This window comes from Bacillus sp. FS02 (genome assembly GCF_024398395.1).
GTDB lineage: Bacteria > Bacillota > Bacilli > Bacillales > Bacillaceae > Bacillus > Bacillus altitudinis.
This window is the reverse complement of record NZ_CP074101.1, coordinates 2,871,842-3,333,214: the sequence shown is the minus strand read 5'-3', so window position 1 is coordinate 3,333,214 and position 461,373 is coordinate 2,871,842. Positions and strand designations below refer to the sequence as shown.

455 protein-coding genes, 22 tRNA genes, 3 rRNA genes, 1 other RNA gene, 11 pseudogenes, 4 riboswitches and 10 other annotated features (2 of these 506 only partly in view) are annotated in these 461,373 nt (G+C 41.3%); of the genes and pseudogenes, 113 read left to right on the top strand and 379 right to left on the bottom strand.

Annotated features, from left to right (window positions below; translation table 11 throughout):
• The 9 genes from dnaJ to gpr form a co-directional block, all read right to left on the bottom strand.
• On the bottom strand, positions 1-215 hold the start of the coding sequence (dnaJ, locus tag KFQ09_RS17070; protein ID WP_008342467.1) for a molecular chaperone DnaJ. It extends 919 nt beyond the left edge of the window; 215 of the gene's 1,134 nt are visible here — the first part of the coding sequence; it begins with the start codon at positions 213-215; its stop codon lies off the left edge, out of view.
• Positions 216-380: 165 nt separating this feature from the next.
• Positions 381-2,219 (bottom strand): molecular chaperone DnaK, encoded by a 1,839-nt coding sequence (gene dnaK / locus KFQ09_RS17065; RefSeq protein WP_255835839.1) that lies wholly within the window; start codon positions 2,217-2,219, stop codon positions 381-383.
• A gap of 24 nt (positions 2,220-2,243) precedes the next feature.
• Positions 2,244-2,801, bottom strand: coding sequence for a nucleotide exchange factor GrpE (gene grpE / locus KFQ09_RS17060; RefSeq protein ID WP_008342471.1), 558 nt, complete (start codon positions 2,799-2,801; stop codon positions 2,244-2,246).
• Positions 2,802-2,863: 62 nt separating this feature from the next.
• Positions 2,864-3,895 carry a heat-inducible transcriptional repressor HrcA gene (gene hrcA / locus KFQ09_RS17055; protein WP_008342473.1) on the bottom strand — a complete coding sequence of 344 codons (1,032 nt, stop codon included), beginning with the start codon at positions 3,893-3,895 and terminating at the stop codon, positions 2,864-2,866.
• Positions 3,896-3,976: 81 nt separating this feature from the next.
• Positions 3,977-5,116, bottom strand: coding sequence for a radical SAM family heme chaperone HemW (hemW, locus tag KFQ09_RS17050; RefSeq protein WP_035390855.1), 1,140 nt, complete (start codon positions 5,114-5,116; stop codon positions 3,977-3,979).
• Positions 5,117-5,230: 114 nt separating this feature from the next.
• A complete protein-coding gene (lepA, locus tag KFQ09_RS17045) occupies positions 5,231-7,069 on the bottom strand; it encodes a translation elongation factor 4 (protein WP_008342476.1) in 1,839 nt (612 codons plus the stop codon).
• A 165-nt stretch (positions 7,070-7,234) separates the two neighbouring features.
• Positions 7,235-7,567: a YqxA family protein gene (locus KFQ09_RS17040; protein ID WP_025207645.1), complete on the bottom strand. Its 333-nt coding sequence runs from the start codon at positions 7,565-7,567 to the stop codon at positions 7,235-7,237.
• Between the two features lie 13 nt (positions 7,568-7,580).
• Entirely contained in the window at positions 7,581-8,789 is a 1,209-nt protein-coding gene (locus KFQ09_RS17035) for a stage II sporulation protein P (protein WP_008342481.1), read from the bottom strand.
• 66 nt (positions 8,790-8,855) lie between these two features.
• Positions 8,856-9,971 (bottom strand): GPR endopeptidase, encoded by a 1,116-nt coding sequence (gene gpr / locus KFQ09_RS17030; protein ID WP_008342483.1) that lies wholly within the window; start codon positions 9,969-9,971, stop codon positions 8,856-8,858.
• Between the two features lie 198 nt (positions 9,972-10,169).
• Between gpr and rpsT the strand changes: the two genes are divergently transcribed.
• Positions 10,170-10,436 (top strand): 30S ribosomal protein S20, encoded by a 267-nt coding sequence (gene rpsT, locus KFQ09_RS17025; RefSeq protein WP_008342485.1) that lies wholly within the window; start codon positions 10,170-10,172, stop codon positions 10,434-10,436.
• A 133-nt stretch (positions 10,437-10,569) separates the two neighbouring features.
• Here the strand turns inward: rpsT and holA are convergent, their stop codons facing one another.
• Positions 10,570-11,589 carry a DNA polymerase III subunit delta gene (holA, locus tag KFQ09_RS17020; protein WP_046344022.1) on the bottom strand — a complete coding sequence of 340 codons (1,020 nt, stop codon included), beginning with the start codon at positions 11,587-11,589 and terminating at the stop codon, positions 10,570-10,572.
• Between the two features lie 238 nt (positions 11,590-11,827).
• Between holA and KFQ09_RS17015 the strand changes: the two genes are divergently transcribed.
• A complete protein-coding gene (locus KFQ09_RS17015) occupies positions 11,828-11,962 on the top strand; it encodes a YqzM family protein (RefSeq protein WP_008342491.1) in 135 nt (44 codons plus the stop codon).
• 39 nt (positions 11,963-12,001) lie between these two features.
• On the opposite strand, the gene KFQ09_RS17010 is transcribed toward KFQ09_RS17015, so the two are convergent.
• The 3 genes from KFQ09_RS17010 to KFQ09_RS17000 form a co-directional block, all read right to left on the bottom strand.
• The gene (locus KFQ09_RS17010) at positions 12,002-14,329 is read right to left on the bottom strand and encodes a DNA internalization-related competence protein ComEC/Rec2 (RefSeq protein ID WP_144625731.1); all 2,328 of its coding nucleotides are present in this window, start codon (positions 14,327-14,329) and stop codon (positions 12,002-12,004) included.
• Positions 14,322-14,891: a ComE operon protein 2 gene (locus tag KFQ09_RS17005; protein ID WP_008342495.1), complete on the bottom strand. Its 570-nt coding sequence runs from the start codon at positions 14,889-14,891 to the stop codon at positions 14,322-14,324. Before KFQ09_RS17005 ends, KFQ09_RS17010 begins: the two co-directional genes overlap by 8 nt.
• Positions 14,892-14,956: 65 nt before the next feature.
• Complete coding sequence (locus KFQ09_RS17000) at positions 14,957-15,586, bottom strand: helix-hairpin-helix domain-containing protein (protein WP_046527152.1); 630 nt, start codon at positions 15,584-15,586, stop codon at positions 14,957-14,959.
• 90 nt (positions 15,587-15,676) lie between these two features.
• Between KFQ09_RS17000 and comER the strand changes: the two genes are divergently transcribed.
• Positions 15,677-16,525 (top strand): late competence protein ComER, encoded by an 849-nt coding sequence (gene comER, locus KFQ09_RS16995; RefSeq protein WP_039964044.1) that lies wholly within the window; start codon positions 15,677-15,679, stop codon positions 16,523-16,525.
• A 48-nt stretch (positions 16,526-16,573) separates the two neighbouring features.
• Here comER and KFQ09_RS16990 read toward each other — a convergent pair whose 3' ends face one another.
• From KFQ09_RS16990 to KFQ09_RS16955, 8 genes are read right to left on the bottom strand one after another with little or no spacing between them, the layout of a single operon-like run.
• A complete protein-coding gene (locus tag KFQ09_RS16990; RefSeq protein ID WP_035702726.1) occupies positions 16,574-17,317 on the bottom strand; it encodes a class I SAM-dependent DNA methyltransferase in 744 nt (247 codons plus the stop codon).
• Complete coding sequence (gene rsfS / locus KFQ09_RS16985; protein WP_008342502.1) at positions 17,314-17,670, bottom strand: ribosome silencing factor; 357 nt, start codon at positions 17,668-17,670, stop codon at positions 17,314-17,316. The genes KFQ09_RS16990 and rsfS overlap by 4 nt, the downstream gene beginning before the upstream one ends.
• A 12-nt stretch (positions 17,671-17,682) precedes the next feature.
• Positions 17,683-18,246: a bis(5'-nucleosyl)-tetraphosphatase (symmetrical) YqeK gene (gene yqeK, locus KFQ09_RS16980; protein WP_079919498.1), complete on the bottom strand. Its 564-nt coding sequence runs from the start codon at positions 18,244-18,246 to the stop codon at positions 17,683-17,685.
• The gene (locus KFQ09_RS16975) at positions 18,236-18,805 is read right to left on the bottom strand and encodes a nicotinate-nucleotide adenylyltransferase (RefSeq protein WP_144625377.1); all 570 of its coding nucleotides are present in this window, start codon (positions 18,803-18,805) and stop codon (positions 18,236-18,238) included. Before KFQ09_RS16975 ends, yqeK begins: the two co-directional genes overlap by 11 nt.
• A 13-nt stretch (positions 18,806-18,818) precedes the next feature.
• Positions 18,819-19,109 carry a ribosome assembly RNA-binding protein YhbY gene (gene yhbY, locus KFQ09_RS16970; protein WP_008342507.1) on the bottom strand — a complete coding sequence of 97 codons (291 nt, stop codon included), beginning with the start codon at positions 19,107-19,109 and terminating at the stop codon, positions 18,819-18,821.
• On the bottom strand, positions 19,103-19,945 hold the full coding sequence (gene aroE / locus KFQ09_RS16965) for a shikimate dehydrogenase (RefSeq protein ID WP_008342509.1): 843 nt from the start codon (positions 19,943-19,945) through the stop codon (positions 19,103-19,105). Before aroE ends, yhbY begins: the two co-directional genes overlap by 7 nt.
• 21 nt (positions 19,946-19,966) lie before the next feature.
• A complete protein-coding gene (gene yqeH, locus KFQ09_RS16960) occupies positions 19,967-21,067 on the bottom strand; it encodes a ribosome biogenesis GTPase YqeH (RefSeq protein WP_007501357.1) in 1,101 nt (366 codons plus the stop codon).
• 2 nt (positions 21,068-21,069) lie between these two features.
• Entirely contained in the window at positions 21,070-21,591 is a 522-nt protein-coding gene (locus tag KFQ09_RS16955; RefSeq protein WP_008356191.1) for a YqeG family HAD IIIA-type phosphatase, read from the bottom strand.
• 362 nt (positions 21,592-21,953) lie between these two features.
• Between KFQ09_RS16955 and KFQ09_RS16950 the strand changes: the two genes are divergently transcribed.
• Positions 21,954-22,094 carry a sporulation histidine kinase inhibitor Sda gene (locus KFQ09_RS16950; RefSeq protein WP_003217327.1) on the top strand — a complete coding sequence of 47 codons (141 nt, stop codon included), beginning with the start codon at positions 21,954-21,956 and terminating at the stop codon, positions 22,092-22,094.
• Between the two features lie 135 nt (positions 22,095-22,229).
• On the opposite strand, the gene KFQ09_RS16945 is transcribed toward KFQ09_RS16950, so the two are convergent.
• From KFQ09_RS16945 to KFQ09_RS16930, 4 genes are all read right to left on the bottom strand, one after another.
• A complete protein-coding gene (locus tag KFQ09_RS16945) occupies positions 22,230-22,379 on the bottom strand; it encodes a hypothetical protein (RefSeq protein WP_003217499.1) in 150 nt (49 codons plus the stop codon).
• A 78-nt stretch (positions 22,380-22,457) separates the two neighbouring features.
• Entirely contained in the window at positions 22,458-23,186 is a 729-nt protein-coding gene (locus KFQ09_RS16940) for an SGNH/GDSL hydrolase family protein (protein ID WP_230677074.1), read from the bottom strand.
• A gap of 71 nt (positions 23,187-23,257) precedes the next feature.
• Entirely contained in the window at positions 23,258-23,998 is a 741-nt protein-coding gene (locus KFQ09_RS16935; RefSeq protein ID WP_048003096.1) for a polysaccharide deacetylase family protein, read from the bottom strand.
• 166 nt (positions 23,999-24,164) lie between these two features.
• Positions 24,165-25,286: a response regulator aspartate phosphatase gene (locus tag KFQ09_RS16930; RefSeq protein ID WP_007501361.1), complete on the bottom strand. Its 1,122-nt coding sequence runs from the start codon at positions 25,284-25,286 to the stop codon at positions 24,165-24,167.
• Positions 25,287-25,517: 231 nt separating this feature from the next.
• Here KFQ09_RS16930 and sigK point away from each other — a divergent pair, with 231 nt between their 5' ends.
• From sigK to KFQ09_RS16910, 4 genes and pseudogenes are all read left to right on the top strand, one after another.
• The gene (sigK, locus tag KFQ09_RS16925; RefSeq protein WP_058014952.1) at positions 25,518-26,246 is read left to right on the top strand and encodes an RNA polymerase sporulation sigma factor SigK; all 729 of its coding nucleotides are present in this window, start codon (positions 25,518-25,520) and stop codon (positions 26,244-26,246) included.
• A 562-nt stretch (positions 26,247-26,808) separates the two neighbouring features.
• The gene (locus KFQ09_RS16920) at positions 26,809-27,279 is read left to right on the top strand and encodes an ImmA/IrrE family metallo-endopeptidase (protein WP_048003095.1); all 471 of its coding nucleotides are present in this window, start codon (positions 26,809-26,811) and stop codon (positions 27,277-27,279) included.
• Between the two features lie 100 nt (positions 27,280-27,379).
• Positions 27,380-28,039 carry a hypothetical protein gene (locus tag KFQ09_RS16915; protein WP_048003094.1) on the top strand — a complete coding sequence of 220 codons (660 nt, stop codon included), beginning with the start codon at positions 27,380-27,382 and terminating at the stop codon, positions 28,037-28,039.
• Between the two features lie 21 nt (positions 28,040-28,060).
• Positions 28,061-28,458: pseudogene (locus tag KFQ09_RS16910) on the top strand (sigma-70 family RNA polymerase sigma factor); the annotation flags it as partial.
• 150 nt (positions 28,459-28,608) lie between these two features.
• Here the strand turns inward: KFQ09_RS16910 and KFQ09_RS16905 are convergent.
• Together KFQ09_RS16905 and KFQ09_RS16900 are read right to left on the bottom strand one after the other, a co-directional pair.
• Entirely contained in the window at positions 28,609-28,890 is a 282-nt protein-coding gene (locus tag KFQ09_RS16905) for a DUF3986 family protein (RefSeq protein WP_048003093.1), read from the bottom strand.
• A gap of 45 nt (positions 28,891-28,935) precedes the next feature.
• Positions 28,936-29,341, bottom strand: a pseudogene (locus KFQ09_RS16900) (hypothetical protein).
• Between the two features lie 345 nt (positions 29,342-29,686).
• Between KFQ09_RS16900 and KFQ09_RS16895 the strand changes: the two are divergent.
• Complete coding sequence (locus tag KFQ09_RS16895) at positions 29,687-30,193, top strand: restriction endonuclease (protein ID WP_048003091.1); 507 nt, start codon at positions 29,687-29,689, stop codon at positions 30,191-30,193.
• A 109-nt stretch (positions 30,194-30,302) separates the two neighbouring features.
• On the opposite strand, the gene KFQ09_RS16890 is transcribed toward KFQ09_RS16895, so the two are convergent.
• The 3 genes from KFQ09_RS16890 to KFQ09_RS16880 form a co-directional block, all read right to left on the bottom strand.
• Positions 30,303-31,697 carry a polysaccharide deacetylase family protein gene (locus KFQ09_RS16890; protein ID WP_255835838.1) on the bottom strand — a complete coding sequence of 465 codons (1,395 nt, stop codon included), beginning with the start codon at positions 31,695-31,697 and terminating at the stop codon, positions 30,303-30,305.
• Between the two features lie 154 nt (positions 31,698-31,851).
• Complete coding sequence (locus KFQ09_RS16885; RefSeq protein WP_017358048.1) at positions 31,852-32,406, bottom strand: hypothetical protein; 555 nt, start codon at positions 32,404-32,406, stop codon at positions 31,852-31,854.
• The gene (locus KFQ09_RS16880; RefSeq protein WP_017358049.1) at positions 32,360-32,962 is read right to left on the bottom strand and encodes a GNAT family N-acetyltransferase; all 603 of its coding nucleotides are present in this window, start codon (positions 32,960-32,962) and stop codon (positions 32,360-32,362) included. The genes KFQ09_RS16885 and KFQ09_RS16880 overlap by 47 nt, the downstream gene beginning before the upstream one ends.
• Before the next feature lie 289 nt (positions 32,963-33,251).
• Here KFQ09_RS16880 and KFQ09_RS16875 point away from each other — a divergent pair, with 289 nt between their 5' ends.
• From KFQ09_RS16875 to KFQ09_RS16855, 5 genes are all read left to right on the top strand, one after another.
• The gene (locus tag KFQ09_RS16875) at positions 33,252-33,578 is read left to right on the top strand and encodes an uberolysin/carnocyclin family circular bacteriocin (RefSeq protein ID WP_017358050.1); all 327 of its coding nucleotides are present in this window, start codon (positions 33,252-33,254) and stop codon (positions 33,576-33,578) included.
• 299 nt (positions 33,579-33,877) lie between these two features.
• Entirely contained in the window at positions 33,878-35,416 is a 1,539-nt protein-coding gene (locus KFQ09_RS16870; RefSeq protein WP_255835837.1) for a hypothetical protein, read from the top strand.
• Position 35,417: 1 nt separating this feature from the next.
• Positions 35,418-35,918, top strand: coding sequence for a stage II sporulation protein M (locus tag KFQ09_RS16865; protein WP_035390893.1), 501 nt, complete (start codon positions 35,418-35,420; stop codon positions 35,916-35,918).
• A gap of 21 nt (positions 35,919-35,939) precedes the next feature.
• A complete protein-coding gene (locus KFQ09_RS16860) occupies positions 35,940-36,485 on the top strand; it encodes a hypothetical protein (RefSeq protein WP_035390894.1) in 546 nt (181 codons plus the stop codon).
• A complete protein-coding gene (locus tag KFQ09_RS16855; RefSeq protein WP_035390895.1) occupies positions 36,478-37,146 on the top strand; it encodes an ABC transporter ATP-binding protein in 669 nt (222 codons plus the stop codon). The genes KFQ09_RS16860 and KFQ09_RS16855 overlap by 8 nt, the downstream gene beginning before the upstream one ends.
• A gap of 52 nt (positions 37,147-37,198) precedes the next feature.
• On the opposite strand, the gene KFQ09_RS16850 is transcribed toward KFQ09_RS16855, so the two are convergent.
• The gene (locus tag KFQ09_RS16850) at positions 37,199-37,492 is read right to left on the bottom strand and encodes a CotD family spore coat protein (RefSeq protein WP_017358055.1); all 294 of its coding nucleotides are present in this window, start codon (positions 37,490-37,492) and stop codon (positions 37,199-37,201) included.
• A gap of 183 nt (positions 37,493-37,675) precedes the next feature.
• Between KFQ09_RS16850 and KFQ09_RS16845 the strand changes: the two genes are divergently transcribed.
• Both KFQ09_RS16845 and KFQ09_RS16840 read left to right on the top strand, forming a co-directional pair.
• Positions 37,676-37,993 (top strand): hypothetical protein, encoded by a 318-nt coding sequence (locus KFQ09_RS16845; protein ID WP_025207665.1) that lies wholly within the window; start codon positions 37,676-37,678, stop codon positions 37,991-37,993.
• A gap of 36 nt (positions 37,994-38,029) precedes the next feature.
• Entirely contained in the window at positions 38,030-38,242 is a 213-nt protein-coding gene (locus tag KFQ09_RS16840; RefSeq protein WP_017367657.1) for a hypothetical protein, read from the top strand.
• Between the two features lie 36 nt (positions 38,243-38,278).
• On the opposite strand, the gene KFQ09_RS16835 is transcribed toward KFQ09_RS16840, so the two are convergent.
• The 4 genes from KFQ09_RS16835 to KFQ09_RS16820 all read right to left on the bottom strand — a co-directional run bounded on the left by KFQ09_RS16835 (position 38,279) and on the right by KFQ09_RS16820 (position 43,465).
• Positions 38,279-39,619: a sugar porter family MFS transporter gene (locus tag KFQ09_RS16835; protein WP_007501378.1), complete on the bottom strand. Its 1,341-nt coding sequence runs from the start codon at positions 39,617-39,619 to the stop codon at positions 38,279-38,281.
• 83 nt (positions 39,620-39,702) lie between these two features.
• Positions 39,703-41,124 carry an L-arabinose isomerase gene (gene araA, locus KFQ09_RS16830; protein ID WP_017358057.1) on the bottom strand — a complete coding sequence of 474 codons (1,422 nt, stop codon included), beginning with the start codon at positions 41,122-41,124 and terminating at the stop codon, positions 39,703-39,705.
• A gap of 17 nt (positions 41,125-41,141) precedes the next feature.
• Positions 41,142-41,846 (bottom strand): L-ribulose-5-phosphate 4-epimerase, encoded by a 705-nt coding sequence (locus tag KFQ09_RS16825; protein WP_017358058.1) that lies wholly within the window; start codon positions 41,844-41,846, stop codon positions 41,142-41,144.
• Entirely contained in the window at positions 41,840-43,465 is a 1,626-nt protein-coding gene (locus KFQ09_RS16820; RefSeq protein ID WP_255835836.1) for a xylulokinase, read from the bottom strand. The genes KFQ09_RS16825 and KFQ09_RS16820 overlap by 7 nt, the downstream gene beginning before the upstream one ends.
• 272 nt (positions 43,466-43,737) lie before the next feature.
• On the opposite strand from KFQ09_RS16820, the gene KFQ09_RS16815 reads away from it, so the two are divergent.
• Complete coding sequence (locus KFQ09_RS16815; RefSeq protein ID WP_255835835.1) at positions 43,738-44,850, top strand: GntR family transcriptional regulator; 1,113 nt, start codon at positions 43,738-43,740, stop codon at positions 44,848-44,850.
• A gap of 5 nt (positions 44,851-44,855) precedes the next feature.
• On the opposite strand, the gene KFQ09_RS16810 is transcribed toward KFQ09_RS16815, so the two are convergent.
• The 22 genes from KFQ09_RS16810 to KFQ09_RS16705 all read right to left on the bottom strand — a co-directional run bounded on the left by KFQ09_RS16810 (position 44,856) and on the right by KFQ09_RS16705 (position 58,999).
• Positions 44,856-45,872, bottom strand: a complete 1,017-nt coding sequence (locus KFQ09_RS16810) for a serine hydrolase domain-containing protein (protein WP_255836252.1) — start codon at positions 45,870-45,872, stop codon at positions 44,856-44,858.
• Between the two features lie 10 nt (positions 45,873-45,882).
• Positions 45,883-46,125 (bottom strand): MarR family winged helix-turn-helix transcriptional regulator, encoded by a 243-nt coding sequence (locus KFQ09_RS16805; protein WP_370648305.1) that lies wholly within the window; start codon positions 46,123-46,125, stop codon positions 45,883-45,885.
• 26 nt (positions 46,126-46,151) lie between these two features.
• Entirely contained in the window at positions 46,152-46,331 is a 180-nt protein-coding gene (locus tag KFQ09_RS16800; protein WP_255835834.1) for a hypothetical protein, read from the bottom strand.
• A gap of 100 nt (positions 46,332-46,431) precedes the next feature.
• On the bottom strand, positions 46,432-47,157 hold the full coding sequence (locus KFQ09_RS16795; protein WP_255835833.1) for a DsbA family oxidoreductase: 726 nt from the start codon (positions 47,155-47,157) through the stop codon (positions 46,432-46,434).
• 148 nt (positions 47,158-47,305) lie between these two features.
• Entirely contained in the window at positions 47,306-47,863 is a 558-nt protein-coding gene (gene hxlB / locus KFQ09_RS16790) for a 6-phospho-3-hexuloisomerase (protein WP_072368046.1), read from the bottom strand.
• Positions 47,860-48,492: a 3-hexulose-6-phosphate synthase gene (gene hxlA / locus KFQ09_RS16785; RefSeq protein WP_024718772.1), complete on the bottom strand. Its 633-nt coding sequence runs from the start codon at positions 48,490-48,492 to the stop codon at positions 47,860-47,862. The genes hxlB and hxlA overlap by 4 nt, the downstream gene beginning before the upstream one ends.
• A gap of 338 nt (positions 48,493-48,830) precedes the next feature.
• A complete protein-coding gene (locus tag KFQ09_RS16780; protein ID WP_012010675.1) occupies positions 48,831-49,187 on the bottom strand; it encodes a transcriptional activator HxlR in 357 nt (118 codons plus the stop codon).
• Between the two features lie 71 nt (positions 49,188-49,258).
• Positions 49,259-50,128, bottom strand: coding sequence for an alpha/beta hydrolase (locus KFQ09_RS16775; protein ID WP_035390910.1), 870 nt, complete (start codon positions 50,126-50,128; stop codon positions 49,259-49,261).
• A 53-nt stretch (positions 50,129-50,181) separates the two neighbouring features.
• Positions 50,182-50,559, bottom strand: a complete 378-nt coding sequence (locus KFQ09_RS16770; RefSeq protein ID WP_081114544.1) for a hypothetical protein — start codon at positions 50,557-50,559, stop codon at positions 50,182-50,184.
• Between the two features lie 18 nt (positions 50,560-50,577).
• On the bottom strand, positions 50,578-50,925 hold the full coding sequence (locus tag KFQ09_RS16765; protein WP_255835832.1) for a YxiJ family protein: 348 nt from the start codon (positions 50,923-50,925) through the stop codon (positions 50,578-50,580).
• Between the two features lie 58 nt (positions 50,926-50,983).
• On the bottom strand, positions 50,984-51,382 hold the full coding sequence (locus KFQ09_RS16760; protein ID WP_255835831.1) for a YxiG family protein: 399 nt from the start codon (positions 51,380-51,382) through the stop codon (positions 50,984-50,986).
• A gap of 47 nt (positions 51,383-51,429) precedes the next feature.
• Entirely contained in the window at positions 51,430-51,906 is a 477-nt protein-coding gene (locus KFQ09_RS16755; protein ID WP_046344064.1) for a hypothetical protein, read from the bottom strand.
• Between the two features lie 39 nt (positions 51,907-51,945).
• Positions 51,946-52,629, bottom strand: a complete 684-nt coding sequence (locus KFQ09_RS16750; protein ID WP_019743615.1) for a DUF7003 family protein — start codon at positions 52,627-52,629, stop codon at positions 51,946-51,948.
• Positions 52,630-52,652: 23 nt separating this feature from the next.
• Entirely contained in the window at positions 52,653-53,261 is a 609-nt protein-coding gene (locus KFQ09_RS16745; RefSeq protein ID WP_052320842.1) for a hypothetical protein, read from the bottom strand.
• A gap of 56 nt (positions 53,262-53,317) precedes the next feature.
• Complete coding sequence (locus KFQ09_RS16740) at positions 53,318-53,947, bottom strand: hypothetical protein (protein ID WP_041090861.1); 630 nt, start codon at positions 53,945-53,947, stop codon at positions 53,318-53,320.
• Positions 53,948-53,971: 24 nt separating this feature from the next.
• Positions 53,972-54,355: a DUF2750 domain-containing protein gene (locus KFQ09_RS16735; RefSeq protein WP_080987804.1), complete on the bottom strand. Its 384-nt coding sequence runs from the start codon at positions 54,353-54,355 to the stop codon at positions 53,972-53,974.
• Positions 54,356-54,420: 65 nt separating this feature from the next.
• A complete protein-coding gene (locus tag KFQ09_RS16730; protein WP_035390920.1) occupies positions 54,421-54,663 on the bottom strand; it encodes a DNA-binding protein in 243 nt (80 codons plus the stop codon).
• Between the two features lie 47 nt (positions 54,664-54,710).
• Complete coding sequence (locus KFQ09_RS16725; protein ID WP_017367669.1) at positions 54,711-55,469, bottom strand: Imm26 family immunity protein; 759 nt, start codon at positions 55,467-55,469, stop codon at positions 54,711-54,713.
• A gap of 54 nt (positions 55,470-55,523) precedes the next feature.
• Positions 55,524-56,180, bottom strand: a complete 657-nt coding sequence (locus KFQ09_RS16720) for a hypothetical protein (protein ID WP_050827476.1) — start codon at positions 56,178-56,180, stop codon at positions 55,524-55,526.
• Positions 56,181-56,317: 137 nt separating this feature from the next.
• Complete coding sequence (locus tag KFQ09_RS16715; RefSeq protein ID WP_225310441.1) at positions 56,318-56,785, bottom strand: hypothetical protein; 468 nt, start codon at positions 56,783-56,785, stop codon at positions 56,318-56,320.
• A 139-nt stretch (positions 56,786-56,924) separates the two neighbouring features.
• Positions 56,925-57,668: a BPU family class D beta-lactamase gene (blaBPU, locus tag KFQ09_RS16710; protein WP_370648337.1), complete on the bottom strand. Its 744-nt coding sequence runs from the start codon at positions 57,666-57,668 to the stop codon at positions 56,925-56,927.
• 161 nt (positions 57,669-57,829) lie between these two features.
• A complete protein-coding gene (locus KFQ09_RS16705) occupies positions 57,830-58,999 on the bottom strand; it encodes an acyl-CoA dehydrogenase family protein (RefSeq protein WP_146271044.1) in 1,170 nt (389 codons plus the stop codon).
• A gap of 144 nt (positions 59,000-59,143) precedes the next feature.
• On the opposite strand from KFQ09_RS16705, the gene KFQ09_RS16700 reads away from it, so the two are divergent.
• The 4 genes from KFQ09_RS16700 to KFQ09_RS16685 are packed head-to-tail and all read left to right on the top strand — an operon-like array spanning position 59,144 to position 62,186.
• On the top strand, positions 59,144-59,908 hold the full coding sequence (locus KFQ09_RS16700) for an amino acid ABC transporter ATP-binding protein (RefSeq protein WP_034646521.1): 765 nt from the start codon (positions 59,144-59,146) through the stop codon (positions 59,906-59,908).
• Complete coding sequence (locus KFQ09_RS16695; RefSeq protein ID WP_125589849.1) at positions 59,905-60,765, top strand: amino acid ABC transporter substrate-binding protein; 861 nt, start codon at positions 59,905-59,907, stop codon at positions 60,763-60,765. The genes KFQ09_RS16700 and KFQ09_RS16695 overlap by 4 nt, the downstream gene beginning before the upstream one ends.
• Positions 60,762-61,460 carry an amino acid ABC transporter permease gene (locus tag KFQ09_RS16690; RefSeq protein WP_008342617.1) on the top strand — a complete coding sequence of 233 codons (699 nt, stop codon included), beginning with the start codon at positions 60,762-60,764 and terminating at the stop codon, positions 61,458-61,460. Before KFQ09_RS16695 ends, KFQ09_RS16690 begins: the two co-directional genes overlap by 4 nt.
• Positions 61,461-61,472: 12 nt before the next feature.
• Complete coding sequence (locus KFQ09_RS16685) at positions 61,473-62,186, top strand: amino acid ABC transporter permease (protein WP_255835830.1); 714 nt, start codon at positions 61,473-61,475, stop codon at positions 62,184-62,186.
• Between the two features lie 35 nt (positions 62,187-62,221).
• Here KFQ09_RS16685 and KFQ09_RS16680 read toward each other — a convergent pair whose 3' ends face one another.
• From KFQ09_RS16680 to KFQ09_RS16655, 6 genes are all read right to left on the bottom strand, one after another.
• The gene (locus tag KFQ09_RS16680; RefSeq protein ID WP_007501404.1) at positions 62,222-63,052 is read right to left on the bottom strand and encodes a manganese catalase; all 831 of its coding nucleotides are present in this window, start codon (positions 63,050-63,052) and stop codon (positions 62,222-62,224) included.
• 128 nt (positions 63,053-63,180) lie between these two features.
• Positions 63,181-64,221, bottom strand: coding sequence for a 2,3-butanediol dehydrogenase (locus KFQ09_RS16675; RefSeq protein WP_008342621.1), 1,041 nt, complete (start codon positions 64,219-64,221; stop codon positions 63,181-63,183).
• A 70-nt stretch (positions 64,222-64,291) separates the two neighbouring features.
• Positions 64,292-65,512, bottom strand: coding sequence for an MFS transporter (locus KFQ09_RS16670; protein WP_048001496.1), 1,221 nt, complete (start codon positions 65,510-65,512; stop codon positions 64,292-64,294).
• A 53-nt stretch (positions 65,513-65,565) separates the two neighbouring features.
• Positions 65,566-65,806: a binding site (T-box leader), on the bottom strand.
• A 77-nt stretch (positions 65,807-65,883) separates the two neighbouring features.
• Entirely contained in the window at positions 65,884-66,633 is a 750-nt protein-coding gene (locus KFQ09_RS16665; RefSeq protein ID WP_007501410.1) for a glucose 1-dehydrogenase, read from the bottom strand.
• A gap of 237 nt (positions 66,634-66,870) precedes the next feature.
• Complete coding sequence (locus KFQ09_RS16660; protein ID WP_039167138.1) at positions 66,871-68,028, bottom strand: iron-containing alcohol dehydrogenase; 1,158 nt, start codon at positions 68,026-68,028, stop codon at positions 66,871-66,873.
• Positions 68,025-69,467: an alanine/glycine:cation symporter family protein gene (locus KFQ09_RS16655; protein ID WP_255835829.1), complete on the bottom strand. Its 1,443-nt coding sequence runs from the start codon at positions 69,465-69,467 to the stop codon at positions 68,025-68,027. The genes KFQ09_RS16660 and KFQ09_RS16655 overlap by 4 nt, the downstream gene beginning before the upstream one ends.
• Before the next feature lie 128 nt (positions 69,468-69,595).
• Here KFQ09_RS16655 and KFQ09_RS16650 point away from each other — a divergent pair, with 128 nt between their 5' ends.
• Complete coding sequence (locus KFQ09_RS16650; protein WP_017367678.1) at positions 69,596-70,489, top strand: LysR family transcriptional regulator; 894 nt, start codon at positions 69,596-69,598, stop codon at positions 70,487-70,489.
• A gap of 138 nt (positions 70,490-70,627) precedes the next feature.
• On the opposite strand, the gene KFQ09_RS16645 is transcribed toward KFQ09_RS16650, so the two are convergent.
• The 5 genes and pseudogenes from KFQ09_RS16645 to KFQ09_RS16625 form a co-directional block, all read right to left on the bottom strand.
• On the bottom strand, positions 70,628-71,749 hold the full coding sequence (locus KFQ09_RS16645; protein WP_255835828.1) for an ABC transporter permease: 1,122 nt from the start codon (positions 71,747-71,749) through the stop codon (positions 70,628-70,630).
• Positions 71,742-72,908 carry an ABC transporter permease gene (locus tag KFQ09_RS16640; RefSeq protein ID WP_138278776.1) on the bottom strand — a complete coding sequence of 389 codons (1,167 nt, stop codon included), beginning with the start codon at positions 72,906-72,908 and terminating at the stop codon, positions 71,742-71,744. The genes KFQ09_RS16645 and KFQ09_RS16640 overlap by 8 nt, the downstream gene beginning before the upstream one ends.
• A gap of 19 nt (positions 72,909-72,927) precedes the next feature.
• Entirely contained in the window at positions 72,928-73,875 is a 948-nt protein-coding gene (locus KFQ09_RS16635; protein ID WP_255835827.1) for an ABC transporter ATP-binding protein, read from the bottom strand.
• Positions 73,876-74,084: 209 nt separating this feature from the next.
• Positions 74,085-75,298, bottom strand: a pseudogene (gene fdhA / locus KFQ09_RS16630) (formaldehyde dehydrogenase, glutathione-independent).
• A gap of 425 nt (positions 75,299-75,723) precedes the next feature.
• Positions 75,724-76,326, bottom strand: coding sequence for a class I SAM-dependent methyltransferase (locus KFQ09_RS16625; protein ID WP_017367683.1), 603 nt, complete (start codon positions 76,324-76,326; stop codon positions 75,724-75,726).
• Between the two features lie 267 nt (positions 76,327-76,593).
• Between KFQ09_RS16625 and KFQ09_RS19605 the strand changes: the two genes are divergently transcribed.
• Complete coding sequence (locus KFQ09_RS19605; protein WP_008342643.1) at positions 76,594-76,719, top strand: YjcZ family sporulation protein; 126 nt, start codon at positions 76,594-76,596, stop codon at positions 76,717-76,719.
• Between the two features lie 43 nt (positions 76,720-76,762).
• Here KFQ09_RS19605 and KFQ09_RS16615 read toward each other — a convergent pair whose 3' ends face one another.
• The 7 genes from KFQ09_RS16615 to KFQ09_RS16585 form a co-directional block, all read right to left on the bottom strand.
• Positions 76,763-76,924 carry a hypothetical protein gene (locus KFQ09_RS16615; protein WP_154666048.1) on the bottom strand — a complete coding sequence of 54 codons (162 nt, stop codon included), beginning with the start codon at positions 76,922-76,924 and terminating at the stop codon, positions 76,763-76,765.
• Positions 76,925-77,083: 159 nt separating this feature from the next.
• Positions 77,084-77,218, bottom strand: a complete 135-nt coding sequence (locus KFQ09_RS16610) for a YrzI family small protein (RefSeq protein WP_251210947.1) — start codon at positions 77,216-77,218, stop codon at positions 77,084-77,086.
• 647 nt (positions 77,219-77,865) lie between these two features.
• Positions 77,866-78,096: a YrhC family protein gene (locus tag KFQ09_RS16605; protein WP_138278778.1), complete on the bottom strand. Its 231-nt coding sequence runs from the start codon at positions 78,094-78,096 to the stop codon at positions 77,866-77,868.
• A 72-nt stretch (positions 78,097-78,168) separates the two neighbouring features.
• Entirely contained in the window at positions 78,169-79,317 is a 1,149-nt protein-coding gene (locus tag KFQ09_RS16600; protein ID WP_138278779.1) for a bifunctional cystathionine gamma-lyase/homocysteine desulfhydrase, read from the bottom strand.
• Between the two features lies 1 nt (position 79,318).
• Positions 79,319-80,242, bottom strand: a complete 924-nt coding sequence (locus KFQ09_RS16595; RefSeq protein WP_255835826.1) for a PLP-dependent cysteine synthase family protein — start codon at positions 80,240-80,242, stop codon at positions 79,319-79,321.
• Between the two features lie 45 nt (positions 80,243-80,287).
• Complete coding sequence (mtnN, locus tag KFQ09_RS16590) at positions 80,288-80,983, bottom strand: 5'-methylthioadenosine/S-adenosylhomocysteine nucleosidase (RefSeq protein WP_019743016.1); 696 nt, start codon at positions 80,981-80,983, stop codon at positions 80,288-80,290.
• A gap of 15 nt (positions 80,984-80,998) precedes the next feature.
• Complete coding sequence (locus tag KFQ09_RS16585; RefSeq protein ID WP_041506826.1) at positions 80,999-81,640, bottom strand: class I SAM-dependent DNA methyltransferase; 642 nt, start codon at positions 81,638-81,640, stop codon at positions 80,999-81,001.
• Positions 81,641-81,827: 187 nt separating this feature from the next.
• Between KFQ09_RS16585 and KFQ09_RS16580 the strand changes: the two genes are divergently transcribed.
• A complete protein-coding gene (locus tag KFQ09_RS16580) occupies positions 81,828-82,034 on the top strand; it encodes a YrzA family protein (protein ID WP_024718362.1) in 207 nt (68 codons plus the stop codon).
• Positions 82,035-82,174: 140 nt separating this feature from the next.
• Here KFQ09_RS16580 and KFQ09_RS16575 read toward each other — a convergent pair whose 3' ends face one another.
• From KFQ09_RS16575 to KFQ09_RS16500, 16 genes are all read right to left on the bottom strand, one after another.
• Positions 82,175-82,840, bottom strand: coding sequence for a YrrS family protein (locus KFQ09_RS16575; RefSeq protein WP_138278780.1), 666 nt, complete (start codon positions 82,838-82,840; stop codon positions 82,175-82,177).
• 67 nt (positions 82,841-82,907) lie between these two features.
• Complete coding sequence (locus KFQ09_RS16570) at positions 82,908-84,650, bottom strand: peptidoglycan D,D-transpeptidase FtsI family protein (protein WP_025207694.1); 1,743 nt, start codon at positions 84,648-84,650, stop codon at positions 82,908-82,910.
• Positions 84,651-84,700: 50 nt separating this feature from the next.
• Entirely contained in the window at positions 84,701-85,174 is a 474-nt protein-coding gene (gene greA, locus KFQ09_RS16565; protein WP_007501433.1) for a transcription elongation factor GreA, read from the bottom strand.
• Between the two features lie 648 nt (positions 85,175-85,822).
• Positions 85,823-86,455: a uridine kinase gene (udk, locus tag KFQ09_RS16560; RefSeq protein WP_007501435.1), complete on the bottom strand. Its 633-nt coding sequence runs from the start codon at positions 86,453-86,455 to the stop codon at positions 85,823-85,825.
• A 7-nt stretch (positions 86,456-86,462) separates the two neighbouring features.
• Positions 86,463-87,731: a peptidase U32 family protein gene (locus KFQ09_RS16555; RefSeq protein ID WP_025207695.1), complete on the bottom strand. Its 1,269-nt coding sequence runs from the start codon at positions 87,729-87,731 to the stop codon at positions 86,463-86,465.
• Positions 87,732-87,751: 20 nt separating this feature from the next.
• Entirely contained in the window at positions 87,752-88,681 is a 930-nt protein-coding gene (locus KFQ09_RS16550) for a peptidase U32 family protein (RefSeq protein ID WP_035390948.1), read from the bottom strand.
• Positions 88,678-89,343, bottom strand: a complete 666-nt coding sequence (locus KFQ09_RS16545; protein ID WP_035390950.1) for an O-methyltransferase — start codon at positions 89,341-89,343, stop codon at positions 88,678-88,680. The genes KFQ09_RS16550 and KFQ09_RS16545 overlap by 4 nt, the downstream gene beginning before the upstream one ends.
• Before the next feature lie 213 nt (positions 89,344-89,556).
• The gene (mltG, locus tag KFQ09_RS16540) at positions 89,557-90,639 is read right to left on the bottom strand and encodes an endolytic transglycosylase MltG (protein ID WP_025207696.1); all 1,083 of its coding nucleotides are present in this window, start codon (positions 90,637-90,639) and stop codon (positions 89,557-89,559) included.
• A 73-nt stretch (positions 90,640-90,712) separates the two neighbouring features.
• Positions 90,713-91,801: an acetyl-CoA C-acyltransferase gene (locus KFQ09_RS16535; protein WP_035390953.1), complete on the bottom strand. Its 1,089-nt coding sequence runs from the start codon at positions 91,799-91,801 to the stop codon at positions 90,713-90,715.
• Positions 91,789-93,246 (bottom strand): acyl-CoA synthetase, encoded by a 1,458-nt coding sequence (locus KFQ09_RS16530; RefSeq protein WP_255835825.1) that lies wholly within the window; start codon positions 93,244-93,246, stop codon positions 91,789-91,791. Before KFQ09_RS16530 ends, KFQ09_RS16535 begins: the two co-directional genes overlap by 13 nt.
• The gene (locus tag KFQ09_RS16525; RefSeq protein WP_052320975.1) at positions 93,246-93,812 is read right to left on the bottom strand and encodes a biotin transporter BioY; all 567 of its coding nucleotides are present in this window, start codon (positions 93,810-93,812) and stop codon (positions 93,246-93,248) included. The genes KFQ09_RS16530 and KFQ09_RS16525 overlap by 1 nt, the downstream gene beginning before the upstream one ends.
• 155 nt (positions 93,813-93,967) lie before the next feature.
• Positions 93,968-94,252: a DUF1292 domain-containing protein gene (locus KFQ09_RS16520; protein WP_017358102.1), complete on the bottom strand. Its 285-nt coding sequence runs from the start codon at positions 94,250-94,252 to the stop codon at positions 93,968-93,970.
• A gap of 15 nt (positions 94,253-94,267) precedes the next feature.
• Positions 94,268-94,684: a Holliday junction resolvase RuvX gene (ruvX, locus tag KFQ09_RS16515; RefSeq protein WP_003216519.1), complete on the bottom strand. Its 417-nt coding sequence runs from the start codon at positions 94,682-94,684 to the stop codon at positions 94,268-94,270.
• A gap of 3 nt (positions 94,685-94,687) precedes the next feature.
• Entirely contained in the window at positions 94,688-94,954 is a 267-nt protein-coding gene (locus KFQ09_RS16510; RefSeq protein ID WP_024718370.1) for an IreB family regulatory phosphoprotein, read from the bottom strand.
• A gap of 89 nt (positions 94,955-95,043) precedes the next feature.
• Positions 95,044-97,680, bottom strand: a complete 2,637-nt coding sequence (alaS, locus tag KFQ09_RS16505) for an alanine--tRNA ligase (protein ID WP_017367696.1) — start codon at positions 97,678-97,680, stop codon at positions 95,044-95,046.
• A gap of 79 nt (positions 97,681-97,759) precedes the next feature.
• Positions 97,760-97,967 (bottom strand) — a binding site (T-box leader).
• A gap of 43 nt (positions 97,968-98,010) precedes the next feature.
• Complete coding sequence (locus KFQ09_RS16500) at positions 98,011-99,075, bottom strand: AI-2E family transporter (RefSeq protein ID WP_060832471.1); 1,065 nt, start codon at positions 99,073-99,075, stop codon at positions 98,011-98,013.
• Positions 99,076-99,300: 225 nt separating this feature from the next.
• Between KFQ09_RS16500 and KFQ09_RS16495 the strand changes: the two genes are divergently transcribed.
• The 4 genes from KFQ09_RS16495 to KFQ09_RS16480 all read left to right on the top strand — a co-directional run bounded on the left by KFQ09_RS16495 (position 99,301) and on the right by KFQ09_RS16480 (position 102,253).
• The gene (locus KFQ09_RS16495; protein ID WP_007501456.1) at positions 99,301-100,029 is read left to right on the top strand and encodes an amino acid ABC transporter ATP-binding protein; all 729 of its coding nucleotides are present in this window, start codon (positions 99,301-99,303) and stop codon (positions 100,027-100,029) included.
• 14 nt (positions 100,030-100,043) lie between these two features.
• Complete coding sequence (locus KFQ09_RS16490; RefSeq protein WP_017367698.1) at positions 100,044-100,853, top strand: transporter substrate-binding domain-containing protein; 810 nt, start codon at positions 100,044-100,046, stop codon at positions 100,851-100,853.
• Positions 100,854-100,933: 80 nt separating this feature from the next.
• The gene (locus tag KFQ09_RS16485; RefSeq protein WP_007501460.1) at positions 100,934-101,587 is read left to right on the top strand and encodes an amino acid ABC transporter permease; all 654 of its coding nucleotides are present in this window, start codon (positions 100,934-100,936) and stop codon (positions 101,585-101,587) included.
• A 15-nt stretch (positions 101,588-101,602) separates the two neighbouring features.
• Positions 101,603-102,253: an amino acid ABC transporter permease gene (locus KFQ09_RS16480; RefSeq protein ID WP_017367699.1), complete on the top strand. Its 651-nt coding sequence runs from the start codon at positions 101,603-101,605 to the stop codon at positions 102,251-102,253.
• Positions 102,254-102,291: 38 nt separating this feature from the next.
• Here the strand turns inward: KFQ09_RS16480 and KFQ09_RS16475 are convergent, their stop codons facing one another.
• The 8 genes from KFQ09_RS16475 to cymR all read right to left on the bottom strand — a co-directional run bounded on the left by KFQ09_RS16475 (position 102,292) and on the right by cymR (position 109,310).
• Positions 102,292-102,423: a YrzQ family protein gene (locus tag KFQ09_RS16475; RefSeq protein ID WP_008342695.1), complete on the bottom strand. Its 132-nt coding sequence runs from the start codon at positions 102,421-102,423 to the stop codon at positions 102,292-102,294.
• Positions 102,424-102,443: 20 nt separating this feature from the next.
• Positions 102,444-102,635 carry a hypothetical protein gene (locus KFQ09_RS16470; protein ID WP_003216308.1) on the bottom strand — a complete coding sequence of 64 codons (192 nt, stop codon included), beginning with the start codon at positions 102,633-102,635 and terminating at the stop codon, positions 102,444-102,446.
• A 13-nt stretch (positions 102,636-102,648) separates the two neighbouring features.
• Positions 102,649-103,110 (bottom strand): PRC-barrel domain-containing protein, encoded by a 462-nt coding sequence (locus KFQ09_RS16465; protein ID WP_046344105.1) that lies wholly within the window; start codon positions 103,108-103,110, stop codon positions 102,649-102,651.
• A 286-nt stretch (positions 103,111-103,396) separates the two neighbouring features.
• Positions 103,397-105,781 (bottom strand): SF1B family DNA helicase RecD2, encoded by a 2,385-nt coding sequence (locus KFQ09_RS16460; RefSeq protein WP_060832472.1) that lies wholly within the window; start codon positions 105,779-105,781, stop codon positions 103,397-103,399.
• A gap of 19 nt (positions 105,782-105,800) precedes the next feature.
• The gene (locus KFQ09_RS16455) at positions 105,801-106,454 is read right to left on the bottom strand and encodes a tetratricopeptide repeat protein (RefSeq protein WP_008342707.1); all 654 of its coding nucleotides are present in this window, start codon (positions 106,452-106,454) and stop codon (positions 105,801-105,803) included.
• Positions 106,455-106,515: 61 nt separating this feature from the next.
• Positions 106,516-107,634: a tRNA 2-thiouridine(34) synthase MnmA gene (gene mnmA, locus KFQ09_RS16450; RefSeq protein WP_008342709.1), complete on the bottom strand. Its 1,119-nt coding sequence runs from the start codon at positions 107,632-107,634 to the stop codon at positions 106,516-106,518.
• Positions 107,635-107,729: 95 nt separating this feature from the next.
• Positions 107,730-108,872: a cysteine desulfurase family protein gene (locus KFQ09_RS16445; protein WP_025207703.1), complete on the bottom strand. Its 1,143-nt coding sequence runs from the start codon at positions 108,870-108,872 to the stop codon at positions 107,730-107,732.
• Positions 108,873-108,890: 18 nt separating this feature from the next.
• Positions 108,891-109,310, bottom strand: coding sequence for a cysteine metabolism transcriptional regulator CymR (cymR, locus tag KFQ09_RS16440; protein WP_008342713.1), 420 nt, complete (start codon positions 109,308-109,310; stop codon positions 108,891-108,893).
• A 207-nt stretch (positions 109,311-109,517) separates the two neighbouring features.
• On the opposite strand from cymR, the gene KFQ09_RS16435 reads away from it, so the two are divergent.
• The gene (locus tag KFQ09_RS16435) at positions 109,518-110,783 is read left to right on the top strand and encodes a replication-associated recombination protein A (protein WP_060832473.1); all 1,266 of its coding nucleotides are present in this window, start codon (positions 109,518-109,520) and stop codon (positions 110,781-110,783) included.
• Positions 110,784-110,815: 32 nt separating this feature from the next.
• On the opposite strand, the gene KFQ09_RS16430 is transcribed toward KFQ09_RS16435, so the two are convergent.
• The 5 genes from KFQ09_RS16430 to KFQ09_RS16410 form a co-directional block, all read right to left on the bottom strand.
• Positions 110,816-111,580: a tRNA threonylcarbamoyladenosine dehydratase gene (locus KFQ09_RS16430; RefSeq protein WP_008342718.1), complete on the bottom strand. Its 765-nt coding sequence runs from the start codon at positions 111,578-111,580 to the stop codon at positions 110,816-110,818.
• A gap of 92 nt (positions 111,581-111,672) precedes the next feature.
• Positions 111,673-111,853: non-coding RNA, 6S RNA (gene ssrS / locus KFQ09_RS16425), on the bottom strand.
• A gap of 77 nt (positions 111,854-111,930) precedes the next feature.
• Positions 111,931-113,709 carry an aspartate--tRNA ligase gene (gene aspS / locus KFQ09_RS16420; RefSeq protein WP_046344996.1) on the bottom strand — a complete coding sequence of 593 codons (1,779 nt, stop codon included), beginning with the start codon at positions 113,707-113,709 and terminating at the stop codon, positions 111,931-111,933.
• Positions 113,710-113,727: 18 nt separating this feature from the next.
• A complete protein-coding gene (gene hisS / locus KFQ09_RS16415; protein WP_008342721.1) occupies positions 113,728-115,002 on the bottom strand; it encodes a histidine--tRNA ligase in 1,275 nt (424 codons plus the stop codon).
• A gap of 73 nt (positions 115,003-115,075) precedes the next feature.
• Positions 115,076-115,315 (bottom strand) — a binding site (T-box leader).
• 58 nt (positions 115,316-115,373) lie between these two features.
• Positions 115,374-115,544: a YrzK family protein gene (locus KFQ09_RS16410; protein WP_003216250.1), complete on the bottom strand. Its 171-nt coding sequence runs from the start codon at positions 115,542-115,544 to the stop codon at positions 115,374-115,376.
• A gap of 137 nt (positions 115,545-115,681) precedes the next feature.
• Here KFQ09_RS16410 and KFQ09_RS16405 point away from each other — a divergent pair, with 137 nt between their 5' ends.
• Positions 115,682-117,262: an N-acetylmuramoyl-L-alanine amidase family protein gene (locus tag KFQ09_RS16405; protein ID WP_251210937.1), complete on the top strand. Its 1,581-nt coding sequence runs from the start codon at positions 115,682-115,684 to the stop codon at positions 117,260-117,262.
• A 96-nt stretch (positions 117,263-117,358) separates the two neighbouring features.
• Here the strand turns inward: KFQ09_RS16405 and dtd are convergent, their stop codons facing one another.
• The 8 genes from dtd to KFQ09_RS16365 all read right to left on the bottom strand — a co-directional run bounded on the left by dtd (position 117,359) and on the right by KFQ09_RS16365 (position 126,834).
• On the bottom strand, positions 117,359-117,802 hold the full coding sequence (dtd, locus tag KFQ09_RS16400) for a D-aminoacyl-tRNA deacylase (protein ID WP_017358114.1): 444 nt from the start codon (positions 117,800-117,802) through the stop codon (positions 117,359-117,361).
• A gap of 18 nt (positions 117,803-117,820) precedes the next feature.
• Complete coding sequence (locus tag KFQ09_RS16395) at positions 117,821-120,031, bottom strand: RelA/SpoT family protein (RefSeq protein WP_008342726.1); 2,211 nt, start codon at positions 120,029-120,031, stop codon at positions 117,821-117,823.
• A gap of 142 nt (positions 120,032-120,173) precedes the next feature.
• Entirely contained in the window at positions 120,174-120,686 is a 513-nt protein-coding gene (locus KFQ09_RS16390; protein ID WP_008342729.1) for an adenine phosphoribosyltransferase, read from the bottom strand.
• 23 nt (positions 120,687-120,709) lie between these two features.
• Entirely contained in the window at positions 120,710-123,043 is a 2,334-nt protein-coding gene (recJ, locus tag KFQ09_RS16385; RefSeq protein ID WP_255835824.1) for a single-stranded-DNA-specific exonuclease RecJ, read from the bottom strand.
• Between the two features lie 80 nt (positions 123,044-123,123).
• The gene (locus KFQ09_RS16380) at positions 123,124-123,480 is read right to left on the bottom strand and encodes a LapA family protein (protein WP_025207709.1); all 357 of its coding nucleotides are present in this window, start codon (positions 123,478-123,480) and stop codon (positions 123,124-123,126) included.
• A gap of 99 nt (positions 123,481-123,579) precedes the next feature.
• Entirely contained in the window at positions 123,580-124,068 is a 489-nt protein-coding gene (locus KFQ09_RS16375) for a cation:proton antiporter regulatory subunit (RefSeq protein ID WP_008342734.1), read from the bottom strand.
• Between the two features lie 199 nt (positions 124,069-124,267).
• Positions 124,268-126,496 (bottom strand): protein translocase subunit SecDF, encoded by a 2,229-nt coding sequence (gene secDF / locus KFQ09_RS16370; RefSeq protein WP_081114279.1) that lies wholly within the window; start codon positions 126,494-126,496, stop codon positions 124,268-124,270.
• Positions 126,497-126,537: 41 nt separating this feature from the next.
• Positions 126,538-126,834 carry a post-transcriptional regulator gene (locus tag KFQ09_RS16365; protein WP_003216788.1) on the bottom strand — a complete coding sequence of 99 codons (297 nt, stop codon included), beginning with the start codon at positions 126,832-126,834 and terminating at the stop codon, positions 126,538-126,540.
• Positions 126,835-126,950: 116 nt separating this feature from the next.
• Between KFQ09_RS16365 and spoVB the strand changes: the two are divergent.
• Positions 126,951-128,500, top strand: a pseudogene (gene spoVB, locus KFQ09_RS16360) (stage V sporulation protein B).
• A 1-nt stretch (position 128,501) separates the two neighbouring features.
• On the opposite strand, the gene KFQ09_RS16355 reads toward spoVB, so the two are convergent.
• A complete protein-coding gene (locus KFQ09_RS16355) occupies positions 128,502-129,164 on the bottom strand; it encodes a DUF421 domain-containing protein (RefSeq protein WP_017358120.1) in 663 nt (220 codons plus the stop codon).
• A 165-nt stretch (positions 129,165-129,329) separates the two neighbouring features.
• On the opposite strand from KFQ09_RS16355, the gene KFQ09_RS16350 reads away from it, so the two are divergent.
• Entirely contained in the window at positions 129,330-129,707 is a 378-nt protein-coding gene (locus KFQ09_RS16350) for a TIGR04086 family membrane protein (RefSeq protein ID WP_007501492.1), read from the top strand.
• A 49-nt stretch (positions 129,708-129,756) separates the two neighbouring features.
• Here KFQ09_RS16350 and yajC read toward each other — a convergent pair whose 3' ends face one another.
• The 7 genes from yajC to KFQ09_RS16315 form a co-directional block, all read right to left on the bottom strand.
• Entirely contained in the window at positions 129,757-130,023 is a 267-nt protein-coding gene (gene yajC, locus KFQ09_RS16345) for a preprotein translocase subunit YajC (RefSeq protein ID WP_003216659.1), read from the bottom strand.
• 47 nt (positions 130,024-130,070) lie between these two features.
• Positions 130,071-131,216 carry a tRNA guanosine(34) transglycosylase Tgt gene (gene tgt, locus KFQ09_RS16340; RefSeq protein ID WP_060832477.1) on the bottom strand — a complete coding sequence of 382 codons (1,146 nt, stop codon included), beginning with the start codon at positions 131,214-131,216 and terminating at the stop codon, positions 130,071-130,073.
• A 31-nt stretch (positions 131,217-131,247) separates the two neighbouring features.
• Positions 131,248-132,276: a tRNA preQ1(34) S-adenosylmethionine ribosyltransferase-isomerase QueA gene (gene queA / locus KFQ09_RS16335; protein ID WP_017358122.1), complete on the bottom strand. Its 1,029-nt coding sequence runs from the start codon at positions 132,274-132,276 to the stop codon at positions 131,248-131,250.
• A gap of 34 nt (positions 132,277-132,310) precedes the next feature.
• The gene (locus KFQ09_RS16330; protein ID WP_008342752.1) at positions 132,311-132,511 is read right to left on the bottom strand and encodes a DUF2905 domain-containing protein; all 201 of its coding nucleotides are present in this window, start codon (positions 132,509-132,511) and stop codon (positions 132,311-132,313) included.
• The gene (ruvB, locus tag KFQ09_RS16325; RefSeq protein WP_007501501.1) at positions 132,504-133,508 is read right to left on the bottom strand and encodes a Holliday junction branch migration DNA helicase RuvB; all 1,005 of its coding nucleotides are present in this window, start codon (positions 133,506-133,508) and stop codon (positions 132,504-132,506) included. Before ruvB ends, KFQ09_RS16330 begins: the two co-directional genes overlap by 8 nt.
• Positions 133,509-133,519: 11 nt before the next feature.
• Positions 133,520-134,125 carry a Holliday junction branch migration protein RuvA gene (gene ruvA / locus KFQ09_RS16320; protein ID WP_017358123.1) on the bottom strand — a complete coding sequence of 202 codons (606 nt, stop codon included), beginning with the start codon at positions 134,123-134,125 and terminating at the stop codon, positions 133,520-133,522.
• Between the two features lie 147 nt (positions 134,126-134,272).
• Positions 134,273-134,785, bottom strand: a complete 513-nt coding sequence (locus KFQ09_RS16315) for an intercompartmental signaling factor BofC (protein ID WP_060832478.1) — start codon at positions 134,783-134,785, stop codon at positions 134,273-134,275.
• Between the two features lie 226 nt (positions 134,786-135,011).
• Here KFQ09_RS16315 and KFQ09_RS16310 point away from each other — a divergent pair, with 226 nt between their 5' ends.
• Positions 135,012-135,656 (top strand): serine/threonine protein kinase, encoded by a 645-nt coding sequence (locus KFQ09_RS16310; RefSeq protein ID WP_017367714.1) that lies wholly within the window; start codon positions 135,012-135,014, stop codon positions 135,654-135,656.
• A 233-nt stretch (positions 135,657-135,889) separates the two neighbouring features.
• Here KFQ09_RS16310 and KFQ09_RS16305 read toward each other — a convergent pair whose 3' ends face one another.
• Positions 135,890-136,072, bottom strand: a complete 183-nt coding sequence (locus KFQ09_RS16305) for a hypothetical protein (RefSeq protein ID WP_008342761.1) — start codon at positions 136,070-136,072, stop codon at positions 135,890-135,892.
• 192 nt (positions 136,073-136,264) lie between these two features.
• Here KFQ09_RS16305 and KFQ09_RS16300 point away from each other — a divergent pair, with 192 nt between their 5' ends.
• On the top strand, positions 136,265-136,414 hold the full coding sequence (locus KFQ09_RS16300) for a hypothetical protein (RefSeq protein ID WP_164071366.1): 150 nt from the start codon (positions 136,265-136,267) through the stop codon (positions 136,412-136,414).
• A 31-nt stretch (positions 136,415-136,445) separates the two neighbouring features.
• On the opposite strand, the gene thiC is transcribed toward KFQ09_RS16300, so the two are convergent.
• A complete protein-coding gene (thiC, locus tag KFQ09_RS16295) occupies positions 136,446-138,206 on the bottom strand; it encodes a phosphomethylpyrimidine synthase ThiC (RefSeq protein WP_060832831.1) in 1,761 nt (586 codons plus the stop codon).
• A gap of 126 nt (positions 138,207-138,332) precedes the next feature.
• Positions 138,333-138,442, bottom strand: a riboswitch (TPP riboswitch).
• Positions 138,443-138,680: 238 nt separating this feature from the next.
• Between thiC and KFQ09_RS16290 the strand changes: the two genes are divergently transcribed.
• Positions 138,681-139,313 (top strand): LysE family transporter, encoded by a 633-nt coding sequence (locus tag KFQ09_RS16290; protein WP_025207714.1) that lies wholly within the window; start codon positions 138,681-138,683, stop codon positions 139,311-139,313.
• A 46-nt stretch (positions 139,314-139,359) separates the two neighbouring features.
• On the opposite strand, the gene KFQ09_RS16285 is transcribed toward KFQ09_RS16290, so the two are convergent.
• The 5 genes and pseudogenes from KFQ09_RS16285 to nadB form a co-directional block, all read right to left on the bottom strand.
• On the bottom strand, positions 139,360-139,980 hold the full coding sequence (locus KFQ09_RS16285; protein ID WP_008342769.1) for a YhcN/YlaJ family sporulation lipoprotein: 621 nt from the start codon (positions 139,978-139,980) through the stop codon (positions 139,360-139,362).
• Between the two features lie 133 nt (positions 139,981-140,113).
• Entirely contained in the window at positions 140,114-141,304 is a 1,191-nt protein-coding gene (gene safA, locus KFQ09_RS16280; protein WP_060832479.1) for a SafA/ExsA family spore coat assembly protein, read from the bottom strand.
• Positions 141,305-141,435: 131 nt separating this feature from the next.
• Positions 141,436-142,545 carry a quinolinate synthase NadA gene (gene nadA, locus KFQ09_RS16275; RefSeq protein WP_046527122.1) on the bottom strand — a complete coding sequence of 370 codons (1,110 nt, stop codon included), beginning with the start codon at positions 142,543-142,545 and terminating at the stop codon, positions 141,436-141,438.
• A pseudogene (gene nadC / locus KFQ09_RS16270) lies at positions 142,532-143,393 on the bottom strand (carboxylating nicotinate-nucleotide diphosphorylase). The gene nadA and the pseudogene nadC overlap by 14 nt, the downstream one beginning before the upstream one ends.
• A complete protein-coding gene (gene nadB, locus KFQ09_RS16265; protein ID WP_255835823.1) occupies positions 143,375-144,946 on the bottom strand; it encodes an L-aspartate oxidase in 1,572 nt (523 codons plus the stop codon). Before nadB ends, nadC begins: the two are co-directional and overlap by 19 nt.
• Positions 144,947-145,038: 92 nt before the next feature.
• Here nadB and KFQ09_RS16260 point away from each other — a divergent pair.
• Together KFQ09_RS16260 and KFQ09_RS16255 are read left to right on the top strand one after the other, a co-directional pair.
• Positions 145,039-146,186: pseudogene (locus KFQ09_RS16260) on the top strand (IscS subfamily cysteine desulfurase).
• Between the two features lie 3 nt (positions 146,187-146,189).
• A complete protein-coding gene (locus KFQ09_RS16255) occupies positions 146,190-146,729 on the top strand; it encodes a transcription repressor NadR (RefSeq protein WP_048001815.1) in 540 nt (179 codons plus the stop codon).
• Between the two features lie 24 nt (positions 146,730-146,753).
• Here KFQ09_RS16255 and pheA read toward each other — a convergent pair whose 3' ends face one another.
• From pheA to KFQ09_RS16155, 20 genes are all read right to left on the bottom strand, one after another.
• Positions 146,754-147,632, bottom strand: a complete 879-nt coding sequence (pheA, locus tag KFQ09_RS16250) for a prephenate dehydratase (RefSeq protein ID WP_017358133.1) — start codon at positions 147,630-147,632, stop codon at positions 146,754-146,756.
• A gap of 18 nt (positions 147,633-147,650) precedes the next feature.
• Positions 147,651-148,094 carry an ACT domain-containing protein gene (locus KFQ09_RS16245; protein ID WP_008342790.1) on the bottom strand — a complete coding sequence of 148 codons (444 nt, stop codon included), beginning with the start codon at positions 148,092-148,094 and terminating at the stop codon, positions 147,651-147,653.
• A gap of 55 nt (positions 148,095-148,149) precedes the next feature.
• Positions 148,150-149,436, bottom strand: a complete 1,287-nt coding sequence (gene obgE / locus KFQ09_RS16240) for a GTPase ObgE (RefSeq protein ID WP_007501521.1) — start codon at positions 149,434-149,436, stop codon at positions 148,150-148,152.
• A 21-nt stretch (positions 149,437-149,457) separates the two neighbouring features.
• Positions 149,458-150,051, bottom strand: a complete 594-nt coding sequence (locus KFQ09_RS16235) for a sporulation initiation phosphotransferase B (RefSeq protein ID WP_008342792.1) — start codon at positions 150,049-150,051, stop codon at positions 149,458-149,460.
• Between the two features lie 256 nt (positions 150,052-150,307).
• The gene (gene rpmA, locus KFQ09_RS16230; protein ID WP_003216586.1) at positions 150,308-150,592 is read right to left on the bottom strand and encodes a 50S ribosomal protein L27; all 285 of its coding nucleotides are present in this window, start codon (positions 150,590-150,592) and stop codon (positions 150,308-150,310) included.
• A gap of 12 nt (positions 150,593-150,604) precedes the next feature.
• Entirely contained in the window at positions 150,605-150,943 is a 339-nt protein-coding gene (locus tag KFQ09_RS16225; RefSeq protein ID WP_007501524.1) for a ribosomal-processing cysteine protease Prp, read from the bottom strand.
• A gap of 14 nt (positions 150,944-150,957) precedes the next feature.
• Positions 150,958-151,266, bottom strand: a complete 309-nt coding sequence (gene rplU, locus KFQ09_RS16220; protein ID WP_003216781.1) for a 50S ribosomal protein L21 — start codon at positions 151,264-151,266, stop codon at positions 150,958-150,960.
• Positions 151,267-151,278: 12 nt separating this feature from the next.
• Positions 151,279-151,352, bottom strand: a sequence feature (ribosomal protein L21 leader region).
• Positions 151,353-151,418: 66 nt separating this feature from the next.
• Entirely contained in the window at positions 151,419-152,288 is an 870-nt protein-coding gene (locus KFQ09_RS16215; protein WP_048001817.1) for a M50 family metallopeptidase, read from the bottom strand.
• The gene (locus KFQ09_RS16210) at positions 152,281-153,072 is read right to left on the bottom strand and encodes a M23 family metallopeptidase (RefSeq protein WP_050827517.1); all 792 of its coding nucleotides are present in this window, start codon (positions 153,070-153,072) and stop codon (positions 152,281-152,283) included. Before KFQ09_RS16210 ends, KFQ09_RS16215 begins: the two co-directional genes overlap by 8 nt.
• 109 nt (positions 153,073-153,181) lie before the next feature.
• Entirely contained in the window at positions 153,182-153,985 is an 804-nt protein-coding gene (gene minD / locus KFQ09_RS16205; protein ID WP_017358134.1) for a septum site-determining protein MinD, read from the bottom strand.
• A gap of 2 nt (positions 153,986-153,987) precedes the next feature.
• The gene (gene minC / locus KFQ09_RS16200) at positions 153,988-154,671 is read right to left on the bottom strand and encodes a septum site-determining protein MinC (protein WP_007501533.1); all 684 of its coding nucleotides are present in this window, start codon (positions 154,669-154,671) and stop codon (positions 153,988-153,990) included.
• A gap of 54 nt (positions 154,672-154,725) precedes the next feature.
• Positions 154,726-155,244, bottom strand: coding sequence for a rod shape-determining protein MreD (gene mreD, locus KFQ09_RS16195; protein ID WP_008342803.1), 519 nt, complete (start codon positions 155,242-155,244; stop codon positions 154,726-154,728).
• Positions 155,241-156,140 carry a rod shape-determining protein MreC gene (gene mreC, locus KFQ09_RS16190; RefSeq protein ID WP_007501536.1) on the bottom strand — a complete coding sequence of 300 codons (900 nt, stop codon included), beginning with the start codon at positions 156,138-156,140 and terminating at the stop codon, positions 155,241-155,243. Before mreC ends, mreD begins: the two co-directional genes overlap by 4 nt.
• A 27-nt stretch (positions 156,141-156,167) precedes the next feature.
• Entirely contained in the window at positions 156,168-157,187 is a 1,020-nt protein-coding gene (locus KFQ09_RS16185; RefSeq protein ID WP_007501538.1) for a rod shape-determining protein, read from the bottom strand.
• A gap of 90 nt (positions 157,188-157,277) precedes the next feature.
• Positions 157,278-157,952, bottom strand: coding sequence for a RadC family protein (gene radC / locus KFQ09_RS16180; protein ID WP_026050121.1), 675 nt, complete (start codon positions 157,950-157,952; stop codon positions 157,278-157,280).
• Positions 157,953-158,000: 48 nt separating this feature from the next.
• Complete coding sequence (locus KFQ09_RS16175; RefSeq protein WP_007501543.1) at positions 158,001-158,570, bottom strand: Maf family protein; 570 nt, start codon at positions 158,568-158,570, stop codon at positions 158,001-158,003.
• Between the two features lie 177 nt (positions 158,571-158,747).
• Positions 158,748-159,941 (bottom strand): SPOR domain-containing protein, encoded by a 1,194-nt coding sequence (locus KFQ09_RS16170; protein WP_099496651.1) that lies wholly within the window; start codon positions 159,939-159,941, stop codon positions 158,748-158,750.
• Positions 159,922-160,653, bottom strand: a complete 732-nt coding sequence (locus KFQ09_RS16165) for a prepilin peptidase (protein ID WP_182489286.1) — start codon at positions 160,651-160,653, stop codon at positions 159,922-159,924. Before KFQ09_RS16165 ends, KFQ09_RS16170 begins: the two co-directional genes overlap by 20 nt.
• A gap of 149 nt (positions 160,654-160,802) precedes the next feature.
• Positions 160,803-162,107, bottom strand: a complete 1,305-nt coding sequence (locus tag KFQ09_RS16160; protein ID WP_255835822.1) for a bifunctional folylpolyglutamate synthase/dihydrofolate synthase — start codon at positions 162,105-162,107, stop codon at positions 160,803-160,805.
• Between the two features lie 65 nt (positions 162,108-162,172).
• Positions 162,173-164,815, bottom strand: coding sequence for a valine--tRNA ligase (locus KFQ09_RS16155; protein ID WP_072367476.1), 2,643 nt, complete (start codon positions 164,813-164,815; stop codon positions 162,173-162,175).
• Positions 164,816-164,875: 60 nt separating this feature from the next.
• Positions 164,876-165,105, bottom strand: a binding site (T-box leader).
• Between the two features lie 169 nt (positions 165,106-165,274).
• Between KFQ09_RS16155 and KFQ09_RS16150 the strand changes: the two genes are divergently transcribed.
• On the top strand, positions 165,275-165,463 hold the full coding sequence (locus tag KFQ09_RS16150; RefSeq protein ID WP_003216497.1) for a hypothetical protein: 189 nt from the start codon (positions 165,275-165,277) through the stop codon (positions 165,461-165,463).
• Positions 165,464-165,537: 74 nt separating this feature from the next.
• Here KFQ09_RS16150 and ysxE read toward each other — a convergent pair whose 3' ends face one another.
• The 8 genes from ysxE to hemA all read right to left on the bottom strand — a co-directional run bounded on the left by ysxE (position 165,538) and on the right by hemA (position 174,414).
• On the bottom strand, positions 165,538-166,569 hold the full coding sequence (gene ysxE / locus KFQ09_RS16145; RefSeq protein WP_255835821.1) for a spore coat protein YsxE: 1,032 nt from the start codon (positions 166,567-166,569) through the stop codon (positions 165,538-165,540).
• Between the two features lie 37 nt (positions 166,570-166,606).
• Positions 166,607-167,827 (bottom strand): LysM peptidoglycan-binding domain-containing protein, encoded by a 1,221-nt coding sequence (locus KFQ09_RS16140; protein ID WP_255835820.1) that lies wholly within the window; start codon positions 167,825-167,827, stop codon positions 166,607-166,609.
• Between the two features lie 331 nt (positions 167,828-168,158).
• Complete coding sequence (gene hemL / locus KFQ09_RS16135; RefSeq protein ID WP_007501554.1) at positions 168,159-169,451, bottom strand: glutamate-1-semialdehyde 2,1-aminomutase; 1,293 nt, start codon at positions 169,449-169,451, stop codon at positions 168,159-168,161.
• A gap of 27 nt (positions 169,452-169,478) precedes the next feature.
• Positions 169,479-170,450: a porphobilinogen synthase gene (gene hemB / locus KFQ09_RS16130; RefSeq protein WP_007501555.1), complete on the bottom strand. Its 972-nt coding sequence runs from the start codon at positions 170,448-170,450 to the stop codon at positions 169,479-169,481.
• Positions 170,447-171,238 (bottom strand): uroporphyrinogen-III synthase, encoded by a 792-nt coding sequence (locus KFQ09_RS16125; protein ID WP_007501556.1) that lies wholly within the window; start codon positions 171,236-171,238, stop codon positions 170,447-170,449. Before KFQ09_RS16125 ends, hemB begins: the two co-directional genes overlap by 4 nt.
• Positions 171,235-172,170: a hydroxymethylbilane synthase gene (gene hemC, locus KFQ09_RS16120; protein WP_236809990.1), complete on the bottom strand. Its 936-nt coding sequence runs from the start codon at positions 172,168-172,170 to the stop codon at positions 171,235-171,237. The genes KFQ09_RS16125 and hemC overlap by 4 nt, the downstream gene beginning before the upstream one ends.
• 37 nt (positions 172,171-172,207) lie before the next feature.
• The gene (locus KFQ09_RS16115) at positions 172,208-173,038 is read right to left on the bottom strand and encodes a cytochrome c biogenesis protein (RefSeq protein WP_008342830.1); all 831 of its coding nucleotides are present in this window, start codon (positions 173,036-173,038) and stop codon (positions 172,208-172,210) included.
• Positions 173,039-173,088: 50 nt separating this feature from the next.
• Positions 173,089-174,414 carry a glutamyl-tRNA reductase gene (hemA, locus tag KFQ09_RS16110; RefSeq protein WP_255836248.1) on the bottom strand — a complete coding sequence of 442 codons (1,326 nt, stop codon included), beginning with the start codon at positions 174,412-174,414 and terminating at the stop codon, positions 173,089-173,091.
• Between the two features lie 240 nt (positions 174,415-174,654).
• Between hemA and KFQ09_RS16105 the strand changes: the two genes are divergently transcribed.
• Positions 174,655-175,140: a hypothetical protein gene (locus KFQ09_RS16105; protein WP_136944760.1), complete on the top strand. Its 486-nt coding sequence runs from the start codon at positions 174,655-174,657 to the stop codon at positions 175,138-175,140.
• Positions 175,141-175,183: 43 nt separating this feature from the next.
• On the opposite strand, the gene yihA is transcribed toward KFQ09_RS16105, so the two are convergent.
• The 14 genes and pseudogenes from yihA to ilvE all read right to left on the bottom strand — a co-directional run bounded on the left by yihA (position 175,184) and on the right by ilvE (position 193,534).
• Complete coding sequence (yihA, locus tag KFQ09_RS16100; RefSeq protein ID WP_007501562.1) at positions 175,184-175,771, bottom strand: ribosome biogenesis GTP-binding protein YihA/YsxC; 588 nt, start codon at positions 175,769-175,771, stop codon at positions 175,184-175,186.
• The gene (gene lon, locus KFQ09_RS16095) at positions 175,768-178,092 is read right to left on the bottom strand and encodes an endopeptidase La (RefSeq protein ID WP_007501564.1); all 2,325 of its coding nucleotides are present in this window, start codon (positions 178,090-178,092) and stop codon (positions 175,768-175,770) included. The genes yihA and lon overlap by 4 nt, the downstream gene beginning before the upstream one ends.
• Positions 178,093-178,263: 171 nt before the next feature.
• Positions 178,264-179,924: pseudogene (lonB, locus tag KFQ09_RS16090) on the bottom strand (ATP-dependent protease LonB).
• 138 nt (positions 179,925-180,062) lie between these two features.
• Positions 180,063-181,328 (bottom strand): ATP-dependent protease ATP-binding subunit ClpX, encoded by a 1,266-nt coding sequence (gene clpX / locus KFQ09_RS16085; RefSeq protein ID WP_017358145.1) that lies wholly within the window; start codon positions 181,326-181,328, stop codon positions 180,063-180,065.
• 251 nt (positions 181,329-181,579) lie between these two features.
• Entirely contained in the window at positions 181,580-182,854 is a 1,275-nt protein-coding gene (gene tig, locus KFQ09_RS16080; RefSeq protein WP_008342839.1) for a trigger factor, read from the bottom strand.
• Positions 182,855-183,094: 240 nt separating this feature from the next.
• Positions 183,095-184,102, bottom strand: coding sequence for a DNA damage checkpoint antagonist DdcA (ddcA, locus tag KFQ09_RS16075; RefSeq protein ID WP_008342841.1), 1,008 nt, complete (start codon positions 184,100-184,102; stop codon positions 183,095-183,097).
• A gap of 123 nt (positions 184,103-184,225) precedes the next feature.
• Entirely contained in the window at positions 184,226-184,825 is a 600-nt protein-coding gene (gene leuD, locus KFQ09_RS16070) for a 3-isopropylmalate dehydratase small subunit (RefSeq protein ID WP_060781249.1), read from the bottom strand.
• A gap of 15 nt (positions 184,826-184,840) precedes the next feature.
• Positions 184,841-186,256, bottom strand: coding sequence for a 3-isopropylmalate dehydratase large subunit (gene leuC / locus KFQ09_RS16065; RefSeq protein ID WP_007501575.1), 1,416 nt, complete (start codon positions 186,254-186,256; stop codon positions 184,841-184,843).
• 42 nt (positions 186,257-186,298) lie between these two features.
• A complete protein-coding gene (leuB, locus tag KFQ09_RS16060; protein ID WP_046527131.1) occupies positions 186,299-187,396 on the bottom strand; it encodes a 3-isopropylmalate dehydrogenase in 1,098 nt (365 codons plus the stop codon).
• Positions 187,397-187,414: 18 nt separating this feature from the next.
• Positions 187,415-188,968: a 2-isopropylmalate synthase gene (locus KFQ09_RS16055; RefSeq protein WP_008342850.1), complete on the bottom strand. Its 1,554-nt coding sequence runs from the start codon at positions 188,966-188,968 to the stop codon at positions 187,415-187,417.
• On the bottom strand, positions 188,955-189,983 hold the full coding sequence (ilvC, locus tag KFQ09_RS16050; protein ID WP_007501581.1) for a ketol-acid reductoisomerase: 1,029 nt from the start codon (positions 189,981-189,983) through the stop codon (positions 188,955-188,957). The genes KFQ09_RS16055 and ilvC overlap by 14 nt, the downstream gene beginning before the upstream one ends.
• An 18-nt stretch (positions 189,984-190,001) precedes the next feature.
• Entirely contained in the window at positions 190,002-190,520 is a 519-nt protein-coding gene (gene ilvN / locus KFQ09_RS16045) for an acetolactate synthase small subunit (RefSeq protein ID WP_007501584.1), read from the bottom strand.
• On the bottom strand, positions 190,517-192,241 hold the full coding sequence (gene ilvB / locus KFQ09_RS16040) for an acetolactate synthase large subunit (RefSeq protein WP_008342854.1): 1,725 nt from the start codon (positions 192,239-192,241) through the stop codon (positions 190,517-190,519). The genes ilvN and ilvB overlap by 4 nt, the downstream gene beginning before the upstream one ends.
• 122 nt (positions 192,242-192,363) lie before the next feature.
• Positions 192,364-192,611 (bottom strand) — a binding site (T-box leader).
• Positions 192,612-192,619: 8 nt separating this feature from the next.
• Positions 192,620-193,534: a branched-chain-amino-acid transaminase gene (gene ilvE, locus KFQ09_RS16035; protein ID WP_008342856.1), complete on the bottom strand. Its 915-nt coding sequence runs from the start codon at positions 193,532-193,534 to the stop codon at positions 192,620-192,622.
• Positions 193,535-193,966: 432 nt separating this feature from the next.
• Between ilvE and KFQ09_RS16030 the strand changes: the two genes are divergently transcribed.
• On the top strand, positions 193,967-195,010 hold the full coding sequence (locus KFQ09_RS16030; RefSeq protein WP_008342861.1) for a lactonase family protein: 1,044 nt from the start codon (positions 193,967-193,969) through the stop codon (positions 195,008-195,010).
• A gap of 227 nt (positions 195,011-195,237) precedes the next feature.
• On the opposite strand, the gene KFQ09_RS16025 is transcribed toward KFQ09_RS16030, so the two are convergent.
• The 8 genes from KFQ09_RS16025 to KFQ09_RS15990 all read right to left on the bottom strand — a co-directional run bounded on the left by KFQ09_RS16025 (position 195,238) and on the right by KFQ09_RS15990 (position 202,490).
• Complete coding sequence (locus tag KFQ09_RS16025; protein ID WP_024718417.1) at positions 195,238-195,657, bottom strand: YkvA family protein; 420 nt, start codon at positions 195,655-195,657, stop codon at positions 195,238-195,240.
• Positions 195,658-195,752: 95 nt separating this feature from the next.
• Positions 195,753-196,919, bottom strand: a complete 1,167-nt coding sequence (gene dltD / locus KFQ09_RS16020; protein ID WP_048003354.1) for a D-alanyl-lipoteichoic acid biosynthesis protein DltD — start codon at positions 196,917-196,919, stop codon at positions 195,753-195,755.
• Positions 196,919-197,155, bottom strand: a complete 237-nt coding sequence (gene dltC / locus KFQ09_RS16015) for a D-alanine--poly(phosphoribitol) ligase subunit 2 (RefSeq protein WP_003216498.1) — start codon at positions 197,153-197,155, stop codon at positions 196,919-196,921. The genes dltD and dltC overlap by 1 nt, the downstream gene beginning before the upstream one ends.
• Before the next feature lie 21 nt (positions 197,156-197,176).
• Positions 197,177-198,361 (bottom strand): D-alanyl-lipoteichoic acid biosynthesis protein DltB, encoded by a 1,185-nt coding sequence (dltB, locus tag KFQ09_RS16010; protein WP_017358153.1) that lies wholly within the window; start codon positions 198,359-198,361, stop codon positions 197,177-197,179.
• Positions 198,358-199,863, bottom strand: a complete 1,506-nt coding sequence (gene dltA / locus KFQ09_RS16005; protein ID WP_255835819.1) for a D-alanine--poly(phosphoribitol) ligase subunit DltA — start codon at positions 199,861-199,863, stop codon at positions 198,358-198,360. Before dltA ends, dltB begins: the two co-directional genes overlap by 4 nt.
• A 14-nt stretch (positions 199,864-199,877) precedes the next feature.
• Positions 199,878-200,027, bottom strand: a complete 150-nt coding sequence (locus tag KFQ09_RS16000; RefSeq protein WP_024427820.1) for a teichoic acid D-Ala incorporation-associated protein DltX — start codon at positions 200,025-200,027, stop codon at positions 199,878-199,880.
• 254 nt (positions 200,028-200,281) lie between these two features.
• Positions 200,282-201,553, bottom strand: a complete 1,272-nt coding sequence (locus KFQ09_RS15995; protein ID WP_240504356.1) for a Kelch repeat-containing protein — start codon at positions 201,551-201,553, stop codon at positions 200,282-200,284.
• A gap of 757 nt (positions 201,554-202,310) precedes the next feature.
• On the bottom strand, positions 202,311-202,490 hold the full coding sequence (locus KFQ09_RS15990; RefSeq protein WP_017358156.1) for a hypothetical protein: 180 nt from the start codon (positions 202,488-202,490) through the stop codon (positions 202,311-202,313).
• Positions 202,491-202,598: 108 nt separating this feature from the next.
• Here KFQ09_RS15990 and KFQ09_RS15985 point away from each other — a divergent pair, with 108 nt between their 5' ends.
• On the top strand, positions 202,599-203,114 hold the full coding sequence (locus tag KFQ09_RS15985) for a hypothetical protein (RefSeq protein WP_046527223.1): 516 nt from the start codon (positions 202,599-202,601) through the stop codon (positions 203,112-203,114).
• 389 nt (positions 203,115-203,503) lie between these two features.
• Here KFQ09_RS15985 and KFQ09_RS15975 read toward each other — a convergent pair whose 3' ends face one another.
• The 5 genes from KFQ09_RS15975 to KFQ09_RS15955 all read right to left on the bottom strand — a co-directional run bounded on the left by KFQ09_RS15975 (position 203,504) and on the right by KFQ09_RS15955 (position 206,968).
• Complete coding sequence (locus KFQ09_RS15975; protein ID WP_182489274.1) at positions 203,504-203,860, bottom strand: hypothetical protein; 357 nt, start codon at positions 203,858-203,860, stop codon at positions 203,504-203,506.
• Between the two features lie 65 nt (positions 203,861-203,925).
• A complete protein-coding gene (locus KFQ09_RS15970; protein WP_220482483.1) occupies positions 203,926-204,246 on the bottom strand; it encodes a DUF1878 domain-containing protein in 321 nt (106 codons plus the stop codon).
• Between the two features lie 182 nt (positions 204,247-204,428).
• Positions 204,429-205,301: a hypothetical protein gene (locus KFQ09_RS15965; RefSeq protein WP_182489270.1), complete on the bottom strand. Its 873-nt coding sequence runs from the start codon at positions 205,299-205,301 to the stop codon at positions 204,429-204,431.
• 104 nt (positions 205,302-205,405) lie between these two features.
• Complete coding sequence (locus tag KFQ09_RS15960) at positions 205,406-206,320, bottom strand: DUF2971 domain-containing protein (RefSeq protein ID WP_182489268.1); 915 nt, start codon at positions 206,318-206,320, stop codon at positions 205,406-205,408.
• 117 nt (positions 206,321-206,437) lie between these two features.
• On the bottom strand, positions 206,438-206,968 hold the full coding sequence (locus KFQ09_RS15955) for a site-specific integrase (RefSeq protein WP_182489266.1): 531 nt from the start codon (positions 206,966-206,968) through the stop codon (positions 206,438-206,440).
• A gap of 280 nt (positions 206,969-207,248) precedes the next feature.
• Here KFQ09_RS15955 and KFQ09_RS15950 point away from each other — a divergent pair, with 280 nt between their 5' ends.
• On the top strand, positions 207,249-207,437 hold the full coding sequence (locus KFQ09_RS15950) for a hypothetical protein (protein ID WP_087978454.1): 189 nt from the start codon (positions 207,249-207,251) through the stop codon (positions 207,435-207,437).
• A gap of 271 nt (positions 207,438-207,708) precedes the next feature.
• Here the strand turns inward: KFQ09_RS15950 and KFQ09_RS15945 are convergent.
• A pseudogene (locus KFQ09_RS15945) lies at positions 207,709-208,310 on the bottom strand (recombinase family protein).
• Positions 208,311-209,188: 878 nt separating this feature from the next.
• Here KFQ09_RS15945 and KFQ09_RS15940 point away from each other — a divergent pair.
• A complete protein-coding gene (locus KFQ09_RS15940) occupies positions 209,189-210,730 on the top strand; it encodes an HNH endonuclease (protein ID WP_053070151.1) in 1,542 nt (513 codons plus the stop codon).
• A 329-nt stretch (positions 210,731-211,059) separates the two neighbouring features.
• Positions 211,060-212,487, top strand: a complete 1,428-nt coding sequence (locus tag KFQ09_RS15935; RefSeq protein ID WP_048003345.1) for an ApeA N-terminal domain 1-containing protein — start codon at positions 211,060-211,062, stop codon at positions 212,485-212,487.
• Positions 212,488-212,850: 363 nt separating this feature from the next.
• On the opposite strand, the gene KFQ09_RS15930 is transcribed toward KFQ09_RS15935, so the two are convergent.
• Positions 212,851-214,446, bottom strand: coding sequence for an RNA-directed DNA polymerase (locus tag KFQ09_RS15930; protein WP_048003344.1), 1,596 nt, complete (start codon positions 214,444-214,446; stop codon positions 212,851-212,853).
• Positions 214,447-214,609: 163 nt separating this feature from the next.
• Positions 214,610-215,950 carry a helix-turn-helix domain-containing protein gene (locus tag KFQ09_RS15925; protein ID WP_087978453.1) on the bottom strand — a complete coding sequence of 447 codons (1,341 nt, stop codon included), beginning with the start codon at positions 215,948-215,950 and terminating at the stop codon, positions 214,610-214,612.
• 824 nt (positions 215,951-216,774) lie between these two features.
• On the opposite strand from KFQ09_RS15925, the gene KFQ09_RS15920 reads away from it, so the two are divergent.
• Positions 216,775-217,920: a DUF3800 domain-containing protein gene (locus tag KFQ09_RS15920; RefSeq protein WP_255835818.1), complete on the top strand. Its 1,146-nt coding sequence runs from the start codon at positions 216,775-216,777 to the stop codon at positions 217,918-217,920.
• Between the two features lie 198 nt (positions 217,921-218,118).
• Here KFQ09_RS15920 and KFQ09_RS15915 read toward each other — a convergent pair whose 3' ends face one another.
• The 11 genes from KFQ09_RS15915 to KFQ09_RS15865 form a co-directional block, all read right to left on the bottom strand.
• Complete coding sequence (locus KFQ09_RS15915; RefSeq protein WP_087978451.1) at positions 218,119-219,132, bottom strand: tyrosine-type recombinase/integrase; 1,014 nt, start codon at positions 219,130-219,132, stop codon at positions 218,119-218,121.
• A gap of 128 nt (positions 219,133-219,260) precedes the next feature.
• Positions 219,261-219,334 (bottom strand) — tRNA-Arg (locus tag KFQ09_RS15910).
• Positions 219,335-219,454: 120 nt separating this feature from the next.
• Positions 219,455-219,979, bottom strand: coding sequence for a YfcE family phosphodiesterase (locus KFQ09_RS15905; protein WP_008345914.1), 525 nt, complete (start codon positions 219,977-219,979; stop codon positions 219,455-219,457).
• A gap of 14 nt (positions 219,980-219,993) precedes the next feature.
• Entirely contained in the window at positions 219,994-220,596 is a 603-nt protein-coding gene (locus KFQ09_RS15900) for an XTP/dITP diphosphatase (RefSeq protein WP_255835817.1), read from the bottom strand.
• 10 nt (positions 220,597-220,606) lie between these two features.
• Positions 220,607-221,335: a ribonuclease PH gene (gene rph, locus KFQ09_RS15895; RefSeq protein ID WP_007501599.1), complete on the bottom strand. Its 729-nt coding sequence runs from the start codon at positions 221,333-221,335 to the stop codon at positions 220,607-220,609.
• A gap of 151 nt (positions 221,336-221,486) precedes the next feature.
• On the bottom strand, positions 221,487-222,548 hold the full coding sequence (locus KFQ09_RS15890; RefSeq protein ID WP_035701809.1) for a GerMN domain-containing protein: 1,062 nt from the start codon (positions 222,546-222,548) through the stop codon (positions 221,487-221,489).
• A gap of 101 nt (positions 222,549-222,649) precedes the next feature.
• Positions 222,650-223,468 carry a glutamate racemase gene (racE, locus tag KFQ09_RS15885; protein WP_007501604.1) on the bottom strand — a complete coding sequence of 273 codons (819 nt, stop codon included), beginning with the start codon at positions 223,466-223,468 and terminating at the stop codon, positions 222,650-222,652.
• 7 nt (positions 223,469-223,475) lie between these two features.
• Positions 223,476-223,916, bottom strand: a complete 441-nt coding sequence (locus tag KFQ09_RS15880) for a MarR family winged helix-turn-helix transcriptional regulator (protein ID WP_007501606.1) — start codon at positions 223,914-223,916, stop codon at positions 223,476-223,478.
• 149 nt (positions 223,917-224,065) lie between these two features.
• Positions 224,066-224,290 carry a spore germination transcription factor GerE gene (gene gerE, locus KFQ09_RS15875; protein ID WP_003184172.1) on the bottom strand — a complete coding sequence of 75 codons (225 nt, stop codon included), beginning with the start codon at positions 224,288-224,290 and terminating at the stop codon, positions 224,066-224,068.
• A gap of 206 nt (positions 224,291-224,496) precedes the next feature.
• Positions 224,497-225,813 (bottom strand): CitMHS family transporter, encoded by a 1,317-nt coding sequence (locus KFQ09_RS15870; RefSeq protein ID WP_017358236.1) that lies wholly within the window; start codon positions 225,811-225,813, stop codon positions 224,497-224,499.
• 155 nt (positions 225,814-225,968) lie between these two features.
• Positions 225,969-226,829 (bottom strand): LysR family transcriptional regulator, encoded by an 861-nt coding sequence (locus KFQ09_RS15865; RefSeq protein WP_255835816.1) that lies wholly within the window; start codon positions 226,827-226,829, stop codon positions 225,969-225,971.
• Between the two features lie 135 nt (positions 226,830-226,964).
• Here KFQ09_RS15865 and KFQ09_RS15860 point away from each other — a divergent pair, with 135 nt between their 5' ends.
• Positions 226,965-228,095 (top strand): 2-methylaconitate cis-trans isomerase PrpF family protein, encoded by a 1,131-nt coding sequence (locus KFQ09_RS15860; RefSeq protein WP_255835815.1) that lies wholly within the window; start codon positions 226,965-226,967, stop codon positions 228,093-228,095.
• Between the two features lie 141 nt (positions 228,096-228,236).
• Here the strand turns inward: KFQ09_RS15860 and KFQ09_RS15855 are convergent, their stop codons facing one another.
• The 5 genes from KFQ09_RS15855 to KFQ09_RS15835 form a co-directional block, all read right to left on the bottom strand.
• A complete protein-coding gene (locus KFQ09_RS15855; protein ID WP_026050129.1) occupies positions 228,237-228,953 on the bottom strand; it encodes a biotin--[acetyl-CoA-carboxylase] ligase in 717 nt (238 codons plus the stop codon).
• A 71-nt stretch (positions 228,954-229,024) separates the two neighbouring features.
• Complete coding sequence (locus KFQ09_RS15850) at positions 229,025-229,483, bottom strand: acyl-CoA thioesterase (protein ID WP_007501614.1); 459 nt, start codon at positions 229,481-229,483, stop codon at positions 229,025-229,027.
• Between the two features lie 123 nt (positions 229,484-229,606).
• Positions 229,607-230,371 (bottom strand): succinate dehydrogenase iron-sulfur subunit, encoded by a 765-nt coding sequence (sdhB, locus tag KFQ09_RS15845; RefSeq protein WP_008345969.1) that lies wholly within the window; start codon positions 230,369-230,371, stop codon positions 229,607-229,609.
• A 1-nt stretch (position 230,372) separates the two neighbouring features.
• Positions 230,373-232,133 carry a succinate dehydrogenase flavoprotein subunit gene (gene sdhA / locus KFQ09_RS15840; RefSeq protein WP_008345971.1) on the bottom strand — a complete coding sequence of 587 codons (1,761 nt, stop codon included), beginning with the start codon at positions 232,131-232,133 and terminating at the stop codon, positions 230,373-230,375.
• 37 nt (positions 232,134-232,170) lie between these two features.
• Positions 232,171-232,779 carry a succinate dehydrogenase cytochrome b558 subunit gene (locus KFQ09_RS15835; protein WP_007501622.1) on the bottom strand — a complete coding sequence of 203 codons (609 nt, stop codon included), beginning with the start codon at positions 232,777-232,779 and terminating at the stop codon, positions 232,171-232,173.
• Between the two features lie 283 nt (positions 232,780-233,062).
• On the opposite strand from KFQ09_RS15835, the gene KFQ09_RS15830 reads away from it, so the two are divergent.
• Positions 233,063-233,506, top strand: a complete 444-nt coding sequence (locus KFQ09_RS15830) for a YslB family protein (RefSeq protein WP_008345974.1) — start codon at positions 233,063-233,065, stop codon at positions 233,504-233,506.
• A gap of 374 nt (positions 233,507-233,880) precedes the next feature.
• On the opposite strand, the gene KFQ09_RS15825 is transcribed toward KFQ09_RS15830, so the two are convergent.
• The 15 genes from KFQ09_RS15825 to zapA form a co-directional block, all read right to left on the bottom strand.
• Entirely contained in the window at positions 233,881-235,116 is a 1,236-nt protein-coding gene (locus KFQ09_RS15825; protein ID WP_113747106.1) for an aspartate kinase, read from the bottom strand.
• A gap of 131 nt (positions 235,117-235,247) precedes the next feature.
• Positions 235,248-235,425: riboswitch (Lysine riboswitch) on the bottom strand.
• Positions 235,426-235,486: 61 nt separating this feature from the next.
• Positions 235,487-237,259, bottom strand: coding sequence for an excinuclease ABC subunit UvrC (gene uvrC, locus KFQ09_RS15820; protein WP_156060312.1), 1,773 nt, complete (start codon positions 237,257-237,259; stop codon positions 235,487-235,489).
• Positions 237,260-237,399: 140 nt separating this feature from the next.
• On the bottom strand, positions 237,400-237,714 hold the full coding sequence (trxA, locus tag KFQ09_RS15815) for a thioredoxin (RefSeq protein ID WP_007501629.1): 315 nt from the start codon (positions 237,712-237,714) through the stop codon (positions 237,400-237,402).
• A 246-nt stretch (positions 237,715-237,960) separates the two neighbouring features.
• Positions 237,961-239,439, bottom strand: a complete 1,479-nt coding sequence (locus KFQ09_RS15810; RefSeq protein WP_255835814.1) for an alpha-N-arabinofuranosidase — start codon at positions 239,437-239,439, stop codon at positions 237,961-237,963.
• Positions 239,440-239,514: 75 nt separating this feature from the next.
• Positions 239,515-240,492, bottom strand: a complete 978-nt coding sequence (locus KFQ09_RS15805; protein ID WP_202734300.1) for an electron transfer flavoprotein subunit alpha/FixB family protein — start codon at positions 240,490-240,492, stop codon at positions 239,515-239,517.
• A gap of 44 nt (positions 240,493-240,536) precedes the next feature.
• Entirely contained in the window at positions 240,537-241,310 is a 774-nt protein-coding gene (locus tag KFQ09_RS15800; protein WP_255835813.1) for an electron transfer flavoprotein subunit beta/FixA family protein, read from the bottom strand.
• A 31-nt stretch (positions 241,311-241,341) separates the two neighbouring features.
• Positions 241,342-242,121: an enoyl-CoA hydratase gene (locus KFQ09_RS15795; RefSeq protein WP_017358245.1), complete on the bottom strand. Its 780-nt coding sequence runs from the start codon at positions 242,119-242,121 to the stop codon at positions 241,342-241,344.
• 25 nt (positions 242,122-242,146) lie between these two features.
• Entirely contained in the window at positions 242,147-242,731 is a 585-nt protein-coding gene (locus KFQ09_RS15790; RefSeq protein WP_017367816.1) for a fatty acid metabolism transcriptional regulator FadR, read from the bottom strand.
• 174 nt (positions 242,732-242,905) lie between these two features.
• The gene (locus tag KFQ09_RS15785; RefSeq protein WP_008345988.1) at positions 242,906-244,615 is read right to left on the bottom strand and encodes an AMP-binding protein; all 1,710 of its coding nucleotides are present in this window, start codon (positions 244,613-244,615) and stop codon (positions 242,906-242,908) included.
• A 100-nt stretch (positions 244,616-244,715) separates the two neighbouring features.
• Positions 244,716-245,171, bottom strand: coding sequence for an Imm63 family immunity protein (locus KFQ09_RS15780; protein WP_035701944.1), 456 nt, complete (start codon positions 245,169-245,171; stop codon positions 244,716-244,718).
• Positions 245,172-245,333: 162 nt separating this feature from the next.
• Positions 245,334-245,738 (bottom strand): DUF350 domain-containing protein, encoded by a 405-nt coding sequence (locus KFQ09_RS15775; protein ID WP_008345990.1) that lies wholly within the window; start codon positions 245,736-245,738, stop codon positions 245,334-245,336.
• Between the two features lie 14 nt (positions 245,739-245,752).
• Entirely contained in the window at positions 245,753-248,110 is a 2,358-nt protein-coding gene (locus tag KFQ09_RS15770; RefSeq protein ID WP_110487358.1) for an endonuclease MutS2, read from the bottom strand.
• Positions 248,111-248,131: 21 nt separating this feature from the next.
• Positions 248,132-249,844, bottom strand: a complete 1,713-nt coding sequence (gene polX / locus KFQ09_RS15765) for a DNA polymerase/3'-5' exonuclease PolX (protein WP_110487333.1) — start codon at positions 249,842-249,844, stop codon at positions 248,132-248,134.
• 114 nt (positions 249,845-249,958) lie between these two features.
• Positions 249,959-250,492, bottom strand: a complete 534-nt coding sequence (locus tag KFQ09_RS15760) for a CvpA family protein (protein WP_110487334.1) — start codon at positions 250,490-250,492, stop codon at positions 249,959-249,961.
• Between the two features lie 7 nt (positions 250,493-250,499).
• Positions 250,500-250,757, bottom strand: a complete 258-nt coding sequence (gene zapA, locus KFQ09_RS15755) for a cell division protein ZapA (RefSeq protein WP_008345998.1) — start codon at positions 250,755-250,757, stop codon at positions 250,500-250,502.
• A 134-nt stretch (positions 250,758-250,891) separates the two neighbouring features.
• On the opposite strand from zapA, the gene rnhC reads away from it, so the two are divergent.
• The gene (rnhC, locus tag KFQ09_RS15750; RefSeq protein ID WP_110487335.1) at positions 250,892-251,815 is read left to right on the top strand and encodes a ribonuclease HIII; all 924 of its coding nucleotides are present in this window, start codon (positions 250,892-250,894) and stop codon (positions 251,813-251,815) included.
• Positions 251,816-252,060: 245 nt separating this feature from the next.
• Here rnhC and pheT read toward each other — a convergent pair whose 3' ends face one another.
• From pheT to KFQ09_RS15735, 3 genes are all read right to left on the bottom strand, one after another.
• Positions 252,061-254,475: a phenylalanine--tRNA ligase subunit beta gene (gene pheT / locus KFQ09_RS15745; protein WP_060832548.1), complete on the bottom strand. Its 2,415-nt coding sequence runs from the start codon at positions 254,473-254,475 to the stop codon at positions 252,061-252,063.
• 15 nt (positions 254,476-254,490) lie between these two features.
• Entirely contained in the window at positions 254,491-255,525 is a 1,035-nt protein-coding gene (pheS, locus tag KFQ09_RS15740) for a phenylalanine--tRNA ligase subunit alpha (protein ID WP_008346004.1), read from the bottom strand.
• A gap of 375 nt (positions 255,526-255,900) precedes the next feature.
• Positions 255,901-256,644: a TrmH family RNA methyltransferase gene (locus tag KFQ09_RS15735; RefSeq protein ID WP_079919758.1), complete on the bottom strand. Its 744-nt coding sequence runs from the start codon at positions 256,642-256,644 to the stop codon at positions 255,901-255,903.
• A gap of 113 nt (positions 256,645-256,757) precedes the next feature.
• Between KFQ09_RS15735 and sspI the strand changes: the two genes are divergently transcribed.
• Positions 256,758-256,979 carry a small acid-soluble spore protein SspI gene (gene sspI, locus KFQ09_RS15730; RefSeq protein ID WP_008346010.1) on the top strand — a complete coding sequence of 74 codons (222 nt, stop codon included), beginning with the start codon at positions 256,758-256,760 and terminating at the stop codon, positions 256,977-256,979.
• A 45-nt stretch (positions 256,980-257,024) separates the two neighbouring features.
• Here the strand turns inward: sspI and cstA are convergent, their stop codons facing one another.
• Together cstA and KFQ09_RS15720 are read right to left on the bottom strand one after the other, a co-directional pair.
• Positions 257,025-258,821: a carbon starvation protein CstA gene (gene cstA, locus KFQ09_RS15725; RefSeq protein ID WP_039168858.1), complete on the bottom strand. Its 1,797-nt coding sequence runs from the start codon at positions 258,819-258,821 to the stop codon at positions 257,025-257,027.
• A gap of 349 nt (positions 258,822-259,170) precedes the next feature.
• Positions 259,171-260,259, bottom strand: coding sequence for a M42 family metallopeptidase (locus tag KFQ09_RS15720; RefSeq protein ID WP_017358255.1), 1,089 nt, complete (start codon positions 260,257-260,259; stop codon positions 259,171-259,173).
• Between the two features lie 179 nt (positions 260,260-260,438).
• Here KFQ09_RS15720 and KFQ09_RS15715 point away from each other — a divergent pair, with 179 nt between their 5' ends.
• The gene (locus tag KFQ09_RS15715; RefSeq protein WP_046527305.1) at positions 260,439-260,843 is read left to right on the top strand and encodes a hypothetical protein; all 405 of its coding nucleotides are present in this window, start codon (positions 260,439-260,441) and stop codon (positions 260,841-260,843) included.
• Positions 260,844-260,860: 17 nt separating this feature from the next.
• On the opposite strand, the gene KFQ09_RS15710 is transcribed toward KFQ09_RS15715, so the two are convergent.
• The 4 genes from KFQ09_RS15710 to infC form a co-directional block, all read right to left on the bottom strand.
• Complete coding sequence (locus KFQ09_RS15710; protein ID WP_008346019.1) at positions 260,861-261,127, bottom strand: DUF1294 domain-containing protein; 267 nt, start codon at positions 261,125-261,127, stop codon at positions 260,861-260,863.
• A gap of 63 nt (positions 261,128-261,190) precedes the next feature.
• Positions 261,191-261,550 carry a 50S ribosomal protein L20 gene (gene rplT / locus KFQ09_RS15705; RefSeq protein ID WP_007501659.1) on the bottom strand — a complete coding sequence of 120 codons (360 nt, stop codon included), beginning with the start codon at positions 261,548-261,550 and terminating at the stop codon, positions 261,191-261,193.
• Between the two features lie 31 nt (positions 261,551-261,581).
• Positions 261,582-261,782 carry a 50S ribosomal protein L35 gene (gene rpmI, locus KFQ09_RS15700; RefSeq protein WP_003216324.1) on the bottom strand — a complete coding sequence of 67 codons (201 nt, stop codon included), beginning with the start codon at positions 261,780-261,782 and terminating at the stop codon, positions 261,582-261,584.
• Positions 261,783-261,807: 25 nt separating this feature from the next.
• Positions 261,808-262,323: a translation initiation factor IF-3 gene (gene infC, locus KFQ09_RS15695; protein WP_024718649.1), complete on the bottom strand. Its 516-nt coding sequence runs from the start codon at positions 262,321-262,323 to the stop codon at positions 261,808-261,810.
• 71 nt (positions 262,324-262,394) lie between these two features.
• Positions 262,395-262,526, bottom strand: a sequence feature (ribosomal protein L20 leader region).
• 336 nt (positions 262,527-262,862) lie between these two features.
• Between infC and KFQ09_RS15690 the strand changes: the two genes are divergently transcribed.
• Together KFQ09_RS15690 and KFQ09_RS15685 are read left to right on the top strand one after the other, a co-directional pair.
• Positions 262,863-263,438: a DUF4352 domain-containing protein gene (locus KFQ09_RS15690; RefSeq protein WP_017358258.1), complete on the top strand. Its 576-nt coding sequence runs from the start codon at positions 262,863-262,865 to the stop codon at positions 263,436-263,438.
• 136 nt (positions 263,439-263,574) lie between these two features.
• The gene (locus KFQ09_RS15685; protein WP_017358259.1) at positions 263,575-264,354 is read left to right on the top strand and encodes an HAD family hydrolase; all 780 of its coding nucleotides are present in this window, start codon (positions 263,575-263,577) and stop codon (positions 264,352-264,354) included.
• A gap of 55 nt (positions 264,355-264,409) precedes the next feature.
• Here the strand turns inward: KFQ09_RS15685 and KFQ09_RS15680 are convergent, their stop codons facing one another.
• The 20 genes from KFQ09_RS15680 to KFQ09_RS15585 all read right to left on the bottom strand — a co-directional run bounded on the left by KFQ09_RS15680 (position 264,410) and on the right by KFQ09_RS15585 (position 286,871).
• Complete coding sequence (locus tag KFQ09_RS15680; RefSeq protein ID WP_017358260.1) at positions 264,410-265,330, bottom strand: methyl-accepting chemotaxis protein; 921 nt, start codon at positions 265,328-265,330, stop codon at positions 264,410-264,412.
• Positions 265,331-265,501: 171 nt separating this feature from the next.
• On the bottom strand, positions 265,502-267,442 hold the full coding sequence (thrS, locus tag KFQ09_RS15675; RefSeq protein WP_007501674.1) for a threonine--tRNA ligase: 1,941 nt from the start codon (positions 267,440-267,442) through the stop codon (positions 265,502-265,504).
• Between the two features lie 45 nt (positions 267,443-267,487).
• Positions 267,488-267,735 (bottom strand) — a binding site (T-box leader).
• Between the two features lie 43 nt (positions 267,736-267,778).
• A complete protein-coding gene (ytxC, locus tag KFQ09_RS15670; protein WP_008346029.1) occupies positions 267,779-268,648 on the bottom strand; it encodes a putative sporulation protein YtxC in 870 nt (289 codons plus the stop codon).
• 59 nt (positions 268,649-268,707) lie between these two features.
• Complete coding sequence (locus KFQ09_RS15665; protein WP_035391160.1) at positions 268,708-269,346, bottom strand: TVP38/TMEM64 family protein; 639 nt, start codon at positions 269,344-269,346, stop codon at positions 268,708-268,710.
• Between the two features lie 32 nt (positions 269,347-269,378).
• Positions 269,379-270,308 (bottom strand): primosomal protein DnaI, encoded by a 930-nt coding sequence (gene dnaI / locus KFQ09_RS15660; RefSeq protein ID WP_008346034.1) that lies wholly within the window; start codon positions 270,306-270,308, stop codon positions 269,379-269,381.
• A 17-nt stretch (positions 270,309-270,325) separates the two neighbouring features.
• Positions 270,326-271,747: a replicative helicase loading/DNA remodeling protein DnaB gene (locus tag KFQ09_RS15655; protein ID WP_017367826.1), complete on the bottom strand. Its 1,422-nt coding sequence runs from the start codon at positions 271,745-271,747 to the stop codon at positions 270,326-270,328.
• Positions 271,748-271,846: 99 nt separating this feature from the next.
• Positions 271,847-272,305: a transcriptional regulator NrdR gene (gene nrdR / locus KFQ09_RS15650; RefSeq protein ID WP_003216720.1), complete on the bottom strand. Its 459-nt coding sequence runs from the start codon at positions 272,303-272,305 to the stop codon at positions 271,847-271,849.
• A 4-nt stretch (positions 272,306-272,309) separates the two neighbouring features.
• Entirely contained in the window at positions 272,310-272,696 is a 387-nt protein-coding gene (locus KFQ09_RS15645; RefSeq protein ID WP_017358264.1) for a hypothetical protein, read from the bottom strand.
• 184 nt (positions 272,697-272,880) lie between these two features.
• On the bottom strand, positions 272,881-273,261 hold the full coding sequence (gene speD / locus KFQ09_RS15640; protein ID WP_003216492.1) for an adenosylmethionine decarboxylase: 381 nt from the start codon (positions 273,259-273,261) through the stop codon (positions 272,881-272,883).
• A gap of 235 nt (positions 273,262-273,496) precedes the next feature.
• Positions 273,497-274,519, bottom strand: coding sequence for a glyceraldehyde-3-phosphate dehydrogenase (locus KFQ09_RS15635; protein ID WP_008346043.1), 1,023 nt, complete (start codon positions 274,517-274,519; stop codon positions 273,497-273,499).
• A gap of 172 nt (positions 274,520-274,691) precedes the next feature.
• Positions 274,692-275,297 (bottom strand): dephospho-CoA kinase, encoded by a 606-nt coding sequence (gene coaE / locus KFQ09_RS15630; RefSeq protein WP_017367828.1) that lies wholly within the window; start codon positions 275,295-275,297, stop codon positions 274,692-274,694.
• Between the two features lie 13 nt (positions 275,298-275,310).
• Positions 275,311-275,943: a sporulation membrane protein YtaF gene (gene ytaF / locus KFQ09_RS15625; protein ID WP_007501684.1), complete on the bottom strand. Its 633-nt coding sequence runs from the start codon at positions 275,941-275,943 to the stop codon at positions 275,311-275,313.
• Between the two features lie 174 nt (positions 275,944-276,117).
• Positions 276,118-276,951: a DNA-formamidopyrimidine glycosylase gene (gene mutM / locus KFQ09_RS15620; RefSeq protein ID WP_035701969.1), complete on the bottom strand. Its 834-nt coding sequence runs from the start codon at positions 276,949-276,951 to the stop codon at positions 276,118-276,120.
• Positions 276,952-276,976: 25 nt separating this feature from the next.
• A complete protein-coding gene (polA, locus tag KFQ09_RS15615) occupies positions 276,977-279,616 on the bottom strand; it encodes a DNA polymerase I (RefSeq protein ID WP_255835812.1) in 2,640 nt (879 codons plus the stop codon).
• Positions 279,617-279,870: 254 nt separating this feature from the next.
• Entirely contained in the window at positions 279,871-281,613 is a 1,743-nt protein-coding gene (gene pnpS / locus KFQ09_RS15610) for a two-component system histidine kinase PnpS (protein ID WP_017358268.1), read from the bottom strand.
• Positions 281,606-282,334, bottom strand: coding sequence for a response regulator transcription factor (locus KFQ09_RS15605; protein WP_017358269.1), 729 nt, complete (start codon positions 282,332-282,334; stop codon positions 281,606-281,608). The genes pnpS and KFQ09_RS15605 overlap by 8 nt, the downstream gene beginning before the upstream one ends.
• Before the next feature lie 187 nt (positions 282,335-282,521).
• Positions 282,522-283,460 (bottom strand): malate dehydrogenase, encoded by a 939-nt coding sequence (gene mdh / locus KFQ09_RS15600; RefSeq protein WP_007501693.1) that lies wholly within the window; start codon positions 283,458-283,460, stop codon positions 282,522-282,524.
• Positions 283,461-283,494: 34 nt separating this feature from the next.
• Complete coding sequence (gene icd, locus KFQ09_RS15595) at positions 283,495-284,766, bottom strand: NADP-dependent isocitrate dehydrogenase (protein ID WP_008346060.1); 1,272 nt, start codon at positions 284,764-284,766, stop codon at positions 283,495-283,497.
• A gap of 146 nt (positions 284,767-284,912) precedes the next feature.
• A complete protein-coding gene (gene citZ / locus KFQ09_RS15590) occupies positions 284,913-286,031 on the bottom strand; it encodes a citrate synthase (protein WP_008346063.1) in 1,119 nt (372 codons plus the stop codon).
• A gap of 375 nt (positions 286,032-286,406) precedes the next feature.
• Positions 286,407-286,871: a DUF441 domain-containing protein gene (locus KFQ09_RS15585; RefSeq protein ID WP_007501699.1), complete on the bottom strand. Its 465-nt coding sequence runs from the start codon at positions 286,869-286,871 to the stop codon at positions 286,407-286,409.
• A gap of 100 nt (positions 286,872-286,971) precedes the next feature.
• Between KFQ09_RS15585 and ytvI the strand changes: the two genes are divergently transcribed.
• The gene (gene ytvI / locus KFQ09_RS15580) at positions 286,972-288,090 is read left to right on the top strand and encodes a sporulation integral membrane protein YtvI (RefSeq protein WP_008346068.1); all 1,119 of its coding nucleotides are present in this window, start codon (positions 286,972-286,974) and stop codon (positions 288,088-288,090) included.
• Positions 288,091-288,114: 24 nt separating this feature from the next.
• On the opposite strand, the gene KFQ09_RS15575 is transcribed toward ytvI, so the two are convergent.
• The 7 genes from KFQ09_RS15575 to dnaE form a co-directional block, all read right to left on the bottom strand.
• Positions 288,115-288,504, bottom strand: coding sequence for an FxsA family protein (locus tag KFQ09_RS15575; RefSeq protein WP_061419875.1), 390 nt, complete (start codon positions 288,502-288,504; stop codon positions 288,115-288,117).
• Between the two features lie 100 nt (positions 288,505-288,604).
• Entirely contained in the window at positions 288,605-290,365 is a 1,761-nt protein-coding gene (pyk, locus tag KFQ09_RS15570; protein ID WP_008346071.1) for a pyruvate kinase, read from the bottom strand.
• 27 nt (positions 290,366-290,392) lie between these two features.
• Positions 290,393-291,352: a 6-phosphofructokinase gene (gene pfkA, locus KFQ09_RS15565; RefSeq protein WP_017358271.1), complete on the bottom strand. Its 960-nt coding sequence runs from the start codon at positions 291,350-291,352 to the stop codon at positions 290,393-290,395.
• Between the two features lie 339 nt (positions 291,353-291,691).
• Positions 291,692-292,669, bottom strand: a complete 978-nt coding sequence (accA, locus tag KFQ09_RS15560) for an acetyl-CoA carboxylase carboxyl transferase subunit alpha (protein WP_017358272.1) — start codon at positions 292,667-292,669, stop codon at positions 291,692-291,694.
• The gene (accD, locus tag KFQ09_RS15555) at positions 292,654-293,529 is read right to left on the bottom strand and encodes an acetyl-CoA carboxylase, carboxyltransferase subunit beta (RefSeq protein WP_008346077.1); all 876 of its coding nucleotides are present in this window, start codon (positions 293,527-293,529) and stop codon (positions 292,654-292,656) included. The genes accA and accD overlap by 16 nt, the downstream gene beginning before the upstream one ends.
• A 305-nt stretch (positions 293,530-293,834) precedes the next feature.
• On the bottom strand, positions 293,835-295,067 hold the full coding sequence (locus KFQ09_RS15550; RefSeq protein ID WP_007501712.1) for an NADP-dependent malic enzyme: 1,233 nt from the start codon (positions 295,065-295,067) through the stop codon (positions 293,835-293,837).
• 141 nt (positions 295,068-295,208) lie between these two features.
• A complete protein-coding gene (gene dnaE / locus KFQ09_RS15545; RefSeq protein WP_255835811.1) occupies positions 295,209-298,544 on the bottom strand; it encodes a DNA polymerase III subunit alpha in 3,336 nt (1,111 codons plus the stop codon).
• Between the two features lie 137 nt (positions 298,545-298,681).
• On the opposite strand from dnaE, the gene KFQ09_RS15540 reads away from it, so the two are divergent.
• The 3 genes from KFQ09_RS15540 to KFQ09_RS15530 all read left to right on the top strand — a co-directional run bounded on the left by KFQ09_RS15540 (position 298,682) and on the right by KFQ09_RS15530 (position 299,817).
• The gene (locus KFQ09_RS15540; protein ID WP_007501717.1) at positions 298,682-299,023 is read left to right on the top strand and encodes a sporulation membrane protein YtrH; all 342 of its coding nucleotides are present in this window, start codon (positions 298,682-298,684) and stop codon (positions 299,021-299,023) included.
• Positions 299,020-299,523, top strand: a complete 504-nt coding sequence (gene ytrI / locus KFQ09_RS15535; protein ID WP_025207775.1) for a sporulation membrane protein YtrI — start codon at positions 299,020-299,022, stop codon at positions 299,521-299,523. Before KFQ09_RS15540 ends, ytrI begins: the two co-directional genes overlap by 4 nt.
• A gap of 108 nt (positions 299,524-299,631) precedes the next feature.
• The gene (locus tag KFQ09_RS15530) at positions 299,632-299,817 is read left to right on the top strand and encodes a YtzJ family protein (RefSeq protein ID WP_008346082.1); all 186 of its coding nucleotides are present in this window, start codon (positions 299,632-299,634) and stop codon (positions 299,815-299,817) included.
• 49 nt (positions 299,818-299,866) lie between these two features.
• Here KFQ09_RS15530 and KFQ09_RS15525 read toward each other — a convergent pair whose 3' ends face one another.
• Positions 299,867-300,808 (bottom strand): DHH family phosphoesterase, encoded by a 942-nt coding sequence (locus KFQ09_RS15525; RefSeq protein WP_025207776.1) that lies wholly within the window; start codon positions 300,806-300,808, stop codon positions 299,867-299,869.
• A 147-nt stretch (positions 300,809-300,955) separates the two neighbouring features.
• Between KFQ09_RS15525 and KFQ09_RS15520 the strand changes: the two genes are divergently transcribed.
• Positions 300,956-301,258, top strand: a complete 303-nt coding sequence (locus KFQ09_RS15520; protein WP_003216665.1) for a YtpI family protein — start codon at positions 300,956-300,958, stop codon at positions 301,256-301,258.
• Positions 301,259-301,460: 202 nt separating this feature from the next.
• Here KFQ09_RS15520 and KFQ09_RS15515 read toward each other — a convergent pair whose 3' ends face one another.
• The 14 genes from KFQ09_RS15515 to sppA form a co-directional block, all read right to left on the bottom strand.
• Entirely contained in the window at positions 301,461-302,783 is a 1,323-nt protein-coding gene (locus tag KFQ09_RS15515; protein ID WP_017358275.1) for a CBS domain-containing protein, read from the bottom strand.
• A gap of 144 nt (positions 302,784-302,927) precedes the next feature.
• Positions 302,928-303,611 carry a metal-dependent hydrolase gene (locus tag KFQ09_RS15510; protein WP_035391153.1) on the bottom strand — a complete coding sequence of 228 codons (684 nt, stop codon included), beginning with the start codon at positions 303,609-303,611 and terminating at the stop codon, positions 302,928-302,930.
• 67 nt (positions 303,612-303,678) lie between these two features.
• Positions 303,679-304,434 (bottom strand): SDR family oxidoreductase, encoded by a 756-nt coding sequence (locus tag KFQ09_RS15505; RefSeq protein ID WP_035391151.1) that lies wholly within the window; start codon positions 304,432-304,434, stop codon positions 303,679-303,681.
• Between the two features lie 95 nt (positions 304,435-304,529).
• Positions 304,530-305,435 carry a phosphotransferase gene (locus tag KFQ09_RS15500; RefSeq protein ID WP_255835810.1) on the bottom strand — a complete coding sequence of 302 codons (906 nt, stop codon included), beginning with the start codon at positions 305,433-305,435 and terminating at the stop codon, positions 304,530-304,532.
• 119 nt (positions 305,436-305,554) lie between these two features.
• Positions 305,555-306,928 carry an argininosuccinate lyase gene (gene argH / locus KFQ09_RS15495; RefSeq protein WP_025207780.1) on the bottom strand — a complete coding sequence of 458 codons (1,374 nt, stop codon included), beginning with the start codon at positions 306,926-306,928 and terminating at the stop codon, positions 305,555-305,557.
• A complete protein-coding gene (locus KFQ09_RS15490) occupies positions 306,925-308,136 on the bottom strand; it encodes an argininosuccinate synthase (protein WP_008343148.1) in 1,212 nt (403 codons plus the stop codon). Before KFQ09_RS15490 ends, argH begins: the two co-directional genes overlap by 4 nt.
• 173 nt (positions 308,137-308,309) lie before the next feature.
• Positions 308,310-308,825 (bottom strand): MogA/MoaB family molybdenum cofactor biosynthesis protein, encoded by a 516-nt coding sequence (locus tag KFQ09_RS15485; RefSeq protein WP_017367838.1) that lies wholly within the window; start codon positions 308,823-308,825, stop codon positions 308,310-308,312.
• A gap of 99 nt (positions 308,826-308,924) precedes the next feature.
• Positions 308,925-310,109 carry an acetate kinase gene (locus KFQ09_RS15480; RefSeq protein WP_007501728.1) on the bottom strand — a complete coding sequence of 395 codons (1,185 nt, stop codon included), beginning with the start codon at positions 310,107-310,109 and terminating at the stop codon, positions 308,925-308,927.
• 229 nt (positions 310,110-310,338) lie between these two features.
• Positions 310,339-311,313, bottom strand: a complete 975-nt coding sequence (locus tag KFQ09_RS15475; RefSeq protein WP_255835809.1) for a class I SAM-dependent methyltransferase — start codon at positions 311,311-311,313, stop codon at positions 310,339-310,341.
• Between the two features lie 88 nt (positions 311,314-311,401).
• Positions 311,402-311,902 (bottom strand): thiol peroxidase, encoded by a 501-nt coding sequence (gene tpx / locus KFQ09_RS15470; RefSeq protein ID WP_007501731.1) that lies wholly within the window; start codon positions 311,900-311,902, stop codon positions 311,402-311,404.
• Between the two features lie 112 nt (positions 311,903-312,014).
• Positions 312,015-312,467 carry a GerW family sporulation protein gene (gene ytfJ / locus KFQ09_RS15465; RefSeq protein WP_007501733.1) on the bottom strand — a complete coding sequence of 151 codons (453 nt, stop codon included), beginning with the start codon at positions 312,465-312,467 and terminating at the stop codon, positions 312,015-312,017.
• Positions 312,468-312,481: 14 nt separating this feature from the next.
• Complete coding sequence (locus KFQ09_RS15460) at positions 312,482-313,189, bottom strand: DUF2953 domain-containing protein (protein ID WP_017358280.1); 708 nt, start codon at positions 313,187-313,189, stop codon at positions 312,482-312,484.
• 102 nt (positions 313,190-313,291) lie between these two features.
• Positions 313,292-313,816, bottom strand: coding sequence for an RDD family protein (locus tag KFQ09_RS15455; protein ID WP_008343136.1), 525 nt, complete (start codon positions 313,814-313,816; stop codon positions 313,292-313,294).
• 14 nt (positions 313,817-313,830) lie between these two features.
• Positions 313,831-314,832 (bottom strand): signal peptide peptidase SppA, encoded by a 1,002-nt coding sequence (sppA, locus tag KFQ09_RS15450; RefSeq protein ID WP_008343134.1) that lies wholly within the window; start codon positions 314,830-314,832, stop codon positions 313,831-313,833.
• 446 nt (positions 314,833-315,278) lie between these two features.
• Between sppA and KFQ09_RS15445 the strand changes: the two genes are divergently transcribed.
• The 8 genes and pseudogenes from KFQ09_RS15445 (at position 315,279) to KFQ09_RS15410 (ending at position 323,651) form a co-directional block, all read left to right on the top strand.
• Positions 315,279-316,082 carry an NAD kinase gene (locus KFQ09_RS15445; protein ID WP_017358281.1) on the top strand — a complete coding sequence of 268 codons (804 nt, stop codon included), beginning with the start codon at positions 315,279-315,281 and terminating at the stop codon, positions 316,080-316,082.
• A gap of 116 nt (positions 316,083-316,198) precedes the next feature.
• Positions 316,199-317,641, top strand: a complete 1,443-nt coding sequence (locus KFQ09_RS15440) for a DEAD/DEAH box helicase (RefSeq protein ID WP_255835808.1) — start codon at positions 316,199-316,201, stop codon at positions 317,639-317,641.
• Between the two features lie 189 nt (positions 317,642-317,830).
• On the top strand, positions 317,831-318,886 hold the full coding sequence (locus KFQ09_RS15435; protein WP_007501745.1) for a Delta(5) desaturase DesA: 1,056 nt from the start codon (positions 317,831-317,833) through the stop codon (positions 318,884-318,886).
• A 117-nt stretch (positions 318,887-319,003) separates the two neighbouring features.
• Positions 319,004-320,141 (top strand): annotated as a pseudogene (locus KFQ09_RS15430) (sensor histidine kinase).
• Complete coding sequence (locus KFQ09_RS15425; RefSeq protein WP_017358285.1) at positions 320,138-320,737, top strand: response regulator transcription factor; 600 nt, start codon at positions 320,138-320,140, stop codon at positions 320,735-320,737. Before KFQ09_RS15430 ends, KFQ09_RS15425 begins: the two are co-directional and overlap by 4 nt.
• Positions 320,738-320,927: 190 nt before the next feature.
• Positions 320,928-321,848, top strand: coding sequence for an iron-hydroxamate ABC transporter substrate-binding protein (locus KFQ09_RS15420; RefSeq protein WP_060781282.1), 921 nt, complete (start codon positions 320,928-320,930; stop codon positions 321,846-321,848).
• Between the two features lie 109 nt (positions 321,849-321,957).
• A complete protein-coding gene (locus KFQ09_RS15415) occupies positions 321,958-322,647 on the top strand; it encodes a response regulator transcription factor (RefSeq protein WP_025207787.1) in 690 nt (229 codons plus the stop codon).
• Positions 322,647-323,651 (top strand): sensor histidine kinase, encoded by a 1,005-nt coding sequence (locus tag KFQ09_RS15410; RefSeq protein WP_046526490.1) that lies wholly within the window; start codon positions 322,647-322,649, stop codon positions 323,649-323,651. The genes KFQ09_RS15415 and KFQ09_RS15410 overlap by 1 nt, the downstream gene beginning before the upstream one ends.
• Before the next feature lie 74 nt (positions 323,652-323,725).
• Here KFQ09_RS15410 and KFQ09_RS15405 read toward each other — a convergent pair whose 3' ends face one another.
• Positions 323,726-324,970, bottom strand: a complete 1,245-nt coding sequence (locus tag KFQ09_RS15405) for an FtsW/RodA/SpoVE family cell cycle protein (RefSeq protein WP_255835807.1) — start codon at positions 324,968-324,970, stop codon at positions 323,726-323,728.
• Positions 324,961-325,305 carry a PadR family transcriptional regulator gene (locus KFQ09_RS15400; RefSeq protein ID WP_035391131.1) on the bottom strand — a complete coding sequence of 115 codons (345 nt, stop codon included), beginning with the start codon at positions 325,303-325,305 and terminating at the stop codon, positions 324,961-324,963. The genes KFQ09_RS15405 and KFQ09_RS15400 overlap by 10 nt, the downstream gene beginning before the upstream one ends.
• Before the next feature lie 298 nt (positions 325,306-325,603).
• Here KFQ09_RS15400 and KFQ09_RS15395 point away from each other — a divergent pair, with 298 nt between their 5' ends.
• Together KFQ09_RS15395 and KFQ09_RS15390 are read left to right on the top strand one after the other, a co-directional pair.
• Positions 325,604-326,365 (top strand): ABC transporter ATP-binding protein, encoded by a 762-nt coding sequence (locus KFQ09_RS15395; RefSeq protein ID WP_017358290.1) that lies wholly within the window; start codon positions 325,604-325,606, stop codon positions 326,363-326,365.
• Positions 326,355-328,292 (top strand): ABC transporter permease, encoded by a 1,938-nt coding sequence (locus KFQ09_RS15390; RefSeq protein WP_255835806.1) that lies wholly within the window; start codon positions 326,355-326,357, stop codon positions 328,290-328,292. Before KFQ09_RS15395 ends, KFQ09_RS15390 begins: the two co-directional genes overlap by 11 nt.
• Positions 328,293-328,332: 40 nt before the next feature.
• Here the strand turns inward: KFQ09_RS15390 and KFQ09_RS15385 are convergent, their stop codons facing one another.
• Positions 328,333-329,682 carry an amidohydrolase family protein gene (locus KFQ09_RS15385; RefSeq protein ID WP_255835805.1) on the bottom strand — a complete coding sequence of 450 codons (1,350 nt, stop codon included), beginning with the start codon at positions 329,680-329,682 and terminating at the stop codon, positions 328,333-328,335.
• Between the two features lie 105 nt (positions 329,683-329,787).
• Positions 329,788-330,375 (bottom strand): NAD(P)H-dependent oxidoreductase, encoded by a 588-nt coding sequence (locus KFQ09_RS15380; protein WP_048002746.1) that lies wholly within the window; start codon positions 330,373-330,375, stop codon positions 329,788-329,790.
• Positions 330,376-330,491: 116 nt separating this feature from the next.
• Between KFQ09_RS15380 and KFQ09_RS15375 the strand changes: the two genes are divergently transcribed.
• Entirely contained in the window at positions 330,492-330,926 is a 435-nt protein-coding gene (locus KFQ09_RS15375; RefSeq protein WP_223255648.1) for a MarR family winged helix-turn-helix transcriptional regulator, read from the top strand.
• 420 nt (positions 330,927-331,346) lie between these two features.
• Here KFQ09_RS15375 and KFQ09_RS15370 read toward each other — a convergent pair whose 3' ends face one another.
• From KFQ09_RS15370 to KFQ09_RS15350, 5 genes are all read right to left on the bottom strand, one after another.
• Complete coding sequence (locus KFQ09_RS15370; protein ID WP_255835804.1) at positions 331,347-331,961, bottom strand: LysE/ArgO family amino acid transporter; 615 nt, start codon at positions 331,959-331,961, stop codon at positions 331,347-331,349.
• Positions 331,962-332,097: 136 nt separating this feature from the next.
• Complete coding sequence (gene mbcS / locus KFQ09_RS15365; RefSeq protein ID WP_116307265.1) at positions 332,098-333,678, bottom strand: acyl-CoA synthetase MbcS; 1,581 nt, start codon at positions 333,676-333,678, stop codon at positions 332,098-332,100.
• 220 nt (positions 333,679-333,898) lie between these two features.
• Positions 333,899-334,111, bottom strand: a complete 213-nt coding sequence (locus KFQ09_RS15360; RefSeq protein ID WP_003216385.1) for an alpha/beta-type small acid-soluble spore protein — start codon at positions 334,109-334,111, stop codon at positions 333,899-333,901.
• An 89-nt stretch (positions 334,112-334,200) separates the two neighbouring features.
• A complete protein-coding gene (gene thiI / locus KFQ09_RS15355; protein ID WP_007501769.1) occupies positions 334,201-335,406 on the bottom strand; it encodes a tRNA uracil 4-sulfurtransferase ThiI in 1,206 nt (401 codons plus the stop codon).
• A gap of 4 nt (positions 335,407-335,410) precedes the next feature.
• The gene (locus KFQ09_RS15350; RefSeq protein ID WP_255835803.1) at positions 335,411-336,553 is read right to left on the bottom strand and encodes a cysteine desulfurase family protein; all 1,143 of its coding nucleotides are present in this window, start codon (positions 336,551-336,553) and stop codon (positions 335,411-335,413) included.
• 202 nt (positions 336,554-336,755) lie between these two features.
• On the opposite strand from KFQ09_RS15350, the gene brnQ (KFQ09_RS15345) reads away from it, so the two are divergent.
• The gene (gene brnQ / locus KFQ09_RS15345; RefSeq protein WP_024718688.1) at positions 336,756-338,099 is read left to right on the top strand and encodes a branched-chain amino acid transport system II carrier protein; all 1,344 of its coding nucleotides are present in this window, start codon (positions 336,756-336,758) and stop codon (positions 338,097-338,099) included.
• A gap of 213 nt (positions 338,100-338,312) precedes the next feature.
• On the top strand, positions 338,313-339,656 hold the full coding sequence (gene brnQ, locus KFQ09_RS15340) for a branched-chain amino acid transport system II carrier protein (RefSeq protein ID WP_116307271.1): 1,344 nt from the start codon (positions 338,313-338,315) through the stop codon (positions 339,654-339,656).
• 40 nt (positions 339,657-339,696) lie between these two features.
• On the opposite strand, the gene ezrA is transcribed toward brnQ (KFQ09_RS15340), so the two are convergent.
• On the bottom strand, positions 339,697-341,400 hold the full coding sequence (ezrA, locus tag KFQ09_RS15335) for a septation ring formation regulator EzrA (protein WP_007501773.1): 1,704 nt from the start codon (positions 341,398-341,400) through the stop codon (positions 339,697-339,699).
• A gap of 336 nt (positions 341,401-341,736) precedes the next feature.
• On the opposite strand from ezrA, the gene hisJ reads away from it, so the two are divergent.
• The gene (gene hisJ / locus KFQ09_RS15330) at positions 341,737-342,552 is read left to right on the top strand and encodes a histidinol-phosphatase HisJ (RefSeq protein WP_046344221.1); all 816 of its coding nucleotides are present in this window, start codon (positions 341,737-341,739) and stop codon (positions 342,550-342,552) included.
• On the opposite strand, the gene refZ is transcribed toward hisJ, so the two are convergent.
• A complete protein-coding gene (gene refZ, locus KFQ09_RS15325) occupies positions 342,522-343,187 on the bottom strand; it encodes a forespore capture DNA-binding protein RefZ (protein ID WP_017358301.1) in 666 nt (221 codons plus the stop codon). The two genes, hisJ and refZ, sit on opposite strands and share 31 nt — an antisense overlap.
• Positions 343,188-343,312: 125 nt before the next feature.
• Between refZ and KFQ09_RS15320 the strand changes: the two genes are divergently transcribed.
• The 3 genes from KFQ09_RS15320 to KFQ09_RS15310 all read left to right on the top strand — a co-directional run bounded on the left by KFQ09_RS15320 (position 343,313) and on the right by KFQ09_RS15310 (position 345,523).
• Positions 343,313-343,813, top strand: coding sequence for a GAF domain-containing protein (locus KFQ09_RS15320; protein ID WP_099496681.1), 501 nt, complete (start codon positions 343,313-343,315; stop codon positions 343,811-343,813).
• A 310-nt stretch (positions 343,814-344,123) separates the two neighbouring features.
• A complete protein-coding gene (gene rpsD / locus KFQ09_RS15315) occupies positions 344,124-344,726 on the top strand; it encodes a 30S ribosomal protein S4 (RefSeq protein ID WP_007501777.1) in 603 nt (200 codons plus the stop codon).
• A gap of 236 nt (positions 344,727-344,962) precedes the next feature.
• Positions 344,963-345,523, top strand: coding sequence for a hypothetical protein (locus KFQ09_RS15310; protein WP_099496682.1), 561 nt, complete (start codon positions 344,963-344,965; stop codon positions 345,521-345,523).
• An 8-nt stretch (positions 345,524-345,531) separates the two neighbouring features.
• On the opposite strand, the gene KFQ09_RS15305 is transcribed toward KFQ09_RS15310, so the two are convergent.
• From KFQ09_RS15305 to KFQ09_RS15295, 3 genes are all read right to left on the bottom strand, one after another.
• Positions 345,532-346,131: a cysteine hydrolase family protein gene (locus tag KFQ09_RS15305; RefSeq protein ID WP_155403680.1), complete on the bottom strand. Its 600-nt coding sequence runs from the start codon at positions 346,129-346,131 to the stop codon at positions 345,532-345,534.
• A gap of 49 nt (positions 346,132-346,180) precedes the next feature.
• Complete coding sequence (locus tag KFQ09_RS15300) at positions 346,181-346,393, bottom strand: hypothetical protein (RefSeq protein WP_035702043.1); 213 nt, start codon at positions 346,391-346,393, stop codon at positions 346,181-346,183.
• 95 nt (positions 346,394-346,488) lie between these two features.
• A complete protein-coding gene (locus KFQ09_RS15295; protein WP_370648336.1) occupies positions 346,489-347,067 on the bottom strand; it encodes an esterase/lipase family protein in 579 nt (192 codons plus the stop codon).
• 272 nt (positions 347,068-347,339) lie between these two features.
• Here KFQ09_RS15295 and KFQ09_RS15290 point away from each other — a divergent pair, with 272 nt between their 5' ends.
• Positions 347,340-347,681, top strand: a complete 342-nt coding sequence (locus tag KFQ09_RS15290) for an antibiotic biosynthesis monooxygenase family protein (RefSeq protein WP_017358308.1) — start codon at positions 347,340-347,342, stop codon at positions 347,679-347,681.
• Positions 347,682-347,809: 128 nt separating this feature from the next.
• On the opposite strand, the gene tyrS is transcribed toward KFQ09_RS15290, so the two are convergent.
• Both tyrS and acsA read right to left on the bottom strand, forming a co-directional pair.
• On the bottom strand, positions 347,810-349,078 hold the full coding sequence (gene tyrS, locus KFQ09_RS15285) for a tyrosine--tRNA ligase (RefSeq protein ID WP_017358309.1): 1,269 nt from the start codon (positions 349,076-349,078) through the stop codon (positions 347,810-347,812).
• Positions 349,079-349,131: 53 nt separating this feature from the next.
• Positions 349,132-349,367 (bottom strand) — a binding site (T-box leader).
• 59 nt (positions 349,368-349,426) lie between these two features.
• Complete coding sequence (gene acsA / locus KFQ09_RS15280) at positions 349,427-351,151, bottom strand: acetate--CoA ligase (protein ID WP_035391106.1); 1,725 nt, start codon at positions 351,149-351,151, stop codon at positions 349,427-349,429.
• A 155-nt stretch (positions 351,152-351,306) separates the two neighbouring features.
• Here acsA and KFQ09_RS15275 point away from each other — a divergent pair, with 155 nt between their 5' ends.
• From KFQ09_RS15275 to KFQ09_RS15265, 3 genes are read left to right on the top strand one after another with little or no spacing between them, the layout of a single operon-like run.
• Positions 351,307-351,939, top strand: coding sequence for a GNAT family N-acetyltransferase (locus KFQ09_RS15275; protein WP_008343062.1), 633 nt, complete (start codon positions 351,307-351,309; stop codon positions 351,937-351,939).
• A 38-nt stretch (positions 351,940-351,977) separates the two neighbouring features.
• Complete coding sequence (locus tag KFQ09_RS15270; protein ID WP_041092583.1) at positions 351,978-352,619, top strand: CBS and ACT domain-containing protein; 642 nt, start codon at positions 351,978-351,980, stop codon at positions 352,617-352,619.
• Entirely contained in the window at positions 352,616-353,776 is a 1,161-nt protein-coding gene (locus KFQ09_RS15265; protein WP_024718705.1) for an acetoin utilization protein AcuC, read from the top strand. Before KFQ09_RS15270 ends, KFQ09_RS15265 begins: the two co-directional genes overlap by 4 nt.
• A 42-nt stretch (positions 353,777-353,818) precedes the next feature.
• On the opposite strand, the gene ccpA is transcribed toward KFQ09_RS15265, so the two are convergent.
• The 11 genes from ccpA to KFQ09_RS15210 all read right to left on the bottom strand — a co-directional run bounded on the left by ccpA (position 353,819) and on the right by KFQ09_RS15210 (position 365,393).
• Positions 353,819-354,820, bottom strand: a complete 1,002-nt coding sequence (ccpA, locus tag KFQ09_RS15260) for a catabolite control protein A (protein WP_008343056.1) — start codon at positions 354,818-354,820, stop codon at positions 353,819-353,821.
• Positions 354,821-355,270: 450 nt separating this feature from the next.
• Positions 355,271-356,347, bottom strand: coding sequence for a bifunctional 3-deoxy-7-phosphoheptulonate synthase/chorismate mutase (locus KFQ09_RS15255; RefSeq protein ID WP_017358315.1), 1,077 nt, complete (start codon positions 356,345-356,347; stop codon positions 355,271-355,273).
• Between the two features lie 213 nt (positions 356,348-356,560).
• Complete coding sequence (ytxJ, locus tag KFQ09_RS15250) at positions 356,561-356,884, bottom strand: bacillithiol system redox-active protein YtxJ (protein ID WP_007501805.1); 324 nt, start codon at positions 356,882-356,884, stop codon at positions 356,561-356,563.
• A 30-nt stretch (positions 356,885-356,914) separates the two neighbouring features.
• The gene (locus KFQ09_RS15245; RefSeq protein WP_007501807.1) at positions 356,915-357,385 is read right to left on the bottom strand and encodes a YtxH domain-containing protein; all 471 of its coding nucleotides are present in this window, start codon (positions 357,383-357,385) and stop codon (positions 356,915-356,917) included.
• Positions 357,386-357,414: 29 nt separating this feature from the next.
• Positions 357,415-357,831: a DUF948 domain-containing protein gene (locus KFQ09_RS15240; protein WP_017367864.1), complete on the bottom strand. Its 417-nt coding sequence runs from the start codon at positions 357,829-357,831 to the stop codon at positions 357,415-357,417.
• Positions 357,832-358,053: 222 nt separating this feature from the next.
• Positions 358,054-359,352 (bottom strand): UDP-N-acetylmuramate--L-alanine ligase, encoded by a 1,299-nt coding sequence (gene murC / locus KFQ09_RS15235; RefSeq protein ID WP_255835802.1) that lies wholly within the window; start codon positions 359,350-359,352, stop codon positions 358,054-358,056.
• 302 nt (positions 359,353-359,654) lie between these two features.
• A complete protein-coding gene (locus KFQ09_RS15230) occupies positions 359,655-362,405 on the bottom strand; it encodes a DNA translocase FtsK (RefSeq protein WP_255835801.1) in 2,751 nt (916 codons plus the stop codon).
• A gap of 199 nt (positions 362,406-362,604) precedes the next feature.
• Complete coding sequence (gene ytpR, locus KFQ09_RS15225) at positions 362,605-363,210, bottom strand: YtpR family tRNA-binding protein (RefSeq protein WP_035702057.1); 606 nt, start codon at positions 363,208-363,210, stop codon at positions 362,605-362,607.
• Between the two features lie 16 nt (positions 363,211-363,226).
• On the bottom strand, positions 363,227-364,039 hold the full coding sequence (locus KFQ09_RS15220) for a DUF1444 domain-containing protein (RefSeq protein WP_008343044.1): 813 nt from the start codon (positions 364,037-364,039) through the stop codon (positions 363,227-363,229).
• An 18-nt stretch (positions 364,040-364,057) separates the two neighbouring features.
• Positions 364,058-364,378, bottom strand: a complete 321-nt coding sequence (locus KFQ09_RS15215) for a thioredoxin family protein (RefSeq protein WP_003217665.1) — start codon at positions 364,376-364,378, stop codon at positions 364,058-364,060.
• Positions 364,365-365,393, bottom strand: a complete 1,029-nt coding sequence (locus KFQ09_RS15210) for a PTS sugar transporter subunit IIC (RefSeq protein ID WP_019743715.1) — start codon at positions 365,391-365,393, stop codon at positions 364,365-364,367. The genes KFQ09_RS15215 and KFQ09_RS15210 overlap by 14 nt, the downstream gene beginning before the upstream one ends.
• A gap of 200 nt (positions 365,394-365,593) precedes the next feature.
• Between KFQ09_RS15210 and KFQ09_RS15205 the strand changes: the two genes are divergently transcribed.
• Positions 365,594-366,040: a YtoQ family protein gene (locus tag KFQ09_RS15205; RefSeq protein ID WP_007501817.1), complete on the top strand. Its 447-nt coding sequence runs from the start codon at positions 365,594-365,596 to the stop codon at positions 366,038-366,040.
• Between the two features lie 43 nt (positions 366,041-366,083).
• Here the strand turns inward: KFQ09_RS15205 and KFQ09_RS15200 are convergent, their stop codons facing one another.
• Positions 366,084-367,157, bottom strand: a complete 1,074-nt coding sequence (locus tag KFQ09_RS15200) for a M42 family metallopeptidase (protein WP_076822445.1) — start codon at positions 367,155-367,157, stop codon at positions 366,084-366,086.
• Positions 367,158-367,356: 199 nt separating this feature from the next.
• Here KFQ09_RS15200 and KFQ09_RS15195 point away from each other — a divergent pair, with 199 nt between their 5' ends.
• Entirely contained in the window at positions 367,357-367,671 is a 315-nt protein-coding gene (locus KFQ09_RS15195; RefSeq protein ID WP_003217759.1) for a PepSY domain-containing protein, read from the top strand.
• A gap of 40 nt (positions 367,672-367,711) precedes the next feature.
• Here KFQ09_RS15195 and KFQ09_RS15190 read toward each other — a convergent pair whose 3' ends face one another.
• The 3 genes from KFQ09_RS15190 to trmB all read right to left on the bottom strand — a co-directional run bounded on the left by KFQ09_RS15190 (position 367,712) and on the right by trmB (position 371,088).
• The gene (locus KFQ09_RS15190) at positions 367,712-369,355 is read right to left on the bottom strand and encodes an NAD-dependent malic enzyme (RefSeq protein ID WP_007501821.1); all 1,644 of its coding nucleotides are present in this window, start codon (positions 369,353-369,355) and stop codon (positions 367,712-367,714) included.
• Between the two features lie 127 nt (positions 369,356-369,482).
• The gene (locus KFQ09_RS15185) at positions 369,483-370,331 is read right to left on the bottom strand and encodes a YtnP family quorum-quenching lactonase (RefSeq protein ID WP_008343041.1); all 849 of its coding nucleotides are present in this window, start codon (positions 370,329-370,331) and stop codon (positions 369,483-369,485) included.
• 115 nt (positions 370,332-370,446) lie between these two features.
• Positions 370,447-371,088, bottom strand: a complete 642-nt coding sequence (gene trmB, locus KFQ09_RS15180) for a tRNA (guanosine(46)-N7)-methyltransferase TrmB (protein ID WP_255835800.1) — start codon at positions 371,086-371,088, stop codon at positions 370,447-370,449.
• Between the two features lie 189 nt (positions 371,089-371,277).
• Here trmB and KFQ09_RS15175 point away from each other — a divergent pair, with 189 nt between their 5' ends.
• Positions 371,278-371,553 (top strand): YtzH-like family protein, encoded by a 276-nt coding sequence (locus KFQ09_RS15175; protein WP_017358323.1) that lies wholly within the window; start codon positions 371,278-371,280, stop codon positions 371,551-371,553.
• On the opposite strand, the gene KFQ09_RS15170 is transcribed toward KFQ09_RS15175, so the two are convergent.
• The 4 genes from KFQ09_RS15170 to thpR all read right to left on the bottom strand — a co-directional run bounded on the left by KFQ09_RS15170 (position 371,550) and on the right by thpR (position 375,124).
• The gene (locus KFQ09_RS15170; protein ID WP_255835798.1) at positions 371,550-372,350 is read right to left on the bottom strand and encodes a phosphotransferase family protein; all 801 of its coding nucleotides are present in this window, start codon (positions 372,348-372,350) and stop codon (positions 371,550-371,552) included. The genes KFQ09_RS15175 and KFQ09_RS15170 overlap by 4 nt on opposite strands.
• A 284-nt stretch (positions 372,351-372,634) precedes the next feature.
• The gene (locus KFQ09_RS15165; RefSeq protein ID WP_019743712.1) at positions 372,635-373,564 is read right to left on the bottom strand and encodes a YegS/Rv2252/BmrU family lipid kinase; all 930 of its coding nucleotides are present in this window, start codon (positions 373,562-373,564) and stop codon (positions 372,635-372,637) included.
• 47 nt (positions 373,565-373,611) lie between these two features.
• Entirely contained in the window at positions 373,612-374,547 is a 936-nt protein-coding gene (locus KFQ09_RS15160; protein ID WP_255835797.1) for a hypothetical protein, read from the bottom strand.
• A 25-nt stretch (positions 374,548-374,572) separates the two neighbouring features.
• Complete coding sequence (gene thpR / locus KFQ09_RS15155; protein ID WP_060781647.1) at positions 374,573-375,124, bottom strand: RNA 2',3'-cyclic phosphodiesterase; 552 nt, start codon at positions 375,122-375,124, stop codon at positions 374,573-374,575.
• Positions 375,125-375,217: 93 nt separating this feature from the next.
• Here thpR and cysK point away from each other — a divergent pair, with 93 nt between their 5' ends.
• A complete protein-coding gene (gene cysK / locus KFQ09_RS15150) occupies positions 375,218-376,147 on the top strand; it encodes a cysteine synthase A (RefSeq protein WP_025207819.1) in 930 nt (309 codons plus the stop codon).
• 56 nt (positions 376,148-376,203) lie between these two features.
• On the opposite strand, the gene KFQ09_RS15145 is transcribed toward cysK, so the two are convergent.
• Both KFQ09_RS15145 and pepV read right to left on the bottom strand, forming a co-directional pair.
• Positions 376,204-376,824: a Type 1 glutamine amidotransferase-like domain-containing protein gene (locus KFQ09_RS15145; RefSeq protein WP_255835796.1), complete on the bottom strand. Its 621-nt coding sequence runs from the start codon at positions 376,822-376,824 to the stop codon at positions 376,204-376,206.
• Positions 376,825-376,851: 27 nt separating this feature from the next.
• Positions 376,852-378,252, bottom strand: a complete 1,401-nt coding sequence (gene pepV, locus KFQ09_RS15140) for a dipeptidase PepV (protein WP_255835795.1) — start codon at positions 378,250-378,252, stop codon at positions 376,852-376,854.
• 94 nt (positions 378,253-378,346) lie between these two features.
• Here pepV and KFQ09_RS15135 point away from each other — a divergent pair, with 94 nt between their 5' ends.
• Both KFQ09_RS15135 and KFQ09_RS15130 read left to right on the top strand, forming a co-directional pair.
• Entirely contained in the window at positions 378,347-379,645 is a 1,299-nt protein-coding gene (locus tag KFQ09_RS15135; protein WP_025207822.1) for an NCS2 family permease, read from the top strand.
• A gap of 369 nt (positions 379,646-380,014) precedes the next feature.
• Positions 380,015-380,236 (top strand): DeoR family transcriptional regulator, encoded by a 222-nt coding sequence (locus KFQ09_RS15130; RefSeq protein ID WP_008356419.1) that lies wholly within the window; start codon positions 380,015-380,017, stop codon positions 380,234-380,236.
• 121 nt (positions 380,237-380,357) lie between these two features.
• Here KFQ09_RS15130 and KFQ09_RS15125 read toward each other — a convergent pair whose 3' ends face one another.
• A complete protein-coding gene (locus KFQ09_RS15125) occupies positions 380,358-381,074 on the bottom strand; it encodes a pseudouridine synthase (RefSeq protein ID WP_017358330.1) in 717 nt (238 codons plus the stop codon).
• A 16-nt stretch (positions 381,075-381,090) separates the two neighbouring features.
• A complete protein-coding gene (locus KFQ09_RS15120) occupies positions 381,091-382,713 on the bottom strand; it encodes a putative polysaccharide biosynthesis protein (protein WP_017358331.1) in 1,623 nt (540 codons plus the stop codon).
• 175 nt (positions 382,714-382,888) lie between these two features.
• Between KFQ09_RS15120 and KFQ09_RS15115 the strand changes: the two genes are divergently transcribed.
• From KFQ09_RS15115 to KFQ09_RS15100, 4 genes are all read left to right on the top strand, one after another.
• Complete coding sequence (locus tag KFQ09_RS15115; protein ID WP_017358332.1) at positions 382,889-384,160, top strand: BaiN/RdsA family NAD(P)/FAD-dependent oxidoreductase; 1,272 nt, start codon at positions 382,889-382,891, stop codon at positions 384,158-384,160.
• Entirely contained in the window at positions 384,157-384,354 is a 198-nt protein-coding gene (locus KFQ09_RS15110; protein ID WP_008343027.1) for a hypothetical protein, read from the top strand. Before KFQ09_RS15115 ends, KFQ09_RS15110 begins: the two co-directional genes overlap by 4 nt.
• Before the next feature lie 140 nt (positions 384,355-384,494).
• Positions 384,495-386,027 (top strand): glycine betaine transporter OpuD, encoded by a 1,533-nt coding sequence (locus KFQ09_RS15105; RefSeq protein WP_017358333.1) that lies wholly within the window; start codon positions 384,495-384,497, stop codon positions 386,025-386,027.
• A 133-nt stretch (positions 386,028-386,160) separates the two neighbouring features.
• Entirely contained in the window at positions 386,161-386,685 is a 525-nt protein-coding gene (locus tag KFQ09_RS15100) for a CbrC family protein (RefSeq protein ID WP_017358334.1), read from the top strand.
• 31 nt (positions 386,686-386,716) lie between these two features.
• Here KFQ09_RS15100 and KFQ09_RS15095 read toward each other — a convergent pair whose 3' ends face one another.
• The 7 genes from KFQ09_RS15095 to KFQ09_RS15065 form a co-directional block, all read right to left on the bottom strand.
• Complete coding sequence (locus tag KFQ09_RS15095) at positions 386,717-386,899, bottom strand: sporulation protein Cse60 (RefSeq protein ID WP_003217582.1); 183 nt, start codon at positions 386,897-386,899, stop codon at positions 386,717-386,719.
• A gap of 101 nt (positions 386,900-387,000) precedes the next feature.
• A complete protein-coding gene (locus KFQ09_RS15090) occupies positions 387,001-387,312 on the bottom strand; it encodes a rhodanese-like domain-containing protein (protein ID WP_017358336.1) in 312 nt (103 codons plus the stop codon).
• A gap of 54 nt (positions 387,313-387,366) precedes the next feature.
• Positions 387,367-388,050, bottom strand: coding sequence for a YesL family protein (locus KFQ09_RS15085; protein ID WP_007501858.1), 684 nt, complete (start codon positions 388,048-388,050; stop codon positions 387,367-387,369).
• Positions 388,051-388,074: 24 nt separating this feature from the next.
• On the bottom strand, positions 388,075-389,319 hold the full coding sequence (locus tag KFQ09_RS15080; protein WP_370648335.1) for a Gfo/Idh/MocA family protein: 1,245 nt from the start codon (positions 389,317-389,319) through the stop codon (positions 388,075-388,077).
• Between the two features lie 63 nt (positions 389,320-389,382).
• A complete protein-coding gene (locus KFQ09_RS15075; protein ID WP_046527552.1) occupies positions 389,383-389,907 on the bottom strand; it encodes a hypothetical protein in 525 nt (174 codons plus the stop codon).
• Entirely contained in the window at positions 389,904-391,016 is a 1,113-nt protein-coding gene (locus KFQ09_RS15070; protein ID WP_255835794.1) for a glycoside hydrolase family 88/105 protein, read from the bottom strand. The genes KFQ09_RS15075 and KFQ09_RS15070 overlap by 4 nt, the downstream gene beginning before the upstream one ends.
• A gap of 18 nt (positions 391,017-391,034) precedes the next feature.
• Positions 391,035-392,000, bottom strand: coding sequence for an ABC transporter permease (locus KFQ09_RS15065; protein ID WP_008343019.1), 966 nt, complete (start codon positions 391,998-392,000; stop codon positions 391,035-391,037).
• Positions 392,001-392,231: 231 nt separating this feature from the next.
• Here KFQ09_RS15065 and KFQ09_RS15060 point away from each other — a divergent pair, with 231 nt between their 5' ends.
• A complete protein-coding gene (locus KFQ09_RS15060; RefSeq protein ID WP_019743703.1) occupies positions 392,232-394,532 on the top strand; it encodes a helix-turn-helix domain-containing protein in 2,301 nt (766 codons plus the stop codon).
• A gap of 35 nt (positions 394,533-394,567) precedes the next feature.
• Here the strand turns inward: KFQ09_RS15060 and KFQ09_RS15055 are convergent, their stop codons facing one another.
• Positions 394,568-394,939, bottom strand: coding sequence for a winged helix-turn-helix transcriptional regulator (locus tag KFQ09_RS15055; protein WP_008343017.1), 372 nt, complete (start codon positions 394,937-394,939; stop codon positions 394,568-394,570).
• 154 nt (positions 394,940-395,093) lie between these two features.
• Here KFQ09_RS15055 and KFQ09_RS15050 point away from each other — a divergent pair, with 154 nt between their 5' ends.
• Together KFQ09_RS15050 and KFQ09_RS15045 are read left to right on the top strand one after the other, a co-directional pair.
• A complete protein-coding gene (locus KFQ09_RS15050; protein WP_008343016.1) occupies positions 395,094-396,281 on the top strand; it encodes an MFS transporter in 1,188 nt (395 codons plus the stop codon).
• 13 nt (positions 396,282-396,294) lie between these two features.
• Positions 396,295-397,134: an aldo/keto reductase gene (locus KFQ09_RS15045; protein ID WP_017367885.1), complete on the top strand. Its 840-nt coding sequence runs from the start codon at positions 396,295-396,297 to the stop codon at positions 397,132-397,134.
• Between the two features lie 44 nt (positions 397,135-397,178).
• On the opposite strand, the gene KFQ09_RS15040 is transcribed toward KFQ09_RS15045, so the two are convergent.
• The 6 genes from KFQ09_RS15040 to KFQ09_RS15015 form a co-directional block, all read right to left on the bottom strand.
• Complete coding sequence (locus KFQ09_RS15040) at positions 397,179-398,678, bottom strand: extracellular solute-binding protein (protein ID WP_058337258.1); 1,500 nt, start codon at positions 398,676-398,678, stop codon at positions 397,179-397,181.
• Between the two features lie 25 nt (positions 398,679-398,703).
• Positions 398,704-399,564, bottom strand: coding sequence for a carbohydrate ABC transporter permease (locus KFQ09_RS15035; protein ID WP_098680761.1), 861 nt, complete (start codon positions 399,562-399,564; stop codon positions 398,704-398,706).
• 217 nt (positions 399,565-399,781) lie between these two features.
• Positions 399,782-400,534: an NAD-dependent epimerase/dehydratase family protein gene (locus KFQ09_RS15030; protein ID WP_255835793.1), complete on the bottom strand. Its 753-nt coding sequence runs from the start codon at positions 400,532-400,534 to the stop codon at positions 399,782-399,784.
• A gap of 52 nt (positions 400,535-400,586) precedes the next feature.
• Entirely contained in the window at positions 400,587-401,489 is a 903-nt protein-coding gene (locus KFQ09_RS15025; RefSeq protein ID WP_047945261.1) for a dienelactone hydrolase family protein, read from the bottom strand.
• A 130-nt stretch (positions 401,490-401,619) separates the two neighbouring features.
• Entirely contained in the window at positions 401,620-404,034 is a 2,415-nt protein-coding gene (leuS, locus tag KFQ09_RS15020) for a leucine--tRNA ligase (protein ID WP_058337255.1), read from the bottom strand.
• A 97-nt stretch (positions 404,035-404,131) separates the two neighbouring features.
• Positions 404,132-404,353: a binding site (T-box leader), on the bottom strand.
• Positions 404,354-404,455: 102 nt separating this feature from the next.
• Positions 404,456-404,785, bottom strand: a complete 330-nt coding sequence (locus KFQ09_RS15015; RefSeq protein ID WP_008343006.1) for a DUF4257 domain-containing protein — start codon at positions 404,783-404,785, stop codon at positions 404,456-404,458.
• Between the two features lie 426 nt (positions 404,786-405,211).
• On the opposite strand from KFQ09_RS15015, the gene KFQ09_RS15010 reads away from it, so the two are divergent.
• Positions 405,212-406,015, top strand: coding sequence for a YtvA family blue-light photoreceptor (locus KFQ09_RS15010; RefSeq protein WP_007501884.1), 804 nt, complete (start codon positions 405,212-405,214; stop codon positions 406,013-406,015).
• A gap of 84 nt (positions 406,016-406,099) precedes the next feature.
• Positions 406,100-406,799 (top strand): annotated as a pseudogene (locus KFQ09_RS15005) (hypothetical protein).
• A gap of 60 nt (positions 406,800-406,859) precedes the next feature.
• On the opposite strand, the gene KFQ09_RS15000 reads toward KFQ09_RS15005, so the two are convergent.
• From KFQ09_RS15000 to KFQ09_RS14965, 8 genes are all read right to left on the bottom strand, one after another.
• Entirely contained in the window at positions 406,860-408,170 is a 1,311-nt protein-coding gene (locus KFQ09_RS15000; RefSeq protein WP_058337253.1) for an ABC transporter permease, read from the bottom strand.
• Entirely contained in the window at positions 408,160-408,858 is a 699-nt protein-coding gene (locus KFQ09_RS14995) for an ABC transporter ATP-binding protein (RefSeq protein WP_007501890.1), read from the bottom strand. Before KFQ09_RS14995 ends, KFQ09_RS15000 begins: the two co-directional genes overlap by 11 nt.
• A 21-nt stretch (positions 408,859-408,879) precedes the next feature.
• Positions 408,880-409,863 carry an ABC transporter ATP-binding protein gene (locus KFQ09_RS14990; protein ID WP_255835791.1) on the bottom strand — a complete coding sequence of 328 codons (984 nt, stop codon included), beginning with the start codon at positions 409,861-409,863 and terminating at the stop codon, positions 408,880-408,882.
• Entirely contained in the window at positions 409,857-410,735 is an 879-nt protein-coding gene (locus tag KFQ09_RS14985) for an ATP-binding cassette domain-containing protein (RefSeq protein ID WP_007501894.1), read from the bottom strand. Before KFQ09_RS14985 ends, KFQ09_RS14990 begins: the two co-directional genes overlap by 7 nt.
• Positions 410,728-411,120 (bottom strand): GntR family transcriptional regulator, encoded by a 393-nt coding sequence (locus KFQ09_RS14980; protein ID WP_017358353.1) that lies wholly within the window; start codon positions 411,118-411,120, stop codon positions 410,728-410,730. The genes KFQ09_RS14985 and KFQ09_RS14980 overlap by 8 nt, the downstream gene beginning before the upstream one ends.
• Positions 411,121-411,137: 17 nt before the next feature.
• Positions 411,138-411,317, bottom strand: coding sequence for a hypothetical protein (locus tag KFQ09_RS14975; protein WP_008342991.1), 180 nt, complete (start codon positions 411,315-411,317; stop codon positions 411,138-411,140).
• A 267-nt stretch (positions 411,318-411,584) separates the two neighbouring features.
• Positions 411,585-411,917 carry a hypothetical protein gene (locus tag KFQ09_RS14970; RefSeq protein WP_144684188.1) on the bottom strand — a complete coding sequence of 111 codons (333 nt, stop codon included), beginning with the start codon at positions 411,915-411,917 and terminating at the stop codon, positions 411,585-411,587.
• Between the two features lie 140 nt (positions 411,918-412,057).
• Positions 412,058-412,333 carry a YtzC family protein gene (locus KFQ09_RS14965; RefSeq protein WP_008361717.1) on the bottom strand — a complete coding sequence of 92 codons (276 nt, stop codon included), beginning with the start codon at positions 412,331-412,333 and terminating at the stop codon, positions 412,058-412,060.
• Positions 412,334-412,485: 152 nt separating this feature from the next.
• On the opposite strand from KFQ09_RS14965, the gene KFQ09_RS14960 reads away from it, so the two are divergent.
• Both KFQ09_RS14960 and KFQ09_RS14955 read left to right on the top strand, forming a co-directional pair.
• A complete protein-coding gene (locus KFQ09_RS14960) occupies positions 412,486-413,451 on the top strand; it encodes a tRNA modification radical SAM protein MnmL/YtqA (protein ID WP_046344271.1) in 966 nt (321 codons plus the stop codon).
• Positions 413,448-414,026 carry a tRNA 5-(aminomethyl)-2-thiouridylate-methyltransferase MnmM gene (locus KFQ09_RS14955; RefSeq protein ID WP_046344273.1) on the top strand — a complete coding sequence of 193 codons (579 nt, stop codon included), beginning with the start codon at positions 413,448-413,450 and terminating at the stop codon, positions 414,024-414,026. The genes KFQ09_RS14960 and KFQ09_RS14955 overlap by 4 nt, the downstream gene beginning before the upstream one ends.
• A gap of 20 nt (positions 414,027-414,046) precedes the next feature.
• Here the strand turns inward: KFQ09_RS14955 and KFQ09_RS14950 are convergent, their stop codons facing one another.
• The 3 genes from KFQ09_RS14950 to KFQ09_RS14940 all read right to left on the bottom strand — a co-directional run bounded on the left by KFQ09_RS14950 (position 414,047) and on the right by KFQ09_RS14940 (position 416,943).
• Positions 414,047-414,823 (bottom strand): sporulation protein, encoded by a 777-nt coding sequence (locus tag KFQ09_RS14950; protein WP_035702113.1) that lies wholly within the window; start codon positions 414,821-414,823, stop codon positions 414,047-414,049.
• Between the two features lie 231 nt (positions 414,824-415,054).
• Positions 415,055-416,134 carry a tetraprenyl-beta-curcumene synthase family protein gene (locus tag KFQ09_RS14945; RefSeq protein WP_255835790.1) on the bottom strand — a complete coding sequence of 360 codons (1,080 nt, stop codon included), beginning with the start codon at positions 416,132-416,134 and terminating at the stop codon, positions 415,055-415,057.
• 29 nt (positions 416,135-416,163) lie between these two features.
• Complete coding sequence (locus KFQ09_RS14940) at positions 416,164-416,943, bottom strand: alpha/beta hydrolase (RefSeq protein ID WP_007501904.1); 780 nt, start codon at positions 416,941-416,943, stop codon at positions 416,164-416,166.
• 45 nt (positions 416,944-416,988) lie between these two features.
• On the opposite strand from KFQ09_RS14940, the gene KFQ09_RS14935 reads away from it, so the two are divergent.
• A complete protein-coding gene (locus KFQ09_RS14935) occupies positions 416,989-417,504 on the top strand; it encodes a gamma carbonic anhydrase (RefSeq protein WP_008342977.1) in 516 nt (171 codons plus the stop codon).
• A 141-nt stretch (positions 417,505-417,645) separates the two neighbouring features.
• Here the strand turns inward: KFQ09_RS14935 and asnB are convergent, their stop codons facing one another.
• Complete coding sequence (gene asnB / locus KFQ09_RS14930; protein WP_047945244.1) at positions 417,646-419,544, bottom strand: asparagine synthase (glutamine-hydrolyzing); 1,899 nt, start codon at positions 419,542-419,544, stop codon at positions 417,646-417,648.
• Positions 419,545-419,692: 148 nt separating this feature from the next.
• Positions 419,693-420,895 (bottom strand): methionine adenosyltransferase, encoded by a 1,203-nt coding sequence (gene metK / locus KFQ09_RS14925; protein WP_008342973.1) that lies wholly within the window; start codon positions 420,893-420,895, stop codon positions 419,693-419,695.
• A gap of 196 nt (positions 420,896-421,091) precedes the next feature.
• A riboswitch (SAM riboswitch) is annotated at positions 421,092-421,226 on the bottom strand.
• A 226-nt stretch (positions 421,227-421,452) separates the two neighbouring features.
• Here metK and pckA point away from each other — a divergent pair.
• The gene (pckA, locus tag KFQ09_RS14920) at positions 421,453-423,039 is read left to right on the top strand and encodes a phosphoenolpyruvate carboxykinase (ATP) (RefSeq protein WP_007501908.1); all 1,587 of its coding nucleotides are present in this window, start codon (positions 421,453-421,455) and stop codon (positions 423,037-423,039) included.
• A gap of 40 nt (positions 423,040-423,079) precedes the next feature.
• On the opposite strand, the gene KFQ09_RS14915 is transcribed toward pckA, so the two are convergent.
• From KFQ09_RS14915 to KFQ09_RS14890, 6 genes are read right to left on the bottom strand one after another with little or no spacing between them, the layout of a single operon-like run.
• Positions 423,080-423,322, bottom strand: coding sequence for a DUF2584 domain-containing protein (locus KFQ09_RS14915; protein ID WP_003217584.1), 243 nt, complete (start codon positions 423,320-423,322; stop codon positions 423,080-423,082).
• A gap of 39 nt (positions 423,323-423,361) precedes the next feature.
• Entirely contained in the window at positions 423,362-424,156 is a 795-nt protein-coding gene (locus tag KFQ09_RS14910; protein WP_017367901.1) for an alpha/beta hydrolase family protein, read from the bottom strand.
• Positions 424,157-424,182: 26 nt separating this feature from the next.
• On the bottom strand, positions 424,183-425,664 hold the full coding sequence (locus tag KFQ09_RS14905) for a phytoene desaturase family protein (protein ID WP_255835789.1): 1,482 nt from the start codon (positions 425,662-425,664) through the stop codon (positions 424,183-424,185).
• Complete coding sequence (locus KFQ09_RS14900; protein ID WP_046527564.1) at positions 425,661-426,788, bottom strand: glycosyltransferase family 2 protein; 1,128 nt, start codon at positions 426,786-426,788, stop codon at positions 425,661-425,663. The genes KFQ09_RS14905 and KFQ09_RS14900 overlap by 4 nt, the downstream gene beginning before the upstream one ends.
• Positions 426,773-427,519: a lysophospholipid acyltransferase family protein gene (locus KFQ09_RS14895; protein ID WP_008342962.1), complete on the bottom strand. Its 747-nt coding sequence runs from the start codon at positions 427,517-427,519 to the stop codon at positions 426,773-426,775. Before KFQ09_RS14895 ends, KFQ09_RS14900 begins: the two co-directional genes overlap by 16 nt.
• The gene (locus tag KFQ09_RS14890; protein WP_052320820.1) at positions 427,488-428,216 is read right to left on the bottom strand and encodes a carotenoid biosynthesis protein; all 729 of its coding nucleotides are present in this window, start codon (positions 428,214-428,216) and stop codon (positions 427,488-427,490) included. The genes KFQ09_RS14895 and KFQ09_RS14890 overlap by 32 nt, the downstream gene beginning before the upstream one ends.
• A gap of 173 nt (positions 428,217-428,389) precedes the next feature.
• Here KFQ09_RS14890 and KFQ09_RS14885 point away from each other — a divergent pair, with 173 nt between their 5' ends.
• From KFQ09_RS14885 to KFQ09_RS14875, 3 genes are read left to right on the top strand one after another with little or no spacing between them, the layout of a single operon-like run.
• Positions 428,390-429,391 (top strand): ABC transporter substrate-binding protein, encoded by a 1,002-nt coding sequence (locus KFQ09_RS14885; RefSeq protein ID WP_046527566.1) that lies wholly within the window; start codon positions 428,390-428,392, stop codon positions 429,389-429,391.
• Positions 429,392-429,406: 15 nt separating this feature from the next.
• On the top strand, positions 429,407-430,177 hold the full coding sequence (locus tag KFQ09_RS14880) for an ABC transporter ATP-binding protein (protein WP_046527567.1): 771 nt from the start codon (positions 429,407-429,409) through the stop codon (positions 430,175-430,177).
• A gap of 34 nt (positions 430,178-430,211) precedes the next feature.
• Positions 430,212-430,958 carry an ABC transporter permease gene (locus tag KFQ09_RS14875; protein ID WP_370648334.1) on the top strand — a complete coding sequence of 249 codons (747 nt, stop codon included), beginning with the start codon at positions 430,212-430,214 and terminating at the stop codon, positions 430,956-430,958.
• A gap of 30 nt (positions 430,959-430,988) precedes the next feature.
• On the opposite strand, the gene ytkD is transcribed toward KFQ09_RS14875, so the two are convergent.
• Positions 430,989-431,465: an RNA deprotection pyrophosphohydrolase gene (ytkD, locus tag KFQ09_RS14870; RefSeq protein WP_008342951.1), complete on the bottom strand. Its 477-nt coding sequence runs from the start codon at positions 431,463-431,465 to the stop codon at positions 430,989-430,991.
• A 246-nt stretch (positions 431,466-431,711) separates the two neighbouring features.
• On the opposite strand from ytkD, the gene KFQ09_RS14865 reads away from it, so the two are divergent.
• Both KFQ09_RS14865 and KFQ09_RS14860 read left to right on the top strand, forming a co-directional pair.
• Positions 431,712-432,365 carry a TerD family protein gene (locus tag KFQ09_RS14865; RefSeq protein ID WP_008342950.1) on the top strand — a complete coding sequence of 218 codons (654 nt, stop codon included), beginning with the start codon at positions 431,712-431,714 and terminating at the stop codon, positions 432,363-432,365.
• A gap of 22 nt (positions 432,366-432,387) precedes the next feature.
• Positions 432,388-433,170, top strand: coding sequence for an AIM24 family protein (locus KFQ09_RS14860; protein WP_255835788.1), 783 nt, complete (start codon positions 432,388-432,390; stop codon positions 433,168-433,170).
• Positions 433,171-433,363: 193 nt separating this feature from the next.
• Here KFQ09_RS14860 and KFQ09_RS14855 read toward each other — a convergent pair whose 3' ends face one another.
• The 4 genes from KFQ09_RS14855 to KFQ09_RS14840 form a co-directional block, all read right to left on the bottom strand.
• Positions 433,364-433,672 (bottom strand): hypothetical protein, encoded by a 309-nt coding sequence (locus KFQ09_RS14855; protein ID WP_008342945.1) that lies wholly within the window; start codon positions 433,670-433,672, stop codon positions 433,364-433,366.
• Positions 433,673-433,715: 43 nt separating this feature from the next.
• On the bottom strand, positions 433,716-434,120 hold the full coding sequence (locus tag KFQ09_RS14850) for a phage holin family protein (protein WP_039964161.1): 405 nt from the start codon (positions 434,118-434,120) through the stop codon (positions 433,716-433,718).
• A gap of 157 nt (positions 434,121-434,277) precedes the next feature.
• A complete protein-coding gene (locus KFQ09_RS14845; RefSeq protein ID WP_008342942.1) occupies positions 434,278-434,469 on the bottom strand; it encodes a hypothetical protein in 192 nt (63 codons plus the stop codon).
• Positions 434,470-434,593: 124 nt separating this feature from the next.
• A complete protein-coding gene (locus tag KFQ09_RS14840) occupies positions 434,594-435,031 on the bottom strand; it encodes a Dps family protein (RefSeq protein WP_007501934.1) in 438 nt (145 codons plus the stop codon).
• Positions 435,032-435,162: 131 nt separating this feature from the next.
• On the opposite strand from KFQ09_RS14840, the gene ytzI reads away from it, so the two are divergent.
• The gene (gene ytzI, locus KFQ09_RS14835) at positions 435,163-435,309 is read left to right on the top strand and encodes a YtzI protein (protein ID WP_017358370.1); all 147 of its coding nucleotides are present in this window, start codon (positions 435,163-435,165) and stop codon (positions 435,307-435,309) included.
• Positions 435,310-435,317: 8 nt separating this feature from the next.
• On the opposite strand, the gene KFQ09_RS14830 is transcribed toward ytzI, so the two are convergent.
• The gene (locus KFQ09_RS14830) at positions 435,318-435,755 is read right to left on the bottom strand and encodes a FixH family protein (RefSeq protein WP_046344294.1); all 438 of its coding nucleotides are present in this window, start codon (positions 435,753-435,755) and stop codon (positions 435,318-435,320) included.
• A gap of 123 nt (positions 435,756-435,878) precedes the next feature.
• Positions 435,879-436,352 (bottom strand): S-ribosylhomocysteine lyase, encoded by a 474-nt coding sequence (locus KFQ09_RS14825; protein ID WP_008342935.1) that lies wholly within the window; start codon positions 436,350-436,352, stop codon positions 435,879-435,881.
• Positions 436,353-436,480: 128 nt separating this feature from the next.
• Between KFQ09_RS14825 and yidD the strand changes: the two genes are divergently transcribed.
• Positions 436,481-436,705 (top strand): membrane protein insertion efficiency factor YidD, encoded by a 225-nt coding sequence (gene yidD / locus KFQ09_RS14820; protein ID WP_008342933.1) that lies wholly within the window; start codon positions 436,481-436,483, stop codon positions 436,703-436,705.
• A 1-nt stretch (position 436,706) separates the two neighbouring features.
• Here the strand turns inward: yidD and KFQ09_RS14815 are convergent, their stop codons facing one another.
• On the bottom strand, positions 436,707-437,273 hold the full coding sequence (locus KFQ09_RS14815) for a beta-class carbonic anhydrase (RefSeq protein WP_025207845.1): 567 nt from the start codon (positions 437,271-437,273) through the stop codon (positions 436,707-436,709).
• Between the two features lie 213 nt (positions 437,274-437,486).
• On the opposite strand from KFQ09_RS14815, the gene KFQ09_RS14810 reads away from it, so the two are divergent.
• Positions 437,487-438,479: a metal ABC transporter solute-binding protein, Zn/Mn family gene (locus tag KFQ09_RS14810; RefSeq protein ID WP_025207846.1), complete on the top strand. Its 993-nt coding sequence runs from the start codon at positions 437,487-437,489 to the stop codon at positions 438,477-438,479.
• Between the two features lie 77 nt (positions 438,480-438,556).
• Here the strand turns inward: KFQ09_RS14810 and KFQ09_RS14805 are convergent, their stop codons facing one another.
• A complete protein-coding gene (locus tag KFQ09_RS14805; RefSeq protein WP_017358374.1) occupies positions 438,557-438,799 on the bottom strand; it encodes a type B 50S ribosomal protein L31 in 243 nt (80 codons plus the stop codon).
• A gap of 175 nt (positions 438,800-438,974) precedes the next feature.
• Between KFQ09_RS14805 and KFQ09_RS14800 the strand changes: the two genes are divergently transcribed.
• The 4 genes from KFQ09_RS14800 (at position 438,975) to KFQ09_RS14785 (ending at position 441,819) form a co-directional block, all read left to right on the top strand.
• Complete coding sequence (locus KFQ09_RS14800) at positions 438,975-440,306, top strand: cytochrome ubiquinol oxidase subunit I (protein WP_008342925.1); 1,332 nt, start codon at positions 438,975-438,977, stop codon at positions 440,304-440,306.
• Positions 440,307-440,328: 22 nt separating this feature from the next.
• Positions 440,329-441,375 (top strand): cytochrome d ubiquinol oxidase subunit II, encoded by a 1,047-nt coding sequence (locus tag KFQ09_RS14795; RefSeq protein WP_169476099.1) that lies wholly within the window; start codon positions 440,329-440,331, stop codon positions 441,373-441,375.
• Between the two features lie 68 nt (positions 441,376-441,443).
• Entirely contained in the window at positions 441,444-441,602 is a 159-nt protein-coding gene (locus KFQ09_RS14790; protein ID WP_008360682.1) for a DUF1540 domain-containing protein, read from the top strand.
• Positions 441,603-441,627: 25 nt separating this feature from the next.
• The gene (locus KFQ09_RS14785) at positions 441,628-441,819 is read left to right on the top strand and encodes a hypothetical protein (RefSeq protein WP_035391037.1); all 192 of its coding nucleotides are present in this window, start codon (positions 441,628-441,630) and stop codon (positions 441,817-441,819) included.
• 105 nt (positions 441,820-441,924) lie between these two features.
• Here the strand turns inward: KFQ09_RS14785 and menC are convergent, their stop codons facing one another.
• From menC to KFQ09_RS14755, 6 genes are all read right to left on the bottom strand, one after another.
• Positions 441,925-443,049, bottom strand: a complete 1,125-nt coding sequence (gene menC, locus KFQ09_RS14780) for an o-succinylbenzoate synthase (RefSeq protein ID WP_035391035.1) — start codon at positions 443,047-443,049, stop codon at positions 441,925-441,927.
• A complete protein-coding gene (locus KFQ09_RS14775) occupies positions 443,036-444,496 on the bottom strand; it encodes an o-succinylbenzoate--CoA ligase (protein ID WP_035391033.1) in 1,461 nt (486 codons plus the stop codon). Before KFQ09_RS14775 ends, menC begins: the two co-directional genes overlap by 14 nt.
• Positions 444,497-444,566: 70 nt before the next feature.
• The gene (menB, locus tag KFQ09_RS14770; RefSeq protein WP_008342913.1) at positions 444,567-445,385 is read right to left on the bottom strand and encodes a 1,4-dihydroxy-2-naphthoyl-CoA synthase; all 819 of its coding nucleotides are present in this window, start codon (positions 445,383-445,385) and stop codon (positions 444,567-444,569) included.
• Between the two features lie 14 nt (positions 445,386-445,399).
• Positions 445,400-446,230 carry a 2-succinyl-6-hydroxy-2,4-cyclohexadiene-1-carboxylate synthase gene (gene menH / locus KFQ09_RS14765; RefSeq protein WP_255835786.1) on the bottom strand — a complete coding sequence of 277 codons (831 nt, stop codon included), beginning with the start codon at positions 446,228-446,230 and terminating at the stop codon, positions 445,400-445,402.
• Positions 446,215-447,957: a 2-succinyl-5-enolpyruvyl-6-hydroxy-3-cyclohexene-1-carboxylic-acid synthase gene (menD, locus tag KFQ09_RS14760; protein WP_217816455.1), complete on the bottom strand. Its 1,743-nt coding sequence runs from the start codon at positions 447,955-447,957 to the stop codon at positions 446,215-446,217. The genes menH and menD overlap by 16 nt, the downstream gene beginning before the upstream one ends.
• Positions 447,950-449,368 (bottom strand): isochorismate synthase, encoded by a 1,419-nt coding sequence (locus KFQ09_RS14755; RefSeq protein WP_255835785.1) that lies wholly within the window; start codon positions 449,366-449,368, stop codon positions 447,950-447,952. Before KFQ09_RS14755 ends, menD begins: the two co-directional genes overlap by 8 nt.
• Before the next feature lie 383 nt (positions 449,369-449,751).
• On the opposite strand from KFQ09_RS14755, the pseudogene KFQ09_RS14750 reads away from it, so the two are divergent.
• From KFQ09_RS14750 to KFQ09_RS14740, 3 genes and pseudogenes are all read left to right on the top strand, one after another.
• A pseudogene (locus tag KFQ09_RS14750) lies at positions 449,752-450,691 on the top strand (1,4-dihydroxy-2-naphthoate polyprenyltransferase).
• A gap of 117 nt (positions 450,692-450,808) precedes the next feature.
• On the top strand, positions 450,809-451,543 hold the full coding sequence (locus tag KFQ09_RS14745) for a TraR/DksA C4-type zinc finger protein (protein WP_116307311.1): 735 nt from the start codon (positions 450,809-450,811) through the stop codon (positions 451,541-451,543).
• 87 nt (positions 451,544-451,630) lie between these two features.
• Positions 451,631-452,107 (top strand): TspO/MBR family protein, encoded by a 477-nt coding sequence (locus KFQ09_RS14740; protein ID WP_008342900.1) that lies wholly within the window; start codon positions 451,631-451,633, stop codon positions 452,105-452,107.
• A gap of 76 nt (positions 452,108-452,183) precedes the next feature.
• On the opposite strand, the gene KFQ09_RS14735 is transcribed toward KFQ09_RS14740, so the two are convergent.
• The 24 genes from KFQ09_RS14735 to KFQ09_RS14620 all read right to left on the bottom strand — a co-directional run bounded on the left by KFQ09_RS14735 (position 452,184) and on the right by KFQ09_RS14620 (position 459,515).
• A tRNA-Glu gene (locus KFQ09_RS14735) sits at positions 452,184-452,255 on the bottom strand.
• Positions 452,256-452,262: 7 nt separating this feature from the next.
• Positions 452,263-452,353: transfer RNA gene (locus tag KFQ09_RS14730), tRNA-Ser, on the bottom strand.
• Between the two features lie 3 nt (positions 452,354-452,356).
• A tRNA-Asn gene (locus tag KFQ09_RS14725) sits at positions 452,357-452,431 on the bottom strand.
• A 6-nt stretch (positions 452,432-452,437) separates the two neighbouring features.
• Positions 452,438-452,514 (bottom strand) — tRNA-Ile (locus KFQ09_RS14720).
• 16 nt (positions 452,515-452,530) lie between these two features.
• Positions 452,531-452,604, bottom strand: a tRNA-Gly gene (locus KFQ09_RS14715).
• Between the two features lie 11 nt (positions 452,605-452,615).
• Positions 452,616-452,691, bottom strand: a tRNA-His gene (locus tag KFQ09_RS14710).
• A 24-nt stretch (positions 452,692-452,715) separates the two neighbouring features.
• A tRNA-Phe gene (locus KFQ09_RS14705) sits at positions 452,716-452,788 on the bottom strand.
• Positions 452,789-452,804: 16 nt separating this feature from the next.
• A tRNA-Asp gene (locus tag KFQ09_RS14700) sits at positions 452,805-452,881 on the bottom strand.
• 15 nt (positions 452,882-452,896) lie between these two features.
• A tRNA-Met gene (locus tag KFQ09_RS14695) sits at positions 452,897-452,973 on the bottom strand.
• Between the two features lie 22 nt (positions 452,974-452,995).
• Positions 452,996-453,088, bottom strand: a tRNA-Ser gene (locus KFQ09_RS14690).
• A 7-nt stretch (positions 453,089-453,095) separates the two neighbouring features.
• Positions 453,096-453,172, bottom strand: a tRNA-Ile gene (locus KFQ09_RS14685).
• Positions 453,173-453,176: 4 nt separating this feature from the next.
• Positions 453,177-453,250: transfer RNA gene (locus KFQ09_RS14680), tRNA-Met, on the bottom strand.
• A gap of 26 nt (positions 453,251-453,276) precedes the next feature.
• Positions 453,277-453,349, bottom strand: a tRNA-Ala gene (locus KFQ09_RS14675).
• Between the two features lie 8 nt (positions 453,350-453,357).
• Positions 453,358-453,434, bottom strand: a tRNA-Pro gene (locus KFQ09_RS14670).
• Positions 453,435-453,441: 7 nt separating this feature from the next.
• A tRNA-Arg gene (locus KFQ09_RS14665) sits at positions 453,442-453,518 on the bottom strand.
• A gap of 11 nt (positions 453,519-453,529) precedes the next feature.
• Positions 453,530-453,615: transfer RNA gene (locus KFQ09_RS14660), tRNA-Leu, on the bottom strand.
• Positions 453,616-453,627: 12 nt separating this feature from the next.
• Positions 453,628-453,699, bottom strand: a tRNA-Gly gene (locus KFQ09_RS14655).
• Positions 453,700-453,729: 30 nt separating this feature from the next.
• Positions 453,730-453,812: transfer RNA gene (locus tag KFQ09_RS14650), tRNA-Leu, on the bottom strand.
• 7 nt (positions 453,813-453,819) lie between these two features.
• A tRNA-Lys gene (locus KFQ09_RS14645) sits at positions 453,820-453,894 on the bottom strand.
• Positions 453,895-453,931: 37 nt separating this feature from the next.
• Positions 453,932-454,007, bottom strand: a tRNA-Thr gene (locus tag KFQ09_RS14640).
• Between the two features lie 33 nt (positions 454,008-454,040).
• A tRNA-Val gene (locus KFQ09_RS14635) sits at positions 454,041-454,116 on the bottom strand.
• Between the two features lie 562 nt (positions 454,117-454,678).
• Positions 454,679-454,793: ribosomal RNA gene (gene rrf / locus KFQ09_RS14630) — 5S ribosomal RNA — on the bottom strand.
• A 61-nt stretch (positions 454,794-454,854) separates the two neighbouring features.
• Positions 454,855-457,784: ribosomal RNA gene (locus tag KFQ09_RS14625) — 23S ribosomal RNA — on the bottom strand.
• A gap of 182 nt (positions 457,785-457,966) precedes the next feature.
• Positions 457,967-459,515 (bottom strand): 16S ribosomal RNA (locus KFQ09_RS14620).
• The 16S, 23S and 5S rRNA genes sit together here, the layout of an rRNA operon.
• Positions 459,516-459,953: 438 nt before the next feature.
• A riboswitch (TPP riboswitch) is annotated at positions 459,954-460,056 on the top strand.
• A gap of 97 nt (positions 460,057-460,153) precedes the next feature.
• Here KFQ09_RS14620 and thiT point away from each other — a divergent pair.
• Positions 460,154-460,729, top strand: coding sequence for an energy-coupled thiamine transporter ThiT (thiT, locus tag KFQ09_RS14615; protein WP_007500615.1), 576 nt, complete (start codon positions 460,154-460,156; stop codon positions 460,727-460,729).
• Positions 460,730-460,969: 240 nt separating this feature from the next.
• On the opposite strand, the gene KFQ09_RS14610 is transcribed toward thiT, so the two are convergent.
• Positions 460,970-461,373: the 3' portion of a GNAT family N-acetyltransferase gene (locus tag KFQ09_RS14610; RefSeq protein ID WP_255835784.1), read on the bottom strand. Its footprint extends 151 nt past the window's final position; 404 of the gene's 555 nt are visible here — the last part of the coding sequence; its start codon lies beyond the right edge, outside the window; the stop codon is at positions 460,970-460,972.

Below are 461,373 nucleotides of genomic sequence, written 5' to 3'. Positions count from 1 at the left end.
TCGGTGTGACCGAACTGGTCATAATGTGAACGTTTTTGATCGTCAGAAAGGGTTTCATAGGCTTCTTTTACTTCTTTGAATTTATCATCTGAGCCAGCTTCTTTATTAATATCAGGGTGATACTTTTTTGAAAGCTTGCGGTATGCCTTTTTGATTTCGTCCTTTGAGGCGCTCTTACTCACGCCAAGCACTTCATAGTAATCACGCTTACTCATCTCTTCACACTCCCGATTTTCTCACATAAATACGATTGTATCATTTTAAATTGATCTTTTTCAATTCCTTTTCATCGTTGAAAAGAAAAAAGTCAAAGTCAAGAGATCCTGACTTTGACTTTCTAACGAGTACGTTTCAGCAGTCTTTTTCAAAAGTAAAGGTGATTATTTTTTCTCTTGATCGTCGTTTACTTCTTCGTATTCTGCATCCACTACATTGTCATCTGCTTTTTGAGCACCTTCAGCGCCTTCTTGCTGAGCTTGTGCTTGTTTTGTAGCTTCTTCATAGAGCTTTGTCGTTAATTCTTGAACGATTGTTTGTAGCTCATCTTTTTTCGCTTTGATGTCTTCAAGCTCGCCTTTTTCGATCGCAGCTTTTAGCGCATCTTTTGCATCATTCGCTTTTTTCACTTGCTCTTCATCGATTTTGCCTTCAAGATCTTTTAATGTTTTTTCTGTTGTAAACACTAATTGATCTGCTTCATTGCGCACTTCGATTTCTTCTTTTTTCTTTGCATCTGCTTCAGCATTTTCTTCTGCTTCTTTGACCATTTTTTCGATCTCATCATCAGAAAGACCTGAAGAAGATTTGATTGTGATGTTTTGCTCTTTGCCTGTACCCATATCTTTCGCACGTACGTTGACAATACCGTTTTTATCGATATCAAAAGATACTTCGATTTGTGGTACGCCGCGTGGTGCTGGCGGGATATCAGTCAATTGGAAACGACCTAATGTTTTGTTGTCTGCTGCCATTGGACGCTCACCTTGTAAGACGTGAATGTCTACAGCAGTTTGGTTGTCAGCAGCCGTTGAGAATACTTGAGATTTACTTGTTGGAATGGTTGTATTACGTTCAATCAGCTTTGTGAATACGCCGCCCATTGTTTCAATTCCTAAAGAAAGTGGTGTGACGTCAAGAAGAACAACGTCTTTGACATCTCCTGTGATAACTCCACCTTGAATTGCCGCACCAAGTGCAACCACTTCATCAGGGTTTACGCCTTTATGAGGCTCTTTACCTGTTTCTTTTTTGATTGCTTCTTGTACTGCAGGAATACGAGTTGATCCACCAACAAGGATGACTTTATCAATCTCGCTAGCAGATAGACCAGCATCTTTCAGTGATTGACGTACAGGTGTCATTGTACGCTCTACAAGGTCTGCAGAAAGCTCTTCGAATTTAGCACGCGTTAGCGTTAATTCTAGGTGAAGAGGACCTGCATCTCCAGCTGTGATAAATGGCAGTGAGATTTGTGTAGAAGATACACCAGAAAGATCTTTTTTCGCTTTTTCAGCAGCATCTTTTAAACGCTGAAGCGCCATTTTATCTTTAGAAAGATCAATGCCGTTTTCTTTTTTGAATTCAGCCACTAGATGATCGATGATGACTTGGTCAAAATCGTCTCCACCTAGACGGTTGTCCCCAGCAGTTGAACGTACTTCAAAGACGCCGTCTCCAAGCTCAAGGACTGATACGTCAAATGTACCGCCACCAAGGTCATATACAAGGATCGTTTGATCTTCATCTGTTTTATCTAAACCATAAGCAAGTGCAGCTGCTGTTGGTTCGTTGATGATACGTTCTACTTCAAGACCAGCAATTTTACCAGCATCTTTTGTTGCTTGGCGCTCTGCGTCGTTGAAGTAAGCAGGAACTGTAATAACCGCTTTGGTTACTTCTTCGCCAAGATAAGCTTCAGCGTAAGATTTAAGGTGTTGAAGGATGATTGCAGAGATTTCCTGCGGCGTGTAGTTCTTGCCCTCAACTTCTACTTTATAATCTGTACCCATATGTCTTTTAACAGACATGATGGTGTTTGGGTTTGTAATTGATTGACGTTTCGCTACTTCACCTACTTGGCGCTCTCCATTTTTAAAAGCGACAACAGATGGTGTTGTACGTGCTCCTTCAGCGTTTGCAATAACTTTTGGCTCGCCGCCTTCGAGTACTGCAACGCATGAGTTTGTTGTTCCTAAGTCAATACCAATGATTTTACTCATATTCGATGACCTCCCATTATGTAGTTATTGATTTACTTTTACCATTGATGGACGAATAACTCGGTCTTTGAGTTTATAGCCCTTTTGCAATTCTTCTACAACGATGTTTGAATCGTAGTTTTCATCTTCAACTTGCATGACGGCTTGATGAAGGTTTGGATCGAACTCTTTGCCGACAGCTTCAATTGGTTCAACGCCTTCATTTTTCAACGCTTCTACCAGCTGGCGGTAAACCATTTGCATACCTTCTAACAAACTTTTCGTCTGCTCATTGTCTGGATCGATTCCAAGCGCTCTTTCAAAGTTGTCGAGAGCTGGGAGAAGGTCGCTGACAACATGTTGAGAACGATATTTTTGCACGGTCTCCACTTCAGTTCGAGCACGGCGTTTATAGTTTTCAAAATCTGCTTGAACACGCAGAATTTTGTTTTCTTTTTCATCTAGAAGCTGCTGCAATTCATCAATCTTCTCTTGGAAGGCAGACTGTTCATCATGCTTTACTTCCTCAGTTTCTGCTTGAACTGCTTCTTCTTGTGCTTCAACCTCTGCTGCTTGCTCAGGTGTCTGTTTTTCTTCTGACATTGTGTTCACCTCCCTCAAAAGATTCAATTATACGAAGGGGCTGTGCCCCACCTTTTATCACCCTACTCATCATACAAATTGGAAAGTGCGTTTGACAAGTCTTTTGATACATGATGCAAAAGACTAACGACTCGCCCGTAATCCATACGGGTTGGACCAATGACAGCGATGGAGCCGAGTGATTTTTGATCAATCGCATAAGTTGCTGTGATTAAACTGCAGTTCTCCATTGCTTCCAAATTGTTTTCTGAACCGATTTTAATGGTGATTCCTTGCTGATTTGGATGAAACAGCTGCATGACATCATTCTTTTGTTCAATCAGCATCATGAGTGAACGAATGCGGTCAATGTCATGAAACTCTGGCTGGTTCAACATATTAATCTTCCCGCCAAAGAAAAGTTTTGATTCATTTTGTGTTGAAGTGAATGTATTACCAAGCGCATCTAAAATATGATCATAGTCTTTTAAATGCGTGCGAAGGAGCATCACTACTTCTTTATACATCCTGTCCTTCAGCTGATCCATCGGGACTCCGGCTAAGCGGCTGTTTAAAATATTCATCAGCTTCTCAATATCGGAGACATCAAGATGCTCAGAGAAGGTAATGGTTTTGTTTTCAACATGCCCGCTGTCTGTAATCATAATCGCTACTGCTTTATTAGGCTGCACAGGGACAAGCTGAATTTGCTTCAATCGATTTTCACTTAGCTTTGGACCAAGGACAATCGATGTGTAGTTTGTGAGATCTGATAAAATTTCCGCCGATTTTTGAACAGTTTTTTCCAGCTCAAAAATTTTCTCCTGAAATACTGACTGGATGAGCACAAGCTCTTTAGATGACAGTTTTCGCGGAGAGAGCAAATGATCTACATAATAACGATATCCTTTTTCGGAAGGAATTCTTCCTGATGAAGAATGGGTCTTTTCAATAAAACCGAGTTCCTCCAAATCAGCCATTTCGTTTCTAATCGTCGCAGAGCTGAATGTAATATCTTCTTTTTTGGAAAGAGTCCTTGATCCAACTGGCTGCGCCGAACGAATAAAGTCATTAATAATGACTTGTAGAATCAAAAGCTGACGATTTGTTAACATCATCATCACCCCTGTTAGCACTCTCTTTCAACGAGTGCTAATTGTATAAACAAAATTACCAAACTCAAATTAAAATGTCAATTATAACTCACCGAGAAACGCTTGAAATACTTCATTCCCTAACAATTTTCCTTTTCTTGTTAAACGAATGCCAATCTCATCCTGTTCAATGAGACCTTTTTCTGCTAATTCTTCAAGAATGGCGGGAAAGAGTGCTTCTGGTGATGCTCCAAATTTCGCTTGAAAGTGAGCACTTTTCACGCCTTCAATTTTCCGCAAACCTAAGAACATTTCTTCTTCAATCTGTTCTGCTTTTGTCACCTGATGCGTTTCCTTATATGGAAACCCTGTTTGTTCAATGAGCTCTAAGTAGTGCTTCACTGGTCCAGCGTTCACATTACGGACGCCATCTACATACCCGTGCGCTCCTGCGCCAAAACCAAAGTAATCTTCGTTGCTCCAATAGGTGAGGTTATGCTGGCTTTCAAAACCTGGTTTGGCGTAATTGCTAATCTCATATTGTTTGAGTCCATGCCGCTCCATTTCATCCATGACGAGCTCATACATTTCAGCCTCACGTTCTTGCGGTGGTAAATGCAGTTTCCCTTTTTGCATCAAATTGTAAAAGACCGTCTTTGGCTCGACAATCAGCGAATAAACCGAATAATGTTCTGCACCTAATGAAAAAGCGGTCTCTAGTGAATGCATGACATGATGCTTCTCTTGATGAGGCAAACCAAACATCAGATCAAGACTAATGTTGTCAAACCCAACTGCTCTTGCTCGCTCGAAAGATGTGAGAACATCTTTCTTTTGATGAACCCGTCCGATTTTTTTGAGCAGGTCATCTTCAAATGTTTGAACACCAAAGCTCAGCCGATTAACGCCAGCTGATTTTAAGACATTCAATTTCTCAAGCGATAGTTCGTCTGGGTTTGCTTCTACTGCAAACTCGATTAAGTTTTTGGTTGGTTTTAATACGCGGTGAATGCTGTCCATAAGCTGATCTAACTGGCTGGTTGTCAGTGATGTCGGTGTTCCCCCGCCAATAAAGATCGTCTTTAGTTCTTGCTCCCCTTTTTGATCGATCGTGTGCTGCATTTCTTTTTCAAGAGCGGCTAAGTATTCATCGACCGGCTGGGTTTTAATGAAAAATTTATTAAAATCACAATAGTGACAAATGTGCTCACAAAATGGAATGTGAATGTATGCTGCTTTCAATTATTGACACCTTCTTTACAGGTAAAGAGCCGCAGTTTATCGCTGCGGCCTCTTCGTTTGTTTTCGACTATAAACGTCAAGGCGAGCATTGTAAAGCAGGTTGCCTTGAGGATGTTATTTTTTCGGTGTGCTGTCGTCCATTTTCAGCACGGCCATAAATGCTTCTTGTGGGACTTCTACAGAACCCACTTGCTTCATGCGCTTTTTCCCTTCTTTTTGCTTCTCAAGAAGCTTTCTTTTCCGGGAAATATCTCCACCATAACACTTCGCTAGTACGTTCTTGCGCATTGCTTTAATGGTAGACCGTGCAACAATCTTTTGACCGATCGCTGCCTGAACTGGTACTTCAAAGTGCTGGCGCGGAATCAGTTCTTTCAGCTTTTCTACAATGATCTTTCCGCGTTCATATGCATAATCGCGGTGAACAATAAAGGAAAGCGCATCGATTTTTTCGCCATTAAGCATGATATCCATTTTCACTAGAGTGGATGGGCGATAGCCGATCAGCTCGTAATCAAAGGATGCATACCCTTTTGTATTGGACTTTAATTGATCAAAGAATTCGTATACGATCTCTGCCAGAGGAATTTCGTACACAATACTTACACGGTTTGCATCAAGATATTGCATATCAATGAAATTGCCGCGCTTTCCTTGGCAAAGCTCCATCACAGAACCAACATAATCATTTGGCACCATCATTGTTGCCTTCACGTATGGCTCTTCAATTCGCTCAATCTTTTGCGGATCAGGCAAATTGGATGGGTTATCTACGACGATTTTTTCTCCGTCTGTCATATACACATCGTAAATAACACTTGGCGCTGTCGTAATAAGGTCGATTTTAAATTCACGTTCAATCCGTTCTTGGATGATTTCCATATGAAGCATGCCAAGGAAGCCGCAGCGGAAGCCGAAGCCAAGTGCTTGGGATGTCTCTGCCTCATATTGAAGTGAAGAATCATTTAATTCAAGCTTTTCTAACGCTTCACGCAAGTCGTTATATTTCGCTGTGTCAATTGGATAAAGGCCGCAGTACACCATTGGGTTCAGCTTTCTATATCCAGGCAGAGCTTCTTTCGCAGGGTTTACCGCACTTGTGATCGTATCCCCTACTCGTGTATCACCAACGTTTTTAATGGCAGCTGTTAAATAGCCAACATCTCCAACAGTGAGTTCGTCTGTTGGCATTGCTTTCGGTGTAAATACGCCGACTTCAAGCACTTCAAATTCTTTGCCTGTCGCCATCATCTTGATTTTTTGACCCGGTTTGACGGTTCCTTCGACAATTCGTATGTAAGCAATGACGCCACGATACGCATCGTAGAGAGAATCAAAAATGAGGGCTTGAAGTGGTGCTTCCGGATCTCCAGCTGGTGCCGGCACCTTTTCGACGATTTGTTCTAAAATATCCTCGATCCCGATGCCCGCCTTAGCAGAGGTAAGAACAGCTTCAGATGCATCCAACCCGATGACATCTTCAATTTCTTGTCTTACACGTTCAGGTTCTGCACTCGGCAGATCAATTTTGTTAATGATCGGCAGGATTTCTAAGTTGTTATCAAGAGCTAAATAAACGTTCGCTAGTGTCTGTGCTTCAATGCCTTGTGCTGCATCCACCACAAGAATTGCACCTTCACAGGCAGCTAGGCTTCGAGATACCTCATAGGTGAAGTCGACATGCCCTGGTGTATCAATCAGGTGCATAATATATTCTTCTCCATCCTTTGCCTGATATTTCAGCTGGACAGAGTTTAATTTGATCGTAATGCCGCGTTCACGCTCTAAGTCCATGGAATCAAGTAATTGTTCTTTCATTTCTCGTTGCGTAATCGCCGCTGTTTTTTCCAAAATACGGTCAGCCAATGTGGATTTCCCATGGTCAATATGGGCGATAATGGAGAAATTTCGAATTCTTGATTGCCGTTCTAATCGTTTTTCTTTATCTGTCACAATCTATCACTCCTACTATAAAACGCGGGTTGCGCTAGGTTAGATTATATCAATAGGGCTGTAAAGATTCAATCGAAATCAAGAAAAGCCGCTCATCGGTTAGCGGCTTTTGCGAAAAGGTGTGATATCTTATGAAATAACATCCAACATGATGCTTACTACAGTTTATTTACCATTCACCCAATCATAAAGTGTACGGGCTGCATGCGTCATACCATCTGATAATGCTTTTCCGGCCTTAGAGAAGGCATTAAAGCTCTCCATTTCTTCTAGCTGCTTTTGTTTTTCTGCTAAGTCTTTTTGTGTGACAGCTGTTCCGAGGATAGAGGCTTCTTTTTCTTGATCATCATTCATTTGGAGAGTGAAGGCCCCTTTTAATTGCGGATCATGATACCCTTTCATTTGAAGCATGCCATTATTGGCTTGCTGCATTCCTAAAAAGACACCGAATAGCAATACGAGCGATAAAATAATGGTTTTTCCGATAAATGAGCCCATGTCCTCCACCACCTTAAGACCGTTTTTTCTCATCCTTTGCTTTGCCGTCTACCTTTTCTGCGTCCCAGAAAATTTCACTGAACACATCAGCTGCTGCATTGGATGCGTTTTTCAGTTCTTCCATATTATTATCCACACCGCCAAATTCTAATAGGAGGGCTTTGTCAGATAAATCTTGATTATAGATTCCATTATCACCAATTTCTCCTTTGGCAAACACACCGACACTAAGTCCTTTATATTTTTTCTCCATCAAATGGTGGAACTCTGTCGCCAGCTTTAAGTTTTTCTCATAGCTTTGATTTTTCTTCCCTACAACAAAAGCGATTCTCGCATATTTCTTGCCTTTGATTTCTACTGTCGTATCTTTCTTTCTTCTTGAATCCCGATGAATATCGATTAAGTAATCTAGGTCATCATTTTTAGCGAGAGCTTCTTTTACAACCAATCTGGATTCATTATATGATTGAGGATACTTCAATCCTTTTTTCAGCAGTCTTTTTTCAATTTCTGTTTTATCCACTGTGTTGCCGATTCCTTGCTGATCGAGCGCTTTACCAAACATCTCCCCAACAAGGGTGACGTTCACTTTTGAGTGGCGCGCATTGTTTGGGTTTGTTTCTCCTTTTAAAAATGGTAAATATGATTCCGTATTATGTGTGTGATAAATGTATACAGCTTTTCGTTTTCCTGTCGACTGGTTCGGCTCTTTTGCAGGCGTTTTCGGTTCATCTTCATCAAGCTTGTCCAGCTCAGCTAGATTTGCTTCTTTTTCATCTTTGATGACTTCACTTGGAGGCGGCGATTCCATTGGCATATTCGTATAGTCTGTACCTTCACCTGCTAGGATGATTTTTGTATCAAAATGTTCAAAGCCTGGCAGCTCTCTTCCTAGAAAACTGCGGGGGTCTTCTAAATTGATACTTGTGGCAAGTTTGAGTGACAGCCCGGAGAAATGAAATCCTTTTTGATCTTCAGGGACTGCTGAGGAAAAATATTGATTTTCCATCCCCATTAGAGTTGCAAAGAATGCCCCTGACAGCTCATCTGCCACACCATATAATGATGCTTGAGGCCTAAGCTCAGGTTTTAAAGACGTCAAAGCCCCTGACATGACAAACACAACCACCAGAGAGACAATAAACAAAAAAATACTCTTCACTACTTTTGTTCCATTAATCGCAACGACCAACTGTCGAGGACGGCGAGGTCTTTTTTTCATGATTTACTCCCTCCAGCACGCTTTCTAGTAATTACACTATGAGCGAGCTAGAGAAAGTAGAACTGTTTAATGATTATAAGAACCCATGTTGTCTTGAGAGATTTTTTGATGAAGTGCTGTATTTAACCCATTGGCGAGGACGTTCGCCATGTCATCAATGAATGTATCCACTTCCTTCGGTGTGACCATTAGATTTTGTCCCAGCGGCGCAAGCACTTCATGGATCAACTGTCTTTTTTCTTCTTCAGGAAGCGTTCCGACGATTCCTAAAAAGGATTGACGCGTTTCATCATCTGGCAAATCTTCTTCATTCAGCACTTTTTTCTTCCCAAATGTCAGACCCGCTGGTACTAAAGATCGGGAAGGTCTATCATCTTTCAGTTCTCTACCAAAATGCTTTAACACGTAATCAATCGTGTCACTTGCGATCGTGACTGCATCGACCACTGTCGGTACACCAATGGCAATGACTGGAATCCCCAAGGTCTCTTTGCTTAATTCTTTTCGTTTATTTCCGACACCCGATCCTGGATGTATACCTGTATCAGAAATTTGAATTGTCGTATTCACCCGTTCTACTGCACGTGCAGCCAGTGCATCGATGGCGATCACAAAATCTGGTTTAGATCGTTCAATGACACCTTGTATAATGTCACTTGTTTCTATACCAGTCAGCCCCATGACCCCAGGCGATAATGAAGACACTGGGCGATAGCCTTCCTGCACATTCTCAGGCTGTAATTCAAATAAATGGCGTGTCACCAGCAAATTTTCAACTGTGAGCGGCCCTAAAGCATCCGGCGTGACATTCCAGTTTCCGAGTCCTACGACAAGACAGCTCGCATCCGCCTGAATGCCGTGATCTTTTAAAAATTGAGCAAAATGATGGGCAAAAACTTCAACCACTTTTTCTTGCATCTCAGAGTCTTTCTCCCGAATTCCTTGCGCCTCAAGCGTCAAGTATGTCCCTGCCTTTTTTCCGGTCAACTCTTCTCCTTCTGTCGTAATCTCCACAGTGCGGATGCGGATGCCGTGCTCTTCCTTCTCCTTCTCAACAATTCCTTGAATACCGTCCTTTTTGACCACATTCGGATCGTTCTCTTGTTCTAGTATCTCTTTTGTTTCAACGGCCAAATCGGTCCGGATTTGATAAGCGCTTAAATCAAGTTTCTGTTTCTTCATGAAAAGGCTCCTTCCATCAAGTAATTAACAGTAGTCTTTCCATCTCGTTCAAGAAACATTCGAGCGCTTCATCAATGAAAAATACTTTACATTTATATTGCATTCTAAAGGTGTGTTTGATAGAATACAATTTGTTCTATTGTGAAGATTTAACCTTAAGACAATTGTGTTTAGGTTGTATCTTAGGAGGTGAAACACATGCCAAATATTAAATCAGCGATCAAACGTACAAAAACGAATAACGAACGCCGTGCACACAACGCAACAATCAAGTCTGCGATGCGTACTGCGATTAAACAAGTTGAAGTTTCTGTAGCTAACAACGATGCTGAGCAAGCAAAAGCTGCTCTTTCTTCTGCTGCAAAACGCATTGACAAAGCCGTTAAAACTGGTCTTGTACACAAAAACGCAGCTGCGCGTTACAAATCAAGACTTGCGAAACAAGTAAACGGACTTTCTGCATAATGTTTGCAACGCCTCAGTGATGAGGCACCTGTTTAACTGTACGTCCGTCCTGACCGGCCGAGCCTAAGGACAGACTGGCAATTATACATCTAAACAAAAACGACCCTCTTTTGAGAAGGTCGTTTTTTTATGTTCAAGCCCCTAATAACCGAAGCAGGAACAATTCTAATAATAGCTGCTTGTCCTTTTTACCCGTTTTCATTTCATAATCAATCGTGGAGAGCTCTTTGACGATGTACTTGAGCTCTTCTTCTGAAAACAGTCTTGCTTGATCCATTGCAAGTTTGACCCGAAATGGGTGGACTTTCAGGTTTGACGCAATTTGTTTTTGCCCGTATCCCTGCTGAGCAAAGTACTTTGTCTGCAATATCAACCGAAATTGATTTGAAATGAGTGCCAATATTTTAATGGGTTCCTCATTTTGCTTTAGGAGGTCATAAAACATTTGCATCGCTTCAGACCGGCGCCTGTTCACGATTTGGTTAATCAGTTCGAAAATATTCTGTTCCAAACTTCGTGCAACGAGCTGATTGACATCCGCCAGCTCAATTTCCTCTCGCTGCCCAATATATGTACTTAGCTTTCGAACCTCTTGAAAAAGTGAGGACAGGCTCCCGCCACATAACATGACAAGCTGTTCTGCCGCTTCAACCGAGATTGTTTTTCCTTCTGTTTTCACCAGCGTGATGGTGAAATCTGTTGTTTCTTTCGGATTTAACTCTTTCGCCTCAACTACAGCCGCTTTCTTTTTTAACAATTTGGTGATTTTCTTACGTTCGTCCAGTTTTTCATATGGGGCCAATAACACGAGAATCGTGTAGGGTGCTGGCTTTTCTAAATAAGCTTCTAACACAGAAAGCTGATGCTCGATCTTTTCTTTTTTCTTTTCTGCAGTGAGGAAATAAGGGTTCTTGATCACAACGAGACGCCGCTCTCCCATAAACGGAAATGTTTCTGCGTCCGTCACAGCCTGCTCAAGCGGCACCTCTTCCATATCGAAGACAGAGTAATTAAAATCCTTTGTTTCTTCGTCGACGACAGCTTGTCTCAATTTTGCAGCTGTCTCTTGAAGTAAATACGTTTCTTTTCCATATAAGCAATAAACGGGGTGAATATCCCCTTTTTTTAAATTGTTCCATACTTCAAAGACCATTCGCTTAAATCCCTCTCTTTCACTTCCTCCTCTATCCTAAAGTGTGTAGAGACATTAGTAAAGAGGAAGCTGAAAGTGCCGCCTCCTCATTTATAGTAAACGTCTCACGTAAGCTCCCGGGTCAGCTTACAGTCAGACGATATTCACAAAATGATCATGAAAATGGAAAACGGTTACTTTACCTTCTAGCAATTCCAAATGAGTTCAAGTATACTAAAAATAGCCAGGAGGGATGAAAATGAATGAATTTGAAAAGAATGTTCAAAGCAAGCGGAATGATGTGACCGACTCAGCTGTTGGTTTTATCGTCACATTCGGATTTTTCGCCTCAATGTTTATTTTGGCAACTGTGATACACCTCGTTGGATCTTAACTACATGAATGCAAGATGACTGCCGTTTTGGCAGTTTTTTTATTGATTTTGTAAGATATCATATGGAGGATGAGCGTAAAATGTTCCATCCTCTTCAAGAAATTCATAGGTCACACTTCCATCGATATCTGTACGATACACCCTTGTTTGATGATCATTTAATTTTTTCAAAACTTCTTGATGAGGATGCAGATACCGATTTCGTTCACCTGCTGAAATCAGTGCATATGACGGATTCAAATGCTGAAGCCATTCTTCACTTGTTGATCCTTTACTCCCGTGATGCCCAACCTTCAAGACATCCGCTCGTAGCTTGGGGTAAGCTTGAATGATGTCTCGTTCCCCTTCTTGTTCAAGATCCCCAGTCAGCATAAAACGCTTGCCGCCAAGCGTAAAGGTGAGGACCAGTGAATCATTATTTTTACTCGTCACCTGGTCACGAGCTGGATGCAGAACGTCAAATTTTTGTCCTCCAATTCTCAGCTGATCCCCTCTTTCCAACTCATCTACAGGAATCCGTTGATCAGCCGCTTCCTTTAAAAGCTGCGCATCCTCTGGATTTCGAGCAAAGCCTTTTGGGATTGCAAGGCGTTTGACTTTATTTCGCTTTATTAACCGCATCGCTTCTCCCATGTGATCTTGATCTGCGTGGGTAAGGATGAGGACATCAAGTTTTGCTATGCCTTTAGAATGCAGAAATGGAATAAGGGTTTGATCCCCAATTGTAGATACTTTACGTCTTTTTTTCCATGGCTCTTCTTCAAAAGAAAGCCTGCCTCCTGTATCAACTAATATATGCCCGGTTCGATAAGGTAGCTGAATAAACAAACTATCCCCTTGTCCTACATCTAACATCGTGACCTCTCCTTTTTGAAGAAAATTCGGCGTGAAATAGTGTACAGCCAGCACACAAACGAGAATCAAAATCGGCACAAGATAAGATTTGATAGAAGTTTTACATTCCATCACAATGAATAGAAAAACAATGGAGGAAACCTCTAGGAGCACATGCCACCATGTCGATTTCATAAAAATGAGAGTAAGACTATCGTAAGCAGCCATGTGTGCAGACAATTGATGACTAAACTGGATCACCCAATCAAGCAGCTGAAACAGTGTTTGTCCAAGCGGAAGATAAATGATAGATAAAAGAAAAAAGAATAAGGACAGAGGCATGACAACCATTGTATAAAAAGGAACAAACATCATATTTAAAGGAACACTCAGCAAGGAAAATTGTTGAAAATAATATAAAAGAACAGGAAGCGAAGCAAGCTGTGCAATCAAGGAAATGAGAAATAACTGCATCACCGAACTTTTTGCTTTTGATAAAATACTAGTGGATAGCAAAATAAATAAGGTCACCACAAATGACAGCTGAAAACCGACATCAAATATATAAAGTGGTTGAATGGCTAATAAAAGCAAGAACGCTGCACTTAACACGACCGCAGAAGGCTGTTTCATTTCTTTTGGCAGGCTTGTGATGACTAAATAAATTCCAGCCATGAGACAGGCTCTTAACACAGACGGTGCAGCACCTGTTAAACAAGCATAAACCGGCAAAAAGGATAATAAAAAAATACGCGCTGTCTCTCTTGTCACGCCAGCACGGAGTAGACACCAAAATAAACAAGCGAGCAATGTTTGAACATGAAGTCCTGAAATGGCTAATAAATGAATGATGCCAAGCATTTGATAATCTCTTAATGTATCAGGGTCTATTAAATCACGATCGCCAAAAATAAGTGCCTGCACAATCCCAACAGAATTCTTCGGAACGTGATCTTCTAGAAATTTCAACCCCTTCTGCCTAATAGATGAAAGGTCATGTGAAGGGCTGTCATGTTTCGTGCAGCTTTTCATAGACTGCGTTAAGAAAATAGCATCAATGCCTTTTGTTTTTAGAAATTGATCATATTGAAAGCCATTCGGTATGGTTGCTTGTTTAGGCAACCGCATCTCACCTGTCATATGACAGCTCATACCTGGCCCAACATCTTTTAGCGCTTCTTTTTCACGCTCCGTTTGAATCGTATAAAATGCCGCTAGTCGACGATTCTCTGATGAAACAGTCGCTGAAAAGCGATTGCCATCTATTTTCGGGATCGTTTCAATCACAACCGAATGAGAAAATGCTTTTTCTTGCATGGGATGATCCGTTTCAAAAAACTGATGCACCATAAAAATGAGCATATAGATCGTTCCACACAAACTGACCATTAAAAAGAGCTGGGTTGTTTTTTTCAGCAGACTGAAAAGAAGAAATACTAGAAGAAAAAGGAGAAAATACAAATGAAGATGATATGCGGCCAGAGCAATTCCAGCAGCTGCTGAAATCGCCCCGAACGGCAAATACTTAAACATAGGAAGTAAATAATTGATTCGCCTTTTCATGCATTTGACGAATTTCTGTTTCGCTACGTCCTGATTCACTTAGTTTGCCTATTAAATCCGCAACAAAGGCTAATTTTTCTTGGTTTTTTAAGTCAATAATCATCTCATCTAGTTCAACCTGTTCTGTTTGAACTCCGGCTTGTTCGAATAAATCAACAGCATATGGATGATTTTTATAATCCTTCGCATAATACACTGTTCGAATACCTGCTTGAATAATCGCTTTACAGCACTGCAAACAAGGAAAATGCGTCACATATATTTCAGCATCAGCCGTTGGTGCACCAAATTTGGCACATTGTAAAATAGCGTTCATCTCCGCATGGATTGTACGAACGCAGTGATGATCTATCACATAGCATCCTACATCTGCACAATGCACGTCACCGGCAATGGATCCATTATATCCACCTGCGATGATGCGCTTGTCTCTTACGATCGTTGCCCCAACAGCTAGCCGCTCACAGGTGCTTCGCAAGGCAAGCAAATGGCTTTGAGCCATAAAATATTGATTCCATGAAATTCTCTCCACGAGCTGATCCCTCCAGAATGATGGTTGGTATTAAGTGTACATGCCTTTCTTCTATACCGTCAATTCTACTTGACCGTCAGTTGATTTTTCAGCCGTTCAATGGTCTTCTCTCCAAAACCCGAAATATTCCGTAAATCTTCAATTTGCTGAAATTCTCCATGTTCTTCTCTATACGCAATGATGGCTTCCGCTTTGGCTGGACCTATTCCGTTAATGGTCTGCAATTCCGCTGCATCAGCTTGATTGACATTCACCCCTTGACTCTTTTCATTTCCCGGCGGCGTATCAGCCGCTGCTGTTTGTCCCTGCTTGTCAGCCTCCCCCTTCTTTCGTACATAAATCATCATACTATCCTCTAATTTTGCTGCTTGATTGATGTCAACTGTATCTGCCTTGCTCGTAAAACCACCTGCTCTTTTAATGGCTTCTTCAACTCTGTCCTCAGCCATAAATGCATAAACGCCCGGCTTCCGTACAGCTCCTTTGACCTCTACTACGATGGATGTTGGCTCTTTTTCTGCACTCTCTTGTTTTTCTTCTAATGTGACTTGCGTTTCATGTTGTTCTTTCAATACACCTAGCTCGGCGCTGCCTTTCTCTTTTCCTGCTAAAAAGAAGAAACAGATGATGACGAGGATAATGATTCCCGCTATCAGATAAAGACTGTATTTTTTCAACGAAATGAGCTGCTTCACTTGTTCACGCTTCTTTCAATCATATTTTCACGCTGCTTCACATACTGTTTAGAAGATAACAGATCCTATGCGTCTAAGGAGGGAGAACGTTTGAATATAGGGTTAATCGGTACAGGAAACATGGGTACCATACTTACTGAGGCATTTATTGAATCAAAAGCAGTCAATCCCTCATCCATCACCATTACAAATCGGACCATCGAAAAAGCGTTCAATATAAAAAAGAATCACCCAGAGGTCGAAGTGACGAAACAGCTTTCAGGAGCTGTAACAGATAAAGATTTCATCTTTGTTTGTGTCAAACCACTTGATATTTATCCGCTTTTAAAAGAACTGAGCCCACTTTTAAAAGAACAGCAAACCATTGTCATCATTACTAGTCCGGTTCATCCTGAACAGCTTCAAGACATTGTTCCTTGTCAAACAGCCAGACTGATCCCAAGCATCACCAACCGCGCGTTATCAGGCGCATCACTTTTAACATTTGGTTCATCATGCAATGTCACGACAAAAGCAGCGCTCAGACAACTCGCTTGCCGCATTTCAACACCAATCGAAATTCATCATTCAATCACACGGGCAGCCTCAGATATTGTCAGCTGCGGTCCTGCCTTTATTAGCTTTCTTGTTCAGAAAATGATTGAAGCCGCTGTTGAAGAAACGGATATTTCAAAAGAAGAAGCCACCACCTTATCAGAAGATATGCTTGTAGGACTTGGCCGTTTGATTGAAAAAAGGGTGTATACCCTGCCTACACTGCAAGAGAAGGTGTGTGTAAAAGGCGGCGTCACCGGCGAGGGTATTAAAGCACTTGAAGCAGGTGTTCAAGATATGTTCCATCAGCTTTTCCAGAACACTCATGACAAGTTCGATGAGGATGTAGAAGCGGTTGCGCATCAATACCCGCCGAGTGTGTTTACTGATGATCTCAGAAATTAAACATGTTCGCAACAAGCGAAAAAAGGGTTTTAAAAAACCATCGTTCCATTAAACGATGGTTTTTGGTTTCTTCGCTGAAATAAAATATCTTTCTGCACATTCTTGAGGTGCTTCATTTGTAAAATCAGCGGTCACTTCAATCTGTTCAAAGCCAGCGGACTCAAGGAACGCTGCATATGTCTCAAAAGGAAATGTACGCTGTTCGTGCGTTTCATCATAACGCTCATACACGTCTCCGTCTTTTACAAAAAAGCTTAAATCATGAATGACCGAATATGGATGATCTCCTTGATCACTCTGCCAAATATAGCTGATCTCTTCATCTTGATCGGCATAAGTAGAGCCAGGAAATACCTCTTCCATTTTATAAGGGGTATGAACATCAAACAATAAAACCCCACCTGCCTCTAAAAGCTGAAACATGTTTTTAAAGGTTTTTTTGACGTCATTTTCGTTTTTTAGATAATTCAAAGAATCACAGCAAATAACCGCTGCTTGAAAAGTTTGTTCAAACCCCTCGAGCTCTCTCATATCTTGATGTAAAAATTGAATAGACTGCTTATGAGCCTGTGCTTTTTGCTGCGCAAATGCCAGCATCTCTTCACTTAGGTCAATTCCTGTGACCATGTGGCCTTTTGCAGCTAACCGAAGAGAGATCTCTCCAGTTCCACAACCTACATCGATAATCGCACTATTTGGCTTGATATACCGCTGTATCCACTGAACCCATTCATCATAAGGGGCATGTGTCATGAGCTCATCATACACACCTGCAAACCCTTGATAAATCATGAGTTAATGCCAAGCGAAAGCGTTTCTCTCGGCGCATCTCCCCAAAGCTTCTCTAAGTTATAGTATCCTCTTTCCTCTTTGTGGAACACATGAGCAATGACATCTCCTAGATCAATCAAGACCCATCTTGCTTCGTCAAAGCCCTCCATCTTTTTAACTTCGATGCCGCCTTCTTCTGCAAGGTGTTTCACTTCTCTTGCAATGGCCTGTACTTGTTTGTCAGAATTCCCGTGACAAATGAGAAAATAATCTGCAACAAGTGAGATCCCTTGCATATTCAGGGCAATAATATCCTCTGCCCGTTTATCATCGCACGCTCCAGCTGCGATGTTTAAAATTGATGATGCATCCATCAAAATTCCTCCTTAGTTGTTCTTTTGCACAAGTGAGTTATAAGTAGCAAGTGTATCTGGGAAAACTGGCTGATTCTTTTTCATTAAAAAGCTGACGGTGTTTTTTAAAGATTGAATCAAGGCAAGATCCAAATCCTGCTCTGCTAACTCTCTTACTTCCTCTACACCAGGAAAATGGCGTCCTGGCTCTATATAGTCGGCGACATAAATAACTTTTTCAAGCAATGTCATGTTCGGTCTGCCGGATGTATGGAATTCAATGGCTGTTAAAATATCTCGGTCGTCAATTCCAACTTCTTTTTTGACCAAATAGGCACCAACTGGGGCATGCCAAAGCTCAGGTGAATATTTAAGCAATAGAGGGTTCATCTGTTCTTGCTGGATGATGCCCTTCATTTCTTCTTTCGGTCTAAATTTAGCATAATCGTGGAAAATAGCCGCAACCTCTGCTTTTTCCACATCTGCACCAAAATGTTCAGCTAATGAAATGGCCGTCTCCATGACCCCAATTGTATGTGTATATCTATGCTCTGTTAACTGCTGTTTGACACAGTTTAACGCTTCTTCACGATTCATATAAATGATGCTCCTTTATATAACACTCAACAGCTTTCGGAATCAAATAATCAACAGGTTTCCCCTGCTTCATTCGCTGCCTAATCAATGTCGATGATACATCAAAAGCCGGAACATCTGCAAACAAAAGAGGATACGCCGTACTTCCTTCATAACCTGGTCTTTTCATCCCAATAAAGGTGATCATCTGAAGCAAATCATCGATTCTGTGCCATTTCGGCAAATACTCGACCATGTCCGCTCCAATCATAAAAAAGAACTCATCTTCAGGATGGCGCTTCTTCAACAGCTCAACCGTATCTACTGTATAAGATGGGCCCTCCCGCTCCATTTCAATAAGCTCAACTCGAAAATGAGGATTTGTCTGAATCGCTTTTTCCACCATTTTTATGCGGTGATGACTCTCTGCTCGTTTTCGGCCCGTTTTATGAGGGGGCTTGTGATTTGGGATAAACCAAATTTCATCAAGCCCTACTTGGAAACGCACCTCACTTGCCATCAGCAAATGCCCATTGTGCGGGGGATCAAACGTACCGCCGAACAATCCTATTTTTTTCATATCATATCCACCTTTACGGCAGCTTAATTTGTTTATTTTCCTTTGATTCCTTATAAAGGACAATCACATTTCCGATCGTTTGAACGAGTTCAGCTTTTGCACCTTTTACAAGTGCTTTTGCAACCTCTGTTTTGTCCTCGTCGCAGTTTTGCAATACGCTGACTTTCAAAAGTTCTCTTGCTTCAAGCGCCTCGGAAATTTGCTTGACCATATTGTCATTTACCCCGCCTTTTCCAACTTGAAAAATAGGTGATAAATGATGTGCTTGCGCACGTAAAAAACGTTTTTGTTTACCTTTTAACATGGTGTTCCTCCTAATTTCTCTATGACAATTGACTTCATTTTTCGGGCGTCAGGTGTAATGCCCGTCCACAGTTCAAAGGCTCTTACCGCCTGACCAACAAACATGCCGACGCCATCGACTGTTTTCAAACCTAACCCGGCTGCTTCGCTTAGCAGCTTTGTTTCTATTGGATTATACACAATATCACAAACGACCGCTGTTTTTTTTGCGTTCGCTAAAGAAATTGGGGTTTCTTCAACATTCGGATACATACCAATTGAGGTCGTATGGATGATGACATCATATTCCCCAAGCCGCTCTTCTGCTGTATTTAATGCAATGGCACGAGATGTGATTTTCCCATCGGCACTTTCAATTAAAGCCTCAGCTTTTTCAATGGTGCGGTTGGCGATATCAAATTGTTTCGGTGCATACTCAGCAATTGTCGTGTAAATCGCTCTTGCTGCTCCACCAGCACCAAGCAGGAGAAATGACAGCTCTGATAACGGCTGATCCAACGCTTCAAGCAATGAATGAAGAAAGCCTTCTCCATCTGTATTGTACCCAACGAGCTGATCTCCTTCGAGACGCACCGTATTGACGGCACCAAGGCGTTCAGCTGTCACATCAATTTTGTCGAGGTACTTCATGATTTCTACCTTGTGCGGAACAGTGACGTTAATGCCGCTGATTCCTAACGCTTTCATGCCGCTAATCGCATCTTTCAGGTCATCATTTTCTACTTGAAAGCCATGGTAATGTCCATCAATTCCAGCATCCTTTAATGCTGCATTATGAATATCCGGAGACATTGAATGGCCAACAGGGTTACCGATTACTCCGTATAAAGGTTTCAAGGTCTCTCCCCCTCTGAACATTTAAATTAACGAACGTCTCATAAACACGTGCACGCCTTTTGGCGCATACACTTTGATTTGTTTCCCAGCATCATTTGCCGTCACCCAGCCTAATCCTGAAAAGACAATGTCCATTTTTGGCTGATCGATGGTGAAAGTGTGCGGAACGAGCGGCGGGAAATCTTCCATGCCCTCTTTTGATGGCGGTGAAAGCAGTTCACCTGCATGCTTTTCATATAAGTCATCTGCATTCTCCATCTTCGTCCTATGAATGTTGAGTTCATTTGGCATATAGCAGACAAAGGATGTTCTGCCGCCTTTTACATAATCAAATCGAGCCAGTCCGCCAAAGTAAAGCGTTTGAGCTTCATTTAACTGGAACGTTCTCGGTTTCAATTCTTTTTTGGGCGTTAAAATCTTTAAGTCATTTTTGCCGACATAGTGCGCCATTTGATGGCGGTTGATGATCCCCGGTGTATCGAATAAAGCAGACCCGTCATCAAGCGGGATTTCAATCGCATCAAGTGTTGTCCCTGGGTATTGGGATGTGGTGATCACATTCTCTTCTCCAGACACCTCTTTGATAATGCGGTTAATAAATGTTGATTTCCCAACATTTGTACAGCCGACAACATAGACATTTCTACCCTCACGGTAATGATCAATGGCCTCCATGACCTCAGGCACACCTTGTCCTCTGCTCGCACTGATTAAAAACACATCGATCGGATTGAGCCCATTTTCTTTTGCTTCCCGCTTCATCCATTGAACAAGACGGTCTTTTTTCACGGATTTCGGTAAAATATCTACCTTGTTGCCGACAAGTAAAATGGGATTACCACCAACAATACGGCTCAGTCCATTAATCCAGCTTCCGTTAAAGTCAAAAATATCAACGACCTTGACGATCAGAGAATCAGTCTCGCCAATGCTGTGTAAAATATTTAAAAAGTCGTCTTCTGTTAAAGATACATCCTGAATTTCATTGTAGTTCTTTAACCTAAAACAGCGCTGACAGATCACATCTTCTTTCAATAGAGATGCTGCCGGCGCATATCCTAATTGATCTTTATCTTCCGTCTGAATGGCTACACCGCAGCCAATACAAACAACCTTTTCCATTATTACTCTTCCTCCCACTGAATGTGGCCCTTACGCTTTAAGGCTCCTAAAATTCTGCGTTCAATCTGCCTGTTAAACTTCGTGAAAAATCCGTCCGATGCCGCAACAGGTACAACCAAAATGGTATGGAAGCCATGCCTGTTTCCGCCAAGCACATCTGTCATAAGCTGATCGCCAATGACAACCACATCTTCTTTCTTCAATTGCATATCAGCGACGGCCTTATTAAAGGCTCTTCCCATCGGTTTTCTCGCTTTATAAATAAACGGGATATGAACCGGCTCAGAAAAAAGCTTGACCCTTTTTTCATTATTGTTCGATACAATCGTCACCTGTATCCCGTGATCTTTCATCTCTTGAAACCATTCAATTAAACGCGGGGTCGCACTTGGACGATCCCATTCTACTAGTGTGTTATCTAAATCTGTAATAATTCCTTTTACATTTCGTTCTTTTAGTTTTTGCGGTGAAATGTGGAAAATACTTTTCACAAATTCATCCGGTAAGAAATACTTCTTTAGCACAATTTGCACCCTTTCTTCCATTGGTTTTTCAGCGATTGTGTCGAATCAAATCACAATTTGTCTGTCTATCGAATACAACGAAAAAGTTTTCGACATATGATGAGGACCTTCAACAGGTGTGGATAATTTTACACACATTATCCACCTATATTTCATCACGCTTTCATTCAATTATAAACACTCTACCCACAAGTTATCCACTTAACCATGTGGATAACAGAACGATTGTTCTTGTTTCCCATTCATGGTAGATTAAAGGTACTTCAAAGACATTCGATCAACCTATGATGATATGTCTTTTCCTCAAGTTTTATGCCAACTTTTTCAGGGGAGGTGTTTTTCCCATCATATGGGTTTCTAGTATGAAAAAGCTGTCAGATGATTTACTTATAGAATCGTATTATAAAGCAAATGAAATGAACTTAAATCGCGACTTCATTGAATTAATTGAGACAGAAATGAAAAGACGTTCGCTCGGGCATATGCTCTCTGTTTCCTCTTAATTCCATATATCCAGGAACCATGCCTCCCGAGCACTCTCCTTTTTAAACTCAGGTGACTGATATTATATCACTTGCGCTATAGGCTTACTACTATTTTCCGTAAAAAACACCCCTTCTGATCAAAGAAGAGGTGTCTTATTTGCAAGGCTGTTCATTCCAAAACCATAACCCTCCACCTACGACCAAAATGACGACAAGGAACACAACAAGAAAAGCGTAACCGATTCCTGCTCCTTGAGCTGGATAAGGCGAACACGCAGGGTAAGGATAAGGACATCCCCACATATCAGTTACCTCCTTCTAGGAAGATATACTGTTAGACTATGCGAGATGGATCGTCTTGTTTAGGCAGATGGCCTGCTTTTAAAAATGTTTAATGACATCACGCTCTTTGATTTCGTTATAAATGATTCTTGCCCCTTTTGGTGTCATATGATTGCCAGAAGGGTCAATGAGGCCAGACTGAATCAAGGCGTTGTCACTATCTTCACCCGCTTCTCGGATGAACGCTTTCCAATTGTCGACAAGCGGCACCTGCTGTTTTTCAGCTACTTGTCTTGTGATGTCATTGTATGAGTTTTGCCAAGCTCTCGCCCCGCCTCTCTCAGCAAAATAAGATGACTTATATCTAGAATAATAATACAAGCCCTTTTTGCCTCCTTCGACTACAGGCACGCACGTCATGAGGATCGGGGTAATTCCCTCTTTCCTACTTTCAGAAATGAAGTAGGATAAGTTTTCCTTAAATCGTTTTTTGGTCACACGGGGATGTTTCCCGTCAAGAATCGCCGCATCATTTGTACCGAACATGATGAGGACGTAAGTTGGTTTTGGTTTTAAAATATCCTGCTCAAAGCGCAGCTTCGCATCTTCTGTTGTCTGCCCGCCAATCCCAGCATTCTGCACCTTGATTTGGCCGCGCTCGACATTTTTCATGAGATTCACCCATTTTTCAGATGTGGGATAATCTCGAAAATCCCAGTTCGATCCTCTTGTGTTACTGTCGCCAAATGCAATCACACTTTCCTGTGCTGGTTTTGAGCACCCAGCCGCAACACATAACAGGATGAAAAGGAAAACAAATTTCTTCACAACATTCACCTCCAAAAGCCCTCTTCATATAGTAAACGACAAGACTTTTGGTTTCAATGAATGACTGTTTCTTATTGTAATTGAACCGGCAGATAATCTCTGTCATGGTGCAGTAGTTCGCTTACTTTCACAAACTCATAGCCCCTTTTCTTTAGTTCAGGTACGACTTGTTTCAGCGCTTCTACTGTCTGCTTACGATTTCCTCCGCCATCATGTAAAAGGATGATATCACCGCCCTGAATATTCTCAATAATACGGCTGGCAATTTTGTGTGCACCTGGCCTTGACCAGTCCTTCGGATCTTGCGTAAAGGACCACATCACGACATCGTATCCTTGCTTAGAAAGAATGCGGAATGACTTCATCGTCAAGCGCCCGCCCGGAGGACGAAATAATAAGGGTCCGCCAGGCTGGAGAGAAGCGATATGAGCCGCTGATTCTTTTAATTCTCGCTTGATTTCTTTCGATGACAAAAGGTCAAAATACGTATGGTTCATCGTGTGATTGCCAAGCTCATTTCCTTCGCTCACAATCCGCTCTGCGAGGAGGGGATATGCATGAATACGGCTTCCGATGACAAAAAAGCTGGCATTCACTTCATGCTCTCTCAGTACATCTAGTATTTGATTTGTGTATACCGGATGAGGCCCATCGTCAAAGGTTAACGCAATCTTTTTCCGTTCCTCTCTCATGTCCCAAAAGGCTCGTCCCGTTTTTTCTAGGTCGATTCTTTTTAATGTACGCGCCTCTATGTTATCAGGAACAAAAGCGCATAATACCAATATACATAACAAGATATGCAACCCTTTCATCAGACCGCCTCCACAGAACATCATTACACATTAAATTGCCCGCTTTCTGATGAATTCATTCAAGTTTCGTGATCGTCTACGCTTCTTTTTCACATAAAAAAAGCCGGCCCATTAGGCCCGCTTTTTGTCTCACGTTTGGTTTCTCTCTTCAACTGTCGAACGTTGCTTAGAATTCATACAGACACTCTCCTTCTTGGATTTGATTTTGAGCCCATAGCAATTTTTGATAATACTGGTTGGATTTCTGGTATTGTTGAGAGGTTTCTAAGGCTGTCGCAATTTCTAGTGAGATATCCTCTATATAAGAGTATAGGCTAAGTTTTTCCAAATAATCAATGGTTTTTTGCAGTTGTTCTTCATTGATTTCCTGAACATATAAAGCATCCAGATACTCAAACATATGACAGAACAGCTGGTCTTCATGCTTCTTTGCGGCCAATTTCCCATCCTCTAATATGCGCCTTGCTTCAGTCTGCTCATTTTGTCTAAAAAGCAGCTTGGCCAGTGTATAAAGTGTATGAGGCAGCGTGGGAAGCAGCTCTTTTTTGGCGAGGTCTGCCGATTCGGTTAAATATCGTTCTGCTTCTTCTCGATAACCTAACTCCCCATAACATTTCCCTAAATTATAGAGTGCTGAGCTATAAATGCGCGGGTGGTCAATTTCGGATGCGAGTTGTTTCGCCTTTTTCAAGTGAGGCAGTGCTCGATCTTTACGTTTTAAATCTTGATAATTTCCCGAGATGACAAAGAGGCACTGAATAATGCGAATGGAATATGCATCATGCTGATCGTATATTTCAAGCGCTTTTAAAATATGGTGCATGGAGACATGCGTTTGTTTCATTATATAGTAGGCTTCTGCTACTTTAAAATGAAACTCGGCCTGCTCAATATCATCAAATACCATAGATAGCTGTTTTTCTGCCATGCGATAATATTTGACGGCCTCCAAATATTCTTTTTGACTAAACTCATGCATGCCACGAAAAAATGCATGGTAATAATGCAGCATATCAGATAACTCATGATTGGAATTTTCGATTTTATCGACAAGGTTAGATACTGAGAAAGGTTGATATTTTGAAGGGTGTATATAGTCGAGCATAATTTGGTGCCGAAAACACATGAGCTGATAATAAATCAGTAAATGCTGGTCCTCTTCCATACGTTCAATTTCCGCTTCTACTTCCGCTTTCAAGATTTCCGCATCTGGAACACTGAACTGCCGTATCATTCGATACCATTCATTAATTTTCATACCGACATGTGAAGAAAGAACCTTCCCCATGTTCCGAAAAAACCCCTTCCTTTTCGGTCTAATATTACATATTTTAGCACGCTTCTAGACCGCCAAGCACCGCAAAGAAACCGCAAACATATGAGAGGTGCAGCAAAAACATACGCACAGAAGCACGTTTCTTTCAAATAAGATGATTTTTTCATCGTACAGACACAGACAATCCTTCCTTCACATACATTTGAGGATATAGGCAGCGGCCTAAACATGGTGGAGGTGAAAATCGTGGCAGGAGTATTTACAGCGATGGGATTGATGGTCAAAGAATTGGTGTTTTTAGTGTCCTATGTCAAAAACAATGCCTTTCCACAACCCCTTTCGGGAGATGATGAGAAAAAATACTTAGCCCTCATGGCAGAGGGCGATGAACACGCAAGAAACATGCTGATTGAACATAACCTTCGGCTCGTCGCCCATATTGTCAAGAAATTTGAAAATACCGGGGAAGACGCTGAAGACCTCATCTCCATCGGGACGATCGGACTCATTAAAGCCATCGAAAGCTATTCCTCTGGAAAAGGAACAAAGCTGGCAACTTATGCGGCGCGGTGTATTGAAAATGAAATTCTCATGCACTTACGCGCACTCAAAAAAACAAAAAAGGACGTCTCTCTGCATGACCCCATCGGTCAAGATAAAGAAGGCAACGAAATTTCATTAATTGACGTCTTAAAATCAGAAAATGAAGACGTGATTGATACCATTCAGCTCAACATGGAGCTTGAAAAAGTAAAAGAATATATCGACATTCTCGACGGCCGAGAAAAAGAAGTGATCGTCGGCCGATTCGGTTTGGACTTAAAGAAAGAGAAAACGCAGCGAGAAATAGCCAAGGAGCTCGGGATATCGCGGAGCTATGTGTCACGGATAGAGAAACGCGCGCTGATGAAGATGTTTCATGAGTTTTACCGGGCGGAGAAGGAGAAACGGAAGCGGGAGAAGGGGAAGTGATTTGAATTTTGTAAAAGAACCCTTCATGTTAGTGTGATAAAAAACAGACCATATGAGGTCTGTTTTTTATTTTTGCTCTATACTACTTTCCATCTGAATTTGGTTATAAGAATAGTTTCTAATCAATTGCCAATTAAATATCTAATTTATTTTCTAGTTTATACGCTTGATAAGCTTTATAACAAACTGCATCTAAGACTCTAAATCAGCTATATTTTAGAGATTATAAACCTGATTATGATACATTGAAAAAATGGCTAATTATTTTAATCAGTTGAGGAGATGTAGAAAAAGATATTAAACCCTGAAACAAAACTTTTCTTTAAAGATATAAAAGATGCAACCGATGATAAGATTGAGGAATTGTTTCAGTTTTGGTTGAATCTGATGTTTCCAAAATTAAGAGTATCAGACTTGTATTAGATTCACCATTCGACGAACATTTAAATAATGTTGCCGAAAAAAAGAATTAACAGTTGATTTAAAATAAATGCTCATTAAGAGTATTTATTTTTTACCCACATTCAGAACATACGTTCTTATTTTAAAGGAGTTGCTTAAGTTGGAACGCATTTTGCCAAAAAACACAACACACTTAGATGACTGGATCGAAGCATTCTATCATCAAATCAACATTAAAAATCCATCAGAACTTGATCTATTAGACATCGCCTACCGCTCCAATTTAAAAGTCGAATTCTTAAACATCAGCAGCCGGTACTATGCTGGAACTATTATCATTGATAATCGCCTTAGCCCTCAAGAACAGTGGCAAGATTTTGGTCATGAACTTTGTCATGCGCTTAGACATGAAGGAAATCAATTAATCATGCCCCCACTGTTTAGAGAGCTGCAGGAAATGCAGGCGAAGCGTTTTGCATATAAGTTTTGTATTCCCACTTTTATGCTTAGAAAAATAAAAGCTATTCAACCATATAATAATTTCACAAATGAAATAGCATCTCTTTTCAATGTTACATATAAATTCGCTACCGAACGCTTTGTGACTTTAAACCCATGCTATAAGTCATGAATTATTTCGTCTAATTTTGTCGAAAATCATCACTTCAACATTTTTTGTATTATAATGTTTCCTGTATTACTAAAATGTGTATATAGAAGGGTGTAGACAAATGAAAAAAGCTAAACTAATTTTATTCTTATGCTTTATGGCAGTTCTAACTGCTTGTGGTAACACTAACAGCTCAACTGAGCCGGCAAAAAAAGAAGAAACGAGTAAAGAGGCTTCAAAAGAATCAACACAAAAAGAGAATAAACCAACATCAGGACTTCTAACCAAAATTGGCCAATGGGATAAAGATAAAAATGGTTCAACACTAACTTTGAAAAAGATAAATAACAAACAAAAAGAAATAGATTTAAGTCCTATTAAGATGAAAATACACGATGTTAAAGTATTTGAATACAGTAATTTAGGTGAACAAGATAAAGAGCTTCTTTCTTATAATAATTTTGAAAAAGATAAATATCATAGAATACAAATCACTTATACGACTGAAAACACTTCCGATAAAGATGTTTTGTTTTCTGGTGTTGATGTTATTACCACTAATACAAAGAAACAAATCGAAGTCTATAAGACTAATTTGACTACGGATACAGGTGTTGGTTCTTTGTATGGTAAAGTCGAAAATGAAGGTATGGTTGTAGTTCCTTTACTGGTAGATGATGTTTCGGATTTGAGTTCAATCACACTTCACTTAAGTGATGTTTATCTAAATGACGAACCTGAATTATTGCATGATGGGGCAAAAGTGAAATTCGATTTTTAAATTCTGCACTCCCCTCTTGACATTAATAATGAAATCCTTATGCATTTACGCGCACTCAAAAAAACAAAAAAGGACGTCTCTTTGCATGACCCATCGGTCAGGATAAAGAAGGAAATGAAATTTCATTAATTGACGTCTTAAAATCAGAAAATGAAGACGTGATCGATACCATTCAGCTCAACATGGAGGTTGAAAAAGTAAAAGAATATATCGACATTCTCGACGGCCGGGAAAAAGAAGTCATCGTCGGCCGATTCGGTTTGGACTTAAAGAAAGAGAAAACGCAGCGGGAAATAGCCAAGGAGCTCGGCATATCAAGGAGTTATGTATCTCGGATAGAGAAACGCGCGCTGATGAAGATGTTTCATGAGTTTTACCGGGCGGAGAAGGAGAAACGGAAGCGGGAGAAGGGGAAGTGATTTGAAAGATATAAAAAAATCCATTCATTTTGGGTTGATAAAAAAACAGACCACATTAGGTCTGTTTTTTATTTTGACCATTCTTTGTTTCTTATATAAGACTGACCCTTATTAGATTTAAAAATACTCTAAAGGCTAAGAAATATCTGTTCACTCCATTGACTTCAATATCCCGTTTTCTTTTAAAAAACGCTCAAACAACTGATTTCCTTCATCTTCAATTTTGTCATCTTCAATGGAATACTCCCCAATCAACAGCCCTAAATCTTCATATTTTTCATAATGCTTTAAAAGCGTGATCCCATACCATGTATGATCAAAAAATAATAGCCATTTTCCTGTGTCTAAACTCTTAAAAAACATCCCTTCAATATCAACACCCTGTTCATAATAGCCAACATGTAGGTGCATCGTATCGTCTAAACTATGCATTTCATCCCCCTTAACACGTGTCTATCTGGTTCCCTCGTAAAAAATTTATAGATTTTGCTGAAAATCAATCGTCCTCAACTCCACCCATTCAACACTATCAGGATTTTGTTTTTAGAAAATGTTGAACGATTTCATAGGCTTGATGTCGATCGACGTAGCTGCATGAAGGTACATACAATGGTGCGCCTGCAACGACATGCTTGATTGTTTCTATCTTCTCTTCTTTTTTAAAAGGAACCAAAAAACCTGGATATCTCATAAGAAAAAAGCCATAAGGTTCATGATAAAAGAAAACAAGACTTTCCGTTTCCCAATCTTCATCCACTTCAATAGAAGATTCTCCATTCCCTTGTTTCCAATAGTCTTCATCCTTATGGAAGAAGATTTCTTTCATCCATTCTTCTCCCGGATTTTCCACTGGAGCACCGGTTGGTCCATAATACAAAAACATTCCATTCTCTCCTTCGACAACTATTGATTTCTCGTTCTCTTTCCTTCAAATGTGTAAAATGGATAAGTAAATGATGATTTATTCTGAAAGAATGCTTCTTAAATTCAATATTTTTTAATAGACCATTCATATTCAATTACTAAACTCCATTAATCTAAATTCTCCTTATTATGTTTCAACTCTTTATAAATAAATTAAATAAGTTTAAAGTTTTCATTTAACCAACTATAAAAATCTTAAACTCCTATGAAAAAACTTTAATTCTTTACTTTCAGACCGATTATAAAATTAAAGATACATTATCAATATTAAACAATATTTTTATTCTGAACAAAGGGGAATGACATGTACGATTTTTTCTTATTTATATTTTTTGTTAGCCTTATTTCCATAATAATTATTATTATATTGACCCTCATTGAAAGGACCAAAGAAAAAAATGAATTTGAAAAATTAAGCAAATCAGGAATCGATCAAATAGATGCTATGACAGGAAGAGAATTTGAAATCTATTTAAGCGTTCTATTTAGGAACCTAGGTTATAAAGTAAAATTAACTAAAGCTTCTGGTGACTACGGTGCTGATCTAATCTTGAAAAAATCTGGTTTGAGTATTGTAGTTCAAGCTAAAAGGTATAAAAAAAAAGTGGGGGTGAAATCTGTACAAGAAATCACTTCAGCAAGGTTTTATTATTCATCTGAATCATCATGGGTAGTTACTAATAATTATTTTACATCTCCAGCAATCGAATTAGCTGAAAAAACAGATGTTAAATTATTTGATAGAGATGATCTTGTTAACTTAATTTTAAAGTCAAAAGAATCAAACGAAAAAATAATTATTACCTATTGAATATTAACTAGATTAACTCTAAGAGGCATATATAATGGATCTAATTACTTCTTAAACAGAAAACAATTTCTATGTTCCGAAATTGTTTTCTCAATTAATTATCAATAAATTATTTTTTCTGTTCTTCCTTCCACTGCTCAAGCTCAGACACCGTCAATAATTGATATCCTTGTTTGGTGAGTTCTTTGATAATCGTGACGGCTGCGTTTGCTGAGGTGTCATAGATGTCGTGCATTAAGACCGTTTCACCGCTAGATGCATGGGCTAGAATGTAGTCCGCGACGTATTGGCTGTTTCGATATTTCCAGTCTTCAGGATCCACATCCCAAAGGGTCACTTTCATGTGAAGAGCTTCGTTGATTTGCCCGTTTGTCCCGCCATATGGCGGTCTAAAATGAGTCGGTGTGAACCCGCTCGCTTTTTCAATGATTTGTTGCGTGTCTTCTACTTGTTTGACCGCTTGTTTTAAGGGAAGTCTTGTGAGCAAAGGGTGGTTATAGGAGTGGTTTCCAATTTCATTTCCACCCTTTCTGATTTCACTTAACATATCGGGATAATACTGAACCCTGCTGCCTAATACAAAAAATGTAGCATGTCCTTTGTTCTCTTTTAATGCTGTTAAAATTTTTGAGGTCGTTGATGGATTGGGCCCATCATCAAATGTGAGTGCAATGGCTTTTTGATTTGGATGAAATGTGGATGGTTTTGGCAATTTCACAATCTTTCTTGTTGGAATCGGTTCTTTTTTCTCGTTTTTGTTCAATTCTTTCTTAATATATTCAGGTTTTAATATTCCTTTCAGCAGTGTTTTCTTAATCGCTAACACTTGAGGGCCTTGATGATTTGGAGCGATTTGTCCTCTTGGAAAGTAGAATTCAATAAAACGATCTTTGATGGCAAAATACTGATAGTTCTTCGCCTCAGGAGACGTTCCCCGTTTGAGCAGCGGCTGATTTTCAGCTAGCGTTCGATCTTTTTTTAATTCCTCAAAAGTCATATGAGATAATTTTTGAAAATTATCCTTCTTTGATAGAAAGATATCGTTGATTGATAAAAATGTCTGTTTCTTGAAATCAAAGTTCATCACCTTCGTTTGATTGACGCCTTGCTTTCCGCCCTTCACTTCATATGTATTGAATCTGATTGCGACGGTTTGCTTGGCATAATGAATGATCTCATAATCGATGTTTAACTCGTATCGTTTCTCTTCATTGACATCACTCGCTTGACTAAACGATGTTTTAAACTTTTCTAACGCGGTCTCTGCAAATCTTTTGATCTCCTGATCTAGTTTTTCTTGATGAAACAGCGGATAGTTGACAGCATATCTCATGAATTTCCCGTCATTCACAAGTGTGACAATTTCAACTTGTTTGTAGCTCGCATCTTGTTCTACTTTTTTTCTCTCTGTCCCGCTTGCTTGCTGGTTATGATAAAACGCAGCGATACCGATGACGATCGCAAGTATACACAGGACGAGACTGATCTTCCCTTTCATTGACACAATGATTCTCCTCTCGTGATACCGTCATGTCTAGATGGCGTGTGTTTGTAGGATAGACTTTCCGCAGCCCCTTTTTAGTTTGCAAAAAACACATTTGTCACATTTTCGACATATTTTACGAGAGACATATAAAAAGGGCTTGATTGCTCAGCCCTTATTTTTGCATATACAGTTGGAATAACTTTGTTTCTTCATCAATAGAGCGTGCCTGGTCAAAAGCTGCTCTGACTGTCTTTGAGTTGTTCACCAGCTCATACAGCATGGTGAGAACAAAAATAAATGACGCATTTCCATCAATGTAGTCATCGGGCGCTGTATAGGATATCGCCCCTGTTTCTAAAAAAGCTTCTGCCACCTTTTTTTCGCCTAGTGTACAGCCTGTACATATAATGTGGACTCCATTTAACGAAGCATACCGCTTTATGTCATCCGCACCAAAAGCAGCACCTCTCGGCTCACCCTCTTCGTATACATCTTCTCCTAACTCCGGCATGAGAAACGCTCCTTCTTCTCCGTGAAAGGATAAAAGAATGAAATCCGTCTCGCCTCTATTCCTCCCGGATAAAACATTAATCAGGTCATTCGGTCTGCCTATCCAATGCATATCGACTTTTGCGCCAAAGTTTTCAAGTGCTGCACGAAGCGCAAAGGATTCCAGCTCACTATTTGGTCCGGCTGCCAATGTGATGCGCATGACTGGCTGGCTCATTTATATCCCCTCCAAACGATGATAAACATAGCATCATTTTTTCCTCATCTACATATGCACCATTTATTTTTAGTGCTTTTTCCTCTACCGCATACGACTTAAATCCAACAGACATGTAAAGATATTTGGCTGGGTCATTTGTTGTGACCACTGTTAAATATATTTGTTCGATGTCTTTTTTTTCGCGTGCAAAAGAAAGTAATTTTGTCAGGAGCGCCTTCCCTATTCCTTTTCCGCGTCCATTAGCCGTTACATACATCGCTGCCACATTGGCACGGTGCTTTAATTTCTGCAAGGTTTCTTGTATGAGTGTAACCGAGCCGACCAGCTGACCTTGATGAAAGGCACCGAATGTCCACATAGATTGTGTAGAGGCAAAACGAGCCTTATATTTATTCTTCGTATCTAGCTTCTCTTCCTCGTAACTCATAGCAAAACTCTCTGGATTTAATCGGAGTGCTTCTAATCTCAAGTTCGCATATTCTTGAGCATCTTCTGGTGTTAACAATCGAATATTCAGAAAATCGCCTCCATCAGAATGAATTGATACTTCCAATTTTATCTTGAAAGAAGCTTTTGATCAAAGAATATTGGTTCATTTACATATAGCACATTTCTTATAGACTTTTAGGCTCTCTTTCGTTTTTGTGAAAACAAGGTCATTTTGATCATGTTCACTCGATATTTCCTATCCAAAACGATTCTTTTCTCACTTATCTTTTCACTTATTTTATATTAACCTATAACTAATTCATGAAAAAAAAAGAAAAAAAAGGATTGATATGAACAAAAACATATCATAAGATAGAATAGTAATAAAAAGACAAAAAAGGGAGGAATTTGATATGACAGAAACAAGAAATGAAATCAAACTACATGTTCTTTTTGGTGCTTTAGCAGTAGGATTCCTTATGCTAGCTCTTTTTTCCTTCTCGCTACAAGTACTGCCAGTTGCTGATCTAGCAAAAGAATTTGGTATTCCAGGCAGTGTTGCCGCTGTAGTTCTTAATGTGGTTGAAGCGGGTGGAGCTGTCACTACAATTGTCTCCATTTTAACTGCTGTAGGTTCAGGCGGTCTTTCTCTTATTGCTGCGGCTGGTAAAGAGACAATTCGTCAATACCTTAAAAACGAAATTAAGAAAAAAGGCCGTAAAGCCGTTATCGCTTGGTAATTTATTTAACGACTCAATAGAAGGAGACTCTGTTCTCCTTCTATTTAAATTTTTGTGCAGGTGAGAAGATGTTATATCCATTATTATCACTACTTCTATCCATTAGACTGGAGCAACAGTATTCTAATATCGCTCAGTTCGTTATACGAAAAATTCCATTTCTCAAGTCGTTTTCTTCAAAACAGTACATATTTTTTTCTTGTATTCTTGATATCATATTCGGATGCATGATTGTATTCGTGATTTCTTCATTTCTTTACTCCCCCGTCTATCAAATAGAATGGGAAAGTGCTTTTGTGATGTTTTTATTTTTATTTTCTATCGTCAAAGGAATTGAATCTTATAGAAGAACTCATCTTCTTCCTTTTAAAGAATTGATACAGCTAGCACCTGTTTCCTCTAGACAACTTTTTCAAACGCTTCTGTTTTCTGAATTGATTTGGCTTGTGTTTACGAGTTTGAGCACTTATTTGATCTATTTTTTGTTCCAATATGATATTGTTCAAACACACGATCTGGCATTCTGGTTAAAACATGTCAATGTGATGCTGACAAGTATCTTCCTATTTATCATCAGCAATAAGATATTCGGTGCTTATATTTATAACATCGTCGTAAAAAAAATCGGGGCCATTCGTGTCCTCTTTTTTGCAAGCATCGCTTTGCTTTTTTTCTTTTTCGGAAGGGTTCTCATATTAAACATCATTTTCCCTTTTTATCACACCTTCCAGCAACTATTTCAATCGATCTCATCGCTTGCAGAGGATTCGTTTTGGATCACTCTTTCAAACAAGCTGATCTCTTTATATCAACATGATCTTCAGCAAATGCATCATGCTTTATTTTCAGATGGCTCTGTTTTTCTACAATTTCAAGCCCTTTTTAATTCACCTATTACATTGATTGTTGTGATACTAGGTAGTGCGCTTGTCATGAGAAGTCCTGTTCGATGGATTCCAACGGAAAAAGATCAAGACCAAAGCTCAAAGCATTTTCGGGATTTATTTTATTGGTACTTTCAAGTACTGCATAAAATTCAGGGTTCGCTGTTTAGACAAAATGTGTTGATCCAAAAAGACATCAAGCTGCTGAAAGAAAAAAGGTGGCTCTTATCTAAAGAATTTTTTAATTATATGTTCATGTCATATGAAGCCTTCTTTTATATTGGTGTTTTTACCGGATTGATCTCGATCATCGATCATCAAGCCTTGCAAATTCAGCTGCTATTCACACTCAATATTATGATACTAGCGAATCAATCTTATGAGATGAGAATGCTGACACCTTCTATTTTCACTTTAAGTGCTGAAAAAAAGAACATTTGGCTTTACGAGCTTTCTCAAATATCTCTATTGCAGTTTTTCTTATCAAAAATCCAGTTATTTTATTGTTTATTTTCCATACCAGCACTCTGTTTACTATTCATTAATCTATCTATCATGACTGTGTATCAACTGTTTCATGTTCAGATGCTCATTCAACTGGTGGCATTAGGGATTGGCTTTTTCATTTTTCCTTTAATCCAACTGTACTTGTTTCCATTCACAACGAAATTCAATTTTATTCATGAGCATGAAATAGGGACAACAAATGAGGAACTAGAGATCATCGATAAAGGTCAGGCATTTGCCAGAAACTTTCTTGTGCTGCCTTTTATGTACTATTTGATTTTGACCTCTTTTCTCCCTATTTTGCAGCAGTCCTCAGGGCTCGTAAACGTGCTGTTCGCTATATATTTTGCGATCGTTTCAGTGATTTGCTGGATATTATGCCGCAAGACCATTTATAAAGGAATTGAGTATGTTGAAAAAAATAAGATATTTTCTATCGGAGAATAGATTGATTCTACGTCTCGGCTATCTTTACGCCGGTGTATTTATTGCAGCTTTGCTCATTGGAAGTCTCCTTCCTTATGATCAGATTCCTTATTTAAAAAAGGATGAAGACATGTTTTTTCTCTCTATTTTTTCAAACAATTTACAGGTTGGGCTTGCCATACTAGGTATCGGCGCTTTTACTGGCGGCATTATGTCTGCTGGCATTCTTTTTTATAATGGCTATATCATCGGAAAACTCATTCAGTTTTTGATAGCCCATCATGAAGTGAAGCAGTTATTCACTGGCCTCATGCCGCATGCTTTTGTTGAGATTCTTGGTTTGATCCTCTTTTCAATCGTCAGTGCTTTTCCATTCATTTATCTTTACCGGTTTATGAAAGGTAAGGCCATTGATGTAAGAAAGCTGACTCGTACTGTGGTTCAGTTAATCTTTTCCGCTGTAGTGCTCTTGTTGATTGCCTCTCTTTTAGAGGAATATGTTAGCCATGTACATCTATCTTAAAAGAAAGGAGAATGTGGTTCTATGGAGCTACTTCTACGCCCTAAACAATTTTTCAATCAACATCAATCGATCAAAACCATTGTAGGTCTTGTCTTACTATCTTTATTTGTTTCAACTGTTTTTTTAACATTTTTTATCATTGATTTGTTAGTAGAGGAGCCTTTATCTGCTGGAAAACAATTAGCCAGCATTGTGTTTATCTTTTTACTGACAATCCCGCTTTATTTCATATTAAATTTTCTCGGTACTGTCGTGACTTCGATTTATATGTACTTTTTTCATAAAACGTTTATTTTGCGCAAAATGTATTTTGTCATCTTGCTTTATAATGCGTTGCTTCTATTAGTGAATAGCGCAGCAATCTATTGTGTGATGGTACTCGATTTAGATCATTATTTTATCTTCATCCAAGCGGTTTCTTTTTTGATCAACTTGTACCTTTTACGCATCCTATATGATGGGATCATTTATTATGCTGAAGGATCAAAAAAAGCCGCCCTTGCGACCGTCATCTTGTATATGCTGGTGACCACTGTTTTTGTTATTGGAGGATTTATCAATGGCTAGTTTGCAAGTGTCTCAGCTATCTTTTCGTTATGAAACAACTGAAGAAAGCTCTCCCCTCCTTGATCAAGTATCCTTTCATCTGAAAGAAGGTGATCGTGCTTGTATTATCGGGAAAAACGGCAGCGGTAAATCGACACTTTTAAAGATCATCGCAGGTCTGCTTCCTTCAGTATCCGAAACGATTTTACTCAACGAACAGCATCATCCTGGGTCAGCTCTTTATAAAGGGTTGGTCGCGTACATCCCAGATAAGCCTTTGGTTTATGATGCGCTGACTGGTATCGAGCATATGAATCTTATACAGTCGCTATGGAAAATGAATCAGTCAGAAAAAGAGGTATACAAAAAGACCTTTCTCTCGCTTTGTGATGTATTTGATTTAACTCATGCACTTAAGATGCCTGTCAAACAATATTCACTAGGTATGAGATATAAGCTTTTCTTTAATTGTATGGCGGCCAGATCACCAGAGCTAATCATTCTTGATGAACCTTTTACATCTCTTGATGAGGCATCTCAAATGCAGTCTATTTCTTTATTAAAAGAAGAATTCTCTGATCAATGTGTTTTATTTACAAGCCATCAGCGCTACCTTTATTCAGAATTAGGAAATCGTTTTTTCGAGCTTGATCACGGACAACTAAATGAAATAGAGCGTTGAACATACAAAAGGCATCCCATCACAGGATGCCTCACTTCTTTTTACCATTAGACTACCACTTACAGCGTTTGACCGGGCGGCAGCAAGGATTCTTGATATCACTGCCACAGTCATATTCTTCCACAATATACTCATTTCGAGTAGATTGCGTCACAGGGTAGTAGTTTTCAATTCTTTTGATGTTTTTATTGACGTTTGTGATATGAGTTGGATGAATTTTTCTGATCGTTTGTACATTTGTTGTCGTGTTGACAATTTGACGTGTAGGGGATACAACCGTTTCAACTTCTCCATGATTCCCTCTGCGAGGCCCAAAGAAAAAATTGTCTAATCGATTCCGGCTCATCTCAACACCCCTTCAAGTTGTCTTTCACTTACACTCTATCGTATGTCAGAGGCACGATTAGTGATTAGATGCTTGTCTATTTTTGATAAAATCCGCTGGTGATCTAGTAGTCTCACCCTTTACAATAGGACAATTTTAACATATTATACAAATGATCTCTTGTGAAGGAAAGGACATTCATTGATGAAAACAAGACATAAGCTTTTTTCATTTTTCATTCTGCTTGTCGTGATGATCACCCTTCCCTTGCTGTCGCCTATGGTTTTTACAAATGCGACTGAAAGAGGAGCGATACGGCATGCCATTTATCAAGAAGGCTACCCTTACCAAAGCTATTTTGCTATTTTGCAAAAAAAGGACGATGTAGACCCTCAATATGGTCAGCTGTATGATGTGTATTGGCAGGCTTGGAAAAGTGAGACGGGAATGACGCCTTCCGTCTGTTATTCAAAAAAGGTAGAAGACCATGAATATAAGGTAAGCTGCGGAACTGCACCGTAACATTTTTCAATAACTTTAAAATAAGAGGTGAACGATTTGATCAACACAACACAAACCATCGAACGAAACAAACTGGACATTGCACTTGAACTGACGCAATTGCATTTGAATCGATATGAAGCAAATCATCCTGATCAGCTGAGTGAAATTTATGCGAAATATTATGCGCTTCTTGAAGTGCTGGACGTATCCTCACCTGATCAATTAATGGATTTACTGCCAGATGAACTGAAACAAATACTTGATTAAAAAAGCCATCTATCCACACAGGATAGATGGTTTCCTTTAGACTCGTGCAGCCATATCGGTTTCGATTTGTTCTAAGCTTCTTCCTTTTGTTTCGACTAAGACAAAGCGCGTGAACAACAGGCCAATTAAGCAGATGACCCCAAATGAGGAGAAAATCACGCCAAAGCTGAATTGGTCAGCTAAGATAGGGAAAACAAGGCCAACTGCTAATGATCCCGTCCAGTTAAAGGCAGAGGAAATACCTGCTCCAATACCCCTGACAGAAAGTGGGAAAATTTCACCGATGATAATCCATGTGATCGGTGCCCATGAGAAGGCATAGCACAAAATAAAGCAGCAAAGTGAAATCAATGTGACCCAGTTTAATATGCCTTCACTCACTCCGAGCGCACCTAATGCCGCTGGTGCAAAGAAAGACAGGGCCATCCCCGTTCCCCCAACTGTGAGAATCGTTCGGCGGTCGAACCGGTCGACGAATTGTAAAAAGATCACGGTCGTCACAACAAATATGACTCCAACAATGACGGTAAAACCTGCGGCAACTTGCGGAGCAAGACCTACATTTCTTGCGATACTCGTTGCATAATACACAATGGAGTTCGCACCCTGTATTTGCTGGAGTGTCGCCATTCCGACCCCAATAAAGAGAGCCATACGGAATTTCTTTTGAAATAATTCACGAATGCCTGAGCGTTCTTCTTTTGCCACTTCTAAAATTTCTTGCATTTCTGCTTCAATCTCTTCACGTGATGAACGAAGTGATCCTAATACTTCACGTGCCTTATGAGCCATTCCGTGTTTAATTAAATATCTAGGAGATTCAGGAAGTTTCAGCATGCCAATATAAAGCACGATCGCAAATAAAGCAGCACTTCCCAGCATCCAGCGCCAGCTGTCTGGAATTGGTTCAAACACAAATGCGACGATATAGCTAAGCAATAATCCACTCACAATCATCAGCTGATTCAGGCCGGACAATTTCCCGCGAATTTTAGCTGGCGCGATTTCAGACATGTAAGCAGGCACGAGCGATGAGGCTGTCCCTACAGCTGTTCCTAAGAAAATCCGGGCAATGGTTAATGAGATTTCTTCTGGTGCAATGGCTGAGCCAAGCGCACCGACAAAAAAGATAATCGATGACACCAAAATGAGCTTTCTGCGGCCAAACTTATCCCCCATCAGACCGCTTAAAATGGAACCAATGATCGCCCCGCCCATTAATGAAGAAACGACGATGCCAAGCCATAACGGGCTGAGCTGAAATTCTTCCTGAATGTGCCCTTCTGCCCCTGCGATAATACCAATATCATATCCAAATAAGATACCTGCAAAGGACCCGAAAAAGAAGATAAATTTACTTGATACTTTTTTCTCCAAGTGGATGACCCCCTCACTTAATAAACCGCTTTCATTTCTCCCTGCCATTCTACCTTTCACAGTAGAATGCATTTCACCCTTCTTTATAAAACCACATATTCTGCATTCACAAGCTTTGCAAAATGAACAATTTGATCAACCGTTAAATTGAGAGATACGACTGTATGATGACCTCCGCCGTGCTTAATCCATGCTTTGATGCCATCTTGAAAGTTCGGTTTGATTTTCCAGAGGACTCGTGCTACCGGTAATTGAGGTGCTGCTTCCTGCGGCTCAAAGGCTTCCACTTCTTGAATCAGCCATTTGAAATGTGTTCCAAAATCAGCAATGGAGACAACAACGCCCTCGCCTGCTTTTCCATCAAACACAAGACGTGCTGGGTCTTCCCGGTTTCCAATGCCTAGCGGAGACACGACAATGACAGGTTTTGTATGTGCAAGCGCTGGATCTACTTCTAGCATATGAGATTGCAGCACTGCTTCCTGACCAGCAGTCATTTCATATGTGTAATCTTCCATAAAACCAGTCGATTGATGATGGCTCATCACCTTTAATAAACGATCCAGTGCGGCGGTTTTCCAATCCCCTTCACCCGCAAAGCCATATCCCTTTGCCATCAGCCTCTGAACGGCTAAACCCGGAAGCTGCTTCATGCCATGTAAATCTTCAAAGTTTGTCGTAAAGGCATTGTAGCCGCCTTCATCTAAAAAACGTTTGATGGCAATTTCATATCGTGCCTGCACTTTCACACTTTGTTCCCATTCTTCTGTCGAATAGCTCCCATAATCCACGTCATATAACGTTAAGTACTCAGCAAACAGAGCATCAACTTCTGCTTCTTCCACAGCATTTACATAGTTCACAAGATCGCCAATTCCAAAGTAATCAACGGTCCATCCCAGCTGGATCTGCGCTTCAATTTTATCTCCTTCTGTCACCGCAACGTGGCGCATATTGTCACCAAACCGAGCCACTTTAATGTGGAAGCTCTCATGATAGGCAGCCGCAACGTCCATCCAATCAGCGATTTGCTGCTTCACCTCCTGCTTCGACCAATGACCTGCAACGATTTGGTTTTGCTTATTTAAACGTGCATTGATATAGCCGTACTCTCTGTCTCCATGTGCCGATTGATGGAGATTCATATAGTCCATATCAATCGTGTCCCACGGAATGTTTTCATAGTATTGCGTGACGAGATGCAAAAGAGGCTTTTGCAAAAGAGACGTACCACGTATCCACATTTTTGCTGGAGAAAACGTATGCATCCAAGTCATCACACCGATGACCTCATCACGATAGTTGACCTCTTTCATCAGCTGTGTGATTTGATCCGCACTGACCGCCAGTTCCTGCAGAATAATTGGATAAGGCAGCAAACCGCTCTCATTTAAGGCATCTGTTATCTTTTGCGCATCTGCCTTCACTTGCTTCAGTGCCTCGTCCCCATATAAGTGCTGTGACCCGACGACAAACCAACATTCTTTCTTCTGACTTGTTAACATAGAAATCCCTCTTTTCTTTATCTTGAAGGTTTTTGTCCGTAATACGCATGTGTTCCATGTTTTCTTAAATAATGTTTATCTAAAATCACCTGCGGAAGAGGCTCCGCATATTCGTTCAATTGCTTTGCAAACAGGTTCATTTTCGCTACTTCATCTAAAATGACACTGTTCGTTACCGCACTTTTCGCATCTTTTCCCCACGTAAAGGGACCATGACCTTGTAGCAAAATACCAGGAACCGCCATGATATCTATCTGTCTTTTCTCAAACGTTTCAATGATCAAGTGTCCTGTTTCCACCTCATACCCGCGATTCACCTCTTCTTCTGTGAGAAATCGAGCGCACGGAACAGGTCCGTAAAATGTATCTGCATGTGTTGTGCCCATTGCTGGTAAATCAAGTCCAGCTTGCGCCCATACCGTTGCCCACATTGAATGGCTATGTGAAATGCCGCCAATTTCCTCAAAGTGTTTGTAAAGAACAGCATGTGTGGCAGTATCGGAAGAAGGATTGAATTCTCCCTCGACCACTTGACCGTCAAAATCGACCACGACCATGTCTTTTGCTGATAATTTGTCATACGCTATGCCGCTCGGCTTAATGACAAACAGTCCACTGTCACGATCGCACGCACTGACATTGCCCCATGTAAATTTCACAAGTCCGTACTTTGGTAGATCTAGATTCGCTTGAAACACTTCTTCTTTTAACCGCTCTAACATACAGGTGCCGCTCCTTTCTGTGGCGTCAAATGTTCTACTGCCGCTTTTTCTATCGGGAGTCCTTTTTGATAGCGCTTTATAAATGCCTCAAAACCTTTAACATCCAGTGGATCAGGATCAATAAGCTCTTCTAATGTATGGGCAAATACTTGATGCTTGAGAAAATGGCTCAGTGTTTGCTGCTGGTGATTGAGCATATATGAAGCAAGGACAGCCATACCAAACGCCCCGCCTTCTCCCGCAGTTGATACGACGGATACAGGTGTCCCGAGTGCAGCAGCGACCATTTTTTGCCCAACTATCGGTGTTTTAAATAAACCGCCATGTCCTAGTAAGCGATCAATCTTGACTTGTTCATGTGCTTTTAACCGATCCATCCCAATTTTCATTGCGCCAAATGCAGAGAAGAGATGCGTCCGAATGAAATTAGCAAGGGTAAACCGGCTTTGAGGAGATCTAACAAAAAGAGGTCTTCCTTCTTTTAGTCTCGTAATATTTTCACCAGAATAATAGCCATAGCTTAAAAGCCCGCCCCCATCATGATCTGCTTCTAAAGCTTGATTTAATAGGGTTTCGTACATTCTTTCTGTTTCAACTGGCTGACCCATTGCTTCAAACGCTTCTCTGAATAGATTCATCCAAGCGTTAAGGTCACTTGTACAATTGTTGGCATGAACCATCGCGACTGGCAGGCCATCTGGTGTCGTGACAAGATCCACTTCTGGGTACACACCTTTTAGATGATGCTCTAACACAATCATGGCAAATACAGATGTCCCAACTGAAATATTCCCAGTTCTCTTTTCCACACTGTTTGTTGCGACCATTCCCGTTCCTGCATCACCCTCTGGTGGGCAAAAAGGGATACCTGGCTGCAACTGTTTGCCTTGGTCTAAAATCGCTGCTCCAGCTGCTGTTAACACACCAGCTTCTTCGCCTGCTAAATAGATGCGCGGCAAAAGATGACGAAGCTTCCACGGATAGCCTTTTTCTGCAATCAATGCTTCAAATTGATGAAGCATCACTTCGTTGTAATCCTTCGTTTTTTCATCAATGGGGAACATTCCCGACGCATCGCCAATTCCGATGGCCTGCTTCCCTGTTAGCAGCCAGTGAATGTAGCCGGACAAAGTGGTCACATACTCTAACCGGGACAGATGTTTTTCCTCTCCTAATATCGCTTGATATAAGTGAGCAATGCTCCATCTTTCTGGAATATGAAATTGGAATACATCCGTTAGCTTTTGACTCGCCTCGGTCGTTGTTCCATTCCGCCACGTTCGAAACGGGACGAGGACTTCTCCTGTATGATGACAGGCGACATAGCCATGCATCATCGCAGATATCCCGATGGAGCCAATGGTTTGAATCGTCACCCCATACAATTGTGCAGCCTGTTCTTTCATCTGACGGTATGCCACTTGAAGACCTGTAATGATCTCAATTAAGTTGTACGTCCATATTCCTTCTTGAAGAGAACTTTCCCATTCAAATGCACCTTGCGCAATTGGCTGAAACTCTTCATCTATTAAAATCGCTTTAATTCGTGTGGAACCAAATTCAATGCCCAAAGATGTCCTGCCTTCTCTAATGACTTTGGCCGTCTTTTCACGATTCATTTTGTTCACCTCCAAGATGATAGCGGTTTCAAATATCTTTTTCGTTTGATTCACCTTTACCTGTGCACAAAAATAATATAATATTTGTCCGTACATATGTCAATAATAAATATAGTTGTGCATACATAATTAGACAAAAACTTTCATGTTCTCTAAGGATTAGACGGTAGACACTGCAAGCGCCTGTTTTTGATTGAGCAACCATGTTAAAATATGTCCATACAAGTTCTTCTCAACCCGAGTAGAGGATCAACTGTGAAAGAAGTGAAACGATGAAAAAGAAGTACCAGATCATTATAGATGATATAAAAAGCAAAATACTGACAGGGGATTACCGGATCGGGGAGCGTATTCCAACCGAATCAAGCTTACAAGAGATGTATCAAGTAAGCAGACATACGGTGCGAAAAGCCATCTTGGAATTATCGAGTGAAGGTTTTTTAAGAAGTGAAAAAGGCTCAGGCACATTTGTCACCAATCAATATCAAACAAAACCTGCTGGACATGCTCATATGAAAACGATTGGCGTCATCACCACATACATATCCGATTACATTTTCCCGTCGATCATTCGGGGCATCGAAAGCCGATTAAATGAAGAGAACTATTCTTTGTTACTGGCGAGTACAAATAACGATGTGGAGCAGGAGAAAAAAGCGCTTGAAACGATGCTGTCCTTTGGTGTGGACGGATTAATTGTCGAACCGACAAAAAGCAACTTATATAATCCAAACATTTCGTACTACCTATCCTTTAAAGAACAGGATGTACCGCTTATTATGATCAATGCCTACTATGAGCAGTTAGAGGTTCCCTTCCTTTGTTTGGATGATGTGAAGTCCAGCTATTTAGCAACAAAGGAGCTGATCACCTCTGGACATCAGCACATTGGACTGATTTCAAAAACAGATGATTTACAAGGAAAATATCGAATGAAAGGCTATATTCAGGCACTTGGTGAAGCGAAGCTCAATTTCCTACCAGAGCATGTTCTTTTTTTCGATACAGAATCGAAGCAGTATTTGGGGGATCATATCAAAACCTTTTTACAAGCACACCAGCATGAGCTAACCGCCCTTGTTTGCTATAACGATGAAGTCGGGTTAGAAGTAGCAAATGTATGTAGTGAAATGGGTTTATCTATTCCAGATGATCTTTCCATTATTGGACAGGATAACTCGTATATTGCCCAAAAAAATGCCCATGTGAAACTGACAACGCTGACACACCCTCAAGAGCAAATGGGACGAGATGCGGCAGACTGGATGATTAAAAAAGTACAAGGGAAAAAGAATCTCCCTGATCAAACATTTTATGAGCCTGAACTCGTTCCTGGTGAAACGATTAAAGCGCTGAACGCAAGAAAAAATGAGCCCTCTTCATAGGAGGCTCATTTGGCTTTAGGCTCTTGTTCAAGCATATTCATCACGTCATAGGCAATTCGGTCGGGAGAATCTTGTGTGATACGATTGCGATAGTTAGACAAGACGACCACTCCTGTTTTTGAATGCGGGCGGAAGCCCATGAAGCTGGAGAAACCAGAAGTTGCACCATTATGGCAAATCAATCCCGTATCATCTATGACCCACCCAAGTCCCATTGACATGTTTTTCCCTATCTTCACCTTTGGCTCGTGGGTCATTTTCCATGGAGAAACGACGTCTGCATTCATATGTGCAGAGAGAAATGAAAGCAAATCCGTGATCGTCGAACGAATCGCACCAGCCCCTTGATAGTCATGCATCTGAAGCGGAGGAACCTCTTTTCCATTCTCTTGATGACCGAGGATCATCTTCTCTTTGACGTCCCCCTTGATCGTAATCAAGGTGTTCGATAGTTTCAGCTCATCCACGATATATTCAGTCAGCAGCTCTTCATATGTTTTGTGAAGAGACCATCCCATGATCAACCCGAGGAGTCCCATCCCTACATTGGAGTAACGAGATGGGTATTCCTTTCGCTCATTCCATTTTTTCGAGTGTAACACTTTCATTAATTCATCAAGGGAGTATTGACAGTACATATCTCTTCTCACTTTTGGAAGGAACCTTAGTTGTAAATCTCTGAGAAAACGATGTGAAGGAAGTCCAGACGTATGGGTTGCCAGCTGTTCCAATTGGATAGGGTGATTCTTTCTTATTTCGGGACAATACAGTGAAATGGAATCGTCTAGCTTCATCTGCCCTTTTTGAATCATGCTTGCTAATATACTTGTCGTAAAGACTTTTGAAATAGAGCCGATTTCAAAAATGACCTCCTCAGGCTGCACGCGCTGCTGTATGGGGTGATCTCCGAAATGAAAAACGTGTCTTTCTCCTTGATGAATCAGTCCGATCACAAGCAGTGCCTGTTTCTTTTTCTCCGTATAAGAAGAGGCAATTCGCTGTACTTCTTGTTTGAGCATCATCAATGGATCATCATCCTTCCCCTTCATTTTGATCTACAATCAATTGATCAAGCTTTGTATAAATGGATGTCAATGTGTTGATCTCTTCGAGGCTTAATTTTGAATAGTATTTTTCAATGATCGCAAGTTCTATCTTTCTCATATTCTCCAAGTACGTCTTTGCCTTTTCAGAAAGTTCAACGTGCAATTCCCGACGATTTTGCGGGTTGATGCTGCGGCGAACCCATTCTTTTTTTTCAAGCGTGTTTAACAACTGGCTCACAGCACTTTGGGTGATACCTAGTTGCTGAGCAATCTGAATAGGTGAGCTCCCCCTTTTCGCTCTACGAAATCAAGGACAATGTGCTGTTTATCAGTTAACTCATCTACAAATAACTCTTCAAACTCTAATCGGAGCTTTTGATGGATGCGCGCTTCGATTTGGTTTAATTCTTGGATCATCGTTGTTTTGGATGTCACTGTCATCACCTTCATAATTAAGATAACTTAAGTATAAAGGTATGTTAATTATTAATCAACAAAAATCCCTATCTTTTATCAAAGATAGGGAAAATGCCGATTATAATTCTTCTTTAGGTGAAGGTACTGCACATACGCCATCTGCACATGCTTCTTCAAATGAAGCATCAGCCGCTTTCTCCGTTTGCACTGCCTCTTCTGTCCAAGCCGTTTCAAGGGCACGAAGGAACGTATCTGCTGGCTGTGCACCAGCAACCGAATATTTGTCATTGATCAAGAAAAAAGGCACAGCAGAAATCCCGAGCTGTCTTGCTTCTTTTTCGTCTTCTCGCACAGCGTCTGCAAATTCTTGCCCGTCTAGAACCTTTTGTACTTCGTTCTGATCAAGGCCTGCTTTTTCTGCGATATCTAAAAGGGTTTGACGATCACCAACATGCTTTCCATCTGTAAAATACGCTTGAAACAGCTCACTCATGACGAGATCGCCTTTTCCCATTTTTCCAGCATATTGTGCAAGCTGGTGGGCATCAAAGGTGTTTGTCAAAACGAGTGGATCGAATTGAAAATCGATTCCTTTCTCCTTGCCCGCCTGTTTCACCTGTTCATTCATTGCGATGGCCCGGCTACGGCTCATGCCATATTTTTTGACAAGCATATCATGCACATCATAATCCACTGCAACAGGTGCATTCGGATCAAGCTCAAAGCTTTTAAACTCTACTTCTACCTGTTCTTTATGAGGGAATTGCTCAAGCGCTGTTTCCAACTGTTTTTTTCCTATATAACAAAAAGGACAGGCGATATCTGACCAAATTTGCACTTTCATCTTCATCTTCCTTCCGTTGCTTACGTTTTTTCTTTCAAGATGTAACTATTATAGTTACATCTTATCGTTTATGTCAAGTGATCCTTCTTTTTAAGTACCATTTATTAAAAAAACCTTTCCTTCAAAAAAGGAAAGGTTTTCATCACGGCTATTCTAAGTTCGCATGGTGACCGTACATTTTATGGGTGTCGAGCTCTTTCATTTCCATCAATCTCAAGATGATCGCATCGTACATAAGAAGCAAAGTTTGCTCAAATAATGAGCCCATCGGCTGAATCGTATGATGGTTTCCTTCATGTTGATCCTTTGGCGCACCTGACAGTAAGATGACTTCATCCGATAGATCAGCTATAGGTGACTCAGCTGAAAGTGTGAACGACGCTACGCTTCCGCCAATCGCCCTTGCCTTTTTCGCGAGCACAAGCAGCGTCTCTGTTCGGCCAGAACCGCTCCCTACAATCAATAAATCCTCAGATGTAAAAGCAGGCGTATTCGTTTCACCGATCACATAAGCTTCGACACCAATATGCGTGAGTCTCATCGCAAACGATTTTCCCATCAAACCAGACCTGCCAGCCCCTGCGACGAAGACCTTTCGAGCCGCTAAAATGCTTTTGACAAGCTGCTCTGCTTGTTCGTCTTGAATCGCGGGCGAGTGCTCAGAAAGCTCGCTTAGAATCGCTCTCACATAGTCACTTGTTTTCATGATTGTGCAATCAACTGCTTCATTTGCGCAGCCACTTCTGCTTTATTGTCTTGGCTCGCAATGCCGCCGCCGACAATAATCAAATCTGGATTTAATTTGACGACTTCAGGTAACGTATCAAGCTTAATACCGCCTGCAATCGCTGTTTTTGCCTGTTTGACCACTTGTTTAATGGTCATGAGGTCAGCAAATGAGTTTTGACCAACCGCTTGCAGGTCATAACCTGTGTGCACACAAATATAATCTACCCCAAGCTCATCAAGCTCTTTCGCGCGGCCGGCGATATCTTTGATACCAATCATATCGACTAAAATTTGTTTCCCTCTTGCTTTTGCTTCCTTTACCGCTCCTTGAATGGACATATCTTCTGCCGCCGCAAGAATGGTCACAATATCCGCTCCAGCCTCGGATGCCTGCTGCACTTCATACCCGGCAGCATCCATAATTTTGAGATCCGCCAGCACACGTAAATTCGGAAACGCCTGTTTAACTTCTTTTACAGCACGAAGTCCTTCGTTGATCACAACAGGTGTCCCAATTTCCACCACATCAATAGACGCTTCTACTTCTTTGATCAGCTCGATCGCTTCTGGTATATTCACTAAATCTAAGGCTAATTGTAATTTCATGAACGTTCACTCCCGTTTTTTCATCTCATCTTCAAGAGCTCCGTGAATAGGGCTTCTTGAACGATGAAATGAGTATAACAACAGGATGGAAGCAATCCAAGTACGCACTTTTTTTTTACATACTATACTTTTTCGCATATGGTTACAAAAAAGACACTGTCTTTTCGACCAGTATCTAAACGTACTGACAAATCCTCGCATTCGGTGTCAAGTCTGTGTTGTGATGCCGCTCCAGTACTCGTCCTTCCTAGACTGCAAAGGTTTTCAAGTCACGCTGAAAAGAAAACAAAGAGCTAAAATAAAATGATTTTAGCTCTTTGTCTACATCTATCGTCTTTCTATTTATCATCCTTTAAAAAATTGCTGTCGAGATATTGTTTTCCCCAATCATACATCGCCTCTAAAATTGGCATTAAGCTTTCTCCAAGTTCTGTGAGAGAGTACTCAACCTTTGGCGGAACGACGGGATAAACCTCCCGGTGCACAATGTGATCTTCCTCTAATTCTCTTAGCTGATTGACAAGCATTCTTTGCGTAATCCCAGGCATTAACGACTTTAACTCACCAAACCGTTTTGTCCCTTCTCTGCCAAGGTGCCATAAGATCAGCATTTTCCACTTCCCGCCAATAATATTCAGCGTCAGCTCTTTTTCGCAATTGAACACTTTATTTTCCATTCTTGATGACAACGACATACACTCCTTTAATCTCAAACCACTTTATCATATACTGCGGCAAAATGGATTGCCCTAGCATACAGTCTTTATTATTGATTTTGTTTTTTGACGAAAGCCATCACAGCCTTTGTCATCTCTTGCGCTTCTTTTGGCGCTCTGTCAGATCCAAACCATTTATTTAAATCACTGTGGCTCAGCGAATGAACCCGAAACACAAACCGTGAGCCTTTCTCATGATTCAGTTTTTCTGCAAATCGGTACACCTCAGGATTTTCCCAGCCTGTGACCAAATAAACAGGCGGTACATTCGTTTGATTCATATAAGTGACCGGTGATGCTTTTGTCCAGTTTTCCTCTTGTTTGCCAAAGACTTTTTTGTACGATGGAATGGCTTGTATAAATTGATTGATGTTTAACGGTCCATCTAAAATCACGATAGAATTGATCGTTTTTGGCGACAGCCCCACACGTTTTAAGTAAGTCGAATCTGTAGCAACCAATGCCGTCAAATGACCGCCCGCTGAGTGACCCATGACATTGATTTTTGACGAATCGATTTGATATTCATCTGCATGATCCTTGACCCATTTAATAGCGCTTGCCGTATCATCTGCCATCTGCTCGAAGTTGGCATCAGGGTGAAGCCTGTAATTCATTGAAACAAACACATACCCTTGACCCGTAAAATAATCGGCCTTTGAAGCGACTCTATTCTTATCGCCGCCTGTCCAGCCGCCGCCATGGAGATAGATCATGACTGGATGCTTCTTCTTTTTGTCTTCATCTTTTCCCTTTGGCATATATATATCCAGTGTTTGCTGTTTGTTTTGTGTGTCTGCATAATGGATGTTCGTCGTCGGCTTAGGCTGGTTGAAACGGAACACAAAGAATGCGCATACCAATAATCCAGCGATGACCGCCGCAAATAAGAGCCATTTCATGATTCGATTCAATGTCATTGCACCTTTCTGTGTTGGGATGGGGAAGTATGATTCGCACATATGTAGAGCGACTAGCCCGATTCATTTGATACGACTTGTATGACTTGAACCGTTTGACAGTAAAAAGAAAAATACTGTTCTTCATAATCTTCGACAAAGTAATTCAAATATTCCCAGCCTCTATCCAAAAGTTGAATGTTCAAAAAAAGATAGGAATCGTTTGTTAACTCCAAATCTTTGATTTGAACAGAAGAGACGTTGGTAAATTTCAGATGAATGTCTGCTTTATGGGTTGCAGATTCGTATGGGATGTGTAGATGAATACAGTTGATCAAGTCGTAATGTTCATTATACTCTTTAAAGTAGTGAAATTCATTGATTTGCTTTAGATGGTTGATATTGAAATCAGGGATTTGTTTCTGGATTTTTTCATTTAAAAACCATGTCATCGTTTATCCTCCAAGAGGTTATTGTATAAATGCAATGATTCGTTTTCTTGTTTCTTCATAGTACTGGATATAGGAATGTAATAAAGGATACGATTCAAGGATGTGTTGAAACGATTTGATTTGAGGGTATTGCTCTTCAAATGACTGACGCAGCACGTTTAACTGTTTTTTCGGTATTCGTTTATGATCGACCACATAACTTAAGCTGCCTGCAACAAGTGAAAAAAACATATAAAAATCATCTGAGTACATACCGGTTTCTTCTTCAAAAGAGACGATTTCATCTGGATAAGATGAATCTAATAAGTATTGATAACGTTGTTTTAAATCATCGAATAAACCTTGTTTATCACGGCTGATTCTCATGGTTTTTCCCCAATCTCTCATTATTTTTAATTCTTATTTAGACGCTAATGAGATCTTCCTATACACTGCAAATAAATTCTTGTGAATCGAAACATACGTTTTTCGATTCTATTGCGAGTAACATCCCATTGATGTTAAATAGAAAATTTGCATTTGAATCAAATTCTTCAAGAAGTACATTTTTAAGGTTCCCTATCCCATTAGGATGGTAACTACATTCAAAAATTTGCCAATTCATCTCTTCTTGTATCAATTCTTCAAATCTATCATTACCTTCACCCCCATTATAATAAAGACTCGCCACATTCATAAATCGTATTTCATGTTGAGTAACTTTATTTAATTCTGATACTTTTACGCTCAGTACTAATTCTTTATGAAACAAATCAAATGTGACTCCAAGTACATTACAACCACCATCTAGATAATCGATCCATTTTTGTACACTATTAAACATCTCATTCACTCTCCTATTTTTTCAGGATGAACTCTATTCTTATCGTGTCACGGAGTTTGTAAATATTCTTCAAATGAAATAAAGTCCGCTTTTTTTCGAAATTCGCTTAAGATTTTCTGATCTCCTGTAAAAATAACATCTGTCGAATCAAAAAATCCGATTTCAAACACGGCTTGAGGGATAACGGGTGTATAATTCACGTTCCAATATCGTTCATTATCTTCAATTTGAGGTATTGAAATAATATTTAAATGATCTATATGACGAGGCAATGCGCTCAAAACAGCGAAAATAAAAGAATAAGAATAGTCATGTAAGAATTTTTTGAAATGTTCACCCTTCAGAAATAAAAAATCCGTATAATCCGGCATGACTTCTGAATGAGATTGATTATTCCGATCATGAAGCATTGGGAGTGTCACATCACTTATGACCCAATGATACTCTTCTACGTTTAAATTGATTTTCTTTATTAATTCATTTACTTCGAATAGATTTTCCTCTTTTGCTAATACGATTCTCATTACTTGCTCCACCTCACCGATTTAAAACATCAGACGAAACTAAAAATATTCCACAGTATCAAAATCTGACCATAATCTCCAGTCAGTGTTCGTGTTTATATTTACAATGCATGTTGGATCTTGATAGATCAAACTCTTCGCAACCGATTGAAAAAAAGGAGATTGACTAGGGAGTTGGCTATGCGTTTCTGGATGAAACCATGATTCAGTTGTGTAGAGCGGTTGATCATATACATGCTGAACGATGTCAAATTGTTCTTGATCTGTCATCCATAAACTATCCAGCAAATCTTGATGTTTGGCCATTTCTCTTAACAAAGTAATCCATTCATTTTCCTCTGTTACATCAGCTTGGCATGACTCTGGTATTTGAACATGAAAATAGTCTCCATTTAATCTAATTCGTAAAGGATGCTTTGTGAACCCATGTTCTATCTCATCATCATCTATTATTTCATGATGATGATCCACGAAATCAAAAAGCTCATCCAGTAGAAAATTGATTGATCCATTCTTCAAATCATGACCAATCGCAAAAAAATCAATAGACGGTCCTACCTTCGATAAACCGAATAATTGAATCGTGATCAGCCAATTTTCCTCTCTAGTAAATAGAGAAAGCTTCCCTTTGGCAAAATCAAAGTTCCCATTATCTAATAATGGAAACTCTTTATTTAGAAAAGACTCATCTAGTATAGATAACACATTGTCTATTTGATTCATGTCTTCCTCCTTATGAAGTTATTTCATTCTACGTTTGTATAATTTCGAATCAGTTCTTTTCTAAAATCATCAGGAAGTTTTTGATTCGGAAATACAACTGAAATCCAGCCTAATACAATCTCATCTAAAATTCTCCACGTTTTTAACAATTGTTTATTCATTTGTTCTAATTGAAGAATCGCTAGTACTCCTATCTCATAACCTCTGTCGCCATAAATGATCCATTTCGCAGAAGGGGAAACCCATATCACACGTGAAGCAATATCCATTATGCTATCATTTACACTCTCTATCGGATAATCCGTTAAGAGATCGAGGTAATCACTTGGTGTGAGGTTTAACGGTACTTTCACCCAAGGATAATAACCAAAATCATGATAATAATCATCCATGCTCTTCTGCTCATCTAATACAGCCATGAGTATATAGTCATCATGATGATTCAAAGCTAAACCTTTTAACATTTCCCAGCTATCATCTGATAACAGCCAATGGAATTCTTCGAATAAATAATGAGGGGGTTTTGTTTTCAACACTTGATCAGGGAATGTCTTCGTACTGTGAATGAGCGAATGAACAAACGATAGAACATGTTCAAGTTCTTTTGGATCGGATATAAACAAATCTTTCACTTTATGCTCCTTTCATATCTTCGGGTAAGTTTATCATCAGTCATTGATACTCCATTTCACCGCTTGTAACATGACGCATAATGAGAGAGCATTTGAGTGTAATAATCATTGAATGTTTTTTGATCCTTCAATAATCCTTCAAACCAATTTGCTAAAACAGGGTGATCCATTGGTTTCCACCCTTCTTTTAATAACCTATTTTTCACAGAATCTTTTGTTGATACCATTCCTATGATACAAATTTCCATATCTCTATCTGCCCAAATCGCCCACTGCAAAGAATGAGCTAACCAGACAACTATATTCGAATTCGTGATTATATTATCCGCTATGGAACCTTTTGGGTGCATCCATAGTGCATTTACATAATCCTCACCTGAAATGTTCACACTCGCTTTCAGCCAATGATAATAACCAAATTCCTTCAAATAATAATCAATTGGATCTGGTTGAAGGACTGCAGTCAAAAATTCTCTATCTTGTGTAACAGTTGATAACTCTTTTATGGTTGGTAAAATATCATCACTCAATGCCCAATCAAACTCTTGAAACAAAAAACAATCAAATGTCTTACGAAAAACTTGTTGTGGCAGCTCTTTATTTGTTTCAAACACATGGTCTACTAAATTCTGATAGAATTTGAACTCTTTTTCTGAACGAATAAATAAGTCTTCAAGCCGTTTCAAACAACTACCTCCACTCTTGTCGAACTAGTAGTTTTTTAATTCTTCCTCTATATCTTCTTTTAATGTTTGAATTTCAATTGACACCGAATTATTTCGATTATAGAAAATGGACGGATTGATTCCATCTGCTAACATTCCCGGCAGCCACTCTTCTATAAAATCGTCTAAATCAATCATTTCTGGCACTGTTTTTTCCCATTGGTCGATCGCACAATAAGCGGCATGTTCCTCTGTCGGCCAAAAATGAAGCTGCGGTACACGATGTTCATCCTCTGACATCACCCACCCCTTCTCGTTTCTTAATGACCAAACCTCTTCAAAATCAACAATCTTTTTGATGAAATAGTCATAACGCTTTTTCGCAGGTAATTGGACGGTGGTTTCTAATTCTTTCGGATGCATGGACATTGCGTCACTCCTTTTATTTATAAATGGGCTTAATCATAAGAATTTAGCAAGCTCATATATAGGAACTATTTGTATTCTTCTAACCAGTCATTCAAATCCTCTACAGGATGTAAGTAAGAATTAGGTGAATCTTTCAAATCAATTCCACTTAAAAGAATCAGCATATCCCAAACTTGATCATCGTCTATTTCTGGATCGTCTGCAGAAACGTAAATTTCAGCCCAATCAGACACTTGTTCTCTTGTGATCGTCCCCTTTAAGACATTTCGTATTTTATTTAAACAGTCTAGCATTTTTGGTTCAGCCATTTATTACACCATTCCTTTCTCAAAACTCATTTTACGCTGTAAACTGCCTATATTTCATATTTAATAATATCCTCCATTGACATACCTTTAAAATATAATGAAAGAATGCTTATAATAGTGTATTCGCCAAGCATACCAATCGGGTTAAATATCATTTTAGCCGTTTTTGGGTCAGCAACCTCTAAGTCCATAACAGGTGCATTGTGACCTTCTTTCCCCTTGCTTACGTAATAATTTCCATCTCGGTATTCCACGAATTTCAGATTTTGAAGATCCTCTTCTTTTATAAAATCTTGATTTATTTTTGTGATGACTTTCCATGAACCATTTAAAAAGCCTGTCAGACCTGTATTTGCAACGAATAGTCCTTTCTCTTTTTTTATCAATTGTTTTAACTCATTTTTTTCTATTCTTTCATCAACAAACAAATCATAGTATTGGATTAAAATATCATCATATTGATTTTTCCCCTCACCCGAAATGATCAAAGCATAGCTCAATTTCCCAACTTCTTTTAATGGGAGTTCAAATATAGCTCCTGGTTCTACTTTACTTAAAGTTTTTACTTTTTTAGTTGTTATTTTAATATCCGTTACTTCTTTGTCGTTTAAATCATCAAAATAGTGACTACCTCCATTGTTTAAAGCCATCATAATTGTCAAAAGCATCTCATCAATCGTTGGCTTTCTCTTCAAATGTTCCTCAGTCATTTCATAGAATTGTTCAATCGCTTCTTCAAAAATATCTAATCCATCATCACCAATTATGATGTTCTTTTTCTTATGTACTTCTTCCCAAAAGCCCATTTAGAATACCCCCTTTATATATTGTGTTCTTTATGTTATTCTCATTTTGCTTTATCACGATAAACGTATACTTGTATAAACTGTTTTATGTGCACGTTTGAAAAGTGCCACTTCATGATCCGTTAACCACTTAAGCTCTCTCATATGATAGGAAATTTCTTCTAAATAAGTATCGGTTTTTGCAATTAATTTTTTATCTAAGATATTTCTTTTATTGTCTTCAACTACAAGATAAAGAGTAAACTGTTTTAAATCTAATTCGATAAGTGGGTAAGCTTTTCTTTTTTTATCGGGACTTAGTTTTGTTCTCCCTTTAATCTCCGCTTTATATTCCTTCTCTTTCATTTTCTTAAATGTCGCTTTGACTAGCTGACTGTCCCAATTTTTCAGTTCACACAGATAGAGTATCGCTTTTTCCAAAGTATCTGCTAAGATCTTTTTCTTATTTGTTGCATTTTCAAATTCACTGTAACGGAAGGGTACTTCCAGCTCGTACGTATTTTTTAAAAATAAGATGTCTGGTTCATCTTTTAAAGTACTAATTAATTTGTAGTCTTTAAAAGACCCACATATCAAAACAATAGGCTCACAATCTTTCGTTTGAAATTTCTTTTCTAATTCGTATAAAAACATTTCAGTCATACAAAGGGATTGGCTGGCTAAGTTCCCATGATCGTCATCTGACATTAATTGTATATTTTTCAAATGCACTTCTTGTAAGCCTCCTAATAAGATTGTGAATGTTTGCTCACTCTTTTTTCAAAACTTGCTTTCTTAGGTGTAAATGCTCTATCTCATTCCCATTAAAATGCCCTTTCTTCCCTTCTAAATATAGCTAGTTTAAAATATTAGCTCCTTAGAATTTGAAGAATTTCTGTTGCTTCTTTGTACAATTCATTAACTAGTTGTATAATAATTCCTCGCAAATCCACTTCATTTTCAAATGCAATTAAATATCCTTTTTTGCTGATCAGATTATTTGATACACAATCCCAGATATCCAGATGGTCTATACAATAACCTTCATCTCCCTCATCACCATCATGAAACTCTTCGCCATTTAGATAATCTACTGAAAAATATATGGATGAATGATAACCTGCTTTAAAACAATCTGAAACATGAACTTCTCTCCCGCTAAATTTCTTCCCATATCCGAATCGTCCAAATGCAGCATTGATTGTTAACCCTAAATCTCTAAAATCTATTTGTTTTTCATTCACTATATTCAAAGCGATTTTTGTTATTTCTTTTTCGATATCTGCGATAAATTCTTTGGTCAAAGTATTCAATTTAATTTTTTTCAAATTTTTCACCTCTTGCATTGCCTATAGTTGTTAAGATAATGATTACTATTTCACTTCAATATATTTCTATAAATATACCATACTTTCAAACTAATCCATATATCATCAACTTATCTATATATCCCTTTTTCACACATAAAAAAGCACCCTAAACGGATGCTTCTACCAAATGATATTTTTTCAAAATACGATAGGTGATTTCTTTTGCTTCTAGTCCGGTGCCTTCTATATTTGTGGTGAAGATGTAGGTTTTGTTTTCATGTTTGATGAAGCCTGCGTACCAGCCGATTCCTGATCCGGAGCCTGTTTTTCCGTATAGCGTGGTGTGTTTCTCTTCTTCTTGTATCATCATTCGCTTGACGGTTCTCATAACCGATAGGTCAAATGGGAGACTTTCTTCATATAGCTGTTTAAGGAAATGAACTTGTTCTACTGGAGAAATGCGTAATGTACTGCTTAGCCAAAATTGATCGATTCTGCCAGATATGTCTTGATTCCCATAATGAATGGCTTTTATCCAATGGCTCATCCGTTCTTCCCCGATGTCACGCGCCATGGCTTGATAATACCAGACGACTGAATCTCTCATGCCAGAGCCCAGTGTATGGTCCTTATTCCAGTTATCAATCTCTCTTTTTACTCCGTCCCAATATTTGATGTCGTATTCATCTTTAACTGCGCCAGTTTGAAGTCCGATTAAGGCATTTGCTATTTTAAACGTTGATTGTGGTGCAAAGCGCTTGTTCGCTCTTTTTTTGTTATACACCCATGGTGATTTTTCTTTTACTTCTTGAATCACAAATGTGCCTTCCCGATCTTTCAAAAATTCATCTACTGACCACGATGGTGATGTTCCTTCGCTTGATGAAGGTTGGCCGATAAAAAGTGCCATCAGCATAATAGTGGAAAATAGCCATTTTATATGCTTCTTCAAAAAAACCGCTCCTTTTCCCATGATTTGTATCGATTTTAGCATGTTGAGCGATAAGACATAAGGTACGCTTGTCCTCTTTTCTGCCAAATAAAAAAAGCCGGTTTTATCCGGCTTTCTGTTTATTGTACGTTCAATTTTTTCTCTTCTATCGCTTGCTTTGCAATTTTCGAAATCGTCATATCGTCCATTGGTGGGTTATGAAGGCCAGCACGAATGTCTCGATAGTAACGTTGAAGCGGGCAGCTAAGGCTTAAGCTTTTTGCACCGACTAAACGCATGGCTTTATCGACCACTTGCAGACTATGATTGACGACTGTATGCTTCACAGCACCGAATTCATTGATTAACAGCTCTCTTTTCTCTGGCTGCTCATACAATGTTGTCGTTGAATAGATGACATGGCGTGCTTGCTTTAGTAGTAAATCAATTTCGCCAATCAGTGTTTGGACATTTGGCAGTTCGCTAATTGTTCCGCTAATACTGTTCGGTGAATGGGTGATGGCATACTGAACAGCATAGTCTCTTGCCGCTTGCGCAATCCCTAAATAACAGGAAGGGATATGTGCGATCCAAGGATTCAGCATACCGCCCCGAGGTCCTTTTTGCACTTCAACCAACATGTCATCTGGGACTTCCACTTGATCTAGAATTAAATCATGGCTCTCTGTTCCTCTCATGCCAACAACATCCCACGTTTCTTCTATAGAAACACCTTTTGTATCACGGTGAATTAAGAAGAAGCCCATCGCTTCTTTTTCTTCGATCCATACACCGACGAGAAAGTATGTGAGTGCTGGTGACATCGTTGTGAATGTTTTCCGGCCATTGATCACCCAATGATCTCCTGATTTCGTTGCAGTTGTTCCAGGTTTGCCTCCTCTTGTTGGACTCCCTGTCTGCGCCTCACTGACGGCCCGGTTCACAAGAGCCCCATTTTTGATTTCTTCAGCAAAAAATTGCAGCTGCTTCTCATTCCATAGTTTCTTTTCATAAATTTCACCAACAACTCCTTGGTGCCAACCGATCGATAAGGCAGTTGCTCCATCCATACTTCCTAGTGTTTCTTGAAAAAGGACCATATCCTTTACAGATTGACCCCCGCCCCCGTACTCAACAGGCAGAGACAACGTTGTATAGCCCAGTTCTACTAATGATTCGATATTCTGTTTAGGAAAATAGGCACCCTCATCATGTTCTTTTGCAGACTGTTCGATCGTTTCACGAAGGGATTCTAGTTGATTCAGCCAATTTTTTTGAAAATCTGTATCGACAAATAATGCTTTAGACAAAACGTATCCAACTCCTCTGTTTCTCGCAATCTATCATATCCGATTTATCCAATAGGTATTATTAAAACACACTTTACTTATAGGATTTAATGTGTTAAATTTTATCAATATTAAGTACATATGTCAAAGGAACGTGATGCTTTTATGATTTCTGCTATTAATCTACATAAATCCTATGGGTCAACTCATGTGTTAAAAGGAATTGATTTCACCGTACAAGAAGGTGAAGTGGTCGCCATTATTGGACCGAGCGGATCAGGAAAAACAACCCTTCTCCGCAGTTTAAACAGCCTTGATATCCCAGACAAAGGAACGCTGACAGTTGGAGAAGCCACGATTCAATTTGAACAATATCGAAAAAAAGATCTTCTAAAACTCAGACAGCAATCGTCTATGGTGTTTCAGCATTATCACTTGTTTCAAAATAAACGAGCACTTGAAAACATCACAGAAGGATTGATTGTGTCTCAAAACATGTCTAAAAAAGAGGCGGAAAAAATCGGAGAGCAATTGTTAACGCGAATTGGGCTGCTTCATAAAAAAGATGCGTTTCCAAGTGAATTATCCGGCGGTCAACAGCAGCGGATTGGGATTGCTCGTGCTCTTGCCATGAATCCTGCGGTGCTTTTGTTTGATGAACCAACGTCCGCACTAGACCCAGAGATGGTCGGAGAAATCCTTGAAATGATGAAAGATATTGCGAGCCAAGGCATGACGATGGTCATTGTGACGCATGAAATCTCGTTTGCAAAAGATGTAGCGGATACAGTGATCTTTATGGCAGATGGGGAAATCGTTGAAAAAGGCTCACCAGAAGACGTCCTGATGAAGCCTCAGCATGAACGGACGAAACAATTTTTATCAAGAATTCATCGCGGGATGTGGCAAGGATTGGAGGAAGACAGATGAAGCGCAAGACTTTATTCACCGCCGCTAGTATCCTTCTGTTTCTCCTCTCTCTCATTGGCTGCAGCAGTGTGAAAACGACAACAGATGATGGCAGACAAATTGTCAAAGTCGCACTAAGCGCAGAAGTCAATCCGCCTTTTTTAGCCACAAATGACCGCAACGAACCGATTGGCTATAACATCGATTATTTAAATGAAGTCGAGAAACGTTTGCCACACATTCATTTTGATTATATCTTCGGCGAGGAAGAATCCAATTTAATTGGGATCGGCGCTGGGAAATTTGAAATGGCGGCTAATTGGTTTTTTAGTAATCCTGAACGTGAAAAACGCTTTCTTTATCCTAAGGTTCCATACGGCTATTCGATGACAGGTTTAATTGTGAATGAATCAGAGCAAGATATTCAATCTCTAGACGATATGACATCAAAAAAGCTCGCTCCCGTCAGTCCTAGCGGCGGCCTTCGTTCCATATTAAATCAATATAATGAAGAAAATGATCGGAAAATTCCGCTCACGACCATTGAAAGCCCTTCAAACGAACTCAATTTAAAACGAGTCGAAAGTGGACGGTCCGATGCGGCTTTTATGAATATTTCGACCTTTGATACGATTCAAAAACATCTTCACCTGAAAGTCAAAGTGGGCGGCATTGTCTCAAAGGAACCTATTTATCTTGTCTTACAGCCTAGTCAAAAGAAACTAGCATCACAATTGGACCGAGTGACACAAGAGATGATAGAAGACGGAACATTACCTGACCTTGCGAAGAAATGGTTTGGCGTTGATTTCTTTCAAGATATTGACTATATATCAGAGCAAGGCTATCAATATGAAGAAAGGAAGGAAGTGCCATGACGTTTACAGCTGGAGATTGGTTAAGAATCTTTTTACAGGTGGTTGATCGCCTGCCACTCACATTTCTGATGATTGTGGTGTCATTGTTTTTTGCCATCATCATCGGATTGCTGTTTGCTTGCATTCGAATCAAACAAATTCCAGTGCTGAAACAATTGGCGGTCATTTATTTGTCATTTACACGAAGTACACCGCTCATTGTTCAGTTATTCCTCATTTATTTTGGCCTGCCTCAGCTTTTACTCATGGCGGGAATTCAAATCAATCATTGGGATCGTGTGTTATTTGTGATGATCACATTCTCGTTACATACGGGCGCTTATTTATCTGAAGTCTTTCGCAGTGCATATTCCTCTGTTGGGAAAGATCAGCTTGAAGCAGCTTACATTGTTGGGATGACAGATACGCAGGCATTAATGAGGATCATTATTCCGCAAGCCTTTCTCATTGCACTTCCGAACCTCGGAAATTACACCATTGATCTCGTGAAAGATACCGCCATTGCATTTACAATCGGACTCATTGATATGATGGGACAGGTCAAAATCATACTAGGTAATAACTACGGGATAGGGATGTTTGAAGTGTACGTCATCATTGCAATTGTGTATTGGCTGATTTGCATCAGTATTGAACTGATCACGATGCTACTGGAAAGAAAATTTGTGAAAGGCCGCACCAGCCTGTCACGCTAAGGAGGCGATTTGATGCAAACCATTGATATATCATTTGCGATTGACCAAATACCACATATTCTAAAAGGCGTTCCCTTTACCTTATTGATTGCACTTGTTTCTATGGCTGTGAGCCTTTTGATTGGATCTATTTTTGCTTTCATTCGCCTCTTTCGTATCCCTGTGCTCCGCCAGCTGGTCACGCTCTATGTCTCATTTTTTAGAGGAACACCTCTCATTGTTCAGTTGTTTGCTTTCTTTTATGGCATTCCATTTGTTCTGACCAAAATGAATAGCACTTTTGGGTTGACCTTTCACCCGGATATGGTCTCCCCGCTTACCGTTGCCCTTATCACCTTCAGCCTGCATTCAGCCGCACATTTAACAGAAGTGGTCCGCAGCGCACTCCTTGCGGTAGACAGAGGGCAGCTTGAAGCGGCGAAAATCGTTGGCATGACCACCAGACAGGCGATGATGCGCATTATTTTACCGCAAGCGTTTGTGGTTGCCCTGCCAAACCTAGGGAATCAGCTCATTCAGCTGTTAAAAGCCACATCCCTTTCGTTTACAATTGGTGTACTGGAAATCATGGGGATCTCTCGCATCATTGCAAATGACGGCTACAAATTTTTAGAAACGTATCTCGTCTCTGCTTTGATCTATTGGATGCTTAGTATTTTCTTAGAACTCGCTTTTGCTTTGTTAGAGAAACGAGTCAGCGTGTACGGAAAATCTCTTGGACGTTAAAAAAGTCGATCAGGCACAAACCCTGATCGACTTTTTTATTCTCCTTTTTTCGGTGTGTTATATAGTTCTTTCGGTGCTGGTTTGAGTTTAGGCGCAGAGCCGAACACGACAGGAGCAGAAATATATCTGAATTCTCCCTTTCCATCCATACTTCGGCCATGTGCCCATCTGCCTTCTTTGCTTTCTTCTCCTCTTGAGAAGTTAAACAAATCATAGGATACTTGCTGTTTTTCCAGTGAGCGCGGGAAGGTGGTTGGAACAACGACATCCCCTTCTCGTTCTTCTAATTCCTTAATTGCAGCCAGCCACATATTTTGATGATATGTATCACGAGCAATGAGAAAGGAGAGCATATCCTTCACTCCGCGGTCATCGGTCATTTCATAAAGCCGTGTAACCTGAAGTCTGCCTTGTGACTCCGCATTCAAATTTGCCCGGAAGTCAGCCATTAAATTTCCGCTTGCAATGATATATTTTGCATTCCACGGATACCCTTGACTATCTGCTGCCATTGCCCCTAAGCCTGCAACAATTGCATGTTGAGGATTCATTCCGCCCATGACGGCTGCAAGTGCTGGATCACTTTGATACGCTTCTTCTTGTTCTTTAACTGGGGCATTATCAAGTAATCGAGCAATCATCGTTGCCAGCATTTCGACATGACCGATTTCCTCCGTTCCAATGTCATGGAGCAAATCTTTATATTTTTGATCCGCTCGGCAGTTAAACCCTTGAAATAAATATTGCATCATCACGCTGATTTCTCCATATTGACCGCCTAACACCTCTTGTAATTTTTTCGCATAAAGAGGGTCCGGCTTAGAGGGCTTTGCTTCATATTGCAGTTCTTTAATGTGATAAAACATGATGTCATATCCTTTATTTACAAACACCTTTGCACTTATCACTATTCAGCCGATCCCCTCTTTATGAAAAATCGCATGCTCTTATAAAAAAAAGAGAACGGCATCTGCCATTCTCTTTATCGTCCTACTTATTCAGCACTGACTAAAATTTTCACTTGATCTTTTTCATTGATTAATGCATGGAAGCCATCTTCGATCACATCGTCCAGCTTGATTTTTTTCGTGACGAGTGTGTCTGCAGAGAAATAGCCTTTTCTCATTAAGTTTAATACAGATGGGAAAACATCTCTGTAGCCGATGATTCCTTTGACTGTACGTTCTTTAATGACAATGTCATTCGGCATAATTTCTGCGCCTTTTTCCCAAATGCTTACAATGACTGTTTCACCTGAAATTCTAGTTGATTGGATTGCTTGCTTCAATACAACAGGTACACCTGTCACTTCAAAAGAAACATCGACTCCACCATTTGTACGGCGTGCGATTTCTTGAACAACATCTTCATACTGAGAAGGATCTACAATGATCGCTCCAAGTTCTTTTGCTTTTTCTTGGCGCTCTTTTGATAATTCCACTGCATAAATGTCAGTAGCACCAGCTGCTTTTAATGCTTCAATGACAAGTAAACCGATTGGTCCACAGCCAAACACAGCTGCTGTATCCCCAGCTTGCACTTTACTAGAACGAACCGCATATAAAGCAACTGCAGAAGGTTCAACAAGTGCACCTTGCTCATATGAAATTTCGTCTGGTAACAAATGAAGTAATTCTTCATCGACAGATACATATTCAGAGAATCCTCCACCGCCACCAGCAAGTCCTAAAAAGCCCATGTTTTCATCTAAGTTGTAAGCACCTTGGTGCCCGTGAGTTGCAAAAATAGGTTCAACAACCACTCGATCGCCTACTTTGTAATTACTCACGCCTTCTCCAACTTCTACAATTTCACCAGAGAACTCGTGTCCCAGTGTAATGGGTGCTTTTTCTTTTGTAAGTGGATGAGGTTCGTTCACAGGAATGAAGATCGGCCCGCCTAAATATTCATGTAAATCACTACCACAAATGCCGCACCATTTTACTTTCAGTTTCACTTTTCCTGGAGCAACTGTTGGTTCGTCAATTTCCTCTAGTCGAATGTCTTTTTGATCGTGCCAGCGTAGTGCTTTCATTTGTAAGACTCCTTTTCTCATCAATTTAATTAACTTACTTAAATAATGATAACATAATTTTTTTAATTTTCTAAGTAAGATGCACTATTTTTTTGACAGTCAATGGACGAAAAATGACAAAACATAGCAACAGACAAATAAGAAGCATACATAGGCAGCCAATTATGACAGAAGTACGTATCGATAAAACATGCGCCAATGCGCCGCATATTCCTGTCATCATCATCGTCAGAACTGCTTCACATAACGCATAAAAACTTGCCACTCTCCCCATGACCTCTACCGGGATATTCGTTTGATAAAAAGTCATAAAACCAGTGTTTGCAAATGCTAAAAAGAAAGCGAGAACAAAAAAGCCAGCTGCTGCGATAGTCAATGTGCTTGAAAAAGCATAGATCAAGTATCCAAAAGCCACAAACAAACTCCCCGCACCAAGCATCACTGAAATAGGCAGCCTTTCGACAATGACCGTATTGAGACATGCCCCTAAGATAATCCCTGCTCCAGCTACACTGACAAGAAACCCATATTCGGTATTGGACAACATCAGCACTTCCTTTGCAAAAGCTGCTTCAAGTGAGTCAATTGCAGTCGGCAGCACCGTGATGGCAGCACTAAATAATAAATACACGGCCATCACTTGACGGGATGTGAGACTGAAATGAAAGACAAGTTTTGCATCTTCCTTTAATACCGAGAGAGAAAAACCCTTTTGTGCCCCGTCTGCTTTTGACAAAATCGGTAAACACATCGTCAAAACAGCAGATATCAAAAGGCAGATTGCATTTACATAAATTGAAAGGACTGGTGTACCAATGAGAAAAAGCAGCCCTGCTACGGCGGGTCCGAGTAAAAATCCACCAGACTGAAGCAAAGATCGAATGGCATTAAACCGTTTTCGTTTATCCGCCGGGATTAGTGCTGTCATATACACCATCGAAGCTGGATGAAACATGGCTTGTGCCATATGAATGAGAAATAGCATCACATATACGATCAATAAGTGGCCTGAAAATAAGGCAAAGGGTAAACAAGCAATCAGAACGGCCCGGCATAGATCTAGACTGATCATGACATTCCGCTGATTCAGTCTATCTACTAAACTACCAGACCAGCTATTTGTTAAAAGAGCCGAGACAGGTCTTAACATATAGACGGCTGTTACAGCAAGAACGGAGCCCGTTTCCTGAAAAATCAGCAGATGGAGAGCAATCATATAAATCCATTCTCCTATGTTCGCAATACCAATCGCTCCAAGTAACATGCTCATATCCCGCCAATGTTTTTTCATCGTGGTGCCCTCCTTTTTGTCATAAAAAAATCCCGCCCCCAAGACATTTCTGTCTTGAGGACGGGATTGACTCCGCGTTGCCACCTCAGTTCATTCACCTGTTACCAGATGAACCTTAGCAGGTTATCGCTAACCCATCTCTATAACGGGAGAATGCCGCTGCACCACCATCACAATGAATCCGGTGCAGAGCTAAGAGGCTTGGTTCTGTAACGCTTCCCAGCTCCTTCTCAGCTTCACGGAGTTCTCTGTGTGAGGCAGCCATTACATACTCTTCTCTATTTGCGCTTTATCTTTTTTTCATCACGATCTTCAGCTGAGTTGTTCTATATTGTACTGCGTCTCCGTCAAGGCGTCAATGTTTTTTCATGTTAATCCGCATAAATCATTTTTCTAGTCATGCCGCCATCAACAACCAAATCGGTTCCAGTCACAAATTGATTGTCTTCATCTGTTAAATAAAAACAAGCTTTGACAATATCCTTTGGCGTTCCTACTCGATTGGAAAGGTGCTGCTGATGGTCAATTTCTCGCAAATTTTTCTCATCCTTCGTTTCAATCCACCCAGGGGAAATGCTGTTTACTGTTATGTGATCCTGACTAAAAGAAGCAGCCAGCGCATGAGTAAGTGCTGATATCCCGCCTTTTGATGCAGCATACGCTTCTGTATGAGGCTCTGACATGGTCGCACGGGTAGATGAAATATTCACAATGGAACCGCCGTTTGGATTCTCTTTGATATAACGTGCCGCTTCCCTTGCACATAGAAAAGCACCTCGTAGGTTTGTATGCAGCACATGATCAAACTCATCAACCGTTAGCTCATAAGGCGATTTTGTACACATAACCCCTGCATTATTGATGAGAATATCGATCGTTTGATAACGAGCCACAGCAGCCGACATGATGTCTTGAATATCCTTCTCTTGTTTCACATCCGTCTTTTTAAAAAAAGCCTCAAAGGACTCCTTTTTCAGCTGATCTTCCAAGCGCTTGCCCTTCTCTTCGTCAATATCCGCAAGCACAACACGCGCCCCTTCTTTCGCATAGCCATACGCAATCGACTCACCAATTCCATTGGCTGCGCCAGTGATGACAACTGTTTTATTGTGAAAGTTCATCGTTTATCCTATCCTTTCTCTCATGAGATGTTGTCGTCTATCATACCACTCATGTATACATGATACCTAGTCAAATGGGACATAGAAAAACCACCACCTAAATCTTACATTAGGAGGGTGGTATATTTGTAATTCTCCATATTGACGACATAGTCGTTTGCTTCTTGTGTAAAGTCTGGGAAAGTTTGTGTTTATCATTCAGTCATTCTATTCGGCTCTTTTTCTGTATGACTATAATTAAAAAGCAGCCTTTAGTATATCTAAGTAGTCCGCTTTCGTAACGGCACGAACATTGCTTTTTGTAGAGTTATTTTGTTCTGCTAGTTCAGCCATTTTTTCAAAATCTTCTACTTTTACATAAGATAATTCTTTTAGTGATGGAATACCTAAATTCTTTGTGAATGTATACATACCATCCATTAATTTTTGAATCGCAACATCATCTGCATCCGTTTTATCTGCAAAGCCCATGATGTTTGCAAGCTCTATGTGCAATGATTTGTTTTCAGCTGCATTAAATTGTATGACATAAGGTAAAAACACAGCATTTGCGATACCATGAGGCGTATCATAAAGACTGCCGAGCGCTTCGGCTAAACAATGCACAGCTGCTACATCAGCGGAACCGAAGCATAAGCCAGCGAGTAAACTACCTTCCTGCATTTTGTATCTTGCTTCTAAATCAGACCCGTCTTCATACGCCTTCGGTAAATAGGTCACAATGGTTTTCATTGCGCTTGCTCCCATCGCCTTAGATATAGGGTTTGTTTCTTTACATGTATAGCCTTCAATCGCATGGACCAGTGCATCAACACCTGTTGCCGCTGTTATACTTTTTGGCACAGTAGAAGTAAGAGCAGGATCCAAAATCGCAATAGTTGGTCGAAGCAAGGCATGTTTTAAGGTGATTTTTTTATGTGAAGCAGCTAACGTAATCACAGATGAACGGGTCACCTCAGAGCCAGTTCCAGCCGTGGTTGGAATACAAATTAAGGGTGATACATTTGTATACGCCTTCTTCCCTGCTATATACTCTTCAGGATTACCGCCATTTGGACCTAATAAAGCAATGGCTTTTGCCGTATCCATTGGGCTGCCTCCGCCAATCGCAATAACCGCTGATGCTTGTACTTTTCTAAAGAGCTCTGCACCCGTTAGACATTCATGATCTCTTGGGTTTGGAGATACTTGATCAAAGACGACAACGGAATAACCAGCTTCTTGCAAATATGCTTCAATAGGCGTCACCAATCCTGCGCTTTTTACACCAGGGTCAGTCACAATCATAATTGTAGCACTAGGCAAAACAATGTCCTCTACAATAGAGGCAATATCTTTAGATTTTCCAGTCCCCATGATCATTTTCGTATGACAATCATATTCAAAATTTATCATTGATTTTCTACCCCTTCATTTGTTGATTTAATCGCTTGTTTTTCTGCTCCCCACCATTCTATTCCTTTTAAACCTGGAATGGTAGAAGCGTAAAAAACAGGGTTTTTTCCTATCTTTCTTTGTCCCATGTAATCATTTAGAGCCGCAAAAGCAAATTTGCCTAAAATCGCAATGGCAACCAAGTTAACAATAGCCATAATCGCCATCGACAAGTCCGCTAACGTCCAAACGATTTGTAAGTTGGCGAGAGCACCAAACATGATCATCATTAAAACAGTGATTCGATACACGAATAGCGCGGTTACACTGTGATGAATAAAACCGATATTGGCTTCACCGTAATAGTAGCCACCTACAATGGAGCTAAATGCAAAAGTAAAGATCGCAAATGCTAAGAAAATACTAGCCCAAGAACCGAAATGCTGCGCCATTGCAGCTTGAGTAATTTCAATACCTGACAAATCACCTGCTGTTTCTACTGTTGATAGCATAATAATAAATGCTGTACAACTACAAACAACTAATGTATCAAAAAATACGCCTAATAATTGAACAAACCCTTGTTTTACTGGGTGTGAAACATGGGCAGCAGCTGCTGCATTTGGCGCACTTCCCATTCCTGCTTCATTGGAAAATAAACCGCGTTTGACACCGTTCATTATTGCAGCGCCGATTCCGCCTCCAACCATTTGCTCTAATCCAAACGCACTTTTCATAATACTTGCTAATGCTGCGGGTACATCAGCGATATTTGTGACAATCACATAAAGTGCTAAGATAATATAAAACGAGGACATGATTGGCACAATGATTTGGGTAAAGCGGGCAATTCTCTTTACACCACCAAAAATGATGAGAGCCGTAAGAATGGTTACGAATACCCCCATGCCAATTGGACTGATACCAAATGAATATCGAAAGGCATTTGTGATGGTGTTCGTTTGTACTGCATTAAAAATCAAGCCAAAACTAAGAATAACAGAAAAGGCAAAGATCCTACTTGGCCATTTCAGTCCAAATTGCTTTTGTATATAATAGCCTGGCCCCCCTTTAAAACCATCACTTGTTCTCACTTTATATATTTGAGCGAGTGTGCTTTCGACAAATGCAGAAGCTCCCCCTAAAACTGCTGCAAACCACATCCAAAAAATAGCTCCAGGACCACCAACTGTGATGGCAATAGCAACACCTGCCATATTTCCAGTTCCAATCCTCGTCGCTGCTCCGATAAAGAAAGCTTGCATTGAAGAAATGTCTTGACTCCCTTTTATTTTTGGAGCTTTTTCAAAAATAGAACGGAAGATCTCTTTTAGTAAGACAATTTGCATAAACTTCATTCTCATCGTAAAGTAGATTCCAATCCCTATTAACATAACGACTAAAATATATGTCCATAAAAAGTCATTTATTGAATTGACAATCGTTTCAAACAAAGCCATCCCCTATAAAATCTGAACATTCTAAATAATGAAAGCGCCTACTTTTATCATAGTAAAAATGTTATGATCTATCTATAGAAGTTTTCTGATTGCATCAATCGGCTCATCCGATTTAGGAGGGATTGACGTTGGAAATAAAGCAACTGATGATGTTCCAAACAGCATCAAAAGTTTTAAACTTTACAAAAACAGCACAAATACTTGGCTATGCTCAATCTAGTATCACGGCAAATATCGCTGCATTAGAAGAAGAGTTAGGAACCCCTCTTTTTGAAAGGCTTGGAAAAAGGGTAATTTTAACAGAAGCTGGTATGAAGTTTCAAGATTATACGGATAAGATTTTAGGTTTAACAGGAGAAGCATTAGAGGCTGTTGGCGGGATGAGTGAGCCAAGCGGCATTTTGAGAATATGTGCATCTGAAACACAATGTACCTATCGACTTCCTCATATTTTAACGGACTTTCAAACAACGTATCCTAAAGTAGAACTAATTTTCCGTCCCGGAATAGCTGAAAAGGATGTTTTAAATCTATTACTAGAAGGACAAATTGATGTCGCCCTATTATCAATGAATCCTGTCGTATCCTCACATTTAATTGTAAAAGAATTAAAAGATGAACCGATGGCCATTGTATGCTGTCCAACAAATCCATTGAGCAAAAAACAAAAAGTATATCCTATCGATTTAGACGAGCAAAGATTGTTGTTAACTGAAGACTGCGATTATCGTTATGCCTTCGAACACTCTTTGACACAGGCAGGAGCAAAACCGAGAAGTAAACTAGAACTAGCAGATGTAGAAGCCATAAAAAAATGTGTAATGGCTGGTCTAGGAATTGCTGTACTTCCCGAAATTTCTATAAAAAGAGAAATAACAGAAGGCCATATGATTAAAATCAATTGGATGGGACCCTGTCTCACAACGAAAATCCAACTATTCTGGCATAAAAATAAATGGATGTCTCCTGCTTTGAAGGCGTTTGTTGATTTAACAGAGGATTATATCCTTCTCAATGGGTAGTGTGAAATATTTATTTGGGCAGCCTTCCATTTCTTTCACCATTAAATATTAACGAGTTATCCAATCATTTAAAGTAAATCACATGTATACAAAAAGCCCTCTACATAGCTATAGAGGGCTTTTTAGAAGAACAAAGGATTAATAGGATCTGATACTCTTCAAACCAATGATCATAAAGACCACCGTAAAAGCAATTAAAACCGTCGCATCTAATAATAAGATAGAAAGATTAACATTGCCGCTCATGATCTCACCAAAACCAGACATCATCCATGTTTGCGGTATAGTCAAAGAAATCTTCTTCATAATGTCTGGAACGATATCTAGAGGCCAATAAATACCACCCAGCATGCACGATCCTACAATGACAATTGCACTAAAGATTTCAGCTTGTTTTTTCGTTTGAGATAAAGTAGCTATCATAAATCCTAAACTTACGACAAGGCCTATAACAAATGATCCGAACAATAAAATAAGAAATAGGTTGCCTAAGTAGACATTAAAGAAAATAGATAAGATGGTCAAAAGAACACCTAATTGTATCCATCCAAGAAGGAAATATGCCATTAAATAGCCCAGAAGTACATATATTTTATGGATGGGACTCGAAAGCAATCTTTGCCATGTATAATTTTTATACTCCAAATGTATAGAGGACAAAGAGCTTGAAATCGCAAACATCATAAACATAATGGTAAAGCCAAGCGGTATTATATTTGGGTGCTGGCTTGCTTGACCATCTTGATTTTTTTCAACCAACGAAATGGTGCCAGATTCATTTAACTTATTCAATGTAGTGGTGAGAGAAGCACTTCTCTGATCTTTCACACCGTAATTGATCTGATAAATGATCGCTGCTGCCTCTTTTAAATAGGGAGATAAGACTGCATATTCCTCAGTTTTCTTATAAACTGTCACATCAAAAATCTCTTTATTTTCTTTTAAATGGGACTCTAATTGATCAGAGACTTTAACCGACGCAATTACCTTTTCATCAGATACTAATTCTTCCGCTTCAATTTCAGACGCCTTTATCCAAAGAAATGTCGTGTTCTTTTTGAGCATTTTTAATATTTCCTGATTGAGTTCGTCTTGTTGAGGATTTTGAACAAAAGCAACTGTGGGTTTCTTTGTATCTGATGCCGTGCTGCCAAAGATAAAACTAAATATGATTGGCATAACAAATAAAAAAATGAGAGCCAATGGAGACTTTAATGTTTCTTTTAACTTTAACGTGATAATGGCTAATATTTTATGCATAGCGATGCTTCCTTTCAAAAGACATTCTTAATAAAGCAATGATGAAGAAAGCTAGTCCCATCCCACAGCTAAGTAATAATCCGCTTTGAATTTCACTAAAATCAGCACCTGCCATACTTTTCAAAAACATTTGAAGTGCAAGAGAATTAGGTAAAAAATAGCTGATATTCATCAACCATTGTGGGAATAAGTATAAGGGCACCATACTCCCACCTAAAGCAGCTAACACTTGAGTTCCTAAAATCCCCACACTGTTAAACGTTTTTTCTCTATTGATAAAAGAACCAATCAGCACCCCTAAACCCGCAGCATTTAATATAAAACTAAATCCGATCATAACAACAGTAAAAGGCTCTCCCCAATTCACCTTAAAGACAAAACTAGTAAATAAAATAATGACCGCAAGTTGAATCATACTCATTAAAAAAATGCCCAATAACTTTCCAATGATATAACTAGTGTTGCTTAACTTTGATACTAGTAGTCTTTTATAGACTTCTTCTTCTTTTTCCTCTATCATACTGCTAACCAAGAAAACAACAGTCATTAATAAAAAAAGCACACCCATCCCGCCTGCGTAGTATTGGAAGGATGTAATCGGCTGGCTGTTGATATGAATATTCCTTTCGTTCACTAGTTCTTTTTTCAGTTGATCAGACACGATCTCCACTTCTTTACCTTGATTCAACGGCATCAGAATACGATTCATATGATAATTTTGAAAGAATTGCAAAACCACATTTTCTAGGACCATTTCCTGTAAGCTTGAATTAGGTCCTTTCAAAATATTCAATTGCACATGATCGTGATTTAATATGCTTTTTTCAAAATTCGGCTTGATGATTATACCCATTGTAATGTCTCTACTATTTAATTCTTTCTCTAGCTGATTTTTCGAGGTGACCTTCACTTCAAATATGTCACTGAGTTCACTCTTAGACAATGTTGAAAGAAACATTTTACTTGTAGCGGACTTATCTTGATCTGTTATTCCTACTCGAAATGAATTGATCCTAATTTCGCTATCTTTCTTCATGTTGTCTCCAAATGCTGCACCTAATATAGCAATTAATATGATAGGCATAAAAAAAAGTGTAAAAAAGCTTTTCTTATCCCTAAAAAACAATAATAGATCTTTCAGTATAACCCAAATGCTCATATGCTCACCTCTATTCGGTCTAGTCTCGTAATTTCTTACCTGTGAAATACAAGAATACATTTTCTAAATTTGGTTCTACAACTTCTGCTGAAATTAATTGAACATTTAATGCGGTTACACCTTGAATAAGTTGACTTAGTAAATGCTGAGGATTGTCATCAAATAATTTGATTTGATTTCCCTGCACCATAAAGTCATTCAGTGGGTGATATTCATTTATATATTGGCACACTCGCTCCATATCCTTTTGTCCTTGTTCACATTTAATCGTAAAAATGATTTCTCTTTTTTCTCCAACAAGCTCAGCCAATTCACTTAAATCACCTACCTTAATGAAAGAACCTTGATCCATAATAGCTATTTTTTCACATAGATATTCGACTTCCTCCATGTAATGACTCGTATAAATAATCGTCATTCCTTCACTATTTAGCGTTTTAACTGTTTCTAATATATGATTTCTGGATTGCGGGTCTATACCCACTGTAGGCTCATCCATTATTAATAGTTTTGGCCGATGCAAAATCGCACATCCGATATTCACTCTTCTTTTCATCCCTCCTGAGAATACTTTCACCTTATCATTCGCTCTATTGCCCAGACCAATTAATTCAAGGATTTCTTGTACTCTGCTTTTTAATTCTTCTCCTTTAAGTCCATACATTTTCCCCCAAAACGTTAAATTTTCTTTTGCTGACATATCTAAATATAAAGCGATCTCTTGCGGAACAATGCCAATCAATTGCTGTGCATGCTTTGTTGTTTCTTTATGTAGATCAATGCCTCCAATCGTAACAGTCCCGCTCGTTGCATGTATAAGTCCTGTCATGATACCGATTAAGGTTGATTTCCCTGCACCATTAGGGCCCAACAGTCCAAATGATTCACCTTGTTTTAAGTGGAAGCTAACCCCTTTTAATACTTGTTTACCTTCATAATTTTTGATGATGTTTTGTACTTTTAGCAATCGCAATCTCTCCTCTATTCTTCCTATCTATCAAAATCCTGTCCAATCATTGCCAACCGTTTTATGGTATGTCTTTCAACTAAAGATCATTTTTTCCAATTTACTCATTTTACCACGTTATGAAATATAGAAGAACAGTATAGGTCTTTTTATATTTATAAACAAAAAAACTTACAGGAAAAATCCTGTAAGTTTTTTTCGATGGATCATTATTTAGAAATCATGCCATGCGGGTCAATCACAAATTTCTTCGCCACACCCGAATCAAAATCGCTATATCCTTTAGGGGCTTGATCAAGGGAAATGACGGTTGCATTAACGGCTTTGGCGATTTGTGCTCTTCCGCTTAAAATAGATTTCATCAAGCTGCGGTGATATTGCATGACAGGGTTTGGCCTGTCACAAAGGTATGGGCTTTGGCCCAGCCAAGTCCAATTCGCACTTTCAGAGATCCAACTTTTGCATCTTCATCCACAGCACCTGGATCTTCTGTGACGTAAAGTCCTGGAATTCCAAGCTTACCGCCAACTTTGGTAATATCCATAATTGTATTTAAAACGGTGGCTGGTGCTTCTCCTTGATCTCCATGACCTGAAGCTTCAAAGCCGACACAATCGACCGCACAGTCGACTTCTGGCTCTCCAAGGATGTTTGTCATTTGTTCACCGATTCGATCATGTTTTCGTAAATTAATCGTTTCGCAGCCAAAGCTTCTCGCCTGCTCGAGCCTTTGTTCATTGAGATCGCCGACGATGACAGCAGAAGCGCCAAGGAGCTGAGCGGAATGCGCTGCTGCAAGACCTACTGGCCCTGCACCAGCAATATAGACAGTAGAGCCTGGTTTTACGCCAGCCGAATACGCACCATGAAAACCTGTCGGGAAAATATCGGAAAGCATTGTCAAATCAAGTATTTTCTCCATCGCCTGATCTTTGTCCGGAAATTTAAGCAGCTGGAAATCAGCATATGGCACCATGACGTACTCTGATTGGCCGCCAACCCATCCGCCCATATCTACATAACCATAAGCTGAGCCAGGTCGATCGGGGTTCACATTTAAACACACATGGGTTTTTTGTTCCTTACACATGACGCAACGGCCACAGGCAATATTAAACGGAACTGATACGAGATCACCCTTTTGGATAAACTCTACATCTCGTCCAACTTCAACGACTTCACCAGTAATTTCATGACCAAGGACAAGTCCTTCAGGCGCAGTTGTGCGCCCTCTTACCATATGCTGGTCGCTCCCGCAAATGTTTGTTGTCACTACTTTTAAAATGACGCCATGCTCACACTTACGTCCAACATTGGCTTTAGGTACACCAGGGCCATCCCTTAAAACCAAATCAGGGTATCCAATATCCTCAACTGCTACATTTCCTGCTCCTTTGTAAACGACACCTTTGTTTCCCGACATGTTTTCATTCCTCCCTTTTTGTTTAAAAATGAAGTCTCTCCAAAATTCTCTCTTTCTCGGGCTTTTTCCTTCTTTTAACCGCACATTGACTCAAAAAATAAGTGACAAATGTCTATCTAGGAGAGAAAAATGTATTTTCCAGTCAAATAAAAAAGAAAATATTGAAAAAAAAGCTAAACATTTGCAGAACATTGTCGATATAAGGAATAAGCCAGACAGGTATCCTTAATCGACAAACAAATTCCTTATATATACTATCATTCCTTACACACCTGGCTGGCCCCTACATATGAAATGAATGCAAAAGACTCTTCTTGTGAAGAGTCTTTTTTATTGATGAATGATCAATTCCCACATGCAAAAAAGGCCCTTCTGGCGAAGAGCCTTTTTTTGAGTGCTTGTTCATTACCTGGGAAATATTTTCATCATTTTAAGGCTTTGATACAGATGTATGTATCATAATGGTAAACAGAGACGTCTCTAAAGTGATACGCTGAAAAAAGACAGCTGATGTCTTCTTCACTGTACGTTGAAAGAGACTGTGAGCGTTTTTGTTCCTTCATTAGTTCCTGCTTTTGAAAAGATAAGAATACTTCTCCATCCACTTGAAGAACACGATATACCTCTTTCATGACTTGTTCGATATCTGGCAAGTAATAGATGGTCTGCACTGTGAACAATTTATTGAATGATCTGTCTTCAAAAGGTAATTGCTCAGCTTTTCCAAGTGTGATAACGGCTTTTTCCTGCTCGACAAGTCTCTTATGTTTTCTTTTCGCGTATTTTACCATATGACGCGAAGCATCGATTCCATATACTTTTCCTCGGTCAAGTTTTTCCGCTACTTTAGATAATGTCATACCTCTTCCAGTACCAATTTCTAAAATCCGGTCGTTTTCTTGTATATTTAAGAGTTGAATCGTCCATTGATTGATATTATGATGATTTTTTTCCATATAGCGGGCAACCCATTTTGAGAACAAGCCCTTTGGTTCCCTCATTTGTTTTCCAATCCAGCTTTGAATCAATGTCAACACCTGCTTTGCACCAGTAAATAAAACTATTTACGAATTTTCTTACTTTTCATATCGGCTCTCTCCTAACAAAAGTTAAGACCTAGTCCTAATTTCTTTGTCTTTTATTAGACGGCACCTTTTCTGAAAATGTTTCGCACGTAATGAAAAATATTTAAACAAATAGGCATTTTCATTAATTGTGCTCAGATTGATTTCGTTTTCCGCATGAGCTGCATATTTTATGAATGTATCTTGATTAGATAAAGGTGGTGCTAGATTATGGGCTTTGGCGGTTATTCTGGAGGCTACTGCGGTGGCTACGGTGGCGGTTTTGCAGGCGGATTCGCATTGCTTGTTGTACTGTTCATTTTGTTAATCATCATCGGTGCAAGCTGGATTTGCTAATGTAAAAGGAGCAGGAAACGATAACGTTTCCTGCTCCTTTTCTTTAATACCAATAAGTTGGATAATTGTACATATAGCGTCTGAGCATTTCTTCTTGCTCTCTTTGCATTCTGTATGGATTGCCGTACCCGTGCTTTAAAGAATGCGGAATAGACGCATACCCGTGCCCCACTGACGGAAACCTCATATATGGTGACATCGACATTCATTGATCACCTCACAATCTCCTTTTACGGTTATCATATGTGCAGGTGATCAATGTGGAGCGTGTCTAAACCTGGTCCTTCTCCCTTGTATAACAATCAAGCATTGCAAGCATCATAAACATGTCAATCTCCTCCTTTTCATGTTTTTATTGTCCTTTTTAGTTCATGTACTTTAGTTGTTTCTGCTTCATTTCTTCATAAAATGTTTCGACTTGTTGTTCATAAAGAACGGTTTCAATGTCCTTGAATTTACGTTGGATCGTCAATGTGATAAAAAATAAATGGATTGTCATATACGCTCACCTCCCTTCAGTTCGCAGCACGCGAAATAGCCCGCAGATCTTCTTTATCAGTTGACCTGCGGGCACACAAAAATGCAGATCAAAAGACAGTGTCTTCTAACCTGCGATGGATGATACGTGAAATCCTCGTTTACTTAAACAGTTTTGTAGCGTGAACCGTAAAAGGTAAAGGAAGGACACGAGCTCTTCCACAGGCTGATGACATGATGAAATTGGTTGTTGAATTGATCACAAGTAGATACGAATAACATATTCTTCAGCCTCCTTTACGTTTTTTATTACTTTGTAAGTATATCCAGCAAGCACCATTTTGTAAACCTGTTTTTAGTAAATTAGATGATTTTTGTGTGTTTGACTAAATTTCTACAGTGATTCTTGTCCAATTATCCAGTGCAATTAAAAAAAGTCTCCTCAACACATGAGGAAACTTCAGACTGTTGACAAAGGGCTAAAATGAACTTGATTTTAGCCCTTTGTCTTCTTTTCAGCGTGATAGAAAACCTTTGAATTCTAGGAAGGACGAGTACCGGCGCGGAGCGAATTTGACATTCGTGAGCACCGGCACGCAGGACTGACAAAGAATGCGAGGGTTTGTCTACACGCTGAAAGTCTCCTCATCATATGAGGAGACTTTTTGCTTAATCTTCATCTAGTTCTTGTAGCTTTTTTTGAAAAAAGATCGCACGTTTCACGCAAAGGAAAGCAGCCAATAGGAAAACACAATCAACTGCCAGCATCAGCATTTTTGGTAATGCTTCTATGTGCTGATTCGGTAAAATCGTACCAATATATAAAAAGGTGCTGACAGCAAGCAAAATAAAAGCGTATTGCTTGTAATCTGTCACTAAACCATCCCACTTTTTCTTCACTTGTTTCACCTTCCCGTTATCAATGTCTATTGATAGCTTACCATAGTGAGAGAAAGCGAGGGGCATGTAAATCTATCCATTCGTTACTGCGTCGAGCCCTTGTTCAATATCATGTAATAAGTCATCAATATCCTCAATACCGACAGAAATACGGATTAAACCATCTGTGATACCAAGCTCTTCTCTGCGCTCTTTTGGAATAGATGCATGGGTCATGCGAGCAGGAACAGAGATTAAACTTTCAACCGCCCCTAGGCTTTCTGCGATTGTAAACAATTTCAATTGGCTTAAAAACACGTCGACATTTTCTTCTTTTCCAATATCAAAAGAAATCATACCGCCAAAGCCTGTTGCTTGAGTTTTTGCAAGCTCATGACCTGGGTGAGCGCTTAAACCTGGGTAATAGACACGTGTAATCGCAGGATGCTGTTCTAAAAACTCAGCGATTTTCTGCGCGTTTTGTTGATGTGCTTCCATTCTTAGTCCGAGCGTTTTCATCCCTCGTATTAGAAGCCACGCATCTTGCGGTCCAAGAATACCGCCTGTAGAGTTTTGAACAAAGTGCAGTTCTTCACCAAGCTCTTCAGTAGCTGTCACGACAAGTCCGCCCACCACATCACTATGGCCGCCTAAATATTTTGTGGCACTGTGCAAGACAATGTCAGCCCCATATGAAATCGGCTTTTGGAAATATGGGGTAAAAAACGTATTATCGACAATCATCAAGATGCCAGCTTCTTTTGTGATCCGGCTTATGGCTTGTAGATCGGTCATTTTCAGCAATGGATTGGTTGGTGATTCAATATAGACGGCTTTTGTTTCTGGTAAAATCGCTTTTTTCACCGCTTCAGGATCACTTGTGTCTACAAATGTGGCTTTAATGCCAATCCGGTTGAGCACCTTTGTCATCACACGATAGGTTCCGCCGTACACGTCGTCAGTCAGTACGATATGATCTCCGCTGTTAAACAGCATCATCACAGCTGTAATTGCAGCCATCCCTGAACCGAATGCATAGCCGTTTGCCCCTCCTTCAAGATCACGAATGACTGTTTCCAGTGCTGTTCTTGTTGGATTCGCAGTTCTGGAATATTCATATCCAGTGTGCTCGCCTGCTTTAGGCTGCTTATAGGTGCTGACTTGGTAAATGGGAACAGACACGGCTCCTGTTTTTTCATCACCAGTGATTCCACTATGAATCATCATTGTTTTTGGCTTCATTTTATTTTCCTCCCTCATAAATACCTTTACTTAGATAACGTTCACTGCTATCAGGAAAAATAGTGACGATCACCGTCCCAGGTGATGCCTTTTTCGCTTCCTCTAAAGCGGCAAATAGAGCGGCTCCAGACGAGCTTCCGATCAGAACACCTTCCTTTTCAGCTGCTTCTTTCACCATTCGGAAAGCATCATCGTCACTGACGGTATAAATCTCGTCAAATAAAGTCGATTCCATATAATCTGGAATAAATTCAAGGCCAATTCCTTCCGTTCTATGCGGTCCCGGCTTTCCGCCATTTAAAATAGATCCTTCTGGTTCCACGATCACTGTTTTTAGCGCTTCTTTTTGCTCTTTTAAATAGGCAGCACAGCCTTGAAACGTTCCGCCAGAGCCCGCTCCTGCTACAAACACGTCTATGTTTCCCTGGAGGTCGGACCATATTTCTGGCCCGAGCGTTTTATAGTAAGTCAATGGATTTACTTGGTTTTTAAATTGTAAGACACAATACGCATTGTCAAGGCTTGCCTCTAGTTCAAGGGCTCGATCAATCGCACCCTTCATCCCATCTTTTCTTGGTGTATGAATAATCTCTGCACCAAGCGCCTTCATGAGCTGTTGTTTCTCTTGACTAAAATGTTCTGGTACACAGAAGATCGGATGCAATTGATGTTTTCTTGCACTTAGCGCAAGCCCGATGCCTGTGTTTCCTGCAGTTGCTTCAATAATGGTTCCGCCTGGGCGCAGTTTGCCCGATGCCAGCGCTTCTTTAATCAGCATATCACCTAAGCGATCCTTAATACTTCCGCCTGGGTTCATCATTTCAAGTTTTGCATAAACATCAACACCTGCCGGCACACCCATCCCTGACAGTTTTAAAAGCGGTGTGTGGCCAATTAATTCCGTAATATCATGTATGACAACCATATAAATCCCTTCCTTTGTATGGAAAAGAAGGGGAAACCCCTTCTTTTATTGTGTTTGCTTTATCATACGCAGGACAAGGTCTGTTGAGTGAATCGCTGCTTGCTCTAGAAATTGATCAAAAGAGATATTGGATTCTTTCCCAGCAATATCTGACAACGCTCGAACGACCACAAATGGCGTTTCAAATAGATGGCAAACTTGCGCAACTGCTGCTGCCTCCATTTCCACTGCATACAGCTCTGGAAATTTCTCTCTCACAAACGCGACACGACCAGGATCATCCATAAATGAATCTCCTGTTGCAATCGTTCCTTTTGCCACTTGAATATGATCGATTTCTGAAGCAGATTCCTCTGCCAGCTTCACAAGCTGATCATCTGCGATGAATGCAGCTGGTAATCCTGGCACTTGTCCATATTCGTAATTAAAGATCGTCACGTCCACATCATGATGTCTAACATCAGTAGAGATGACAATATCACCTACATTTAATGAGTGATGGAAACCGCCAGCTGATCCTGTATTGATCACATAATCTGGCTGAAAGCGGTCAAGCAGAAGTGTTGTGCTGACCGCTGCATTCACTTTTCCAATCCCTGATTTTAATAAAATCACTTCTTTATCTTCATAAACACCTGTTGTAAATTCACACCCAGCGATGTTTTCTTGTGTGGCATTCTTTAGTTGGTCTCTTAAAATCGTCACTTCTTCTTCCATTGCACCTATTACTGCGATTTTCAAATCAAAAACATCCTTTCATTCCCTTTTCTTCGCTTCTACGATCCACACAAAATCATTCATTTGATGAAAAGATGTGCTAAAACCTTCTTCTTCAAAGATTTGCTTTAACACACCTATGGATGGATAATATTCCGTTTCTAAATCCTCTGCAAGCTGATCGAACCCAGCGGCTTTCGCTTTGTTCGTTGCAGCTTGATGTGCTGCTTGATTTTGAAACATTGTATCAGCAAAGACTATTTTACCACCTGAGGGAAGGATGTTGCCATAGGTGTGGATGGCTTGTTTTTTTTCTTCGTCCGTTAAATGATGGAAAGCATATGAACTGACGATCGTATCAGGCTCAAAAGGTGGGGCTGGAAACGATAAAAAATCTCCGTCATGAAATACATTTGGTATTCCTTTTTGAAGAGCCGCTTTCTTCATGGCCTCTGAAGGTTCAACGCCAAACACTTTCTTATCTGCTTGAAGCAGTGCCGCCGTTAGGTTTCCTGTGCCGCTTCCAAACTCAATGACATGTTGACCTGCACGGCGAGTAATCTCTTTTAGAATGGCCGGATACCGGCGAAACACTTCTTTATACTGCTCGTCATGACCACTTACAGTGTCATCATAAGATTCAGCCCAATGATCAAATAAAGAAAGAAACTCACGTCCCATTTTTCTTTCCCTCCACTTTATCTATTTATTCCTATCCGTATAGTATGTTTTATTCCGTCGAACAGTTCCTATCCTACCACATCTTCTGATTCTTTCCTACTAAAAAATACTGAGTGGGGTAGAAAAATATTTGCCCTTTTGAATGGGAGAGATTATGATGAATCTAGAGCATGGAGGGATGAATGAAATGGATTTTCAACTGGATTTTTTAAAGGACAAAATTGAATTTTTTGAAGCAACGTCTTTAAAAGAACTTGAACAAAAGATCCAAAAACAAATTGAACATAATCAGGCGATCTTGCTGACTGTTCATTCTGTGAGTCATCAAACGACTGTCATTGATGATAAGATTTTGTATACAGCAGTTGTTCATTTTAAAGCGAATGTCTCATAAAAAAGATCAGCGTGTAGGCAGTCAGGTCTGTGCGCCGGTGCTAGTCCTTCCTAGACTGCAAAGGTTTTCTATCACGCTGAAAAGAAGAAAAAGGCTAAAATGAAGTTCATTTTAGCCTTTTTGCATGCATCTTTTTTATTTTATTTTAATTTTTCAACCTTCACAGGTTTCCAGCCTTTTTCGTCCACCCACGTAATTTCTACACGGTAGCGTTCACCTGTTGATTTATCACGGATGGTTCCTTTTGCATCTTGAGGTCCTCCGTTATTTCCTAACCAAATAACAGTCATTTGATCTTCTGAGATCCCTGTCGCATAGGACATGGCTTTGATCATTTCTTTCCAGTCTTTTGAGTTAGCATCATAGGTTGCTGTATGTGATCCCGATTGCTCTGTTCCTACAGGCTCCCAGTTATCGTTTTCATATGTTTTGTCTACGTCACTTGTTTTACCGCCATCTGTTTCTGTGGCATCTTTTAACGCATCTTTGTTTGGCTCTTCTTCATCATCTGTTTTCTTTGTATCGTCTTTTTTGTCAGATGAATCGTCTTTTTTCCCATCCGCATCATCGGATGTATCTTTCTTTTGATCTTTCACATCTTCTTCTGAGTTTTGTTTATTTTCACTCGATGCAGGTGCTGTTTTGGATGGTTCGTCTGCTACATTTGTATCTTTCGGTTTATTAAAAATTAACAAACTCGATGCGACAACCAAAATAAGCACCACAACGATACCAATTAATATGTTAAGCACCATATTCGCCTTTCTGCGCTTATCACGATGTTCAAATCGAGAATTTCTACTCAAAATCTCTGCACTCCTTTGCCTCTGTTCCCTAAGTCGTTACTATTCTAACATGACATGAAGGGATGTTCTATGTCTGTTTCTTTTCAATTTCATTGACCTTTTTTACAATATCATAAAACGCTTCATTTGTCTTAGCCCGGCCACTTGCCTCATCAAGGTGAACAACGACGAGAGCGTATTTTGGTTTTTCTGCCGGAAAGTATCCGGCAAACCACTTGTGATAAAGTGGATTCCCCTGTTTATCTTTGCTGCCGGTTTGGGCAGTGCCTGATTTCCCTGCTATATGGAACGGCAGGTCTTGAAATCTTCTTCCTGTTCCTTTGTCAGACGTCACCACCTGCCTTAAGTACTTTTGCAAGGTTTGAGCTGTATAGCGGTCAATACTGTCACCATCAGGTCGTTTGTTTTGAAAGGATAGCATCGTTGTTCCGTTTTGATACATCACTTTATCTGCAATCCTCACTTCTTTTCGTTCTCCACCCCTTGCAATCGTTGCCATCATATTGGCAATTTGTAAGGGGGTTGTTTTGACATTTTTTTGACCAATCGCCGTTTGCGCAATGGCTTTTTTGACATGCTTGTCTCTTTTATCTCCCCACACACTGCCTGTTTCTTCACGATCAAACTGTTTGAATTGTTGCTTATGGTATACATCCCCTTCCCAGCCGGCTCGATCCACAAGCCCAAGCTTTGAAGCTGTCTTTTCAAGGATTTGATCATCTGTTTGGATGAGCTGCTCAGCGAGTGTCGCAAATGTATAATTACAGCTTTGCGCAAAGCTTTCAGACAGATTCAGTACTTCCTGCTTTCCTTCTGGCTCTCCATATAAATTCTTTCGACAATCATACATCGTTTGTGGCTGGTTCAAGTTTTTTTCAATCGCTGCGGCAAGTACGACCGTTTTAAATACAGAACCAGGAGCCATTGCGGTCAGCATGTAATTTCTTGCCTCATGCCGGTTTTTGCTGGTCACATTTGGAACACTCGCCATCGCTAGCACACTGCTATTTTGAATGTCGAGCAGAACCGCTCCGCCTTTTTCAACACCTTGTGCTTTGAGAACATTCTCCATTTCCCTCTGCATGTCTTCGTCCATGGTTGTCTGCACTTGCAGCGGATAAAATGAATGAGCTTCTGCTGTATATTTGACGTCCATCCCAAACAAAGGGTTTCCCCTTCCGTCCACATGATATAACAATTTTGTGTCTTGCTCTGGTAATAGAAATTCGTCAAATGTACTTTCCAAACCGAATGTACCGATCTCAGTGCGGATTGAAAGCTCTTTTTTGTCCGGATAACGTTTTCTCAAGAGTTCTGGATTCTCGCTTGTGAAACCTAATGTGTGGAGGGCAAGTCTTTTTTTGTCCTTCTCTTTCATATATACGCCGTAAACACCTGAATATTTCATATCATTGATGTCTTTCAGCTTTTTTTTCGTGATATCATCTTTTAAAATGAGTGGTTTCTTCGTTTCTGTCAGCTGGCTCTTCAATTCATCTTCTTCCATCTCAAGTATAGAAGCGGTTTGCTTTAAGTGAGGGAGGTCATATTGCAGGAAAGGAAATATGATGACCGCAGGCTCTTCTTTTGTGAGAAGTGCCTCGCCGTTTCGATCTAAAAATTCACCGCGTCCGTCTGAAATGACTACTTCTTCTGTCCGCTGCCTGACACTTTCTTGGATCAAATTAATATCAAGCTTTGAAAAAGATTCTGTGAAAAACAACTGAATTTCCGCTAGTCTAAATAGGAGACCGAGCAATAAGATAAAAATAATGACACCTGTCCATTGGATTCTTCTTGTTTTCAGCATAAAAACACCTCGTCCCTATTGTGGACGAGGTGTTGATCGTATAAACGTAATTATGAAATTTTTACAATTTGGACGAACATTTCTCCGCCAGGTGTTTGAACCGTGACTTTGTCGTCTACTTGTTTGCCTAAAAGGCTTTTTGCAATTGGAGAATCGTTTGAAATTTTGCCTTCAAACGGATCAGCTTCTGCACTTCCTACAATCGTATAAGACTCTTCTTCACCGTCCGGTAATTCAACGAATGTCACCGTTTTACCGAGTGAAACAATATTTGAGTTACCTTCATCTTCAATAATTTTGGCATTACGAATCATATTATCAAGCGTTGTAATACGACCTTCTACAAACGCTTGCTCTTCTTTAGCAGAATCATATTCCGAGTTTTCAGAGAGGTCTCCAAAACTTCTAGCGATTTTAATACGCTCTACAACCTCTTTACGTTTAACCGTTTTCAAATATTCAAGCTCTTCTTCTAATTTGCGCTTTCCTTCTTCTGTCATTGGAAATACTTTCTCTTGTGCCATGAATCATTCACTCCTTCTATTAATCCTCATCATACAAGCTTTCTGCATGTGAGTGACGACTGAAATATACAAGAATGAGGACATATTCCGGCCCTCATTCCTTCTGTCCCATATTCGTAAAAGTCCATCTTACATGGCGTCCCTTTTAGATGCAACTATTATGCCTTTTTATTAGGCAGGAACAGCAGCGGTCTCATGATGATGTATTATCTTCATCGCACAAACTGTGGAAAGGCACAGGAAGCTCCTGTACCTCGTTCGGCCATTTCGATCATATGTAGAAGAATAGCTTATCCATTCTCCATCTTCCAATACATAATATGGTCAGTGTACGATATGTCTATGCTATATTATTACAAAATTGCATTTTGATCAAGAATTGTTTGAAAATTTGTGATGATTTGTTTGTCGTTTTTTTAATATACTTTTACAAAGCAGGAATAACTGAAACTTTCAGCATCCCATCGTGATTTTCCTGTCTTCATTTCGCAGCATTGTTTTCCTATCATATCAAATCTTTTATTCAGAGGGCTGTTTCTTACAATGCTCACCGATGATTTCGGACTAGCCATTACTAAAGTATTGACTACAAAAGCATGATGTTGAAAAGACCTTTACGTCGTAAAGGTCTTTGTTCTTCTCCACCATTTACTCTCCGCGGTTTTGAAGAATCGTTTGAATTTTTGTCACCATGAGATCAATGGCCACATGATTTTGACCGCCTTCTGGGATGATGATATCCGCGTATCGTTTTGACGGTTCAATGAATTGATTGTGCATCGGTCTGACGACAGATACATATTGTTCAATCACGGAATCAATCGATCTGCCTCTTTCTTTCGTATCACGTAAAATACGGCGAATGATCCGAAGATCTGCATCAGTATCCACATACAGTTTAATATCCATTAAGTTTCTTAGACGTTCGTTTTCAAGAGCAAAGATTCCTTCAACGATGATGACATCTTTGGGTTCAACATGTACCGTCTCTTCTGAACGTGTGTTTAGTTTAAAATCATAAATCGGTTTTTCAATGGACTCGTACTTTAGCAGCGCTTCTACATGCTCAATCATCAGGTCATTGTCAAATGCAAGCGGATGATCATAATTGGTCAGCAGGCGCTCTTCAAATGGCATATGACTTTGATTTTTATAATATAAATCTTGCTGAAGCATGAGGATTGAATGTCCTTTAAATTTTTCGTAAATGGAATTGGTGACGCTCGTTTTACCTGAACCCGAGCCGCCAGCGATTCCAATCACCACTGGTTTTTTCCCCATGTGCCGGTTATTTCCCCTTTCTCATCATGTTGCTAGGGTATACTTTTTGATCAAGCTTAAATTTCACAATTTGCAGTGGATGACGAGCGGCATCGATTTCGTTCCCTTTTTCGTCCCAAATCGTCTCAATCTTACATGTGAAATTTTCGATTTCTGGACCGAAAAATTCAACTGCGTCGCCAGCTTTAAAGAAATTACGCTGCTGTAATGTGACAATTTGTTCTTGTTCATCATAATGAAGTACAAGACCGACGAAATCAAAGGTCGTTTTCTTTCCATGAATGCCAAACATTTGTTCATCCGTTCCTGGTACACCTTCAAAAAAGGCAGGAGCCGTGTCACGATTGGCACATTTGTCTAATTCATCGAGCCATTCTTGTTGAATGACGAAATTGTCTGGATCCGCACAGTAAGCATCAATGACTTTACGATAGACACTGACAACTGTTGCTACATAATGAATGGACTTCATTCGTCCTTCAATCTTTAAGCTGTCAATTCCCATTTCGATCATTTGCGGTATGGATTCGATGAGTTTTAAATCTTTTGGACTCATCGCAAATGGTGCATCTTCTTCACCGAATAAAGGCGCTTCCTCAGAGCCTTCTAGTTTATATAGGTCATAATCCCAGCGGCAAGATTGGCAGCAGCCTCCGCGGTTTGAATCTCTCGCTGTCATATGGTTACTGAGCACGCAGCGGCCAGAATAAGCAATACACATCGCCCCGTGAATGAACGTTTCGATTTCAATATCCACTTTTTCTTTCATTTCTTTAATCTCTAGAGCGCTTGTTTCACGTGCAAGGACCACACGCTCAAGCCCTTCTTCCTTCCAAAACTGCACCGCTTTCCAATTTGAAAGAGATTGCTGTGTGCTCAAGTGAACTTCAAGCTTTGGAGCTACTCGTTTGCATGTTTCGATGATGAGTGGATCAGCGACAATAATTCCCGCTACACCCGCTCCTTCAATCCCTTGAAGATATTCTTCCAGCCCGTCCATGTTTTCGTTGTGGGCGAAAATATTCGTTGTCACATAAATGCGAGCACCGTATTTGTTCGCAAATGCGACACCTTCTGCCATTTCTTCGATTGAAAAGTTATCTGCATTTGAACGAAGTCCAAATTCTTTCCCACCAATAAAAACAGCGTCTGCTCCATAATGCACAGCAATTTTTAGTTTTTCTAAGTTTCCTGCTGGCGCTAGCAGTTCTGGTTTTTTTGTAATGACACGTTTTCCATCGATCACTTCAGAAATTCCATCTTTTAAAAGTGCCATTTCCTCTGCCTCCTTTTATCTTAATAAACCGTTTCTTTAAAGAAAAATCCTGTATCGATTGAGCGGTTGACAGGCTGGATCTCTTCAATACGCTCCACCCATTCATCTTTTTGATCTTCATAGGCTTCCTTATCAGTCACTAGTAAATCAATGGCTTTTCGATAGAGGGATGTCACCTCTGTCATATAAGAAAGTGACTTTAAAATTCCGTCAATTTTAAATGAGTCAATGCCTGCGTCGACAAATTCTTCTAATTCATCAATCATACATACATCATTTGGACTCATAATGTGTGTGCCATTTTCATCCTCAAAAATAGGATATTTGTTTTGACGCTCCTCGTCGTGAAGGAATAGACCTTCTTCCATATTTCTGCCTTCCACGTCCATTTGTTTGCCTTGATATTCAAAATAGTTGCCAACAAGTGTCCGTTTCGATTGGAACATACAGGTCATGCCGTGGACTTGAATTTCAATCTCCACTTCGGCGTTTTCTTTGATATCAATCACACTGTCCATATTGAGTTCTTTGGCAAGAACAGCACGTGTTGCGCCTTTTCTGCCCCAGTAGTTACAAGTGTAATAGTTTGTCCCAGTTGTTTCTGTACTCCAGTGCAGATTCAAGTTGACACCTGTTTCTTTTGCGGCCATGATCACTGCCGGATCTCCAAAAACGACACCATCCACGTTTAACCCATCGAGAAAGGTTAAATAATCTCCAAGCAGTGCCACACGGTCATTATGAAAAATCGCATTCATGGCGACATATACTTTTTTGTGATGTGCATGTGCGAGTTGAACCGTTTGTTTCACATCTTCTCTTGAAAACTCACCTGCAAGACGGATTCCATATGTTTGTTCACCTATTAAAAATGCGTCAGCACCCGCTTCAATGAGCGGCAGTACATCCGACACCTTGCTTGGCGTCACAAGCAATTCTGGTTTTTTCATGATTGGTCACCTCTTTTTGTACTAATGGCGATCCCATCTCCAACTGGAATGATACACGTTTGGTAGTCAGGATTTGACATCAGCCATTGATTGTATCGATCAATTTTGCCTATTAATTGTTTTTTTCGTTTATCTTCAATTTCTTCTTCATAATTTGTCGCAACTAAGCCTTTAAATAATACGTTGTCTGTAATAATCATTCCGTCATCGGACAGCATCGGTTCAAACAGCTCAAAAAAGCGTTGATACTGACCTTTTGCCGCATCAATGAAGATCACATCATAGGGCGCCATCGTCTGAACCGTTTTAGCTGATTCCATCGCATCGCCAAAAAACACGTGAATTCTATCTTTGAAATGTAATTCTTCAATATTCCGTGTCGCTTCCTCATAACGTTTTGCATTTCGCTCAATCGTATAGATTTCAGCATCTGGCAGAGCTTCTGCCATTCGAATCGCTGAATAGCCAATCGCTGTCCCAACCTCAAGAATCTTCTTCGGTTTTTTCAAAGAAAGCAGCTGCAATAACAGTTCAATGCTCACCTTTTCCATGATTGGCACATGATGCTCTTTCGCATACTCCTCTAATTGAGCGATGGCATCAGGACTCGGCTCAATTAAATCTTCAATATAATCATTTATTTGATCATCTTCGATTGTCATTATATGTCTAACTCCTTCATGACCTGAAAAAGAAGAGTCCTGCCTGCTGCAGCTCTCTTTCTCGTCAATCTTTCGTTCATCTAAGTAAAAACAACCCGATATATTTTACCACAAAGATGTGGTAATTGCGAACCTATAAAATGGATATAACAACGAAAAAAAACTGCAGGCAATTTCACCATTGTCTACAGTCTTTTTCCTCTCACATGGGCGTTAGTTGCTGCCTGTGATGTATTTCGCTTTTGCTTTGTTGTGCTCATTTAACGTTTTCGTAAAGACGACTTCGCCATTTTTCTTTGCTAGGAAGTAAACAAAATCTGTTTTCTCTGGATGGAGTGCTGCTTTCCAAGAAGATTCTCCAGCATTGGCAATAGGTCCAGGCGGCAGCCCTTTGTTTGTATACGTATTATATGGTGATTTTACTTTTAAATCTTTGTAATAAACACGGGATTTATGCTCGCCAAGCGCATAAAGAACGGTTGGATCTGTTTGAAGCGGCATATCCTTTTTCAACCGGTTATAAAACACACTTGAGATTTTTGACCGGTCTGTTTTTTCAGTTGCTTCCATTTCTATCAGGGATGCCATCGTTAGGACATCATGGATGGACATCTTTCTCTTTTTCATGTCCTTTTCGTACGTTTTCACATATTGATCTGTTTGTTTAATCATCGTGTCAATGATGGTTTCAAGTGATTCATCCTCACGATAAAACGGATACGTCGCCGGGAATAAATATCCCTCTAACGGATGCTTGACCTGTTTCCCGTTCACTTGTGATGTCACCGTTTTCGGGTACTTTTTCATCAATTTTTTAATAAAGGCTGGATCATCCAGCTTCGCTTCAACTTCTTTCGCTGAAAAATTCGTCTGGTTTGCAATAATGGCTGCAATATCAGACAACTGTTTCCCTTCAGGTATCACAAGCTGAAATGCGTAGTCTGTCCCACCAGATGTCAGCTTTTGAATCAGCTGATCCGCATCCATTGTTTGTTTGAGATGAAAATAGCCCGCTTTAAAGCCTGATGCTTTTTTGTACTTTGCATAGTAAGTGAAAATCGTGTCATTTGAAATCAGTTCATTTTCTTTTAAAATACTCGCAATTCCGCTGACAGATGTCCCATTTGGAATATGAATATTAATGGTTTGTTTGCTTTTTTGATCGACCGGCCCGAGTGCTGATTTTACATATAAAAAACCTGATAATGCTGCAATGATGATCACAGCAAGTACAGATAACAGGACGATCCCCATTTTTCGTTTAAAAAATGGTCGTTTCTTTTGTTCTGAAAACATGCATGGCCCTCCTCACATCTAGCTTTTATAGTACATGATTCGACGGAGTTCGGCAATTACTTGCTCATGCATGTCATGACAGAACTTTCCATAGTGTGGCTAAACCGACACCGCCTCCGCTGCCAATTGCAGCCATGACATAGCTTCCATTCGGTAAGGCGCGGGCTTCGTAAAACAGTCTCACCATCATAGCAGCTCCCGAGGCGCTATATGGATGCCCAAGACAAAGCGCACCGCCTTTTTTATTGATACGGTCATAAGGAATACCTAGTATCCGGGCAATGAGTACTACTTTGAGCGCAAACGCTTCATTGATTTCAAAAAGTGCAACATCTTCTATCTTCACCTGTTCTTTATGTAAAAGTTTCTTGATTGCATCAATTGGTGAAGCAGCAGGATAATGCGGGTCTATAGCGGTCACGGCACTCCCGATATACCGCAGCATAGGGCTGAAGCCTTTTGCCTCCGCTTCCGCTCTTTCCATCACAACGACGGCAGCTGCACCATCTGCTTCTTTACAGCTATTGGTCACAGTCACAGTACCTTTGCCTGGTAAAAAGACAGGTTTTGCCCGCTTTATCAAGCTTGCAATCGGTCTTATTTTAGCTGCCGCTTCATCTGTACTCATCCCGCTAATCGGAACAATTTCTTCTGAATACGTTCCTTGCTTGAATGCGGTTATACTTCGTTCCCAGCTTAAAAGTGCATAGTCATCTTGCTCTTGTCTCGCAACTGAAAATCTCGACGCCGTCAGCTCTGCCGCTTCCCCCATATGAGGGTCCCCTATCCACTCTGGAGAAAAGCGGGCCCTTTCTTTCATTGGTGACCGAGAAATGCTTTCCGTTCCACCAGCGATATATATTGATCCCTCCCCCGACTGAATCATGATGCACGCTGTTCTAATGGCTTCAAGACCGGAAGCACACTGCCTATCAATGGTCATACCCGGAATATGTAATGAAAGCCCTGCTTCTAACGAGGACAGACGGGCAATGTTGCCACCACCCCCGACGACATTGCCTAAAATGATGTCATCTGGCTTGGTCACGTTTGAAAAATGCTGGATCAAGGGCGCGGCTAGATGCTCTGGCTGGTAATCCTTCAACATTCCATTTTTCTCACCGAAGGGCGTCCGCTTCGCTTGTACGATCACGGCTTGCATGATAATTGTTCCTCCGCCCACTTTTTCATACTGGCACGAGCGATTTTCCCTCCTGATGTTTCGATCATTTTGTCCGTGACGAGCCATTTTTTTGGTACTTTGTATGCCGCTAATGTTTCTTTTACAGCTTGCCGAATGGTTTTTGTTTGCTGTACATTCTCAATAATGGCAACAGGGATTTCGCCCCAATATGGATCAGGAAGTCCAATCACGATTGACCGATTCACCTCTGGCTGTTCATTCAGCACACGCTCAATTTCCTCTGGAAAAATATTCAGTCCCCCATAGACAATCATGCCATTCTCGCGGCCGCTCATATACAAGTAACCATCTTCGTCGAGCCACCCCATGTCATATACGGTCAGCCACTCTTCGGGCGGCTTTTCATCTTGTAAATAGCCTGAAAAAGACATTGGGCTTTTCACATAAATTCTCCCTATTTCATTTGACTTGCAAACGGTTTGATCTGCCCTCCTGACTTCAACCTGAATAGAAGGAAAAGGTTTTCCGACAGAAGTAGGTTTTTGCAGAAAGTCATCAGAAGATAAATAGGAAACAAAACTCAATTCTGATGTTCCATAAAAATCAAAAAATGTGATGTGAGGATAGCGGTTGACGAGCTGTTTTTTTGAAGAGTTTCCCCAATCTGCACCAGAAGACAGGACAAGAAGCGGATTCTTTCCGAAAGCATCCATTTGCAGTAACGATTCTGTCATGGTCGGAACCGTATAAATAGCCGTGATGTCTCCTCTTTCTAAGATGTTTTTTGCTTTCTCTGGCACAAATTTTTCTAACAATGTCACGGTGCCCCCGAAATAAAGTGTGCTGATCGCGCCGTATAAAAAATGAGAGGATAAAAGTGTGCCCAAAATCAGTACATGATCTTGATGTGTGATCCCAAAGACGGATGTTGTCATTTGAAAGCTCTCGATCCATGACTGCTGGCGTCTTATAAAGGCTTTTGGCGATCCCGTTGATCCTGAAGTAAATCCCATATAAAAAGCAGGATCTTCCTCCGGTTCACCTTTGTTCGATTGAACGTTTATGCTGAGGCTGATTCTTTCTTTCCATTCAGATAAAGAGAGCACTGGCATGTCCAGCTTGTACTTTTCAATCCTTTTGATATATCGATCTTCCACAATGACAAGGTCCGCGTCGCTTAATAAGTTCTTTTCCGCGCATTCCTTGTCACTCCACCGCGGATCAAGAGGCACCGCTGTCCATCCTGCAGAAGCTGCGCCAGCAAATAGTTGAAGAAACGGAACACCATTTGATACTAAAAAAGCGACTCTTTTTTGCTGATGAGGCGTTTCTTTTAACCATTGTGCAGTTGACTGCACACGCTCATGCCATTCTTCATAAGTGATCTGCTCTTTTTCATCTATGATCGCCATCTGATCTGGCTTCACTTTTGCATGAGCCGCATAGCTTTCCGTTATTCTCATCAAACTGCTCGCCTCCCTCTATGTAAGTCCCTTTTTCGATATGACATCGCTTGAATGATTTTCACCGTGAAGACAGCACATATCCCTGCTTTGATCAGATCACCCGGTAAATAAATGACGCTGAACAGAGCTGCTTGCGTGATCTTTATATGCATCATCATGGCTTGAAAGGGAATTCCGCCTATATATAATATCCCGATACTGCATACCGCATAGATCAAAAATAGTCGTAAGGCCGTCACTTTCTTCAGCCGGTTCAGCCACAGGCTGATCATAAAGGCAGCCACTGGATAAGCAAGTAAAAAACCACCGCTTGGCCCAAAAAAGACCCCTATTCCGCCTCTTCCTCCAGATAAAAGAGGTGCGCCTGCTGCCACTATTAGAAGAAACAGAAGTAAACTAATCAGCGCTTGCTTTGGTTTTAACAGCCCTCCAGCAAGCAAAAGACCTGCGGTTTGCATTGTGATTGGTACAGGTGTAAACGCAAGAAAAATAGGCGGAATCAATCCTAACATCCCAATAACTGCTGTCATGAATGCCATTTGCATCATATCGTGAATTTTCAATTTTCATACCCCTCACTCGATGTTTTGATAAAAATAGCGTAAAAGGTCGAGCGATATATGTCAACTAAATTTAAAAAATAGTTTACATATAGAATGTAAAAAAAGACCTGTGAAGAAAGATCACAGAGATCATGTTCACAGGCCTTTTATTCGTTCTATTCTTCTTCGTCTTCTTGATCTAAGAACGTATTTAACGTTTCTTCAATCATGTCCCACTCTTCATCCGTTTCAATTGGCTCTAATTCGCCATCTTCACCGTCTTCATTTGGTGTGAAGCTTGATGCATGAATTTCAATTTCTTCGTTATCTTGTTCAGAAATTGGGTAGTAAAGAACATATGATTTGTTAAAATGGTCGCTTTCAAAAGTAAATAGTACTTCGCAAAGCTGCTCATTTCCATTATCATCAACGATTGTAATTTGCTTTTCTCCGTGTTCCATTTGATTCACCTCATTTTAATTTAAGCTGTCTAAATACCCTTGAAGGATCATAACAGCCGCCATTTTATCAATGACTTTTTTACGCTTTTGTCTGCTCACATCTGCAGAGATGAGCATTTTTTCTGCTGCCATCGTTGACAGACGCTCGTCCCAAAGCACAACAGGAACATTGTACGTGTTTTCTAACACTTTCGCAAATGATTGGCTGGCCTCGCCTCTTGGACCGACCGTACCGTTCATATTTTTTGGAAAACCAAGGACAATTTTATCCGTTCCATATTGCGAGACGATCTCAGACAGGCGGCTGAGACCAAAGTCTCCGCCTGCTTCATCAATTTTAATGGTTTCAATCCCTTGAGCTGTCCATCCCATTTCATCACTGATTGCCACACCAAGGGTTTTCGTGCCTAAATCTAAGCCTAAAATTCTCATGTTTTACGCCTCTTTATGTGTCTCTAAGTACGATTTAACCAATTCCTCAATTAATTCGTCTCGTTCTAGTTTACGAATTAGGTTGCGTGCATCCTGATGTCTTGGAATATAAGCAGGGTCGCCTGACAGCAAGTATCCGACAATTTGATTGATCGGGTTGTATCCTTTTTCTTGGAGTGCGTCATAAACTGTTATGAGCACTTCATTCACATTGGTTTCAGCTGAATCATCAGAGAAGTTAAACTTCATTGTCTTATCAAATGAACTCACTGCTTCTTGCACCTCTCTTCCAACATTCTACTAGCAAGCTTTTTTCTAACCGCTCATCTAATACCATTATTCTACACTACATTGACTGATTATAAAACGGATTTGACAGATTCTTCGACAGTTGCCAGTGCTTCTTCAAGCTTTTCTGGCTGTTTCCCGCCTGCTTGTGCCATATCTGGGCGTCCGCCTCCGCCTCCGCCGCAAATTTCAGCTGCCTGCTTCACAAGTTTTCCTGCATGAAGACCTTTTTCAATGACATCTTTTGTCACACCGGCTGAAATGTTGACTTTTCCATTTTGAACGGCACCAAGTACGATGACAGCTGAACCTAATTTCGCTTTTAATTCATCAACCATCGTTCTTAAATGGTTCATGTCTTTGGCGTTTACTTTTTCAGTTAACACGTTCACTCCGCCAACTTCGATGACTTTTTCTAAAATAGAGCCAGCTTCTGCTTGACTTAATTTCGCAAGAAGTGATTCATTTTCTCTTTGAACTTCTTTTAAATCAGCCTGCAAGGAAGCAATGCGTTTTGGTACATCTTTTGTATTTGATTTCAGTTCATTAGCTGCCTTTTCTAAAATCGCAAGCTGATCATTTAATTCCTCATAAGCACCTTTACCTGTTACAGCCTCAATACGGCGTGTTCCAGCACCAATACCCGATTCAGATGCAATTTTAAACAATCCGATCTCCGCAGTGTTTTGAACGTGACAGCCTCCGCATAACTCGATGCTGTAATCACCCACTTGCACCACACGGACAATATCGCCATACTTCTCGCCAAACAGCGCCATTGCGCCCATTTCTTTTGCTTCAGCAATTGGTTTCAGGTCAATGGCAACCGAAATGCCTTCCCAAATCTTTTCGTTGACGATTTTTTCAATTTGTGACAATTCTTCTTTTGTTACTTGTCCAAAGTGAGAAAAGTCAAAGCGAAGTCTGTTTTCATTCACAAGTGAACCCGCTTGGTTAACGTGGCTGCCCAATACATCTTTTAGCGCTTGGTGCAAAAGATGTGTCGCTGTGTGATTTTTCACAATGCCTTTTCGAAGCGCTGATTCGACTTCTGCAGTGACTTCAATGCCTTTTTGAACCGTACCACTTACGACGACTCCTTCGTGGACATGCTGGCCGTTTGGCGCCTTTTTCACATCTTTGATATCAATGATCGCTTCGGCACTTTTTAACGTTCCTTTATCCGCCACTTGTCCGCCGCTTTCCGCATAGAAAGGTGTTTCATCTAATAAAATTTGCACCGTTTCCCCTTCGTGAGCTTCTGTGACAATTTCACCGTTTTGAAGCAATTCGATAATACGAGCATCTGCAGTTAAATTTTCGTAGCCCACAAACGTACTTTCTGCTTTAATATCGCCTAAAGCCCCGCCTTGAACCTGCATACTACCTACATCTTGTCTGGCATTTCTTGCACGTTCACGCTGCTTCTCCATTTCTAGCTGGAAGCCTTCACGATCGACTGTCATGTTCTCATCTTCTGCATATTCTTCCGTGAGTTCGACCGGGAATCCATATGTGTCATAAAGCTTAAACACATCTTTACCGGAAATTTGTGAGCTGCCATTGTCTCGTTCTTTTTTGATCACTTCTGATAAAATGGCTAACCCTTCATTCAGTGTCTCATGGAAACGCTCTTCTTCATTTTTGATCACTTTTGCAATAAATTCTTCTTTTGCTTGAACATCTGGATAGAAATCCTTCATGATCTCCGCAACAACTGGAACTAGGTCATACATAAATGGACGGTGGATATGGATCGTTTTTGCATAACGCACAGCACGGCGCAGCAAACGTCTTAACACATAACCTCGGCCTTCATTAGAAGGAAGTGCTCCGTCACTGACGGCAAAGGCAACAGTACGAATATGGTCAGCAATGACTTTAAATGCTGTGTCTTTTTCTTTTGACTCCCCATAGCTTTCTCCAGAAATCGTTTCTACTGCACGAATAATCGGCATGAACAGGTCTGTATCAAAGTTCGTCGGTACGTTTTGAATCACAGAGACCATACGCTCAAGACCCATTCCTGTATCAATGTTTTTCTTCGGAAGCGGTGTATATGTACCATCTGGATTATGGTTAAATTCAGAAAAAACAAGATTCCATACTTCTAGATAACGTTCATTTTCTCCGCCTGGATATAATTCAGGGTCGTTCATGTCGTTGCCATATGCTTCGCCGCGATCATAGAAAATTTCTGTATTCGGACCACTTGGCCCCTCGCCAATATCCCAGAAGTTGCCCTCTAGACGAATAATTCGTTCCTCAGGGACACCCATTTTATCTCTCCAAAGAACATATGCTTCTTCATCCTCTGGATGTACCGTTACAGATAACAGATTCGGATCAAAGCCAATCCACTCGTCACTTGTGAGGAATTCCCAAGCCCATTCGATTGCCTCTTCTTTGAAATAGTCTCCAATAGAGAAGTTGCCCAGCATTTCAAAAAACGTATGATGGCGTGCTGTTTTCCCTACATTTTCAATGTCATTTGTACGAATTGATTTTTGTGCGTTGCAAATACGTGGATTCTCAGGCACGACGCGGCCATCGAAGTATTTCTTTAATGTTGCCACCCCGCTGTTAATCCATAAAAGTGTTGGATCGTCATGCGGTACGAGGGACGCACTCGGTTCGACAGCATGTCCTTTTTCTTTAAAAAAATCTAAAAACATTTGACGTACTTGAGCTGAAGTTAAAGTTTTCATCATAAATCCTCCCTTTTTTATTCTCAATCTTCACACAAACGAAAAAACATCCCGCCCTATGCAAGCAAAAAACTACTTACACAGGGACGAGATGCTCTCGCGGTACCACCCTGATTATAGACATATGCGTCTATCACCTTCACATCCGATAACGCCGGAAGAGAGCGGCAGTGTTTATCTGCACTCGGGACTAGCTTCTGTTAAAGGTCTGATAAGGCTTTTCTCAGCAAACAAAGCCTCTCTCTGCAACAGCTTTTTAACGTACTCGGGTCCGTCATTGAATTCAATATGTATGAATCGAAATTATTATAGACAACTCGGCTCGTCTTGTCAATGAACGCTTCGTCTCATGTGAATATATTGCACAATAATGACCCTCATAATGGCTGCGGACGGCACGGCTAAAATCATCCCAATCAAGCCAAACAGCTCACCTCCAGCGAGTAACACCAGCATGATTACGACAGGATGCATATGCAGGCTTCTCCCGACAATGATCGGACTCAGTACATTGCTTTCTAAAAATTGAAGCACGGCTACTGTAATTAGCACAATGATCACTGACTTCACTGAGATGGTAAAAGCGATGAAGACAGCTGGAATCGCTCCAATAATCGGGCCAAAATACGGAATAACATTCGTTGCGCCAATTAACATACCTAGTACAAGCGGATATGGAATATGGAACAGCCAAAGAACAATGGCGGCAGCACCTCCAATTAAAGAACAGACAAGCAATTGCCCTCTAATATAATCCCCAAGTGAGTCATCCACTGCTTTCACAAAGGCATGTCCCCTTTTTCGGAAGCTTGGCGGGGTTAAATACCATGCTGCCCGCTTCATCGTGTTCATATCTTTTACCATATAAAAGACAAGAAAAGGAATAAGTGCAGCAACTAAGGCGTAATCAAGCAGTACTTTACAGCTTAGAATCATCCGCTCTGCCCCATTTGCGGCATACGTCTCAGATTGGGCAATAAAACGATCCAGCCGTTCATGCAGTCCATCAGGCCAGTGACTTGTATGACGATGAACATGTGATAAAGCACCATTATACGTTTCGGCAAGCATGGGAATTTGCTCCGACAATTCATTTAACTGAGCGATTAAAACCGGTGCCCCTTTATACACAGCCAAACCAATGCCGCCAAAAAACAGCACATATATCAATAAGAGACTGATCGTCCTTGGCAAACCTCGCTTATGTAGTCTTTCAACAATTGGATAAAGAAGATAAGAAATAAAAATAGCGATAAGAAGCGGGATCAAAACCGCTTTAAGCAATAAAAAAATAGGCATCCATAACTCGTCGAGCTGAACCAAAATGAGTAAAGACGCAAGGACAAGCAGTACACCTGCAGCATATATTAGAAACTCGATCGGACGTTTCTTCACCTTTTTCACCTCTCTTCTTATTGTTTAACCAACTTCTGCAATTATCCATGTAAATAAAATTTGTCCTAACTTTGTTAAAAATGAATACACATGAAACATACGGCTCCATCCAAAGTCACTGTTTGCTGTAAAAATCTCGTTAGAAAATATTCCATTATTTTCTTGTTTTCGCCTCATTTATGCTAGAATCCGCTTTAGCTCAATCTTTAGAAGAGGAGGTTCTTCATGATCACATTCGAAGAAGTCAACAAGCATTACGGCCAGTTCCATGTACTTAAGGACATTAACCTACATATTCAAAAAGGTGAGGTTGTTGTGATCATCGGTCCTTCAGGGTCTGGAAAAAGCACGATGCTCAGGTGTATCAATCGTCTTGAAAGCATTGATGAAGGAAAAGTCCTTGTCAATCAAGTGTCTGTTCAGCATCCGAAAACCAACATCAATCTCATCAGGCAAAATATCGGGATGGTGTTTCAGCACTTCCATCTTTATCCGCATAAGACGGTGCTTGAAAACATTATGCTTGCGCCGATGAAGGTTAAAAAAGTGAGCAAAGAAGAAGCAAAGGAAACAGCTGAATTTTATTTAAATAAAGTTGGCATTCCTGAAAAAGCAGACACCTACCCTTCTAGACTCTCAGGAGGACAGCAGCAGCGTGTGGCAATCGCAAGGGGACTTGCAATGAAACCTGAGGTCATGCTTTTCGATGAACCAACATCAGCTCTTGATCCAGAGATGATCGGTGAGGTGCTAGATGTGATGAAACAGCTGGCAAGGGAAGGAATGACAATGGTCGTTGTCACACACGAGATGGGGTTTGCCCGTGAAGTCGCGGACCGCATTGTGTTTATTGATGAAGGAAGAATTCTTGAAGAATCTACACCAGCTGCCTTTTATGAAAAACCGCGCGAGAAACGCGCTCAGCTCTTTTTAAGCCGTATTTTAAATCACTAGGGGGAATGAATTTGATGAAAAAAATGAAACGCTTTGGCCTATTACTGTTGATGACTTGCTGTATGATCGCTCTCGCTGCCTGCGGCTCTGCCGAGAAAGGCTCAACCGATGCAAAACAAAGCAGCTCATTAGAAGCCATTAAGAAAGACAAAAAAATCGTTTTCGGTGTAAAAAACGATACTCGTTTATTTGGTCTAAAAAATCCTAGTAGCGGGGATATTGAAGGGTTTGATATTGATATCGCAAAAGCGATCACTAAAGAAATGCTCGGTGATGAAGGAAAAGCAGAATTCAAAGAAGTGACATCTAAAACAAGAATTCCTTTACTGCAAAAAGGAGATATTCATGCCATTGTTGCCACAATGACGATCACAGAAGAGCGTAAAAAAGAGGTCAATTTCTCAGATGTTTACTTTGAAGCAGGACAATCACTGCTTGTGAAAAAAGGCAGCGACATTCAATCGATTGATGATCTTAAAAAAGGTACGAAGGTGCTTGCAGTGAAAGGGTCCACTTCTTCTCAAAACATTCGCGAAAAGGCACCAGAAGCATCCGTTTTAGAATTTGAAAATTACCAAGAAGCCTTTACAGCCTTAAAATCAAATCAAGGGCAAGTTCTGACAACTGATAATGCAATTTTATTTGGCATGGCAGACGAAGATTCAAATTATGAAGTCGTTGGTGGAACATTTACCGATGAGCCTTATGGCATCGCTGTGAAAAAAGGCGATGAAGAATTGACAGAAGCCATTAATAAAGCGTTAAAGGCATTAAAAGACAATGGAGAGTATGACAAGATTCATAAAAAATGGATCAAAGAATAATCAATTGACTCGATCAACCTCAACACCCTCAGGAGAGCCGCTTGCCGGCTCCTCTGTTGATTAGGAAGGAAGTGAACTGATTGCTGCGGTTTTCCATTTTAACTGAGAACTTCCATCTTTATTTAGAAGGGTTTAAATATACGATTGGTGCAAGTGTCATTGCGTTGATTGGAAGCTTTTTCATCGGTACACTCATTGCAATTATGAGAATTGCGCCACTAAGGCCGCTCAACTGGTTAGGGACGGCTTACGTGGAATTTATTCGGAATATTCCGTTATTATTGATCACCTTTGTGTTCTTTTTTGGTTTACCGGTACTTGGCATTGTGGCAGATGGCTTTACAGCAGGAACCATTGCCCTCTCCATTTATACGTCTGCTTTTATCGCTGAAGCCATTCGTGCAGGTATACAAGCTGTACCGCTTGGACAAATGGAAGCAGCTAGAGCTTCTGGTCTGTCCTATGGCGGAACGATGCGATATATTATTCTGCCGCAGGCCATCAAAATTGTCATTCCACCACTTGGGAATCAATTTATCAACCTTGTGAAAAACTCGTCTATTTTAGGTGTCATTGCAGGGTTTGATCTGATGTACCAAGGAGACCTTATCGCTTCGAGAACGTTTGTGACATTTGATGTATACATCTTTGTTGCCATGTTCTATCTTCTATTGACCATTCCGCTTAGTCTAGGCGTTGGTTATTTAGAAAAAAGATTAGCCCGAAGCCACTAGAAAGGAGGAAACACAATGGATTTTATAGGTGCCTACCAGCCCGATCATCTCGCCTTTTTACTTGAAGGATTTGCTGTCACCTTAAAAGTGGCTTTTATCTCCATCATTTTAAGCTTTATCATCGGATTAGTCGTTGGCACATTGAGGTTCGCACAAATCCCTATTTTATCAAAGGTGCTTGCGGTCATTGTTGAAACCGTTCGGAACCTGCCGCTTTTGCTGATCATCTTTTTTACGTATTTCGCCCTGCCTGAAATCGGTATTAAGCTGAGCATTACGGCCTCTGCCATTGCGGCTTTAACCGTGTTTGAATCCGCCATGCTGTCAGAAATTATTCGTAGTGGATTAAAATCAATTGATAAAGGACAAATCGAAGCGGCCAGGTCCTCTGGTTTAACGTATATTCAAACGTTAAAAATGATTATCATGCCACAGGCGTTACGCCGAATGGTCCCGCCGATTGTCAGTCAATTTATTTCTCTTTTAAAAGATACATCGCTTGCCGTTGTGATTGCCCTTCCAGAGTTATTGCATCACGCGCAGATTTTAAATGGTCAAAGCCAATCTTATTTACTTCCTATTTTCCTCTTGGCGGCCATGATGTATTTTGTTGTTAACTTCAGCTTGTCCTTACTTGCACGGAGATTAGAGTACAGGCAGGCATAAAAAAAGGACATCCGCTCATGGTGGATGTCCCTTTTTGTTTAAAGCATTCGCATAACTCGTTTTCTCATCTTTTTCATATCCCGCTTAGATGGCATATCATATCGACTTGCAAAGTGATATGCGAGTGCACCTGCACCAAGCGTTAATAGTGAAGAAGTCATTTTGCCCATTCGAAATTCCCCCTTAACACTTATAGTTGAATTGAACGTTCATCGTCACTAAACAGGTCGTCTAAACTGCTTAGTGTACCGTCTTCCTCCACTTGGTGAGTAGATATTTTGCCTTTTGACAATGTCAATTCAATAAAACAGCCCCAGCAATAATATTGATTGACCCCAATTTTTCCGATGTCTTTACATTTGCAATTTGGGCAAATGAGCATATTCAGCACCTCTTTACGTTCGGTTTAGAACAAGTGCTTCCTTTTGAACGTCCATCAAGGTTCCGGCAGCATGTAGCTGCTTTCGAATCCCTGATAGCTCTGTAAAGAAGCCGTCCGAGAGTTCATATGCTACGATTGTGCCCGAATTCATGCAAAAGTATACATCTTCCAAAACACCTAATGTTTCACCATCTGGCGTATGGATCATTTTCTTTTTTAATTTCGAAAAGAAGAAGAAGGATGGGGCGGAGGCATCTATTTCGACTCCCTTCTGGCAGCTCACATATAGACCTTTGTCTGTCAGTTTGTCGCCAGCTGAGAATGGAATGAAAGCACAGTCTTTCTTTTTCCCATCTAATACATATCCTCCGCAGCTGCCGCCGGCTAAAAAGCAAATATCTTTGATCGCCCCAAGTGAATGAGACAGCTCGTCTGTATAGATCGTCAGTCCTTCAAGCTCTCGACATGTTCTCAAAATGTGATCAACCACCTTTTCGGAACAGTCTTATCGTGTGCGTTTCCTCTATGACTCATACGAAGAAATGGCTTCCATGAAGGAAGCCATCAGCGTGTAGACAAACCCTCGCATTCTTTGTCAGTCCTACGTGCTGGTGCTCACGGTTGTCAAATTCGCTCCGCGCCAGTACTCGTCCTTCTTAGGGCTGCAAAGGTTTTCTTTCACGCTGAAAAAAAACAAAGGGCTAAAATCAAGTTCATTTTAGCCCTTTGTTTAACAATATGATGGCTTCCATGGAAGCCATTTACTCTTGCATAAAATCAAACGGGGTGATTCCCTCCATGCCAATATTGGCATCGTGTACGCTGAAAGGAAGTTCTTTTTGGAGGGCTGCTAGCTCAGCATCCATGACTTCTTCCGTTTCAGTAAGACGCATAGTTAAAGACGTTTGTCTGAGGGAGTCTTCATTATTTTTCACGCCCCACTCTAATGCTGATTCCTCACCGCACAAAATTAAAAACTTTTTACTTCGTGTAATGGCCGTGTAAAGCAAATTTCTTCGAAGCATTCGATAATAACTTCTCACGACTGGCAGCACCACGATTGGGAATTCACTGCCCTGGGATTTATGAATCGAGCAACAATAAGCGTGTGTAAATTGATGAAAATCTTTTTTCGTAAACGTGATTTCATTTCCATCAAAGGAGATGACTGCCATATCTTCTTTTTCCGTGTTTTCTTTCGCATAAAAGATCGAGACAATTTCTCCAATATCTCCATTAAAAATGTTATTCTCGGGCTGATTGACAAGCTGAAGTACCTTATCACCTGTCCGGTAGACGACATCACCAAATGGAATTTCTCTTCCTTTTGGCTTTTTAGGATTCAAAATTTGCTGGAGCATTTTATTCAGTTCATTAATGCCTGCTTTTCCTTTATACATCGGGGCAAGTACTTGAATGTCCTTTGCTGAATAACCCTTTTGAGCAGCATTGCTGACCACTTTCTCGATGACTTCTTTCATTTGGTCACTAGAGCATTGAATAAAGGATCGATCCTTCGAGCGTGCAGTAATATCCTTTGGCAAAACACCATTTTTCATATCGTGCGCAAGCTCAACAATTGTTGAACCGTCTGCCTGCCGGTAAATATCAGTTAATGTAACTGCCGGTATAGCTTGTGACGCAAGCAGGTCTCTTAACACTTGACCAGGCCCGACAGATGGAAGTTGATGTTCGTCTCCAACCATAATGACTTGAATATGATCTGGGATCGCCTTAAACAAATGGTTCGCCAGCCAAATATCCAGCATACTCGATTCATCAATGATGACAAGCTTTCCTTCAATCGGCTGGTCTTCATCATGTGAGAAGCCTTCTGATCCATTCCAGCCTAGCAGCCGGTGAATGGTCACAGCAGGCAGTCCAGTGGATTCTGTCATTCGTTTCGCAGCACGTCCAGTTGGTGCGGCAAGCACGAACGGAAATGCTTCATCTTTTTTATAATCACCCGGGTCAAGAGATACGCCGTGAAGATCGCTGTAAAGCTCGACAATCCCTTTAATGACCGTCGTTTTCCCTGTACCCGGTCCGCCTGTTAAGAGCAGCATCGGGGACATGAGTGCCTTTTGAATGGCTTCTTTTTGAGTCGGTGCATACTGGACACCTAGCCGCTCCTCCAGTTCACCGAGTGCAAGCAGAAATTCTGATTCAGGAAATTGATCTGCATATTCCGTTTGAGCGACAATTTTTTGAATACGTTTTGCCACACTTTGCTCCGCATAAAAGAGCGACGGATGATAACAGCGATCATCTTCAATGATCATGTCTTTCCCTTCACCAAGTGCAATGATCTGATTGGCAACGTCCATTTCAGTCACTTTGTAGTCATTGCCGGTTTGATTCAGCAATTTACGGGTTTCGATGATCAGATCTTTCGTTTGTATGTACGTATGACCGTCTTGCAGGCTTGCTGTCTCAACGGTATACAAAAGGGCTGCACGAATGCGTTCTGGATCATTTCCAGATATCCCTGTTCTAGCGCCGAGTTCATCTGCTTTAATAAATCCAATCCCCTCGACGTCTTTGACGAGCTGATAAGGGTTTTCTTCAATTTTCTGCAACGTTTCACTCTCGTACGCTTGGTAAATCTTCATACTAAGCTGAGGACCAAAACCATATTGATTCAGGCTGATCATGATTTGCTCAAGCCCTTGATGCTCTTGAAGTGCGGCAGCCAGCTTATCTGCCTTCTTTTTTGACAGGCGAGGGACGTTATACAACACAGACGGATCACGCATAATTTGATGAAGCGTCTGATTGCCAAGCTTGCCGACGATTTCTTCCGCCGTCTTTTTCCCAATCCCTTCAAACAAGTCACTAGAGAGATAATGAATGATGCCTTGCTTTGTTGTAGGGACTTCCTTTTGAAAATGGGTGGCTTGAAACTGCTCACCAAACTTCGGATGACTTGTGACCTTGCCATAGAAGGTGTAGGTTTCCTCCTCATGCAGCGCTGGGAAGTACCCTGTGACAGATGCTGTTTTTTCCTCTAAATTCTCTGATGTTTCAATGACTTTTACTTTTAACACCGAGTATAAATTACTTTCGTTATGGAAAATAACAGCTTGAACCGTCCCTTTTAAAAACGGTTCGTCTTCAAGCTTCATTTGATCTGGATGTTCCTGCACAGGTCTTCCCTCCTTCCAGTTATTCTGCCTCTTGAATCAGCTTTTGCGCATGCAATGCAAGCATATGATCAGGCTGCACGTCAATGGCTTTTCCTAGCATTTCAAGCGCTTCGTCCTTTTTCTCTAAATACGCATACGCAACACCTGCATTATAAAAGGCGTCTGCATGCTGCGGATCTCGCGTAATCACTTCAGTAAAGACTGCGACCGCTTCCTCCAGCAGATGTTCATTCGCTAAGCACATGCCAAATTGAAATCTTGCTTCGTTATCTTCTTCGTTTAGCTCAACTGCACGCTGAAGATAAGGCATCGCAAGCTTTGGCTGCTCTAATTTCATCAGTGTCTGCCCTAACATATAAAACAAATCACTGTTTTCCATTCCAGCTTGTAGTGCTTGCTCAAAATAGTCTTTCGCTTTCATAAAGTCTTCTTTCATCGTGTAGACATTTCCTGCTCCGTAATAGGCTGCAGCTGCTGTATGATCAAGTTCAATGGCTTTTTGAAAGAAGTTCAAAGCACGTTCAAATTCATGAACACTTGAAAGTAAATTCGCAAAGTTAATATATGGAACCGGGTCCTTTGGGCTTTCTTCAATGGCTTTCGTAAAAGCTTCAGCTGCCTGTTCGATGTTCCCTTGATTTAAAGCTTCAATACCGATTTCGTTATGATTCATTCGCTCTCTTCATCCTTTCATTAAAAAACCTCAACAGCGACGTTGAGGTTTTTAACACATGTTACACATACGACAGCTTTTGGCCATCTTTAAAGACATCGTCAATGGTCCCGCCGCCAAGACATTCTTCGCCATCATAAAAAACAACAGCTTGTCCTGGAGTGACAGCACGGACGGGTTCATCAAAGATCACCATTGCTTCCTGCTCACCTGTCATTTTGACTTTTACATGATGGTCTTCTTGACGGTATCGGAATTTCGCTGTGCATGTGAGTTCACCGTTTTCACCGACAATATGAGGACGAGTCCAGCTGATGTTAACAGCTGAAATACTTTCAGAGTATAAAAGCGGATTGTGGAAGCCTTGTTCAACAAATAAGATATTTTTCTCTAAGTCCTTCCCAACAACGAACCACGGATCACCGCTTCCACCAATGCCAAGTCCTTGGCGTTGACCGATCGTGTAATACATCAGTCCATCATGTTCACCTTTTACTTCTCCGTCCATTGTCTGCATCACACCGGGCTGTGCAGGCAAATATTGGCTAAGGAACGTTTTAAAGTTTCTTTCCCCAATAAAGCAGATGCCCGTAGAATCTTTTTTCGTTGCTGTTGCGAGCTCTGCTTCTTTCGCTAATTCACGCACTCTTTTTTTCTCTAAATCGCCAATTGGGAACAACACTTTATCAAGTTGTTCTTGAGTCAGCTGATTCAAGAAATAAGTTTGGTCTTTGTTTGTATCAAGACCTCTTAGCATTTTCACTTCATCGCCGGTTCTGTCGACACGGGCATAGTGGCCTGTTGCCAAATAATCCGCTCCAAGCGACAATGCATGCTCAAGAAATGCTTTGAACTTAATTTCTTTGTTACACATGACATCTGGGTTCGGCGTTCTGCCTGCTTTATATTCATCAAGAAAATATTGAAACACTTTGTCCCAATACTGTTTCTCGAAATTCACTGCATAATATGGGATTCCAATCTGGTTACAAACACGAATGACATCCTCATAGTCCTCCGTTGCTGTACATACACCATTTTCATCTGTGTCATCCCAGTTTTTCATAAATATGCCGATTACATCATAGCCTTGCTCCTTTAACATGAGCGCAGCAACTGATGAATCGACGCCTCCGGACATACCGACCACAACTCTTGTGTCTTCAGGTCTTTTTGTCATCTTCATCAACTCCAATTTCAATGAAACAACGTGCGCGTTTCGTTCTTCAGGTGCCTAGCTGTTTCATTTTTCACACACGAACAAAAGGGGAGCATTTATTTGGCTAGGCGTTTCACGACAGCCGCTATCTTATGCGCCGCCTGCTTCACATGTTCCTCTTCATTTCCAAGACCGAAGCTTATTCTGACTGAGGATGTCAGCTCTTTTGCTTCTTCACCATACATGGCGCTTAATACGTGCGAAGGAAGGACAGATCCAGCCGTACATGCTGACCCGCTTGAAACAGCAATCCCTTCCATATCTAAGTTCACAAGTAACGATTCAATAGAAACACCCGGGAAGTGGACATTTAAAATATGCGGCAATGTCTCTTTCGGATGTCCATTGATAGAGAAATTGAGTGATTCCTCTTCGAATACTTGCAGCATCGCTTCTTTGAGCTTACCATAATGCACTGCTTTTTCTCTTCTATTTTGCTTTGTTAATTGAACTGCTTCTGCAAGTCCAATGATTCCCGCCACATTTTCAGTACCAGCACGGCGTTTTCTTTCTTGTTCTCCTCCGAATAGCTGCGGAGAGAGCTTCACACGTTCGTTGACGTATAAAAAGCCTGTTCCCATCGGACCATTTAGTTTATGGCCAGAAGCAGATAAGAGATCAATATGAAGATCTTGTACATCAATTGACACTGTTCCAAATGCCTGTACAGCGTCTGTATGAAAATGAGCAGCGTGATCATGCAAAAGTTGACCAATTTCTTTGATTGGCTGGATCACACCCGTTTCATTATTGCCATACATGATGGTCACAAGAATTGTATCGTCTCTTAGTGCTTGTTTTAATTGATCAAGATGAATCAATCCAGTGTGATCCACATCTAAATACGTCACATCAAAACCAAGCTTCTCTAAGCGTTCGCATGTATGCAGCACTGCATGATGCTCAGTTTTTGTTGTGATGATATGTTTTCCTTCATGCTGCCTTGCCATTGCAACACCTGTAATGGCCAAGTTGTCTGCCTCTGTTCCCCCGCTTGTGAGGATGATCTCCTGCTGCTTACAGTGTAATTCTCCTGCAATGACTTCCCTTGCTTCATCGAGCCACTTTCTTGCCTCGCGCCCATATGAATGAATACTAGAGGGATTGCCAAATATCTCTGTAAAGTAAGGCATCATCTTGTCCACAATTCGCTGATCCATCGGCGTTGTGGCTGCATGATCTAAATAGATACGTTCCATTTCCGGTACACCTCTGATCTAAATATAGAACATATACGCCTCTTGATCCTCGTCATCTTTATAACTTGCCAAGTCTTCAAGAGTTGTATTGTCTAGTACGTCTTTTACTGCATCACGAATACGAATCCAAAGTGCACGCTTTGCTGGCTCTTCGTTTTCGATCACTTCAACAGGACTAATAGGTCCTTCTAATACACGAATAATATCACCGGCTGTAATCTCGTTTGGCTCATGGGCAAGCACATAGCCGCCATACGCTCCGCGGATACTTTTCACAAGACGTGCATTGCGAAGTGGTGATACAAGCTGCTCTAAATAATGCTCAGACAAATCATTGTTTTGAGCGATTGATTTTAATGATGTAGGGCCTTCGCCATGTTTTTTGGCTAATTCGATCATGATCGTCAGACCATATCTGCCTTTAGTAGAAATTTTCAAGTTAAACACCTCTGCGTTTTCTATTTCTATGTCATCAATTATTTTTCTGATTTCATATACGCTTATATAGACCAAAAGCAATTATATCATACTTTTAGCCAACTTTCATTTGCGGGTTCTGAGCTCAAAACGAGGACGCATCCCTTTTCTATTTGAAGAAATTTCGGTACTCTATACAAACAAGACATTGCTTTAGGAGAGATAATCATGAAACCTTTAGCGTATCGGATGCGCCCAAGTCATATTGGAGACATTATTGGGCAGGAGCATCTCGTTGGAGAAGGTCAAATTATTAGACGAATGGTCGAGGCAGAACATTTGTCCTCGATGATTTTATACGGACCGCCGGGAATCGGCAAAACATCCATTGCAACTGCAATCGCTGGCAGTACAAGCATTGCCTTCCGTACATTGAATGCGGTGATTCATAACAAAAAAGATATGGAAGCTGTCGCCGCTGAAGCGAAAATGAGTGGTCAAGTCATCTTGATTTTAGACGAAGTCCACAGACTCGATAAAGGGAAGCAGGATTTCCTTCTTCCGTATTTAGAAAATGGCATGATTATTTTAATTGGCGCGACAACAGCTAATCCGTATCATGCGATCAACCCAGCCATCCGTAGCCGGACACAAATATTTGAGCTGAAGCCGCTGGAAACAGAGCAAATCAAAGCTGCATTATCTCGAGCTTTACAGGATGAACATCGCGGGCTTGGCGGTTATTCGGTCAAAGTTGATGAGGAGGCAATGAATCATTTTGCAAATGGATGCGGAGGAGATGTGCGTTCCGCTTTAAATGCGCTTGAACTAGCCGTCTTATCGACAAAAGCGGATGAATCTGGACAGATCACGATCACTCTAGCTGCAGCAGAAGAATGTTTACAAAAAAAGAGCTTCTCGCATGATAAAAACGGTGATGCCCATTATGATGTCCTCTCGGCTTTTCAAAAATCCATTAGAGGATCTGACGCAGATGCTGCGCTGCATTACCTTGCAAGACTCATTGAAGCGGGAGACCTTGAAAGCATTTCGAGACGATTACTTGTGATGGCTTATGAAGATATTGGCTTAGCCAGCCCGCAGGCAGGGCCACGTGTGTTAAGCGCTGTTCAAACAGCTGAGAGAGTTGGTTTCCCAGAAGCACGAATTCCACTCGCTAATGCCGTGATTGAACTGTGTCTTTCTCCAAAGTCAAACTCCGCTTACCAAGCGATTGATGCGGCACTGCATGATATTCGCACGGGGAAAATTGGTGAAATTCCCGTTCATTTAAAAGATGCCCACTATAAAGGGGCAGCAGCACTTGGAAGAGGCGCCGATTACTTATATCCGCACGATTATGAAAATGGCTGGGTGAAGCAGCAATATTTACCTGACCCGCTGAAAAACAAGCAATATTATGAACCAAAGCAAACTGGAAAATTTGAAGGTGCACTAAAGCAAGTGTACGAAAATTTAAGACGGCAAAAATAAAAAAAGCCCCCTGCTCTAAGCAGGCGGGCTGTTTATTTATCTTTCACACGTGTAATCGGAATGTCTTTTAACAGTTTCATAATGACATGACCACCCATGATCAGTCCAGCCACAGATGGAACAAAAGCATTGGATGATGGCGGCATTTGTGCCTTACGAATTTTCGCTTCATCATTTCCCACTTCTTTTCTCACATCTTCACGAATGACAATCGGACTTTCATCAGAGAAAATAACTTCAATTCCCTTACGAATGCCTTCCTTCCGCAGGCGTGTTCTAACGACTTTCGCAATTGGGTCTGTATGTGTTTTCGAGATGTCATCAATTTTAAAACGTGTCGGATCTGTTTTATTTGCAGCACCCATACTCGAAATAATGTTCACATCGCGTTTCAGGCACTCTTTCATTAAATGAATTTTATAATGAATTGTATCTGATGCATCAATGACATAATCAAGTGGATACTCAAAGAATTGTTCATATGTTTCTTCTGTATAGAACATTTTGAGCGCAACAACTTCACATTCTGGGTTAATGTCAGCAATTCTTGCCTGCATTAAGTCAACTTTAGGCTGACCAACCGTTGATAGCAAAGCTGGCAGCTGCCTATTTACATTTGTAATATCAATATCATCTTTATCAACAAGAACAATACGGCCAACACCTGAACGAGCAAGGGCTTCTACTGCAAAAGAACCTACGCCGCCTACTCCAAGCACTGCAACTGTACTGTTTTTTAATATATTTAAGCCTTCCTTGCCAATGGCAAGCTCGTTTCTTGAAAACTGATGTAACAAGTGCCTCACTCCACCTTTATTTAAAATGAATCGAAAGAATCATATCATATTCAGCGTTCTCCGTCATCCTTCTCAAATAGAAAAAAACACAAAAAAGTCCCGATCACGCCGCCAGCTTCTCCTTCGTTTTGAACCCCGCACCATGCAGGTGGGTGCTTTCTTCCTCACTTTATAAGTCCTCAGAAGAGGCATTTATGCAGAAAGGAAAGGCAAGCTCCCGTAGAAAAAAATGTTCGGTCAAAACTAGGTAACCACCGTACGTATCAGGACTTTATTTATTGGTTGATGAAAGCATATCATAGGCATGTCCCTTTTTCAAGCGTTTACATGCCTATAAACATGCGCCTATTTTACTGTTTTACTTTTGTTTTAATAGCCAAACTCAGTTCATCTAGCTGCGCTGCGCTTACAGTGCCAGGAGCATCTGTGAGAACACAGCTTGCACTTGCCGTTTTCGGAAACGCAATGGTATCTCTTAGGTTAGATCGGCCGGCAAGCAGCATCACTAAGCGGTCAAGTCCAAGCGCAATTCCGCCGTGCGGAGGCACACCATGCTCAAATGCATCAAGAAGGAAGCCGAACTGATCGTACGCTTCTTCTTTAGAAAAGCCAAGTAAACCAAACATTTTCTCTTGAATGTCCTTTTCAAAAATACGAATAGAACCTCCGCCAAGCTCATAGCCGTTCAGCACAAGATCATACGCTTGAGCTTTCATATCTTCTGGACTTGTTTCAATTAATTCAAGATCATCCCGAACTGGCATTGTGAAAGGATGATGGGCAGCATAGAAGCGGCCTTCTTCTTCATCCTTTTCAAGCAGCGGCCAGTCGACTACCCATAAGAAATTGAAGACAGACTCATCGATGAGTTTAAGCTCTTTGCCAAGTTTTAAACGAAGTGCGCCAAGCGCATCATGGACAACAGACGTTTTGTCAGCGACAAAAAGTAAAAGGTCGCCTTCTTCAACTTGAAGCTGTTCTTTTAATTCTGCTTGTTTTGACTCATCAAAGAATTTAGCGATTGGTCCTTTTAACTCTGTCCCTTCAGCTTTTAGCCAAGCGAGACCTTTTGCACCATAGTTCGCTGCAAATGCACCAAGTGCATCGATGTCTTTTCTTGAGTAGTTTGCTGCAGCCCCTTTGACATTAATCGCTTTGACAGCTCCGCCATTGTTTACAGCACCGCTGAAGACTTTGAAATCTGAGTCTTTTACCGTATCTGAAATGTTGACAAGCTTCATGTCAAATCGGGTATCCGGCTTGTCAGAACCATAGGAATTCATCGCTTCATCGTACGTCATACGAGGTAATGGCAATGTCAGGTTAACACCTTTGACATCTTTCATCACCTTTGCCATCATCTCTTCAGCAAGCGTCATGATGTCTTCTTGGCTCATAAAGGACATTTCAATATCGACTTGTGTAAATTCCGGCTGACGGTCAGCACGCAAGTCTTCATCTCTAAAGCAGCGAGCGATTTGATAGTAGCGGTCCATCCCAGACACCATGAGCAATTGCTTAAATAATTGCGGAGACTGCGGCAGCGCATAGAATTCTCCTTCGTGTACACGGCTTGGCACAAGATAGTCACGCGCACCTTCTGGCGTACTTTTTGTTAAAATTGGCGTTTCAATGTCTAGAAAGCCGTGATCATCTAAGAAATGGCGGAATGCTTTTGTGACTTCATGTCGCATTTTCATCGTTTCAAACATCGCAGGACGGCGAAGATCTAGGTAGCGGTATTTTAAGCGCACATCTTCTGATACCTCATCTGCTTGATCAGAAATCACAAATGGAGGCGTCTTGGCTTCATTTAAAACAGTGACTGTGTCGACTTGAATTTCAATTTTGCCTGTTTTTAAATTTGGGTTGATCGTGGCTTCTTCTCTTGCGACCACTGTCCCTTTAATATCAAGGACATATTCATTCCGAATCGATTCTGCTGTCTCAAGAGCCTCTTTTGATTGGTCTGGATGAAAGACAACTTGCACAATGCCTGTACGATCACGCAGGTCAATAAAGATTAATCCGCCAAGGTCACGACGTTTTTGTACCCATCCTTTTAATACAACGGTTTGACCGATTTGGTCTTCTGTTACTTCTCCACAATAAAAAGTTCTACCAAACACAAACATTCCACTCCTTCTTTACGCTTTCTGGTGGGCTTTCATCATTTGAATCAGCTCATCAAGCTTCACTTCAATTTGTTCACCCGTTGTCGTATCTTTTACGTTTACAATTTGCTGCGCTAGCTCATCTTCACCAAGAACTGCAATAAACTTGGCTTTCAAGCGGTCTGCCGCTTTAAATTGTGCTTTTAGCTTTTTCCCTGTATAGTCCATTTCACTTGAAATGCCTTCTTTTCTTAGGCGATTCAATAAGCCAACAGCATAATCTTTTGCTTGATCTCCTAATGCCGCAATATATAAATCAATGCCGTCTTGAACAGGAAGCTCGATCTTCTCTGCATCAATCGCTGATAGGAAACGTTCAATACTCATCGCAAAGCCGATACCTGGTGATTCAGGACCGCCAATTCCTTCAACAAGTCCATCATAACGGCCGCCGCCGGCTAATGTTGTGATCGCGCCAAAGCCTTCTGCATTACTCATGATCTCAAAGGCAGTGTGATTGTAATAATCAAGACCGCGCACTAAGTTCGGATCGACGACATATTCAATGCCTAGATCGGTTAAGTATTGTTTTACTTTTTCAAAATAAGTCCGTGATTCTTCATTTAAGTAATCTTGAATGGATGGTGCCGTTGCCATCAGTTCGTGATCGCGGTCCTTTTTACAATCAAGAATACGCAATGGATTTTGATGTAAACGAATTTGGCAGTCGTGACAGAATTCATCAATTCTTGGTTCAAAGTGCTCGACAAGTGCTTGACGGTAATCTGCACGGCTTTCTTTGTCACCAAGGCTGTTAATGACGAGTTTTAAGTTGGAAAGACCCGCTTTCTCATACACACTCATCGCTAATGAAATGACCTCTGCATCAATGGCAGGATCTTTTGAACCGATCGCTTCAATTCCGAATTGATAAAATTGACGATATCTTCCCGTTTGCGGACGCTCATAGCGGAACATTGGTCCAATGTAGTACAGCTTTGTAGGCTGTGCAGGCTGTGCAAACAGTTTATTTTCAACATAAGAACGGACAGTCGAAGCTGTTCCTTCTGGGCGAAGTGTGATGCTACGTCCTTTTTTGTCTTCAAATGTGTACATCTCTTTTTGAACGATATCTGTTGACTCGCCTACTCCTCGTGCAAACAGTTCCGTATGCTCAAAAATCGGTGTGCGGATTTCTTTGTATTGAAAGGCTGCACATGTATCTCTCGCAATTTGTTCAACATACTGCCAGCGTTCTGATTCTCCCGGTAAAATATCCTGTGTGCCTCTTGGAATATTAAAACTCATTTTTCGTCCTCCTACGACCATCATTCATTTTTTATGTGGACATATAAAAAACCCCCGCCTCTACTATGTGTATAGTAGGGACGAGAGTTATACCCGTGGTGCCACCCTAGTTGGAACATGATCTAGCCATGTTCCCGCTCAAATCCTTAACGCAGATTCACGTTCTCCGCCTAATGACTCATTTTTTGAGTGTTCAGCAGGAAACCTACAGAGTGTTCTTTCGTGATAAATGCCATGCGGATTCGCTTTCAGCCTAAGGCGATTCCTCTCTGCTCACGCAATTTACCCTACTATTCTCTATCATCAGTTCCACATTTTAAATTTTCAAGTGTGTTGATTTATATTATAATAAGGTCGGTGCTGCCACTCTGTCAACCCTTGCCGTGTCTCTTTTTCTTTTCCAGCTCTTCTTTTGACGTGCATCCGTATTCAGATGCCGTTTCTTCAAGGAAGCCTGGTTGATCCATTTCGTCGTGCTGCCAGCGGTCGATATCACGATGTCCATTATATTGCACTCGTCCTAATTTTCTGCTTAATCTCATGTTTGTACATCCTTTTATCACATTTTTATTTAGTATAAACAGATTGATTCAATTTTATTAGGGAAACTGCAAGGAATTCATCCATTACATAACGAATTAACATTCATCGGTTTTACAAGGGAGGGGAAAACACCGTTTTGAATCTGAAAACACACCATCACATGATGTTGCTGCTCACCTGTTTTGTCCTCATTGCCAACACTTGGCCAATGACACATGCGACGGCTCAAACAGATCAAGCTGTCGTTGCAACAGATGAAATCAATGTGCGAACCGGACCTGGTTTAAGCTACGGGATCGCAGCAGTTGTGAAACGAGGAGAAAGCTACCCGATTCTCACTGAACAAGGAGAATGGGTACAGATCGGTCTATCGAACGGACAAAAAGGCTGGGTCGTCTCATGGCTGATTACCAAGTCATCTGATGCACAAAAGCCTGCTAAGCAAAAGACGCAAGGTCAAAGTACGCAAGGAAGCAGTTCAATTACGTCAACAGCCTCTGACCTTCGCATTCGGACAGGCCCAGGGACTTCCTATCAAGTCATTGGCACTTTCCCGCAGGGCGCTTCCGCTAAAAAGCTGGACACAAGCGGCGAATGGACAAAAATATCGTACAAACAAGCGGAAGGCTGGGTCCACTCTGATTATATTTCTGGCGGACAAAACGCTTCTTCATCCAGTTCAGCTGAGCCCGCTCGTTCTAAACAGTCCGGCACAGTTGGCGTATCAAGCTTGAATGTTCGAAAATCGGCGGCACCAAACGCACAAGTGGCCGCTTCACTTTCCCGCAACACTCAAGTCACCATTTTACGGGAGCAAAATGGCTGGTATGAAATCGAAGCAAAAGGCGTTAAAGGCTGGGTTGCAAGTTATTATATTGTCTCAAACCAAGGAACAAGTGCAGCACCTGAAAAGAATTCATCCTCTTCGTCATCTCATCAGAAAGCGTACATCGTTTATGATGGAACGAATATTAGAAAAAGCGCTTCTACCTCTGCTGGAATTGCAGAAAGAGCAACAAAAGGAGCTGCTTATCAAATTGTTCGTACGCAAGGTGACTGGTACGAGGTGACATTATCAAACGGCGGAACAGGCTACGTGGCGAGCTGGGTCGTTCAAACAAAGAAAAATAGCAGCGAAGCACCAAGACCTCAGCAGGATTCATCGTCTGGCACTGGATCTTTAAAAGGCAAAACAATTGTTCTTGATCCTGGGCATGGCGGAAAAGACAGCGGCACGATCGGCGCAGACGGTGCATTTGAAAAGAATATCACGATCAAAACCGCTCATTTGCTGGCGGGTAAGTTAAGAGCTTCTGGAGCAAATGTCTATTTAACAAGAAGTGATGATACATTCATCAGCCTTCAATCGAGGGTTGCCACTTCACATTACCGAAATGCAGATGCATTTATTAGTCTTCATTATGATAGTTTTATGGACCCAAGTATCAGAGGGAGCACCGCATATTATTATCAGGCATCCAAAGATCAACGTCTGGCGACAAGCGTTCATACGGAAGTCGCAAAACGATCACAGATCCCTGATAAAGGAGTCAAATTTGGAGATTATTTTGTTTTAAGAGAAAACAAGCGCCCTTCCCTTTTATATGAACTCGGCTATTTAAGCAATCCTCAAGAAGAAGCGATCATTTATAGCGCCTCTTACCAAGAACGAGTGACAGAAGGAATGACAGAAGGATTAAAACAATATTTCCGATAGAAAAAAGAGGCCGCGCGCCTCTTTTTTGTTTGATCGCAAAAGAAAAAGACTCTAAACAAACTCTCAGCAAGAGTTTATCTACAGTCTAATGTCTTTCTATTCTTTGCTGTCCATCAACATGGTGACAGGCCCCGAATTGGTCAATGAGACGTCCATCATCGCCCCAAAACGTCCAGTTTCAACATGGATGCCTTTTTCTCTAAGCGTTTCATTGAAGCATTCGTAAAGTGAATTCGCCATATCCGGTTTGGCAGCTTTCATAAAGTTCGGCCGTCTGCCTTTTCTCGTATCACCGTAAAGGGTAAATTGAGACACAGACAGTACACTTCCTTTTACATCTAACAAAGAATGATTCATTTTCCCGTTTTCATCTTCAAAAATACGCAAGTGTGCGAGCTTTTCAGCTAAGTAATGCACATCTTCTTCTGTGTCTTCATGTGTAACCCCAACGAGCACCATATAGCCTTCATTGATGGCACCTGTGATCTCTTCTTCTACTTTCACAGATGCACTCGTCACACGCTGAACAACAAGCCTCATAGACGATATACTTCCTTTCTAATTCATAAATCGGCGAACAGAGTAAATGTCTTTGATTTGTTTGATGCGTTCTACCACTTTGTGCAAATGGTTAATATTTTGGATAAAGATCGCCATATGGATCGTCGCCACTTTGTTACGATCAGACTTACCAGAAACCGACGAGATGTTCGTTTTGGTTTCGTTGACTGCTTGAAGCACCTCATTAAGTAAGCCGCGTCTGTCATATCCTAATATTTCGATTTCCACATTGTATTCTTTACGGTTTCGAGCAGGCTGTTCATGCTCCCACTCAACCGGGATTAACCGTTCCTGCGCTTCTCCTGTCTTCACGTTCGGACAGTCATCACGGTGAACAGATACGCCACGGCCTTTTGTAATAAAGCCAACAATGCTATCACCAGGAACAGGATTACAACACTTAGATAAACGGACAAGCAAGTTATCAATGCCTTTCACTCGCACGCCAGCTTCCCGTTTTTTCCCGTGATATGGTTTTGACTCTACAGACACTTCTTGAACGGTTTTCTCTTGTTCTTCCTGATCTCTTTGTTTTCTTTCTTTTTCCGTTAAACGATTGGCGACTTGGAGTGCCGTAATTCCGTTATAACCGACAGCTGCATACATGTCCTCTTCATTTGAGAAATTAAACTTATCGGCCACTTTTTGCAGATTTTCAGCGGTCAAGATGTCTTTAACATCGAACTCAAGGTTTTTGATTTCTTTCTCCACAAGTTCTCGGCCTTTTTCGACATTTTCTTCACGGCGCTGTTTCTTGAAAAACTGTCTGATCTTGTGCTTCGCTTGGGAGGTTTGGGCAAGTTTGACCCAATCCTGGCTTGGTCCATAGCTATGCTTAGATGTCAGAATTTCAATAATGTCACCTGTTTTTAGCTTATGATCAAGTGTGACCATTTTACCGTTGACTTTGGCTCCGATTGTTTTATTCCCAATTTCCGAATGAATCCGGTATGAGAAATCAATTGGTACGGAACCAGACGGTAGCTCGATGACGTCTCCTTTTGGTGTAAATACAAACACCATATCAGAGAAAAGATCAATTTTTAACGATTCCATAAATTCTTCCGCATCTGTGGATTCATTTTGGAATTCAAGGATTTCTCTAAACCAAGACAGCTTCTTCTGGAAAACGGCTTCTTCCGTCGATTCTGCTGACTCTTTGCCTTCTTTATACGCCCAGTGTGCGGCAATTCCGTATTCAGCAATTTCGTGCATTTCCACTGTACGAATCTGAACTTCAAGCGGGTCCCCTTTTGGACCAATCACCGTTGTATGAAGAGACTGATACATGTTCGGCTTTGGCATCGCAATATAATCCTTAAATCTGCCTGGCATCGGCTTCCAGCATGTATGAATAATACCAAGTACCGCATAGCAGTCTTTAATGCTGTCAACCAAAATACGTACAGCCAGCAAATCATATATTTCATTAAATTGCTTATTTTGCATGACCATTTTTCGATAAATACTATAAATATGTTTCGGTCTGCCGGAGAATTCAGCCTTAATGTTCACCTCAGACACGCGGTCTTTTACTTCATTGACAACCTCGTCCAAGTATTCCTCACGTTCCGCTCGTTTGCGCTTCATGAGATTCACAATCCGGTAGTATTGCTGCGGATTTAAATAGCGGAGGGCTGTATCTTCAAGCTCCCACTTAATCTTTGAAATCCCTAATCTGTGCGCAAGCGGTGCAAAGATTTCAAGGGTTTCATTTGAAATTCTTCGCTGCTTTTCCTGCGGAAGGTGTTTGAGTGTTCTCATATTGTGAAGACGGTCTGCCAGCTTAATTAAGATGACGCGAATATCCTGCGCCATTGCAACAAACATTTTACGATGGTTTTCAGCCTGTTGTTCTTCTTGTGATTTATATTTAATCTTTCCGAGCTTTGTCACACCATCAACAAGCATGGCTACTTCTTCGTTAAAATGCTCTTTTAAATCTTCTAATGTCACATCCGTGTCTTCGACAACATCATGCAAGAAGCCGCCAGCAATGGTCGAAGGGTCCATTTCAAGATCAACAAGAATTCCCGCCACTTGAATAGGATGGATAATATAGGGCTCACCGGATTTCCGGTATTGCTCCTTGTGAGCATTTTCAGCATATTCGTATGCACGCTCTATAAATTGAATATGTTCAGCGGACAGGTATTCTCTTGCCTTATCAATGACCTGCTGCGCCGTTAAAACTTGTTCGTTCGCCATGGAATCACCTTTTTAAATGAAAACTGTATTGTAGTTTATTATCAAGAAAAATTCGATAGATGTAAAGAGAAGAAGTCCGCTAAAAGATTTTTGATAGGAAAAAAGCACCCTTCTTACTGAGTGCTTTTTGCGTAAAACTCCATTAGTATTGCATTAACGTCAAGATGTCGTAACCGTCAAGCTTCTTTCTGCCATCAAGATACGTCAGCTCAATTAAAAATGCAATCCCTGCCACAACGCCGCCTAATTCCTCAACCAGCTTGATGGATGCTTCAATCGTTCCACCTGTCGCAAGCAAATCATCTGTGATCAGTACACGCTGACCAGGACGAATTGCATCTTTATGAATCGTTAATACATCTTTACCGTATTCCAAACCGTAATCGACTTTGATGACTTCACGAGGAAGCTTTCCTTCTTTACGAACGGGGGCAAAACCTACACCAAGTGCGTATGCTACAGGGCAGCCAATAATGAATCCACGCGCTTCAGGTCCAACAATGAGATCAATGTCTCTTTCCTTCGCGTATTCAACGATTTGATCCGTTGCATAACGGTACACTTCGCCTTTATCCATTAACGTTGTAATATCTTTAAATTGTACACCTTCCTTTGGGTAGTCAGGTACAACTGTCACATATTGTTTTAAATCCATCTTTTCCTTTTCCTCCTCGTACGTCAAAGCACAGGTGAGACTTCGCTCATCATGCTATTCAGCCATTCCTTCAGCTCTTTGGCTGAGGAATATGTTAGTGTTTGATCGAGTTCCATCAATCGTTGTTTTGCTGTATAAGACGATGATGCGGTTAAATCTTTTTTAGGGGCATCACGCACTATTGACAGCACACCATTCTCTATTTTAACAAAACCGAGTTCAAAAAACACCTTTGTCATAAAAATGATTGTATCTTTTGTCCAACCTCTATGTTTGGCAAGCTCCATGCCTTGTTCTTTAATAGGAAAACTTCCCCGTTTGAACAAGAACCCATAAAACCATTTGAATTGATCACGGCTCGGGAATGAGGACATAAAGTGATCTTCTTTCCGCTGAAACACCGTATAAATTCTTGCTGGTTGTTGATTTTCTAAAAGCAGCTTGAGCAAGTGTTCATCGGCAGGAACATCGGCAAAGATCACATACTTTTCCTGCACATCAAACGTGGATACATTTTCTGCATCAATAAGGTGAATCGGAATATCCACCAGCTCCGATTGCTTTTTTGTTTCTTCGTCAAAACAGAAGACCATCGTTTTTGCTGGATCAAGTGTTGATACTTTCTTTTCCCAATCTTTTTTCCCGCGTAAATCAAACAGCTGCCATTCATCGACTCTAGCGTCTTTTAGCATGAGCTGAGGTTTCTTTCGGTTATTCCATTCATTAATCGAGACCTCGCCAACGACAGAGATTTGACTCCCTGGGACAAGTTCTTCTTTTAGTTTGCCTTGGTGAAAACCGACACAGTCGAGCAGCTTGTCTTCGTCTTTTAGTGACATTTTAATGTGATTTTGATTGGCCCCGATCGTTCGGATGTCTTCAAGCTGGGCGTCTTCAATCATAATGAACGGCTTAGGATTCTGCATGCCAAACGGGGACAGCAGTCCCACTTCTTCAATGGCTTGCACCGTCATTTCGTCCACTTTACATACTGCATCGACCCGTTGAATTGGAATAAAATCTTCTTCAGTCAACGTTTCATTTGCATATTGATTCAATCTTTCCCTAAGTAAAGGAACATCATCCGCTTGAAGTGTCATTCCTGCTGCCATCGGGTGTCCACCGAAATGCGGCAGGATGTCACGGCACTTGCTCAAATGGAAAAATAAATCAAAGCCAGGAATACTTCGGGCTGACCCTTTCGCCATCTGCGTTTCTTCCTCTATTCCAAGCACAATAGCCGGACGAGAAAATGTATCCGTCAATTTTGAGGCAACAATGCCGACAACGCCTGGATTCCAGCCAGCTTTTGCTACGACGATAGCAGACTGGTCAGCACCTGTCTCTTCGACCATTTGAATGGCTTCTTCCGTGATCGTACTCACAATTTTCTGCCGTTCTTTGTTCAATTCTTGTACAAAACGAGCGAGTTCTTCTGCTTCATCCATATCCTCAGTCATGAGAAGATGAACAGCCGGATCTGCCTGCTCAATTCGTCCAACAGCATTCAGCCTTGGCGCAATTTGAAAGCCGACCGTTTCCTCATTTGCTTCTTCAAGAGTGGCGCCTGCCTCTTTTAATAACGCTTTTAACCCAGGCCGTCTAGATTGACGAAGCTGCATCAGACCTTTTTTGGCAATCCATCTATTTTCATCATGCAGCGGGACAAGATCCGCAATTGTACCGATTGCAGCAAGATCTAATAATTCTACTGGGAGTTTACCGAGGAGTGCATGCGCCACTTTAAACGCAACACCGACACCCGCCAGCTCTTTAAATGGATACTCACACCCAGGCTGCTTAGGATGTACAATCGCAAGTGCCTCAGGCAGTTCCTCGCTTGGTTCATGGTGATCTGTGATGATCAGGTCTAATCCTATTTCTTTTGCAATACGTGCTTCATTTACAGCAGCGATCCCTGTATCCACGGTGATGACAAGCGATGCTCCTTGCTCTTTGATATATCGGAAAGCCTGTTCGTTTGGCCCATATCCTTCTTTAAATCGATCTGGAATATAAAAGTCTACCTTCGCAGATCGTTCTTTAAGTGTATGTAAAAGTACAGAAGTACTTGTCACACCATCTGCATCATAATCTCCGAAGATCACAATCGATTCCTGCTCTTCGATCGCTTTGTTGATGCGCTCTACTGCTTCTTTCATTCCTTTTAATAAGAATGGATCATGAAATTCGGCTTTTTGATCAAATAAAAAAGACCTCGCTTCTTCTACTTCTTCGAGTCCTCTTTGTACAAGAAGTGATGCAGTCAGCGCTGAAATATTCAGATTTTCAGAGAGTGATTTCACTTTTTCTTCGCTAGGATGTTCATATTCCCAACGCATTTTGGATAATAACATAAATTCACCCTCAACCACACTATTATACTAGAGTGGACTGAGGGGTTTCAATTTTTATTTTATGAAATTGTACTGGAAGATTATTTTTCCTTCCGGTCAAAAGACGCTGGCTGTTCTTTTAAAGGTGTGACATTCGTTTTCTTTTGAACGTCCTTGTCTACCTTTTTTGGAGAAGCAGTAGGGGCAGTCACAGTGGCCGCACGTTCAGCTTTTAATGCTTTTAATTCACGTTTCAGTTTCACAATTTGGAAAATCCCCGCAAAAGCCACAATGAGTCCGCCCATCAGAACAGAACCGATAATGACAAGGATCAGCGGCCATTCAGCCGTTCCAAATAAGTAGTCTACCTGTACAGGCCGCACGTTAATAACAGCAAATACTGAGACAATTAATACGAAAATAAATGCGAGTATGATGGTCCATTGTTGTTTATTCATCTACAAATCCCCCAAGCTTTTTCTTTTATTCTTCCCTCTTTCTTGTCCTTTTTAAACACCGAAAGAACATGGCGGAAGGTTTTCTATCAGCATGGGCGTTTAGCTGCTGAGTTTTTCTTTAATGAGGCTCTTTAATTCTTTTCTTTCTCCAGAGATGACAAGGGTGTCTCCTTCTTCAATCACCGTATCTGGTCCTGGATTTAAAATTTTCTCATGTGATTTTCTCACAATGGCGATGACTGTTACTTGATAGTTTTGGCGAACACTCAGGTCTCCGATCGTCTGGTTAACAGCCGGTGCGTTCTTTTCAATCTTAAACCATTCAATGATAAGTTCATCAATGGCCACCTCCACTGTCTCAAGCGCTTTAGGTTTATAGACCATGCCGCCTAAAATAGCCGAGATTTGTCTTGCTTCTTCATCGCTAAGCAAGATACCAGAAATACATTCTTCGTGATCATCTTCTTGAAAATGATACATCTCTCTTCTGCCGTCATCATGTGTGATAATGGCAAGCTTCTCATTATTTCTTGTGATCATTTCGGCTTTGTGACCGATACCTGGCAGTTCAGTTTCCCGAACCTTCATAACAGCCCCTCCAATGAATAAAAGCCAAATGCCCAAACGGACACTTGCTTTCTATACTGATCTAAACGTATGTCATTATAGCAGAAGACCATTTCAAGATCAATGAAACCCGAAATGTTTTTACATATCATCTTATTGTTGTGACGATGACAAGTATGATGCATGAAAAAAAGACTGCCAAGCTGGCAGTCTTTCTTGTTTAAATATCTTGTTCTGTGTCGATTTTAGCCGGCTTTTTCAGCTCACGACCTTTCCATATCAGCCAAATTTGTGCCGCAATGTAAAGGGATGAATACACCCCTGTTAATAGTCCGACAAGTAAGGCGATGGAGAAGTTTGTAATAGATGCTGAACCGAAAATGAGAAGTGCAATCACCACAACAAGTACGGTGAGCACGGTGTTCACAGAACGCGTAAAGGTTTGCTGTAAACTTAAATTCACAATGTACGATAAATCTTCGATCGTTTTCGGTTTGCGTTTCTTCATTTGCTCACGCACCCTGTCGAAGGTGACAATCGTGTCATTGATTGAGTACCCAATGACCGTGAGTATCGCTGCAATGAAGGTGACATCCACCTCTAAACGCGTAATGCTAAAGAAGGCAACGATAAAGAATGCGTCGTATAGAAGAGAGACAATCGCTGCAATCGCCATTTTATACTCAAATCGGATAGATACATATAAGATAATCCCGATCGAAGCAATGATGACAGCGTATAATGCGTTACGTGCCAGCTCTTTTCCAACCGTCGGAGACACTGTACTTACGTTAGGCTCCGTTCCATATTTATCTTTGAAGTAATCTTTCACTTCAGCGATTTTTTCTTTATTCGGAACACCGACAAATCGAGCTGCTGCTTGATTTTCTTTTTGACCCGATAACACAACACTGTCTGTCTCAAGGTCTAGCTTTTTAAAATCTTGCTCCACCTGTTCTGTTGACAGTTTATGGTCACTTTGAATATCAACTCTAGTACCACTTGCAAAGTCAATACCTGCATTGAGCTTGAAGATCGACAGCACAATGATTCCAGCAATGGTAATGGCTGCTGAGAAAATCATAAAGCCTTTACGTTTGCTGACGAAATCCCATTTATCAAATGGTGTTTTCGGTTCAGTATTTTCAGTTGTTTCATGAATATCAATAATGTCTTTCTGACGAACCCCAAACCAGCCTTTTCTGCGGTCGAGATAACGGCTTTCTACAAGTAATCCAAGAAGGAATCTTGATAGGAAGACAGCCGTGATAAAGCTTGTCAAAATCGATAGGATAAGCATGGTTGCAAATCCTTTGACAGAGCTTGTTCCAAAGAAGAACAGAACCCCTCCGGCAATAATACTTGTTAAGTTTGCATCAAAGATCGTGGCAAATGATCTGCGGTTACCCGATCTGAAAGCAGAACGGACAGATTTACCGAGCTTGAGCTCTTCTTTAATCCGCTCATACGTAATAATGTTGGCATCGACAGCCATCCCTACCCCAAGAATCAATGCAGCGATTCCAGGCAGTGTCATGACCGCACCCATCCAGTCAAAGACTTGCAGTGTGATATAGATATAAGCTGACAGTGTAATGACAGCAACAAGACCTGGTAATCGGTAATAAAACAGCATGAATAAGAAGATAAATGCGATTCCTACAATTCCTGCGAAGACTGTTTCGTTTAGTGCTTGCTCACCAAACTGTGCACTCACAGATGTTGAATATTTTTCGGTTAATTTTACTGGCAATGCGCCGGCATTTAAAATGCTCGCAAGGTCTTTTGCCTCTTGAACCGTAAAGTTTCCTTCGATTTGTACGTCACTGCTGTTAATTTCTTGGTTTACATTCGGCGCAGATACATACTTATGATTTGATTTAGAGACTTCTTTTTTGAAGGAATCTCCCTTATGATAATCAAGCCAAATGACAAGCTGATTGTTTGGTGCCATCGCCGCTACTTTTTTTGTCACGTCACCAAACTTTTTCGCATCCTTTAGTTTGACCGTCACGATCGGCTCATTCGTTTGATTGAATGTTTGTTTTGCACCATTTTCAACAAGATCAGATCCGTTTAGAAGCTCTTTGTCATTCGTATCTCTGAAGGAAAGCTGTGCTTCAGTCGATAGAATCTCCCGTGCTCTGTTTTGATCTTTTACACCCGCAAGCTGTACGCGGATACGGTTGTTTCCTTCAATCGAAATGTTCGGCTCACTGACCCCAAGCACGTTGGCTCTTCGGTTTAAAGCCTCTACTGTACTGACGAGAACACCATTTGTGATCTTGTCTTCTTTTTTCACTGGGTGTACATCATACAGAACTTCAAATCCACCCTGTAAGTCCAGCCCTAGCGTCATATCTTTCGCAACGGGCTTCGTTAATAAGCCCACACCAGTTCCGATTAACAGAACCACTAAGAAAAACGCAAGTATGCGCCCTTTTTTCATTATGTATTTCCTCCTTAAACACCTGAATCCATTTAGATGGCTTATTTCAACAGTTCGTCCAGCATATTCTTGCCATCTTCACTGTCCAAAAAAGCAGACGTTTTAAACGACTGAACGGTTGCATAGTTCATAAATTCGCCAATTTTCACAGATAAAATATCTGCAACCATTTCATGAATCGGATACTCTTGTTTTTTCTTCCACTTCTTATTCTCTAAGTATGACCATAATTCCTCTAAATCTACATCTTTATAGCCCAAAACGATGAATTCTTCAAGCTTACTGAACAGAAAAGGCTTTAAATGGTCTTTGTATATAGCAGCCGGATGTTGTGTCAATGTGAGGCTCCCCCTTTTCAGTTTTTTATCGAGAGACTTGTCATGCTTGGACGATATACACGCATATCTTATTGTATATGATTCTATGTCGTTTGAGAAGGCAGGTGATCTGTGATTTGACGAAGCAAACGTTTTTAAAAGGGACGATTATTTTAATTTTAGCAGGTTTTATTACAAGAATATTGGGTTTTGTCAATCGAATTGTGATTGCAAGGTTCATTGGTGAAGAAGGCGTAGGGCTTTATATGATGGCAGCGCCTACCTTTTTTCTCGCCGTGACGCTAACTCAATTCGGACTTCCTGTTGCGATTAGTAAGCTAGTCGCAGAAGCAGAAGCCCGTGGTGACAAACAGAAAACAAAACGCATTCTAGTGATGTCCCTTGCGATAACAGGAACACTCAGCCTGATTTTCACGCCGCTCTTTTTATGGTTTGCCCCTATTATGGCGGAAAATATGCTGACAGATCCTAGAACGGTCTATCCTCTGCTTGCCATTACACCAGTCGTACCCGTTATTGCGATCTCTAGTGTGTTAAGGGGCTATTTCCAAGGAAGACAGCAAATGAGCCCGCTTGCGATGTCACAAGTACTAGAACAGGTCGCAAGAATTTCACTCGTGGCAGTATGTACAACAGCGTTCCTGCCTTATGGAATTGAATATGCAGCAGCAGGCGCCATGATTTCATCTGTCATTGGGGAAATGATTTCACTTGCTTACTTACTGATTGCCTTTCGTTATAAAAAGACCATCCGTATCCGAAAACGTTTTTTCAAGGCAATTCATGATGGGAAGGATACGTTTAAACAGCTCATGAGTATTGCCCTGCCAACGACAGGCAGCCGTTTCATCGGCAATATCTCGTGGTTTTTAGAACCGATTGTCGTCGCGCAAAGCCTTGCGATTGCCGGTTATGCAGCTGTGGAAGCAACAAGGCAGTACGGAGAATTGACAGGACTTGCGCTCACCCTTTTGACACTTCCTAGTTTTATCACGTATTCTCTCTCCACCGCACTAGTTCCAGCGATTAGTGAGGGGATGGAACAGAACAAACGCAAAACGGTCGAATACCGGCTCAAGCAGGCGATGCGCCTTTGTTTATTAAGCGGGGCATTTCATGTATTATCCTTTTTGTGTATGCAGAAAATTTAACCCTCTTCATGTATGGTTCATCTCATGCCGCTGTCTATGTAAAATTCATGGCCCCCTTCTTTTTGCTCTATTACTTTCAAGGGCCGCTGCAGGCTGTCCTTCAAGCATTAAATTTAGCGGGGGCAGCGATGACCAACAGTTTGATAGGAGCTGTTGTGAAAACAGGTATGATCTTTGTTCTTGCTTCACAGCCAAGCTTTGGCATTATGGGCGCAGCGCTTGCGATACTCATCGGCATCGTCCTTGTCACATTGCTCCATGCGGCAACTGTCGGTAAAGTGCTGCCTATTCATTTACCATTAAAAGAATATGGACTTTGCGTCCTTGTGATCATCGGTACTGGGGCAGTCAGTTTATGGATGAAACATCAAGCGAGCGGACTCTTTTCCGCCCCTTTGGAGCTTGTCATGATGATCTTTTTGACGTGCGTGCTGTATGTCATTCTATTAATCTGGCTTGGGCTAGTGAAACGAGAAGAGCTACGCCGCATCCCCTTTATTGGGAAGCTGCTGTAGCTCATTCTTTCTTGATCACTTCATCTTTCAAATCAATATAAAAATCCTTCTGATTAAAGCTACAGTAGGAGATCTGCTCGATGTCATGATAGCCTCTTTTGGCAAGCTCCTTTATCAGCCACTGTTCATCATGGTTGATCTGCTTGAGATGATCATGCTGAACCACACCGTCTGCAATAAGAGGGAGCTCAAGCGCTGCATGTTTGCGCTTGTTTTCTTTTTCAACAACGGCGAGCTTCCCTGAAGGCTCTAAGATGGCATATGAGACATCCTGGATACTATCGATGTTATTTTCTCTTAATTGAATCAGCAAATCATCAAAATTGTATCGCTGTTTTCTCATCGCACCCTCATCTATTTTTCCGTTGATGATGAGCAGGGCTGGCTTACCGTCGAGAAAACGCCGGACACCTTGAAATTTTAATGACAAATAGGCAAGGGTGATTTGAATGAAGGTTAACAGCAGGATCGGCCATACTGTATGTAACATGTGATCCTCAACTTCTTCTATGGCGAGCACCGCAATTTCAGCGATCATCATAAAAATAACAAGATCTAAAATACTCAGTTCCCCAATCTCCCTTTTGCCCATTAAACGAAAGATAAACCAAATGAGAAAATATAAAATGATCGTTCTCATGGAGATAATTAAGATGTCCTGCATATGATGTAACCCCTCCTTCTCCACCATAGCTTGTGTCAAAACACTTTATTTATGTAGAAAAGAAAGCCTCGGTTTTTATCACGAGAAACATGTCTATTTTTTCTTCTCCGTGAATACATTTTAGTAAAAGACAAGCTTCGGTCAATTGGAGAGGAGACGAATCACATGCAGGAAACGAAACAAATAGGAAAAGGCATTTTATCTGGCTTAATTGCTATTTTTGTCGTGATGATTGTCACAAGCTTACTTGTATCACTGATGCTTACCTTCACAAGTATGCAGGAATCATCGTTTAAATGGATGATCATGATCTTGTCCTTTGCGGCACTTTTTCTAGGAGGAATGATTTCTGGAGGGAAAGCAAAGGAACGGGGCTGGCTCATTGGCGCCATGACCTCTTTTATCTTTTCACTCACTGTTTTTTTATTTCAATATTTAGGGTTTGGAGAAACCTTTTCACCAGAACAATTCATCTATCATGCAGCCTTTTTGGGAATTTGTATGCTAGGGGGAATGATTGGCGTTAATCTTCGGGGTAAATAAAAAAAGAGCGAATGATATCGCTCTTTTTTTATCGCTATGTATTGGAGGATTAACCTTTGTCAGCTAATTCTCTAATAGCACGTCGGTCGAAAGTTAAACGGTTGTTTTCGCTTGTTTTGATGACTACTTTTGATTCATCAATGTAGTCGATTTCACCGTGTAAACCACCGATTGTGACGATTTTATCGCCTTTTGATAAAGATTGCTGCATCTGACGCACAGCTTTTTGTTGCTTTTGCTGTGGACGGATTAACAAGAAGTAAAGCACAGCAAACATGACAACAATCATAATGATTGAACCCATACCACCATCCATTCTATCTCACCCCTTTCTAAAGCATTGTAAAGCTTTTCGTTTATGCGTTAAAAGTTTTTCGCATTCGGTTTGTTAAAGCCATAACGCTCAAAAAACTCTTCTCTAAAATCACCTAAACGATCCTCACGGATAGCTTCTCTCACTTGCTCCATTAATTTTAACAGAAAATGAAGATTATGATAAGTTGTTAATCGAATTCCGAACGTCTCATTTGTACGGATTAAATGTCTAATATAAGCGCGTGTGTAGTTTTTACATGTGTAGCAGTCACAATTTTCATCGATTGGTCTGAAATCACGCTCATATTTAGCATTTTTCACAACAAGGCGTCCTTCACTTGTCATGAGCGTACCGTTTCTTGCAATTCGCGTCGGCAGTACACAGTCAAACATATCGACACCGCGAATCGCGCCGTCAATTAATGAATCTGGTGAGCCAACACCCATTAAGTACCTTGGCTTGTCATCCGGTAAAAATGGCGTTGTGAACTCCAGCACACGGTTCATCACATCTTTAGGTTCACCAACAGATAAACCTCCAATGGCGTAGCCTGGGAAATCAAGTGAAACAAGATCTTTTGCACTTTGTTTACGAAGCTCTTCGTATTCTCCGCCCTGCACAATGCCAAACAGCCCTTGATCCTCTGGACGCTGGTGCGCTGTTAAGCAGCGCTCTGCCCATCTGCTTGTCCGCTCTACAGACCGTTTCATATAATCGTACTCTGCTGGGTACGGAGGGCATTCGTCAAATGCCATCATAATATCTGAGCCGAGCGCATTTTGAATCTCCATCGCTTTTTCAGGAGAAAGGAACAACTTATCTCCATTTAAGTGATTACGGAAGTGAACGCCTTCTTCTTCAATTTTTCTAAATTCACTTAAAGAAAACACTTGGAAACCGCCTGAATCTGTTAGAATCGCTCGATTCCAGTTCATAAATTTGTGCAGGCCGCCTGCTTCTTTGACAATGTCATGCCCCGGGCGCAGCCATAGATGATACGTATTGCTTAAAATGATGCCTGCTTCCATTGCTTTTAACTCTTCAGGCGCCATTGTTTTCACTGTAGCCAGTGTACCAACTGGCATAAATACAGGTGTTTCAAAGGAGCCGTGCGGTGTATGAACGCGTCCAAGACGTGCACCTGTTTGTTTGCATGATTTAATGAACTCATAACGTATCGGTAATTGCGACAAAAATGAGCCCTCCTGTCTTTGTTGTATGATGTTATTGAATCAGCATGGCATCGCCAAAACTGAAGAATCGATATTCCTCTTTTACAGCCTCATTGTACGCTTTTAGGACGTGTTCTCGTCCAGCTAATGCACTGACAAGCATAATTAAAGACGATTTCGGCAAGTGGAAATTCGTGATCATGCCATCAATTGCCTTAAATGTGTAGCCTGGGTAAATAAAAATCGACGTCCAGCCGCTTGACGCTTTGAATTCACCATCATAAGTACTTGCAATGGTTTCAAGCGTTCTTGTCGAAGTTGTTCCGACTGAAATAATCCGTCCGCCTTCTTTGCGCACGCGATTAAGTTCTTCTGCCGTTTCTTCATTCATTTCGTAAAACTCTGCGTGCATTTCATGTTCTTCAATGCGTTCAGCACTGACCGGTCGAAATGTGCCAAGCCCTACATGGAGCGTAATAAACGCAATATGCACTCCTTTTGCTTTCAGTGCATCCAGCAGTTCATTTGTAAAGTGAAGACCGGCAGTAGGCGCAGCAGCCGAACCAACCTCTTTGGAATAAACGGTTTGATAACGCTCACGATCGTCAAGCTGCTCTTTAATGTACGGAGGCAGTGGCATTTCACCTAAGGATTCAAGTACTTCATAAAAAATGCCTGTATACTGAAACTCAACTTTTCTTCCGCCATGTTCCAGTTCTTCTGTACATACCGCTTTTAATCGTCCATCACCAAATGTAATGACTGTTCCGTTTTTCACACGTTTTGCTGGTTTCACGAGCGTTTCCCATTTGTCTCCTTCTTCTTGTTTCAAAAGAAGCAGCTCCACTTTAGCACCCGTATCCTCTTTCGTTCCAAACAGACGTGCAGGCAATACACGTGTATTGTTTAAAACGAGACAATCACCCTTTTGAAAGTAATCTGTGATTTGCGAGAATGTATCATGTGTGATGTCACCTGTTTGTTTATTTAAGACCATCAGTCTTGATGCATCTCGTTTTTCAAGCGGCACTTGTGCAATCAATCTTTCTGGTAAATCAAAATCAAATAGTTCTAACTTCATTTCCTTCACCTATTCTGTAGTTAACTAGTTAACGTTATTTCATCCGTCCGAAGACATTGAGTAAAATGGTTAGGACGATGCTAATGACAATGCATGTAATCACAGGAAAAAAGAACGTTACGTTCCCTTTTTTCACGAAAATATCGCCTGGAAGTTTCCCAACCAATTGAAACACTAAACCTGCGGCAAAAAGGACACCACCTAAAATCATCAACATTTTAGGGAATTCAGTCACGAATCGGAACCTCCATATGAAAATGTTCATACGCTTCTCTTGTGACGACCCGCCCTCTTGGTGTTCTTTGCAGAAAACCAATTTGCAGTAAATACGGTTCGTACACATCTTCAATCGTATGTGATTCTTCTCCAATTGTCGCTGAGATCGTATCAAGTCCAACAGGACCGCCTCTAAATTTTTCAATCATACTTAAAAGCAGTTTATGATCGATATGATCAAGTCCGAGTCTGTCAACTTGCAGACGCTCAAGAGCATCTTCTGCAATGTCTTGTGTGATCGCATGATTTCCAAGCACCTGCGCAAAATCTCTTACTCTTCTGAGCAGACGATTGGCGACCCTCGGTGTGCCTCTAGATCTTCTTGCAATCTCTTCAGCTGAACGAATGTCGATCCCAATCTCAAACAGCTCGGCTGTTCTTGCTACAATGTGAGCCAAATCTCTTTGCTCATAGTATTCCAATCTTGCATGAACCCCAAACCTATCACGAAGCGGCGCTGTTAAAAGCCCAACACGGGTTGTAGCACCTACAAGCGTAAATGGCGGTAAATCAAGCCGCACAGAGCGTGCTGTATCTCCTTTTCCAATCACGATATCTAGACAAAAGTCCTCCATCGCTGGATATAGCACTTCCTCTATTGAACGCTGCAAGCGATGAATTTCATCAATAAACAGAACATCGCCAGGTTCAAGAGATGTTAAGATCGCCGCCAAATCGCCAGGGCGTTCAATCGCTGGTCCAGACGTTGTACGCAGCTGAACATTCATTTCATTGGCAATGATCGACGCAAGCGTTGTTTTCCCAAGTCCCGGCGGCCCATATAAAAGAACGTGATCCAGCGTTTCCTGCCTCATTCGGGCAGCTTCAATAAATACGCTGAGATTATCCTTTACTTTCTGCTGGCCAATATATTGACTAAGCGTCTGTGGACGCAGACTTTGCTCAATGGCTGATTCATGGTTGTCTGCTTCAGTTGAGACGAGCCGTTCATCCATGAGACATCACCCTATTTCAACATTTTTTGTAAAGCTTTTTTCACATATTGATCGGTTGTAAGATTCTTCTCTTCTTTTAATAAAGGAAGAACCTTTTTGATTTCACGATCACCATACCCAAGGACACTTAAGGCTTCAACCGCTTCATCTAAAGCGCTTTGCTGCGTTTCAATCTGGATATGATCCTCGTGGTTAAATAAGTTTCCTATCATTTCAGGCACCACATCTGCGAGCTTCCCTTTCAGATCTAGAATGATCTGACGTGCTGTTTTTTTGCCAACACCCGGGAATTTAATGAGGAAAGCTTCATCCTCTCGTTCGATCGCTGAAATGACAGCGCCAGGATCACCGGAAGCAAGAATCGCAAGCGCACCCTTCGGTCCAATCCCTGTGACATTTAACAGTTTTGTGAACAACGCTTTTTCTTCTCGTGTTTGGAATCCATATAACGAAAAAGCGTCTTCCTTTATGTAATGATACGTATAAATCGTTTCTTGTTTTGTTACTCGATAGATAAACGGATTTGGGGTATAGACTTGATATCCCACTCCGCCGTTTTCAATGACAACATATTGCGGGCACACATAATCAATGGTCCCTTTTACAAACTCTATCACCGTTTTCACCTCTTTGACTGTTCTCCATTGTAACATAAATCGAAGAGAAAACCGTAATAAAAGTTAACATACGTTCGCTCAGCCTTTTTTCATCGTCAACCCATGAAAAAGAGCTTGCGGTCTTCACACCAGCAAGCTGTCATACGATTAAAACGATTGTTCATTTCGGTAAGGTTTCATGACTTCAAGCACATGCTCAAATTCATCTTTTGTTCGAAACGGAATGCCTTGTGCAAGCTGCTGCTCTACATGACTTTCCAAGCGGGACGTATCAATTTGAAAAAAGAGATGAATAGGCTCCGCCCACCCGTCAGGCCTTCCATGAAACGTAGAAATCACGCCGTCTTCTGATAATCCGATATATCCATTTGCTTTACTCAAAGGCGATATATCGTCAATTTGCTTTCTAAAAAGGGCAAAATCCTCTCGCTGTTCTACCAATGTCCAGCCCTTATACTTGGCCCAAAATGTGTCTTTGTCTTCTAATGATGCCCGCTGTCTTTCAATACTTACATCGCCGTCTAGATAGACCTTTTCAAGCTGAACGTTGATGGTTTTTGACTCTTTTTGCAAGTGTTCTGCTGCTTCCATATCAACAGCGAAAAAGAGTACACTTGTCATGATAAGCCCTGTAACGAAATACTTTATTTTCACTTTCACTATTTACACCTCTTTAGAACATAAGATCGATGCATGACATATGTAGTTTGACCCATTTTGCTCCACATTAACCAAATCGATGTCTTGACACATATTGAGCGTCTTTCGTTGTATCCTTCGTGCGTAAATGTTATGTTTTATACAATCCATTGCTCTACCGAATCACATGGTTTTTTCATCATTCGTTTTTCAGCCGCATAAACTGAAACCAAAGAAGGTGAAGTCAATGTCAGATGTCAAAAGATTAGCCGAATCGATTCAGTATCAAGAAGAAAAGCGTTTTAATAAGCTCGTCTTTAAACCGGCTGAGCTTGAGCTGTGCGGCAAAGGAAGAAGTGCCTATGTATTTTCATACAAAAAAGACGGCAAAAAAATGGCGTTAAAAGTCTTTTTTCCTTCTTATCGAAACATCGCCCGCAAAGAGGCTGCAATTTATGAAAAACTTTCCGGCTCCTCCTATTATCCTGAGATTTACGAGTCTGGGGATCAGTATATTTTAATGGAATATATTAAAGGTTATACTTTCTATGAATGCCTGACAAAAGGAATTCCGATCAAAAAACAAATGATTGAACAAGTAGATGATGCATTGGAAGAAGCACGCGCGAAAGGTTTAAATCCTTCTGATATTCATCTGCGGAATTTAATTTTAACAAAGGATGGCCGCGTCAGGGTCATTGACGTCGCCCGCTTCACGCAAACGAAAACATGTCATCAATGGGATGATTTAAAAGCTGCATACGCCTATTATCAAAAACCTTTTTTCCCTAAAAAAGCGCCGCGTCTATGGCTTGAAGTGATTGCCTATTTGTATAAGAAAAACTGGCTGTCTCGAGGTCAGCTGAACAATCGAAATGATTTTACTGCATAATGAAAGCCGCTCGAAAAGAGCGGCTTTCAGATTGTTGACAAAGGGCTAAAATGTACTTTATTTTAGCTCTTTGTCTTCTTTTCAGCGTGATAGAAAACCTTTGCAGTCCTAGGAATGACGAGTACCGGCGCGGAGCGAATTTGACATTCGTGAGCACCGGCACGCAGGACTGACACCGAATGCGAGGGTTTGTCTACACGCTGAAAGCCGCTCTCTTTGAGCGGCTTTCTGTTTTATTCTGTTTCTACATGGATACTATTCACATTTAATAGGTTAATGATTTCATTATTCAGCTTAAACCAATGATTGGCTTCCTCAATTTTTTTATACACATCATAGGTAGCTGGACGTTTCAGCTCGAAATCGAGCACTTCCCCATTGTTCATATGAAATGTTACCTTAAATACTTTCATCATAAGATCACCTTCCACTCTGTCTTGTTCACTAACCAAATCGGTCAGCTCTTTTCATTCATTCTCTATTCAATCCGTTTCCCCTGCTTCTTTCCTTCTAAACACAAGAAGTTTAAATTTTGTTTAAATTCGCACAACATATCTATCTAGATACGCTTCAAAAGAAGTATATTGAATGAAAAGGAGGCTGTCTTTATGAAACAAAAGAAAAAACGAACATCTCCAGAGAGACAAACAGTTCTATTTCATTTAACAGATGCCCTCATCCCAAGTGTTGAAACGATGGCGATTGCAGTAAAAGCATTTTTCCACCTCGTGAGAAAAGCCATTTCAGCCGTTTTATAAAACCCCGCACTAGAGGAGTGCGAGGTTTTTTTTAGGATTGATAGATTTGGCTGCCTTGATTGATAAACTCTTTTGCCTTCTTCTCCATCTCTCTTTTCACTTCTTCTGATTGGTTGCGGATATCATGGGATATTTTCATACTGCAAAACTTTGGTCCACACATGGAACAGAAATGAGCGGTTTTAGCACCTTCAGCAGGCAATGTTTCATCATGGAATGCCAGCGCTCGTTCTGGGTCAAGTGACAGATGAAATTGATCCCGCCATCTGAATTCAAATCTCGCTTTTGATAAGGCATCATCACGCTTTTGAGCAGCAGGATGTCCTTTTGCTACATCAGCTGCATGTGCGGCGATTTTATAGGCGATGACGCCTTCTCTTACATCTTCTTTGTTCGGCAGACCTAAATGCTCTTTTGGTGTCACATAGCACAGCATGGCTGTTCCGTACCAGCCGATCATCGCCGCACCGATCGCGGATGTAATATGATCATATCCCGGTGCAATATCTGTTGTTAGAGGACCTAACGTATAAAAAGGTGCCTCTTTGCATATCTCCATCTGCTTATCGACATTCTCTTTGATTTTATCCATAGGAACATGACCAGGTCCTTCAATCATGACCTGTACATCATGTTTCCAAGCGATCTCTGTCAATTCCCCTAACGTTTCCAGCTCTGCAAACTGCGCTTCGTCATTTGCGTCCGCAATGGATCCAGGTCTGAGCCCGTCCCCAAGCGAAAAGGCAATGTCATATGTTTTCATGATTTCACAAATTTCTTCAAAATGGGTATACAGAAAGTTCTCTTGATGATGAGCGAGACACCATCTTGCCATAATGGCTCCGCCTCTTGAAACAATTCCTGTGACACGGTCGACTGTGAGCGGAATATACCTTAACAGGACGCCCGCATGAATGGTGAAGTAGTCAACCCCTTGCTCTGCCTGTTCAATTAATGTGTCTCGGTATACTTCCCACGTCAAATTTTCTGCGATTCCATTCACTTTTTCAAGTGCCTGATAAATTGGGACCGTTCCTACTGGGACTGGGCAATTGCGGATAATCCATTCTCTCGTTGTATGAATGTCCTTTCCTGTAGACAGGTCCATCATCGTATCTGCCCCCCATCTAATTGCCCATGTCATCTTCTCCACCTCTTCTTCAATGGACGACGTCACAGCTGAATTGCCAATATTCGCATTAATTTTCACGTGAAAATTCTTTCCGATGATCATCGGCTCACTTTCAGGATGGTTGATATTCGCTGGAATGACCGCTCTCCCACTAGCCACTTCCTCTCTAACAAACTCAGGACTTAGCTGTTCTCTCAAAGCGATAAACTCCATTTCAGGCGTAATGATGCCCTTTTTTGCATAATGCATTTGCGTCACACAAGCACCTTGTTTCCCGCGGAGCGGCACATGATGAAAATCTGTATGGGCAGCTTGAAAGGATTCTTTCCCATTCAAGCGATATCCATTATCTTCTGGCTTTACTTGACGCCCTTCATAGCTTTCAGTATCTTCTCTTTCTTTAATCCATGCTGATCTCAGGCGCTTTAATCCCTTTGTGACATCAATATGAGCCTCCGCATCTGTATACGGTCCACTTGTATCGTACACACGAATCGGTTCATTTTCGATATCACCTGCTTGTGTCACTGTATTTGTGAGCACGATTTCTCTTTTTGGCACCAAAATGTCAGGTCTTGAGCCTTGTTCATATACCTTTCGACTGCCTTCAAAGTTTGATAATAAAGATTGCGTTGATGGAACATTTGTCTTTTCATTCATTTGCTGTTCTCTCCTTCTTTTCGTGTGACCGGTCAGGATGGAATCAGCACCAGCAAAAAACCAGATTCTATGTAAAGAACCTGGTTTCGTCGTCAGAAAAAAACATGTATGCCATTCATATGGCACATGTATCATCTTCAACTTCCCCACGCTGGTACGAGCCAGATCAGGTCCAAAGGGTTAAGAAGCTTGTCTTCTCTCTCAGCCCGCATTTCCGGGCACCCCTAGTCACTTATATTGATTTCCACAACAGTGTAGCATAGCTGAGAAATGAAAAAAAGAAGTTTTAGGAAAATAGTTCCTTTCCCCTACAATGAATACACGATCTTCACGATATACATCTTTCTATACACGATTTATCTCTCTCATTTCGATTAAATAAGAAATAATCATTGATCCTTTTCTCCTAATATGTATAATTAATCTAAACGGAGAATTTTTATACAAACATGATTCAAAGGAAGTTCTAGTCGATTGCAAACATTTCTTACATTTATCGTCGTTGGATTCTCAATTGCTCTACCTGTTGGAGCGATCACGGTTGAAATGACAAAGCAGGGATTAAAAAACGGATTCTTTCATGGATTAACTGTAGGCGCTGGTGGTATGACCATCGATATATTGCTCATCTTGGCTTTATATGCTGGATTTGCTCAATTTTTATCTTTGCCCTTTATCCAAATTCCGCTCTGGCTGATCGGTGCCATCTTTTTAATGATTCTTGCCTACGATTCGATTAAAAATGCGGATCAAGACATCCATTTAGCAGGAGAAAAAGTGAATAAATCATTCGCTAAAACATACCGAAATGGGCTGCTCGTCGCGGTATCACCTGGAAACCTTGTGTTCTGGGTATCTGTGTTTGGTGCTGTACTGGCAGATGCTTATACGAATACAAATTCATCTGAATTTATATTGGCTGCTGCGGGTATTTTGGCAGGGATTCTTCTTCATGACATCGGTCTTCTCACGATTGTTTCCCTAACAAGAAAAGTAATGAATCGAACAATGATTAAGTGGACATCCATTGTTGCCGGTATTTTATTACTTGGATTTGGCTGTTATTTCTTTTATGAATTTTATATTGGTATCAAAGTTTATTTTTAAAGAAAGGCTAAAGTTCGTCATGAACTTTAGCCTTTTTTATTCCAGCTTAACGGGTCATGCCTGTCTGACCTGTTTCAAATTGCGTTTTTCTCATATCTCTGAAGCGTGTAAATGCGCCTTCGTCTTTAATGACTTGGACAGCTCTTCCATCTGCATAACGAGTCGCTGCTTCTTCTACTTGTGATACACCCTCTGATGTCAAGCGCCCATCTGTTTTAAGAGCAATATACACATTTTCATCCGTCACCATGACTTGTGAGTCTGTCACATGGTTCATTTTGTTCACTCGGTTGGCGATTTTTCTTGAACGCTGGATGTTCTCTTGTTTATCGTAGCCAGAGAACGACATTTGGTTATGATAGTTCATATCTCCATGACTGTAGCGTCCATCTCCACCAGTCAGTGGCATTCTCACTTGATCCTGTGTAGGGCGTGAACGATCATCAACATTCGTTGTATTTCTTCCGTTCATTCCCTCCATAAGCTCAGAAACCGGTCCTTGATGATCTTGGTTGTTGTCTGTTGCCTGTTGATTGGAGTGGTATCCAACTGGCTGGCCAGATTGATTATGACGTGTATCTACACCCGCATTGTTATTTGTACCACATGCCGTTAATCCAATAGGTAGAAGCACTAAGGCGATTGTTTTTTGCCATTTTTGTCTCAAACGAAAAACCCCCTGTACAAATTGAATCTCATGAGCGCAAAACAGGCTCTGTTTTAGCATGTACAGTTGAGGACAAAAACAAGCTGTCAGTTATAAACAAAAAAAGGAACGATTGAGATCGTCCCTTGTGTCATTAATCTTCTTCGTCTTCTTCTGGTCTTGCAAAAACAGATGGGTTTTGATAAGACTGCTGCATATAAGGCTGTGCTGGATAAGCACCCATTTGACCATATGGAACAGGGTTTGGATAATGTCCAGGCCATGGTTGATGATGCTTCATCCCATCATCGCATCCGCAGTCTTCCTTGCCATATGCTTCATTTGGAGCGTTTGGATAAAAGCCTTGATTGGCATTCGCATTCGCTCCTGCATTTGGATGCATATGGTGGTGCCAGTGATGCCCATCGTTTGCATGATGCTCGTGATTTTCACCGTAATAAGCTGGTGCTTGATACGCAGGGTAATACGGCTGAGCCGCCGGATAAGGGTACGGCATCATGTGATGGTGATAATACGGCTGTACTGGATAACAAAGGCCTGATCCCGGTAAAATAGGAGAAGCGGGTACCATTTGCTGCGGATATGGATACATTGCTGGCATGTAATGACCATAACCATAATAAGGATCATATGATTCTTGATGATGGTGGTGATGCTCTTTATTTTCAGCCATGCCCCCTACTGCTGCCCCTCCAACATTCGGCATTTGCGGGAAATTAGGAAGGTTTGGGTAATTACTATGCTCCATATCTTTTCCCTCCTCTTTTTGATGTGGGATATGAATGAATGGATCATATCCCTTTGCCACTTCATCTTTGAAATGATCCTTATTTTCATGATGAAAATGGTCCTTGTGATCTTTATGATCCTTTTTCTCATGAACATGATCTTTCTTTTCATGAACGTAATCTTTTTTCTCATGATGTTCTTTTTTGGGAGGAGGCGTGAATGGCTGGTAGAGATTCGTCTGATAATAGTTTACATCAACTTGTGGAAAAACTGGCTGTTCAATCTTTGGTACTGGTGGCACATAAGGTACCGGTTCATTCGGCTTTTCCTTCGGCTTCGTATCTTGAACTTGCACGACATCCTTTGGCTTTTCTTTTACATACGGGTGTTCTTTTGCTTTTGGCATTTCTTTTGCTTTGTGATGATCGGTTTTTACAGGAACACCACTAGATGGAATTTTGATTTTCATTCCTGGCATAATCAAATCTGGATTACTGAGCTGCGAATTTAATTTTTTCAATTCTTGAAAGTCGACTCCGTACTTCTTTGAAATTTTCCAAAGGGAGTCTCCTTTTTGCACAATATGAATTTTCAACGTTTTCCCCTCCTATGCAAAACGTGAACGTAGCGGTTATGTCAGAAGTACAATATGTTTCAACATAAATTTATGCCTATTTACAAGCCGATATGATAAAAACTTGTTTTCTGATAGGAGGGGACACTTCATTATTTAATGGTGAGCATCTTATTTAAAGCGAGCAATGCCTCTTTTGTCGTCTCTTCATTCACTTGAATCAAACCGACCGGCTCCCCTTTTTCAATGCTTTCAAGTGACCATAGTAGATGAGGCAGATCAATACGGTTCATTGTCAAACATGGACACATATCTGGATTGAGGGATTCGATTTGTTTGTCAGGGTGCTGGTCAATGATGCGTTTCACTAAATTCATTTCTGTTCCAATGGCCCACTTACTTCCTGCTGGTGCCTGCTTGATCGTATCAATAATAAATTTCGTTGAACCAGCTAGATCAGATGCCTTTACGACTTCATGCGTACACTCTGGATGAACAAGAATCTGTATGTCACGGTCACGTTTTCTCGTTTGTTCAATATTCTCAATGGTAAATTTCTCATGAACAGAGCAATGACCTTTCCATAAAATCATTTTGATTCGATGAAGCGGTTGGTCGGTGATGAGCTTTTCTTCTATTTGATCCCAGACAGCCATTTCCTCTAGCGGAATCCCTAAATCATAGGCCGTGTTACGCCCTAAATGCTGATCAGGTAGAAAAAGAATCCGCTCTTTTTGGGTCAGCGCCCACTCCAATACTTTTTTAGCGTTTGAAGATGTGACAGTCGATCCGCCATGCTTGCCGACAAATGCTTTAATATCAGCCGTTGAGTTTACATAAGTCAGCGGAAGGATCGTATCTCCAAACAGCTCAGTGAGCTGATCCCACGCCCTGTCTGTTTGTTTCATATTCGCCATATCTGCCATTGAACAACCTGCTCTCATATCTGGCAAAAAGACGTGCTGATTCTTTTTTGATAGCATATCGGCCGTTTCTGCCATAAAATGAACCCCGCAAAATACAATGTATTCTGCTTCGTGATTGTCAGCAGCAATTTGTGCAAGCTGCAATGAATCACCTGTCACATCAGCAAATTGGATGACTTCATCTTTTTGATAATGATGACCCGGTATAAAAAGCTTTGATCCAAAGGCGCGTTTAATCTCTAATACTTTCTCTTTCATTTCATCATAAGTGCGCTGTTTATATTCATCTGGCATCATGGCTGTATGCTGTGCTGCTAACACATCAAGCATGGACATGAGTCGTTCCCCCTTTATGGCTGAATTCCATATTCATACTAAAATCGAATGATGGAGCAGAATGTGTGAGGAATCCAAGTGAAATAAGGTCTACACCTGTCCCCGGTAGTTAGCCACATTCTCTAACGTGATGCCGCCTGATGCCTCTGTCAATATGGTTTCAGGGTCATTTGTTTAAAGCGCTTCACTTCGTCTGGAGAGCAGTTGTCAAACATGATGACATCTGCTTTGGCTTCAATGGCTTCCATCAGCTGTGCTTCTGATTCAATTTCCACTTCAATTTTCACCATGTGACCGGCGTATGCTCTTGCTTTCTCCACAGCTTCCCTGATAGAACCACAAGCCGCAATATGATTATCTTTAATCATCACCCCATCGGATAAGCCGAAACGATGATTCTTTCCGCCTCCGACTTTTACTGCGTACTTCTCCAGCATGCGCAAACCGGGTGTCGTCTTTCTCGTATCACATATCGTAATAGATGGATCAGCTAATCGCTCTACTGCTTCATTCGTTAGTGTAGCAATCCCTGTCATTCTTTGCAGGATATTCAACACCACCCGCTCCCCTTTCAGCAAGTCGTTGACGGGGCCTGTTATTTGTGCCAGTACAGCCCCTTCATGAATCCAATCACCTTCCTGGAAAAACAGCTCAGTTTGAACTTGTTCATTCAGCAGTTTGTATCCCATATCAATGACTTGTGTCCCGGCCAATACGCCTGATTGTTTCGCCATGATGTAAGCTGTTCCTTTCTTGTCTCCAAAGATGGCATCAGCGGATACATCTCCAAACCCAATATCTTCTTTTAAAAAATGAGTGAGCATTTGCTTTAACTGTAAACGTTCCATTTGGCACCAATCCTTTCATTTTTTACGATGTAAATATGGCCCTGTTCATGTACAATCTGTTTTGCTCGCCACGAAGCATCGTGCCGATTAGGATAATCTGTGCGATAATGACCACCCTTGCTTTCTGTTCGGAGTAATGCGGATTTGACAAGGCATATGGATAAAGCCCATTGATTCGTTATTTCGATCTGTTCATTTGTGATATTCTTCACATTGATTTGCTGAAAAGAGACTTGTTCTAAATGATCGAGCAAAGTCTGTAAGCCTTTCTCATCTCTCACAATTGCGGCATATGCTGTCATCCATTTTCTGAGCTGAGCCAGTGACACCGTTGGGACAGACCATACTTCTTGAATGGAAGGAGCAAGGTTTTTATCTTGCCGGGCTTGCAACCGCTCAATATACCGTGCTGCGTTGTTTCCTAAAACGAGACCTTCTAAGAGCGAATTACTTGCCAATCGATTGGCGCCGTGTAAACCTGTACAAGCTGCTTCACCAATGGCAAAAAGTGATGGAACTGTTGTTTCTCCATGTTCATTCACCTTAATTCCACCCATTAAAAAGTGCATACCGGGTGAAACTGGCAGCCTTCCGCTTGCCATATCAACTCCCGCACGCTGACACATTGAAGCAATCGCAGGAAAACGTGCAGAAAAATACGGAATATCACGGATGTTCAGATAAATGGAATGACCGAGTTGCTGCTCATGGAAAATGGTCCTTGCCACCACATCTCTAGGCGCTAAATCGCTCTGCGGGTGAATTCCTTCCATGATCCGCCTGCCTGATTCATCTTCTAAATAGGCGCCCTCTCCCCTGACTGCCTCTGATACGAGACCGATCGCTTTACCTGAAGTGGTCAAAAGGGTCGGATGGAATTGCACAAATTCGAGATCTACTAGCTGTGCCCCTGCGCGATAGGCCATCATCAGACCGTCTCCTGTCACAGACGGATCATTTGTGTTTGTTTCATATAAGGACCCACAGCCGCCAGTGGATAATACAACTGCATCTGCGGTCATTGTATGTACATGACCTTTTTCGTCTTTCCACACGACACCGGTACATACCCCTTCATGAACTAATAGATCCATGACATGATGGTTTTCATATACATGAATGTGTGAGCCGAGCTTCCCTTTCAAAAACTGCACGAGGGTTTTTCCTGTTTGATCTCCCCCTGCATGCAGAATACGATGGGTCGTATGGGCTCCCTCTTTACCTAACTGCGGAATTCCCGTTTCATCTCGATCAAATGGGCAACCCTCTTCTACGAGCTTCTTTACAAGATCTTTTCCATGACGGACGATCTCCTGTACAGTTTTGTCATCATTGTGACCACACCCCGCAGCTAAAGTGTCTTGCACATGCTGATCGACAGAATCATGTGAAGAAAAGGCTGCAGCAATTCCCCCTTGTGCGAGCATGGAATTACTAGAGGAAAATTGTTTTTTTGTCATCATAATGACTTGGCAGTTCTCTGAGATCGTATTCACAAAGGAAAGAGCCGCAATGCCTGACCCCACCACAATGACTTTTTTGATAGATGACACAATTGCCCCTCCTGTCATTTACACCTGTCTTGACACATATCATTACACAACACTACAATAAATACAAGAAAAAATTTTCACACAGGAGATGGATGGATTTGATTTATTTAGATTATGCAGCTTCTACACCTGTTTCTGAGGAATCACTGCATGTATTTCAGCAGTTGAGCAAAGAATGTTACGGAAATGCGAGCAGCCTGCATGATGCAGGAGGAAGAGCAAATGAAATCTTGGCTTATAGCAGACAATCACTTGCAGCGATTCTAGGGGCGAACCTGATAGTATTTACTTTACAAGTGGCGGAACTGAATCCAATATCCTCGCGATTCAATCGATCATAAATGGGCTACCTCCACATAAACAGCATGTCATTACCACATCAGTAGAGCACCCTTCCGTTCATCATGCGGTTAATGCCTTGCAGCGTCTCGGTGTGAAGGTGACGATCATAGAACCGAATCAAGAAGGAATTATCACAAAGGAGATTCTCAAACAGGCTCTATTGCCTGAAACCGGACTAGTATCCATCCAGCATGCCAACTCAGAAACTGGGATTATTCAGCCATTAGCTGAATTAGCAACGCTCTTAAAAGAAAGAGATATTCTTTTTCATACAGATGCAGTGCAGACATTCGGAAAAATGCATGTGTCGATTAAAGAACTTGGAGTTGATGCCCTCTCCATTTCGAGTCATAAAGTGTATGCACCTAAGGGCGCCGGTGCTGTCTATATGGGAGCACATGTCCCTTGGAAGCCTATATATCAACATACTGTTCAGGAAAATGGTCTACGCCCAGGGACAGTGAACGTGCCATGCATCGGTGCTTTTGTAGCTGCGAGCGAGCAAATCATGCTGAAAATAGATCAACAGCAACAGCTAGATATTCAGCTTCGTGATTATTTTCTTCAGCAGCTAAAAAAAAGGCAGCTGCCTGTCCGCATGCTGCAAGAAAGTGACCAGCGCCGCACGCTGCCTCATATTATTGGTTGTTTTTTTGAAGGGTTTGAAGGACAATATGTAATGTTAGCTTGTAACCGGCATGGGATTTGTATATCCACAGGAAGTGCGTGCGCTTCTGGTTATCACCACCCTTCCCCTGCTGTGAAGGCATTACATGTATCAGATCGTGATGCCCTTCAATTCATTCGACTATCATTTGGACGAGGATCATCAAAGGATGACATCGATCAGCTTTTGCATACATTTGAGAGCTTGCAAAAGGAGAAGAAAGGAGCATAAAACGTGGAACAAGAGAGAAAACTCATTGGCGAAGATAGAAGAAACGCCATTTTAAAGTGGCTACAAGAGACTGATACACCACTCACCGGAAGTTTTTTAGCTAAAAAAGCCGCTGTCTCACGACAAGTCATTGTACAAGATATTTCATTACTCAAAGCAAAAAACGAACCCATTATTGCCACAAGCCAAGGCTATGTGTATATGGCGCAGCATACACCGGAAACTGAAATTGAACAGATTATCGCTTGCAAGCACGATCCTCATCGTACAGAAGAGGAGCTGACACTGATTGTAGACTACGGTGTAACGGTGAAAGACGTGATCATTGAGCACCCTGTCTACGGGGAGCTGACGGCCTCTATTCGAGTGAGTACGCGCAAACAAGTGGCTGACTTCGTTCATCATATTTCTAATACGGGCGCCTCCTACTTATCAGAGCTGACAGACGGCGTACACTTACATACCCTTACTTCATACAGCCAAAAGCAGCTTGACCAAGCCATTCAAGCGCTTGATGACGCTGGATTTCTCATTAAAGACTAAAAAAATAGTGTCCCCAAGAGGACACTATTTTTCATTCGTTAATTCATATGTTTGATAGCTGCCGAGTAGTTTCACTTCACAGCCAATTGCTTCTAATTCTTGAATGGCGCCAGGGACAAGTACATCATCCATCTCTTTTTCGATATCAATGATAAATAAATAGTGTCCAAGGCCTGTTTTTGTCGGACGCGATTCAATTTTGGACAAATTGAGATTCCGCCATGAAAAAGCTGATAACACACGGTGCAATGCACCTGACTGATCATCCTTTGGCAGGCTGACAACAATGGTCGTTTTTGGCTTTGAAGAAAAACCAGAATTCATTGGGAACGATGCCTTCGCCTCTTTATGTAAAATGACAAAACGTGTATGATTGTGCGGATAATCATGAATGTCTTTTTTCGCAATCGTCAATCCGTACGTTTTTGCGGCGATTTCATTCGCAATCGCACCAACAGCTTCATCTGGATGCTCACTGATGTATTTCGCTGCATAGCCTGTTGATTCCACTGGCCGATGCGGGATATTAGGAAACTGTCTCTTCAAAAATTGATGACACTGCGCAATGGCGTGCGGATGTGACTGAATCACATCTAATGTCTCCCAGCTCTCCGCTCTCGATGGATGGACAAGCAGGTGCTGGCGAATCGGTGCTGTCATTTCGCCCACAATGGACAAAGCGTCCTCATGAATTAAATAATCAATCGTTAAGTTCACAGATCCTTCGAGTGCATTTTCAAGTGGAACGACCGCCAAATCTACTTCTCCCTTTGACACGGCATCCATACATTGCGGAATGGTTGCATAAGCCCGCTGCTCTGCATCTTTTGGAAAACAAGAACAGACAGCCAAATGAGTAAATGTGGCCTCTGGTCCAAAGTAACCTACCGTTAATTGCTTCATCTGCTATGATCTCTCCTTTTACGCCCCAGAACCTAGAATTTCAACTTTTTCGACAAATTCAAGTTTTCTTAATTGATTCATGACTGTATTAATATCATCTGCCATGCCGGCCGTACTGATCGACAGGGTAACATTCGCTCTTCCTTGCAACGGAATCGTTTGGTGAATGGATAACACATTACAGCCAGAGTCAGCCACAATTTGCAGCAGCCTAGACAGAGCCCCAGACCGATCCTCCAGGTGGAAAAACAATGTGATGATCTGCTCTTTGACCATCGTATAAAATGGAAAAACAGCATCTCGATATTTATAAAAAGCACTGCGGCTTAAATCCGCTTTTTGAACAGCATCGGCAACTGAATCCGCTTTTTTGCGATCGAGAAGCTTTTTGACTTCAAGCGTTTTTCGCATCGCATCCGGAAGTACATCCTCTCTTACTAAATAGAACGTTTCTTCTTTCACCTGTTTTCTCCCCTTTTAAAAACGGGAGAGCCCATGAACTGGACCCTCCTTTTGATCAATCGATAAATTCAAATTCAAATTCAAGCAGACGAATGATGTCTCCATCTTTTGCACCACGTTCACGCAGGGCATCATCAACGCCCATTCCGCGCAGCTGTCTAGAGAATCGTTTCACTGACTCGTCTCTTGAGAAATCTGTCATCTTAAACAGTCGCTCAAGTGCTTTACCAGTTAAGACAAACGTACCATCAGGATCTCTTGAGATCTCAAATGCTGCTTCTCCTTCATCAAACTTGTACATCACACGGTTATCAGAGAGCTCTTCTTCATTGTAGAGCGGGAATTCCGGTGTTGTTTCAAGCTGATTGGCGATTTCAAATAAGAGCTCACGAAGCCCTTCTCTTGTGATCGCACTAATTGGGAACACTTTATAGTCATCTGTTAATTTTTCTTTAAATGCCGCTAGATTGTCAGCTGCATCCGGCATGTCCATTTTGTTCGCTACAATGATTTGCGGACGCTCTGTCAATCTCATATTGTATTGCTCAAGCTCTTCGTTAATCGTCACGTAATCTTCGTATGGGTCACGCCCCTCAAGTCCAGACATATCAATGACATGGACAATGACACGTGTACGTTCAATGTGGCGTAAAAATTGATGACCTAAGCCAACACCTTCGTGCGCTCCTTCGATCAGTCCTGGCAGATCCGCCATGACAAAGCTTCGGTTATCGTCTGTTTCAACCACTCCGAGGTTTGGCACAAGCGTTGTAAAATGATAATCCGCAATTTTTGGTTTCGCAGAAGAGACAATCGAAAGCAGCGTTGACTTCCCGACACTTGGGAAACCAACAAGTCCAACATCTGCAAGTACTTTTAATTCTAAGATGACGTCACGTTCTTTACCTGGCTCACCGTTTTCAGACAGCTGTGGTGCAGGGTTTGCTGGTGTTGCGAAGCGTGAATTTCCACGTCCTCCACGTCCACCTTTGGCAATCACAGCCCGCTGTCCATGCTCTGTCAAGTCAGCTAGTACTTGTTCCGTCTCAGCATCTGTCACAACTGTACCCGGCGGAACTTTAACAATCATTTCTTCCGCATTTCGGCCATGCTGGTTTTTACTCATTCCATGCTCACCGCGGTCCGCCTTGAAATGACGCTTATAACGAAAGTCCATTAACGTTCTGAGTCCTTCGTCTACTTCAAATACTACATCTGCACCATTTCCGCCGTCGCCGCCTGCTGGCCCGCCTTTTGGCACATATTTTTCACGACGGAACGCCACCATACCGTTTCCGCCGTCACCGCCTTTAACATACACTTTAACCTGATCTACAAACATAACTTCCTCCGTTTCTCTGCATCACATATCTCGTTCTTGCCTCAAACAAAGCTCAATCATGGACTCATGATTCGTCACATGAAATTGCGTTATACTCATACATGGATAGTTTGCGTCATGAAACGCATTTAACGCATCCAAACTTGTTAATTTTCCTTTGAAATCAAAATATAAGATCACATCATTCTCTTCATGATCCGTTTGGAAAGTGACCGTTAAATGATTTTCAGTTTTTTGGCAAACTGATTGATCGAATATCGAAAACAACTCCCGTGATACCGTTAGCAGCTGCGATTCATATGCTGATAAGTCTCGGGTTTCACCAAGCACTTCATATTCTAGGGTGATAAAATGCGACTCCCAATTAAAGGTTAGAAAGTAATAGGCCAATTGGGGAATTTTTAAATTTGAGAGTTTGGATTCATGCTGTGCTTCAATGACCATTTCTTCTATTATTTCGAACACTCGGTCATATTTTTCTAATGTCAAGTTGCCTTTGATTAACTGCAATTTATTCATCCAGTCGTGTCTTGAACGACTAAGCAGATAGATCAATTCATTTGTTAATGCAACGTGAGTTAATTTTTCATTTTCTTTACTTGGTATCTCTTCCATTATCGCACTCCCAATCGTTTGGTCTCTCTTTTAGGAGTCTTATCATCAATATGTCTCCCTGAATTATAACAGAGAAGACAGCATAGAAAAACACTAGTTATGTGAGGAAAGGTTGTTTTTTCTGATCGTATAGGAGAAAATGAGGCAAAGTCAGCAAACGTTCTTTGATATTTATGGAGTGCATCTTCTTTTATCATCTTCGGTACTGCTTGTAAAAGTGAAAAAAACTCCAGTCAATGACCGGAGTTTTTAGCAATTATTGTGCCGCAGGATATACGCTCACTTTTTTACGGTCACGACCGAAACGTTCGAATTTAACTGTTCCGTCGATTTTAGCGAAAAGAGTGTCGTCGCCTCCGCGTCCAACGTTTTCACCTGGATAGATTTTCGTTCCACGTTGACGATAAAGGATAGAACCACCAGTTACGAATTGACCATCAGCACGTTTAGCGCCTAAACGTTTAGACTCAGAGTCACGTCCGTTCTTTGTAGAACCTACCCCTTTTTTAGATGCGAAAAATTGAAGATCTAATCTAAGCATGAAGTTCACCTCCTATTTTTTTGTAGATATTCTCACATAATCGTGATAATCTCGTTCAATTGTTTCTAAGGAAACGACCATGCCTTCTAAAAGCAACTGGGCTTTTTCAAAGGTGACTGGATCTGTATCAGCTGGCAGTTCAAAAGAGAAATACCCGCCTTCATCTCCAATATCAAGCAGTGGATCCATTCCTGTCAGTGCAATAATTGAATTGACTGACCCGAAAACAACAGCAGATACACCTGCACAAACGAGATCCTGACCTTTTTCAGCAAACTCGGCATGTCCAGTCATCTGAAAAGACGTAATGCTTTCATCTGCTGGCGACCGAGTAATGGTTGCTTTGATCATATCACTCACACGCCTTAAGCGTTGATTTTTTCGATAACAACTTTAGTGTAAGGTTGACGATGACCTTGTTTCTTGTGGTTGTTTTTCTTCGGTTTGTACTTGAACACAGTAATTTTCTTACCGCGACCTTGTTTTTCAACTTTAGCCGTTACTGTTGCTCCAGCAACTGAAGGGTTACCCACTTTGACAGTGTCTCCGCCGACAAACAATACGTTTTCGAAAGTAACTGTTTCACCTGCTTCAGCAGCTAGTTTTTCAACATAAACAGTTTGACCTTCTTCAACTTTTACTTGTTTACCACCAGTTTCGATAATTGCGTACATCTCTGCACCTCCTAATAAACTCAGACTCGCCGAATACAGGGGGCCAATAGGCACTTTACACCTGCTCCGCGCGGTTGTAGCACGGGTGCTACATATCCATAACATTAAAAAATATATCAAATTAGACGCTGAATGTCAATGTATTTTCACCATTAGTACGGCAAAAGAAGATCTTCCATGGAAGAGGTGGTTCTTCGATCTGAAAAATAAGCATGGAGCAATTCATTTTCATCGAGCTGGCTCATTTTCACACCATTCCGTTCGATAATAATGGGATGCTTACAGCCCCTTTGGAATCGCGCCATCACTTCATATATTTTCTCCTCAGCACTGGCTCTCAGCGGAATGAGTTTCTCTACCTTTTGCTCTTTTTTACCGTAATAACGTTCTAGTAAAAAACGTACCCTAATATAATGCCGCTGCCGGTGCTCCATCACAAGCGAGTAGGCTAAAAAAGTGAGCAGGATCCAGCCGTTGAATTGCAGCGGAGCAAAACAGAGTAACCCTGCTGTCAAAAGACCGAAAAAAATGAGAGATCCTTTTATTGCAAGGGCATGTGCCTGTTGGAAAGGGTAAAAAACAGATAAGAGCAAAAAGAATAATTTCCCGCCATCAAGCGGCCAAATGGGCAAAAGGTTCACTAGAAAAATTGCTACATTATAAAAAGTAAACATCGTAAAGACGTCATATGAGATAAGTGAGGCTTCCATGAGAAGCCAGGCGACGAGCTGGAGCGGGACATGCTGAAGCGGTCCGCATAAAATGACCGCCAGCTCTTCTTTTAGCGGACGGTTCCCGTGCTCTTCTACTTCTACCGCCCCGCCAAATGGCAGTAAAAAAATCCGCCGAATCCGCCAGTGATAATAACAAGCAGCCGCTGCATGTCCAAGCTCATGGACACAGACGATGATGAGCAGACAAAGCAGCGGCTTAATTTGACCTGATAGCAAGGCAAATGCCATGACTATCCAAAGGAGCGGGTGAACATGGACCTTTGTCAGCATGAGCAGCCATCTATTCAAAGGTCATCACCTGAATGGGATCAATAAACTGTTCATTTTGCTTAATGGCAAAGTAATATGTCCCCTTGCCTTGTTCATCAAGCGCAATTTGACCAATTTTTTCCCCTTTATCGACAAAATCGTATAAAGCCACATCAGCTTCTTTTAGTTGGCCGTACCAGCTGTAGCTGTTATCTGCATGCTGCACCACGACTGTGAGCCCCGTATCACTTTTCTTTTTCACTTCTACGACATAGCCTTCTTTCATACTATCGATGGCTTCAGCAGATGTTTCAACTTTGACTCCGGCACCATTTTGCGTGAAGGATTCCTGTACTTTTCCAGAGGCAGGGACAGCCAGTTCTTGATTGGCTTGTACGTCCTTTTGCCCTTCTTTTCTATCGGTTAAAAAGGCAAGTGGGTTTCCGACAGTTTTCTCAAACCACCGGTTGGCGGCGGCAAATTGAAAATCTTGTTCAAAGGTTTGACTGATCATCGGCTTCAGCTGCTGAAAAGGCCCCGCCTGCCCTTTAAATGAAATAGCGGCAATCAGTACAAGAGAGGCAGAAAGTAAACATTTAAGCACAAACGTATTTGAATGAAATAACGGATGGCGAAATTTTTTCGTTTGGTGAGACGTTGACTCGTAGGAAGCCGAGCCAGAATGCTTTTCTTCTTCTGTTAACATGACCCATGGCGGAATATCATCTTTCTTCTTGAAAGCTGCCTTCTTAGGGGCAGCAGCTGGCTGCTTCATTTTGCGGCGCTGCGCTATTTTCTTTCGATACTCGTCCACTCTTTTCATAAGATCACCCTTTACATACAAACAGTTTGTACATTTTATGTGGCGACCTCATATGATATGCAACAAAAAGACCGATTCTCATCGAATCGGTCTCATCTCACGTGAATCATTATGCTCTTACACCGAAAAATGCTTTCAGCTTTGCAAACATCCCTTTGTTTTCTTCTTCAAAGGATTGAAGAGGAACAGATTCACCTAGTACGCGGCGAGCAATATTGCGATACGCAATGGAAACTTTATTTTTAGCATCCATGACAATCGGTTCACCATTGTTTGAAGCCTTAATGACATCATCATCATCGGCTACAATGCCGAGAAGATCAATTGATAAATGATGGACAACTTCATCCACATCCATCGAATCGCCATTTTTCGCCATGTGTGTACGAATGCGGTTCACAATCAAACGAGGCGGTTCAATATCCTCTTGTTCTAGCAAGCCGATAATTCGGTCTGCATCTCTCACAGCTGAAATTTCAGGTGTCGTGACCACAATCGCTTTGTCAGCACCTGATACAGCATTTTTAAAGCCTTGCTCAATTCCAGCAGGGCAATCAATGACAACATAATCAAAGTCTTGTTTCAATGATTGAATTAATTCTTTGATCTGCTCCGGCTCTACCGCCGTTTTATCGCTTGTTTGAGCAGCAGGTAAAAGATACAAAAGATCCTCGAACCGCTTATCCTTCACAAGCGCTTGGTGAATCTTGCATCTTCCTTCTACTACATCGACTAGATCATAAATAATGCGGTTTTCAAGCCCCATCACGACATCTAAATTCCGAAGGCCGATGTCGGTATCAACTAGACACACTTTTTTCCCTTGAATTGCTAGTGCTGTGCCTAAGTTTGCAGATGTTGTTGTTTTGCCAACGCCGCCTTTTCCTGAGGTAATCACAATAGCCTCGCCCAATTTCACATTCCTCCCTCAAGCCTTGTCAGATTAGGTCTTATATGAGCCAATTGCTGCAGGCGTTCAATGATCATATTGCCATCTATATCTAAATAAGCACATTCCATTTCATTTCCATCTTCTTTTTGATCCGGTGCACGGTTAAACACTTGTGCGATGCGAAGCTGGGTTGGAATCATATGAGATGCCGCAATCACAGCTTGTTTGTTTCCATTACATCCAGCATGCGCTACACCTTTTAATGCACCGAGCACAAAAATATTCCCCCCTGCACGAATGGTTCCGCCAGGGTTGACATCTCCTATTAATAAAAGATCCCCTTCGACATAAAGCACCTGTCCAGAGCGTACAATTTTTGCTACAGAAGTAATCTCAGCCTCTGCTTTTAAACGTCTCGCCTCTTCAGTTGACATGACGTCACTTTCAATAGAGTGAATGACGAGATGTTCATTTTCAGACACCGCTTCAGTTAAACGCGCCTCTTGATCCTCTGTTAAATATCGAAAACCAAGTTTAATATGCACATTGACTTTATGTCCTTCTCTTCCGTCTGTATATTGCTCAAGTAAAAGAACCTCTCGCAAGCCAGAAAGAAGGTCTTCAAACGAACAGTCATCATTTAACTGTAATGTTAATCCGTTTTTTGTACCTTTTATTGTCACATACTGCTGTTTTTGAGTTTTCAAGATGCTCACCTCAACAACATACTCATTTCGCCGTAATTGGACAAACTCCTGCTTTTATTCGTCGATCAGTCCTTGTTTCACATTGATGAAAAAGAGCCTAAGCGGCACAACAAGTATGAGAGACGCAGCAGTATTTAAAAGAATCGTTGGAATAAAGCGTTCGATGACATACGTATTAAAAGGCATAATACCTGGTTGAATCGTCGCTTGAACGCCGTACACATAAAACTCCATCACTGCAACAGCAATCATCGATAGAAAGACAACGACTAACATATTCGTTTGGAGGACTTTGAAGGCTTTTGCTAACAAATAGCAGAGCGCACCAAAGCCAAACATATGAACACCAAGTATACCTGTATACGAAATATCATATAAAAGTCCAAAGATAAATCCATAAATCACACCATATTTTTGATTCACAAAAGCTGTCATAAATACAAGTGCGAGTAAGATGAAATGAGGTGCTAAAATTTGATTGTCTGAAACAAATGGGAGCTTCACTAAATCGACAAAAATACTGTCAAATACGAAAATAAACAACATGACGAAAGCAAGAAGGACACGTTTCACGAGCCTTCCTCCTTCGTTAATTGAGATGCATCTGCCGTACTTGTGCTGCGATTCACAACAATCACGCGGTCTAAATTATTGAGTTCAGCAGCTGGTTCTACATAAATAATTTTTGTCAGTCCGTAATGGTCCGGCTCAATTTCGCTTACCTTCCCAATCGTCAAGCCCTGCGGGAATACGCCCCCTGCTCCAGATGTTTCAACAAGATCTCCTTTTTTGACATCCCCATCAGCATCGGATTTTAAAATGTTCATTGTCAGCATTTTTTTCTTGCTGTCATAACCGTTAATAATTCCATTGAGTTCTTCTTTGCCCTTTTTTGCAAAAATTTTCGTTGAAATTCTATTATTTTGATCTGTAGAGCTTAGCAACCTTACAGTCGACGTAAAATTGTTGAGCTTATCACTTTCAATTTTCCCAATTAACGCACCACTCTCATTGGTGACCGCCATATCTTTTTCAACGCCTTGTTTTTTCCCTTTATCAATCATGACAAAACTATCCCAAAGGGACGGGTTTCTCGCAATGACTGTTGAAAGAATGGGCGTGTAATCACGAATAGAGTTCACATATCCGAGCTGCTTGCGAAGCTTTTTGTTCTCATCTTCTAGTTCTTGAAGTTTCGCCTCATATTGGGTTTGTCCATCAAGTTTTTTTCGAAGACGCTCGTTTTCATCATATGTGTTCTTTAAATCTTGTACGTTCCCATAAATACCGGCAATAAATTGTGATGGTTTATGAAAGACACCTTGAAAAAAGCCTGTCGTATCCCCCACTAATTTTTCCGGCCATGAAGCACCTCTGCCGCTTTTCACTGAAAAACCAATCATGGCCACCAGTACGATGACACAGACAAGGAGCAACATTAATCTTTTATTCATAAAAAACTGCGGCATGTCTTACACCTCTTTATTTACGCCCAATTATCGATTATCTTTAGATTTTCCTTTGAACAAGTGAATATGTTCTAGTGCTTTCCCTGTTCCGATCGCCACACAGTCAAGCGGATCTTCAGCAATAATGACCGGCATTTTTGTTTCATCACTAATGACTTTGTCAAGATTACGTAGCAATGCACCGCCGCCTGTTAACACAATTCCACGGTCCATAATATCTGCTGCTAGCTCAGGTGGCGTTTTTTCAAGTGTCATTTTGACCGCATCGACAATTGTTTCCACCGTATCGCGAAGCGCTTTTGCAATTTCTTCTGCCGTAATAGAGATCGTTTTTGGCAGACCTGTTAAAAGGTCACGGCCGCGAATGTCCATCTCATCATGTACGTCAGGCTGCGCAGAACCGATTTCCATTTTAATTGCTTCTGACGTGCGATCACCAATCATAAGATTATACGTTTTACGAATGTAGCTGCTGATCGCATCATCCATCTCGTCTCCTGCAACACGGATCGATTGAGATGTCACAATACCGCCAAGTGAAATAATGGCTACTTCTGTTGTACCGCCGCCAATATCTACAACCATGCTTCCAGTTGGCTCCCATACAGGAAGGTTAGCACCGATTGCCGCAGCAAATGGCTCTTCAATAGGGTATGCGTCACGAGCACCAGCTTGTCTTGTTGCATCAATGACTGCACGCTCTTCTACTGCTGTAATACCAGATGGTACACACACCATCACGTACGGTTTACGAGCAAAAAGCCCTTTACCTTTTAATGCTTGATTAATGTAATATTTCATCATTGTTGCTGTCGTCTCGTAGTCTGCAATGACTCCGTCTTTCATTGGGCGCAGTGCCACAACATTACCAGGTGTACGACCGATCATGTTTCTAGCGTCATTTCCAACCGCCACTATAGACTTCGTATCAGTTTCCAAAGCTACGACCGAAGGTTCTCTCACAACAATGCCTTTTCCTTTAATAAAAACAAGCGTATTCGCTGTTCCAAGATCTATTCCAAGGTCTTTTGTACCAATTCCAAACATATGTATGTATCTTCCTTTCTTAAACCAAAATTCCCTTTAGGGAAAAACTCATAAACTCTATTATATCGTAAAACATTGAAAAAAAAAGTGTTACAAATACCCTTTTTCCTTCAAACTCACAAATTTTTGATCACCGATCACTAGATGATCAAGCAGCTGTATTCCAATCAGCTTCCCACATTCAAAAAGTCGCTGTGTGACTTCAATATCTTCCCTGCTGGGCGTCGGATCTCCAGATGGATGGTTGTGCACACATATAAATGAAGCGGCCGAACGTTTAAAGGCCTCTTTAAAAATTTCGCGCGGGTGAACAATCGACGAATTTAGACTTCCGATAAACACAGTATGTTTATGAAGAACTTGATTTTTGGTATTGAGATAAAGACAAACGAAATTCTCCTGCGTCAAAAATCTCATATCTTCCATCACAAAATTCGCACCATCCTCCGGCGTGCGGATCACATAACGATTGTCCGTCGTTTGATGGTGTAATCTAGTGCCGAGTTCTAAAGCAGCTAAAAGAGAGATCGCCTTCGCTTTTCCAACTCCTCGAATCTTTGACAATTCTTCAATCGAAGCTTCCTTCACAGAACGAAGACCACCAAATGTTTGTAAAAGTCTTGCGGACACTTGAAGAACTGATTCCTTTTTTGTGCCTGTTCTCAAAAGAATCGCGACAAGTTCATGGTTTGATAAGCTGCTTGGGCCATATTTGACAAATCGTTCGCGCGGCTTTTCATCATGAGGAAAATGCTTCAGCAGCATAGGGAAATGATTCAAGATCTACACTCCTTTTTTGATTCCTTCCCGTCATCAAAAAGGGGTGATACCAAATGTTTCAAGCACTCTGACTGTTTTAGCAATAGGGAGTCCTACAACGGAAAAATAATCACCGTCTATTTTTTGTACAAACAGGGCACCTTTTCCTTGAATGCCGTAGCTTCCAGCTTTATCAAGAGGCTCACCGGTTTCAATATAGCGGTCTATTTCATCTTGTGTAAGCGGCCAAAATGTCACGTCTGTCTGTTCATAAAATGTTTCTTTTCTATTCTCTGATTGAATCGTGACACCAGTCAAGACTTGATGTGTCTTACCTGACAATAATTGAAGCATTGAGGCTGCATCTTCCTTGTCTTTTGGCTTTCCAAGACATTTGCCATCAATTGCAACAATTGTATCTGCACCAATGATCACAGCTTTGGGATGTATTTTTTGAATATCATTTGCTTTTTGTTCTGCCAACCATTGGACGTTCTCAGCAGGAGAAAGGTTTCGATTTATTTCTTCTTTTAAATCACTTGCTTGAATGTCATAAGAAAACCCTGCTAAATCAAGCAATTCTTTTCTTCTAGGTGATTGAGATGCGAGTATTAACTGGTTCATGTTTGTTCATCCTTTCAGGGTTTAGCCTAAGAGGTAAGATACCCATTCATCCTATCAAATGAATATCTTACCGACAATTGACGAAAATGCAATTTTCATGTTCCTCCATCATTATGTTGGAAGCAAAAGAAAAAAACTAGTCATTTTTTGACTAGTTTGGCTGTTAAAAACATGATTTTACGTATTTAGTTGATCTAATAGCGCTTGCTGAGATTTCCAGCCATTTTCAGCAGATGGGTCATTTAAAAGCTGTACAGCTTTCAGCAAACTGCTTTTAGCTGGTGCATCGGTTGTTTTGGCATTTTCGAGTTCAGAAATCAGCTGAGTGACTTCTTTTTGATCCACATCATCTCCTGCAATCATCTTAGAGGATAAGACAGATGCCTTCTCTATTAAACCTGTCAGCTCATCCGGCACTTGAAACGAGAGCTCTTTTCCTCCCCATGCTTCAAAGTGCTGATCGATCAATTTTTTCCCAACGGCACTTGTCATCCCTTGTTCTGTGGCAAGTCCGGCAATCACATAATATCCATCATCCATTGATACCTTTTTACCTGCATATCCTGCCTCTTTTAAACTGTCAACTAAGTCATCTGCTCCTTTTTCAGAAGAAAACTTTCCAGCCTGCACCACAAAGGTTGAAAAATGACCTGATGCACTTTTTTCACCTTCATTGTCCTTTGACGTATCTGCAAGATCAGCCGGTGGTGCATCTCCCCCAGCTTTCGCCGAAGGCCCGCTTCCAGATGCTGAGACGCTGATATGATCGCCTCCTGATGGATTGGCAGACCCATCTTTACTTAAACTTAATGCAAATACACCGAGGCCTGTCCCTAGAACGACTGCAAACACAATCGTTGTCATCACTCGTTTGAAGGGACCGCGGTTTTTACTGAACTTCTGGTCAAAAGAACCTTTTTTCTTTTGATAAGGTGTGACGACCTTTGGATCCGAATGGTAAATGTGATCAGCTGCATCGTCCCATTGAAAATCTTCTTCTTTCGGTTTGGCCGGTTCCTCCTCGGAAGCGGCTGTCTCCTGTTCCGACTGCCTCTTTTCCTCCCAGTTCGAAAACGTCACTTGATCCTCTTGCTGTTTTTGAGGTTGATGCTCTTCTCCATGCAGCATTTCTTCCTTGCCATTAATATTGACCTTTAACCCTTGTTTTTTTGCCTGCCTTTTTTTCACTGTCATTCCCCGCTTTCTGACATTGTTTGTAAGAAAGACCTTTCTGTCCAATGAAATAGCGCGAATGTAACCCGTCCTTCTTTCTGTTTCACACTTTAACATAGCCAATAAAAAAAAGAACAAGACTTTTGTCGGCAGGTTCAAAAAGTGTTCGCCAATTTTCTCATCCAAAAAAATCACCAATTGGGTTTAACAGATCACCACAAAAAAGATAAAACCAGAAAGAACAAGCGATGGCAGGAACAAAAGGAAAGGGTTCATTTGCCTTGTAAGAAAACACCTTAGCGTAAACCATTCCCGTGACAGACGAAAGAAAAAGAATGATCAGAAACGGCTTAAATCCGAAGCAAAATGCAAGCACACCAAATAGTTTGACATCCGCTCCCCCCATACTATTTGGCTTGAAATGTTCTAAACTATAAAATAAAAGAAGACAAATAAGAAGGGATGCCGCTCCTTCCCACCAAATAAAAAGTGGTTCTAGCATGCGGTATATGACGAAAAGAGGAAAAAAGAAGAGAAAGAGCTCGTTGGGTACTCTCATATAAAAAAGATCGCTCACGACAGCAATCACGAATAAACTACATAGACTCACAAGAAAAAGGCCCTCAAAAGAGAAACCAGCATGTCTATAAACGAGTAAAAAAAGGACGCCTGTCAACAGCTCAACCAGTGGATAAAGCAAAGAGAGCCGGGTTCCACAATGCTTACATGACCCTTTCAATACAATATAAGAAACAAGCGGGAGCATGTCGTGAAAAGAAAGCGGCTCTTTACAAGCTCCGCAGTGTGAACGAGGAAAAAGAATAGACCGCTTCATTGGAAGCCTCTCACCAACTAGATGAAAAAATGACCCCATGACCATGCCTGTGAAAAACATAAAAAAATCAATCAAATTAGGTGACTCCTTCCGTAAATAGAATAGACCGGATTGTACCATAGCGATTCACCTTTGATCACCTTGCGAAAAAGTGATTTTCCCCCTCTCCTACATATCAAAAGAAAAAAGACGCACACTGCATAGAAGCAATGTGCGTCTTTTCCTTACTGTAAAATACGACTTCGTACATCTGAGATAAAATAAAGGGAACCTGTCACCAGAATCATTGCTGAAGGGTCATCTCTTTTCTTCTGAATGAAGTCAAGCACTGCACGAGGGTCTTCATCAAACGATTTTGCTTCTAAATGACTGCAATCATAAAGCTTTTCCGCTGACTCAGCTCTTGGAAAGTCAAAGGAAACAAAATGAATCGATGAACTAATCCTTTCAAGCTTCTCGATCATTTGTTTGTAAGGTTTATCTTTTAACGCACTAAAACATACATGAACCTGTTTACTAGAAAAATGAGCTTGTACAGTTTCGATTAAACGGTCCATTCCTTCTTCGTTATGAGCACCATCTAAATAAACAAGAGGCTCATCTTGGATCTTTTCAAATCTTCCAGCCCACACCGCTTGCCGAATTCCTTCATACACTTGCTCATCTAGCACATGGATATATCCTTCTTGCTCCAGCCATTCGATCATTAGAACGGCAAGGGAGGCGTTCTGCATTTGATGCGTTCCGATTAACCCTGTCTCTAGCTGCGAGTACTCCCTTTTTGGGGTAGTGAATGTGAAACGTTCACCTGTTTCTGTCGGCTGCTGGTCCTTAAAGGTACAAGTATCATATAACGAGATAAACGGCGCATTCTTTTCTTCGGCTTTGTGTTGAATCACAGTAAGAGCATCCGCTTGATGAACGGCCGTGATCATCGGAATCCCAGTTTTAATAATGCCAGCTTTTTCTGCTGCAATCTGATCAAGTGTGTCGCCTAAAATGGCCATATGATCGTGACCAATCGACGTAATTGCTGTTAAGATGGGCGCTGCCACATTTGTAGAATCAAGTCTTCCGCCAAGCCCTGTTTCCAAGAGGACAAAGTCTACTTGGTGCACATGGGCAAAATAAGCAAACGCACATGCTGTAATGATCTCAAACTCTGTTGCTGCACCAAGCTCTGTATCATCTAATTCATCAACTAAAGGCTTGATTTCGTTCACCAAACTCAGCCACTCTTCGTCCAAAATCGGCTCCCCATTAACACTAATTCGTTCATTGAACGTTAAAATAAATGGTGAGGTGAAGGTTCCAACTGAATAGCCCGCTGACTGTAAAATGGATCGAGTAAATGCAATCGTTGATCCTTTTCCATTTGTTCCAGCTACATGCACCGCTTTTATTTTTTGTTCAGGATGGTCTAGTCTGTCCATCAGCCATTTCATTCGTTCAAGTCCCGGTTTGACACCGAAAGCGAGTCTGCTATGAATCCATTCAATGGCTTCATGATAGGTTGTAAACAATGTCATCTCTCATTTCATACGAAATTTTCAAAAAAGACGACTCCAATTCATTAGGAGCCGTCTTTTCACTCTTATGCTTTCAGCTCTTCAATACGCTTTTGAACAGCTTCGCGTTTTGCGACATAATCACGTTCTTTCGCACGCTCTTCTTCTACGACACTTTCAGGCGCTTTTTTCATAAAGCCTTCATTGCCAAGCTTTTTCTGAACTCGTTCCACTTCTTTTGTCAGTTTATCAAGCTCTTTTTGCAGACGGGCAATTTCTTCGTCTAAATTGATTAAACCTTCAAGCGGAAGAATGAGCTCTGCTCCAGAAATAACTGCTGTCATCGCTTTATCACTAGCAGGAACATCCGTGCCAATTTCAAGCACACTTGGATTCGTGAAGCGCTCAATATATGAACGGTTCTTCTCTAAACGTTCCTGTACATCAGATGTGGATGCTTTGATATATAGCTCGACTTGTTTGCTCATTGGTGTGTTGACTTCACTGCGAATGTTACGAACAGAACGAATCAGTTCAACAAGCAGCTTCATGTCAGCAGAAGCCTGTTCGTTTGAAAGCTCAGGCTTCACTTCAGGCCATTTCGCAACCGTAATAGACTCACCTTCGTGAGGCAGATGCTGCCAGATTTCTTCTGTTAAGAACGGCATAAACGGATGTAGAAGTCTCATCGTTTGATCTAATACATACGCAAGGATCGAACGAGTCGTTTTCTTCGCCGCTTCATCTTCTCCATAAAGCGGAAGTTTCGCCATTTCAATGTACCAATCACAGAAATCATCCCAAATGAAGTTGTATAAATGTCTGCCCACTTCACCAAATTCATACTTATCAGCAAGCTGTGTGACACTTTCAATTGTTTCATTTAAGCGTGTTAAAATCCATTGATCAGCAACTGATTTTTCTCCTGTCAAATCAAGCTCATCATACGTTAAACCATCCATATTCATGAGAGCAAAACGGGATGCGTTCCAAATTTTGTTCGCAAAGTTCCAAGTGGATTCAACCTTTTCAAAGCTAAAACGTAAATCTTGACCTGGAGAGCTTCCAGTCGCTAAGAAATATCTCAGTGAATCCGCACCGTATTTGTCGATGACCTCCATTGGATCAATTCCGTTGCCAAGTGACTTACTCATTTTACGCCCTTGTTCATCGCGAATAAGACCGTGAATGAGGACGTCTTTAAACGGTTTTTCTCCTGTGAATTCAAGACCTTGGAAGATCATGCGAGAGACCCAGAAGAAAATGATGTCATAGCCTGTAACAAGCAGGTTTGTTGGATAGTAGCGCTTGAAGTCTTCACTATCTGCATCCGGCCAGCCCATTGTAGAGAAAGGCCAAAGCGCTGAACTAAACCATGTATCAAGCACATCGTTATCCTGTTCCCAGTTCTCTATATCTTCTGGCGCTTCTAGTCCAACGTATACCTCTTTCGTTTCTTTATGGTACCAAGCTGGAATGCGGTGTCCCCACCATAGCTGACGAGAAATACACCAGTCACGGATATTTTCCATCCAGTGTAAATACGTCTTTTCAAATCGGTCTGGAACAAATTGAACTTGCTCATCACCTTTTTGCAGATTGATGGCTTCATCTGCGAGCGGCTGCATTTTCACAAACCATTGTGTTGATAAATATGGCTCCACTACAGCGCCACTGCGCTCACTGTGACCAACTGAATGCATGTGGTCCTCAATTTTGAACAAAATGCCTTCTTCTTGAAGATCTTTCACAAGCTGTTTACGACATTCGAAGCGGTCCATTCCTTTGTATTGAAGTGCGTTTCCATTCATTGTGCCATCTTCATTCATCACAAGAATGCGCTCTAGGTTATGACGGTTTCCAAGCTCGAAGTCATTCGGGTCATGAGCCGGCGTAATTTTTACAGCTCCTGATCCAAATTCCATATCGACATAGTCATCCCCGACGATTGGAATCTCTCGGCCTGTAATTGGTAAAACAACTGTTTTCCCAATCAAATGCTGATAGCGTTCATCTTCAGGATGTACAGCGACTGCCGTATCTCCCAGCATCGTTTCAGGTCTTGTTGTCGCAATTTCAATCGAACCTGATCCATCTGCAAGCGGATATCTCAAGTGATAAAACGCACCTTGCACATCCTTGTAGATGACTTCAATATCAGAAAGGGCCGTTTTTGTTGCTGGGTCCCAGTTAATAATGTATTCTCCGCGATAGATCAATCCTTTTTCATACAATTGAACAAACACTTGGCGGACCGCTTTATTCAAGCCTTCATCTAATGTGAAACGCTCACGCGAATAGTCTAGACCTAGACCCATTTTCGCCCACTGGCTGCGAATAAAATCGGCATACTCTTCTTTCCACTTCCACGTTTCTTCTACAAATTTTTCACGTCCGAGATCATAGCGGCTCACGCCTTCTTCGCGAAGCTTTGCCTCTACCTTTGCTTGTGTTGCAATACCCGCATGGTCCATTCCTGGCAGCCATAAAACATCATAGCCCTGCATCCGTTTCATACGAGTCACGATGTCTTGAAGGGTTGAATCCCAAGCATGCCCTAAGTGTAATTTTCCTGTCACGTTTGGTGGAGGAATGACGACTGTATATGGATCTTTCGTTTTGTCATTTTGTGCTTCGAAGAATTTCCCTTCAAGCCAGTACGTATAGCGGTCTTTTTCAATCGCATTTGGATCGTACTTTGTTGGCATTTCTTGATTATTTGTTTCCATTTGTGTTACCTCCACATTTTTTCGGCTGATGAAACATAAAAAAAAGCCTTCTCATCCTTATAAAAGGACGAAAAAGCTTTTTCGCGGTACCACCTTTTTTCACGAAACACTTAGACGTGTCCCGTACTCTCTAAAGGATAACGGGGATCTCCCGAATTTCTCTACTACATGTTTCAAGAAATTAAGCTCACAGGCGACCTTCCAAACAAGTGCATCCTAGAAAACCTTTCAGCTATTGGTTTCCCTCTCTTTAGGGTCTTGCTCGTACTCTTCCTGATCCACGCTTACGATATATCACGTTCATCAGCTTATACTCATCTTTTATTAATATTACTAAATGCCTTTTGTTTTCGTCAATCATCTTTTCCGCTTTTCTTCTTCTTTATACAAATTGGGCAGGCACCCTTTGCTTTATTGCCCATATGATAATAACAAAATAAAGAAGGAGGGCGTTTTATTTTGAAAAAGATCAATCCTTACACACTCCCCCCATGGCTTAGACAAATTCGGGCAGTTGCCTCCCAAGTCGTTCTCCCGATTGCCATATTTCAAGGCTTTCGCACGATCATTTTTCCCACAACATTTGACGTCCTCATCTTAGGAATTCTCATATTTCTCGCCTGTGCCTTTCATCTTGATTGGTTTTAAGAGAGCTGAAAGCTGCAGGCTCACTCTTATGTAACGATTACCCCATATTAGACATTTGACAGCAAACAACCTCGTCACTCTTCTGATGACGAGGCATTTTGTTCTTCTTCAAGGCGTCTAGCTTGCTCAATTTCGTGTATTTTCATGACGATCGGCTCAGAATTTTTCATTTGCCAATACGCCCTTAACAGCTCCTGACAACTTTCCATCTCATCCTGTCCGCCTGCTTCATAGGCTTTCACCGTATCAAACAAACCCTGCGGATAAGCGAGGTAGCTCAAGAACAAATGAATCTCTTCCTCACGAAGTTTATTTCCCTTTTGATACGTATAAAACAAAGATGTGCATTCAGGACAAGGAGTAGGGTAGGTTTTGAATGTGCGATAGTAAAAGGTCAAAAGGTCATAAATGGGGGCTGCCTTTTTGGACCGCTCAAAATTGGTGAAATGTCCTGTACCTACATCATTGTACAAAAAGTGATGGATCGACAATTGCCCATGGTTTAACACAATACGTGTCGTCTCTTGGTCTTTCATTTCCTCATGCCAATCCTCTAAACGTTCAAGTGCAAATTCACTTGCAGACATCGCTTCTGAAAAATACATAGCAGCAGCCAGCTCAAATGGCGACATATACCATGTTTGTTCTGCCCGCTCGATAAATCGTTCATACATGTCTTTCTCTGTTTCCCATTTGCTTTTCATTTGGGTGTAGTGAGCCTCTATTTCCTGCTCAGTAATGTCCATCATGACTTCTGTTCGTTTATGAAGTCTTGCAATCTCTTGAAATAAATATTCATGTTTATCGTCCTGCTCTTCTCTCTTTTCATTCGTCAGCCATGGCATAAGGTAATACGTGTACTGGCTTTCTCGTTGATTTGAGAAAAAGGAACCGCTCTTCGTGCGATAAATCGGCACAAAGGAGCGATAGCCTTTTGATTCTAGTTCAAGCATTTGCTCTGTAAATTGCATTTGTCGATGGGGTTTTACTCGCTTTAGTGCAAATACGCCCTGCTTTGTATACACTCTAACGACAGCTGGACTGACAGGTTCGATATATTCAGCCTCAAGCCCATATTCGTATAGGACAGATTGGATTTCATCCACGTTCTCTCACCACATTTTCTCGGTCCATCATCTCATACTATGCATTGCTTTTTTGATATTCAGGAATATAAAGAATCTGCCCTTCTTCAAGCTCTGCATCCACCGACAATGAATTCGTTCGAAGGAGCTGCTGCACATTCAACTGATATCGCTCACAAATACGATCGACCGTATCTTCTTGCTGAACTATACATATTTTCATGCGAGAAAAATCTTCCTCCTCCTGCTTAGCGAACAGCTTCGTTAAATAAAGAGAATTCTCACTGCCAGACGCTTCTCTCTGGTCATGTTCAAACTCCTCAGCTTCTTGAGCTGATTCATACACCTTTGGTGCTTCACGTTCATATAATCGTTCGAACTGATAGCTGTCATCCCGCTCTTCCTGTGTCTGTTCCATCTGATAAGCAGGTGATTCAAAGGCTGGATAAGCTGGCGGCTCTTCTTCTTCCTTGCTCTCTGCTTCAGGGTCTTTCCTCACTTCCACCTCAAAGAACGTATCATCCCGCTCCTCTTCTTCTAACAGCTTAGGCGGGTCAAAGAATGGCGGCTCTTGAACTTGAGCTTCTGGGAAGGAACGATACCCAAGCGCCACGGCTTCTTCTTCCTCATTTTCCTCCTCTTCTTCTGTTTCTTCCACCATCACCGTCTCGATGTCTATTTCATCCTCTTCTTGTTCAGTTCGCGCTTCATGTTGCAAAGCGGCCTGCTGTTCTGCATTTTCTTCATGCTCTTCATATTCAGACTGCGCCTGATATTCATAAGTGACATCGCCATATTCCTCTTCAGCACGATGGACAAATTCATATGGCTCTCCTACAAGCGGTTCAGGCGTTCCTTCATCTAACAGACCTTCAATGGCCAAATCAGCCTGAATCGTGAGCAAACGACTTTCTGTCAGCTGGTAATCAAATGCATCAATAAACACAAATACATCATTTAAATGACTAATTTTGTTCTTGGGGATCGTGATATCCACCGGAAATTGATGCAGCAGCTCAGCCGTTCCGTCCTCTCTTACCTTCACCTCATCAGCCTGCCTGTATGATGCATAGGAACTGGATTCACCCATTAGCTCCTCTTGATTTATGTTGTATTCTCCTGTTAGCTCGAGTGAACCTCTAATGGAAACATAATCATTCACTTCTTGAACGAGAATGTCAGGATCGAGAGAAATTGACAGTAGCTCACTGACTTCCTGTCCGCTTTTGAAATAAATGGACTCTTCTACCGAAAACTGTAATCGATTGTTTTGAGACAAGTCGGTGTCCTCCTTTCATCTAATCCTTCAAAATAAAATTAGATGTCAATACAGGTGTATGAAGGAGGCGGTGAAAATATGATTGGTTTTATGCAAAGCAAAAAGCCGATATGTCTCCATATCGGCTCAGCGTGTAGACAAACCCTCGCATTCGGTGTCAGTCCTGCGCGCTGGTGCTCACGAATGTCAAATTCGCTCCGCTCCGGTGCTCGTCCTTCCTAGACTGCAAAGGTTTTCTTTCACGCTGAAAAGAAGACAAAGGGCTAAAATAAAGTTCATTTTAACCCTTTGTCAACGATCTAAGCCGATATGTCTCCATTTCGGCTTTTGGTTACTGAGCTAATTTTTGAAATACCTTTTCAACTGTCTCAATTGTATACTCGATGTCTTCATCCGTATGAGTAGTTGAGAGGAACAGCCCTTCGAATTGTGAAGGTGGAAGGAAGATGCCGTGATCAGCCATTTCCTTGTAGAATTCAGCGAATAGAGCGAGGTCAGCTGTTTTCGCTGTATCGTAATTGACGACTTGTTCGTTTGTAAAGAAGAATCCGATCATGGAACCGGCACGGTTAAATGTTAATGGAATCCCATGTGCTTTCGCCGCTTTTGAAATGCCTTCTTCCAAACGATCTCCTTTGCGTCTAAACTCTTCATAAGACTCAGGTGTCAGCTGTTTTAATGTTTCAAGACCTGCTGTCATCGCAAGCGGGTTACCGGATAACGTTCCTGCTTGATAAATCGGGCCGCTTGGCGCAATTTGTCTCATAATGTCCGCTCTACCGCCATAAGCACCAACTGGCAGGCCGCCTCCGATGACTTTACCAAGACATGTCAGATCAGGCGTAATGCCAAAATAGCCTTGGGCACAATGATAATCCACACGGAAGCCTGTCATGACCTCATCAAAAATGAGTAAAGAGCCATATTGTTCGGTGATGTCTCTCAATCCTTGCAAGAAACCTTCCTGCGGAGGGACAACCCCCATATTTCCTGCAACTGGTTCTACAATGACACCTGCAATGTCGTCTCCAAATTCTTCAAAAGCGACTTTGATGCTTTCTAAATCATTGTATGGAACGGTGATCGTATTGCTTGCTGTACCTTCAGGGACACCAGGGCTATCCGGAAGTCCAAGCGTTGCCACACCCGAACCAGCTTTAATAAGCAAAGAATCACCGTGGCCATGATAACAGCCTTCAAATTTCACAATTTTGTTTCTGCCTGTAAAACCACGTGCTAGACGAAGCGCACTCATCGTCGCCTCTGTTCCAGAGCTGACCATACGAATGACCTCAATAGAAGGAACTCGTTCTGATACAAGCTTAGCTAATTCATTTTCAACTAAAGTAGAAGCACCGAAGCTTGTACCATGTTCAGCTACTCGCTGAATGCTTTCAACCACACGGTCATTCGTATGCCCTAAAATAAGCGGTCCCCACGATAAGACATAATCAATATATTCATTTCCGTCAATATCGTATATTTTTGCGCCTTTTCCTCGTTCCATAAAAATCGGGTCTGTATTGACTGATTTAAATGCGCGCACAGGGCTGTTCACACCACCCGGCATTAACTGCTGCGCTTCTTTAAATGCTTGCTTTGACTTTTCATAGCTACGTCCCATTTCAACGTCCTCCTGTCTATCCGTTCTTTATTCTGAGAGCCATTTTGCTGCATCTTTTGCATGATACGTAATGATTAATTCTGCGCCTGCACGTTTCATGCTAGTCAGCATTTCAAGAACAAGCTCTTTTTCAGAAATCCACCCATTTTGAGCTGCTGCTTTCACCATTGCATACTCTCCGCTCACATTGTACGCAACAACAGGAAGTGTAAATTCATTTTTCACATCACGCATGATATCTAAGTATGAAAGTGACGGCTTCACGATCAGGAAGTCAGCGCCTTCTTCTACATCAGACTGCGCTTCTCTCAGTGCTTCTAAGCGGTTTGCAGGGTCCATTTGATACGTTTTACGATCTCCAAACTGCGGTGTGCTATGCGCCGCATCACGAAACGGACCGTAAAAAGCACTTGCATATTTCACAGCATATGACATGACAGGCACATGAACAAAGCCGGCCTCATCAAGCGCCTCACGAATTGCGATAACAAAGCCATCCATCATGTTTGATGGAGCAATGATATCTGCACCTGCACGAGCCTGACTGACAGCGGTTTTCGCTAAGAGCTGAAGAGATTCATCATTTAAAATTTCTCCATCTTCAACGATTCCGCAATGTCCGTGATCTGTATATTGGCATAAGCAAGTATCAGCAATGACCACAAGCTCAGGGAAATGCTTTTTGATTTCAAGCGTTGCTCTTTGAACAATCCCATGATCGTGATAAGCTTCACTGCCTACATGGTCTTTATGGTCTGGTACCCCAAAAACAATGATAGATTTAATCCCAAGGTCAACAAGCTCTTGGACTTCTTCTTTCACAAGATCAACTGAAATGTGATAGACACCCGGCATTGAAGGGACTTCTTTCCGGACATTCTCTCCCTCTACAAAAAAGATGGGATAAATGAAATCAGAGGGTCTTAAAAATGTTTCTCTCACCAATTCTCTCATTCCTGCGCTTGTACGCAATCTGCGGTGTCTGTTAAATTTCATCATTGGTTCAACTTCCTTTCAGATAAACGGCACATCAAATCAAGCATCCCGTCTATCGTATAAGTATCTGGGGTTTCAGAAGAAATCCCGTATTGAAGCAGTGCCTCTTGTGTAAGAGGACCGATGCTCACAAAACATGTGTCTGATGCAGCTAATCTATCGATATCAGCCTCCATGGCGTGCATAAAAGAATGAACAGTGGAGGAGCTTGTAAATGTAATAAAATCAAATGATTGCTCCATCATTGCCGACTTGAGTGCGATAATTCCGTCCTCATCCTTCACTGTTTCATATATAATCCACTCTTTTACATCAATGCCAAGCGGAACGAGGGTATTCTTCACCACATCTCGTGACAGATGGCCTTTTGCTACAAAGACACATTCTTCTGGGTGTACATGATCAATTAAAGCATCTGCCAGTTCTTCTGCTATAAAACGTTCTGGAACCACATCCACTTTTAGGCCGTGCTGCATCAGATAGGCAGATGTTTTTTCACCTACGGCCGCCACTTTCAAGTGGGATAAGCTTTGATGTAATTGATGCTTCTCTATATAACTAAGAAAAAAAGACGCACCATTTACACTTGTAAACACAAGCCAATGGCTTGCTTCTAAATCTTCTAAAAATGCCTTCGCTTTTTCTTTTGTCAGCGTTGGTTCAAACCTGATAAGAGAGGTTAAAACAGCATGGCCGTTCAGCGCTTCAATTTTCTGCTGAAACGCACCCGCTTGACGTTCATTTCGAGTGACAAGCACCGTCTGTCCGTAAAGCGATTTGGCTATCGTCATTGGGAAGACAGATCCTTTTTCACCTTGTCGATCAAATCTTTTGCTCCCTTAACCGCCATTTGCTTCGCACATGCTGTTCCGATTGCCTCAGGGTCAGTACCTGTTACGGTTTCTCGAATAATCGTATGGCCGTCCGCAGATGCCACAAGACCTGTCAATTCAATTTCATCACGCTCATTCATCGTTGCGTAACCAGCGATCGGCACTTGACAGCTTCCATCCATTTGCTTAAGGAAGGCTCTTTCAGCAAGGACCGTTTTCTTTGTATACTCATTTGTGAATTGAGCTAACAGCTGCAAGAGCTCTTCGTCATCTCCCCGACATTCTATCGACAATGCGCCCTGCCCCACAGCAGGAAGGCAAGTATCAGGAGATAAAAATTCCGACACGACTTCTTGACTCCAGCCCATTCTAGACAATCCGGCAGCCGCTAGAATAATCGCATCATACTCTTCATTTTTCAGTTTTTCGAGTCTCGTATCAATGTTTCCACGGATCCATTTAATCTCAAGATCTGGTCTCTTCTGAAGAAGCTGGGCACTGCGCCGTAAGCTGCTCGTTCCCACAACCGCTCCCTTTGGTAGTTCATGAAGACGGAGATGATCCTTTGAAATCAACGCATCCCGCACATCTTCACGCTCAGGAATACAGCCGATGACTAAACCTTCCGGAAGAGAGGCCGGCATATCTTTCATGCTGTGTACTGCCATATCGATATCATGGTTCAGCATTGCTTGTTCAATCTCTTTAACAAACAGACCTTTTCCGCCAACCTTTGATAAGGTCACATCTAAAATTTGATCACCCTTTGTCACAATCTCTTTAATTTCAAAAGAATAAGAAGGGTTTAGTTCAGACAACTTTTGAATGACCCATTTTGTTTGTGTAATCGCAAGTTTGCTTCGTCTAGAACCTACTTTAATTGTACGCATTACGTCTTCCTCCCGACAATGCCCTTAAGACTCATCATTATTGAAACCAATGAAAGGTTGATAAGCTACCAAGCAGAAAATAATTGATCATCAGCACAAGAAATGAAGCGACATTCCATCGCGCCACGATTTTGCCCTGCATATTTCTCACCAGTCTAATGTATAAGTAAAAGCCGTATAAAAACAGCATAATAAACGAACCGAGCACCTTTGCATCTGTCCAGTACAACGTATCATACGAGATATATGCCCATATAATGCCAAGAATTAAACTAAGCAAGAGCATCGGCACGCCAATAATATTTAAGACATACGCCATGTGATCAAGCTTTGATAAGTCTTCAATTCTCAAAAGCCATTTTCCCCACTTTTTCTTTTTCAGCAAACGATATTGAAATAGATAGAGGAGTGAAAAAGCAAATGAAAGTGAAAAAGCGCCGTATGATAAAATGGCCATCGTAATATGAATGACGAGCAGCTCACTCGTCAGCTTTCCTGTCAGTTCGGCAGAATGAAGATCGGATGGTGTAAAGGTGTGAATCGCCATCATGGAAAAACCAATCACATTTGTAAAAAAGACAATAAATTCAACACGTAATACTTTTGTCAAAACAAGTGACAATGTCACAAGCACCCACGTATAAAAATATAACCCCTCTGCTACATTCAACACAGGGAATCGGTCTGTTTCCATCATAATATAAAACATGTAGACTGTTTGCAGCAGCCAGACAATAGAAAGCAACCAGAAAGCCATTTTTCCAGCCTTCCGGTTGTGTTGAAGAAAATCTATGAAATAGAACAAGACACTGAGTGCATAGATCAAGATCGTCGCTTCACCTAGTCTCGCTACAATGGATTCCATCATCGCCTAATCACTCACTGGCAACTGTAGCAAGGCCTTGTGCCATATTTGTTTTAAAACAGCTGAAATGCCCCTTGCTCCACCTGCATCGGCTCTGCCTTTTGCTCTTCATCTTCAACCTGTAAATCAAAGATTTCTTTAAAGAGTAAAAGTTTTTCCTCTGCATTCGGCTCCCCGGCAATTTCTTTGGCCTTTAAGATAGGATCTTTCAGCATTTGATTGATGATGCTTTTCGTATGTTTATTTAACAGCTTCATTTCACGATTTGTGAGGTTTGGAAGCTTTCGTTCGATGCTTTGCATCGTATCCGCTTGAATCGAGAGTGCTTTTTCTCTTAAAGCAGAAATCACAGGAACCACTCCGAGCGTATTAAGCCATTGCTTAAATTCCACAATTTCAGCTTCGATGAGAAGCTCCACCTCTTCAGCTACTGCACGGCGCTCTTTCAGGTTAGCTGCCACAATGCCCTCAAGATCATCAATGTCATACAAAAAAGCACCTTCTACTTCAGAAATAGCTGGATCTAAATCACGTGGTACTGCAATATCCACCATGAATAGAGGTCTGCCTTTTCTCTGTTTGTTCGCTTTTTCGACCATTTCTTTTGTAATCACAAATTGTTTAGCCCCAGTAGAGCTAATTAAAATATCCGCTTCAGATAAAGTTTTTTCTAATTGATTCAAGCTCTTAGGCTCTCCTGAAAAACGGCCGGCCAGTTCTTTGGCCTTTTCGAACGTTCGATTGATGACTGTTACCTGGCCAATTCCTTGACCTTGAAGGTTTTGAGCCGCCAGCTCGCCCATTTTACCCGCACCAAGAATAAGGACATGTTTATCAGAAAGACGTCCAAAGATTTTTTTGGCAAGTTCCACTGCCGCATAGCTGACAGATACAGCATTAGACGCAATATCTGTTTCCGCATGAGAGCGTTTCGCAACTGTTACCGCCTGCTTAAACAAATAATTGAAAACGGTACCAATGGTCTTCTCCTCTTGAGCGACTTTAAAGCTTGAGCGCACTTGACCGAGTATTTGTGTTTCACCAATGACCATAGAATCAAGTCCACAGGCAACTCGGAATAAATGCTCAACCGCTCCATCATTTTCATAAAACTTCAAATATGGAGAGACATCTTCTTTTTCTAAACCGAACCAATCTGCTAAAAATCTTTTTATATAAAACCGACCAGTATGAAGCTGATCTACAACTGCGTAGATCTCTGTTCGATTACATGTTGAGATGACGATATTCTCTAGAATGCTTTTTTCTTCTTTAAGCTTGGACATCGCTGTTCCGAGCTCGCTCGGTTCAAAGCTCAGCTGTTCCCGTATCTCAACAGGGGCTGTTTTATAATCTAAACCCACAACAAGAATATGCATAACTTCAGCTTGCACCCCCAACGCCCTGTCTAATTTATAATAATTACAATATAGAATTTATTATTTATAATGATTATAACATATATTCATTTTTAACTGGATAAAAATTGTGAACAGATTTCAAAAATGTTGTGATATAGTAGAAAAATGTTCGACATCGAATGCCATATCATCACTTCAAGCAATTTACCAGATTTGGCGCGTGCGGACAAATGATCTGCTTATAAGAAGGTGACATCTTTGAAGAAGAAATCTATTTTGCTGCCGCTCACTTTGCTGGCTGTAGCACTATATGCCATTCTCTCAGGAGATCAATTTGACATTTGGAAAGATCAGGAGAAATGGTATACACTTGTACTGCTTTTTGGCCTTGCTTTCTTATATCAAGGAAAGAAGGAGCAGGAAACCTCTCATGTGTTTATCGGTATGCTCATGACAGGCCTTGCGCTACACTTTATCCTTCAGCCGAAATTAGAACACTGGCCAGATACATTTACGATGATTGTGTTCATCATCGGCCTCGCACTTTTGATGAAATCATCACAGAAAAAGGAATATCAAATAGAAAGTGTTGTTCTCATCACACTCGGTCTATTCCTTTATTTCTTTCAACAAATTACGAAGCAACTTAGCACACTTTCCATCCCTACTTCCGGTTTTGAATTGTACTGGCCATATGTATTGATTGCCGTCAGTCTCCTCTTATTATTTTTAAAAAGGAAATAACTTATACAATAAAAAGGCATCTGCATATAGCAGATGCCTTTTTTTAGCTGTTAATCTTCGCAAGGATCGCATTCCAGGCTTCGTCTTTTCCCTTTTTTGTTTCAGAAGAGAAAAGGATTAATTCATCTGAAGGGTCAATGTCGAGTGTCTGTTTGACGACTTTCGCATGCTTTTCCCATTTGCCTTTTGGAATTTTATCGGCCTTTGTTGCAATAATGATCACAGGAACTCCATAATATTTAAGAAATTCATACATGTTCACATCATCTGCGGATGGCTTATGACGCAGATCCACAATTTGGACGACTGCTTTTAACTCTTCACGCATTGTAATATACGTTTCGATCATTCTCCCCCATGCTTCGCGCTCTGTTTTTGATACTTTGGCAAAGCCATAACCTGGGACGTCCACAAAATGGAGCATATCATTAATAATGTAAAAATTAAGCGTCTGGGTCTTTCCTGGTTTAGAAGACGTACGCGCTAAATTTTTCCGATTAATCAATGAGTTAATGAACGAGGACTTTCCAACATTTGATCGTCCAGCAAGTGCGATCTCAGGCAGTCCCCCGCTCGGGTACTGCTCTGGTTTCACCGCACTAATGACGATATCTGATTTTGTTACTTTCATCTTCCCTCTCCTACTAACGCTTTCTCAAGCACCTCATCTAAATGTGAAACCGGAATAAAAGTTAATCCTTCTCTCACACTTTCAGGAATATCATCAATATCCTTCTCATTGTCCTTTGGAAGAATAATCGTTTTCAGTCCTGCACGATGTGCGCCTAATGCTTTTTCTTTTAATCCGCCAATCGGAAGCACTCTTCCTCTTAACGTAATTTCTCCTGTCATGCCAACCTCTTTTGAAACAGGACGTCCTGTGAGTGCTGATACAAGAGCCGTCGCAATGGTAATACCAGCTGATGGCCCGTCCTTTGGAACCGCCCCCTCTGGAACATGGATATGAATATCGTGCTTTTCATTAAATTGAGGATCAATGTTCAGTTCATCTGCTTTTGAACGAATATAACTGAATGCCGCCTGCGCAGATTCTCTCATGACATCACCGAGCTTACCTGTTAGCAAAAGCTTGCCTTTACCCGGCGAGAGTGAGACCTCGATGGACAAGGTGTCTCCGCCAACTGTGGTATATGCAAGGCCTGTGACAACGCCGACCTGATCTGTCGTTTCCGCCTGACCATAACGGTAAAGTCTTTTTCCGAGGAATTCAGATAAGTTCTTTTCCGTCACTGTGATGCGTTTGCGGTCTTCAGCCACAATTGCTCTTGCTGCTTTTCGGCAGATCGCCGCAAGCTGACGCTCTAACCCGCGGACTCCTGCTTCTCTCGTGTAATAGCGAATCATATCGTAAATCGCTGCTTCACGAAGCTGCAAGTTCCCTTTCTTTAATCCGTGCTCCTTTAGCTGCTTCGGCAGAAGGTGATCTTTCACAATTTCTGCTTTTTCAACTTCCGTATACCCTGCAATCGTGATAATCTCCATTCTATCACGAAGTGGACCTGGAATGGTTGCTAAATTGTTGGCAGTTGCGATAAATAACACTTGAGACAAATCAAATGTCTCTTCAATATAGTGATCGCTAAAGTTATGATTTTGCTCTGGATCTAACACTTCAAGCATCGCAGAAGACGGATCTCCTCTAAAGTCAGAAGACATTTTATCAATTTCATCTAAAAGAAAGACCGGATTCATCGTGCCCGCCTTGCTCATCCCGCGAATGATACGGCCAGGCATCGCACCTACATAGGTTCTTCGATGACCACGGATCTCAGATTCATCACGTACACCGCCAAGAGAGATACGGATAAACTTTCGATCGAGTGATTTGGCAATGGATTTAGCAAGTGACGTCTTCCCTACCCCAGGAGGTCCTGCCAAGCAAAGAATCGGTCCCTTTAATGAATTTGTTAGTTTTTGAACAGCAAGATATTCGAGTACCCGCTCTTTTACTTTTTCAAGCCCGTGGTGCTCGTCATCTAAAATTTCGCTTGCAAGCTTTAAATCTAGACGATCTTCTGTATAAGTGCCCCACGGCAGATTGATCAACCAATCAATATAATTGCGAATGACAGAACTCTCAGCAGAGCTTGAAGGGATTTTTTCATAACGGTTCAGTTCTTTTAAAGCCGTTTCACGAACGGAATCTGGCATGCCGGACTCTTCAATTTTAGCCATAAGCGTACTGACTTCGCCTGTTTTCCCCTCTTTGTCTCCAAGCTCCTTTTGAATAGCTTTCATTTGTTCGCGCAAATAATATTCTTTTTGCGTTCGCTCCATTGAACGTTTGACACGCTGGCCAATTTTCTTTTCAATCTCTAGCACTTCTTTTTCATTGTGAATGAGACTGATGACCCGGTTCAACCGTTTTTTGACATCGACTGTTTCCAGCACTTCTTGCTTGTCTTTTAATTTCAAAGGCAGGTGGGAAGCGACGATATCCGCCATTCTTCCAGGTTCTTCAATATCCGTCACCGTTGCATATGTTTCAGCTGAGATTTTTTTTGAAATTTTTATGTACTGATCAAAATGATCTAACAAAGTGCGCATGAGTGCTTCTGCTTCTGCGTCCTTTAATTCTTCTTCTGTCAACTCTTTAATATCGACTGACGTATAGTCTTCTAGCTCCATGTAGGATTCGATCTGCGCTCGATTTAAGCCTTCGACGAGCACACGGATCGTTCCATTTGGCAGCTTCAGCATTTGTTTAATTTTTGTGTAGGTGCCGACTTTGAAAATTTCCTCTTCACCTGGTTCATCTATTGAAATTTCCCGCTGTGTTGCTAGAAAAATCATATGATCGTTCATCATGGCCTGTTCTAATGCTTGAACAGACTTTTCGCGCCCAACGTCCAAATGCAAGACCATTGTTGGATAAACAAGCAAGCCTCGCAGTGGAAGGAGCGGAACATTCTTTTTGATTTCATCTGCCATGTTGATAGACACCTCCGTCACTAGTATGAATCATTATAATATACCTGTTTCAGTCTTGTACAATGTAAAAGACTTGAGAAATGATGATCTTACCGTAGTATACCCTTTCTTTTTATCTTGAAAAAGAAAAAAAGATCTATTTCACTAAAAAATCCCCATATGAGATGGGGATTAAACAGATTTCCTTTTCATTTCTTCTTCTAGTCCATCTTTCTTCTCATCTGGCGGATTGACCAAACACTGATCCAGCACTTCTTGGAAGTGCTTCACAGGCACAATTGTCACCCCTTCAATCTCTTTTAAGATCGACTGCTGATTGTCATAAGGGATGATCACTGTTTTGACACCCGCTTGTTTGGCTGCCTTGATTTTTGGTATGACACCGCCAATCGGCTTCACCTGACCTTGTAATCCAATCTCACCGGTCATCGCCGTTAAATGATCAATCGGGATTTGATGAATGGCTGAGAAAATGGCTGTGGCCATCGCAATTCCAGCAGACGGCCCATCAATCGGGGCACCAGCCGGAAAATTAATGTGGATATCATATTCATTTGTTCGTATGCCTAAGTTTCGAAGCACGGTTAAGACATTTTCAACTGAGCCCTTCGCCATACTTTTCCGTCTGATCGATTTAGACTGATTGCCGATGCTTTCTTCTTCCGCAATACCTGTAATATTGATACTGCCTTTTTCAAGCGCTTTACAAATGTTCACTTCAATTTCAAGCAGAGCCCCGCTGTTCGGTCCATACACGGCAAGACCATTTACTACTCCTACCTTTGGCTTTTCCGGTACTTTTTGTTCATATCTTGGTGTCAGCTGGCTTGAATGAATGACCCATTCTACATCGGCAATCGTAATATCCTTTCGGTTTTCAGTTACAGCCATACCTGCGGCAATCTGTACCATGTTGACCGCTTCACGTCCATTTTTCACATAGGATGTTAACAGGTTCAGTCCTTCGTCACTTAATTCCTTCTGTATTTTCTCGACTGCTTTAGCTGCAACAATTTTCAGCTCATGCTGATCCAAATCCTTGAAGAAAATCTCCAAACATCTTGATCGAATAGCCGGCGGAATCTCGTCCGGTGTTCTTGTCGTGGCGCCAATCAGTCGAAAATCAGCGGGCAACCCATTTTGAAAAATATCATGGATGTGATTCGGGATTTGTGTATTTTCTTCACTATAATAAGCACTATCTAAAAACACTTTTCGATCTTCTAGCACTTTGAGCATTTTGTTCATTTGAATCGGATGTAGTTCTCCAATTTCATCGATAAAGAGAACGCCGCCATGAGCATGTGTGACGGCTCCTTGTTTCGGCTGCGGAATGCCTGCCTGTCCCATGGCCCCTGCTCCTTGATAAATGGGATCATGTACGGAACCAATTAAGGGTCTGCGATGCCTCGTTCATCAAATCTTGCCGTTGTGGCATCAAGCTCAACAAATACTGCATCTTTTTTAAATGGTGAATCAGCGTGACGCTTCGCCTCTTCCATCACTAGACGAGCAGCAGCTGTTTTTCCAACACCAGGCGGCCCGTAGACGATGACATGTTGCGGGTTCGGTCCACACAGGGCAGCTTTAAGTGCACGTATACCGTCTTCCTGCCCTACAATATCTTGAAACCCCTTTGGCCGGACTCTCTCTGATAAAGGTTCACTCAGTTTAATGGATCGCATCTTTCTGAGTGCTTCCATTTCTTTCTTTGATTCTTTATCGATCGTCACCTTTTGTGTGCGCTGATTTTTCAGTAAGTTCCAAAAGTACAACCCGATGACGATACCAAAGAACAGTTGTATGAATAATACGATTCCTGTCCAGCTCAATCGGTGCTCCCTCCTTCATCTATCGTTATGTATTGGTTTCTGTCTGCTAGTATTTCCTAGAGCTGGACGGAATAAACACAACTTCCACGATAAATAAAAAACTCCTGAATCAAAAGATTCAGGAGTCATCAAATGGGCTTATGCTGATGTTTTTGTATCTTTATTCACGACTGTACCGTCTTTTAAGACAAGACGTGGCGGCTCACCATCAGCAACCGTTTCACCAGTAATGACACATTTCTCAATATCATCACGAGATGGAAGATCAAACATCACATCAAGCATGATGCCTTCAATGATGGAGCGAAGACCACGAGCTCCTGTTTTACGCTCAATTGCTTTTTTCGCAATTTCGCTAAGAGCATCTTCTTCAAACTCAAGCTCAACATCATCAAGCTCAAGCATTTTTGTATATTGCTTAACGAGCGCATTTTTAGGCTTCGTCAAGATTTCTACAAGTGCTTTTTCATCTAACGGCTCTAGGCTTGCAATAACCGGAAGACGACCGATGAATTCTGGGATTAAACCGAAGCGAAGTAAGTCTTCTGGCAGAACTTTTGATAGAAGGACTTCTTTTTCAAGATCTTCAATTTTATTTTCCGCACCGAATCCAATCACTTTTTGACCTAGGCGGCGTTTGATGATTTGCTCAATGCCGTCAAAGGCTCCACCACAAATGAAGAGGATATTTGTTGTATCAATTTGAATGAATTCTTGATGAGGATGTTTACGTCCACCTTGAGGCGGTACACTAGCAACTGTTCCTTCAAGAATTTTCAAAAGGGCTTGCTGTACACCTTCCCCAGATACATCACGAGTGATAGAAGGGTTTTCTGATTTTCTTGCTACTTTATCGATCTCATCGATGTAGATAATGCCTTTTTCAGCTTTTTCTACATCATAATCTGCTGCTTGGATCAGCTTTAGTAAAATATTCTCTACGTCTTCCCCAACGTAACCTGCTTCTGTTAAAGACGTCGCATCTGCAATCGCAAATGGAACATTTAAAATACGTGCAAGTGTTTGAGCAAGTAATGTTTTACCGCTTCCTGTAGGTCCAATCATAGAAATGTTACTTTTCGAAAGCTCAACATCATCAATCTTACTGTTGGAATTAATCCGCTTGTAATGGTTATAAACCGCTACAGCTAAGGATTTCTTCGCATTCTCTTGTCCGATGACATATTCATCAAGAATTTCCCGGATTTCATGAGGTTTCGGAACATCCTTGAATTCAACTTCTTCCTCAGTACCGAGCTCTTCTTCAACTATTTCCGTGCAAAGCTCGATACATTCATCACATATATATACGCCAGGTCCTGCGACCAGTTTACGCACTTGATCTTGCGTTTTTCCGCAAAACGAGCATTTTAATTGACCTTTTTCCTCGTTGAATTTAAACATTCTTTCACCCCTTATTCTTCTTCACTTGCCTGTAGCTAACAGTCAGCTACCCTTCTGGGTCCAGTATGTATGCATTTTACCATACTTTCCTAAAAGACGGTAATGATGTGTTTGTAACACTGCACATTGAGATATGTATGACAGAAAGATGCGACTTACACTATCGTTTCCAAAAGAAGCGATGATAAGTCAAAAATTGTACAAAACAAGGCACGAGTCACTCGCGCCCTGTTTTATTATTATGCACCATATTAACGGTTTTCTACAAGAAAATCAATTGCTTTACGAACTTTTAAATCTTCTTTCATTGCTTCAGTAGAACCGATCGCTTGTTTGATATTTTCAATAGGCATGTTGTATGCTTCAGCCATTTTTGAAAGTTCTTCTTCCACTTCTTCATCAGACACTTGTAGGTCTTCTGCAGCAGCAATTGCTTCAAGAGTAAGATTAGATTTTACGCGTTTAGCAGCATCTTCTTTCATTTGCTCTTTTAGCGCATCTTCATCTTGTCCAGAGAACTGGAAGTAAAGCTCAAGGTTCATCCCTTGCATTTGAAGACGTTGTTCGAATTCTTTCATCATGCGGTCTAGCTCAGTGTCAACCATCGCTTGAGGAACGTCAACTTCCGCATTTTCAGAAGCTTTTGCTACTAGCTCTTCACGAAGTTTGCCTTCTGCTTCGTTTTCTTTTGCTTCTTCAAGACGTTTCTTCGTTTTTTCAGTTAATTCAGCAATCGTTTCAACTTCCTCATCAACATCTTTAGCGAACTCATCGTCAAGTGCTGGAAGTTCTTTTGCTTTGATTTCATGAATTTTCACTTTGAATACAGCTGGTTTACCTGCAAGGTCTTCAGCATGATATTCTTCAGGGAATGTCACTTCAACGTCTTTTTCTGCACCTGCTTCAAGACCAACCAATTGCTCTTCGAAACCAGGGATGAATGAACCAGAACCTACTTCAAGAGAGTAGTTCTCAGCTTTTCCGCCTTCGAATGCTTCTCCATCAACGAATCCTTCGAAATCTAGAACAACTGTATCGCCGTTTTCGATTGCGCCTTCTTCTTTGACAACAAGCTCAGCTTGACGGTTTTGCATAGCTTTTAACTCTTCTTGGACATCTTCATCAGATACAGATGTGTCGTCTTTTTCTACGTTAAGACCTTTGTAGTCACCAAGTTTTACTTCTGGCTTCACTGTTACTTTTGCAGTGAAGATTAAGCTTTCGCCTTTTTCGATTTTCTCAACATCGATTTCAGGGCGGTCAACCGGCTCGATACCAGCTTCGTCGATTGCTTTCGGATATTCAACTGGAAGAAGAATATCTAGTGCATCTTGATAAAGAGATTCTACTCCAAAACGCTGCTCGAAAAGACCACGTGGTACTTTCCCTTTACGGAATCCAGGGATTGATACTTGCTTAACTACTTTCTTAAATGCATCATCAAGTGCTTTGTTAAATGTTTCAGCGTCAACTTCTACTGTTAAGACACCTTCGTTACCTTCTTGTTTTTCCCATTTTACTGACATGTGTGTTTCCCTCCAAAAATCTATTCAGATTGTGCGTTGTTACATTCTAAAGCATCATAAAGACTTCGTCCAATCAAAAACCACGCACTCCGCTAAAGAAGCGGTCTTATGTATACAACATTTGACTTGATTATACATAACGTCTTTCAACCGTTGGAATCTTACAACCGCACGATATATGCACAAATACAACCATTATATTATAACATAACAAGTCCGTCTTTCAACTAAATCGACAAATTACAAATAAGAAATTTCTTCAATATCTTTCAGCATTGTACAAGCTTCTCTCAGCTCTCGTTCGTTAAAATCATACAATAAATGCAATTCTTCGAGGTCAATCTCGATACCATGCATTTCATAGCCGACTTTATGAAGTGCCGCAGCCCAAAGATTCGGATCCGTATATTTAGGAAGAAATGGATATAGCACAAATAAGTGCCGGCGCCATAACTCTTCAACTCCTTGGTAAAGGGTTGGGTTCTCATTGCCGAGTGTGTCATCGAGCTTTCGAAGGACTTGCTGAAGCAGTGGCATTTGCTCTGGCTTGACAGCCTCAGAAGGAACAAGCGTTAAAGAATCACCGAACTTCGTCACATGAACCGGCTTTGCCACATCATGATCTGACAGAAGTTGCAGGATCAATGATTTGACCAAAGGGTTTCCATCAGGCTTTTGTAGGATCGTATTTAATAGACCCATATGCGGCGTGATGTTTCGGTCTTTCAGCGAATGGATGAACTGCACCTGCTCTTCTGGCCGCTCGAGCATTTCATCTATATTGATTTCTCCGCTGCCTTCCTCGTCTTCGTCTAAAATCTCTTCTGGTGATTCAATCATCTTTCTGCTAAATTCAAGCAGTTTATAAAAATGCTCCGCGCTTTCTGCTGGAAGGTGATTTTCTTCAAGGACAGCCTCAATTGTTTGTTTGACTTCCTCGTACTCTTTCAGCTGAATTAAGATGGTCATATATACTTGAAGCACAGTGAAATAGTGTCCATATCCTTCATGTAGCATCTTTTCACAGACTCGCTTTGCATCCTGCAGCTCACCAAGCTCTAGAAAACAAATCGCCATACCGAGATGAATATCGGATTCTTCATCGTCATCATACGATTTCGCTTCTGAAAATAAGTGAAGCGCCTCTTGATACTGTTTATCTTTTAATGCTGCCATTCCTTTTTCAATCAGTCTTTCTTTCAGACCAGGAAACAAAATGACATTATCTTTCTTCTTGTCATGTTTCATGCTTACGTTCCTTTCGGGCGCATATTTTTTATCAGTTTACCAACGAAGGTTAGTAAACACAAGTAACGAGAGGTTTTCATGCAAAAAAGAAGCCGTCACACCACGGGGACGGCTTCTCGTTGTTTATGCACGCAGCCAGTTGCTACGTTTCTCTTCAAATGCCTGAATCTCATCTTCTAGTAACAATGTTAATGAAATCTCATCATAGCCATTCAGGAGCATTTCTCTCCAGTGTGGATCTACATCGAAAGGAGTAACATTCCCTTCATGGTCTTGAATCTGTTGTTTTTCCAGATCAACTGTCATTTCATATCCTTTGTTTTCATATGATGCAGCAAACGTTTTCCACACATCATAATCAAGGCGGATTGGAAGCATCCCGTTTTTAAAACAGTTTTGATGAAAAATATCGGCGAAAGATGGGGCAATGACAATTTTGAAACCATAATCATCAAGTGCCCAAGGCGCGTGTTCCCTTGATGACCCGCAGCCAAAGTTTTCGCCTGCGATCAAAATAGAGGCTCCTTCATAAATCGGCTGATTGAGCTCAAAATCTGGATTTGGACTGCCATCTGCTAAATATCGCCAATCAAAAAAGGCAAATCGGCCATATCCTGTTCGTTCGATTCTTTTCAAAAACTGTTTCGGAATGATTTGATCTGTATCTACATTTATACGGTTAAGCACAGCGGCTTTTCCTTTATGAGTGACTAAAGGCTCCATCTATGACACAACTCCTTACACGACTGTTTTCTCTTGATTAAACTTCCTGACATCGACAAATCGGCCATGTATGGCAGCCATTGCAGCCATTGCCGGGCTGACAAGATGCGTTCTTGCACCCTTCCCTTGACGTCCCTCAAAGTTACGGTTTGATGTAGATGCACAGCGTTCACCTTCTGGCACCACATCGTTATTCATGCTGAGACACATACTACAGCCAGATTCTCTCCATTCAAATCCTGCTTCTAGGAAAATTTCATGAAGACCTTCTTCTTCTGCTTGCAGTTTGACACTTTGTGAGCCAGGAACCACAATCGCTCTGACATGATCAGCTACTTTTTGTCCTTCAATCATAGAAGCGGCTTGGCGTAAATCAGTCATTCTTGAGTTCGTACATGAGCCAATAAACACATGCTCAATCGTAATATCTTCAATACGCTGATGCGGGTGAACCCCCATGTATTCATAAGCACGTTTTGCTTCTTTTTGGTCATCTTCTTGTGCAAAATCTTCAGGTCCTGGAATTGCCGCATCCACAGGGAGCACCATTCCTGGGTTAATTCCCCACGTGACCATTGGTGAAATATGATTTCCATCTAAAACAATGGTTTTATCATAGGTCGCACCCGGATCTGTTCTTAGTTCTTTCCATTCTTTGATCGCTGCTTCAAAATCTTCACCCTGCGGTGCGTATTTGCGTCCGCGGCAATATTCAAAGGTCACTTCATCAGGTGCGATCAATCCTGCTCTTGCGCCTGCTTCAATTGACATATTACAAACGGTCATCCGCTCATCCATTGACATGTTTCTGAATACTTCCCCAGTGTATTCAATGACATAACCTGAACCGAACTTCACGCCATGTGCACCAATGACTGCTAAAATGACATCTTTGGCTGTTACCCCTTTTTGAAGCGTTCCGTCTACTCTAATTTCTAGTGTCTTCGGACGCTGCTGCCAAAGTGTTTGTGTGGAAAGCACATGCTCAACCTCACTTGTGCCAATCCCAAAGGCAAGTGCACCAAATGCGCCATGAGTAGATGTATGACTATCTCCACACACGATTGTTTTCCCCGGAAGTGTTAAACCAAGCTCTGGTCCAACGACATGAACGATTCCTTGGTCTACACTGTGAAGGTCAGCTAGACGGACCCCAAATTCAGCACAGTTGCGCTCTAGAGCACTGACTTGCTTCTTCGCAATCTCATCTTTGATCACAAATCGATTCACAGTCGGAATGTTGTGATCCATCGTCGCAAATGTGTTTTGTGGTCTTCGCACCTTGCGCCCTTTTTGTCTTAATCCTTCAAATGCTTGAGGTGACGTCACCTCATGCACCAAGTGCAGATCAATATATAAAAGGTCTGGTTTTCCCTCGCCATTTTTGACAACATGCTGATCCCATATTTTTTCGATGATTGTTCGAGGCATAACCCTTTTTCCTCCCTCTACCTAATTCAACAAGATTTCTATTTATACAATGGTTTTCGCCCGTTGTTTGAGTGCATCTACAACGGCTTTCGTGATATCATCAGTCGTTTCATACGTTCCCTCTTTTGATGCTAGGTCCTTTGTTCGTTTGCCAGAGGCAAGGACGGCTTCCACAGCTGCTTCAATTGCGGCCGATTCTTCTTCTAAAGCAAAGGATGTTCTAAGCAAGCTGGCTGCTGACAATATAGTAGCCAGAGGGTTTGCGACATTTTGCCCCGCAATATCGGGTGCTGAACCATGAATCGGCTCATATAAATGAAGGCCGGTGCTTGATAAACTAGCAGATGGCAGCATGCCGAGTGAGCCAGTAATCATAGATGCTTCGTCACTTAAAATGTCACCAAACATATTCTCTGTCACGATGACATCAAATTGAGCGGGCTTATAAATCAGCTGCATCGCGGCATTATCGACGAGCATGTGCTCATATGCGACATCTGGATATTGTGATGCAACTTCTTCTACCGCATCCCGCCATAGTTTACTCGAAGCGAGAACATTTGCTTTATCCACAGACGTTACTTTTTTCCGTCTCGTTAACGCCATGTCGAACGCTTCTTTTAATACACGAACAATCTCTTCCTTTGTATAAAGAAGTGTATCAACCGCAGCTTCTTTTCCTTCATCATCCGTGTAGCGCTCACTTGGTTCGCCAAAGTAGAGGCCTCCAGTTAATTCACGAACGATGACGAAATCTACTCCGCTAATGTGATCTTGTTTTAACGGTGAAGCCTCACTCAAGCTATCAAATACTTTGACAGGACGGATGTTCGCAAATAAGTCCAGCTGCTTGCGAATGGAGAGCAAGCCTTTTTCTGGGCGAAGTTCTGGCGGGTTTTGATCCCACTTTGGTCCGCCAACGGCTCCTAATAAAATCGCATCTGCGCTTTTGCAAACTTCTACTGTTTCTTTAGGGAGCGGATTGTTTTTTTCATCTATCGCTATACCGCCAATGAGAGCTGTTTCGAATTCAAATTCGTGTTGAAATTGAGCCGCTGTCTCTTTCAGGACAGCGACGGCTGATGTGACGACTTCCGGTCCGATTCCATCGCCGGGCAAAAGTGCAATTTTCTTTTTCATGAGTCCCTTCCTCCTTTCTTATGAGATGGCGTGATGTTTCTCAATTTCTATTAGGTTTGATTTAAAGATTAAATGTCTATTCACTGCATTGACGTAAGCTTTAGCCGATGCTTCCAGCACATCTTGCGCTACACCGCGTCCTGCTGTTTCTTTTCCTTCTATTGAAACAGTGACATATACTTCCGCTAGTGCGTCTCTGCCTTTTCCATTTGATTGAATACGATAGTCTAGCAAATGAATTCTTTCCTCCATACAGCGCTCAAGCGTGTTGTACACAGCTTCTACACTGCCTGCACCTGTAGCTGCTTCTTGAATGACTTCCTGCGTTTCTTGATTTTTAAGAGAGACTGTTGCTGTCGGCATTTGCTCTGTCCCATAATGAACTTGAAGACTTTCAAATTCATAGCCAATTTTCCGGTCTGCTACTTTTTCTTCTAATATAATAGAGATCAAATCATCATCTGTGATTTCTTTCTTCTTCTCTGTTAAGTTCTTAAAAGTTTCGAAGAACTTATTGATTTCTTCTTCAGTCAATTTAAAGCCGAGTGTTTTTAAGCGGTCTTTAAACGCGTGTCTTCCGGAGTGTTTACCAAGGACAAGCACATCTGTTGTGACGCCTACAAGCTCTGGAGAGATAATTTCATAGGTTGTTTTTTCTTTGAGGAATCCATCTTGGTGAATACCTGATTCATGGGCAAATGCATTGTTTCCAACGACTGCTTTATTACGCGGTACAATCATACCTGAGTATTTGCTCACTACATCACTTGTGCGCTTAATTTCATTCAACTGAATGGTTGATTCGACTTGGTAAAAGTCTTTGCGAATATGAAGGGCAACTGCAATTTCTTCTAAAGCAGCATTTCCTGCGCGCTCTCCAATACCGTTGACAGCTGTTTCAATTTGATCTGCTCCGTTTTCAATGGCAGCAAGTGAGTTCGCTACAGCCATTCCTAAATCATCATGACAGTGTGCTGACAAGATGACTTGATCGATATTTGGAACGTGTTCCTTCATATATTTAAAGATATTTCCGTACTCTTTTGGTGCTAGGTATCCAACAGTGTCAGGTAAGTTAATGACACTTGCGCCTGCGTCGATCACTTTTTCTACAATTTCTGCTAGGAAAGAAAGATCTGTCCGGCATGCATCTTCTGCTGACCACTGAACAACTGGGAAGCGCTCTTTCGCATATTTCACCATTGAAACAGCTTGTTCAACCACTTCTTCTCGTGTTTTCTTTAGTTTATGCTTGAGGTGAATGTCAGAAGTCGCAATAAAGACGTGTATTCTTGGTTGAGCTCCATCTTTTAATGCGTCCCATGCAGCATCAATGTCACCTTTCACACATCGTGCAAGTCCTGCAACTGAACAGTTCTTAATCGTTCTTGCAATTTCTTGTACGCCTAAGAAATCCCCTCGGGATGAAGCGGGAAAACCCGCTTCAATGATATTAACCCCAAGGCGCTCAAGCTGCTTAGCAATGATTAGCTTTTCTTGTGCATTTAAGTTCACTCCTGGTGATTGCTCTCCATCTCGAAGTGTTGTGTCAAAAAAATTAATTTTTCGCACCGACGCTCACCGCTTCCTTTTTCTTTCCTTGTTTAACGAAAGGCATCATTTCACGAAGCTTTCTTCCGACGATTTCAATTTGGTGCTCATTTTCATTTGCATTGATCGCATTGAAACGTGGACGATTCACTTGGTTTTCAACAATCCATTCTTTCGCGAATGTTCCGTTTTGGATGTCAGTCAAGACTGCTTTCATTGATTCTTTTACTTTTGCATCCACAACGCGTGGTCCTGATACGAAGTCACCCCATTGCGCTGTATCAGAGATTGAATATCTCATACCTTCTAATCCTTCTTCATACATAAGGTCAACGATCAATTTCAGTTCATGCAGACACTCGAAGTATGCAAGCTCTGGCTGATAACCAGCTTCTGTTAATGTTTCAAAACCTGCTTTTACTAATGAAGTAAGACCTCCACAAAGAACTGCCTGCTCACCGAATAGATCCGTTTCTGTTTCTTCTTTAAATGTTGTTTCAAGAACGCCCGCTCTTGCTCCGCCGATTGCTTTTGCATAAGCAAGTGCTTTGTCTTTCGCTTGACCAGATACGTCTTGATAGATAGCAAATAGTGCAGGTACACCAGCGCCTTGCTCATATGTTCTTCTGACAAGATGTCCTGGACCTTTTGGAGCCACAAGATACACATCTACGTCACTTGGAGGAACAATTTGATGGAAGTGAACGTTGAATCCGTGTGCGAATACAAGAGAGTTGCCAGCTTCTAATTGATCTTTGATTTCTTCGTCATATACTTTCTTTTGCTGCTCATCTGGAAGTAATACCATGACGACATCTGCTTGTGCTGCTGCTTCTTTTACTGTGAATACTTGATGACCGTCTTCTTGTGCTTTTGTATAAGATCCGCCTTTTCTTACGCCGACAATGACATCTACGCCGCTCTCTTTTAAGTTCAATGCATGTGCATGACCTTGTGATCCGTAACCAATGATAGCTACCTTTTGACCGTTTAATACGTTTTCTTGAATATCACCGTTATAATATACTTTTACCATTTGACTCTCTCCTTTTGTTTAGACAATTGAAATTGTTTTATTTGTTTGCGGCTTTTGCTGATTATCTCTCGCAAAGGCCGTGGTGCCAGTTCTGGCGACTTCTTTAATGCCGTATGGCTTAAGTAGTTCAATGAGTGCTTCAATTTTTGAAGACTCACCTGTCACCTGAATGACGACACTCTCTCTGCTCACATCTACAATAGAAGCTCTAAAAGGTTCAATGACCCCAGTGATCTCCATTCTAGATGCTGGTGCAGATACGACTTTTATCAAAGCCAGCTCTCGCTGAACGATTGATTGGTTTGTAATATCCGTTACTTTGAGGACATCGATTTGTTTGTTCAGCTGTTTTGTCAGCTGTTCGATGTCTTTCTCCTGGTCTACATGGACGACGAACGTGATGCGTGATACATCTTGAATCTCAGAATGGCCGACCGTAATGCTTTCAATGTTGTAGTGTCTTTTCGTAAAAAGGCCTGTGATTCTGTTCAGTACGCCTGATCGATTTAATACAGTCAACACAATAATTCTTTTCAAGGTTTCACCCCCACCATCTCATGAAGTCCTTTCCCCGGTGCTACCATCGGGAATACTTTCTCATCTCTCGCTACATTGACATCGATGAAAACAGGCTCTCTAGACGTTAATGCTTCTTCTAGCTTTTCTTGCGCCTCTTCGTCTGATGAGATTCTGATCCCTTTAATGCCATAAGCTTCAGATAATTTAACGAAGTCTGGCTGCTCTGAAAATTTAGAATGTGAGTAGCGTTCTTCGTAAAAAATTTCTTGCCATTGTCTTACCATTCCAAGACTGTGATTATTGAGAACAATCACTTTCACTGGAAGGTTCAGCTCACGGATAACGGCAAGTTCTTGCAGGGTCATTTGGAAACCTCCGTCTCCTAAAATCGCCACAACCGTTGCCTCTTGATCAGCTAGCTGCGCGCCAATCGCTGCCGGTAAACCAAATCCCATTGTGCCAAGCCCACCAGATGTCACCCATTTATCGGCATTTTCAAATGGATAGAACTGTGCAGCCCACATTTGGTGCTGCCCAACATCGGTTGCCACAATGGCTTCACCTTTTGTAAATTGATGAATGTATTCGATCAGCTTTTGAGGCTTAAAGCCTTCAGCTTCGTTTTCGACATACCAGAGTGGATATTCTTCCTTCCACTGATTTAGCTGGCTCTTCCACTCGTCTGATTCACCTTGTTTCCCATCCTGCTTGATCAGTTCTTGAAGCACTAGCTTACTGTCACCAACAACTGGGATATGGGTGTGAATGTTTTTACCAATTTCCGCTGGGTCGATGTCAATGTGAGCCACCTTCGCATGCTTTGCAAAATGATTGAGGTTGCCGGTAACCCTGTCATCAAATCTCGCTCCGATTGAAATGAGTAAGTCACATTGATGTAGTGCCATGTTCGCTGCATATGTGCCGTGCATACCCGCCATTCCTAGGAAAAGAGGATGCTTTGCTGGGAATCCGCCAAGCCCAAGCAATGTATGAGCGACAGGGATTTGCTGCTGCTCTACATATTGCCTTAATTCTTCCGACGCTTTGCCATGAAGAACGCCAGCTCCTGCTAGAATAACTGGTTTCTTTGCTCTACTTACAGCTTCTACTAACTTGCGAATTTGCAAATAATTCGGCTCAATTTTCGGCTGATAACCAGGCAAATCGATTGGCTGATCGTATTCAAATGTTCCTTCAATACCAGCGACATCTTTTGGAATATCAATCAAGACTGGACCAGGTCTGCCGGTTGTTGCGATGTGAAATGCCTCTTTAATGACACCCGGTAACTCTTCTGGACGTCTCACTTGATAGCTGTGTTTTGTGATTGGCATTGTGATACCAAGTACATCTGCTTCTTGGAATGCATCTGATCCAATGACTGAGGTTGCCACCTGTCCAGTGAAGATAACCATAGGTAGTGAATCAATCATCGCATCTGCAATTCCTGTGACTAGGTTTGTTGCCCCCGGTCCTGATGTGGCAATAACAACGCCTGGTTTACCAGATACTCTTGCGTATCCCTCCGCTGCGTGAATCGCTCCTTGCTCATGTCTTGGCAGAACATGAAATAAACCAGAATCGTAAATTTTATCGTAGATTGGTAAAACGGCTCCGCCAGGATAACCAAAAATGACTTCTACTTTTTCTCTTTTGAGTGCTTCAATTAACATGAGTGCACCGTTCATCGTTTGTGGTGCATTTGATTTTTCCGTCTCCATTTGTACATTTGTCCCCATTTGATTTCCTCCTCTTTGTCTTGCTTCAGTCAAGTCCTTTCACCCTTTTCCATTCAAGATAGAGATATGAGACCATATAAAAAAGCCTTCTCACCCCACAATGACACTACTTTTCACTAGGTCAAAGGGGCGAAAAAGCTTTGTTTTTCGCGGTACCACCCTTGTTCACGGCAAATCATGCTGCCGTCTCATGGACATCTTTCATCCATTTTGGTAACGAGTGATGCAATGTCACTCGGTCTGCCCTACTATCATTTCAAGCAGACACTCAGAGGTGAGTTCACTTTAGAAAGTAACACCGGTTTCCAGCTAGCACCGGCTCTCTGTAGATACTGACTCTAAAGCTACTAGTCCTCTTCAACGTTTATCGATATCTATTTAGCTTGCGTGAATGTTCTCATCGGTAAAGACTACTTTTTCTCCTTCTTCAACGACTCGCTTGCGGAATTGTTCAAGAAGTTTGTTTGTGTGGAACCCTGGCTTTCCTTCGCCAATGATACGGCCGTCAACTTTTACAACAGCGATGACTTCGGCAGCGGTTCCTGTCAGGAAGACTTCTTCAGCTGTATACACATCATGTCTTGTGAAAGGTTCTTCTTTCACTTCGTAGCCTAAGTCTTCTGCAATCTCCATGATGGCATTTCTTGTGATGCCTTCAAGAGCGCCGATATAACCTGGCGGTGTATAGAGCTTACCTTTTTTATAAATAAACACATTGTCTGCAGAACCTTCTGCCACGTACCCTTGATCGTTCAGCATCAGCGCTTCACTCACACCGGCCATATGGGCTTCGATTCGGACAAGAATGTTATTCAAATAGTTTAATGATTTCACTTTTGGACTTAGTACGTCAGGACGATTTCGCCTTGTCGGTACTGTCACAATATCAATACCTGTTTCATATAGGTGCTTTGGAAAGATGGCCAGCGGCTCTACAATGATCACTGTGTTGGCTCTCCCGCAGTTGTTTGGATCTAAGCCAAGATCACCGGCTCCTCTTGAGACAACAAGGCGGATATAGGCATCTTTTAGGCCGTTCCTTTCAACTGTATGAATCATTTTTTCAGTGAGCTCCTCAAGTGAATATGGAATGTTCAGCATAATGGATCTAGCGGAATCATACAGGCGATCTAAGTGTTCTTTCATTCGAAAGATATTTCCGTTATATACACGTATTCCTTCGAACACACCGTCACCATATAAGAAGCCATGATCATAAACTGAAATTTTCGCATCCTCTTTTTTCACGAGTTCATCGTTTAAAAAGATCCACTGTTCCTTTTGGTCTTCCATCTTCAGTGAGCACCCTCTCTTTCAAACAAAAAGTAGTTGAATTTTCAGACACTTTATATTGAAGTGTCTCACGCTTACTCTGCGTGTCTGTTTGCTTTTGTTGAACCCATCTTACGCCGCTTTCCATACAGTGTCAACAGCATTTTTAAAATTATTAGACAATTTAGACTAATCAAAATAAAATGTATACGCTTACACCTTTGCTAGACAAGGAATGAAAAAACTTAAAATTTTTTGTATTTTTTCTTCAATTTATTTACTCTACATGAACGGTTTTCTTTTGAACAAGCTTTTGTAATATTTTTTCACACGGTTTTTGAAGAATATTGTGAGATTTCATTGCGTTTGTTTTTTCCTTCAGCATGCCTTTCTAAAGCGTTTTCCTATGAATTTGTGATAGAATGAGAGCATCTAATAGAAGGAGGGCAATACATGGCTAACATCAGAGGTTATATCGGAACGTATACAAAGGGAGACAGCAAAGGAATCTATTCTTTTACTTTAAATACGGACAAGCAGCAGATTGAACAAGTAGAAGTGGCTGCAGAACTTGAAAATCCTACATATTTAACTGTCTCAGATTCTCAAAAGTTTGTGTATGCTGTTGTGAAAGAAGGAGCACAGGGCGGTCTTGCTGCGTATCAAATTGATGCCGACACCGGCGCACTTCGTTTCATCAACCAAGAGCTTGCCGATGGGGCTTCTCCTTGTCACGTCAGCGTGGATAGCCAAACGAAAACGGCGTTTACGGCAAACTATCATAAAGGAACAGCAGAGATGTACGAAATTGATGCTGAAAACGGCTCAGTGATCCGCACGCTGTCACAGGCGCAACATGAAGGCACTGGACCAAACGAAGACCGTCAAGAAAAACCGCACACTCACTTTATGGGTTTGACACCTGATGAACAATTTGCAGTAGCTGTTGACCTTGGCACAGACGGAATTTATACGTATAAGAAAGAAAACGGCAAACTTGAGCTTGCCCATACATTTGAAACAAAACCAGGCAGCGGCCCTCGTCATATCACATTCCACCCAACGAAACCTGTGGCCTATGTCATGACAGAGCTCAGCTCAGAGGTCATTGTACTTCGTTACTTTGAAGATGGTCATTTCGAAGAGATCCAAACGATCGCAACCATTCCTAATGACTTCACAGAGAATAATCAAGGCAGCGCCATTCATGTGTCTTCTGACGGTCAATTTGTGTATGCAGGAAATCGTGGACATGACAGCATTGCCATTTTCAAAGCAGATCATGACGGCAAACTAAGCCTCGTTGAAATTGCTTCTTCTGAAGGAAATTGGCCTAGAGACTTTGTCCTTGATCCAACAGAAGAATTTCTCGTCGGCTCAAACCAAGAATCTAGCAACCTTGTGTTATACAAACGTGACAAAGAAACGGGACGACTCACTGTCTTACAATCAGACATCACCGTTCCGCATCCGGTTTGCGTGAAATTTTTAGGATAATGAAAAAAACCTCCGTTTAGGAGGCTATAGATTGTTGACAAAGGGCTAAAATGAACTTTATTTTAGCCCTTTGTCTTTTTTTCAGCGTAGTTGAAAACCCTTGAAGTCTAGGAAGAACGAGCACCGGAGCGGAGCGAATTTGACATTCGTGAGCACCGAAGCGCAGGACTGACAAAGAATGCGAGGGTTTGTCTACACGCTGAAGCCTCCGTTTAGGAGGCTTTTCTTTAAGCAGACGGCATACCGCCATCTTCAAGCTTTTGATCAATGAAAGACGTATCGCTTTTTTCACCGAACCATTTTCCAAGCCTGTCTTTCGCTTTCCCTTTGACATCGTCATCAATGTACATCGCGACTTGAAGCAGAGCAAATGTGATGGCGCCTAGATCATCTGTGTAGCCGATCCCCACCAATGTATCAGGGATCAGGTCAATCGGAAGGATAAAGTACCCTAGCGCCCCAATGATGAGGGTCTTCGCTTTAACCGGTACTTCGGGTTTTTGCAATGTATAATAAAGTAATAGCACAGCATAGACAAGAGAAACTCCAGCTTTTTGTGCCGTCTTTTTCAACTTTTCCCAAAAGGCTTGATCATTAAAATGCTTCTTTGAACGCTTTAATAGTTCTTTTTTCTCAGAACGATTCATCGTATCGCCTCCATATTCAGCATAGCCCTTCCACCTTATTTATACAAGAAATCCACTCATTCGACAAACAAAAAGCAGCAGAAAGCTGCTGCAATCTACTGCTCTTTGTAAAACTTTTCGATCGCCTTATCGATGTATACCCATCCTTTATACGACACATGAATCGTATCCTTAAAGAAATATGGATCATACTCATGCGAAGTCAAATCTGCGACTTCATACCCATTATCTCGAATTTGACGATTGATTTTTTGATAATAATCTGTACGCCCCTCTTTCGGAAAACCAGTGTAATCATACCATTTTCCGTTGACGGGAATCGTCACGAATAAAGGCTTCGCCCCTGCCTGTTTTAAAATATCCAGCATGATCTGGAAATCTTTATATTCAGGTGATGCTGCATAAGAATTGTCACGACGAGAATCCTTCATCTTTTTCATGATCGGCTTCAGCTTACGATCAAACAGTCTCTGATCAATATAAAACGGGTTGTCCCCTGCTTTTTCAGATCCTAAGACGCTCGCTTCTTTTTCAAGCTCAGTCCATGTTTTCCCTTTCACTGAAGGAGACGGACGATGCTTGCGCTCATGCCCAGACCCGATCGTATAGTACATGTCTTTCTTTTGAAGCATGCCATAATACATTTTTGCAATAGGAGAAATCGCGCCATAAGCGAATTTGTTCCCAGAAAGCTCTGCTTTAAAAAGCTCTGTGATGACCATGTCGTTCTTTACTGCCTTAAACTTCATGATCCTTTTGATGAGCTCTTTTTTCACAGCTGGATCAATTTCTTTATTATAAGCAAGATCAAGCGCCTGAAGCGCTGAATAGTTAGGAGCAAAGTGATTCTCGTCTGATCCCCCTTTGACAAACCACTGCGGGGACACGATAAACACAAGCTTTTTCCCTTTTAATTCATCCATATGCGCTGCAAAGTTCATGGCATGAATTAATGATTGCGATCCACCTTTTCCAACAAGATAAGGTGTAAACCCTTGAGGATTTTCATGAAAGAAATTCGAAGGGTGATATGGATCAAAACGTGATAGTTCAGAAGATCCATAGATCGGCAAATAAGTTGGATCTTTTAGCATTTCATCTTGTAAATAAAGCCCTTGGAACATCCCTGGATCTAATTCTGTGGCTGACTTTTGTAATTTGTCTTTTGGGATCAGATGTGAGAGCCATGCATTTGGTACAAGAAGAACACCAATGAATAGAACAGCCGCTAAAATAAGCGGCCCAAAAAAACGCTTTTTCATTACTTCATCTCTGCCAGCTGCTCAGCAATGTGATTCGGTGTATCCCACACATCACGATCAAACTCTGTAATCGGAACAGTAATTCCAAGTTGACTTTCAATTGCCATAAGTAGTTCTACTGTACCAAATGAATCTAAAAGACCTTCGTCAAAAATTGCAATCTCTGGATTTTCTTTCACAACGTCGTCCTGACAAACCTCTGCAATAATACCGTATACTTGATTTTTAAATTCCATAATTTTCTACTCCCTTAATCATTAATGATGAAATGGTTTTCCTGAAAAAATATAAAATCCGAAACAAATCACATGGAATGTAATAATGATCGACACAACCATTGTGACCTTATTATCCGGCCACCACTTGTGCTTTTTATTCCACTTCTCAAATAAATTGTAACCGGACATCACAACTGCATGGTATAGTCCGTAAATAATGTATTGAAGGGCGAGACCATGCCAAGCACCCATCAATAGAAAGAGGACAAAGTACCCAATATTTGATACAGCCATCCGGTTCTTGATCCACTTCTTCTTTGTCATAAAGAACACAAATCTCATAAACACATAATCTCTGAACCAAAAGGATAGCGACATGTGCCAGCGATTCCAGAAGTCTTTAATATTACGGCTGATAAACGGTTTATTAAAGTTTTCTGGTGATTTAATGCCCATGATATAACTCACACCTACAGCAAATGCTGTATATCCAGCAAAGTCAAAGAACAAATACATACTGTACGCATACATATACGTTAACTGTTGAACAAAGTGACTGCTGCTAATGTGATGAATATTCATGAGAATATACGTGTGAATGAGATAACCAATAATGAACTTATATAAGAACCCGATAAAAATTTTATGAATCCCTGCATATAGAAGGTCACTGTACGCTTCTTTTTCAGGCGGTGTATCCATATCCTTTTCAAACCGGCGGTAACGATCGATTGGACCTGATGAAATCGTCGGGAAAAAGACGATGAAATAAACCAAACGGTGAATCGGGATTTTCTTTTTAATCAAGCCGTCTCTTGTCTCGATAATTAACTGAACACCTTTAAATGTTAAGTACGAGATCCCCAAAAAGCTCAGCCAGTTCATTGGCGGCGGTTGATGCGGCTGATGAGTTAAAAAGAACGGTAAAATCTTTGATAGCACAAGCGGCAAAATCGATGCCACCACTGCCATATAGAAGACAGACGCCTTGTTCGCCTTCAACCGGTACGCAAGGTATAGGCGGATAATCAAGACTTGCCACACTGTAAACAAGAACAGCAGCAAAGCGCCATGTGCATCCTTTGAGAAAATAAGCGCAAGTGCCACAACCGTTGCAAACATGTTGTAGCCCTGCATTCTTTTGCCGCGAAGACCAAGAATCATCGTCGGCAAAAGAAGAATACCAATTAGAATGAAGAAAAAGAATGAACTAAACGGAATCATAGAAGAACCTCTTTCGCGATTCTTTTACGGTCAACCTTCCCGTTTGGCGTCATGTACAACTGCTCAAGATAGACAAACTTTCTTGGAATCATGTACGCAGGCAGTGAATCCGCCATTTCTTTCTTAATCGCACTTGTCAGCTGATATTCTTTTTCAAAGGAATGTTCAGTTGGGACAATGGCTGCAATTAAGTACTCCACATGCCCGTTTGGCTGGAATGGCACAATCACACAAGCATTGACATACGTTGTCTCGCTCACATGATATTCAATTTCTTCAAGCTCCATCCGGTATCCATGTAGCTTAATTTGATAGTCCAGACGACCGTGGCACGTAATCAAACCATCCTGCGCCACACCTGCATCACCTGTGCGGTAAGCAGGACGTCCTTCGTATTCAAAGAACACTTTATCCGTTAAGGCTTGTTCACCTAAGTAGCCTTTTGTGACGCTTGGCCCCACGATGACAATTTCCCCTTTTTCCCCATCAGGCAGTGTCTTGCCTTCTTCATCTAAAATGACGATATCTGTATCCGGTTTGGCATAACCGACTGGTAAAGAATCGTGCTGATCAAGAATCTCCTGCGTGACTCCAATCGATGTAATCGCAACAGTTGCTTCAGTTGGACCATACGTATTAAAGACCTGCGCCTTAGGAAAACGCTCAAGAAGCGCACTTGCTACAGCTACAGGAAGCGCCTCACCGCAGAACAAGAAAACTTTCAGCTCTGGTAAAAGCTCCCCTGTAAAGGATGGGTCCATTAAGCACATTTGCACAAAGGAAGGTGTGGATGTCCATACTTCAACGTCAGATTGACCAAGCGCTGCAAACATATCCTTCGGCTTATTCACAAGATCTTTCACTAAACAGTAAAGCGTGCCGCCTGATTGAAGCGCTGGATAGAGATCCATCACTGATAAGTCAAAAGAAAACGGTGCTTGATTTAAGAACGTGCGCCCCTCACCAATTGGGAAATCGCGGCACATCCACTCTGTAAAACTTTCTAAATTATTGGCTGTTACCTGAACGCCTTTCGGTTTTCCGGTACTGCCAGACGTATAAATAATGTAGAAAACATCATTTTGTTGAACCCACTGCGTGGATGGCGGTGCTTCTTTTTCAAGTGCTAAAAGCGATGCCGCACTCTTCACTTCAATGTGTTCTTCTACATCTAATACATTCTGCTCATTTGCACAAATCAATAGACTGGCTTTTGAGCTTTCAATGATTGAGACGATGCGCTCGACAGGTATTGAGATATCGACCGGAATATAAGGTCTGCCTGATTTCACACTGCCTAAGAAAGAAATCAGCATCTCTGGCTCCATATGACCGTAGACAATGACAGGTGCACTGTCAGTTGCGACTGTATCGATCGCACCAGCCATTTGGTCTGATAGACGCCAAAGCTCATCATATGTGATCGAAGCATGTTGAGAAACAAATGCTGGCTGTGTCGGTTTCGTTTGTTGGTATTCATGAATCGTGTGTAATAGTTTCATAGTTTAATCTCCAATTAAAAATCGTTGTAAATGAATGATCCCGTATTTGCTGTATGGAATCCGTAAATAAAGAACAATAATAGCAAAATAAGTAAGTAAAAGCTTGTATATCCTATCCATTTTACAGACTTATTTTCTGATAGCTTTTTGAATAGCATATTGATAACCTCTTTTCTTTTGACACTTATAAAGACGCATGGATCATCAAAAGAGTTTCATATCAAAACATAAAAATTTTAAGAATTGATGAAAAAAAGATGTCCAAAGTATGAACGTGTCTTCGGGCAAAGCTGTCTTATTGTAACAAAGATTTAATGTAATTGAAATGAAATGGAAGCTTAAATTTGCCTTAAAATTGATGAAAACTGTCGAACAAACGTAAAAGCCACCTAGTTTGACTAGATGGCTTTGATGTTATTTACTTTTTATATTTATTCACTTCGAACATGAGAATGTTGTTGAATACCACATAGTCCTTTTTACTTTCAAAAGGACCTTTGTTGTTGTCATGCTCGTCAATTTCATAAAACCCAGGACCTTCGCCAGCATCACGTTTTTTGTACCAGGATAGGAAGGCGTTGACTTCTTTCATTGAAAGGTCATACTCCTTTTGCAAACCATTGACCATTGTGATGATGAGAAGAGCATCGCCGTCTTCATCTGTTGTATCGTCTTTTGGTGGTGTGGTTGGTTCTGGGTCTTTGTCACCAGGTGGTTCAGTTTCAGTGTTTTTAAGACTCTTTAATGAGATAGATAAATTAGATTTGAAATTTGCTCTAGCGTTAGTAGGGGCACTTGAACTTTGTTCAACTCCTCCAATTACATAGAGTGTATCATCAACAAGTGCTGATACATGTCCCATTCGATAAGGTGCAGAAGTGTTAGGTATAGTTTTCGATTTCATAGCTTCTATATCAAAGAGTGTAACTCTAGAAGTTCCACCTGTTCTTATAATATAATCCTCAAAATTTAATGCATCATGATAAGGTGCAATTGCTCCCGATCCTAAAACTGTCCACTGATCTAATAATGGATCGTACTCAAACGTTTTTGGACCTATTAATTCTGATCCAGCTAAAACATAGAGTTTATTTTTTACAACCACAGCATTTCCAGCAGTAGCCTCATTGGTGAATTTTTTCTTTTTTGTCCATTCCTTTGTTTTTGTATCGTAACTAAATGTATTATTGTACCTCTCTGGCTTTAACGAACTATTATAACCAACAACATAGATTTTATTATCTATAACACCAGCGTATAAATTATATGCAGATATCTTCAATTCAAATGGAAGGTCTTCTGAATTCTCCCATGTATCCGTTTTGATATTATAAACTTCTACGCTATTTGTGGATCCTTGTTCTGTTCTACCACCCATTACATATATACGTTCATCTACTATTACACTGGCAGCACCCATACGGCCTGTTTTCATACCAGCTTTTTCTGACCATTTATCTAACTTCGGATCATATACATAAGTAGTATTAGAATATGCCTTACTTGGACCCGTTCCACCTATTACATAGATTTTCCCATCATATACTTCACTTACAGCTCCTACTCTTGCATCTGGTAGCTCTTCTCGTTTTTCCCATTCAAGCGTTTCTGCTTTTATTGATTGTAATGGATAACTTAATGCAGAAAATAATAAAATGAAAATAAAAAACCATTTTTTCAAGATAACCACACTCCTTCAATTTGTTTACACAACAAATATCGGATAGTTATTTATTTTTTTCATGTTTTTGTTACTTATATATATATTTATTACTTATTTACTTACTGCTTCCCCAATGCGCCTATAAATTTCCAAAATTAGACTTCCTCATTAGAATCAATTCATATTTTTGTATTCCTCCATCAAAAAAACCCATGATTCATGGGTTTCTTCTCAGTCCGTTATTAAAAAATCCGTCACAAGGCAAACAAGTTCCACGTTTTCATCCAGCCCTCAAAAGCTTTGATACACACTGTCCCCAAAACCAATAGAAAAGATCTCTAAATCAGGTTTCTCCTGAAAGCGCGTGACTAACTAGCTTCTTGTATCCTCATAACATTTCTCAAATTTCTCTTCAAGTGCATCATATATGTAATCATGTTCGGAAAGTATAAATCTCAAAGCATGCTCTTCTATAAAATACCCTTTTCCAGTATCAACTCTATAGCCAAAGAACTGCTCCCCTTGTCAATCACTGATTTGATTTTGTACACCCCAGAATTCCTCCTTACTCATTTCATATTCTCCTTCTACTATACACCTTAATTTTTTAAGTTAGAGAAAGAATGTTCTTTCTATTTAACATTAATCTCTGCGATGACTGAGCAGGAGATTCGTAAGGCTGTTAAGAAGCTTGTCTTAATTAATGTTGTATTAGAATGAGATACAGAGAAGAAAAAATGAAGGTTCATTAAAAAACGCCCTTCCAGTGGGAGGGGCTGTGTAATTAACTATTTTCTTTGGAGTATTTTTTTATCAATGATTCACTAATTCTGCTTACAATATAGATCGCAACCGCTAAAATTAGCATCAACGGAAACATACCTAAACGATTATCTGCAACATAAACAATGATCCCCACAATGATAGCTACTACGATTGCCGTTAAAAAATGCTTCACCGCCATCTCACCCCTTTGTTTAAATCATATACATTTTATTACATAAAAGTTGGAATTAAAACACTTTTTTGATTATAATGAAATAAATTACATTTTTTTACAGAAAGAAGGTTGATGAAAATCTTTAGATCTTTGTTTCTTGTTAGTTTGTCTTTGGTGTTAATGCTTTCTGTCAGCAGCACTCCTTTATTGGCGCAGCAGAATGAAGTGATTTCTAAAAATCAAATAAACTATGAACCTTCCCTATATGTTACTAATGAGAACTTATTAAACAATGAATTGGAAGCTCGAGCAAAATGGGACGGACAATTCTCATCTAATTACACTATACCTTCTTATGTAGTTGCATCAGCTGCCACCTATGGGATGTTTCATATTACAAGATACTTAACTGCAACTTTACAGCTTGGACCTGCTGCAGCTGCTGCGTTTGCTGGGATGGTATCTGGTTATGTCTCGGCAAAAGGTGAAATAAAATTAAAAGCAGTACAAAAGTATAGATGGCTTAAGAAGTATACTAAAGCTGAATACCAAGCAACCACAAAAATATATGTTAATGGCAAATACAAAACAACCACAACAAAAAAATGGATCTCGGAAGTAGATACTAACATCGATCGTGTTAAATAACAAAAAAGTCCCTTCATTATTATGGAAGGGCTTTTCAGTTTACTATTGTTACCTATCGTGATATTCAGATGCAGACGTGATATACACATGCTTTCAAGGTTGTTTAGTCTAGGCGTTTGTTTAAGTCTAGTTCCACTATGTGATGAACCATGTCAATAGGTATGACACGATCTTATTTTAAACAGCTCTGACAAAGGTAATTTTCTCGCATTAGAACAAGTTGTCTTGTCTGTTTCCATTCTCTTGATTTATAAAAACTTGTTGATTGTTTATCTCGAACATGATTGTTGTAATACTTCGCTTCCTGCTGCTTACCATCAGCATGAGCAGGACAATAACCATCCCTTGTTAACTCCCTGCACCCTCGCAGCTTACACTCTCTCAATGGTTTAGATGGCATCTGATTCACCAGCTTTTCTCTCATCTATCATTGCAAACAAAACAAAGGCATGAAGATGCCCCACTTTCTGCACAGCATAAAACTCCCTGTACTCCCTTTGATATGATGCTAGATAGGATCGAGCTTCTTCATAGGACAGAGTCTGGCTGACATATAGGAGACTGTCTATAGCTTGCCTATCCCTCACACCATAAGACCCAAGCATTCCTAACCCCCTGATGATCTCCCCATCTGCCCATATGCATCCCCTTTTATTAAGGGCTTTAAGACCGTTATACAATTGGTCTGTCCTTATTGCGTGTCCAATTGCTGTGTTAATGATTAGTTCCCTGAGTGAGTTGTCCACGTTGTGTCCCTCCCCAAAATAAAAAGCACCCCGAAGGATGCTTTTTCTACAATCAGATTTTTTATTTAGCTGCTTTCACCATATAAAGCTTCATACACTTCTTTCCAACGATCGGCTTCAAATAACTCTTTGGTAAAGAATTCTACAAACTGATAGTTATTTGAGTTTTGCGGTGTGATTTCATAAACTTCTTGTTCAAACGAACGGTGATCAACTTCTTCTCCATCACCAATTCTTTTCCTGTATAGATCCATTAAATCGTAAATCCTATCTTGCTGCGCTTTTGTTATTTCATATTCAAACATCAGCCTTGAGAAAGCGTCATTCCTAAAAAGCAATTCTTGTCTAAATTCAATCATTTGTAGTCTCTCTTCTAAACTATTCATGTTTTTCACCTCCCGTCTTTTTATCGTCAGGAAACGAACAGATGGAACTATTTGCAAACTTTGTCGAACGAAAAGCGCCCTCCGCAATGGAAGCCGCTCTCAATTTATCACCTAATACCATCATAACCGCTCTCAGACAAAACGCTTTGCCAAGATCGTGCCAAAAGTGTGCCATTATCATATCACTCTGGAGTTCTACCCAAAATTGCCTTTGTATCAATTATCATAATCCCATTTTCCGGATTTATATATTCGGCTGCCCTATTTTGCAAATAGTTTTTAACATATTCCTGTTCACTATGATTAAAATACTCTTTCAGGCGCTTGTGGAAAGCATATGATTCTATAATACTGTCCCCTTTAAAAAAAGTTTTAACAAATTTTTTTAATCTAAGTATAGTTCTTCTTTCTAGGTTTAACTGTTGTTCAATTGAGTTATAATCCTTGACTTTATTGTCAAACTTCGAAAATTCTGCATTTACCTTCTCTATAATTTCATCTACTTGTTCTTTTGGTATACCTTGCTGATTACTAACAAAGTCATTGATTATTTGATGTGTATAATTTTTATAATCATTTGCAGTATTTGTTACCACTAACTTTAATTCATCAAGCTCTTTAACAGCCTTTAACAACTCAGTTATATTTTCCTGTGAAAACTGTTGAGATTTTTTTAATTTCTCAGCGGCTTCTTTCATATCAATAATTGATTGTCTTTGACCAGCGACATCAACTAATGTCATTAAAATAGCTATAACCGCTAGAATTATAGAAATTCCTGTAGCCATAACGTTAACTTGATTTCCGGCATCTTTATTACCACCAAACGAAAAAACTAATATAAATGTAATGACTAAGAGCGCAATAATAGAAGTGTATACTAAATGTCCAATGCCTATTTTTTTATCTAACACCATAATTCCCCATTCTCTTTTTAAAAATATTATATAACTAGAATATAAATTTATCCACAACATCCACCAATTAACCATATCTATTATTGTGTCCAACTCAGGGAATCTTTGAAACCTTTTCCCCTCCTGTTTTCCAGACACCCCCTTAAAATGAGATGAACATTTTCTCATTATGGTTAATTGTTACAAATTGCAAAAAAAGACTCACTTTATTAAAGTTTAAGTGAGCCTAAGCGTATATTGTTTTAATACCTGTAGGGTATTCCTGATTTTTTAATTTTATCAAGCGGAATCTCAATTTCATTTAGTTTAAGGAATTTATGAAGCCCTTCCTGAGTGATATCCATATTGTTCTTAGGTCCAATTGTGACACCAGTAACTATTTGTTTATTAAACTCTCTTTCTATATAAGGAATAAAAGATCCATTTGATTTTCTGCATTGATACCCTTTGTCGTTCTTAGGTAAACGAAATGCAATTCTAAACTCTTCTTCTTGAGAAAAACATCTATCTTTAAAGAAAATAGAAAACCATGCTAAAGTTTCTAAAGCACTAATAACATCCTCTTTATCCTCAGCTCTTATTTCACCTGGAGTACCTGTATGAAGTAATAGCCCTAATATATCTGATAATAGTCTCTTCAATAAACTTTCCTGGTGCTCTCTTTCGTAAATAACATAATTACAATAACATTCAAATTGTTTAGTTAATGCGTTTACATCAAATTCGATATTGTAACCATCATTATTTGAATAATTTGACCACAATAAATTAGAATCTCGATTTATGCTAAATGAAAGAGTGTAATAATCGAATTTATTTATGCCATGAAAAACTCTTATAAGTTCTTTTTCGAAAATATCTGTGTATACGTTTACTTGTTCTTCGCTTAAACCTTTTTCTGTACACACAGTCTTAAAAATCTCTTCACTTAAGTTTAAGGTATATATCAATTCTGTTTTATCATTTAAAAAATCAGTATGAGAAGCCCAAAAAACCCCATGCCCATCCTTTTTACCACCAGTGAATATCCCTTCAAATCCATCAATATTTGTATAATGATATATTTTATCATGATTGTGTTTATCAAAGAGAGGGGCGATAAATTTCTCAAAGTAATTATTTAGTGATTCCGATTGGTCAATGTTTTTTTTTGTCAAAAATGTCACTCCAAATTAAGTTTTATCTATAATAATAACTGTTTTAGAAACTAAATCAATAAAAACCCATTTAATATTGGCTTTGTGTATCGTTATTAACAAATTTTAAAAATATATTTATAATCCAAAGTTGTCCATAGTTTTGTCCATTGTATCTTGTGTAATCCCGATATATCTCAATGTAATATCTGGGCTTGAGTGGTTAAACATCTCTTGTAACAAGGCCACATCCTTGAATTTCTTATAATGCCAGTAACCAAACGTTTTCCTTAGTGTATGTGTCCCTATGCTATCGAGGCCAACATACTCCGCTGCCTCTCTCAATATATTGTATGCACTGCTGCGGCTGATAGGCTTGTTTAGCCCCTCTCTGCTTCTAAATATATACTCTTGATCATCACGATCTTTAATATATTGATCTAGTGCTTTCCGAAGTGTCTTGTTTATCTTGATTCTTTTTTCTTTGCCTGTCTTCTTCTCCCTTAAAGACACATATTGTTTCTTAACATCTTTAACACGTAATTGAAGAAGATCAGATATTCTCAAGCCTAAATTGATTCCGGCCACAAAAAGTAGTAAGTTCCTTTTGTTCCGCTCTCCAAGATATTTAAAACGAGAACTAGGAAAAAACAAAAAATCCAGAAACATTGTTTTATCAATGTTTCTGGATTTTTAACGGTTTTAAATAAGTACGTCCCAGGAGAGATTCGAACTCCCGACCGACGGCTTAGAAGGCCGTTGCTCTATCCTGCTGAGCTACTTTATATATCGCTATTCGTTCACGTTCATGTATAACGGTCACTTTTCGAACTTAGACCGATTGACTTAATTCCTATTATATTTGCTTACACTTTATAATTCAAGCATTCATATGGTAGAAAACAACCCTATTGAAAAGGTAAAGGTATTTATTTAAAGGAGTGGTTTCATGAGAGATAACAAAGAATGTTGTCCATATTGCAATGCTGATTTGCAAGGAGAACCTATTCCTAAAGAATCGCAGAAAGTATATGGTTATGCCCATTTCACACGAAAAATTGGTATCAGTAGTATCAAAGATGATCGGATTATTAAATGGAAATGTCCTGACTGTAACAAAGAATGGGATAGAGATTGATTATTTGTCCAACAAAATCATAAATCAGATAAGGCTGGTTTTGATAATAAATAAAATCGATATTTCATTAAGATAATGAAGTATATGAATTTTGGATGTGGAGATGCACTAGCCTCCCTCATTCCCCGCCCAACACCCCCATGAAAATGTGATAATGTAGGGGGGCATAGCTGGTTGCACACACAATGTTTTAATCTTTTTTGATATATTTATCATCATGCCTTTAATATCCAAATCAAATAAAAAGAGAGTCCTTAGTTAGTAAGTCACTTTAACTTGCTTCATATTCTTTAACCATACGGTAAAATGTAGCCTTAGTCATATTCGATTTTTTCATTGCTTCAACTGCCGTGATACTTCCAGCTTTCCATTGCTTATAAGCCTCTTCAAATTCAGATGTAATAGAAGTTTTGGGTCTACCAAGGTGTTTACCCTGTGCTTTTCTGAAGCTATACCTTCAGCTTGGCGAATCTTAATCTTAGTTCTTTCTTCTTCAGCAACCCATGATAAAACTTGTAATACTAAATCAGCTACAAAAGAACCGATTTTGTCATTGTATTTACGTGTATCTAATAATGGCATATCAATTACAACAATATGTGCTTTGATGTTTTGTGTTATATCTTTCCACTCGTTTAGAATCATATCTTTGTTACGACCAAGTCTATCTAAGGAATGAATGTATAATGTATCTCCTTTACGCAAACGCATCTTTAAAGCTTGGTATTGAGGTCTGTTGAAGTCCTTACCGCTTTGCTTATCAATGTGAATATCTCGCTCATCAATTCCAAGAGCATACATACTTTCAAGTTGTCGTGCCTCATTTTGGTCTTTACTGCTTACTCGCACATATCCGAATTCTTTATTATCTATGATATACTCCACCTTATTATCTGATACCCTTATCTTACTGAGTATGTATCAAAAGGGTAATGATAATTATGATACGTATCATAATTGGATTTTATACCATATGAGACTATTAGAACCCTTATTCGACCGTTTCACAAAATGCGTTGCAGAAAGTGTACCTTTTGATACGTGTAGCTTATCGGATACAACTGACAAGAACAGCTATCTCTCCTTAAAGTACACTCAATGGGTTAAGACACCTCTTATCGAGGAAGTTATCGAAACGTATTAGTAAATCATTGGTTGACTCATCAATTTACCGTACTAAAATCCATCAATTATTTATGTCGTGTCGAATATTTACCGAGTGCTTGTTTGTGGATGAGGTTGGTTTCGTTTATCCACTAGAGTCTTATATTATGCCCTCAGATTCAGTTCTAAGACGCTTTTAAACGTCACCACTAGTATTAATGAGCGTCATCGGGCTGTATGTAAGAATATACATCATGGTAGCGTTTAGCGTGTTGTTGTAAGTTAGATCTATTGTGGAAGAATGTACTTAAGCTAATGGGGCGGGTTAGGTGGAAAATGAAATTACAAATTACCTATGTCGCTAAGACGTAGCGCAGGCACATTGTTGGGTTATTTTGTTTTCTTCTTTTAAATTGATAGTTGGATGCTACGATGTCATAAAAACTAAAGGTTCTTGTTCAACTAACGAGCGATTTTACTTCAGTTACAGCTGCCATTTTTCGGCGGCTTTTTATTATGGAATAACGGGGCAGTTACTTCAATATGAAAACCAATATGTTTCAGGCACAGAGTGGAATAATATGTTAATATGAAGAATAGACTATACGCTTAATAGAAAGGGTCACACATAGGAGAGTGAGAGTGAGTTGGAGATACAAGAAGCAGTTGAATTGTTTAGAGAGAACACCGATGAAAAGAACAGGACATGGGGACAAGATAGACCTAAAATCAACCGATTTATAGCCTTTGTTGGAGGGAATACAGATGCACAGGAAGCCATAAGTGAAAGTAATCTTGTAGGTTTTTTTGAAACACTGGATAGAAATCTAAGTGGATATTATTTTACCTTGAAAAAGTTCTATACATTTGTTCAAGGAAAAGTCTTAAGTTTGCCGATAAGCGAAAGAAAGGTGTTTCCGCTCGAAGTACCAAAGGATATGAACTTAGAAGGAAACAGTAGGAAACCAAAAGCCAACTACCTTCCGAAGGGATTTGACTTCTATCAACTGTTTAATGAGGATTTCTACGTGCATCTACATAACGAAACCGCTAGCCGAACCATTATGGCATGCATGGCAGTGGGGTTGGGAGCGGGCTACAATACACAGGACATTATAGACATGACCCTTGGGGACATTCAAGTGAATGGTGATACCATTCGAGTGAAGAATGTTTATGAGACCGAGAGCGTTCCGTGGATAGTGCTGACAGGGGAACTGGCGAAATTTATTAAGGGATACTATGACCTACGAATGAAGCATGCTAATTCATCATCTGAAGCTACAACTCAACTATTCTTTGAGAAGTATTGGAATGGCAGGGAGTTAGAAGTTGAGCCTGACATAGCGGGTGTAAAGTCGAATGGTGTAGTAGATAAGCCCTCCAAAATCATTGCCCTTATGACTTATATGCTAAGGTACATCTCTTTTAAAGTGGATATCGATCCACACTTATATCCTACTCACCTATATATAAATACGATACTTCATCAACTGATACAAACGGATGGTAAGGCATTAGAATCTATCATTCGAACTTTTGGGTGGGAGCGGACATTTGTGCGAGAGTCCTTCTACCAGTACGTTAAGTATCAGGAACTAAAAGAGTCCATAGGGTTCAATCCATTCGACTCGGATTCTCCTAGTGACTTCAATGCCGACCAAGATACGGAAAGCGAGGAACAAAGTGATTTTTTTCCCAAATCTTCATCGGATGACGACACTGAAACTGATGAAGATATTCTAATCATTGAGTTTTTAAAAAGAAGAAAGCGGGATACGAAGAGGGTAAGGGATTTAAAGAGGCGATATAGGAATTGCTGTCAAATCTGTGGGGAAGCACTAGTGGACATAAATGGCGTCGGATATTCCGAGGTGAATCATATTCAACCTCTGTCTAAACATAAGGGAGTGGATAGAGAGGTTAATATGATTGTACTTTGTCCGAACCATCACACGTTAATGGACATGGGAATTATTACGATAGACCCAAGGGACAGAGTGACTATCTTGCATGTGGATGAGAATAACTCTCTTCACCTAGCAAAATTGGTTATGGTAAATCATTTACTGTCTGAGAAGTGTGTCCAATATCACCATGATATTATCTTTAATTCTATGAAAGAAAAGATAAATAGAAGGTTGCAAGAAAAGACAATCAAGTCAATCTATGGGAGCATTAACTTTTGAAATACAACATATTGGTACGAAGTAGACGTATACTCGCTCTTTCATGATTTTAAGATATGTACATAGGTATTATATTTCCTTATCCGAATAACGGAAAGGTTAGTTGAAGAAAGATTCGTTATTCGGTCTGTTGAATTGTTAAAGATAACCTATCGAGGTGTTGAAATCACAGTTGTGTATGCATGTTGGACATTACTGCTGTTTGAAAGATTTTTCAGTTGTGAAAGGATGGTAGCCCTATGTTCATTCACTTCGATTTACAACCAGTAGGATAATCAAGTCTATCGAGCAAGCTAAGAAGAAATAAAAAAGGCTGGGGAGGAATTATCATGGCAAAAAAATTAAGCATCTACGATCAATTTGAAATAAGAGGCTATTGGTGGTTGCCCTCTAATCCTGAACATGTAATAGCTGGGATTTTAAACTTTGGCTTGGACGGGATAGATTTGAAGTTGTTTGGCACATTAACTAAGGGTTTCCCCTTTGAAGAGAAAACAGATAAATTTGATTTTATCCTTGGGCAGACTGAGGAAGGAAATATCACGCTTCATAACGGTTTTCAGACAAAAATGAAAATGTCTGGAATTACGTCCACCCAGCTAACCTTTAACCAGTTGCTGATTGGAAAACACTTTACCAATAAGAAGGAAATGCTGTTTCACTCTGCCTCCATTAATTATTCTTATCTGGAAGAATGGATGGGACATCATCCATTTTCAGAAGATTATATGGAGAAAGAAGGGATACTTACTAAGGCTGATATGACCTACACCTTTCCTCCTGTATTTGAAGCCATGGTAGACTCCATTGGTGCAACCATCAAGGCAGGTTATCATTTCAACACTAGCAGTGAGAAGTATAAAAAAAAGACATACGAACATACAAGTTCACTGGATATCATGCCTAATGAGGGACGGGGATTAGATTGGTACTTAGAAATTACAGGTGAACTACAGAACATGTTGACCCTGTTGATGAACCGCCCTGTTTATCCGAAACGCATTACTGCAAAGGGAGATCTAATCAATGGCAAAAGAGGATTAAGGGAAAAAATTGAAATTTTTATTCTTCCTATGCGTGAATTCCAGGAAAAGAAAATTCGTGCCACCGATCGTTATATCACTTACCACCTGATTAAAGATAACATTGCTGATGTACTCTCTAACTGGTTCTTGGACGAGGAGATGAAATCATCCCGAAGAATTTTCCTTCGTAATTTGTATAATGTAGGATCGGACTGGGAAAACGAATTTTTAGACTACGCCAAATCGATAGAGAGCTTTCACAGGGACACCTCTGGCGATGCAGGAAAGTTTATAACAGATGAAACGTACGAGCCGATTAAACAGCAGATGATTGAGGCAATTCCTAAAAACACGGATCAAAACTTAAAACAGAAACTTATTAGCACTCTAAAATATGCACATCACTTTGGCTTTCAGCGAAGAGTCAGGGAAACACTACTTAAGCTTGATTTGGATCTGCAAAATGTAATGTTTGAGGACACAAAGAAATTAAAAGCATTTGCAGGGGACATAACCAATACAAGAGATTATTATACTCACATCGGTGACGTACCAGAGTACTATTTTAAAGAGTGGGAGTTATATTTTGCCAACAAGCGTATGCACACAGTCCTCTTTTATCATTTATGCAAACGTCTCGGCATTGGCGATGATATCCTCCGATCTGTTATTCTTCAGAACGACTGGGTGGTCCAATGGCTAGAGAATGCCAAACAGGAACTGCAGAACTAATATATGACAAAGAGTCTACGTTTGGGTCAACGCAGGCTCTTTGTCTTGATTAGAATATTGAATCACAATCATAGCAAACTTCTTGTTAGAACTAGTATCCTTTTGCTTTGGGGATAAGGGGATTGTTTATTCTTCATAAAATCACAGTTTTATTAGTATAATCTATCTTGAATTCACACCCCGCACTCCAAAAATCCACCCAATACCATTTAGACCACTCCTCAGACACATTTTAGGAATGTTTAGTTTTGTATCATTCCACCGACTCATTAGCTATCTCAAAAGTAAAAGCCACCAATAAATCGGTGGCTCATTTTCACATTATTAACTATTTTAATCATGCAATTGTAATCATCTAATAGATTACCTACTCATAGCCCACTTTACAACAGCTACTTCTAAAACATCCAATCTAGGTAAAATTGAGCGATACCAATGACTTGCTTCATCTCCAGGTAGACACTTAGCAGCAGCTAAAAATGCCCTCCTTTGCCAATTAGGCAATTGCATTATACTTCTCTTCCTTGTCTTAAACCACGATTGTTGATTTGCTCGACCAAGCGCCAGTATTATTTTCCTTCTTGAAGTGTCATCAAAATATTCATTGTAAAATGTTGCCAATTTATCAATATTCCAACCTTGCCCATTGCTAAAAGTTTGAAATAACCACATTCTATGATACTCTAAATGACCAACAATTGAATCATCAAGTATGCTAATTAGCTTTTCACTTACTGACTCCTTTTGCGACTCATTTAAGTCTAATTCATTTAGATAAACAAAGATATGCTTAAAGGAAGTATATAATTTATCAATATTCTCTAGAACTAAATCTAACGCTTCTGTATTTTGCAATTGAGCCATCCTTCTCAAAACAAAGCCAACTATTTTGGAATCGGCACTTTCCGAGTCAATTTGTTCTTGAAGAATCGCCAATAGGTTTAAACTATCGATTTCTTCTTGCATATTTTCTGGCAGTATACTGTAGTCGATATCTCCGTAGGGGTTTTCTATCCCCATCACTTGAAGTATTTCTAGAAACTTATCAGATAATCTGTCAATTTCTACTGACTCTCTAGATTTTAAGTATTCACTTCTGAATTCATCTACAGGCACTATTCTAGTCTTGTGCTGTTGTAAAGTTAAACCATGATTTTCAAACAACATTTCCGCTAAAAGTGCTAACTGTTGATAAGCCTCTTTTTCACTAGAGCAAAATATTCTAAAATCATCAACATATCTACAAAAATCAACCCCCTCACTTAGTAATCCTTCATCTATATCATTAAGTGTAAGTTCGGCTAATAATCTTGATGAGTCCTGCCCAACAGGTATTCCGTAAGAAATGCTATAATTCCAATTGTTTAATAAACGTTTAATTGCAATGGCGTGATTAGTTTTAGTAGTACAAGAACTTAAAGCATTTTCCAATGGGTGCAAGTATAACCTAGGAAAAAAATCTGCTATATCTGCTACTACAACATATTTAATGTTTTCATCACCTATTAACTCATCAACTTTCTCCTCGCAATAATTCAAGAAACTTCCATAATGAATTTCAGAATCAAACATTTTTCCTTCATCATCTGGGTTAAATCTATAAGAAAAACTTACGTTCCTATCTACAGGAATTCTCTTTGATTCAATATCATGTCCAATCTCGTAAACTAAAGCTAGATACACCAAAGTATCCAATGGGTCTAACTGGGTCGATTGCCGAAAACCATATTGATGTTTTGGTGTAAGACTCCTTCTATAGTCCCTTACTTTCCACTGTAATATATCTTGATTTCTTAAGTACTCTTTAAGAGTTGTACCGTTAGGTAATTCTCTTGTCCTAATATCCCATAAATGCCTAATGGCTTCATATTCAAAAGGAAGTGGGAATATATCGGTATCACCATAATTCTCTATATGTTTCAATGCCCAGTCTAATGACTCTGTACTTAGCTTTAACAAATTATCTCCACCCAAAAAAGTAATAGTATAAATTTCGACAAAGTAAGTATAATATCCTCTTTAATTTTTAATCAATATACTTTTGTAGACAAAATAAAAGACGAGTTTCATTAAGTATTACTGTACAAAGTAAAAAGAGTATGACTAACATACCCTTCGATTATTAGCTTGTTTTCACACTAGCCAATAACATTCTCATATTCTCTTCTTCTTCTGCTTTCTTTTTTGCCTTATCATATTCATCTCGGCTTTTAAAGCCCTCAATTTGCCAAATTGTCCTATATGGGGAAATTTCAACTTGATTCTGTCGCTGCTCTTTAGGCTTTGCTTTCTGTTCTTTAACCAATTCGGTTTGAAATTTTCTTTCGTCCCTTTGATTGTATACTTCTCTTCCTTCTTGCTTCTCTTTCTTCTTCTTTTCCCTCCAAGCCTCTTTATAGTCAACTGGTGAAACTACACTATCACCCCTATCCAACCGCTCTGACAGCTCCTTAGAGCGTTTAATACGATATTCAGCTTCTTTAATAACATCACCATCTGCTAACCGTTTTAACATAAAGCCAGTTGGATTTTTTAATCCTATTTTTCTATCCATCACAATATGAAGAGATTTAACTATCACTTGAACTCCATGTTTTTCCTGATATTTTTGAAGATTAGATAATACTTGGTCATTAAATTCACCATCATACTTTTCGAAGGTATCTCTTATTTGTCTATCTAACTCAAGAAGCAGCTCAGGCTTTTTCATTGTAGCTTTAAATTTTTTAACATCTTGAACTGTATTCGTTTTAACACTTTGAGTATTGCCCTTTTTAATACTTATCTTTTTTGTGTTATTTGATATACACTCAGCAATAGCGTCATCAACATCCTGAGAATGCTGTGGTCTACTATAGATCTTCTTAACTTTCTCTTTTTCCATAATCAATATGTTACTGTACAGGAAGCCTTGTTCTTCCAAAGTCTTTGTATAGTTTTTTACAGATCTGTCTGAAACACCCGTCTCTTCAGAAATTGTTGCTATGTTTGGAAAACTTATCTTTCTATACCCGTTACCCTGATTAACAAATTTCATAATATATAGGAACTGTTTGAACATAGCAGCTTTCGTACCCTTCATCTTTATACTCATAAACCTCAATATTTCATCCGTGAAAACTTGGATAAACTGATCTTTAACTGATTCGGTTTCATTCACTCTAATGTAAAGCATATCAGAAGATTTGACTTTATTAATCTCAACATAGTTTTTAAAATCAATTGCATCATACACTGTAATAAGTTGTTGTTCTATTAAGTTAGTTAATGATTGTTCAATCTTACATACTAGTGACCTTCCTAAGTTCGTATATTCCATCAGTTGCTTTACTGATATTGAAATAAACCCTGCCTTATTCTCAAAAGTTTTTATAACTCCATAAAGATATAAATCCATCGAATCTCTTTTATATGCTTCTTTGTCAAATTTTACAAACGTTCCTTGGTTATCTTGTTCAAACATAAAGTATTTTTCCTCTTTTCGTGAATTTAAATAGTAGCGTCACTCCAAATCGTTAATCATAGAAAATCCAAGCAACCAGAACAGCAAGAAAGCGAAGCGACCAAAAAGCGAAGCGCCTCTTCTTATTATTTGTTTCTGTCTTATTTATTGTTTCTCTGTTATTAGTAGGCAAGTAGTGAGCGAATTTTTCACCTTTCATTCCTCAGCCTTAGGAATATTTTGTTCTATTTTTGCTGATCTTTTCCCTACAGTCAGGAACAAATTTGCTAATTTCTCTACTCATCTTTCATACAATATACATTGAATAACTTCGATTATTAATTGGAATCAGCTCTAATTTCATTATACAAATCGAGAAATCGAGAAATTAGATCTTGAACCGTCATAAAAAAGCTTACGTTTCTCATGATTAAATTTAAAACTCCATGTCAAGAACTTTTTTCGGAAAAAGATGATTTTTTTATACTTAATAGAATTGGCTTCGAGGAAACGCATTGTTTTATTGGGGAATATACATATAGACTTAATGAGGAATTCCGTGGTGCATTGGATACACCTTGAAAATATTGGTGAGGGTAAACTGTATTCATGGAGTAGCAGAAAAGTATATGCGTCTCGGATCGAACATTCTTACACTATGTTGGTGTGGATTAGGGCGCTGGTTGAAGTCTTACTTCCTACACTTAACTCTACTAATGGTATTTTTTCACAATCATTGATATAATAATACAACATTGGTTTATTATTCTATGCCCCTAGTTTTTTCTTCTTTTATCCGTAACATAGATTCGTAGAGAAAGACAAAGATGGAAAGGTGAAGATAAATGACAGGACAAAGCTTATATGCATATACAGATGAGTCAGGGAATTCAGGATTAAACTTATTTGATAAAGGGCAACCCTTTTTTTGGACAGGTACTATCATATCTCCTAATAATCTAGATATAGAAGCAAAGGAATTAGTTAATTTCTGTAAAGAAAAGCTAGGGGTTGAAGAACTCCACGCTAACGCTCTTGGTTTTGGAAAGATCGAAGAAGTTGCAAAAACCATTACAGAATTTATTATGTCTTCTAAGATTCGCTTTATTTTCACACGCATAGAAAAGGGGCATGTAGCACCAATGAAATTTGTAGATACCATCCTGGACAGCGGAGTAAATAACGCTGTTTCCCCCATGCATTATGGACAGCGTTCACTAAGGCTTACAATGGCTTTGGAATTGTCTAAACACATAAGTCCAGAAAACAGCAAAAAGTTTTGGACTATCTATGGTTCAGGTGATATCAAAGTATTTAAAGAAATTCTATCTAATGTACTGTGGAATATTGAAATGAAAACAACTGATTGGAGATTAAAGGAACTACTTTTAGATGCTATCAGTTGGGCTAAGAATAATCCCGAAAAGTTTCTTGAGGATAAAAAAAGCAATTTAGATTCTCCCAATATTATGGCATTTACTCAAATCCTAAACAGTATGCACAGCATCTATAAAGCAACTAATGCGCAAATTAAGACTTTTATCCATGATGAACAAAACCAATTCGCTAGATATTTAGAGGAAGCCTTTAGTTATTTCAGACGATTCTCCCCTTCAGTTGATCAATTTGCATGGATGACAGATATTAATGAAGTAGAGACGTTTTTAGAAGATGAAATTATCTTTCAAACATCCGACTCATCTAACGGACTACAGCTTGTTGATATCGCCCTTTGGCTGATGAAACAAAGAATTGACAAACCCGATAAAGAAATATTTGGAGAATGCAAAAATTTGACTAACGCTATAATTTTAAATGGTGATATCACTCAATTCAGCAGAGGACAGCTAATCTCTGATGTCTTTGAGACAATGCAAACAATCGCAAGAATTCCTCTTTCTTCAACAGATATACAAAGAGGGAGCGCTAATGTAGAGTATATTGAAGACATTAGAAAAAGTCGTTCTTTACTAAAAAGTTCTGAATCTTAATTCACCTCTTTTGAAGTCTTATAAGGTGAGCAAGTAGCTTTTTTGAAATGTATGCAAAATAAGAATTTTATATTTTATGTTTTGCCTGTCACATTTATGGAGAGTTTTATTACAAAACAACAAATAGAGGGAGAGAATCACTCAAAATTCAGAGTGGTTCTCTCCTTGTTCTGTCTCACCTTTAAATTGGAGAACTGCTTATAGATAAGTGCGTAAATTATTTGCTACTTCATCAACATCGAAATGCAAATACTTAGTTGTGACCGATATATCACTATGTCCCAGCGCTTTGGAGATTACAGCAACATTTGCTCCTTTGTCTAACAGAGACTTAGCAAACCCCCTTCTTAGTGCATGAGGGTTAATGTTTTTCAATCCGTACATACTAGCATATTTGTTTAGCCGCTTCTGAATGTTGTTATGCGTTGGAGATGTTGAGATAATATCACCGTACTTAGTAATAAACAACAGGCTGTTGCTCTTGCCATACCCTCTTCTAATGACTGCATTTTGCTTTATTAGTACTTGTAACAACTTTTTTAGCAGTTCATCAAAAGGCAATTTAATTTGTTGGTGATTTTTCATGACGCTGCCTTCTAAATTCAACACTTTGTTATCAAAGTCGATATGTCGTTCCTCAAGCTGAACCAATGTATTTATTCGGATACCTGTTTTAAACATTACTAGGACGGCTGTAGCGTCCCTTAGCTGGACGAAATTGCTTAGGTCTAATAAAGAGAGCAGAACATTAACATCATGCTCTGTAGCACCTTCTTTAACCTTTTGGTCTACCTTAATGTTTATGGTCTTCCAAAACTTCATCTCAATCCATCGATTGTCAAAACACCTGGAGAGAAAAGCTTTTAGGCATTTAAGACGTGTTAATTTGGTTTGATTGCTTACCTCCATACTATCCAACCATTGATAAATGCTGTTAGCTGTAATATTTCCAACATATTTTACATTAGTTACACTTTGAAAATGCTCTACATGCAGAACATAATCGCTTATGGTACGGCTTCTATTGCCACTTACCTTCATTTGCCTCGTAATAACATCTAGAGCCTTTGAAATCAAAATTGTATCACTATGATGCCCAGAACATTCCATTATTGGTTTAGATCTTGAATGGGTTAAAGTAGAAACAGGAAAATCTTCCAATAAACTTCTCACATCAACTTTTACATCAAATAAACCTTTTCTTTTGGTCATACAAAAAAACCTCCTATATCGTTAGTAAGTCGATATACGGTGTAATTTCTTACATGACCGTTATACTGACCGTTTCACTAAACGATATAAGAGGTTGATTTCACGGGTTTTCTTACCCGATTTTCTTACGTCCCAGGAGAGATTCGAACTCCCGACCGACGGCTTAGAAGGCCGTTGCTCTATCCTGCTGAGCTACTGGGACATGTTGTTATGTAGTGTGCTTTGGCGAATTACCTCAGCGACAAGATTTATTATATTACTATTGTTCTTTAAAGTCAACGGTTTTTCGAAAGTTTTTTCATAAGGGGCAAATGCTGCACCCTTATGAAATACCTTCCAATGTGACAGTGTTTTCGAGGTCTTGTATGACGTGACCTTCGTCCGTGAAAAACTGTACGTTTGCTTCGCTTCCATCTAGTGTCAGTATAGCATAGCTGCGCTCTTTGCGCACTCTTGGCAGGTGCACGCTGCCTGGGTTAATGAGGAGTTTTCCTCTTAGCAGTTCACTGCCTGGGATGTGCGAGTGGCCAAAGCAGATAATGTCTGCGCCTAGCTCTTCTGCACGGTAGTAGACTTGGAGCAAGGATTGTTTGATGCCATGCAGATGTCCGTGAGTGAGAAATAGTTTTCCGCCTCCGTCGAGTGGGAGCAGGAGCTCTTCTTCAAAATCGCCCATAAAGTCACAATTTCCTTTGACGACTTTGTATCCTTCGAGTGCTGGGTGGTTCGTTTCGAGTTCTGAATCTCCGCAGTGAATCATCATGTCCACTTCAGCCGCATGCCGTTTGGCAATGGTTTGAAGTTCGTCTGTGAGTCCATGACTGTCACTAATGATGAGTATCTTCATGGCTTCATTCCCCCTTATTCATTTGCGTCTAGCAGTGATGAAAGCTTTTGAAGCGCGACCGCTCGATGGCTGATCTTGTTTTTCTCCTCTGGTGACAACTCGGCCATCGTCTGGTCTTTGTCTTTGACGATGAAAATTGGGTCGTATCCGAAGCCGTTTTCGCCGATCGGTTCTTCGGCGATGAAGCCTTCTACTGATCCTTCTACCGTTTGAGTCTCTTTGCCCGGTATACTGACAGCCAGGGCACATCTAAATCTAGCAGTGCGGTCTTCTTTTTCGATGCCTTGCAGCTCACTTAGCACCTTTTCCACGTTCTCGGCATCGTCTTTATGCTCGCCCGCATACCTCGCTGAATAGACGCCAGGTTTTCCGCCAAGGTAATCAATCGACAGACCCGAGTCGTCTGCAATTACCATTTCACCTGCTTTGGCTTGAATGGCCTCGGCTTTGATGATCGCATTTTCTTCAAAGGTATGTCCTGTTTCTTCGATCTCTTCCGTAAATCCGATGTCCGCTAGTGTTTTGACCGTGAATCCTTTTGGCTCAAGAATGGCTTTGAATTCTTTCGCTTTGCCCGCATTGTGCGTTGCGATGATGGCAGTTTTCATCTTGATCAAACCCTTCTCTTTATTCGATAACTTCTCCTGTCACTGCTTTTTGCTTTTCAATTAATTCTTTGATGCCTTTTTCGGCTAAATCAAGCAGTCCGTTTAGTTGTTCTCTTGAGAATGTCGCTTCTTCGCCGGTGCCTTGAAGTTCAACAAAGCGTCCAGCACCTGTCATGATGACATTCATATCCACTTCAGCTGAAGAATCTTCTTCATAATTTAAATCTAACAGAAGTCCCTGTTTAGAATCAATTCCGACGGATATCGCGGCTAAATAATCAGTGATCGGATTTTCTTTCAAAACGCCTTCTGATTGAAGCTTTTGAATCGCTAGTGTCATGGCCACAAATGCACCTGTAATAGATGCTGTGCGTGTGCCGCCGTCTGCTTGAATGACATCACAATCAATCCAAATGGTGCGTTCACCAAGCTTTTCTAAGTCAACGACTGCGCGCAGAGCTCGTCCAATTAAACGCTGGATTTCCATTGTACGTCCTGTGACTTTTCCTTTAGATGATTCTCTTATCGTTCTTTGAGCCGTTGCTCTTGGAAGCATGCTATATTCTGCTGTAATCCAGCCTTTTCCTTCTCCTCTTAAAAAAGGAGGTACGCGGTCCTCGATAGATGCGTTACAAATCACCTTCGTATTTCCCGCTGAGATTAAGACAGAGCCTTCTGGGTGCGTAATATAGCCTGCCTGTATTTCAATTTTTCTTAATTCGTCGTATTGTCTTTCATCTAATCTCATGTTTTACCTCCGTTACAATATACATTCCGCGCGGGTGTCAGCGGGGTTCTCCTATTAACTTTGACAACCTCGATCCGTTCTAATCGCTTGGAATAAAAAAGAGGCAGCGAATGTGCATGCCTCTTTTTCTCCATTATATCAATGTGTGACGTTAAAAACTACCTGTATTCACTTGTTCTGGTCTTGAAACTGGCTTTGTGAGTTCTGTTCCTTTTTCGTTCACAAGCTCTGCCTTTCCGTTTACCTTCACTGACACGCTTTTCACATCTGGCAGCTCTGTTAATGTCAGCACAATGCTATCAAGAACTTTTTGTGAAATGACCTTTTTCTTTTCATCTGCACTGCCAAAAATGGATTCATTGAAATCTAGTGTCACATGACCGTCTTTTACTTTCGGGACATCATTCAGCTTCACATCTTGATCAAAGTCTGTCAGCAATTGGCTTGTTTTGCTTGGCCCAGAGACGAGCTCATCAATGGCTGCTGTAATTGGATCATCATCGTCTTTTGGTGCTCTTTTGGTCACCGGGACATAGTACGTCTGTTTGTCAGATTCAGCTAAATAGTAGACGGTCACAGGCTTTGTCGATGTCATATCAGCCGCAGCCTCGTGCTGAATATTAATGCCGTCCTCTCTGCTTAAATCATCTGAAATCGGTGTCCCATTCACAGGCATCTCTTTTAATTCATGGCCATTCATCTTTAATTTGACTTTCGCTACCGAATCAAACTGCGTTAATGTCCAAGTGACTGATTGTAAAATGCGCTGTTCGTCTTCTTTTTTATAGTTTTTGAATTCATTTGAGAAATCCACAACCGCAGTGCCATCTTTAATATCGACAGATACGCTCGTGTCCGCCGGCAGCACGGCTCTGAATCCATTTGGCATCAGGTTAGAAATCGGTCCCCCGTCTACGAGGTATTCAAGTGTTTGTTTCGCACTTCCTTCGTTTTTCGGCAGCGGAATGGATTGAGACACAACATATCCATTTTTATCAATTAAATATAATTCTCTCATGACTGTATCTGCTTGCTTCTCTTCTTTTCCTTCTTTCGCTGTTTGTTTCTCTTCTTTATTTTCTTTCACAAACGTGACATTTTGTGGTGGATCAATCTCTGTTTTCGCTTGGTCTGTTTGAAACAATCCGCATCCTGATAAAAGCATGGCTGACGCAATACACGTAACAGCTGCTGTAGTTCCTTTTTTCAGCATACTTCACCCTCCTCTAGTGGTTTGTACTAGTATGTATACGAGCTCCCCTAGAGGATTAGACCCTTTTCACAAAAAAATAACCCACTTCCATGAGAAGTAGGTTATTGCTGATATACGTGTTCAAGCGAAACCGTTTCGACCTTTCCTGGCAGGTAGCCGAACCAGTCTTGAGCGATGTTTTGAAAGTTTTGTTGCTGTCCTGTTGTATAAAAAGTATGAACAGGCTCTTCCTTCGAATCATTTAACAGCCCTTTATATGAAAGAATGGTGCTCGCTTCTCTCGCTGTCTCATCTCCTGATGAAATGATATTGACGCCACTGCCCATAAAGCGCTGAATCGGTTCTTTTAAAATCGGGTAGTGCGTGCAGCCAAGAATGAGCGTATCAATGCCTGTTTCTTTCATCGGTTCAAGAGAAGCTTTTACGACTTCATCTGCTGCATGATCTAAAAACGTACCACTTTCCACAAATGGCACAAGCAATGGACATGCCAGACTTTGAACAGTTAGTCCTGCTTTTAAAGAAAGCAGTGCTTCTTTATAGGCCTCACTTTTGATCGTATTGACTGTGCCGATGACGCCAATATGCTGATTGTTTGTCACCTTGATCGCTGTGCGGGCTCCGGGCTGGATCACACCAATGACCGGGATATCAAGTGTTGCTTTAATTTCATCAAGTGCTATCGCCGTCGCAGTGTTACACGCAATGACAAGCATTTTAATATGATGATGTCTTAATAGGTAGTGCGCCATTTCCCATGTATATTGAAGAACCTCTTCTTCTGCTCGAGGGCCGTATGGACATCGTTTTGTGTCGCCTACATAAATAATCTTTTCTTTTGGCAGTTGTCTCATGATTTCCTTCGCAACGGTTAAACCGCCTACGCCGGAATCAATCACGCCGATTGGTTGATCCAACAAAATCGCCTCATTTTCTTTTCATTTGCTGCTGTAGTTTCGTTAAAGATTGGTTGAAAACGATGGCTTCTTCTTCTGAGAAAGCCCCTAGAAGTTCACTGACGTATTCTTGGCGTTTGACAATCACTTCTTGAATGATCCGCTCACCTTCAGGCAATAAATGAATGCGAACCACGCGGCGGTCAGACGGATCTTTCACCCGTTCAACAAGTTCACTTTTTTCCATTCGATCAATTAAATCGGTTGTCGTGCTGCAAGCCAAATACATCTTTTGTGATAGCTCACCTATTGTCATATCTCCGAATTCATAAAGCCACTGAAGCCCTACAAATTGAGGAGGTGTAATCGTATATTGATTCAGGATTTCTCTGCCTTTTTGCTTAATGATTGCAGCAATATGGCGCAATGATTTTTCAATTTCTGCAACATGGCCTGACTCATTCGTTTCCATTTCATTGATACCTCACTATAGCATCTCACTTTGATTAAAACGTACATTCCTATTTTCCTCGTTTTTCAATGAAATTGCAAGAAGAGACTCATGGAAACCATATAGAAATAACCGGCTCCTCCCTGGTGCGGAAGGAAAACCGGCTGACGTTAGAGCTCTAGCTCACCCATACGCAGAAGCTCGACTACGGCCTGTGAACGACCTTTGACTCCTAGCTTTTGCATGGCATTCGAAATATGATTTCGAACAGTCTTTTCGCTAATAAAAAGCTCGCTTGCAATTTCTTTTGTTGTTTTATCTTGGACGAGCAATTCGAATACTTCTCTTTCTCTTTTGGTTAATAGCGGCTTGGATTGAAACTCTTTCTCCTTCAAGTATTGTAACCCTCCTTGCTAAGGTGAGAGCTCTAGTCTCTATAGAATGGGATTCTGTATAGTCGAGATATCATATGCCGGGTACTTGAGGTAGGTGACGTTAAAATCGAGAATTCCCGCAGATGAGCGTCCAATTTCCTCGCCTTCAAACCGCACAAAAAAGGACGAGTCCCCTATAGAGACATCGTCCTTGATCAAACAAGCTTTTAAAATATCGAAATGGCTCCTGTTAAAAGAGCAATAAGTGTTGTAAACAGGGCTGTGAGTACGGTCCATAGCAGTGCGTACTTTTGCAAATCACCGATATCTTTATTCAGCATACTCACAAGTAGTAATGTGGAAGCCACAAGCGGACTCAGTAAATGGACAGGCTGTCCGATAATAGAGGCGCGCGCAATTTCTACTGGATCAATTCCGTAAGCTGCGCCGGCTTCAGCTAAGATTGGCAGCACCCCGAAATAATACGCATCATTTGAAAGAACAAATGTAAATGGCATACTCGTCAAAGCGACAATGAGTGGAAAAAATGAGCTGTATGAATCCGGAATCATGTAAATGACCAAGTTAGCAATGGACTCCACCATTTTTGTTCCCGAAAAAATGCCTGTGAAAATTCCTGCTGCAAACACAAGGGTAATGACCGTTAAGGCATTTCCTGCATGCGATAAAATCCGCTCACGCTGATCTTCAACTTTTGGATAGTTGATCATAAGCGCAATGACAAAGCCAATGAGAAAGAGTACAGGAATCGGTACGATATCCAATACAAGTGTCACCATGACAGCAATCGTCAGGAAGAAGTTGACCCAAATCAAGTTTGGTCTCTTCATATCTGCAACGCCATCTTCAATTGATGCCGCCAATTCAGGAGAGATCGAGACCTCTTCTTTATACTGAATCTCGGCAACCCCAATGCGCTTCCGTTCTTTTTTTCCAAGAACATACGCTGTAAAAAGGATAAAAAGACCGCCCCCTATCATCGTCGGGAGTAATGGAATGAAGAATTCCGCTGCATCTAAACCAAGTGCAGCAATCGCACGAGTGGCTGGACCGCCCCAAGGCGTCATTCCGCTCATAATGCCTAGTGATAATAATGAAATCGTCCCTAAAATCAGTGGGTTCATCCCAATTCTTAAGAAAAGTGGCAGCATAGCTGATACGGTAATCATGTACGTTGTGGTCCCATCACCATCTAATGCAACAAGCATAGACAAAATCGCTACCCCAAAAGCAATTTTGACCGGATCGCCTTTCACAAGGCGTAAAATCAGTTTAATCAATGGGTCAAACAATCCAGCATCCAGCATGACACCGAAGAATAAGATGGCAAATAACAATAAAGCAGCAGATGGTGCAACGGTCTTGAGTCCATCAAGCATCATGTCCCCTAATCCGCTGTAAAATCCACCAATTAATGCAAAGATGATTGGCACAACGGTTAGAGCCACCACCGGATGCATACGTTTTGTCATAATAAGAAATGTAAAAGTCACGACCATCAAGATCCCTAAAATAGCTAGCACTTCATATCCCTCCATCCTCTTCTTTACACGATCCACAAGCGCCCCTTTTGCACTTGCGGCCCGAAATGTTAGCGCTTTCTATTTCAAGGATATAATAGCTTATTTTATAATGAAAATATCGATTTTTTCGTCTATTCAATAAATTTTTTTTATAATTAGCCTTGCTGACTTCTTAAAAACTCAATGAATGCTTTCACAACAGACAAATGAAGGGAATCCGGCTGGTACATGAGCCATGTATCTCTTAAAACAGGCTGTCCATCTTTATACGAAAGACCTTTTACAAATAGCTCATCACTTGGTCTGAGGCAAATTTCCGGGACAATGGCATAACCTAAACCATGCTTCACCATCTCTTTTGATGTATCTTGCCTGTCTGTCTCCATTGTCACAAGCGGAGGGATCGTGAATGTCTCCTGCCACCATCTGTTAATCAATCTTTTTAATGAACTATCCGTGTGATAGTCAATGAGCGGCAGCTTCGGAAGGTCCTTTAGCTGTATTTCTGATTTTGAAATGATACAAAGGCGTTCTTTATCAAGCAAAAATCGCTCTCCATTCCAGTCGTAATCTCCTCTTAAAATCCCTAAATGTACACTTGATGTACCTAATAAATCCATGACTTTTGTGCTCCATCCTGTGTTCACCATAAATTGAACATGTGGATACTGCTTAGAAAACTCTCTTAAAATTTCCGGCAGTTTATATTGAGCAAAGTTACTCGACACCCCTAACCTGATCGTTCCTTTGACCTTTTTTTGCATATTGAGCATGCCATCTTTCGTTTGCTGGAGCTGCTTGAGCATGTCATTTGCGTATTTAGCCAAGTATTCGCCCTCTGATGTAAATTCAATGCCTCGCTTTCTTTTAAAGAAAAGCTTCATGTCAAATTCCTCTTCAAGCTGTTTCAATCGATAACTTAAGGCAGGCTGCGATACAAATAATTTTTCTGCCGCTTTTGTGATGTTCTTCTCTTCATATAGCACCTTTAAAAACCGCCAATCTTTCTCATCCATTGTGTGCCCTCCTTTTGACCTTGTTATAAAAATATTTTATCGGTTTCTCTTAAAATAATGTATTTAACTTATTTCTTATTATACTTTACCATTTTGATTAGATAAATAGTAACTAAACAATTGAGGGTGAGAGCAATGAGAAAAGTTCCAATCACAATCATGCGAGGCGGTACAAGCAAAGGGGTCTTCATTCAAGCAAATGATGCACCTTACGAACACGATGAGCTCGAAGCATTTCTATTAGACATTATGGGCAGCCCTGACCGGCTGCAAGTTGATGGAATCGGGGGCGGTAATTCTTTAACAAGTAAGGTGGCCATTATCGATAAAGCCACTCGTCCAGATGTGGATGTGAACTATACGTTTGCACAAGTCAGCATCAATGAAAGATTTGTCGACTTTAAAGGAAACTGTGGGAATATCTCATCAGCAGTTGGACCGTATGCCATCATTAAAGGACTTGTCCAAGCAGTTGAGCCTGTCACAACGGTACGTATTCTGAATACCAACACGAATAAAATCATTGTGGCAGAGGTAGAAGTCGAGAACGGAGAAGTGAAATTTGAAGGACAGGCAGAAATTCCAGGAGTGAAAGGAACAGGTTCTCCCATTTATTTATCCTTTGAGAAACCTGAAGGCGCTGTCACAGGTAAAACCTTTCCGACTGGAAACAAAATGGATACGATCCAGACAAAGTTTGGAGAGATTCCGATCTCAATCGTTGACATTGCAAATCCAATCGCCTTTGTCCGTGCCAAAGATATTCAATTAAAAGGAACTGAATTGCCTGAGGAGTTTACAGACGAATTGCTGGATGATTTAGAAGAGATTCGTTCCATCGCTGTTGAAATGTGCCATTTTGCACCAAAAGAACTGGCCACATTACAGTCTCCAGCTGTTCCAAAGCTTGCGATCATCAGCGAGCCTGCTGATTATGTAGATACAAATGGAATATTGAGAAGAGCAGCAGATATGGACATCATTGTTCGGATGCTATCGATGCAAAGACCGCACCAAGCACTTGCCATTACCGGATCTGTCTGTGTGTCAGCCAGCTGTTTCATGGATCAAACGCTTCCGGCACAGCTGTTTCAAGGTCAAGATGATACACTTCGAATTGGTCATCCTGCTGGTATTATGCAAACTGAAATTGATATCTCACAAAATAGAGTGAAAGTCATTCGAACCGCAAGAGAAATCCTAGATGGAGTGGTCTTTACAAAAAAAGACTACATGGTTCAACCTCAAATAAAAAAAGAAGCATAAATGAGACGTCATCATGTCGACAAAGAGCTAAAATGAACTGATTTTAGCTCTTTGTCTTTTTTTCAGTGTGAAGATCTTAAAGCAATCCGTTCTAACATCGAATGCAACGGTTTTATACACACTCATCGAACGAGAAATTGTCTAATTGGGCGGTGCATCAATATCTCCTGCTGAATGGGCTTTTATATGTCCTTGATCATCTTTTAACTGAATATGACCATAACGATTCACACCACAGCAAATCCCTTCCTGCCATGTTTGCTTTTCACGATCTAGTGAAATACGAAGCGGTTGATTCAGCCGATATAATCGTTTGTTATAAAGGGCAGTGAGGGCTTCAAATCCTTCCATTTGCCAGCGTGCATGGTATTTTTCAAAGGCCGCTACCAAATCTTTCACTAGCTGGTCCGCTTTCACCTCAGTCAGTTCTGATAGGCAAACGGTTTTATACGGAACGTGCTCGGGCTTTGTCTCTACATTGATGCCCACACCGATGTAAATGGCGCTACGGTCTGCTTCAATTAATGTGCCAGATACTTTCGCTTCATTAATCAATAGATCATTTGGCCATTTGATCGCCAGCTGATCCTCTGCTCTCATGAGTGGTTTGAGTACATCATAAATCGCGAGTGCCGTCAGCGGGGCAATCGTTGATTGGGTGGAGATATCTACTGGCGGTTTTACTGTCATCGTGACAGCCACATTTCCTGTAGGCGTTTCCCACGGTCTGCCAAGCCTGCCTCTCCCTGCTGTCTGCTGCCGGGCATATACAGCAAATGAAGGGATTTCTCCTTGCTGAATGAGCCTTTTCGCTTCATTATTTGTACTATCAATGGTGTCGTATTGAAAAATCTTCATGTGCTCTCCTTTTGTTTCATCTTCATATGATCTTTTTATTATAACAAAATGAAACATGTGACCGTGATTCTTTAATGTCGCTGGGCCTGAAAAGTCTCTTTTTCCTCTTCTGTAAACGGTACAGGGGCACCGGTGTCTTTACTTATTTGCACCATCGTGACTGAGCCTGTAAAACACGGTTCTTGCTGTTCATTTTCTCCTAAATAATGAAGGATGAGAGAGCTTGATCCAACCTTTTCTGGCTTTACATACACACGCAGCCTCTCACCGATTTCCACTTGCTTGATGTAATCACATTGAAGGTTTGCCACGACCGTAATCGTCTCTCTCGCTCGCTTCATTCGTTTATCTACAATTCCCGTTTTTTGAAAGAAGGCAATCCGCGCCTCTTCAAAATACACAAACGGGGTGACATTGTTCATGTGACCAAACATATCCGTTTCTGAAAAACGGACGGTTGTTTCCACATAAAATCGAAACGATGCCCTCCACTCTTCAAACGGTTCTTCAATATATGACGGCAGCCTCATTTGATCCACTCCTTATTCGCAAACAAAACGCCTCTCCCGTATTGGAAGAGGCGTTTGTTATGTTTTTGCATCCAGCCTCTTGTAAACACTCATCATGATTGGCAAGGAGGACTGAATGTGATGTTATTCTGCGTGATCGCTTCCGAAGAAGTTACGGAAAGCTTGTAATGTTGTATCTCGGTTAAGTGCTGCAATTGATGTTGTGAGCGGGATTCCTTTCGGACAAGCCTGCACACAGTTTTGAGAGTTCCCGCAGTTTGCGAGACCGCCATCACCCATAATTTCTTCTAAACGGTCAGACTTATTCATTGCACCTGTCGGATGTGCGTTAAATAGACGAACTTGTGAAAGCGGTGCAGGGCCCATAAAGGAAGACTTATCATTCACGTTTGGACAAGCTTCAAGGCAGACACCACATGTCATACATTTTGAAAGCTCATACGCCCATTGACGCTTTTTCTCAGGCATTCTTGGTCCAGGTCCAAGATCATATGTGCCATCGATCGGCACCCATGCTTTGACTTTTTTCAATGAATTGAACATACGGCTTCGATCAACCTGCAAGTCTCTCACAACCGGGAACGTTTTCATCGGCTGAAGACGGATCGGCTGCTCTAACTTGTCAATCAGTGCAGTACATGATTGGCGAGGCGTTCCATTAATGACCATGGAACAAGCGCCACATACTTCTTCAAGACAGTTCATGTCCCAGTTGATCGCCGTTGTTTTTTCACCTTTTTTATTGACCGGATTACGTCTGATTTCCATGAGTGCAGAAATGACGTTCATATTCGGACGGTAAGGGATTTCGAATTCCTCATCATAAGGCTTGCCATCTGCTGTATCTTGACGTGTGATAATAAATTGAATCGTGTTTTTTTCACTCATCTTATTTCTCCACCTTTTTCTTCGAGTAATCTCGTTTACGAGGTGCAATTAACGATACATCGACGTCCTCATAGTGGAATGCAGGTTTTTGGTTCTTCCCTTTGAACGTAGCCATCGTTGTTTTTAGGAATTCTTCATCGTTTCTTTCTGGGAATTCCGGTTTATAGTGTGCGCCTCGGCTTTCATTCCGGTTGTAAGCCCCAATCGTAATGACGCGTGCCAGCTGAAGCATGTTGTCAAGCTGACGCGTGAAGGCAGCGCCTTGGTTGCTCCATGAAGCTGTATCGTTGATGTTAATATGCTTATAGCGCTCCATCAGTTCTTCAATCTTCTGATCTGTTTTTAAGAGCTTCTCGTTGTAACGAACCACTGTCACGTTGTCCGTCATCCATTCTCCAAGCTCTTTATGAAGCACATATGCATTTTCTGTGCCATCCATGCTAAGGATGTTGTCCCATTTCTCCTGCTCTTTCTTCACGGCACTGTCGAATGTTGCAGATGATAAATCTTCTGCAGACTTTTCAAGACCACTAATGTATTTCACAGCATTTGGTCCAGCAACCATTCCGCCGTAAATCGCAGAAAGCAATGAGTTTGCACCAAGTCTGTTTCCGCCGTGCATAGAGTAATCACATTCTCCGGCAGCAAACAAGCCTTTGATATTCGTCATTTGATCATAATCAACCCATAATCCGCCCATTGAATAATGAACAGCAGGGAAAATTTTCATTGGAAGCTTACGCGGGTCATCACCCATGAATTTTTCATATATTTCAATGATACCGCCAAGTTTAATATCAAGTTCTTTTGGATCTTTATGAGAAAGATCCAGATATACCATGTTCTCTCCGTTGATGCCAAGCTTTTGCTCGACACATACGTCGAAAATTTCACGCGTTGCAATGTCACGCGGTACAAGGTTCCCGTATGCTGGGTACTTTTCTTCAAGGAAGTACCAAGGTTTTCCGTCTTTATATGTCCAAACACGTCCACCTTCACCACGAGCCGATTCACTCATGAGACGCAGCTTGTCATCTCCTGGGATCGCTGTTGGGTGAATTTGAATGAATTCTCCATTAGCATAATGAGCACCTTGCTGATAAACGATCGATGCAGCTGATCCAGTATTAATCATGGAGTTCGTTGATTTACCGAATACGATACCAGGGCCTCCTGTTGCCATGATGACAGCATCTGAACGGAAGGATTCGATTTCCATTGTCGTCAAGTTCTGCGCGACAATGCCTCGGCATACTTCCTCGTCATCTAACACAGCACCAAGGAATTCCCAGCCTTCATATTTCGTCACAAGCCCTGCTACTTCATAGCGGCGAACCTGCTCATCTAGTGCATATAATAACTGCTGACCTGTTGTCGCACCAGCAAATGCTGTACGGTGGTGCTGTGTTCCCCCGAAACGGCGGAAGTCCAGTAATCCTTCTGGTGTTCTGTTAAACATTACACCCATACGATCAAGTAAGTGGATAATGGACGGCGCTGCTTCACACATTGCCTTTACTGGCGGCTGATTAGCTAAAAAGTCTCCGCCATATACCGTGTCATCAAAATGCTCATAAGGTGAATCTCCTTCACCTTTTGTATTGACCGCTCCGTTAATTCCGCCCTGTGCACAAACAGAATGCGAACGTTTCACAGGTACGATTGAAAATAGTTTAACAGCTGTTCCCGCTTCTGCTGCTTTGATAGTTGCCATGAGACCAGCTAAGCCGCCTCCGACAACGATGATGCTAGAATTACTCATTGTAGCCCCTCTCCCTCTTCTACTAATCTATTTCCTCTTAAACAAAAGCGAAAATTGCTCTTAGCCCTACATATGAAAGCGCTATAAATATACCTAATGTCACATATGTGGAGATTCTTTGTGAGCGTGGTGAAACTGTAATTCCCCAGCTGACAGCAAATGACCACAAGCCATTAGCAAAGTGGAAAATAGTAGATAAAACGCCGACAATATAGAAACCTAGCATAAATGGAGAGCTTAAAATATTCGCCATCATGTCATAGTTTACTTCAGCTCCAAGCTGCGCTTGAATGCGTGTTTCCCATACGTGCCAAGTGACAAAAATCAATGTGATGATACCTGTAATCCGTTGCAGTCTGAACAACCAGTTTCTTAAGTAACTGAAGCGAGACGTGTTGTTTTGTGCCGTAAAGGCTATGTACACCCCATAAACAGCATGATAGATCAGTGGTAAGAAAATCACGAACAGCTCAAGTGCATATCTGAATGGAAGCTGTTCCATAAAGTGTGCAGCTTTGTTAAACGCCTCTGGTCCATTCGTCGCAAAGTGGTTAATCACTAAGTGCTGTACTAAAAATAGACCGACCGGAATGACGCCAAGCAAAGAATGCAATCTCCGATAAAAAAATTCTTTGTTCCCCGACATTACTTTACCCCCTAGTAAAAAAAGTGCAATTGCTTGAAAATTGTCTTACCCCCGCTTCTTTCAATTGTAAGCACTTTATTCAAATTTATTGACAATTTCATTTTACTCCTATGTCAAAAAAGCGTCAAGAAACCGCGTACATAAATTAAAATTTTCCGAAATTTAAAAGTTTTAAATCAAAATTCGTTTTACTACAATAAGAATTTCTTAGACTTCAGGGAAAACTCTGTCATCATATGCCCACATAAGCTATAATAAATTGTTGAAAGAGGGGAGCCATACAATGAATAAATTCGAATCTAACTTAGAACAGCTAAAAGAAATTGAAGTCAATGGATTTGCCTACGAGCTGATACGCGAAGTTCTGCTGCCTGACATTCTTGGTCAGGATCATTCATCTATGATGTATTTTGCGGGTAAACTGCTTGCTCGTAAATTTCCTCAAGAGTCATGGGAAAAGATCCCCGAATTTTTCCATGATGCCGGATGGGGAACTCTCACGATGGTCCATTCTAAAAAACAGGAAATTGAGTTTGAGCTCGAAGGTCCACTTGTATCGAATCGACTCAGCTATCAAAAGGAGCCATGCTTTCAAATGGAAGCAGGTTTTATCGCTGAACAGATTCAGCTTCTCAATGAGCACGTGGCTGAATCCTATGAACAAGTAAAAAAGCGTGCTGATAAAGTCATTTTAACCGTTAAATGGGATTTAAGAGACCCTAGCTAACACTGCTTATGAAAGGCGAGGACTTTGTGTCACGCCTTTTTTATATACCCTTCTATCATAGCACAGTTGACGTACCGGTTTACGCATGTTTTTCTTTCTTCATATGCTGATGATTTCCAATATAAAAAAGAGGTGTATCTTTTTATGGGATACACCTTTCAGATTGTTGACAAAGGGCTAAAATGAACTTGATTTTAGCCCTTTGTCTTCTTTTCAGCGTGATAGAAAACCTTTGCAGTCTAGGAAAGACGAGTACTGGCGCGGAGCGAATTTGACATTCGTGAGCACCAGTACGCAGGACTGACAAAGAATGCGAGGGTTTGGCTACACGCTGAGAGGTGTATCTTTTTACGGAATACACCTCTTTTGAAGATTTAAGAATGAGCAGCGGCGCTCACCTTTGATAATTCAAACGCATCATGAAGGGCTTCTACCGCTTTCACCATATCTTCACGATCAACGACTGTTGAGACTTTGATCTCAGACGTACTGACCATTTTCACTTGAATGTCTTTTTGAGCTAACACAGCGAACATTTCAGCCGCAACGCCTGGGTTTGAGACCATACCAGAGCCAACGATAGATACTTTGGCTAATTTGCTTTCTGTCTCAATCTGCTCATAACCAAGCGCACCTTTGTATTCTTCTAATACTTCAACTGTTTTAGACAAATCATCCGTTTTCACAGAGAAAGAGATGGAGGTCTGATTGGTGCTTGTGACAGACTGAATGATGATATCGACATTGATATTTTGCTTTGCAAGTGTCGTAAAAATCGTCGATAGCGTTGTTAAACCGCTTGAAAGGCCACATACCGTCACGCGTGTCATCTGATCTTCAAATGCAATGCCTCTTACAACTAAATTTTGTTCCATGGATGATTCCTCCTCAATTAACGTACCCGATTCATTTTCAATACTAGAACGGACTTCTAGTGGGATTTGATAATTTTTCGCAAATTCGACCGCTCTCGGATGCAGCACACCTGCTCCTAAATTGGCTAACTCAAGCATTTCATCGTATGAAATTCCTGCAAGTTTTCGCGCAGACGGCACATAACGAGGATCTGTTGTAAACACACCTGGTACGTCCGTATAAATATCACATTTGTCCGCTTTGAGTGCCGCAGCTAGTGCCACTGCTGTCGTATCTGATCCACCACGCCCAAGTGTTGTAATATGTAGATCATCCGCAATTCCTTGGAAACCTGCTACAACGACGACTTTTCCCGCACTCAGTTCTTCTTGGATTCTTGCTTCATCGATGTCCACGATTCTTGCATTTCCGTGCACCTTCTCTGTTTTCATCCCAGCTTGCCAGCCTGTAAAGGAAATGGCATCATAACCTTTTGCTTGCAGCGCCATCGCTAATAATGAAATGGTCACCTGCTCACCAGTTGTCAGTAGCATATCCATTTCTCTTTTGCTTGGATCATCTGTGAGTTCTTTCGCTAGGTCTACTAGAACATCCGTTGATTTGCCCATCGCAGACACAACCACGACCACATCATTTCCTGCCTCGCGTTCAGCGATGACTCTCTCTGCGGCATTGCGAATTTTTTCTGTCGATCCAACAGATGTTCCACCAAATTTTTGTACAATTAGTCCCATGTCTACCACCCTTTTTCAAAAGATCACGTGTGAGAGAAGAGGCTGCGGAGACTGCTCTCGTCACTGCAAATAAAAAAGCAATGAGAGAACAAATCTCCCATTGCTTTAAAATCATCATCAAACGATGCAAACAATGAGATAGCCCTCCAAGAAATACATTCTTGACAGCCCTACATTTCTTCAATGTACAGCCAGCGAATAAAATGAGTGGATTTTATTCACTTCGGCGACGCTCCCCTTTCAGCCCTCTTCCTAGATCCCCTCGATCTCTGAAGGCTTACTCTTGAAGTTCGCACCTCTATCTTCAACAAACAACACGTTCATTTATTAAATTAGTCACATCTTAACAGACTTTTGGAAAAAGTACAATCTATTTTTTTAATGCCTCCATTAAAAGTTCAGCCGTTTGTTTCGGAATACCAGCCTCCTGAAAATCTTGGATAGAAGCTTCCTTCATCTTTTTCACAGAGCCAAAATGTTTGAGGAGCTGCTTTTTACGCTTTTCCCCGATACCTGGGACATCGTCTAGAATAGACTGAAAAGCATTCTTCCCTCGCAGCTGCCGGTGAAAACTAATCGCAAACCGGTGCACTTCATCTTGAATACGCTGCAATAAATAAAAGGCCTGACTATTCCGTTCGAGCGCAACAATTTCAAGCGTATCACCCATCATCAGATTCGATGTCCTGTGTTTTTCATCTTTCACAAGACCTGCCACAGGAACAGACAGATTTAATTCATTTTCGAGCACATCTATGGCTGCGTTGATTTGTCCTTTTCCTCCATCGATTAAAATCAAGTCAGGAAGCGGCAGTTCATCTTTTAACACACGGGTATACCGCCTTCTAATGACTTCACGCATGGAAGCATAATCATCAGGCCCCTCAACGGTTTTAATTTTGTATTTTCGGTATTCCTTTTTATACGGCTTCCCGTCTTGGAAGACAACCATAGCGGATACGGGGTCTGCTCCTTGAATATTGGAGTTATCAAATGCCTCAATCCGGTATGGCATATAAATATTAAGTGCATCTCCAAGCTGCTTCACTGCACCAATCGTCCGTTCTTCATCACGCTCTATAAGCGAAAACTTTTCTTTGAGAGCAATTTTGGCGTTTTGGTGGGCAAGTAAAAGCAAATCCTTTTTCTTTCCTTTTTTCGGCTGATGAACATTCGTTTCAAGCAATTGCTCAATCAGCTCCTGATCGACGCTGTCTGGTACCAAAATTTCCTTCGGCAAAAAGTGGTTGTTCTTTTCATAAAACTGCCCCATAAACGTGAGAAATTCTTCCTCAGGGTCTTGATACATCGGAAATAGGCTGACATCACGTTCGATTAATTTTCCCTGTCTGATGAAGAAGACTTGGACACACATCCAGCCCTTATCATAAGCATAGGCAAATACATCGCGATCAGATAAGTCACTCATCGTCATCTTTTGCTTTTCCATCGTTGAGTCGATATAAGCGATTTGATCTCTCAGTTCTTTTGCCCGCTCAAATTCTAATTGTTCGGCCGCTTCTTGCATCTTCTCTGTTAATTCTTTCTTGATTTGCTGATGTCCTCCGTTTAGAAATCTTGTGATTTCATCAACGAGCTGTTTATTCGTTTCTTCAGAAATGTCATACACACACGGAGCAAGACATTGTCCAAGATGATAATAAAGACAGACTCGGTCAGGGAGTGTCGCACATTTTCTAAGTGGATATAAACGGTCGAGCAGCTTTTTCGTTTCTCTTGCTGCTTGTACGTTCGGATATGGACCGAAGTATTTCCCTTTATCCTTTTTCACATTGCGAGTGACAATCAGCTTAGGGTGACGTTCATTCGTAATTTTAATAAAAGGGTACGTTTTGTCATCCTTGAGCATGACATTGTATTTCGGGTCATATTTTTTGATTAAATTCAGCTCTAAAATAAGTGCCTCAATATTTGAAGAGGTGACAATGTATTCAAAGTCTTCAATTTCACTGACAAGCCGCTGCGTTTTGGCATCATGAGATCCTGTAAAATAAGAGCGGACCCTATTTTTTAATACCTTTGCCTTTCCCACATAAATGATCGTATTTTGTCTATCTTTCATTAAGTAACAGCCTGGTTGATCAGGTAAGACTGACAGCTTTTCTTTGATCAATTTGTTCATATTTTCATCCGTCCTTGTTTTCCGCTTTCACTCCTTCTAGTGTATCACGAACATTTGTTTTATACCATGATGAAAGAAAAGCGGCTCTCGACTATACGAGAACCGCTTTTTGAGATCATGCCACGCGGGCATAGATCGGTTTATAGATGTTTGTTTACAAGCTCAGCTAGTGCTTCTTTTGGTTTGAAACCAACAGACGTTTCGACGACTTCACCGTCTTTTAAAACAAGAAGTGTTGGGATACTCATAACGCCGTATTTACCAGCAGTTTCTTGGTTATCATCCACATCAATTTTTACAATTTTCATTTTATCGCCCATTTCTTGATCAAGTTCTTCAAGAACTGGAGCAATCATTTTACAAGGTCCGCACCAAGGTGCCCAAAAATCTGCAAGAACAACACCTTCTGCAGTTTCTTGTGAAAATGTTGCGTCAGTAGCTTTTACGATTGCCATTATTCATTCCTCCAATGTAAATTATGCTTTTTAGTATAGCATCTACCAAAGTGACTTGCGAATGAAATGCTTACGAATCATTTTTTATGAAATGAATTAAAAAACAAACCGTATAATCGCACCAATAACAACAATCGCACCAATGATCATCAGAATGGTTCTAAGCATATGACATAACTCCCTTTCCGCTTCATTTACAATGTATGATGCCCCAACATTCTTCTCATCAAACATTGAAATATGCGATCAAGCCAGATCGACGGTCAACATGACAACCGACATAGGCGGCAGATCAATAGTCAGCTCGCCGTGCTTAACAGCAAATTGCCGAAAGTCCGCAGGCTGAACGGATTGAGGATCATCGAACGTATTGTGCGCATTCATCCGATCAGCTGTCAGCACAAGGCCAGTGACCTTCGTTTTTGCATCGATTCCCTCTATCGCAAGAGATACGTCTGCTTTTTCATGGGGATTCACATGACAGAAACTAATATGCATCTTGTCAGATGACCGCGAGGCTGACACACTGACTTGAGGGATTTTTTCACCCCGGCGTTCATACGAAGGCGCATTCAATTCTACTTCAAGCGCTTCTTCTTCTTGATGCACTTGAAACATGTGAAATACATGATAGGTAGGTGTCAGAAGCATCTTTTCGTCCTGCGTTAACACCATCGCTTGCAGCACATTGACGGTCTGGGCAATATTCGCCATATGAATCCGCTGGCAATGGCGATGAAAAATATGAAAATGCAAGGCACAGACTAGAGCATCTCTTAATGTGTTTTGCTGATACAAAAACCCTGGATTTGTCCCCGGTTCTGGATCATACCATGTCCCCCATTCATCAATAATCATCCCGATTCGCTTGTCTGGGTCATAACGATCCATGATCTCTCCGTGATCTACAACAAGCCGCTCCATTTCAGACGCCTTTTTCAGCGTTGTAAACCACTCATCCTCATCAAAATCGGTCGCAGACCCTTTTTTCTCCCATGTTCCTGGGACCGTATAGTAATGCAAACTGAGCCCATCCATCCAAGGCGCTGCACGCTCCATTAATACTTTTGTCCAATTCACATCATTTGAATTCGCACCGCATGCGATTTTGTAAATGCGCTGACCAGCAAATTCTCTCACATACGTTTGGTAGCGTTTATATAAGTCTGCATAATACTCTGGCGTCATATTTCCACCACATCCCCAGCTTTCATTACCTACACCAACATACGTCAGCTCCCACGGTTCTTGTTTTCCATTTTGAATCCGCCAATCCGACATAGGTGTCCCTTTAGGAAATGTGATATATTCAATCCATTCTGCTAATTCCTGAACAGAGCCGCTTCCAACGTTTCCACAAATATAAGGCTCACATTCAAGTAGTTCACACAGTCTCATAAATTCATGTGTACCAAACGCATTTGATTCAACGGTGCCACCCCAATGAGTATTCACCATCGGCTTTCGTTCACTCAGATCACCGACGCCGTTTGCCCAATGATACTCGTCTGCAAAACAGCCACCCGGCCACCTCAGCACCGGGATATGTAATGCTTGAAGGGCCTTTAGTACATCGGTACGAATCCCCTCAATATGGTCAATCGCTGAGTCTTTCCCTACCCAAATGCCGTCATAAATTCCTCTTCCTAAATGCTCTTGAAAGTGTCCATAGATGTGTTTAGAAATGCGTCCAATCACTTCATTGACTTTTACTGTCCCATTCACTTATAAACCGCTCCTTTGTTTCGTGATAACATACAAAAAAACCCAGAATACCTAGGCATTCTGAGTGTATGAGCGTTAAGAATGGATATTCATCTTTTTTAACTCTTCATTTAAAAGCGGAACGACTTCGAATAAGTCACCAACTATTCCGTAATCAGCGATTTTGAAGATTTCAGCTTCTGGGTCTTTGTTGATCGCAACAATGACTTTACTGTTGGACATACCGGCTAAATGCTGAATAGCTCCTGAAATCCCGCAGGCAATGTAAAGGTCAGGTGTGACGACTTTACCGGTTTGACCAATTTGCAGGGCATAATCGCAGTAGTCAGCGTCACATGCACCACGCGAGGCACCGACTGCTGCGCCAAGCGTTTGGGCAAGTTCTTTCAGCGGTTCAAAGCCTTCTTTGCTCTTGACCCCCCTGCCTCCTGCGACAATGACCTTTGCTTCAGATAAATCTACACCTTCTGATGTTTTTTTAATGACTTCCTTCACGATCGTTCTTAGGTTTTGAATATCGACAGAAACTGGCGTCACTTCTCCGCTGCGTGACACATCACGCTCCAGCGGTGCCACGTTGTTTGGGCGGATAGTAGCCAAAAGCAGACGATCTGTTGAAATGACTTTTTCAAAAGCTTTTCCTGAATAAATCGGTCTAGTGAAAACAAGATGTTCACCGGTAACGCTTACATCTATTGCATCTGAAATTAAGCCAGTTTGCAGGCGTGCAGCTATTTTGGGTGACAAGTCTTTTCCGATCGATGTATGACCGAAGAGCACTGCATCAGGATTGACTTGATCTAATATTGCTTGAAGCGCCTGCGCAAAACCATCAGACGTATAATAAGAAAGATGCGGGTGCTCGACGATCATCACATGATCCGCTCCATAATAAAGCAGTTCATCCGCTTGATCTTTGACGTGATCCCCTATTAAAACGCCAATCACTTCACCGCCATCAGCCACCTCGTGAGCGGCAGCAATCGCTTCAAATGTCACATTTCTTAATTTACCGTCACGACTTTCTCCAAGTACAACAACTTTTTTACTCATCCTATAAGCTCCCCCTTGTTCTCGTGATATCGTAAAGTGGATGTTTAGATGACTTTTGCTTCATTTCTTAGCAGGTCTGTCAGTTCCTTGACCTGATCCTGAAGCTCTCCGCTCAACACCTTGCCACCCTCTTTTTTCTCCGGTAAGAAACGTTCGATTGTTTTGATTTTAAATGGCACATCGTCTTCATCTAGATCTAGATCGTCTAATTCCAGTTCTTCTAAAGGCTTTTTCTTTGCCTTCATGATGCCTGGTAACGATGGATAACGAGGCTCATTGAGACCTTGCTGCGCGGTGACCACTAGCGGGAGCTCGGCAGAAATCACTTCCACATCACCCTCTGCATCTCGCTCAATTGAAGCTGAGCCGCCGTCAATTTGAATACTTGTAATGGTTGTGACATATGGAAAACCGAGTAATTCAGCAAGACGCAGGGCCACCTGTCCAGACCCGCCGTCAATCGCTACATTCCCTGCTAAGATCAAGGAAGCTTCTTTATCCTTGAAATAGTGATATAGAATCGTAGAAGCAGAAAATTGATCCCACTCCTCCAAATCATCTTCAACATTTAATAAAACGGCTTGATCGCAGCCCATTGCAAGTGCTGTTCTAAGCTGCTTCTCCGCATCTTCATTGCCAACTGTCACGACCGTTACTTCTCCCCCGTGCTCATCCCGAAGCTGAATCGCTTCTTCAATTGCGTACTCATCATAAGGATTAATAATGAACTCTGCCCCATCTTCTTGAATAGCACCAGACTGAATAGAGATTTTCTCTTCCGTGTCAAACGTACGCTTCATTAAAACAAAAATATTCATTCATTTCTCCCCCTTGTGTCGTACTAATCCCTTATTCCCCTTTAAAATTCGGTTTACGCTTTTCGATAAAAGCTTGGATGCCTTCTTTGGCATCATTCGACTGGAACACCTCAGCAAACTTTTTGGCTTCCAGCTTCATTCCGCCATCATATGAGTACACTTTTGTCGCATTCAATAACTCAAGCACATACTCAAGCGTTTTAGGGCTCTTCGCTGCAAATTTCGCCGCCAATGTTTTGGCTGTTTCCAGCGCTTCTTCCTCTGTTTCCGCAAGTTTTGAAACAAGTCCGCAGGCAAATGCTTCTTCTCCTGTAATCGGCTCAGCTGTTCCCATCATTTCAAGTGCTTTAGCTGATCCAACGTAGCGAGGCAGGCGCTGCGTTCCGCCGAATCCTGGGATAATACCGAGATTTAATTCCGGCAGTCCCAGCTTTGCATCTTTTGTTGCGATTCGAATATCACACGACATCGCCAGCTCAAGCCCGCCGCCTAATGCTGCCCCGTGAATGGAAGCAATCACCGGTTTTGGACATTGTTCAATTCGTTCAAACACTTGCTGTCCTCTGTCTGCAAGGCTGGCATAATCAGACTCTTCCTGCAAGGTCGTAAATTCTTTAATATCAGCACCTGCTGAGAAAAATCTACCTTCTCCATGAATGACAATAGCTCTCACTTCACTGTTTTGTTCAAGCTGATCAAACATGTCGTTGAGTTCAGTGAGAAGCTGAGAGGATAAGGCATTTGCAGGCGGGTGTTGAATCGTGATGAGTGCTGTCTGTTCGTCTTGGTGTAAGCTAAGTATTTTTTCCATGTCAATCATCCTTTTTCAATTGTCTTTAAGATTGATGTATTCCGTTTAAGAGAAGATCATGTACACTTTCTGCGAGTGCTGGCAGGTCATACTTTTGATCATTCATGACCCATGTTGTAGCGGTTTCATCAATCGTCCCAAATACCATTTGTCTCGCTAAGCGGACATCTAGATTTTGTCTAAATTCTCCTGTCTTCTTTCCCTCGGTTAAAATGGAGTCTAGCATATTTAAATACCCTTTCAGCACCTCATTGATTTTTTGGCGCAGTTCAAGGTTTGACTGCCTGAGTTCAAGCTGTGTCACAAGGGCCAAATGATGGTCTTGCGATAGCAGGCGAAAGTGTTCTCGAATGAGGAGAAGAAGCTTTTCTTTCGCAGACGGTTTCTTTTGAATATCGTTTTCCATCCGTTCGATGAATTGTCCCATTTTTTCTTTAAACAACGAGATCAGAATATCCTCTTTGTTTTTGAAATAGAGATAAATGGTTCCGTCTGCTACTCCTGCTTGTTTGGCAATCTTTGAAACTTGTGATTGATGGTAGCCGTTCTCTGCAATCACCACAACGGCTGCATCAATAATTTGCATGTACTTCGGTCTTTTCTGCTTCAATGTGCTTCGTCCCTTTCTAAATTGAATGAGCATTCATTCATAACTTTATGTTAAAAAGAAACGAGTGATTTGTCAAGTGATGTTCTTCTTTCTTTTCAACCTTTAGCATACCAGAGCAGACACGTACAATTCAAATCATCCGGCCGCTTGACCGGATGATGCTGGTTCATTCTCTCATTGATCGACTGGTTCTTCTGTTGAAGATGATTGCTTTCTTTTTTCTTCTTCAATTAACACTCTGCGCAAGATTTTCCCTACAGCCGTTTTAGGCAGTGATTCCTTAAATTCGTAGACACGCGGCACTTTAAATGAGGCAATTCTTGTTCTAACAAAACGATCCAGTTCATCCTCTGTTACATAGGCATCCTTTTTCGGGACAACAAAGGCTTTTACTGTTTCCCCTCTATACGGATCTGGAATACCCGCCACAACCACTTCTTGTACAAGCTCATGCTCATAAAGGGCTTCTTCAACCTCTCTTGGGTAAATATTATAGCCGCTCGCGATGATGACATCTTTTTTCCGGTCTACGATATAGAAAAAACCATCCTCATCCATATACCCAATGTCTCCTGTGAAAAACCAGCCGTCTCTTAACACTGCCGCTGTCTCATCCGGCTGATTCCAGTACCCTTTCATGATTTGAGGACCTTTGACGATAATCTCTCCATGCTCATATGGCGCTTTGAGTCCACCCGTTTCTTCACAATAAATACCGGCATCCGTATTCGGCCAAGGGCACCCGATACTTCCTATTTTGTTCGCTCCCCATAAGAAATTGGCATGAGTGACAGGAGAAGTTTCTGAAAGTCCATATCCCTCCACCAGCCTTCCTCCTGTTAGTTTTTCAAAACTCTGTTTGACTTCAACAGGAAGAGCGGCCGATCCGCTTAAGCATGCCGTGATGGATGATAGGTCATACTTCTCAATATTCGGATGATGAAGCAGGGCAATATACATCGTTGGTGCTCCTGGGAACAGCGTCGGTTTCTGTTTTTCAATAGTCTTCAAGGCATCCGCTGCATCAAAACGCGGAAGAAGAATCATTTGATGACCTTCTTTGACTGCAAGGTTTAGCACGGTCGTCATGCCGTATACATGAAAGAACGGAATGATCCCTAGAATCCGTTCTTTTCCACGGTTCGTTTTATACATCCAGGATGCACACATTTCTGTATTGGCTACTATATTTTCGTGTGTGAGCATGACTCCTTTTGGTAAACCGGTCGTTCCGCCTGTATATTGCAAAACTGCGACATCCTCTTTCGGTTGAAAGGATATTTGCGGAATCTGTTCTCCTGACGACTCTTTCATGATCTGTGAGAAATGATGAATGGAATCACTCTTCTCCACTTGGATGACCATGTTGTTTTTCCTTCGCTGGACAATCGGAAACAATATGTTTTTCGGAAATGGCAAGTAATCTTGTAATTTTGTGATGATCAAATGTTCCATACTTGTCAGCGCTTTCATTTTATAGGCCTTTGGATACAGTAGATCGAGAGTGATCAGCACCTTAGAGCCGCTGTCCTCCATTTGATATTCCAGTTCTTTCTCCGTATAAAGCGGATTGGTTTGAACGACAATGCCGCCTGCTATTAAAACCGCATAATAAGAAATCACCGATTGCGGGCAGTTTGGCAGCATAATCGCTACTCTGTCGCCTTTTTTGACACCGATGTCAATCAAGTGACTGGCTAATTTCAGCGCATCTTCTTGTAACTGCTGGTAGGTGATGTTTTTTCCTAAAAAATGAATGGCTGTATGCTCAGGTGCTGCCTCTGCGGAGCTGAATAAGTAAGATTGCAATGTTTCATTTGGGATGGTGAGTTCGTGGGGAATTTGATTCGGGTAATGCAGAAGCCATCGTTTATCTGACTGCATAAAAACCCTCCTTCCTGAACTTTCGTACTATTTTATTATAGCAAACTTTTCCTTATGGCAGTTTGCTTTTTTCAAATCGAGCTCGTTCTATGGCACATCTTCATTTTTTCGCCGGTGTTTCTATAGAGGCTCTTTTCCCTTCATGATGCCACTTTTCGTATAATCCACCGATCGCACGAAATGACTCATGGACTCTCTCCACAATCTGTTTATGGATACTAGGGTCATTAGGTAAATGTGTTTGGATGTTGTCCACTTGATATTGTCTCATCATGTCTAGATACACAGTTAGAAAGATGGTGTCTTCTAAAATCCAATATACGACTTCATCCGCCTCTTTTGTTCTTTTATGAAGCACTTTAATCCCTCGTTCATATTGAATAAGAATATAGCCGGATGGATCAATGTCGATATATGGACTCAAATCATCAAAAAAACCAGTCGTTTGAAAAGGACGCGCAACATACGGTTCATATATGTCTTGGGGAAGAGATGTCTTTTTGAGACAACTGTCAATGCGCTTTATGAGTTCGTCTTTTTGCAAGATTTGATTCATTCTGATTCGCCGCCTTTGATGAGTGAAAAGCTGTCAAGGTTTTCCCTGACAGCTTTCTAGAATGTATTCTTCATTTTACAGGAACATGTAAACGGCACCAATAACCGCAAAAGTGCAGGCAACTACAATTAATACTTTGGCTAGTTTTTCCATGTCGTCTCCTTAAATGCCGGCTGCTACTACATAAGACAGCCCAACAGAAATAATGAGTGAAATAAACCCGACCGCTCTATTATCATTCTCAATCTCTTTGTCTACTTTAAATCGTGGTGTTAAAAATTCAAAAATGAAATAGCTGACAAGCAGCATCACAAAGCCGTATACGCCCCATCCGATCATTTGAAGAAGGGAGTTGTGCTGAGCGATGGAATGCTGAAAGACATTGGCAATCCCAAAAATCTTCCCGCCGGTTGCCATAGCAACAGCTAAGTTCCCCCGCTGAATCTCTTCCCAGTTTTTATAGGAGGTCACGAGTTCAAATATGGTAAGAAATAAGACAAGACATAGGACGGCCACGCTGTAATAGGCGGCAATTTCCACAAGTTCATTTTCCCAAAAGGCTTTCATGCGTTTTCTCCTTTTTACTTTAATTCGACGATGGTGACGCCTGATCCTCCCTCGCCTTGTTCTCCAAAACGAGCATTTTTTACACTACGGTGCTGCTTTAATAATTCCTGGACCCCTTTTCTCAAGGCGCCAGTGCCTTTACCGTGAATGATCGACACACGCGGATAGCCAGCTAAGACGGCATCATCTAAGTATTTCTCGACTCTGCTTAAGGCATTCTCATAACGCTCTCCTCTTAAATCAAGCTCAAGTGATACATGATAGTCTTTTCCTTTGACCGCCGTGATGGCTTTCTCTTGTTTAAATTCCGGTGCTGATTTGATAAATTCCATATCTTTTTCTTTTACTTTCATTTTCAGAATGCCCATTTGGACACTCCATTCTTTGTTACCCGTTTGTTCGATGAGCGTTCCTTTTTGGCCAAACGTCAGCACTTTGACTTCATCGCCTGGTTTTAGCTGTCTTGCTGCTTTTTTCACTGGCTCTGGTTTTTTCTTACGGTCAAACTCAGGGACAGCTTCTTCAAGACGCTTCCTCGCATCAATGAGTTCATGTTCTTTGAACGAGCGATGCTCACTTTTAATGGACCGAAGCTCTTGAATAATCTCTTCTGCTTCTTTTGTTGCTTGTTCAATTTTTTCTGCCGCTTTTTGTTCGGCTTCTTCAAGCAGTTTGTCCTTTTGTTCATTCCATTCAAGGATTTGTTTTTGCAATTCTTTATGGAGCTTCTCTGCTTCTTTTCTATAGAATTCCGTCTCATGCAGTTCTTCTTCTGCTTGTTTTTTGCTGTCTTCTAATGAAGCAATCATCTGATCGACTTCATTATGTTCCGCATGCATATCTGCTTTTGCACGGTCAATTAAATGATGAGGCAGTCCTAGACGCTTGGAAATTTCAAATGCATTACTTCGTCCCGGCACCCCAATGAGCAAGCGATATGTAGGGGATAAGGTTTCAATATCAAACTCTACACTCGCATTTGTGACGCCTTCTCGGTTATATCCGTATGCCTTCAGCTCAGGATAGTGAGTCGTTGCGATGACGCGCGCATTTGTTTGATGAACTTCATCTAAGATGCTCATCGCAAGTGCTGCACCTTCAGCAGGATCTGTCCCCGCACCTAATTCATCAAATAACACAAGTGAATTAGACGTCAAATGCTTTAAAATATCCACAATATTGACCATATGAGATGAGAATGTACTCAAGCTCTGTTCAATAGACTGCTCGTCTCCAATATCAGCAAAGACTTGATCGAATACAGCCACTTCTGATCCTTCTTCGACTGGAATATGAAGACCTGCCTGCGTCATCAGCGTAAGAAGTCCAAGTGTTTTTAAAGTGACGGTCTTACCGCCTGTATTTGGACCTGTGATGACGATCGTAGAAAAATCTTTGCCTAGCTCAATATCATTTGCCACAACCTGATCTCGGGGCAATAGGGGATGTCTTGCCCGTTTTAAATAAATCTCCCCTTGGTTATTCACAGTAGGTTTTGTGGCTTTTTCTGCTTTTGCATATTTGGCTTTGGCGAAAATAAAATCTAATGTCTGAAGTTCATTCACATTATGAAGCAATTCATCAATGTGCTCTGACACACTCGCTGTCAGCATTTGCAAAATCTTTTCAATCTCTTGCTTTTCTTTTAGGCGAGTTTGCTGCAAGGTGTTATTTAAATCTACGACCACCTGCGGCTCAATAAAAAGAGTTGCGCCTGAAGAAGATTGATCGTGAACAATCCCCCCATAATTCGAGCGGTACTCTTGTTTTACGGGAATGACAAACCGATCATTACGAATAGTCACAATGGTGTCTGACAGCATTTTCGAGGCAGATTGTGAACGAATCATTGATTCTAATTTATCTCGTACTTTTGATTCTAGTGATCGTAACTGCGTTCGTATGGTGCGGAGGGCTGGCGTTGCGTGATCAAGCACTTCTCCATTATCACCAATACAGCTTTCGATTTCTTTTCTCACGTCTGGCAGTAAAATCAGCGATTCTGCATATGTATGAAGACGCGGTATCTCTACTCCGTCCTCATACATAGAGGCGAGAAAGTGCTTCATGTTTTTTGTGGTATATAACAGCGCCGCAATTTCCATCAGCTCAGCAGGGCTTAATATACTGCCTATTTCTGCTCGTTTGACTCCTCGTCTAATATCCGTTAACCCGCCAAACGGCGCAGATCCTTTTAAACGAATCACATCTTGCGCTTCTGCTACCTCTTCTAGCAGATGCTGAATGCTCTCGATATCTGTGAGTGGTATTAAGTCCTGCGCTTTTTCTTTCCCTAAAGTCGATGCAGTATAGGACATGACTTTTTCTTTTACTTTATGAAATTCTAATGATGCTAACACTTTTTGTTGCAGCATGGTCCAGCCTCCTAACGACTACCTGTCACGCGTTAAAAACTTTTTCATCTCATCGAGAGAAAATGTATTCACGACATTTGCTTTTGGTGTCCAGCCCTTTCTTGCAGCTGTGACACCGACTTCCATATGATCGAGCATGGCGATGTTGTGCGCATCTGTGTTGATCATGATGTTCACACCCGCTTCATTTGCTTTCATTAAATGCTCTGTTTTTAAATCAAGTCTTGACGGGTTGCTGTTGAGTTCCAGTGCAGTGCCCGTTTTCTTCGCAAGCTCTATGAGCTGATCAATATTTAAGGCATAGCCATCTCGTCTACCAATCAAACGGCCTGTTGGATGGGCAATTAAATCCACATGCTGATTATTCAAGGCATTTTCTAGGCGCTCCATAATGACTTCCTCCGGCTGAGAGAAGCTAGAATGAATAGACGCAATGACAAAATCCATGTCTGCTAGAAAGTCATCATCATAATCTAACGATCCATCCGGCAGAATGTCCATTTCGACCCCTTTGAAAATGTAAAAATGCTCGAATTCTTGATTCAGCTTGTCAATTTCTTTTGCTTGCAAACGCAAACGTTCTTTTGTTAAACCGTTTGCTACTTTTAAATATTGTGAGTGGTCTGTGATCGCCATGTATTCATAGCCTTTTGCGATACATGCCTCTGCCATTTCGCGAATAGAAAAAGCGCCATCACTCCATGTCGAGTGCATATGAAGATCGCCTTTGATATCTTTTCGTTCTACAAATTGCATACTTTCTTTATACGTATCAATCTCTGCTCCGGTTTCACGAATTTCTGGCGGAATGAGCGGAAGTTGGAAATGTGCATAAAAAGCGCTTTCGTCTTCAAATGTTTTCACATCCCCAGTTTCGATCGTTTCAACCCCATATTCACTAATACGCTCACCGCGCTCCTTCGCAAGTTGTCGCATACGAATGTTATGATCTTTTGAGCCAGTGAAATGGTGCAGCGTTGTTGCAAATTGGTCTGTTGTCACAAGGCGGAAATCTACACTGATTTCAAAATCAAGTGCAAGAATGACCGATACCTTCGTATCACCGCTCGCAATGACATCTTTGACATCATCAAGAGCAACAAGCTGCTTCCTCACTTGTTCAGGGTTGTCAGTCGCAATGATGTAATCTAAATCTTTGACCGTTTCACGCGCACGTCTTAAACTACCCGCTCTTGAAAAACGGATGATTCCCTCCATCTGTTCCAGTGCATGATCAATTCGCTCTGCCACATCTAATGCAAAGCCAATTGGTAGTCGTTCTGGCTGCTTTCCTGCCTCCTCAAGAGCGGCAAGAATCTTTTCTTCTGTTTTTTTGCCAAACCCAGCAAGCGTTTGTACTTTTTCCGCTTCACATGCTTCTTTTAAAGACTGTGCATCGTGAACACCAAGCTCTTGGTAGAGCTTAGCAATCTTCTTCCCGCCGAGTCCTTGCAATTTTAAGAGCGGGACAAGTCCTTCAGGCACTTCTTTTTTTAATTGTTCGAGTGTTTCAGACTGTCCTTTTTCGATATACTCTGTGATCACAGCAAAGGTTCCTTTTCCAATGCCGGGTAATGCTAATAGGTCATCTATTTGAGAAAGACTGCGGTCATCTTGTTCTAGTGCCGCAGCTGCTTTACGAAAGGCAGAAATTTTAAAAGGATTATCTCCTTTTAGCTCCATATAGACTGCAATTGTTTCAAGAAGTTTGATAATATCTTTTTTATTCATCTCTCATCCTCCAGCCGCTTTGGCATCTTCCTATATAAATATACAAACTTTCCCTTCATCCGACAACTTTCTGTCATGGAATGAGAAAGAACTTCTCCAGGAAAGGAGAAGTTCTTAAACTCCATACGTCGACCAGAGGTCTTTGACAAGACCGGACAGGTAAGGGGTGCTATTTACGATCGCATCTGCTAACATTGATTTGCTCATCATGGTTTGAAGCGCATCGACTGGAAGTAATGCAGCCACAAACAATAGAATAAACACAAATAGATAGGTTTCAAGAAATCCTAAAACAGCGCCAAGCAGTTTGTTGACCTGTTTAATCACAGGGATACTTGCAATGGTTGTGAGCAATCCGCCGATGATAGCGAGCAGGATTTTGGTCAAGATAAACAGAATGATAAACGCAATGGTATTATAATAAGCTGTTTCTAGATTCCCACTAAAGAAAGCAAGCTGCGCTTGACCGCCGCTAAAATTAGGTGCTGGAATCCACGTAAGCTGTGGTGCAAGTGACTGATAAAACATAGAAGCCACTAAAATAGAAACAACAAAGCTAATCAATTTAATAAATTGAAGAATAAACCCGCGTTTTAGACCGACAAGCGTTCCCATAAGAAGCAAAAACAAAATGATGATATCGATCACGGTAATTTCATTCCTTTTCTTTTAGATGAAGCTCTAGTTTTTCGTATTGCTCTTTTAATTTCAAGTAGTCGTGGACGACATTGACTGCTGTCAGTACAGCTAATTTGTTTATATCAAGGTATGGATTTTTTTCATTGATTTCTCTCATTTTATCATCAACAATTGAAGCAACATGTCGCATATGCATCTTCGTTTCTTGACCGATGATCGTATAGGACTGTCCGTAAATCTCAACTGTTGTTTTCGTTTTACCGCCGTCAGACAACGTTTCTCCTCCATTCCACGAGAATCCTAGTCTCTATCATAACATGTTTAGACATTGAATGGAAAGACGAGCCCTTCCCTGTTATGGTACACTTTAGAAATCAATGATATCAAGGTAAAAAGGAGTTATCCACTGTGCCCCAATCCGTCTTAAAAGCAACATCAGAAGACATGAAAAAAATGAAGAGCGTGTACGCTCAGCATTTAACTGACACTTTGCCACCAGGCGCTCTTTTTCAAGCAAAGGTTCCCGGCTGTACGATTACAGCCTACAAATCTGGAAAAGTACTGTTCCAAGGACAAAAGGCAGAAGCTGAAGCAAGTCAGTTCAACCATTTACAAGCAGCTGAAACAAAAAGCAAAAAAACACCATCCATCACACCGTACAGCCCACCACCCGGCATCGCTTCCATGTCGGTTATTGGCTCAGATGAGGTCGGTACTGGCGATTATTTTGGACCCATTACGGTCTGTGCGGCTTATGTTGATTCCAGTCAGCTTGCTCTCATGAAAGAGCTCGGGGTGAAAGACTCAAAAGGACTCAAAGATCCGCAGATTATCAACATTGCCAAAGACTTGATCAAAACCATCCCGTTCAGCCTTCTCGTGCTTCGGAATGAAAAATACAATGCGATGCAGGAAAAGGGCATGAGCCAAGGGAAAATGAAGGCACTGCTTCATAACCAAGTCATCACCTCCGTGCTAGAAAAACTGGATGGCAAGAAACCAGAAGCCATTCTCATTGACCAATTTGCCGAACCAGGCATTTATTTCAGGCACCTTGCGGGGAAAAAGATCATTCGGGAGCGTACATATTTTAGTACGAAAGCAGAAGGCATTCACTTATCAGTTGCTGCAGCTTCTATTATTGCAAGATATGCTTTTTTAATTGAAATGGATAAATTATCAAAAGCAGCGGGCTTTGACATTCCAAAAGGGGCCGGTCCGCATGTTGACAAAGCGGCAGCAAAGCTGATGAAACAGCACGGCGAAGAGGCTTTACGCCAATTTACAAAACTTCATTTTGCCAACACCCAAAAAGCGAAAAAATGGTTATAATCAAAAAAGAGCTATCGCCCATAAAGCGATAGCTCTCAGATTGTTGACAAAGGGCTAAAATGAACTTGATTTTAGCCCTTTGTCTTCTTTTCAGCGTGATAGAAAACCTTTGCAGTCTAGGAAGGACGAGCACTGGCACAGAGCGAATTTGACATTCGTGAGTACCAGCGCGCAGGACTGACAACGAATGCGAGGGTTTGTCTACACGCTAAGAGCTATCGCCCATAAAGCGATAGCTCTTTTTATTATCCGCGCAAGACGGCTTGATACGTATCTTCTAATGCTTTCAATACGTTTGTATGAACAGCCGTGACTTCTTCCTCGGTCAACGTTTGTTCTGGGTTTAAATACTGCAGAGAGAATGCAACAGATTTCTTACCTTCTTCCATATGCTCACCCTCATACACATCAAAGACGGAAAGATCTGTGAGCAATTGGCCGCCAGCTTCATAAATGACTTGCTCTAGCTGTCCGCTTGAAATATGCTGATCGACGACAAGTGCGATGTCTCTTGTCACTGCTGGGAATCTCGGAATAGCCGTATATTTCATATCCTCTGTTTCAGACGTCATTACATCTGTTAAATCAAATTCAAATACATACGTTTCTTTTAAATCTAATTCCTTTTCCACTACTGGATGAAGTGCAGCTACAAAGCCAATCACTTTTCCATTTAAATGAACATCGGCTGTACGTCCTGGGTGAAGACCCTCACGCTCTGCTTGAACATACGTGATCTCTCCTGATACACCAAGCTTTTCAAACAGCCCTTCTGCAATACCCTTCGCTACATAAAAATCGACAGCTTTTTTCTCGCCCTGCCAAAGATTTTTATGCCATAAGCCTGTCAGCGCACCAGCGACATGTTCTTTCTCCACCGGTTTTGCGCCTTCCGTTTCCGCTAAGAAAACAGAACCCGTTTCGTAAAAGGCAAAAGAATCAGCTTGTCTTGCTAAGTTATATGCGACAGAATCAAGTAAGTTTGGCAGAAGGCTTTGTCTCAGCACACTGCGTTCCTCACTCATTGGCAGGGAAAGTCTTGTTTGATAAGCTGGATTTAAAGCAAAGGCTGTGGACTTATGCTGATTCGTTAATGAATACGTAATCGCTTGAGAAAGCCCTGCGCCCTCTAAGAAACGTCTCACCTTTCTGCGCTTCACTTGGTATGGCGTGAGACCGCCAACGGTACCAGCTGTCGCAGGCAGTGTAGATGGAATATTGTCGTATCCGTATAATCTCGCGACTTCTTCAATGAGGTCCTCTTCAATCGTAATATCCATTCTGCGAGAAGGAACCGTTACGACAAGCACATCATTTGATTCGCCCACTGTAAAGCCTAGTTTGTTGAAAATCTGAATCATATCTTCTTTTGAAATGCTCATGCCAAGCACCTTGTTCACACGCTCAGTTGATACGTGGATGACATTCATACTTGTTTCAAGGTGGTTTTCCTCAACTGTACCGCTTAGTACTTCACCGCCTGCATAGGTGCTGATCAATTGAGCTGCTCTTTCGGCTGCTGATTTCGTCCGCTGCGGATCGAGCCCTTTTTCAAATCGTGTGCTTGATTCACTGCGAAGCCCTAAGTCTCTAGATGCTTGACGGACGGTTTGACCGTTGAAATATGCCGCTTCTAAAAGAATCGTTGTCGTCTCATCACGCACCTCTGATTCAAAACCGCCCATGACACCTGCAACAGCATGCGCTTTTGTGCCATTTGTAATGACAAGATGCTTCGAAGACAATGTACGTTCTTGTTCATCCAGAGTTTGAATCATTTCATTTTCAGCCGCTTTACGTACGACCACCTGCTTTGAACCAAAGCGGTCATAATCAAAGGCATGTAGTGGTTGACCGTATTCAAGTAAGACAAAATTCGTAATATCCACGACGTTGTTAATTGGGCGGATACCTGCATTCATCAATCTTGTTTGTATCCAAAGTGGTGCTGGTCCAATCTTTACATTTTTAATGATCTTCGCTGCATAAAGTGGATTCGCTTCTTGATCCTCAATTTTAACAGAAATATAGTCTGCTGCTTTTTCAGAAGAAGTGTCATGCGCTGTATCAGGAAGCTTGATGTCTCTCCCTAAAATGGCGGCAACCTCATAAGCGACACCTAGCATATTAAGGGCATCGGCACGGTTTGGTGTTAAGCCAAGCTCAAGTACCGCGTCATCTAATTGAAGCGCTTGAAGGGCATCATCTCCTGGTTTCACGTCATTCGGGAAAACAAAGATGCCTTCTGCATATTCTTTTGGTACGAGCTTGCTCTCTACGCCTAATTCTTGCAGAGAACAAATCATGCCATGAGACTCTTCACCGCGCAGTTTTGCTTTTTTAATTTTAAAGTTTCCAGGAAGGACTGCACCAACCGTTGCGACAGCCACATGCTGTCCTTTATCCACATTTGGAGCCCCGCATATAATTTGCACCGGTGCGTCTTCGCCGATATCAACAAGACATTTGTTTAATTTATCCGCATTCGGATGCTGTTCACGTTCAATGACGTGTCCAACGACAACGCCTTTGATGCCTTCGCCTTTATACTCAACGGCTTCCACTTCAATTCCGCTTCTTGTGATTTTCTCTGCTAATTCATCCGGCTTGATGCCTTCTAAATCGACATAGTCCTCTAACCATTTATATGAAACAAACATGTTGATTTCCTCCTCTTAGTCCTGCTTAAATTGCTTCGTGAATCTAATATCATTTGTGTAGAAATGACGAATGTCATCTATGCCGTATTTCAGCATCGCAATACGTTCAACACCCATTCCAAAAGCAAAGCCTTGGTAAGTATCTGGATCAAATCCGCTCATTTTTAATACATTCGGGTGAACCATTCCTGCACCTAAAATTTCAATCCAGCCTGTTCCTTTACATACGGAACAGCCTTTCCCGCCGCATTTAAAGCATGACACATCAACTTCAACGGAAGGTTCTGTGAATGGGAAAAAGCTTGGGCGCAGTCTAATTTCACGATCTTCCCCAAACATTTTTCTTGCGACTGTCTCAAGCGTTCCTTTGAGGTCACTCATGCTAATATTGTGATCTACCACAAGTCCTTCAATCTGCATGAATTGATGCGAGTGAGTGGCATCATCGCTGTCACGTCTATATACCTTACCAGGACAGATGATCTTCACAGGACCTTGGCCTTTATATTTCTCAAGTGTACGTGCTTGAACGGGTGATGTTTGTGTTCTCATGAGTGTGTCTTCAGTAATATAGAAGCTGTCCTGCATATCACGTGCAGGGTGTTCTTTTGGAAGATTGAGCGCTTCAAAGTTATAGTAATCTGTTTCCACCTCTGGGCCCTCTTCAACGGTATAGCCCATGCCGATAAATAAATCTTCAATATCTTCTACGACAATCGTTAATGGATGTCTTGCCCCGATTTTGATCGGACTTGCTGGCAATGTGACATCAATGGTTTGAGAAGCCAGTTTCTTTTTCACTTCTTCTGCTTCTAGCTGCTCATTTTTTTCAGCAATGGCACCAGCAATCTGCTCTCTCACTTCATTTGCAAGTGCGCCCATTTTTGGTCTTTCTTCAGCGGAAAGCTTGCCCATTCCGCGCAGCACTTCTGTAATCGGACCTTTTTTCCCTAAATATTGAACACGAATGTCATTGACTTCTTTGAGCGAGCTGGCTGCTTCTACCTTCGCTATCGCTTCTGTTTCAAGCTGTTTTAACGTTTCTTGCATGAGTGTCATCCTCCTTTTAATATACAAAACCGTCTGAATAAACGGGTGTTTGATTGTTTGAAGACAATAAAAAAACCCGCCCCTCCAAAAAAGAAGGGACGAGTTGTGGTCGCGGTACCACCCTTGTTAAGCACAAATATATGTGCGAATAAGCTTCATTGACATAACGGAATCAAACGAATCCGGTCCACCTTTACGCAAAACCTGCGGTCCCGGTGACAACTCCAGAGGTGAATTCCTGTTTCAGCATTCCTTAAATGCACTTTCAGTCTACGATGCATTCTCCCTAATAGGACGCTCCGTGAAACAATCTTCCTCTATCATGGTTTTTAAATATTAGTTTCATTATAGTGAAAAATAGGACGTGATGCAACACTATCCGCGCAAATGATAGACAAGAACCGCTGCTGCCACAGCCACATTTAATGATTCCGCTTGTCCGTACATCGGTACATATAAATTTTGATCTGTGATTTGAAGAATCTCTGGATCAATACCTGCTCCCTCGTTGCCTACAATTAACGCAAATGGACCTTCTGATGCTATGTGTTTATACTCTTTCGCATTTTTTAAAGCAGTGCCATATACAGGTATACCTTGCGCCTTTAATGCTGGAATTGTCTGTTGTAGCGTTTGTTTTAAGATAGGCAGGTGAAAATGAGACCCTTGTGCTGAACGGAGCGTTTTTCCGTTAAACGCATCAACGGTTCCATCCCCTAGAATCACAGCATCAAGCCCCGCTGCATCTGCTGTCCGAATGAGTGTGCCTAAATTCCCCGGATCCTGCACTGCATCTAACAGAAGCATTCGTTCATACTTTTTCTCCTCAAATACAGGAATTGTACAAACCGCTGCGATTTGCTGAGGTGTTTCCGTTTCCGTCATCGCAGTAAAAGCCTCTTCACTTAATTCATACAGCTCAATGTCAGGCTCGATGTCAGCAGGGAGCATGTCAGGCGTTGCGACCATTAACTCTTTTACAACCCCGCTTTTCAATGCTTCTTCTACTAAGTGTTTTCCTTCAACAAGGAACAGCCCTGTTTTCGTTCGTTCTTTTTTTGTATGGAGCTTTTTCCATTGTTTAATGTGTGCGTTTTTAGCTGATTCTATATATTTCAAGCGACTTTAACTCCTTTAAATATCATGAATTTATTATATCTCAAGCACACTACATAATAAACCTGTCTTTGAGACAGAATAGGGCTATCACCATCAAAAAAGGAGTGTGGGCAATGGATTTTAATTTAAGAGGCGCAGTCATTCAAAACATCACTGGCCATAATCAAGAGCAGCTTGAGCATACGATTTTAGATGCGATTCAAAGTGGCGAGGAAAAAATGCTGCCAGGTCTTGGCGTTTTGTTTGAGGTGTTATGGCAAGAGGCATCAGAAGATGAAAAAAATGAAATTCTTGAAACATTGGAGCAGGGCTTAAAGCCTGAGCATCAGCAATAACAAGAAGCCGGTTTGCTTATCTATGAGCAAGCCGGCTTTGTTCATTTAGCCAGTGATTGGTGTCTCCATTCGAAGAGCTGGATCGCGCCAAATCTCGATCCATTTTTTAATAGCGAACACGATAATGACAAAACCTAAAATCAGCATAATCATCGAAAGCACGGCGTTCAGTACACTGTAGCCAGATGCTTCAGGATTGAGATAGACATTCGCAACCATCCAATAACCCGCATAATTCACCGTCACATATAAGTAAGCAAGTGGAATTAAACAAGTCAACATATACCGTCTTTTATCCGCAATTTTTAACACAACCGTCGCCCCAATGATTAATCCGACCGAGGCCATTAGCTGGTTTGACACGCCAAAGAGTGCCCAAATGGACCCAATGTCTCCAGAGTAAAGCAAGTATCCCCACATAAAACAAGCAAGTGCACTTGCAAAGACTGACCCTGGTACCCAGTCATTTCGTTTCAGCGGTTTATATGCTTCTCCAAAGAAGTCTTGGATCAAATATCGCGCGACACGGGTTCCTGCGTCAATCGCCGTTAAAATAAAGACGGCTTCAAACATAATCACGAATTGGAAGAAATAAGAGGCCAAATGACTAAAGAACGGAATACCCGTAAAGATGTACGCCATCCCTACAGCTAATGTAACAGCTCCACCTGTTCTTCCTTCTAAGTCAAGACCGATTTCTTTGCTTAGTTGAGGAAGATTCTCGACACTCATACCAAGCGTACGGAACACTTCAGGTGTACTATTAATTGCAAAATAATCTCCCGGATGAAGCGCAGTAGCGGCAATTAACGCCATGATTCCCACTAAACATTCTACGAGCATCGCGCCAAACGCCACCGGCTTCATATCACTCCAACGATCTAGCATTTTTGGCGTTGTGCCAGAGCCAACAAATGCATGAAAACCAGAAATCGCACCACAAGCAATGGTAATCGAAATAAAAGGCCATACAGGTCCAGCTAAGACAGGCCCTCCTCCATTTACAAACTCCGTAAACGCCGGAAATTGGATGGTTGGATTAACCACAAAGATTCCCGCAATCAGCGCGATGAAAACACCAATTTTCATAAAACTGCTTAAATAGTCTCTTGGTGCCAAAAGCAACCAAACCGGCAGGGCCGCAGCAAAGAACGCATAGATTGGCAGGGCAAGAGCAAGCGTTTTTGTATCAAGTGTTAACAAATCTCCAAGTGCTGTTCCTTGAATATTCGGTCCAAGGAATACCCCCAACATCAGTAATATGAATCCCGCAGATGTCGCCAGCTTTAAATTGCCTGTCTTTTTATAATAAAGGCCGACTCCCATCGCTATTGGAATGGTAATACCAACTGCAAAGGTTCCCCAAGGATTTCGTTCTAAAGCATGAAGCACAACCATGGACAGTCCTGCCATTGTAATTGTAATAATAAATAACATGGCGAGCCCTGTGCAAAATCCTGCAACAGGACCAAGCTCCTCTTTCGCTACCTCGGATAGTGATTTCCCCTTTTTTCGCATCGAAGCAAACAAGACCACAAGATCATGAACAGCTCCGCCAATCACCGCTCCAATTAAGAGCCAAAGGAGACCAGGTAAATACCCAAATTGTGCGGCTAAAATCGGACCAACTAATGGACCAGCAGCGGCAATTGCAGCAAAGTGATGCCCAAATGTGACCCATTTGTTTGTTGGCACATAATCTTTCCCATCCTCGAGTGCATGAGCCGGTGTAGGATGATCATCTGTGACCTTTAGTACCTTCACCATCATAAACGTGCCATAGAGGCGATAGGCAATCGCTAAAATACACATCGATCCTATCACAATTGAAACCGCATTCATTTAACCATCCCCTTTGTATAAACAATTTGTTACAAATATAACATAAATTGAGTGATTTTTCTTTCTTTTAAAACCTAGTTGACAAATAGGAATAATTGATTTAATCTAAAATAAGCTTCACCTACTTCCATAAACTCTCTTTTGACAGAGCCTCAATTGGCTCTGTCCTTTTTATTGATTTCATCTTACATAAACACAAGATAGATCACATGTGCCTTCCTCACTAGAAAAATATCACTTCATTTACTGAAAACAGTTCTTTTGACACAACTTACATTCCAAAGTTCATTTCCTGGGAAATTCAACGCAATTAAAAAACCTTTCCCCATACTGAGGAAAGGTTTTATCATTAAGAACCGTACGTAATTTGTTCGACCGTTTTTTGATCAAGTCTTTTGATGACTTCTGTTAAAAGCTTCACCGCATTTTCATAATCATCTCGATGAATCATGGCTGCATGGGTATGAATATATCTGCTTGGAATCCCGATGGATAGTGATGGAACGCCATGACCTGTTAAGTGAATACCTCCAGCATCTGTTCCTCCACCTGGCATGGAATCATATTGATAAGGAATGTTTAATTCATCTGCAGTTTGGACAACAAAATCGCGAAGCCCTTTATGAGAAACCATGGAAGCGTCGAACACAACAATCGTTGGTCCTTTGCCAAGTTTGCTTGTTGCTTCTTTTTCAGTAATACCTGGTGTATCACCTGCTACTCCAACATCAATAGCAAATCCAATATCAGGCTGGATGGTAGCTGCAGCTGTTTTAGCTCCACGTAAGCCAACTTCCTCTTGGACAGTTGCTACACTGTATGCAATATTTTCATGCTGAGTATCCTTTAAATTCTTCATGACATCAATCGCTACTGCACAGCCGATACGGTTGTCCCAGGCTTTTGCAAGAAGCATTTTTTCGTCATTCATTACCGTAAACTCAAAGTAAGGTACGATTTGATCTCCAGGGAGGACGCCCCATTCCATTGCCTGTTCTTTGCTCGAAGCCCCAATATCAATGAACATATCTGTGATTTCGATTGATTTCTTTCGTGCTTCTGGTGATAAAACATGTGGCGGTTTAGAACCAATCACACCTGTAATGTCTCCTTTTTTCGTCACAATGGTGACACGCTGCGCCAGCATAACTTGAGACCACCAGCCACCGACCGTTTGAAAACGAATATAGCCTTTGTCATCGATTTTTGTCACCATGAATCCTACTTCATCTAAGTGACCAGCAAGCATCACTTTAGGCCCATTTGCATTTCCTTCCTTCTTAGCAATTAAGCTGCCAAGGCGGTCTGTAGAGACTTCATCCGCATATGTTTCTATGTATGACTGCATGACTTTTTTTACATCACGTTCATTTCCTGGAATCCCTTTTGCATCCGTTAGGTCTTTCAGCATAGTTAATGTTTGATCTAGTTTTGTCATTCTGTGTATCCTCCTTTTTCTTCATGGTGCATTCTTATTATACAAAACCTCTTTCGTTCAATACGATCTTTTTATGAATATTTTTTCGTTAATCGAAATATTTTTTTTAAAAAAGTTGAAACCTTTTGTCTTTCTCATTCGTAGTACATCAGATAACGGTATTGGAGGTGCATCCTGTCATGTTTGTCATCCTCATTAGACTTGCTCTTGTTGCATTGCTTGTCTATATATTCTACATGGCGGTAAAATTCTTCTCAAACCCGAGAAGAAAGCTGAAACAAGCACAATTAAAAGAAGGCTTTTATTTTATGGACGAACAGCAAAATGCCCGTAAAAATTTTAATTTCGTCTATAAAGGTGTCTTGTTTGAAGGGGAGAAGCATGTTCCTTCTAAGGATCATCCTCTGTTTGTCCACTCCATTTACGTTTGGACGGAGTCACCTGAGAAGCTAAATGAATTCACATTAGAAGACTTTGAAAAACTTGAGGACAACATCATTGAACGGTATCCTCAAACAAAAATTGATTGGGATCAGCCCATCAAAAAAATCAAACAAAAAAAGGGAGCAGATACGCCGACTTAACGGCGTCTGCTCCCTTTTCAGATGAGATTGAGATAGACCAATATCACCAATTGGACAACAATTAAAGCAGGCATACCCATTTGAAAGGCAGGATGCTTCGTTTTATGACGGAAATACTGCATGCCAAGAAATGACCCAGCAGCACCAAAAAGTACTGCGGCACTCCATAAGTGCGCTTCTGATATTCTCCATTTGTGTGCTTTCGCTCGGCGTTTATCCTCTCCCATGAGACAAAACCCATAGACATTGACCAAGATGAGCAGCACGATCAGAGCGATATTCATTGATTTCACCTCACATGATGAGAAAAAAAGATCACTCCTTGGCGGAATGATCTTTTATATGACTTACTTGTCTAGTTGTGCTTTTGCAGCATCAGCAAGCTGGTTGAATGCGTTTAGGTCATTCACAGCAAGATCAGCAAGCATTTTGCGGTTTACTTCGATACCAGAAAGCTTTAAGCCATGCATTAAACGGCTGTAAGAAAGACCGTTCATACGAGCTGCAGCATTGATACGAGTGATCCATAGTTTACGGAAGTCACGTTTTTTCTGACGACGGTCACGGAAAGCGTAGTTTCCAGATTTCATCACCTGTTGGTTTGCTACTTTATATAATCTATGTTTTGAACCGAAATAACCTTTTGCTAATTTAAGAACCTTTTTACGACGCTGACGCGACACAGTTCCGCCTTTTACTCTTGGCATTGTAATTCCCTCCTATGTTTCCTATTCCAGATTACTTGATGTTTGCAAGTTGTTGTTTGATACGTTTGAAATCTCCAGCACTTACGATTGCGCTCTTACGCAATTTACGTTTTTGCTTTGTAGATTTGTTAGCGAACAAGTGACTTGTGTACGCATGAGAACGTTTAAGTTTACCAGAACCTGTTTTTTTGAAACGTTTAGCAGATCCGCGGTGAGTTTTCATTTTTGGCATTGGATGTTTCCTCCCTCTGTTACTTTTACTTTTCGACTTTTGGTGCAAGCATGAGGAACATGCTGCGTCCGTCCATCTTAGGTTTTGTTTCTACTGTTGCTACTTCAGCGCAAGCTTCAGAGAAACGGTCTAACACGCGCTGTCCGATTTCTTTATGCGTAATCGCACGGCCTTTAAAGCGGATAGAAGCTTTCACTTTATCTCCCTTTTCAAGGAATTTGATTGCATTACGGAGCTTCGTGTTAAAATCATGTTCATCGATTGTCGGGCTCAACCGAACTTCTTTTAAGCTAATGATTTTTTGATTCTTACGTGCCTCTTTTTCCTTCTTCTGTTGTTCGAATCGGAACTTACCATAGTCCATGATTCGGCAAACAGGTGGTTTTGCATTTGCAGCAACTAACACAAGGTCAAGATTGGCTTTCGTAGCAATTTCCAGAGCTTCCTGGCGGGTTTTAATCCCAAGCTGATCGCCATTTTGTCCGATCAAACGAACTTCACGCGCACGAATACCTTCATTAACTAATTGATCTTTGCTAATAGTGAGCCACCTCCATGAGATTTTGAATTGAGTTCACAATTCATTTTGACCATTTCGTTGTATGTTTTACAGGCAAACAAAAAGTGTGGGCATATAAAACACCCACACTGCGAACATTTGCATGAAAAAATAAATGTACGGTCAACCTGTCAACTACAAACATGTGTCAATCAGGTGAGAAGCGGGTGCTTCTGCTTGTGATATCTATTCAATTCGTTAACTATTCTACACAATTTTCATTTGTCCGTCAAGTAACCGAACTCTTGAAACAACTTTTTCATTTTAGCATGACGAAACGATTTGGGCAAGCCTTATTTAAAAAGAAATAAAGTCTCTTCAAATCCTTCAATTTTTCATTATCACACCGATATAAATCAAGTTGTATACATAAATAAACAAAAATATAAATCATATTCCATATAAAAAAGGATTATATATCTATTTTTTCAAAAAAATGATTGATTTTATAATTCTTTAGACTTATCATTGGAGAAGTATTCAAATTCATTTAATAAATTAAGGAAAAGTAGGGGATTTATTTGAAAAAGTTTTTTAAGATTGGGTGTCTTAGTATCATTATTCTCATTTTGATTATTATCTTTGTATCTTGTATGGCTGGGGGCGGCAGCAAAAAAGATAATACATCAAATACTGGTTCTAAAAATGCAGTAACGAGTAGCGAAAAGAAAAATGATAAAGAAAAAACGCATAAAATTGGAGATAAAGTAGCAGTCGAAGATTTTACTTATCAAGTAAACAGCGTAACAGAAGCGAAATCTTTACAAAAACAGTATATGAGCGATGTAACGACAGACGGCAAATTTGTGATTGTTGAAGTAACGGTCAAAAATACAGGTAAAAAAGGCAGAATGGTAGATACTGAGATGTTCAGGTTAATTGGCAAAGACGGCACAGAATACAAATCACTTGCAACAAATAATATGTATGTAAATGATACCGATTCAAGTTTCTTCTTAAAACAAATAAATCCTAAATTATCTAAAAAAGGCAGAATTGCTTTTGAAGTTCCAAACGAAAAGAAATTCTCGCTTCAAGTCTCATCAGGATTAGGATGGACTGGCGGTAAGTATAAGACCATTGATTTATCAAAATAATGTAAGAGTGCACATTTTTGTGCACTTTTTTTATTACTAAATAATCTATTTAAACTCTAAAACTTCTATTGTAAAATGAACATGAGCCTGTCACATGCAATTGAGGGTAACTACATACATAACAAGGGAGAAGATCATGAAAGCCGTATTTTTCGATTTAGATGATACTTTGCTTTGGGATGAAAAAAGCATTCATACCACTTTTCAGGAAACATGCAGGGAAGCGGAAAAGAAATATGGACTTGATCCAGAATCGTTTGAACAGATTGTGCGTGAAGAAGCAAGAAAGCTGTACTCTTCTTATGAAACATATGATTATACTGTCATGATTGGCATTAATCCTTTTGAAGGACTGTGGTCCAATTTTAGTGAGCCGATTAGCGAAGGCTTTCAAAAGCTGAACGCCCTTGCACCAGAGTATCGCAAAAACGCTTGGACAAACGGCTTAAAAGAGGCAGGAATTGACGATGAAGCATTTGGTCAATACTTAGCAGATTTCTTTGCAGCAGAGCGCAGAAAACGCCCGTATGTCTATGAAGAAACGTATCCTGTTTTAGAGCGCCTGAAGGGCAACTATGAATTACTTCTTTTAACAAATGGAGATCCTAGTCTGCAAAAAGAAAAACTTGCAGGTGTTCCGGAACTTGCCCCTTACTTTAATGAAATTGTGATTTCAGGAGATTACGGGAAAGGAAAGCCTGATCCTGGCATCTTTGAGCACTGCCTTCAGCTGTTAAATCTCACAAAAGATGATGTCATCATGGTAGGAGATAATCCAAAAACAGATATTCTCGGCGCTTCTCGCGCTGGCATCCAAACCGTTTGGATCAATCGTCATGGCAAGAAAAATGAAACAGATGTGACACCAGATTATGAAATTAAAGACTTACACGAATTGTTTGATATTTTAAAATAAACCATAGGAAAAACACCCTTCTCCTGATCGAGATTGGGTGTTTTTTCGTTTTCGGCTATACAATTGCTGCTAAACTTTGTGCTTGACGATCTAAGCCGCGTGCTGCTTCTCCTACATTCATGAATTCCTCGCTTGCCTGCTTGACAAGATCCCGGTTTGTAAACACACTTGTCTTTGCACGGCTTGTTCCGTTGCTGACCTTTTCAACTTCTAAATGGATCGCCTTCACATAACGATCCACCTTTACGATCGCTTCCTTTGAATCTGTCGCAAGCTTACGGATTTCTGCCGCGACGACACTAAAGCCATTTCCATAGGAACCCGCATGCGCAGCTTCTATGGCCGCGTTCAATGCGAGCAGCTGCGTTTGGGAAGCGATACTGTTAATCGTTGTAGCAATTGAGCTGATCGACTCCACCTGCTCTGTTAACCCTTCTAGCAAACTCATGTTTTGATCCGTTTCATTCGCAATATGTTCAAAAGAAGCATTTACACTTTGACTATGCTGGATGCCGATTTCCGCTCGCTCCATTAATTTTGCAGACATATCTTTTAGGTCTTCTACTACCTGCTTCATTGTGTTTTCTCTCTCCGTAATATCTGTTGCCACTTTCACGACAGCCACTACGTTCCCCTCTTCATTGAGCACTGGTGTATACGTCGCTTCAAGCCATAAGGTGTCACCGTACTTCGTGATCCGCTGCACCTTTTCCTGAAACACTTGACCATTTTTCAAACGCTTCCAAAACATTTGATAACTTGCGTCTTCTGCAATATGCGGAGGACAAAACTGTCTATGCTTTAAACCAATCATTTCTTCCTTTGAATATTTCATGGCTTTTGCAAAAATATCATTGACCCATAGGACCTTACCTGTGACATCAAATTCAATCATCGCCAGTGAGTGCTCTAACGCACGAAGCACAGCTGATTGCTCCAATACTTGTGTTGATGAAGTGTTTGTTGTTTGAATCATCGCTTTCATTCCCCCAATTTGCCTCTCTCTAATAGTACATACTTACCCATACTTTCGTACTATCTAAACGTATCATTTGCGCAAATGGATCACTAGTGGAGAATTTTTTTCCATAAGAAAAAAGCCAGCAACCTCAATAGATGAGATCACTGACTGTTTCGTGCGCCTTCATTATTTTTTTGCTTCTGCGACTGCATGTTTCACAAAAGCTTCGAGGTCCATTGTTTCTGAATCTTGTTCCCCATATTTTCTTACATTGACCGCGCCATTTTCTGCTTCTTGATCACCGACAACCAGCATGTACGGAATCTTTTGCATTTGCGCTTCTCTAATTTTGTACCCTATTTTTTCATCACGACTGTCTAGTTCTACACGCAGTCCTTCAAGCTGCAAACGTTCTTGCACTTTTTTCGCGTAATCTAGATGGACAGATGGTGAAACCGGGATGACTTGGAATTGTACAGGTGCCAGCCATGTTGGAAGAGCTCCTTTGTATTCTTCAATTAAGAAGGCAACGAAGCGTTCCATTGTGGACACAACTCCTCTATGAATGACAACCGGACGATGATGTTTTCCATCTTCTCCGATATATGTGAGATCGAACCGCTCTGGAAGTAAGAAGTCTAGCTGTACAGTAGACAAAGTCTCTTCTTTTCCAAGGGCTGTCTTTACTTGGACGTCAAGCTTCGGACCATAAAATGCCGCTTCGCCTTCTGCTTCATAGTAGTCATGTCCAAGCTCGTCCATTGCATCTTTCAGCATAGACTGTGCTTTATTCCACATCGCATCATCGTCGAAATACTTCTCAGTATCTTCTGGATCACGGTAAGATAAGCGGAATGTGTAGTCATTCAAGCCAAAGTCTTGATACACTTCTTCAATTAGGCGAACTGTACGAATGAATTCGTCTTTGATTTGATCTGGACGAACAAAGATATGGGCATCGTTTAATGTCATCCCGCGAACACGTTGAAGGCCGGATAAAGCGCCTGACATTTCATAGCGGTGCATTGTTCCAAGCTCTGCAATCCGAATTGGCAGTTCACGATAGCTATGCGGTTCATTTTTATAAATCATCATATGGTGCGGGCAGTTCATTGGACGAAGGACAAGATCTTCGTTGTCCATTTCCATGACCGGGAACATATCTTCTTGATAATGCGCCCAGTGGCCTGATGTTTTATACAATTCCACACTCGCAAGAACGGGTGTATACACATGCTCATAACCAAGGCGTACTTCTTTATCAACAATATAACGCTCAATGACGCGGCGGATTGTTGCCCCTTTTGGCAGCCAGAGCGGAAGACCTTGGCCCACCTTTTGAGAGTTCGCAAACAGTTTCAATTCTTTTCCTAGTTTACGGTGATCGCGCTCTTTTGCTTCTTCAAGTAGACGTAAATGCTCGTTTAATTCTTCTTTGCTGAAGAAAGCTGTTCCATAAATACGCTGAAGCATTTGGTTGTTACTGTCGCCTCTCCAGTAAGCACCTGCAAGGCTTAACAGCTTGAATTCTTTGATTTTCCCTGTAGACGGCAAGTGAATACCTCGGCATAGATCGAAGAATTCACCTTGCTCATAAATTGTGACGGCTTCGCCTTCTGGGATTGCTTCTAACAGCTCTAGCTTCAATTCATCGCCAATTGCTTCAAAGCGTGCTTTCGCTTCTTCTCTTGAAACTTCAATGCGCTCAATCGGCAAATTGCTGTTAATGATTTTTTTCATTTCTTTTTCAATCTTTGGTAAATCTTCAGGTGTAATCGCTACATCGATGTCGACATCATAGTAAAAGCCATTTTCGATGACAGGGCCTACGCCAAACTGGACGTGATGCTCTTTTCCATAAATGCGTTTGATTGCCTGTGCAAGCAAATGCGCTGTGCTGTGTCGCATAATATCGAGCGCTTCTTCACTCTTATCTGTGATGATCTCGATTGTTCCACTTTCTAACAGCGGCGTACGCAGATCTATTTCTTTGCCGTTCAATTTACCGGCAAGCGCTTTTTTCTTTAGGCCTGGGCTAATTGATGCCGCGATGTCTTCTGTTGTAGCTGTTTTGTCAAACTCCTTGACTGCTCCATCTGGAAATGTAAGTTGAATTTGTTCTGACATCTCTAGTCACTCCTTTTTTTGGCAATATAAAAACCCCGCCCCCTGGAAAGGGACGAGGTTGAATAAACGGAATCGTGGTTCCACCCTTTTTCCCGTATTTGCAGCTTGCTTTGTCAAAAACAAATACGGCTTGTGGTTCAATAACGGGAATTCCCGTCAGCTATTACTAAACAGTTCACAGCTGATGTTCAAAGGTGGTAAAGCAAATGTTCCTACGCTAGGAAGCTTTCAGCCACGGCTTCCCTCTCTTTAAGCGGGTGTTCATTTGTTCATGTCCTTATCAATACGGTCTCTGTATGAAGTTACACCGTATTATAAAACGTTTTTTCGTGAAAATCAAGAAAGCTTTTCACTTTTCTTTTCCAAATGACTAGGAACAAATTGAACATGCTGTTCCTGAAACGAATGAGGAGGGAATACCTCAACTCTTTCTTGAAAAATATTTTGAATGGTTTGCACCATCGAGTGACCCGTATCATCTGTAAATAGGTCAATCTTTTGTGGCGCAATGGATACAAGCGGTGCAATCAACTGCGAATCAATATACATTGGATGCTCTCTTACAAACTGTCTGTCTATGTATTGTTTTTGATCACGCTCAGAAGCGTACCGAAATTCCCAAATCATCAGGCGGTCCTGATGTACAACATGTACTTTTTCAAGCTTAGGTTCTCTTGACATCACATAGTCTCGAAGGGATTGAATAAAGTTTTGATATTCTTGTTCCATTTTATATTCTTCGATGGATACTTCAACATAGTTCTTCAGCCTTCTGTCATACGCTGAGAGCCTAAATGTCATAAATGAACCAATGGAAAAAACACCTTTCTGTAAAGAAATCGTCTCAAGCTCTTTTTTTAACAGATCCTCCCTCGGCGGGTCTTGATGAATTCCAGGGATATCATCTAGATCCCCTTTCATGATGCTATGTGCGATTGAAAGAATTTGGTGCTGCTCTTCTGGATCTTTAAATAAGTATGTGTTTTCAAGGATGCTGCGCATGCGTTCATTTTCTTTGCATTCCAAAAAAAAGTGAATCAGTAATGTCCGCACAATGTGCTCTATGGCTTCTCCTGATTTCTTCGCTTCTATGAGAAGCCGGTCTTTCCCTTGTTGAATCGAAATGTGATGCCGACTGTCCAAGTGTTCAGCAAGATGTAAAAAAGCGGCGGTATCATATTCATCTTCAAAGATTATTTCAAGCATGTTTGTCCCCCTAACGACATCTGTTACATATATATGGGGGGAACATAAAAAATAGACGCCTAAAATAAATCAGGCATCTTTCTTTTTAAAATCAGTGGCACTGAGATAAAGATCAAATAAATCAAACAAACAATCGCTAAGGCGGCATAATTTCCGCTTACAAAGCTTGATCCAAGGACATTTAACGCCACAGTACCAGGTATTAACCCTAAAAAAGTCGCTGCCGCAAATGCACGATAATTCGCACGTGAAGCTGCTGCGGCATAACTGACAAAATCAAAGTGAATGGGTGCAATGCGTAATAAGAGGATATAAAGAAATCCATGCTCTTGAATACGGGACGTCACCGCTTTTAGCTTCCGATTGCTTGATTCGTTTTCCTGCTTGTTTGAACGGAAGGTTGAGGCAAGCAGGAAAGATCCTGTTGCACCTGCTGTCGCACCAGCTAAGGCATAAATGGTCCCAAGGACACTGCCGAATGCCAAACCTGCTGCTAGCGAAAAGACGGTGAGAGGGACAAGCACAAATGGACGAAAAAGTGATAAGAAAAGAAAGACAAAGGGAGCCAGCATCCCAAATTGAAGAATCCAATTCTTCACATCTTTCGGCGACAGTTGAAGATGCTGTTTGTTGAGCCACCATAACACAGCAGCTAGAACCCCAATCACGAGGAAAAGCAGCCATTTTCTTTTATTCATTTCATCCGCTCCCCTTCACGTGACCTATCTTTTTATAAATGACGGCGATTTTCCCCTTCAAGCAGAACTGGTTCAGCTAGGTAGAGAATACGTTCCATTAATCGAGCTGCCTTCACCTCTTCTTTTTCCCCGCGCTGTGAGTACGTAAAGTGATGCTTTAACTCATTCGGTGAGAAATTAGAAGAGAAAAAAGTCGGCAGCTGCTCTGCCATGCGGTATTGCAAGATTGTTCCTAAAAGTTCATCTCGTACCCAGCTTGTCATCGACTCTGCTCCAATATCATCAAGCATTAAAATTGGTGTTGATTTGACCATATTCAGCTTCTCTTCGAGTGTATGATCGGCTAATGAATTTTTTAATTCTCTCACAAATTCAGGCACGTATACAAGGAGAGATGGATACTCTTTTACCGCTAGCTGCTGCGCAATTGCTGCCAGAATAAATGTTTTTCCGACCCCAAACTTTCCATGTAAATAGAGGCCTTTGCCCTTACCTGTTTCATCATAACTTTGCAGGAATTGACCTACTTTTTGAATGACTTCTTGTCTTCCAACCACATTTAAATCAGCAAACGTCGCTTGAAGAACATTCTGCGGAATGTACATGCTTTTCATGAGTTCTTGCTGTTTTTTCTGTCTATCAAGCCGCAGTTTGACAGGACAAGGGGAATATTCAATATCAATGCTCTGACCTTTGATCACAAGCTTCGGGTGATACCCGTCTAAAATGACATTTACATTCTCTTCCTCTAAGCAGTAAGAACAGCCCTTTGATTGTTGTACATATTCAAAGAGCCTGTTCAAGCTGCGATTGATCATGTCTTCTTGGATGTCCTCTTGATGCTCCTTTAAGAAAGCTTTTACATCTTCATCAGCTAGGACACTTTCTTTAATCTGATTGTATCTCACGCGAAAATCTACCCGCCCTTTTAGCTGATCAAATGAACGACCGATCGGTTTCATCTCCATCTCACCTCACATTAATGTGCATTGTACTTTTTCATATTATTAAACTGATCTAACAATTTTTCTTTTTCTCGTTCGAGGTCCTCTGTAGACAAGTTATCTGTCTGTTCTTTTGGCTGTTCTTTCGTTTCAGCTTCTTTCATCCAGTCAGGCAGCTTCTCCTCGCGGATCACTTTTCCTGATCCATATGATTGACGCTTATTTTTTTGCTGCGCCCATTCTGTCATTTGCCTATTCTCTTCTTTGGCAATTTTCATAGCAGCTGCCACGGTTTTAATTTTCTTTCGCACCCAGTGGGCGGCAATTTTCTGCATATATGTTTTGGACAGCTTCATATCCGTTTTTAGCAGTGTATAGTAGATCAAGACATTCATGACCCCAGGCTCTAGCTGCTGCTCAAGCATAATATCTTCAACAATTCTTAAGTCTGCATACGTCGGCTCAATGCCATCTGCCATATCTTTTAGAAGCTCTCTAGGCGAAATATGATCAAGCTTTTCAATCAATTTCGCATCAGGCGCATCTGCACCTGAATTCTGCGTGACATTGTGACGTAAATGCCTTGGCTGTTTTTGATCAATCAGCTTCGGCTGTTCACCTCTGTATTCAATTTGATACCAGTCTCTCGCTGCTTTTCGCAGATCCTCAGTTGATATCATCTGATCTGAACCACAGGCACCTGCGACAATATTTTGCATTTGCAGTGGGGTGATGCCATAGACGACCGCTAACTTCTTAATTGTCTCTTTCACTTGCTTTGTCAAAGCCTTTCTCGGAATCATCATATCCGACATGCCTGCTAACAATAGATCAAAATCAAAAGATTCATCTGAAAGCGGTGCAGGCTGACTTGAGCCAACTGTCACATATTCGTAGCCCTCGTCAAGCGATGACGCCTGATTGATTTCCTCTGTCATCTTGCGCTCTCCTGGCTGCAAGACGTGAAACACTTCTTCAAACGATCGGGAGATGTTCTTTGCATCAGCAGGAACTCCTGGATAAGAAAAATAATCACGAAGCTGCATATATTTTGCTTTCTCTACCCGATGATACAAAAGGACATTCAGCATACCGTCTTGGAAAAATTCATCCGGTCTCAGCGGCGGCACGAGCTCATATGTAAACAGTCTGCCTTCTTCCGTTTCCTGTTCATATGTGCGGAGTAATCCGATCGCTTCAAGCTTTAAGCGCTCCTCAAAAATATCATTTAAATTCGTTTGCAGCATCACCATCAGCTGACGGTGAGGTGCGGGTTTCCCCCACATTCGATTTTGTTCCAGCTCTCCCCACAGCGTCATGTATAAACTGAAAGCGGACATGCCAATAAGCGGCTGATATAAAAGAGTAATAAGCTGTCTATCGATGTCACCGAGCAATGAAGCGCTTTTGACGACATACGGATCGACGGCTAGCACTTCCTTCCAATGCTCTGTCATATGCTGATCCTCCCTTAATACGGTTGTCTTCATTGTACACTCTTTTTGCGTTTTACGCTTTACGCAGGAAAAAGAGCATGAAGAATCTTCAGCTCTTTTTTAGCGTTCTTTCTTTAATAAATCTTTTAATTCATCAATAAATACATTGATATCTTTAAATTGACGGTATACCGACGCAAACCTGACGTAAGACACTTCATCAATTTTCGCCAGCTCGTCCATCACCATTTCCCCTACAAGCTCGCTTTTCACCTCTGACATGCCTTGGTTACGCAATTCCTTCTCGATGTTAAAGCAGACATCCTCGAGCTGTTTTAAAGCGACAGGACGTTTTTCACACGCTTTGATGAGGCCTCTCAGCATCTTTTCCCGGCTGAATTCTTCTCGAATTCCTTCTTTTTTCACCACAATCAATGGCAATTCTTCTAATTTTTCAAACGTCGTGAAGCGATATTGACAGCTTTCACACTCTCTTCTGCGACGGATGGACTTCCCTTCATCTACTGGTCTTGAATCAAGCACCCTTGTGCCAAGGTGCTGACATGTGGGACATTTCATTTCATCAGCTCCGATCTCTTCTTGGAAGTTGTTTGTCTAGTTCTTTATAGAGGGACAAAACAGCCTTTTGACTGTAGCCAAAGTCTGTTGGCAGCGCTGTTTCTGTTGTCACATTAAAATCGACAGCTGTTTCAAAAGGACGAATTGAAATGACAGTCGCCACGAGAAAAGCTTTTTTCGGCGTTCGTATGTTTGCGCTGATTTCACCTCGTTCTGCTGAAACAGATGTCACTTGATAGGAATCGTTTCTTGAAAGAACGGCTTCTACCGCTTGGAAAACTTGAGTTTGTGTCGATTTGTAGTAATGGCTTTTCAGCTCTGACACTGGATGATGGTCAGATGTTTCTGTATGATTTGAAATGAATCGTTTGAGCTTTTGTCCTAAAGTCATACACGTATCCCCTTTGTCATAAACCCTCTTCTTTATTTTATAAAAAAAACCTTTGTTTTCCTAGAACAAAAGTATAGACAGGTTGGATCATGCTGGATGTCGTGTATGGAACAAATATAAAAAGGAGCATAACACAAAGGCATTTAATGCTTTTGGCCAGCTCCCATTGCAATCTTTTTTATGTTTACAGTGCTTTGGCTTGCGCCTGTTTCACTTGTACAGGTCCCATGCCTCGAGGAATTTCGATGTTTTCTCTTGTTTCAGCACCTAGTTCATCTCCGATATGATCTGCTGCAATATTCGGATCTAGATCGCCGCAAGTATAAACATCTATGCTCGCATAACCATGTTCAGGAAAGCTGTGAATTGTCAGATGAGATTCAGAAATAATGACAACTCCACTTACTCCTTGAGGTGCAAATTTGTGAAAAGCAACCTCTCTTACTTCAGCTCCTGATTTCAAAGCTGCATTTACAAACGTTTTTTCAATAAAATCCATGTCGTTCAGTTTATCACAGTCGCATCCCCATAACTCGGAGATAACGTGACGTCCGATTGTTTCCATCATGGACCCCCCTTAAACAAGAATGAAAGAGTGAAGTTCTAAGCAGCCGGACCGGACATATACCACGGGGGAAAGTTAGTCCAAAGAGGTCCTAACCCTTTAAGTATACCCGAATGAGTCTGCGAACAAGAAGTTCACGAAAAATAGTATACTTTGTTTAGACCCATTTTGCAAGCTGTGTTTTTAGTGGGATTTTCTCTCATTTCTTGAAAAGGGACGTTCAGTCTTCTTCATTTCAAACAGCTGAAAGCTCTTTCATCTGTGAACCAACAAACTTTACAAGATCAACCACTCTGCAAGAATAGCCCCATTCATTGTCATACCATGCAAGAACTTTTACTTTTCTGCCTTCCATCACCATCGTTGTAAGTCCATCAACGACAGCAGAATAAGGGTTTGTGTTAAAGTCTGTGGAGACAAGTGGTTCATCGGTGTAATCTAATATGCCAGCAAGAGATGTTTTTGAAGCCGTTGCAAAGGCAGCATTTACCTCTTCTGCTGTGACATCTTTTTTCAAGTCGACCACAAGATCAACCATCGACACATTTGAAACCGGTACGCGAAGTGCAAGTCCATGTAATTTCCCTTTCATGTGCGGCAGCACTAAAGAAAGCGCTTTAGCGGCACCCGTCGTCGTTGGAATGATGGACTGGGCACATGCTCTTGCCCGGCGCAAATCCTTGTGGGGGTTGTCGATATTTTTTTGATCATTTGTATAAGCATGAACCGTTGTCATTAAGCCGTTGTCGATGCCAAATTCATCATCTAACAGCTTGACAACTGGTGCTAAGCAGTTTGTTGTACAAGATGCGTTTGAAATAACTACGTGCTTTTCAGGATCAAGATCATCCTCATTGACACCCATCACAATTGTAACGTCTTCATTTTTACCTGGAGCTGTAAGTACGACCTTTTTCGCTCCAGCATCTATATGGCCCATCGCTTGATCTTTTGAATTAAATTTCCCTGTTGCTTCGATCACGATATCAATCCCAAGCTCTCCCCATGGAAGCTGCTTTGGGTCTCTATTATTGAGCAAAAGCACTCTTTTGCCATTGACAATCAACGCGTCATCTTCTGCTGTCACATCGCATTCGTAACGTCCATGATTTGTGTCATATTTAATTAAATGTGCTAGCGTTTCGGCAGGATAGCTTGCGTTCACCGCTACAATTTGAATTTGATCATCAAGCATTGCTTTTCTGAAGACCATGCGTCCAATTCTGCCAAACCCATTGATCGCTGCTTTTACCTTCATGAACAGGTCACTCCTCTATTATGTGTTATACTCAATAAATTTATTTATGAAATTAGTATATCACATTAGAATGTAATTGCCAGTATATAAACGTATATTTTCAAAAAAGGGCTGTTCTTTGCAATGAAATTGACGAAAAAAGCATAAAAAAAGAAGAGTACTGTATGTACTCTTACTTATCTGTATGTTCCCATTCGTTTAATATGTTCTCTAATTGCTTTCTAATAAAAGCGAGATCTTTTGTGTTTTCTATCACACGGTCTGCTTTTTGGCATTTCTCCTCAAGAGGCTGCTGGGAGTGAATGCGCTTCAGCGCTTCTTCCTCACTCAGGTCGTTTCGATTCATGAGCCGCGACAGCTGCAAATCAGGCGTCGTGTACACAACGATGATACGGTCGACTAGCCCTTCCAGCTTGCTCTCAAATAGGAGCGGAATATCAAGCACAACAAAAGTTTCTTGGTTGCTGACCCCTTCATCACGCTGCTTGAGCATTTCCTTTCTGACTTCAGGATGAACGATGGCATTGAGCTTTTTTCTTTTCTCTTCATCAGAAAAAATGATCGCTCCAAGCTGCTGCCGGTTCAGTTCACCATTTGGCAGAAGAACCTCTTCACCAAAAGTTTGAACGATTTGATGAAGGGCAGGCGCTCCTTTAGAAACCGCTTCTTTTGCAATGATATCTGCATCCACCACCCGAATGCCTTTCTCTTTTATCATCTGCGAGACTGTGCTTTTTCCGCTAGCAATCCCGCCTGTTAATCCAATGACGAGCGTCAATTCGTTTCCTCCTTTACAGCTTCCACACCCCAATTAAAATGAGCAACAGCCCTGGTAAGCATGCGAGTTTATCGATCCAGCGCCAATTGGCCAAATAATGACCTGCACGCAGTCCGATGCATACAAAAAGAGAACTCATCACAGCGACCGTGATGCTCATGACAATTGGAGAAAAACCAAGAATCGCTGCACCAATTCCTGCACCAAATGCATCGATGGATAAAGCAATTCCAAGAAGCACCGCTTCCATTCCATTAATGGTGCCAGAGCGGTCAATATCTGCACTTGTAGGCTTTCGCAAAATATGAATGACAAGCCCAAGAGACTGCACTTCTACATTGAGAAGTGTTTTTTCATGAAGGAGCAAATCACGCTCTTTCGCTGGTTTATAAAATTGATACAGAACCCAAAGTCCGATAGCAATTAAAATGCCTCCACCCAGTTTATCTGTCACTGAGACAGGGAGGAATGTCGTGAGCAGGCTGCCAATCAGCATGGAAATGAGCAACACAATTCCTGAACAGCAAGCAATAATAACGATGGCTTTAAATGGAATCCTCATCTTGCGAAGACCATACGTAAAACCTACAGAAAAGCTGTCAATGCTGACGGCAATAGCTAAAAACAGAAGCGAAAACGAAATCATACCTGTACTCTTCCTTTCTGTTCATGCAACGATGATCAAGAGTCTCTAGGCGTCCTTAGACTCTTCTTCACTATATGAAGAGCAGGTGGGCTGTGTGTCAGTCTACACCTTGCTGAAAAAAGAATGTTTTTTATCGTATGCATGGCAAAAAGGAAGCATGCTGACGGCTTACTTTTATGAAGGGCGTTTTTGGCAGGTCACACAAAAATGTGTGCCGCGCCCTCCAACCACTGTTTTTTCTATGATACTTCCGCACGTCTGGCAAGGTTCTCCCCGCCGGTCATATACAAGAAGCTGTAATTGAAAAGTCCCAATATCACCTTGTGAATTGATGTAGGAACGAATGGTGCTACCTCCTGCATCAACAGCCACTTGAAGCGTATCAATAATATGTTTGTGGAGCACCTTGCAAGATGCAAGACTTAGCTGATTCGCTTTTGTTTCTGGATGAATGCCTGATTTAAACAGCACTTCATCTACATAAATATTACCAAGGCCAACCACAATCTTTTGATCAAGTAAAGCCGTTTTGATCACGCGGGAGGTTTTCTTTAATTGCTCCCATAAATATTCTGGTGTAAATGAGTCTGAAAAAGGTTCATACCCCAGCTGTGATAGCGGAAGTTCTTTTTCTTCTTCGCCTGGCTGAAATAGATGCATCGTCCCAAATTTACGGACATCATGGTACCGAAGTTCGGTACCATCTGTGAACGTAAAGACGACGTGTACATGTTTATCATAAGGCTCACCAGTTTCATGTACACGGTATTTCCCTTCCATTCTTAAATGGGAGACCATCACATAGTGGTCTAAATGAAAGAGTAGAAACTTCCCTCTTCTTTCAATGGTTTGAATGGTTTCTCCTACCATCCTTCTAGCGAACTCTTCCGGTTCCCCAGGACGTTTGATGATATTTGGCCATTTGATATCGACCGTTTCAATCGTTTTTCCTTTGACTAACCGCTGAAGAGTGCGCCGGACGGTCTCAACCTCTGGTAATTCCGGCATGCTCCTCGCTCCTTTTTCTCTCTCTTTATTTTGCGTCGTACCAAGATGGACCTGAAGCGAAATCGACTTTTAGCGGCACATCGAGCTGAAGTGCATTTTCCATGACTTCAGGGACGATTTTTTCTAATATGGCGATTTCTTCTTTTGGCGCTTCAAAGATCAATTCATCGTGCACTTGCAATAACAGATTTGTCTGCAGGTTCTCTTCTTTTAACTTTCGTGCCATATCAATCATCGCTTTTTTGATGATATCGGCGGCACTGCCTTGGATCGGTGTGTTCATTGCCGTTCTTTCCGCAAAGCTTTTCACATTAAAATTGCGACTTGTAATATCTGGAATATATCGTCTACGTTTAAGAAGCGTGGTCACATACCCTTTTTGTTTTGCTTCCTGCACGATGTCCTCCATATAGGTTTTCACGCCTTTAAAGCTTGTTAAATAACGTTCAATGAAGGCCGCTGCTTCTTTTCTTGTGATCCCAAGGTTTTGAGACAGTCCATAATCACTAATTCCATACACGATTCCGAAGTTGACAGCTTTGGCCTGTCTTCTCATAGAGGAAGTCACTTCTTCTTCTGAGACATGGAACACATCCATTGCTGTTTTCGTGTGAATATCCATATCTTGCGTAAAGGCTTCAATCAAGTTCTCATCTTGAGAAATGTGCGCGAGTACACGCAGCTCAATTTGAGAATAATCAGCCGCAAACATGAGCCAGCCTTCTTTTGACGGGACGAACGCTTGACGAATCTTTCGGCCTTCTTCTAAACGAATCGGGATGTTTTGAAGGTTTGGATCTGTTGAGCTTAGTCTTCCTGTTTGTGTAAGTGCCTGATTAAATCTTGTGTGCACTTTATGCGTATCTTTGCGCGTCACTTTCATTAAGCCTTCCACATAAGTGGATTGCAGCTTTCCTATTTGACGGTAATGCAGAATGGACCGAATAATTTCGTGCTTGTCTTCAAGCTTTTCAAGGACATCCGCAGACGTAGAGTAGCCTGTTTTGGTCTTTTTGATAACCGGCAGTCCTAATTTTTCAAATAAAATCACACCAAGTTGCTTCGGTGAATTGATGTTAAATGTTTCTCCTGCTAACCGATGAATGGTTTCTTCATATTCCTTCAGCTTCTTCGTGAGTTCTTCACCCATTTTCTGAAGACGTTCAACATCCACTTTTACCCCAAGAGATTCCATTTCACCTAAGATGAGGGCAAGTGGCAGCTCTAAATCTTCATACAGCTCATGCTGATCATTTTTTTCTAACGCTTCAAGGGTCAAATCATGCAGCGCAGAGATCGCTGCTGCTTTTCTTCCAAGATGGTCTTTTAGCTCTTCTTCAGGTGGAATCGCCTGTTTCGCTCCTTTTCCGTAAACTTTTTCATCGGAAAGGGCAATGTTCAGGCCATATTCCTTCGCCACACTTGCAACGTCCTCATAAGATTTCTGCGGATTGACCACATAGGAAGCGAGCAGGACATCGTTATCGACACCTTTAAGATCAACATCATGCCATCTGAGCGCAACAACCGCTCTTTTGGAATCAAAGACCCATTTCTTCTTCGTTTCATCCTGTACCCATTGTTTAAACGCTTCAGATTGCAGAGCATCTTCTTTTGTCATAAAAAATGCACCATTCTCATTATGGATCGCAAACCCTATCAAATCGGCTTCGTGATAATTGTCTCCTAGCTGTTCTACCACAAGTGCAGCGTGATCTGTCAGCATGTCCTCCGTGACATCTGTCATTTTCTTCACGTCTAGTTCGTCTATTTCTACTGGTTCATCTGATTCTGGCGCTTCTCCTAAACGCTCTAGCAGTGTTTGAAAGCCCAGTTCTTTATAAAGCGAGATGACCTGCTCCATGTGAGGACCTTCATAGGCGAGCTCTTTGCTTGATACATCTATTGGTGCTTCTACGAGAATCGTCGCCAGCTTTTTACTCATCACCGCTTGTTCTTTATATTCTTCAAGCTTTTCTTTTAGCTTTTTCCCGCTGACTTCGTCAATATGATCAAGCAGATTTTCAACCGTTTCAAACTGCTTTAGTAATTTGATCGCTGTTTTTTCACCGACACCAGGCACGCCCGGGATATTGTCTGATGAGTCTCCCATCAGCCCTTTCATGTCGATGATTTGATCTGGTCTGAGGCCGTATTTCTCTTTAATATGGGCCGGTGTGTAATATTCTACTTCTGTGATCCCTTTTTTCGTAATGGCTACTGTTGTATGGTCTTTTGAAAGCTGCGTTAAGTCTTTATCTCCTGAGAAGATTTTGACCTCAAAGCCGTCCTTTTCTGCCTCTACAGCCAGTGTGCCGATAATGTCATCCGCCTCGTATTGCGGAAGCTCGTACCTTTTCACTTGATAAGCATCTAATAGCTCACGGATGAACGGCATTTGTTCTGATAGTTCTGGCGGAGTTTTTTGTCTTCCGCCTTTATATTCCTTAAAGGTCTCGTGACGGAAGGTGGTTTTACCCGCATCAAATGCTACGAGCATATGAGTCGGCTTCTCGTCTTCCAGCATCTTCATTAAGATCATCGCAAAGCCATAAATGGCATTTGTATGTACGCCTTTATCATTTGATAATAGCGGTAAAGCAAAAAAAGCTCGATAAGCGAGACTGTTTCCATCCACAAGTACTAATTTCTTTTGATCTGTCATCTTTTAATCCTCCATCGACTGAGCCGGCTCAGCCGTCTCTTTCGCACATTGTATGTTCATTTTATCAAAGTTTATTTTGAAAAGAAAATAGACGAGCCTGCATAAAAAAGGGACGAAAACAACAAGTGTTTTCGTCCTTCCAAAATTGGCTCCTTGGATGAAGGGGTTCCTATTCATCCTACCAATGATTGATTAACAAAACATGAATTCATTGTAAAGATCATGTAAATTTTAACGCCACTTTCCATTCTTCTCTATTTTGACTTTAAACTCACGGTAAACGTCGTCCCTTTGCCTTGTTTGCTATGAACAGAAATCGTTCCTTCATGTGCTTCGACAAGGTGTTTGACAATGGCAAGACCAAGCCCTGTACCGCCTGAGTTTCTACTTCGATCTTTATCAATTCGATAAAATCTCTCGAATATTCTTGGAATCTCACTCTTTTTCATACCGATCCCTGTATCTGCTACATCAAATTCATAGCTATCTTTCCTCTGTCTTGCTGTGATCGTGACACTTCCTCCCTCTGGTGTATAGGTGAGAGCATTATTGATCAGATTGAGGAAAATTTGTTTTAATCTCAGCGGATCTGCCATGACATAGACCGGCTCTTTCGGGACACGCACTTGTAGGTCAATGCCTTTTTCAGCAGCCTTTTGTTTTAGCAGCACTTCAATCTCTTGAATGATTTCTGTCGCATTGGCTTCTTGAATATTCAGCTTAAAATGCTGTTGTTCAATTTTCGAGAGATCAAGTAAGTCTTGGATGAGTGTTTCTAAACGAATACTCTCTTTTAGGATGATGGACAAAAATTGTGTGAGCGCTTCTTTATCGTCAATAGCACCATCCAGAAGTGTTTCAGAAAAGCCTTTGATGGACGTGATCGGTGTCTTTAATTCATGTGACACGTTAGCGACAAAGTCTTTTCGCATCTGTTCTAGCTGCTTTGTTTCTGTCACATCATGAAAGACAAGAACAATTCCTTTCCATTCATCGTCCGTACTTAAGATCGGAACACCATCGACTTGGAAATAACGCCGCTCGATGTCAACAGCGAGACGTAAGAACTTTCGGACCTTGGTTTCTGTCATGAAAATTTCGTCTATTAATTCAATAATCTCTTCATGGGTAAAGGCTTCATGATACAGCTTGTGCATGTAAATGTGTTTTTGCACTTTGAATTGCTTGCGGAATGTTCGATTGACTAAGTGGATATAGCCCATTTTATCAATCAAAATAATCCCCGCTCCAATGTTTTCAATGACTGTTTGCAGACGATCTCGCTGCATTTCGCCAGCGCTTGTCATGTCTTGAAGACTTTCTGCCAGACGCTTCATTGATGTATTGAGTTCACTTGTTTCAATGATCAGCTCTTCATAGTTATTTGTATCATAGTTCCCTCGTTCAAGCTGTTTGGCCACCTTTGTGGCATAATCAATCGGCTTTACATACTTCATCGACATGCGATAGCCAAAAAAGACGATGATAATGATGGCTGAACCAAGACAAAAGGCTAATGCAAGCCAGAGCTGACCATCAATCTCATTCAAAGGCTGGAATGAAGCATGAAGAAATAAATATCCCGCCGGTTCGTTTTGTTTCATCATTGGAACTGCATAATGAAACAGCGCATCCTTCTCATCCTCAATGAACGTTCCTTTTGTTTGGAGCTGCTCACTTTTCAGTGTGTTTAAAATGACAGCCCTTTGTTCTGCTTGACCCGTTGTATGTATGATATTCCCCTTCACGTCCACAATCGACGCATTCATATCGAGATGCTGCTTTGCTTGATTGAGAATCTTCTTGTTTTGCTCCGCGTTCAAATCTTCAACATTCATTGAAGAAAGGAGAAAACTCGATTCCTTTTCCATTCGTTCGGTTAATTTTGTTTCATAGAAAATATGAAACATATGATCCAAGAAAAGACCAAGCGCAACAAACACAATAAACAGGAGAAAAATGAGCCCAGAAAAAAGGCGGGTTCTCACTTTACTCATTTGGCTTTGGCTCCTCCAATTTGTAGCCTAAGCCTCGAATGGTTTTAATATATGTTGGTTTTTTCGTGTTCTTTTCAATTTTGTCCCGCAAGTGGCTGATATGCACATCCACAATACGAGTATCACCTGCAAAGTCATAATTCCAAACCGCACTTAACAATAGATCACGCGTAAGGACACGGCCTTTATGCTTAGCCAAATAAAGAAGCAGTTCAAACTCCTTTGGCGTGAGCTCTAGACGTTCTTCTTGGAAATAGACTTCGTAATGTTCAGGTAAAATGCGCAGGTCTCCAATTTTGATTTGGTCTGCAATGATCTCTTCCTTCTCTTCTTGCACGGGAGCCGGCTGAGATTGCTGTGCTCTTCTCAAAATGGCTTTTACCCGAGCACCCACTTCTCTAGGACTGAAAGGTTTTGTCATGTAATCATCGGCTCCAAGTTCAAGACCGAGCACCTTATCAAATTCATCGTCCTTTGCTGTCAGCATTAAAATAGGGAACATCATTTTTTGAATTCTCAGTTGTTTGCACACTTCAATGCCGTCCATTTTCGGAAGCATTAAATCAAGCACAATCAGATCAGGCTGTTCACTTGCTGCTTTTTCAAGCGCTTCTTCTCCGTCTTTTGCTGTGACGACATCGTAGCCCGCCCTTTCAAGGTTATAGCTTAGAAGTGTTACAATTGATTCTTCATCATCCACAACTAATATTTTTTTATTCATGTTGTGCCTCCAATTAGTGATTTCCCCTGCATCCGGTTTTTTGTATCTTATGTGAAAAGCGAGAAGTCATGCTTTCTCTTTCATTTTAACGAAAGCTTAACAAGAGAACAATTTAAAATTTCGACAAGATTGACTTTGTAAACAAAAAGAAGACTCCTCATACGAGAAGCCTTCTTTTTTATTCATATTAAGACAATACTTTCATGACGTTCTTTACAGATTCAACAGAACGGTCAAGCTGACTTCTTTCTTCTTCTGTCAGCTCAAGCTCGATGATCTGCTCAAGGCCGTTTCCACCTACGATTGTTGGAACTCCAAGGTAAATGCCTTCGTAGCCATATTCACCTTCAAGGTATGCAATCGTCGGCATGACGCGGCGTTGATCTTTTAAGATCGCCTCAACCATTTCTACGAGTGAAGCAGCAGGTGCATAATACGCACTACCGTTACCTAATAGGTTGACGATCTCACCGCCGCCTTTTCTTGTTCTTTCAACAATTGCATCAATTCGCTCTTTAGGAATTAATGTTTCCAGCGGGATACCGCCTGCATAAGAGTAACGTACAAGAGGAACCATGTCGTCCCCATGTCCGCCAAGAACAAAGCCCGTCACATCTTTCACAGATAGGTTTAATTCTTGAGCAACGAACGTACGGAAACGTGCTGTATCAAGAATTCCTGATTGTCCGATGACTTTTTCTTTTGGTAATCCTGATTCTTTATAAACTGCATATGTCATTGCATCAACAGGGTTTGTTAACACAACAATGATCGCTTCTGGAGAATATTTAACGATTTCACGTGTCACACTGCGCATGATTTTTTCATTTGTTGACACGAGGTCGTCACGGCTCATTCCCGGCTTTCTTGCAATTCCTGCCGTAATGACCACGACATCAGAACCGGCTGTATCTTCGTAGTTAGAAGTTCCTGTAATATTCGCATCGAAGCCTTGAACAGGGCTTGCTTCCAGCATGTCAAGTGCTTTCCCTTTTGTCGGGTTCTCAAGCTGAGGGATATCCACTAATACGACATCCGCTAATTCTTTTTGAGCTGTTAGAAATGCTGTAGTTGCTCCAGTAAAGCCTGCTCCGATGACAGATACTTTTTTACGCTTGTTTGCCATTTCCTTTTTCCCCTTTAACTTTAAAGTTTAAGAATCAAGACAAGTTTTTGATGAGCTCGTCAGCAAACTCAGAACATTTCACTTCTGTTGCACCGTCCATTAATCTAGCAAAATCGTACGTGACGACTTTAGATGCAATTGTTTTTTCAACAGATTGAATCACTAGATCAGCAGCTTCTTGCCATCCAAGGTGCTCAAGTAAAAGCACGCCTGATAGAAGAACAGAAGATGGATTCACTTTATCAAGACCAGCATATTTCGGTGCTGTTCCGTGAGTCGCTTCAAAAATAGCGTGTCCTGTTTCGTAGTTGATGTTTGCACCAGGTGCGATACCAATTCCACCAACTTGTGCTGCAAGTGCATCAGAGATGTAGTCTCCGTTTAAGTTCATTGTTGCGACAACATCGAACTCAGCTGGACGAGTTAAAATTTGTTGAAGGAAAATATCTGCAATGCTGTCTTTGACAATGATTTTGCCAGCAGCTTCTGCTTCACTTTGCGCTTTGTTTGCCGCATCTTTTCCATCTTGTTCTACAATACGATCATATTGTGCCCATGTAAAGACTTTGTCGCCGAACTCTTTTTCAGCCACTTCGTAGCCCCAGTTTTTGAAGGCTCCTTCTGTAAATTTCATGATGTTTCCTTTGTGAACAAGTGTCACAGATTTACGGCCTTGGTCAATCGCATATTGGATCGCTGCTCTGACAAGACGAGATGTTCCTTCTTCAGAAACTGGTTTGATTCCGATACCTGATGTTTCTGGGAAACGGATTTTATTCACACCTAATTCGTTTTTCAAGAAGTCGATTAACTTCTTCACTTCGTCTGAACCTTTTGCATACTCGATTCCTGCATAGATATCTTCAGTGTTTTCACGGAAGATGACCATGTCTGTGTCTTCTGGACGTTTCACAGGAGATGGTACGCCTTGGAACCAGCGAACTGGACGTAAGCATGTGAATAAATCAAGCTCTTGTCTTAGTGCCACGTTCAATGAACGGATTCCTCCGCCAATTGGTGTTGTCAGTGGTCCTTTGATCGCGATTAAATATTCACGAATGTCTTCAAGTGTTTGCTCTGGAAGCCACTCGCCCGTTTTATTGTAAGCTTTTTCACCTGCATATACTTCTTTCCAAGTGATTTGCTTTTCACCTTTATATGCTTTTTCTACAGCTGCTTCAAGAACTCTTGATGCTGCTTTCCAAATGTCAGGACCGATTCCGTCCCCTTCGATAAACGGGATAATTGGATTATTTGGTACATTCAATACGCCGCCAGTAACTGTAATTTTTTCGCCTTGTGACAATGATATTACCTCCCAGGTTATGTAGTGAATATTTGAAACTTCCAAGCTTGATGTCTGCAAGCCAAGAAGTTTTTCACGTGATTCGTTTTTTGTTGATATGGAGGCTGATTGGTTTAGATGGATCAGCCTCCACTATTCTATAAACATTAGTCTCTTTCACTGATCGGAACAAACGTTTGAAGGTCTGGTCCAATATAGTCAGCTCTTGGACGGATCAGACGGTTGTTATCATATTGCTCTAAAATGTGAGCAATCCATCCAGAGAATCGGCTGATCACGAAAATTGGTGTAAACAAGTCATGATCAATCCCAAGACTGTGATAGACAGAAGCAGAATAAAAATCAACATTTGGTGGAAGATTTTTCTCTGATGTCACGATTTCCTCTGCGCGTACAGACATTTCATACCATTTTGGCTCGCCTGTGAGATTTGTTAAGCGCTGGCTCATTTCTTTTAAATGTTTTGCACGCGGGTCACCTTGGCGGTAAACGCGGTGGCCAAAGCCCATAATTTTCTCTTTCTTCTCTAGCTTACCATGAATATAGGAATCTACGTTTTCAACTTCGCCAATTTCTGAGAGCATCTTCATTACGCCTTCATTTGCGCCGCCATGAAGTGGTCCTTTCAATGCGCCGATAGCTGCTGTTACACCAGAGTAGATATCTGATAGTGTAGCAACACATACACGTGCTGTAAATGTCGATGCGTTTAATTCGTGATCCGCATGTAGAATGAGCGCTTTATCAATCGCTTCAATTTCTACTGGTGAAGGCTCTTCGCCGTTTAGCATATATAAGAAGTTTGCAGCATAGCTGTATTCTTCTTTTGGCTGTACAGGCTCAAGTCCCTTTCGAATGCGTGAAAATGCAGCGACAAGTCCAGAAATTTTCGCTTGTAAGCGAATGGCTTTTCTGTAATTCGCTTCTTTGTCCATAATCTCTGATTCGTCATCAAGCAAACCTAATAAGGATACCGCTGTACGAATCGCAGACATTGGATGAACCCCATCCAGCGAATAAGATTTAAAGTGCTCAATGATCTCTTGCGGAATATGAGCATTTTCATTGAGCTGCTGCTTTAACTCGCTTAGCTCCTGCTCATTCGGCAGCTTTAAGTGCCATAACAGGTAGACAATTTCTTCGAAAGTCGCTTTTTCAGTTAAATCATCGATATTGTACCCTACATAAGTAAGAGTATCATCAATAATTGAGCTTACGGATGAAGTTGTTGCCACGATACCTTCAAGACCTCTTGTTGCTGTCATGTTCAATCTCCCCTTTTTAAAAAGATTCCCCTTCGTTGCAAAATTCTCGCTTTTTGAAAGCGCTATCCAACCAAAATAGGCTGGCAGGTTTAGAAAAGAAAATGCTTACATTTACCTATACGGTTAGAGCGCTTTTAGCCTCATATCTCGTGTTTGATCAATGAGTTCAAAATTAAGCCTATTCCCATTATAAACAATAATCAGACATTTGTTAAATGTTTAACTATAATTTTTTTTGATATTTTTTTTTCCAGCCTTCCGGTTCGGGCATGGAATAAAGGGATTTTGCTTCTTTTAATATATTTAATTATGTTTTTTTGCAAAAGCTCACGTCAGAAAAAATATCAAAAGAAAGTGGCATGAGCCACTCTCTTTTTAACCGCTGAAAAATTTCACTGCTTGCATCGCTAAATAGGCAATTCCAGCACCAATCAGCGGACCAACAGCCACACCTTTGAATAAGCTGACTGCCAAAATCGTACCGAATACAAGTGCTGCGGTGATATGCGGATCGTTTTCGAGTAGCACAATGCCGTTTTTTGCAATTAATGCTACTAATATACCCGCTCCAAGAGCTATCCAAGCATAGGAAGATTTCATCGCTTCTCCAAGCTGTTTAAATCCAATGTCCCCTGTTGCGATCGGTACAAGCACAGCGATCGTGATGACCGTCACACCCCAATTAATACCTTTTGATTGCAGAACCGGGAATATTTTTTGATCCAGGCCAATCAGCTTAATTGCAATCAGCACAGAGACCGCTAAAATTAACGAATTGTTTTTTGCAATAAGTGCAATAACGAGTAAAAGAACCAAAAACAAATTTGCTTGAGTAAACATACGCCGCTCCTTTCTTTCTTTTTATTGCGACCTTTTCATATTACTAATTTTTTTGAATAAAATGAAGTATCGGACATGCTTGTTTTTTGGAGGGGATTGTGTGAATCACACGTATGTGGCCATTTTTTTGCGAAGTTTGATGATTTTCAGCATCGCCGTTTGTGCGGTTGTTTTTTTATATCAGTCTTTTCCGTTTTTATATCCATTTTGGATTGCATTTGCCGTGTCGTGTTTGATTCATCCAGCCGTATGCAAAATCGAAAACATGACCGGGATGCCAAGAGGTTTTGTTGTTATCATTGTGTTATTACTCTTTTTAGTGGTAGCAGCTGGATTCATGACACTTTTAGTGGCGGAAATCATTTCAGGAAGTGCTTATTTAGCAAAGGTACTGCCAGGTCATCTTGATCAAATGATTGGGATTGTGGAACGTTTTTTCACAGATCAGATTTTGCCTTTATATCATGATTTGACTGCTCAATTTAATACACTTCAAGCAGGTCAAAAGGAATCGATTTTAGGACAAATCCAAGCACTTGGTGACGAAGCAGCGGCAAAAATCGGGACTTTCCTTTCAAAAACTCTTGAATTCATTCCAGCTTTTTTAGGTCTTTTGCCTGATGCAGCAGCGACGCTTTTATTTTCCGCACTAGCGACTTTTTTTATCACAAAAGATTGGTTTACGTTAAAAAAATATGGTTCTCGTATCTTTCCCGCCAAATGGATGCTTCATACACGTGCCATTTTATCTGAAATCAAAAAAGCCATTTCTGGCTTTATGAAAGCCCAGCTTCTCCTTGTTGCCATGACCATTGGTATCGTGCTGATTGGACTTTTCATCTTAAAGGTCGAGCATGCGATTGTGATCGCTCTATGTATTGGTCTAGTTGATTTACTTCCTTACATCGGGAGTGGCACGGTTTTTCTTCCGTGGATCATTTACTCCGCCATGACAGGAAATCTTTCACTCGCCATTGGACTGGGCATTTTGTATATTGTGGTGCTCATTCAAAGACAAATATCAGAGCCAAAAGTCTTAAGTAAATCAATCGGTCTTAATCCTTTAGCAACACTTGTGGCACTGTTTGTCGGGTTAAAATGCTTTGGTTTTCTTGGACTTGCACTCGGTCCCGCTTCTCTTGTCGTTTGGCAGGCGTTTCGTAATGCAGGGGTTTTCAGAGACCTTTATCAGTACATTCGGTATGGTGCGCAAAAGTAAAAGAGACCTGATGCGAAGGTCTCTTTAGCGTATAATCGTATAGCGTTTGCGATTGGACATGTTTCTAAGCCAGCGCTCAAAGAGCGGTTTGATCCGTTTTCTTGTCATGGGAATGAGCAGCACAGCCCCAATCAGATCAGAAAGGAATCCAGGTATGAGCAGCAGCAAACCACCGATCAGAATGCAGAAGCCATCGACAATGGTGGCCCCTGGCATTTTGCCATATTGTAAATCTCGCTGCACTTTCTGAAATGCTTCTATTCCTTGTTTTCTTGCAAAGTAAGCACCTAATGCGCTTGTTAGCACAATGAATAGCATCGTTGGTAAAATACCAATGATGTTACTTGAGATTAAAAATAAACTAATTTCCACTGCCGGAAACAGAATCAATAATAGTAGAAAATATTTTTTCAAGCCATATCACCTCATGGGGTCTCTTTCATCGAAAGCTGTTTACTTTTTTTAGTGTAACATAAAAAAAAAGAGGAGTCAGATAACTCCCCTCGTGTGTGATTTAAAGGACGCTTGCACGGCCTTTGTAGATCGCTCCGCGTGCTGGATCTACTGTAATCTCTTCGCCTTCTTTTAGAAGTGTTGTGGCACTGTCAAGACCGACAATGACTGGAATGCCAAGGCTAAGCCCAACGACTGCTGCATGGCTTGTTAAACCGCCTTCTTCCGTGATAAGGGCAGACGCTTTTTCTAAAGCACCCATCATGTCACGATCTGTGCAGTTTGCGACAAGAATCGCACCATCGTACATTTTTTCCTCTGCTTCTTTTCCGCTCTGTGCAATAACAACCGGTCCAAATGCAGATTTGCGGCCAATTCCTTGACCCTTCGCAATGATGTCACCGACAACATACACTTTCATTAAGTTGGTTGTACCTGTTTCACCAACTGGCACACCAGCTGTAATCACGATTAAGTCACCATGTCTTACATAGCCTGTTTCAATTGACTTTTCTACTGCATTCTCAAGCATTTCATCAGTAGATGTCGTTTTTGAACCGCTCTTTGCAAATACACCGAATACGAGTGAAAGTTTTCTTGCCACTGATTCGTTTGCTGTGACTGCTACGATTGGTGCTTTTGGTCTATATTTTGAAATCATTCTTGCAGTATGACCACTCTCAGTAGGTGTCACAATCGCTGCCACATCAAGCTTCATAGCTGTGTGCGCAACAGATTGACCGATCGCATCTGTAATGCTGACCTCTACTTCTTCGCTTCTGCGAGAAAGGATTGCTTTATAGTTAAGTGCTTCCTCTGAACGTGAGGCAATGTTGTGCATTGTTTGCACAGCTTCAACTGGATATGTTCCTGCTGCTGTTTCACCAGATAGCATGATCGCATCTGTACCATCAAAAATAGCATTTGCCACGTCACTTGCTTCTGCACGAGTTGGACGCGGGTTACGCTGCATGCTGTCCAGCATTTGAGTTGCTGTGATGACAGGCTTGCCTAAACGGTTGCATTTTTTGATCAGCATTTTTTGAACAAGTGGTACTTCTTCTGCCGGAATCTCTACACCAAGATCTCCACGCGCGACCATCAGTCCATCTGATACCTCAAGGATTTCATCGATGTTATCAACGCCCTCTTGGTTTTCAATCTTCGGAATGATTTGAATGTCAGCTGCGTTGTTCTTTTCAAGCAGCTCACGAATTTCAAGAACATCAGAAGCTCGTCTCACAAAAGAAGCTGCGATGAAATCGACACCTTGTTCAATTCCAAACAGAATATCATTGGCATCCTTTTCTGTAATACCCGGCAAGTTCACACTCACACCCGGTACGTTGACACCTTTTTTGTTTTTCAGTGTGCCTGTATTCATTACTTTTGTGACGATTTCTTTTCGGTCCTTATTTAACTCTTTTACTTCTAGACCAATCAGACCATCATCTAATAAAATGGTTGAGCCCACTTCTACATCATGAATTAAATCTTCGTACGTCACACTGATTTTTTCAGTGTTTCCCACAATGTCTTCCATACTCACGATAAGATCAGCACCAGCAACTAACTCAATTGAGCCGTTTTCAACTGTACGTGTACGGATCTCTGGACCTTTTGTATCAAGAAGGATCGCAATGTCCTTGCCTAAAGTTTTACCTGCTTTGCGAATGTTTTCAATACGTGCACCATGCTCTTCAAAATCTCCATGAGAGAAGTTTAGTCTGGCTACATTCATTCCTGCTTCAATCAATTCAGTCAGCTTTTCAATGCTTTCACTTGCTGGACCGATTGTACAAACGATTTTTGTCTTTCTCATTACTGTTCCTCCTAAGGTCTTCTCGTTTTATATAGAGAGCTCTTGTGAAAGTCGGTACATATTTTGATCGACTGTATGCTTTTTATCTAAGATGTCTAAAATATCGTGATGAACGAGTTCGTTGCTTTGTATGCCTACACAGCGTCCGCCTCTTCCTTCAAGAAGAAGTTCTACTGCATACGCTCCTAGGCGACTTGCGAGCACTCGGTCAAACGCACTTGGAGAACCTCCACGCTGAATATGTCCTAAGACAGATACACGCGTTTCAAGGCTTGTCTCCTCTTCAATTCTCTTACCAAATTCGACACCGCTACCTACGCCTTCTGCGACGATGATGATACTGTGCTTCTTGCCGCGCTCATGTCCTCTTCTCAATCTGGCAATAATTTCGTCCATGTCATAGTCTGCTTCAGGAATCAAAATCGATTCAGCTCCGCCTGCAAGACCTGACCAAAGGGCAATATCCCCAGCATGTCTTCCCATTACTTCCACTACGTATGTACGTTCATGAGATGTGGCTGTATCACGAATTTTATCAATGGCATCAATGACTGTATTTAGTGCTGTATCAAAGCCAATAGTGAAATCAGTACCAGGAATGTCATTGTCAATCGTGCCAGGGACACCTACACATGGAAAACCGAGCTCTGTTAATTTCTTCGCTCCCATGAATGAGCCATCTCCACCGATGACAACAAGTCCTTCAATACCGAATTTTTTTAAGTTCTCAATCCCTTTTTCACGACCTTCAACTGTCTTGAATTCAGGACATCTTGCCGTGTAAAGTTTTGTTCCTCCACGATGAATGATATCGCCTACTGAACCTATTTCGAGTTTCTCAATTTTACCGTTAATTAGACCTGAATATCCATTATAAATACCGTAAACTTCTACATTATGGTAAATTGCTTTCCTTACAACTGCGCGCACAGCTGCATTCATTCCTGGGGAATCCCCACCGCTCGTTAAAACTCCTATACGCTTCATCTTTTTCACCTCAGAGACCATATATGAATTAAACATACCATTTCCACTGCTTGAAAACAATCATGAGCAAAACCGGATGTTTTCAATACGAATTTCTAAAACCGTACTTATTATACAATTAAATAAAATGTTTTTAAACAAAAGTTAAGAAAGTCATGAAAGCACTTTGTTCAAAAAATAGTTGATTCAAGTGCTATAAACCTTGTCAAATCAACGTTTTCAGACGTTTCAAATTTTATGAAAACAAAAGAAAATTATTTTCAAATAGCGCTTACATCAGATCGTTTTGATGAAAAAAGACGAAAAAAATAAACGCCAGCCAAAAGGCTGTACGTTTATTTAGTTTACCCCAATATATTGATTTTCAATCGATACTTTGCCGATTGCTTTGTATTTTTGATATCTTTGTTCGACTAATTCTTCAGGCGATTGTTTGAGCAAAGATGTAAGTGACTGTTTTAATGTTTTTTCAATGTAGGCTGCTTGTTGTTTCACGTCTCGGTGTGCTCCACCTTGCACTTCTTTAATAACATCATCTATAATATCTAATTCTTTTAGGTCTGGAGCGGTAATTTTCATTGATTCTGCAGCTTTTTTCGCAAGTGATGAGTCCTTCCAGAGCAGTGCTGCTGCACCTTCAGGTGAAATCACTGAATATGTTGAGTTCTCTAGCATAAATAGGTGGTTTCCTACGCCTAAGCCTAGTGCTCCGCCACTTCCGCCTTCTCCAATGACAATACAGACAACCGGTACACGAAGTCCTGCCATTTCGAAAAGGTTTTTCGCAATTGCTTCACTTTGCCCGCGTTCTTCAGCTGCTTTACCAGGATAAGCTCCTTTTGTATCAATAAAGCAAATGATTGGACGATTAAATTTATCTGCTTGTTTCATCAAGCGCAATGCTTTACGGTAACCTTCTGGATGCGGCATCCCGAAATTACGGCGCAAGTTTTCTTTTGTGTCTTTTCCGCGCTGATGACCAATGACTGTGACAGGAAGTCCTTTAAACGTGGCAATTCCTCCAACGATGGCTTCATCGTCGCCATAAAAACGATCACCGTGACATTCGAAAAAGTGATCAAACAGCTCTTGAATGTAATCGAGAGTTGTTGGGCGCATCGCATGACGAGCAATTTGCACTCTGTCCCACGGCTTTAAATTTGTATAAATGTCTGTTTCAAGCTTACTCAGACGCGTTTCAAGGCGCTCAATTTCCGCACTTAAATCCATCTCTGAGTTTTGTGTGAACTTTTTCAATTCATCAATTTTCGCTCGAAGTTCAATGACAGGTTTTTCAAATTCTAGTTCTCCAGCCACTCTCGTTCACCTCCTGTGCTGTGTAATGCTAAGATTTGGCCTAATGTTTCTTTCATTTCTGCACGGTGAATCACAGCATCTAGCTGACCATGCTTCATTAAAAATTCAGCCGTTTGGAAGTCCTCTGGTAGGTCTTCACGAATGGTTTGTTCAATGATTCTGCGACCAGCAAAACCAATTAATGCACCAGGCTCAGCAAAGTTGTAATCACCGAGAGACGCAAAACTAGCTGATACACCACCAGTTGTCGGATTGGTCATCACAGAGATAATCAGACCTTGATCCTCGCTGAACAGCTTTAATGCTGAACTTGTTTTTGCCATCTGCATTAGACTAAGAATCCCCTCTTGCATTCTTGCTCCTCCAGATGCAGTGAAGATGATAAATGGCACCTTGTCCGCTTTTGCTTTCTCAATAGCTAATGTAATCTTTTCACCAACGACTGAGCCCATGCTGCCCATACGGAACGTGGCATCCATGACAGCAATGACAGCACTTTGACCTTTAATTTCACCTTTTCCTGTTACGATGGCTTCATTCAAAGATGTTTTTTCTCTGTCTTTCTGAAGCTTTTCTTCGTAGCCTGGGAAACCGAGCGGATTCTCAGAAATGAGGTGACCGTTAAATTCTTCAAATGTGCCTTCGTCTACAAGGCTTTCAATACGTTGTTTTGCATTCATTTGCAAATGTCTGCCGCAATTCATGCAAACACGTAAATTTTTATCTAGTTCTTTGGTGAGCATTATTTTTTTACATTGCGGACATTTGGTCATGATGCCTTCAGGCACATCTTGACTTGCCTGTTCAGAGGGTACAGATGCATATTTTTTCTTTTTACTGAAAATATTCTTGATTGACAAATGACTACCTCCCTTTTTGAAGGGTTTTTTCTTTACACGCACATCCACTATTATAGGACATGTCATAACTGTACCGAAACTATTGTACTTTTTTTGTCAAACGCTGTCATCCTTCATTCAATTTTTTCAGTGGGGAATTGATGAGAAATGAGTATAGGTTTGGGGCGCTGAGTAGTTGGTATATGTGAATTGTGAACGTCTACAAAAAAATCTCATTTAGGATGAAAAAAATTTCGTGAAAGAGAGGAAATGGTGCACGTTTTTCCTCCAAATTCAGAAAAAACGTGCACACTTTTCCAATTCGATTACTCGCCGATAATCGTTAATTTTCTTGTTTTTTCTGCAACAGCTTCTGGGTCTACCTTGATTCTTGAAACGCCCGTTTCCATTGCTGCTTTTGCCACTGCTTTGGCTACCGCTGGCGCTACTCGTGCATCAAATGGTGCAGGGATAACGTATTCCGCTGACAATTCTTCATCTGATACAAGAGAAGCAATCGCTTCAACAGCTGCAATTTTCATTTCTTCGTTAATGTGTGTCGCACGTACATCAAGCGCTCCGCGGAAAATACCAGGGAATGCAAGGACGTTGTTCACTTGGTTCGGGAAGTCAGAACGGCCAGTTCCTACAACACTTGCACCTGCTGCATGTGCATCTTCTGGCATGATCTCTGGGTTTGGATTAGCCATTGCGAAGATGACAGGATCTTTTGCCATTTTCCCAACCATTTCTTTAGTTAAAGCACCTGCTACTGAAACGCCGATAAAGACATCTGCGCCTTCAATCACTTCTTCTAAAGAACCTTCTTTACGATCTTGGTTCGTGAATTTAGCTACTTCATTTTTCACTGCATTCATACCATTCGGACGACCTTCATAAATAGCGCCTTTTGTATCACACATGATGATATCACGTACACCGAAATGATAAAGAAGTTTGATAATCGCAATTCCTGCTGCTCCAGCGCCGTTTGCAACCACTTTAATTGAAGACATTGATTTTCCAGACAGCTTCAGTGCATTCACAAGTCCTGCCACTGTTACAATCGCTGTCCCGTGCTGATCATCGTGGAAAACAGGAATGTTTGTCTCTTTTTTCAAACGCTCTTCAATGATAAAGCAGTTTGGTGCTGCAATATCTTCAAGGTTCACGCCGCCAAACGTCGGCTCAAGAAGCTTCACTGTTTCAACGATTTTGTCTACATCGTTTGTTGCAAGTGCGATTGGGAATGCATCAACACCTGCAAAGCTTTTGAATAAAACAGCTTTTCCTTCCATTACTGGAAGAGATGCTTCTGCCCCAATGTTTCCAAGCCCTAACACAGCACTTCCGTCTGTGACAACAGCGACCATATTGCCTTTCATTGTATAATCATACACTTTGCTTGTATCGTCATAAATATCTTTACATGGCTCCGCTACACCTGGTGAGTAAGCCAAGCTCAAGTCTTTCGCATTTTTCACTTGTACCTTTGATTTTGATTCGAGTTTGCCTTGATTCTCTTTGTGCATATGTAATGCTTCTTCTCTTAATGACATGTGATGAACACTCCTTCAAGTGGAAAATGATTTAATGAATTGCTAAGTTGATAAGCACATACTTGGCAGTTTAAATACACAGAATCTTTAAAATGATAACACAATAGGTGAAATTGTAAAACATATTCAGACGATTTGTCATCATTTAATCACAACGTTTTGTTCACCTAGCAGCTCTTTTAACTGGAAAATGACCGCATGATCTGCATGAACTTTGTATGCATCTGGAAGTCTCATCGTCTTTTTTTGCTTTTCATAATACAAATAGACATCTGCTTCTCCCCTGTGCATGGAGATTACTCGCTTCACTTGTTCTAGCAGCTCCTGCGTATGGTTCTCTTCTTTGACTCGAATGTAGACAGATTCTTTTCTTTTAGAGCCCATCTCTTCCAGTAGAACAGCTTCTTGTACGATGATTTGACTGCTCTCATTCCTGACATCTATTCTGCCTTCAACATAAAGCATTGCGCCCTCCTCAAGTAAGGGGGACAGCTTTCTAAATTGCTCTGGAAAGACGACACCTTCCATTTCTCCCGTTTCATCCCCGAATGTGACAAATGCCATCGATTGTCCATTTTTTGTCCGAATCGATTTCACCTTTGTCAAAAGACCACCCATTGAGATCTTTCGCTTTATATAGGAAGAAAGTCTGATGATTTCCACCGCACCATTCTCTCTTAAGCGATCTCGATACGCTTGTACAGGGTGATTTGATAAATATAACCCGAGTGCCTCTTTTTCAAATTGCAGGAGATCAACAAGCGGCAGTTCGTCTATCTCCGCATATTTTGGCTTAATGGAGAACGTTGTATCCCCAAGAAAGTCCAGTTGATCCTCAGGTGTTAAAAATGACACATGGTCTAACGCAATATCTATCGATGCTAATAACGAAGCACGATTTGGATGAAGCTCATCCATTGCCCCTGAGAAAATGAGGGCTTCAATCGTTTTTCGGTTGACACTCTTTGTTGATACCCTTGCGCAAAAATCAAATAAATCTTCAAATGGCTTTTCCTGTCTTGCTCTGTATATATCCTTTACAGCTGACACTCCGACATTTTTAATCGCTCTTAAGCTGTAGCGGATCTCCCCTTTTTCAACCGTGAATGGAAATTCGCTCTTATTAATAGAAGGCTTCAACACAGATATCCCTTTTTCCTTTGCCTCATAGAAATATTGAGCCACTTTGTCTTCATTTCCAATCACACTCGTTAAAAGACCGCACATAAAATATAACGGATAATGCGCTTTTAAATAAGCAAGCTGAAAGCCGATCATGCTATATGCAACAGCATGGCTTCTATTAAAACCATAGTTTGCAAATTTGACGATTAGGTCATAAACGTCATTTGCAATGTTAACAGGATACTCCTTTTTTAGGCATCCTTCAACAAAATGGCTTCGCTCTTCATCAAGCACCTTTTTATCCTTCTTTGAAACGGCTCTTCTTAGTAGATCGGCCTCGCCCAGCTTAAAGCCTGCCATCTTTGCTGCAATCAGCATGATTTGCTCCTGATAGACGATGACCCCATATGTATCCTTTAAGATGTCATACAAATCTGGATGCGGGTAGGAGACTTTCACTCTGCCATGCTTTCGGTCGATAAAGAGGGGGATATTCTCCATCGGCCCCGGGCGGTATAAGGCATTGACAGCCACGATATCTTCTAGACTAGAAGGTTTCAGTCGCCTCAGCACCTGACGCATACCTTGTGACTCCAGCTGGAAAATCCCCGTTGTATCTCCCGCTGATAACAAATCAAACGTTTTCTGATCTTCATATGAAATGTCACTAAAGTTAATGTGGACGTTTTCCTGTCTTTCAATCTGGTTTTTAATGGATTCAATTAATGTTAAGTTTCTCAAACCTAAAAAATCCATTTTTAAAAGACCGAGATCTTCTAAATAATTCATCGCATATTGCGTCAAATACACTCCATCATGCCCTTCTTGAATAGGCACGACTTGTGTGAGCGGCTCCTCACTTAGGACAACGCCGGCTGCATGTGTTGACGTATGTCTTGGTAATCCTTCTACCTTTAAAGCGGTTTGAAACACTCTTTGCAGCTCTTCAGATTGCTGGAGCAGTGTTTTTAATTCTGAGGAGACTGTCACCGCTTCTTTCAGTGTCGTCCCTGGCTTTGATGGGATGAGCTTTGCAAGGCGGTCTGCTGCTTTTGAATCAATTCCCATCACACGTCCGACATCTCTTAAAGCTGCCTTTGCGGCAAGTGTTCCAAACGTGACAATTTGCGCCACATGCATATCCCCATATTTGTCTTTTACATATGAAATGATTTCATCTCTTCTCGTGTCAGGAAAATCGATATCTATATCTGGCATGCTGATTCGTTCAGGATTTAAAAAACGCTCAAATAAAAGCCCGTGACGGATCGGATCGACATCTGTAATAAACAGAACATACGCAACTAAAGAGCCTGCTGCTGATCCCCGGCCAGGACCTGTGACAATGCCATGATCATGAGCATACTTCATAAAATCCCACACAATGAGGAAATAATCACTGAAATTCATTTTTTGAATGATGCTCAGCTCATACTCAAGCCTTTTGATATATGTGTCATTTGAAGCAATCTGTCTTCGGTTCATGCCTTCTTGGCACACTCTTCGTAAAAATTGATCAGCGGTTGATTGATCAGGCGTCGGATAGGTTGGCAGTTTCGTCTGGCCAAGATTTAAATCGACCTCGCAGCGGTTTGCAATCTCAACCGTTCTTGCCAGCAATTCTGGATTATCACCATACCACTTCATCATTTCTTCGATCGATCTGAAATGCTTGTCTCCTTGGTCTTCCTCAATTTCTGATAGCTGCTGGCCTGCTTTAATGGCTTTTAAACATGTATATGCGGTTTTGTCCTCTTGATGGATATAGTGGACGTCACCTGTTGCCACAAGCGGGATGTTCGCCCTTTTTGAGAGTTCCCTGAGCTTATGAGACAGCTCTTCGTCCTGCTGAAACGGCTGAACGGCTAAATACACATGTTCCTCACCAAAAAGATCTTTTAAATGGCTGGCTGCATCCCTTGCTTCATCTAGCTGATCATGTTGCAGCAGCGTTTCAATATAGCCGGATACGCCTGGTGTGATGGCAATAAGGCCATGATGATAGGCTTTCAGCCATTTCTCTTTCAGGCCGGTTTTTGACTTTGATTTCAAGACACTGCTAATTTTGATCAAGTTTTGATAGCCTTCATTGTTTTTGGCAAGGAGGATCAAAGGATAAGCCTCTGTCTCTTGTTCATCTATGAAGACAGAGGCTGTTAAACCGATAATCGGCTTGATGCCATGTGTTTTACATTCCTTATAAAACTCAACCGTTCCATACATCACATGGTCATCGGTAAGAGCGAGCGCTTGATAGCCAAGTTCTTTCGCCTTTAATACGAGCTCCTTGACCTTCGCTGCACTGCTCAACAAGCTGTATCCACTGTGGACCTGAAGATGAACATAGGACATGCTTAATCCACTCCTTTCGTCTAAATTCATTCTTTCATTATAAAACGCGATGCGGTGAGAAACAAATGTTCTTTCTTTTCCGCTCGTTCATACTTGTCCAGCACACACCATATATTGAATAGAGTGAGGTGGGAAAAATGGATGTGAAGGAAGCCTTTATTCCAAACTTTATTAGCTGTTATTTTATCGCACTAGGGGTTATTTTGGGTGGTGCCATTATCGGCGGGGTAGGTGCATATTTATCTGGTCAGCCACCGCTATCAATTATTTCAAGTCTTGCCAACCGCTTAAAAATTTGGGCACTTGTTGCGGCAATCGGTGGAACTTTTGATGCGGTGTATAGTTTTGAAAGAGGGATTTTCGAAGGGAACACACGTGATATTTTCAAGCAGATCTTGCTCATTATCTCTGCTATGGGCGGTGCGCAAACGGGGTATCTCCTGATTACGTGGCTCACTCAGGAGCATGTGTCATCATGAGGGTGCCTGAGCTGTATAAACGTCCAGGCTGGCAGCGTTTTTTTGCTGGGATGATGTTCGGCGCAGTTATCAGCTGGCTGATTTTTCTCTTTACGTACGGCACCTTTCAGGAGAAACAAGTGACACTGCTCAGAAGCCAGCAGCACCATATGGACAGTCTGAAAGAACAAATCACACTCTATCGGGAAGATTTGCATAAATTAAATGAAGACAATAAGCAGCGTCTGCTTATTCAGAGCGTAGACGTTCACCTCGTCAACCGTGAGCAGTACAAAATCCCGGAGCCAGATACCTTGAAATTTGAAGATCAGGTGAAAGAGGATATCTCAGAGGTGATCACAAAGGATATTGAAAGTGTCTATAAAACAAAAGAGCTCTTAAAACGGACCGTGGAAAATAAAGAATATACGATTAGAGAAAAGGCATACCGCGCCAAAGTCACAGAGCTGACCATCTATACAAAACTTTCGCTTGAAGTGCGTATTTCCTTTGCTGAATAATAGATGATGTGGAATTTTTATGAATTTCTGCACTCAATGATCGCTTTTCACTTGTTATTTTTATACACTAAAAGAAGAACGAGATGATCAAAGAAAGAGGTGAGAACAATGGAGGTTTACAGCTATCGTCAAATGGCACGAGACAAAGCAAGCCGGATTAAAGACGGCATGTGTGCTTATGCTGAGACAGAAATGATGGCCCATTTAATTAAAAAAGAATTAAAGCATCAAAATCTCCAAGCCTATGAAGATTCAACTGACATCGGCTGCTGGTTTATCCCTGTATCCAAGTAACCCTTTTCTCAAAGCTCAAAAAAGAGAGGGGGAACTTGAAGCCCCTCTCTCACGATGATGATTTACATACTTCTTCTAAATCACGCAAAATCTCATCTGCAACTGCCCAATCATATATGGACGCACCGGCTGCAAGCGGGTGACCTCCGCCATGATATTTTTTAGCAATGGTGTTAATGACGACGCCTTTTGAGCGGAATCTCACACGAATCTGATCGTTCTCTTCCACAAAAAAGACCCATGCCTTAATCCCTGCAATATTTCCAAGTGTTCCAACAAGCTGTGAGGCTTGCTGCGCTGTTGTTTGGAATGACTCCAAAATGTCACGTTTAATAAAAACAGAAGCTACGCCATTCTCTGATAAGGAGATATGTTGAAAAATATAGCCATTTAATTTCACGACATTCAAATCTGTCTCATACAATTGATTGAAAAGGTCTGATGATGAAAACGGATATTCGATGAGTTCACCCGCATATTTGAGTGTCTTTTTCGTTGTGTTTGGGAAAAGGAAACGGCCTGTGTCTCCTACAATGCCGGCATAAATGAGTTCTGCCGCCTTTGTATTCAGCTGATATCCTTCTTCTTTCCCCTCTAAATACAGCTCATAAATCATTTCACTAACAGAGCTTGCTTCTGTATCAACCCAAAGCAAATCACCATACGGATCTTCATTCGGATGATGATCAATTTTCATCAGCTTATCGCCCATTGAATAACGCTGATCATCAATTCTTGCTTGATTCGCAGTGTCACAGACAATGACAAGGGCACCTTTGTACACTTCATCCGGCACGTCATCTAATTCATATAAAAATGAAAGGGATGGCTCAGGGGTTCCTGTCGCATAAATATTTTTTTCTGGATAGGTGGCACGCAAGATTTCCGTAAGGCCGCACTGTGATCCATATGCGTCTGGATCAGGTCTTACATGTCTATGAATGATGATGGTGTCATATAATGATATGGTTCTAATCAGTTCTTTTTTCATAAATACTCCTTCTTATGCGATACTCTTTTTATTATTAAATCATAATCTACCCAGACAGAAAAGTGAGGAATAGACAATTTATTCTAGTAAGCAAGCCTATTTACGTTTAAAATAGGGTTGTAACCACTTACAATGGAGGCTTGGCACATGCTTGTTTTGATTGTGTTTATTATTTGTTCTGCCATGTTTTATTTATACTACAAAGCAAAGAATGTCCGTACGAACCGGCCGGTCGAGAAGAAATTCTGGTCTGCCAAATCAAGTATGGCACTTGGCTGCTTTGTCCTGCTCTTCGGTGTGAATCAATTATTTTTAAACCGCTCGTCACTCGCATTTGTCATTGGGTTTATTTTTGTTGCAGTTGGTATCGGCAGTACATGGGCCGGATATAAAGCCTATAAGCACTATCTTCCGCTCTTTTTAAAGGAAGGCGAAAAAGACCACGCATAATAGAGAAAGGGCTAAAATGAACTTGATTTTAGCCCTTTCTCTTCTTTTCAGCGTGTTAGAAAACCTTTGCAGTCTAGGAAGGACAGCTACTTTTACAGAGCGAATTTGTCATTCGTGAGCACCAGCACGCAGGACTGACAAAGAATTCTAGGGGTTTGTTTACACGCTGAAAGGGCGCATTCATGCCGCCCTTTTTTGCCTTTTATCCTCTCTCCATCAGCTGCACCATCAACATCGCTTTGCCTACAATATTTGACTGATGGTAAACTTCCACTTCCAGCTTTCCAAACTTGCGCCCAACTTCTAAAATATTCGGTTTGATCTGTATCGTGGATTCCATTTGAACCGGTTTTAAGAAATAGACAGAAAGACTTTCTACAATTAGTTCGCCTTTTTTATGAGACTTTAAGAAGCGGTTGGCTGATTCGATTAAAATTTGTGTAAACACACCGTACGAAATATTGCCGAGTTGATTTGTCATTTGTGGTGAGACTTCATATTGGTACACCGCATCTGTTTTTGGTTTTTCTGTCTCAGTCTCCTTAAATCCTCGTGACACGACATCATCCAGCTTTTCACCGACCTGCGGCTGCTTTTGAATCATTTGTAGCGCCTTCAGCACGTCCTGACGGCTAATCATCCCAATCAGCTTCGCATGATCATTTACAACTGGCAGCACCTCAATACCTTCCCACACCATCATTTGTGCAGCTGAAGCGACAGATGTTTTGCCAATAACGGTCAGCGGATTTTTTGTCATCACCTTTTCAATCGGTGTAGAACGGTCATGGCCTGCAATATCTTTTGAGGTCAAAATGCCGTGAATTTTCATTTGATCGTCTGCTACCGGGAACCGGCCGTGCCCGGTTTCATAATTCTTTTCATACCATTTCTCAAGTTTGTCTTCTGGCGATAAATAGACGGTCCGTTCTATCGGCGTTAAAATATCCTCCACAAGCACAATTTCTTTTTTAATCAACTGGTCATAAATGGCCCGGTTAATGAGAGCCGCTACGGTAAATGTATCGTAGCTTGTTGATAAAATGGGCAGCTCAAGCTCATCTGCGAGCTGAATAATTTCATCATCTGTTGAGAATCCGCCCGTGACCAGCACAGCCGCTCCCGCCTCTAATGCTTGCCGGTGAGCATTGATTCGGTTTCCGACGATCAACAGGTTGCCTGCTGCTGTGTATCGCATCATCGCATCCAGTTCCATTGCACCGATGACAAATTTATTTAACGTTTTATGTAAGCCGGCTCGTCCGCCAAGCACCTGACCATCAATGACATTGACTACTTCCGCATATGTCAGCTTTTCAATATTTTCTTTTTTCTTCTGTTCAATTCGAATGGTACCGACTCGTTCAATGGTGCTCACGAACCCTTTATTTTCAGCATCCTTAATAGCCCGGTAAGCCGTGCCCTCACTGACTTTCATTTCTTTCGCTATACGCCGGACAGAAATTTTCTCTCCGACATCCAATGAATCAATATACGATAAAATTTGCTCATGCTTTGTCGCCAATCCCGTTCACCCTTTTTGTTTTCAGCGTTTTCATCTATATTTCATTATAAAGGCAGGAGGCTTTTAATAGCAATTTGTCTTTTACACGAGCACGATACAGGCAAATAAAAAAGCCGGTAGGGTGCCGGCTTTTGTTTATCATGATTATATATCGATGGATTCTCCGCTGTTTAATACGTGACCCACGCCGCCATGCAAGCTGTCTGCAAAGGCATGAGGATCTTGCTCAATCGGCGGGAATGTACTGTAATGAATCGGTACGACTTGTTTCGCACGAAGCCACTCTGCTGCGATTCTCGCATCGTCTGGTCCCATCGTGAAGTTATCACCTATTGGCAGGAAGGCGAGCTCAATATGATTCAGCTCACCAATGAGTTTCATATCCGAGAAGAGAGCCGTGTCTCCAGCATGATAAATTGTTTTACCTTCAGCAGTAAATAAAATACCGGATGGCATACCTGTATACGTAATCGTTTTGGATTCTTCATCAATGACCGCTGAGCCATGGAACGCTTGCGTCAGCTTGACTTTACCAAATTCAAATTCACGGCCGCCGCCTATAGAAAGCGGGTGTGTTTTCACCCCTTGCCAGCCTAAATAAGTGGCAAGTTCGAATGGCGCAATCACAAGTGCGTCATTGTTTTTAGCGATTTCAATCGTGTCTCCGACGTGATCTCCATGCCCGTGCGTGAGCAAAATCACATCTGCTTTGACATCTTGCGGTTTGATATCCGTGTGCTTATTTCCATTTAAAAATGGATCAATCCAAATATGGTATCCGTTTGTTTCAATGTGTACGACTGAATGTCCATGATATGTAGCTTTCATGTAAATATATCCACCTTTCGAATTTGATCTCATTTTTTTCTATTCCCTCTATAAAAAGCTGAAAAACTTAGTGCCTGTGAATGACATTAAGACCACCTGTTGCTTCAATGACGGTTCCTGTAATGAGGTCTGAACGGTCATCACATAGAAATGAAATGATACGACCGATATCCTCACCTGTCCCAGACCGACCAATCGGTGTTTCATCGTCTTTTATCTGACGTGCTTCTTCTATCGTTGATTCTTTCATGTCTCCAACGATTTTGCCTGGACACACCATATTAGCGGTGATGCCGTTTTCGGCTTCTTCAATCGCAATGGTTTTCGTCAATGACGCAAGGCCCACTTTTGCCGCTCCGAAAGCTGATCTGTGCATCCAGCCTGGCGCATGGTCTGCTCCTTGGAAGCCATATGTGATAATCCGGCCAAAGCCTTGTTTTCTCATCATAGGGATCACCATTCGGAACAAATGGAACACTGCGGATAGGTTGCCTTCCATCATTTGATACCATTCGTCTTCAGAGTAATCCGCGAGTTTTTTTCGTTCAAAAATATAAGGTCCAGCATTATTGATCAAGGCATCAATCCGCCCAAATCGTTCTACTGCCAGCTCGACCATGTTTTTTAAATCTTCTCTGTTTGTCACATCGCCTTGGACAAATTGAAGCTTTTCTTCGTATTCTTGCAGTTCTTCTTTCATCTGCCGGACAGCTTCATCATCACTTCGATAATTCACTGTCACAGAATACCCCATATTCAGTAAAGACTCGGTGACTTTCCTGCCAAGTCCTTTAGAACCCGCTGTTATTAATGCGTGTCGCACACAATCTCCTCCTAAAGCAAAGGTTGCAAGTTCATGTGTTTCTTTTGTTATCTTTACTTTACTATAAACCGGCTCCCTTCGCACTTTTGAACCCTTTAACAATGAGGGGAAAACCGTATAGGGTGATTCATCCACTTTTTCATATCCCATGAACCATGGATATCGAGAAGCAGCGAAACAAACCGGTAGCATTCTCTCACCTCATGAAGCTGACGAGGAAGCGGGCAAATCTCTTCATATCCTAATTGAACCGCTTGTGCAGCTTCTTTCGTCAAAAGGTATTCGAGTGCAATAAAATCAAACGCAGCTGGTCCAAATACCACATATTCCGTATCAACTAGACTCGCCACTTGATCATCGTCTTCAATATATTGCGATGGGTCTAAATCAATTAAAATGAGACTGGCTGCATCAGGAGGACTTAGCGTTTCAAGCTTTTGCTGCACCTTTTCTGCATAATCCTGAAATTCAGGCTGATGAGTGTAATAGCGGCTGATGAGTTTGGAGACTGTCTTTTTTAACAGCGCATGGAATTCTCTCAAATGTCTCTTTTCTCCCCCGTATACTGCACCGAAAAAGGTTGTTTGATATGAATGAAGATGCGCTAGTTTCCTCCCGTAATCCCTATAGAATTGTGCTGAACGGCCCTCAAAAGATGTTAAAGGGATTCCTTCTACTTTATCCATGACGTAAAAGTGTTTCCCCGCCTTCTTCACTTTACGAACAACTTTCGGAATATGAAAGGAATTCGTATGAGCCAGCTTTTCATTGATTTCATCAAGATGCTCTTGTACAGTACGGGCATCTACTCCATAAATCATGTTGATCCCATACACAAATTCACTTTCTTCTCTTGCAGTTTTTGGAGATTTCACTACATATTCCGTTTGGTCTTGTAAGGAAATCAGCCACACATCATTAGCCCTGCCGTCGTATGGTTCTCCTAACGTTTTCACTGATACGATAGGCTGATCAAACAAAGTCTGAAGCGTTTTCTTCATGAACTATTGTCACTCCTTATTCAGCTTGACACTGGTATGCTTTCATTTTCTCCAGTGAAGATCAATCTCCTTTTTCCCATGACAAAAAACCATCCGTATAAACGAATGGTTTTGGCGAATTATGCTAGGCAGGCTTTTGCTTTTTCTAAAGCGAGCTGAATTTGTTTAAATCCAGTTCCACCTGCACTTGTTCTTTTTTCAACAGCAACATACGGATCAAGAACAGTGTAAATATCTTGTTCAAAGAGGCCGCTTGCTTCTGTAAATGTTTCAAATGGAAGGTCACTTAAATAGATGCCTTTTTGAATGCATGTATACACAAGCTTCCCAACGATTTCGTGTGCTTCACGGAATGGCATACCTTTTTTCGCAAGGTAGTCTGCCACTTCGGTCGCATTTGAGAAATCTTCTTTTGTTGCTTTTTTCATGACATCTTCGTTCACTGTCATTGTTTGAATCATGCCTGTGAAGATTTGCAGGCTGCCAGCGATCGTTTTCACCGTATCAAACATGCCTTCTTTATCTTCTTGCAAGTCTTTGTTATACGTAAGCGGCAAGCCTTTCATAATCGTGAGCAGCCCCATCAGGTTGCCATATACCCTGCCTGTTTTTCCGCGGATCAATTCAGCCATATCCGGGTTTTTCTTTTGCGGCATCATGCTGCTGCCTGTTGCGTACGTGTCATCAAGCTCAATGAATTTGAATTCTTGAGAGCACCATAAAATGATTTCTTCACAAAGACGTGAGAGGTGCATCATCACAAGACTGCTATTAGACAAGAACTCTAAAATGAAATCACGATCACTCACGCCATCAAGGCTGTTCTCGTAAATATGGTCAAAGCCAAGAAGCTCTGCTGTATATTCACGATCAATTGGGAATGTCGTTCCTGCTAACGCCCCGCATCCAAGTGGTGACACATTAATCCGCTTCAATGAATCTTGAAAACGCGCTTTGTCCCGCTCAAGCATCCAAAAGTAGGCAAGCATATGATGGGCAAAGGAAATAGGCTGTGCACGCTGTAAGTGCGTATATCCTGGAAAAATTGTTTCAACGTGCTGTTCAGCTTTTTCTACAAGCACTGTTTGAAAAGAAGAGATCAGCTCAATGATATGCTCTACTTGGTTATTCAAATATAAATGCATATCGGTTGCGACCTGATCATTCCGGCTTCTCGCTGTGTGCAATTTGCCGCCAAGCGGACCAATCTCATCAATGAGCATTTTTTCAAGGTTTAAATGAATGTCCTCATAATCCACTGAGAATTCAAGTTCATCCGCCTCTGCCTTTTTCATGAGCGTATTCAGTCCGTCTTTGATTGCAGCGGCCTCCTCATCGCCGATGATACCGCATTTATTCAGCATACTTGCATGGGCAAGAGAGCCGGTCAGATCTTCTTTGACTAATTGTTTGTCGAAATGAATGGATGCACCAAACTCATCGACCCATTTTTCTGGTGTTTTTTGAAATCGGCCTCCCCAAAGCTTTTTCATGCTTTAACCTGCTCCTTTTTATTCACGATGCTGTTTACTTTTGTTGGTAAACCCCAAAGGTTAATAAATCCTACAGCTGCATCATGATCGAATTCATCTGCTTTTGTGTAAGTTGCTAGATTTTCATCATAAAGTGAATATGGTGATTTACGTCCTTCTACAATGGCATGGCCTTTAAATAGTTTCACACGTACAACACCTGTTACGTTCTTTTGCGTTTCTTGTAAGAATGCATCTAGTGCTGATTTAAGTGGTGAGAACCATAAGCCGTTGTATATTAATTCAGCCATTTTTTGTTCAACGATTGGCTTAAAGTGTGCTACTTCTTTAACAAGCGTTAAGTCTTCAAGTTCTTTGTGTGCTTTTAATAGGGTAACTGCACCTGGGCACTCATACACTTCACGAGATTTGATTCCAACAAGACGGTTTTCAACATGATCGATTCTGCCTACACCATGCTGGCCAGCAACTTCATTTAAATGAAGGATCAGATCAGATAATGAATACTGGATTCCGTCAATCGCTGTTGGTTTTCCTTTTTCAAACGTGATTTCAATGATTTCAGGTGTGTCAGGTGTTTTTTCAAGTGGATTTGTCAGATCATAAGCACCTTCTGGCGGCGCTGCCCAAGGATCTTCTAAAATACCACATTCGTTACTTCTGCCCCAAAGGTTTTGGTCGATTGAATATGGGCTATCTAAGTTAATCGGAATTGGAATACCGTGCTTTTGTGCATAGTCGATTTCTTCATCACGAGACCATTTCCATTCACGCACTGGTGCAAGAACTTCTAGGTCTGGATTCAATGCTTTGATTGATACTTCAAAACGAACTTGGTCGTTTCCTTTCCCTGTACATCCGTGTGCAACGGCTACGGCATTTTCTTTCTCTGCGACTTCCACTAACTTTTTGGCAATGAGCGGACGAGATAGTGCAGATACTAACGGGTATTTCCCTTCATACATCGTGTGTGCTTGCAGTGCTGCAAGTGCAAATTCTTCAGCAAACTCTTCTTTTGCGTCGATCATGTAAGATTGAACAGCTCCGACTTGAAGTGCTTTTTGTTGAACGAATGCTAAATCTTTACCTTCACCTACGTCCAGGCAGCAAGCAACAACTTCGTAACCTTGCTCCTGTAACCATTTAACTGCAACAGAGGTATCAAGACCTCCGGAATATGCTAATACGACTTTTTTATTTTGTGACATGTTTGAAAAGCTCCTCTCGCTTGTTTTGATTCTGTGAATGTTTTTTGCATAAAAATAAGTTTTAATTTATAAACATGCATTTAGTATGTATACACTGTAACAAGGAAAAATTGTTTTTTCAACCCCTTTATGAAAAAAACTCTGCCAAATTTTCTTGGCAGAGTCATTTTGGGCTATTTTTGATCTTTTTCAAGCTCTCGCAAGACATGAGGAAGCTCTGGAATAATGAGTTTGGTCATGGCTAACCGAACTGCTCCGGTAGAGCCTGGTGTGGCAAAAACGGCTTTTTGGTTAATCACCCCTGCCGTCGCTCTAGATAAGATAGCGGCTGATCCAATATCTTCTGTATAGCTCAGCATGCGAAAAATTTCTCCAAAGCCCGGCAGCTCTTTTGAGAAAAGAGGTGTAATGGATTCAATCGTGACGTCCCTTGATGCAATACCAGTTCCCCCGTTTAACAAGACGGCATCAATCTTCGCTTCACTTGTTCCTTCTAAAACGGCGTCTTGAATCGCTCCAATGTGATCTTTCACAATATCGTATGCAAGAATAAGATGCCCTTGTTCTTTGAGCAAATCAATCATCAGACGGCCGCTTTTATCTGTTTCTTTTGTCCTTGTATCACTGACGGTAATGACTTTTACATGAAGCCTCGTTTTCGCTTCGCGTTTATGTTCTTGGGCGCTCATCTCTTCACACCGCTCCTTTCATATTGCCTCACATTATAGCATGCTGATTTCAATAGAAAAAAGCCCTTTTCCGCTGAGGAAAAGAGCTTCAAAAGGATGTTACGCTAAACGCATAACGTCTCTTGCAATCATGACTTCTTCGTTCGTTGGAATCACGATGACTTTTACAGGAGAGTGAGGGTAGCTGATGAATGCTTCTTCGCCTCTCATGTTGTTAAGAGATGGATCCCAGTATACGCCCATGAATTCTAGACCACGAAGTACACGTGCTCTCACTTCTGAGCTGTTTTCACCGATTCCAGCTGTGAAGATGATGGCATCTACACCATTCATTCTGGCTGCATAAGAACCGATGTATTTATGAATACGGCTTGCAAAAATATCTAGTGCTACTTCTGCACGGTCGTTTCCTTCTTCTGTCGCTTCTTCGATATCACGAAGATCACTTGAAAGACCAGACACACCTAAAAGACCACTCTTCTTATTCAAAGTAGAAAGTACTTCTTCAGCTGTATGTCCTGTTTTCTCCATAATAAATGGAATAAGGGCAGGGTCAATGTTACCTGAACGTGTTCCCATTGCAACACCCGCAAGTGGTGTGAAGCCCATTGACGTATCGATTGATTTTCCGCCTTCAACTGCTGCGATACTTGCACCATTTCCAAGGTGGCAAGAAATCAAACGAAGCTCTTCAAGAGGACGGCCTAATAGCTCTGCTGCACGCTCTGTTACGAACTTATGGCTTGTCCCGTGGAATCCGTATTTACGAATACCAAAGTTTTTGTAGTAGTCGTACGGAAGGCTGTATAGGTAAGACTGCTCTGGCATTGTTTGGTGGAACGCTGTATCGAACACAGCAATCGCTGGTACGTCAGGCAGAATTTGTTTAAATGCTTTGATTCCTACAACGTTTGCAGGGTTGTGAAGTGGTGCAAGCTCTGAAAGCTGATCAATGTCATTGATGACTTCATCTGTTAAAACAACAGAATCGCTGAATTTTTCTCCGCCGTGAACGACGCGGTGTCCTACGCCATCAATTTCATTAAAATCTTTGATGATGTTAAATTCAATTAGTTTTTCAAGTAGCATTTTAACCGCTACTGCATGATCTGGAATATCTGTGACTTCTGTTTTCTTTTCTCCATCTACAGAAATCGTGAAGATACTGTTGTCCATTCCGATTCTTTCAACAAGACCTTTTGTTAAAACGGTTTCTTCTGGCATGTCGAACAATTGGAATTTAAGAGATGAGCTTCCTGCGTTGATTGCAATAATTTTGGACATTACTGTCGCTCCTTTTACTCAGTTGTTATATAAGGTTTCACGTTTTTTCGGTGCTATATTCAACCTGTTTGAACGGGTCTTTTATAGTTTAACGATAAGTCCGAAAAATATCTGACTTTTTCATTTAAACATTGAAAACTTTGCATTTCAAGTACACCTTCGAACTGTTACCGCTTACATCAATAAGTCGTTATTTTCTGAATAATAAAATAGCCAGACATCACTCTGGCTATTCTTTCGTTTCTTTTTCTTCTATAAACCATTGGTCTAATTTTCTCATGACGCCAACCATTGCTTCTTTCTGTGAGAAAGATGGCAGATTGGCAAATAGCATACGTTTCGGTGCTTCGAGCCCCTCTTTTTTCTTTTGCATCACAAATAAGCTTTTTGCATGCTTTTTGTCTTTGAACATAGAGACTGGCAGCTGAATTAACGCATTCATATATGCATGTTCTTTGATGAAATCCTTTAATTGTACGCTTTCTTTTCCTTCAAACAAATCGTTTGGAATAATGAAGAATAAGAAGCCGCCTTCTTTCGTGTAACGAAGACTTTGCTCAATGAATAAATAATGCGCAAAGGAATGACCTTCTTTTGCCTTTAATTCATAGTCTTTAGCGCGCTCATCATTTGGATAATACCCGACAGGAAGACTGCATACAGCAACATCTGCTGGTGAGATAAGAAGCGGCTCAAGGCTGTCCTGGTGGAAAAGCTCTACTTCTTTTTCTTCTAAGTTCGCTTGTGCCCACGCAATTTTAATGAGCACGTCATCAATTTCAGAGGCAAAACCGCGTGTTGTTTCTGCTGTTACATTGTTGAGGACCGCAAGCAGTAAATTCCCTGTTCCCGCTGCTGGATCAAAGACAACCAGCTCTTTTTGTCCTTCTAAAAATTTATTGACCAAATAGCTGACAAACAGACCAATTGTATCAGGTGTCATCTGCCGGTTTGGATGTGAAATATCTTTTTGTCCTTTCAGTACGGCGAGCTGAAACGCTTTACGAATCTGCTCATGATCATAAGAAGCAAAATCTGCTTTCTCTATTAAATCCTTTAATAAACCGTTTCGATCATTTGCTTGGAAAAAGGCTTCTCCTGCTTCTGCCAATGCCTCAATATAGGAAATGCTCTGTTCCTTTTTCAATCGAATAGAAGCTGTATCGAGCAGCTCAAAAATCGTACTCACTTGATCTTTCTGCAATGCTTTTCTCTCCTCGCTTTGTTAAAAGCTATATGTTCTCATTGAAAAGAGCCCCAGTATGAAGCCGGAGCTCTTGTCGATGCTGCTTTTATAACAGTGATTTCGCAGCCTCAATGGCTTTTTCATAATTTGGATGATTGGTTGCTTCGCTTACATACTCAGTGTAAACGACTTTTCCGCTTGGGTCTAATACGAAGACCGCACGCGCCAATAAACGCAATTCTTTCATATATAAACCAAACGCTTCACCAAATGACATATCTCTATGATCAGATAATGTTTCGACATTTTCAATTCCGTTTGCTCCGCACCAGCGTGCTTGTGCAAATGGTAGGTCTGCACTAATGGTATAGATATTGACCGGACCTAAACCGGCTGCCTCTTCATTGAAACGTCTTGTTTGTGCGTCACACACACCTGTATCAATAGAAGGAATCACTGAGATAATCGTCACTTTTCCTGTTAAATCAGAAAGTGAAACTTCCCCTAGTGAGTTCGTTAATACCGTAAAATCTGGAGCCTGCTCGCCTACTTTCACTTCATTTCCTACAAGCGTTACTGGGCTCCCTTTAAATGTGATCGATGCCAAAACAATTCCTCCCTTATCAAATGTATGGTTCTATCATAGTAGAGAAAGCAAAAAACTGCAAAGCCTAATCGTCCATTTTGAAAAAAAAGTTAACTGCAGGGCAGCTAACTTTTTAAAGGTCTATGTCATCTAGTTTTCGTTCTTTGTGACGATGCTCCCGTTCATCCTTCTTAAACATGTGCTGAAGACGTTCAATTGCTTGAGGAGCAGAATCCAATATTTTATCGAGCAGATGTGTGTGTTCATCCAAATGAAGCATTCGTACGCCATTTGTTCCCACAATTAAAAAGGCGATTGGTGTAATCGATACTCCCCCACCACTTCCGCCTCCAAATGGGAGTCTCGGTTCTTTTCGTTCTTGTTCATCAGACCGTTTTTCTTTCTTTTGGTTACCGTTGAATTCACTGCCGCCGGCTGCAAATCCAAAACCAACCTTTGACACAGTGAGAATGACACTGCCGTCAGGGGTTTCGACTGGATCGCCGATGATCGTGTTCACATCAATCATTTCTTTTAAGTTTTCCATCGCTGTCTTCATCAGACCTTGGATTGGATGATCTGCCATTTTCGGGTTCCTCCTTAAACAGATGATTCATTCTTCGTTGCTTGAAGAGAGGCATTTTTTCTCGCCTTTCTCCCTTTTAACCAATGGACAAGTAATCGAATGGCTGCAAGCATAGCATGTCCAATCCGAAAATAAGCTATACATGCAAAGTGTGTCTGTGATACTTTGTGCTGAAAAGCGGGAATCACTTCATAGACGGGTTTGTGCTTAAAGGTGAGGTGCTCCTGCATAAAGGCAAGAAGTGCTCCTTTGACTGACCACACACCACCGGCTGCTACACCTGTTAAAGCTGCGTCATGAAAACCAATCCATGTGGACCAGTGAAATGAGACGATTTTTATATGAATGAAAAACTTTCGCATGATCCGGTTTAGATCGACAATTTCTTTTGTAATACGCTCCATTTGATGAAGGATTTCCTTTACATCACGTTTTCCCACTTTTTTATGCATGGTTTCTTTTTCTTGATTAGGCGTTTTGGTGCTGGCCATTTTCTTTTCACGAATATCAATCGTTTGATCTTCCGTATTCACTTTCACCATCGGAATGTCTTTCTTCAGTCTGACGATTCCATATAAGGTGATGATCTTCACCGCAATATGGTCATTGTCATTTGCATGTGAATAGTCCAGTGAAATGGTCACTTTCATAAAGATCAATAAGATCACAAGGAACAAAAAAGCTGCGATCCAAACGTACAGCACTGTGCTCACTTCCTCCATAACAAATGATGCTTCCTCTACGATTATGGCTCTCCTTCTGGATTTTATACCCAATCACCCAAAAAAAAGAGTTTGACCGGTACCCGGCCAAACTCTCTTTGATTATGCGTTTGATTCTGTTTTTTCATATAAATGTTCATGAACAACCACCGTATCTGCAAAGTAGTCATGAACCCCTTGCTTTTTCGGCGTAAACCCAACCACGGCATAGAGAACAAAAAGCGTATTAATATATCGCCCCACAATTTCTCTAAAGAAAATGACATCCCATGGCAGCTTCTTCTCCGGCTGAAGTGAGACGACTTTGATTCCAAACACCATCTTTCCAAGTGTTTGTTGGAAAATCTTCGTCATGATCGCAAAATAAAGCAGAAAGACAATTGTCGTTGTGACGGAAAATGGGGAAAACCAACCTCCCCCTTTTGACCAGCCAAAGAGACTAAAGATTGGAGAAACCGTCAAATGGTTAACACCCCATACGACGAGCCAATCTAGGATAAATGCCCAAAATCTAATCCAGAAACCTGCAAAGGCCTGCGCTTCAATTGAAGTGCGCTTCGCAAGAGTCGGCCTTGATTCTCCCTCTTGGCTGCGACTTTCCGTTACTTCATCGAATGTAGAATCCATCTATGATCCCTCCTTTATTTTGAATAGAGATACATCGGTTTAGACCCATTTGAGCCAGCCAGTGTTTCTTTTAAGTTCAGAAAATCAATTTCGCTTTTAAAGAGCTTGCTTGCACTCATATTGAAAAGAGAGTTCCAGCCAAAGCTTTGTGAATAGCTGATAACCTTTGCCCCTTTTAGGCCTTTTTCATTTTTCTTCATTGCTTTTAGTGCATCTTCATAGTACCCAAGCTCATCTACTAATCCGTTCGATTTCGCCTGTGTTCCGTCATAGACCCGGCCGTCAGCAATTTTCTTGACGTCCTGCTTAGACATGCCGCGTCCTTCAGAAATGACTTTCACAAAGCCTTCATAAGAGTTGTCAACCATGCTTTGCATGATAGCACGCTCATCTTTTGTCATATCACGATTTGGAGACATGATGTCTTTGAATTTTCCACTTTTAATGGTTTCATATTTGATGCCTAAATTATCTGCCAGCTTTGCATAATTCAAACTTTGCATGATGACCCCTAGAGAGCCTGTTAACGTTTCAGGTGAAGCAAAGATTTTTTTCGCTGGAGTGGATACATAATAGCCGCCAGAAGCCGCCATTGAACCCATGGAAACATAAATTGGCTTCTTCGCTTTCTTTACTTCTTCTAATTTTTTATGTATTTCAGCACTTTCATAGACACCGCCGCCAGGAGAGTTGACACGCAGCAAGACACCTTTCACAGACGCATCGTCTTTTGCTTTATCTAATTCTTTTAAGAACGCACGATGATCATATGCTTCCCCGCCTAAAAGGCTGGATGCACCACCGTTATCTTGAATCGTACCATTAATCTCAAGTACAGCAATTTTACTCGCTCCGCTGCCATCCTCTAGTACCTTTTCTTCGATTTCGTCCCCGAATTGATAGCTCATCTTATTATCATTGAAGCTTTCATACAAGGCCGTCGTGATACTAATCACAATCGAAAAGCCGAAAACACCAAGTGCAATGATTAAGGCTACCCATCTTTTCGCATTCATTTCTTTCTCCTCCTTTTTGTCTCACTTCGTTCATACGAATACACACATGAAATGTTTCACAGGAACTGTGGTTTTTTTACATTTCATTTCAACATATGATAGCACCGATGTGAAATGACGATCAACTTTACATCTTCTATCATTTGCTCATCATGACGAAAAATTGGTTATTTTATCCTCTTTCCACATCTAATAGCTCAGATCATCCCACAACGAAACGCCCAGACCTCTCTATCCTCCAAAATGAGCTATTAAATTATGCTCAAAGTCAGCGTTGTCTAATCACTTACAATGACTCATTTCTCAAATGGAAGCCTCTATCATGATGAAGCGTCTTTCTAATATTTTTACTTTCATATGAAAAAAGTGTAAAATGTGAGCAAGGGTTTTTATGTAAGCCCTTTACTACTCGAAATCTATTTTTGACAACAAAGGGGAGAACGTCAATGACAGACAATCGTCGCAATGTATTTTTCTTTTACAAAAAAGATCATGAATTGGATGGACACATTTCTTCTCTGGAGAAGCTCGCTACCGATCAAGGCTTTCACGTCGTAAAGCGTGCAGAAGATGCCCATATCATTGCTTCAATTGGTGGAGATGGTACATTTCTTCAAGCGGTCCGCAAAACGAACTTCCGGGATGACTGCTTGTATGTAGGGGTATCAAAAACAGAGAATTCGCACCTATACTGCGATTTTTCGTTAGAACATTTTGATCAAATGATTGATGCCATGAACACTGAACAAATTGAAGTGAGAAAATATCCGATCATCGATGTAAGCGTTGACAGTACAAACCAGTTCCATTGTTTAAACGAACTGTCGATCCGCTCTAGCATCATTAAAACATTTGTCATCGATGTGTATATAGATGATTTCCATTTTGAAACCTTTAGAGGCGACGGGATGATTATTTCCACTCCGACCGGTTCAACGGCCTACAATAAATCTGTCAACGGCGCCGTGGTGGATCCGATGCTTCCGTGTATGCAAGTAACCGAGCTGGCATCGCTGAATAACAACTCATACCGTACACTTGGAGCTCCTTTCATTTTAAGCAGTGATCGCAAACTGACACTAAAGGTTGTTCAGGACGGTAACGACCATCCGATTATCGGTCTTGATAACGAAGCGCTAGGTACAAAACATGTCAAACAAATTGACATTGGCCTTTCTGGTAAAGTGATCAAAACGGTCAAATTAAAAGATAACTCCTATTGGGAAAAAGTAAAACGCAGATTCCTTTAATCATTGACAAGCTCCTTTACGGGGCTTTTTTTCATGCTTTTTCATTCAAGGTCATGGTGTCTTTGAAAAGATATGGTATGATGTCACAAGTATACATGTACGAAAAGGAGAACACGATGCCATTACAACATTTTGATCAATATCCATTAAGCGATGAATTGAAACAAGCGCTAGAAGCGCTTCATTTCCATACACCTACACCTGTTCAGCACGAGACATTATCCGTTGCTTTTTCAAAGCAGGACCTCATTGTCAAATCTCAGACAGGCAGTGGCAAAACAGCAGCCTACGGTCTGCCAATTTGTGAAATGGTGGATTGGGCTGAGAATAAACCTCAAGCCCTCATCCTCGTCCCAACAAGAGAACTTGCCATGCAGGTCAAACAGGATCTGACCAGCCTCGGACGATTTAAACGAATCAAAGCGGCCGCCATTTATGGAAAAGCTCCATTTCAAGCACAAAAAATAGAGCTTGCACAAAAGAACCACATTGTGTGCGGAACGCCAGGACGAATATTGGATCACCTCGAAAAAGGGACACTTTCTTTAGACAATCTGTCATTTTTCGTGTTAGATGAAGCAGACGAAATGCTGAACATGGGATTTATTGATCAAGTCTCTTCTATTATTCAGCATCTGCCGCCAAAGCGGATGTCGATGTTATTTTCAGCGACGATGTCTGATGAAATGAAGGATTTGAGTGAGCAGTTTTTACAATCGCCAAAAGTGATAGAGATTGCTCGGGAGGAAACGACGAAGCAGCAAATCACCCACACGTTGATTGAAACCGAGGAAGAAGGCAAGTTTTCATTACTTCAACGAACGATTGTCATTGAAAATCCAGATAGCTGTATCATTTTTTGCAATACGCAGGAGCGAGTGAATGAGCTGACGATGAAGCTAGATGAGTGGGATGTTCCTTGCGATAAGATTCATGGCGGGATGAGGCAGGAAGACCGCTTTGCCGTCATGGATGAATTTAAAAACGGGGAATTCCGTTATTTGATCGCAACAGATATTGCAGCCCGAGGAATTGATGTCAGTGATATGACACATGTCATTCATTACGACTTGCCATATGAAAAAGACCGCTACATTCACCGGACTGGAAGAACTGGCAGAGCGGGTAAAAGCGGAAAAACGATTGCGTTTATGACAAGGCACGGGCAGCCGCTCATTGAAGAATTAAAAGAGGAAGCTGGCATTCATTTTCAAATTCAGCCTTATCCTACAAAAGAAGAAGCAGAACAGCATGTGGCAAGCTTTGAAGAAAAAATTGAAACACCGATTCAAAAGGAAAATAAGCAGGCCGGCATAGAAAAAGATATTATGAAGCTGTATTTTAATGGCGGGAAGAAAAAGAAACTCCGGGCAGTTGATTTCGTTGGAACGATCGCCAAAATAGACGGCGTTGCGTTTGATGACATTGGGATTATTACCATTCAGGAAACGAAAACATATGTAGATATTTTAAATGGCAAAGGCCCTCTTGTGCTAAAAGCCATGCGGCACACAACGATTAAAGGCAAGCAGTTAAAAGTACATGAAGCACGTGCATAAAAAGTGAAGGCTAAGCGCCTTTACTTTTTTTATTTAAAATAAAATAAGCTTACAACCCTTGAACCATCAGCCTTTCCCGCGTCCAACATGACAAATGTCATATTGAATACATGATGGGTGCTACTATGAGCATGACACCTTTCCTTCTATACTTTGAAGTAGAAAGAAACGGAAAGGACTTGAACGTTCATGACGACTTCAACAAACACACAGCAGCAAGCCACTTTAAGAAAACAAGTTGGCCAATTCTCTGGTGCTAATTCGAAAAAAAGTATCATTCAACTCTTTAATACATTCATTCCATTTTTGGGGCTTTGGTTTCTTGCCTATTATAGCCTGAACATCTCCTACCTTTTAACCCTCTTCTTTGCGGTGATTGCAGCTGGTTTTTTAGTACGTGTCTTTATTATTTTTCACGACTGCTGCCATCAATCCTTTTTTAAACAGAAGCCGCTAAATCACCTGTTCGGATTTGTAACGGGCGTACTCACCCTTTTCCCTTATCTTCAATGGCAAAGAGATCATTCAATTCACCATGCCACAAGCAGTAATCTAGACAAACGAGGTACTGGCGACATTTGGCTACTGACAGTCAAAGAATATCAAGAGGCATCAGCTTGGACGAAGTTTCGCTACAGATTTTACCGTAATCCTTTTGTGATGTTTATTTTAGGACCGATCTTTGTTTTTCTCTTAAAAAACCGTTTCAACGTCAAAAATGCTCGTAAAAAAGAGCGCTGGAACACGTATTTCACAAACGTGAGCATCATTGCGCTAGCAACTGCAACGTGTCTTCTTTTTGGCTGGCAGGAGTTCCTGCTTGTCCAAGGTCCAATCTTCCTGATCTCAGGGTCAATCGGTGTATGGTTATTTTATGTGCAGCATACATTTGAAGATTCTTACTTTGAAGCAGATGAACATTGGAATTATGTGCAGGCAGCTGTAGAAGGCAGTTCTTTTTACAAATTGCCAAAACTTCTTCAATGGTTAACAGGCAATATTGGTTACCACCATGTCCATCATTTAAGCCCGAGGGTACCGAATTATCACTTGGAGCATGCACATGATCATAGTGAGCCGCTTCAAAATGTGCCAACCATCACTTTAAAAACAAGTATCGAATCAATGAAATTTAGACTTTGGGATGAAGAAACGAAAGCATTCGTTACCTTTAAAGAAGCACGGCAATCTAAGAAGATGCCCGCACCTGTCATTAAAGGAGACATTCTGAAGAAGAATGCATAATTGGCGCAAGCTCTTTCTTACAATAGAAGGAGCTTGTTGTATTTGCAGGATGCAGTCACCTGTTCAATTTGATAAAGTAGTGAAAAAGACTGAAAAAATGAAAAAGGTGAATCACGGATGAAAAAACAACTTAAAATTCAAAAACTGCATGGGATTTCCCCATATATTTGGGCGATTTTTTTCATCCTGCCCTTTTATTTTATCTTTAAGACCCCTTCGACTTTAAGCATTGTGATCGGCATTATCTTAAACGTCGTTTTTTTTTGCGGTCTACCGTTTTGCCTTTGTCTCAAAGGGCTGGTCGTTATATGTATTCGGCCTTCTATTAATCGCCATTTCGACTGGTTATGTGATGCTCTATAGCTACATTTATTTTGCTTTTTGTATCGCCTATTTCAACGGGCATATCAAAAGAAAAGTCCCTTTCTATATCTTATACTATATTCATCTAGGGAGCGCTGCCGTAGCGGTGAATTTTAGCCTGATCTTAAAAAAGGGCTGGTTTCTCACACAAATTCCGTTTGTCGTGATTACACTGATCAGCGCCATCCTCCTCCCTCTTAGCATTCGAAGCAGGAAGGAACGTGAACGGCTAGAAGAGAAATTAGAATATGCCAATGAACGGATCGCCGATCTTGTCAAACTTGAAGAAAGACAGCGCATTGCTCGCGATCTGCATGACACACTTGGACAAAAACTCTCTCTCATTGGATTAAAGAGTGACCTTGCCCGTAAGCTCGTGTATAAAGATCCTGAACAGGCTCGTGCCGAACTAAAGAGTGTTCAGCAGACAGCTAGAACGTCTCTAAATGAAGTGCGGAAAATTGTTTCTTCCATGAAAGGTATTCGGATCAAAGATGAGATATTGAATATCAAGCAAATCCTTGAAGCCGCCGATATTGACATGATTTATGATGAAAAGGAAGCGCCGAAACACATCTCTCTTCTGAACGAAAACATTGTGAGCATGTGCATCAAAGAGGCCGTGACGAATGTCGTCAAACATAGCGACGCCACTGTCTGTCAAATCACCATTCATCAAAAGTCAAAGGAAGCTGTCATTACAGTTGAGGATAACGGCACATTTAAAGGCAGTCATCCATCCTCTCAAACGAAGGGACATGGCCTTTTAGGGATTAGAGAAAGATTGGAATTTGCAAATGGACGCCTGCACATTGAGACAAAAAACGGGACGAAGCTGATCATGAGCATTCCAAATGATTCAGCAGCGAAAGATAAGGAGGAAATAAAATGATTAACATCTTTATCGCAGAGGATCAGCAAATGCTGCTCGGTGCTCTTGGATCGCTTCTCGATTTAGAAGACGATATGACGGTTGTTGGAAAAGGCACAAACGGCCAGGACGCCATAGATTTTGCTAAAAAACACCCGGTCGACATTTGTTTAATGGATATTGAGATGCCAGGAAAATCTGGGCTCGATGCCGCTGAAGAACTCAAAAAGTCTGATGTGAAGATCATCATTTTAACTACCTTTGCCCGTTCTGGCTATTTTCAAAGAGCGCTGAAAGCTGGCGTTAGCGGCTACATGCTGAAAGACAGCCCAAGCGAGGATTTGGCAAGTGCCATCCGCAGCGTGATGAAAGGGAAAAAGGTGTACGCCCCTGAATTAATGGAAGACTTGTATTGCGACGAAAATCCTTTAACTGAACGAGAAAAGTCGGTTCTAGAACTCGTCGCAGACGGAAAAAACACAAAAGAAATCGCCAAGGAACTCAGCATAAAAAGCGGCACTGTCCGAAACTACATATCCGTTATTTTAGATAAACTAGAAGTCAAAAACCGAATTGAAGCCATCACTCGTTCCAAAGAAAAAGGCTGGTTTAAATAAGAAAAAAGATCAGGTCAGACACTGCCTTGATCTTTTTTTCTTTCTATCCGAATTCCTCTATCCACTGCTAAAATATCATTGACAACAAACCTCACATCTATGGTATGATATCTGAGTGATAATAATTATCATTATCACTCATACAACCAAATACACGGCTTATGTGCCGATTTCAAAGGAGTCTACATTCATGAAGAAAATATTGTTCCCTCTGATGCTCATCTTCGTACTTGCGTTGAGCGCATGTGGCAATAGCAGCAACTCTTCCTCAAATAAGGGAAAAAATCAATCAACGTCAGACACGATTACATATCAATCTGAAAATGGACCTGTGAAGTTGCCAGCAAATCCAAAACGTGTTGTTGTTCTCGCCTCTTATACAGGAAATGTCTTGTCACTTGGTGTGAACCTTGTGGGTGTTGACTCTTGGTCAAAAAAGAATCCACGTTTCAAAAAGAAATTAAAAAATGTGGAAGAAGTATCAGATGAAAATGTAGAAAAAATCATGAAGCTAAAGCCTGATGTCATCATTGGTTTAAGCGGTGCAAAAAATGTAGAAAAACTAAAAAAAATCGCCCCAACTGTTTTATTCACGTATAACAAAGTCGATTACCTTCAGCAGCATATTGAAATTGGAAAAGTCTTAAACAAAGAAAAAGAAGCAGAAGCATGGGTCAAGGATTTCAAACAGCGCGCAGCTGAAGCTGGCAAAGAAATCAAAGCAAAAATCGGTGAAGATGCAACCGTATCTGTCTTTGAAAGCGGCACAAAAGATCTTTACGTCTTTGGAGATGCATGGGGACGCGGAACAGAAATCCTCTACCAAGCAATGAAACTAAAAATGCCGGAAAAAGTAAAAGAAAAAGCATTAAAAGCTGGTTATTATGCGGTATCACAAGAGGTCATCCCTGAATTTGCCGGAGACTATATGATCATTAGCAAAAACAGCGAAATGGACAATTCCTATCAAAACAGTGAAATCTATAAGTCCATTCCTGCTGTGAAAAAACATCGTGTGTATGAAGCAAATGCGGAAGAGTTTTACTTTAATGACCCGCTCACACTTGAATATCAATTATCATTCTTTAAAAAGCACTTTTTAGGTAAATAAACCGAAGCAAGGGATCTCTTCCCTTGCTTTTTTACTGTCTGCTTCTAGCGGGAGTGCCTGTTTTCCGCTACAATGATGTACAAGTAATTCAAAAAGTGTGGTGCTCGTTTTGTTTAAAATTTTGCTGATTGAGGATGATACAACCCTCTTCCAAGAAATCAAAGAACGTTTAGTCAACTGGTCTTATGATGTGTATGGGATCAACAATTTTCAACAGGTCATGCAGGAGTTCACTTCCATCCAGCCTGATTTAGTCATTATTGATATTCAGCTACCAAAGTACGATGGCTTTCATTGGTGCCGGATGATTCGGCATCATTCTAATGTGCCCATCATCTTTCTTTCCTCTCGTGATCATCCTGCTGATATGGTCATGTCGATGCAGCTTGGAGCTGATGATTTTGTACAAAAGCCCTTTCACTTTGACGTTCTCATCGCCAAAGTAAGTGCTGTTCTTCGCCGAGTCCATGATTACAATGCGGAACCAGCCAACTTAAAAGTCTGGTGCGGCGCTACCCTTGATCTCGAAAATAATACAGTGACAAATGAAAACGGTGAGATTGAATTAACAAAAAATGAGTTTTTTATTCTAAAAGAATTAATTCAGCATAAAAACCATATCGTCAAAAGGGAATCTCTCATCCAAGCTTTATGGGACGATGAACGATTCGTGAGTGACAATACACTCACTGTAAACGTCAACCGCCTTAGAAAAAAACTAGACGAAATCTCCCTTGGCGCCTTCATTGAAACAAAGGTGGGTCAAGGTTATCTTGCAAAAGAAAAGGATGATCAATGATGCTGCAAGCATTTCTAAAAGAACGAAGAAGCTGGATCTTGTTCTTTCTTAGTTTGCAGCTTCTCATTCTCTTTGTTGCATATTTGGATACAACGATTCCACTCGCTTCTCTTTTTTATATCGTGCTTTTGTCTACATTACTCTTCATTGTTTTTCTTTTTTTTCGTTACCGGAAAGAAACTGCTTATTACATGCAACTGAAAGAATGGGATGAAAATATAGACCATCAAATGCGTCTCAAACCCTCTTCCCCCTTTGAACAAATTGTACAGGAGGCAGCGTCAGAGCAAATCGACCGATACCGCCAGATGACGACTAAGCAAAAGACTGCGCTGGAAGAAGAAAAAGATGAACTGCTCTCATGGATACATGAGGTGAAAACGCCGCTCACGGCGATGCACTTAATGATTGACCGCATAACAGAACAGCCGCTCAAAACAAATATGACATATGAATGGCTTAGAATACATTTACTCCTTGATGCACAGCTGCATCAGAGCAGGATCCAACATATTGAAAATGATTTATTTATTGAAAAACTGGATCTCCAAAACATGCTAACGAAAGAAATCAAAGCGCTCCAATCGTGGTGTATGCAAAAAGGAATTGGCTTTGACCTTTTATTAGAAGAGCGAGATGTATTAAGTGATACAAAATGGTTATCCTTTATGATCAGACAAGTGCTGACAAACGCCGTCAAGTACAGCCAATCATCTGACATTATCATCGAAAGCAAACAAATGAACGAACAAGTGGTGCTCACCATCACAGATCAAGGCAGAGGAATTGACCCAAGAGACGTGTCCCGTATTTTTGAAAAAGGCTTTACCTCCACAAGACATCACAATGACGCGGCCTCCACAGGCATGGGGCTCTATTTAACGAAAAAGGGAGCTGACGCTCTTCATATCACGATCGAGGTCAACTCCACATTAGATCAAGGGACAACTTTCACCTTTATTTTTCCGAAAAAGAATGATTTTGTGCATATTGCAAGCATGTGAACATACAGTTCAAGAAACCCAATCTCTTCATCCAACGATGCATTGAAGAGATTGGGTGATTTTATACAGCCATATCACGCTACTTCACGGCATATTTCTCCTAGCTGTTTCCTTCTATAAATACTCATTAGCAGCCCGACTGACATCATTTCTAGAAGAATATGAGATCCCCCATAGCTCATAAAAGGCATGGAAACTCCTGATATAGGCAATAATCCAAAGTTTGTGAAAATACTTAAGATAAATTTTGCTGCAAATGTGGTTGCCAAACCAATCATTAATATTTTGCCATAAGCAGATTGAACTCGTTTCGCTGTATGAACTACTCTATAAATCAAAGTCACAAACAACATAAGAACGGCCAATCCTGCAAACCATCCGAATGAATAAATGATATACGTCAACATCCAATCAGTGTGAACATCATACAATGCGTACGGATTTATTTGAAAACCATTTGAGCTAAATTCATGAAGTGAGTATTGGTAAAAGTGGGCCATATCAGCTTGATAAAGAGAAAATAATTGAACAATGAGATAGACAATACCTGTTGCTGTAAACAGAATAAGCTGTCTCATTCTTGCATGAGATACATACATCATCGTTATGCATATGACCATAAAGGTGATGGTTGCAGAAAGAGATCCGACTATATGTAATAAAATAATGGGTAAAGTGACAATCGCTAACCCTAGCCAGGACTTGAAACCATTCTTCCAATTCCAAGATTGATAAATGCCAGCTAACGAAATAATCATCAGAAATGGAAAAATTTCAGTCAGATTGATCAATCCATTATTTAAGCTTAAAAAGAGAATACCGTTCACTCTTGTCCCAATCATCATTGTAAGAATCAGCATTCCAATCGTTCCTATGTATAAATGCCATGAATAGGGTAAAAAGCGCCGATAATCAAAAGCAAACAGTCCAAGCATCAACGCAAGACCAAATACATAGTAAATGAGACTTTTATAAAAGATATTCGTGTCTTGAAAATGAAGTAAATGAGAATGAAACTGAAAATAATACATTACAAACAGCCCAAATAAACAAGTAGCTAATACAAGAAGTATCGTTTTAAAGTCAACTTGAGTTTTGTGTGTTTCATGAAGCTGCATTCCGAGTATGGCTGCATCTCCAATTTGATCGAGCGCTTGATCTACCGCCTCTTCTTCTGACATGCCCGCACTGACCGCTTCCTCTTTCAGCGTGTATAAATGATCACGAAGCTCAAGCTTTATACTTGCATGTACGTCTTTATTTTTGATTCGTTTACACACATTTTTGATATATTGTTCAAACTTTTTCTCTAGTCCCATACGACTTTCTCCCCGTTCAAAACGCCATCTACTGCATCTTTAAACACAGTCCATTCTTCTTTCTTTTCCTTCATAAACGCTTTGCCCTGTTCATTAATCCGATAATACTTCCTTTTTCGATTGCCATTCCCTTCACCCCAGTAAGACACAATGAATCCTTTCCCCTCCAAAGTGTGCAAAATAGGATATATCGTCCCCTCTTTAAAGCTAAAAATCCCTTCGGATTTCGACTCCAATTCCTTAATCATTTCATATCCATACATCGGCTTTTCATTTAACAAGCTTAAAATAAGGGTAGCTGTACTCCCCTTTAGAAGCTCTTTACTCACTTTCATCCATCGTCACCTCTAATACATAGATTTACTATGCATATATTTGATATGCATATCTTACATGAAATCAAATACTCTGTAAAGGTTCATCAGAAAAAAACAAGAAATTTGATACATCATAGCGAAAAACAGATAAAATAATTGAATAACAATCTGAATTCTACATAAGGCTTTGACATATCAAACAAGCATGTGACAACAATGTCACATGCTCGTCTGTTTTGTTCGCCAAATCGCAGGAAGTCTGATCGGCTTCTTTTTATACTAGAGATATCAATTAAATAAAAAAGGGGTTCGACAGATGAACATTTTAGAAGCTCGCAAGTTATATAAAAGCTATGGAAATAAATTCAATAAACAAGAGGTGCTGAAAGGCATTGATTTGACGATAGAAGCTGGAGAATTTGTCAGCATCATGGGGCCATCAGGCTCGGGGAAAACGACCCTTTTGAACGTATTGTCATCGATTGATCATGTGTCCAGCGGATCGATTCGGATCGCAGATGCAGATATGACGCAAATGAAAGATCAGCAGCTCGCTGAATTTAGAAAGAAACAGCTTGGCTTTGTTTTTCAGGATTACAACTTACTTGATACACTCACGGTTAAAGAGAACATCCTCTTGCCATTATCCATCTCCAAAACGCCTAAAAAAGAAGCTTTTGAACGCTTTCAACAGCTTGCAGAGGATATGGGGATTTATGAACTAAGAGACAAATATCCAAATGAACTGTCTGGTGGACAAAAGCAACGGACATCTGCAGTACGTGCCTTTATTCATGAACCAAGCCTCATTTTTGCTGATGAACCAACTGGAGCACTTGATTCCAAATCTGCTTCTGACTTACTGAACAAGCTGCAAGAATTCAATCACAAGCGCAAAGCAACCATTGTCATGGTGACGCATGACCCTGTTGCAGCCAGTTATTCAAGACGAGTGATTTTTATCAAAGATGGACAGATCTATACACAATTGAATAAAGGCGCTCTAGAGAGAAAGATGTTTTTCGAGGATATTATGAAAACGCAAGGTGTTTTAGGCGGTGTGAAGCATGAACATTAATCAGCTCGTCTTCCGCAATCTGAAGAAAAACTTAAAAAATTACTATTTATACGTGTTTGCACTTGTATTTAGTGTGGCGCTCTACTTTTCTTTTGTCACCTTGCAGTACTCACCAGCACTTGATGATGTAAAGGGGTCCATTAAGGGCGGTGCGTCGATTAAAGCCGCTTCAGTACTACTCATTGCCATTGTTGGAATCTTCCTGTTATATGCGAACAGCATTTTTATTAAACGAAGAGGGAGAGAAATAGGTCTCCTGCAGCTCATTGGCATGACGAAACAAAAAATTTCCAAACTACTCAATGCAGAAAACTTTATCCTATATGTGGTCTCCATGGCTATTGGTATCATAGCTGGATTTATCGGTTCAAAACTCATGCTGATGGTGCTATTTAAAGTAACCGGCGTGAACGCCATCGCCAACCTGCATTTTTCAGGCATGGCCCTTTTGCAGACACTGATCGTCTTTTTCGTCATCTATGGATTAATTATGTTAAGAAATCGATGGTTTATTAATAGACAGACGATTTTATCTTTATTTAGAACCACGTCTTCTACAGAACAGCGTGTGAAAAAAATCTCTGTGTTTGAAATCATCATTGGGGTTCTAGGCATTGCATTCATCAGCTCAGGCTATTATATTTCTTCTAAGCTTTTTACCGGCACATATACGTCCATGCTTGCGTTACTTTTAGCGATGATTTATATTCTAGCCTCTGTCATTATCGGTACCTTTCTTTTCTATAAAGGCTCTGTTTCGTTCATTGCCAATATCGTACGCAAACGAAAAAATGGCTATCTCGCCATTCATGAAGTCCTGTCTCTGTCATCTATTATGTTCCGGTTAAAATCAAACGCACTGCTTTTAACGATTATTACAACGGTATCTGCGCTTGCCATCGGGTTGTTATCTTTAAGCTACATTTCCTATTACTCAGCAGAAAAAACCGCTGAACAACAGATCCCTTCACATTTCGTCATGGGATCTGAGAAAGAAGCCAACACCTTCACTCGTGCACTTTCTGACAAACATATTGCGTATGAAACAAAGCAGTTCAAGGTCATTCAAGCGAAGTTTGACGCAAAAAAGATCATGGATTCAGAGATTAAAAATATGAATAATGATCCAGGTGTCTTAACTCTACCTGTGATCAGTGAGAAAAACGCACCGAATATTCATGTGAAAAGCAACGAAGTCATCTTAAGCGGCTACAGTGATTTATTGAAGAAATTCATGCCGATTCAAAGTTCAGGTGATGTGAAACTACTTATTAAGAAACCCCTTGATTTAAAGGTCATTGATATGAAGAAAGATTACCTCATCTCTTACAACTTCACGTTTGGTGGTCTACCTGTTGCTGTCGTCAGTCAAAGTGTCTTTGAGCAGCTTGACCAGCAGAAAGACCCTAAACTTCAGATTGAGAATAATCAATATCACGCAGTCAATATAAAAGATGATCAAAACCTTGAACAAGCGAATGATGTGTTTACCTCTTTAAAACTAGGTGACAACAGCATGTCTCAATTGGCTACCACTCAGCAGCAAAAGCAAACAATAGGACTGATGATGTTTGTGGTCGGATTTTTAGGCCTCAGCTTCCTTGTCACATCAGGCTGTATTTTATACTTTAAGCAAATGAATGAAAGTGAAGAAGAACAAAGCTCTTACACGATCTTGCGTAAGCTTGGTTTTACTGAGAAGGATCTATTAAAAGGTATTCGGCTCAAACAGCTATTTAACTTTGGGATTCCGCTCGTTGTCGGGTTGCTGCACAGCTACTTTGCAGTACAGTCAGGCTGGTTTTTATTCGGCGGTGAACTGTGGACACCAATGCTCATCGTCATGTCGATTTATACGGTGCTATATTCTATCTTCGGATTCCTATCTGTCCAGTATTACAAAAAAGTCATTAAAGAATCGTTGTAAAGTATTCCCCATAGGCAGTGGCCTATGGGGATATTGCATGTCATTTTGTTGATTCAAACTGATGCGATAAAATATGATCTCTTGCCGCATAAGCTTTTTGTTTGATCTCTTCTAAGTTCACTCCAACTAGCTTCCCATTTTGTTTCACTGCTTTTCCAGCCACATAGACAGAATCAACATTTGAAGGGTGTGCCGTTTGCACAACTGCCCCAGCTGGATCTGTCATCGGAAGAAGATTCATGCTTGTCCGATCGATCAAGATAAAATCAGCTTCTTTTCTAGGTGTGAGCGAGCCGATTTTGTCATCAAGCTTCAAGGCACGAGCCCCGTTTATTGTGGCTGCTTCAAGCATTTGCTGTGCAGACAATCCAAGTTCAGGCCCTGGCATCGTCCCTTCCATCAATAAAGATTGATTTTGAATCGCCCGCTCCGCCTGTAGTCCGAATTTCATTTGGGTAAATAAATCTCCGCCTGTCGCTGTCACCACATCTACACCAAGCGTTGGCAGAACGCCATTTTCAATGGCGAGCCCTGTGACAGGATATCCGTGTCCCATCATCATTTCAATCTCAGGTGTAATCGAGATGGAGCTTCCGCTGTCAGCTAACATCTTCATTTGATCTGCATCAATTGCATTGATATGCACCATATTCAAATCAGGCCCGAGCAGCCCTGCTTGATGAAGCCGCTCAATCGATCGATCCGCCGCTCCCCAATTTCCAAAGCCAATGTGCATACTGCATAATGCATCTAGTGATCTCGCTGTTTCAATTTCAAAGACGGTCGTCTCCCATGAAGAAAATTCAGGTCCACGAATGGCAAGTCCCATCGTCAACAGCTGATCCGATGATTGAAAATGTTTTTGTTTCACGCGGGCTGCGTCTTCCATATTCGTGAGCGTACTCTCTCTGTCCCAATACGCTGCATCTCCAGAGGTACCAAAACCAAAGACCGCTCGAATACCCGCATCTTTTAAACCTCCAATGAGTTCTTCTGTATGATCCATAGAATTGATCATCGTCCAGTCGAAAAACGTTGTCACTCCTGCATCTAATGCCTCTAATGCGCCTAAATAATTAGCAATTCGATCATCTGATGGACGTCTCATCGCCCCATAGTTGCCATAATAAATTTTGCTCAAATACGTTTGCAAAGACCAATCTGTTCCGATCCCCCGTATGACAGACTGCCACACATGACGATGGGTATCCACAAGCCCTGGCATGATGACCATGTCAGACGCATCCACAACATCAGCACCGCTTGCTTCAATCGAAGGTCCGACTTCTACAATATGTGCCCCTTCAATTAATAGATCTCCCTTCTCCAGAAAACCTAAAGATGGATCAAGTGTGATAAGAGCCGCATCTTTAAACAATGTTTTCTTCATCCATATCCCCCTTTTCAAATAAAGAGAATGAGTCACTCACCCTCTCTGTCATTTTAAGACATAACAGGTTCAAATTAGAAGAAAAGTGACTCAAGGAATGTGGTTTTATGAGCTGATATTCCGAAAATAGTTGTATATCCGTTTTAATTTCACGTCATGCTTCCCTTTTGGACTTTCCATCATGCCAAATTCAAAGAACTTCACCGGTTTAATCCCGACATATTGTAAAAGAGCTCGTTTCATTAACACCTTGTGGGCATTCTGCAAAAAGAAGAAAGGGTAGTGGGTCGGTCCTTGCATTGTCGATACACATACAGCCCTCTTTCCTTTTAACAAGCCTTCTGGAAGCAGACCGCCAGTTTGACGGTAAGCAAAATTCGCTGCAAACATGCGATCAATAAAACCAAGCAACATAGCTGGCGGCCTACCCCACCAAATCGGATAAACAAACACGATGTTGTCTGCCCATTTGATTTTCTCTTGATATTCTTGAATCTCAGGGTCCTTATGCATATCACGTCTTTTTTTCTCTTTATTAAAAATAAGTACAGGATCAAATTTGTCTTGGTATAAATCTATGATTCTCACTTCTTGAACGTTTGGATTTTCTTCACTGCCCTTTAGGATTTCTTTAAAAAAAGCACCATTTAAACTATTGTGGTGGGGGTGAGTATAAATAATGAGTACATTCATGGCTTATCTCCTTTAGTTATCATTTGATAACAAAAAGCATACACCCCTCTTTTTTAGTTGTCAAATGATAATTGTTTTTTGATAATAAATTTGGTATGGTACGTAGGAGGTGAAACATGATGAAAAACCCACATTTTTTCAAAGAGTTTGTCACATTTGCTTCTACTTTTTCTGAGCTGAAACATGCTATGATGAGCAAGATCAAACCATCTGATCTAACCACTCTACAATATTTGATTCTGGAGCAGTTAGCCGTCAGTGAGCCGCTAACACCTAGCGAAATCGCCGATTGTCAGCACATGTCTCTTCCGAATGTCAGCAGAGAATTGAAAAAGCTTCACGAAAAACAATTCATTGATAGACAAGAAGATAAAGATGACAAGCGAAAACATGTCATTATGCTCTCTAAAAAAGGCCGCGAGTGTATGGACAAAGCATTTCAACAAATTGAATCCATGCTCATGGACAGCCTTTCTTCCTCTGACCAAAATCAAATGGATGATATCGTACAAGCTCTCCGTCTATTAAATCAAACCATCTTCAAAAAATGATCGAATGAAAAAAGCATGAGCGTATCGCTCATGCAAATGATTTTTGAACACATTAGTAAAGAGATGCTAAAAGATACGTGATGAAACCTACTATGTTTTATTCGTATTCTTATATAAATTTCACAGCAAAACTGGTACACCAAACGTCAATGTATCAAAGACAGCAAGCACTGCCCCTTTACGCTGTTCTTTATGAGCCATTTAAAACCTCTAAATTACATTTTTATAATGTAGCATAGATCCTATTTTGATCATTTCCTACAGGTAATTGAACCGTCAGCATGTCTGATAAAAATGAACAGGATGTAACTGAAGCTTCTCCCGAGATGGTAGACAATAAAAAAGCCATCCAACGCTTTTTCCCATGACATGTTCAGCACTCATTTTCATGCATCACGTCTCTTTTGCTCTATGTATCCTTTATCCAATAAGCTGATAGGCGATATATAATGCAACCAGCCAGATCATGACCGCAGAGGCTTTATTGATCCGGTTCATCCACTTGCCGTTTGTATCTAGCTTACCTAACATTTTCCCAAGAAGGGCAAGACCCATAAACCATAACCACGAGACAATGATACAGGCTGCGGTAAATGCCACCTTTTCCGCCCCATGATATTGAAGAGAGTTCGTTCCTATCACTCCTATTGTATCGAGAATCGCGTGAGGATTTAAAAGTGAAACGGAACAGGCAAATACGATTTGTTTTCTCATAGGCATCAAGTCCATCTTTTCTTGATTACCTGTTGCGGAGCTCGTGTTCCAAACTGACCACCCCATATAAAGTAAAAAGAAAAATCCAATGATAAAAAGACCCATTTGCAAGATAGGAATGGTGAGTACAACAACCGAAACCCCAATGATAGCTAAAGTAATTAAAAGTGTGTCGCAGAGAGCAGCTGTAATGACCACAGGCAGCACGCGATATAATCGAGGCTGAAGGGCTCCTTGCTGAAATACAAATACATTTTGTGCGCCCAAAGGTAAAATAAGACCAAAAGCAAGCACAATCCCATGAGCTATCGCAATCGACATTTTCAGAACATTCTCCTTTTCAAGTCATCCTTACACATTTTAACATAAAACATCATGAACGAATTTTACATATTTGATTTGTCCAATAAAAAAAGCGCTGGATGATTTTCCATCCAGACGCTTATTGTTTCTACTGTTATGATGATTTTCGTGCAAGCTCTCTTTCTCTCAGCTCGACACGTCGAATTTTCGCTGACGGAGTTTTTGGTAGCTCGTCAATGAATTCGATTTCTCTTGGATATTTGTACGGTGCTGTTGTATTTTTCACGTGTGTTTGCAGTTCTTTAATCAGCTCATCGCTTTGTGTAGATGCATCACGCAGGACGACGTATGCTTTCACGATTGATCCTCTGATTTCATCTGGACTTGCCACGACAGCACATTCTTTCACGGCTGGGTGTTTAATCAGTGCATCTTCGACTTCAAACGGGCCAATTGTATAACCTGAGCTGACGATGATGTCATCCCTGCGGCTTTCAAACCAAAAATACCCGTCTTCATCTTTTTTCGCACGGTCACCAGTAATAAAGTAATCCCCACGGCGCTGCGCCTTTGTACGCTCTGCATCTTTGTAGTATTCCTTGAATAAAGCCGGCGTTTCAAGATGAACGGCAATGTCACCTATTTCTCCTGGAGCACAGATCTGGCCATTCTCATCAATGATCTCTACTTCATTGCCAGGTGTTGGTTTGCCCATGCTACCTGGCTTGATGTCCATTCCTTTCAGCACCCCGACTAGCAGCGTGCTTTCTGTTTGCCCGTAACCATCTCGCACTTCGATATCGAAATGTTTTTTGAACGTATCGATGACTTCACGGTTGAGCGGCTCTCCCGCAGAAACAGCACTATGCAATTTGGGTAGCTCGTACTGACTGAGGTCATCCACTTTTGCCATAAATCGATATTCTGTTGGTGTACAGCATAGAACATTGATTTCATTTTTTTGAAGCAGCTCTAAGTACGTATTCGGATTAAATTTCCCTCCATAAACAAAACCTTCTGCTCCGCTTCCTAAAACAGATAAGAGAGGACTCCACACCCATTTTTGCCAGCCCGGTCCTGCTGTTGCCCATACTTTATCCCCTTCATTAATGGAGAGCCATGCTTTGGCCGCAGTACGTAAATGTGCATACGCCCAGCCGTGTGTATGAACAACCCCTTTTGGGTTACCTGTTGTGCCTGATGTATAAGAGAGAAACGCCATGTCCGTACTTGTTGTGTCTGCCAATTTCAACTCGCTTGACTGCTCTTCCTTTTGCGCAACAATGTTTGTCCAGCCATGATCATTCTCACCAATCGAGAATGTTTTGAAATCTTTTGGCTGGTTGGTTCCTTCAAACGATTGAATGAATGATGCGTAAACAATCGCTCCTTTTGCTTCTGCATGTTCAATTCGGTAATCTATATCTTTAGCGCGAAGCATTTCTGAACAAGGAATCACAACCATTCCTGTTTTTAGAATGGCTAAATAAATGCTGTATGCCTCTAGCATACGAGGCACCATCACAATGATTTTATCGCCTTTTTTAAAGCCTGCATTTAATAGAACATGACCAATTTTATTCGCCTCTTCTACTAATGCTGCATATGTCACATGCGCTTCATGGCCATTCCCGTCCTGCCAGTGCAGGGCGATTTTCTCCTGGTCATGACTGAACGCTTCAATCTCACTGACTAAGTTATATTGTTCTGGTGCAATTAAGTCTTCTCTTTTCATGGTACAGCTCCTTTTAGCCTCTTTCTATGAAACGAATCATGTTTCAATTTACCTATTCTAACACTCATAACTGAAAAATGCTTGAATTAGGACCTACTCCTAGTATTATGCCATAATTTTTTCATTTCGTCTTCTTTTTTAAAAATATTCTAACAATTTATGTACAAAAAAAGAGCGGGAATAAACCCGCTCATAAGCCATAGCTTTTTAATTGTGTGTCTTAGAAAGATCCGCCACCCATATGTTGTTGAGCGTAAGATACAAGACGCTTAGTGATTTCTCCACCAACTGATCCGTTAGCGCGAGCTGTTGTTTCTGGTCCAAGGTTTACGCCAAATTCTGAAGCGATTTCGTACTTCATTTGGTCGATCGCTTGTGCAGCGCCTGGAACGACTAATTGATTAGAACTGCTTTGTCTGTTTTGTTGAGCCATGTGTTCTCACCTCCTTGTGAATATAGAATGTGTAGAAACACATGACTTCATGCGATTGATTTTATGGTAATTATTATGAAATTTTTTATTTAGAATAAATCAGCGAATTTGTCAGCTGCTTTCTTTTCATTTGTGACAACGATTGTTTCGATCTGCTCCACTGCCTCATCAAGCATTGGCTCGAATTCAGCAAAGCTTTCGTAGCGTTCTACTTTTTCAAGTTTTGGTTTTGTTTTTGGAGATGGCGGCGTAAAGATCGTGCAGCAATCCTCAAATGGCTGAATGCTTGTCTCATATGTGCCAATTCGTCTCGCTTCTTCGATAATGTCATTCTTATCCACGGCAATCAGCGGGCGAATGATCGGTGTGTTTGTGACATGATTAATGGCATACATGCTTTCAAGTGTCTGACTTGCCACTTGACCAAGGCTTTCACCTGTAATAATGGCAAGCGCATCACGCTTGGCTCTTATTTTATCTGCAATTTTGAGCATCATTCTTCTCGTTGAAGTCATCGTATAGTTTTCTGGTACTTGTTTGTGAATGAGCTCTTGGATTTTTGTAAAAGGAACGATGTGAAGCTTGACTTCGCCTCCATAGGCAGCTAAGCATTCCGCTAGATCAATGACCTTTTGCTTGGCGCGTTCACTTGTATAAGGCGGGCTAAAGAAATGAACAGCTTCAATTTGAATGCCTCGTTTCATTGCCTGATAGCCTGCCACTGGGCTGTCAAAGCCGCCAGAGAGCATTAGCATCGCTCTTCCGCTTGAACCAACTGGCAGTCCGCCTGCACCTTTTACATCTTTAAATGTAATGTACGTCGCGTGTTCTCTTATTTCAATTCGCAAGTGAACATCTGGCTGTTTCACATTAACGGTTAAGTTGTCTGTATTCCTTAGAACATGTCCACCAATTTCTCGGTTCATTTCATTTGAATCAAGCTCAAATTGTTTATAAGAGCGTTTCGTTGAGACCTTAAATGTATTTCCTTGTTCATACACTTCCTGAACCGCTGAGAGTGCCGCTTCTTTGATGGCATCAAGATTTGTCTCACATTTCACAGCCAGGCTAAAGCTTTGAATGCCAAATACACCTTTAAGCTGTTCTGAAATTGGTTCAGGGTCTTCTCCGTTTAGCATGATCGTAATGCGGTCTCTGTCAGATGCATACTTTAATGCTTCAAAGTCTTTTAATACAAACCGGATGTGCTGTCTTAGTTTTTCAATAAATTTCTTTCTATTTTTCCCTTTTGTTGAAATCTCACCAAAACGGACTAAAATATGGTCATACTTCATGTTGTTATCTCATTCCTTTTAATTTTTTCACACTTTGTGCGATCGATGTGATGATTTGCGGCGCTAGCTCTGGTCCTTGTCCATATGTCAAACTGATTCTCATGCTGCTTTTGGCTGCTTCTTCTGATTTTCCCATCGCCAGCAGGACACGGCTTGGTTCCTTTTTCTTAGCAGAACAAGCAGACGTTGTCGAAACGTAAATGCCTTCTTTTTCGAGCATATGCAGAAGGACTTCAATTTGAATACCTGGCACTGAAAAATTCACAATGTGCGGTGCACTATGCGTCAGCGGTGTGTTTATGACGACGCCTTCTATCTTTCCAAGCTGCTGCTCTAGCTCCGTTTTTAAAGCGATCATCTCATCATGATGCTTGTTTAAGTGTTCAAATGATTGCTTTATGGCTTTTGCTAAGCTGACAGCTCCAGCAGGGTTCTCAGTCCCTGAGCGAAGGCCAAGTTCTTGCTCTCCTCCTGTGATAAAAGGGGCAAGTACGATCTCTTTCTTTAAAAAGAGGGCACCTGTTCCCTTCAGGCCGTGAATCTTGTGGCCTGACATCGTTAAAAGATCAATCTCCATCTCTTTAGGCAGCGGAACCTTGCCAATTCCTTGTACGCCGTCGACATGAAAAATCGCCTCTTTGGCATACTTCCGAATGATGCTGGACGCTTCCTCTATCGGCTGAATCACGCCTGTTTCATTGTTTACATGCATGAGACTGACAAGCACTGTATCAGGGCGAAGCACTTCTTTTAAATGCGTCATATCTGCACGACCTTGCTCATTTACTTGAATATAGGAAATATCAAAGCCAAATAATGTTTTCAGCTGTTCAAACGATTCAATGACAGATGGATGCTCAATCGCTGTTGTGACAATATGTCTGCCTCGGTTCATCTTGGCAAGAGCAGCCCCTTTGATGGCTATGTTATTTGCTTCTGTTGCACCTGAAGTAAAAATAATCTCATATTGTGTAAAGCCTGTATAGTGAAGGATTTGTTTTCGCGTTTCACTTAATAGACGGCTGGCTTCAATTCCAAGTTGATGCAGCGAAGACGGATTCCCAAAAAAACGCTCACTCACTTGCTGATGTACTTGTAAAACCTCTGGATAAGGCTTTGTTGTGGCACTATTATCAAGATAAATCATATCTTAAACTCCTTACAAAAAAACTTAAAAAATAAATGCATTTATATGTTACCATAATGAAGTCAGACAGAGAATTTTCTGAAAATGGCAGTTGACAACTTTTCATTTTCACTATATCATCCATAGTGCAATTGTCATATAAACACCTAAATTGTCAGAATATTTAAATTTGACACAATACACTGATTGAGGAGGGACTATTTTGAAAAATAGTTTAAGTATAAAAGAAACATTGGCTATTGGACTAATGCTTTTTGCATTATTCTTTGGCGCAGGAAATATGATTTTCCCGCCTGTTCTTGGACAATATGCTGGTGAAAACGTATGGCTTGCCATCGGTGGATTCCTACTTACAGGCGTAGGTCTTCCACTATTAGGGGTTATTGCTGTCGCCCTTACAGGTACCGGAGCCAAAGGTCTTGCCGATAAAGCACACCCTAAATTCGGGACTATCTTCACCGTTATTCTGTATTTATCCATTGGACCATTTTTCGCCATTCCGCGAACTGGTACGGTTTCGTATGAGATAGGATTAGCTCCATTTCTCTCAGGTGCCCAAGCCACTTCATGGGTACCACTATTCATCTTTACCGTAGTGTTTTTCACTATTTCATACTTGCTTGCGTTAAATCCTTCAAAGCTGGTTGATCGTATTGGTAAAATTTTGACACCGATTTTATTAACTGTTATTGCTATTATTGTCATTAAAGCCATTGCTACGCCAATGGGAATGATCGGTGCTCCAGATAAAACATATGAGGCAAATCCGCTTTTCACTGGATTTTTAGAAGGCTATAAAACAATGGATGCACTTGCTTCTATCGTATTTGGAATCGTCGTGGTGACAGCTGTTAAGGACAGAGGCATCACAGAGCGAAAATCTCTTGCAGCAGCTTGTATTAAGGCAGGACTCGTAGCAGCTGTTGGACTGGCACTCGTGTACATTTCACTTGCTTATGTGGGTGCTTCAAGTCCCGATGCCACGGGAATGGTTGGAGCAAATGATGGCGGCAAACTGCTTTCACTTTCTGCCAACTTTTTATTCGGTTCTGCTGGTAACATTGTTCTTGGCGCAGCCATTTTATTCGCTTGTTTAACGACTAGTGTTGGACTTATTTCATCTTGTGGAGAATACTTTTCAAAGCTCTTCCCAGCACTTTCTTATCGTACCGTCGTTCTAATTGTTTCTTTATTTAGCACATTCGTTGCAAACCTCGGACTGGCACAAATCATTTCTCTGTCGGTGCCTGTACTCGTAGCGATCTATCCATTGGCCATTGTCATTATTTTATTATCGTTCCTTGACCGCTGGATTAACGGCAGAAGAATCATTTATATCACTTCTCTCATCTTTACTGGTTTCTTTGCCATCATTGATGGATTATTAGCTGCCGAAGTGAATCTAGGCGGATTGCCTGGCATCTTGAAATCAATTGTTCCGTTTTACGATTTAGGCATTGGCTGGATCATACCCGCTATTATCGGTGCTTTGATTGGTGTACTTATTTCCATGTTTACCAGCCCACCAAAGCAACTTGCCTCATAACATCACAAACCAAAACATCCCCTTCCATAGAAGAAGGGGATGTTTTTTTATTGTTCTTCATATACTAAAATAGAAAAATTCATGACTTTTGTACGAAAACACATGTTGACATCAGGCGTACATCCTTTATAATTAGTGATTGTTAATGATGAACGGTTACCTAGCAACTAATTAACAGAATATTTCAACATAATAATGGAGGCTTTAAATGCAATGAAGGCAACTTTGTCGACGAAAGATACGGTTATCATAGGTTTTATGCTGTTTGCTCTATTCTTCGGCGCCGGTAATATGATCTATCCACCTGAGCTAGGTCAATATGCTGGGCAAAATGTGTGGAAAGCAATGGGCGGATTTTTATTAACAGGTGTCGGTTTACCGCTTCTTGGGATTATTGCGATTGCTTTAACAGGTAGAGATGCGAAAGGACTAGCTGATAAAGCTCACCCAGCTTTCGGAACAGCGTTTACCGTCATTTTATATTTATCTATTGGGCCACTTTTCGCTATTCCTCGTACAGGAACTGTCTCATATGAGATTGGCGCACTACCCTTTTTAGCAGGAGTACCAGCTTGGCTCTCACTTCTTTTATTTACACTGGCCTTTTTTGGTATTACGTATTATCTTGCGCTAAATCCAACGAAAATTGTGGATCGTGTAGGGAAAGTGTTAACACCGATTAAATTTACGATCATTTTGATTATTATCGTCAAAGCCATTTTGACACCGATGGGCGTCATTGGCACACCTGATGTGTCCTATAGCAATGGATCATTTTTCAAAGGGTTTTTAGAAGGCTATAAAACCATGGACGCTCTTGCATCTATTGTGTTTGGGGTTGTTGTCATCAACGCCATTAAAGGACGTGGTGTAACAAGTAAAAAGGCACTCACTTCTGCTTGTATCAAAGCAGGTCTAATTGCAGCTTGCGGATTAACATTTGTTTATCTATCACTTGCTTATTTAGGTGCTTCAAGTACACACGCCATTGGTTTTGTTGGAGATGGTAGTAAAATCTTGGCTCAGTCTTCACAATTTCTTTTTGGCAGTTTAGGTAATATTGTGTTAGGCGCGGCGATTACGGTTGCCTGTTTAACCACAAGTATCGGTCTTGTGACATCGTGCGGAGAGTATTTCTCAAATTTATTACCTAAACTTTCTTATAAAATGGTCGTTACACTCGTCACATTATTCAGTTTTATCATTTCAAATTTTGGACTTGCTCATATTATCGCTTTTTCAGTACCTGTGTTAACTGCGATTTACCCGTTAGCAATTGTGATTATCGTTTTATCACTTGCTGACAAATGGCTTGGTCATAGAAGACCTGTGTATGTCCTTACTTTGATTTTAACTGGCTGCGTCAGTCTGTTTGACGGTTTAGCAGCGGCTAAACTGCCTATCGGTCCTGTGAAAGATCTCTTTCAAACGATCTTGCCGCTATATGACCTTGGCATTGGCTGGATTGTACCTGCCATACTCGGAATCGTGATTGGATTTGTTATCTCTCTATTCACTTCTTCTGCTTCAGAAGAACGCCAAAAACAAGTTTCATAACATGGAAAAAGCTGAAGTCCTAAAATGGACTTCAGCTTTTTTATTGATGCTGATATTCTTTTTCTTGCTGAGTTAAAAGCTTCTGGACGGCTCCAGGTGATGCTTTTTCGACAGCTGCTGCTGCCACTTCAAATGAATCGTTATAATCATAGGCATAAAATCTTCGTTCTGCCTCTTTTAATTGCTCTGAAAGAATGTGGTTTTGACTTCTAAACCGGTTGCCGTATTGTATAATCCGTTCAATTTGATCCACTTTACGAAGCATGTCATGTGTTTCATCAACCACATGTCTGACTGTTTCAGAGGCTTCTTTTAATTGCTGGTTCACTGCTGGCATATTCAACGGCAAATTCTCTAGCTGCTCCTGCACTTGCTGAATCATCTCCTGCGCTTTTTCAGCACGATCTTTGATGTCAGCAGGTACACCTGGAATGTTGCTTTTGTGCAGCTGGCGCACTGTATCTGTCAACATGGTTTTAAGTTCAGCCAATGTTTCTCTTGCCTGTAATTCTTCTTTTCGTAACGATTGAAGGTGATCTTTAAACGCTTCATGAAGTGTTTTGGCATCCTCAATAAAGGTCTCAAGCTGATTGATTTCATCCATTAATAATGTGTATGCGACATGGTCACGATCAAGCTTCTCTCGTATTTGCTTCATAAGCTTTTCAATTTCTTCTAATCGTTTTTCGAATGCTTTCTGCTGATCCAGCTCTCCTGCTGTCAGCTTGTAGCTTTCTTTCACAAGAGCCGTTTCTGCCTTTGTCTGCGTGTGGTCTTGTTCAAGTTTTTCAAATGCTTCGGTCAGCTCAGGCATTTTGCTCTTGATTTCCTGACCTGCTTCTACTTCTGCTTCTAACTGATCATACAGCGTCTGAATCGCATCATCAATCATTTGCAGAATGCTTGATGCTTCATCTAAGTTGAGTTCATCAATCAGCAGCTTCTCCGCACGGGTCAGCTGTTTATTCAAGTTCTCCAGCTCTTTTGTGATCTGGATGTGCTCTAGCTTGTAGCCTTTGTCTGTCATTTCTTTATAACCGTCTTTCAGCTTCGTCAGCTGACCTGGCACAGTTTGTTTACAGTCTGCGATGAGCTTCGGTACATCATTGATATATAATTGCAGCTGATCGAGTCTGCGGTCTTGCTCAAGCAAAATTTTCCTTGCTGTCATGTAGTTTCCGTTTTCTGTCTCTTCTTCATACTGCTTGATCCCTTCCCAGGCCTCGTCCAAGTCCTGCTCCATTTTGTCATAAAGGGTGCCATATAAATGGCTGTAAGCAAGTAGATTTTTTCGTACCGTTTGATATTGCTCTTTGACCTTCTCGATGTCTTTTCGGTTTTGCTCTTCACTTGTGACAAGGTCTGCAATCTCTTTTAAAATGTCTTCGATGTTTGAATCAGCAGCGGTGAGCAGATCTCCTATATGTGCAAGGACTTGCTTCGCTTTGGAGAATCGATATTTATCAGAATACTCCTCTGCATCATATAATAGCTCCTCTACCTTTGGAAGATGGGCTGTGACGATATCGTCCCACTCTGCACGCCATCTTTCAAAAAACTGCTCTGTTTCTCCGGTCATTTTTAAATGTTTGATTTTTGAAATTTCTTCTACAATTGATCTGTTTAAAATTTCAATTTTCCATGCTTCCAATCGGTCAATCTCTTTATATATATTTTTTCTGAGGAAATAACCGACTGAAAACAAAGCAAGCAAAATGACAATTAAACCGATGATAAACTCCATAATGAGCCCCCTTGTTGTGATCTAAGTGATGTCAGGGTAGTGTCCCGAGTAGACCTGAGAACCCTTTCGTGTCCGCTTTGCATTTGTTTTTTATAAGCAGGATTGTATTTTTGCCAATACGATCCATTCACGGTTTTATGTATGTTTTTTCAAGAAAGTCATTCAGGCTTTCTATCATTTGATCACATGTATTGATGTGACCTGTTTTTATGTATGCGGAAGCTGTCGTTTTCATTGTTATTATGATACCATGTAACCAGCATTTTTGGTCATGATTTTTCATTATTTTCGCTGATAAACATGACGTTTTTCAAAATATCGACAAGAGGTGACGACATGTTGAAACAAGATGCACATTTACATACGCCATTTTGCCCGCACGGTACGCTTGATCCTTTTCATTCTTATATTGAAAAAGCAATGAAAAAGGGATTTGATTCCATCACCTTTACCGAGCATGCCCCGCTGCCTCCTTCGTTTCGAGATCCAACGCCTGAGCAGGATAGTGCCATGAAGCTTCAAGACCTTGAAGCCTATTTGACGAAGCTGGATCAGCTGAAACAGGAATACAAAGGACAGTTAATAGTAAAAACTGGGCTTGAGGTCGACTATATCAAAGAGTATGAAGAGGAAACAAGTGCCTTTTTAGACTGCTACGGCCCTGAACTAGACGATAGCATTTTATCTGTTCACTTTCTTCCTGCTGGCAATGATTATATTTGTCTTGATTTTGATGAGCACGCCTTCAAGCAGCTGATCAGCATCTATGGCAGCACCGAACACGTCTATCAAAGCTACTATGAACAAATTCATTCTTCTATTCTATCATCTTTAGGTCCATATAAGCCAAAGAGAATCGGTCATATCACCCTTGTCCAGAAATTCAAACAACTTTTCCCATACGAAATGTCGCCAGAACTATGTCAAAGGGTTACCCTTTGTCTTGAAGAAACGGCAAAAAAAGGCATGTCCTTAGATTTTAATACATCAGGTCTTCGTAAAACATATGCCAGAAGTATCTATTTAGATCAATGGATGATCGATCTTGCAAAACAGAAAAAAATTCCGCTCATATTCGGGTCTGATGCCCATCAAGCGGAAGATCTCGGGTATGCGTATGATCAATTTGAAGACATCATGAGTTTCAGGTGAGGATCAAGTGCGGGTTCATTTGGTTCTAACAGATGATGAAGCGACCGGCTCAGTTCCTTATAGTACGTTTGATAAAAGTAAGGCTCGCTTGGGTTGATATAAAGCACCTCTGTTAAATATTGCGGCTGCAGATATGGCATCATCAGAAGTGATTTTAGCTGGATCATAAATGATGAGAGTGACAGCTGCTTACAAATCACATGGGTGCTTTTTCCTTTTTCAATGATGAGCTGAAACAAGTATTTTTCCTTTGTTAAATAGGTGGACATGATTTCCCTGATCAGCGTTGAATCAATGGTCACTTCTCGATAAACGAAACGGGTTAATTGACGATTTTCATGCTGATAAGATAAAATATCAAAAACCACATGAAGTAAACATTCTTTTGCATGACGGGTTTCCATGTGCTGGATGTGCGATTCAATCATCTGAATATAGCCTTCATAAAAATCGGATACGAGCTGCTCAAGCAGCCCTCCTTTTCCTTGAAAGTAATAAGATATATGGGCAACGTTGACGTTTGCTTCCTTCGCAATCTCACGGACAGAGGTTCCAGAAAATCCTTTTTGGTTAAAAAGTCTGATGGCAGCTTCAATAATACGGTCTTTTGTTTGCACGGTTGTTGATGTTTTCATCCGCTCACCCCTCTTCATGTGTACATACTTCAAGGTGAAGGCGGAAGTTCCTTTAATCATTGCTCGACAAATCCCACATGCGAAGCGCAAGTTATGTATTTTGAGATAGAAAGTAGGAGATTTTCATGTTTCATGTCGAAAAACAGTCTGGTGATCCATCGAAAGACTATCAATTACTCATCAAGCAAGTAGAAGCGATTACGGATGGTGAACCTGATCTCATTGCCAACCTAGCCAATGCTGCGGCGCTACTTTATCACTCGCTTCCTGAAGTCAATTGGGCAGGATTTTATTTAGCAAAAGGCGGAGAGCTTGTGCTTGGTCCATTCAACGGACTACCCGCATGTGTACGCATTCCTTCTGGAAAAGGGGTTTGCGGTACAGCATTTGCGACAGGTGATGTACAGCGTATCGCTGATGTCCATGCATTCCCTGGTCATATTGCATGTGATGCCGCATCGCAGTCTGAAATTGTGATCCCACTTAAAGTAAATGGACAAATCATTGGGGTACTCGATATTGACAGTCCAGTGAAAGATCGTTTCAATGAAATAGATGAAACGTACTTAGTTCAATTTACAGAGGTTGTCCAAAATGCGTTATCAGCCTCTACTGATGAGTCATGATGCTTGAAAAGCAGACAATGTGTCTGCTTTTTTATTTTGCTTTCTTCCCGGATGAATGCCGACCACGTTTGACATTCTCCTCTTTAAATAGGTTGACTTCTCCTATCTGGCGTCATATAATAGAGTTTGTGTGAAATATGGCAGCCTTTTTGTTCGGCTTTTTTGTATCATTTTGTTCCTTCTATATGGAGGTGCATCTTGTAACTCCCTGCTGCTGGAGCGAGGATGCATGAAAACATAATGACGGAAAAGACAAAGAACAGACGGTTTTTATTTTTCACAAATAAAAACAATAAGGAGGAGTCACATTATGGCTCGCTATACAGGTCCAAGTTGGAAGATTTCCCGCCGTTTAGGCATTTCATTAAGCGGAACAGGTAAGGAACTTGAAAAACGCCCTTACGCTCCAGGCCCACATGGTCCAGGACAACGCAAAAAACTATCTGAATACGGTTTACAATTACAAGAGAAGCAAAAGCTTCGTCACATGTACGGTGTCAACGAACGTCAATTCCGTACACTATTTGACAGAGCTGCTAAACTTCCTGGTAAACAAGGTGAAAACTTCATGATCCTTCTTGAAACTCGCCTTGACAACCTAGTATACCGTCTTGGCCTTGCTCGTACGCGCCGCCAAGCCCGTCAGCTAGTAAACCATGGTCACATCCTTGTTGATGGAAGCCGTGTAGACATCCCATCTTTCTCTGTGAAACCAGGTCAAACGATTGCTCTTCGTGAGAAATCTCAAAACCTTGCAGTTGTGAAAGAATCAGTTGAAGTGAACAACTTCGTACCTGAATACCTTACTTTCGATGCTGAAAAGCTTGAAGGAACTTTCACTCGTCTTCCAGAGCGTTCTGAATTAGCGCCTGAAATCAGCGAACAACTAATCGTTGAGTTCTACTCTCGTTAATTTCATGACTCTCTCAGAGAGTGATCAAAAAAACCCTAGAGACCTTGATTGTTCAAGGTTTTCTAGGGTTTTTTGTTTGGTCTTTTGTACGATACTCTCTAGCTACAAATTTACACACAAGAAAATTAGAACACCGATTACTCTTTACTCTTTTTCGTTTTCCTCTCACAATTACATTTACTGGATAATTCACAACTTAAAACAATAATGTAAGGAACGTTAAGGAGGAAAGTAATTTGTCAATTATTTCATTTATGTTAGCACTTATGCTCATTTCAATTATTATCTATGCGATTTTGAGAAAGACAAAAGTTGTCGATGAAGCGCCTGGAGCTATCGCTGAAATTCTCCTCATTTTACTCATCTTTTTTTCGATTAGTTTTGTCATCATCATTCCAAGTTCTGTACTTTATGTTGTTTCATTAGGAGTGAATTTTCTTTTTGGAGAATATATTACCTATGCATCATTTCTTTCATTATTGACCTTCTGTCTATTCGTCAGTGGGATTGTTCTTTTTTGGTCGATCTTTTTAGTATTCATTGGTAAAGGAATTTCCACTTTGCTAAGATTTCCTCAATGGTTCACGTTTATCTTTGAATTTCTACTCTCATGGATCGTTGTGCATTTCTCAATTAAGTTTGTCCTTAATATGAACACAGTCAATGTCTCCATTTGGGAGCACGGCACACTCATTTTATCTTTCTTTGTCAGCTTCTTATTTATTGGAATTGATCTCATATACTCAAGTATTGAACAACGAAAACAGCCGCTGGATGAACAAGCAAAAAGCTCCTAGAGATAATTCTAGGAGCTTTTGCTTGCCCAATTTGTGATCAGCTGCTCAGTTGTCAGGATAGTCGCAAATTCGTCATGCAGTGTTGCAAGTGAAAGGCGATGGATCGTTTCTGGATCATAGTATGTACCGGTTTGATCTGCGAGTCCAAAGGCGGCTGTCGCATCCGAAATGAGGTATGTCTCAAAGCCTAGGTTTCCACTCATTCTTGTTGTGGTAGATACGCAGTGTGGTGTTGTGAGTCCAGCGATCACAATAGTGTCGATCTCGTTCGATCTTAGTTGTTCCTCTAAGTTTGTGCCTATAAAGCTACTGTTGACTTTCTTTTGTATGACCGTTTCTTCATCTAGCGGTTTGGCGACCTCTTTGAAGGAGTGCCCTTCATTTGCTGGATGAAATAAGGAGTGCGGCTGATCCGATGTATGCTGAATATGAATGACTGTCCAGCCTTTTTCTCTCCAAAACGTCAATAGACGACTGATGTTCTTCTCTGCATCTAGATTATTCCGTTCTCCCCATTGTTCGTGCTCGAATGCTTTCTGTACATCGACCATAATCAAAGCCTTTTGATGATGTTGCACAAATCCCCACCTCCAAAGAATCTCGTTCATTATATGTAGTGTAAGGAATGGTGGTTGATTTGTACATGTTTTTATTTGGCTATGTACGATGTTTTGTCTGTTTTTGCAGTAAAAAGACAAACCACACACTGGCTATTAAGTAATAGATACCAATGATGGATGTACAATTAGATATGACTTCTGCCCATTGCACTGATTTGACGATTGCCATCCAGATCATATAGATAATCAGAAATGAACATGGGAAATAGAGAAAGTAGCCTAAGAAATATTGTTTGAGTTTTTGCGTCATCTTTTATCCTCCTAAAAACCTTCTGCAACACCTAGTAGACCCTATATAACCATGACATCAAAAAAGACAGCACAAATCGCTGTCTTTTTCATTTTTTAATTCGTATTCTGTCCTCCGCCATTCAATCCTTCTTTCACATAGCCTTTGACTTGGCTTGAGGTTAATAGACCGATATGTCCAACGCCGTGGATGAGGACGTTTCTCGCGCCAATTAAACGTGAGAGGCTGTTGACGACAATGAGATCGGCTGAACTATAGACAGATGTGTAAAGAATTTTTTGATTTGGATCGGTGCCTGGTAATGCTCTGAGTGATACGAGTCCATTCGCTCCACCAAGTGTGACGACGTTTTCAATTTTATCTCCGCCGTCTAGGTTTTTAATATAGTATAACGTGTTCGCACCACCCATACTATGAGCCACAATATCTACTTTTTTGGCGCCCGTTTTGGCTAGTACATCTTTCACGAATCTAGAGAGCCTCGGGCCATTGTTCAGGTTATTGCCTGTTTTGTCTATGAAATCGATTGCAAAAAGTTGGTTTTGATCCCAGCCCTGTGATACTAAGTATCGTTTGATCGAAGCAAAGTTATAAGACGCACCGCCCATACCATGCACCATCACAACCGGATTATGCGCAGCCGCTTTGACTTCTTTCGGCTGGATGAAGGCCATTGAACCTAGCACTAAGGCAAGGGCAACAAGAATTTGCAAACTCTTTTTCTTAAATCGAATCACTTTCATTCCCCCTTATTCATCTTATTCGACTCTATTTTATACAAGAAAAATATGTCAGAAAAGTGAACAAGGTAATGTTTTATGAGATGATTTTACAGAAATATAAATAATCATAAAGCACCTTGGACTTTTTTAAATTAAAACAAAAAGACTACGAGCCTCTCTATCTTTCATATATAATGTGAATAGACAAAAGGAGGTTCTACTAGATGCTATTTACCCAAACACCTGCACCACCTTACTATGCAGTCATTTTCACATCAAAACGAACGAATGTTGAGCAGAAAGAATACGCTGCTGCTGCTCAAAGAATGGAACAATTAGCGAAAGACCTAGACGGGTTTCTTGGAATTGAGAGTGTACGAGATGAGCATGGTGTTGGGATCACTGTATCGTATTGGGATTCATTAGCAGCAATTAAAGAATGGAAAGCACATACAGCACATCAGCGTGTTCAAAAAAAAGGAAAAAAAGATTGGTATGAATCCTATACAACCCGAATTTGTAAGGTAGAACATGCTTATACAAACGAAGATTCACTTCTTGAATAAGAAACAGACAAATGAGAGAAAACCGCTCTGTAAAAGCTTAATTCCTACTTCTGAATAAAAAAGAAAAGCACCTCAATGTATATGAACATTTGAGGTGCTTTTCATGATACTTACTGTTTCATAAAGATTTATTTATACGTTACAAGGAAGTATTTCTTTTTCCCTCTTCTTAAGACTGTAAATTGGTTTTCAATTCGGTCTTCAGCTGAAAGGACATAGTCTTTGTCGGTTTGTCTCTCTCCGTTGATGTAGATGGCACCGTTTGTGATATCTTCACGTGCTTGACGTTTTGATGGAGACAGTTTTGATTCGACAAGAACATCAACAAGTGTTAATTCTTCTGCACTGTCTTTCTCCATTGATGGCACATCTTTAAAGCCTACTTTCACTTCTTCTGCTGTAAGAGATTTGATCTCGCCTTTAAATAGCGCATTTGAGATGTTGACAGCCTGTTCTAGTGATTCACGGCCATGCACAAGTGTTGTGACTTCTTCTGCCAAACGGCGCTGTGCTTCACGCTTTTCAGGGGCTGTTTGCACTTTTTCTTCGTACGATGCGATCTCTTCTTTTGATAGGAACGTAAAGTATTTTAAGTATTTCACGACATCACGGTCATCTGTGTTAATCCAGAATTGGTAGAATTCATATGGTGATGTTTTTTCTTTATCTAACCAGATGGCACCACCTTCTGTTTTCCCAAACTTCGTGCCGTCTGCTTTTGTGACAAGCGGCATTGTGAGACCGAATGCTTTAGCCCCTTCTGCTTCAGACTTACGGATTAACTCAAGCCCAGATGTGATATTTCCCCACTGGTCACTTCCGCCGATTTGCAGCTTACAATTTTCATTTCTGTAAAGGTTCAAGAAGTCTAACGATTGTAGAATCACGTAGCTGAATTCTGTGTACGAAATCCCTGTTTCAATACGGGAGCTGACGATATCTTTTGCGAGCATGAAGTTGACACCGAAGTTCTTTCCAATATCACGAAGGAACGTGATGACATTCATTTGACTGATCCAGTCATAGTTATTCACGATGACAGCTGGGTTGTCACCTGCTTCAAAATCAAGGAATTGAGAGAGCTGGCCTTTGATTTTCTCTGACCACTGTTCGACGATTTCTGCTGGGTTTAGTGAACGTTCTGCTTTTTTGAAACTTGGGTCACCAATCAGTCCAGTTGCGCCGCCAACAAGTGCAATCGGATGATGACCTGCTTCTTGGAATCTGCGCAATGTTAAAATTGGCAGTAAGTGACCAATGTGCAAGCTGTCAGCTGTTGGATCAAAGCCGGAGTATAGCTTGATTTTTTCTTCTGCTAATAATTTTGTTAAACCTTCTTCATCTGTTTGTTGCTGAATTAATCCTCTGAACGATAATTCTTCCATCAATTGACTCATATCCAAATCTCCTTTTTTTACAATTCAACATAAAAAACGCCCCTTCGAATGAACGAAGGGACGATATATATCGCGGTACCACCCTGCTTAAAAGACAAAACAACACGTCTTTTCACTTACACTGATAACGGACAGATCCGTTCTTTCACTAATCAGATAGCATATGCTCCTTTTCGTAAAAGCGGTTCGTGAGGGTAATTCGAATATCTCTTTGTACTGACTCGCACCAGCCGTCAGCTCTCTTGGACAGGGAAAGATGATTCTACTGAATCTCAGTCAAAACCTTTTCATATTCAACTAAAGTCATTTTTAACATACTTTTGATATCAAGTCAACTGACGGAAGTGATTAATCTTCCATTGTCGAGAGATCGCCAGCAGGTAAATTCAGTTCCCACGCTTTTAGCACACGTCTCATAATTTTACCGCTGCGTGTTTTTGGCAATTTGTCTTTAAACTCAATTTCTCTCGGTGCTGCATGTGCAGCGAGTCCTTTTTTCACGAACGTACGAATTTCTTCTTTCAGGTCATCAGACGGTTCGTATCCGCTTCTAAGCGCTATAAATGCTTTAATAATTTCACCGCGCACAGGATCTGGTTTTCCGATGACACCAGCCTCTGCAATGGCCGGATGTTCCACCAGTTTACTTTCTACCTCAAATGGACCGACCCGCTCTCCTGACGTCATGATGACATCGTCGACACGTCCCTGGAACCAGAAGTATCCGTCTTCATCCATATAAGCAGAATCTCCTGAAACATACCAATCTCCCGGCATAAAGTAAGATTCATATTTTTCAGGATTGTTCCAGATCGTATGCATCATAGACGGCCAGCCTTTTTTGATGGCAAGGTTCCCCATCCGGTATGGCGGAAGTTCATTTCCGGCATTATCCACAATCGCAGCTTCAACGCCTGGAATTGGTTTCCCCATCGAACCTGGTTTGATATCCATGGATGGATAGTTACAAATCAGCTGTGCACCTGTTTCTGTCATCCACCAAGTATCATGAATTCGTTTACCGAATACAGCGTCTCCCCAGCGGATCACTTCTGGATTAAGTGGCTCTCCTACACTTAACACATGACGGAGTGAGCTGAGATCATATTTTTGAATGAGATCGTCTCCTGCTCCCATCAGCATTCTGAAGGCTGTCGGTGCACTGTACCAAACGGTCACACCAAGCGATTCAATGGTTTCGTACCACGTATCAGGATTGAACCTGCCGCCTAAAATCACATTCGTCGCTCCATTCAACCACGGAGAAAAAATACCGTACACCGTCCCTGTTACCCAGCCTGGATCAGCTGTACACCAGTAGACATCTTCTTCTTTCAAATCAAGTACCCATTTACCCGTCTGGCCTTGCTGCACCATTGCGCCATGAACATGGAGCACACCTTTTGGCGTACCAGTGGACCCTGACGTGTAATGAAGCAAGTATCCATCTTTTTCATCCATCCACTCGATTTCAAGTTCCTTCGCTGCCTGCTCAAATGCTTCTTCAAAGTGAATCGTCCGCACACCACCTGCATCCTCTTTTTCACCACCGACAATGATGACGGATTCAAGCTTTGGAAGTTCTGCAAACGGAATCCGCTCAAGCAGATCAGGCGTTGTCACAATCACTTTTGCCTCACTATTTTCTAAACGATCTTTGACGGCACCTTCCATAAATGCCTCAAATAACGGACCGACGATCGCACCAATTTTGACAGCACCAAGCAGTAGAAAATAGAGCTCAGGTGATCTTGGCATAAAGATAAACACGCGATCCCCTTTTTGCACATGTGCCTGTTCTCTTAATAGATTTCCTGCTTTGTTTGTCTTGATTTTCATATCCCTGAACGTATACTTTTCATCCCGCTGTGAATCTTTGTAGTGAAGCGCCACCTTGTTTTTACGAAACGAGTCCGCATGTCTGTCAATCGCTTCATAAGCTGCATTTACTTTTCCTGTTTCATACCAAGAGAAATTTTTTCTCGCTTCCTCCCATGAAAATTCTTTGTATGCTTGCTCATAATCATTTAAATGATAGTCCCCTTTTACTGATGGTAGCGTTTCCACTTTCATCAAACAGTCCCCCTTTGCATACGTTTACAATGACCATTATAGTATAGATGACTTTTTTTCTCAATTTTTAAAAAACTTCCGATGAAACCGTTTTAATTATTGCAAGATTTAAGATAGAATAGAGACGACTCACTAGAATTTGAGGCGGTGGATACGTGGAGCATCCTAAAACTTATTATTCAAAAACAATTACGAGAGAAACAGGCACCATCCTGATTGAAGGACCGGTACCTGCATCAGAGCTGGCGAACTATACGTTTCATGAAGGACTAACGGCATTTCGCACGCCTGAGGAACAGAAACAAGCACTTGTTGAAATAGCAGATCTTCCTGAAGGACGTATTATCATTGCTAGGGTGGATGAGCTTGTCGTAGGCTATGTCACGTATTTGTACCCTGATCCGCTTGAACGCTGGTCAGAAGGCAACATGGACAATTTAATTGAGCTCGGTGCCATTGAAGTCGCTCCTCCATTCAGAGGCTGTTCACTTGGCAAGCATTTACTGGATGTGAGCATGATGGATGAGCAAATGGAGAATTACATTATCATTACAACTGAATATTACTGGCATTGGGATTTAAAGGGGACGAAGAAAAACGTGTGGGAGTACCGCAAAATGATGGAGAAAATGATGAACGCCGGCGGTCTTGTCTGGTTTGCAACAGACGAGCCAGAGATTAGCTCACATCCAGCCAATTGTTTAATGGCACGGATCGGAAAAAATGTAAGTCCTGATTCGATCGAGCGTTTCGATCGTCTTCGCTTCCATCAGCGCTTTATGTATTAACGTTCAATTCGTTTTTTTGGCAAAGGGGATTGGTAAACATGATGATTGAACAAATTATGGAACGTGATGTGATCACGCTGCGCAAAACCGATACGATTGAAGAAGCCATTCAAAAAATGAGTGCACATCACATTCGGCATATTCCCATCGTATCTGAGCAGGGATCTGTCATTGGGATGGTGACAGATCGGGATATTAAAAATGCCAGTCCAAGTATTTTTGAAACAGAGAAAAGGCAGCTTTTTATTCAGCGGCCGGTTGAAGACATCATGGTGCTAGAGACGATTACCGCTCATCCGCTTGATTTCGTTGAGGAGATTTCAAGTGTCTTTTTTGAACACGGAATTGGCTGTCTTCCCGTTGTGAGACGCGGCAAGCTTGTAGGGATCATCACAAAAACAGATTTACTTCGTACGTTTGTAAGACTAACAGGTGCAGATCAGCCTGGATCACATTTAGAGGTTGAAGTAGCGCAAGTGACAGAGGGTCTTGCAGACATTACGGCCATTTTAAAAGAGCAGCATATTCAAATGCTGAGTGTACTCGTGTACCCACATGCCAATGAAGCCTCTAAAGTGCTCGTCTTCCGCCTTCAAACGATGCATGCAGATCATGTGATGAAGCTGATTCGTGCAAAAGGCTATAAAGTGCTCTGGCCTATGGAGCAGACGATCAAATGAAGGAAGCGACCTTTGTTTTTTCACCATCTTTTCAAACGTACCAGTTTCACCAAGATCATCCCTTCAATCAGCTTCGTGTCTACTTAACTTATGATCTTCTTCAAAAAATGAAGGCATTAACGGATGATGAGATTGTCGCACCTCGTATGGCGACGCTGGAGGAATTAAAGCTTGTCCATACAGCAGACTACATTCAAGCAGTACAGCGGGCAAGTGAAGGAAAACTGTCCACCGCAGAGGGGGAACGTTATGGTCTTGGCACTGAGGACACCCCGATGTTTGCAGGGATGCATGAGGCTGCTTCTCTCCTTGTTGGCGGAACATTAACAGCGGTTGATCAAGTGATGCTTGGACATTCGCAGCATGCGCTCAATCTTGGTGGCGGGCTTCACCATGGATTTAAAGGACGTGCTTCTGGCTTTTGTATTTATAATGACAGCTCTGTGGCCATTCAGTATATTCAAAAGACATATGGCGCTAGAATTTTATATATTGATACAGATGCTCATCATGGCGATGGTGTCCAGTTTAGCTTCTATGATGATCCAGAGGTATGTACTGTTTCCATTCATGAAACAGGGCGCTATTTGTTCCCTGGAACTGGACAAGTACAGGAAAGGGGTCATGATAAAGGCTATGGCTATGCATATAATATCCCGCTTGACGCATTTACAGAAGACGAATCATTTTTAGAAGCCTATCGAACAGCAGTGACAGAGATTGCTGCTTTTTTTAAACCAGATGTCATTTTGACGCAAAATGGAGCAGATGCCCACTATTATGACCCTTTGACGCATTTATCTGCTACCATGAAAATATATGAGGAAATTCCTAGAATTGCCCATGAGCTGGCGCATCAATATTGTGATGGAAAATGGATCGCTGTGGGCGGAGGCGGCTATGATATTTGGCGTGTCGTCCCAAGAGCATGGAGCCGCATTTGGCTTGAGATGAAAGGCATCACACCACCAGATGCACTTCCTCAGGAATGGATTCGGGCATGGGAAAAACAATCGCCTGTTCCGCTTCCATCCACATGGCTAGATCCTGACGATCTATATCCACCGATTCCAAGAAGAGCAGAAATTACAGAAAAAAATGCACAAACGGTAGAAAAAGCACTCATGCCTGTTCGACGAGAAAAGAAAAAGGCATAAAAAAAGCAGGCGTCCACTGATCAAGTGAGCCTGCTTTCTTTTTTATTTCGTCGATTGTCTTTCTTCGATTCTATGTGGCAATTCAACAATTTGATCTTCTACTTGTTCTTTGTTCATGAGCTTTGTCAGCAGTCTCATCGCAACAGCGCCAATATCGTAAGTCGGCTGAACAACTGTTGTCAATTGAGGGCGCACCATGAGGGATAGTCTTGTGTTATCAAAGCCAATCACTTCTAAATCTTCAGGAATTGATACGCCTCTGTCCTGCGCTCCATGAATGACACCTAGCGCCATTTCGTCAGTCGCTGCAATCACAGCCGTCGGCTTGTCAGATTGCTCAAGCAGATTAGCGAGCGCTTCAATACCAGAGTCATATGAGTAGTCTCCTTCAGCAACAAGCGCTTCGTCAAACGCGATACCAGCTTCTTCAAGCGCACGCTTATAACCAGCAAGCTTTCTCATAGAGTTAATTGGTTCTGACATTGGTCCAGATACAAACGCAATTCGTTTATGTCCTTTTTCAACTAATAGCTGAACTGAATCATAAATGGCTTGTTCATAGTTAATGTTGACTGATGGTGTTTGTGCCTGCTCTTCAACAGATGCTGCAAGTACAATTGGTACAGGAGAGCGCTTAAATTCTTCCACATGCACATCTGTAATGTTTCCGCCCATAAAAACGATTCCATCTACTTGTTTGCCAAGCATTGTGTTTAACAAATGAAGTTCTTTATCAGTATTTTGGTCTGAGTTGCTCAAAATAATGTTGTACTTGTACATCGTCGCAATATCTTCAATTCCTCGTGCAAGCTCTGAATAGAAGATACTTGAAATATCAGGGATGATGACCCCAACTGTTGTGGTCTTTTTACTTGCAAGGCCTCGTGCGACTGCGTTTGGACGGTAGCCGAGACGATCAATTGCTTCAAGTACCTTTTTTCTTGTTGTTGGTTTTACGTTTGGATTACCATTAACAACGCGTGATACCGTTGCCATACTTACGTTTGCTTCTCTTGCTACATCATATATTGTAACATTATTCACATAAATCACTCCTTCAAATACACTTCATATCTATAGCATTCACCAATTGGATAGAGACATGTCAGATACGAGGAAAATAATATCCTATTTGTCATTAAAACGATGAAAAGAGACACATAATTTTTCAATCTACATCAAAATGACATTCTTTTATGAAATTATACACGTTTTTTCTTCATATGAAAACGTTCCCTTTCTTTTTATAACTAAATTAAACAAACTTTAATGAGCTTGTTACCTGTAAATTGAATCATATTTCACCAAAAATCGTCGCGAACGTCAGCTATGACAATGATCTTAGCAGATTCTATCGAATTTTAAAAATGAAAACATTGTGAACAAGCATATTTTTAGCTTGCAATGTGCTCTCTTCCTTTCATTGCCAATCTTAATCGTATTTTTTCATGAAAAAACCGCCGGGCTGTCATCCGGCGGCTTTTCTATTTATGATTACGCATGAATGTTGACAAGTGGTCTTAATGCATCTAACCATTTTTCGAATTGTGGAATGTCCATTTGCTGCGCTGAATCAGATAGGGCAACAGATGGATCTGGATGCACTTCTGCCATCACACCGTCTGCTCCAATCGCAAGAGCTGCTTTAGCTGTTGGAAGAAGTAGATCTCTGCGTCCTGTTGAGTGTGTCACGTCAACAAAGACTGGTAAATGTGTCTCTTGTTTCAAGATTGGCACAGCCGAGATATCTAGTGTATTTCTTGTGGCTGTTTCGTATGTGCGGATGCCTCGCTCGCAAAGGATGATTTGGTCATTTCCTTGTGCGATGATGTATTCAGCTGCATTGATGAATTCTGAAATCGTTGCTGCTAGACCGCGTTTTAAAAGAACTGGTTTGTTCACTGATCCAGCTTCTTTTAAAAGCTCGAAGTTTTGCATGTTACGTGCTCCAATTTGGATGACATCGATATGCTCAATCGCTTCTTCAATATGAGCAGGATTCACGATTTCACTAATAACTGCAAGACCGTATTCATCTGCTACACGTTTTAGAATTTTTAGACCGTCTACGCCAAGTCCTTGGAAGTCGTATGGACTTGTGCGAGGCTTAAATGCGCCGCCACGAAGAAGTTTTAGTCCCTGCTGTTTCGCTGCTGCCGCTACTTCTGCAACTTGCTCGTAGCTTTCAACGGCACATGGTCCAACGATGAAACGTTGTTTTCCGTCACCGATCGCTTCTCCATTGATATTTACAATTGTATTTTCAGGTTTTTTCTTACGAGAAACAAGAAGTGCTTTGCTGTGGTCATCTTCTTGAAGCTCTAAACCTGCTTTGAAAATTTCTTTGAAAATATGTTGAATCGTTGAATTTTCAAATGGGCCATCATTTTCTTCAAGAATTTGATTAAGCATTGTGCGCTCTCTGACAGGGTCATAACGGTTGACACCTTGCGCTTCTTTTGCCTTTCCAATTTCTTTTACAATGTTTCCTCTTTCATTGATCAGTTTTAAGATTTGAAGATTTAGTTCATCTGCTTGCTGTCTCAATTGTTCCAATTCATTGTTGCTCATTTTTGTCATCCTTTCCTCTGCCCGCTCTCGCTTTTTATTTTTGATCTCTTATAATAGGGTTTATTATAAACAAAGATTTCGGAATTGTCACGAAAAAATTCTTTATTACCCAAACGCTTTTAAGCGATAAAGTATTATGTGTAAGATTATAGCATACTTTTGATGCAAGTAAACCTTTTTTATAAAAAAACGTCAGCAATCGCTGACGTTTTTCTACATGTTATGTTCAAGCGCTTCTTTTGTAATGCTTGAGTGAGAAGCATGCCACTTTACTTTGCCACCGCTAAAGATGAGTGCCTGCGGGCTTTCATGCTTGATCCCTGACTTTTCAGTCACATAGGATGAAAGCTCTCTTGTGTTTTGAATTTGCAAGAAATAAGCAGGAACATCCTCATGTTCTGACGCAAACGCTTCAAACTCTTGAAAAGCAGCTTGGCTGATTGGACATGTCAAACTGTGCTTAAAAAAGACAAAGGTTCCGTCTTGATTCGTTAGTTGATCAAACTGTTCTTCTGTTTCTATGAGTTGCTTAGACATGATGTGCTCCTTCCTAACTTAAGCAGCGAGTTAGCCTTTCGTAGATTGTTCTACTTTTTCTTTGACATCTTTGATGCCGTCTTCAATGTCTGCTTTTGCTTCTTGTGCTCTTACTTTTGCTTCATCTGCTACATCTGAAGCTTCATTTGCAATATTTGCTGCAGCATCTTCTGCTTCGCTTTTTACTTGTTTAGCTTTTCCAGCTGTACGATCTTTTATGTCTTTTACTTTGTCTAAAATCTGGTTTGACTGCTCTGCTACGAGCTGAGACAATTCAGATGTTTTGTCTTTCGCAATCGTCACATATTCAGTGCCTTTTTCCTTTGCATCTGTTGTGAGACGATCTGTTTTTTCTTTTAGGGCATTCGCTTGGGTGTTCAAATCATCGCGAAGCTCTTTCCCTGACTTTGGTGCTAAAAATAATGCCGTTGTTGCACCGATGATGCCACCGATAAGTGTTCCGATCAAAAAGTCTTTGCTATTGATTCCGTCTTTGCTCATGATTATTCCTCCTATGCGAAAATGGTTGATTATTGTTGTTTACGCTGTTTCCATTTTTTATAGATTTCAAGTGCTGCGTTACTCCAGCTTACCACATCCGTGACTTTCTCTTGATTTCGTTCAACGGATGAAGAAACCGCACCAGCTGCCTGCTTTATGCTTGTATTAAATTGGTTGATCGAGCCGCCAATTCCCTGCACCGCATCCACAACTGTGTTAAGTTTTGCCGATTTGTCTTGAATATCTTCAGCAAGCTGATTGGTCTTATGTAGCAACTGTGCTGTCTCTGTGGTGATGCCTTGCATCTGTCCTTCAAGACCTTCTAAAGTTGATGCGACATTCTTTAATGTCAGCTGTAAGGATTTCAATGTTTTGGACAAGTAGATGACAAGAATGAGGAAAGCGATTGCGATGAGTGCAACGCTTAAATAGAGAATAATAATCATCTGATACCTCCTTTGCTGCGGGCATATTCAATTCAATACCCTCTCGTTGTATCATTCAAACATCGCCTAGAATGACCGATTGAATAATAATTCTACACTTATTCGCCAATTCCTGTCCACAGCGAACGAAAAAAAGCGGCACATCTTGTCACATTTAGCCCCTTTGTCACATTTTATTCAAAATAAAAAGCGCCGATTGAATCGGCACTTTTTGACAGGCAATTATACTGCGACTTTCTCATAAGCACGAAGATACTTTTGAATATCTCCTGCTCCCATAAAGACCAAGATCGCATTTTCATGTGCTTTCAGCACAGATGTCTCTTCTTCTTCAATCAATTGGGCTTGCGGAATTTTTTCCCGCAAATCTTCAATGCTTAGTTTCCCAATGTTTTCACGAGCTGAACCGAAAATATCACAGAGGTATACATAGTCTGCTTTTTTCAGACTGTCCGCAAATTCACTTAAAAATTGCTGTGTACGAGTGAAAGTGTGCGGCTGGAAGACTGCTACAATATCACGGTCTGGATACTTCTGGCGAGCTGCTTCGATCGTGACTTCAATTTCAGTCGGATGGTGCGCATAATCGTCAATTAAGACTTGTTCACCGACTACTTTTTCATTAAAGCGTCGTTTCACACCTCCAAATGTCGTTAAAGCACCTTTGATGAGCTCTACATCAATGGCCTCATAGTGGCATAATGCAATGACCGCTAATGAGTTAAGGACATTGTGGTTTCCGTAAGCAGGAATGTAGAAGGTATCATAAAACGTATTACGTACAAATACATCAAATGTCGTGCCTTCTGTGTTTTTCACAACATTTCGTGCTTGGAAATCATTTTCTTCATTGAATCCGTAGTACACAACAGGTACTTTTGCTTGGATCTTGAGCAGATGCTCGTCATCACCGCAAGCGATGATGGCTTTTTTCACTTGAAGTGCCATGTTTTGAAACGCATCAAACACGTCATCAATATCCGTGAAATAATCAGGGTGATCAAAATCAATATTGGTCATGATCGCATAGTCTGGATGGTAGCTGAGGAAATGCCTGCGGTATTCGCACGCTTCAAATACAAAATACTCGCTGTTTTCTTTCCCCATTCCAGATCCATCACCGATTAAGTAGGAAGTTGGTTTTGCCGCTTGCATCACATGTGCAAGCAGACCTGTTGTCGATGTTTTACCATGAGCACCCGTAATTGCAACGTTTGTGAATGAATCCATGTATTCTCCAAGAAATTTATGATAACGAATAACAGGAATCCCTTCAGAAAGAGCACGCTCAATCTCAGGGTGTGTATCTGGGAATGCATTTCCTGCAATCACCGTCATCCCTGGCTGAATATTATCTGGGTCAAATGGAAGAATTTTAATATTTCGTTCTTCTAATGCTTTTTGTGTAAAGATATGTTTTTCGATATCCGATCCTTGGACAGTATACCCAGTATCATAAAGAATTTGGGCCAGTGGACTCATACCTGTCCCTTTTATTCCAACAAAATGATAAACAGTCATAATTGTACCTCCAACAAACGTCTATCTGACTTACAGTATATGACGCTCATTTCAATTTGCAACTTGTGATTTTTGTCTCTAGCTGATCACAAATCGCAGCTCCAAATAAAGATTTTTTTCCGATCTTCCTATTCTAATCAATATTAACTATGATTAGTATCCGACAACTTTCCCATTTCTAACACCTGCTTTCGCTCATTTTCATTAAAAAGCGTTCAGACAGGCATGCGAAAAGCGTCCAATTCAAAAATTGCACCTATGTGCTATCATACCATGTTTATCAAAAAAATGAAGTGGTTTGTTTAGATCAATTGTTCTAAGTCACTCAGTGTCATGAGGACCTCTCTTGGCTTACTGCCTTTTGCCCCAGAGATCATTCCTTCACGTTCCATCATATCAATCAATCTTGCTGCTCGATTGTAGCCAATTCTAAATCTTCTTTGCAAACTGGATGTACTTGCACTATTTTGCTCGATGGCGAACCGGCATGCGTCCATAAACAATTCATCTTCGTCTGTAATGGCAGAGCCTTGGAGCATCAATTCTTCCTGTTCAAAAAGGAACACAGGTTTGCGCTGTTTTCTCACATGCGCTACCACTTCATCAATCTCTCGATCTGATACAAAGTTCCCTTGTAGTCTTGTCGGTTTGCCAGAGCCATTTTCTAAGAACAGCATGTCTCCTTTTCCGAGAAGCTTTTCAGCACCTGCCATATCAATGATCGTTCTTGAATCCACTTGGCTTGAAACAGAGAAAGCAATTCTTGTTGGGATGTTTGCTTTAATGAGGCCTGTAATGACATCAACAGAAGGTCTTTGCGTCGCAATGAGTAAGTGAATCCCGCATGCTCTTGCTTTTTGGGCAATTCGGCAAATGCTTTCTTCGACTTCATTTGGTGCGACCATCATTAAATCAGCCAGCTCATCAATGACAACGACGAGATATGGCAGTTTTTCACCCATTTGTTTTTCTTTCACCAGTTCGTTAAATCGTTTGATTTCTCTCACACCAGAGTGTGCAAACAGTTCGTAGCGTCTTTCCATTTCATCTACTACCCATTTCAAAGCAGCTGTTGCTGTCTTGGCATCAGTAATAACCGGGCTCACAAGATGCGGAATGTGATTATACGGTGCCAGTTCGACCATTTTAGGGTCGATTAACAGCATTTTCACTTCATCAGGTGAGGCTTTAAACATCAGGCTCACGAGAATGGTATTAATACAGACACTTTTCCCTGAACCTGTTGCTCCGGCAATTAAGCCGTGCGGCATTTTTTGCAAATCAACCACAACGGGCTGACCGGAAATATCCAATCCGAGTGCCGCCGTTAATGGAGATGGATTGTCTCTGAAGGCACTACTTCTGATCATTTCTCTTAAGAAAACCATTTTACTGTGAAGGTTCGGCACTTCGATTCCAATCGTGTTCTTCCCAGGAATCGGCGCTTCGATTCGAATATCTTTTGCAGACAAACTGAGTTTGATATCATCTGACAGGTTTGTAATTTTGTTCACTTTCACGCCTGGTTCAGGATGTACTTCAAATCTTGTAACAGAAGGACCTTGCGTCACATGAACAACACTTGCTCTGACATTGAAGTTTTTCAGTGTGGCATTGAGCAGTTCTGCCCGTTCTTTCACCCATGTTCCGTCCTCTTCTTTTTGTGCTGGCGGAACGTCTAGAAGAGCTAAACTCGGAAATACATAGCCTTGTGCATCTGCCGTTTTCTTCTGTCCTTGCACGCGCTGATCACTTTTTAACATCATGACGTTAAAAGGAACGGTGGAGGTTTGACCGCTTGAGTGCTTTGGCTGTGGAGAAGACGGTTTTGGTTCTTCACGTTTTATTTCAGGCGTTTCTTCAGGTGTTTCCTCAAGCTCTTCTGCCATATCCCCGGCGATCTCTGCTTGTCCAGAGTCAGCAAATTCATCTGATGCTTCTTCAACTGGCATGACTTCATCATCTGTTAATTTTTCTTCCGGCAGGGAATCATCATCTTGCGAATCCTGTATAATCACCGGTTCTTCTTGTTCAAATGCTATCGCTGACACGTCTGCTTGACTTTCTTCTATCCGTGCAGCCTCTGCTCTTTCCTCCATAGCCTCTATGTTCTTCTCTTCCAGCACCGCAGTTTCTTCTACTGGGCTTTCTATCTCCATGTCGAGTGCTGGTGATGCGCTTTCAGCTGTTTCAAATGTAAAGCTCTCTTTTTTCTGAGCATCATCTTCAAGCGGAATCATCGGCTCTTCTTGTTCAATGGTGACTGCCTGTTCTTGCTCCATCTCTAGAGGCTCGTTAGATGCTTCAGCTTGCTCCATATGTAAGAATGCTTCCCGATCGTCTTTGGTCTGTGACAAAGCTTGATCTTGATCCTCTGTCTCACTGAAAGGCTCGTCATATAAACGTTCCATCGTTGATTGAACGTGATCTTGATAAGCGAGTTCCTCTTGCAAAGTAAGCGGCGTCGTGACAGGTTGCTTCTCTACTTGTTCTTCTGTTTGGGCTGACATCATGTCTTCCATACGTTGTTCTTTTCGTATAGACGGGATGTTCATTTGCTGTCTTACATTCCGTTCACGCTCTGCTTCTTCTGATAACAGTGTGACACGCTGTGACGTTTCTTCTGACGATTTCATTTTGACAGAAGATGTGTCTTCTTTGGCTGCTGCATGTTTTGGACGCATATCCTGGTGGTAGCCATAGATGGGTGAAGGGATTTGCTCTGGTTTAAAAGGCTTTTTATTGAGATCAGGCTGCACCGTTTGTTTTGGCTGATAGGTCGTCTGCTTTGCCTTTGGCTGACTTGGCCGCGTGCGCCTTCTTTCTTGTTGCTTTGCTGCCTCACGTGCAGGTTCATCTGGAACGAGAGGAAAGCGGAAATTGCCTTTTGGATATTCATAATACACTTTCGTATCTTCAACTTTTTTATATTCTTTATGCTGTTCAACAGCTGGCTGCTTTGGTGCAATCGGACCTGTTTCAGGCCTCTCAGCTTTTTCTTCTTTTTTTTCTTCTCCTAAAAATACACTAAAAAATTTATCTAACCAACTCATCTTTTATCACTCACTTTAACTCCCCTTACGTTTTCTTGGGCGATTTTTAGTATACCATTGCTTTTTCATGCAGAAAAGCGAGAAAAGTGCTACGCTTTGCTGTTCATGCTGTCTGTAGATGAAAAAAAGTCACTAAGTACGTACTTAGTGACTTTTGGTATAACACATTCTTCGCTCATTTGTACCCGTTTATGGGAGGTTACGCTTCAAATGGTTCGCCAGCTTGGTGGCTTCCTTCTAGAACAAGGATTCCTTTTTCAGCAGGCGCATTCGGAAGATCTAATTCTTTTGCAGAACAAATCATTCCGCTTGAAGGAACACCTCTTAGTTCAGCATCTTTGATCACCAAACCGCTCGGCATCACAGCACCGACCTTTGCAACCACAACATATTGACCTTGATCAACGTTTGGTGCACCGCACACGATTTGTAAGGTTTCATCGCCAACATCTACTTGGCAAATGTTAAGTTTATCTGCATTCGGATGTTTTTCTTTTTCCTTCACATAACCGACCACAAACTTAGGTGATAGATCAACTGTTAATGTTTCACTGACACCGTTGCGGTTTAAAATTTCATTGATATCTTGAACAAGCGTTTCAGAAAGCGGTACAGATCCGTTTTCTTCAATTTTCATGTAAGTAGATGCATTGAAAATATTAAAGCCTGTTGTTTCTTTTGTGTCTTGATTGAAGATTCTTACGACATCTCCAAACGTTTCATGACCTACTTCTTCTCTTGTTACATCTTTCAATGAAATAAGGAGTGTGTCGCCGACACCTTCTGCATTATAAAAAACGTTCATTCTTCAAAATTCCCTTCTACTGCTGTTTTGGTCTACTTTTTGCAAGAATAAAGATTGGTTCAAGCTTGCCTTCGTCATATAAAAATGACAAGGCCGTAATCGGAACCGTGCCGCTGGCGAAGAAGCTCATCGACATTTGCCCTAAAATATCATAGCCTGATTCATTGCGTACATCTGCAATGATAAACACATCTTGATGGGGAACGGAAATAGCCATTTGCCCCTCTACTTTTTGCGCGTATTCTTGTAAAATCGATTCATTTAATATTCTGCTTGCATCGTACCCGTCGTTTGCACGGAAGAAATAAAAACGGTTGCCCGCCACTTCATCCATTTTCACGACAGTCTTTAGTGAACGGACGTTAAAACTTGCGGTTTCTCTGATTCGTTCTTTTGTCCAGTTTTCCTTTTGCAGCATCTTCTCGTCAATTAATCTGTAGGTGCTTCCAAGGTCAAGTGCATAGTAGATTCTTGTCTCTGCTGTATGCTCATCAAAAACGAGCGGAATCTCATCACTTGATGTTTCTGGAAAGGACGTTGAACGAATGACCGGATAAATGTGCTTCTCTTTACCTGAGATGTGCTGCGCTTCACCTTTCATAGCGCTGAGCGCCTCTTTCACATAATAAACGATCTCATCCAGTGTTTCATCAGGCTTTACTTCCCACTTTGCAATAATCGGCGGGAGCTCAAGCGTGATACCCTTTCCTGTATGTTTATCTTCCACACGAAGCGTATCTTTTTCCCTGTCAAACTGGTGGGTCCAGCTGTCGTTCGTCAGACGGCTTTTCAATTGATTGGCAAGCTGTCTTGATGTCATTTTCGCCATAATAAGACTCTCCTTTCGTTATTTAGAAAGAGAATCTGTTAAAAATGCTTCAATCTCTTCCTTTGTCTTACGATCTTTGCTGACAAAACGGTTGATCTCTTGTCCGTTTTTAAAGACTAAAAAGCTTGGAATTCCGTAAATTTCCCACTCTGCACAAGTGTCGATGAACTGATCTCTATCCACATAGAAGTATTCAAATTCTGGATAGTTTGCTTCAAGCTCTGGCAAAAACGGCTCAATAAATGTGCAGTCCGGGCACCAGTCAGCTGAAAATAGTAATACGGTTAAGTCTTCTTGAATCACTTTTTGTAATTCTTCGTTTGATTCAATTTTTTTCATGTTTGATTCCTCCAGTTTGTATACTTAAATCTCCGAATTGTATATAGCCTTTCTTTCTCATCCATTCTGATACTACCAAACTAATCACTGCCGGGCCAACGATATGCAAGAGAGCAATAGCGAGGAAAACGGAAGGATGAAATCCCATGACTGTGAGAGTCATGAGCTGGCCGACAAGTCCGCTCGTTCCCATACCCGCTCCTGCCGCATTATTGACCATCCCAAAGCCAATGATACCAATTGGCGCAAGAATCAGTCCTGCAATCGTCGGCGGAATGAGAATGAGTGGATTTTTCACAATGTTCGGCAGCTGTAGTTTTGATGTTCCAATGCCTACCGCAGCAAGACCGCCAAAACGATTTTCTCTAAATCCTGCAGCAGCAAAGCCGACCATCTGCGCACAGCAGCCAATCGTTGCCGCACCAGCAGCAAGACCGCTTAAATCAAGCATCAGCGCAAGCGCAGCGCTTGAAATCGGTGAGCTAAGAGCAAGTCCAACAATGGTTGCAACCAGCATGCCCATGATGAGTGGACTTTGATCAGTCCCCCATACGATCAGCCTGCCGAGCCCTGTCATCACCGCCTGAATCCCAGGGCCGATGAAAGCAGCGGTGAGAAAACCTGTGATAATGGTCACAAGCGGCGTTAAAATAATATCAATTCTTGTCTCACCACTGATCAGTTTGCCTAATTCCACACCAATGAGAGCAGCCACGAAGCTTCCAGCGGGTCCCCCAAGCTCTGCTCCAGCGGCACCTGAAACAACACTTGCGAAAATAATTAAAGGAGAAGCGTTTAAGCGATAAGCAACCGCTACGCCAATTGCTGGTCCCATCAGCCCCATAGCGAGCGTTCCCATTTCCACGATGAGAGGAAATGATAACAGGCCGCCTGCTGTTTTTAAAATCAGCCCTACCACTAATGTAGCAAATAGACCTAAAGCCATATAAGAGAGTGCATCAATAAAATACACCTTTGGCGAAAGGGAGATACCCTTTCTTTTTAAATAAGTCATCAACGTCGTCTTCCTGCTTTCTCATAGGAAAGACGAAGAGGCCTGTCCTTCCCATTATATGTAGTCTTCTTACGATGAAAAATAGTCTCTACCATGAATATCATAATCATATTTTTTTTGCTTTATCAAGCACTTCTTGTGTAACATGAAAAGAAACAGGGCAAACCTTTACTAAGTTTGTGCACAAGGAGGAGATTGTTATGCAATTAACGGTTTATTTAGCTGGAGAAATTCATAGCCAGTGGCGCGATGAAATTAAGGAAAAAAGCCAGTCGTTGAAACTACCAGTGACGTTTGTTGGTCCAATGGAGAATCATGACCGATCAGATAACATCGGAGAAGATATTTTAGGCGGGCAGCCAAATGCCATCTTGAAAGACGATGCGGCTTCTGATTTGAACAATTTCCGCACCGAACTATTATTAAATAAGGCAGACGTTGTCATCGCCCGCTTTGGTGAGAAATATAAACAGTGGAACACGGCAATGGATGCTTCTTCTGCCATCGCCAAAGGGAAACCCCTTATTTTGATTCGTCCTAAAGAATTACATCATCCCCTAAAGGAATTATCAAACAAAGCAAATATCACTGTCGAAACAGTGAATCAAGCGATTAAGGCGTTGTCATACGTGTTTGAACAGGAATAAGAAAAAGGCTGTGCTCTTAATGAGGCAGCCTTTTTCTTATCGTTTACACTTGTTGATAAATCGAATCCACCGTGCTTTGATCACAATTTTTCACAAGACGAACAATTAATTCTTTTGCCGCTGCATAATCATCCACATGCAAGACAGAGTGACTTGTATGAATGTAACGCGCACATACACCAATAACAGCAGATGGTACACCTTGATTTGAGATATGAACACGTCCAGCATCCGTACCGCCTGGCGATACGAAATATTGATATGGAATATTGTTTGTTTCGGCTGTATCGAGGACAAATTCTCTCATGCCTCGGTGCGTAATCATCGTGCGATCATAAATACGAAGAAGTGCACCTTTTCCAAGCTGGCCAAATTGTGATTTGTCTCCCGTCACATCATTTGCAGGACTCGCATCTAGAGCAAAGAACAGATCCGGTTTAATCATATTCGCAGCTACCTCAGCCCCTCTGAGCCCTACTTCCTCTTGGACGGTTGCGCCTGAATATAGCTGACATGAAAGAGCTTCGTCTTTTAATTCTTTCAATAATTCAATGGCAAGTCCGCACCCATAGCGGTTATCCCAAGCTTTGGCTAAAATCTTTTTCGGATTGGCCATTGGGGTAAAGACCGTTGCAGGAACGATTTGCTGCCCTGGGCGAACGCCAAGCTCTTTCGCTTCTTCTTCACTGTCTGCACCAATATCAATCAGCATATCTGACGGTTTTACTGGTTTGCTTTTTTGTTCTGGTGTCAGAAGATGAGGAGGTGTGCTCGATACAACGCCCGGAATTGGCCCGTGATCCGTATGAACATCCACACGCTGCGCAAGCATCACTTGACTCCACCAGCCGCCAAGTGTTTGAAAACGAATCATTCCATTTTTCGTAATGGATGACACCATAAAGCCGACTTCATCCATATGACCAGCCACCATAATCTTCGGCGCGTTCTCTGGGCCTTTGCGGACACCAAACACTCCGCCAAGACGATCCTGTATGAGTTCATCGGAATATTTCTCAAGTTCCTTTTTCATAAAAGCACGCACATGGTGCTCATTACCTGGAGCCCCTTGTAATTCTGTTAAATTTCGGAAAAGCGACATTGTTTCTTCGTTCATTTGACAGTTACCCTCATTTCTATGTAATGACCATATAAATTCCTATAAAAATAACACTCACTTTATACTATAAGAATTCTTTCGGTTTTCCAAGTATCTCTCCAGAAATTTTGAATATGCTTTCAAGTATTCGGATTTCTTAACATCGCTGGACAAGTTTTGTATAATGGAAAAAACAGCAATACGGAGGTGCAGCACGTTGAAGTTAAAACATGTTCTGATTGGTGCGAGTATTGGCGTAGCCGCTGCAATTGTTGCAAAGAAAGTCTTTTTCCCGACGTATATCTCGTCTGAAAAAGCGTTAAAAATTGTGAAATCTGCTTTTAAACAGCGCGGCCCGATTGATGGCTCTTGGATTTATACTGTACCAGAACCGTATACCGTAAATGGTGAAACGATTGATGTGTACAAATCTGGCATTACACGCTCCGCCTTTGGCGAGCTGGAACAGTATGAAGTCATGATTGATGCAAAAACAGGCATGATCGTTGATGTCATTGATTCTGTTGCTTAATAAGAAAGCTTCGCAAAGACAAGTCCTTGCGAAGCTTTTTTTAGATGGCTTTGATTTTTTTGTATACAGGGTGCCACATGGCGTCTTGCACAGCCTGAATGAGATCATCAGGGGTTTCTTCCGCAATTCCTTCGTCAATCGCTGCTTGTGCCACACGGACAGCCACTGTCGCTGAAACTGTTCTGAGCTGATCAACACTTGGAAGCATCGCAGCACCCGGTTTTCCGACATTGACCATGCTCGCAATCGCTTCAGCACTCGCAACAAACATGCTGTCTGTCATGAGGCGGGCTTTACACACAATCGTTCCAAGACCAAGCCCTGGAAACACAAGAGCATTATTTGCCTGCCCAATTTCATATGTCACACCACCATATTCAACCGGATCAAACGGGCTTCCCGTTGTGACAAGCGCACGTCCTTCTGTCCATTCAATGAGATCTTCCGGCTTTGCCTCTGAAAGAGGTGTCGGGTTTGACATCGGTAAAATCGCTGGCCGCTCTACATGTGACGCCATTTCTTTCACAATTTCCTCTGTAAATGCCCCACCTACAGTTGAGGTACCAATTAAGATCGTAGGTTTCGCCTGCTTCACGACCTCTAACAAATCAATTGAATGCTTTGGACCATTACGTGCATAATCCTTCACTTCATCAGAACGTCTTGCATACGGCTTTTGGAATGGCTGAATGTCGGGTGAATCATCTGTGAGCAATCCCGTTTTATCAATACACCAGAAATGATCATATGATTCCTCTTCTTTGACACCGTCTCGCACGATCGCATCACGAATTTGCTCGGCTATACCAATCCCTGCTGTACCTGCTCCAAAGATCACGATTCGGTGATCTTTCAGCGGAACCTTCGATGCTTTTGCACAAGCCAGAACGGCAGCAAGTGAGACGGCTCCAGTTCCTTGAATATCATCATTAAACGTACAAATACGGTCCTTATATTTTTCCAAAATGGCGCGCGCATTTTTTGTACCGAAGTCTTCCCAGTGAAGAAGTGCATTTGGAAAAGTCGCACGGGCAAGCTCAACATATTGATCAATAAACTGATCATAGCGCTCTCCTCGAACGCGGGAGTGCTGATTTCCCACATAAAGCGGATCATTTAAAAGGCTTTCCTGGTTGGTCCCAGCATCAAGCACCACTGCCAGCACACGGCTAGGATCAATCCCTGCTGCGGCTGTATAAACAGCCAGCTTCCCGACTGAAATGGCAATTCCGCCAACACCCCAGTCGCCGATGCCTAAAATTCCTTCTGCATCTGTTGCGACAATGAGATCAATTGATTCATCCACTCCGTAAGATGCAAAAATTTCTTCCATTCCTTCTAGGTCATCAATGGATAAATAAATTCCTCTTGGCTTTCTATACTCGTGGCTGTAACGCTGAATCGCTGTTCCTACGGTCGGTGTGTAAACAATCGGCAGCATTTCTGCCAAATGCTCATTTAATAATTTATAAAAGAGCACTTCATTTCTGTCATGAAGCGCAGTTAAATAGACATTTTTCCCAAGTGCGTCTGGCTGTGCTTTGAACTGTTCATATGCACGCTTTGCTTGATCTTCTAGTGTTAACACCTTCGGCGGCAGAAATCCTTTTAACCCAAGCTCTTCCCGCTCTTCCTTTGTAAATGCGACCCCTTTGTTTAAATAAGGGACAGACATGACTTCCATCCCTCTTAACGGTGTCTCGATGACATCACCATGTACACGATAAAATTGATTCACCTGCACTCTTCCTTTCACAAGTTCATTTTGTCGTTATTTTGTGTGAAAGGCGAAAAAACATACAGATGATCTTTTATCTTCCGGTTTCTCTTTTGACCTCATGGGTCATTGCCCCGTCTTCATCCCACTTTACAGCACGGTAGATGGCATCATGATAAAACAAGTACCATGCATTGTTTTCTTCGGCGAATGCCTGCCATTTTTGCTTCGCTGGGATCGAGGTCATTGGATAATCATCGTATGCCAAGACCCATAGCGGGTTTTTATGAGCGTGTGTCGGCATGATATCCGCTAAATGAATAGCCGTTTCTCCCTGACTTGTGAGCGTTAAGATGCTATGCCCATCGCTATGTCCGCCTGTATGATGCAGGCGGATGCCTTCTGTTACTTCGATGCTATCTTCAAATGTCATGACTTGATCGGCAACAGGCTCCCAGTTTTCTTTCCAATATGTATTTCTTGAGCGAATGTTCGGCGCTCTCATTTCGTCCCATTCAATTTTGGACGTGATGATTTTTGCCTGCTGAAAAACAGACACGAGCTCATCGCCTTCACGTTTTGTCAGCCCGCTTGCATGATCAAAATGCAAATGAGTCATTAAGACGTAATCTATATCAGATGGGCGCAAACCGAGAGCCGCAAGTGATTCTTCTATTTTCGTTTCCTCTGTGACGCCATAATTGCGTTTTTGTTTCTCTGTCAGCTTCCCTGACCCGATGCCGGAATCTACTAACAGATGAAGACCGTTCCACCGTATGAGCATTGGATCACACCGTAATTCAATTTGATTTCGATCATTCACAGGGTATTTTTTTGACCATAATGGCTTTGGCACCACGCCAAACATGGCACCGCCATCCATGTGTGTATCCCCCCCATTTAACCAGAACAGTTCCATTTCACCTATTTTCATTGTCTCCATTGCTGTCATCCCTCCTTTTTCTATCGTAGCAAATACAAAGGAAAATCGCATGTGCTAATCTTTTATCAAAAAAAGCTGACTGCAATCGTTCGTTGCAGCCAGCTTTGTTCGCTTGTTATTCAGGGAATTTTACTTCTGATCGATAGATCGGTTGTCCCATGGAAGAGAATTTCTCTTCATATTCTGTCATGACATTTCCTTCGAGGCCATCATCATGTAAATCAAGGCTCACATACGTTAAAAGGAGTCCGTAAGACGAAAAGCTTTTCAAGGAATATTCAAATAGTCCGCGGTTATCGGTTTTGAAATGTAATTCACCGCCTGGACGGAGGATCTGTTCATATCGCTTTAAAAAGGCTTTAAACGTCAACCTACGTTTTTCATGCCTTGATTTTGGCCACGGATCAGAGAAGTTCAAATACACCCGGTCAATCTCATTTTCCGCAAAGACATCTGTTAGTGTCTCTGCGTTGATGTTTAGAAGCTTTACGTTTTCTACATCTGTTTCTTTGATTTTATCGACTGCCGTCACAATGACACTTTTAAATAATTCAATGCCGATATAGTTTATCTCAGGATGAAGCTTGCCCATTCCGGCAATAAAGCTCCCTTTTCCTGTACCGACTTCGATATGGATTGGATGATCATTTTCAAACAGCTCATGCCATTTCCCTTTGTATTGTTCAGGGTTGGCTAAAGCAATATGAGCATTTTCAGCTAAGTAATCATCCGCCCACGGTTTATGTCGCATTCTCAATTTGATACACCTCTATTTTCTTTACATTTTATCAAGATACCATGAAACATAAAGAGCCGCAAGACAGCATCTTATCCGCACATATGAAAAAGACCAGCTGCTAATTGGGCTGGTCTGCTTCATGTATAAAATCAAAGCTGAATGCACAGTTTAACCACATAAATGACACGCCTTGAAAGGAGCATACGTATGGGATTAAACCGCCAACATCAGCTTCAATTAATCAAAGATATTTTAACTGATCACCAGCTGGATTGCTGCGGGACTGTTGCAGAATATGAACAGGTGGGACGCGTGATTCAATTAATGCTGGCAAAAGAAGATTTGGATGCTGACGTTCGTCAGCTACTAACAGATATTTATGATTACAGCCAAAAAGGCACTTCTGTCAGTTCAATTGATGCACATATCGAAGCGCATCAATCTCATCTATCTAACTGGGTCGAGAACATTCCACTGTCTTAATGGATGTTTAACCGTTTTAAGAGTGCATGTAGCTCGGCTTGCACTTCTTTTTGCGCCTTTTCATTTCCTTTTCTTTTATGCCAAACGACAAACGAGACGGTTTCAGCCAGCACATACCATGCCATGCGTTTTCGCAAGTTGTCAGTCAGCGGAGCACCATACATAGAGAGCCAGCTTTCCCAGTTCTCTTCTTCAACATAATGGTATAAGAGCGGTCCAAGATCAATCGCTGGATCCGCAATCATTGCCCCGTCCCAATCAATTAAATAGAGCTGGTTTTCATCTGTCAGCAGCCAATTATTATGGTTGAGGTCACAATGGCATACGACCTTATCCTCGAAATGAACTGCCTCCACATGTTTCTCTAAATACTGGATGGCGCGCGTCATATCATGTGAGTCAATCTGCTCTTTTAAGATCGATGCCTTGAGATGCATCAAGATCGATGCCGGGTCAAGCGAGTGCTTTTCTAATCGTTTCAGCATATCGAGCAGCTCTTTTGATGTATGAATTTTTCTTAGCTGCTCCGCTACAGGACGGTCATTCATGTCCTTTGGCTTCAGCTCTCTGCCGCTCAGCCAGTGCTGCGCAGTGATGACATCCCCATTTTCCATCCGTTTTGTCCAGACAAGCTTCGGCACAATGCCTTCAGCTGACAAAACCGCAAGAAACGGTGACGTATTGCGTTTTAAAAATAGCTTTTGGTCATTGTGTGTTGCGAAGTATGCATCTCCCGTAGCGCCTCCAGCAGGAGAGATGTGCCATTCGCTACCTAATATTTGTCCCAACCAGTTCATATCAATTTTCAACCCATCATTTCTTAAAATATTTTAAATCATGCTTTTTTAGTCAACAAAATTCAGCCGATTGAGATCAATTGGCTGTTTATTTTTTATTTATATGATCATAAAAACAAAAAGGACAGCTATTGAGAATGAGATGCTAAACAATAGCCGTCCTATAGATTTTATCGCTACCTTCTTATACTCGTCAAGCAAAACTAGAAAATCAGGACAAGAACCTTATGAAAAAGGAAGTCTTTTTTCATGTTTCTTTTGTTCGTGCGCACACTGGCTGCTTCTTAGCCACGTAATTTTAACGATCGCTCACTAGCCTTAACAAACACTGGAGTGGCGCCAATCACTTCTCCATCGGCGTGAAATAAGATTTTTTCATCTGCCTCCAAGTAGGCTTCTTCATGCTGAAAAAGGGTGACTCCCTCCATTACAAGGTGCTTTTTAAAAACCATTGCACTTAAAAATAAGAGAACTTTCAATGGATTCAAATCCGTGACAACGAGCGTTTGAAATCCTGATTGCCTCGCACTCGCTTCCGGTGCTGCTTCCAGCCCGCCCCCATAGTAAGGGTGATTACATACGATCACAAACCACACTTGGCGAAATACTTTTCTCTCATTTTCAATAAAAAGAGCAAGGTCAAACGGTTTGAATGACCATAACGAATGTAGAAAAGACAGCGGGTAGATGATAAACCCGAGTTTGAGTCGGTTGAGCCACTTTTTCCCTCTAAAATGGACCGTTCTCTTCAAGACATGCGCATCAAACCCAACACCAATATGATTGAGAAAAAGAACAGATTGCGGACTTTCTGCATGATCTTGAAAGGAACCGAGAGAAAATGTTTTCGTCAGCATCCTCTTTTGTTTTCTCACTTCTTTGATCACATCATGACGCTGGATGCCCAGCCCCTTCGCAGCATCATTCCAATGACCTGCTGGGACAAAGCTTAGCTGCACATGATCGATTTCTTTTAAACCATTTAGCACTTCATGAATTGTGCCGTCACCGCCAATGACGATCAACCGTTTCAATCTGTCGTCTTGCATAGCGCTAATCTGTCTCGCCAAAACTTCGGCATGTCCTTCATGCTGGGTAAGAAACGATCTGTATGAGATCTCTACCTTTTGTAATTCTTTCTCTATGCTTCTCCAAGTGCGGAGTCCTTTTCCTTGTCCTGCTGCTGGATTGACGATAAAGTACCATTCATTCATATATTAGCTCCACTCAGGTCTCATTTTTTGGTGACCTTGATATGCCTTTAATCAAGCCATTCCTGCCTTCTTTTGCTGTCTGATTCACCATAAGCGAGCAATGCCTTTGTCGCTTTGAATTGCTGGTGCTTTGTCGGCGCGGTGTTTTTCCGCTGCTTGTCAAACCAATCCTCCGCTTTCTTCTTATCGACAACCTCCATCCCGAATGGAACTTCGGGCAAATCAATATACGAGGTGCGGCTGATGAGGATTTTTTTCACAGGAAGCTCCACACCACTTTGCTGTAAAATTTTTGACACAACAGTTCCAGAGCGAAGAAGGCTTGCGCAAGGGTTCAAGACGGATTGAACAGCTTTTCCAGTCGCCCGCTTTTCCCAAAAACGTTCCTTCGATCCAATATATACGCTGTCTGGCTCTGCTTCTAAGAAAGATAAACAGATGACTTCAAGCGGCGTAATGAGCACTGGACACAATTCCATCTCAGCTTTTTGAATGAGCAGCACCGGCTTGTACATCACAAAATAAGAATCTGGCAGCTGCCTTGCAAGCATCCGCAGCTTTTCATCATATCGAATGTGGTGAGAGACAGTTGAAATATGAGAGATCGTCGAGCTGGCCCATTTTAATTGAACATCGTAAAGATGATCCTTAAAAAAGGGAATCAGCTTCGTTTCATCGGTAGGAACGTTTGTAAAAACACCTTGTTCTATATCTGTTGGCTCGTTAAAAAGACTCAGGTCCCGTTCCTTTTTCATATCGGCTTCTTTTTGCTTTCTTTTTAAGGAGAATTTCTTTCTCTTTTCTTCCTCTTGCTCAGGTGCTTGCTCGGTGGCTTGGTCAGCCTGCTTTTGCACCTGCTCTTTTGAAGCCTTTTTTAACTCGTCCCACCTTTGTTTTTTCAACCGAATAAACTGATTGATGTAATGATGCGGGTCTTGTTCATATCGTGATATATAATCTTGGATTTTAATAATTTGCGCCATCTGCTGCTCACTCCAACCTCTAGAATCATTTATGTAGTGTAAATTGTTTGATCGCGTGATAACGTGGGGTTTCTTTTAGACGAATTTCAAATAAAGCGATACTAGAAACCTCCATCGAATATGGTTCTTTCCGTAAGGGCGCTTGTTCTATATAGGACTGTTCTCTATTCCATTTGCGCGCAATCGTCATATGTGGATGAAAGGGTCTCTTTTCGACAGGATGACCTGCTGTCAAAACGGCTGTTTTTACCTTTTCTCTTAGATCCATCAAAGGCTTACTTTCACTAGGCTTTGCAAAAAAGACTCTCGGCCGCTCCTTTTGACCAAATATTCCTACTTCATTCAGCTTCAACGGGAAAACAGACACCTCATGAGACAGCTGTTCAAGCAGCTCAGATATCTTATTTAAACGGTCCTCTGGAATCGCGCCTAAAAACACAAGGGTGACATGATAATCAGTGGGTTCTGTCCATTTTTGAAAGGAAAGCCCGCTCCTCTTGTCTATATCCGCTTTCATTTGATACGCGAGTTGTTCAGGGATTGGAATCCCGATAAAATAATGACGGCTTTCGGCCATATTTTCACCTGTCCTTTTTAACAAACTTTACGAATCCCCATTGATGATAGTATAACTAAAGTAATGCGGAATGAGAAGAAAGGGTGTCACATGATGAAGGTTGCACAAAATATAGCTGAATTAATAGGTCATACACCACTTGTAAAATTACAGCGCCTTCAGCCAGAACATGGCGCTGCTGTTTATTTAAAACTGGAATCATTTAATCCTAGCGGAAGTGTAAAAGATCGGGCTGCTTACAATATGATCCTTAAGGCAGAAAAACAAGGAAAGCTCACAAAAGGGGCAACGATTATTGAACCAACGAGCGGGAATACAGGAATTGGCTTAGCGATGAACGCTGCTGCAAGAGGCTACAAAGCCATTCTGGTCATGCCTGATACGATGACCCAAGAAAGAATCAATATTTTAAAGGCATACGGCGCACAGGTCGTCTTAACCCCAGGGGAGGAAAAAATGCCAGGCTGTATTCGCAAGGCAGAAGAATTAGCTGCTCAAATTCCTAACAGCTTTATTCCCATGCAATTTGACAACGGTGCGAACCCCGATGCTCATAGAGGGACAACGGCTGTAGAAATTATCGATGCAGTGCAACAGATCGGGCAGCAGCTTGCCGCTTTTGTCGCAACTGCTGGAACGGGCGGAACCATTACAGGCACTGGAGAGGAACTCAAGAAAGCATTCCCGGAATTGACGATACATGTGGCAGAGCCAAAGGGGTCTCCTGTTTTATCAGGCGGGAAACCTGGCAAACATAAGCTTGTTGGCACAAGTCCAGGATTTATCCCACAAATTTTAAACGAACAGGTGTATGATGAGATTGTGCAAGTGAGTGATGAAGATGCTTACGACATCACACGAAAGCTCGCCCGTCTTGAAGGTATTTTAGTCGGTCCATCATCTGGCGCGGCATGCTATGCAGCGATTGAAGCAGCCAAGCAAATGCCAAAGGATCACATTGTCATTTGTATGACAGCAGACACGGGTGAACGTTATTTATCAAGTGATGTGTTTCAAGATTAAAAAAGGAACAGGGCGTATGCTCCTGTTCCTTTTTCTTCGTTTCATATGAACAACTCCTACAAGACCGTCTTGACCTCAGTCTGTTCGCCTGTCACAAGTAAAACTTGTTCATCAGTGAGCGGGCATAAAGAGAGCGTATTTTGATCTTTCTCTATGATGTGCTGCGCGGCTTCACCTAAATAAGGATTGTTTATATGCGGTACCGGATAGCTGTTGATCTCATTGAATCCTTCAAAGGAAGATAATTCTAGCGCTTTCTCCTGATCATCCATCAGTGAGATGTATTCAATGCTTGGCGCCATGATAATACTCCCTGCGGATTCTCCGATATACAGCTTGCCTTTGCCGATCTCTTCTTTCAATACACGATCGAGCCCGTGCTTTCTTAATTCTTGCAGCAAATAAAAGGTATTGCCGCCAGATACATACATGACATCATTCTTCCTAATGATCTGTGTGATCTCTTGAACCGTTTGCCCGGTCAGCTGAACAGTCTCTACACGCATTTCTAATTGATGAAAGGCTTCTTTTGCTGCATCGACATAGTGCGTGACTTCTTCCACTTCACTGGCTGCCGGAATGAATGTCACACTTTTTCCTTTTAAGGTGTCGCCTGCAAAGTCAGACAAGAGAGAATAGCTGTCTTTGAATGAAGAGCATAAGAACATTTTTTTCACGGTGAATCCCCTCTTCTCTTTCCTTTTTTATTTCGCCAATTCATACATGGCTTGTGCATATAGCGCAGTTGCTCGTAGTAAATCATCGATTTCGATATATTCATCCTTTTGGTGTGCGCAATCAGGTCTTCCAGGGAATAGAGGGCCAAAGGCAACGCCTGCTTCTAATGACCTTGCATACGTTCCTCCCCCAATCGCAATAAGATGGGCAGGATCTCCTGTTTGTTCTTCGTAGACACGCTGTAATGTTTTTACAAGTGGATGGTCTTTTGAGACGTGATGAGGAGGACTGTCATCAAATTTCTCGATCGTTGCCCCTTTTATTCGTTCAATCCCTTTTTTGACTTCCTCACCGTCCGCGGTTACGGGATAGCGGACATTCAGCCCAAGCTTCGCTTCTTCGTTTTGCGAATAGCGGATTGTGCCAACATTCAAGGTCAAGTCACCACTAATATCATCCTTACAAGCGATGCCGAGTTTTTGTCCTCTTGTGTCTTGATCAAATAAAGCATTTATTTGTGATGTAAATGCGAGCCCTCTTTCATCTAATTCATGCGCACATAAGAAATTTGCCATATGAATGCCCGCATTTGTGCCATTCGCCGGCTCCATTGCATGAACTGATACACCTTTTAATGTGAATGTCAGTCCATCTGCTGTATGGTTTGTCTCACCGGTTAACTGATTTTCCGCAAGATAGGCTGCAAAAGCCGTTTTTAAGGCTTCAGCATCGTGATCGTTTGCTGCTGCCACAATTGCGCGAGCCTCATCTGGGACCATATTGAGACGCATGCCTGATGTGAATTGCTTGAGGATGTAACGCTTGTTTTCTTCTGATTGTTCGTATGTAAAGGATACGATGGCATCTATGATCCCTTTTTCAGCATGAATAATTGGAAAATCAGCATCTGGTGCAAAGCCAATTTGCGGCATCGCCTCATGCTTGAAATAGTGATCGACGCAGCGCCAATCGCTTTCTTCATCTGTGCCAATGATGATTCGAATCTTTTTCGACAGCGGCAGACCGGCATCTTTTAACATTTTCAATGCGTAAAACGCCGCCATGGTCGGCCCTTTATCATCAATGGCTCCTCTTGCAAAGATTTTATTTTCTCTTATGTCCGCTGAAAATGGCGGGGTTGTCCAGTCGTCTCCCGCAGGCACGACATCCACATGGCATAGCACACCGACGATATCTTCGCCTTCTCCATATTCAATATGACCAGCATAACCATCAACATTTTTCACTTTGAAGCCCTCGTCCTGCCCTTTTTTGAGCATATACTGAAGAGCCTCATCCACTTTTTCACCGAACGGTTTTCCTTCTGTGCCGCCTTCTTCATCCAAGACACTTTCAATTTGTAAAAAAGATTGTGTATCCTGAATCAAATTGTCTTTTTTTCGTATGACTTCTGCTTCCCAATTCATTTTTCCATTCCTCCTTGAAAAAAGGTTGCAATCCACCCTTAAAACGAATATTATATTAAGTGTTTTGTAATAATGTTCGTAAATGGAGGATTTTATGTTTCAGTTAAAAGAGAACCAAACCAATATAAAGAAAGAATTACTCGCTGGTATGACGACATTCTTTACGATGGTATATATTGTAGCCGTCAATCCAGGAATCCTTTCAGATGCAGGCATTCCTTTTGACCAAGTCTTTACTGCAACCATTATCGCTGCTGTTGTCGGTACCCTCTGGATGGCACTCTTTGCAAACTATCCGATTGCCATTGCACCAGGTATGGGGCTGAATGTCTATTTCACCGTCACTGTTGTCGGTGGTGGGGGTCTCAGCTATCAAACAGCATTTAGTGCGGTATTTGTTGCTGGAATACTCTTTATTATTTTATCGTTAACATCCCTTAGAAAACAACTCATTGAGGCGATTCCAGATAATTTAAAGTACGGGATTACAGCAGGTATCGGATTATTTATTGCATTCATTGGGCTAAGACAGTCTGGGATCATCACTGCTGATCCACAAAATCTTGTGAAGCTTGGCAATTTAAGTTCACCTGTTGTCATTTTGACACTCGTTGGTTTAATGATTTCTGTCATATTAATGGTTCTTCAAGTGAATGGAGCCCTGTTTATCGGCATGTTAGCAACCACGTTAATTGCACTTGCAACAGGTCAGCTTCATTTTCCTAAAGTGCTAGTGGATACCCCAGCACTCCCTGAAGGAATGCTGATTACAAATCCATTCGCTGCGTTTGGCGATGTATTTTCCCATCACTTGTATGCTGTTGTCTTCTCCTTTTTACTTGTGACGATTTTTGATACAACAGGAACAATGATCGGGGTTGCGGAACAAGCAGGTCTAATGAAAAATGGTCAGCTCCCAAAAGTACGCAGAGCCTTACTTGCTGACTCTGCTGCGACGACAATTGGCTCAATGTTTGGAACAAGCCCAACCACAGCTTACATTGAATCCTCATCAGGAGTGGCTGCTGGCGGAAGAACTGGACTGACCTCTTTAACCGTTGCTGCATTGTTTATTGTGGCTTTGTTTTTTGGTCCGCTCGTTCAAGCCATTTCGTCTTTGCCGTCCATCACTTCACCTGTCTTAATCATTGTCGGCTGTTTGATGATGAATTCAGTGTCACGTATTCGCTGGAATGAGCTTGACGAAGCATTTCCTGCTTTTCTTGTCATTCTTTCCATGCCGCTGACATCTAGCATCTCTACAGGAATTTCACTAGGATTTATTTCATATCCACTTGTGAAGCTGGCAAAAGGAAAATGGAAAGAAGTGCATATTCTTGTGCTCATTTTTGCCGTCTTATTTTTCTTGCAGCTCTTTTTCTTAGAAGGATAGCCAAAATAAAAAGACACATTTCTCATTTGAATGTGTCTTTTTTGTATGAATGATTTTTTATTTTGTAAATTTTCTGTGTTTATTTTTTGATCTTTCTTAAGTGGTAATTCTCTTTATACGCCTTGTGTTTATTGGGTTGTAACCGGATTCAAATCATGATATATACCATAATTTCATTCATGAAGACAAGTTTAAAAACACGTAAAGTTGACTTTTTGGTGGAACTAGATGCATAATAACGTGTATAATAGAATAAAACATTAAGAAACACGAACATTTACCATTGTTGCATGTCCTTATGTCGCAGTTTTAGTGTAGTAAGTTGTGGTTAGTCAAGTCCATCCGATCTTATTGATAGGGAGTGGTTTTTTGAAACCTTCAACAAACCGTATGATGACTCGAATAAAATCAGTTTATATGTTCATTCAAGAGAAAGGTCTTGTGACGACACAAGAGCTGGTTGATGAATTCGGGATCACACCTAGAACCATCCAAAGAGACTTAAACGTGCTTGCCTATAACGATCTTGTTCATAGTCCAAGCAGAGGCAAATGGGAAACAACGAGAAAAAAAGTAAAAATATCATCATAAGCGAATAATGAACTTCCATATAACAAAAAGAACCGGCGGTCGCCGGTTCTTTTCATTTTGTTGACAAAGGGCTAAAATGAACTTGATTTTAGCCCCTTATCTTCTTTTCATTTGCTCTATATTAATCACGATTGATTAAACTGTCTAACTCTTCCTCCGTCAATTCACGGTATTCTCCGGGGGCCAAATCTTCGTCTAATGAAACAGCCCCCATCGAGAGCCGTTTTAAAAAGATCACTTCATTGCCCACTGCTTGTGCCATCAGCTTCACTTGATGGTACTTCCCTTCAGTAATCGTTAAACGGATTCGTGTATCTGCCTCTTGGTTGGCATCTACTTCAACCTTCGCCGGCTTCGTTCGGTAGTCGTCTAAAATCACAATTCCCTCTTCAAGACGAGTGATGTCTTGATCTCCAAGCGGGTATTTTAGATGAACTTCATACGTTTTCGGGACATGCTTTTTCGGAGATAACAATTGATGAGCAAGCTGGCCGTCATTTGTAAGGAGGAGGAGACCGACTGTATCCTTATCCAGTCTCCCCACAGGGAATGGCTCCCTTGCAATATCCTCTGGCTCTAGTAAATCAACAACCGTCTCATCTCGCAGATCCTCCGTTGCTGAAATGACACCGTCTGGCTTGTTCATCATGAGATAAATGAATTCTTTATACTCTACACGCTCTCCATGCACGAGCACTTCATCATTTGTTGGATCGACATGATCTTTCACCTGCTTCGCCACTTCTCCATTCACTGTGACAGCCCGGGCCTTGACCAGCTTCTTTACATCTTTCCTTGAACCAAAGCCGGTATTGGCCAGCAATTTATCAAGCCTCATGCTTCTCCACCTCTTCTTAACTCTTTTTTCTTAAAAATGATGGCATCCGGCTGCCAAGTACACGCTCTAACAATCCAACTTTATAAGATAAGAACATATACACACCGCCGCCTGTAATCATTGAAATCAAAATAACAATACCAGCTTGTATGATTCCGCCTTCATATGAAATGACTTGACTCACAAGCTGACATGTCACATAAGCCACTACAGCCATGATTGCCGTTAAAATACCAATTAAAATAAACCGTTTGAAAATCCTGCGGAACGAATAGCCTGCATGGCGCTTGATCATGATGAACATATACAAAATCGAGGCACTGTAGCCTAATGCCGTTGCAAGCACAGAACCGTTTCCTTGCAGCCAGCTAATCAGCGGGATATTGAGAACCGTTTTAATGATAATCCCTAACAAAAGACTGACGATCGCAAATTTTTGTTTGTTAATCCCTTGTAAAATCGCTGCGTTAATGGTGAATAAAGAAAACAGTAACGCAACAGGTGCATACCAAAACAAAATAGAAGTCCCAATCTCAGGATGCACAGACGGATAGAAAAACCAATAAACTGGTCCAGCCAATGCTGAAATGCCAAATGAAGCAGGCAGAACGAAGAATAAAATGACCTGCATCGTTTGATCAATTTGCCGATTCAGCAGCTTGTAATTTCGCGCTGTAAAGGATTCCGTTATGGTAGGAATCAATGTTAAACCAAATGCAGTTGCAAGTGACACAGGAATCATGACAAGCTTCGGTAAATATAACGTCACAATAGACAGAACCGCTGTACTAATATCCTGATGTCCTGATGCAATCATCGCTCTGTTAATTGTATTTGTATCAATATAAGAATAAATCGGAATGGCAAGCCCAACAAACACATAGGGTGCTGCATAACTGAACAGCTCTGTAAACATTTGCTTATAAGATAATCCAGAATAGTCCCCTGTATTCGGCTGCATTGCCAAAAGCCGATCTTTCCGTTTCAGCCAATATAAATAAAGCGTAAATAGACCGCCAAACGCACCAATGAGTGCGGCAAATGTGGCATAACCAACCGCAATAACAAGACCGCCGTCAAGCACTTTTAAAATGATAAACGTCGCTGTTAATAGGAAGATGATTCTGACAAGTTGTTCGATGACTTGGGAAACAGCTGTCGGGCCCATCATCGAGTGGCCTTGGAAAAACCCTCGCACAAGACTCATAATGGGTACAACCAATAGACCCAAACTGACCATCCGAATCACATAAACCACTTGATCAACCGTCAAACCGCCCGTTTCATTCGATCCTCCAAGCTGAATCTTGGCAAAGATCGGTGCGGTCAAATATAAAATAGAAAAGGCGATAATACCGGTGACAAGCATGACCGACATACCCGCCCTGAACATTTTTCTTGTTGTCTCATAATCGCCGATTGCATTATATTTAGAGACGAATTTCGATACCGCTGTTGGAAAACCGAGCGTAGCAATACTTAAAAAGATCGTATACTGATTGTATCCATATTGGAATAGCGCACCACCAGTCGCTCCGACCATTGCGCTAAATGGAATTAAGTAAATCATACCAAGAATACGAGAGAGATAAGTCCCTATCGTTAAAACCAACGTACCACGAAGCAGTTTATTAGACATGCGCTTAACCACCATTTTTCTAATGAATATTCAACTTAACTATTTTAACACATCATTTCATCGCACAGGTAACAAATCCAATACAGAAGTCACAAAACCAATCAATTCATATTTCAGCCTTCCCCAATCTTCGTTATAATAGAGAAATGACTGAAAGTAGAAAGAGGAATGTAACATGAAACATTATGATGTCATTGTCATTGGCGGTGGACCTTCTGGACTGATGGCCGCGATTGCATCGGCAGAACACGGTGCATCGGTTCTGTTAATTGACAAAGGAAACAAACTTGGCAGAAAGCTCGCCATTTCTGGCGGTGGACGCTGCAATGTGACCAATCGCCTTCCAGTAGAAGAAATCATCAAGCATATTCCCGGAAACGGCCGTTTTCTATATAGTGCATTTTCTGAGTTCAATAACGAGGATATTATTTCGTTCTTTGAAAATCTAGGTATTGAACTAAAAGAAGAAGACCATGGACGTATGTTCCCTGTCTCAAACAAAGCACAATCTGTTGTGGATGCCCTATTGGATAGGCTCCGCGCGCTCAATGTGACCATTCGAACGAATGAAAAGATTAAAACCGTTCTGTATCAAGACGGACAAGCAGCTGGAATTGTTACAAATAATGATGAAAAAATTTCAAGTCATGCCGTTGTCATTGCTGTTGGCGGGAAAAGTGTGCCGCATACAGGCTCTACTGGCGATGGCTATGCATGGGCAGAAGCCGCTGGTCATACCATTACAGAGCTCTTCCCAACCGAAGTACCCGTCACGTCAGACGAGCGTTTTATTAAGGACAAAGTGCTTCAAGGTCTTTCATTAAGAAGTGTGGCCGTGAGTGTTTTAAATAAAAAAGGAAAACCCGTCGTCACTCATGTCATGGATATGATCTTTACACACTTTGGCTTATCAGGTCCTGCCGTTCTGAGATGCAGCGGATTTGTTGTGAAGGAACTGAAAAAGCAACAGGCCGTCCGTCTTCAAATTGACTTATACCCAAAGCTCAATGACGAGGAGCTTTTCCAAAAACTTCATCGCGATCTAAAAGATGAACCAAAAAAAGCCATTAAAAATGTCCTGAAATCTTGGATGCAAGAGCGCTATTTATTGTTCCTTTTAGAACGAAATGGCATTGATCCACAGGAGACATTTTCTGGTCTCGCTAAAGATAAACTGCGCGCTTTTGCTCATGATTGTAAACATTTCATCGTCCATGCAAATGGGACGCTTTCTTTAGATAAAGCCTTTGTTACAGGTGGCGGCGTTTCTGTCAAAGAAATTGAACCGAAGAAAATGGCATCCAAAAAAATGGCCGGTCTTTATTTCTGCGGAGAAATTTTAGATATTCACGGTTACACAGGTGGTTACAATATTACGTCAGCACTTGTGACAGGCAGGTTAGCTGGCATGAATGCCGCACTAGAAGTAAAGGAGAGATTTCAATGATTAGACGCGCACTTCCGATTGTCCTTGCAGTTGTCATTAGTTTGACAGCCGCTTTCTTTATGAAGCTGTCCATTACCCCGTTAAAAATCGCCATTATTTTAGCGTTTACGATTTTCGCAGTTTGTTTAAAAGAATATGTCTACCGTCTGCGCAAACGAATTGAAGAAAAGTCATCTTCACATATCGATGGTTGATAAATGGAAGCAAAACATGTTACGGTAAAATAGAGGTCGAGTGAGAAACTCGCCTCTTTTTGTTTGAAAATAGTTGAGACAGGGGATATTAAACAAAATCCTCTGCTTAAACGTGTAGAACAACAGGAGAGTGAGATGGTGTGAAAAACGTATCAAGTGTATTTTGGATTGTGATTGCAATCACATTTATTGCCGTTCTATGGGGAGCCTTTTCTCCAGAATCACTGCAAAATGTGACAGATCAAATTCAAACATACATTACAAATGACTTTGGCTGGTATTATTTATTAGTCGTATCGCTTCTAGTCGGCTTTTGTCTATTCTTTATCTTTAGCCCTATCGGAAAAATTACGTTAGGAAAGCCAGGTGAAGAGCCTGAATTTGGTCTTTTTTCTTGGTTTGCGATGCTATTTAGTGCTGGAATGGGTATTGGGCTTGTTTTTTACGGAGCAGCTGAACCGATCAGTCATTATGCGATTCAATCACCAACGGGTGACACTGAAACTGCACAAGCCTTCCGTGATTCCCTTCGTTATACTTTTTTCCACTGGGGACTTCATGCATGGGCGATCTATGCCATTGTTGCGCTTTGCATTGCATACTTTAAATTTAGAAAAGATGCGCCTGGCTTAATCAGTGCAACACTGCAGCCAGTTTTAGGAGATAAAACGCACGGATGGATCGGAAAAACCATCGATTGTATTGCTGTGTTTGCGACAGTTGTTGGTGTTGCAACGAGCTTAGGATTAGGCGCAGCACAAATCAATGGTGGATTGGATTATCTATTTAACATTCCAAATGCCTTTAGCACACAATTGATTATTATCATCATTGTGACGGTGCTCTTCCTTGCATCTGCTCTTAGCGGTATTGGTAAAGGGATTAAATATTTAAGTAATATCAACATGGTATTAGCAGCTGTTCTGATGTTTTTCTTACTTTTGGTAGGTCCAACAGTTTATATTTTAAATTCATTTACTGACTCTATTGGACAATACTTATCCAACATCGTTCAAATGAGCTTTCGCTTATCTCCAAATGACCCTGAAAAGAGAGAATGGATTAACGGATGGACGATCTTTTATTGGGCATGGTGGATCTCTTGGGCACCATTTGTCGGGATCTTTATTGCACGTGTATCACGTGGACGAACCATTCGAGAGTTTTTAGTTGGTGTGTTAGTTGCTCCATCTATCCTTGTATTTCTTTGGTTCTCTATTTTCGGTGTTTCTGCGATGGACTTACAGCAAAAGAATATTGTCGATGTTGCAGGCCTTTCTACGGAAACCATGCTATTTGGAGTACTAAATGAATATCCGCTGGCAATGATCACATCGATTCTAGCTCTTATTTTAATTGCGGTATTCTTTATCACATCAGCAGACTCAGCTACATTCGTTCTCGGAATGCAGACAACCTATGGATCATTAAATCCAGCGAATAGTGTAAAGATCAGCTGGGGTATTATCCAGTCAGCAGTTGCGGCAGTGCTCTTATTTTCAGGCGGTCTTGAAGCCTTACAAAACACAGCCAAACTTGCTGCTTTACCGTTCTCTGTTGTCATCATTTTAATGATTGTATCTCTGTACAAATCATTAAATGAAGAACGAAGAGCGATTAAACAAGCAAATAAGTACAATAAACCAAGAAGTCCAAGAGTAAAAAAAGCATAATCATCACAAGAGAAAAGTCGTTCCTCATCCGAACGGCTTTTTTTCTCGTTGAAATAATTGAAGATTGTCATGACATCGCGTATTCCGATAAAATAGTGTTGAATCATCACTTTTCTACATAATGGAGGTTTATATGACGTTACCTACGTTCAAGTACAACCCAGACCCAGTTTCATTACATGTAATTAAAAAAGAGCAGACGATATGCCCCGTTTGTGAGAAAGAACGAGATTATGTATATCATGGTCCTTTTTATTCTGTTGAAGACGTTTCTGGCATTTGTCCTTGGTGCATTAAAGATGGATCAGCTGCTCAAACATATAATGGAATGTTTCAAGACGATGTGAGTTGTGATGACGTTGATCATGAAGAATATATAGATGAACTGATCTACAGAACGCCGGGTTACCGCGGATGGCAGCAGGAATATTGGTTAAGCCATTGCGGCGATTTTTGCGCGATTGTGCAGTATGTTGGATGGAAAGAAATTGAACATTTAGAGGAAGAACTCTCAGAGGATATTGAAGAGATTTGCAGTGGTGGACATTTCACAAAAGAGAACCTGAAACAATGGCTCGTGAACGGAGGAGACTTGCAAGGCTATCTCTTTCAATGCGTTCACTGCAAAAAGCATCGTTTACATATTGACGCTAGTTGATCATGGCAAAAGGACCTTTCAGCAGGTCCTTTTATTTTTTATATAAAATGAGCGCTGAAAAACAGTAGAGCTGCTCTCCTCCTTGCTCACATATCACCGCCACATTGTATTTAATGTCAATAATTTGGTCGTCGTCCATTCCTTTTAAAAAAAGATTGATTTCGCTTTGCAAATCTTTCTCATGTTCTTCATCAAATACAGCTACCTTCAGCACATATGCCACTCTCCCTTCTCTTGCTACTCTATTTTTATGCAAATAGAGACGGACATATGAACAAAAAAAGCCTTCCATCTTGTCGATGAAAGGACTTCTTTTTACAGCTTCGGTTTTGTTTCTCCTGTCCATGCAAGCATGCCGCCAACGACATTGGTTGCTTGATAGCCTTGGTCTTCTAAGAAATAGCAGACATTCTCACTGCGTTTACCAGAACGGCAAATAATATAATACTCTTGCGTCTTATCAAACGCATCTAGCTTCTCAGGAATATCGCCCATTCGAATATGGACTGCCTCTGGAATCATGCCTTCTGCTACCTCTTCATCCTCACGCACATCGACGAGTTGAATGGCTTCTTCTTGCTCTAGCTTTTGCTTTAATTCTTCTATTGAAATTTCTTTTACTGACACGACTCTCATCTCTCCTTTTATTCACGGTGACACCATTATAGCAAATCATACACATCACTGCGTATTCACCCGCTTGGATTGAAGGAAAGACGGGAATCGTTTCTTCACATCAACTGCCGGCTGCTCGCTTTCAAACTCTATCTTTTTAAACACTTGATAGGCTAGCCACATGTGGCCATATGCGAGAATGCTGATGCTAAAAAACGGCACGATCCCTGGCAAATAAGCAAATAGGATAAAGAGAACAGCCGAGAAAACGAGCATAGAGAGCGTATATTGCAAATACGAGATCCCAAGTAGAAGGGAAAATTTCAAATAAAGACGCTTTTTCCAATCATAATGAGCCAGCAGCGGAAAGATATAAAACAAGCTGACAATAAACAGAAAACCAAAGATATAGATCGCAAAGCGAAGCACGTGTAAAAACCAGCTCGTTGGATAAATATAAGCAAGGTCTACATAAATAATTGTCCCGATGATGACCAGCACCACTCCAATGACATTAGAGCGTACAAATTCTTCGCGGTATACTTTCCAAAAGGTTTGAAAGACGCTGACTTGCTCATGCCCTTGTATCCACTTTCTCATCACAGAAAATAACGCTGTTGTTGCAGGCATGAAGCCAAAGATTCCAAGCCCAAGTAAAGTGAACAAAAGCCATAACAAATTCGTATAGGCAAGTCTCATCACCCACTCACACATGCGCAACATTCTGCTCATTGATCCATCATGATCCATCTCTCTTCCCTCCTCTCTTTCTCGTTACACCGTCTCTTTTTGAAACAATTCTTCTATTTCAATCGGACGTTTTTCTGCAACTGAGCGCCACATGCCTTCGCCAAGTGCAATGGAATAAGCACCCGCCTCTGCTCCTGCCGAAATGTCATAAGGAATGAGCAGATCTTTTCCTAAAAATAAATCTGCTAATAATAGCGGATCTCCGCCTCCATGACCCCCTGATTGCTTCACAACTTCAATCGTTTCTTTTCCACCAAACATCGGGTAGTATGCAATGGTCTGTTCAGGGAATTGAAAAGGGATTCTCGATGGCACATGAAACTCATTTGTTTCAATCCGTCCCTTCGTCCCGTTAATCGCAAGCCGGTAGCCTTCATATGGCGCTGAAAATTGAATCGAGTAACTTAACAAAGCCCCCTGATCATAAGCCACTGACGCCACATATGTATCCTCAATATCAATTTCTTGATCAAAAATACAGGCATCCGGGCGATAATTTGAGTATTGCTTTGACTGCTGCTCACCTGATTCAATATGGTCATCCTCCACCTTTGTGCGCTCTACCCGCGGATTCCACCTTGCTTCATAATGACAGGTATCTCTTACATGACACGTTCCACAATATCGATTCTCTTCACCCTGCAAAGGATTCCAAGGACTTTCATCCCCATAATAATTCAGTGCGCCATAGGCAAATACTTGCTTCGGCTTTTGATCAATCCACCAGTTGACCAAGTCAAAGTGATGGGTCGATTTATGAATAGACAGACCGCCTGAATATTGACGCGAGCGGTTCCACCTTTTAAAATAACTGGCTCCGTGATACGTATCAATGAGCCAGCTTAACTCAACAGACGTGACCCTCCCAATCTTTCCAGCTAAAATGAGCTCTTTTATCTTTCGGTGGAATGGATTGTAGCGATAATTAAAGGTGACGGTGACCTTCCCTTTGCTTTCTGCCTCTTTTTCCATCACCCGTTTGGCGTCTTTTGCTGTTGTGACCATCGGCTTTTCCGTTATGACATCCAGATCATGATCCAGTGCCTGCAGGATATATGTGACATGTGTATCATCTCGCCCCGCCACAATGACGATATCTGGTCTTGCTTCCTTCACCATCTGACCAAATGCATCCTCATAAAAAAATGAGACGCCCCTTAGTGATGGAAAACGCTCCTGACAAAGTGTATACCGCTTCTCATCTACATCTAGGAGCCCTGTAATCCTGTAATGCTCGTTGAAATCCTCGGTGAGCGGTTTGATAAACATATTGAAAGCGCGGTGACTGAGCCCGCAAACGGCGACCCTTTTCACATTCCCCCACCCCTTTTTCTATTGGTTTTCACGAAGCTGCTTCATGAGAGACAGTGCCTCTTTAGATTTCTCCGCATACACAGGTATGAAGGCGACCATATCTCGGTGTAACCGAAAGGTATAGCCATTTAGCTGCTTTGTTCCTTTCTTGATTTGGACCGCATAATCGACTGTATTTCCCGTCTTTGCATCTTCTACCGTATATGGTCCTACCCCTTCGCCATCTACCCGCATCTCTTCAAGCAGCTGAAAGCTTTCAGGATCATCATATGTTCTAAACATTTCTTCCGGGACAAACATCACGTCCCCCTCTTTTGCAGTAATTTCAACAAGAAGTTTTTCAGGAATTGCAGGGAAGATGTGAACGTCGTATGTCTCCTGATTTGGTTGAAAAGCTTTCTCCACTAATTGGTCTTTCATTGCTTTTGACATGTCAGAAAAAATAAGGACATCAATCCCCTCTGTTTTCCCCTGACAGGCGGACAAATAAAAGGCAGCGATGAAGCTTAAGAGCCATGCCGCAGCCCTTTGATGCCGCATCATACCTTTTGAAACACAGACAGCTTTTCTAGTTCAGTTAACGCCATAATAAAAGCGCCTGCTCCATGCAAATCATTCGTGCTCCGCTCTCTGCCAACGTAATAGTCATAAAATCCCGCAGATGTTCCAATACAAATACCGTTCACTGTAAAATCGCCGTTGTCTTTTTCCTCCGTTTTATACTCAATCAACCCTTGATACGCTTTGACCACGTGATCAACATATCGAAGACTGACATATCCTTCATTCATGGCTTTTGCCATCGCATACATGAATAGACATGACCCTGAGCTTTCAAGCCAGTTGTCGCTATGACTTCCTTTATCAATGATTTGATGCCATAGACCCGTTTCGTCGTCCTGATATTTTGCCACACTTTCCAGCATATCTGTCAGTGTGTCCTTCCACACTTTTCGTCCTTCATGTCCTTCTGGTAAATCTTCGATCATATCGGCTAACGCAAGGACATACCAGCCAAAGGATCTTGCCCAAAATTCTGGGGAACAGCCCGTCTGTTGATCAGCCCATGGCATCACTTTCCGTTCATCCCATGCGTGATAGTAAAGGCCCGTTTTTTCATCTTTGGTATGCTTTCTCATGAGATGCTCTTGATGGATGACCATGTCCACCAGCTCCGATTCTCCTGTCAACTGGGCATACTTTAAAGCAAAAGGCCCACCCATATAAAGACCATCTAGCCACATTTGATAAGCATAATTGTCTTTATGCCAAAATCCGCCCTCAGACGTGCGATTCAGCGTCCGGTAAAGCCCCCGAAGCTTTTCTGCTGCCTTCACATACCGCTTCTCTCCCGTTCTTTCAATCAGCGGGAATAAAATGAGCCCTGCTTGAATGGCATCAAGCTCGTCTCTGCGGAATAACAGATTCCCATGGTCATCAATGAGTGAGTCAGCATAATTTTTCACATAATCAAAGTACGCCTCGTTTTCTGTTGCTTCGTAAAGCTTCATCACTCCGCAAAGGAAAACCCCTTGATGATAGTGCCACCTTCCAGCTGGCGGAAGTTCAATCGGTGTATACGCTTTCATTATTGTTTGTGCTAATTTCTCTGCATGCTCAAGCGGTGATCCCTTTTCAATCGATAATGTCATTGGTCTTCATCTCCCCTTTTAATAAATCCCTTCTTCTCCAAACTTCTTCGCTAAACGGTTCGCCATCATGACCAAAATAAGTCCAACGGCTGCTTTAAATAAACCAACTGCGGTACTATAGCTGAATTGTCCTTGCTTCAGACCAGCTGTATACACATACGTATCAAAAATCTCTGCGACTTCCCTGTTGGTCGCATTGAGTAATAAATAGACATGTTCAAATCCAAGCTCTAACGTATCACCGATTTTTAAAATGAGCAGTACAACAATGACACTTTTAATCGCAGGAAGGGTGATGTGCCACATTTGTCTAAGTCTACCGGCTCCATCCATTTTTGCTGCTTCGTATAGCTGCGGATCTACTGCTGTAATCGCTGCAAGATAAATAATGGTTGACCAACCCGCTTCTCTCCAGATTACCTGCAAAATATACATGGGTCTAAACCATTCTTGACTAAGAAGGAAGTTAATCTTTTCTCCTCCAAAGAAAGCAATCAATTCATTGATTAACCCGCCATCTACCGTTAACAAAACAAAAGATAAGGACACGACAATCACCCATGACATGAAGTGAGGAATATAAATCATTGTCTGAACAAATTTCTTAAACAGTGCCAATCTGACCTCGTTTAAAAGAAGAGCTAATAAGATCGGAATCGGAAAGAAAATCACGACATTCATGGCAAATAAAATGAGCGTATTTTTTAATAAGATGAAAAATGTTGGTTCTGTAAATAAGCGAATAAAGTGTTTGAAGCCAACCCACTCACTGCCAAGAATTCCGAGAAACGGCTGGTAATCTTGAAAGGCAATGATCAGCCCCCACATTGGGACATATTTAAAGACAAGAAAATAAAGGAGCCCTGGCAAAATCATTAAATACAGAAATTTTTGACTAAGTAATTGGTTAAGTAAGCGCTTTCTCTTTTCTTTTTTCAAAGCTGCCGCAGGCACACCCTTGGCAGTGACATCCTGTGTTTTCACAGATAAAGCCTCCCCTCATGCTGATGCATGTGTTAACTGTATCTTAAGGATGAAAAATCCGTCTACAATCATATCATCAGATCATATTTACTCAGGGGAAGCTACTCAAAACGTTACATAAAACATAAGAAAATGATCCTAATCTCAGAAAATGATTATTGACAAACCTACCAGATTTTTGGATTAATAAACTAAGGGGAAAAGATTGTTTCGTTTGAAATGGGGGGTTTTATGAAAAGAAAGCAGTATAAATTTTATTACAAGCTGGTGACGTTTTTTTTCGTGCTTAGTACGATTCCTGTTATTATTGTCGGTATTTTTTCTTATCAGCATTCGCAAAAAACTGCACTCGAAAATATTTCAAATGAAAAGCTGGACAGCGTCAAACAAACGCAATCCAATATTGAGCATATTCTAAAGACAGTAGATCATTCTCTCACTCACTATGTCAGTTCGCCGCCTCTCCTTCAAACACTGGCAGAACCTTTAAATCCAGACCAATTCCAACTTTATAATCAAGTCCAGCAAGAACTGAATTACCTGCAAACCTTCGACACTGATCTCTCCAATATTACACTTGTTAGCAAAATGGAAGATTGGTATATGAACAATTCTGGTCTTTATCATGTCTCAAACGGGGATCAAGAGAAAGCGTTAACCTCTTACCTCAATATTCCGAGTCATTCCAGCTGGGCACTTGAAGAAAATAATCCACTTGTCTCAACAAAAGAAGGAAAGACATCCTTTTGCAAATACAATGTGAATTTAATCAAGCAGCTGCCGATGAATAGTGTCCAAAAAAAGGGGATCGCCGTCGCCAGCATTCCAAGCTGCGTGATTGCTGACAACATGCCTGACTTCTCTCAATCTGATAGTATGTTTGTCATTGATACAAACGGAAAAGTGCTGCTACATAATCGAAAAGAACAAATTGGTGACTCGTTAAAAAATCAAGATTTCGTCAAACATGTCCTGTCACTTGAAGAACGATCCGGACAATTTGATATGAAAATCGATGAACTAAACTATCAAATTACGTTTCAAAAATCAGATTATAACGAATGGACATACTTATCCTTTGTCTCCATTCCAGAACTAAAGCAGCAAACGAAATCAATCGGGTGGATCACCTTTATTATTTGCTTTATTTTGTTAGCGCTTTCATTATTATTTTCATGGTTTGGCTCTAGACACTTTTATAAACCGATTCGCTTATTATACGAATCCTTTGCACGTAATGAGTCGTTTTTGCATAAACAGCCTTTCCAAAATGAATTTGAGCTCATCGAATCGAGCATTAAACAAATGAAAGATCAAAACAATGATCTAGAGGAACGGATTGAGCAGCAAGTAACACACTTACAGCAATACTTTATGGTGCGGCTGCTGCTTGGCAAGCTGACGGAAGAAGAGATTCACAACCGATTTCAAAGTCTAGGCTTTCCTCGTGACTGGTCCCATTTGTCCATGCTTGTGACCCAAATCGATACACTAAAAGGAACGCCGTATGAAAAAAAGGATGCAGACTTGCTTTTATTTGCGATAAATGGACTGATCGAGCAGATTATTCCGCTAGAGGAGCACCTTCAGCCGACCGTTGTCAATCAGCATCAAACGACGATTGTTCTCAATCAATCGAAGTCAGAAGAGGAATTTACTGAATATTTAAATCAATTAGCCGAAACAATTCAGCAGAGAATTGAGGAAGAGCTGGGCTTGTCGATCAGCATTGGGATCAGTCGCTCATTTAAAGAGCTCTCTATGGCCAAACATGCTTATATTGAGGGAAAAGAAGCCTTAAAATATAGGCTCAAAGCAGAGAAAAAATCCATTCTTTTATACGAGCATATTCAGCAAGGAAAGACGTTTAAGACTCATTTCCCAAAACAGCTGCAGCATGATTTATTTGATGCCATTAAAGCAGGCGATCAAGGCAAGGCAGATCACTATTTACATGTGCTTCTGCAATCCATTTTTTCTAAAAATGCTGGACCACATGAGTACCAGATTGCTCTCGCTCGTTTTTTAAACAATCTCATCGAGCTGATGCATTTGCTAGGCATTGAATTGTTTGAAGTCGAAGATAATAAAATGCTCTATGATACGATCTTTGAGTTTAAAACGTTTGAAGATACAGAAGCGTGGCTGAAACATGAGATCATTCGACCCATCATTGATCAGCTCGGCGCGCGTGAAGACTCTCAATATAAAAATATCTCAGAGAAAATCATTCATATCATTCATCAAGAATTTGACTCAGATCTGACCTTGGACGAAATCGCTACACGCCTGCACTACAATCCAAATTATTTAAGTAGTATTTTTAGAAAAGAAATGGATATCTCCTTTAGTGAATATCTCTCGTCTTACAGACATCATGTCGCCAAAAACTGGTTGGTAGAGACGGATATGTCGGTGAAAGAAATTTCGGAAAAGCTAAAATACAAAAATCCGCAAAATTTCATCCGCTCCTTTAAAAAGCTGGAAGGCACGACGCCTGGAAAATACCGTGATCAGAAAAAAGGCACATAAAGCAAAGTCCCGCTCTCACAAGAAGCGGGACTTTTTTATTTAAACTGTTCATTTAGGATACTGTCTTCCAGCACTGAAAGCGGCTCTCCATACACTCGTTCAATATGGGCTGCTCCCCAATCACATAACGCATTCAAAATTCGCTCAAGCGACTGTCCGTATTCACTTAATTCATACTCCACTTTAGGCGGCACTTGTTCATATACAATGCGGTTAATCACACCGTCATTTTCAAGCTCTCGCAGCTGCTGTGTGAGCATTTTTTGCGTGATATTTGGCATGAGGCGCTTCAGTTCACTCGTCCGCTTTTTCCCATGTGTTAAATGACATAAGATGACACACTTCCATTTCCCGCCGATCACTTCAAGCGTTGCTTCCACAGAGATATTATATTTCTTCTTTTCCAACGTCGCTTCACTCCTTTTGATGCTGTACAGGCACTTTTTAGTACCTATATTACAAAAAAGTACGTACTTTTTTTTCTGTCATCTATGTTAGATAATAACTCTTGCCGATCGGCTTCGTCTATCAAAATGTCATGAAAGAAGGATGTGAATCACGATGCAAAACAAACAAAATCACTTTGCCCTTCTCGCACTAGCGATTAGTGCATTTGCTATAGGTACAACTGAATTTATCTCTGTAGGTCTCCTGCCGATGATCTCAGAGGACTTTGGCGTGAGTGTCAGCCAGGCCGGCTGGACCGTTTCTTTATATGCGCTCGGTGTTACTTTTGGCGCACCAATTCTAACCTCACTTACGTCAACGATGAAAAAAAAGACATTGCTTTTGCTCATTATGCTCGTCTTTTTGATCGGAAATACACTCGCCACGATTGCCCCGACTTTTTCTGTACTCTTAATCGGACGAGTGATTTCAGCCCTATCACATGGCGTATTTATGTCGATTGGCTCGACCATTGCCGCAAGCCTTGTGGTGAAAGAAAAGCGGGCAAGCGCTATTGCCTTTATGTTCACTGGTTTAACAGTCGCTACTGTGACCGGTGTGCCATTCGGTACGTTTCTTGGTCATGAGCTCGGCTGGCGGACGTCATTTGGTGTGATTGTCATGATTGGCCTAATCGCACTGATTTCTAACTATTTCCTTGTTCCGTCTCAATTGAAACAGGGCGTGAAAACAACGTTTAAGGATCAAGCAGCCTTATTAAAGTCGAAAAGAATGTTGCTTTTATTTGTCATTACTGCTACAGGGTATGGAGGAACCTTTGTCGTCTTCACCTATTTATCCCCTCTCTTACAGCATGTGACAGGTCTTGCGCCTGGAACAGTTGCCTTGATCCTGCTGTTATACGGGATGACCATCGCCGCTGGGAATGTCATTGGCGGAAAAGCAGCGAATAAACAGCCAATGAAAGCACTGATTTATATGTTTATCATTCAAAGTCTCATCTTGTTTATCCTTAGCTTTACTGCTGGATTTATGGCACTCGGGATTGGAACTGTAATGCTGATGGGACTGTTTGCTTTCATGAACGTACCCGGCCTTCAAGTTGCCGTCGTTGATTTTGCAGAAAGGTATACACCCGGAGCTGTCGATGTTGCTTCCGCTCTTAATATCGCTGCCTTTAATGCAGGTATCGCCATTGGTTCATTTTTAGGCGGCATCGTGACAGATACCCTTGGGCTTGTGCATACCGGCTGGGTTGGCGGCATCATGGTGCTCATGGCGGCTATACTCACGATGGTGAGTCATCAAATCGAACAAAAAGAATACAAACAAACCATTTAAAGGAGACTTTCATATGAACGATTTACAAAGTACAAAAACATTAAACAACGGCGTCCGCATGCCAGGATTTGGTCTTGGGGTCTTTCAGGTTGAAGAGGGAACGGAATTAATTGAAGCTGTTAAAACAGCCATTCAATTAGGATATCGCAGTATTGATACAGCTTCTATTTACGGCAATGAAGAAGGCGTTGGACGAGGCATACAACTTGGTCTAGCAGAAACAGGCCTTCGCCGCGAAGACATCTTTGTGACATCCAAAGTGTGGAATGCCGATTTAGGATATGAAGCGACACTAAAAGCATACGAAGACAGCCTGAAAAAACTTCAGCTTGATTACCTTGATCTGTATTTAATTCACTGGCCAGTTGAAGGGAAATACAAGGAAGCATGGCGCGCGCTTGAAACGCTGTACCGTGAAGGAAAAGTCAGAGCCATCGGTGTGAGTAACTTCCAAACGCATCATCTAGATGAATTATTGAAAGATGCGGACATCATTCCAGCGATTAATCAAGTCGAGTTTCATCCAAAACTCACGCAGGAAACGCTGTTTACGTATTTGAAAACACATGGCATCCAAATGGAAGCCTGGTCACCACTTATGCAGGGAGAGCTGCTGCACCACCCGCTGATCACGGAGCTTGCGGGCATATACAGCAAAACACCTGCTCAAATTATTTTGCGCTGGGATGTTCAAAAAGGCGTCATTACGATTCCTAAATCAACGAAAGCCCATCGTTTAAAAGAAAATGCCGATATTTTCGATTTTGTCCTATCTGATGAGGATATGAAGCGCCTGTCTGCCTTAAATGAAAATAAACGAATTGGTCCTGATCCAGACAACTTCGACTTTTAATGAAAACACCCCCGCTTTTTACTAAGCGGGGGTCTTCATGTTCATCATTTTGATTTTTTAAAGGAAGCTTCATATTCTTCTATGATTTTATTTCCACCATTTGATTTCCACTTCTCTACATCTTTCTTAAATTGTTCTTCGTTGATATCACCAAGAATGAACTTATAGGTCGCATCATCGATGATTTTCTTCAATTCATTTCCTCGCTCTGATGCTGTTTCTGAATACAGGCTTTCAGCAGGGTTAGCGACAATGATGTTTTTATTGTCTTCTTCTAGCTCTTCATATTTTGTACGAACTGCATCGCCTTTATTTTTCAAGTAACGTTTATCAATCCCTACGAGGCTGACAAGCGGCTGTACATCTGTCTGCCAGCTTTTCACTTGGCTTTCTTCCCTCACAAATGTATTTCCATCTTGTTTGTTATAATGCTTTCCATCAATCCCATACGTCATGAGACCATATACGTCTTCTTCTGCAATGCGGTCAAAGAAAGCCAAAATTCTCTTTAACTCTGCTTCTGATTTGACGCTTGTTTTAGGGAAGGCGAAGATGCCATTATGGCCGCCTGATGCCCATACACGTTCTTTGCCATCTGGGCCTTTGATTCGGTTGATAATATCCAATTCCATGTTCTTATCTGTTGCATCATCTCTTAAGTTCACTGCATCTACCATATTTCCAACATAGATACCCGCTTTTCCTTGTGAGAACAATTCTTGCTGCTGCGTTTTGCTTGTGACTGGGAAGTCTTTGTTTATATAACCATTGTCACGCAGCTTTTTCATATATTTCATTGTATTCATATACTCATCTGTCATAAAGTCTGGCGTAAATTTGCCGTTTTCTTCTTTCCAATCTGTTGGCATACCTTCATAAGAACCGAGCGTTTTAAATGCACCGTAAATCAAATCGTTACGGTCTGTAAAACCAATTGTATCGTCCTTGCCATTTTTGTTCGGATCTTTTTCAGTAAATGCCTTGGCTACCTCATAAAGGTCATCTAGCGTTTTTGGTGTATCCAAATTTAAATTTTCAAGCCAATCCTTTCGAATGACAATCCCTTGTCTTGAAAGTGGTCTCTCTCTATAAATGCCATAAAGCTTCCCATCGATAGAGGCATTTTTATTAATCAGTTCGTTCATCTTACTTAAATTTGGATAATCCTTTAAGTATGGACCGATTTCCCAGAACATGCCTGATCTAAACGCATTGATAGCAGATGAATTCTTAATGTCTTGAATCGTCACAATTTGCGGGAGGTTCCCTGCGGCAAGTGCTGAATTTAAACGGTCTTCTTTCACCGCATCAGGCACCCACGTAATATCAAGCTCTGTATTTGTGAGCTTCTCAATCTCTTCTAACACTGAATCTTTCGGCGGCTGCTGATGATACAAAATCGCCATCCATGTCAGTTTCACCTTTTTGTCTAAATCAACCTTTTCATCTGATGAGCTTGCTCCTTTACTTGAACAAGCTGACAGAATACCGCTTGCGGCAAATAACAAAACAAAGGCAATCAGCCATAATTTCTTTCTCCCCATAAGATCCCTCCGTTATTCCATCTTTTTAACCCTTTACAGAACCTAGTAATGCCCCTTTGTTGAAATGCTTTTGAATAAATGGATAGACAAGCAGAACGGGAATGGTCGCCACGACGATGACCGCCATTTTAATGGTTTGGTCTGGCGGCGGTGTTGATGAGCCCATATCTGACATATCTCCTTGCATACCGCTTGATACAATGACGATTTGTCTTAACAGGACCTGAATCGGCCATTTCACTGAATCGTTTAAATATAAAATGGCTGTCATGTACGTATTCCAATACGTCACGGCATAAAAAAGTGAAATCGTCGCAATAGCTGGCAAAGAAAGTGGCAACACGATTTTAAAGAAGATCCCTAAGTCGTTACAGCCGTCCATCTTCGCTGATTCTTCAAGGCTTGCCGGAATGTTTTGAAAGAAGTTTTTCAAAATGATCAAATTGAATGCATTGATGGCCACTGGCAGAATGAGTGACCAGTAAGTATCAAGCAGCCCTAGTGTTTTCACGACGATAAACGTCGGAATCATCCCTCCACTAAACAGCATCGTGAAGACAACGAGAAACATGAGGGTTCTCCGGCCCTTTAGCTCCTGACGAGACAGCCCATACGCCATAAGTGAGGACAAAAACATGCTGACCGCTGTTCCAACGAGTGTCACAAGAATGGATACAATCAGGCTGCGATACACAATATCTGTAGAAAAGATATAGCGATAGGCCTCTAGAGAAAACGTCGTTGGAAACAAAATAAACTTCTTTGAGATGACCTCTTCTACTGTCGCAAAAGAGGCGGCAATGACATGGATGAACGGGAGCACACATATTAATGCGAACATGAGTAGAAAAGAGTAATTAAATACATTGAACAATCGGCCTTTAATAGAACGATCTATGTTCATCACGCCCTTTCTTTGTAAGCGTTATCATTTCGTCTGAACATAAGCTGCAGCCTTTGACGATATCGTGATTAAAATGTAACAAACGGGGAAGAAAGCGTCTATAATCATCATGACAGACCACAGAGATGATCATGCCATTCGTGCTTTTAGCCTCATCAATGAAAAGAAAAAGATCATGAGCTAATGTCATGATTATGCCCTATGCCTGATCGTTTTCTTTCAGAATTTCTGCCGTATTGACATCTGGCCTGTAGCCTAACTCCTGCTTCGTTTTCTCAGTAGACCAAGGTTTTCCTTCGTTTTCTGATACGGCATAATAAGTCCCGAATGGAACGTCCGTTTCGATGGCAGCCTTGATCATGCCGAAAAGGTCTTCATGTGAAAGAAGCGTTCGTTTCGTTCTTTTTTTGGTGTGCAATCCTTCCATCTCATCTGTCACGACGGTTCCAATTCTCAAATTGATGACAGACATACCTGTTTGATCGTGAAACAAACGCCCAAGCTGTTCGGAAGCAAATTTTAAAATGCCATACACATTTTTCGTTGCTGGTACATCATCAGTCGTAATTTCTCGCCCTAGTAAGGAGTGACCATCTTTTTCATAGCGATCTGTCACATGATTACTGCTTGCAAAAATGACTTTTGGAATGCTTAACCTGGTCGCTGAACGAAACATATTATACGTGCTTATCCAAAACACCTCATTCATTTTTGCAAACTCCTTTTCATTCATCACATCATGCGTCATGTCTATGTTTAAAAGATGAATGATCACATCTGTATCTCTTGGAATGGCTTGAAACAACTCCTCTTCAATTGCCGCATTTGCCATGATGACTTCTTCTACACACCTTGTTTGATCAATGATGGTCAGGTCATACTCCAAAGAGAGCTCTTTAGTTAATAAACGTCCGATGACACCACATCCGCCAATCATGGTGATTTTTTTCATCTGTTTCCTCCTTCATCTTCTATCGGAGTAGTATGTCCATGCCGTCTATTGATTACAGCCACTTTTTCAAAAAACGTGTAGCCTCGTGGCGCATAGCAGCCGTTTCAAAATGACCTGCATGTAGACCTATAAGCTGATAACGTTCCTTTAAGGAAGCAGCTTGATAGGCTTGACTTAATGTCTGTTGAATTCGTCCAACACCTTCAGCAGGTGTAAGCTGATCATGCTTTCCAACTAAGCTTAAATGCGGTCTTGGGAAAATCATTTCTTGGATGTCAGCTGCTGTAAAGTGCTTAGCTAAGCTCGGTACATAATAGTAAAAACCGTGTCTATCTAAATGATTTGTTTCAATCAATGTGTGATGATCAACCTGTGCGCAAAGATCCACACACACACTGACCCTCTCATCAAGTGCTGCCGTCCACCATGAAAGAAGGCCGCCCATTGACATCCCAAAAACAGCTAAACGCTCTGGAAGCACATCAGAGCGGGACAGCAAATAATCAATTGCACACATGCTCTCATACAGCATCATGCCCCACATCACTTTTCCTGTTAACAGCATTTCTTTGAAAATTTCACTTTCTGTTCTCCCCCTTCTTTCACCAAATCCCGCATGATCAATCGCCAACACACTATAGCCTTTTGAAGTGAATTCTTTTGCGTATGAAGGCGCTTGCAAATAATGAGCCCCCTTCAATAACTCTTCTTTCCCATCCACATAATTCCCACCATGAGAATGCTGGAACAAGACAACAGGCCTTTTTTTCACTGTATCTTTCGGCTTCACAAAATAAGCCGGAACTTCCTCCACCCCATGAATAGAGAGAATGAGTGTTTCTACTAAGTACGATTCACGTTCCTCAATCTTTAACGTATACGCCTCTACACGATGGCGCTCCGGCATTTCCCCTAATAAACTGAGCAGTTGTTCACGTTTGCTTTCCTTTTCCATTGACGTCACTCCTCATTTTCTTGATCAACTTGTTAAATACGAGATTGATGGAGGAATTACCTTGTTTTCGACAAAATTATGTCCCGGGAAATAAACAACACCCATCGGCTGATACCGATGGGTGCGTTCATTAGTTTGCGACAATATTGACAAGTTTTCCAGGAACCGCAATCACTTTACGGATTGTTTTCCCTTCAAGCTGTTCTTTTATCCGTGCATCATTTTTCGCAAGCTCTTCTAGCTGCTCTTTTGTTGCATCAGCAGGAACCGTTAATTTTGCTTTCACTTTTCCATTTAGCTGTACGACAATTTCCACTTCATCATCGACAAGTTTTGACTCATCATATTGCGGCCATGCTTCATAAGAAATAGACCCTTCATGACCAAGTTTATTCCAAAGCTCTTCCGCTACATGCGGTGCAATCGGAGAAAGAAGTTTCACAAATCCTTCTGCATATTCTTTCGGCAGTGTGTCAGCCTTGTATGCATCGTTGATGAACACCATTAATTGTGAAATCCCAGTATTGAAACGTAAGCCTTCATAATGATCTGTTACCTTCATGACGGTTTCATGGTAGCTGCGCTCTAATGCGCCGCCAGATTGCTCTGTCACTTTATCACTGATGGAGCCATCTTCATTTGTAAACAGACGCCATACACGATCTAGGAAACGACGAGCACCATCAAGACCTGTTTCAGACCAAGCAATCGACGCATCTAAAGGTCCCATGAACATTTCATACAGTCTTAATGTATCTGCACCATGAGATTCTACGATATCATCTGGATTGACAACATTCCCTTTTGATTTACTCATTTTTTCATTATTTTCACCAAGAATCATTCCTTGGTTGAACAATTTCATGAACGGTTCTTTTGTTGGAACAACACCAATATCATACAAGAATTTATGCCAGAATCGTGCATATAGCAGATGAAGCACAGCATGTTCTGCTCCACCAATATACACATCAACCGGAAGCCATTTCTTTAGCTTTTCAGGAGATGCAAGTTCTTCTGTGTTATGTGGATCAATATAACGTAAGAAGTACCAGCAGCTACCTGCCCATTGTGGCATCGTATTGGTTTCACGGCGTCCTTTTTTACCTGTCACTGGATCGACGACCTCTACCCAATCTTTAATATTAGCTAAAGGTGATTCACCTGTTCCGCTTGGCTTAATCTCAGTCGTCTTAGGCAAAATCAGTGGAAGCTCTTCCTCTGAAACAGCTGAAGATGTTCCATCCTCCCAATGAATAATTGGAATTGGCTCTCCCCAGTAACGCTGACGGCTGAACAGCCAGTCTCTTAAACGATAAGTGACTTTCTTTTCACCTTTTTGATGTTCTTCCAGCCATGCAATCGCTTTTTCAATTGCTTCTTCTTTCCCTAAGCCGTTTAAGAAATCAGAGTTGATGTGCTTTCCATCACCTGTGTAAGCTTCTTTGTCAATGTCTCCACCTTCGACAACCTCTTTGATTGGAAGATCGAATGTTTTGGCGAATTCATAATCACGCTCATCATGAGCAGGAACTGCCATAATCGCTCCAGTGCCATATGTGGCTAACACATAATCTGCAATCCAGATCGGCATCTTTTCCCCATTCAATGGATTGATGGCATAAGCACCTGTGAAAATGCCCGTTTTCGTTTTAGCAAGATCTGTTCGCTCTAAGTCACTCTTAGATTGAATTTCTTTGATATATGCTTCAACTGCTTCTTTTTGAGCAGCTGTTGTAATTTTTTCAACTAGTGCATGCTCTGGAGCAAGAACGGCATATGTTGCACCAAATAGTGTATCAGGACGTGTTGTAAACACAGTAAACTGTTCGTCATGTCCTTCTACTTCGAAGTGAACATGTGCACCTTCAGAACGTCCAATCCAGTTGCGCTGCATGTCTTTGATGCTTTCAGGCCAATCAATGTCTTCTAAATCTTCTAACAGCCTGTCCGCATATGCTGTAATTTTTAGCATCCATTGCTTCATTGGACGTCTTTCAACAGGATGCCCTCCGCGCTCACTTTTCCCATCAATGACTTCTTCATTTGCAAGGACTGTACCGAGTGCTGGGCACCAGTTTACAGGTACTTCATCAATATACGCCAATCCTTTTTCGTACAATTTCAAGAAAATCCACTGGGTCCATTTATAATAATTCGGATCTGTCGTGTTAATTTCTCGATCCCAATCATACGAGAAGCCCAATGATTGAATTTGGCGGCGGAAATTATTAATGTTCTCTTCTGTAAATTCAGCTGGATCATTTCCTGTATCCAGCGCATATTGTTCCGCTGGAAGACCAAATGCGTCCCATCCCATTGGATGAAGAACATCGTATCCCTGCATACGTTTCATACGTGATAAAATATCCGTTGCTGTGTATCCTTCAGGATGCCCTACATGAAGCCCTGCTCCTGATGGATAAGGAAACATATCTAGCGCATAAAACTTTGGCTTATCTTCCGAGTCAGATGTGGCGAATGTTTTATGTGTCAGCCAATAATCCTGCCACTTTTTTTCAATTTCCCGATGCTGAAAACTCAATGTGAAAACCTCCTTTAATATGTACGGCTTTATCTGCTCAGATGACCACTGCAAGAATTCAGATTTTTCTAAAATCAACAAAAAACCCTCATCCCTGGAAAGGGACGAGAGATTTTTTGGTTCCCGCGGTACCACCCTTGTTAGCGTCATGAACTGTTCATACGCTCACTTAATATCTTTAACGCAGACATGCGACAGAAGCTTTAACGCAACTGCAACTCTGAGGCGAGTTCAGAAGCAGATTTGATTGACTTTCACCAGCCGTCAATTCTCTAAAGACAAATACTGCTTTCCTACTACTCCTCTTCACTGTTCTTATCGTAACCGTCATCTAAGTAGTATTTTATAGAATTATGATCATAAGTGCAAGCAGGTTTGTATACAATGGGAATGTACCCTAGACTAGGGTAAAGTGAGGATATTATTCGTGTGGAGATCGGTTATGACGGTTGGAGCCTGCATCCTGTGAACGTTCTTCTCTCACAAAATCGAAGCTTCGCAGAACTGCTTCTCCTCCGTAACCTGAAATAATGGATAAGATGATCAAGTGCAGACTAGATTCGGGATTTGAGGATAAGACAAGCAGTGTAGCAGCAATCATCCCAACGAGCCAATCTTCAATAAACCCTAGATAAATAAACTTCTTTGTCATTCTGGGCTTCTCTAGCCTGCCTTTTTTCTTTACGTGACCGAGAATGCCCATGACCCCTCCAATGGCGCAAGCAATAATGACTTGTTGCAGCATTTTCATCACCTTCCTAAAGCCCTTAGAATAGTAAAGCGACTTCAGGCTGTCCAGCCCCCTGTAATGCCATTCTGCTGTTCCGTCATAATCCATGTAAAAGGTCTATTCTCTCTAACGAAGAAAAAAAGCTTGTTTCTTCCATTATATGTGAATGACCCAAAAACAATCTTGATGCATTGGAATCATTTTCACCTAATCCATATTAACTATTTTTGTCATTTTATGAATTATCCTCAAATGATCCCTTCTTTTTCTAATGAAAAGTCTCCTTACTTACTCTATTCTAATGGAGGACAAACTATGATGACAAATTTAACAAAGCGATTGCAATCATTGAAACAGAACATATGTTATGTTACGTTTAAAAAGAATTCATTTGGTTTCAAAAAAAACCATCTTAAATGTCTAATAGTAGCAGCAAAGGAGGGTAATATGGTCAGCTCGAACATCTTCGGATTGCAAAAACAGCTTGAACTCATAAAAAAAGCGCTGGATCATGCGCGGATTGGTGTTGTCATTACAGACCCTTCTTTAGAGGATAACCCTATCGTTTATGTGAATCATGGCTTTACACAAATGACTGGATACAAACCAGATGAGATTCTTGGACGTAATTGTCGATTCCTCCAAGGAAAAGACACAAATCAAGAGCAACTTGCCTTAATACGTCACGGAATTCAAAACAAAACACCTATTACCACACAGCTCAAAAATTATAAAAAAGACGGTACTTTTTTTTGGAATGAACTCAATATAGATCCTCTATACATTGAACAAGATGACAAAACATTTTTTATTGGCTTTCAAAAGGACATTACAAAGCAGAAAGAATATGAACAACTCCTAGAAGATTCCTTACAGGAAGTCACCTCTCTGTCGACGCCAATTGTCCCAATCAAAAATGGTGTTTCCGCTCTTCCACTCATCGGAAAATTATCAGAAGAACGCTTTGATGCCATCGTCGCGAAGTTAACTTGTATATTAGAAGATTCAAAGGATGATTATTTAATTGTCGATCTTTCTGGTTTAATCGATGTCGATGATTCCGTTGCAGCGCGAATTTTCAAACTGCATCACCTGCTGAACTTAACTGGAACTGAACTCATCATCACTGGGATCAAACCACAGCTTGCGATGAAAATGAAAGACTTAGATACAGACTTCCAGAATACGATCACTTACTTAACAGTAAAAGAAGCAATCAAAGGATTGCCATTAGCTGAAAACCCTGTATAAACAGGGTTTTTTTAATTGAACCGCTCCCCAAAATGGAAAAATGAGGTATGATAGGTATAAATAGCGATATAGGGGGGCTGCCAGATGATGATGTTACTCATCATAGGTCTTTTATGTATTTGTTTCGCCATAGGATATGCCGTCAATTTCTTATTACTTAAACACCAAAATCAACAAATCTTTTCAAAAAAAACTCTTCTATCCTTTTTTGACCATTGGTCTTGTTTTTTCTATTATGTCATTACCGTTTGCCGGCACAGGTGCTCCGAAAGCACAAGCAGATCCATCTTCTGAACAGCTGCTGAAAGAGCAAAAACAATTAGCATCTGACCTTTCTCGTCTAAAGGAAGACAAAGAAACGCTGACGGCCTCTTTAGACGACGTGACCAAAGAAAAAGAAAAGCTATCCAAGAAATTAGAAACCATCACCTCCGAAAAGAAGACAGTCAAACAGCAAGAAAAAACCATCCATGAGCTTGAAGAGAAAATAGACAAGCTAACCTCTACAAACGAAACACTCAAAAAAGAACACCAGAAAGTAAACAAAGACACCACGTCATCGGCCCAGCGATCTGCTCCTAAAGATGATGGGTCGAATACTGGCGGTCATGAGTCACAAAAAGAAACAAAAAAAGAATCTGCCGCCTGTAATATTAAAGGAAGTGTCAACGGCATATATCACACACCGAGCAGCAGATACTACTCACGGACAAAAAACGTGACCAAAATGTTCTGCTCCGTAGAAGAAGCTGAGCGTGCAGGGTACCGGGCACCAAAGCAATAGACATCTTTTGACGATAAAAAAACCTCCTGTCAGCCCAATATAGGTACAGGAGGTTCTTTTTTAAATTTCTCTTCTTAGTGCTGTTAATACATTCGTTTTTGTCGCCTTACGTGCTGGATTGAGTCCAGAAATAATGGCGACTCCTGCACTAATCACTGTTGCTGTGACCACAAGGCTTAGCGGAATATAGGAGAAGGTGATCGAGAATTGATCACTGGATCCCCCTTCAGACATGGAAGACAAAATCGCTGGAATGATTAAATTCACTGCAAAACTAACGATGTACGAGATGATGATCCCGATGATCGATCCAATCACTCCAATATAAGCACTTTCCATGAGGAACATTCGCTTAATAATGGAAGGATTCGCACCGATGGCTTTCATGATCCCAATCTCTTGTGTCCGCTCTGTTACGGCCATTGTCATCGTATTGAAAATGCCGATCGCCGAAATAATGACCGCAATACATCCAACAAAGATGAGTCCAATTTTAAAGACTGTAAAGAACATATCCATTCCTTCAAGCTGATTCGTCACAGAGATGACTTGATAGCCGTCATCTGTCAGCTTATCTGTGAGCGCACCGACATTGTCGAACTTATCAGCATAGACAGACGTCATTTTTTCGACATTTCCAGCATCAGGAGACAGATCGAGCACTTGACTAAATTCTTTTTCATAAGCATTCGGAATAAGAATTTTATGATCCTGCTGCCACTCCAAATTCGGTTTCTTCAATACACCGACGACACGGAAATCGAACGTCTTTTCTTTCACCACTTCATTTTCTTCATTCAGTTTTGGCACCTTGATTTGAATGACTTTGTTTAAAATTTCCTTCGTATAGCCTTTTGGCTCTTCCGGTGTCTCTTCACCATTTGATGTCTGATTCATTTCTTTTTCATAGTCTTTTCGTTCTTTTTCCGTCCAAAGTTGTTCTGCCATATGATACCCAACCACAATTTCATTCGCCGATGTTGGGACTTTTCCACGGTCTAGTTCAAGACCTGCCTCTTTTTCTTCTTTCATATCTGTCAGTACAGCCTGCGTATCACTTGAGCGATTATCGAGCTCGACGTGAACCGATGGAATGATTGACGTTCTTGCAACGACAGATTTCGCATGATCATATTTCTTTAGATCGTCGACCTTGACGTCCCCTTTTTCTTTGCCTAACACTTTAATTTCTGTGATGATTTGTTGTTTCATGATTTCATCTTGAGCCGATTTTTGCAGACCAAAACCAACCGACGCTAGAACGATTAAGAAAGAGCATGCCATTGTCGTTGCAAGTATGGTCATAAACACACGCAATCTATTTTTCTTCATATTTCTTCTGATGAATTTGACCTGATCTCTAAATTTCAATGGACTGATCCCCTTTCTTTAATACACCATCATGAAGCTGGAACGTTGTGTCTGCGATTGAAGCGACTTCATCGTCATGTGTAATGATGACAAATGTAATTCCTTTTTCACGATTAAGCTGCTGGATAAAGGCTAGAATTTCGCCTTCAGTTTCTGAATCCAGACTGCCTGTTGGCTCATCCGCTAAAATAATAGACGGATTAAGGATCAATGCTCTTGCAATACTCACACGCTGCTGCTGTCCACCTGACAGTTCATTAGGATAATGTCCTGCGTGATGTTCCAGTCCAACTCGTTTCAGCATTTCCTTTACTTTCACTTTTCGTTCAGACGGTTTCACACCTTTTAAAGTGAGCGGAAGTTCAACGTTCTCATATGTTGTTAAACTCCCGATCAATTGAAAGCTTTGAAAGATAAAGCCAAAATGATCTAACCGAAAGTCTGCCCATTCTTTCTCATTAAAACCGGTCACATTGGTGCCATCAACCATAATTTGTCCGCTTGTTGGCGTAATATATCCCGATATTAAATTCAGTAAAGTTGATTTCCCCGAACCGCTTCGTCCGACGATACATGCAATTTCGCCTCTTTTAATAGACAAGTCAATGTCTTTGAGCACAGGAATCTCGTTCTCCCTACCTTTTTTCCCAATTTTAAACACATGATCTAACGATTGAATTTGAATCATCTCTACTCCCCTGCTCTCTGTTTATCTTTTTCGATAGATTAAGAAATAACTCGTCAGTGCGCCTACAGCTCCACCGATGCACATACCAACAAAATATCCAACTAATGAATCTGAGGAGAAACCAACCCAGCCAAACCCTAAGACGCCAAACACGATCACCATAATTTGAATTGGGCGATCCATTATTGAATAAAGGAAGAATCGGCCATTTCGTTCAATTGGATGTTTAATAAAGCTAAACAAGCCAATAAGGTAAAATAGCAACATCATGACAATTGGAACGATGTATTCTTCACGATTGAACCAAAGCGGATATTCCTGATAAAAACGGTTAGCTGTAATATAAGTAATGGGGGAAATGGGCGTGATCAAGAAATTAAAGATTTTATCCAGCCACATCCCGCTTGTTTTAAAGATAAAATCTAAATGAAGGATTGGTAAACCAATCACTAAGTAAGGTAAAATAGCTGTACTAAATCCAACGATTGCTTGAGAAATAGCACTCCCTGTTAAAGCACCTGCTGCAAAAAACAAACTATAGATCATCAAGGCTGACAACAGTGCAGAAACATAAAGACTGTTAAATCCAGGTGTCTCTATTGGCCCAAGACCTAATTTTAATAAATAAATGAGAAGGTATGAAACAGCATGAACACTTGCAATAATTCCAGCACCTAAGAAAAACTTTGTGTGAAAGATGGAACTTCTACTAAACGGCAAGGATACGGTAAAGTCCAACTGCCCTTTATTTCTTTCAAATCCTAGCTGAATCACAGCAAAAAATATGCCCATGACCCATGAAAGTGAGAGAAATGCGTCCGTCTTAAAAATATAAGTGAATGTTGTTGTATCCATTAGACAGTCTCGGTTATTCAAACAATCTTGAAAGGTTGAGTACTCCATTAAGAGGGATAATGGCGTCGCAAAGATTGCAACAAGCATCACTAAAATGAATGTCAGCTCAGACTGCTTCCATTCCTTATATAACAATTGCCGCTTTACCATCTGCGTTTCCCTCCAAACTTTGCAATGAATACTTCTTCTAAATTTACAGGCAGTTCATGCCAGACTTTTGGTTCAAGCGATTTCAAATACTCTTTTGCTTCTTCATCTGTTTTGAGTACAAGTGCTGTATAGAACACACCCGCTTGATCTAAGATGGCAACGCCTTTTTTTCTAATACTTAAGTTCATATCCTCTTCAAATGCCATCTGGATTTTAACGTAGTCATTCTTTAATTCATCTAAATCCATAACACTTGTGAGCTGATTTCCTTCCAAAAACCCGATTCGGTTACACATACGCTCAATATCCTCTAAACGGTGCGATGTAATTAAAATCGTTGTTTGTCGTTCTGCCACCTCGTCAATCATCAGCTGAAGAACGTCATTTCTTGTGACTGCATCAATCCCGTCTGTCGGCTCATCTAACAAAATGACTGCTGGTTTGATGGCAAAACTTAAAATGAGAGACAGCTGTTTCTTTAAACCTGTCGACAATTCACGGTATTTCACTTTTTCCGGAATCTCATACCGGTTCACAAGCTCATTGGCATATGTCACGTCAAACTTTGGATACAGTTGTTTTAACAGCTTCACAAGCTGTCCATAATTGTACCGGTCAAAGTAGGGATTTACGACTGGCATATACACAATATTTTGCTTCACTAACGGGTGGTCTTTTACGAGTACATCTTTAAAATAAATCTCTCCTTCATCTGGAAGAAGGATTTGCTGAATCAAGCGAAGAAGTGTTGTTTTACCAGAGCCATTCCGGCCAAGCAGACCAAAGATCTCTCCTTCGCCTATCTTGAAGGAAACGTTGCTGAGTACTTCACGTCCATTTAATTTCTTTGATACATTTCTGACCTCAATCAACTTGGTTTCCTCCTTTTAGACTTGAGCCGATCTCCTCCAACCACTCTTTGAGTTGATGAATATCAATACCGGCATAATGAGCTTCAATAATGAGTTGCCTTAATTGCTCCTTCATCTCTAACACCTTCCCTTCATTCAGCTTTAACTGTGCACCTTCTGTCACATACGTTCCACGGCCTCTTAATGTTTCAATAATTCCTTCCCGTTCAAGCTCTTTATACGCTTTGCTGACGGTGTTTGGATTCGCAATAATAATGGTGGCAAGCTCTCTCACAGAGGGCAGTTTGTCACCTGGTTTCATCACGCCTTTTAAGCACAAAATTTTTAACTGCTCAATGATTTGTTCATATATTGGTGCAGCGCTTCTTGGATCTATTTGAATCATGATGGCTCCCTCTTTTCTCATTCATGCTTTTGCAGTCCTATCGCTTGATCATGTCCTTGCATTAAAGGGACCGAATTTGGAATGAAATCTTTTTGAACTTCAAAACCAATGAAAACGAGAACGAAAAAAAATGTACATGCTAACGCAACAGCCAGCACCATCCACTTTAAATTGATTGGTTTTTTTTCTTTTTTCATGGTTAAACACCTTTCTTCACGTTTAAGTGTCTATAGTGTATTAGTTGATATAGTACACTTAATACAATATAGACACTTGATTGAAAAGTCAAGGGACTCTAGAAAAAAATAGGCAGACGAACCAGATAAAATTTACGAAACTACTCAAAAGCATTCGTGAAGTCAGGTTTGCTTCTGATTTAGGGTGTTCAACACGTTCATCACTTTCATAATCGCCTGAAAAAGTGCATAATAAAAGACCCCGAATATTGAGGTCTCTACAATGTTTTAATTAGATACTATTCCTTTGTTTTTGGACTTGCTTTTGAACAGGATTAGCACCCACCATACTAATAAAAATATATAGCCTATAACTGTAAAGATAGACCAAACTGCCCCCTGTCGCAATTGACTAAATAAGTGTTCAAATTCATTCATTCCTTCTACTCTACCAATGCTATTTATCAGGCTAATCATCGGAATTGTAACAGTAAATACAATGGTTAGAATGGACAATCCCCTTTGTTTATTTTTCACAACACTGAATATTGCGGTTCCTAATGTTGCTAAGAAAAACAAGTAATATAATGCCCAAAACCAATCAGGAAGAGTCACCCACATTTCTTCTACCCCTTTGAAGATATTTGCAATTTCTCTATATAACATACTTTAACAGAATAAAAACCTATGACAAATATATATCCAAAAACAACGAAAACAGCCAAAAAATAAAACAGACCCTTAAAAGAAGGATCTGTTCATCATTCGTTATCGTATGAAATACCCAAAATCATTTGGTTTTGCAGACTTTGAATTTGTACACGCGTTCTGTCTAAACGTTCTCTTTGCTGATCATTGGCGACATCTTTTAACTTTTCTAATTCATTCACTGCATCCTCTAGCATGAGTTGTGCTTTTGAAAATTCTTCCTCGTTATAATGTTCTTGGCGAGAGCTCAAATCAAACTGTTCGCTTGCAAACTCGAGAGTCTCAGTGCTTTTTTGGACAAATTCATCGATTGATTTTCTTGTTGCCATCTTGCCATCCCTCCATTTCATCATTGCTCTCGCCTATTTTGCCCACGTAAAGCTTTTTCACTAAAGAAAATGTTGGACAGATTCAATTGTCCTCTTTCGTGATTTTTGTTAAACTTTAAGGATGCCTATTATTATGCAAGGAGGTTACTGACTTGGATCAGCATAACCCTTTTTTATATTCAAACAGCGAAAAACGTTATCACACATGGAATTATCATTTGCGTGAGCACTTTGGTCATAAAGTATTTAAAGTCGCATTAGACGGTGGCTTTGATTGTCCAAACCGTGATGGTACTGTCGCACATGGAGGTTGCACATTTTGCAGCGCAGCAGGATCTGGTGATTTTGCAGGGAACCGTGCGGATGATCTCATCACTCAATTTAATGAAATCAAGGCCCGGATGCATACAAAATGGAAAGACGGAAAATACATGGCGTATTTCCAAGCTTACACAAATACACATGCGCCGCTGCCTGTTTTAAAAGAAAAATACGAAACCGTTATGAATCTGGATGGAGTGGTTGGTTTATCGATTGCCACAAGACCTGATTGTCTGCCAGATGACGTCGTGGAATATTTAGCTGAGTTAAATGAGCGGACGTATCTATGGGTTGAACTTGGTCTACAAACTGTACATGAGCGGACAGCGATGCTCATCAACCGTGCTCATGATTATGAATGCTACGTAGAAGGTGTAGAAAAACTGCGAAAACATGGCATTCGGGTCTGTTCACATATCATCAACGGTCTTCCTCTTGAAAACCGAGATATGATGATGGAAACAGCAAAAGCTGTCGCTGATTTAGATGTGCAAGGAATTAAAATTCATCTACTTCACCTGTTAAAAGGAACACCGATGGTAAAGCAATATGAGAAAGGCAAACTAGAATTTCTCAGCCAAGAGGAATATGTCCAGCTTGTCTGTGATCAGCTGGAGATCCTGCCCCCAGAAATGATTATTCATCGTATTACAGGCGATGGTCCCATTGAATTAATGGTAGGTCCAATGTGGAGTGTGAATAAATGGGAAGTGCTCAATGCCATTAATGCTGAGCTTGAAAGACGTAACAGCTACCAGGGCAAACGCTTCATCAGATTGGAAGAAGCGGCAAAATGATTTTAAAACGGATGCTCCCTTTTAGTAAAGAACTGTTAGAACGTGCATGTCAAAAAGGCGATATTGTCATTGATGCAACGATGGGAAATGGCCATGATACACGCTATTTAGCTGACCTTGTCGGGAAGGATGGACAAGTTTTCGCATTCGATGTACAGAAGGAAGCCATTGAGCAAACAAGCAAAAGACTTGGTGAGCACTACCCTTACGTTCACCTGATCCATGACGGACATGAACAACTTGCTGAGCATCTGCCAGCCGAAGCTTATGGTCACATATCTGGTGCAGTGTTCAATCTTGGGTACTTACCAGGAGGCGATAAAACCGTCACGACTCAGGCCCATACGACCATTGAAGCGATCAACCAGCTCATGGATTGGCTTAAGCCTGGAGGTCTGATCGTTCTTGTGATTTACCACGGTCATCCCGAAGGAAAAAAAGAGAAGGACATCCTTCTTGATTATTGCAAAACACTCCATCACGAAGAAGTACAGGTGATCTCTTATCAATACATGAATATTCAAAACGATCCGCCCTTTGTGGTAGCCATCGAAAAAAAACTCAAATCCTCTTAATGGATTTGAGTTTTTTTTATTTAATAAGCGTATTGGTCAATGATTTCTTCAAGCACTACTTCCAGCTCTTCTACATCTGCAAGCTCTGATTGAGTAAAGCGGACACGTACAAGCTGTTCTCCGTCATTATACATTTCTTCCAGCCAGCCACGCAGCCCTCTTGCTCTACGGTCGACTTCAAAAATGATATCTAACCCCTCTTCATCAATGAAGAAAATCACCTCTAACTCATCAAGCATTTGACGATAATAGTCGGAAGTCGGTATGAACTCAAATTCTTGAACAAAGGGAAGGCGGCGCCTAAAATAAGGTGCTTCTTCGCAGTCTGCTTCATGAAGGTGAAAGCCTAAGTTTCCAACAGCTTCAAGCACACGATTCACCCAAGGGTGTGCGTTTACAAAAATGCGGTCATGATCAAATTTATCAATACCACCTTGAATATCAAGGTCTGTCACAACAGCAACCTCTACTTTACCTACAGTCATTGGTGTATCAAGAGGAAGGTGAAACGAGAATGTAAACTGCTGAGCTTCCCCAGGCTGAATCGTGAATGATTCAGTCACTCGGACAGAATGGATGGTTGTGTGTTTTCGTTGCTCTTCATCATCTTTTACAATGGTGTACCATGTTTTCAACTTTAAATCAATATAGCGGATATCTTGAGGCACTTTTCCGCCCTTCACATGGACTGTTCCCTTTACTTCTTCTCCCGGTTCATACGCATCTTTCTCCAAAATTGTATCCACTTTTGCTGCACCGATTCCTACACTTGCTGCAAACTTTTTAAAAAATGACATATTCAACCTTCCCCTTTTTTAAGTTTTTCAACAAATATACGTCATAAGGAGTAGATACGATTCATTCAATTCATACTTTTCTCCTATTTTTCGTACACTAAGAATAATATCGGCAGCAAATAAGAGGATTGTAATCATAAAAGAACTGTACATGGTCCAAAGCGAAACAGTTCAAAACAAAAAAGCTTGTAGAAAAACATTTTCTACAAGCTGATGAGCTTATTTTATACGTTAAGAAGATTTCATCCAAGGCATTTTCTGATAGGTGCGATAGGCTCTGCCATTGATATAGAAAAAGAACGATGTTTTCCCGCTTGATTTGATCAACCGCTTTGCCAGCTTGTTCATCTCTTTTTGGGCTGTCACTTTTTCATCAGACAAATAGACCGCAAGTAACCCTCTATTGATTAGTTTGTGAAAATTCTCGTGTGGAATGCCTTTCAGCTGTTCATCCGCTTTTTCAATAAAATGCTGTAGTCTATCCATCATCTCATGATGAGAATTGTAGTACGAGCAAAAATTCAAATCGCCTTCCAGCCTGTCCTCTTCTTGGTCGATTAAATAGTCCAGTAAGATGTGCAGACCTTGGATATAAGGGAAATAGCTTTCGTAAATTTGCTTCGCCTGCTTCTCTGTAAAATCAGGCTGCAGTGCATAAGCCACAAGACAGAAAATACCCAGCGTTGATCCTGCACATGCGGAAAACTCATACCACTCCATCTTTGGTAAATCCTTTTCATACTGGCGGAACCATGACTCTAATCGAGGTTCACGCTCATGAGGAACCACATGCTTATGTACTTGTAAATCACTATAATAATCACACAGCGTATGTAAATAGGGCTGAATGATCGGATAATGCGCTAGACGTGACAGCACATCTTGGCACGTCCTGACTAGCGCATGCAGGTAACCATGATCCTCTTGATCATCACGGAATTGATAATACGGCTTAAGCTCCGCATGAATATCGAGTGCATCTCTCATTGCCTGATGCAGCATATGAAAATCCTTTGGATCAAGTGATGTACTGCGGTCACACAAATTATCTAAGTAATCGCTAATCGTTTGGTACGCCACAATGAATTCAATACACGTTTCCTTCGCTTCACCTGCAAGCAGAGATAAAATTCCCCCGCCTTCACAGTGAAAGGTTTTACTGGATATGCTCGCTAGTGCCTGCGTTCTCAGTTCTTCGTTTTCAATCATTTCTGCATAAGCCCGCCACTTTTTTAGCTCCTGATGAACTAGCGGAAAAATATCTTTATACACCTTCGTCATCAGTGCAAAAGGACGTTCTGGTACTGACAAATCAATCCACCCCCAACTTAAGCTCACAATCAAATATATTGATCAGTAAAGGCTCTTGCCGCCTTAAATACTTCTTCTCGCTCGGGCTCATTAAAAATTTCATGATAAAGCCCTTCCCATTCACGGTATGATTTATTGGTTGATTCAATGCCATTGAACCATTTCATCACTCTTGTTTTATCTACAATCTTGTCATCGCCTGCCTGCATGAGCAGGAGTGGAATCGACCGAAAAACATTCGTAGGCTGCATCGCCGCATCGATATTTTTCACCAGTTCTCGATACCAGCGAACCGACACCTTCGTCACATAAAGCGAATCATTCGAATCTGCCTCTATCACATCTTGATTCCGCGTGGCAAGTTCAATCGACAGCCCAGATTCGACTTTAAAAGACGGCGCCAGCACATTTAGCCCTTTTGACGCAAAATCCATCAGCTTCTTCGGTTTAAATTGCAGACCTAAACAAGGTGATGATAAAATAAGGCCATCAATCTTCGTATGGGTATACTGCTTGAACCATTCAATCGAAATCAGTCCCCCCATACTATGTCCAAGTAAAAATGTCGGAAGTCTGAACGACTTCGCATGTTCAATCCATTCATCGACTGTATCAATGTATTCTTGAAAAGAACGAATGTGGCCTCTCGCACGTGTCGATGTCCCTTGCCCAGGCAGGTCACCCATGACGACGTGATAGCCTGCATTTCGCCACATTTCGATCAGCCATTTATATCGGCCATGATATTCACTAGCACCATGTACAATGACAATTGTACCAACCGGTCTTTCAGCATGCCAAGTCCACAAAGTAAACACCTCACAAATGTTGTATTAAGAAAGGAAGTCGAAAAAGTGATTTATCCATATCATCAGTTTACACCTGAGATTCATGAATCGGTCTTTGTTGCAGAAAATGCCACCATTACAGGTGATGTCACAATTGGAGAATATTCAAGCGTTTGGTTCCAAACGGTCATTAGAGGCGATGTAGCTCCTGTGAGAATTGGAAAAAACGTCAACATTCAAGACTTATCCTGTCTGCATCAAAGTCCTGGAAAAACACTTCTGATTGAAGATGGTGCTACCATTGGACACCAAGTCACATTACATAGCTCTATCATTCGAAAAAATGCCCTCATTGGCATGGGATCCATCATTCTCGATGGTGCGGAAATTGGCGAAGGAGCCTTTATTGGTGCAGGTAGCCTTGTCCCGCAAGGAAAAGTCATCCCAAAAGGTTCACTTGCTTTTGGCCGTCCAGCCAAAGTCGTTCGCCAGTTAACAGATGAAGATATCCAAGACATGGATCGTATCCGCAGAGAATATGTAGAAAAAGGACAATACTATCGTTCCCTTTTATCGCGTTAACATCATACATGTATCTTCACTTTATCATGTTTTTTTCAGGATATTAAGCAATAACTGTGTACCGCTTGTTATTTTACCCTTTTCCACCACTTTCTATCATGACAAAAAAGGTTTTCAGCACAAAGCTGAAAACCTTTTTCATTAGCTAAAAATAACTTCTTTCGGCTGGTGATTCAACTGCTCTGGATCAATGCTGCGCTCTACATAGATGCTATGCCAGATCATAAAGATCAGGACAGTCCAAATCTTACGGCTATGATCGGCTTTTCCAGCACAATGATCATTTAATAAATCAAGAACATATGCCTTGTTAATGTATTCATCTGTTTGACTGTTTTTAATGATATCTTTCGCCCAAGCGTTCATCTCATTTTTCAGCCAATGACGAATTGGCACAGGGAAACCTAGTTTTTTACGGTTTAACACATGGTCTGGTACAATGCCTTCTGCTGCTTTACGCAATAAATATTTCGTTGTGCCGTCTTTCGTTTTCAGCTCTTCTGGAATTTTAGAAGCTGCTTCAAATACGACCTTATCAAGGAATGGAACACGAAGCTCAAGAGAATTCGCCATTGTCATCTTATCTGCTTTCAGCAGGATATCCCCGCGCATCCACGTATGAATATCAACATATTGCATTTTGTTAATATCACTGTAGCCTGCACTTTCTTCGAAGTATGTTTTCGTCACGTCACGATACGTGATGTTCGGATCATACTGCTTTAAGAGGTTTTTCTTCACTGGCTCTTCAAAGATTTTTGCATTGCCGATATAACGTTCCTCTAATGGCGTACAGCCGCGAACGATAAAGCTTTTCCCTTTCATTCCTTCTGGCATTAAACGAGCCAGACGAAGAAGAAGCTTTTTCAGCATGGATGGTACAGATTCAAAAGGCTTTAGAGATAGCGGCTCACGATAAATATTATATCCACCGAACAGCTCGTCTGCTCCCTCACCTGAAAGAACAACTGTGACTTGTTTTTTCGCTTCTTTTGCTACGAAATACAATGGAATCGCCGCTGGATCAGCCAAAGGATCATCTAAATGCCAGACGATCTTTGGAAGCTCATTCATATATTCCTCAGGAGAAATCACAGCACTAAAGTTTTGCAATCCCAGCTTATCAGCTGTTTCTTTTGCTACATCCACTTCACTGAATCCATCCTGCTGGAAACCAACAGAGAATGTCTTCAGTTCAGGGTGAAATTCCTTTGCGACCGACACGATGAAAGAAGAATCGATCCCACCTGATAGGAATGAACCAACAGGCACATCACTTCTCATGTGGACTTTTACAGAATCATAGATAGCATCACGTACTTCTTCTACTAATTTCTGCTCTTGTGTTTGTTCAGGTTTGAATTGAACTTTCCAGTAAGTCTTAAATGCAATGTCTTGGCCTGGACGCAGTGTAAACTGATGACCTGGCTCAACTTTGTGCACTTTTTGATCAAGTGTATTTGGCTCAGGAACGAACTGAAAAGACATATACTGCTGCAAAGCAGTCTCATCAAATAAAATGTTCTCATTCACAGCCATTAAGCTTTTGCGTTCAGAAGCAAAGTACACTTGGTCATCCAATTGTGTAAAATAGAGCGGTTTAATGCCGAAAGGATCTCTTGCGCCATATAATAACTGCGCTTCTTTATCCCAAATTAAAAATGCAAACATCCCGCGAAGCTTCGATGCCGCTTCTTCTTTATAGTGGCGATATGTGGCAAGAAGGACTTCCGTATCAGAATCTGTGCTGAACGTATAGCCTTTTTTCACAAGCTCTTCTTTCAGCTCCACATAGTTATAAATTTCTCCGTTGAAAATAATCCAATATTTTTCATCTTCATAAGAAAGCGGCTGCTTTCCGTGTTCAACATCTATAATACTTAAACGTCTAAATCCAAATCCTACATGCTCATCATGAAAGTACCCCTCATCATCCGGACCTCGATGAACGATGAGACGATTCATTTGCTTAATTAACTCTTCCTGCTCAGTAGTTTCGGACAATGGACGGTGATTAAATACACCAACAAACCCACACATATTATTGCCTCCACGTTATGTTATTTCTTAAAAGTAGACCTATAATTAGACAGTATTTTGTCCAATTTTGTTTCACATTTTTACGCTTTTTGTAGAATTTTTTTTAATCAAAAGGAAAACCGCTTAAAATAAGCGGTTTTGTATGTTGTTATTCTCCTAATGCTTCCTTGCGAAGCGTGTCGGCTTTATCCGTTTTTTCCCATGGAAGATCCAAGTCATGACGGCCAAAATGTCCATATGCAGCGGTTTGTTTATAGATCGGACGACGTAAGTCAAGCATTTTAATAATGCCGGCTGGACGAAGATCAAAGTTTGCACGTACCACTTCAATTAATTTCTCTTCAGAGGCTTTTCCTGTTCCAAATGTATCAATTGAAATGGAGACAGGCTGTGCAACACCAATTGCATAAGCAAGCTGTACTTCACATGAATCTGCAAGACCAGCTGCTACGATGTTTTTCGCTACATAGCGAGCCGCATATGCTGCAGAACGGTCAACCTTCGTTGCATCCTTACCAGAGAAAGCACCGCCACCGTGACGAGCATACCCGCCATAAGTATCAACGATGATTTTACGTCCAGTTAAACCAGCATCCCCTTGAGGTCCACCGATGACAAAGCGGCCTGTTGGGTTGATGAAGTATTTTGTTTCTTCATCGATCAGTTCACTTGGAACGACAGGGCGGATGACATGCTCTTTTAAGTCGCTTTGAATTTGTTCAAGCGTCACTTCTGGTGCATGCTGTGTAGAAATAACCACCGTATCAATACGAACTGGTTTGTTTTGTTCATCATATTCAACTGTTACTTGAGTTTTTCCGTCTGGACGAAGGTATGCAAGTGTTTCATTCTTGCGTACTTCTGTTAAACGGCGAGATAATTTATGTGCAAGAGAAATCGGCAGTGGCATAAGCTCTTCAGTTTCGTTGTTTGCAAAACCAAACATCAAACCTTGGTCACCTGCACCGATCGCATCAATTTCTTCTTCAGTCATTGTTCCTTCACGTGCTTCAAGCGCTTTGTCTACACCTTGCGCAATATCAGCAGACTGTTCATCAATTGATGTAAGAACCGCACATGTTTCCGCATCAAAACCATATTTCGCACGTGTGTAGCCAATTTCCTTAATCGTGTCACGCACCGTCTTTGGAATGTCGACATAAGTAGACGTTGTAATCTCACCGCTTACTAATACGAGACCGGTTGTTACAGAAGTTTCACAGGCAACACGTGCATTTGGATCTTTCTTTAAAATTTCATCCAAAATGCTGTCTGAAATTTGATCACAGATTTTATCTGGATGTCCTTCGGTCACTGATTCTGAAGTAAATAAACGACGATTTTGACTCATAATGGCTATTTCCTCCTGTACAAGACCACATCATCCCAAGATGAGGCCTCCAATATGATACGGAACTCGTTCCCTCTTATATTTCAACATGTTTATATTAGAGATGTTATTGGCAATTTGTTCATATGATATCCCAAAAATAAAAAAAACCATTTCCTTCATTGCGAGGAAAGGGTCTGAGATCGCATGCCTTTCACTCTTATCGCTCAAGGTGTTCTTGTACCTTGCATCAGGTTAGCACCTTGGTTTCTCAGCATGTTCATGCCTTTTTCATAAGAAACCGGTTGCTGGGCTTCATCGGGCCTGTCCCTCCACCAACTCGGGATAAGAGTATCCGTTCAATAAGATATCTTATCTTAAACCCTTGCGTCATGTCAATGGTTCATAGGAATTATCTCCCCTTTTTTTCACCTCATCATTAGCATCACCAAAAAGCATATTTTCATAGCAGAAATGAAAAAACACACACAAAAATGTTTAAATAGTATAGACTATTATTATCAATGTGTTATACTAATCAAAACAAACAAATTCAACGGTAAAGGAAGGGTTTTTTTATGAACTCAGTGGATTTAAAAGAAGATTTGCAGTCATTGCTCTCATTAGAAAATACGCACCAAAATTTATCTGTTCCGAAACTTGTTGAAAAGATTTTGGCACGTAATGAAGGCGTTTTAACTTCAACTGGTGCTGTCCGCGCCACAACGGGTGCCTACACTGGACGTTCGCCTAAAGATAAATTCATCGTAAAAGAAGAAAACTCTGAACATAAAATTGATTGGGGTCAAGTCAATCAGCCGATCTCGAAAGAGGCATTTGATCGTTTATATACAAAGGTTGTGTCATACTTAAAAGAACGTGATGAACTATTTGTCTTTGATGGTTTTGCAGGTGCTGACGAAAAATACCGTATGCCCATTACAGTTGTAAATGAATTCGCTTGGCACAATCTCTTTGCAAAGCAGCTATTCATCAGACCTGATGGATCAACACCATCATCAAACGAAAAACCTTTCACCATCTTATCTGCACCTCACTTTAAAGCAGATCCTGAAACAGATGGCACAAACTCTGAAACGTTTATTATCGTTTCTTTTGAAAAACGGACGATTCTGATCGGTGGAACAGAATATGCAGGAGAGATGAAAAAATCCATTTTCTCTGTTATGAACTACCTGCTTCCTGAACAAGATATTTTATCAATGCACTGCTCTGCTAACGTCGGTCAAGAAGGCGATGTTGCTTTATTTTTCGGCCTTTCAGGTACTGGAAAAACGACGCTTTCTGCAAGTGCAAGCCGAAAGCTGATTGGAGACGATGAGCACGGCTGGTCTAACACAGGTGTCTTCAATATTGAAGGCGGATGCTATGCAAAATGCGTAAACTTAAGTGAAGAAAAAGAACCACAAATTTACAAAGCCATCAGCTTCGGATCAGTGCTTGAAAATGTAGTACTTGATGAAGAAACACGTGAAGCAGATTATGATGACACATTCTTTACTGAAAATACACGTGCGGCTTACCCAATCGAAATGATTGATAACATCGTGAAACCAAGTATTGCAGGTCACCCATCTGCCATCGTCTTTTTAACAGCTGATGCATTCGGCGTTTTACCTCCAATCAGCCGTTTAACGAAAGAACAAGCCATGTACCACTTCTTGAGCGGTTACACAAGTAAACTAGCGGGAACTGAGCGTGGCGTGACGTCACCAGAAACAACGTTCTCTACTTGCTTTGGTTCACCATTCTTGCCACTTCCTGCTCATGTCTATGCTGAAATGCTTGGTAAAAAAATCGATGAGCACGGCGCAAAAGTATTCCTTGTGAATACAGGCTGGACTGGCGGCGGCTACGGTACGGGCAAACGAATGAATCTTGCTCATACAAGAGCAATGGTGCAGGCAGCGATCGAAGGAGATCTTGACAACGCTGAAATGATCACTGACGACATCTTCGGATTACACATCCCGCTTCATATTCCAGGAGTGCCAGATGAAGTGCTTCAGCCTGCTAAAACATGGGACGATCAAGAGGCTTACAAAGAAAAAGCAAACTTCCTTGCAAATGAATTTAAAAAGAACTTCAAAAAATTCAGCCATGCAGCAAGTGATATTGAAGCAAAAGGCGGACCACTCGTCTAATCAAAAGGAAAAAGCTGAGGGAATGAATCCCTCAGCTTTTTTAGTTCGTTGAATGCAATGACACAAGACGGTACGTCACCTTCGTGACATTGTCTGTGAGCTCCAGCTTTTCAACATGTGCTGTCCCTGTTTTTTCTCCGTCTTTCGTTTTACGCACCTCAAGCGGAATATTTAATGGATAAATGCGGTACCCTTCCTTCATGAGCTCAAACACATTTTCTTCAATTCTTGTCTCTTTTCCTTTTGTGACAATCATTGTATTAAATTCAACAGGCATTCCCATAATGAAAATCCCCCTACTTTCTATATTTCTTTCTACCGTTTATTTTACCACATTTCCGCCTTTTCGGCTGTGCATCCATGTCGTCAGCCGTCTGACAATCTCCCGGTTATGCTGTGGTGGGAAATAATGATGATATCCGTGAAAATACCATGTTTCCACAGACTTACCATGCTGACGCAGTGCATCTTCTAATAAATACGCATGCTCAATGGATACATTCTCATCCAGCTCCCCATGAATGATTAGGACAGGTGCTTCAATTTGGTGCACATGATTCAAAGGCGTTCTAGCCTCATATGCTTCTGGTACCTTATGCGGAGGACCTCCTATCACACGCTTCATCATTCTTCTCATATCCACACGTTCTTCATAGGTGAGCTTCATATCACTTACGCCTCCCCATGTCACAAAGGAAGCGGCCTCATGCTTCATTTCAACAGCGGTCCATATGCCCATAATTCCGCCACGGGAAAAACCAAAGATATGAATGCGCTCCTGCTTCACCTTTTGATGATGTTTCAACAGCTGAAATGCAGCAAATGCATCTTTCCGATCTTCTCCGGCAAAATCCTCGTTCCCTTCCCCTCCTTGATTCCCTCGGTAGAAGGGCGCAAAGACGACAAACCCTTGCGCAGCAAATTGCACAATTCGGCCAGGTCTAACCATTCCCACATTTTTAATGCCGCCGCGTAAATATAAAAAACCGTCATAGAGACCTTCTCCGGCCGGTTCAGCGAGCAGCCCCTTCATTCGAAGTCCATCGGCCTCATATGTCACTGTATATAAGTGAATATGCGGATGTGGCGACGGAAACCTTCTCTTTTCCACAATCACTTGAATTCTCTCCTTTTCATTCGGTGTTACGTCAAATGCTTGATAATGGCTTCTGCGACGAGCTGTCCTGATTTTGTCACCATCGGAGTGCCGCCGCCTGGATGACTTGTGCCGCCAACAAACCAAAGCCCTTCAATATCCTTTGATTGATTATTGATGCGAAAAAATGCCTGCTTGAATGAGTTTGACGACATGCCATAAATGGCCCCATGATACGCTCCCGTTTTTTGCTGTAAATCAAGCGGGGTTTGTACCGCTTCAAATTCTACAAGCTGGTCAAGATCAAAGAGACCCTTTTCCTTTAGTTTTGTTTTCATATGCTGGCCATATGTCTCCTTTAGCATGTCCCAATTTTGCTCTTTTGTCACATATGGCGCATTGGCCAATACAAACAAGTTACTTCGTCCTGGCCCTCCGCTTAAAGCTGGCTCTGAATGACCTGAATAACAGATGTAAAGCGTCGGATCATGAGGAAGCTGTTTTTTCTGAAAAATATCCTTGAATTCTTGTTCATAATTCTCTGGAAAAAACACGTTGTGATGAGACAATTGTTCATAGACTTTAGGGACGCCCAACAAAAGAACAAAACCTGATAACGATGGCTCAATGTTTGCCAGTTTTTGATTTCCAAAGCTCGGGCGGTCTTCTTCATCAATTAATTGGCGATAAACAGTCAGTGCATCTGCCCCCGCAATGACTTGATCTGCTTCATATAACTGCTGATCCGTTTCAACTCCTTGGATTCGCTTATTCTTCACATGAATCTTTTTGACTCGTTCATTGAGATGAATTTGGACACCCAATTCCTTTGCCAGTGTCTCAAATGCCTCAACTAAACGATACGTACCGCCCTTAATACCATAAATGCCTTTTTCTCCTTCTAAATAAGCCATCATATTAAAAATAGCAGGTGCCTCGTATGGAGAAGAGCCAATGTAAGTCGCATACCGGCCAAACATCGCCAATGTATGAGGATGACGAAAATATTGACGTAGCAAGCGCTGAACGGATGTAAAAGGTTTAACTGCAAGAAGGGCTTTCATTAACTTGATATCCGCTTTATCTTTCCAGCTCAATAATAAACGATTTAAAAACTGATCCTCTGCCATTTGAAAAAGCTTCTTCGATTCCTGTAAAAATGCCCGGTATCGCTTTGCATCCTCTGGACTAAAAACTGCAATTTGTGATTCCATTTGCTCAATATCTGGCGTAAACTCGACCGTATGTCCATCTGAAAAAACGTTTTTAGTAAGGGGGAAAATCGGATAAAACGTCACATAATCCTCCATTCGTCTATGACAGGAGGTAAATACTTCTTCAAAATACGCCTTCATTGTAATGGTACTCGGTCCTAAATCAAAAGAGTAGCCAGACGCTTGATGGCGTTGTAATTTCCCGCCTAAAGAAGCTTCTTTTTCTAAAATGGTGACCTGGAAACCGCCTGACTGTAAGCGAATCGCAGCCGATAACCCGCCAAGTCCGCCGCCAATAATGATCACTTTTTTCATTCGTACCTTCTTCCTTTCCATTCATAGCCTTCTTTTTTCAGCCCAATTTTCATAGAAGCAAAACCAATGGCCATCAGGCTCATGATACTGACAGGCAATAAAAAGGCCATCGTAGACGTTCTTCCATTTTCGATATCAATGACCGCTTTAATGGATACACCAAGCCCGTAGCAAAGAAGGGCTAAACAGAGATTGACCACATCAAAATGAATCAGTGCGATCATAAAGCAAATAACAGGAACTACATAAAGGACGGAGTATAAACAAAAGACACTGCTTAACAAAGCAATGCTTCGATTCACTCCCGGGAACAAATTTTTCCGATATCCTTCCCATACTTCCTGTCCACTCTCATACATTCTCATGTAGACAAAAGAATGAATACTTGCCAGTGTGAACGGAAAGCCCTTCGCTTTCACTCGTTTAGCCAAAGCCATATCATCCACGAGCGAATCCTTGATCGCTTCATGACCACCTATTTCGTGATAACAGTTCTTTTCAATGGCAATAAAGCCGCCATGTGCTGCGGCAAAAGCAGGATGTTGAGATGTTTTGACCCACTTCACTGGCAGATGGCAGCCAATCGTAAACATCATCATAGGAACGACAAGATGCTCAAAAGGCGTTCCCGTTTTTTGCTCTGGGAAACCTGAAAGCATGCCCGTTTTTTGTATGCATAACTGCTTGTACACCGCTTCAATAGCTCCTTGTTTTAAGCGGACATCTGCATCTAAAAATAACAGCCAATCAGAAGATGCTGCCTCAGCAAGCTGGGAACAAGCATATGATTTTCCAAGCCATCCTCGTTTCAGTACTTGACCTGACTGCACGTGAATCCATGGATATGTCTCTGCGAATCCCTCTGCAATCATTCTCGTCTGATCTGTCGAGTGATCATCCAGCACGATCAACTCTTTCGGATGGAGACGCTGATCAACAATCGACTGAAGGCAGGCTTCCAGCCGTTTTTCTTCATTTCTCGCTGGAATGAGGATCGATAATGAAATGGGTTCATCAGGTGAAAGAGATGCCGGCTTGAGTACAGGAAATTGCTTCATATTCCAAATCGTAAACATCAATTGGCAGAGCAGCAAAACACTGATGACAATTAAGAAGACCGCCATGTTTTCACCCACTTTTTAAAGGAATCAAACGCATCACTAGTTGACCGGCTTGTCCTTGTCACCTGCCTAAATTGTTCGTTTGTTGAAAAATCTGGATCAGCAATAACCTGTGCTTGATGTGCGTTTAACTGTGTTTCAAGCAGGTCTCCGAGTAAACTTGTTACTTCCTTACTGCGAAGTGATCCGCCAGCTACTAGGACATCTTCTCCAAACTCAACCGATACCGTCGGTTTTTGAAATTGATTAAATGTATAATGTAGCGTCACAGGTTTGATGACGACCTGCTCAAATTGCCTGACTAAAAAAGAAGCTCCGCCTTCCAGTTCAAGCGGCCTTATGTCTTGGTGCATAATTTTCCCCTGCGGGAAGAGCCACACAGCCCCGCCAGCCTCCATCTTCTCCTTTGCGGTCATTAATGCCTGCTTGACACTTTTCAACTTCTCTTTATGAACTGGAAATGCACCAAGTTTTTGAAAAAAAGCATATTGCTTCAACTGCTTCTCTTCCATCATCATGGCATGATCCAGCTCAGACATTTGTTCTATTAAAAGAAAAATGATCAGTCCATCCCACCATGAACTGTGATTAGCAAGATAAAGAACAGGATGCTTCTCCTTTGGGTCAACCGTACCTTTCATCATGACACAGCGAAAATGTTTGTTCAGTAAATATCGTTCAAGATAAAAATAAAAGAGTCGTCTAAACGATCGGTTTTTGTCGCTTTCTTTCAAATCGAACCCTTCCTTCACACAAGATGACAATGATCAGTGCTAAATAAAAAATGACATCCAGCCCGCCCTTTAATGCTAAAAGACCAAAGAAGAACACCATGGCCTGATAAATACGCCCATTCCAGCGCAATGCCTGCTGATCAATGGATACGAGCGGGAACAGAAATGAAAGTCCTGCTCCAATGATACCCCAGCTGACAAAATTCTCAAAAGGGATACCAAAGAAACCTCCGCCGTCATACCACACCCAAAACTTTCGTTCAGCCGCTACCGGATCTAATATGAGATCAAGCAGCACAATCCATATACCCGTTTCGACGGCTCGCTTCCACTTCGATTGTTGTCTTGATAAAAAAAGACTATTTAAAAACACACCAACCCATGCAAAAGCGATCGTCAAAGGCACTCCCGCCACAAGAAATCCTAGCGTCGGATAATAATCATAGGCCCCAAAAGGAAAATCAGTTGTGATTCCCACCCATTCAACCGTAAACGTCAACACACCCACAATGGCTGCTCTTACGATTACAAAGCTCCATGCCCCGTAGATATTTCGGCCAATCTCAATGACGCAGCAGGCGTAAAGCACAAGAAAGATACCATTCGCAAACTGAAGCCATGCCGGCACTTCAAAAAAGACCATTAAAATAAGACCTACTACATACCAACCAACAAATATCCAACTCAATCTATACACGAAACCGCTCCTTTATTTCTACCAAATTCAAGAAAGCATTCATGCTTCTAGTATAGAAAAAAAGACACGTTCTATAAATAAACAATGCGCTTCTTATTTCATCTAGGCACTCACCAAAAATCCCTTTTGACATACTTTAATTAGTGACCTAGAACAAAGGAGGCGAATTACTCTTGAATCGTTCCATTAAAGTCAGACTGGCATTCATATTCGTTGTCCTGCTCTTTATTCCATTTGTCGCCTGTAAAAAAGACCAAGAGCAGACCGTACAAGTAGCCGAGGTGACCCATTCGGTCTTCTATGCACCGCTTTATGTCGCCCTATCCGAAGGATTTTTCAAAGATGAAGGCTTAGAGGTTGAATTAAAAACCACTTGGGGCGGCGATAAAACAATGACAGCTCTCTTATCCGGCGGCGCTGATATCGCTCTGACCGGATCTGAATCTTCTATTTATGTGGAAGCACAAGACACGAAAGACTCTGTCATGAACTTTGCACAGCTGACACAAACAGACGGTACATTTCTTGTTTCAAGGGAAAAAATCAATCAATTCTCTTGGGATCAATTGAAAGGAAAGGACTTTCTCGGTCAACGAAAAGGCGGCATGCCGCAAATGGTCGGTGAATATGTCCTGAAAAAAGAAGGCATTGATTTGAAACAGGATCTTCGCATGATTCAAAATATTGATTTTGCCAACATTTCAGGTGCTTTTTCCTCTGGAACTGGCGATTTTGTGCAGTTATTCGAACCGACAGCTTCCTTAATTGAAAAAGAAGGCAAAGGGTACATTACCGCCTCCTTTGGTGAGGCTTCCGGCAAGGTGCCTTATACCACCTTTATGGCAAAGAAGAGTTACTTAGAGGAAAACAAAGAGACAGCTGAAGCCTTTACTCGTGCCATTTACAAAGCGCAAAAATGGGTCAAAGCAAAGAGCCCAGAGGAAATTGCCGAGACAATCCAATCTCAATTTCCTGATACAGACCTTGATGTCTTATCAACAGCCATTAAACGCTACAAGCAGCAGAACTCCTACGCAACAGATCCCCTTCTAAATGAAGAGGAATGGAACAAATTACAGGAAATCATGAAGGCAAGTGGTGAACTACCGGAATTTATCCCGTACAAACAACTTGTCGATTCATCCATTGCAAGGAAGGTCACAGATCACAAATAGAACAGGAGGTAGCACATGTCTTTCCTTCAAATTGACCATGTGACCCACACGTACTTCTCTTTAAAAGAAAAAACCACGGCCATCAAACACATCAATATGGAGATCACTCAAGGTGAATTCATCTCATTTATTGGTCCCAGCGGCTGCGGGAAAACAACCTTGCTGTCCATCATCGCAGGCATTACGCCACCCTCTGAAGGTCGAATTTTAATCGAAGGAAAAGAACCGAATCAACAGGAGCATCAAATCGGTTATATGCTCCAGCAAGATTATTTGTTCCCATGGAAAACGATCAAGGAAAATGTCATTCTCGGGTTAAAAATTGCAAAACAAGATTCACATGAAGCCACCTCAGCTGCCCTTAGCTTACTGCCAAAGCTTGGACTGCATGATGTCGAAGAAAAATACCCGAAGGAGCTGTCAGGCGGGATGAGGCAGCGTGCGGCTCTCGCCCGAACGCTTGCAGTTGATCCCGGCCTGCTTCTGCTTGATGAGCCATTTTCAGCACTAGATTACCAGACGAAACTGACATTAGAAGACCTCGTCTTTCACACATTAAAAAACTATCAAAAAACGGCTGTTCTTGTCACGCATGACATCGGCGAAGCCATTGCGATGAGTGATCGCATTTTCTTATTCTCAAAGCATCCCGGCTCTATCCAGCGAATGTTTACCGTTCCAGATGATCTGAGGACGCTCTCTCCTTTTGAAGCGAGACAGACAGCAAGTTTCCAAGAGCTCTTTCAAACGATTTGGAAGGAGCTGAAGACAGTTGAAACACAGTGATCTTTTACATGAAGCCTATCGAAAAAAAATTCGAATGGAAAAACGCATGACGCGAGTCTACCAGTTGATCATTTTCGCCAGTTTCTTTTCGCTTTGGGAGCTTGCGAGCCATTTCAGACTGATTGACCCGCTCATTTTCAGTTCACCATCTGCTGTCTGCCAATTGTTTTTACAAAAATTATCAGATGGTTCATTAATCAATCATATGAGCATTACGCTATTTGAAACAGTGCTCGGCTTTCTACTTGGTACTTTTTGCGGCATTTTATTAGCCGCCGCCTTATGGTGGTCCACCCGTCTTGCAAATGTCCTTGATCCTTATTTGGTTATTTTAAATGCGATGCCGAAAGTCGCTCTCGCCCCCATTTTAATTGTTGCCCTTGGACCAGGCATGATCAGCATTGTCGCGATGGGTGCCATTATCAGTGTGATCATTACCACCATCGTCATTTATACAGCCTTTCAAGAAGTCGATGAGAATTATTTAAAAGTCATGAAAACCTTTGGCGCAAAAAAAAGAACGGTCTTCCGTGAGGTCATTTTGCCAGCAAGTATTCCAACGATGATCTCTGCCATTAAGGTCAATGTTGGTCTTTCTTGGGTTGGGGTCATTGTGGGAGAATTCCTTGTATCCTCAAAAGGACTCGGCTATATGATCATCTATGGCTTTCAAGTCTTCAACTTTACACTCGTGTTCTTAAGTCTTTTCATTATCGCCGTCTTCGCCACCATCATGTATCAGCTTGTTGAATGGCTGGAGCGCCGTTTTCTGCAAAAATAAAAAGCACAGGGTCATTTCCCTGCGCTTTTTTTAACGAATCAAACCGTTCTTTTCTAAATAAGCAAGACTTTGTCTCAAGACATCATCTTTCATAATAAAACTGAAATTTTTATTTTTTGCGATGGATCTTGGTAAGTCTGCGAAAAGAACGGGTCCTTTCGTTTCAAAATACGTGTCCTGCTTGACGAGCCTTTCAATATCGGCGAAATAAATATTTTTGACAATGACTTTCTCTCTGCCAAGCACCTGATATTGACCAATATACGTTAATTCACGAACAACAGCACCCGTCTCTTCGTGAATCTCTCGTATAGCGGCTTGATCTGCTTCTTCATTTGGCTCTACTTTCCCTCCTGGAAACTCGTAGCCTCGATCCTCATGTTCAGTAAGTAGCCATTTTCCTTGATAGCGGCAAATAGCCCAAACATGCTTAGGATGACTTGAAAAAGGCTGCTCTTCAAAAGAGAGCTTGACCGTATTATGATAATAGTCTTTAAATACATGCATGTGAAATCCCTCATATCCTGTCCTTGCTTCTTGTAAAACATCATACCACAGATCACATTTCTCTGAAGAATTTTTATGAAAAGTGAAACAAACGAGTGCTTCTATCTCGTCTGTATGTAAAATAAGTATTCTTGCTAAAACCTTTTTATCATCTCCATCCTCATCCCATTTTAATCATGAAACCTTTTGCCCATGACGACGTAAATCAATAAGTGTTTGTCCTACACAGACGAGGAGGAAACCAGCATGAGCATCACAAATGGATCAAAACAAGAAAATAACAAAGCATGGCCAATGAGGCAACATGAGAAAGAAGACGCTTCTCTTGAGGCAGTGAAGAAACACCTCATGAAAGGACAAAAGTTAGATTTAACAAAAGACAATCCAAATATAGATCAAATTCATATCGGACTTGGCTGGGACTTATCTGGTCAGCCAATTGATTTAGATACGCAAGTGTTTCTCTTAAATGAAGAGGACAAGCTTCTGTCTCCAAAACACCTGATCTATTATCATCAGCAGCAAAGCTTAGATGGAGCTGTTCGCCATCTAGGTGATCATCAGGTCGGCGGAGGCCATCGGGACAATGAGATCATCATTATGCAGCTAAGCAGAGTCTCACCCGATATTCATAAAATCGTCGTAACTGCCACCATACATGATGCACACGAGCGGGCACATCATTTCGGACAGGTGACCAATGCCTACTTGCGCCTTTCAGATCAAATCACACAACAGGAGATTTGTACCTTTCAGTTAACAGAAGATTATTCATTTTGTACATCCATCATTTGTGCTGAACTAACGAGAGTTGAGAACGAATGGAAAATCACCGCTACCGGACAAGGTACGACCCTTGATTTAAACGACCTATGCCGCATCTACGGATTCACATCTTGACAAAGGAAAGGAGCTGGCACAAATGGGATTTCATTTCAACACGATCGAAGAACTGACCTTACAAGCAGAAGGCAACGGGATCTTTTTTGCCAAAAAAGGCGCTATGATTGCCGATCAAGGTACATTTCAATACCGTAAACGATTACTTGGGACGAATAAAGGAAATATGGTCAGCCAAGTATTTAATCATATTAGCAGAAAGTTAACAGGTGAAAACCTTGAGATGATGGAAGTGAGTGGACAAGGCACTTGCTACTTGGCTGATTCTAGCGAGCATGTGACTGTCATCAATCTTGAGCCGAACGGTCCTTGGCAACATGTTAGCGTGGAAAGTGAAGATTTACTTGCCTTTACTGAAGAATGTCACTATGGCGTGACACCAGTAGGCGTTGGGATTTTATCACAAAAAGGGCTATTTACTTCAAAGCTCTCGTATCAAGGTCACGGGGCGCAGGTTGCCATCAAAACAAATGGAAACCCGCTGATTTTAAAAGCACCTTGCCGTGTAGATCCTGACACCATTGTCGCTTGGACGGGCAAAGCACCGAAAGTCAAATTAGATGTGAACTGGAAAACGTTCATTGGACAAACATCGGGCGAATCCTACTTGTTTGAATTTCATGAACAGGACCAAATTGTGATTATCCAGCCATCCGAACGAACATCTGGAATGCGGGTCGGGATAGATGATAACCGGTACAAACCCCAGAGTCAGAGTACCTCACACGAAATCACCAACTCACAGCAGGAAAATAGAGGCGGAATCAGTGATCTAATCGGGGGTATCTTACAGCCTCGAAAATAAAAGCATGTAGAATGTCTCTACATACTTTCAGATCGTTGACAAAAGGCTAAAATGAACTTTCTTTTAGCCTTTTGTCTTCTTTTCAGCGTGATAGAAAACCTTTGCAGTCTAGGAAGGACGAGTACTGGCGCAGAGCGAATTTGACATTCATGAGCACCTGACAAAGGATGCGAGGGTTTGTCTACATGCTTTTTCAATTCATCAGTCCATTCGTCTCAATAAAGTTCTTTGTCTCTTCGTTACCGAGATCATGAATCATCGAGTAAATCTCTTTTCTTTTCCTATCCATTTCGTCATTTGGACTATCATAATGATATTCAAGAAATGGAACATGCGCCCGAAAGAAACCTTTCCAATCTGTCATATACTGTTCATCAAAATACTCTCTTAACTGCAAGATTTGGTCATCATCTGCTTCTATCTGAAATTGCCAAGCAGCCGCATCTCTGTGCTGTGAGATCGATCCGTCTTGAACGGATACATAGTATGTGTGTCTCGCCATCTGATTCATCCTTTTTCCTTTAGTATGACCAGATATGAAGAAATTACGGCTTTTTGCGCAATTTATTTTTCATCATGTCTAACACATCAATAAACAACTGTGGAATAGGAATTCCGAGAGCTCTGGCTGTTGAGACAATCTGGTACGATTCATAAATAATATAAAAGATGAGCGCTAAATCCTTAATTGTCCCCCCAGTCTTCAGCATGACATCGAAGAAATGTGCCATGGATATTAAAGAAATCGTCACAACCTTTCGAACAAGCCTGGTTAAAAAACGCTTCATCGTAAGTTGTCCAGTCACAGATTCCCTTAGGCTTGAACAAATTAATTCAATAGCCATTAGTGTTACTAATATCATGAGTAAATATCCTGCTCCACCAAACAGAAAGCCCATTGCCGACAAACTGACTGTAAACAACGAAAAGATGCCTAAATCCTTGCTCACTTGGCATCAACATCCTTTCATAGTGGAACTTCTTACCTCAATAGTATATGCCGCATTTGATGAATAGCTTGGACGACAAAAAATAAAGGCATGGTTAGCTGTTCAAAAAATTCGTGAAGCGCATAAAAAGAGCCGCCTGTGACGGCGGCTTTCTTGGTTAAACTCTGACATCAATAAACGTAGCATCTGAATCTTTGGGCTGAACAGCTTGAGGCTGCTGCTGCACTTGATCGAGCATCACCATAGCTTGGGCTGTGTTCGTGGCAAGCTGTGAATTCAATAAACTGATATTAAGTGTTTTTTGAATACTCGCCACTTGCTGGCTCATCATTCCTGCAATTGAGGACATTTTCTCCCCTCCCTTCCCTTTTCTCTTCGGCTGAAAGCCCCATCAATTCAATGGGCTGTCTGTCACAAATCCACAAAAAAAGAATGCCGATCTGTTTAATGATCGACATTCCTTTCACACTCGCTTATCCTAAGTATGCTTTGAGCATCCAGTTGTGTTTTTCAATGGATTGATGAATCGCAAGCAGCATATCACCTGTTGTTTCATCGCCAACTTCTGCAGCCAGCTCCATGCCTCGCTTAAGTTCTTCTGCAATATTAGAGAAATCATCATACAGATTTTTCACCATTTGCTCGGCTGATTCATTGCCTTCCGCTTCTTGAATGCTAGAAATTTCTAAGCACTCTTTCATTGTCGCAACAGGTTGTCCATTTAATGCGAGCATACGCTCAGCCAAATCATCGATATAAGTGGCTGTTTCTGTATATAATTCCTCGAATTTTTCATGGAGTGTAAAGAAATCTTTTCCCTTTACATACCAGTGATAGTTATGTAATTTTACGTAAAGCACAGTCCAATCTGCTACTTGTTTATTGACGACGTTTAATAATTTTTCAGACATGTTGATTCCTCCTTATGTAGTTGCGTTTAGTATGGGATTACCCTTTTTTTATTATACTGAAACCTGCCATCATTTTCTTCTATTTTGACCGCATGAAATATATGTTAATATGGAAATAAGGAGGGAGTTAGATGCTGTTACTTGGGATTATCAGCTTTATCATTATCTCAATCGTTGTCTTTTTATCACTGTGGACGACATCAAAGGCTTATGATTACAAGCATAAAGTCGATTCACCACAGGATGCTGAACCAAACCAACGTCCTAACCCAAAATAAAACCGCTTTCAATGATGTGAGGTATCTTCTTCTTCAGTAGATGAACTCTCTTTTTTCACATCACCTACATGGATGTTTGTCTTCGGCATATTATGCTGCTGTTTAGCTGTCACATGGACTTGTATGATATAAAGGCCATCTTGTTTGAAAGCTGTATGCAATTCATATACACCTTTCTCCTTTTTCTTTGGCTGAATCATCTTGCTGTTATCCTTGTCGCCATCTTTCCACACTTCAAATTGAACATCATCTGCATCATCAACAGGCGTATCACCATATGTGACAGCTGCTTTTACGATAACGTTTTCATTTTTCTCCACTTGCTCCGGCCCTGTTAGTTTGACTTCTAATAGCTCAGGCACTTCTCCCTTGTCATTGCTCGCTGCCGAGTTTCCACATGCACTAAGTAATACGAGCATCAAAATGATTCCTACCATTTTCCGCATTCGTGTATCCCCCTTTTTTTACTGACATGTCCATTTTAACAAATATCCCCTATTTTAACAGCTCTCGTTTCATTTCATATAAAAAACCGGACATTCAATATGTCCGGTTCATCATCTTACTGATTATCCAAATACTTTTAATAGCTCTTCTTGATCCTGAGACAGCCAGAAACGCATTAAACGTTTTGCTCCTTCAAGATCATGAAGCTTCGCTTGACCGCACTGCTCTTCATTTGCAGCAGGAATTTCTGTTACTTCCACTGCATCTTTGAATGTTGCATCAAGCAGTTCAACGATCTCTCTTGGTGTCGGTGCACCGCTGACAACTAAATAGTAGCCAGTCTGGCAGCCCATCGGAGAAATATCAATGATATCAAAATGATCGTATTTCTCTGAGTGTGTTCTAATATTAAACGCAAGTAAATGCTCTAATGTATGAATCGTATCAGGTTTCATTGCCTGCTTGTTTGGCTGACAAAAACGGATATCAAATTTGTTCACTTCCCCATCTGATCCCACTTTATGAACGCCGCAATGACGAACGTATGGTGCTTTTACAGCATTATGGTCAAGTTCAAAGCTTTCAACTGAAGGCATTAATCACCACTCCTATAATTGCAATTTTCTATATTATAACATATTGTTCCGACCAGTTTAGTTTATAAAACTTCCCTTCCTTGTCCTTTTTTCTTATACTGTGAAAAGACAGACAAGGAGGAACCTCTATGAAACAAATTTTTATCGGCATCATTCGCTTTTATCAAAAATGCATTTCCCCTCTGACACCGCCGAGCTGCAGGTTTTACCCCACTTGCTCTAACTACGGGCTAGAGGCGATCAAAACGCATGGCGCTTTAAAAGGCGGATGGCTCACGATTAAGCGAATTTTAAAATGTCACCCGCTGCATCCTGGAGGCATGGATCCGGTCCCGCCTAAAAAGGAAAAATAACTTACTTTTCTTCATAACCATTGACAACTACGTCAAGCTTACCTGTTCCAGGATCAATCACTAGACCATGCACAGGCACATCAGATGGAAGAAGCGGATGATTTTTAACGACAGACACACTGTCCTTCACGCTATCTTCAACTGAGCTAAAGCTTTTGAGCCACTGTTGAAAATCGATCCCTGAGTATTCCAGTACTTCAATTCGTTTTTCGGGAATACCGCGCTCAACGGCTTTATTTAAGAGGGTTTGGCTGTCTATTTTACTCATACCACAATCGTGATGCCCAATGACGTACACCTCGTCAGCATTCAATTCATAAACAGCCACTAAAATGCTTCGCATAATACTTCCAAATGGGTGAGAAACAAGAGCGCCAGCACTTTTGACAATTTTAATATCGCCATTTTTCATGTTCATGGCGCGCGGAAGCAGTTCAACAAGTCTTGTATCCATACATGATAGAATGACAGCTTTTTTCTGTGGAAACTTCGTTGTTGTAAACTCTTCATATCGCTTCTCTTCAATAAATTGTTGGTTATATTCGATGATTTCGTCTAAAAGTTTCATAAGTTTGTCCATTCCTTTTTCTTTTTTTAAAAATAAATATAGCACAATGTTTTAAATTTCGTCACGTTTTGACGTCTATTTTTTTAGAGGAAACATCTTCTGATGAAAATTTTTTATTTTCCTCTTTTCAAATCGTAATTATTACGATACAATAACTCAGGACATTAAATCGTAATCATTTCTATCTAATAGGTTGAGAGGAGACATTCTTAGATGAAAAAAATCTTTTTTATTTTAACAGCTGCTTTATTAGCGGTCGGTCTTGCCGCTTGCTCAAGCAGTGCGGGGACAAATGCTTCAAAAGGAAAAGCAGACGGGAAATTAACTATTTACACGACGATCTTCCCTATTCAAGATTTCACTGAAAAAATTGGCGGCTCTCACGTGAACGCTCAAAGTGTCTATCCTGCCAATGCAGATGCACACAGCTTTGAACCAAGTTCAAAAACGATGGTTGAAATGGCTGAAGGAGATGCCTTTATTTACAGCGGAACAGGTGCTGAAGCATTTGCTGATAAAACGGCTTCTACGTTAAAAGACCAAGGCGTGAAAACAGTGAAAGCAGCCGAAGGCATCAAGCTATTATCAACACAAGAAGAACATGCTCATGAAGAAGGTGAGGACCATGATCACGATCATGAAGGTGAAGATCATGACCATGATGGACACGACCACGGAGATAAAGATCCCCATGCATGGCTAGACCCTGTTTATGCACAACAAATGGCAAAAAACATTAAAGACACACTCGTTTCACTAGATCCAGATCATAAAGACGAATACACAAAAAACTATGAATCACTAAAAAAAGAATTACAATCGTTAGATCAGGAATTCAAAACAACGTTATCTAAAGCAAAACATAAAGAAATTCTTGTTTCTCACGCAGCATACGGCTACTGGGAAAAACGCTATGGCATTGAGCAAATCAGTGTACTAGGACTCTCTGCTTCTGAAGAGCCTTCCCAAAAACAGCTTGAAAATATCGTACAACAGGCAGAAAAGCATCACATCAAGTATGTCATTTTTGAAAATAACGTCAGCAGTAAAGTATCAGATACGATTCGCAGTGAAATTGGAGCAAAAAGCCTTACACTGAAAAATCTAGAATCCATTACAGAAGATGATGCTAAAAATGGCGAAAGCTATGTCAGCTTAATGAAACAAAATTTAAACACATTAAAAACAGCTTTAAATGTTGAATGAATTCATGAACCCCGTGCGATCAGCCGGGGTTTTTTACTGCACAAAAAAACACACCATGATCAGGTGTGTTTCTTTGTCTACATTTGGTATTTTTTCTTAAACTGCTCCGCTCTGCCGCCTTTTTCTCCGAATTTCTGGCGTCCTGTATAAAATGGATGCGTATCAGAGCTTGTCTCTACTTTAATGACAGGATAAGTCTTCCCATCTTCCCACTCTACGGTCTCATGTGATGTCTTTGTTGATCTACTTAAGAAGCGGTAACCGCTGTTTACGTCCATAAATACAACTTCATGTGAGGTTGGATGAATATCTCTTTTCAATGTCAAAACTCCCTTCATCATTAAAACGTAACGATTACGTTTTATAATTATATTCTACTCCCTCTTTTACAACTTGTCAAAAAACAAGCTTTCTTAATCAGGAAGAATAATCTAAAAATGGTGGAGAATAATAAACACCATCAAAAGAGATGCGATAAGAAAGGCGGAGAAAAAATTGACTGATCTCGTTTTAGCTAGAAGTCTGTTCGGCACAACAATGGGCTTCCATATTATTTATGCCTCGCTTGGCGTAGGCATCCCGCTAATGATTTTGTTAGCTGAACTCATCTTTCAAAAAACGAAGGACCCGCATTATGCCATCATGGCCAAACGATGGACAAAAGCGCAGGCTGTTCTGTTAGGGGTCGCCATTCCAACCGGTACCATTGCTGGTACGCAGCTTGCCCTTCTATGGCCTGGTTTTATGGAGGTCATCGGAAAAGTCATGTCACTGCCATTTCAAATAGAAATTTATGCTTTCTTTATTGAAGCATTATTTATGTCTATTTATGTGTACGCAGCAGATCGTTTATCACCAGCCATGCGCATCATTACCGTTATTTTCGTTGTCATTGGTGCAGCAGCTTCAGCGATTCTCATTACAAACGTACATGCTTTTGAAGGAACACCCGCTGGCTTTCAAATGGTCAATGGAGAAATAACGAATATCGAACCTTGGAAGGCCTTTTTTAATCCAAGTTTTGTTGTCACTGCTACACATGTAGTACTGTCTGCTTTTACAACAGGCGCTTTTGTCATTGCTTCTGTCGCTGCATTTAAAATGTTGAAAACAAGAAAAAACGAAAAGCTCTATACCTTTCATCGAAAAGCCCTTTTTCTTGGACTGATTGTTGGTGGACTTTTCTCTTTTCTCACAGCCTTAAACGGTCACGAATCAGCTCAGCTTCTGTATGAATATCAGCCTGAAAAATTAGCGGGTGCTGAAGGTTTATTTGAAACGCAATCACATGCGCCTCTGGCTATTGGCGGTTTTACTGATGCCAATACGCAAGAAATCAAAGGAGCAATCGAAATCCCTTGGGCGCTTAGTTTTCTTGCAGGAAATAGCTTTGATACTGTGGTTAAAGGGTTAAATGATTTCCCTAGGGACGAGTGGCCGCCTTTATTTATTCACACATTATTTAACGGAATGGTCATTATCGGCTCATTGCTCATTTTCTTTGCTATGTTAGCACTGTTTTACCGCAAAATTTTAAAACGCGACCATTACCCAAAATGGCTGCTTGTCCTTTATTTATTTGGCGGGCCTCTTAGTCTCTTGGCGATTGAATTCGGCTGGATCTTTGCCTGTACAGGCCGTCAGCCATGGGTGATTTATCGAATGCTCAAAACCTCTGAAGTCGTCACATCATCAGGATCTATCGGTACACTTTTCATCCTTTTTGCCATTGTCTATCTCATTTTAGGCATCGCAACTGTGATTGTACTGACGTACTACTTTAGAAAACATTCAATTGAAGAAGACTTACGGTTAACAGAATCTTAAAAAGGGAGCGATCTTGATGCAAATGGATGTAACAACTGATGCACTCATTGCAATCACCATCTTATGGGGATTCGTGTTTATCTATGCAGTGATGGCATCAATGGATTTCGGTGCAGGATTTTGGTCAATGATTTACATGAATAAAGAGCAGACAAAGGCCGCAAATATCGCAAATAAGTATCTTTCTCCCACTTGGGAAGTAACAAACGTCTTCATTGTGGCCATCGTCGTTGCCTTGTTTAGCTTGTTTCCAGGTGCAACATTTGTGCTAGGCACTGTTCTATTAATACCCGGCAGCATTATTTTGTTGCTTCTTGCACTGCGAAGCGGATTTCTCGTCTTCTCTCATTCACTGCCTAAAAAATATAGAAAAGCCGTTACATATATTTCAGGAATTAGCGGCTTTATTATTCCGTCCATCCTCATCATGGTTCTCCCCATTACACATGGTGGATTCATCTTTCAGGAGAATAATGTCTACTCATTAGATTTAGGATTGGTCTTTACAAGCGCAAATGTCTATTCTTTCGTAGGTTTTGCGATTTTCAGTACCCTTTTCCTCTCATCTTTGCTTTTAGCTGATTTTTCTAATGTTGCAAACGAAGATGAGGCTTATAACATTTATAGAAGAGGAGCACTGATTACGGGTCCACTTTCTCTCATGATGGCTTTCTTTATCATGCTCACACTGAGAAGTGAGGCCAATTGGCTGTTCACAAAAATGATGCAGAACATCCCGATCCTTCTTGTTTCTCTACTCATGTTTTTGCTTGCAGGTTTGGCTCTATTTTTACCAAACAGTCGCTTTAAACATCGGAAAGGGAGACCACGTTTAGCGGTTATCGCCATTACAATTCAATATTTCTTAGCAAGCTATGTGTATGGACATGCGCATTTGCCCTATATGGCCTATCCTGATATTACCATCATGTCTGGGTTTACAGATCCCGTCACATTTAGGGCATTATTTATTACGTATATTGTAGGGTTTATCATCCTATTCCCTGGGTTCTACTTCTTCTGGAAATTGTTTATGAAAGATAAGCGTTATATTCGTCAGGAAGATTAACATGAATGAACGCCCCTTACTTCGGTTACATTATAGATGAAAGACATACTCAAAAGGAGGTCATCTGTATGAGTCAAAAAATCCTTTGTGAAGTAAACAACTGTTCCTACTGGAATGCTGGAAATCGTTGTGGTGCAGATGCAATTTATGTCGTCAGCCATACAGGAAATACGGCTGAGAAAAGTGAAGAAACTGACTGTAAAACGTTTAAACCTCAAGACCTTTAAGTCTAATTAAAGGAGGCGCTTCGCTTTGAAAAACGATCGGCTTGCTCAAACGTTTCTTGAAGAAATTCAGGACACGGACGAGGCTGCATTTTATCAAGCAGCTCACTCCTTTTTAAATCTTTGGGATTATGAATACGGACATGTTTCCGACATGCCCAATGACATGCATCAGTATATTGGACAGCTTGCTTACGACAGCGGGCTTGTAGAAGAGTAAGAAAGAGCGGATGACCGCTCTTTCTTTTTGTTCAGACAGGAAGGAAAAACTTTCCTCAACTATACAGTGGTTCTATGGATGGTGCAAATGGCGATTCATTCGTTTTCATTTCACAAAATCATGTTTTGTAAACACATCAATTTTATCTGAGAAAGAACGAAGCGCTTGATAATCAACTTCTACACCCATACCTGGAGAACGAGGTACTTCAATAAACCCATTTTCAACTTTAATTTCAGGAAAAATGATATCCTGCTCCCAATATTTCGACGATGCTGAAATATCCCCAGGAATCGTAAATTGCGGAAGTGATGCAAGTGCCACGTTTTGCGCGCGAGAAATGCCTGTTTCAATCATTCCCCCGCACCATAACGGAATCTGCTGCTCCTGGCAGAACGCATGAATCTTAAGAGCTTCAGTCAGCCCTCCAACTCGTGAAGGCTTCACATTAATAATCTGACAGCTTCCAAGTTCTACAGCTTTTCTCGCATCATCTAAAGAACAAATACTTTCATCCAAACAGATTGGTGTTTTTAAATGCTTTTGCAAATGCCGATGATCGACAATGTCATCTGCGGCTAAAGGTTGTTCAATCATTAATAAACGAATATCGTCGAGCTGCTTCAGTTTGCTAATATCTTTTAATTCATAAGCAGAGTTTGCATCCGCCATTAACGGAAGGTGAGGGAAAGACTCTCTTATCTTTTGTAGAAGTCCAATATCTTGTCCCGGCTTAATCTTCACTTTCACACGCTGATAGCCTTGATCAACAAACTGCTCGATTTGCTGAATCATATCATCTACTGGTCCTAACCCCGCAACGACACCAGATGGAATTCTATCTCTAGTACCGCCTAAGACGTCACGTAAGGACTTATTTTCTCGCTTCGCATAAATATCCCACACAGCTGCCTCAATTCCCGCTTTGGCCATTCTATTGCCTTTAAAATGGTACAAGCTGTCTGGTATGTCCGAAGGATGTGTAAAAGATCGGGTCAGCACGTTCGGGATAAAGAAAGCCCTCAGCATGTGATAGCAGGTCTCGATGGTTTCTTCTGTATACCACGGAGAAGAGAAGGCAGATACCTCTCCCCATCCAGTTAATCCTGTTTGATCTTTGACCTCGACAATAATAAACTCACGCTCTAAAATGGTCCCAAGGCTCGTTGTAAACGGCTGTTTGAGTTTCATCGTGACATGATATAAGATCACACGTTCAATTTGAATCATCTAAAAACCCCTTTGATTTGAGTCTGTGCCTCTGCAATTTATTCGACGCATTCCTTGGCAGCTCATCCACAAAGTGAAAAGCGGCGGGCCATTTATACTTGGCTAATTGCGACTGACATAAAGCATAGAGCTCATTCTCCGGAATCTGCTCATCTGTCACAAGGAAGGCAGCAGGTACCTCTCCCCATTTTTTATCATACATACCCGTCACTCCGGCTTCCTTTACATTTGGATGTGTTAAAAGAACTGCTTCAATTTCTGCTGGATAAATATTTTCTCCGCCAGAAATAATTAAGTCTGACCGCCGATCAAGCACAAATAAGAATCCGTCCTCATCTACATAGCCAATATCACCCGTTTTCAGCCAGCCCTGCTCAAATGCAGCAGCTGTTGCCTCTTGACGATAAAGGTAGCCTTTCATGACATTTGCACCTTTTACCATGATTTCACCATGCTCAAAAGGACGACACGGACGGTTCTCATCTTGAATCTTTAATTCACACCCAAAAAGGGGCTTTCCCGCTGATCCAAGCTTTTCCACACTAAATTCGGGCGCAAGTGTCACAATTTGTGAGCAGGTCTCCGTCATACCGTACGATTGAAACACAGGAAATCCTTTCTCCTTACTCTCTTGAAGCATCGCATAAGGCGCAGGGCCTCCGCCTAACAGCAGGCAGCGCAAAGATGACGGACATTCTTCAAGTCCACTTAATAAACGGGACAGCATGGTTTGTACAACTGACACCATCGTCACTCGATGCTGTTCAATAGCATCCTTGACTTCATCGACATCAAACTTTTGATGAAGCACGACAGTCATACCGTATATGACAGATTTAAATATAGCGGATAAACCGCTTATATGAAAAAGAGGCAAGGCAATGAGCCAGCGGTCGTCCTCCCTGATCCCTAAATTCAATGCCGAGGAAACAGCACTATGAAAATGATTGCCAAACGTTTGCTCCACCCCTTTAGGGCGTCCTGTCGTTCCAGATGTATACATAATCGTCGCCGTCTCATTTAAATCAATATCATGTACGACCTTCTTTTCCATATCATGATCTGCATCAGGTAAAGTCTCTATTGTATAAACAGGTAAATCACCATGATGCTCATTTGCATATGCAGGCTCTGTTAATAAAGCCATGACTTTCGCATCTTTCAGCTGAAAACGTCTCTCTGCTTTTGTTAACTTATTGTTCAATAACACAATCTTGAAGCCTAATAAAAAACAAGCGTGAACAAGCATGACCATGTGAGGATGGTTGTTCATTAAAATCGCAACCGTATCCCCTTTTTTAAAAGATGCACGTGTCAGTCGATTTGCAAGTTGGTCTACATCATTCGCTAAATCACGAAATGTCCACTCGTTGTCTTGATAAATGAGTGCGACCCGGTCTGGCGTTAAATACGCACGGTGCAGCAGCCAATTCGGTTGCTTCATCATGACACCTCCTTTTCATAAAAGAAAACAGCTCAGTCTGATGCACTAAGCTGTTTTCATCCATATCATTGAATCAAGGGAAACGAGGGAACTGACCGAAGTCTGGCTTCCGTTTTTCCTTAAAGGAATCGCGTCCTTCTTTTGCTTCATCTGTTGTGTAATAAAGAAGGGTCGCATCTCCTGCAAATTGCTGAATACCAGCTAATCCATCTGTGTCCGCATTAAATGCAGCTTTCAAGAATCGTAAAGCAGTAGGGCTCTTTTCTAGCATGTCCTCACACCACTTCACTGTTTCTTCTTCCAGCTGCTCTAATGGTACAACTGTGTTGACAAGTCCCATATCAAGCGCTTCTTGTGCATTGTATTGACGGCATAAGTACCAGATTTCTCTTGCTTTCTTATGACCCACAATACGTGCAAGATAGCCAGATCCATAACCAGCATCAAAGCTGCCCACTTTTGGTCCTGTTTGTCCAAAAATCGCATTGTCTGCTGCAATGGTAAGGTCACACACGACATGAAGCACATGCCCGCCGCCAATCGCATAGCCCGCAACCATCGCAATAACTGGTTTTGGAATGACACGAATTAAACGCTGTAAGTCTAGGACGTTTAGACGTGGAATTTGATCGTCTCCTACATAGCCGCCATGACCGCGTACTTTTTGGTCTCCACCTGAACAGAATGCTTTTCCTCCAGCACCTGCAAGGACAATGACACCAACATCTGAATTGTCGCGAGCACGTGAGAATGCATCAATTAATTCACTTACAGTCTTTGGTGTAAATGCATTATGTACATGCGGACGGTTAATGGTGATTTTTGCAATCCCATTATATGTTTCATATAAAATTTCGTCATACTGACGCTCAGTTTGCCATTCAATAGCCATCAATATTTCCTCCTCTAATCTTGCGATAAAATAAACTCACTTACTATTTTACCAAAAAAATGTGGTTGTTCCACATGAACTGTATGCCCGGCATGCTCTACTACTGTGAATTGACTGTATTCAAGCTCCTGCTGCATACGTTTGGCGATGTCACAGAACTTTTTATCAAGTGTTCCGCAAATGAGTAAAACAGGCTGTTTTATCTGCTTTAATGCTTCCCACATAGACGGCTGTGAACCGGTTCCTATACCTTCTAAGCTGCGAGCCAGCCCGTTAGGATCGGCTTTTAGCCTTCCCTCTCTCAGTTGCGTTAGCCTGTCCGCTGGCAAGGATTTCTGCGAAGCAAACAGCGGAATGTTCTCCCAAAAATCCACAAACTGCGCTAATCCTTCATGTCTGATCTTTTGAGCTAGCTGATGATCATGATTCAGCCTCGCCATCCGCTCTTTAAAAGAGTTCAGCCCTGGAGATGTACTCTCAAGAATCAACTTGTTTACACGTTCTGGATAACGGGAGGCAAATGATAAAGCAATACGCCCTCCCATAGAATATCCGAGAATGTTCACTTTGTGAAGCTTTAATTGATCTAAAATTTCAGCAAGATCTGCCAGCTGCTGGGACATTGCATATCTTCTTATACTCTTTGGTGAGTCTGTGCGGCCATGTCCAAGCAAGCTGACCTGAATCAACCTCGTATGTTTTTCTGTATAAGTATTTAAAAAAGCCCAAGAAGCTGCACTCCCTGTAAAGCCATGTAAACATAACGTGGCATTTTCAGCAGATGGGTTATGGTCTATCACCTCATACGACACACCATCGTGCATTCGTATTATGAGTGAAGGCATTCTTTTTTCACTTCCCTCAATATCTCGTCCATCATTTGGCGATGTTTGCCCACGCGAGAATGCCGGTCAGTTTCAATCTCAATTAAATGAAGCCCTGGTTCTTGGATATGCGCCAAGTACACATCTTTTAACTCTTCTTTCGTTGTCGGCTTCGAATAGGTTCCCCCATATAGCTTTGATGCATACTCAAAATTCAACCCAGTCGGCGTACCAAAGAGCTTTTCATAATACGGTTCATCGGATGCCTGCGGAAGGAAAGAAAAGATTCCTCCACCATCATTGTTTAACAACACAACCGTGAGCGGAATGTCCATTAGCTTAGCTGCAAGAAGACCGTTCATATCATGGTAAAAAGACAAATCACCGATGACTAAAGTGATGGGTTGTTTCAAGGCTGCATATGTTCCAAGAGCTGTGGACACAACACCATCAATGCCATTTGCTCCGCGATTCGCCATCATCCGAAACGGTTTTGACTGCGTTTCAAAAAAGGTATCGACATCTCGAATAGGCATACTATTTCCGATAAAGAGCACACTCTCTTTTGGCAAAAGGTGCTGCAGCTGACGATAGACATTTCCCTCAAATGTCAGGTCCTCATCATTGTATTGATTTGCATGCATTCTAAAAGAAGAATTGACACTCTGCCAGCGTCGTAAGTAAGATGTATCCTGACGCTTTTCCGCTCTCATCAAGACTTCTTCTACAAAAGAGGCTACATGACTTTCAATCATGTATGATGCGCTTAAACCAGGATCTCGATAACCACCCGCAGCATCGACGACAATCTGCTTCACTTCCGCATGCTTTTCCAGCCACTTAAATAAAGGCTTAGACACAGGCATCGGTCCAAAACGAATGACCATTTCAGGCAAGAGATGCTGCTGCAATGCCTCATCTTTTAACAAAGAATCGTATGCATCTATAATGTATTCTTCACTTTCATGTCCATTTCGCAAAAGAGAAAGCGGGTCAGCTAAAATTGGCAGATGCAAAGCTTTTGCAAGACGTAACACTGACGCCTGCTCTTCCACCGAGTGAAGTTCACCAGCAACAATGATTCCTTTTGCCGCTTTGTTCATGATAGACACTAATTCTGACATAACCCGATCATCCGGGCGAGCTTGACCTGCTGCTAAAACTTTGTTCGCAGCTCCTTCTTCTCTATCAAAAGGATCAATAGACAAGTCAGGTAGCAATGGTTCTCTCAGCGGCACATTCACTTGAACTGGTCCCTTTGGCTCCTGCATAGACACATGACTTGCCCTAGCAGCAGCAGTTTGGACATACCGCAGCATCGTTTGGCTTTCTTCTGGCAAAGCTAAGTCTGTGAACCATTTAACAAACTTACCGAATAAGAATTGCTGATCAATCGCTTGAGGTGCCCCAACCTCCCTCAATTCGTGCGGCCGATCAGCAGTTAAAACAATCAGTGGTACCCGAGAATAATGTGCCTCGACAACAGCTGGGTAAAAGTTAGCTGCTGCCGTACCTGATGTACAAATGAGTAGCACTGGTGTTTGGCTCGCTTTCGCAAGACCCAATGCATAAAAAGCAGCAGACCGTTCATCCACTAACACATGGACATTGATCTCTTGATGAGCAAGAGCGAGCATCGCAAGCGGTGTTGAACGGGAGCCAGGACAAACAACTGCCTCCTTCACACCACTTTGCACAAATTCATCCATTAATCTGCCAATATATCTTGTCATGATTTGATTATTCAATAGGACGACCTCCAAGAGCAGACAGCATTGGTCTTAATTTCACTTGCGTTTCTTCATACTCTTGTTTTGCAAGGGAATCCTCTACAATTCCACATCCAGCAAACAAACGAACTTGGTCTTCCTCAATAAGACCTGATCGAATGGCGACAGCAAATTCTCCATTGTCCTTAGAATCAATCCATCCCACTGGCGCCGCATACCAACCGCGTTTCAACGGTTCGATTTCACGAATCACCTCTACCGCTTTTTCCTTAGGATATCCTCCAAGCGCTGGTGTTGGATGAAGCTGTTCAATTAATGAAAAGAGTGAACAGCTGCTTTTGATTTCTCCCACAATGGGTGTAAATAAATGCTGAATGTTTTTCGTTTTATAAAGACTTGGTTGATTTGGCTTATGCACATGATGGCAGTTTGCTTCAAATGCCTGCTCAATCATATTCACGACAATTTGATGTTCAATCAAATTTTTCTCATCATGCAGCAGTTCCTCACCTAGTGCCTGATCTTCTACTTCATCTTGACCACGTACAATGGAACCTGCCAAACACGATGAAAAGACTTCACCACCGCTTTTTTTCACTAAACGTTCAGGCGTCGCCCCGACAAATGCTTGTCTTCCCTGCTCTATAGCAAATACATAACTCGTTGTTTGATGTTTTAGTAATTCTGCTAATAGTGGAGCGAGTTCTATTTGATTTTTATAGTGAAGCAAGACTTCTCTTGCTAAAACAACCTTTTCATATTCGTTCACACGAATGTGTTCTGTCGCTTCATGGATTGCTTTCATCCATTCCTGGACATCTAACTCTTCCATATGCACAAGCTCAGCTTGTCCATGATTTCTGACAGGCAATGCATCAAAATTAGAAGCTTTCTGTTCTAACTCTTGAATGAGCTGATGAACATTCCCGTCCACCTCGTTCCATTGATTGATCGTTAGAAACGTGCCTTCTTTGGAAACAGTCAGCATCATCGATGGCACAAAAAAATGAGCCTCGCCAAATGCTTCCCAGTGACGCGCCTTCTCTTCATATGGATCAAATGAAAATCCTCCAAATAAAAGCGGACCAACTGCCGCTTGCTTTAACTCCTTCTCATCATGAAAATGGAACATATGCTGTTTCAGCTGCTCCCATTCTTGATGGACGATATTGAATCGTTCTTTGCCTTGCTCTGATGATTTAATCACGGCCGCTCTGCCAAGTCCAGAAAATATCATTTGGCTTTCTGGATCAGACCAAAAAAACCGCTCGCCTAAAAAATCCGCTTCGCCGCTTTGGAAAAAGGCAAGAGGATCCAGATCGTCAACTCTTCTGGAGTAGCTTATCAAAACAGCATGGTTGACGTTATTCGCTTCTTCTAATGTCGCAAGCGCTTCCTGCCGGAAAGTACTTTGCACTGTTGTCACCATGATACATTCCTCCAAAATCCATGAAATAACATATAAAAATAAAACCATCATGTAAAAAAATACATGAACATTCGAGTATGTCGAATGACCTGCTTTTCTATTATAAACCTTAACAGATGAACTTAGTAAAGAAAACAGCTTTTAAAACCTCGAATCCTTATTATATCACGCTTTCAAGATTTTTTCGCTCCCGCTTATTGAAATGAGAACATCCCTTAAAAAATGGTAAGACCTGTTCGAAGATCAAGCTTTCTCTCTAGATGGGAACGATTAGCAAACATCTTTTTCTTGTTTCATCGCATCAATATATTGACACCTTTTTGAACTTTGCTAAACTGGAATTTGGACGTGTACGTATTTTTTTATTTAAAGGAGTATATTTTATGCAGCATCAATCGATATCAGATCAGCTTTCACCAATTAAGCCTGATAAAAACTGGCGGATTTGGTGGAATTTACTACGACCGCATACATTAACAGCGGCATTTATTCCCGTTACTTTAGGAACTGTCCTAGCACTTCCGAGTGGTCAAATACATGTTGGGCTATTTTTAGCTATGCTATTTGCATCGATGTTTATCCAAATTGCAACGAACATGTTTAATGAGTACTTTGATTATGTTCGCGGATTGGACAATGAGAAATCTGTCGGTATCGGCGGAGCGATCGTGAGAAACGGTGTAAAACCAAAAACAGTTTTAGGCCTCGCTTATGCCTTATTCGCGCTTTCTTTATTACTTGGGATCTATATTTGCATGATGTCTAGCTGGTGGATTGCACTCATAGGACTAATTTGTATGGCAGCAGGCTATTTTTATACCGGTGGCCCTGTACCAATTGCTTATACACCATTTGGAGAACTTGTATCAGGTGCTTTTATGGGACTAGGCATCATTTTAATTAGTTTCTATATCCAAACAGGAACATTGACATCAAAAGCTGTGCTCGTTTCATTACCTATCTCTATTTTAGTTGGTGCCATCTTACTGTCGAACAATATCCGTGATTTAGACGGTGATAAAGAGAATGGACGAAAGACACTTGCTATCCTAGCTGGACGTAAAGCGGCCGTCAACATCCTACTTTCCATGTTTGTGATCTCATATGTACTCATTTTTGTTTATATCTTTATGGATATCGTGGGTCTTTGGAGCCTTCTTGTCTTACTCAGTGTGCCAAAAGCTTATACAGCCATTAAAGAATTTAAGCAAAAAGAAAAACCAATTGAATTAATGAATGCCATGAAGTCGACAGCACAAACCAATACGTTTTTTTGGTTTCCTGTTAACGATCGCATTGATCTTACAATACTATCTCGCATAACACGAAACGCCTGCAGCCGCAGGCGTTTTTTATTGAAAAATTGCTTCAAATTGGCACAAGTCTTACATAAAAATTTGCTCATACTAACAATATGTTTGATATGAAAGGGTGATCGCTTTGTTGTCTAAAAACGAATTACATCTGTTGAAGCAGCGACTTCTCGATGAAAAACAAGAAATTGAAGCCAAAAGCCATGACGATGAACAGAAAGTATCATTTCCTTATGATTCAGTGGGCGAACTGTCAGCCTATGATAACCACCCTGGCGACCAAGGGACAGAACTATTCGAACGCGGAAAAGACATTGCCTTAAACAGTTTGGAACATGAGCATCTGTCCGATATCAATGAAGCACTCCAAGCAATGGCAGACGGCTCTTATGGTTTGTGTAAAGTGTGTAAAGCCCCTATTCCTAAAGAACGCTTAGAAGCCCTTCCCACCGCCATCACATGCACAGAGCATTCAAAAGAACAGACCGTTTCACAAAACCGACCCATTGAAGAGGACTTATTAAGTCCGCCCTCAGGGCAATTTGAAAATGAAGAAAGTGCTGCATATGATGGCGAAGATGCCTACCAAGATGTAGAACGCTATGGAAACTCTGATACCCCATCCGATATGGAATTTCCTCCATTGACTTACGATGATGTGTATACACAATCAGAAGATGAAGATTATGTGGAAGACTACGAAGGGTTTGCAGCTGCTGATATTGAAGGAAAAGCAAGCAAGGTCTATCCAAATAAAGCACACGAAGCTTATGAAGAAGCATTAGATGAAGAAGGCGTCATGACGGTGTTTGGTGACTTGAAGCCATATGAAGAAGAACCTTATACTAAAAAAAATCATTAGTCCCCACATATTGGGGGCTTGATGTTTATATCATGTAATAATTGGGAAATAAGTTGAAGAGTGAATTGATTGGGAGGAGATTTCTGGATGGCTAAAAAAAGTATCATTTGGGCGGTTATCGTCTTCTTTATTACATACGCATTATTTTCTATTGCAGGGTTCCTGTTCCCTATCGACAGGGAATGGTATGACGCACTAAATAAACCTGAATGGACACCTAGTGGTGGTGTCATCGGTGCGGTCTGGGCTGTCTTATTCGCCCTCATTTCGTTATCTGCCGCCATCATTTATGCAAAGTATGGTTTTCAAAAAATCACATTACCATTTTGGATTCTGTTTCTTTTAAATTATGTATTCAATCAAGCCTTTAGCTTTTTTCAATTTACACAAAAAGATTTATTTGCAGCTACGATCGACTGCCTGCTTGTAGCACTAACAGCACTTGCGCTTGTCATCGTCTCACGTAAACTAAGCAATGTTGTCCCAATTTTATTGATTCCTTATGTTTTATGGGGATTCTTTGCGACATACTTGTCTTATACGATCTATTCCATGAATATGTAAAAAAAGACCGCTATGATGGCGGTCTTTCATTTTGCAGAAAATAAAAAAGAGATCTTTATTAGACCTCTTTAAAAAATGACCCGTACGGGATTCGAACCCGTGTTACCGCCGTGAAAGGGCGGTGTCTTAACCGCTTGACCAACGGGCCAGAAAAATGGCGGAGAAGGAGGGATTTGAACCCTCGCGCCGCTTGCGCGACCTACACCCTTAGCAGGGGCGCCTCTTCAGCCACTTGAGTACTTCTCCATTTGGCTCCGCAGGTAGGATTCGAACCTACGACCGATCGGTTAACAGCCGATAGCTCTACCACTGAGCTACTGCGGAAAGTCATGGTGGGCCTGAGTGGACTCGAACCACCGACCTCACGCTTATCAGGCGTGCGCTCTAACCAGCTGAGCTACAGGCCCATGAACGATATGCAAATGGAGCGGGTGATGGGAATCGAACCCACGACATCAGCTTGGAAGGCTGAGGTTTTACCACTAAACTACACCCGCAAAAATATGTATGGGGCGATTGATGGGAATCGAACCCACGAGTGCCAGAGCCACAATCTGGTGCGTTAACCACTTCGCCACAACCGCCATACTGATATTTATTTGTAAAAGTGGCTCGGGACGGAATCGAACCGCCGACACACGGATTTTCAGTCCGTTGCTCTACCAACTGAGCTACCGAGCCATGTATTCATTTAAAATGGCGGTCCGGACGGGACTCGAACCCGCGACCTCCTGCGTGACAGGCAGGCATTCTAACCAACTGAACTACCGGACCAATAGAGAAAAAATTTGGTTGCGGGGGCAGGATTTGAACCTGCGACCTTCGGGTTATGAGCCCGACGAGCTACCGAACTGCTCCACCCCGCGATGATATCATTTTTTAAAAATATGGCGGAGGAAGAGGGATTCGAACCCCCGCGGGCTTTGACACCCCTGTCGGTTTTCAAGACCGATCCCTTCAGCCGGACTTGGGTATTCCTCCGTATAGATGGTGGACCTTGTAGGACTCGAACCTACGACCGGACGGTTATGAGCCGTCTGCTCTAACCAACTGAGCTAAAGGTCCTTTATAGCGGCGGAGGGGATCGAACCCCCGACCTCACGGGTATGAACCGTACGCTCTAGCCAGCTGAGCTACACCGCCATGATATAAAATAATCTTTTAAAAAGTGGAGCCTAGCGGGATCGAACCGCTGACCTCCTGCGTGCAAGGCAGGCGCTCTCCCAGCTGAGCTAAGGCCCCATAAAAGATGGTCGGGAAGACAGGATTCGAACCTGCGACCCCTTGGTCCCAAACCAAGTGCTCTACCAAGCTGAGCTACTTCCCGATCTTAATGGCGCGCCCGAGAGGAGTCGAACCCCTAACCTTTTGATCCGTAGTCAAACGCTCTATCCAATTGAGCTACGGGCGCTTATTTTATAATGCCGAGGGCCGGACTTGAACCGGCACGGTAGTCACCTACCGCAGGATTTTAAGTCCTGTGTGTCTGCCAATTCCACCACCCCGGCGTGGATGGTATAAGCGGAAGACGGGATTCGAACCCGCGACCCCCACCTTGGCAAGGTGGTGTTCTACCACTGAACTACTTCCGCATTACAGGATTTCTTTATGTTGTTTGGCAATGCGGGTGAAGGGACTTGAACCCCCACGTCATAAAGACACTAGATCCTAAGTCTAGCGCGTCTGCCAATTCCGCCACACCCGCATGAAAATGGTGAGCCATGAAGGACTCGAACCTTCGACCTCTGATTAAAAGTCAGATGCTCTACCAACTGAGCTAATGGCTCGCTTTTAAAGCGACTTGTCTATCTTACCATATGAAAGTGGTGCCGGCAAGAGGACTTGAACCCCCAACCTACTGATTACAAGTCAGTTGCTCTACCAGTTGAGCTACACCGGCTTTATCTATCCTAACATTATGTAAGAATAAATATGGTGGAGGATGACGGGCTCGAACCGCCGACCCTCTGCTTGTAAGGCAGATGCTCTCCCAGCTGAGCTAATCCTCCACTATGTAGGAATCTCTCGATCCGACAAAGATTATTATATACAGGTTTTACTCATTTGTAAAGGCTATATTAAAAAAATTTTATTTCATTTTTCATGACGTATTTCTTTTAACAGATGATGTTTATGTTACTAGTTAAAACGGCTTCAATTCAACGATTAACAGCTGTATTTCTCTTCTCTATATTCTCTTTAAAAACGAGTAAATCCTTTAAAAATATCAGCAGCCTTTCAATTTTTATACTTTAATGATATAGATATTTCTTTATTTCAACTGTTAAACGCAATGAATGTTTTGATTTCAATAAAATAGACTTATACAACTCCATTTAAATGAATGAATTTGTATCAGGCATCTATACACCTGCTATTCTTTCTCTCTATTACTTTTCTCCATACTTAAAAATGAACGAACATGCTTCACAGACTTTCACGTTGATTTAGAGCATCTCCACGCTTATAGTGAATTAAAACAACCTGATTTATACCACATATGTATCAAGGTGATCTTCTTTCAAACAGCACAAAAAAGACCAGTTCCGACTGGAACTGATCCTTTGAAAAGCTTGGCGGCGTCCTACTCTCACAGGGGGAAACCCCAACTACCATCGGCGCTGAAGAGCTTAACTTCCGTGTTCGGTATGGGAACGGGTGTGACCTCTTCGCTATCGCCACCAAACCTGATGGAGAGAATGTTCTCTCAAAACTAGATAACAATGTTCATTTTTCACATTAGAATATAGGTTAAGTCCTCGATCTATTAGTATCTGTCAGCTCCACGTGTCACCACGCTTCCACCTCAGACCTATCAACCTGATCATCTTTCAGGGATCTTACTTCCTTGCGGAATGGGAAATCTCATCTTGAGGGGGCTTCATGCTTAGATGCTTTCAGCACTTATCCCGTCCGCACATAGCTACCCAGCGATGCCCTTGGCAGAACAACTGGTACACCAGCGGTGCGTCCATCCCGGTCCTCTCGTACTAAGGACAGCTCCTCTCAAATTTCCTGCGCCCGCGACGGATAGGGACCGAACTGTCTCACGACGTTCTGAACCCAGCTCGCGTACCGCTTTAATGGGCGAACAGCCCAACCCTTGGGACCGACTACAGCCCCAGGATGCGATGAGCCGACATCGAGGTGCCAAACCTCCCCGTCGATGTGGACTCTTGGGGGAGATAAGCCTGTTATCCCCGGGGTAGCTTTTATCCGTTGAGCGATGGCCCTTCCATGCGGAACCACCGGATCACTAAGCCCGACTTTCGTCCCTGCTCGACTTGTAGGTCTCGCAGTCAAGCTCCCTTGTGCCTTTACACTCTGCGAATGATTTCCAACCATTCTGAGGGAACCTTTGGGCGCCTCCGTTACATTTTAGGAGGCGACCGCCCCAGTCAAACTGCCCACCTGACACTGTCTCCCTGCCCGATAAGGGCAGCGGGTTAGAAGGTCAATACAGCCAGGGTAGTATCCCACCGATGCCTCCACCGAAGCTAGCGCTCCGGTTTCCAAGGCTCCTACCTATCCTGTACAAGCTGTACCAACATTCAATATCAGGCTGCAGTAAAGCTCCACGGGGTCTTTCCGTCCTGTCGCGGGTAACCTGCATCTTCACAGGTACTATAATTTCACCGAGTCTCTCGTTGAGACAGTGCCCAGATCGTTGCGCCTTTCGTGCGGGTCGGAACTTACCCGACAAGGAATTTCGCTACCTTAGGACCGTTATAGTTACGGCCGCCGTTTACTGGGGCTTCAATTCGCACCTTCGCTTACGCTAAGCGCTCCTCTTAACCTTCCAGCACCGGGCAGGCGTCAGCCCCTATACTTCGCCTTACGGCTTCGCAGAGACCTGTGTTTTTGCTAAACAGTCGCCTGGGCCTATTCACTGCGGCTTCTCGGGGCTTTAACACCCTAAGAAGCACCCCTTCTCCCGAAGTTACGGGGTCATTTTGCCGAGTTCCTTAACGAGAGTTCTCTCGATCACCTTAGGATTCTCTCCTCGCCTACCTGTGTCGGTTTGCGGTACGGGCACCTCTCACCTCGCTAGAGGCTTTTCTTGGCAGTGTGGAATCAGGAACTTCGCTACTAAATTTCGCTCGCCATCACAGCTCAGCCTTCACGGGAAACGGATTTGCCTATTTCCCAGCCTAACTGCTTGGACGCGGATATCCAATACCGCGCTTACCCTATCCTCCTGCGTCCCCCCATTGCTCAAATGGTGAGGAGGTGGTACAGGAATATCAACCTGTTGTCCATCGCCTACGCCTTTCGGCCTCGGCTTAGGTCCCGACTAACCCTGAGCGGACGAGCCTTCCTCAGGAAACCTTAGGCATTCGGTGGACGGGATTCTCACCCGTCTTTCGCTACTCATACCGGCATTCTCACTTCTAAGCGCTCCACCAGTCCTTCCGGTCTGACTTCACTGCACTTAGAACGCTCTCCTACCACTGTTCGTAAGAACAGTCCGCAGCTTCGGTGATACGTTTAGCCCCGGTACATTTTCGGCGCAGAGTCACTCGACCAGTGAGCTATTACGCACTCTTTAAATGGTGGCTGCTTCTAAGCCAACATCCTGGTTGTCTAAGCAACTCCACATCCTTTTCCACTTAACGTATACTTTGGGACCTTAGCTGGCGGTCTGGGCTGTTTCCCTTTCGACTACGGATCTTATCACTCGCAGTCTGACTCCCAAGGATAAGTCATCGGCATTCGGAGTTTGACTGAATTCGGTAACCCGGTAGGGGCCCCTAGTCCAATCAGTGCTCTACCTCCGAGACTCTTACCTTGAGGCTAGCCCTAAAGCTATTTCGGAGAGAACCAGCTATCTCCAGGTTCGATTGGCATTTCACCCCTACCCACACCTCATCCCCGCACTTTTCAACGTGCGTGGGTTCGGGCCTCCATTCAGTGTTACCTGAACTTCACCCTGGACATGGGTAGATCACCTGGTTTCGGGTCTACGACCACGTACTCATGCGCCCTATTCAGACTCGCTTTCGCTGCGGCTCCGCATCTTCTGCTTAACCTTGCACGGGATCGTAACTCGCCGGTTCATTCTACAAAAGGCACGCCATCACCCGTTAACGGGCTCTGACTACTTGTAGGCACACGGTTTCAGGATCTATTTCACTCCCCTTCCGGGGTGCTTTTCACCTTTCCCTCACGGTACTGGTTCACTATCGGTCACTAGGGAGTATTTAGCCTTGGGAGATGGTCCTCCCGGATTCCGACGGAATTTCACGTGTTCCGCCGTACTCAGGATCCACTCTGGAGAGAACAACATTTCAGTTACAGGGCTGTTACCTTCTTTGGCGGGCCTTTCCAGACCTCTTCGCTTATATCGTTCCTTTGTAACTCCGTATAGAGTGTCCTACAACCCCAAGAGGCAAGCCTCTTGGTTTGGGCTGTTCCCGTTTCGCTCGCCGCTACTCAGGGAATCGCATTTGCTTTCTCTTCCTCCGGGTACTTAGATGTTTCAGTTCCCCGGGTATGCCTTCTCATACTCTATGTATTCAAGTATGGATACTACTCCATTACGAGCAGTGGGTTTCCCCATTCGGAAATCTCCGGATCAAAGCTTGCTTACAGCTCCCCGAAGCATATCGGTGTTCGTCCCGTCCTTCATCGGCTCCTAGTGCCAAGGCATCCACCGTGCGCCCTTTCTAACTTAACCATTTCTTACTTTAGAAAGAATCACTATGTGTGATGAACTTTGCATTGCATTCAATGTGAATGTATTACTTATTGTTATCTAGTTTTCAAAGAACAATCCTGTCTCGCTAGAGACATGTTTGAAGGAATGATCCTTCAAAACTAAACAAGACGAAAAACGTACGCTGCTCCATATATCCTTAGAAAGGAGGTGATCCAGCCGCACCTTCCGATACGGCTACCTTGTTACGACTTCACCCCAATCATCTGCCCCACCTTCGGCGGCTGGCTCCATAAAGGTTACCTCACCGACTTCGGGTGTTGCAAACTCTCGTGGTGTGACGGGCGGTGTGTACAAGGCCCGGGAACGTATTCACCGCGGCATGCTGATCCGCGATTACTAGCGATTCCAGCTTCACGCAGTCGAGTTGCAGACTGCGATCCGAACTGAGAACAGATTTGTGGGATTGGCTAAACCTTGCGGTCTCGCAGCCCTTTGTTCTGTCCATTGTAGCACGTGTGTAGCCCAGGTCATAAGGGGCATGATGATTTGACGTCATCCCCACCTTCCTCCGGTTTGTCACCGGCAGTCACCTTAGAGTGCCCAACTGAATGCTGGCAACTAAGATCAAGGGTTGCGCTCGTTGCGGGACTTAACCCAACATCTCACGACACGAGCTGACGACAACCATGCACCACCTGTCACTCTGTCCCCGAAGGGAAAGCCCTATCTCTAGGGTTGTCAGAGGATGTCAAGACCTGGTAAGGTTCTTCGCGTTGCTTCGAATTAAACCACATGCTCCACCGCTTGTGCGGGCCCCCGTCAATTCCTTTGAGTTTCAGTCTTGCGACCGTACTCCCCAGGCGGAGTGCTTAATGCGTTAGCTGCAGCACTAAGGGGCGGAAACCCCCTAACACTTAGCACTCATCGTTTACGGCGTGGACTACCAGGGTATCTAATCCTGTTCGCTCCCCACGCTTTCGCTCCTCAGCGTCAGTTACAGACCAGAGAGTCGCCTTCGCCACTGGTGTTCCTCCACATCTCTACGCATTTCACCGCTACACGTGGAATTCCACTCTCCTCTTCTGCACTCAAGTTCCCCAGTTTCCAATGACCCTCCCCGGTTGAGCCGGGGGCTTTCACATCAGACTTAAGAAACCGCCTGCGAGCCCTTTACGCCCAATAATTCCGGACAACGCTTGCCACCTACGTATTACCGCGGCTGCTGGCACGTAGTTAGCCGTGGCTTTCTGGTTAGGTACCGTCAAGGTGCAAGCAGTTACTCTTGCACTTGTTCTTCCCTAACAACAGAGCTTTACGATCCGAAAACCTTCATCACTCACGCGGCGTTGCTCCGTCAGACTTTCGTCCATTGCGGAAGATTCCCTACTGCTGCCTCCCGTAGGAGTCTGGGCCGTGTCTCAGTCCCAGTGTGGCCGATCACCCTCTCAGGTCGGCTACGCATCGTCGCCTTGGTGAGCCGTTACCTCACCAACTAGCTAATGCGCCGCGGGTCCATCTGTAAGTGACAGCCGAAACCGTCTTTCATCCTTGAACCATGCGGTTCAAGGAACTATCCGGTATTAGCTCCGGTTTCCCGGAGTTATCCCAGTCTTACAGGCAGGTTACCCACGTGTTACTCACCCGTCCGCCGCTAACATCCGGGAGCAAGCTCCCTTCTGTCCGCTCGACTTGCATGTATTAGGCACGCCGCCAGCGTTCGTCCTGAGCCAGGATCAAACTCTCCGAGGTATGCAGGATGCATATCACACATGCGTTGCTACACGATGTAGCGAACTTAGCATGTGATCATTTCCTGCCTCGTCAGCGTTTGACTGACTACCTATGATGTATCATAGGATTTTTTTATAAAAACTCGAATTAACAGGTACGTTTTGTCTTGTTTAGTTTTCAAAGATCATCTTCGTTATCGCTCAGAAGCGACTTTATTAATATAACATTCTATCAAGATGAAGTCAACAACTTTTTTCTCGAATGTTATTTCTCAACCGCGCTGTTTCAGCGGCGAATACAAATATAACACCTTTTAAAAGAAGAAACAAGTATTTTTTCTAAATAATTTATTTTTCCTGATCTCTTCCTATATATTCGTACAAAAAGGGCTTAACTCCGTAATTCACTATTGTTGATCCTGTAGGTCTTTAGTATATTTATAATAGATTGAAATTTAATAACCGCAGGGGGAGCTTCGTGCTGAGAGTGAACAATTCGTTGTTCTGACCCTTTGAACCTGTCAGTTAATACTGAAGTAGGAATGTGGAATCACTTGCATACATGCATTGTATTCAAGCCGATATGTTTTTCTATGAATCACATACTCATCCTGACATGGTCTCTCCTTGCACAATTCGTGAAAAGGGGATTTTTTTATGCAGCAATCAAATCAATTAGTACGACTGATGGAGATCGCCATCATGACTTCTCTTGCACTTGTTTTAGATTATTTATCAGGTCTCTTTTTAAGAATGCCAAACGGCGGGTCAATTGCACTGATCATGATTCCTGTCATTCTCATGTCCATTAGATGGGGCGTGTCTGCTGGATTTATCATCGGTGTGTTAATCGCAGGACTGCAGCTGATGAACAATCCTATTATTGCTACACCTGTACAAGGATTTCTAGATTACTTTGTCGCATCTGTTGTGATTTGTTTAAGCGGGCTATTCTCAGGATCAATTAAAAAAGCCATTCAGGATAAAAAGCGAAAGAAACAATTCTTCTATATTATCCTAGCTGTATTTGTCGCCAGTTTCTTCAGACTGCTGACGTTCTTTATTTCAGGTGTAGTCTTCTTTTCTCATTATGCACCAAAAGGAACACCAGGTTGGGTGTATTCATTAGTTTATAACAGCACATATATGATTCCTTCATTTATCATTTGTAGTATTGTTCTTTGTTTACTCATCCCTAGTGCGTCTCGTTTGGTTTTTCCTCGACAAAAATAACCCAGCTGTTTCAGCGGGTTATTTTTTTATGCATAATTTGCTGCTCTATTGAATCTATTAATAGTAGAAGATTTCATGCTGGAGGTACGACAATGAATCCTTACTCCATTATGCTGTGCTGTTACATCCTCAGTCTCGCCTACTTTTTGGCCAGTTTCTATGAGGCATTAAAAATAGCAGGTGTGAAAGGGAAAGTAGAGGCTTCTCCTTTTATATCTTATATTTTACTCGCCACCCTTTTTACTTTTTTCTCTCATTATTACTGGAAGCTGACGATATAATCTGTTGAACATGATCGCTTAGGACAGATAGTTCCCATCCATACCCTATTTCTTCATGGTTCTCACCAGCCAGCTCGAACTGGCTGGTGACGGCAAAACTAGGTTGAAGTTTTTGATAAAATTGCTTAGCTGAATTTTGCTCAAATACCCAGAGCAGCATATTCTGATAGCTTTTCTCTATTAAATAATCCACACCTTTTGCAATCAAAGCCATACCCGCTCCTGATTTCTGTTTTCTCTGCAACAAATAGATGGCATAAAGCTCACCATCATATATTGAATATCTCTCATCACGCTGTTTTCCGAAGGAAGCAAAACCAAATACTCCGTCAGCATCCTCTGCGACAAACGTGCCTTCAAGCG

Bases quoted from the DNA above. Each gene is read 5' to 3' on its own strand.
- KFQ09_RS16755 (WP_046344064.1), bottom strand. From the start codon at position 51,906: ATGAGAATCGTATTAGCAAAAGAGGAAAATCTATTCGAAGTAAATGAA.
- KFQ09_RS15210 (WP_019743715.1), bottom strand. From the start codon at position 365,393: ATGACTTATTTAAAAAGAAAGGGTATCTCCCTTTCGCCAAAGGTGTAT.
- KFQ09_RS16300 (WP_164071366.1), top strand. From the start codon at position 136,265: ATGAAACAAAAGAAAAAACGAACATCTCCAGAGAGACAAACAGTTCTA.
- ytrI (WP_025207775.1), top strand. From the start codon at position 299,020: ATGAGGGTGCCTGAGCTGTATAAACGTCCAGGCTGGCAGCGTTTTTTT.
- KFQ09_RS15825 (WP_113747106.1), bottom strand. From the start codon at position 235,116: ATGGGACTAATTGTACAAAAATTTGGTGGAACATCTGTTGGATCGACA.
- KFQ09_RS14905 (WP_255835789.1), bottom strand. From the start codon at position 425,664: ATGAAAAAAGTGATCATTATTGGCGGCGGACTTGGCGGGTTATCGGCT.
- rph (WP_007501599.1), bottom strand. From the start codon at position 221,335: ATGAGATTAGATGAAAGACAATACGACGAATTAAGAAAAATTGAAATA.
- KFQ09_RS14900 (WP_046527564.1), bottom strand. From the start codon at position 426,788: ATGGCGGTCTTCTTAATTGTCATCAGTGTTTTGCTGCTCTGCCAATTG.
- KFQ09_RS16655 (WP_255835829.1), bottom strand. From the start codon at position 69,467: ATGGCTTTGTTTGAAACGATTGTCAATTCAATAAATGACTTTTTATGG.
- KFQ09_RS15025 (WP_047945261.1), bottom strand. From the start codon at position 401,489: ATGGAAAAGGAAAGCAAACGTGAACAACTGCTCAGTTTATTAGGGGAA.
- KFQ09_RS15805 (WP_202734300.1), bottom strand. From the start codon at position 240,492: ATGAGTAAAAAAGTTGTTGTACTTGGAGAAAGTCGTGACGGTAAATTA.
- udk (WP_007501435.1), bottom strand. From the start codon at position 86,455: ATGGGGAAAAAACCAGTGGTGATTGGAATCGCTGGCGGCTCGGGTTCA.
- KFQ09_RS15890 (WP_035701809.1), bottom strand. From the start codon at position 222,548: ATGCTGAAAAAAGGAACTACAGCAGCTGTTACGTGTATTGCGTCAGCC.
- mdh (WP_007501693.1), bottom strand. From the start codon at position 283,460: ATGGCAAACAAGCGTAAAAAAGTATCTGTCATCGGAGCAGGCTTTACT.
- KFQ09_RS16765 (WP_255835832.1), bottom strand. From the start codon at position 50,925: ATGAGAATCAGCCGTGATAAACAAGGTTTATTCGATGATTTAAAACAA.
- KFQ09_RS15165 (WP_019743712.1), bottom strand. From the start codon at position 373,564: ATGAATGAATGGTACTTTATCGTCAATCCAGCAGCAGGACAAGGAAAA.
- KFQ09_RS14830 (WP_046344294.1), bottom strand. From the start codon at position 435,755: ATGCGGAAAATGGTAGGAATCATTTTGATGCTCGTATTACTTAGTGCA.
- menC (WP_035391035.1), bottom strand. From the start codon at position 443,049: ATGATTCAAATTGAACGTGTGATCTTATATCATGTCACGATGAAACTC.
- KFQ09_RS15855 (WP_026050129.1), bottom strand. From the start codon at position 228,953: ATGAAGATTTTTCAATACGACACCATTGATAGTACAAATAATGAAGCG.
- KFQ09_RS15520 (WP_003216665.1), top strand. From the start codon at position 300,956: ATGCTTGTTTTGATTGTGTTTATTATTTGTTCTGCCATGTTTTATTTA.
- KFQ09_RS15665 (WP_035391160.1), bottom strand. From the start codon at position 269,346: ATGAATAAAAGAAAATGGCTGCTTTTCCTCGTGATTGGGGTTCTAGCT.
- KFQ09_RS14815 (WP_025207845.1), bottom strand. From the start codon at position 437,273: ATGAAACTTTTAGACGAAATCATCGAATATAACCAACAATTTATTGAA.
- dltD (WP_048003354.1), bottom strand. From the start codon at position 196,919: ATGAAAAAGCGTTTTTTTGGGCCGCTTATTTTAGCGGCTGTTCTATTC.
- KFQ09_RS15795 (WP_017358245.1), bottom strand. From the start codon at position 242,121: ATGGAAAAAATACTTAGCTTACACCAAGACGAACAGACAGCACTCATC.
- KFQ09_RS15350 (WP_255835803.1), bottom strand. From the start codon at position 336,553: ATGATTTATCTTGATAATAGTGCCACAACAAAGCCTTATCCAGAGGTT.
- secDF (WP_081114279.1), bottom strand. From the start codon at position 126,496: ATGAAAAAAGGGCGCATACTTGCGTTTTTCTTAGTGGTTCTGTTAATC.
- KFQ09_RS14860 (WP_255835788.1), top strand. From the start codon at position 432,388: ATGGGATTTCATTTCAACACGATCGAAGAACTGACCTTACAAGCAGAA.
- dnaE (WP_255835811.1), bottom strand. From the start codon at position 298,544: ATGTCCTATGTTCATCTTCAGGTCCACAGTGGATACAGCTTGTTGAGC.
- KFQ09_RS15085 (WP_007501858.1), bottom strand. From the start codon at position 388,050: ATGGATCATGATGGATCAATGAGCAGAATGTTGCGCATGTGTGAGTGG.
- KFQ09_RS15865 (WP_255835816.1), bottom strand. From the start codon at position 226,829: ATGGATGAGAAAGATTGGCGGTTTTTAAAGGTGCTATATGAAGAGAAG.
- nadA (WP_046527122.1), bottom strand. From the start codon at position 142,545: ATGTCCATGCTTGATGTGTTAGCAGCACAGCATACAGCCATGATGCCA.
- KFQ09_RS16495 (WP_007501456.1), top strand. From the start codon at position 99,301: ATGATCACATTCGAAGAAGTCAACAAGCATTACGGCCAGTTCCATGTA.
- KFQ09_RS15070 (WP_255835794.1), bottom strand. From the start codon at position 391,016: ATGACATTATCGATTGAAAAGGGATCACCGCTTGAGCATGCAGAGAAA.
- KFQ09_RS14790 (WP_008360682.1), top strand. From the start codon at position 441,444: ATGAGTCAAAAAATCCTTTGTGAAGTAAACAACTGTTCCTACTGGAAT.
- KFQ09_RS15780 (WP_035701944.1), bottom strand. From the start codon at position 245,171: ATGAATCAAATCTTGCAAAAAGACGAACTCATAAAGCGCATTGACAGT.
- gpr (WP_008342483.1), bottom strand. From the start codon at position 9,971: ATGAAGAAACAGAAACTTGATTTAAGCGCTTATCAAATCCGGACCGAT.
- KFQ09_RS14995 (WP_007501890.1), bottom strand. From the start codon at position 408,858: ATGATTCAAATTCAATCGTTAGATCATGTGTTTAAAATTGGGAAAAAA.
- KFQ09_RS14755 (WP_255835785.1), bottom strand. From the start codon at position 449,368: ATGGTGACAACAGTGCAAAGTACTTTCCGGCAGGAAGCGCTTGCGACA.
- KFQ09_RS15230 (WP_255835801.1), bottom strand. From the start codon at position 362,405: ATGAGTTGGTTAGATAAATTTTTTAGTGTATTTTTAGGAGAAGAAAAA.
- ddcA (WP_008342841.1), bottom strand. From the start codon at position 184,102: ATGAAACATGACAAGAAGAAAGATAATGTCATTTTGTTTCCTGGTCTG.
- rplU (WP_003216781.1), bottom strand. From the start codon at position 151,266: ATGTACGCAATTATCGAAACTGGTGGTAAACAAGTAAAAGTTGAAGAA.
- ytkD (WP_008342951.1), bottom strand. From the start codon at position 431,465: ATGCATGTATTTAAAGACTATTATCATAATACGGTCAAGCTCTCTTTT.
- KFQ09_RS16915 (WP_048003094.1), top strand. From the start codon at position 27,380: ATGAAAAAAGCTAAACTAATTTTATTCTTATGCTTTATGGCAGTTCTA.
- acsA (WP_035391106.1), bottom strand. From the start codon at position 351,151: ATGAAAGTGGAAACGCTACCATCAGTAAAAGGGGACTATCATTTAAAT.
- KFQ09_RS16480 (WP_017367699.1), top strand. From the start codon at position 101,603: ATGGATTTTATAGGTGCCTACCAGCCCGATCATCTCGCCTTTTTACTT.
- KFQ09_RS15215 (WP_003217665.1), bottom strand. From the start codon at position 364,378: ATGAAAAAAATTGAATCAAACGAAGAATTACAAAAAGTGATTCAAGAA.
- yqeK (WP_079919498.1), bottom strand. From the start codon at position 18,246: ATGAATCGTGAAGAAGCGTTAAACTGTGTCAAACAGCAGTTAACAGAG.
- ytfJ (WP_007501733.1), bottom strand. From the start codon at position 312,467: ATGGCAGATCATCCAATCCAAGGTCTGATGAAGACAGCGATGGAAAAC.
- KFQ09_RS16125 (WP_007501556.1), bottom strand. From the start codon at position 171,238: ATGACGATAGCCAAATCGCTTTACGGACAGACGGTGCTTGTCACTCGA.
- KFQ09_RS16735 (WP_080987804.1), bottom strand. From the start codon at position 54,355: ATGTCCATGCATCCGAAAGAATTAGAAACCACCGTCCAATTACCTGCG.
- rpsT (WP_008342485.1), top strand. From the start codon at position 10,170: ATGCCAAATATTAAATCAGCGATCAAACGTACAAAAACGAATAACGAA.
- KFQ09_RS15075 (WP_046527552.1), bottom strand. From the start codon at position 389,907: ATGATGCGGCATCAAAGGGCTGCGGCATGGCTCTTAAGCTTCATCGCT.
- murC (WP_255835802.1), bottom strand. From the start codon at position 359,352: ATGACTGTTTATCATTTTGTTGGAATAAAAGGGACAGGTATGAGTCCA.
- KFQ09_RS14810 (WP_025207846.1), top strand. From the start codon at position 437,487: ATGAAAAAAATCTTTTTTATTTTAACAGCTGCTTTATTAGCGGTCGGT.
- KFQ09_RS15320 (WP_099496681.1), top strand. From the start codon at position 343,313: ATGTTTCATGTCGAAAAACAGTCTGGTGATCCATCGAAAGACTATCAA.
- pnpS (WP_017358268.1), bottom strand. From the start codon at position 281,613: ATGAGTAAAGTGAGAACCCGCCTTTTTTCTGGGCTCATTTTTCTCCTG.
- rpmA (WP_003216586.1), bottom strand. From the start codon at position 150,592: ATGCTTAGATTAGATCTTCAATTTTTCGCATCTAAAAAAGGGGTAGGT.
- KFQ09_RS16640 (WP_138278776.1), bottom strand. From the start codon at position 72,908: ATGAGCATTTGGGTTATACTGAAAGATCTATTATTGTTTTTTAGGGAT.
- rpmI (WP_003216324.1), bottom strand. From the start codon at position 261,782: ATGCCAAAAATGAAAACTCACCGCGGATCTGCTAAACGTTTCAAAAAA.
- sdhB (WP_008345969.1), bottom strand. From the start codon at position 230,371: ATGAGTGAAAAAAACACGATTCAATTTATTATCACACGTCAAGATACA.
- KFQ09_RS16410 (WP_003216250.1), bottom strand. From the start codon at position 115,544: ATGAGATTAAGCAGAAAATTAGGACGAGTGCAATATAATGGACATCGT.
- KFQ09_RS15920 (WP_255835818.1), top strand. From the start codon at position 216,775: ATGACAGGACAAAGCTTATATGCATATACAGATGAGTCAGGGAATTCA.
- KFQ09_RS15255 (WP_017358315.1), bottom strand. From the start codon at position 356,347: ATGAGCAACAATGAATTGGAACAATTGAGACAGCAAGCAGATGAACTA.
- hxlB (WP_072368046.1), bottom strand. From the start codon at position 47,863: ATGAAAACAAGTGACTATGTGAGAGCGATTCTAAGCGAGCTTTCTGAG.
- KFQ09_RS15830 (WP_008345974.1), top strand. From the start codon at position 233,063: ATGAATAAATTCGAATCTAACTTAGAACAGCTAAAAGAAATTGAAGTC.
- KFQ09_RS16030 (WP_008342861.1), top strand. From the start codon at position 193,967: ATGGCTAACATCAGAGGTTATATCGGAACGTATACAAAGGGAGACAGC.
- KFQ09_RS16185 (WP_007501538.1), bottom strand. From the start codon at position 157,187: ATGTTTGGAATTGGTACAAAAGACCTTGGAATAGATCTTGGAACAGCG.
- ytaF (WP_007501684.1), bottom strand. From the start codon at position 275,943: ATGATTTCGTTTTCGCTTCTGTTTTTAGCTATTGCCGTCAGCATTGAC.
- queA (WP_017358122.1), bottom strand. From the start codon at position 132,276: ATGAAGTTAGAACTATTTGATTTTGATTTACCAGAAAGATTGATTGCA.
- KFQ09_RS15060 (WP_019743703.1), top strand. From the start codon at position 392,232: ATGAAAAGAAAGCAGTATAAATTTTATTACAAGCTGGTGACGTTTTTT.
- thpR (WP_060781647.1), bottom strand. From the start codon at position 375,124: ATGGCCGAAAGCCGTCATTATTTTATCGGGATTCCAATCCCTGAACAA.
- rplT (WP_007501659.1), bottom strand. From the start codon at position 261,550: ATGCCAAGAGTAAAAGGCGGAACTGTGTCGCGTCAGCGTCGTAAAAAG.
- hisJ (WP_046344221.1), top strand. From the start codon at position 341,737: ATGTTGAAACAAGATGCACATTTACATACGCCATTTTGCCCGCACGGT.
- KFQ09_RS15370 (WP_255835804.1), bottom strand. From the start codon at position 331,961: ATGTCGATTGCGATAGCTCATGGGATTGTGCTTGCTTTTGGTCTTATT.
- ilvC (WP_007501581.1), bottom strand. From the start codon at position 189,983: ATGGTAAAAGTATATTATAACGGTGATATTCAAGAAAACGTATTAAAC.
- KFQ09_RS14975 (WP_008342991.1), bottom strand. From the start codon at position 411,317: ATGAAAAAAGAAAAAAAACCAATCAATTTAAAGTGGATGGTGCTGGCT.
- KFQ09_RS15680 (WP_017358260.1), bottom strand. From the start codon at position 265,330: ATGATTCAAACAACAAACACTTCATCAACACAAGTATTGGAGCAATCA.
- KFQ09_RS16665 (WP_007501410.1), bottom strand. From the start codon at position 66,633: ATGAACTTTCACAATAAAACAGTTGTCATCACTGGCGCAGCCAATGGA.
- mreC (WP_007501536.1), bottom strand. From the start codon at position 156,140: ATGCCGCAGTTTTTTATGAATAAAAGATTAATGTTGCTCCTTGTCTGT.
- KFQ09_RS16895 (WP_048003091.1), top strand. From the start codon at position 29,687: ATGTACGATTTTTTCTTATTTATATTTTTTGTTAGCCTTATTTCCATA.
- KFQ09_RS16680 (WP_007501404.1), bottom strand. From the start codon at position 63,052: ATGTTTTATCACATTAAAGAACTGCAATATGAAGCAAAGCCCTCTAAG.
- thiT (WP_007500615.1), top strand. From the start codon at position 460,154: ATGCAGCAATCAAATCAATTAGTACGACTGATGGAGATCGCCATCATG.
- KFQ09_RS16850 (WP_017358055.1), bottom strand. From the start codon at position 37,492: ATGAGCCGGAATCGATTAGACAATTTTTTCTTTGGGCCTCGCAGAGGG.
- KFQ09_RS15040 (WP_058337258.1), bottom strand. From the start codon at position 398,678: ATGGGGAGAAAGAAATTATGGCTGATTGCCTTTGTTTTGTTATTTGCC.
- KFQ09_RS15030 (WP_255835793.1), bottom strand. From the start codon at position 400,534: ATGAAAAAAATCACCATGATTGGCGGATGTGGTGTCATCGGACGTTTA.
- dltC (WP_003216498.1), bottom strand. From the start codon at position 197,155: ATGGAATTTAAAAATCAAGTATACGGTATTATTGCAGAGGTTTGTCAG.
- KFQ09_RS16475 (WP_008342695.1), bottom strand. From the start codon at position 102,423: ATGGGCAAAATGACTTCTTCACTATTAACGCTTGGTGCAGGTGCACTC.
- KFQ09_RS15160 (WP_255835797.1), bottom strand. From the start codon at position 374,547: ATGGCGCAAATTATTAAAATCCAAGATTATATATCACGATATGAACAA.
- KFQ09_RS16025 (WP_024718417.1), bottom strand. From the start codon at position 195,657: ATGAATCGTTCTGAGAAAAAAGAACTATTAAAGCGTTCAAAGAAGCAT.
- KFQ09_RS15800 (WP_255835813.1), bottom strand. From the start codon at position 241,310: ATGAATATTTTTGTTTTAATGAAGCGTACGTTTGACACGGAAGAGAAA.
- KFQ09_RS14855 (WP_008342945.1), bottom strand. From the start codon at position 433,672: ATGGCGAGACACACATACTATGTATCCGTTCAAGACGGATCGATCTCA.
- ilvB (WP_008342854.1), bottom strand. From the start codon at position 192,241: ATGGGGACAAATGTACAAATGGAGACGGAAAAATCAAATGCACCACAA.
- obgE (WP_007501521.1), bottom strand. From the start codon at position 149,436: ATGTTTGTAGATCAGGTTAAAGTGTATGTTAAAGGCGGTGACGGCGGA.
- speD (WP_003216492.1), bottom strand. From the start codon at position 273,261: ATGGAAACAATCGGACGTCACGTTATCTCCGAGTTATGGGGATGCGAC.
- KFQ09_RS16435 (WP_060832473.1), top strand. From the start codon at position 109,518: ATGAAACCTTTAGCGTATCGGATGCGCCCAAGTCATATTGGAGACATT.
- leuC (WP_007501575.1), bottom strand. From the start codon at position 186,256: ATGCCTCGAACAATCATCGAAAAAATATGGGATCAGCATGTTGTCAAA.
- grpE (WP_008342471.1), bottom strand. From the start codon at position 2,801: ATGTCAGAAGAAAAACAGACACCTGAGCAAGCAGCAGAGGTTGAAGCA.
- pyk (WP_008346071.1), bottom strand. From the start codon at position 290,365: ATGAGAAAGACAAAAATCGTTTGTACAATCGGTCCAGCAAGTGAAAGC.
- KFQ09_RS16455 (WP_008342707.1), bottom strand. From the start codon at position 106,454: ATGAATCATAACGAAATCGGTATTGAAGCTTTAAATCAAGGGAACATC.
- KFQ09_RS16975 (WP_144625377.1), bottom strand. From the start codon at position 18,805: ATGAAAAAAATAGGATTGTTCGGCGGTACGTTTGATCCCCCGCACAAT.
- KFQ09_RS15080 (WP_370648335.1), bottom strand. From the start codon at position 389,319: ATGTTTATCAAACCGCTCACCGAGGATTTCAACGAGCATTACAGGATT.
- KFQ09_RS14950 (WP_035702113.1), bottom strand. From the start codon at position 414,823: ATGTCATTTTTTAAAAAGTTTGCAGCAAGTGTAGGAATCGGTGCAGCA.
- KFQ09_RS15245 (WP_007501807.1), bottom strand. From the start codon at position 357,385: ATGAGCAAAGACGGAATCAATAGCAAAGACTTTTTGATCGGAACACTT.
- dltA (WP_255835819.1), bottom strand. From the start codon at position 199,863: ATGAAACTATTACACACGATTCATGAATACCAACAAACGAAACCGACA.
- KFQ09_RS16155 (WP_072367476.1), bottom strand. From the start codon at position 164,815: ATGGAAACAAATAATCAAGAAATGCCAACAAAGTACGATCCAAATGCG.
- KFQ09_RS16175 (WP_007501543.1), bottom strand. From the start codon at position 158,570: ATGAACCAGTTAATACTCGCATCTCAATCACCTAGAAGAAAAGAATTG.
- leuD (WP_060781249.1), bottom strand. From the start codon at position 184,825: ATGGAGCCTTTAGTCACTCATAAAGGAAAAGCCGCTGTGCTTAACCGT.
- KFQ09_RS16550 (WP_035390948.1), bottom strand. From the start codon at position 88,681: ATGAAAAAACCAGAATTGCTTGTGACGCCAAGCAAGGTGTCGGATGTA.
- KFQ09_RS16990 (WP_035702726.1), bottom strand. From the start codon at position 17,317: ATGATTTATCAAGGGTTTGCAGGTGTGTATGATGAGCTCATGACACAT.
- dnaI (WP_008346034.1), bottom strand. From the start codon at position 270,308: ATGAAACCGATCGGTCGTTCATTTGATCAGCTAAAAGGGCGGGTAGAT.
- KFQ09_RS15455 (WP_008343136.1), bottom strand. From the start codon at position 313,816: ATGGATTCTACATTCGATGAAGTAACGGAAAGTCGCAGCCAAGAGGGA.
- sdhA (WP_008345971.1), bottom strand. From the start codon at position 232,133: ATGAGTAATTCTAGCATCATCGTTGTCGGAGGCGGCTTAGCTGGTCTC.
- ytpR (WP_035702057.1), bottom strand. From the start codon at position 363,210: ATGAACGTTTTTTATAATGCAGAAGGTGTCGGCGACACACTCCTTATT.
- KFQ09_RS15240 (WP_017367864.1), bottom strand. From the start codon at position 357,831: ATGATTATTATTCTCTATTTAAGCGTTGCACTCATCGCAATCGCTTTC.
- metK (WP_008342973.1), bottom strand. From the start codon at position 420,895: ATGAGTCAAAATCGTCGTTTATTTACTTCAGAATCAGTGACCGAAGGA.
- dnaK (WP_255835839.1), bottom strand. From the start codon at position 2,219: ATGAGTAAAATCATTGGTATTGACTTAGGAACAACAAACTCATGCGTT.
- KFQ09_RS16310 (WP_017367714.1), top strand. From the start codon at position 135,012: ATGTCAGATGTCAAAAGATTAGCCGAATCGATTCAGTATCAAGAAGAA.
- ytxC (WP_008346029.1), bottom strand. From the start codon at position 268,648: ATGCTTGAAATAATCTTTGAAGATGAATATGATACCGCCGCTTTTTTA.
- KFQ09_RS15420 (WP_060781282.1), top strand. From the start codon at position 320,928: ATGAAGAAAATATTGTTCCCTCTGATGCTCATCTTCGTACTTGCGTTG.
- KFQ09_RS16815 (WP_255835835.1), top strand. From the start codon at position 43,738: ATGAAAAAGAAGTACCAGATCATTATAGATGATATAAAAAGCAAAATA.
- KFQ09_RS15540 (WP_007501717.1), top strand. From the start codon at position 298,682: ATGGATGTGAAGGAAGCCTTTATTCCAAACTTTATTAGCTGTTATTTT.
- KFQ09_RS15290 (WP_017358308.1), top strand. From the start codon at position 347,340: ATGCTATTTACCCAAACACCTGCACCACCTTACTATGCAGTCATTTTC.
- araA (WP_017358057.1), bottom strand. From the start codon at position 41,124: ATGTTAACAAGTCAGAAGAAAGAATGTTGGTTTGTCGTCGGGTCACAG.
- yhbY (WP_008342507.1), bottom strand. From the start codon at position 19,109: ATGTTAAAAGGTAAACAAAAACGTTTTTTACGTGCGCAAGCACATCAT.
- pfkA (WP_017358271.1), bottom strand. From the start codon at position 291,352: ATGAAGCGTATAGGAGTTTTAACGAGCGGTGGGGATTCCCCAGGAATG.
- KFQ09_RS15435 (WP_007501745.1), top strand. From the start codon at position 317,831: ATGACGACTTCAACAAACACACAGCAGCAAGCCACTTTAAGAAAACAA.
- pheA (WP_017358133.1), bottom strand. From the start codon at position 147,632: ATGAAGCAATTAACGGTAGGTTACTTTGGACCAGAGGCCACATTTACT.
- KFQ09_RS16930 (WP_007501361.1), bottom strand. From the start codon at position 25,286: ATGGGGAAGGTTCTTTCTTCACATGTCGGTATGAAAATTAATGAATGG.
- hemA (WP_255836248.1), bottom strand. From the start codon at position 174,414: ATGCATATTCTTGTTGTGGGTTTAGATTATAAAACAGCCCCTGTTGAG.
- KFQ09_RS15860 (WP_255835815.1), top strand. From the start codon at position 226,965: ATGAGAAAAGTTCCAATCACAATCATGCGAGGCGGTACAAGCAAAGGG.
- KFQ09_RS16600 (WP_138278779.1), bottom strand. From the start codon at position 79,317: ATGAAGCCAAAAACAATGATGATTCATAGTGGAATCACTGGTGATGAA.
- ruvX (WP_003216519.1), bottom strand. From the start codon at position 94,684: ATGAGAATTTTAGGCTTAGATTTAGGCACGAAAACCCTTGGTGTGGCA.
- KFQ09_RS16780 (WP_012010675.1), bottom strand. From the start codon at position 49,187: ATGTCGTTGTCATCAAGAATGGAAAATAAAGTGTTCAATTGCGAAAAA.
- KFQ09_RS15460 (WP_017358280.1), bottom strand. From the start codon at position 313,189: ATGGAGGAAGTGAGCACAGTGCTGTACGTTTGGATCGCAGCTTTTTTG.
- KFQ09_RS15300 (WP_035702043.1), bottom strand. From the start codon at position 346,393: ATGACGCAAAAACTCAAACAATATTTCTTAGGCTACTTTCTCTATTTC.
- hemL (WP_007501554.1), bottom strand. From the start codon at position 169,451: ATGGGACGTAGCTATGAAAAGTCAAAGCAAGCATTTAAAGAAGCGCAG.
- ezrA (WP_007501773.1), bottom strand. From the start codon at position 341,400: ATGGAGTTTATCATCGGTTTAATTGTCATTTTGCTTGCTTTGTTTTCA.
- KFQ09_RS15715 (WP_046527305.1), top strand. From the start codon at position 260,439: ATGTTTGTCATCCTCATTAGACTTGCTCTTGTTGCATTGCTTGTCTAT.
- KFQ09_RS15985 (WP_046527223.1), top strand. From the start codon at position 202,599: ATGAAAATCTTTAGATCTTTGTTTCTTGTTAGTTTGTCTTTGGTGTTA.
- KFQ09_RS15270 (WP_041092583.1), top strand. From the start codon at position 351,978: ATGATGATTGAACAAATTATGGAACGTGATGTGATCACGCTGCGCAAA.
- rsfS (WP_008342502.1), bottom strand. From the start codon at position 17,670: ATGGATGCATCATCAATTTTAAACATCGCAGCTGGAGCGTGCGATGAT.
- tyrS (WP_017358309.1), bottom strand. From the start codon at position 349,078: ATGAGTCAATTGATGGAAGAATTATCGTTCAGAGGATTAATTCAGCAA.
- KFQ09_RS15385 (WP_255835805.1), bottom strand. From the start codon at position 329,682: ATGAAGAAAACATTGTTTAAAGATGCGGCTCTTATCACACTTGATCCA.
- cstA (WP_039168858.1), bottom strand. From the start codon at position 258,821: ATGAATGCGGTTTCAATTGTGATAGGATCGATGTGTATTTTAGCGATT.
- KFQ09_RS14845 (WP_008342942.1), bottom strand. From the start codon at position 434,469: ATGTCCTCAATTGCAGGAATGATGAGCCAGCAAGTGGCGAGTATTCAA.
- KFQ09_RS15915 (WP_087978451.1), bottom strand. From the start codon at position 219,132: ATGACCAAAAGAAAAGGTTTATTTGATGTAAAAGTTGATGTGAGAAGT.
- KFQ09_RS16490 (WP_017367698.1), top strand. From the start codon at position 100,044: ATGAAAAAAATGAAACGCTTTGGCCTATTACTGTTGATGACTTGCTGT.
- pckA (WP_007501908.1), top strand. From the start codon at position 421,453: ATGAACTCAGTGGATTTAAAAGAAGATTTGCAGTCATTGCTCTCATTA.
- thiC (WP_060832831.1), bottom strand. From the start codon at position 138,206: ATGAATGAAAAGACAAATGTTCCATCAACGCAATCTTTATTATCAAAC.
- KFQ09_RS16305 (WP_008342761.1), bottom strand. From the start codon at position 136,072: ATGATGAAAGTATTTAAGGTAACATTTCATATGAACAATGGGGAAGTG.
- KFQ09_RS16595 (WP_255835826.1), bottom strand. From the start codon at position 80,242: ATGGTTGTCATACATGATATTACGGAATTAATTGGCCACACACCGCTT.
- KFQ09_RS15990 (WP_017358156.1), bottom strand. From the start codon at position 202,490: ATGGCGGTGAAGCATTTTTTAACGGCAATCGTAGTAGCTATCATTGTG.
- KFQ09_RS15015 (WP_008343006.1), bottom strand. From the start codon at position 404,785: ATGAAAATGCTGCAACAAGTCATTATTGCTTGCGCCATTGGAGGGGTC.
- KFQ09_RS15190 (WP_007501821.1), bottom strand. From the start codon at position 369,355: ATGGAAGTCATGTCTGTCCCTTATTTAAACAAAGGGGTCGCATTTACA.
- KFQ09_RS16730 (WP_035390920.1), bottom strand. From the start codon at position 54,663: ATGGCTGAACCAAAAATGCTAGACTGTTTAAATAAAATACGAAATGTC.
- KFQ09_RS16535 (WP_035390953.1), bottom strand. From the start codon at position 91,801: ATGCAAGCCGTGATCGTACAAGCGAAGCGGACGCCCTTCGGTGAGAAA.
- yajC (WP_003216659.1), bottom strand. From the start codon at position 130,023: ATGGATGGTGGTATGGGTTCAATCATTATGATTGTTGTCATGTTTGCT.
- KFQ09_RS15375 (WP_223255648.1), top strand. From the start codon at position 330,492: ATGATGAAAAACCCACATTTTTTCAAAGAGTTTGTCACATTTGCTTCT.
- pepV (WP_255835795.1), bottom strand. From the start codon at position 378,252: ATGAATTGGGAAGCAGAAGTCATACGAAAAAAAGACAATTTGATTCAG.
- KFQ09_RS15135 (WP_025207822.1), top strand. From the start codon at position 378,347: ATGTTTCAGTTAAAAGAGAACCAAACCAATATAAAGAAAGAATTACTC.
- KFQ09_RS16355 (WP_017358120.1), bottom strand. From the start codon at position 129,164: ATGCAGGACATCTTAATTATCTCCATGAGAACGATCATTTTATATTTT.
- KFQ09_RS16675 (WP_008342621.1), bottom strand. From the start codon at position 64,221: ATGAAAGCACTACGCTGGCACGATCAAAAAGACATTCGACTAGAGGAA.
- KFQ09_RS16725 (WP_017367669.1), bottom strand. From the start codon at position 55,469: ATGGGCTTTTGGGAAGAAGTACATAAGAAAAAGAACATCATAATTGGT.
- KFQ09_RS15550 (WP_007501712.1), bottom strand. From the start codon at position 295,067: ATGTCATTAAGAGAAGAAGCATTACATATGCACAAAGAGAATCAAGGC.
- KFQ09_RS16855 (WP_035390895.1), top strand. From the start codon at position 36,478: ATGGCTAGTTTGCAAGTGTCTCAGCTATCTTTTCGTTATGAAACAACT.
- KFQ09_RS16660 (WP_039167138.1), bottom strand. From the start codon at position 68,028: ATGATAAATTTTGAATATGATTGTCATACGAAAATGATCATGGGGACT.
- ytxJ (WP_007501805.1), bottom strand. From the start codon at position 356,884: ATGTCTAAGCAACTCATAGAAACAGAAGAACAGTTTGATCAACTAACG.
- KFQ09_RS16870 (WP_255835837.1), top strand. From the start codon at position 33,878: ATGTTTTTATTTTTATTTTCTATCGTCAAAGGAATTGAATCTTATAGA.
- sppA (WP_008343134.1), bottom strand. From the start codon at position 314,832: ATGAATGCGAAAAGATGGGTAGCCTTAATCATTGCACTTGGTGTTTTC.
- KFQ09_RS15410 (WP_046526490.1), top strand. From the start codon at position 322,647: ATGCTGCAAGCATTTCTAAAAGAACGAAGAAGCTGGATCTTGTTCTTT.
- mltG (WP_025207696.1), bottom strand. From the start codon at position 90,639: ATGTTTTCAGAACAAAAGAAACGACCATTTTTTAAACGAAAAATGGGG.
- KFQ09_RS15010 (WP_007501884.1), top strand. From the start codon at position 405,212: ATGGTCAGCTCGAACATCTTCGGATTGCAAAAACAGCTTGAACTCATA.
- KFQ09_RS15525 (WP_025207776.1), bottom strand. From the start codon at position 300,808: ATGAAAAAAGAACTGATTAGAACCATATCATTATATGACACCATCATC.
- KFQ09_RS16825 (WP_017358058.1), bottom strand. From the start codon at position 41,846: ATGTTAGAGCGGTTAAAAGAAGAAGTGTTTCAAGCGAATCTAGATCTA.
- KFQ09_RS16810 (WP_255836252.1), bottom strand. From the start codon at position 45,872: ATGATGCTCAAACAAGAAGTACAGCGAATTGCCTCTTCTTATACGGAG.
- KFQ09_RS17040 (WP_025207645.1), bottom strand. From the start codon at position 7,567: ATGGGCTCATTTATCGGAAAAACCATTATTTTATCGCTCGTATTGCTA.
- thiI (WP_007501769.1), bottom strand. From the start codon at position 335,406: ATGAAGTATGACCATATTTTAGTCCGTTTTGGTGAGATTTCAACAAAA.
- KFQ09_RS14740 (WP_008342900.1), top strand. From the start codon at position 451,631: ATGGCTAAAAAAAGTATCATTTGGGCGGTTATCGTCTTCTTTATTACA.
- KFQ09_RS15655 (WP_017367826.1), bottom strand. From the start codon at position 271,747: ATGACAGAGCATTGGAAGGAAGTGCTAGCCGTCGATCCGTATGTCGTC.
- hemB (WP_007501555.1), bottom strand. From the start codon at position 170,450: ATGATGAAATTTAACAGACACCGCAGATTGCGTACAAGCGCAGGAATG.
- KFQ09_RS14915 (WP_003217584.1), bottom strand. From the start codon at position 423,322: ATGGGAATGCCTGTTGAATTTAATACAATGATTGTCACAAAAGGAAAA.
- KFQ09_RS15605 (WP_017358269.1), bottom strand. From the start codon at position 282,334: ATGAATAAAAAAATATTAGTTGTGGATGATGAAGAATCAATTGTAACA.
- KFQ09_RS15775 (WP_008345990.1), bottom strand. From the start codon at position 245,738: ATGAAAGCCTTTTGGGAAAATGAACTTGTGGAAATTGCCGCCTATTAC.
- rpsD (WP_007501777.1), top strand. From the start codon at position 344,124: ATGGCTCGCTATACAGGTCCAAGTTGGAAGATTTCCCGCCGTTTAGGC.
- KFQ09_RS16375 (WP_008342734.1), bottom strand. From the start codon at position 124,068: ATGAAGGTTCGGGAAACTGAACTGCCAGGTATCGGTCACAAAGCCGAA.
- KFQ09_RS15110 (WP_008343027.1), top strand. From the start codon at position 384,157: ATGATTAGACGCGCACTTCCGATTGTCCTTGCAGTTGTCATTAGTTTG.
- KFQ09_RS15485 (WP_017367838.1), bottom strand. From the start codon at position 308,825: ATGAGCGCCCAAGAACATAAACGCGAAGCGAAAACGAGGCTTCATGTA.
- citZ (WP_008346063.1), bottom strand. From the start codon at position 286,031: ATGACAGCAACAAGAGGTCTTGAAGGTATCGTGGCAACAACTTCATCC.
- KFQ09_RS16225 (WP_007501524.1), bottom strand. From the start codon at position 150,943: ATGATCAAAGCAACCATTACTCGGTCGCCAGCAGATGAAAGCATTACG.
- KFQ09_RS15050 (WP_008343016.1), top strand. From the start codon at position 395,094: ATGCAAAACAAACAAAATCACTTTGCCCTTCTCGCACTAGCGATTAGT.
- KFQ09_RS16670 (WP_048001496.1), bottom strand. From the start codon at position 65,512: ATGAAAAAACATTGGCGGGATATGAGCATGTTACTTGGAGCGATTGGT.
- refZ (WP_017358301.1), bottom strand. From the start codon at position 343,187: ATGAAAACATCAACAACCGTGCAAACAAAAGACCGTATTATTGAAGCT.
- ilvE (WP_008342856.1), bottom strand. From the start codon at position 193,534: ATGGAAGACCAAAAGGAACAGTGGATCTTTTTAAACGATGAACTCGTG.
- radC (WP_026050121.1), bottom strand. From the start codon at position 157,952: ATGCTGCTGAAGCATTTTCCTCATGATGAAAAGCCGCGCGAACGATTT.
- KFQ09_RS16905 (WP_048003093.1), bottom strand. From the start codon at position 28,890: ATGCATAGTTTAGACGATACGATGCACCTACATGTTGGCTATTATGAA.
- KFQ09_RS14965 (WP_008361717.1), bottom strand. From the start codon at position 412,333: ATGGCAACAAGAAAATCAATCGATGAATTTGTCCAAAAAAGCACTGAG.
- ruvB (WP_007501501.1), bottom strand. From the start codon at position 133,508: ATGGATGAACGGCTCGTCTCAACTGAAGCAGACAACCATGAATCAGCC.
- hemC (WP_236809990.1), bottom strand. From the start codon at position 172,170: ATGCGTACAATTAAAGTAGGTTCTAGACGAAGCAAACTTGCGATTACA.
- KFQ09_RS16115 (WP_008342830.1), bottom strand. From the start codon at position 173,038: ATGATGGAATCCATTGTAGCGAGACTAGGTGAAGCGACGATCTTGATC.
- KFQ09_RS16470 (WP_003216308.1), bottom strand. From the start codon at position 102,635: ATGCTCATTTGCCCAAATTGCAAATGTAAAGACATCGGAAAAATTGGG.
- KFQ09_RS16615 (WP_154666048.1), bottom strand. From the start codon at position 76,924: ATGTCGATGTCACCATATATGAGGTTTCCGTCAGTGGGGCACGGGTAT.
- KFQ09_RS16685 (WP_255835830.1), top strand. From the start codon at position 61,473: ATGCAAACCATTGATATATCATTTGCGATTGACCAAATACCACATATT.
- KFQ09_RS15295 (WP_370648336.1), bottom strand. From the start codon at position 347,067: ATGGCCTTCATCCAGCCGAAAGAAGTCAAAGCGGCTGCGCATAATCCG.
- menH (WP_255835786.1), bottom strand. From the start codon at position 446,230: ATGCCTTCACTCATAATACGAATGCACGATGGTGTGTCGTATGAGGTG.
- KFQ09_RS16950 (WP_003217327.1), top strand. From the start codon at position 21,954: ATGAAAAAGCTGTCAGATGATTTACTTATAGAATCGTATTATAAAGCA.
- recJ (WP_255835824.1), bottom strand. From the start codon at position 123,043: ATGTTATTATCCAAAATGCGTTGGGAATATGAACATCCTAGCGAAGAA.
- asnB (WP_047945244.1), bottom strand. From the start codon at position 419,544: ATGTGTGGGTTTGTTGGTGTATTTAATCACCGTCCATTGTCCGAAACT.
- KFQ09_RS15265 (WP_024718705.1), top strand. From the start codon at position 352,616: ATGAAGGAAGCGACCTTTGTTTTTTCACCATCTTTTCAAACGTACCAG.
- thrS (WP_007501674.1), bottom strand. From the start codon at position 267,442: ATGTCAGAACAAATTCAACTTACATTTCCAGATGGAGCAGTCAAGGAG.
- KFQ09_RS16520 (WP_017358102.1), bottom strand. From the start codon at position 94,252: ATGGAACACGGAGAAAAGCAAATTACAATCGTTGATGATAATGGAAAT.
- KFQ09_RS14875 (WP_370648334.1), top strand. From the start codon at position 430,212: ATGGAAAAACGCATGACGCGAGTCTACCAGTTGATCATTTTCGCCAGT.
- KFQ09_RS15510 (WP_035391153.1), bottom strand. From the start codon at position 303,611: ATGAAAGCTACATATCATGGACATTCAGTCGTACACATTGAAACAAAC.
- KFQ09_RS15440 (WP_255835808.1), top strand. From the start codon at position 316,199: ATGCCATTACAACATTTTGATCAATATCCATTAAGCGATGAATTGAAA.
- mbcS (WP_116307265.1), bottom strand. From the start codon at position 333,678: ATGAAAAGAGAAGACTTAATTGCACCAGAACAATATAACTTAGTCAGT.
- KFQ09_RS14990 (WP_255835791.1), bottom strand. From the start codon at position 409,863: ATGGTAAAGCGGCAATTGTTATATAAGGAATGGAAGCAGTCTGAGCTG.
- KFQ09_RS17010 (WP_144625731.1), bottom strand. From the start codon at position 14,329: ATGTTTAAGTATTTGCCGTTCGGGGCGATTTCAGCAGCTGCTGGAATT.
- KFQ09_RS15710 (WP_008346019.1), bottom strand. From the start codon at position 261,127: ATGAATATCGCTCTGATCGTGCTGCTCATCTTGGTCAATGTCTATGGG.
- greA (WP_007501433.1), bottom strand. From the start codon at position 85,174: ATGGCACAAGAGAAAGTATTTCCAATGACAGAAGAAGGAAAGCGCAAA.
- KFQ09_RS16160 (WP_255835822.1), bottom strand. From the start codon at position 162,107: ATGACATTGTTTACAACCTATCATGAAGCCATTGAATGGATTCATAGC.
- KFQ09_RS16700 (WP_034646521.1), top strand. From the start codon at position 59,144: ATGATTTCTGCTATTAATCTACATAAATCCTATGGGTCAACTCATGTG.
- KFQ09_RS14880 (WP_046527567.1), top strand. From the start codon at position 429,407: ATGTCTTTCCTTCAAATTGACCATGTGACCCACACGTACTTCTCTTTA.
- KFQ09_RS16570 (WP_025207694.1), bottom strand. From the start codon at position 84,650: ATGCTGAAAACAAGAAGAATCCAATGGACAGGTGTCATTATTTTTATC.
- KFQ09_RS16885 (WP_017358048.1), bottom strand. From the start codon at position 32,406: ATGAGCCAGCCAGTCATGCGCATCACATTGGCAGCCGGACCAAATAGT.
- KFQ09_RS15220 (WP_008343044.1), bottom strand. From the start codon at position 364,039: ATGGCGAAAATGACATCAAGACAGCTTGCCAATCAATTGAAAAGCCGT.
- mnmA (WP_008342709.1), bottom strand. From the start codon at position 107,634: ATGACAAAAAGACCTGAAGACACAAGAGTTGTGGTCGGTATGTCCGGA.
- KFQ09_RS15490 (WP_008343148.1), bottom strand. From the start codon at position 308,136: ATGTCACAAAATAAAAAAGTCGTATTAGCATATTCCGGAGGTCTTGAT.
- KFQ09_RS19605 (WP_008342643.1), top strand. From the start codon at position 76,594: ATGGGCTTTGGCGGTTATTCTGGAGGCTACTGCGGTGGCTACGGTGGC.
- KFQ09_RS15045 (WP_017367885.1), top strand. From the start codon at position 396,295: ATGAACGATTTACAAAGTACAAAAACATTAAACAACGGCGTCCGCATG.
- lon (WP_007501564.1), bottom strand. From the start codon at position 178,092: ATGGCAGATGAAATCAAAAAGAATGTTCCGCTCCTTCCACTGCGAGGC.
- KFQ09_RS15645 (WP_017358264.1), bottom strand. From the start codon at position 272,696: ATGACTTTAGGACAAAAGCTCAAACGATTCATTTCAAATCATACAGAA.
- KFQ09_RS15445 (WP_017358281.1), top strand. From the start codon at position 315,279: ATGACAGACAATCGTCGCAATGTATTTTTCTTTTACAAAAAAGATCAT.
- leuB (WP_046527131.1), bottom strand. From the start codon at position 187,396: ATGAAAAAGAAAATTGCACTTTTGCCCGGCGATGGAATCGGACCGGAA.
- polX (WP_110487333.1), bottom strand. From the start codon at position 249,844: ATGAATAAAAAAGATATTATCAAACTTCTTGAAACAATTGCAGTCTAT.
- KFQ09_RS14840 (WP_007501934.1), bottom strand. From the start codon at position 435,031: ATGTCTGAAAAATTATTAAACGTCGTCAATAAACAAGTAGCAGATTGG.
- KFQ09_RS15950 (WP_087978454.1), top strand. From the start codon at position 207,249: ATGAGAGATAACAAAGAATGTTGTCCATATTGCAATGCTGATTTGCAA.
- KFQ09_RS16395 (WP_008342726.1), bottom strand. From the start codon at position 120,031: ATGGCGAACGAACAAGTTTTAACGGCGCAGCAGGTCATTGATAAGGCA.
- KFQ09_RS14865 (WP_008342950.1), top strand. From the start codon at position 431,712: ATGAGCATCACAAATGGATCAAAACAAGAAAATAACAAAGCATGGCCA.
- KFQ09_RS15850 (WP_007501614.1), bottom strand. From the start codon at position 229,483: ATGAGGCTGCCGTCATATATTGAAGAACCGTTTGAAGAGTGGAGGGCA.
- KFQ09_RS15425 (WP_017358285.1), top strand. From the start codon at position 320,138: ATGATTAACATCTTTATCGCAGAGGATCAGCAAATGCTGCTCGGTGCT.
- KFQ09_RS16945 (WP_003217499.1), bottom strand. From the start codon at position 22,379: ATGTGGGGATGTCCTTATCCTTACCCTGCGTGTTCGCCTTATCCAGCT.
- KFQ09_RS15205 (WP_007501817.1), top strand. From the start codon at position 365,594: ATGCAATTAACGGTTTATTTAGCTGGAGAAATTCATAGCCAGTGGCGC.
- hrcA (WP_008342473.1), bottom strand. From the start codon at position 3,895: ATGTTAACAAATCGTCAGCTTTTGATTCTACAAGTCATTATTAATGAC.
- menB (WP_008342913.1), bottom strand. From the start codon at position 445,385: ATGGCTATTGAATGGCAAACTGAGCGTCAGTATGACGAAATTTTATAT.
- brnQ (WP_116307271.1), top strand. From the start codon at position 338,313: ATGAAGGCAACTTTGTCGACGAAAGATACGGTTATCATAGGTTTTATG.
- dltB (WP_017358153.1), bottom strand. From the start codon at position 198,361: ATGATTCCGTTTAGTTCATTCTTTTTCTTCATTCTAATTGGTATTCTT.
- KFQ09_RS15585 (WP_007501699.1), bottom strand. From the start codon at position 286,871: ATGTTTACTCAAGCAAATTTGTTTTTGGTTCTTTTACTCGTTATTGCA.
- clpX (WP_017358145.1), bottom strand. From the start codon at position 181,328: ATGTTTAAATTCAACGAGGAAAAAGGTCAATTAAAATGCTCGTTTTGC.
- KFQ09_RS16210 (WP_050827517.1), bottom strand. From the start codon at position 153,072: ATGAAAAGAGTGGACGAGTATCGAAAGAAAATAGCGCAGCGCCGCAAA.
- yidD (WP_008342933.1), top strand. From the start codon at position 436,481: ATGAAACAAATTTTTATCGGCATCATTCGCTTTTATCAAAAATGCATT.
- KFQ09_RS15835 (WP_007501622.1), bottom strand. From the start codon at position 232,779: ATGTCGGGGAACAAAGAATTTTTTTATCGGAGATTGCATTCTTTGCTT.
- KFQ09_RS15880 (WP_007501606.1), bottom strand. From the start codon at position 223,916: ATGGAAACGAATGAGTCAGGCCATGTTGCAGAAATTGAAAAATCATTG.
- KFQ09_RS16875 (WP_017358050.1), top strand. From the start codon at position 33,252: ATGACAGAAACAAGAAATGAAATCAAACTACATGTTCTTTTTGGTGCT.
- KFQ09_RS16695 (WP_125589849.1), top strand. From the start codon at position 59,905: ATGAAGCGCAAGACTTTATTCACCGCCGCTAGTATCCTTCTGTTTCTC.
- KFQ09_RS15200 (WP_076822445.1), bottom strand. From the start codon at position 367,157: ATGAACGAAGAAACAATGTCGCTTTTCCGAAATTTAACAGAATTACAA.
- KFQ09_RS14970 (WP_144684188.1), bottom strand. From the start codon at position 411,917: ATGTGGGTGACTCTTCCTGATTGGTTTTGGGCATTATATTACTTGTTT.
- mutM (WP_035701969.1), bottom strand. From the start codon at position 276,951: ATGCCGGAATTACCAGAGGTTGAGACCGTCCGGCGCACTCTTCAGCGG.
- holA (WP_046344022.1), bottom strand. From the start codon at position 11,589: ATGGTCTTTGAAGTATGGAACAATTTAAAAAAAGGGGATATTCACCCC.
- KFQ09_RS15380 (WP_048002746.1), bottom strand. From the start codon at position 330,375: ATGAATGTACTCATTATTTATACTCACCCCCACCACAATAGTTTAAAT.
- sspI (WP_008346010.1), top strand. From the start codon at position 256,758: ATGGATTTTAATTTAAGAGGCGCAGTCATTCAAAACATCACTGGCCAT.
- pheT (WP_060832548.1), bottom strand. From the start codon at position 254,475: ATGTTTGTTTCATATAAATGGTTAGAGGACTATGTCGATTTAGAAGGC.
- dtd (WP_017358114.1), bottom strand. From the start codon at position 117,802: ATGAGGCTTGTTGTTCAGCGTGTGACGAGTGCATCTGTGAAAGTAGAA.
- tig (WP_008342839.1), bottom strand. From the start codon at position 182,854: ATGTCAGTAAAATGGGAAAAACAAGAAGGTAACGAAGGTGTCTTAACA.
- KFQ09_RS16645 (WP_255835828.1), bottom strand. From the start codon at position 71,749: ATGCATAAAATATTAGCCATTATCACGTTAAAGTTAAAAGAAACATTA.
- alaS (WP_017367696.1), bottom strand. From the start codon at position 97,680: ATGAAAACTTTAACTTCAGCTCAAGTACGTCAAATGTTTTTAGATTTT.
- KFQ09_RS16770 (WP_081114544.1), bottom strand. From the start codon at position 50,559: ATGACATGGTTTTTAAATGAAAAAATCCAGAAACAAATCCCTGATTTC.
- KFQ09_RS16350 (WP_007501492.1), top strand. From the start codon at position 129,330: ATGCAGGAAACGAAACAAATAGGAAAAGGCATTTTATCTGGCTTAATT.
- KFQ09_RS15120 (WP_017358331.1), bottom strand. From the start codon at position 382,713: ATGTCTAATAAACTGCTTCGTGGTACGTTGGTTTTAACGATAGGGACT.
- KFQ09_RS15185 (WP_008343041.1), bottom strand. From the start codon at position 370,331: ATGGAGACAATGAAAATAGGTGAAATGGAACTGTTCTGGTTAAATGGG.
- KFQ09_RS15530 (WP_008346082.1), top strand. From the start codon at position 299,632: ATGGAGGTTTACAGCTATCGTCAAATGGCACGAGACAAAGCAAGCCGG.
- hxlA (WP_024718772.1), bottom strand. From the start codon at position 48,492: ATGAAATTACAATTAGCCTTAGATTTAGTGAATATACCAGAAGCGATC.
- KFQ09_RS17015 (WP_008342491.1), top strand. From the start codon at position 11,828: ATGAATGAATTTGAAAAGAATGTTCAAAGCAAGCGGAATGATGTGACC.
- KFQ09_RS15500 (WP_255835810.1), bottom strand. From the start codon at position 305,435: ATGAAGAAAACGCTTCAGACTTTGTTTGATCAGCCTATCGTATCAGTG.
- KFQ09_RS15100 (WP_017358334.1), top strand. From the start codon at position 386,161: ATGACGTTACCTACGTTCAAGTACAACCCAGACCCAGTTTCATTACAT.
- cysK (WP_025207819.1), top strand. From the start codon at position 375,218: ATGAAGGTTGCACAAAATATAGCTGAATTAATAGGTCATACACCACTT.
- KFQ09_RS16690 (WP_008342617.1), top strand. From the start codon at position 60,762: ATGACGTTTACAGCTGGAGATTGGTTAAGAATCTTTTTACAGGTGGTT.
- polA (WP_255835812.1), bottom strand. From the start codon at position 279,616: ATGACAGATCAAAAGAAATTAGTACTTGTGGATGGAAACAGTCTCGCT.
- uvrC (WP_156060312.1), bottom strand. From the start codon at position 237,259: ATGAACAAATTGATCAAAGAAAAGCTGTCAGTCTTACCTGATCAACCA.
- KFQ09_RS14825 (WP_008342935.1), bottom strand. From the start codon at position 436,352: ATGCCTTCAGTTGAAAGCTTTGAACTTGACCATAATGCTGTAAAAGCA.
- KFQ09_RS16610 (WP_251210947.1), bottom strand. From the start codon at position 77,218: ATGACAATCCATTTATTTTTTATCACATTGACGATCCAACGTAAATTC.
- KFQ09_RS15170 (WP_255835798.1), bottom strand. From the start codon at position 372,350: ATGAACTGGTTGGGACAAATATTAGGTAGCGAATGGCACATCTCTCCT.
- KFQ09_RS16760 (WP_255835831.1), bottom strand. From the start codon at position 51,382: ATGTTTAATAGTGTACAAAAATGGATCGATTATCTAGATGGTGGTTGT.
- KFQ09_RS15970 (WP_220482483.1), bottom strand. From the start codon at position 204,246: ATGAATAGTTTAGAAGAGAGACTACAAATGATTGAATTTAGACAAGAA.
- yqeH (WP_007501357.1), bottom strand. From the start codon at position 21,067: ATGGAAAAGGTTGTTTGTATTGGCTGCGGTGTAGCCATTCAGACGGAA.
- yihA (WP_007501562.1), bottom strand. From the start codon at position 175,771: ATGAAAGTAACAAAATCAGATATCGTCATTAGTGCGGTGAAACCAGAG.
- KFQ09_RS15115 (WP_017358332.1), top strand. From the start codon at position 382,889: ATGAAACATTATGATGTCATTGTCATTGGCGGTGGACCTTCTGGACTG.
- argH (WP_025207780.1), bottom strand. From the start codon at position 306,928: ATGAAAAAGCTTTGGGGAGGCCGATTTCAAAAAACACCAGAAAAATGG.
- KFQ09_RS15480 (WP_007501728.1), bottom strand. From the start codon at position 310,109: ATGTCCAAAATTATTGCAATCAACGCAGGAAGCTCATCTCTTAAATTC.
- KFQ09_RS16820 (WP_255835836.1), bottom strand. From the start codon at position 43,465: ATGAATCGTGAAAAGACGGCCAAAGTCATTAGAGAAGGCAGGACATCT.
- KFQ09_RS16530 (WP_255835825.1), bottom strand. From the start codon at position 93,246: ATGAGAATAACGGAAAGCTATGCGGCTCATGCAAAAGTGAAGCCAGAT.
- pheS (WP_008346004.1), bottom strand. From the start codon at position 255,525: ATGCAAGAAACGTTAAAACAGCTTGAAACAGAAGCGATAGCGAAGGTA.
- KFQ09_RS16585 (WP_041506826.1), bottom strand. From the start codon at position 81,640: ATGGGACGTGAGTTTCTTTCTTTATTTGATCATTGGGCTGAATCTTAT.
- KFQ09_RS15125 (WP_017358330.1), bottom strand. From the start codon at position 381,074: ATGAGGCTTGATAAATTGCTGGCCAATACCGGCTTTGGTTCAAGGAAA.
- KFQ09_RS15905 (WP_008345914.1), bottom strand. From the start codon at position 219,979: ATGAAGATACTCATCATTAGTGACAGTCATGGACTCACAGACGAACTT.
- KFQ09_RS15955 (WP_182489266.1), bottom strand. From the start codon at position 206,968: ATGTTTCTGGATTTTTTGTTTTTTCCTAGTTCTCGTTTTAAATATCTT.
- KFQ09_RS16775 (WP_035390910.1), bottom strand. From the start codon at position 50,128: ATGACATTGAATCGAATCATGAAATGGCTCTTATTTGCGGCGGTCATC.
- KFQ09_RS14980 (WP_017358353.1), bottom strand. From the start codon at position 411,120: ATGATTCAAATAGATCCAAGAAGCGCTGCACCAATATATGAACAAATC.
- KFQ09_RS14795 (WP_169476099.1), top strand. From the start codon at position 440,329: ATGGATGTAACAACTGATGCACTCATTGCAATCACCATCTTATGGGGA.
- KFQ09_RS14775 (WP_035391033.1), bottom strand. From the start codon at position 444,496: ATGATGAAGCAACCGAATTGGCTGCTGCACCGTGCGTATTTAACGCCA.
- KFQ09_RS17035 (WP_008342481.1), bottom strand. From the start codon at position 8,789: ATGAAAAAAAGACCTCGCCGTCCTCGACAGTTGGTCGTTGCGATTAAT.
- KFQ09_RS16845 (WP_025207665.1), top strand. From the start codon at position 37,676: ATGAAAACAAGACATAAGCTTTTTTCATTTTTCATTCTGCTTGTCGTG.
- KFQ09_RS14955 (WP_046344273.1), top strand. From the start codon at position 413,448: ATGATTTTAAAACGGATGCTCCCTTTTAGTAAAGAACTGTTAGAACGT.
- KFQ09_RS15360 (WP_003216385.1), bottom strand. From the start codon at position 334,111: ATGGCTCAACAAAACAGACAAAGCAGTTCTAATCAATTAGTCGTTCCA.
- ytzI (WP_017358370.1), top strand. From the start codon at position 435,163: ATGCTGTTACTTGGGATTATCAGCTTTATCATTATCTCAATCGTTGTC.
- KFQ09_RS15635 (WP_008346043.1), bottom strand. From the start codon at position 274,519: ATGAAGGTAAAAGCAGCGATCAATGGGTTTGGCAGAATTGGACGCATG.
- KFQ09_RS16935 (WP_048003096.1), bottom strand. From the start codon at position 23,998: ATGAAAGGGTTGCATATCTTGTTATGTATATTGGTATTATGCGCTTTT.
- KFQ09_RS15925 (WP_087978453.1), bottom strand. From the start codon at position 215,950: ATGTTTGAACAAGATAACCAAGGAACGTTTGTAAAATTTGACAAAGAA.
- KFQ09_RS16750 (WP_019743615.1), bottom strand. From the start codon at position 52,629: ATGAATCAAATAGACAATGTGTTATCTATACTAGATGAGTCTTTTCTA.
- blaBPU (WP_370648337.1), bottom strand. From the start codon at position 57,668: ATGGCACTTTTTATCGGCCAACCTTCATCAAGCGAAGGAACATCACCA.
- hisS (WP_008342721.1), bottom strand. From the start codon at position 115,002: ATGAGTTTTAATATTCCAAGAGGCACACAGGATATTTTACCGGGAGAA.
- KFQ09_RS16555 (WP_025207695.1), bottom strand. From the start codon at position 87,731: ATGGCACTTTTAAAAGATGGAATTTCTGAAGTGATCGATGGAAAACGT.
- nrdR (WP_003216720.1), bottom strand. From the start codon at position 272,305: ATGAAATGTCCCACATGTCAGCACCTTGGCACAAGGGTGCTTGATTCA.
- KFQ09_RS16795 (WP_255835833.1), bottom strand. From the start codon at position 47,157: ATGAAAGTGCAAATTTGGTCAGATATCGCCTGTCCTTTTTGTTATATA.
- KFQ09_RS16545 (WP_035390950.1), bottom strand. From the start codon at position 89,343: ATGACAATCGAAGATGATCAAATAAATGATTATATTGAAGATTTAATT.
- KFQ09_RS15685 (WP_017358259.1), top strand. From the start codon at position 263,575: ATGAAAGCCGTATTTTTCGATTTAGATGATACTTTGCTTTGGGATGAA.
- KFQ09_RS15390 (WP_255835806.1), top strand. From the start codon at position 326,355: ATGAACATTAATCAGCTCGTCTTCCGCAATCTGAAGAAAAACTTAAAA.
- KFQ09_RS15305 (WP_155403680.1), bottom strand. From the start codon at position 346,131: ATGAACGAGATTCTTTGGAGGTGGGGATTTGTGCAACATCATCAAAAG.
- KFQ09_RS15395 (WP_017358290.1), top strand. From the start codon at position 325,604: ATGAACATTTTAGAAGCTCGCAAGTTATATAAAAGCTATGGAAATAAA.
- KFQ09_RS16445 (WP_025207703.1), bottom strand. From the start codon at position 108,872: ATGGAACGTATCTATTTAGATCATGCAGCCACAACGCCGATGGATCAG.
- KFQ09_RS16580 (WP_024718362.1), top strand. From the start codon at position 81,828: ATGGATTTTCAACTGGATTTTTTAAAGGACAAAATTGAATTTTTTGAA.
- KFQ09_RS15785 (WP_008345988.1), bottom strand. From the start codon at position 244,615: ATGCAGTCAGATAAACGATGGCTTCTGCATTACCCGAATCAAATTCCC.
- KFQ09_RS15400 (WP_035391131.1), bottom strand. From the start codon at position 325,305: ATGAAAGTGAGTAAAGAGCTTCTAAAGGGGAGTACAGCTACCCTTATT.
- KFQ09_RS16380 (WP_025207709.1), bottom strand. From the start codon at position 123,480: ATGAATAAACAACAATGGACCATCATACTCGCATTTATTTTCGTATTA.
- trxA (WP_007501629.1), bottom strand. From the start codon at position 237,714: ATGGCAATCGTAAAAGCTACTGACGCAACATTTTCACAAGAAACTGCA.
- KFQ09_RS15935 (WP_048003345.1), top strand. From the start codon at position 211,060: ATGGCAAAAAAATTAAGCATCTACGATCAATTTGAAATAAGAGGCTAT.
- KFQ09_RS16235 (WP_008342792.1), bottom strand. From the start codon at position 150,051: ATGGAAGAGATACCAAGTAAAGAAAATGAAAAATTAACTCACGTTGCA.
- KFQ09_RS16860 (WP_035390894.1), top strand. From the start codon at position 35,940: ATGGAGCTACTTCTACGCCCTAAACAATTTTTCAATCAACATCAATCG.
- KFQ09_RS15720 (WP_017358255.1), bottom strand. From the start codon at position 260,259: ATGACAAAACTAGATCAAACATTAACTATGCTGAAAGACCTAACGGAT.
- KFQ09_RS16390 (WP_008342729.1), bottom strand. From the start codon at position 120,686: ATGGATTTAAAACAATATGTGACAGTTGTACCTGACTACCCAAAGGAA.
- KFQ09_RS15405 (WP_255835807.1), bottom strand. From the start codon at position 324,970: ATGGGACTAGAGAAAAAGTTTGAACAATATATCAAAAATGTGTGTAAA.
- KFQ09_RS15175 (WP_017358323.1), top strand. From the start codon at position 371,278: ATGGGATTAAACCGCCAACATCAGCTTCAATTAATCAAAGATATTTTA.